416 protein-coding genes, 5 tRNA genes, 1 other RNA gene and 2 riboswitches (2 of these 424 cut by a window edge) are annotated in these 461,373 nt (G+C 63.3%); of the genes, 162 read left to right on the plus strand and 260 right to left on the minus strand.

Features of this window, described 5'->3' with window-relative positions; genetic code table 11:
* Positions 1-503, plus strand: the 3' portion of a protein-coding gene (locus tag M1E17_RS15210) for an isochorismatase family protein (protein ID WP_457962818.1). It extends 136 nt beyond the left edge of the window; the window shows 503 of its 639 coding nt (coding positions 137-639); the start codon falls outside the window, past its left edge; it ends in the stop codon at positions 501-503.
* A 78-nt stretch (positions 504-581) separates the two neighbouring features.
* Here the strand turns inward: M1E17_RS15210 and M1E17_RS15215 are convergent, their stop codons facing one another.
* From M1E17_RS15215 to M1E17_RS15250, 8 genes are all read right to left on the minus strand, one after another.
* On the minus strand, positions 582-2,375 hold the full coding sequence (locus M1E17_RS15215) for a DEAD/DEAH box helicase (protein ID WP_457962819.1): 1,794 nt from the start codon (positions 2,373-2,375) through the stop codon (positions 582-584).
* A complete protein-coding gene (locus tag M1E17_RS15220; protein ID WP_441869451.1) occupies positions 2,375-2,716 on the minus strand; it encodes a DUF3039 domain-containing protein in 342 nt (113 codons plus the stop codon). Before M1E17_RS15220 ends, M1E17_RS15215 begins: the two co-directional genes overlap by 1 nt.
* A gap of 107 nt (positions 2,717-2,823) precedes the next feature.
* Positions 2,824-3,606, minus strand: a complete 783-nt coding sequence (nagB, locus tag M1E17_RS15225; protein WP_457962820.1) for a glucosamine-6-phosphate deaminase — start codon at positions 3,604-3,606, stop codon at positions 2,824-2,826.
* 75 nt (positions 3,607-3,681) lie between these two features.
* Positions 3,682-5,253: a transporter gene (locus M1E17_RS15230; protein ID WP_457962821.1), complete on the minus strand. Its 1,572-nt coding sequence runs from the start codon at positions 5,251-5,253 to the stop codon at positions 3,682-3,684.
* Positions 5,235-6,029 (minus strand): ABC transporter ATP-binding protein, encoded by a 795-nt coding sequence (locus M1E17_RS15235; RefSeq protein WP_457962822.1) that lies wholly within the window; start codon positions 6,027-6,029, stop codon positions 5,235-5,237. Before M1E17_RS15235 ends, M1E17_RS15230 begins: the two co-directional genes overlap by 19 nt.
* Positions 6,030-6,160: 131 nt before the next feature.
* Positions 6,161-7,258: an NADH:flavin oxidoreductase/NADH oxidase gene (locus M1E17_RS15240; RefSeq protein ID WP_457962823.1), complete on the minus strand. Its 1,098-nt coding sequence runs from the start codon at positions 7,256-7,258 to the stop codon at positions 6,161-6,163.
* The gene (locus tag M1E17_RS15245) at positions 7,258-8,289 is read right to left on the minus strand and encodes a co-chaperone YbbN (protein WP_457962824.1); all 1,032 of its coding nucleotides are present in this window, start codon (positions 8,287-8,289) and stop codon (positions 7,258-7,260) included. The genes M1E17_RS15240 and M1E17_RS15245 overlap by 1 nt, the downstream gene beginning before the upstream one ends.
* Positions 8,290-8,353: 64 nt before the next feature.
* Positions 8,354-10,147, minus strand: a complete 1,794-nt coding sequence (locus M1E17_RS15250) for a hypothetical protein (protein WP_457962825.1) — start codon at positions 10,145-10,147, stop codon at positions 8,354-8,356.
* Positions 10,148-10,546: 399 nt separating this feature from the next.
* On the opposite strand from M1E17_RS15250, the gene M1E17_RS15255 reads away from it, so the two are divergent.
* Positions 10,547-11,728, plus strand: coding sequence for an AI-2E family transporter (locus M1E17_RS15255; RefSeq protein WP_457967778.1), 1,182 nt, complete (start codon positions 10,547-10,549; stop codon positions 11,726-11,728).
* Positions 11,729-11,792: 64 nt separating this feature from the next.
* Here M1E17_RS15255 and M1E17_RS15260 read toward each other — a convergent pair whose 3' ends face one another.
* Both M1E17_RS15260 and M1E17_RS15265 read right to left on the minus strand, forming a co-directional pair.
* Positions 11,793-12,593 carry an alpha/beta hydrolase gene (locus tag M1E17_RS15260; RefSeq protein ID WP_457962826.1) on the minus strand — a complete coding sequence of 267 codons (801 nt, stop codon included), beginning with the start codon at positions 12,591-12,593 and terminating at the stop codon, positions 11,793-11,795.
* A gap of 73 nt (positions 12,594-12,666) precedes the next feature.
* Positions 12,667-13,035 (minus strand): ATP/GTP-binding protein, encoded by a 369-nt coding sequence (locus M1E17_RS15265; protein ID WP_457962827.1) that lies wholly within the window; start codon positions 13,033-13,035, stop codon positions 12,667-12,669.
* A gap of 94 nt (positions 13,036-13,129) precedes the next feature.
* On the opposite strand from M1E17_RS15265, the gene nucS reads away from it, so the two are divergent.
* On the plus strand, positions 13,130-13,825 hold the full coding sequence (gene nucS / locus M1E17_RS15270) for an endonuclease NucS (RefSeq protein ID WP_457962828.1): 696 nt from the start codon (positions 13,130-13,132) through the stop codon (positions 13,823-13,825).
* Positions 13,826-14,136: 311 nt separating this feature from the next.
* Entirely contained in the window at positions 14,137-14,340 is a 204-nt protein-coding gene (locus M1E17_RS15275; RefSeq protein WP_011692441.1) for a cold-shock protein, read from the plus strand.
* A 250-nt stretch (positions 14,341-14,590) separates the two neighbouring features.
* On the opposite strand, the gene M1E17_RS15280 is transcribed toward M1E17_RS15275, so the two are convergent.
* From M1E17_RS15280 to M1E17_RS15345, 14 genes are all read right to left on the minus strand, one after another.
* Positions 14,591-17,197, minus strand: coding sequence for a bifunctional lysylphosphatidylglycerol flippase/synthetase MprF (locus tag M1E17_RS15280; RefSeq protein ID WP_457962829.1), 2,607 nt, complete (start codon positions 17,195-17,197; stop codon positions 14,591-14,593).
* Positions 17,194-18,504 carry an alpha/beta hydrolase gene (locus M1E17_RS15285; RefSeq protein WP_457962830.1) on the minus strand — a complete coding sequence of 437 codons (1,311 nt, stop codon included), beginning with the start codon at positions 18,502-18,504 and terminating at the stop codon, positions 17,194-17,196. The genes M1E17_RS15280 and M1E17_RS15285 overlap by 4 nt, the downstream gene beginning before the upstream one ends.
* A gap of 5 nt (positions 18,505-18,509) precedes the next feature.
* Positions 18,510-18,941, minus strand: a complete 432-nt coding sequence (locus M1E17_RS15290) for a DUF2550 domain-containing protein (protein ID WP_457962831.1) — start codon at positions 18,939-18,941, stop codon at positions 18,510-18,512.
* 10 nt (positions 18,942-18,951) lie between these two features.
* A complete protein-coding gene (locus M1E17_RS15295) occupies positions 18,952-19,236 on the minus strand; it encodes a F0F1 ATP synthase subunit epsilon (RefSeq protein ID WP_247042889.1) in 285 nt (94 codons plus the stop codon).
* A gap of 1 nt (position 19,237) precedes the next feature.
* Entirely contained in the window at positions 19,238-20,692 is a 1,455-nt protein-coding gene (gene atpD / locus M1E17_RS15300; protein ID WP_457962832.1) for a F0F1 ATP synthase subunit beta, read from the minus strand.
* A gap of 78 nt (positions 20,693-20,770) precedes the next feature.
* A complete protein-coding gene (locus M1E17_RS15305; RefSeq protein WP_457962833.1) occupies positions 20,771-21,661 on the minus strand; it encodes a F0F1 ATP synthase subunit gamma in 891 nt (296 codons plus the stop codon).
* Positions 21,662-21,737: 76 nt separating this feature from the next.
* A complete protein-coding gene (atpA, locus tag M1E17_RS15310; protein ID WP_267275552.1) occupies positions 21,738-23,375 on the minus strand; it encodes a F0F1 ATP synthase subunit alpha in 1,638 nt (545 codons plus the stop codon).
* 86 nt (positions 23,376-23,461) lie between these two features.
* The gene (locus tag M1E17_RS15315) at positions 23,462-24,289 is read right to left on the minus strand and encodes a F0F1 ATP synthase subunit delta (RefSeq protein WP_457962834.1); all 828 of its coding nucleotides are present in this window, start codon (positions 24,287-24,289) and stop codon (positions 23,462-23,464) included.
* A complete protein-coding gene (locus M1E17_RS15320; protein ID WP_457962835.1) occupies positions 24,289-24,840 on the minus strand; it encodes a F0F1 ATP synthase subunit B in 552 nt (183 codons plus the stop codon). The genes M1E17_RS15315 and M1E17_RS15320 overlap by 1 nt, the downstream gene beginning before the upstream one ends.
* Before the next feature lie 51 nt (positions 24,841-24,891).
* Positions 24,892-25,095 (minus strand): ATP synthase F0 subunit C, encoded by a 204-nt coding sequence (gene atpE, locus M1E17_RS15325; protein ID WP_009356484.1) that lies wholly within the window; start codon positions 25,093-25,095, stop codon positions 24,892-24,894.
* Between the two features lie 80 nt (positions 25,096-25,175).
* Positions 25,176-25,976 carry a F0F1 ATP synthase subunit A gene (gene atpB / locus M1E17_RS15330; protein ID WP_457962836.1) on the minus strand — a complete coding sequence of 267 codons (801 nt, stop codon included), beginning with the start codon at positions 25,974-25,976 and terminating at the stop codon, positions 25,176-25,178.
* Positions 25,977-26,067: 91 nt separating this feature from the next.
* A complete protein-coding gene (locus M1E17_RS15335) occupies positions 26,068-26,397 on the minus strand; it encodes an AtpZ/AtpI family protein (protein WP_457962837.1) in 330 nt (109 codons plus the stop codon).
* A complete protein-coding gene (locus tag M1E17_RS15340; protein ID WP_457962838.1) occupies positions 26,390-26,872 on the minus strand; it encodes a hypothetical protein in 483 nt (160 codons plus the stop codon). Before M1E17_RS15340 ends, M1E17_RS15335 begins: the two co-directional genes overlap by 8 nt.
* 95 nt (positions 26,873-26,967) lie before the next feature.
* Entirely contained in the window at positions 26,968-28,080 is a 1,113-nt protein-coding gene (locus tag M1E17_RS15345; protein WP_457962839.1) for an MraY family glycosyltransferase, read from the minus strand.
* A gap of 305 nt (positions 28,081-28,385) precedes the next feature.
* On the opposite strand from M1E17_RS15345, the gene M1E17_RS15350 reads away from it, so the two are divergent.
* Complete coding sequence (locus tag M1E17_RS15350; RefSeq protein ID WP_457962840.1) at positions 28,386-29,282, plus strand: glycosyltransferase; 897 nt, start codon at positions 28,386-28,388, stop codon at positions 29,280-29,282.
* Here the strand turns inward: M1E17_RS15350 and M1E17_RS15355 are convergent.
* The 10 genes from M1E17_RS15355 to argS all read right to left on the minus strand — a co-directional run bounded on the left by M1E17_RS15355 (position 29,279) and on the right by argS (position 42,179).
* The gene (locus M1E17_RS15355; protein WP_457962841.1) at positions 29,279-30,037 is read right to left on the minus strand and encodes a WecB/TagA/CpsF family glycosyltransferase; all 759 of its coding nucleotides are present in this window, start codon (positions 30,035-30,037) and stop codon (positions 29,279-29,281) included. The genes M1E17_RS15350 and M1E17_RS15355 overlap by 4 nt on opposite strands.
* Positions 30,034-30,945: an L-threonylcarbamoyladenylate synthase gene (locus tag M1E17_RS15360; protein ID WP_457962842.1), complete on the minus strand. Its 912-nt coding sequence runs from the start codon at positions 30,943-30,945 to the stop codon at positions 30,034-30,036. The genes M1E17_RS15355 and M1E17_RS15360 overlap by 4 nt, the downstream gene beginning before the upstream one ends.
* 15 nt (positions 30,946-30,960) lie before the next feature.
* Positions 30,961-31,830, minus strand: coding sequence for a peptide chain release factor N(5)-glutamine methyltransferase (prmC, locus tag M1E17_RS15365; RefSeq protein WP_457962843.1), 870 nt, complete (start codon positions 31,828-31,830; stop codon positions 30,961-30,963).
* 12 nt (positions 31,831-31,842) lie between these two features.
* Positions 31,843-32,916 carry a peptide chain release factor 1 gene (gene prfA / locus M1E17_RS15370; protein ID WP_457962844.1) on the minus strand — a complete coding sequence of 358 codons (1,074 nt, stop codon included), beginning with the start codon at positions 32,914-32,916 and terminating at the stop codon, positions 31,843-31,845.
* 201 nt (positions 32,917-33,117) lie between these two features.
* Positions 33,118-35,352: a transcription termination factor Rho gene (gene rho / locus M1E17_RS15375; protein WP_457962845.1), complete on the minus strand. Its 2,235-nt coding sequence runs from the start codon at positions 35,350-35,352 to the stop codon at positions 33,118-33,120.
* A gap of 293 nt (positions 35,353-35,645) precedes the next feature.
* Positions 35,646-36,620, minus strand: coding sequence for a homoserine kinase (gene thrB, locus M1E17_RS15380; RefSeq protein ID WP_457962846.1), 975 nt, complete (start codon positions 36,618-36,620; stop codon positions 35,646-35,648).
* Position 36,621: 1 nt separating this feature from the next.
* Complete coding sequence (gene thrC, locus M1E17_RS15385; RefSeq protein WP_267275566.1) at positions 36,622-37,728, minus strand: threonine synthase; 1,107 nt, start codon at positions 37,726-37,728, stop codon at positions 36,622-36,624.
* The gene (locus tag M1E17_RS15390) at positions 37,729-39,057 is read right to left on the minus strand and encodes a homoserine dehydrogenase (RefSeq protein WP_457962847.1); all 1,329 of its coding nucleotides are present in this window, start codon (positions 39,055-39,057) and stop codon (positions 37,729-37,731) included.
* Positions 39,058-40,524 carry a diaminopimelate decarboxylase gene (lysA, locus tag M1E17_RS15395; protein WP_457962848.1) on the minus strand — a complete coding sequence of 489 codons (1,467 nt, stop codon included), beginning with the start codon at positions 40,522-40,524 and terminating at the stop codon, positions 39,058-39,060. It abuts the gene before it with no gap.
* A gap of 5 nt (positions 40,525-40,529) precedes the next feature.
* Complete coding sequence (gene argS, locus M1E17_RS15400) at positions 40,530-42,179, minus strand: arginine--tRNA ligase (RefSeq protein ID WP_457962849.1); 1,650 nt, start codon at positions 42,177-42,179, stop codon at positions 40,530-40,532.
* Positions 42,180-42,370: 191 nt separating this feature from the next.
* Between argS and M1E17_RS15405 the strand changes: the two genes are divergently transcribed.
* The 4 genes from M1E17_RS15405 to M1E17_RS15420 all read left to right on the plus strand — a co-directional run bounded on the left by M1E17_RS15405 (position 42,371) and on the right by M1E17_RS15420 (position 45,580).
* The gene (locus M1E17_RS15405) at positions 42,371-42,838 is read left to right on the plus strand and encodes an FMN-binding protein (protein WP_457962850.1); all 468 of its coding nucleotides are present in this window, start codon (positions 42,371-42,373) and stop codon (positions 42,836-42,838) included.
* 3 nt (positions 42,839-42,841) lie between these two features.
* Complete coding sequence (locus M1E17_RS15410; RefSeq protein WP_457962851.1) at positions 42,842-43,717, plus strand: FAD:protein FMN transferase; 876 nt, start codon at positions 42,842-42,844, stop codon at positions 43,715-43,717.
* Positions 43,714-45,384: a ferredoxin--NADP reductase gene (locus M1E17_RS15415; RefSeq protein ID WP_457962852.1), complete on the plus strand. Its 1,671-nt coding sequence runs from the start codon at positions 43,714-43,716 to the stop codon at positions 45,382-45,384. The genes M1E17_RS15410 and M1E17_RS15415 overlap by 4 nt, the downstream gene beginning before the upstream one ends.
* Before the next feature lie 123 nt (positions 45,385-45,507).
* Positions 45,508-45,580: transfer RNA gene (locus M1E17_RS15420), tRNA-Arg, on the plus strand.
* A 359-nt stretch (positions 45,581-45,939) separates the two neighbouring features.
* On the opposite strand, the gene M1E17_RS15425 is transcribed toward M1E17_RS15420, so the two are convergent.
* Positions 45,940-47,604, minus strand: a complete 1,665-nt coding sequence (locus tag M1E17_RS15425; protein ID WP_457962853.1) for a DUF222 domain-containing protein — start codon at positions 47,602-47,604, stop codon at positions 45,940-45,942.
* A 444-nt stretch (positions 47,605-48,048) separates the two neighbouring features.
* On the opposite strand from M1E17_RS15425, the gene M1E17_RS15430 reads away from it, so the two are divergent.
* Entirely contained in the window at positions 48,049-49,140 is a 1,092-nt protein-coding gene (locus M1E17_RS15430) for a M4 family metallopeptidase (protein WP_457962854.1), read from the plus strand.
* A 58-nt stretch (positions 49,141-49,198) separates the two neighbouring features.
* The gene (locus M1E17_RS15435) at positions 49,199-49,561 is read left to right on the plus strand and encodes a protealysin inhibitor emfourin (protein ID WP_457962855.1); all 363 of its coding nucleotides are present in this window, start codon (positions 49,199-49,201) and stop codon (positions 49,559-49,561) included.
* Here M1E17_RS15435 and M1E17_RS15440 read toward each other — a convergent pair.
* A complete protein-coding gene (locus M1E17_RS15440; RefSeq protein ID WP_457962856.1) occupies positions 49,558-50,526 on the minus strand; it encodes a GlxA family transcriptional regulator in 969 nt (322 codons plus the stop codon). The genes M1E17_RS15435 and M1E17_RS15440 overlap by 4 nt on opposite strands.
* 81 nt (positions 50,527-50,607) lie before the next feature.
* Here M1E17_RS15440 and M1E17_RS15445 point away from each other — a divergent pair, with 81 nt between their 5' ends.
* Together M1E17_RS15445 and hrpA are read left to right on the plus strand one after the other, a co-directional pair.
* Positions 50,608-50,775 (plus strand): hypothetical protein, encoded by a 168-nt coding sequence (locus M1E17_RS15445; RefSeq protein ID WP_457962857.1) that lies wholly within the window; start codon positions 50,608-50,610, stop codon positions 50,773-50,775.
* Between the two features lie 71 nt (positions 50,776-50,846).
* On the plus strand, positions 50,847-54,902 hold the full coding sequence (gene hrpA / locus M1E17_RS15450; RefSeq protein WP_457962858.1) for an ATP-dependent RNA helicase HrpA: 4,056 nt from the start codon (positions 50,847-50,849) through the stop codon (positions 54,900-54,902).
* Positions 54,903-54,922: 20 nt separating this feature from the next.
* On the opposite strand, the gene M1E17_RS15455 is transcribed toward hrpA, so the two are convergent.
* From M1E17_RS15455 to M1E17_RS15465, 3 genes are all read right to left on the minus strand, one after another.
* Complete coding sequence (locus M1E17_RS15455) at positions 54,923-55,351, minus strand: HIT family protein (protein WP_457962859.1); 429 nt, start codon at positions 55,349-55,351, stop codon at positions 54,923-54,925.
* Positions 55,348-56,523, minus strand: a complete 1,176-nt coding sequence (locus tag M1E17_RS15460) for an NAD(P)-dependent alcohol dehydrogenase (protein ID WP_457962860.1) — start codon at positions 56,521-56,523, stop codon at positions 55,348-55,350. Before M1E17_RS15460 ends, M1E17_RS15455 begins: the two co-directional genes overlap by 4 nt.
* Before the next feature lie 73 nt (positions 56,524-56,596).
* Positions 56,597-57,475, minus strand: coding sequence for a sulfurtransferase (locus tag M1E17_RS15465; RefSeq protein WP_457967779.1), 879 nt, complete (start codon positions 57,473-57,475; stop codon positions 56,597-56,599).
* A 73-nt stretch (positions 57,476-57,548) separates the two neighbouring features.
* Here M1E17_RS15465 and cds1 point away from each other — a divergent pair, with 73 nt between their 5' ends.
* Positions 57,549-58,631, plus strand: coding sequence for an L-cysteine desulfhydrase Cds1 (gene cds1, locus M1E17_RS15470; RefSeq protein WP_457962861.1), 1,083 nt, complete (start codon positions 57,549-57,551; stop codon positions 58,629-58,631).
* Positions 58,632-58,650: 19 nt separating this feature from the next.
* On the opposite strand, the gene M1E17_RS15475 is transcribed toward cds1, so the two are convergent.
* Positions 58,651-59,307, minus strand: coding sequence for an MBL fold metallo-hydrolase (locus M1E17_RS15475; RefSeq protein ID WP_457962862.1), 657 nt, complete (start codon positions 59,305-59,307; stop codon positions 58,651-58,653).
* 148 nt (positions 59,308-59,455) lie between these two features.
* Between M1E17_RS15475 and M1E17_RS15480 the strand changes: the two genes are divergently transcribed.
* Positions 59,456-59,956 carry a Fur family transcriptional regulator gene (locus M1E17_RS15480; RefSeq protein WP_457962863.1) on the plus strand — a complete coding sequence of 167 codons (501 nt, stop codon included), beginning with the start codon at positions 59,456-59,458 and terminating at the stop codon, positions 59,954-59,956.
* Positions 59,957-59,975: 19 nt separating this feature from the next.
* Here M1E17_RS15480 and M1E17_RS15485 read toward each other — a convergent pair whose 3' ends face one another.
* The 5 genes from M1E17_RS15485 to M1E17_RS15505 all read right to left on the minus strand — a co-directional run bounded on the left by M1E17_RS15485 (position 59,976) and on the right by M1E17_RS15505 (position 65,204).
* Positions 59,976-60,851 (minus strand): metal ABC transporter permease, encoded by an 876-nt coding sequence (locus M1E17_RS15485; RefSeq protein WP_457962864.1) that lies wholly within the window; start codon positions 60,849-60,851, stop codon positions 59,976-59,978.
* On the minus strand, positions 60,851-61,666 hold the full coding sequence (locus tag M1E17_RS15490) for a metal ABC transporter ATP-binding protein (protein ID WP_457962865.1): 816 nt from the start codon (positions 61,664-61,666) through the stop codon (positions 60,851-60,853). The genes M1E17_RS15485 and M1E17_RS15490 overlap by 1 nt, the downstream gene beginning before the upstream one ends.
* The gene (locus M1E17_RS15495) at positions 61,667-62,707 is read right to left on the minus strand and encodes a metal ABC transporter solute-binding protein, Zn/Mn family (protein ID WP_457962866.1); all 1,041 of its coding nucleotides are present in this window, start codon (positions 62,705-62,707) and stop codon (positions 61,667-61,669) included. It abuts the gene before it with no gap.
* 98 nt (positions 62,708-62,805) lie between these two features.
* On the minus strand, positions 62,806-63,876 hold the full coding sequence (locus tag M1E17_RS15500) for a hemolysin family protein (protein WP_457962867.1): 1,071 nt from the start codon (positions 63,874-63,876) through the stop codon (positions 62,806-62,808).
* Positions 63,873-65,204 carry a hemolysin family protein gene (locus tag M1E17_RS15505; protein ID WP_457962868.1) on the minus strand — a complete coding sequence of 444 codons (1,332 nt, stop codon included), beginning with the start codon at positions 65,202-65,204 and terminating at the stop codon, positions 63,873-63,875. The genes M1E17_RS15500 and M1E17_RS15505 overlap by 4 nt, the downstream gene beginning before the upstream one ends.
* Positions 65,205-65,755: 551 nt before the next feature.
* On the opposite strand from M1E17_RS15505, the gene M1E17_RS15510 reads away from it, so the two are divergent.
* The 5 genes from M1E17_RS15510 to M1E17_RS15530 all read left to right on the plus strand — a co-directional run bounded on the left by M1E17_RS15510 (position 65,756) and on the right by M1E17_RS15530 (position 72,127).
* A complete protein-coding gene (locus tag M1E17_RS15510; protein WP_457962869.1) occupies positions 65,756-69,571 on the plus strand; it encodes a multifunctional oxoglutarate decarboxylase/oxoglutarate dehydrogenase thiamine pyrophosphate-binding subunit/dihydrolipoyllysine-residue succinyltransferase subunit in 3,816 nt (1,271 codons plus the stop codon).
* 149 nt (positions 69,572-69,720) lie between these two features.
* Positions 69,721-70,320, plus strand: a complete 600-nt coding sequence (locus tag M1E17_RS15515) for a GDSL-type esterase/lipase family protein (protein WP_457962870.1) — start codon at positions 69,721-69,723, stop codon at positions 70,318-70,320.
* 97 nt (positions 70,321-70,417) lie between these two features.
* On the plus strand, positions 70,418-71,275 hold the full coding sequence (locus M1E17_RS15520) for a DUF4097 family beta strand repeat-containing protein (protein WP_457962871.1): 858 nt from the start codon (positions 70,418-70,420) through the stop codon (positions 71,273-71,275).
* Positions 71,275-71,889, plus strand: coding sequence for a PadR family transcriptional regulator (locus M1E17_RS15525; protein WP_457962872.1), 615 nt, complete (start codon positions 71,275-71,277; stop codon positions 71,887-71,889). The genes M1E17_RS15520 and M1E17_RS15525 overlap by 1 nt, the downstream gene beginning before the upstream one ends.
* Before the next feature lie 163 nt (positions 71,890-72,052).
* A complete protein-coding gene (locus tag M1E17_RS15530; RefSeq protein WP_369299106.1) occupies positions 72,053-72,127 on the plus strand; it encodes a 50S ribosomal protein bL37 in 75 nt (24 codons plus the stop codon).
* 115 nt (positions 72,128-72,242) lie between these two features.
* Here the strand turns inward: M1E17_RS15530 and rsrA are convergent, their stop codons facing one another.
* A complete protein-coding gene (gene rsrA, locus M1E17_RS15535; RefSeq protein ID WP_267275593.1) occupies positions 72,243-72,503 on the minus strand; it encodes a mycothiol system anti-sigma-R factor in 261 nt (86 codons plus the stop codon).
* Positions 72,500-73,267 carry a sigma-70 family RNA polymerase sigma factor gene (locus M1E17_RS15540; RefSeq protein ID WP_457962873.1) on the minus strand — a complete coding sequence of 256 codons (768 nt, stop codon included), beginning with the start codon at positions 73,265-73,267 and terminating at the stop codon, positions 72,500-72,502. The genes rsrA and M1E17_RS15540 overlap by 4 nt, the downstream gene beginning before the upstream one ends.
* 285 nt (positions 73,268-73,552) lie before the next feature.
* Between M1E17_RS15540 and M1E17_RS15545 the strand changes: the two genes are divergently transcribed.
* The 10 genes from M1E17_RS15545 (at position 73,553) to M1E17_RS15590 (ending at position 82,168) form a co-directional block, all read left to right on the plus strand.
* Positions 73,553-74,101: a DoxX family protein gene (locus tag M1E17_RS15545; protein WP_457962874.1), complete on the plus strand. Its 549-nt coding sequence runs from the start codon at positions 73,553-73,555 to the stop codon at positions 74,099-74,101.
* Between the two features lie 6 nt (positions 74,102-74,107).
* Positions 74,108-75,502, plus strand: coding sequence for a 3-phosphoshikimate 1-carboxyvinyltransferase (aroA, locus tag M1E17_RS15550; protein WP_457962875.1), 1,395 nt, complete (start codon positions 74,108-74,110; stop codon positions 75,500-75,502).
* Complete coding sequence (gene rsgA, locus M1E17_RS15555; protein WP_457962876.1) at positions 75,486-76,601, plus strand: ribosome small subunit-dependent GTPase A; 1,116 nt, start codon at positions 75,486-75,488, stop codon at positions 76,599-76,601. The genes aroA and rsgA overlap by 17 nt, the downstream gene beginning before the upstream one ends.
* 140 nt (positions 76,602-76,741) lie before the next feature.
* Positions 76,742-77,560: a histidinol-phosphatase gene (hisN, locus tag M1E17_RS15560; protein WP_267275598.1), complete on the plus strand. Its 819-nt coding sequence runs from the start codon at positions 76,742-76,744 to the stop codon at positions 77,558-77,560.
* A 150-nt stretch (positions 77,561-77,710) separates the two neighbouring features.
* Positions 77,711-77,824, plus strand: a riboswitch (SAM riboswitch).
* A gap of 36 nt (positions 77,825-77,860) precedes the next feature.
* Positions 77,861-79,294, plus strand: a complete 1,434-nt coding sequence (locus tag M1E17_RS15565; RefSeq protein WP_457962877.1) for an aminotransferase class V-fold PLP-dependent enzyme — start codon at positions 77,861-77,863, stop codon at positions 79,292-79,294.
* A gap of 128 nt (positions 79,295-79,422) precedes the next feature.
* Positions 79,423-80,181: a class I SAM-dependent methyltransferase gene (locus tag M1E17_RS15570; protein WP_457962878.1), complete on the plus strand. Its 759-nt coding sequence runs from the start codon at positions 79,423-79,425 to the stop codon at positions 80,179-80,181.
* Positions 80,182-80,212: 31 nt separating this feature from the next.
* On the plus strand, positions 80,213-80,926 hold the full coding sequence (locus M1E17_RS15575; RefSeq protein ID WP_267275601.1) for a metal-dependent transcriptional regulator: 714 nt from the start codon (positions 80,213-80,215) through the stop codon (positions 80,924-80,926).
* Positions 80,927-80,947: 21 nt separating this feature from the next.
* A complete protein-coding gene (locus M1E17_RS15580; protein ID WP_457967781.1) occupies positions 80,948-81,352 on the plus strand; it encodes a fluoride efflux transporter FluC in 405 nt (134 codons plus the stop codon).
* Positions 81,349-81,753: a fluoride efflux transporter FluC gene (locus M1E17_RS15585; RefSeq protein ID WP_457962879.1), complete on the plus strand. Its 405-nt coding sequence runs from the start codon at positions 81,349-81,351 to the stop codon at positions 81,751-81,753. The genes M1E17_RS15580 and M1E17_RS15585 overlap by 4 nt, the downstream gene beginning before the upstream one ends.
* Before the next feature lie 46 nt (positions 81,754-81,799).
* Entirely contained in the window at positions 81,800-82,168 is a 369-nt protein-coding gene (locus M1E17_RS15590) for a hypothetical protein (protein ID WP_457962880.1), read from the plus strand.
* A 44-nt stretch (positions 82,169-82,212) separates the two neighbouring features.
* Here the strand turns inward: M1E17_RS15590 and M1E17_RS15595 are convergent, their stop codons facing one another.
* From M1E17_RS15595 to M1E17_RS15660, 14 genes are all read right to left on the minus strand, one after another.
* A complete protein-coding gene (locus tag M1E17_RS15595; RefSeq protein ID WP_457962881.1) occupies positions 82,213-83,253 on the minus strand; it encodes a S1C family serine protease in 1,041 nt (346 codons plus the stop codon).
* Between the two features lie 285 nt (positions 83,254-83,538).
* Positions 83,539-83,907: a transfer-messenger RNA gene (gene ssrA / locus M1E17_RS15600) on the minus strand.
* A gap of 115 nt (positions 83,908-84,022) precedes the next feature.
* Entirely contained in the window at positions 84,023-84,493 is a 471-nt protein-coding gene (gene smpB / locus M1E17_RS15605) for an SsrA-binding protein SmpB (RefSeq protein WP_267275605.1), read from the minus strand.
* An 87-nt stretch (positions 84,494-84,580) separates the two neighbouring features.
* A complete protein-coding gene (locus tag M1E17_RS15610; protein ID WP_457962882.1) occupies positions 84,581-85,987 on the minus strand; it encodes a peptidoglycan DD-metalloendopeptidase family protein in 1,407 nt (468 codons plus the stop codon).
* Between the two features lie 27 nt (positions 85,988-86,014).
* On the minus strand, positions 86,015-86,929 hold the full coding sequence (ftsX, locus tag M1E17_RS15615; RefSeq protein WP_457962883.1) for a permease-like cell division protein FtsX: 915 nt from the start codon (positions 86,927-86,929) through the stop codon (positions 86,015-86,017).
* Positions 86,926-87,720, minus strand: coding sequence for a cell division ATP-binding protein FtsE (ftsE, locus tag M1E17_RS15620; protein ID WP_457962884.1), 795 nt, complete (start codon positions 87,718-87,720; stop codon positions 86,926-86,928). Before ftsE ends, ftsX begins: the two co-directional genes overlap by 4 nt.
* 177 nt (positions 87,721-87,897) lie before the next feature.
* Entirely contained in the window at positions 87,898-89,013 is a 1,116-nt protein-coding gene (gene prfB / locus M1E17_RS15625) for a peptide chain release factor 2 (protein WP_457962885.1), read from the minus strand.
* Between the two features lie 141 nt (positions 89,014-89,154).
* Positions 89,155-89,568: a pilus assembly protein TadG-related protein gene (locus M1E17_RS15630; protein WP_457967783.1), complete on the minus strand. Its 414-nt coding sequence runs from the start codon at positions 89,566-89,568 to the stop codon at positions 89,155-89,157.
* Positions 89,569-89,650: 82 nt separating this feature from the next.
* A complete protein-coding gene (locus tag M1E17_RS15635; protein ID WP_457962886.1) occupies positions 89,651-90,043 on the minus strand; it encodes a hypothetical protein in 393 nt (130 codons plus the stop codon).
* A gap of 136 nt (positions 90,044-90,179) precedes the next feature.
* The gene (locus M1E17_RS15640) at positions 90,180-90,596 is read right to left on the minus strand and encodes a TadE/TadG family type IV pilus assembly protein (protein ID WP_457962887.1); all 417 of its coding nucleotides are present in this window, start codon (positions 90,594-90,596) and stop codon (positions 90,180-90,182) included.
* A gap of 3 nt (positions 90,597-90,599) precedes the next feature.
* Positions 90,600-90,863: a hypothetical protein gene (locus M1E17_RS15645; protein WP_457962888.1), complete on the minus strand. Its 264-nt coding sequence runs from the start codon at positions 90,861-90,863 to the stop codon at positions 90,600-90,602.
* Between the two features lie 135 nt (positions 90,864-90,998).
* Entirely contained in the window at positions 90,999-91,940 is a 942-nt protein-coding gene (locus M1E17_RS15650; protein WP_457962889.1) for a type II secretion system F family protein, read from the minus strand.
* A complete protein-coding gene (locus tag M1E17_RS15655; RefSeq protein WP_457962890.1) occupies positions 91,937-92,791 on the minus strand; it encodes a type II secretion system F family protein in 855 nt (284 codons plus the stop codon). Before M1E17_RS15655 ends, M1E17_RS15650 begins: the two co-directional genes overlap by 4 nt.
* Positions 92,791-94,014: a CpaF family protein gene (locus M1E17_RS15660; protein WP_457962891.1), complete on the minus strand. Its 1,224-nt coding sequence runs from the start codon at positions 94,012-94,014 to the stop codon at positions 92,791-92,793. The genes M1E17_RS15655 and M1E17_RS15660 overlap by 1 nt, the downstream gene beginning before the upstream one ends.
* A 288-nt stretch (positions 94,015-94,302) precedes the next feature.
* Between M1E17_RS15660 and M1E17_RS15665 the strand changes: the two genes are divergently transcribed.
* On the plus strand, positions 94,303-95,649 hold the full coding sequence (locus M1E17_RS15665; RefSeq protein WP_457962892.1) for a hypothetical protein: 1,347 nt from the start codon (positions 94,303-94,305) through the stop codon (positions 95,647-95,649).
* 82 nt (positions 95,650-95,731) lie between these two features.
* Here M1E17_RS15665 and M1E17_RS15670 read toward each other — a convergent pair whose 3' ends face one another.
* Together M1E17_RS15670 and M1E17_RS15675 are read right to left on the minus strand one after the other, a co-directional pair.
* On the minus strand, positions 95,732-96,076 hold the full coding sequence (locus M1E17_RS15670; RefSeq protein WP_457962893.1) for a hypothetical protein: 345 nt from the start codon (positions 96,074-96,076) through the stop codon (positions 95,732-95,734).
* A gap of 262 nt (positions 96,077-96,338) precedes the next feature.
* Complete coding sequence (locus M1E17_RS15675) at positions 96,339-97,067, minus strand: hypothetical protein (protein ID WP_457962894.1); 729 nt, start codon at positions 97,065-97,067, stop codon at positions 96,339-96,341.
* 229 nt (positions 97,068-97,296) lie between these two features.
* On the opposite strand from M1E17_RS15675, the gene M1E17_RS15680 reads away from it, so the two are divergent.
* From M1E17_RS15680 to M1E17_RS15700, 5 genes are all read left to right on the plus strand, one after another.
* Entirely contained in the window at positions 97,297-100,422 is a 3,126-nt protein-coding gene (locus M1E17_RS15680) for a chitobiase/beta-hexosaminidase C-terminal domain-containing protein (protein ID WP_457962895.1), read from the plus strand.
* Between the two features lie 558 nt (positions 100,423-100,980).
* A complete protein-coding gene (locus M1E17_RS15685; RefSeq protein ID WP_457962896.1) occupies positions 100,981-103,290 on the plus strand; it encodes a GH25 family lysozyme in 2,310 nt (769 codons plus the stop codon).
* Positions 103,291-103,489: 199 nt separating this feature from the next.
* Positions 103,490-105,139: a DUF2142 domain-containing protein gene (locus M1E17_RS15690; RefSeq protein ID WP_457962897.1), complete on the plus strand. Its 1,650-nt coding sequence runs from the start codon at positions 103,490-103,492 to the stop codon at positions 105,137-105,139.
* A gap of 3 nt (positions 105,140-105,142) precedes the next feature.
* Complete coding sequence (locus M1E17_RS15695) at positions 105,143-105,637, plus strand: GtrA family protein (RefSeq protein WP_457962898.1); 495 nt, start codon at positions 105,143-105,145, stop codon at positions 105,635-105,637.
* A 46-nt stretch (positions 105,638-105,683) separates the two neighbouring features.
* The gene (locus tag M1E17_RS15700; protein WP_457962899.1) at positions 105,684-106,607 is read left to right on the plus strand and encodes a glycosyltransferase family 2 protein; all 924 of its coding nucleotides are present in this window, start codon (positions 105,684-105,686) and stop codon (positions 106,605-106,607) included.
* Between the two features lie 90 nt (positions 106,608-106,697).
* On the opposite strand, the gene M1E17_RS15705 is transcribed toward M1E17_RS15700, so the two are convergent.
* A complete protein-coding gene (locus M1E17_RS15705) occupies positions 106,698-108,107 on the minus strand; it encodes a sugar nucleotide-binding protein (RefSeq protein ID WP_457967784.1) in 1,410 nt (469 codons plus the stop codon).
* The gene (rfbB, locus tag M1E17_RS15710; RefSeq protein WP_457962900.1) at positions 108,104-109,102 is read right to left on the minus strand and encodes a dTDP-glucose 4,6-dehydratase; all 999 of its coding nucleotides are present in this window, start codon (positions 109,100-109,102) and stop codon (positions 108,104-108,106) included. The genes M1E17_RS15705 and rfbB overlap by 4 nt, the downstream gene beginning before the upstream one ends.
* Before the next feature lie 57 nt (positions 109,103-109,159).
* Here rfbB and rfbA point away from each other — a divergent pair, with 57 nt between their 5' ends.
* A complete protein-coding gene (gene rfbA / locus M1E17_RS15715; protein WP_457962901.1) occupies positions 109,160-110,029 on the plus strand; it encodes a glucose-1-phosphate thymidylyltransferase RfbA in 870 nt (289 codons plus the stop codon).
* 29 nt (positions 110,030-110,058) lie between these two features.
* Positions 110,059-111,606, plus strand: a complete 1,548-nt coding sequence (locus tag M1E17_RS15720; protein WP_457962902.1) for a DUF2142 domain-containing protein — start codon at positions 110,059-110,061, stop codon at positions 111,604-111,606.
* Here the strand turns inward: M1E17_RS15720 and M1E17_RS15725 are convergent.
* Together M1E17_RS15725 and M1E17_RS15730 are read right to left on the minus strand one after the other, a co-directional pair.
* Entirely contained in the window at positions 111,591-113,546 is a 1,956-nt protein-coding gene (locus M1E17_RS15725; protein ID WP_457962903.1) for a DUF7657 domain-containing protein, read from the minus strand. The genes M1E17_RS15720 and M1E17_RS15725 overlap by 16 nt on opposite strands.
* Before the next feature lie 53 nt (positions 113,547-113,599).
* The gene (locus tag M1E17_RS15730; RefSeq protein WP_457962904.1) at positions 113,600-115,906 is read right to left on the minus strand and encodes a hypothetical protein; all 2,307 of its coding nucleotides are present in this window, start codon (positions 115,904-115,906) and stop codon (positions 113,600-113,602) included.
* Between the two features lie 176 nt (positions 115,907-116,082).
* Here M1E17_RS15730 and M1E17_RS15735 point away from each other — a divergent pair, with 176 nt between their 5' ends.
* The 4 genes from M1E17_RS15735 (at position 116,083) to M1E17_RS15750 (ending at position 119,565) form a co-directional block, all read left to right on the plus strand.
* Positions 116,083-117,138 (plus strand): glycosyltransferase, encoded by a 1,056-nt coding sequence (locus M1E17_RS15735; protein ID WP_457962905.1) that lies wholly within the window; start codon positions 116,083-116,085, stop codon positions 117,136-117,138.
* Positions 117,128-118,084 carry an NAD-dependent epimerase/dehydratase family protein gene (locus M1E17_RS15740; RefSeq protein ID WP_457962906.1) on the plus strand — a complete coding sequence of 319 codons (957 nt, stop codon included), beginning with the start codon at positions 117,128-117,130 and terminating at the stop codon, positions 118,082-118,084. Before M1E17_RS15735 ends, M1E17_RS15740 begins: the two co-directional genes overlap by 11 nt.
* Positions 118,085-118,201: 117 nt before the next feature.
* A complete protein-coding gene (locus tag M1E17_RS15745) occupies positions 118,202-118,708 on the plus strand; it encodes a GtrA family protein (RefSeq protein ID WP_457962907.1) in 507 nt (168 codons plus the stop codon).
* A complete protein-coding gene (locus M1E17_RS15750; RefSeq protein ID WP_457962908.1) occupies positions 118,705-119,565 on the plus strand; it encodes a glycosyltransferase family 2 protein in 861 nt (286 codons plus the stop codon). The genes M1E17_RS15745 and M1E17_RS15750 overlap by 4 nt, the downstream gene beginning before the upstream one ends.
* A 93-nt stretch (positions 119,566-119,658) precedes the next feature.
* On the opposite strand, the gene M1E17_RS15755 is transcribed toward M1E17_RS15750, so the two are convergent.
* From M1E17_RS15755 to M1E17_RS15790, 8 genes are all read right to left on the minus strand, one after another.
* Positions 119,659-121,896, minus strand: a complete 2,238-nt coding sequence (locus M1E17_RS15755; RefSeq protein ID WP_457962909.1) for a hypothetical protein — start codon at positions 121,894-121,896, stop codon at positions 119,659-119,661.
* Positions 121,893-122,663, minus strand: coding sequence for an ABC transporter ATP-binding protein (locus M1E17_RS15760; protein ID WP_457962910.1), 771 nt, complete (start codon positions 122,661-122,663; stop codon positions 121,893-121,895). The genes M1E17_RS15755 and M1E17_RS15760 overlap by 4 nt, the downstream gene beginning before the upstream one ends.
* A 1-nt stretch (position 122,664) precedes the next feature.
* The gene (locus M1E17_RS15765) at positions 122,665-123,534 is read right to left on the minus strand and encodes an ABC transporter permease (protein ID WP_457962911.1); all 870 of its coding nucleotides are present in this window, start codon (positions 123,532-123,534) and stop codon (positions 122,665-122,667) included.
* Complete coding sequence (locus tag M1E17_RS15770) at positions 123,535-125,526, minus strand: glycosyltransferase (protein WP_457962912.1); 1,992 nt, start codon at positions 125,524-125,526, stop codon at positions 123,535-123,537.
* Positions 125,523-126,710, minus strand: coding sequence for a UDP-galactopyranose mutase (gene glf / locus M1E17_RS15775; protein WP_457962913.1), 1,188 nt, complete (start codon positions 126,708-126,710; stop codon positions 125,523-125,525). Before glf ends, M1E17_RS15770 begins: the two co-directional genes overlap by 4 nt.
* Before the next feature lie 184 nt (positions 126,711-126,894).
* Positions 126,895-127,881: a Gfo/Idh/MocA family oxidoreductase gene (locus M1E17_RS15780; protein ID WP_457962914.1), complete on the minus strand. Its 987-nt coding sequence runs from the start codon at positions 127,879-127,881 to the stop codon at positions 126,895-126,897.
* The gene (locus M1E17_RS15785) at positions 127,881-128,972 is read right to left on the minus strand and encodes a DegT/DnrJ/EryC1/StrS family aminotransferase (protein ID WP_457962915.1); all 1,092 of its coding nucleotides are present in this window, start codon (positions 128,970-128,972) and stop codon (positions 127,881-127,883) included. The genes M1E17_RS15780 and M1E17_RS15785 overlap by 1 nt, the downstream gene beginning before the upstream one ends.
* Entirely contained in the window at positions 128,972-129,598 is a 627-nt protein-coding gene (locus tag M1E17_RS15790; protein ID WP_457962916.1) for an acyltransferase, read from the minus strand. The genes M1E17_RS15785 and M1E17_RS15790 overlap by 1 nt, the downstream gene beginning before the upstream one ends.
* 239 nt (positions 129,599-129,837) lie before the next feature.
* On the opposite strand from M1E17_RS15790, the gene M1E17_RS15795 reads away from it, so the two are divergent.
* A complete protein-coding gene (locus M1E17_RS15795) occupies positions 129,838-133,950 on the plus strand; it encodes an FtsK/SpoIIIE domain-containing protein (protein WP_457962917.1) in 4,113 nt (1,370 codons plus the stop codon).
* An 11-nt stretch (positions 133,951-133,961) separates the two neighbouring features.
* Here M1E17_RS15795 and M1E17_RS15800 read toward each other — a convergent pair whose 3' ends face one another.
* On the minus strand, positions 133,962-134,459 hold the full coding sequence (locus M1E17_RS15800) for a hypothetical protein (protein WP_457962918.1): 498 nt from the start codon (positions 134,457-134,459) through the stop codon (positions 133,962-133,964).
* Between the two features lie 230 nt (positions 134,460-134,689).
* Between M1E17_RS15800 and M1E17_RS15805 the strand changes: the two genes are divergently transcribed.
* Positions 134,690-134,938 (plus strand): WhiB family transcriptional regulator, encoded by a 249-nt coding sequence (locus M1E17_RS15805; protein WP_003804966.1) that lies wholly within the window; start codon positions 134,690-134,692, stop codon positions 134,936-134,938.
* Positions 134,939-135,062: 124 nt separating this feature from the next.
* Here M1E17_RS15805 and M1E17_RS15810 read toward each other — a convergent pair whose 3' ends face one another.
* The 4 genes from M1E17_RS15810 to M1E17_RS15825 are packed head-to-tail and all read right to left on the minus strand — an operon-like array spanning position 135,063 to position 143,419.
* Complete coding sequence (locus M1E17_RS15810; protein ID WP_457962919.1) at positions 135,063-136,532, minus strand: sensor histidine kinase; 1,470 nt, start codon at positions 136,530-136,532, stop codon at positions 135,063-135,065.
* Positions 136,533-136,559: 27 nt separating this feature from the next.
* Positions 136,560-141,413 (minus strand): NAD-glutamate dehydrogenase, encoded by a 4,854-nt coding sequence (locus M1E17_RS15815; RefSeq protein ID WP_457962920.1) that lies wholly within the window; start codon positions 141,411-141,413, stop codon positions 136,560-136,562.
* 57 nt (positions 141,414-141,470) lie between these two features.
* Positions 141,471-142,778, minus strand: coding sequence for an AAA family ATPase (locus M1E17_RS15820; RefSeq protein WP_457962921.1), 1,308 nt, complete (start codon positions 142,776-142,778; stop codon positions 141,471-141,473).
* Positions 142,775-143,419, minus strand: coding sequence for a hypothetical protein (locus M1E17_RS15825; protein ID WP_457962922.1), 645 nt, complete (start codon positions 143,417-143,419; stop codon positions 142,775-142,777). The genes M1E17_RS15820 and M1E17_RS15825 overlap by 4 nt, the downstream gene beginning before the upstream one ends.
* Before the next feature lie 151 nt (positions 143,420-143,570).
* Between M1E17_RS15825 and M1E17_RS15830 the strand changes: the two genes are divergently transcribed.
* A complete protein-coding gene (locus M1E17_RS15830; protein ID WP_015937610.1) occupies positions 143,571-143,786 on the plus strand; it encodes a helix-turn-helix domain-containing protein in 216 nt (71 codons plus the stop codon).
* Positions 143,787-143,812: 26 nt separating this feature from the next.
* Here M1E17_RS15830 and M1E17_RS15835 read toward each other — a convergent pair whose 3' ends face one another.
* Complete coding sequence (locus M1E17_RS15835; protein ID WP_457962923.1) at positions 143,813-144,382, minus strand: hypothetical protein; 570 nt, start codon at positions 144,380-144,382, stop codon at positions 143,813-143,815.
* A 149-nt stretch (positions 144,383-144,531) separates the two neighbouring features.
* On the opposite strand from M1E17_RS15835, the gene M1E17_RS15840 reads away from it, so the two are divergent.
* Positions 144,532-145,302 (plus strand): LysM peptidoglycan-binding domain-containing protein, encoded by a 771-nt coding sequence (locus tag M1E17_RS15840; protein WP_457962924.1) that lies wholly within the window; start codon positions 144,532-144,534, stop codon positions 145,300-145,302.
* A 44-nt stretch (positions 145,303-145,346) separates the two neighbouring features.
* Complete coding sequence (locus tag M1E17_RS15845; protein ID WP_457962925.1) at positions 145,347-145,811, plus strand: Rv3235 family protein; 465 nt, start codon at positions 145,347-145,349, stop codon at positions 145,809-145,811.
* Between the two features lie 130 nt (positions 145,812-145,941).
* Here the strand turns inward: M1E17_RS15845 and secA are convergent, their stop codons facing one another.
* The 7 genes from secA to mtrA form a co-directional block, all read right to left on the minus strand.
* Positions 145,942-148,680, minus strand: coding sequence for a preprotein translocase subunit SecA (gene secA, locus M1E17_RS15850; RefSeq protein ID WP_457962926.1), 2,739 nt, complete (start codon positions 148,678-148,680; stop codon positions 145,942-145,944).
* Positions 148,681-148,727: 47 nt separating this feature from the next.
* Entirely contained in the window at positions 148,728-149,996 is a 1,269-nt protein-coding gene (locus M1E17_RS15855) for a winged helix-turn-helix domain-containing protein (protein ID WP_457962927.1), read from the minus strand.
* A gap of 32 nt (positions 149,997-150,028) precedes the next feature.
* Positions 150,029-150,754: a ribosome hibernation-promoting factor, HPF/YfiA family gene (gene hpf, locus M1E17_RS15860; protein WP_457962928.1), complete on the minus strand. Its 726-nt coding sequence runs from the start codon at positions 150,752-150,754 to the stop codon at positions 150,029-150,031.
* A gap of 144 nt (positions 150,755-150,898) precedes the next feature.
* On the minus strand, positions 150,899-151,834 hold the full coding sequence (locus M1E17_RS15865; protein ID WP_457962929.1) for a ComF family protein: 936 nt from the start codon (positions 151,832-151,834) through the stop codon (positions 150,899-150,901).
* 85 nt (positions 151,835-151,919) lie between these two features.
* Positions 151,920-153,638, minus strand: coding sequence for an LpqB family beta-propeller domain-containing protein (locus M1E17_RS15870; RefSeq protein WP_457967786.1), 1,719 nt, complete (start codon positions 153,636-153,638; stop codon positions 151,920-151,922).
* 14 nt (positions 153,639-153,652) lie between these two features.
* Positions 153,653-155,677 (minus strand): MtrAB system histidine kinase MtrB, encoded by a 2,025-nt coding sequence (mtrB, locus tag M1E17_RS15875; RefSeq protein WP_457962930.1) that lies wholly within the window; start codon positions 155,675-155,677, stop codon positions 153,653-153,655.
* A complete protein-coding gene (gene mtrA / locus M1E17_RS15880) occupies positions 155,649-156,323 on the minus strand; it encodes an MtrAB system response regulator MtrA (protein WP_457962931.1) in 675 nt (224 codons plus the stop codon). Before mtrA ends, mtrB begins: the two co-directional genes overlap by 29 nt.
* A 220-nt stretch (positions 156,324-156,543) precedes the next feature.
* Here mtrA and M1E17_RS15885 point away from each other — a divergent pair, with 220 nt between their 5' ends.
* From M1E17_RS15885 to M1E17_RS15910, 6 genes are read left to right on the plus strand one after another with little or no spacing between them, the layout of a single operon-like run.
* Positions 156,544-157,863: a DUF7847 domain-containing protein gene (locus M1E17_RS15885; RefSeq protein WP_457962932.1), complete on the plus strand. Its 1,320-nt coding sequence runs from the start codon at positions 156,544-156,546 to the stop codon at positions 157,861-157,863.
* On the plus strand, positions 157,853-158,512 hold the full coding sequence (locus tag M1E17_RS15890; RefSeq protein ID WP_457962933.1) for a DUF4129 domain-containing protein: 660 nt from the start codon (positions 157,853-157,855) through the stop codon (positions 158,510-158,512). The genes M1E17_RS15885 and M1E17_RS15890 overlap by 11 nt, the downstream gene beginning before the upstream one ends.
* Positions 158,509-159,720: a DUF4350 domain-containing protein gene (locus M1E17_RS15895; protein WP_457962934.1), complete on the plus strand. Its 1,212-nt coding sequence runs from the start codon at positions 158,509-158,511 to the stop codon at positions 159,718-159,720. Before M1E17_RS15890 ends, M1E17_RS15895 begins: the two co-directional genes overlap by 4 nt.
* Positions 159,717-160,712: an AAA family ATPase gene (locus tag M1E17_RS15900; protein ID WP_457962935.1), complete on the plus strand. Its 996-nt coding sequence runs from the start codon at positions 159,717-159,719 to the stop codon at positions 160,710-160,712. Before M1E17_RS15895 ends, M1E17_RS15900 begins: the two co-directional genes overlap by 4 nt.
* A 5-nt stretch (positions 160,713-160,717) precedes the next feature.
* Positions 160,718-162,010 carry a DUF58 domain-containing protein gene (locus M1E17_RS15905; RefSeq protein ID WP_457962936.1) on the plus strand — a complete coding sequence of 431 codons (1,293 nt, stop codon included), beginning with the start codon at positions 160,718-160,720 and terminating at the stop codon, positions 162,008-162,010.
* A 46-nt stretch (positions 162,011-162,056) separates the two neighbouring features.
* On the plus strand, positions 162,057-162,770 hold the full coding sequence (locus M1E17_RS15910; RefSeq protein ID WP_457962937.1) for a DUF4166 domain-containing protein: 714 nt from the start codon (positions 162,057-162,059) through the stop codon (positions 162,768-162,770).
* Between the two features lie 36 nt (positions 162,771-162,806).
* Here the strand turns inward: M1E17_RS15910 and M1E17_RS15915 are convergent, their stop codons facing one another.
* The 3 genes from M1E17_RS15915 to mnmA form a co-directional block, all read right to left on the minus strand.
* A complete protein-coding gene (locus M1E17_RS15915; protein ID WP_457967787.1) occupies positions 162,807-163,832 on the minus strand; it encodes a hypothetical protein in 1,026 nt (341 codons plus the stop codon).
* Positions 163,833-163,876: 44 nt separating this feature from the next.
* Positions 163,877-164,338: a chorismate mutase gene (locus M1E17_RS15920; protein ID WP_457962938.1), complete on the minus strand. Its 462-nt coding sequence runs from the start codon at positions 164,336-164,338 to the stop codon at positions 163,877-163,879.
* Between the two features lie 123 nt (positions 164,339-164,461).
* The gene (gene mnmA, locus M1E17_RS15925) at positions 164,462-165,592 is read right to left on the minus strand and encodes a tRNA 2-thiouridine(34) synthase MnmA (RefSeq protein ID WP_457967788.1); all 1,131 of its coding nucleotides are present in this window, start codon (positions 165,590-165,592) and stop codon (positions 164,462-164,464) included.
* 227 nt (positions 165,593-165,819) lie between these two features.
* Here mnmA and M1E17_RS15930 point away from each other — a divergent pair, with 227 nt between their 5' ends.
* On the plus strand, positions 165,820-167,073 hold the full coding sequence (locus M1E17_RS15930) for an NAD(P)/FAD-dependent oxidoreductase (RefSeq protein WP_457962939.1): 1,254 nt from the start codon (positions 165,820-165,822) through the stop codon (positions 167,071-167,073).
* On the opposite strand, the gene M1E17_RS15935 is transcribed toward M1E17_RS15930, so the two are convergent.
* Complete coding sequence (locus M1E17_RS15935) at positions 167,049-168,281, minus strand: cysteine desulfurase family protein (protein WP_457962940.1); 1,233 nt, start codon at positions 168,279-168,281, stop codon at positions 167,049-167,051. The two genes, M1E17_RS15930 and M1E17_RS15935, sit on opposite strands and share 25 nt — an antisense overlap.
* Before the next feature lie 111 nt (positions 168,282-168,392).
* Positions 168,393-169,028 (minus strand): helix-turn-helix transcriptional regulator, encoded by a 636-nt coding sequence (locus M1E17_RS15940; RefSeq protein ID WP_457962941.1) that lies wholly within the window; start codon positions 169,026-169,028, stop codon positions 168,393-168,395.
* A gap of 115 nt (positions 169,029-169,143) precedes the next feature.
* Between M1E17_RS15940 and M1E17_RS15945 the strand changes: the two genes are divergently transcribed.
* A complete protein-coding gene (locus M1E17_RS15945; protein ID WP_457962942.1) occupies positions 169,144-169,584 on the plus strand; it encodes a hypothetical protein in 441 nt (146 codons plus the stop codon).
* Between the two features lie 52 nt (positions 169,585-169,636).
* Here M1E17_RS15945 and M1E17_RS15950 read toward each other — a convergent pair whose 3' ends face one another.
* Entirely contained in the window at positions 169,637-170,311 is a 675-nt protein-coding gene (locus M1E17_RS15950; RefSeq protein WP_457962943.1) for a hypothetical protein, read from the minus strand.
* A gap of 249 nt (positions 170,312-170,560) precedes the next feature.
* Between M1E17_RS15950 and M1E17_RS15955 the strand changes: the two genes are divergently transcribed.
* From M1E17_RS15955 to M1E17_RS15970, 4 genes are all read left to right on the plus strand, one after another.
* Complete coding sequence (locus M1E17_RS15955) at positions 170,561-171,526, plus strand: J domain-containing protein (RefSeq protein ID WP_457962944.1); 966 nt, start codon at positions 170,561-170,563, stop codon at positions 171,524-171,526.
* 29 nt (positions 171,527-171,555) lie between these two features.
* Entirely contained in the window at positions 171,556-172,023 is a 468-nt protein-coding gene (locus M1E17_RS15960; RefSeq protein WP_457962945.1) for a tRNA (cytidine(34)-2'-O)-methyltransferase, read from the plus strand.
* 232 nt (positions 172,024-172,255) lie between these two features.
* Entirely contained in the window at positions 172,256-172,864 is a 609-nt protein-coding gene (gene sigK, locus M1E17_RS15965) for an ECF RNA polymerase sigma factor SigK (protein WP_457962946.1), read from the plus strand.
* Position 172,865: 1 nt separating this feature from the next.
* Positions 172,866-173,735, plus strand: coding sequence for an anti-sigma factor (locus tag M1E17_RS15970; RefSeq protein ID WP_457962947.1), 870 nt, complete (start codon positions 172,866-172,868; stop codon positions 173,733-173,735).
* Between the two features lie 63 nt (positions 173,736-173,798).
* Here M1E17_RS15970 and M1E17_RS15975 read toward each other — a convergent pair whose 3' ends face one another.
* From M1E17_RS15975 to M1E17_RS15990, 4 genes are all read right to left on the minus strand, one after another.
* Complete coding sequence (locus M1E17_RS15975) at positions 173,799-174,575, minus strand: PIG-L deacetylase family protein (RefSeq protein ID WP_457962948.1); 777 nt, start codon at positions 174,573-174,575, stop codon at positions 173,799-173,801.
* Positions 174,576-174,577: 2 nt separating this feature from the next.
* Positions 174,578-175,531 (minus strand): electron transfer flavoprotein subunit alpha/FixB family protein, encoded by a 954-nt coding sequence (locus tag M1E17_RS15980; protein ID WP_457962949.1) that lies wholly within the window; start codon positions 175,529-175,531, stop codon positions 174,578-174,580.
* A gap of 14 nt (positions 175,532-175,545) precedes the next feature.
* A complete protein-coding gene (locus M1E17_RS15985; RefSeq protein ID WP_457967790.1) occupies positions 175,546-176,346 on the minus strand; it encodes an electron transfer flavoprotein subunit beta/FixA family protein in 801 nt (266 codons plus the stop codon).
* A 260-nt stretch (positions 176,347-176,606) separates the two neighbouring features.
* A complete protein-coding gene (locus M1E17_RS15990) occupies positions 176,607-178,394 on the minus strand; it encodes a S1C family serine protease (RefSeq protein ID WP_457962950.1) in 1,788 nt (595 codons plus the stop codon).
* A 309-nt stretch (positions 178,395-178,703) separates the two neighbouring features.
* Between M1E17_RS15990 and M1E17_RS15995 the strand changes: the two genes are divergently transcribed.
* Together M1E17_RS15995 and M1E17_RS16000 are read left to right on the plus strand one after the other, a co-directional pair.
* Positions 178,704-180,755, plus strand: a complete 2,052-nt coding sequence (locus M1E17_RS15995; protein ID WP_457962951.1) for a TPM domain-containing protein — start codon at positions 178,704-178,706, stop codon at positions 180,753-180,755.
* A 110-nt stretch (positions 180,756-180,865) separates the two neighbouring features.
* Positions 180,866-181,660 (plus strand): PspA/IM30 family protein, encoded by a 795-nt coding sequence (locus M1E17_RS16000; RefSeq protein WP_457962952.1) that lies wholly within the window; start codon positions 180,866-180,868, stop codon positions 181,658-181,660.
* Positions 181,661-181,808: 148 nt separating this feature from the next.
* Here the strand turns inward: M1E17_RS16000 and M1E17_RS16005 are convergent, their stop codons facing one another.
* From M1E17_RS16005 to M1E17_RS16025, 5 genes are all read right to left on the minus strand, one after another.
* Positions 181,809-182,741 (minus strand): cytochrome b/b6 domain-containing protein, encoded by a 933-nt coding sequence (locus tag M1E17_RS16005; RefSeq protein ID WP_457962953.1) that lies wholly within the window; start codon positions 182,739-182,741, stop codon positions 181,809-181,811.
* Between the two features lie 136 nt (positions 182,742-182,877).
* Positions 182,878-182,954 (minus strand) — tRNA-Met (locus tag M1E17_RS16010).
* A gap of 157 nt (positions 182,955-183,111) precedes the next feature.
* Positions 183,112-183,185, minus strand: a tRNA-Met gene (locus M1E17_RS16015).
* A gap of 189 nt (positions 183,186-183,374) precedes the next feature.
* The gene (locus M1E17_RS16020) at positions 183,375-186,389 is read right to left on the minus strand and encodes a UPF0182 family membrane protein (protein ID WP_457962954.1); all 3,015 of its coding nucleotides are present in this window, start codon (positions 186,387-186,389) and stop codon (positions 183,375-183,377) included.
* Between the two features lie 136 nt (positions 186,390-186,525).
* Entirely contained in the window at positions 186,526-187,554 is a 1,029-nt protein-coding gene (locus tag M1E17_RS16025) for a YlbL family protein (RefSeq protein WP_457967792.1), read from the minus strand.
* Between the two features lie 309 nt (positions 187,555-187,863).
* Between M1E17_RS16025 and M1E17_RS16030 the strand changes: the two genes are divergently transcribed.
* Positions 187,864-189,327, plus strand: coding sequence for a zinc-dependent metalloprotease (locus M1E17_RS16030; RefSeq protein WP_457962955.1), 1,464 nt, complete (start codon positions 187,864-187,866; stop codon positions 189,325-189,327).
* 65 nt (positions 189,328-189,392) lie between these two features.
* Here the strand turns inward: M1E17_RS16030 and M1E17_RS16035 are convergent, their stop codons facing one another.
* The 3 genes from M1E17_RS16035 to nudC all read right to left on the minus strand — a co-directional run bounded on the left by M1E17_RS16035 (position 189,393) and on the right by nudC (position 193,229).
* Positions 189,393-189,998, minus strand: coding sequence for a M48 metallopeptidase family protein (locus tag M1E17_RS16035; protein WP_457962956.1), 606 nt, complete (start codon positions 189,996-189,998; stop codon positions 189,393-189,395).
* Positions 189,995-192,130, minus strand: a complete 2,136-nt coding sequence (locus tag M1E17_RS16040; protein WP_457962957.1) for an ATP-dependent DNA helicase UvrD2 — start codon at positions 192,128-192,130, stop codon at positions 189,995-189,997. Before M1E17_RS16040 ends, M1E17_RS16035 begins: the two co-directional genes overlap by 4 nt.
* Positions 192,131-192,206: 76 nt before the next feature.
* On the minus strand, positions 192,207-193,229 hold the full coding sequence (gene nudC, locus M1E17_RS16045) for an NAD(+) diphosphatase (protein ID WP_457962958.1): 1,023 nt from the start codon (positions 193,227-193,229) through the stop codon (positions 192,207-192,209).
* Positions 193,230-193,377: 148 nt separating this feature from the next.
* Here nudC and M1E17_RS16050 point away from each other — a divergent pair, with 148 nt between their 5' ends.
* Positions 193,378-194,730 (plus strand): phosphotransferase, encoded by a 1,353-nt coding sequence (locus tag M1E17_RS16050; RefSeq protein ID WP_457962959.1) that lies wholly within the window; start codon positions 193,378-193,380, stop codon positions 194,728-194,730.
* Here M1E17_RS16050 and M1E17_RS16055 read toward each other — a convergent pair.
* The 3 genes from M1E17_RS16055 to M1E17_RS16065 form a co-directional block, all read right to left on the minus strand.
* On the minus strand, positions 194,708-198,232 hold the full coding sequence (locus M1E17_RS16055; RefSeq protein WP_457962960.1) for an ATP-dependent helicase: 3,525 nt from the start codon (positions 198,230-198,232) through the stop codon (positions 194,708-194,710). The two genes, M1E17_RS16050 and M1E17_RS16055, sit on opposite strands and share 23 nt — an antisense overlap.
* On the minus strand, positions 198,229-201,537 hold the full coding sequence (locus tag M1E17_RS16060; protein WP_457967794.1) for an ATP-dependent helicase: 3,309 nt from the start codon (positions 201,535-201,537) through the stop codon (positions 198,229-198,231). Before M1E17_RS16060 ends, M1E17_RS16055 begins: the two co-directional genes overlap by 4 nt.
* Positions 201,538-201,728: 191 nt before the next feature.
* Positions 201,729-202,145, minus strand: a complete 417-nt coding sequence (locus M1E17_RS16065) for an MGMT family protein (protein ID WP_457962961.1) — start codon at positions 202,143-202,145, stop codon at positions 201,729-201,731.
* A 63-nt stretch (positions 202,146-202,208) separates the two neighbouring features.
* Between M1E17_RS16065 and M1E17_RS16070 the strand changes: the two genes are divergently transcribed.
* From M1E17_RS16070 to M1E17_RS16085, 4 genes are all read left to right on the plus strand, one after another.
* Positions 202,209-202,919 (plus strand): exonuclease domain-containing protein, encoded by a 711-nt coding sequence (locus M1E17_RS16070; protein WP_457962962.1) that lies wholly within the window; start codon positions 202,209-202,211, stop codon positions 202,917-202,919.
* A 305-nt stretch (positions 202,920-203,224) separates the two neighbouring features.
* Positions 203,225-204,160 carry a substrate-binding periplasmic protein gene (locus M1E17_RS16075; RefSeq protein WP_457962963.1) on the plus strand — a complete coding sequence of 312 codons (936 nt, stop codon included), beginning with the start codon at positions 203,225-203,227 and terminating at the stop codon, positions 204,158-204,160.
* Between the two features lie 16 nt (positions 204,161-204,176).
* Positions 204,177-204,941, plus strand: a complete 765-nt coding sequence (locus M1E17_RS16080; protein ID WP_457962964.1) for an amino acid ABC transporter permease — start codon at positions 204,177-204,179, stop codon at positions 204,939-204,941.
* Positions 204,938-205,675, plus strand: a complete 738-nt coding sequence (locus M1E17_RS16085; RefSeq protein ID WP_457962965.1) for an amino acid ABC transporter ATP-binding protein — start codon at positions 204,938-204,940, stop codon at positions 205,673-205,675. Before M1E17_RS16080 ends, M1E17_RS16085 begins: the two co-directional genes overlap by 4 nt.
* A 117-nt stretch (positions 205,676-205,792) precedes the next feature.
* On the opposite strand, the gene hemL is transcribed toward M1E17_RS16085, so the two are convergent.
* From hemL to hemE, 10 genes are all read right to left on the minus strand, one after another.
* Entirely contained in the window at positions 205,793-207,157 is a 1,365-nt protein-coding gene (hemL, locus tag M1E17_RS16090) for a glutamate-1-semialdehyde 2,1-aminomutase (RefSeq protein WP_457962966.1), read from the minus strand.
* A gap of 13 nt (positions 207,158-207,170) precedes the next feature.
* Complete coding sequence (locus M1E17_RS16095; protein WP_457962967.1) at positions 207,171-208,289, minus strand: LLM class flavin-dependent oxidoreductase; 1,119 nt, start codon at positions 208,287-208,289, stop codon at positions 207,171-207,173.
* On the minus strand, positions 208,286-209,269 hold the full coding sequence (gene hemB / locus M1E17_RS16100; RefSeq protein WP_457962968.1) for a porphobilinogen synthase: 984 nt from the start codon (positions 209,267-209,269) through the stop codon (positions 208,286-208,288). The genes M1E17_RS16095 and hemB overlap by 4 nt, the downstream gene beginning before the upstream one ends.
* A 69-nt stretch (positions 209,270-209,338) precedes the next feature.
* Positions 209,339-210,250 (minus strand): uroporphyrinogen-III synthase, encoded by a 912-nt coding sequence (locus M1E17_RS16105; protein ID WP_457962969.1) that lies wholly within the window; start codon positions 210,248-210,250, stop codon positions 209,339-209,341.
* Positions 210,251-210,283: 33 nt separating this feature from the next.
* Positions 210,284-211,282, minus strand: coding sequence for a hydroxymethylbilane synthase (gene hemC / locus M1E17_RS16110; RefSeq protein WP_457962970.1), 999 nt, complete (start codon positions 211,280-211,282; stop codon positions 210,284-210,286).
* Complete coding sequence (locus M1E17_RS16115; RefSeq protein ID WP_457962971.1) at positions 211,279-212,541, minus strand: ferrochelatase; 1,263 nt, start codon at positions 212,539-212,541, stop codon at positions 211,279-211,281. Before M1E17_RS16115 ends, hemC begins: the two co-directional genes overlap by 4 nt.
* Positions 212,538-213,239 (minus strand): hydrogen peroxide-dependent heme synthase, encoded by a 702-nt coding sequence (gene hemQ / locus M1E17_RS16120; RefSeq protein ID WP_457962972.1) that lies wholly within the window; start codon positions 213,237-213,239, stop codon positions 212,538-212,540. The genes M1E17_RS16115 and hemQ overlap by 4 nt, the downstream gene beginning before the upstream one ends.
* Before the next feature lie 122 nt (positions 213,240-213,361).
* The gene (locus tag M1E17_RS16125) at positions 213,362-214,117 is read right to left on the minus strand and encodes a hypothetical protein (protein WP_457962973.1); all 756 of its coding nucleotides are present in this window, start codon (positions 214,115-214,117) and stop codon (positions 213,362-213,364) included.
* A gap of 95 nt (positions 214,118-214,212) precedes the next feature.
* Positions 214,213-215,670 carry a protoporphyrinogen oxidase gene (hemG, locus tag M1E17_RS16130; protein ID WP_457962974.1) on the minus strand — a complete coding sequence of 486 codons (1,458 nt, stop codon included), beginning with the start codon at positions 215,668-215,670 and terminating at the stop codon, positions 214,213-214,215.
* Positions 215,671-215,674: 4 nt separating this feature from the next.
* A complete protein-coding gene (gene hemE / locus M1E17_RS16135) occupies positions 215,675-216,781 on the minus strand; it encodes a uroporphyrinogen decarboxylase (protein ID WP_457962975.1) in 1,107 nt (368 codons plus the stop codon).
* Positions 216,782-216,939: 158 nt separating this feature from the next.
* Here hemE and M1E17_RS16140 point away from each other — a divergent pair, with 158 nt between their 5' ends.
* Complete coding sequence (locus tag M1E17_RS16140; protein WP_457962976.1) at positions 216,940-218,253, plus strand: glutamyl-tRNA reductase; 1,314 nt, start codon at positions 216,940-216,942, stop codon at positions 218,251-218,253.
* A 71-nt stretch (positions 218,254-218,324) separates the two neighbouring features.
* Here the strand turns inward: M1E17_RS16140 and moeB are convergent, their stop codons facing one another.
* Positions 218,325-219,524, minus strand: a complete 1,200-nt coding sequence (gene moeB / locus M1E17_RS16145; protein WP_457962977.1) for a molybdopterin-synthase adenylyltransferase MoeB — start codon at positions 219,522-219,524, stop codon at positions 218,325-218,327.
* Between the two features lie 83 nt (positions 219,525-219,607).
* Here moeB and M1E17_RS16150 point away from each other — a divergent pair, with 83 nt between their 5' ends.
* From M1E17_RS16150 to M1E17_RS16160, 3 genes are all read left to right on the plus strand, one after another.
* Positions 219,608-220,273, plus strand: a complete 666-nt coding sequence (locus tag M1E17_RS16150; RefSeq protein WP_457967796.1) for a TetR/AcrR family transcriptional regulator — start codon at positions 219,608-219,610, stop codon at positions 220,271-220,273.
* A 51-nt stretch (positions 220,274-220,324) separates the two neighbouring features.
* Positions 220,325-220,549 (plus strand): DUF3107 domain-containing protein, encoded by a 225-nt coding sequence (locus tag M1E17_RS16155; protein ID WP_457962978.1) that lies wholly within the window; start codon positions 220,325-220,327, stop codon positions 220,547-220,549.
* A gap of 72 nt (positions 220,550-220,621) precedes the next feature.
* Positions 220,622-220,924, plus strand: a complete 303-nt coding sequence (locus M1E17_RS16160) for a hypothetical protein (RefSeq protein ID WP_457962979.1) — start codon at positions 220,622-220,624, stop codon at positions 220,922-220,924.
* Positions 220,925-220,987: 63 nt separating this feature from the next.
* On the opposite strand, the gene M1E17_RS16165 is transcribed toward M1E17_RS16160, so the two are convergent.
* The 4 genes from M1E17_RS16165 to thiO form a co-directional block, all read right to left on the minus strand.
* Positions 220,988-221,677: a 4a-hydroxytetrahydrobiopterin dehydratase gene (locus tag M1E17_RS16165; protein WP_457962980.1), complete on the minus strand. Its 690-nt coding sequence runs from the start codon at positions 221,675-221,677 to the stop codon at positions 220,988-220,990.
* A 68-nt stretch (positions 221,678-221,745) separates the two neighbouring features.
* A complete protein-coding gene (locus tag M1E17_RS16170; RefSeq protein ID WP_457962981.1) occupies positions 221,746-222,561 on the minus strand; it encodes a thiazole synthase in 816 nt (271 codons plus the stop codon).
* Between the two features lie 4 nt (positions 222,562-222,565).
* A complete protein-coding gene (thiS, locus tag M1E17_RS16175; RefSeq protein WP_457962982.1) occupies positions 222,566-222,802 on the minus strand; it encodes a sulfur carrier protein ThiS in 237 nt (78 codons plus the stop codon).
* Positions 222,799-224,133: a glycine oxidase ThiO gene (gene thiO, locus M1E17_RS16180; protein WP_457962983.1), complete on the minus strand. Its 1,335-nt coding sequence runs from the start codon at positions 224,131-224,133 to the stop codon at positions 222,799-222,801. The genes thiS and thiO overlap by 4 nt, the downstream gene beginning before the upstream one ends.
* A riboswitch (TPP riboswitch) is annotated at positions 224,125-224,243 on the minus strand. It overlaps the preceding gene by 9 nt.
* Positions 224,244-224,270: 27 nt before the next feature.
* On the opposite strand from thiO, the gene thiE reads away from it, so the two are divergent.
* The 4 genes from thiE to M1E17_RS16200 all read left to right on the plus strand — a co-directional run bounded on the left by thiE (position 224,271) and on the right by M1E17_RS16200 (position 229,626).
* Positions 224,271-225,071 carry a thiamine phosphate synthase gene (thiE, locus tag M1E17_RS16185; RefSeq protein WP_457962984.1) on the plus strand — a complete coding sequence of 267 codons (801 nt, stop codon included), beginning with the start codon at positions 224,271-224,273 and terminating at the stop codon, positions 225,069-225,071.
* 139 nt (positions 225,072-225,210) lie between these two features.
* Positions 225,211-226,722: an RNB domain-containing ribonuclease gene (locus tag M1E17_RS16190; RefSeq protein WP_457962985.1), complete on the plus strand. Its 1,512-nt coding sequence runs from the start codon at positions 225,211-225,213 to the stop codon at positions 226,720-226,722.
* 331 nt (positions 226,723-227,053) lie between these two features.
* On the plus strand, positions 227,054-228,745 hold the full coding sequence (locus tag M1E17_RS16195) for a DEAD/DEAH box helicase (RefSeq protein ID WP_457962986.1): 1,692 nt from the start codon (positions 227,054-227,056) through the stop codon (positions 228,743-228,745).
* 8 nt (positions 228,746-228,753) lie between these two features.
* Positions 228,754-229,626, plus strand: a complete 873-nt coding sequence (locus M1E17_RS16200) for a DNA-methyltransferase (RefSeq protein ID WP_457962987.1) — start codon at positions 228,754-228,756, stop codon at positions 229,624-229,626.
* Between the two features lie 65 nt (positions 229,627-229,691).
* On the opposite strand, the gene M1E17_RS16205 is transcribed toward M1E17_RS16200, so the two are convergent.
* Positions 229,692-230,540, minus strand: coding sequence for a PHP domain-containing protein (locus M1E17_RS16205; protein ID WP_457962988.1), 849 nt, complete (start codon positions 230,538-230,540; stop codon positions 229,692-229,694).
* 135 nt (positions 230,541-230,675) lie between these two features.
* Here M1E17_RS16205 and M1E17_RS16210 point away from each other — a divergent pair, with 135 nt between their 5' ends.
* Entirely contained in the window at positions 230,676-232,268 is a 1,593-nt protein-coding gene (locus M1E17_RS16210; protein WP_457962989.1) for an aminopeptidase P family protein, read from the plus strand.
* A 116-nt stretch (positions 232,269-232,384) separates the two neighbouring features.
* Here M1E17_RS16210 and M1E17_RS16215 read toward each other — a convergent pair whose 3' ends face one another.
* Complete coding sequence (locus M1E17_RS16215; protein ID WP_457962990.1) at positions 232,385-233,305, minus strand: general stress protein; 921 nt, start codon at positions 233,303-233,305, stop codon at positions 232,385-232,387.
* Positions 233,306-233,382: 77 nt separating this feature from the next.
* Here M1E17_RS16215 and M1E17_RS16220 point away from each other — a divergent pair, with 77 nt between their 5' ends.
* Genes M1E17_RS16220 through M1E17_RS16230 form a run of 3 tightly spaced genes read left to right on the plus strand, consistent with a single transcriptional unit; the run spans position 233,383 to position 236,520 of the window.
* The gene (locus tag M1E17_RS16220) at positions 233,383-234,666 is read left to right on the plus strand and encodes a magnesium transporter MgtE N-terminal domain-containing protein (protein ID WP_267275713.1); all 1,284 of its coding nucleotides are present in this window, start codon (positions 233,383-233,385) and stop codon (positions 234,664-234,666) included.
* Positions 234,659-235,381 (plus strand): DUF1003 domain-containing protein, encoded by a 723-nt coding sequence (locus tag M1E17_RS16225; RefSeq protein WP_457962991.1) that lies wholly within the window; start codon positions 234,659-234,661, stop codon positions 235,379-235,381. The genes M1E17_RS16220 and M1E17_RS16225 overlap by 8 nt, the downstream gene beginning before the upstream one ends.
* Positions 235,382-235,392: 11 nt before the next feature.
* The gene (locus M1E17_RS16230; RefSeq protein WP_457962992.1) at positions 235,393-236,520 is read left to right on the plus strand and encodes an Mrp/NBP35 family ATP-binding protein; all 1,128 of its coding nucleotides are present in this window, start codon (positions 235,393-235,395) and stop codon (positions 236,518-236,520) included.
* A 27-nt stretch (positions 236,521-236,547) separates the two neighbouring features.
* Here M1E17_RS16230 and M1E17_RS16235 read toward each other — a convergent pair whose 3' ends face one another.
* The 3 genes from M1E17_RS16235 to sigE all read right to left on the minus strand — a co-directional run bounded on the left by M1E17_RS16235 (position 236,548) and on the right by sigE (position 238,538).
* The gene (locus M1E17_RS16235; protein WP_457962993.1) at positions 236,548-236,961 is read right to left on the minus strand and encodes a Sec-independent protein translocase TatB; all 414 of its coding nucleotides are present in this window, start codon (positions 236,959-236,961) and stop codon (positions 236,548-236,550) included.
* A gap of 69 nt (positions 236,962-237,030) precedes the next feature.
* On the minus strand, positions 237,031-237,912 hold the full coding sequence (locus M1E17_RS16240; protein WP_457962994.1) for an anti-sigma factor: 882 nt from the start codon (positions 237,910-237,912) through the stop codon (positions 237,031-237,033).
* An 8-nt stretch (positions 237,913-237,920) separates the two neighbouring features.
* Complete coding sequence (gene sigE / locus M1E17_RS16245) at positions 237,921-238,538, minus strand: RNA polymerase sigma factor SigE (RefSeq protein WP_457962995.1); 618 nt, start codon at positions 238,536-238,538, stop codon at positions 237,921-237,923.
* Between the two features lie 229 nt (positions 238,539-238,767).
* Here sigE and M1E17_RS16250 point away from each other — a divergent pair, with 229 nt between their 5' ends.
* Positions 238,768-239,400: an O-methyltransferase gene (locus M1E17_RS16250; RefSeq protein ID WP_267275719.1), complete on the plus strand. Its 633-nt coding sequence runs from the start codon at positions 238,768-238,770 to the stop codon at positions 239,398-239,400.
* A 64-nt stretch (positions 239,401-239,464) separates the two neighbouring features.
* On the opposite strand, the gene M1E17_RS16255 is transcribed toward M1E17_RS16250, so the two are convergent.
* The 4 genes from M1E17_RS16255 to M1E17_RS16270 form a co-directional block, all read right to left on the minus strand.
* On the minus strand, positions 239,465-239,632 hold the full coding sequence (locus M1E17_RS16255; RefSeq protein WP_009357720.1) for a DUF3117 domain-containing protein: 168 nt from the start codon (positions 239,630-239,632) through the stop codon (positions 239,465-239,467).
* 233 nt (positions 239,633-239,865) lie between these two features.
* A complete protein-coding gene (locus M1E17_RS16260) occupies positions 239,866-241,128 on the minus strand; it encodes a hypothetical protein (RefSeq protein ID WP_457962996.1) in 1,263 nt (420 codons plus the stop codon).
* The gene (locus tag M1E17_RS16265; RefSeq protein ID WP_457962997.1) at positions 241,125-241,625 is read right to left on the minus strand and encodes a DivIVA domain-containing protein; all 501 of its coding nucleotides are present in this window, start codon (positions 241,623-241,625) and stop codon (positions 241,125-241,127) included. Before M1E17_RS16265 ends, M1E17_RS16260 begins: the two co-directional genes overlap by 4 nt.
* Before the next feature lie 67 nt (positions 241,626-241,692).
* The gene (locus tag M1E17_RS16270) at positions 241,693-242,478 is read right to left on the minus strand and encodes an LOG family protein (RefSeq protein WP_457962998.1); all 786 of its coding nucleotides are present in this window, start codon (positions 242,476-242,478) and stop codon (positions 241,693-241,695) included.
* Positions 242,479-242,593: 115 nt separating this feature from the next.
* Here M1E17_RS16270 and M1E17_RS16275 point away from each other — a divergent pair, with 115 nt between their 5' ends.
* From M1E17_RS16275 to M1E17_RS16290, 4 genes are all read left to right on the plus strand, one after another.
* Entirely contained in the window at positions 242,594-243,349 is a 756-nt protein-coding gene (locus tag M1E17_RS16275) for an amino acid ABC transporter ATP-binding protein (protein ID WP_267275722.1), read from the plus strand.
* Between the two features lie 57 nt (positions 243,350-243,406).
* Positions 243,407-244,291 carry a glutamate ABC transporter substrate-binding protein gene (locus M1E17_RS16280; protein ID WP_457962999.1) on the plus strand — a complete coding sequence of 295 codons (885 nt, stop codon included), beginning with the start codon at positions 243,407-243,409 and terminating at the stop codon, positions 244,289-244,291.
* Positions 244,292-244,384: 93 nt separating this feature from the next.
* Positions 244,385-245,035, plus strand: a complete 651-nt coding sequence (locus tag M1E17_RS16285) for an amino acid ABC transporter permease (protein WP_457963000.1) — start codon at positions 244,385-244,387, stop codon at positions 245,033-245,035.
* On the plus strand, positions 245,032-245,871 hold the full coding sequence (locus M1E17_RS16290; protein WP_457963001.1) for an amino acid ABC transporter permease: 840 nt from the start codon (positions 245,032-245,034) through the stop codon (positions 245,869-245,871). The genes M1E17_RS16285 and M1E17_RS16290 overlap by 4 nt, the downstream gene beginning before the upstream one ends.
* Positions 245,872-245,997: 126 nt before the next feature.
* Here the strand turns inward: M1E17_RS16290 and dapE are convergent, their stop codons facing one another.
* Positions 245,998-247,137 (minus strand): succinyl-diaminopimelate desuccinylase, encoded by a 1,140-nt coding sequence (gene dapE, locus M1E17_RS16295; protein WP_457963002.1) that lies wholly within the window; start codon positions 247,135-247,137, stop codon positions 245,998-246,000.
* A 47-nt stretch (positions 247,138-247,184) separates the two neighbouring features.
* Between dapE and dapD the strand changes: the two genes are divergently transcribed.
* Both dapD and M1E17_RS16305 read left to right on the plus strand, forming a co-directional pair.
* A complete protein-coding gene (dapD, locus tag M1E17_RS16300) occupies positions 247,185-248,225 on the plus strand; it encodes a 2,3,4,5-tetrahydropyridine-2,6-dicarboxylate N-succinyltransferase (RefSeq protein WP_457963003.1) in 1,041 nt (346 codons plus the stop codon).
* Positions 248,226-248,232: 7 nt separating this feature from the next.
* Entirely contained in the window at positions 248,233-249,090 is an 858-nt protein-coding gene (locus M1E17_RS16305) for a hypothetical protein (protein WP_457963004.1), read from the plus strand.
* Positions 249,091-249,108: 18 nt separating this feature from the next.
* On the opposite strand, the gene M1E17_RS16310 is transcribed toward M1E17_RS16305, so the two are convergent.
* Together M1E17_RS16310 and M1E17_RS16315 are read right to left on the minus strand one after the other, a co-directional pair.
* The gene (locus tag M1E17_RS16310; RefSeq protein WP_457963005.1) at positions 249,109-249,720 is read right to left on the minus strand and encodes a hypothetical protein; all 612 of its coding nucleotides are present in this window, start codon (positions 249,718-249,720) and stop codon (positions 249,109-249,111) included.
* Positions 249,721-249,787: 67 nt separating this feature from the next.
* The gene (locus M1E17_RS16315) at positions 249,788-250,432 is read right to left on the minus strand and encodes a TetR/AcrR family transcriptional regulator (RefSeq protein ID WP_457963006.1); all 645 of its coding nucleotides are present in this window, start codon (positions 250,430-250,432) and stop codon (positions 249,788-249,790) included.
* 145 nt (positions 250,433-250,577) lie between these two features.
* On the opposite strand from M1E17_RS16315, the gene galE reads away from it, so the two are divergent.
* On the plus strand, positions 250,578-251,591 hold the full coding sequence (galE, locus tag M1E17_RS16320; protein ID WP_457963007.1) for a UDP-glucose 4-epimerase GalE: 1,014 nt from the start codon (positions 250,578-250,580) through the stop codon (positions 251,589-251,591).
* A gap of 150 nt (positions 251,592-251,741) precedes the next feature.
* Here the strand turns inward: galE and M1E17_RS16325 are convergent, their stop codons facing one another.
* From M1E17_RS16325 to fdxA, 3 genes are all read right to left on the minus strand, one after another.
* Positions 251,742-253,025: a citrate synthase gene (locus M1E17_RS16325; RefSeq protein WP_457963008.1), complete on the minus strand. Its 1,284-nt coding sequence runs from the start codon at positions 253,023-253,025 to the stop codon at positions 251,742-251,744.
* A 229-nt stretch (positions 253,026-253,254) separates the two neighbouring features.
* Positions 253,255-254,403: a succinyldiaminopimelate transaminase gene (gene dapC / locus M1E17_RS16330; RefSeq protein WP_457963009.1), complete on the minus strand. Its 1,149-nt coding sequence runs from the start codon at positions 254,401-254,403 to the stop codon at positions 253,255-253,257.
* A 13-nt stretch (positions 254,404-254,416) separates the two neighbouring features.
* A complete protein-coding gene (fdxA, locus tag M1E17_RS16335) occupies positions 254,417-254,743 on the minus strand; it encodes a ferredoxin (protein WP_050685972.1) in 327 nt (108 codons plus the stop codon).
* 136 nt (positions 254,744-254,879) lie between these two features.
* Between fdxA and M1E17_RS16340 the strand changes: the two genes are divergently transcribed.
* Entirely contained in the window at positions 254,880-255,119 is a 240-nt protein-coding gene (locus tag M1E17_RS16340) for a putative acetyltransferase (protein ID WP_457963010.1), read from the plus strand.
* A 49-nt stretch (positions 255,120-255,168) separates the two neighbouring features.
* On the opposite strand, the gene M1E17_RS16345 is transcribed toward M1E17_RS16340, so the two are convergent.
* Both M1E17_RS16345 and typA read right to left on the minus strand, forming a co-directional pair.
* Positions 255,169-255,978 (minus strand): hypothetical protein, encoded by an 810-nt coding sequence (locus tag M1E17_RS16345; RefSeq protein WP_457963011.1) that lies wholly within the window; start codon positions 255,976-255,978, stop codon positions 255,169-255,171.
* A 212-nt stretch (positions 255,979-256,190) separates the two neighbouring features.
* A complete protein-coding gene (typA, locus tag M1E17_RS16350) occupies positions 256,191-258,119 on the minus strand; it encodes a translational GTPase TypA (RefSeq protein ID WP_457963012.1) in 1,929 nt (642 codons plus the stop codon).
* Positions 258,120-258,388: 269 nt separating this feature from the next.
* On the opposite strand from typA, the gene M1E17_RS16355 reads away from it, so the two are divergent.
* Positions 258,389-259,243 carry an SGNH/GDSL hydrolase family protein gene (locus M1E17_RS16355; RefSeq protein ID WP_457963013.1) on the plus strand — a complete coding sequence of 285 codons (855 nt, stop codon included), beginning with the start codon at positions 258,389-258,391 and terminating at the stop codon, positions 259,241-259,243.
* A 91-nt stretch (positions 259,244-259,334) separates the two neighbouring features.
* On the opposite strand, the gene M1E17_RS16360 is transcribed toward M1E17_RS16355, so the two are convergent.
* From M1E17_RS16360 to M1E17_RS16380, 5 genes are all read right to left on the minus strand, one after another.
* Positions 259,335-261,041, minus strand: coding sequence for a dipeptide ABC transporter ATP-binding protein (locus M1E17_RS16360; protein WP_457963014.1), 1,707 nt, complete (start codon positions 261,039-261,041; stop codon positions 259,335-259,337).
* An 11-nt stretch (positions 261,042-261,052) separates the two neighbouring features.
* Positions 261,053-261,997, minus strand: coding sequence for an ABC transporter permease (locus M1E17_RS16365; RefSeq protein WP_457963015.1), 945 nt, complete (start codon positions 261,995-261,997; stop codon positions 261,053-261,055).
* A complete protein-coding gene (locus M1E17_RS16370; RefSeq protein ID WP_457963016.1) occupies positions 261,987-262,916 on the minus strand; it encodes an ABC transporter permease in 930 nt (309 codons plus the stop codon). The genes M1E17_RS16365 and M1E17_RS16370 overlap by 11 nt, the downstream gene beginning before the upstream one ends.
* Before the next feature lie 126 nt (positions 262,917-263,042).
* Complete coding sequence (locus tag M1E17_RS16375) at positions 263,043-264,728, minus strand: peptide ABC transporter substrate-binding protein (RefSeq protein WP_457963017.1); 1,686 nt, start codon at positions 264,726-264,728, stop codon at positions 263,043-263,045.
* 324 nt (positions 264,729-265,052) lie between these two features.
* Positions 265,053-266,816 carry an ABC transporter family substrate-binding protein gene (locus M1E17_RS16380; RefSeq protein WP_457963018.1) on the minus strand — a complete coding sequence of 588 codons (1,764 nt, stop codon included), beginning with the start codon at positions 266,814-266,816 and terminating at the stop codon, positions 265,053-265,055.
* Positions 266,817-267,586: 770 nt separating this feature from the next.
* Here M1E17_RS16380 and M1E17_RS16385 point away from each other — a divergent pair.
* The 3 genes from M1E17_RS16385 to M1E17_RS16395 are packed head-to-tail and all read left to right on the plus strand — an operon-like array spanning position 267,587 to position 269,677.
* Positions 267,587-268,966, plus strand: a complete 1,380-nt coding sequence (locus M1E17_RS16385; protein ID WP_457963019.1) for an LLM class flavin-dependent oxidoreductase — start codon at positions 267,587-267,589, stop codon at positions 268,964-268,966.
* Entirely contained in the window at positions 268,881-269,105 is a 225-nt protein-coding gene (locus tag M1E17_RS16390) for an aldo/keto reductase (RefSeq protein WP_457963020.1), read from the plus strand. Before M1E17_RS16385 ends, M1E17_RS16390 begins: the two co-directional genes overlap by 86 nt.
* A gap of 41 nt (positions 269,106-269,146) precedes the next feature.
* A complete protein-coding gene (locus M1E17_RS16395; RefSeq protein ID WP_457963021.1) occupies positions 269,147-269,677 on the plus strand; it encodes an aldo/keto reductase in 531 nt (176 codons plus the stop codon).
* Between the two features lie 50 nt (positions 269,678-269,727).
* Here the strand turns inward: M1E17_RS16395 and M1E17_RS16400 are convergent, their stop codons facing one another.
* The 4 genes from M1E17_RS16400 to ychF all read right to left on the minus strand — a co-directional run bounded on the left by M1E17_RS16400 (position 269,728) and on the right by ychF (position 273,200).
* On the minus strand, positions 269,728-270,069 hold the full coding sequence (locus tag M1E17_RS16400; protein ID WP_457963022.1) for a hypothetical protein: 342 nt from the start codon (positions 270,067-270,069) through the stop codon (positions 269,728-269,730).
* A 391-nt stretch (positions 270,070-270,460) separates the two neighbouring features.
* Positions 270,461-271,225, minus strand: a complete 765-nt coding sequence (locus M1E17_RS16405) for a hypothetical protein (protein WP_457963023.1) — start codon at positions 271,223-271,225, stop codon at positions 270,461-270,463.
* Positions 271,226-271,437: 212 nt separating this feature from the next.
* On the minus strand, positions 271,438-271,956 hold the full coding sequence (locus M1E17_RS16410; protein ID WP_457963024.1) for a hypothetical protein: 519 nt from the start codon (positions 271,954-271,956) through the stop codon (positions 271,438-271,440).
* Positions 271,957-272,114: 158 nt separating this feature from the next.
* Entirely contained in the window at positions 272,115-273,200 is a 1,086-nt protein-coding gene (gene ychF, locus M1E17_RS16415) for a redox-regulated ATPase YchF (RefSeq protein ID WP_267275768.1), read from the minus strand.
* 120 nt (positions 273,201-273,320) lie between these two features.
* On the opposite strand from ychF, the gene M1E17_RS16420 reads away from it, so the two are divergent.
* Positions 273,321-274,535 carry a DNA recombination protein RmuC gene (locus M1E17_RS16420; protein ID WP_457963025.1) on the plus strand — a complete coding sequence of 405 codons (1,215 nt, stop codon included), beginning with the start codon at positions 273,321-273,323 and terminating at the stop codon, positions 274,533-274,535.
* A 78-nt stretch (positions 274,536-274,613) separates the two neighbouring features.
* Here M1E17_RS16420 and M1E17_RS16425 read toward each other — a convergent pair whose 3' ends face one another.
* Together M1E17_RS16425 and M1E17_RS16430 are read right to left on the minus strand one after the other, a co-directional pair.
* On the minus strand, positions 274,614-275,699 hold the full coding sequence (locus M1E17_RS16425; protein WP_267275770.1) for a 4-hydroxy-3-methylbut-2-enyl diphosphate reductase: 1,086 nt from the start codon (positions 275,697-275,699) through the stop codon (positions 274,614-274,616).
* Between the two features lie 9 nt (positions 275,700-275,708).
* Positions 275,709-276,560, minus strand: coding sequence for a hypothetical protein (locus M1E17_RS16430; protein ID WP_457963026.1), 852 nt, complete (start codon positions 276,558-276,560; stop codon positions 275,709-275,711).
* A 189-nt stretch (positions 276,561-276,749) separates the two neighbouring features.
* Between M1E17_RS16430 and xseA the strand changes: the two genes are divergently transcribed.
* Together xseA and M1E17_RS16440 are read left to right on the plus strand one after the other, a co-directional pair.
* Positions 276,750-278,075 (plus strand): exodeoxyribonuclease VII large subunit, encoded by a 1,326-nt coding sequence (xseA, locus tag M1E17_RS16435; protein ID WP_457963027.1) that lies wholly within the window; start codon positions 276,750-276,752, stop codon positions 278,073-278,075.
* Positions 278,068-278,286, plus strand: a complete 219-nt coding sequence (locus tag M1E17_RS16440) for an exodeoxyribonuclease VII small subunit (RefSeq protein ID WP_457963028.1) — start codon at positions 278,068-278,070, stop codon at positions 278,284-278,286. Before xseA ends, M1E17_RS16440 begins: the two co-directional genes overlap by 8 nt.
* Positions 278,287-278,313: 27 nt before the next feature.
* Here the strand turns inward: M1E17_RS16440 and M1E17_RS16445 are convergent, their stop codons facing one another.
* The 3 genes from M1E17_RS16445 to M1E17_RS16455 all read right to left on the minus strand — a co-directional run bounded on the left by M1E17_RS16445 (position 278,314) and on the right by M1E17_RS16455 (position 281,524).
* Positions 278,314-279,168, minus strand: coding sequence for a polyphosphate kinase 2 family protein (locus tag M1E17_RS16445; RefSeq protein ID WP_457963029.1), 855 nt, complete (start codon positions 279,166-279,168; stop codon positions 278,314-278,316).
* A gap of 50 nt (positions 279,169-279,218) precedes the next feature.
* Positions 279,219-280,439, minus strand: a complete 1,221-nt coding sequence (locus M1E17_RS16450) for a pyridoxal phosphate-dependent aminotransferase (RefSeq protein WP_457963030.1) — start codon at positions 280,437-280,439, stop codon at positions 279,219-279,221.
* 152 nt (positions 280,440-280,591) lie between these two features.
* Positions 280,592-281,524 carry an ABC transporter substrate-binding protein gene (locus tag M1E17_RS16455; RefSeq protein WP_457963032.1) on the minus strand — a complete coding sequence of 311 codons (933 nt, stop codon included), beginning with the start codon at positions 281,522-281,524 and terminating at the stop codon, positions 280,592-280,594.
* Between the two features lie 254 nt (positions 281,525-281,778).
* On the opposite strand from M1E17_RS16455, the gene M1E17_RS16460 reads away from it, so the two are divergent.
* Positions 281,779-282,801, plus strand: a complete 1,023-nt coding sequence (locus M1E17_RS16460) for a pirin family protein (RefSeq protein ID WP_457963033.1) — start codon at positions 281,779-281,781, stop codon at positions 282,799-282,801.
* 37 nt (positions 282,802-282,838) lie between these two features.
* On the opposite strand, the gene M1E17_RS16465 is transcribed toward M1E17_RS16460, so the two are convergent.
* Both M1E17_RS16465 and M1E17_RS16470 read right to left on the minus strand, forming a co-directional pair.
* Positions 282,839-283,750 carry an N-acetylglucosamine kinase gene (locus M1E17_RS16465; RefSeq protein WP_457967798.1) on the minus strand — a complete coding sequence of 304 codons (912 nt, stop codon included), beginning with the start codon at positions 283,748-283,750 and terminating at the stop codon, positions 282,839-282,841.
* Positions 283,751-283,856: 106 nt separating this feature from the next.
* Entirely contained in the window at positions 283,857-284,843 is a 987-nt protein-coding gene (locus M1E17_RS16470; RefSeq protein WP_457963034.1) for a LysR family transcriptional regulator, read from the minus strand.
* 97 nt (positions 284,844-284,940) lie between these two features.
* Here M1E17_RS16470 and M1E17_RS16475 point away from each other — a divergent pair, with 97 nt between their 5' ends.
* Positions 284,941-286,257, plus strand: a complete 1,317-nt coding sequence (locus M1E17_RS16475) for an MFS transporter (RefSeq protein WP_457963036.1) — start codon at positions 284,941-284,943, stop codon at positions 286,255-286,257.
* An 88-nt stretch (positions 286,258-286,345) separates the two neighbouring features.
* Complete coding sequence (locus M1E17_RS16480) at positions 286,346-286,849, plus strand: Lrp/AsnC family transcriptional regulator (protein ID WP_457963037.1); 504 nt, start codon at positions 286,346-286,348, stop codon at positions 286,847-286,849.
* 42 nt (positions 286,850-286,891) lie between these two features.
* Here the strand turns inward: M1E17_RS16480 and M1E17_RS16485 are convergent, their stop codons facing one another.
* Positions 286,892-288,139 carry an MFS transporter gene (locus tag M1E17_RS16485; protein WP_457963038.1) on the minus strand — a complete coding sequence of 416 codons (1,248 nt, stop codon included), beginning with the start codon at positions 288,137-288,139 and terminating at the stop codon, positions 286,892-286,894.
* Between the two features lie 167 nt (positions 288,140-288,306).
* Between M1E17_RS16485 and M1E17_RS16490 the strand changes: the two genes are divergently transcribed.
* The 8 genes from M1E17_RS16490 to pntB all read left to right on the plus strand — a co-directional run bounded on the left by M1E17_RS16490 (position 288,307) and on the right by pntB (position 296,440).
* Complete coding sequence (locus tag M1E17_RS16490; protein ID WP_457963039.1) at positions 288,307-288,804, plus strand: Lrp/AsnC family transcriptional regulator; 498 nt, start codon at positions 288,307-288,309, stop codon at positions 288,802-288,804.
* Positions 288,805-288,851: 47 nt separating this feature from the next.
* Positions 288,852-289,277 carry a DUF1761 domain-containing protein gene (locus M1E17_RS16495; protein WP_457963040.1) on the plus strand — a complete coding sequence of 142 codons (426 nt, stop codon included), beginning with the start codon at positions 288,852-288,854 and terminating at the stop codon, positions 289,275-289,277.
* A 40-nt stretch (positions 289,278-289,317) separates the two neighbouring features.
* Positions 289,318-290,313, plus strand: a complete 996-nt coding sequence (gene corA, locus M1E17_RS16500) for a magnesium/cobalt transporter CorA (RefSeq protein ID WP_457963041.1) — start codon at positions 289,318-289,320, stop codon at positions 290,311-290,313.
* Positions 290,314-290,316: 3 nt separating this feature from the next.
* Positions 290,317-290,805: an AFG1/ZapE family ATPase gene (gene zapE, locus M1E17_RS16505; RefSeq protein ID WP_457963042.1), complete on the plus strand. Its 489-nt coding sequence runs from the start codon at positions 290,317-290,319 to the stop codon at positions 290,803-290,805.
* 161 nt (positions 290,806-290,966) lie between these two features.
* A complete protein-coding gene (locus M1E17_RS16510; protein WP_457963044.1) occupies positions 290,967-292,166 on the plus strand; it encodes a pyridoxal phosphate-dependent aminotransferase in 1,200 nt (399 codons plus the stop codon).
* Positions 292,163-293,122: a 2-hydroxyacid dehydrogenase gene (locus M1E17_RS16515; protein ID WP_457963045.1), complete on the plus strand. Its 960-nt coding sequence runs from the start codon at positions 292,163-292,165 to the stop codon at positions 293,120-293,122. The genes M1E17_RS16510 and M1E17_RS16515 overlap by 4 nt, the downstream gene beginning before the upstream one ends.
* 271 nt (positions 293,123-293,393) lie before the next feature.
* Positions 293,394-294,965 carry a Re/Si-specific NAD(P)(+) transhydrogenase subunit alpha gene (locus tag M1E17_RS16520; RefSeq protein ID WP_457963046.1) on the plus strand — a complete coding sequence of 524 codons (1,572 nt, stop codon included), beginning with the start codon at positions 293,394-293,396 and terminating at the stop codon, positions 294,963-294,965.
* Entirely contained in the window at positions 294,962-296,440 is a 1,479-nt protein-coding gene (gene pntB, locus M1E17_RS16525) for a Re/Si-specific NAD(P)(+) transhydrogenase subunit beta (protein WP_457963048.1), read from the plus strand. The genes M1E17_RS16520 and pntB overlap by 4 nt, the downstream gene beginning before the upstream one ends.
* 533 nt (positions 296,441-296,973) lie before the next feature.
* On the opposite strand, the gene M1E17_RS16530 is transcribed toward pntB, so the two are convergent.
* The 4 genes from M1E17_RS16530 to galU form a co-directional block, all read right to left on the minus strand.
* Positions 296,974-297,046 (minus strand) — tRNA-Ala (locus M1E17_RS16530).
* Between the two features lie 125 nt (positions 297,047-297,171).
* Positions 297,172-298,095, minus strand: coding sequence for a hypothetical protein (locus M1E17_RS16535; protein WP_457963049.1), 924 nt, complete (start codon positions 298,093-298,095; stop codon positions 297,172-297,174).
* 83 nt (positions 298,096-298,178) lie between these two features.
* The gene (locus M1E17_RS16540) at positions 298,179-298,796 is read right to left on the minus strand and encodes a GNAT family N-acetyltransferase (RefSeq protein ID WP_457963050.1); all 618 of its coding nucleotides are present in this window, start codon (positions 298,794-298,796) and stop codon (positions 298,179-298,181) included.
* A 4-nt stretch (positions 298,797-298,800) separates the two neighbouring features.
* Positions 298,801-299,706, minus strand: coding sequence for a UTP--glucose-1-phosphate uridylyltransferase GalU (gene galU, locus M1E17_RS16545; protein WP_457963051.1), 906 nt, complete (start codon positions 299,704-299,706; stop codon positions 298,801-298,803).
* 123 nt (positions 299,707-299,829) lie between these two features.
* On the opposite strand from galU, the gene M1E17_RS16550 reads away from it, so the two are divergent.
* From M1E17_RS16550 to M1E17_RS16560, 3 genes are all read left to right on the plus strand, one after another.
* Entirely contained in the window at positions 299,830-300,453 is a 624-nt protein-coding gene (locus M1E17_RS16550; protein ID WP_457963052.1) for a 5-formyltetrahydrofolate cyclo-ligase, read from the plus strand.
* A 115-nt stretch (positions 300,454-300,568) separates the two neighbouring features.
* Positions 300,569-300,835 carry an FmdB family zinc ribbon protein gene (locus M1E17_RS16555; RefSeq protein ID WP_457963053.1) on the plus strand — a complete coding sequence of 89 codons (267 nt, stop codon included), beginning with the start codon at positions 300,569-300,571 and terminating at the stop codon, positions 300,833-300,835.
* 121 nt (positions 300,836-300,956) lie between these two features.
* Entirely contained in the window at positions 300,957-301,688 is a 732-nt protein-coding gene (locus M1E17_RS16560) for an RcpC/CpaB family pilus assembly protein (RefSeq protein WP_457963054.1), read from the plus strand.
* A gap of 56 nt (positions 301,689-301,744) precedes the next feature.
* Here M1E17_RS16560 and M1E17_RS16565 read toward each other — a convergent pair whose 3' ends face one another.
* From M1E17_RS16565 to M1E17_RS16595, 7 genes are all read right to left on the minus strand, one after another.
* Positions 301,745-305,944, minus strand: coding sequence for an AAA family ATPase (locus M1E17_RS16565; protein WP_457963056.1), 4,200 nt, complete (start codon positions 305,942-305,944; stop codon positions 301,745-301,747).
* Between the two features lie 127 nt (positions 305,945-306,071).
* On the minus strand, positions 306,072-307,661 hold the full coding sequence (guaA, locus tag M1E17_RS16570; protein WP_457963057.1) for a glutamine-hydrolyzing GMP synthase: 1,590 nt from the start codon (positions 307,659-307,661) through the stop codon (positions 306,072-306,074).
* A 158-nt stretch (positions 307,662-307,819) separates the two neighbouring features.
* A complete protein-coding gene (locus tag M1E17_RS16575; RefSeq protein ID WP_457963058.1) occupies positions 307,820-308,371 on the minus strand; it encodes a DUF3817 domain-containing protein in 552 nt (183 codons plus the stop codon).
* Positions 308,368-309,207 (minus strand): SURF1 family protein, encoded by an 840-nt coding sequence (locus M1E17_RS16580; RefSeq protein WP_457963059.1) that lies wholly within the window; start codon positions 309,205-309,207, stop codon positions 308,368-308,370. The genes M1E17_RS16575 and M1E17_RS16580 overlap by 4 nt, the downstream gene beginning before the upstream one ends.
* A gap of 81 nt (positions 309,208-309,288) precedes the next feature.
* A complete protein-coding gene (locus tag M1E17_RS16585; RefSeq protein ID WP_457963060.1) occupies positions 309,289-309,777 on the minus strand; it encodes a PTS sugar transporter subunit IIA in 489 nt (162 codons plus the stop codon).
* Positions 309,778-309,823: 46 nt separating this feature from the next.
* Positions 309,824-311,563 carry a glycerol-3-phosphate dehydrogenase/oxidase gene (locus M1E17_RS16590; protein ID WP_457963062.1) on the minus strand — a complete coding sequence of 580 codons (1,740 nt, stop codon included), beginning with the start codon at positions 311,561-311,563 and terminating at the stop codon, positions 309,824-309,826.
* 120 nt (positions 311,564-311,683) lie between these two features.
* Positions 311,684-312,820 (minus strand): GuaB3 family IMP dehydrogenase-related protein, encoded by a 1,137-nt coding sequence (locus M1E17_RS16595; RefSeq protein ID WP_267275798.1) that lies wholly within the window; start codon positions 312,818-312,820, stop codon positions 311,684-311,686.
* A 124-nt stretch (positions 312,821-312,944) separates the two neighbouring features.
* Between M1E17_RS16595 and M1E17_RS16600 the strand changes: the two genes are divergently transcribed.
* The 4 genes from M1E17_RS16600 (at position 312,945) to M1E17_RS16615 (ending at position 315,792) form a co-directional block, all read left to right on the plus strand.
* The gene (locus M1E17_RS16600) at positions 312,945-313,835 is read left to right on the plus strand and encodes a hypothetical protein (protein WP_457963064.1); all 891 of its coding nucleotides are present in this window, start codon (positions 312,945-312,947) and stop codon (positions 313,833-313,835) included.
* A gap of 50 nt (positions 313,836-313,885) precedes the next feature.
* Positions 313,886-314,569 carry a hypothetical protein gene (locus M1E17_RS16605; protein WP_457963065.1) on the plus strand — a complete coding sequence of 228 codons (684 nt, stop codon included), beginning with the start codon at positions 313,886-313,888 and terminating at the stop codon, positions 314,567-314,569.
* 5 nt (positions 314,570-314,574) lie between these two features.
* Positions 314,575-315,078, plus strand: coding sequence for a hypothetical protein (locus M1E17_RS16610; protein ID WP_457963067.1), 504 nt, complete (start codon positions 314,575-314,577; stop codon positions 315,076-315,078).
* A 66-nt stretch (positions 315,079-315,144) separates the two neighbouring features.
* On the plus strand, positions 315,145-315,792 hold the full coding sequence (locus M1E17_RS16615; RefSeq protein ID WP_457963068.1) for a hypothetical protein: 648 nt from the start codon (positions 315,145-315,147) through the stop codon (positions 315,790-315,792).
* Here the strand turns inward: M1E17_RS16615 and M1E17_RS16620 are convergent.
* The 6 genes from M1E17_RS16620 to M1E17_RS16645 form a co-directional block, all read right to left on the minus strand.
* Positions 315,777-317,636, minus strand: a complete 1,860-nt coding sequence (locus tag M1E17_RS16620) for an ABC transporter ATP-binding protein (RefSeq protein ID WP_457963069.1) — start codon at positions 317,634-317,636, stop codon at positions 315,777-315,779. The two genes, M1E17_RS16615 and M1E17_RS16620, sit on opposite strands and share 16 nt — an antisense overlap.
* 108 nt (positions 317,637-317,744) lie before the next feature.
* Positions 317,745-319,256, minus strand: coding sequence for an IMP dehydrogenase (guaB, locus tag M1E17_RS16625; protein ID WP_267275804.1), 1,512 nt, complete (start codon positions 319,254-319,256; stop codon positions 317,745-317,747).
* A gap of 211 nt (positions 319,257-319,467) precedes the next feature.
* Entirely contained in the window at positions 319,468-321,543 is a 2,076-nt protein-coding gene (locus M1E17_RS16630) for an acyltransferase family protein (RefSeq protein ID WP_457967800.1), read from the minus strand.
* Between the two features lie 81 nt (positions 321,544-321,624).
* On the minus strand, positions 321,625-322,785 hold the full coding sequence (locus tag M1E17_RS16635; RefSeq protein WP_457963070.1) for a flavin-containing monooxygenase: 1,161 nt from the start codon (positions 322,783-322,785) through the stop codon (positions 321,625-321,627).
* Positions 322,786-323,023: 238 nt separating this feature from the next.
* Positions 323,024-324,658: a response regulator transcription factor gene (locus M1E17_RS16640; protein ID WP_457963072.1), complete on the minus strand. Its 1,635-nt coding sequence runs from the start codon at positions 324,656-324,658 to the stop codon at positions 323,024-323,026.
* 137 nt (positions 324,659-324,795) lie between these two features.
* On the minus strand, positions 324,796-326,319 hold the full coding sequence (locus M1E17_RS16645; RefSeq protein WP_457963074.1) for an ATP-dependent DNA ligase: 1,524 nt from the start codon (positions 326,317-326,319) through the stop codon (positions 324,796-324,798).
* A gap of 62 nt (positions 326,320-326,381) precedes the next feature.
* Between M1E17_RS16645 and M1E17_RS16650 the strand changes: the two genes are divergently transcribed.
* The gene (locus M1E17_RS16650) at positions 326,382-326,984 is read left to right on the plus strand and encodes a dihydrofolate reductase family protein (protein ID WP_457963075.1); all 603 of its coding nucleotides are present in this window, start codon (positions 326,382-326,384) and stop codon (positions 326,982-326,984) included.
* 81 nt (positions 326,985-327,065) lie between these two features.
* Here the strand turns inward: M1E17_RS16650 and groL are convergent, their stop codons facing one another.
* The 3 genes from groL to M1E17_RS16665 all read right to left on the minus strand — a co-directional run bounded on the left by groL (position 327,066) and on the right by M1E17_RS16665 (position 329,662).
* Positions 327,066-328,676, minus strand: coding sequence for a chaperonin GroEL (groL, locus tag M1E17_RS16655; RefSeq protein ID WP_457963077.1), 1,611 nt, complete (start codon positions 328,674-328,676; stop codon positions 327,066-327,068).
* A gap of 77 nt (positions 328,677-328,753) precedes the next feature.
* A complete protein-coding gene (groES, locus tag M1E17_RS16660) occupies positions 328,754-329,050 on the minus strand; it encodes a co-chaperone GroES (protein WP_211876593.1) in 297 nt (98 codons plus the stop codon).
* A 231-nt stretch (positions 329,051-329,281) separates the two neighbouring features.
* Positions 329,282-329,662 (minus strand): hypothetical protein, encoded by a 381-nt coding sequence (locus tag M1E17_RS16665; RefSeq protein WP_457963078.1) that lies wholly within the window; start codon positions 329,660-329,662, stop codon positions 329,282-329,284.
* Between the two features lie 54 nt (positions 329,663-329,716).
* Between M1E17_RS16665 and M1E17_RS16670 the strand changes: the two genes are divergently transcribed.
* Positions 329,717-330,958: a THUMP-like domain-containing protein gene (locus tag M1E17_RS16670; protein WP_457963079.1), complete on the plus strand. Its 1,242-nt coding sequence runs from the start codon at positions 329,717-329,719 to the stop codon at positions 330,956-330,958.
* Between the two features lie 24 nt (positions 330,959-330,982).
* On the opposite strand, the gene M1E17_RS16675 is transcribed toward M1E17_RS16670, so the two are convergent.
* A complete protein-coding gene (locus tag M1E17_RS16675; protein ID WP_457967802.1) occupies positions 330,983-331,780 on the minus strand; it encodes a shikimate 5-dehydrogenase in 798 nt (265 codons plus the stop codon).
* 109 nt (positions 331,781-331,889) lie between these two features.
* A complete protein-coding gene (locus M1E17_RS16680) occupies positions 331,890-333,323 on the minus strand; it encodes a glycoside hydrolase family 3 protein (protein WP_457967804.1) in 1,434 nt (477 codons plus the stop codon).
* Between the two features lie 401 nt (positions 333,324-333,724).
* On the opposite strand from M1E17_RS16680, the gene M1E17_RS16685 reads away from it, so the two are divergent.
* Positions 333,725-334,876 carry a glutamate--cysteine ligase gene (locus M1E17_RS16685; RefSeq protein WP_457963081.1) on the plus strand — a complete coding sequence of 384 codons (1,152 nt, stop codon included), beginning with the start codon at positions 333,725-333,727 and terminating at the stop codon, positions 334,874-334,876.
* A gap of 146 nt (positions 334,877-335,022) precedes the next feature.
* Here M1E17_RS16685 and tsaD read toward each other — a convergent pair whose 3' ends face one another.
* The 6 genes from tsaD to M1E17_RS16715 all read right to left on the minus strand — a co-directional run bounded on the left by tsaD (position 335,023) and on the right by M1E17_RS16715 (position 340,372).
* Entirely contained in the window at positions 335,023-336,147 is a 1,125-nt protein-coding gene (gene tsaD, locus M1E17_RS16690; protein WP_457963083.1) for a tRNA (adenosine(37)-N6)-threonylcarbamoyltransferase complex transferase subunit TsaD, read from the minus strand.
* Complete coding sequence (rimI, locus tag M1E17_RS16695; protein ID WP_457967805.1) at positions 336,144-336,608, minus strand: ribosomal protein S18-alanine N-acetyltransferase; 465 nt, start codon at positions 336,606-336,608, stop codon at positions 336,144-336,146. Before rimI ends, tsaD begins: the two co-directional genes overlap by 4 nt.
* A 44-nt stretch (positions 336,609-336,652) precedes the next feature.
* The gene (tsaB, locus tag M1E17_RS16700; RefSeq protein ID WP_457963084.1) at positions 336,653-337,324 is read right to left on the minus strand and encodes a tRNA (adenosine(37)-N6)-threonylcarbamoyltransferase complex dimerization subunit type 1 TsaB; all 672 of its coding nucleotides are present in this window, start codon (positions 337,322-337,324) and stop codon (positions 336,653-336,655) included.
* The gene (gene tsaE / locus M1E17_RS16705; protein WP_457963086.1) at positions 337,324-337,929 is read right to left on the minus strand and encodes a tRNA (adenosine(37)-N6)-threonylcarbamoyltransferase complex ATPase subunit type 1 TsaE; all 606 of its coding nucleotides are present in this window, start codon (positions 337,927-337,929) and stop codon (positions 337,324-337,326) included. Before tsaE ends, tsaB begins: the two co-directional genes overlap by 1 nt.
* Positions 337,926-339,194, minus strand: a complete 1,269-nt coding sequence (alr, locus tag M1E17_RS16710; RefSeq protein WP_457963087.1) for an alanine racemase — start codon at positions 339,192-339,194, stop codon at positions 337,926-337,928. The genes tsaE and alr overlap by 4 nt, the downstream gene beginning before the upstream one ends.
* Positions 339,195-339,280: 86 nt before the next feature.
* Positions 339,281-340,372, minus strand: a complete 1,092-nt coding sequence (locus M1E17_RS16715; RefSeq protein ID WP_457963089.1) for a carbohydrate kinase family protein — start codon at positions 340,370-340,372, stop codon at positions 339,281-339,283.
* 71 nt (positions 340,373-340,443) lie between these two features.
* On the opposite strand from M1E17_RS16715, the gene M1E17_RS16720 reads away from it, so the two are divergent.
* Positions 340,444-341,874: a family 4 glycosyl hydrolase gene (locus tag M1E17_RS16720; RefSeq protein WP_457963090.1), complete on the plus strand. Its 1,431-nt coding sequence runs from the start codon at positions 340,444-340,446 to the stop codon at positions 341,872-341,874.
* On the opposite strand, the gene M1E17_RS16725 is transcribed toward M1E17_RS16720, so the two are convergent.
* On the minus strand, positions 341,871-342,320 hold the full coding sequence (locus M1E17_RS16725; protein ID WP_457967807.1) for an N-acetyltransferase family protein: 450 nt from the start codon (positions 342,318-342,320) through the stop codon (positions 341,871-341,873). The two genes, M1E17_RS16720 and M1E17_RS16725, sit on opposite strands and share 4 nt — an antisense overlap.
* A 224-nt stretch (positions 342,321-342,544) precedes the next feature.
* Here M1E17_RS16725 and mshA point away from each other — a divergent pair, with 224 nt between their 5' ends.
* From mshA to M1E17_RS16740, 3 genes are all read left to right on the plus strand, one after another.
* Positions 342,545-343,810 carry a D-inositol-3-phosphate glycosyltransferase gene (mshA, locus tag M1E17_RS16730; protein WP_457963091.1) on the plus strand — a complete coding sequence of 422 codons (1,266 nt, stop codon included), beginning with the start codon at positions 342,545-342,547 and terminating at the stop codon, positions 343,808-343,810.
* 48 nt (positions 343,811-343,858) lie between these two features.
* Complete coding sequence (locus tag M1E17_RS16735; protein ID WP_457963093.1) at positions 343,859-345,541, plus strand: formate--tetrahydrofolate ligase; 1,683 nt, start codon at positions 343,859-343,861, stop codon at positions 345,539-345,541.
* A gap of 530 nt (positions 345,542-346,071) precedes the next feature.
* On the plus strand, positions 346,072-346,686 hold the full coding sequence (locus tag M1E17_RS16740) for an endonuclease domain-containing protein (RefSeq protein WP_457963095.1): 615 nt from the start codon (positions 346,072-346,074) through the stop codon (positions 346,684-346,686).
* Positions 346,687-346,856: 170 nt separating this feature from the next.
* Here M1E17_RS16740 and M1E17_RS16745 read toward each other — a convergent pair whose 3' ends face one another.
* The 8 genes from M1E17_RS16745 to glmS all read right to left on the minus strand — a co-directional run bounded on the left by M1E17_RS16745 (position 346,857) and on the right by glmS (position 359,533).
* The gene (locus M1E17_RS16745) at positions 346,857-347,942 is read right to left on the minus strand and encodes an inositol-3-phosphate synthase (RefSeq protein WP_457963097.1); all 1,086 of its coding nucleotides are present in this window, start codon (positions 347,940-347,942) and stop codon (positions 346,857-346,859) included.
* A gap of 162 nt (positions 347,943-348,104) precedes the next feature.
* Positions 348,105-349,145, minus strand: a complete 1,041-nt coding sequence (gene mgrA, locus M1E17_RS16750; protein WP_457963099.1) for an L-glyceraldehyde 3-phosphate reductase — start codon at positions 349,143-349,145, stop codon at positions 348,105-348,107.
* A gap of 88 nt (positions 349,146-349,233) precedes the next feature.
* Positions 349,234-351,003 (minus strand): malto-oligosyltrehalose trehalohydrolase, encoded by a 1,770-nt coding sequence (gene treZ, locus M1E17_RS16755; RefSeq protein WP_457963101.1) that lies wholly within the window; start codon positions 351,001-351,003, stop codon positions 349,234-349,236.
* Positions 351,000-353,324, minus strand: coding sequence for a malto-oligosyltrehalose synthase (gene treY, locus M1E17_RS16760; RefSeq protein ID WP_457963103.1), 2,325 nt, complete (start codon positions 353,322-353,324; stop codon positions 351,000-351,002). The genes treZ and treY overlap by 4 nt, the downstream gene beginning before the upstream one ends.
* Entirely contained in the window at positions 353,321-355,576 is a 2,256-nt protein-coding gene (gene glgX, locus M1E17_RS16765; protein WP_457963104.1) for a glycogen debranching protein GlgX, read from the minus strand. The genes treY and glgX overlap by 4 nt, the downstream gene beginning before the upstream one ends.
* Before the next feature lie 94 nt (positions 355,577-355,670).
* Positions 355,671-357,254, minus strand: a complete 1,584-nt coding sequence (locus M1E17_RS16770; RefSeq protein ID WP_457963105.1) for an NAD(P)H-hydrate epimerase — start codon at positions 357,252-357,254, stop codon at positions 355,671-355,673.
* A gap of 34 nt (positions 357,255-357,288) precedes the next feature.
* Positions 357,289-357,636, minus strand: a complete 348-nt coding sequence (locus tag M1E17_RS16775) for a holo-ACP synthase (RefSeq protein WP_267275831.1) — start codon at positions 357,634-357,636, stop codon at positions 357,289-357,291.
* A 4-nt stretch (positions 357,637-357,640) separates the two neighbouring features.
* A complete protein-coding gene (gene glmS / locus M1E17_RS16780; protein WP_457963106.1) occupies positions 357,641-359,533 on the minus strand; it encodes a glutamine--fructose-6-phosphate transaminase (isomerizing) in 1,893 nt (630 codons plus the stop codon).
* A gap of 146 nt (positions 359,534-359,679) precedes the next feature.
* Here glmS and coaA point away from each other — a divergent pair, with 146 nt between their 5' ends.
* The 3 genes from coaA to mscL all read left to right on the plus strand — a co-directional run bounded on the left by coaA (position 359,680) and on the right by mscL (position 362,036).
* Positions 359,680-360,645: a type I pantothenate kinase gene (gene coaA / locus M1E17_RS16785; RefSeq protein WP_267275833.1), complete on the plus strand. Its 966-nt coding sequence runs from the start codon at positions 359,680-359,682 to the stop codon at positions 360,643-360,645.
* Between the two features lie 6 nt (positions 360,646-360,651).
* Complete coding sequence (locus tag M1E17_RS16790; RefSeq protein ID WP_457963107.1) at positions 360,652-361,557, plus strand: M15 family metallopeptidase; 906 nt, start codon at positions 360,652-360,654, stop codon at positions 361,555-361,557.
* Positions 361,558-361,643: 86 nt separating this feature from the next.
* Positions 361,644-362,036 carry a large conductance mechanosensitive channel protein MscL gene (mscL, locus tag M1E17_RS16795; RefSeq protein ID WP_457963108.1) on the plus strand — a complete coding sequence of 131 codons (393 nt, stop codon included), beginning with the start codon at positions 361,644-361,646 and terminating at the stop codon, positions 362,034-362,036.
* Positions 362,037-362,097: 61 nt separating this feature from the next.
* On the opposite strand, the gene glmM is transcribed toward mscL, so the two are convergent.
* Positions 362,098-363,459, minus strand: coding sequence for a phosphoglucosamine mutase (glmM, locus tag M1E17_RS16800; protein ID WP_457963109.1), 1,362 nt, complete (start codon positions 363,457-363,459; stop codon positions 362,098-362,100).
* A 170-nt stretch (positions 363,460-363,629) separates the two neighbouring features.
* On the opposite strand from glmM, the gene M1E17_RS16805 reads away from it, so the two are divergent.
* Positions 363,630-365,459 carry an ArnT family glycosyltransferase gene (locus M1E17_RS16805; protein WP_457963110.1) on the plus strand — a complete coding sequence of 610 codons (1,830 nt, stop codon included), beginning with the start codon at positions 363,630-363,632 and terminating at the stop codon, positions 365,457-365,459.
* A 63-nt stretch (positions 365,460-365,522) separates the two neighbouring features.
* Here M1E17_RS16805 and rpsI read toward each other — a convergent pair whose 3' ends face one another.
* Positions 365,523-366,029: a 30S ribosomal protein S9 gene (gene rpsI / locus M1E17_RS16810; protein WP_104136643.1), complete on the minus strand. Its 507-nt coding sequence runs from the start codon at positions 366,027-366,029 to the stop codon at positions 365,523-365,525.
* A gap of 38 nt (positions 366,030-366,067) precedes the next feature.
* Positions 366,068-366,511 (minus strand): 50S ribosomal protein L13, encoded by a 444-nt coding sequence (gene rplM, locus M1E17_RS16815; protein WP_015937805.1) that lies wholly within the window; start codon positions 366,509-366,511, stop codon positions 366,068-366,070.
* Positions 366,512-366,890: 379 nt separating this feature from the next.
* On the opposite strand from rplM, the gene M1E17_RS16820 reads away from it, so the two are divergent.
* The 19 genes from M1E17_RS16820 to M1E17_RS16910 all read left to right on the plus strand — a co-directional run bounded on the left by M1E17_RS16820 (position 366,891) and on the right by M1E17_RS16910 (position 383,014).
* Positions 366,891-367,475, plus strand: coding sequence for a prepilin peptidase (locus M1E17_RS16820; RefSeq protein WP_457963111.1), 585 nt, complete (start codon positions 366,891-366,893; stop codon positions 367,473-367,475).
* A 290-nt stretch (positions 367,476-367,765) separates the two neighbouring features.
* Positions 367,766-367,957, plus strand: coding sequence for a Flp family type IVb pilin (locus M1E17_RS16825; RefSeq protein ID WP_457963112.1), 192 nt, complete (start codon positions 367,766-367,768; stop codon positions 367,955-367,957).
* 14 nt (positions 367,958-367,971) lie between these two features.
* A complete protein-coding gene (locus M1E17_RS16830) occupies positions 367,972-368,163 on the plus strand; it encodes a Flp family type IVb pilin (protein WP_457963113.1) in 192 nt (63 codons plus the stop codon).
* A gap of 293 nt (positions 368,164-368,456) precedes the next feature.
* Complete coding sequence (locus M1E17_RS16835) at positions 368,457-368,795, plus strand: TadE/TadG family type IV pilus assembly protein (RefSeq protein WP_457963114.1); 339 nt, start codon at positions 368,457-368,459, stop codon at positions 368,793-368,795.
* A gap of 26 nt (positions 368,796-368,821) precedes the next feature.
* Complete coding sequence (locus M1E17_RS16840) at positions 368,822-369,814, plus strand: Tad domain-containing protein (RefSeq protein ID WP_457967809.1); 993 nt, start codon at positions 368,822-368,824, stop codon at positions 369,812-369,814.
* Between the two features lie 76 nt (positions 369,815-369,890).
* Positions 369,891-370,640, plus strand: a complete 750-nt coding sequence (gene cpaB / locus M1E17_RS16845) for a Flp pilus assembly protein CpaB (protein ID WP_457963115.1) — start codon at positions 369,891-369,893, stop codon at positions 370,638-370,640.
* The gene (locus M1E17_RS16850; protein WP_457963116.1) at positions 370,637-371,830 is read left to right on the plus strand and encodes an AAA family ATPase; all 1,194 of its coding nucleotides are present in this window, start codon (positions 370,637-370,639) and stop codon (positions 371,828-371,830) included. Before cpaB (M1E17_RS16845) ends, M1E17_RS16850 begins: the two co-directional genes overlap by 4 nt.
* Complete coding sequence (locus tag M1E17_RS16855; RefSeq protein WP_457963117.1) at positions 371,830-373,272, plus strand: CpaF family protein; 1,443 nt, start codon at positions 371,830-371,832, stop codon at positions 373,270-373,272. The genes M1E17_RS16850 and M1E17_RS16855 overlap by 1 nt, the downstream gene beginning before the upstream one ends.
* A complete protein-coding gene (locus M1E17_RS16860) occupies positions 373,269-374,216 on the plus strand; it encodes a type II secretion system F family protein (RefSeq protein ID WP_457963118.1) in 948 nt (315 codons plus the stop codon). Before M1E17_RS16855 ends, M1E17_RS16860 begins: the two co-directional genes overlap by 4 nt.
* 215 nt (positions 374,217-374,431) lie before the next feature.
* Positions 374,432-375,133, plus strand: a complete 702-nt coding sequence (locus M1E17_RS16865; RefSeq protein WP_457963119.1) for a type II secretion system F family protein — start codon at positions 374,432-374,434, stop codon at positions 375,131-375,133.
* Between the two features lie 176 nt (positions 375,134-375,309).
* Complete coding sequence (locus M1E17_RS16870; RefSeq protein ID WP_457963120.1) at positions 375,310-375,597, plus strand: Flp family type IVb pilin; 288 nt, start codon at positions 375,310-375,312, stop codon at positions 375,595-375,597.
* Positions 375,598-375,752: 155 nt separating this feature from the next.
* Positions 375,753-376,127, plus strand: a complete 375-nt coding sequence (locus tag M1E17_RS16875) for a TadE/TadG family type IV pilus assembly protein (RefSeq protein ID WP_457963121.1) — start codon at positions 375,753-375,755, stop codon at positions 376,125-376,127.
* Positions 376,115-377,158: a pilus assembly protein TadG-related protein gene (locus M1E17_RS16880; protein WP_457963122.1), complete on the plus strand. Its 1,044-nt coding sequence runs from the start codon at positions 376,115-376,117 to the stop codon at positions 377,156-377,158. The genes M1E17_RS16875 and M1E17_RS16880 overlap by 13 nt, the downstream gene beginning before the upstream one ends.
* Before the next feature lie 27 nt (positions 377,159-377,185).
* On the plus strand, positions 377,186-377,944 hold the full coding sequence (gene cpaB / locus M1E17_RS16885) for a Flp pilus assembly protein CpaB (protein ID WP_457963123.1): 759 nt from the start codon (positions 377,186-377,188) through the stop codon (positions 377,942-377,944).
* Positions 377,941-379,137: an AAA family ATPase gene (locus M1E17_RS16890; protein ID WP_457963124.1), complete on the plus strand. Its 1,197-nt coding sequence runs from the start codon at positions 377,941-377,943 to the stop codon at positions 379,135-379,137. Before cpaB (M1E17_RS16885) ends, M1E17_RS16890 begins: the two co-directional genes overlap by 4 nt.
* Positions 379,137-380,627 (plus strand): CpaF family protein, encoded by a 1,491-nt coding sequence (locus tag M1E17_RS16895; RefSeq protein ID WP_457963125.1) that lies wholly within the window; start codon positions 379,137-379,139, stop codon positions 380,625-380,627. Before M1E17_RS16890 ends, M1E17_RS16895 begins: the two co-directional genes overlap by 1 nt.
* A 10-nt stretch (positions 380,628-380,637) precedes the next feature.
* Complete coding sequence (locus tag M1E17_RS16900) at positions 380,638-381,570, plus strand: type II secretion system F family protein (protein WP_457963126.1); 933 nt, start codon at positions 380,638-380,640, stop codon at positions 381,568-381,570.
* Positions 381,571-381,576: 6 nt separating this feature from the next.
* Entirely contained in the window at positions 381,577-382,461 is an 885-nt protein-coding gene (locus M1E17_RS16905; protein ID WP_457963127.1) for a type II secretion system F family protein, read from the plus strand.
* Between the two features lie 202 nt (positions 382,462-382,663).
* Entirely contained in the window at positions 382,664-383,014 is a 351-nt protein-coding gene (locus tag M1E17_RS16910) for an Hpt domain-containing protein (protein WP_457963128.1), read from the plus strand.
* Between the two features lie 22 nt (positions 383,015-383,036).
* On the opposite strand, the gene M1E17_RS16915 is transcribed toward M1E17_RS16910, so the two are convergent.
* Positions 383,037-383,834 (minus strand): response regulator transcription factor, encoded by a 798-nt coding sequence (locus tag M1E17_RS16915; RefSeq protein ID WP_457963129.1) that lies wholly within the window; start codon positions 383,832-383,834, stop codon positions 383,037-383,039.
* Positions 383,835-384,258: 424 nt separating this feature from the next.
* Between M1E17_RS16915 and M1E17_RS16920 the strand changes: the two genes are divergently transcribed.
* Positions 384,259-385,758, plus strand: a complete 1,500-nt coding sequence (locus M1E17_RS16920) for a sensor histidine kinase (protein ID WP_457963130.1) — start codon at positions 384,259-384,261, stop codon at positions 385,756-385,758.
* A gap of 53 nt (positions 385,759-385,811) precedes the next feature.
* On the opposite strand, the gene M1E17_RS16925 is transcribed toward M1E17_RS16920, so the two are convergent.
* The 37 genes from M1E17_RS16925 to rpsJ form a co-directional block, all read right to left on the minus strand.
* Entirely contained in the window at positions 385,812-386,705 is an 894-nt protein-coding gene (locus M1E17_RS16925; protein ID WP_457963131.1) for a tRNA pseudouridine synthase A, read from the minus strand.
* A gap of 31 nt (positions 386,706-386,736) precedes the next feature.
* On the minus strand, positions 386,737-387,345 hold the full coding sequence (gene rplQ / locus M1E17_RS16930; RefSeq protein ID WP_457963132.1) for a 50S ribosomal protein L17: 609 nt from the start codon (positions 387,343-387,345) through the stop codon (positions 386,737-386,739).
* Between the two features lie 66 nt (positions 387,346-387,411).
* A complete protein-coding gene (locus M1E17_RS16935; protein ID WP_131131310.1) occupies positions 387,412-388,422 on the minus strand; it encodes a DNA-directed RNA polymerase subunit alpha in 1,011 nt (336 codons plus the stop codon).
* A gap of 133 nt (positions 388,423-388,555) precedes the next feature.
* On the minus strand, positions 388,556-388,957 hold the full coding sequence (rpsK, locus tag M1E17_RS16940) for a 30S ribosomal protein S11 (RefSeq protein WP_018769149.1): 402 nt from the start codon (positions 388,955-388,957) through the stop codon (positions 388,556-388,558).
* Between the two features lie 54 nt (positions 388,958-389,011).
* Complete coding sequence (gene rpsM, locus M1E17_RS16945) at positions 389,012-389,386, minus strand: 30S ribosomal protein S13 (RefSeq protein WP_307073874.1); 375 nt, start codon at positions 389,384-389,386, stop codon at positions 389,012-389,014.
* A 184-nt stretch (positions 389,387-389,570) separates the two neighbouring features.
* Positions 389,571-389,684, minus strand: coding sequence for a 50S ribosomal protein L36 (gene rpmJ, locus M1E17_RS16950; RefSeq protein ID WP_009358722.1), 114 nt, complete (start codon positions 389,682-389,684; stop codon positions 389,571-389,573).
* A 68-nt stretch (positions 389,685-389,752) separates the two neighbouring features.
* Positions 389,753-389,974, minus strand: coding sequence for a translation initiation factor IF-1 (gene infA, locus M1E17_RS16955; RefSeq protein ID WP_009358723.1), 222 nt, complete (start codon positions 389,972-389,974; stop codon positions 389,753-389,755).
* A 167-nt stretch (positions 389,975-390,141) separates the two neighbouring features.
* On the minus strand, positions 390,142-391,086 hold the full coding sequence (locus M1E17_RS16960; protein ID WP_457963133.1) for a P1 family peptidase: 945 nt from the start codon (positions 391,084-391,086) through the stop codon (positions 390,142-390,144).
* A 138-nt stretch (positions 391,087-391,224) separates the two neighbouring features.
* A complete protein-coding gene (locus tag M1E17_RS16965) occupies positions 391,225-392,493 on the minus strand; it encodes a DDE-type integrase/transposase/recombinase (RefSeq protein ID WP_457963134.1) in 1,269 nt (422 codons plus the stop codon).
* 163 nt (positions 392,494-392,656) lie between these two features.
* On the minus strand, positions 392,657-393,484 hold the full coding sequence (map, locus tag M1E17_RS16970; protein ID WP_457963135.1) for a type I methionyl aminopeptidase: 828 nt from the start codon (positions 393,482-393,484) through the stop codon (positions 392,657-392,659).
* Between the two features lie 7 nt (positions 393,485-393,491).
* The gene (locus tag M1E17_RS16975; protein ID WP_457963136.1) at positions 393,492-394,433 is read right to left on the minus strand and encodes an NAD-dependent epimerase/dehydratase family protein; all 942 of its coding nucleotides are present in this window, start codon (positions 394,431-394,433) and stop codon (positions 393,492-393,494) included.
* Positions 394,430-396,241: an AMP-binding protein gene (locus M1E17_RS16980; RefSeq protein ID WP_457963137.1), complete on the minus strand. Its 1,812-nt coding sequence runs from the start codon at positions 396,239-396,241 to the stop codon at positions 394,430-394,432. The genes M1E17_RS16975 and M1E17_RS16980 overlap by 4 nt, the downstream gene beginning before the upstream one ends.
* On the minus strand, positions 396,231-397,394 hold the full coding sequence (locus M1E17_RS16985) for a cytochrome P450 (RefSeq protein WP_457963138.1): 1,164 nt from the start codon (positions 397,392-397,394) through the stop codon (positions 396,231-396,233). Before M1E17_RS16985 ends, M1E17_RS16980 begins: the two co-directional genes overlap by 11 nt.
* A gap of 35 nt (positions 397,395-397,429) precedes the next feature.
* Positions 397,430-398,182 carry a glycosyltransferase family A protein gene (locus M1E17_RS16990; protein WP_457963139.1) on the minus strand — a complete coding sequence of 251 codons (753 nt, stop codon included), beginning with the start codon at positions 398,180-398,182 and terminating at the stop codon, positions 397,430-397,432.
* A 29-nt stretch (positions 398,183-398,211) separates the two neighbouring features.
* Positions 398,212-399,246, minus strand: a complete 1,035-nt coding sequence (locus M1E17_RS16995) for a 3-oxoacyl-ACP synthase III family protein (protein ID WP_457963140.1) — start codon at positions 399,244-399,246, stop codon at positions 398,212-398,214.
* 254 nt (positions 399,247-399,500) lie between these two features.
* The gene (locus M1E17_RS17000; RefSeq protein WP_457967811.1) at positions 399,501-400,070 is read right to left on the minus strand and encodes an adenylate kinase; all 570 of its coding nucleotides are present in this window, start codon (positions 400,068-400,070) and stop codon (positions 399,501-399,503) included.
* A gap of 5 nt (positions 400,071-400,075) precedes the next feature.
* Positions 400,076-401,386: a preprotein translocase subunit SecY gene (gene secY / locus M1E17_RS17005; RefSeq protein ID WP_457963141.1), complete on the minus strand. Its 1,311-nt coding sequence runs from the start codon at positions 401,384-401,386 to the stop codon at positions 400,076-400,078.
* Between the two features lie 185 nt (positions 401,387-401,571).
* Entirely contained in the window at positions 401,572-402,066 is a 495-nt protein-coding gene (gene rplO / locus M1E17_RS17010) for a 50S ribosomal protein L15 (RefSeq protein ID WP_190987315.1), read from the minus strand.
* On the minus strand, positions 402,067-402,273 hold the full coding sequence (gene rpmD, locus M1E17_RS17015; protein WP_267275868.1) for a 50S ribosomal protein L30: 207 nt from the start codon (positions 402,271-402,273) through the stop codon (positions 402,067-402,069). It lies immediately after the preceding gene.
* Between the two features lie 3 nt (positions 402,274-402,276).
* The gene (gene rpsE, locus M1E17_RS17020) at positions 402,277-403,005 is read right to left on the minus strand and encodes a 30S ribosomal protein S5 (protein ID WP_457963142.1); all 729 of its coding nucleotides are present in this window, start codon (positions 403,003-403,005) and stop codon (positions 402,277-402,279) included.
* Positions 403,002-403,385, minus strand: coding sequence for a 50S ribosomal protein L18 (gene rplR / locus M1E17_RS17025; protein WP_066293270.1), 384 nt, complete (start codon positions 403,383-403,385; stop codon positions 403,002-403,004). Before rplR ends, rpsE begins: the two co-directional genes overlap by 4 nt.
* Before the next feature lie 2 nt (positions 403,386-403,387).
* Positions 403,388-403,924, minus strand: coding sequence for a 50S ribosomal protein L6 (gene rplF / locus M1E17_RS17030; RefSeq protein ID WP_267275870.1), 537 nt, complete (start codon positions 403,922-403,924; stop codon positions 403,388-403,390).
* Between the two features lie 18 nt (positions 403,925-403,942).
* Positions 403,943-404,341 carry a 30S ribosomal protein S8 gene (gene rpsH, locus M1E17_RS17035; protein ID WP_018773673.1) on the minus strand — a complete coding sequence of 133 codons (399 nt, stop codon included), beginning with the start codon at positions 404,339-404,341 and terminating at the stop codon, positions 403,943-403,945.
* A gap of 79 nt (positions 404,342-404,420) precedes the next feature.
* A complete protein-coding gene (rplE, locus tag M1E17_RS17040; RefSeq protein ID WP_307073859.1) occupies positions 404,421-405,002 on the minus strand; it encodes a 50S ribosomal protein L5 in 582 nt (193 codons plus the stop codon).
* Positions 405,002-405,361, minus strand: coding sequence for a 50S ribosomal protein L24 (gene rplX, locus M1E17_RS17045; protein ID WP_056626626.1), 360 nt, complete (start codon positions 405,359-405,361; stop codon positions 405,002-405,004). The genes rplE and rplX overlap by 1 nt, the downstream gene beginning before the upstream one ends.
* A gap of 3 nt (positions 405,362-405,364) precedes the next feature.
* Positions 405,365-405,733, minus strand: a complete 369-nt coding sequence (gene rplN, locus M1E17_RS17050) for a 50S ribosomal protein L14 (protein WP_024366126.1) — start codon at positions 405,731-405,733, stop codon at positions 405,365-405,367.
* Positions 405,734-406,233: 500 nt separating this feature from the next.
* Positions 406,234-406,539, minus strand: a complete 306-nt coding sequence (gene rpsQ / locus M1E17_RS17055) for a 30S ribosomal protein S17 (protein ID WP_104042537.1) — start codon at positions 406,537-406,539, stop codon at positions 406,234-406,236.
* Complete coding sequence (gene rpmC, locus M1E17_RS17060; protein ID WP_267275872.1) at positions 406,536-406,865, minus strand: 50S ribosomal protein L29; 330 nt, start codon at positions 406,863-406,865, stop codon at positions 406,536-406,538. The genes rpsQ and rpmC overlap by 4 nt, the downstream gene beginning before the upstream one ends.
* A gap of 2 nt (positions 406,866-406,867) precedes the next feature.
* Entirely contained in the window at positions 406,868-407,284 is a 417-nt protein-coding gene (gene rplP, locus M1E17_RS17065; RefSeq protein WP_013601829.1) for a 50S ribosomal protein L16, read from the minus strand.
* Positions 407,285-408,118: a 30S ribosomal protein S3 gene (gene rpsC / locus M1E17_RS17070; protein WP_267275873.1), complete on the minus strand. Its 834-nt coding sequence runs from the start codon at positions 408,116-408,118 to the stop codon at positions 407,285-407,287.
* On the minus strand, positions 408,119-408,484 hold the full coding sequence (rplV, locus tag M1E17_RS17075; RefSeq protein ID WP_003803798.1) for a 50S ribosomal protein L22: 366 nt from the start codon (positions 408,482-408,484) through the stop codon (positions 408,119-408,121).
* A gap of 37 nt (positions 408,485-408,521) precedes the next feature.
* Positions 408,522-408,803 carry a 30S ribosomal protein S19 gene (gene rpsS / locus M1E17_RS17080; protein ID WP_003803803.1) on the minus strand — a complete coding sequence of 94 codons (282 nt, stop codon included), beginning with the start codon at positions 408,801-408,803 and terminating at the stop codon, positions 408,522-408,524.
* A gap of 12 nt (positions 408,804-408,815) precedes the next feature.
* Positions 408,816-409,655, minus strand: coding sequence for a 50S ribosomal protein L2 (gene rplB / locus M1E17_RS17085; RefSeq protein ID WP_011692806.1), 840 nt, complete (start codon positions 409,653-409,655; stop codon positions 408,816-408,818).
* A gap of 29 nt (positions 409,656-409,684) precedes the next feature.
* The gene (rplW, locus tag M1E17_RS17090) at positions 409,685-409,990 is read right to left on the minus strand and encodes a 50S ribosomal protein L23 (RefSeq protein WP_011692807.1); all 306 of its coding nucleotides are present in this window, start codon (positions 409,988-409,990) and stop codon (positions 409,685-409,687) included.
* Entirely contained in the window at positions 409,987-410,610 is a 624-nt protein-coding gene (gene rplD, locus M1E17_RS17095; protein WP_108599009.1) for a 50S ribosomal protein L4, read from the minus strand. Before rplD ends, rplW begins: the two co-directional genes overlap by 4 nt.
* Positions 410,611-410,614: 4 nt before the next feature.
* On the minus strand, positions 410,615-411,265 hold the full coding sequence (gene rplC, locus M1E17_RS17100; protein ID WP_104136690.1) for a 50S ribosomal protein L3: 651 nt from the start codon (positions 411,263-411,265) through the stop codon (positions 410,615-410,617).
* Between the two features lie 17 nt (positions 411,266-411,282).
* Positions 411,283-411,591, minus strand: a complete 309-nt coding sequence (gene rpsJ / locus M1E17_RS17105) for a 30S ribosomal protein S10 (RefSeq protein WP_003803825.1) — start codon at positions 411,589-411,591, stop codon at positions 411,283-411,285.
* A 444-nt stretch (positions 411,592-412,035) separates the two neighbouring features.
* On the opposite strand from rpsJ, the gene M1E17_RS17110 reads away from it, so the two are divergent.
* On the plus strand, positions 412,036-413,472 hold the full coding sequence (locus tag M1E17_RS17110) for a GH1 family beta-glucosidase (protein ID WP_457963143.1): 1,437 nt from the start codon (positions 412,036-412,038) through the stop codon (positions 413,470-413,472).
* A gap of 15 nt (positions 413,473-413,487) precedes the next feature.
* On the opposite strand, the gene M1E17_RS17115 is transcribed toward M1E17_RS17110, so the two are convergent.
* From M1E17_RS17115 to M1E17_RS17155, 9 genes are all read right to left on the minus strand, one after another.
* Entirely contained in the window at positions 413,488-413,613 is a 126-nt protein-coding gene (locus tag M1E17_RS17115; RefSeq protein ID WP_267275875.1) for a hypothetical protein, read from the minus strand.
* A gap of 29 nt (positions 413,614-413,642) precedes the next feature.
* On the minus strand, positions 413,643-417,749 hold the full coding sequence (locus M1E17_RS17120) for a hypothetical protein (RefSeq protein WP_457963144.1): 4,107 nt from the start codon (positions 417,747-417,749) through the stop codon (positions 413,643-413,645).
* A 436-nt stretch (positions 417,750-418,185) separates the two neighbouring features.
* Positions 418,186-419,376, minus strand: coding sequence for an elongation factor Tu (gene tuf / locus M1E17_RS17125; protein WP_267275877.1), 1,191 nt, complete (start codon positions 419,374-419,376; stop codon positions 418,186-418,188).
* 264 nt (positions 419,377-419,640) lie between these two features.
* Entirely contained in the window at positions 419,641-421,755 is a 2,115-nt protein-coding gene (gene fusA, locus M1E17_RS17130; protein WP_267275878.1) for an elongation factor G, read from the minus strand.
* A 69-nt stretch (positions 421,756-421,824) separates the two neighbouring features.
* Positions 421,825-422,295, minus strand: coding sequence for a 30S ribosomal protein S7 (gene rpsG, locus M1E17_RS17135; protein ID WP_011692813.1), 471 nt, complete (start codon positions 422,293-422,295; stop codon positions 421,825-421,827).
* A gap of 1 nt (position 422,296) precedes the next feature.
* Positions 422,297-422,671, minus strand: coding sequence for a 30S ribosomal protein S12 (rpsL, locus tag M1E17_RS17140; RefSeq protein WP_011692814.1), 375 nt, complete (start codon positions 422,669-422,671; stop codon positions 422,297-422,299).
* A 470-nt stretch (positions 422,672-423,141) separates the two neighbouring features.
* Positions 423,142-427,041 (minus strand): DNA-directed RNA polymerase subunit beta', encoded by a 3,900-nt coding sequence (locus M1E17_RS17145; RefSeq protein WP_457963145.1) that lies wholly within the window; start codon positions 427,039-427,041, stop codon positions 423,142-423,144.
* 93 nt (positions 427,042-427,134) lie between these two features.
* The gene (gene rpoB, locus M1E17_RS17150; protein WP_457963146.1) at positions 427,135-430,653 is read right to left on the minus strand and encodes a DNA-directed RNA polymerase subunit beta; all 3,519 of its coding nucleotides are present in this window, start codon (positions 430,651-430,653) and stop codon (positions 427,135-427,137) included.
* A 327-nt stretch (positions 430,654-430,980) separates the two neighbouring features.
* Positions 430,981-431,427: a hypothetical protein gene (locus M1E17_RS17155; protein WP_457963147.1), complete on the minus strand. Its 447-nt coding sequence runs from the start codon at positions 431,425-431,427 to the stop codon at positions 430,981-430,983.
* A 291-nt stretch (positions 431,428-431,718) separates the two neighbouring features.
* On the opposite strand from M1E17_RS17155, the gene M1E17_RS17160 reads away from it, so the two are divergent.
* Both M1E17_RS17160 and M1E17_RS17165 read left to right on the plus strand, forming a co-directional pair.
* Positions 431,719-432,918 carry an acetyl-CoA C-acetyltransferase gene (locus M1E17_RS17160; protein ID WP_457963148.1) on the plus strand — a complete coding sequence of 400 codons (1,200 nt, stop codon included), beginning with the start codon at positions 431,719-431,721 and terminating at the stop codon, positions 432,916-432,918.
* 3 nt (positions 432,919-432,921) lie between these two features.
* Complete coding sequence (locus M1E17_RS17165) at positions 432,922-433,416, plus strand: aminoacyl-tRNA deacylase (RefSeq protein WP_457963149.1); 495 nt, start codon at positions 432,922-432,924, stop codon at positions 433,414-433,416.
* A gap of 178 nt (positions 433,417-433,594) precedes the next feature.
* Here M1E17_RS17165 and rplL read toward each other — a convergent pair whose 3' ends face one another.
* The 9 genes from rplL to M1E17_RS17210 form a co-directional block, all read right to left on the minus strand.
* Positions 433,595-433,972: a 50S ribosomal protein L7/L12 gene (rplL, locus tag M1E17_RS17170; protein WP_267275883.1), complete on the minus strand. Its 378-nt coding sequence runs from the start codon at positions 433,970-433,972 to the stop codon at positions 433,595-433,597.
* Between the two features lie 75 nt (positions 433,973-434,047).
* Positions 434,048-434,668, minus strand: a complete 621-nt coding sequence (gene rplJ / locus M1E17_RS17175) for a 50S ribosomal protein L10 (protein WP_457963150.1) — start codon at positions 434,666-434,668, stop codon at positions 434,048-434,050.
* 303 nt (positions 434,669-434,971) lie between these two features.
* Positions 434,972-436,090 carry a GNAT family N-acetyltransferase gene (locus M1E17_RS17180; RefSeq protein ID WP_457963151.1) on the minus strand — a complete coding sequence of 373 codons (1,119 nt, stop codon included), beginning with the start codon at positions 436,088-436,090 and terminating at the stop codon, positions 434,972-434,974.
* 8 nt (positions 436,091-436,098) lie between these two features.
* Positions 436,099-437,235: an N-acetyltransferase family protein gene (locus tag M1E17_RS17185; protein WP_457963152.1), complete on the minus strand. Its 1,137-nt coding sequence runs from the start codon at positions 437,233-437,235 to the stop codon at positions 436,099-436,101.
* 91 nt (positions 437,236-437,326) lie between these two features.
* Entirely contained in the window at positions 437,327-438,034 is a 708-nt protein-coding gene (gene rplA / locus M1E17_RS17190) for a 50S ribosomal protein L1 (protein WP_457963153.1), read from the minus strand.
* 289 nt (positions 438,035-438,323) lie between these two features.
* Entirely contained in the window at positions 438,324-438,752 is a 429-nt protein-coding gene (gene rplK / locus M1E17_RS17195) for a 50S ribosomal protein L11 (protein WP_267275888.1), read from the minus strand.
* A 133-nt stretch (positions 438,753-438,885) separates the two neighbouring features.
* Positions 438,886-439,731 carry a transcription termination/antitermination protein NusG gene (nusG, locus tag M1E17_RS17200; protein ID WP_457963154.1) on the minus strand — a complete coding sequence of 282 codons (846 nt, stop codon included), beginning with the start codon at positions 439,729-439,731 and terminating at the stop codon, positions 438,886-438,888.
* A gap of 116 nt (positions 439,732-439,847) precedes the next feature.
* Complete coding sequence (gene secE, locus M1E17_RS17205) at positions 439,848-440,132, minus strand: preprotein translocase subunit SecE (RefSeq protein ID WP_457963155.1); 285 nt, start codon at positions 440,130-440,132, stop codon at positions 439,848-439,850.
* Between the two features lie 81 nt (positions 440,133-440,213).
* A tRNA-Trp gene (locus tag M1E17_RS17210) sits at positions 440,214-440,286 on the minus strand.
* Positions 440,287-440,559: 273 nt separating this feature from the next.
* On the opposite strand from M1E17_RS17210, the gene M1E17_RS17215 reads away from it, so the two are divergent.
* Positions 440,560-441,777 (plus strand): pyridoxal phosphate-dependent aminotransferase, encoded by a 1,218-nt coding sequence (locus M1E17_RS17215; RefSeq protein ID WP_457963156.1) that lies wholly within the window; start codon positions 440,560-440,562, stop codon positions 441,775-441,777.
* Positions 441,778-441,861: 84 nt separating this feature from the next.
* On the opposite strand, the gene M1E17_RS17220 is transcribed toward M1E17_RS17215, so the two are convergent.
* The gene (locus M1E17_RS17220) at positions 441,862-442,545 is read right to left on the minus strand and encodes a LuxR C-terminal-related transcriptional regulator (protein WP_457963157.1); all 684 of its coding nucleotides are present in this window, start codon (positions 442,543-442,545) and stop codon (positions 441,862-441,864) included.
* A complete protein-coding gene (locus tag M1E17_RS17225) occupies positions 442,542-443,951 on the minus strand; it encodes an ATP-binding protein (RefSeq protein ID WP_457963158.1) in 1,410 nt (469 codons plus the stop codon). Before M1E17_RS17225 ends, M1E17_RS17220 begins: the two co-directional genes overlap by 4 nt.
* 124 nt (positions 443,952-444,075) lie before the next feature.
* Here M1E17_RS17225 and M1E17_RS17230 point away from each other — a divergent pair, with 124 nt between their 5' ends.
* The 9 genes from M1E17_RS17230 to M1E17_RS17270 all read left to right on the plus strand — a co-directional run bounded on the left by M1E17_RS17230 (position 444,076) and on the right by M1E17_RS17270 (position 452,289).
* On the plus strand, positions 444,076-445,737 hold the full coding sequence (locus M1E17_RS17230; protein ID WP_457963159.1) for a PspC domain-containing protein: 1,662 nt from the start codon (positions 444,076-444,078) through the stop codon (positions 445,735-445,737).
* Position 445,738: 1 nt separating this feature from the next.
* Positions 445,739-446,032: a hypothetical protein gene (locus M1E17_RS17235; protein WP_457963160.1), complete on the plus strand. Its 294-nt coding sequence runs from the start codon at positions 445,739-445,741 to the stop codon at positions 446,030-446,032.
* 3 nt (positions 446,033-446,035) lie between these two features.
* Entirely contained in the window at positions 446,036-446,293 is a 258-nt protein-coding gene (locus tag M1E17_RS17240) for a PspC domain-containing protein (protein WP_457963161.1), read from the plus strand.
* A gap of 205 nt (positions 446,294-446,498) precedes the next feature.
* On the plus strand, positions 446,499-447,464 hold the full coding sequence (locus M1E17_RS17245; RefSeq protein ID WP_457963162.1) for an ABC transporter ATP-binding protein: 966 nt from the start codon (positions 446,499-446,501) through the stop codon (positions 447,462-447,464).
* The gene (locus tag M1E17_RS17250) at positions 447,461-448,324 is read left to right on the plus strand and encodes an ABC transporter permease (RefSeq protein WP_457963163.1); all 864 of its coding nucleotides are present in this window, start codon (positions 447,461-447,463) and stop codon (positions 448,322-448,324) included. Before M1E17_RS17245 ends, M1E17_RS17250 begins: the two co-directional genes overlap by 4 nt.
* Before the next feature lie 106 nt (positions 448,325-448,430).
* The gene (locus tag M1E17_RS17255; protein ID WP_457963164.1) at positions 448,431-449,750 is read left to right on the plus strand and encodes a sensor histidine kinase; all 1,320 of its coding nucleotides are present in this window, start codon (positions 448,431-448,433) and stop codon (positions 449,748-449,750) included.
* Positions 449,747-450,379 carry a response regulator gene (locus M1E17_RS17260; RefSeq protein WP_457963165.1) on the plus strand — a complete coding sequence of 211 codons (633 nt, stop codon included), beginning with the start codon at positions 449,747-449,749 and terminating at the stop codon, positions 450,377-450,379. The genes M1E17_RS17255 and M1E17_RS17260 overlap by 4 nt, the downstream gene beginning before the upstream one ends.
* Before the next feature lie 98 nt (positions 450,380-450,477).
* Complete coding sequence (locus tag M1E17_RS17265; RefSeq protein ID WP_267275902.1) at positions 450,478-451,503, plus strand: ATP-dependent 6-phosphofructokinase; 1,026 nt, start codon at positions 450,478-450,480, stop codon at positions 451,501-451,503.
* Between the two features lie 69 nt (positions 451,504-451,572).
* The gene (locus M1E17_RS17270; protein ID WP_457963166.1) at positions 451,573-452,289 is read left to right on the plus strand and encodes a GNAT family N-acetyltransferase; all 717 of its coding nucleotides are present in this window, start codon (positions 451,573-451,575) and stop codon (positions 452,287-452,289) included.
* Between the two features lie 17 nt (positions 452,290-452,306).
* On the opposite strand, the gene M1E17_RS17275 is transcribed toward M1E17_RS17270, so the two are convergent.
* From M1E17_RS17275 to M1E17_RS17290, 4 genes are all read right to left on the minus strand, one after another.
* Entirely contained in the window at positions 452,307-452,807 is a 501-nt protein-coding gene (locus M1E17_RS17275; RefSeq protein ID WP_457963167.1) for an ankyrin repeat domain-containing protein, read from the minus strand.
* Positions 452,807-453,889, minus strand: a complete 1,083-nt coding sequence (gene ygfZ, locus M1E17_RS17280; protein ID WP_457963168.1) for a CAF17-like 4Fe-4S cluster assembly/insertion protein YgfZ — start codon at positions 453,887-453,889, stop codon at positions 452,807-452,809. The genes M1E17_RS17275 and ygfZ overlap by 1 nt, the downstream gene beginning before the upstream one ends.
* Before the next feature lie 134 nt (positions 453,890-454,023).
* The gene (locus M1E17_RS17285) at positions 454,024-454,638 is read right to left on the minus strand and encodes a nitrobindin family protein (protein ID WP_267275905.1); all 615 of its coding nucleotides are present in this window, start codon (positions 454,636-454,638) and stop codon (positions 454,024-454,026) included.
* A 168-nt stretch (positions 454,639-454,806) separates the two neighbouring features.
* Positions 454,807-455,574, minus strand: a complete 768-nt coding sequence (locus M1E17_RS17290) for a permease (RefSeq protein WP_457967813.1) — start codon at positions 455,572-455,574, stop codon at positions 454,807-454,809.
* Positions 455,575-455,924: 350 nt separating this feature from the next.
* Between M1E17_RS17290 and M1E17_RS17295 the strand changes: the two genes are divergently transcribed.
* The 5 genes from M1E17_RS17295 to M1E17_RS17315 all read left to right on the plus strand — a co-directional run.
* Entirely contained in the window at positions 455,925-456,623 is a 699-nt protein-coding gene (locus M1E17_RS17295; RefSeq protein WP_214960787.1) for a winged helix-turn-helix transcriptional regulator, read from the plus strand.
* 237 nt (positions 456,624-456,860) lie between these two features.
* Positions 456,861-457,832, plus strand: coding sequence for a mycothiol synthase (gene mshD / locus M1E17_RS17300; protein WP_457963169.1), 972 nt, complete (start codon positions 456,861-456,863; stop codon positions 457,830-457,832).
* A 126-nt stretch (positions 457,833-457,958) separates the two neighbouring features.
* Positions 457,959-460,208 (plus strand): RNA degradosome polyphosphate kinase, encoded by a 2,250-nt coding sequence (locus tag M1E17_RS17305; RefSeq protein WP_457963170.1) that lies wholly within the window; start codon positions 457,959-457,961, stop codon positions 460,206-460,208.
* A gap of 10 nt (positions 460,209-460,218) precedes the next feature.
* Positions 460,219-461,187 carry an NUDIX hydrolase gene (locus M1E17_RS17310; protein WP_457963171.1) on the plus strand — a complete coding sequence of 323 codons (969 nt, stop codon included), beginning with the start codon at positions 460,219-460,221 and terminating at the stop codon, positions 461,185-461,187.
* A gap of 74 nt (positions 461,188-461,261) precedes the next feature.
* Positions 461,262-461,373, plus strand: partial view of a hypothetical protein gene (locus M1E17_RS17315; protein WP_457963172.1) — the beginning only. The gene runs 1,547 nt beyond the window's last position; the window shows 112 of its 1,659 coding nt (coding positions 1-112); the start codon lies at positions 461,262-461,264; its stop codon lies off the right edge, out of view.

Below are 461,373 nucleotides of genomic sequence, written 5' to 3' on the forward strand. Positions count from 1 at the left end.
TTGTTGCCACCCAGGACTGGCACATTGATCCCGGTGCGCACTTCTCGGACTTCCCCGACTTCAAGGACAGCTGGCCCCCGCACTGCGTGGCCGGAACCCGTGGCGCTGAACTCCATCCGGACCTGGACACCGAATACATCCAGGCCTATTTCCAGAAGGGACAGTTCGCGGCAGCCTACTCTGGATTCGAAGGCCTTCTGGCCCCTGAGGACGCCGTTCCCACCGGAGAGCGCCAGCCTGCGGCGGTCGCTGACGATATCAGCCCCGATAATTTCCCGCCCTCGGACGAAGCGATCGGCCTTGATGACTGGCTCCAGAGCCACGACGTCGAGGACGTTGTGGTGGTGGGGATCGCCACGGACTACTGCGTGATGGCCACATCCCTGGACGCCGTGCAGGCGGGCTACTCCGTCACTGTCATCCGCTCGCTCACCGCCGGAATCGCGGACGACCTGGAAGACGCTGTTGCCGAGATGGAGCTGGGCGGAGTCGACGTCCTCTGACGCCCTGCCGGCCCCGGCGGCGGCCACCTCTCGTCCCGCACGCCTGTTCCCGAGCCAAGCCTGCACCTAGCGGCCCTGTTACTTCCGCCCGATAAACCAGTCCTGCAGCTTGCGCAGCCTGGACTGCAGCTGCTCCTCGTTTGCCTGTGCCACCGGGGGGCCGCCGCAGACCGTCCTGAGCTTCGTGTGGACGACGCCATGCGGGGTTCCTGTCCGGGCGGACCAGGCCGCAACATTCTTGGCCAGCTCATTGCGCAGGTCCATCAGCATCCGGTGGTCGGGTATGCCAGGTGCTGCACCGGGGGCAGCGTCAGCCGAGGCCGGTGGTGTCCTGCGGTTCTTCCTGTTCAGCTGCTCGTGCTGGCGCTGGCGAAGGAGGGTTCCCACCTGTTCGGCGTCAAGCAGGCCGGGGATCCCGAGGAAATCCAGCTCATCCTCTGAGCCCACTTCTCCCCCGGTGCCGAACTCGCCGCCGTCGAAAAGTACCCGGTCGAACGATGCCTGCGAATCCAGGGCCTCGAATTTTCCCTTGGTGAGGCTGTCCGAGGCCTTGTCTTCGCGGTTGGCCTCGGCCATCAGCGAGTCTTCGGGGTTGAAAAGGCCGTCGCCGTCCTCTTTCTCCGGCCGGTCCAATGCGTGGTCCCGCTCGGCCTCCATGGAGTTGGCCAAAGCCATCAGCTGCGGCACCGACGGCAGGAAGACAGACGCCGTTTCACCCCGCTTGCGGGCACGCACAAAGCGGCCCACTGCCTGGGCGAAGAACAGCGGCGTGGAGGTGGAGGTGGCATAGACGCCCACGGACAGCCGGGGAACGTCGACGCCTTCGGACACCATCCGGACGGCCACCATCCAGCGTTTCTCGCTTGCCGTGAACTCCTCGATCTTGCTGGAGGCTTTCGCGTCATCGGAAAGGATGACGGTGGGTGATTCACCGGTGATCCTTTTCAGCTGGCCCGCGTAGGCCCTGGCATCATCGTGGTCCGTGGCGATGACCAGGCCGCCGGCGTCGGGGACGGTCCGGCGGACCTCACTGAGACGCTTGTCGGCACCGGCCAGGACAGCGGGAATCCACTCTCCGGTAGGATTCAGGGCCGTCCGCCACGCCTGCGACGTGACGTCCTTGGTCACCGCGGCTTCACCGAGGGATGCCGCCATCTCCTCCCCAGCACTGGTACGCCAGCGCATCTGGCCCGAATAAGCCATAAACATCACCGGACGCACCACGTGGTCCCGGAGGGCGTTGCCGTAGCCGTAGGTGTAATCGGCTTTGGAGCGCCGGATGCCGTCCCGGTCCTCCGCGTACTCCACAAAGGGAATGGGTGAGGTATCAGAGCGGAACGGGGTACCTGTCAGGGACAGGCGCCGAATGGCCGGATCGAAGGCCTCGCGAAGTCCGTCGCCCCAGGACAGTGCCTCGCCGCCGTGATGGATCTCGTCAAGGATCACCAGGGTGCGGGCAGCTTCAGTCTTGGCACGGTGCAGCAGGGGTTTGCTTGCAACCTGCGCGTACGTCACAGCAACTCCCACAAACCCGCGGCCGTGCTGCCCGTCGGAGTTCTTGAAGTTGGGATCGATGGCGATTCCCACACGGGCCGCAGCGTCTGCCCATTGCCTTTTGAGGTGATCGGTGGGGGCGACGATGGTCACCCTGTTGACGGCACCGGATTCGATGAGCATGGAGGCAACACGCAACGCGAAGGTGGTCTTGCCGGCCCCGGGCGTCGCCACTGCAAGGAAATCCCTGGGACTGGTCCGGAAGTAGAGGTCAAGCGCTTGCTGCTGCCAGGCACGGAGTTTCTGGGCGGTTCCCCAGGCTGCGCGTTCCGGATAGGCCGGAGGCAGGGTGGGACCGCCAAAGAGTGTTTCCGTCACTACTTGTTGTTGCCCGAGTCCCCTCCGGGACCCTTGCCGCCGTCGTTGCCCGGGCGGAGGCCGTCATAAACCTCTTTGCACATCGGGCAGACCGGGAACTTCTGCGGATCCCGGCCCGGCGTCCACACTTTGCCACACAGGGCAATGACAGGCTCGCCCGTCAGCGCGGATTCCATGATCTTTTCTTTGCGAACGTAGTGCGAGAAGCGTTCCCGGTCGCCGGGCTCCACTTCCTGGCGCAGTTCCTCGCGCTCAATGGTGGCCGTGGACGTTCCAGCCCCGGAAAGCTCGCGCATTGGGTCGTTTTCGAGAGGGTCCGTCATGCTAGTCATGGCATCCATCTTAGCCTTTCCCGATTGGCGGCGTTCGACGCCGGGAGCACCGTTTTGCGGTCGCCGCGGCTGCCGGCTCCACGCAGGCAGGCAGTTCCCGGCAGTACCGGGTTCCGCTAAAGCCCTTGCCAGGACGGTTTGTTGTCGTACGTGTGGCGGTAAAAGTCCGCCAGTTTTAGGGACGACGCCGCCGCCTCATCAAGCAGGACGGTGGCGTGCGGATGGAACTGCAGGACCGAAGCCGGGCAGATGGCTGACACCGGTCCTTCCACGAAGTCGCGGACTGCCTGCGCCTTCTGCGCCCCGGTAGCCACAAGGACCACGTGCCTGGCCTCCATGATGGTTCCCAGGCCCTGGGTCACCACGTGGTGTGGGACGTCGGCGATGCTCTTGAAGAAGCGGGCGTTGTCCCGCCGGGTCTGCTCGATCAGGCTCTTGATGCGGGTCCGGGAAGCCAAGGACGAACCAGGCTCGTTGAAACCGATGTGGCCATCGGTTCCGACGCCCAGGATCTGGAGATCCACGCCGTCCAGGGCCTGTATCGATTCCTCATAAGCGCTGCATGCTGCCAGGATGTCCGTGGCGGTCCCGTCCGGGCTGTGGACATTTTCCGGGGCAATGTTGACCCGGCTGGTGAACTCGCGGCGGATCACCTCCCGATAGGATTCCGGGTGGCCAGGTTCCAGGCCGACATATTCGTCCAGTGCAAAGGCGTGCGCCTGGCCGAAATCCAGCCCGTCCTGTTCGTGCCTCGCCGCCAGCTCGTCGTAGATGGGCAGCGGCGATGATCCGGTGGCGAGTCCCAAAACCGCGTGCGGCTTGCGCCGCAGCAGGTCATCGATCGCCCCGGCTGCCAGCTGACCGATCTGCCTGGCGCCAGGGAGGATAACTACTTCCATTGGCTCTCTTCACCTTTCTGGTGGCGGTTCTGTGGTGCCTGGCGTCAACGGGTTAACGTCAGCGGGTTAACACCGTCAGCGGTTAACAACAAGCTGGGCCAGCAGCTCAGGCCCGCGGGCGTCAAGCCATCTTCCCCCAACCCTGACGCCGGCCACAAAAATCACCAGTCCGAGGATCAGGCCCGCTGCAAGGTTGATCCATCCGAACAGGGGGTTGCCGGTCACCCATTGGGCGACAAGGAGCGCAGCTTCCGGCAGGACCAGGAGTGCCAGGATTCCCATCCCGGCAAACTGAACGGCCATGGTCTGCCCCACGCTGCCCGGCGGCTTCTTGAAAGGGCTGTCCCCTGGCAACGGAACCGCCACGGTGTAGCGGGCAGATACCACTGATGAGAGGCCGAGCCCGGTAAACAGGATTCCCAGGCTCATGCCCAGCTGTCCTGGCAGTCCCTCCCACGCGCCGGTGAACGCAAACTGGCCGACGGCGAAAATCAGTACCACTGGCAGCGCGAAAGCCAGGCAGGCCAAGGCCCGGCCAAGCCTGTCGTGCACGCCACGCACTCCCGTGGCCACGTGCAGGGCAAAGGCCGTGCTGTCGTAAGAGACATCGGCCGAAATGGACCAGGCAAGCAGGAAGGCAGCCAAGGGAGCTGCAAAGGCCAGGCTCCCGTAGTCACCGGTTTGGCTTCCCTGGAACAACAGCAGGACGGGCAGCAACGGGATGACCACCAGGGACCCTGCGTACCGCGGATCCCGGATCCAATAGGTGAGGCACCTGGCGGTCACTGCCCCGGCAGGGGTAGCGGGGAGGAGGGCGAACAGCCCCATTTTCCCGCCCTTCCGGCTTCCGCTTCCGGAGTAGGACGGGTTGACAAGGGCCCGCTCCAGGAGGAGTTTCCAGCACAGGGAAAGCCCGGCCAGGGTGGCAGCGGCGATGAACAGCTTGGCCACAGCATCAGCCGGCCGTCCCAGGGCAACGTCTCCACCCAGGGACCAGGCCGCGCCGAGAGGTGACCACGACAGGGTCCCGGCGAGCTCCTGAAGGAAGCCTGCAGAGGCGGCGATCCCCTGCGTTACTCCTGCCACGATGGGGCCCATCAGGACCAGCGGAACCATAAAGACGATGGCGCTGACGTCTTTGAAGCGGCGGGAGGCGGCAAGGCTGGCTGTTGCTGTGGTCACCACCTTAGACAGGACGATGCAGGTGAGGACGCCGGCTGCGGCACCCACCAGTGCCGCAATGGCGGGCAGGGGGCCGCGGGACCAGGTCCACACGGTGGCAAGCGCCACCAGCGCCGTGGCCAGCCCGGGGATGCCTATCAGACCTCCGAGGGCCAGGCCGGCCAAAAGCTCCCGCATCGGGATGGCTGAGGTGGTAAAACGGGCCGGGTCCAAAGTCATGTCCGCCGCCGAGGCTACAAGCGGGATGATGCCCCAGCCCAGGACCGCCGCCGAACCGCCCAGCACCACGATGGTGTGGGCGAGCCCGGGGTCTTCGCCGCGGAGCACCACCAGGGCCACCACCAGCGCGGCCACCAGTCCCAGCGCGTAGAGCCCGCCGAAGGCCATGCCCACCAGCTGCCAGGGACTGCGCCTCAGTCCGTTATGGAGCAGGGTCAGCTTGAGCCTTAGAAGGTGCGCAACCATTCCAGGCCTTCCGCGTCAGTCCGTCCGCCGACAAGCTGGACGAACCTGTCCTCAAGGGAGGCCCCCGCCCGCACTTCATCCACGGTCCCGGCGGCCAGCAGCCGTCCGGAAGCCACTACTGCCACATGGTCGCACATACGCTGGACAAGGTCCATGACGTGGCTGGAGACTATGACGGTGCCGCCCGATGCCACATACCGCTCCAGGATGGCACGGATATTCGAGGCCGACACGGGGTCCACCGATTCGAAGGGCTCATCCAGAACCAGGACGCGGGGAGCGTGGATCAGGGCCGACGCGAGCGCGATCTTTTTGGTCATGCCTGCCGAGTAGTCCACCACGAGCGTGCCCGCATCCTTGCCCAGATCCAGCGCCGCCAGGAGTTCCGGCACACGGGCAGACACAACGTCCTTGTCCATCCCGCGGAGCAGCCCAGCATAGGTCACCAGCTGTTCCCCGGTCAGCCGGTCAAAGAGCCGGACCCCGTCAGGGAGGATGCCCATGAGCTTCTTGGCTTCCAGCGGCCGGGCCCAGACATCCACGCCGTGAACGACGGCGGTGCCGAAGTCCGGACGCAGCAGCCCGGTTGCCATGGAGAGGGTGGTGGTCTTGCCGGCGCCGTTGGGGCCCACGATTCCATAAAAGGATCCCGAAGGCACGTCCAGGCTGAGGCCGTCGACGGCGATCTTTCCGCCGAATCTTTTGGCGAGGCCACGGATGGAGAGGGCGGGAACAGGGCCGGCGCCCACCACCGGATCAGGATGCGGAGCAGTCATAGTGCCACCCTAGACCCAGTGTGCGCTTGGAGGGGTCGTCCGCTGGGAGTAGGGACAAAGGAGTACGGGCGCCGGGTGGGGGCCAGGACACGGCGCTGAACCCCGCTGAAACGACCGGCTGAATCTATCCGCTAAAACGAATGCTTGGGGAACGCCCGTTCGTACTGGGGCGGCCACGTGATGTTGTGGCCAAGCTCGAAGGCTGCCCGCAGCCACCAGTGCGGGTCGCGCAGGGCTGCGCGGGCGATAAAGACGCCGTCCGCCTGCCCCGTTGCCACGGCATGTTCCGCCTGCCCCGGGGAGGTAAGCAGTCCCACGGTCCCGGTGGGCACACCCGCTTCCCGCCGGATCCGTTCGGAAAAACCGCTTTGGTAGCCAGGGCCAGGTTTGATCTGCTGGTGGGCTACGGCCCCACCGCTGGAGACGTCCACGAGGTCCACGCCGTGCTCGGCTGCCAGCGTGGCCAGCCGGACAGAAGCCTCGACGTCGATCCCTCCAGGGGCCCAGTCGGTGGCCGATATCCTCAGCAACAGCGGCATGGAATCCGGGATGACCCCACGGACGGCGTCGATCACGGCCAGCATCAGGCGGTTCCGTCCAGCCTCGTCCCCGCCCCACCCATCTGTCCGGGTGTTGATCAGCGGGCTCTGGAACTGGTGAAGCAGGTAGCCGTGGGCGCCATGGATCTCGACGGTGTCGAACCCTGCGTCAACCGCACGGACGGCGGCAGCAGCAAAATCAGAAATCACACTGCCGATCTGTTCCTCGGTCATTGCCTGGGGCTCGGCATACCCGTCAAATGCTGCGGGCACCGGCCCCACCGTGGACCAGCCGCCGTCGGCCGCCGGCACGCTGCCGCGTTTCCCGGAAAATGGCCAGTACGTGGAGGCTTTGCGGCCGGCGTGGGCCAGCTGGGCACCAATGCTCACGTTAACGGCGCCGTGCTTATGCACGAATGAGGTGATCCGTTGCCAGGCCTCGGCCTGTTCATCACTGTAGAGGCCCGCGTCGCGGGGACTGATCCGTCCTTCGGCATTCACGGCTGCCGCTTCGGTCAGGATCAGGGCGGCACCGCCCACGGCGAAGGATCCCAAATGCATCAGGTGCCAGTCGTTGGGCACCCCGGGGCCGTCGTCGGGGTCGCAGCTGTACTGGCACATGGGTGAGACCCATCCGCGGTGCGGGAGCTCCAGCTGCCGGAGCTTCAGCGGCTGGAAAAGCGCCGGCACTAGAACAGGACCCTGGCCAGGGCCTGCCGGGCTTTTGATACTCGTTCGTCGCCGGTCCCGACGACGTCGAAGAGTTCCAGGAGCCGGATGCGGGCGGTTTCCCGTTCCGGTCCGAAATTCCGGCCGATAAAGCTGACCAGGCGGGCCAGGCCGTCTTCCACATGGCCGCCCGCAACGTCCAGGTCAGCGACGCCGAGCTGCGCGTCGAGGTTGTCCGGTTCATCGGCCGCCAGGGTGCGCAGCGCCTCGCTGTCCTGTGCCGACAGCTTCTGCAGGCGGGCCATCAGTTCCACCTGCGACAGGCCGGCCTTGGCCAGGGAGTCGGACGGCATTTCGTTCAGCGCCTGGCGGTATGCGGCTGCGGCGGCGTCGTAGTCGCCGGCTTCGATGGCGTCGTAGGCTGCCTGGTGCAGCGGGGGCAGCGGCGCCGGCCCGGCCTCCTCTGCGGCCGCGCCGCCCAGGCTGCCGGTGACCCCGTTGGCCGCGGCCACCTTCAGCAGTTCGTCCAGCAGGCTGCGTACCTGGGCTTCGTCAGCGCCGCCCTGGAACAAAGGCACCGGCTGGCCTTTCACGACGGCCACGGCGGTGGGTACCGCCTGCACCTGGAAGGCCTGTGCCAGCTGCGGAAAAACGTCGATGTCGGCTGCGCCCAGCACCAGGCGGCCGGCGTACGTATCCACCAGCCGCTCAAGGGATTCCAGCATCTGCACGGACTCAGGTGAATAGGTGGCCCACAGGGCGATCACAACCGGCACCTGGGCGGAGAGCTCCACCAGGTCCTGGAAATTTCCCTCCGTGACATCGACCCGCAGGGGGCGTTGGCCGGCGTCGGAGGTGCCGGAGCCTGCGGCGCCACCTCCGGAGGCAGCAGCACCTGGACGCTGCGCCGCGACGGCGGGAGGAGCGGAGGCAGGAGGGGCGGAGGCAGGAGGGGCGGAGCGCTGTTTCAGCGAGGAAAGATCGACGGCGCCCCGCAGGTTAAGCGGGTTGGCAGCGGCCGGAGGGACGGGACGGGAAGCAGGCGAACTCATGCTTTCCACTCTAGCCACTCCAGCCGCTGCCGGGGGTAATCAGGTCAGGAGGGTGTTTCCTTCCCTACTTGAAGCTGGCACCCACCAGGCCACGCGTTGCGGCGACGAGCTTCATGGGATCGGTGGATCCTGCCGGCGGGATGTAGACCGCCGTCGACTCGGCGAAACTGAGGACCATTCCGGTGGTGGTTTCCTTGCCGCCGGCGAGCGCCGCGGCGTCGTCGCCGATGGTCAGCTTGTCTCCTGCCGCCTTGGGCGTGCCATCAAATCCGAAGTTGATTCGGCCCAGGACCAGGGCCCCGCCGTCCGCCGTCCGGAACACCACAACGCTTTCCGGAACAACATTGTGGGTGAAGGCAAAGTTGCCGTTCTCGCCGGACTTCACAACTTCAGCCTGGTAGGAGAGGGTATCGGCGATGTAGGGCGAGGACTCGCCTTCCACCAGCTTGTCCTTGAAGCTCGAATCAGGTGTTGTGAGGCGGTCCGCGAGGCCGGCCAGGGCCTCCTCGCCGCTGTAAAGCAGGCCCGACTTGTCATTCGCGGCCAGCGTTTCGGTTCCGCCCCGTGCAATCGAAGGGAATGTGGTGCCCGGCTGGAGAGGGGTGGTTTCGACGAGCTTGTAGTTATCACGCGGCGTCAGCTGAACCAGTGTCAGCAATTGGGGAACAACGTTGCCCTCGCCCTGGGTGACGGCAAGGACAGACCTGGGCCAGTCACGCTTGCTCGTGACGACTGTGGTCAGGAGCTTCGTTGAGCGCACGGGCATCCTCGCCTCGTATGCGCCCACCTGCGAACGGATCTTGTAGTTCTGCGTGCGGACCTCAAGCTCGGTTCCGGCCACGCGCGTGGCCAGCTGTCCGGCGTCCTTTGCGGCGTCGGCGGCGTCGGTGGCACTGGACACCTGCTCCAGGATCCGGCGGAACTGGGCATCGAGGAGCACCGGGGATACGGGTGCTTCCTCAGCGGTCTCGGAGGCGTTTCCGGTGGGTTCCGGGGACGGCGCCGGGGCAGGCCCTGAGGTGGCACTGGCGGCCGCGCCGGTTCCGGCCACCAGGACAGCCGCAACAATGGCTGCTACAGCCGTCATGACGGCGGACCTGGCCGGAGAGGGAGACATAGACGGAGACGGGGAGGGGGAACCGGCAGGTCCCACGGCCATCCTGCTGAGGGAAGCGGAGGACCGTGCCTCCGCCTTGGCCCGGGCGCGCTGGGCGAACATGCTGCCGCCACCGCTTCCGTTCCCGCCCTTGGACCCGCGGGGGGTGCCGCCGGAGAACAGCGCCGCGACGACGATTCCTGCGAGAACCAGCAGCGAGCCGATGACCATCAGCGGAACGGCCCACGGGGTGGAGGTATCATTCGGGAACGTCATGGAGATGGAGGACGGGGCAGCCTTGGTTCCGTCCGAGGCCAGCAGCAGCGACCAGTCGCCATCTGCAGGCGGAGTCCAGGAATAGTCAAGTTCACCGCTAGCGTCTTCGCTGGCAACCCACAAATCCGAGCCGGCCGGGCTGGGCGCGGTGGCTTCGCCGTCGGCGTGTTCGAGCTGGAGGGACTTCCCGTCGTCGGATACCCCCGTGATGGTGTTGTGGGCTGTGGGGCCCACCCATGCGGCCACATCGTCCGGCCGTCCTGCCGCGAGGGTGAAGTTGCCTTCACCCTGGATATTGATCGTGACGGTTCCGCCGTGGAGCGTGCGAAGGTTCTGGTCAATGACGGTCAGTGGAGCCTGGGCGGCATCCGTGGGAACCGAGGCTGTAAAAGTCTCGGACGGAGCCCAGATGGTCTTCTGGCCGATGCCGGCCAAAAGGGTCAGCAGGCCGAGCAGCACGAGTGCGACTGCAGTCTTGAAACGCAAAGGAAACACCTATCATCAGCGGGGGTTTACGTTCAATAGTAACCGTTTTGTTATCAATACCTCAGTCGGGCCGAGCAGGCGGCCCCGCGTGGCGGCCTTGGGGCGGCTTTCCTCCCTGCTGTTGACAAGGCTGCTGATAGTGTTTGCGATGATCATCACACCGGCCCGCAACGGCGGCGCCACGTACGGAACAGGCCCCAAAAAGCAGTGACTGACAAGACGGAAGAGTCCCCCGCTGGACAGGACAATCCAGCCGCCGGTGACTCCCTGCAGCCCAGCCCTGAACGGCCGGCCAATCCGGAAAGGCAGCACAAACCGGAACGGCAGGCGAAACCGGAAGGGCAGGCAAAACCGGCTCGCGCCAATTGGCGCGCGGGATCGGCCGCCGCGCTTGGCTCTGTGGTGCGCCGGCTGCGGCAGCCGCTGCCGGGCGCGCAGCCGCGCCTCCGTTTTGAGATGCCGCCGGAATATGCACACCATGAAGAGCCGGAGGAGGCCGCTGCCACCCAGGTGACGCCCCAGTTCGGCAATCCCGGGCCAAGGATGTCCACCCAGCATCCCCTGTATCTGGGATTCATGGGCACGGTGGGAGTCGGGCTGGCGCTGCTGGTGTACTGGATCGGCTCCAACAACACCCAGCTCCTGCTGTGGATCGTAACCGCCCTGTTCATTGCCCTGGGCCTGGAACCAGTGGTGGGATGGCTGGAGAACCGGAGGATCCCGCGCCCGGCCGGAATCCTTGTGGCGGTAACGGTGCTGGTGACGGCAGTGGTGGGGTTCTTTGCCACCCTGATCCCAACCATCGTTGAACAGGTCACCGAGATCGTGGAGCAGGCGCCCACCTGGATCCGCGACTTCATCGATTCCGAGTTCTTCCGCAGCCTGGATGACCAGTTTGGCGTCCGCGACCGCATCTCTGAAGAACTCGATAAATTCGTCAACGACCCCCAGGCCATGAGCGGCATCTTCGGCGGCGTGGTGGGCTTCGGCTCCACGCTGGCCAACGGGCTGTTTGGCACCCTGATCGTCCTGGTGTTGAGCCTTTACTTCCTCGCAGCCCTGCCCGCCATGAAGAAATGGGGCTACCGCCTGGCACCACGGTCACGCCGCGCCCGGGTGGAGGCACTCTCAGAGGAGATCACCCGGTCCGTGGGCAACTACGTGATTGGACAGGCCTGCGTGGCCCTGCTGAACGCCACCTTCGCTTTTATCGTGATGTCCATCCTGGGCATCCCCTTCGCAGTACTGCTGGCGTTTGTGGTTGCGCTTCTCGCGTTCATCCCACTGGTTGGCGGCCTGATCGCTGCCGTAGTGGTGCTGCTGGTCTCCCTGACCGAAGGCTGGCAGACGGCTGCCATCTACGCCATCTGCTACTTCGCCTACCTGCAGTTCGAGGCTTACTTCATTTCACCGCGCATTATGCAGAAGGCTGTCGCGGTGCCCGGTGCCGTGGCTGTTATTTCGGTCATCGCCGGCGGCAGCCTGCTGGGTGTCCTGGGTGCCCTGATCGCCATTCCCACAGCCGCTGCCATCCTCCTGCTGGTGAAGGAGATCTATATCGTCCGGCAGGACAAACACTAGGCGGCAGCCGTCAACGGCGGGCCTGTACCGTACGCGGACCCATACCGTACGGGTGTATTGATAACTAGGCGGCAGCCGCGGCCACGGGGCCGTCCCACTCCTGCGGAAGGCCGCCGGGTCCGGACCCGGCCTCTGTCACTTCATCAACAATTTCGTTCAGGACCCGGGCTGCGTACTTCTCGCCCACCCAAAGATGCTTGGCCCCGTCCACGCCCACGACGCGGGCCTGGGGTATCAGGCTGAAGCGCTGCGCTGCCTCCGCGGGCCGGAGGTAGTCATCATGCTCGGGCACCAGGACCGTCAGGGGCTTGCCGCTCTCGGCCCACAACCGCAGGTGCTGATCAGTTGCCCGGTGAAGCGGCGGCGAAAGCAGCACGGCGCCCTCGATGCTGGACGCAACGGGCTCCGTGGCCCCGTACATGAGGGCGAGCTCCGTTCCAAAGGACCAACCCACCAGCCAGCGGTTGGGCAATTGCCTGTCGGCGGCAAACCTGACTGCTGCCTCGACGTCGAACCGCTCGCCGATCCCTTCTTCGAAGGAGCCATCGCTGGTACCGCGGGGCGAGGCGGTTCCGCGCGTATTGAACCTCAGGACAGCGACGCCGGCGAGTGCAGGCAGCCGGTATGACGCCTTGCGGTACACGTGTGAATCCATAAAGCCGCCGTGGGTGGGCAGCGGGTGCAGGGTGATCAGGGTGGCATTGATCGGGCCGGATTCCGGCAACGCCAGCTCGCCCACCAGCGTGTGGCCGTCCTCCGTATGGAGTTCCACGTTTTCGCGCCTGGCGGGAAGGACGGTGGATGCGCGGATGGCTGAAGGGCCATCAGGCTGGTTGAATTCGTACGACGCCGGATCAAAAGTCATGCCTGCCAGCTTAGCGACCTGTCCGGGGCGGCACTGACGAAAGGGAGTTGCCGGCCACCGAACCTCCTCGGGGCTAGCGGTAGCGGTAACTCCGTGAGACCCAGCAGTTGCTGTGCCAATGACGGCGCTCAGCGAGTCCGGCGGCCGCACCAAACAGATGGTCATCCTTCCACACCACGAGGTGGGCGATTCCCGGCGGAACAGCCGTGGAGCAGCCGGGACAAATATAGGTCTTCTCGGCCTTCTTGGCGGTGATGGACCTGACCATCCAGTCGCCGTCGGGCGCAGTTTCCCGGCGGGCAATACCTGAACGGGCCCGTTCGAGGTCAAGTTCCGGCACGTCGCCGCCACCCTTCCTGCCGGCGCCTTTTGCTGTGCTCCTGCCTGCAGCTCCGCCGCCTTTTCCGGAGGCAGGACGGCGGGGTCGGTTGGAACGCGGCATGCCTCCATTCTGCCCCAGCACCGGCATCCTGGTGACAGGCCAGTCCCGGTAGCCATGGATTTGAGGCATCCGGTGAGACGGTAGTCTGTACGGCGTGCGACTTGTCATAGCCCGATGTTCCGTTGATTATGTTGGCCGGCTTAAAGCCCATCTTCCCCTTGCCACCAGGCTCCTGCTGGTCAAGGCCGACGGGTCTGTGCTGGTCCATTCCGACGGCGGTTCCTACAAGCCGCTGAACTGGATGAGTCCGCCGGCCACCCTCCGTGTGTCGTCCCCGGATGACGTTGACCTGGAGCTGGGGGTCCTTGAGCAGTGGACCGTGCAGTCGGCCAAGACCGACGATCGCCTGATTATCAACATCCATGAACACCTCCACGAGTCCTCGCACGATCTTGGCGTTGACCCAGGCCTCATCAAGGACGGTGTGGAAGCGGACCTCCAGAGGCTGCTGGCGGAGCAGATCGAGACACTTGGCTCGGGCTTCTCCCTGATCCGCCGGGAGTATTTCACCGCGATTGGCCCCGTGGACATCCTCGCCCGTGACGCCGACGGAGCCACTGTTGCCATAGAACTGAAGCGCCGGGGCGACATCGACGGCGTAGAGCAGCTGACCCGGTACCTTGAGCTTCTGAACAGGGACCCCTTGCTTGCTCCCGTGCGCGGGATCTTTGCCGCCCAGCAGATCAAACCGCAGGCCAAGGTTCTGGCGAATGACCGCGGAATTGACTGCATCACCCTGGACTACGACGCCATGCGCGGGGTTGACGACACCGAATCACGGCTTTTCTGAATCCTTCACGTTCCCGGGTCAGCCTCAGCCGGCAAGGTGGAGTACATGCGCCTGACGAGGGGCTTCACCGGATTTTTACCTAAAATTTCCAGGAATGGGTGCTTAGACCGTTGACCTGACGGAACTGTCATGAAATTCTTAGACCAGTCTTTGTGTAGGTGTTTTTCATGCTCGCAAGACATGTTGCGAGCGCGAAGCTCCTGCAGCGCCGATTCCACAGGAAACGGCAATCCAGGATTCTTCTCGCGGAGTGACCAAGTCCAGCACGAGGTGTGCTGGACTTAGACAAGTTCCACAATGAGGAGAAATAAATGGCACAGGGAACCGTCAAGTGGTTCAACGCTGAAAAGGGCTTCGGCTTCATCACCCCGGATGACTCCGATGGCGATGTCTTCGTTCACTACTCCGAGATCCAGACCGGTGGCTTCAAGACCCTCGACGAGAACCAGCGCGTTCAGTTCGAAATCGGTCAGGGCGCCAAGGGTCCCCAGGCTACCGGCGTGACGCTGGTCTAGTCCCCCGCCGAAGGCCCCTGCGGCTTTCTGCACATCAATGGTCCCCGGCATTCGCCGGGGGCCATTTTTGTCTGGACAGGGCGATGGGCATTGGAATCGGAGGCGGTGGAATCGGAACCCGACGGAATCGGAGCCCGGCGGAATCGGAGCGGGGGAATCCGGCCGGAATTGTTCAGTGGAACCGGAGCGGAATCCTCACAAGACATCCCATGTCACAAATGTTGTCATTATGTGAACTATCAGTGGCATATCAAGTCACAATTTCCCGAAGCAAGCGTGCACCCTGACGGAGCGAAAGGCCGGGTAAATAGGCACGTGTCAGGGCCCTGCCGATCGCCGGCAGATGAAGCGGATCCTGATAGTACAGATACAACGTGCGGTAGTCAGGCTTGAACCGGGACTTAAAGGCGGCCAACGACCGGAAGCCGTAGACAGGTTCCAGGGCATGCCCCACGACATCCAGGATGCGCACGAGGTTCTCGGCCACCACAGGCTCCTCCGGGACGGGTTCTCCCTCATGTACGGGGTCTCCATCGGGAACCCGGTCTCCGTCCGGGACTGTGGCTGTATTGCTGTCCGCCGGCCCCCGTGCCAGCGGGGAACCGGACAGGGAGATGACCTCCACTGATTTCCGAAGTTCCAGCACTGCCGAGGCGATGAGGAACTCCATGACTCCCGGGAATCCCCCGGCACCCCGCCGCATAACGTCCAGGGTCCGGCTGACCAGCCTCCCGCCGTCGTAAACGGGAAGCCAGCTGGTGACGCCGTGCACGTTGCCTTCCGCGTCCACGGCGAGGCAGCACAGGACCTCTTTATCCATCAGCTCATCCATGCCACCCAGGGTGAATCCCATTTCCGGCACCGTTTTCCCGGCCGCCCACTCCTCTGAGACCTCACTGAGGCGGGCGCGAAGGGCCGCGGGCAGCCCTTCGTACGTTCCCCACACAGCCTTGACTCCGATCTTGCCAGCCCTGTTCAGGGCGGTCCGCACGTTCTGCCATTCCTTGCCCTTGAATTCGAGCTCCCTGACCGCAAGCCTGGTCTCCTGGGCCACCGGCACCCGGTGGAACCCCCGGTCCCGAAGAAGCGGCCACAGCCTGTCATCACAGGAGTAGAAGGCCGGAATCAGTGCCCTGCTGCTGCAATGCCCCAGGAATCCTTCAGCCACCCCGTGATGCCCGTCTGCGGCGCCGAAAGGACCAGCAAGGGTTAGCGCAACGCTGCCATGCTGCTGGTATGCCACGGCACCCTGGTGGTCCGGGCTGAACCAATAGCTGTTGGGATCCCAGGTGGCCATCCAGGACAAGGAATCGCCGCCCTGCTGCAGGAGGCCGCGCACCCGGGCTTTGTTGTTGCTGCCGGGATCGCTGCTGTGGTGCCGTCCCATCAGGACTGCCCAGACTCCCGCGAGGGCGACAAGCCAGAACGCCGGTCCCGCGTAGGCGAAGATGAACGACTCCAGGCCGTCCCGTTCCGAGAACACACGGTGATACAGGTTGGGGACCGGAACGGGAAGGTACTGCCGTGCCAGCTCGGCGAGCAGGCCAAGCAGTCCTCCGTCCCGCGCCATTCCGCCTGCTCCCCACCACGCCAGGCTGTAGGCACCTGCCAGGGCAATCCACACTCCACCCACCACGGCCACCAGGGCACGCCTGTAGGAGGGAGGAGTTTCAACCCTGAACTGGCGTCTGTTGAACCATAGAAGGAGCGTCAACAGCAGGGGTACTGTCACGAGCGGCAGGATGTGTGCGAATCCGGATCCCATGGCGGCAGTGTGCCGGCCCGACGGATAATGCGGGATCAGGGCAAACAACGCAAGGTAGACGGCTGCCAATGCCGTGACGGCCAGCTGGAGGGCCAGCGCGATGCGAAGCGCCATCCGGCGGCCCCGCCGCATCCCGTCGGCACAGATGAGCAGCAGGGCCACGGGAACCACGCCCAGCGCCAAGCCGAAGGGGCCAGCGATGCCCTGGCGGCCCGCCTCCAGGCACGATGCTTGCACTGTGGCGCCGCAGTACAACTCAAGTTGGTTGAGTGTGGGCAAGGGGTTGAGGACGATGTCACGCAGGAGGGCCAGCGGACCGGTGGGCGTCCTGGCGACGGCGGTCAGGATGGGGCCGACGGCAAAAACCGCAACGGTCAGGGCCAGAAGGTTCCTTGTCTCACGGCCTGTGGACCGGTGCCGGCGGAATGGGCCCTGGTCAGCGCGGACCCACCAGCGGACCGACAGTCCCAGGAGAGCGCCCAGGAGTCCGATGACAGTCTCGGGGTGTCCGACGTAGAGAACCAGCAGGAGGGAAACGGACAGCAGGATGGTGGGAAGCCTGCGCTGCCAGAGGACCGGCAGCCTGCCGCTCGCCGCCATGGAAACGGTCAGGACCGCGGCGTACGGTCCGATGAGCATGCTGTCAGCCATCAGGCCCAGCCAGCCGTCCCCCGCATACCGTGCCAGCTGGGTAATCAGCAGAAACAAGGTGACGCAGGCAAACTGGCCGCCAAAGAATAAGGCGACGGTGGGTAGCGTGCCGATCCTGCTCTCAGCCAGGCCCAGCAGCAGCAGAATCATCAGGGATGCCACCACGTAGGCCAGCGGGTTGGTGGCAAAGAACAGCGAGGTAAAGAGCGTCCACCAACTGCCGGATTTCAGTCCTGGCCCGCTTACCCCCGCAAGATCCAGCAGTGACTCGGCCGGTCCGCTCAGGAAGCTTCCGCTGAAGGCGCCAGTCAGCAGGAAAATGCCCAGAACCGCCAGGGTAAACGGCGCTGAACGGAGGCGGGCTACCGCCATCCTCCAGGTGGGGCGTCCTACCGTATGCCAGGCCAGCGCGGCAGTTCTAATCTCCGGCTCCGCGCTCATTGCGGCAGGCCCCACCGGCCGGCCAGGAAGGCCAGCCCGCCTGCCATTCCCTTCGACGGGGTGTCCCAGGAATGCCCGGCCTTTCCCACCTGCCTGGCGTCAACTGTGAAGCCTGCCTTACGGGCTGCGTCTGCCAGCGTGTCCATGTAACCCACGAATTCGGGGTCCCGCTCCCCTGCCGCAAAATAGGCCCCGGAGGAATCGAAACGTGTCCGTCCCATGATGGACAGCGGCGTCAGGCTCTCGAAGCCGGCGGTGTCGCCGGGGAAGGAGGCGTCTATGGTCTTTTGCCGCTCCTTGGCCAGGGCAGGCTCCACTTCACTGGAGAATGCAAGCACGGAGCTGAAGATGTCAGGATGCCGGGTGCCCATCTGCAGAGCGCACGTTGCGCCGAAGGAGAACCCTCCCACCGCCCAGTGCCGGCGGTCCGGATCCACGCTGAGGCTGTCGCTGATCCAGCGTGGAACGTCCTTGGACAAATACGTATCGGCCGCTGCAATGCGGCTGTCCATGCAGAGCGTATTCGCAGACTGGGAACCGTTGGGGTCCGCCACCACCACCACCGGCGCCACTCCGCCATGGCCGGCCGCGAAGGTGTCCAGGTGTGCGCGCAGAGCTCCTCCCGTCAGCCAATCCGCGGGCCCGCCGGGCTGGCCGGAAAAAAGGAGCAGGACGGGAAGGGCAGGCCGGTTTGGGGCGAAGTAGGCCGGCGGCAGGTAAACGTAGGCCTCCCTGGTGTCCATCCCGGAAGCTTCGCCAGGGATCGAAGCCTTGCGCAGCACTCCCTCGCCGGGCAATTCTTCCTGGGGTTGCCATCCTTCAAGGGGCACCAGGGCAGCCGCATCCGCGTGCCGCATCAAGTCAGGTTCAAGGGTGGGAATCCGCGCTACAGCCGTGCCCGCCAGATCGCTGACCGTGCGGTTGAGGCCAAAGTAGGCGTTGATTTGCACCCCTGACAGCAGCAACACCAGGAGCAGACCTGCGCAGGCGGTGCTCCGCTGACGCCAGGACCCGCCCGGCAGGCGCACGAGCACCACGATCAGCGCGGCCAGGGGTGGGACGCTCCAGAACAGTACGTCGTCCGGGAGATCTTCCGGGAAGGTGGAAAAAACGTAGATCAGGGCCCAGTGCACCGCGGCCACCAGGGCGGCGGCGCCAGCAATGGCCAGGCCAACTGCCAGAAGCCAACGGCGGGGACGGAAAGGGGCCGGGCGCCAGGCAAGATAGGCGGTCGCTGCAACCCCGAGGATCCAGGCAGCCCAGAAAACCGGTCCGTCGGTCAGGCGGATGTCAGCAACAAAATCCACGGCAGCTAACGCCAGGTGCCGACGCCGATAACGGGTCCGGCTTCAAGCCAGGACGACAGCCCGGTGTAGGCATCGAACTTCATGGCGAGCCGCAGGTCCTGGCCTTCGTACCGCAGTTCAACGATCACGACGTCGGGCTGGACCTTGACGGCCTCGGACTCGGTGGGTTTTCGGCGTCCAAGGAGCTCGAGGGAACTTCGCTTGAACTTGTGTTTGGGACGGACACTGAGCGAGAGCAGCCGGAACCATTCGAGGTCGTTGTCCTGATAACGACAAACCCCCATCTGCCAGCTGTTTCCAGCCATGCAAATGGAGGCGTCCACCGTGCCCAGGGCGCGCCGCAGATTGAAGCGGCGCACCCCAAAAAGGCACAGTGCAAATATCAGCAATCCAAAAATGATTGCCATGGCGATGAACGGAAGACTCGGTGCGTCCATCAAGGTCGTGCTAGCGGATCCCAGCAGTAGCCGCGTCGCCCAGCTGGGCGTTGTCAGCAACAATAACCACGCGGTTGTTGTCGACGGAGAAGAATCCGCCATCAACAACTACGGCAATGCGGTCACCGGAAACAGGCTGAATCGCCAGTTCACCTTCGGCCAGGATCGCCAGCAGGGGCGAGTGGCCGGGCAGGATTCCGATTTCACCATCGCTGGTGCGGGCCTTGACCATCTTGGCCGCTCCGGACCACACGAAGTGGTCCGCTGCGACAATCTCAACCTCAAGCTCAGCCATATTACTTGGTCTGTTCCTGGATCTTGGCCCACTGGCGCTCAACGTCATCCAGGCCGCCGACGTTGAAGAACGCCTGCTCTGCAATGTGGTCGAGGTCGCCGTCGCAGATCGCGGTGAAGCCTTCGATGGTGTCCTTGATGGAAACCGTGGAGCCTTCGACGCCGGTGAACTGCTTGGCGGTGTAGGTGTTCTGGGAAAGGAACTGCTGGATGCGGCGTGCACGCGACACGACGATCTTGTCCTCTTCCGAGAGCTCGTCAACGCCGAGGATGGCGATGATGTCCTGGAGTTCCTTGTTCTTCTGCAGGATCTGCTTGACACGGACAGCCGTGTTGTAGTGATCCTTGCCGATGTACTGGGGGTCCAGGATTCGGGAGGTGGACGTCAGCGGGTCCACGGCGGGGTACAGGCCACGCGATGCAATTTCACGGGAAAGTTCCGTGGTGGCATCCAGGTGCGCGAACGTGGTGGCCGGGGCCGGGTCGGTGTAGTCATCTGCGGGGACGTAGATGGCCTGCATCGAGGTGATGGAGTGGCCCTTGGTGGACGTAATGCGCTCCTGCAGGAGGCCCATCTCGTCTGCAAGGTTGGGCTGGTAGCCCACGGCCGACGGCATGCGGCCGAGGAGGGTGGAAACCTCGGAACCTGCCTGCGTGAAGCGGAAGATGTTGTCGATGAAGAGCAACACGTCCTGCTTCTGCACATCGCGGAAGTACTCCGCCATGGTGAGGGCGGACAGTGCCACGCGCAGACGCGTTCCAGGCGGTTCGTCCATCTGGCCGAACACAAGGGCGGTGTCCTTCAGGACGCCTGCCTCTTCCATTTCAACCCAGAGGTCGTTACCTTCACGGGTACGCTCGCCAACACCGGCGAATACCGAAGTACCACCGAAGTTGCGGGCCACACGGGTGATCATTTCCTGGATCAGAACGGTCTTGCCGACGCCGGCGCCACCGAAGAGGCCGATCTTTCCACCCTTGATGTACGGGGTGAGGAGGTCGATGACCTTAATGCCGGTTTCAAGCATTTCGGTCTGGCCTTCAAGCGAGGCGAAAGACGGTGCCTTGCGGTGGATCGGCCAGCGCTCGGTGGTCTCCAGCTCCGACTCGGCAATGTCCAGGGGCTGGCCCAGGACGTTGAAGATGTGTCCCTTGACGCCGTCGCCGACGGGAACCGAGATAGGGGAACCGCTGTCCACCACAGACGTGCCGCGGACAAGTCCGTCGGTGGCCTGCAGGGCGATGGCGCGGACGAGGTTGTCACCCAGGTGCTGGGAGGTCTCGAACGTGATGGGCCGGGTCACACCGTTGAGGGTAATTTCAGCGGTGAGGGCGTTGTAAATCGAGGGGATTGCGTCAGCCGGGAATTCGACGTCGACAACCGGGCCAATGACACGAGCAATACGGCCGGTGGCACCGGACGTTGCGGCTACGTGTTCGGTAGCAGTGGCAGTCATCTCTCTCACTTCACTCAGTAGATGGCGTGGTTACGTTTATTTGTGGTGCAGGTACAGCTGATCTGAGACTGTAGGCGGCTAGGACGCGAGTGCGTCGGCACCGGCCACAATCTCTGAAAGCTCCTGCGTAATCTCAGCCTGGCGGGCAGTGTTGCGCAGACGCGTGTACTTCTTGATGAGGTCTGTAGCGTTGTCGCCTGCAGACTTCATCGCCCGCTGGCGGGCCGCGAGCTCGGAAGCCGCCGCCTGCAGCATCGCCGCAAAGAGGCGCGATTCGATGTAGCGCGGCAGCAGAGCGTCAAGCACCCGCTCGGTTTCCGGCTCAAACTCATACAGCGGCAGGAGTTCGGATTCCGATGCAGCCTGCTCTTCAACAACTTCGAGCGGAAGCAGGCGGACCACAGTGGGTTCCTGCGTCACCATGGACTTGAAACGGGTGTAGACAACGTGGATCTCGTCCACACCGCCCTCTTCGTAGTCCGTGGCAAAATCCGCAAGGAGTGCCTCGCCAACTTCGCGCGCCGTTTCGAATTCAGGTGCGTCAGTGCCGCCGGTCCATACGCGGGCGTACTCCCGGCCCCGGAACTCGAAGTACGCCTGTGCCTTACGGCCGACGAGGTACGTCTTTACTTCCTTGCCTTCGGCGTGAAGCAGTTCGTTAAGACCTTCCGCCTGCTTGAGCACACTCGCGGAGTATGACCCTGCCAGGCCGCGGTCCGAGGTGATTACCAGGACTGCTGCGCGACGGATCTGCTCCGGCTCGGTGGTCAGCGGGTGGTCGATTTCGCTCTGGCTTGCGACAGCAGAAACGGCGCGGGTTATCGCGTTCGCGTAAGGCAGTGAAGCTGCTACGCGTGCGCGGGCCTTGCCGATGCGCGAGGTAGCGATCAGTTCCATCGCCTTGAAGATCTTGCGCATCGACGTCGTCGAGCTGATCTTCTGGCGGTAGACCCGAATCTGGGCTCCCATACTTATCCTTTCCTAAGATCCCGTTGGCCGGGACTGCCGGAACCGTGAGGGGTCCCGGCAGTCCCTGCCAGCGAAACTAGCGCTTCTGCCTGACGATTTTTTCCTGGTCGACCTGGGCCTCATCGATGGCCTGGTGCTCCTCGTGGCCGGCGCCAACGAGGTGGTTGTCGCCCTCCCCGAAGAAGCCCTGCTTGAAGTCCACGATGGCGGTCTTCAGTGCGGCAGCGGTGTCATCGTCGAGGACGTTGGTCTGCGCGAGCGTGGTCAGGATGGAGGACCGGTGCTTGAGGTGCTCCAGGAAGCCTGCCTCGAAGCGGTTGATGTCCTCTACAGGAACGTCGTCGAGGTAACCGTTGGTGCCGGCCCAAATCGAGACAACCTGGTCCTCGACCGGGAACGGCGCGTACTGTCCCTGCTTGAGCAGTTCCATCAGGCGTGCACCACGGGTCAGCTGCTGGCGTGAGGCAGCATCCAGATCCGAGGCGAACATGGCGAATGCCTGCATGTCGCGGTACTGGGCCAGGTCCAGCTTCAAGGTACCGGAGACCTTCTTCATGGACTTGACCTGTGCGGCACCGCCAACGCGGGACACAGAGACACCCACGTCAACAGCGGGGCGCTGGTTGGCGTTGAAGAGATCCGACTGGAGGAAGATCTGGCCGTCAGTGATGGAGATGACGTTGGTCGGAATGTAGGCCGAGACGTCGTTTGCCTTGGTCTCGATGAGCGGCAGGCCGGTCATCGAGCCGGCGCCCAGCTCGTCGGAGAGCTTGGCACAACGCTCCAGGAGGCGGGAGTGCAGGTAGAAGACGTCGCCCGGGTAGGCTTCGCGTCCCGGCGGACGGCGGAGCAGCAGCGATACTGCACGGTAGGCCTCAGCCTGCTTGGACAGGTCATCAAACACGATCAGGACGTGCTTGCCGCCGTACATCCAGTGCTGGCCGATGGCAGAACCTGCATACGGTGCCAGGTACTTGAAGCCAGCGGGGTCAGAAGCCGGGGACGCCACGATGGTGGTGTACTCCAGTGCGCCGTTGTCCTCGAGGGTCTGGCGGATGGCAGCGATCGTCGACGCCTTCTGGCCAATGGCGACGTAGATGCAGCGGACCTGCTTGGTCACATCACCGGAAGCCCAGTTGGCCTTCTGGTTGATGATCGTGTCAATGGCGATGGCCGACTTGCCCGTCTGGCGGTCACCAATGATCAGCTGGCGCTGGCCGCGGCCGATCGGGATCATGGCGTCGATAGCCTTCAGGCCGGTCTGCATCGGTTCGTGCACAGACTTGCGCTGGGTGACGCCCGGAGCCTGGAGTTCCAGGGCGCGGGTGGTCTCAGCCTTGATTTCGCCGAGGTCGTCGATGGGGACACCGAGGGGGTCCACCACGCGGCCGAGGAATGCGTCGCCGACGGGTACGGACAGAACCTGACCCGTGCGGTGAACTTCCTGGCCTTCTTCAATCCCGGTGAAGTCACCGAGGACAATGACACCGATCTCGCGGACGTCGAGGTTCTGGGCCAGGCCCAGAGTGCCGTCTTCGAAGCGAAGCAGCTCGTTCGCCATGACCGAGGGAAGGCCCTCAACACGGGCGATGCCGTCACTTGCGGTGGTAACGCGGCCGACCTCTACGCGTTCTGCGTTTCCGGGTTCGTAGGACGCCGCGAACTCGTTCAGCGCATTACGGACGTCGTCGGCGTTGATGGTCAATTCGGCCATCTGCAGTCCCTGCTCTCCTGTTTTCGTGATCATCGTTGCTCACGATGACCGGGGTTTCTATCAGTTAAGGTTGTGCTTTGTCCGGTTTAGCCGGCGAGCTGACGGTGGAGCTGGCCCAGACGGGTAACAACGGAAGCGTCAACCACTTCGTCGCCCACCTGGATCCGGATACCGCCGATGAGCGTCGGGTCAACGTTGATGTTGACCTTCAGCTCACGCCCGTAAAGGGCGTTCAGCCCGGCCTGGAGCCGGCTGGCCTGCGTCTCCGTCAAGGGACGGGTAACGCTGACCGTTGCAATCCAGCGGAGCTGGCGCTTTGCTGCCAGCTCTGCAAACCGCGCCACAAGCCGGGTGGGCTTGATGCCGCGGGGCTGGGACACTGCCTGGCCAATCAGGACCTTTGCTTCCTCGCTTGCTCCTGGAACAAGCTTTTCGGCCAAGGCTGTCTTCGCTGCCGCGCTTGCTTGCGGCTCGGACAGAGCACGCTGTACCTCGTGGTTGGAGGCAACGGCCTGGTTGAAGGAGAACAGATCGTTCTCCAGCTCTTCCAGCCCGCTGATTCCAGAGGCTGAGACGGCCGACTTGTTTTCAGCGACGGCGATAACCACCGAAGCGGCAAGGGTCTCGAGTGCATCGCCGATATCGCGTGCAGATGCCCAGCGTGAGCCGGCCAGTCCGCTCGCAATTTCAACAGCATCGGCGGAAACTTTTCCGCCAAACAACTGCCGGACCAGCGCCGCCTTTTCTTCGCCGTTACGGGAGGGATCAGTAAGCGCACGCCGCAGTCCAGCCGACGTGTCCACCGTTCCCAGAATGCCGAAGAGTTCCTTAGCCAACTGCAGCGAAGCCGTAGGAAGCTTGGCTTCCAATTCAGCCAGAGCCTTGGTCAGCGATTCGCTCGATACACCTGCCATTACTTAGCTGCACCTGCGTTCTGGCTCTCCAGATCTGCCAGGAAGCGGTCAACAACACGGCTTGCGCGGTCGTCGTCATTGAGGGCTTCGCCCACAATGCGGCCGGCAAGAGTGGTAGCAAGTGAACCGACCTCGGAGCGCAGGGAGACAACTGCCGCCTGGCGCTCTGATTCGATCTGCACGTGCGCCTGCGCGGTGATACGCGCGGACTCTGCGGCAGCCTTTTCCTTCAGATCGGCGAGGATCTGGGCGCCTTCGGCACGGGCTTCCTCGCGGATGCGGTTGGCCTCTGCACGGGCGTCCGTGAGCTGCTGCTTGTATTCTTCGAGGGCTGCAGAAGCTTCCGCCTGGGCCTTCTCGGCCTTGGCGATGCCGCCCTCAATTGCCTCAGCGCGCTCTGCGAATGTCTTCTCGAACATCGGGACAACGAACTTGACCACGATGAACATGAGGACAGCAAAGCCGACGAGGACAACGCCCATTTCCCAGACGTTGGGTACCAGTGGGTTAGTCTCGCCCTCTGTGGCGGCTGAGATGATCACCTGGTTCATAATTCACCCGTCCTTATCTACTCGGTTCTGGATGTTCGCTTGTTCTGAAGACTAGAGAACGAAGGCGAAGACCAGGCCGAGGATGGCGAGGGCTTCAGTCAGCGCGAGGCCGAGGAACGCGATCGGCTGCAGGACGCGCTGGGCTTCCGGCTGGCGTGCCACACCGTTGATGTAAGCGGCGAACACGAGACCAACACCGATACCACCTCCGATTGCGGACAGACCGTAACCTACGAGGTTGAGATTGCCTTCCATTTTTCTTCCTTTCAAGATGCCACCCATGTGGCAGGTTGTTTGGGTTGCTTCATCCCCGCGAGGGGAAGCTTTTTGGGAGCCTAGTGGCTGTCGGCGTGAAGTGCGCCTTCGATGTAGATCGCGGTCAGCAGGGTGAATACATAGGCCTGCAGGACCATGATCAGTGCTTCAAGCATGTACATGGCGATCGCGCCGCCAAGGACCAGGAGGGAGGTGCCCTTCAGCAGGACGTTCTCCTGCATGATGAGGAACTCGATGCCGTAGCCGGCGATCATCACGATGAGGTGCCCGGCGAGCATGGTCGCGAACAGACGGAGGCTGTGCGTGACGGGCCGGACCAGGAAGTTGGAGATAATCTCGATCGGGATAACGATCGGAAGGATGTACCAGGGAACGCCGGAGGGCACCGTGGCCAGCTTGAAGTAGCGCAGGCCGTTCTTCTTGATGCCGATGGCGATCCAGGTGAAGTAAACGATGCCCGCCAGGACATAGGCGCCGCCGACGTGTGAGAACGTGGGGAGCTGAAAGAACGGGATGGCCCCGTAGATGTTGTTCACCAGGATGAAGAAGAACAGGCTGAACAGCAGCGGGACATACTTCATGAAGTCCCTGCCGCCGATGATGTCCTTGGCGATTCCGTTGCGGACGAAGCCGTAGGCGGCCTCGCCGGCGAACTGGAGCTTGCCTGGTACCAGCTGCTGCTTGCGTGCGGCAAGCACGAAGAAGACGGCGATAAAGGCAACAGAGAGCAGGACAAGCAGCATCTGCTTGGAGAATCCCTCTGCGGCACCCCACGGCAGGATTGCCGGCAAATGCATTTCGTTAATTCCAGGAGGAGTAAACTCTCCTGAATCTTGGGCCGGGAGCGCAAGCGCGATCAACGCGTTTCCTCTCTGCAGTGTCCATCATTGGGCGTTGGGCAGGGACCGGCAGCCATTAGGCCTGCTGTTCCCCTTGTGAAATTATTTGGCATTAGTGTTTGCCGTCCTTGGACGGCCCGCTGGCAGCAGGGCGATCCCCCGCATTTTTTCGAGTACTGGTGAGGCCATGCATGTGGGAAAGGTAAAAACCTCCGACGGCTCCAAGCAGAGCGCCTGCGAGCACGAACCAGCGCGTTCCCCACAGATAATCCAGACCCCACCCTATCAAACTCCAGACGATGATTCCGCCAATTATGTAGCTAAAGACGGCTATTCCGGCGTTGTATCCGCCGTCGTTATTCTCAGCCGAAACACCAGGTGCGGAACCGGTTACCTGGTGCTTGGAGGCGCCGCTGCCTCCCACTCGCTTCCGGTCAGACATCTCGCGGTTCCTTGGTTTCGGGGTCGTTATAGATCTGCAGCCGTGCCTTGCTGAAGCCGTAAAGCTCCGCGGCCTGCCACAGCAGCACTGCGACGACGGCACCGATCAGGAACCAACGGCCATGCAGCCATTCCGGAGCCCCGATAAGGAACAGGACAACGGCGAACCCGACCACCTTGATGAAGTACGTCGCAACGAACACCCCAATGGCACCCGAGGGGTTGCTGCGCCCCACGAAATGGCCTACCAGGAGGCTGATTCCGAAGAATGCCATAACCAGCAGTCCGCCCAAAGCAACCGAGAAGGCGCCGTTGACGCCGTCCAGAAGCGCGGCGGCTACGGAGCACAGGGCCAAGCCGGCCGCGGCTGCCAGCGAACTGAGCCGCAGGAGCCCCAGCCACAGCGACGCGGTGGAACCTGAAACGCCAACGGGTCCGGAGCCGGACGCATGTCCGGACTCGGCGTTGGAGGTCATGGGATCCCGATCGTCGGTGGCTTGGCAGAGCTGAGTGAAGGCAGCGTTTGGCTGCCCCTGAATTCTACACGAGATAGAAATAATTCCGAACGCTGTTACGCCGGTGCCTGGTCGTTCCGGCGGCTGAGGTAGGGCCACGCGGTGATCAGGCCCATGACCAGCGTGGCGAAGAGGTCAGCGGAGAGCACGATCTGCCAGGGGAACACTGCAAAAGCCAGTCCTCCGAAAGACAGGATGGCGGTCCAGAGGTACATCAGGATCACCACGGTCCGGTGCGAATAGCCGATGTCCAGCAGCTTGTGGTGGAGATGGCCGCGGTCCGCAGACCATGGTGACCGGCCGCGGGCTGTGCGGCGAATTACGGCCAGGCCCAAGTCAAGCAGCGGCAGGAAGAGCACGGCGAACGGCAGGAGGATGGGAATGACGGTGGAAATGCCGTTGGCGCGGTCATACAGGCCCGAAGTGATCTGGCCGGTGGAGACGATACCGGCCGCGGACATCAGCAGGCCGATCAGCATGGCCCCGGAATCACCCATGAAGATCTTGGACGGGAACCAGTTGTGCGGCAGGAATCCGATGCAGCTGCCCACCAAAACAGCGGTGATCAGCGTCGCCAGGTCCGAATAGTCCAGGAGTACGGCGTTTCGGTGCACCCAGTAGGCGGTGAAAAAGAATGCTGTGCCGCCGATGATGGCCACACCGGCAGCCAGCCCGTCCAGCCCATCGATGAAGTTGAAGGCGTTCATGGTGGTGACGATCAGCCCGGCAGTCAGCACCACCCGGAGCATCTCATTGTCCAAAGTGATCGGTTCCGGTACCCAGGGGACAATGGTCATCTGGACTCCCCAGATGGCCACCACCAGGGCTGCGGCACTTTGTCCGATGAGCTTTACCCACCAACGGATGTCCAGCAGGTCATCGGCTACGCCCACCAGCACGATCAGCGCGGCTCCGGCGAGGATTCCCCACGGGGAAAAGTTGTTCCGGTAAATGTCCTTCACAAAAAAGGACTGGCTTGCCACAATGAGCGCAACCATCACCCCCAGGAAGATCGCCACCCCGCCGAGCCGTGATACCGGGGTGGAATGCATATCCCGGCTGCGGATGGGCAGGTGCAGTTCGAGCCTGTTGCCGATCACCCGGGCAAGCCAGGTCATCGAATAGGACACGACGGCAGCCGTCAAGCCCATGAGCAGGTACATAATCATGCGATGGCGGCCGTTTCGTCGGTGTGCCCTGCAGGCCCGGGAAAGAGCCCAGGCCCAGGCTGCTGCCCGGGCAGGTGCTCCTCGATTGATGGGCTCACTGGCCGGGTCTCTGACTTTCGATAAATGAAACTTCTCCGTCGCCGGGCGCGCAGCAGGCAGCACGTTTTGCTTGTACGCAGTGCCTTACAGGGCTGTATTACAGTGGACTCTAGTCAAGATACTAGCGCCAACGGCTCCATGGCTTCGCGCCACACTGGCGCATTGCGAGCGGGGAACACCCTGAAGGCCATGCTGAAAGGAATCCCATGCCCGTTCGGGTTGCTGTCGCCGCCGTGACATTTAACCGTCACAAAGAGCTGGCTGTCCTGTTGGACGCCATCAACGCCCAGTCCGCCACGGTGGACACCATTTGCCTCATTGACAGCGGCACCGAACCGGCCCGGGACGTGGCCGCCAAACATTCCAACGTCGATTACGTCCGCTCTGAGGCCAACCTCGGCGGCGCCGGAGGTTTTGCCCTCGCCGCCCTCAAGGCCGTTGCCAGCGGTGCGAAATGGATCTGGATGATGGACGACGACGCCGAGCCGGCGGACGCCGAATGCCTCGCCACGCTGTTGCGCGAGGCCGAGGCACGCGACCTTGAGGCGGTGGTCCCGCTGGTGACGGCGCCGGGCCATCCGGACCGGCTGTCCTTTTTCTTCCGCCTGGACGGCAAGGTCACCCACGACCGGGCAGAGGTGGAAAAGCTTGGCTTCCTGCCGGATGACGGCCACTTCTTCAACGGCGCACTGATCCGCTCTGACGTCTTTTTCAAAGTGGGCCTGCCGGACATGCGCCTCTTCATCCGCGGCGACGAAGTGGACTTCACCATCCGCCTGCGGAAGGCGGGCATCCGCTTTGGCACTGTCACCACCACTGCCATCACTCATCCGCATGCCTTCACCGAAACCAAGCACGTCTACGGCGCCGGCTGGCATGTGATTGTGCCGGAGTCGGCCTTCAAGCGGTACTACTACTACCGCAATCGCGGTTACCTGATCAGGCGCTACTTCCGCGTCAAATCGTTAGTGGCCGACGTCGGCGGTTATGTTGGATATTTTGCCCAGCGCCGGGACCTGCCCGGGTTCCTGGACTGGGCCAGGTCGTTCAGCACCGGTTTGCGGGCCAAGGGCTTCGCTCCCCTGGAGGACCAGAAGTTCTAGGGGTTGCGCCGGAGGCGGCGGCGGGCCAGGAGCCAGAGCAGGACCCACGGCTCACCGAAAACCCGGTAGGCAACCCGCCGGGGGTGCAGGATGAGCCGCCATGCCCACTCCAGGCCGAGCCTGCCCAGCCATCGGGGTGCGAGCTTCTGGATTCCCGCCAGTTGTTCGATGGCTCCGCCAACGGTGCAATAGATCGCCGGCGGCAGTGAACCAATCCGGCGCTGTAGCACGGACTCCTGCAGCGGCATGCCCAATCCGAGCAGGACAAGCTGGGGACGCTGCTCCTCGAGCCACGCGGCTGCGGCTTCTTCGGCGCTGTCATTCCAGCCTTCGCCCGGCATACCCACCACCGTGGCCGACGGCACAATACCCTCGAGCCGCAGGACTGCCTTGGCGTTTGCTTCAGGTCCTGCCCCGATGACTGCGATCCGCTCAAGACCGGCAACCTGGCCAAGGGCAGGGATCCAGTCGGTGGAGCCCAGGCGATAATCCATCACGGCCCCTGAGGCCGTGCGGGACCTGCTCCACAACCACAGGACGGGTGCGCCGTCGAGAAGTACGACGTCGCTGTCCTCGTACAGTGCACGGAATGCCGCGTCGGAATGAGTGAGCGTAACGCTGTGCAGGTTGTGTCCCAGGACGGTCCTGGTGGTCCCGTCGGCCACAAAACCCTCAAGGACAGCCATGAGTTCGGCTACCTTCAGTGGTGTGGCGTCTATGCCCAGGACAGGAATCTGCTGCCGAGCGAGCGTCATCCGGCGTCGGATTCCCGCGGTCCGGCGGCGCGCTCCGCCGCAGCAGGCTGGGTTGTGGCCTGCTCCGGTCCCGCTGCGTCTGCAGGGGCTGCGTCTGCAGGAACTCCCTGGGCTTTGTCAGCTACGGGCTTTGCCTCAGGTGCCGCCGTGGCTTCTTCCGCTGCGGGTGCCGCCGGGGCCTCTTCCGCTGCAGGTGCCGCCTCGACTTCCGTGGCTTCTTCCGCTGCAGGTTCCTCGGCCATCGGAACTTCTCCCAGGCCCAGGACCCCCGGCACGTGTTCCCGCAACTGCGCCAGCGTCACGGCGCCATTGCGCACTACACGCAGGAGGGGGCCCGTGGCGTCCACGATGGTGGAAGGCAAGGCTTCAGCAGTGTTGAGCGGGCGGACACCGCCCTCGAGATAGACCTCCACGGAGTCGGCGAGCTGGGCACGTGCCTCGGCGGCCGTCTGCGCCGGGGCCTGGCCGGTACGGTTAGCCGACGATACGGCCAGGGGCCCGGTGAGCGTGAGGAGTTCCTGGGCAACCTCGTCTGCTGGCATCCTCAGGGCGACGGTTCCTTTGGTCTCCCCCAGGTCCCAGTCCAGTGACGGCTGGGCATGCAGGATCAGGGTGAGTCCGCCGGGCCAGAAAGCCTCGGCCAGCTTGCGGGCGTCCGCCGAAACATCTGTCGCCAGGCCGTCCAGCGCGTTAAGGCGAGGAATCAGGACGGGCGGAGGCATGGTCCGGCTGCGGCCCTTGGAGACCAGCAGCATGGTGACTGCGTGCGGTGAGAAGGCGTCCGCGGCGATCCCGTATACCGTGTCGGTGGGCAATACCACGCACTTTTTTTCGCTGATGGCACGCTGGGCATGCTCCAGTCCCAGGGCGCGCTGATCATCGGACGTGCAGTCGTAGGTTATGGTCACTGGCCTATTCTTTCATCACTCAGGAGGCGGACCGGCCAGTGTGGCGCTGGTGGCGCGTTCCTTGCCGTTGAGATCCAGATGCGTTGTAATCCCGGCCCAGACGCCGGCCCGCTTCATCAGGGCGGCCACCCAGGCCGCCTGCACTTCGGCGTGCTCCATCACAAAGTAGCCGCCCGGAACCAGCAACCGCGCTGCGGAGGCCGCTGCCGCCGTCGGAAGTTCCATGCCGTCCGCTCCCCCGCCGTAAAGCGCTTCCGGGGGATCGTGCAGTGCCACTTCCGGTTCGTTCGGGACGGCTTCGGCGGGGATGTACGGCGGGTTGGACACCACGACGTCGAAGGTTCCGTTGTGGTCGGGCAGCGCGTTCCGCAGATCCCCCAGGACTAGTTTGACGCCCAGGGGCGCCAGGTTCCTGGCTGCCCAGGCGTGGGCGAAGGCGCTGTACTCCACGGCGTGGACATCAGCGCCGGGGATCTCGTGGGCAATGGAACCGGCAATCGCGCCGGAACCCGTTCCCAGATCAACAATCCTCGGGTGTGGCATGTCCTTGACGTGGTCAATCACCAGCTGCACCACCGATTCGGTTTCGGGACGCGGGATAAACACGCCGGGTCCGACGGCGAGCTCCAAGTACCTGAAATGGGCCACTCCCGTGATGTGCTGCAGCGGAATCCGTCGCGCCCGCTCGGCAACAAGCTCGGCGTAGCCTTCAGGCGCGGGTGCGTCACCGAGCATCATGGCCCGCAACCGTCCCAGTCCGACACCCAGCAGATGGTCCGCCAGCAATTCCGCGTCCACTCGGGGACTGGGAACGCCGGCGTCCTGGAGTACGGCCGTTGCTTCGCTGACGGCAGCGGCGAGGGACTGCCCGGAGCTGGTGGTCATCTGATCCCGCAGTTATTCCCCGATGGCGTCCAGGCGTGCCTGTTCGTCCATCTCGATGGCTGACTGAATCACCGGTTCCAGGTCCCCGTTCATGACCTGATCCAGGTTGTACGCCTTGTAACCGGTGCGGTGGTCGGCAATCCGGTTTTCCGGGTAGTTGTAGGTGCGGATGCGTTCGGAACGGTCCATGGTGCGGATCTGGGACTTCCGCTGGGCCGAGTTCTCTGCGTCGATCTGCTCCTGCTGGTGCGCCAGGATGCGGGCACGCAGGACGCGCATGCCGGCTTCGCGGTTCTGCAGCTGCGACTTTTCGTTCTGCATGGCCACCACAATCCCGGTGGGAAGGTGCGTGATGCGGACAGCCGAGTCAGTGGTATTCACGGACTGGCCACCGGGGCCTGAAGACCGGTAGACATCGATTTTGAGATCGTTCTGGTTGATTTCGAGCTCTTCCGGCTCGTCAACCTCGGGCAGGACCAGCACGCCCGCAGCTGAGGTATGGATCCGGCCCTGCGACTCAGTCACGGGAACACGCTGGACGCGGTGCACTCCACCCTCGAACTTCAGCCGGGCATAGACGCCCTCGGCCGGATCGTTGGAGTTGCCTTTGACGGCCATCTGGACGTCCTTGTACCCGCCAAGATCGGATTCGGTGGCCGAGATGAGCTCAGTCTTCCAGCCGCGCGATTCCGCGTACCGGGTGTACATCCGCAGCAGGTCGCCGGCGAACAGTGCAGCCTCGTCGCCGCCCTCGCCACCCTTGACCTCCAGGATCACGTTGCGGGCATCATCAGGATCGCGCGGAATGAGCAAGCGCCGCAGCTTGGCCGCAGCCTCCTCCAGGGCAGCCTCCAGCACCGGCACCTCGGCAGCAAACTCAGGATCCTCCGCCGCCATCTCCTTCGCCGCGGCAAGGTCATCCTCAATGGCATGCCACTTGTTGTAAGCCTCCACAATGCCGTTCAACTGAGCGGAACGCCGCCCCAGCTTCCGGGCAAGCCGCTGGTCAGCATAAACAGCAGGATCCCCCAGCTGCGCCTGGATAGCATCATGCTCATCAAGCAGGCCCTGTACGGACTCAAACATTTTTCAAAACCTCTTTCGACTCTCTCAAGTCTAGTGAAAACAACAAAACGGGACCGCGGCTGGTGACTTAACGACGAACCGCTCAAAATATGCCGGCCGGGGAGTGGCTTCGGGCCTGCCGGAGCCGGATGGCTTTCGATCGTAGATCGCAAGCCACCCGGCGGAGGGGCGGGGCCGGCATATTTTGAGCGGTGAGCTCAGCTATTTGTCGTTATCGGACTTTGCACCAAGCGTCGTCTTCTGGACCTGCATCAGGAACTCGACGTTGCTTTGGGTCTCCCGGATCTTGTTGGTCAGCAGCTCAAGGCTCTGCTGGGTCTCGAGCCCGGAGAGGACGCGGCGCAGCTTCCACATGATCTTGACTTCCTCGGGGGAAAGCAGGTTCTCTTCGCGGCGGGTGCCGGACGCGTTGACGTCCACGGCCGGGAAGATGCGCTTGTCTGCCAGCTGGCGGGAGAGGCGGAGCTCCATGTTGCCGGTGCCCTTGAACTCTTCGAAGATGACCTCGTCCATCTTGGAACCGGTCTCCACGAGCGCGGTGGCCAGGATGGTGAGCGAGCCGCCGTTTTCGATGTTGCGGGCTGCACCGAAGAAGCGCTTCGGTGGGTACAGCGCTGCGGAATCGACACCACCGGACAGGATGCGGCCGGAGGCCGGTGCTGCCAGGTTGTAGGCGCGGCCCAGGCGGGTCATGGAGTCCAGCAGGACCACCACGTCCATGCCCATCTCTACGAGGCGCTTGGCGCGTTCGATGGAGAGTTCAGCAACGGTGGTGTGGTCATCGGCGGGACGGTCGAAGGTGGAGGCAATGACCTCACCCTTGACGGTGCGCTGCATGTCCGTGACTTCTTCGGGCCGTTCGTCAACCAGCACCATCATGAGGTGGACCTCAGGATTGTTGGTGGTGATGGCGTTCGCGATGGACTGCAGGATGAGCGTCTTGCCAGCCTTGGGCGGGGAGACGATCAGGCCACGCTGGCCCTTGCCGATGGGCGCCACGAGGTCGATGACACGCGGACCGATCTTTTTGGGGTCCGTCTCGAGGCGCAGGCGCTCGGACGGGTACAGCGGGACCAGCTTGGCGAATTCGACGCGGTCCTTCAGCTCTTCGGACGTCTTGCCGTTCACTGACGTGACGCGGACCAGGGCGTTGAACTTCTGGCGTGCCGACTGCTGGCTGCGGTCTTCGCCGTCGCGGGGAGCGCGGATGGCGCCAACCACTGCATCGCCCTTACGCAGGTTGTACTTCTTGACCTGTGCCAGGGACACATAGACGTCGTTCGGGCCGGGCAGGTAGCCGGACGTACGGATGAACGCGTAGTTCTCCAGGACGTCAAGGATGCCCGCCACCGGCAGCAGGACGTCGTCCTCGGTGACCTCGACGTCGTCGACGTCAGGGCCCTGGGCACGTCCGCGACGGCGGTCATTGCGGTCACGGAAACGGTCATTGCGGGAATTGTTGTCCCGGCTGTCCCGGCTGTCCTGTCCGCCTGAACGGTCGCTGCGGTCATTCCTGTCGCGGCGGTTCCGGCGGTTCCGGCGGCTGCCGCCGTCTGAATCGTCGCTGTCGCGGCTGTCGCGGCCGAGTTCCCGGGTGTCTTCCCGGCGATTGCCGTCACGCTGGCCGCCGTCACGGCTGCCTGCGTTATCGCGGCCGCCGTCGGCAGCCTCACGGGCTGAGGTGTCCCGTGCCGGGGTTTCGCGGGCTGCGGTGTCGCGGGCAGTTTCCCGGGCACCGTCCCTGGCACCGCGGGTGCGGCTGCTTCGGTCCGCCCGTGCGCCGTCACCGGACTCGACGGGCTGCGACTCGGTGCGCTCTGCCGTGCGCTGCTCGGCAGCAGGCTGGTCTGCAGCCGCTTCAACGGTTTCAGCAGCCAGCGGAGCAGCGGCAACGGCTTCCCCACGGCGGCGGTTACGGGTGCGGGGCTGGCGACGCTCGCCGGCGCCTTCGGCCGCTGTCTCGCCTGCTTCGGCGGCAGGCGTTTCGACGGCGGCGGGAGCTACCGATGCGGCGGGAGCTTCAGCGGCAGGAGACTCTGAGGCGGGAGCGGCAACGACGCCGTCGCTTCCGGCCCGGCGGCTGCGGCCGCGGCCACGTGCCCGGGTTCCCTCGGCGGCCGGGGCCTCCGTAGCTTCGGCGGGCGCCTCAACCGGTGCTGCCGCAGCGGGAGCGGTCTTGGTCTCGCTCGCCTTCTCTGTGCCCTTGACCTGGGCCTTGGTGACCGGCGTGCCCGAGCGATGGGCGGAAATGGCCGTGACCAGGTCCCCCTTGCGCATGCGGGATCCGCCGGAAATACCCAACTGGCTGGCAAGTGCCTGCAGTTGGGCGAGCTTCAGGCCGGCAAGGCCGCTGCTCTTTGCGGGCGCGGCCGTTGATGATCCGGCAGCAGAAGATGATAGTTCCACAGCTGAAGACAGCTCAGTGGTTTCGGTCACGAAGGATCCTTCCCCCTCGACGGCGTCCAGACTGGGAGCTGGACGCGATGATTTGATCTGGGCTGCAGTTCAGATCTGCAGCCGGGATTTCGGCCTTGCCGGTTGGATTTCGGCCAGCAGGGCCGGATACTGATTCACCTTCTGTTCCGCACTAACGGAACGGCGGGCTGACGTTCAGGGCAGACAATGAGGCTGCGGGTTCCTGCGACAGACCAAGCAGGCGGCACCGGAAAATATTGCGCAGTAGGAGACCAAACAGCAACTAAGTGCAATAGAAGATCAGATAGGCGGAATTACCGCCGGTGCAAGTCCACCTTAGCACCTTCGACGTCCACTGCCAGCTTCATCACGCGCCAGGCAATGTCAGGCGTGTTGGCTTGGGTGAACTCTTCGATGAACCTGACCACGTCGGAGGCTTCGGCCCCGCCGTTGGCCAGTACCAGCACCGTGGGTCCGGCGCCGGAAACAACGGCCGCCCGCCCTGTTGCGCGGAGGGCCGTGATGAGTGCTGCGCTGGGCCGCATGGCTGCGGCGCGGTAGCTCTGGTGGAGGTAGTCCTCAGTTCCGGGGTGGAGGAATTCCGGTTTTTGCGTCAGCGCGTGGATCAGCAGCGCGGCGCGGCCTGAGTTCATGGCTGCTGCGTGATGAGCCACTGAGGCAGGCAGCAGGGCCCTCGCCGCCTCGGTGGAAAGCTCGTAGTCAGGCACGGCAACTATGGGAACCACGGACTCGGCCACGGTTGCACAGGTACTGCTGTACCGGTCACTGTCCTGCCAGGACAGCGCCAGTCCGCCGAAAATAGCCGGTGCTACGTTGTCCGGGTGTCCTTCCAGCTCACTGGTGAGTTGGAGGACCCAATCCCGGTCGCGCCCGCTTTGCACCGGGACCAAAGCATTGGCGGCGGACACGGCGGCCACCACGGCACATGCCGAGGATCCCAACCCGCGGCCGTGCGGGTTCACGTTTTCCGCCGTGACCTTCAAGCCGCCGTGGCGGTAACCGAGACGCGCGAAAGCGGCCTCCATGGCTTTGATCACCAGATGGCTGGAATCCCGCGGAAGCGTATCCGCCCCCTCGCCGCTGAGCTCAAAGACGAGTTCGTCCGTCTCCAGGCTCTCCACGGTCAGGGTGTCATAAAGCGCCAGCGCCAGTCCCAGGCTGTCATAGCCCGGTCCGAGGTTCGCGCTGGTGGCCGGGACCCGGACCGTTACCCGCTGTCCGGCGTCGATGAGTGGCAGCCCAACAGTGGTCTGCGAGGTGGCGTCCACGCTATTTTTCTTCCAGTCCCAATTCGGCCGCAACCGTCACGACGTCGTTGGAGACCTTGACGGGCTGTACGTCACTGCCGTCTTCGGTGCGCAGGGCCCACTGGGGGTCCTTGAGGCCGTGGCCGGTGACCGTGATGACGATGGTTTTGCCTGCAGGAACCTCACCTGCGGCGTGCTTCTTGAGCAGGCCGGCGACACCGGCTGCGGAGCCGGGCTCCACAAAGACACCTTCGCGGGCGGAGAGCCAGCGGTGGGCGTCCAGGATCTCCTCATCTGTTACGGCATCGATGAATCCGCCGGACTCATCCCGGGCTTCGATCGCACCGTCCCAGGAGGCGGGATTGCCGATCCGGATGGCGGTGGCGATGGTGTCAGGTTCGGTGATGGGGTGGCCGGCTACAAAGGGGGCCGCGCCGGCAGCCTGGAAGCCCCACATCTGCGGCGTCCTGGTGGACACGGCAGGCAGGGTCCCGGCGGTCTCGGATTCGAACGGGGCCGAGTATTCCTTGTACCCCTTCCAGTACGCCGTGATGTTGCCGGCGTTGCCGACGGGGAGCACATGGATGTCCGGGGCGTCACCGAGGGCATCAACGATCTCGAAGGCCCCTGTCTTCTGGCCCTGGATGCGGGCCGGGTTGACGGAGTTGACCAGGAAAACCGGGTAGGACTCCCCCAGCTTCCGGGCAATGTCCAGGCAGTTGTCGAAGTTGCCGTCAACCTGGAGCAGCGTGGCGCCGTGGGCGATCGCCTGGCTGAGCTTGCCCATGGAGATCTTGCCTTCGGGCACCAGGACTGCGCATTTCAGCCCCGCGGCCGTGGCGTAGGCGGCTGCGGAGGCGGAGGTGTTGCCGGTGGAGGCACAGACCACAGCCTGGGCGCCGGACGCAACTGCTGCCGTCATGGCCATGGTCATGCCGCGGTCCTTGAACGAGCCGGTGGGGTTCATCCCCTCGACCTTCAGGTACACGGTGGAACCTGTCAGTTCGGAGAGCTTCTGCGCGTGGACCAGCGGAGTGCCGCCCTCGCCCAGGCTGATGACCCGGGTGGATTCCGTCACGGGCAGACGGTCAGCGTATTCGCGGATAACGCCGCGCCATTGGTGAGCCACTTAGACTCCTTCTACCCGCAGAACGGATGTAACTGAATTGATAACGTCCAGGCCCTTCACGGCCTCGACGGTGGCCGCGAGGGCAGCCTCGGATGCGCGGTGCGTGACAATCCGCAATTCGGCCGATTCCACGTTGGAAGCTGCGTCCTTGTGGATGGTCTGCCGCATGATTTCGATGGAGACGCCGTGCTCGGCAAAGAGCTGCGCGATGCGGGCCAGCACGCCCGGCTGATCTGCCACGTCGAGCCCGATGTAGTAACTGGTGGTGGAGGACTGGATGCCTAGGGCCGGAACGTGTCCGGTAGTGGTCTCGGTGCGTCCGGGGCCGCCCAGCACGATCCGGCGGGCTGCCGAGACGAGGTCACCCAGGACGGCAGACGCCGTCGGGGTTCCTCCCGCGCCCTGGCCGTAGAACATCAGTTCGCCGGCGTTCTCAGCCTCGATAAAGACCGCGTTGAAGGCCCCGTGCACCGCGGCGAGCGGATGTTCGCGCGGAAGCAGGGTGGGGTGCACCCTTACTGATACGCCTTCGATGCCGTCTGTTTCCGTGCCTGCGGGGGTCAATTTTTCGGCGATTGCCAGCAGTTTGATGACAAAGCCGGCGTCCTTGGCTGCGGCGATGTCCGCCGCGCTCACCGAGGTGATGCCTTCACAGTGCACATCCTCCAGGGCGAAACGCGTGTGGAAGGACAGCGAGGCGAGAATGGCTGCCTTGGCGGCGGCATCGTGCCCCTCGACGTCGGCGGTGGGGTCCGCCTCCGCGTAACCGAGGCGCTGGGCTTCTGCCAGGGCGTCGGCGAACTGCGCGCCAGTGGTGTCCATCTGGTCCAGGATGAAGTTGGTGGTGCCGTTGACGATGCCCAGGACGCGGGTGATCCGGTCCCCCGCCAGGCTGTCGCGGATGGGCCGCAGGATGGGGATGGCGCCGGCCACGGCGGCTTCGTAGGAAAGCTGGACGCCTGCCTTGTCGGCCTCTTCATAAAGGGTGGGGCCATCCTGGGCCAGCAGCGCCTTGTTGCCGGTAACCACGCCGGCGCCGTTGCGGAGTGCCGAAACGATCAGCGAGCGGGCAGGTTCAATCCCGCCCAGCAGCTCGATCACGAGGTCGGCATCCTTGACCAGGGTGTCGGCGTCGGTGGTGAACAGTTCCTGCGGCAGGTCAACATCGCGGCGGGCATTGACGTTTCGGACGGCAATGCCACTGAGCTCCAGCCTTGCACCGGTCCTGGAGGCAAGGGCGTCGGCGTCCTCAATGAGAATCCGCGCAACCTGGGCCCCAACGTTGCCACAGCCCAGCAGGGCTACTTTCAGGGTTCGCATTTCCGTCATTCAGACTCCCATGTCGCGGTTGAGCAAATCTTCTTCGGTTTCCCCGCGGACAATCAGCCGGGCAGATCCGTCGCGCACCGCGACAACGCCCGGCCGGGCCAGATAGTTGTAGTTACTCGACAGGGCCCAGCAGTAGGCGCCGGTACCCGGTACAGCAAGCAGATCACCGGCTGCCACGTCCTCGGGCAGATATACATCTCTAACAACTATGTCGCCGCTCTCGCAATGTTTGCCCACCACGCGGGACAGCTGCGGAGCCGCCGCGGACGTGCGGGAGGCAAGAATCGCCGAATAATCCGCGTCATAGAGCACCGGGCGGGCGTTATCGCTCATGCCGCCGTCCACCGACACATAGCGACGCGGATGCGTAACGTTCTCGGGCCCTTCTGCCTCGGCGGGCGCGTCGACGCGGACGGTCTTTAGCGTGCCCACCTCGTACAGCGTGAAGGTGGTGGTGCCAACGATGGCCCGGCCTGGTTCGATGGAAATTCGGGGTGCCGTGATGCCCAGTTCGGCACAGGTGGAACGTACGACGGCGGCCATCGCCGTCGCGATGTCAGCTGCGGGGCGGGGGGTGTCAACGGGTGTGTAGGCAATTCCGTAGCCACCGCCAAGGTCCAGTTCCGGCATCTGGACGGAGTATTTCTCTTGCATGGCGGCGAGGAACCGCAGAAGTTTCTCGGCTGCCAGCGCAAAGCCGTCCGGCTCAAAGATCTGGGACCCGATGTGGCAGTGCAGGCCCAGCAGTTCAATGCCCGGATGCGCCGAGGCTGCTGCAACGGCTTCCTCGGCTGCGGACAGGCCTGCCTTGTCGGTGGAGTCTCCGGCCATGGACAGGCCGAACTTCTGGTCCTCATGGGCAGTGGCGATGAATTCATGAGTGTGGGCATGGACACCAGGCGTCAGGCGGAGCATGACCTTGGCCTGCTCACCGCGGTGCTGGGCGATGGCGCCGAGGCGGACGAGTTCATCGAGGCTGTCCACCACGATCCGGCCCAGGCCCATGTCCAGCGCCCGGTTGATCTCCGCGTCGGACTTGTTGTTACCGTGCAACGCTACGCGGTCACCGGGAATGCCGGCGCGCGCGGCTACCGCCAGTTCGCCGCCGGAAGCTGTGTCCAGGCGCAGACCCTCTTCCTCAACCCACTTGACCACGGAGGTACAGAGGAAGGACTTGCCGGCGTAGTAGACGTCCACTCCCCCGCAAATGTCCTGGAAAGCTGCGTCGAAGGAGTCTTTGAACGCGCGTGCCCGGGCACGGAAGTCGGCCTCGTCCATCACAAAAAGCGGTGTTCCGAACTGTTCCTTCAGGGCGGCGACGTCGCGTCCTCCCACCGTCAGGACGCCGTCGTTGTTCCGCTTCACGCTGCCCGCCCACATGGGTTCCTGGAGGGCGTTCAGGTCAGCCGGCACCGCCAACCAGTCCGGGGCAAGGGGGGAGGCTTCGCTCCGGGCCTCTACTGACACGGGGTTCACATCCGTTCCGGCGCAGAGACGCCAAGGAGGTCAAGGCCATTGGCCAGCACCTGGCTGGTGGCATCGTTGAGCCACAGCCTGGTGCGGTTGACGTCGGTGACAGGTTCGTCGCCCAGGGGAGCCACGCGGCAGGCGTCATACCAGCGGTGGTAGGCGCCGGCGATAATCTCAAGGTGGCGGGCCACGCGGTGCGGCTCACGCAGCTCAGCGGCCATGGCCACAATTGACGGGTAGCTGCCCAGGTAGGAGAGCAGCTCGTTTTCCGTGGCGTGGTCCAGCACAGACGCGTCGAAGGCGCTGCGGTCCACGCCGGCGGCAACGGCGTTCCTGGCGGTGCCCCGTGAGCGCGCGTGAGCGTACTGCACGTAGAACACGGGGTTCTCGTTGCTGTGCTTCTTGAGGAGGTCCGGATCCAGCGTCAGCGGGGAGTCGGCAGGGAAACGGGCCAGTGAATACCGCACGGCGTCCTTGCCCAGCCAATCGATCAGGTCCTTGAGCTCGATGATGTTGCCGGCGCGCTTGGACAGTTTGGCTCCGTTGACGGAGACCAGCTGGCCGATCAGCACCTCGATGTTTGTCTCCGGGTCATCGCCCGCACAGGCTGCGATGGCCTTGAGCCGGTTGATGTACCCGTGGTGATCTGCGCCCAGCAGGTAGATCTTCTCGGTGAAGCCCCGGTCCTTCTTGGACAGGTAGTAGGCAGCATCGGCAGCGAAGTACGTTGGCTCGCCATTGGCCCGGATCATCACCCGGTCCTTGTCGTCCCCGAAGTCGGTGGTGCGCAGCCAGACGGCACCGCCGTCGTCGTAAACATGTCCCTGTTCACGGAGGCGGGCGACGGCACTTTCGATCGCCCCGGCGTCGTGCAGTTCCTGTTCCGAGAAGTAGACGTCGAAGTGGACGCCGAAGTCCGCGAGCGTGGACCTGATGTCCTTCATCTGTGCCTTGTAGGCGGCGGCCCGAATGACAGGAATCGCGGCCACCTTGGTGAGTTCGCGGATATCCGGGTGTTCTGTGAGCACCTCGTGGCCGAGGTCGGCAATGTACTGTCCGGGATAGCCGCCGTCGGGAACGGGCAGTCCGTGGAGCCGTGAGTACACCGACTGGGCAAAAACGTTCATCTGCGTACCGGCGTCGTTGATGTAGTACTCGGCCGTGACTTCGGCACCAGAGGCGCGCAGCACACGGGCGATGGAGTCGCCCAGGGCGGCCCAGCGGGTATGGCCGATATGCAGCGGACCGGTGGGGTTTGCCGAGACGAACTCCATGTTGACCACGTGGCCGGCCAGCACGGTAGTGGTTCCGTAGGCAGGTCCGGCTTCCACGATGGCCTTGGCCAAAGCGCCTGCTGCCGCCGCGTCAACGGTGATATTCAGGAATCCCGGCCCTGCAATATCCACGGCCGAAACGCCGTCGATCGTCTTCAGCCGGGCACTAAGGATGGTGGCGAACTCCCGGGGATTGGTCCCGGCCTGCTTGGCCAGCTGCAGGGCAATGTTGGTGGCCCAGTCTCCGTGTTCCCGGTTCTTTGGACGCTCCACTCGCACCTCGGCAGGCACGGCTGATGCAGAAAGGGCGATTTCGCCTGCGGCGACGGCTTCCTTCAGGCAGGTGGAGATGGCGAGGGAGAGTTCTTCGGGAGTCACGCCTCTAGCCTACCGGGGCCCGCCACGTGGAGGAATTTGGCATGTCCGGGCATTGCGCGCGGCTTCCTGAATACAGCCGGCGTGGGGCTCTCTCACAGGAACTACTGGCAAAGAACACAGAATGAACCATTACGCTGAATCCGACGTTGTGATCAGCGTAAGCACCCCCCGCCAACGAAACGAGCCCCTACATGAGACCGTCAGTCCGCAAGAGTGTTTTCGCCGGGATCGCCGGCATATCCCTTATTGGAACAGTGGCCGGCTGCGCGCCCTCTGCCACTCAGGACACGCCTGCAACCTCCGCCGGCGGCACGTCCAGCAGCGCGCCCGCGGCGACATCGTCCTCCTTGGCCACCAGCGGCTCCAGCTACAAGGACGGAACGTACAGCGCCGACGGGAACTATGTCTCGCCCAACGGCACCGAAACAGTTGGCGTGGAACTGACACTCGCCTCAGGCAAGGTCACCGCCGTCGAGATCACTCAGCACCCGTCCAATCCGAACACGCGAAAGTTCCAAGGGGAGTTCGCGGGCGGCATCGCGGCCCAGGTGGTCGGCAAGAGCATTGACGAACTCAAGGTCTCCAAGGTGGCCGGGTCATCGCTAACCAGCGGCGGCTTTAACGACGCGGTGGAAAAGATCAAGTCGGAGGCCAAGTAGGCAGTGCCGCACACGCACTGGGAAGACTTCAGCTTTGACGGTATCGGCACGCGCTGGGACGTCTCCACGCCGATACCGCTGAATCCTTCCGTGCGTGTGCGGCTGCTTGCCCTCGTGGAGCGTTACGACGGCGACTGGTCCCGTTTCCGGGACGACTCCACTGTGGGGGCCATGGCCCGGCGGCCCGGACGCTATGAACTGCCGGGCGAAGCCATTGCCCTGGGCGGCCTGTACAGCTCCCTCTATGGGATCACGGACGGCGCCATGACTCCCCTGATCGGAGGCAGTCTCGAACGCCTGGGCTACGACGCCGGGTACACCCTCCGCCCTGCCGGGGAAGCCTTGCCCGCACCGCGCTGGGAGGACGTCCTGGACTGGGACGGCCGCGTGCTGACCACCTCCGCCCCGCTGGTCCTGGACATCGGTGCTGCCGGCAAGGGCATGCTGGTGGACCTCCTGGCTGACGAACTGCGGTCCTGCGGAGTGGACACGTTCCTGGTCGATGCGAGCGGGGACCTCCTGAACAGCAGTTCCGAACCGCTCTCCGTGGCCCTCGAACACCCTTACGACACCAGCAAAGCCATCGGGACCATGCAGTTGCCTGGCGGCATGTCCTTGTGCGCCTCAGCATCCAACCGGCGGTCCTGGGGTGACGGCCTCCACCACGTGCTGGATGGCACCACGGGCCGGCCGGTCAGGACAGCAGTGGCAACGTGGGCCATGGCCGAGAGCACGCTGCTGGCCGACGGGCTGGCCACCGCGCTGTTTTTTGTTCCCGGGGCTGATCTGGAGAAGACCTTCGACTTTTCCTGGCTCACTGTTTTTTCCGATGGTAGCGCTGCCTACTCGGCAGGATTTGAAGGGACACTGTTCACATGAGCTCCGTTGATGCCCCCAAAACCGGCGCAGCCCTCTCCCCCGCCGCGCGGCTGGATACGGTGCTCGGCAGATTCACCATGTACCGGCTCATTCTCCTGGTGCTCGCCGCGCTGGCCGCCTACAGCCTGCTGCTCAACGCGCTCGGCTGGCTCACGTTTGGCATCCCGGAAATGCTGGTTCACCTGGCTTTGTGCCTTGGCCTGACGTATTCCTCGAACCGCGGGCTTGCGGTCCTGTTCCACGTCCGCCCGCATTCGGAATCTTCACTGATTACCGGGTTGCTCCTCTATTTCCTGTTCTGGCCGACGCTTGTGCCCGTGGATATGGCTGGCGTGGCATTGGCCTGTGTTCTTGCCTCGGCCTCCAAGTACGCGCTGGCCTGGCGCGGCCGCCACATCTTCAACCCGGCAGCGTTGGGCGCTTTTGTCACCGGCCTCACAGGGCTCAACATCGCCACCTGGTGGGCGGCAACTCCGGCAATGCTGTGGCTGTTGGTGCCCGGCATACTCCTGGTCCTGTACCGCACGCGGAAGTTCCTGATGGCGGCGGTGTTCACCGTTGTGGCCACGTCGATCGTCGCCGTGGAGCTGCTCCAGTCAGGTATGACCGCGGCCATGGCGTTGTGGCAGCCGCTGGCCCAGCGCCCCGTGCTGTTCTTTGTCGGTTTTATGCTGACTGAGCCGCTCACGTTGCCACCACGCCGATGGCAGCAGCTAGTACTGGCGGCAGGGGTTGGGGTGCTGTTTGCGGTGCCCTACAACTTCGGCTTTGTGGCCAACTCTCCCGAACTCGCCCTGCTGGTGGGCAACCTTTTGGCATTCATGGTGGGCCAGCGGGGTGGCTTGCGGCTGCGGTTTATGGGCGCCCGGCCGTTGACACCCACCACCACCGAATTCGCCTTCGAGCCCTCCCGCCCTGTCCGCTTTCGTCCCGGTCAGTACATGGAACTGGACCTTCCGCATGCTAAGTCCGATGGTAAGGGCCGACGCCGGGTGTTCAGCCTGACCAGCGCGCCCGACGCCGGAGCGGTCAAGTTCGGAGTCCGGACCGCCGAGCCGCTGTCTGCAGCCAAGAAGGTACTGCTGGAGTTGGAGCCGGGCGACACAGTGACAGCCACGTCCGTCGGAGGCGACTTTGTCCTTCCGCGTGATCCCCGAACTCCTGTTTTGCTGATTGCCGCCGGCATTGGCATCACGCCATATCTGGCGCATCTTGCGTCCGGAGCTGCCCAACAACGTGACATTGTCCTGCTGCTTTTGGCCAGGAATGCCGAAGAGATTGCCTATGCGGAGGAACTGAAAAACTCCGGAGCCAGGATCCTTGCCCGACTCGCAGATGGTTCGGCCCCTCCCGCGTTCATTACTGACGCAGGCACGATCACTGCGCCTGGGGCGGACGGTCGGTCTGGGGCGCGTGACAGCTCTGCCACTGACGCCTTGTCTCGTCCGGACGCCTTGGCCCGTCCGGACGCCGGGAACGGGGCGGGCGATGGAACCTCGGCCCGCGGCGCCAGGCTGGATGCCGCATCCCTCCGGGCTCTGGTGCCGGACATTGGCGAACGCGAGGTGTACGTTTCCGGTTCACCGACCAGCGTCGCCTCCCTGCGGCGCGCTGCGAAGAAGGCTGGAGCACGGAGGGTGCACGTGGACTCTTTCGCGGGCTACTGATGCGGATGTTTCGCCGTTTGGCTGCATACGGTTTCGGCACAGGGGGCCCGCGATTTTCCCTTGCGGGCCACCTTGCTGCTAAGCTCTAGGACGTCCCACCGGCAACGGCAGGATCCGGGAAATGCCCTCGTAGCTCAGGGGATAGAGCGTCTGCCTCCGGAGCAGAAGGCCGTAGGTTCGAATCCTATCGAGGGCACAGAGAAGAACCCCGCCGCTTACACAAGCGGCGGGGTTCTTTGGTTCCTCCCCCAGGGGAACGAAGGGCTCGCTGGCTACCTCATACCTGGTTTCGCAAGCCACGATCCGGTGCCATCTGTTATGCCAGAGCTGCCAATCTCAGGCAGGATCTTAGGCCAAGACGCTCTCAGGGTCGGGCTTGGGCAAGTCCGCGTTCCGATCCAGGAACGGTTCTCACTTCACTCCAACTTCGAAGCCCAGATCTGTCTCCAGACTATGTTCGGGAATCCGGCCCAATTTCGATCCGGACGAGCTTAGGGATTCAGCCAGGCTCCAGCTCCGGACACCGTTCGGGTTTAAGGCAGGCTCGAGCGCCGGTCATTGTTCGGGATTACGGGCCGGCTTCAGCTCCGGACGGTGTTCTGTGTCGCGTGCACGGGAAATCTCTGCCATCTGGTCCGGCCACTGGGGTGGTTCCCAGTCTTGGTGTTCGCTTTTGTACTCTCGGCCGGTGGGTGAGGTCCAGCCGGGTGGTTCGTTTTTGCTGGCCTGGGTTGGTTGCCAGGTGGTGTTGTGTTTGAGGTGGTGGTGTTTGGGGCAAGGCTGGCCGAGGTTGCTGATGCCGGTGGTGCCGCCGTCTGCCCAGGCGAGGAGGTGGTCTGCTTCGTTGTCGAGGGAGTGGTTGTTGCAGCCGGGGAAGGGGCATTTGGCGTCGCGGAGTCTGAGCCAGCGGCGCATGGCTGTGGTGAGCCGGTAGCTGGTTCGGCCGATTTCCAGTGGTGCGCCGTCGCGGGGGTCGGTCAGGACGCGGTGGAAGGAGTCGGCTCCGTTGGCGACCAGGTTCCTTGCCATGGAGGCCGGGATGGGGCCGTGGCCGTCCAGGGTGGCAGGTTCGTCGGTGAGGCCCAGGAGCGAGAACACGGGCACGGTGACCAGCACTTGGGCCCGCGGCGGCGGGACCTGCCCGGCAGTGCGCTCTGCGTCGCGACTGGCAAGGCTATTTGCGCCCTTGATTCCGCCGCCGTTGATACCTTCGCTGGCGCTTCCGCCGCCGTTGATCCCTCCGCTGCTGCTACGCCAGCTGGTGGTTTGGCCGCTGGTGCTTCCGGCGCCTATGAGAGTGCCGCTGTTAGTCCCACTATCAAGGAGTGCGCCGCTGGTGCCTCCGGCTCTGTCGCTGCCGGGGTTGCTGATCTCTCGGCAGAGGAGTGCGGCGGCGAGGGTGTCGGCGCGGAGCTGGGTGAGGGTGCGGGGCTCGGTGGGGCCTTGGAGTGCCCGGGCTGCGGCGGTGGTGTGTTCCCAGATGCCGGCGGCCTGGTCTGCGGGGAGGTAGGCGGAGAGCCAGGCCATCCCGTCGCGGTCCGGGGTGTACTCGAGGCGGCGGTCCAGGACGCATTTGGCGTGGCGGGTTTCGATCGAGACGGGGTGGTGGCGTTCGCGCCAGGTCCGGGCCCTGGCACGGAACCGGGAGGGTGTAAGGTCCCCGGCCAGGCAGGCGCGGGAAGCCTTGGCGGCGTCGGGGTCCAGGAAATGCGTTTCCAGGGCTGCCGCACCGGCGGGGCCCAGGCCGGCGGTTTCATCGCAGAGGATCCGGGCGTGCTGCCAGGACACGGCCCCGGCCTGCAGGGCAGCAAGGGTGCGGGGCAGTTCGGTGTTCAGCTGGCGGGACTGGACCAGGAACGCCGAGGCGGCGCCTACACTGATGGTCAGGACACAGGCCACCTCCGCGACCATGCCCATCTCCGCCACGGACTGTTCGTGCAGCGACGCCGACGGGGGAAGCAGGCGCCGGCAGATGTCCGCGTACGTGGCAGCAGCCCGGGCCTTCCGCGCAGCCGCCCGCGCCTCGTCACGGGCAGCCTCCGCCATGACGGCCAGGCACTCCTCCGCCAAATCCCGCAACGGATCAGAACCAGTATCAATTTCGGCTACTGAATCAGAAGCAGAATCAGAACCTGCGGCAGCAGCGGAGGAGGCCGCTTCGATCAGGACAAGGGCAGCACCAGGTGCTTCGACTGCCTCCAAGACTTCCCCGTTGTCCATACCCTTAGCTTGTCAGTGGGCACCGACATTTAACGGTCCCGAACCTCGCCTGCTCCCGAGGACGTTCCGCACCCGCAAGGCAGCAGCAAAACGGCATCCCGTAGGGCCCGCTTAGCTCTTCCAGCCCGAGTTCATCCCTCCCCGAGCTCATTCGACTCGGCTGGCGGGCAGTCAGGGGCGTAAGTGTCCGTTCGTGCAGCGTGAGAGCTTAAGTGCCCGTTCGGGCAGCGTGAGAGGTTAACTGCCCGTTCGCGCAGATTGGAAGGGCATAAGTGCGCAGGGTGGAGGAGCTCAAGTGCCCATTTAGCGCAGGGTGGAGGGGCTTCAGTGTCCGGTAGAGCCAAGCCAGAGGCTCAAGTGCTCGTTCCACTGCCAAGGGTGTTGCTTCCTCATATTGTCAGGGTCCCCTCGTAATCTGTTTCAACCAACTTCAGGGGGTACACCATGCAATTGTCAGCACAGAACGCTTCACCAGCACAGAACATTTCAACCGTGCGCTGTTCAATCATTCCGCCCTATCTGCTGCGGCGGCTGGCCCGTCAGGATGCACCTCAGTTCTCGGCCGCGGCCCGGGCTGCCAAGGAAGCGCTGGTTCACGTCAGGTCGTTCCAAGCGACGCGTACGCAGCCTGCACCTGCTGTTCCCCTGACGGTACGGCATGCGCGGCCAGGCCAACCACAACGTAGCGTCTATGATGCGGGCGGCACCGAAATCCTCCCCGGCAAACTGGTGCGAAAGGAAGGCGAGCCCGCATCCGGGGACGCGTCAACCGATGAAGCGTACGACGGACTGGGCCACACCCACCGCCTCTATGCCGACGTCTTTGGCCGTAATTCAATAGATGGCGAGGGGCTTCCGCTCGATGCCACCGTGCATTTCGGCAAGCTATATGACAACGCCTTCTGGGACGGAAGCCAGATGGTCTTTGGCGATGGTGACGGTGAGGTGTTTCAGCGCTTCACGCGGTCATTGAGCGTCATAGGGCATGAGCTTGCCCACGGTGTGACCCAGTACTCCGCTGGGCTGGCCTACCGCAATCAGGCTGGTGCCATCAACGAATCCATGTCAGATGTTTTTGGGGCCCTCGTGGAGCAGTATGTGAACAGGCAGTCCGTCAAGGAAGCCAGCTGGCTGATCGGCGAGGGACTCTTTACTCCTCAGGTGGAAGGCGCGGCCCTCCGTTCTCTTAAGGCCCCCGGAACAGCCTATGACGACGACGTTCTGGGCAAGGATCCGCAGCCCGACTCGATGGATTCATACGTTCGGACCAGCGCGGACAACGGCGGCGTCCACATCAACTCAGGCATCCCCAACCGCGCCTTCTACCTTGTGGCCGAAGCCCTGGACTCCAATGCATGGGAGGCCCCGGGGCAAATCTGGTACGACACCCTGACCTCAGGCTCGTTGCCTGTGACAGCAACCTTCAGCATCTTTGCAAGGGCCACGGCGTCCTCGGCAGTGGAACTCTTCGGCTCCGGCTCACCAGAGCATGACGCCGTGCTGCAGGCATGGGAAACTGTGAAGGTCAAGGTTTAGTCGAACGCCTGGTTGCGGACCAGCCGGCCAGGCTGCAGGGAAGCCCAGGAACCAGGCCATGAAAATCAGCGTGGAGCGCAGCGGCGGCATCGCCGCCTTCACCAGGGTGTGGACCGTAAACGCGGAAACCGAGAGCGCCAAGAGCCAGTGGCAGCCGATTGTCGAGGCCTGCCCCTGGGATGCCGTGCCCAGGACGCCACGGGCAGCGGCTGAAAGCACAGGAACCCAACCTGACCGCTTTATCTACTCCATCCAAGCCGGTCAGCGCCGGGCGGCGCTGCCGGAGCAGGCCGTCACCGGACCCTGGCGCGTCCTGGTGGACACCGCCCGTGCGGCGGCAGAAGATGCCAAGCCGCAACAGGAACAGCAACAGGAACAGGGACCCAACCAAGAACAGGGACCCAACCAGCGTCAGGCCTAAATCGCTTCCGCCAGCTGGCCCCGGAAGGCGCGCCGGTACGACTGGGGGCTTGTGTCCAACACCTTGGCGAAGTGGTGCCGCAGCAGCACGGTATGGCCAAAGCCGGACTCCCGTGCCACCTCATCGATATTCAGGTCAGTGGATTCAAGCAGTTCCTGGGCTCGCAGGACCCGCTGTGAGTTGAGCCAGGCAGCAGGTGTTGCCCCCGTTTCGGACCGGAAGCGGCGGGCGAAAGTCCTCGGCGACATGTGCACCCGGGCCGCGAGCTCACCAACGGTGTGCTCGGTCTCCAGGTTTTTCACCATCCAGCGCAGCAGCTCCTCCATGGGGGCGGAGCCACAGGTGGGCATGGGCCGCTCAATGAATTGGGCCTGGCCGCCGTCGCGGTGGGGCGGCACCACCATGTCACGCGCAATCGCGGTGGCCACATTCGCCCCAAGCTCCACCCGGACCAAGTGGAGGCATGCGTCAATTCCTGCGGCCGTGCCGGCGCTTGTGATCACGTTGCCGTCCTGCACGTAGAGTACGTTCTCATCCACCTGCACGTCCGGATAACGGCTGGCAAGTTCAGCGGAGTAATGCCAATGGGTGGTGCACCGCCTCCCGTTCAGCAGTCCGGCGCGGGCCAGGGCGAAGGCTCCGGAGCAGATGGACATCACCCAGGCTCCACTGGCGTCGGCAGCCCTCAAGGCTTCCAACACGGACTCCGGAACATCCTCGTCCCGCCCATAAGGGGTCATGATCACCAGGTCGGCATCCTCTGTTGCCTCCAGGCCCAGCTTGACGTCCATGGAGAGACCGGATTTGAGCTTTATGCTCCCGGGTACCGGCGTACAAACACGGAAATCGAAGGCCGGGACACCTGTGCCGCGCGCGGACCGGTCTATCCCGAACACCTCAAAGGCAGTGCCGAATTCGAAGATGGAAAAGTTGGAAACCACGATGACTGCCACTTTTTTAAGCATGCCTCCATTGTGGCAGAAATTATAGCTTTTTGGTCATTTCTGCCACTGTTCCCTGAAGTGCCGGCGGAGAACGATGGAGCTATGGAAATCTTCGGACTCATCATCGTCATCCTGCTCCTCCTCATCCTGGCAGCCACCTTCTCAGCGCTCCTGCGCGATGGCGGTGGACATACTCCCCCCGTCGCCTCCCACCATGAGTGGTCTGCCCTGGATCTGCCCAGCAGCAGCTACACCCTGCGGATCTTCTGACCCGCAGGCGCAACCGGGCTGCGGCAGCGTACGGGGAGCCGCCTCAACTTCCCAGTAGACTGTCAGCAGCCATGACATTTCATATCTCCTACCCTGCCGAGCTGCCGGTCTCCGAGCGCCGCGAGGACCTGATGGCGGCCATCGCCGCCAACCAGGTAACCATCATCGCCGGGGAGACCGGCTCCGGTAAGACCACCCAGATCCCCAAGATGTGCCTCGAACTCGGCCTTGGTGAAAACGGGTTGATCGGTCATACCCAGCCCCGACGGCTGGCTGCCCGCACCGTAGCCGAGCGCATCGCTGAGGAACTTGGCGTCGAAATTGGCCAGGAGGTGGGCTTCCAGGTCCGGTTCACCGGGGAAGTCAGCCGCGCCACCAAGGTCAAGCTCATGACCGACGGCATCCTGCTGGCTGAAATCCAGCGGGACAGGCTGCTGCGCAAGTACAACGCAATCATCATTGACGAAGCCCATGAGCGCAGCCTGAACATTGACTTCATCCTGGGCTACCTCAAGCGCATCCTGCCTCAGCGGCCGGATCTGAAAGTCATCATCACCTCAGCCACCATCGACCCTGAACGCTTCGCCAAGCACTTCGGCAGTGACGAGGCGCCCTCCCCCATCGTCGAGGTTTCCGGCCGTACTTTCCCTGTGGAGATACGCTACCGGCCGCTGTCCCAGCCAGCGGGCGGAGCGGATGAGGAAAGCGCCTCCGACGACGAACTGGAGGAAGACCGGGACCCCCTTGACGCCGTCTGCGACGCCGTAGACGAGTTAGCCACCGAGGCACCGGGCGACATCCTGGTCTTCTTCTCGGGCGAACGCGAGATCCGCGATGCGGCAGAGGCCTTGAATGCACGGATCCAGTCCAACCGCAGGCTCTCCGGCACCGAGGTGCTCCCGCTCTTTGCCCGCCTCAGCCTCCAGGAGCAGCACAAGGTTTTTCATCCTGGAAGCAAGCGCCGCATTGTCCTGGCCACCAACGTGGCCGAGACGTCCCTGACGGTTCCCGGGATCAAGTACGTCATCGACACGGGCACGGCACGCATCTCGCGCTATTCCCACCGCACCAAGGTCCAGCGCCTGCCCATTGAGCGCGTGTCGCAGGCGTCGGCGAACCAACGCTCCGGGCGCTGCGGACGCGTGTCGGATGGAATCGCCATTCGGCTCTACTCCGAGGAGGACTTCGAGTCCCGCCCGTTGTTCACCGATCCTGAAATCCTGCGGACAAACCTCGCCGCCGTCATCCTCCAGATGACAGCCATGGGCGTCGCCCGCGGCCCCAAGGACATCGAAAAGTTCCCGTTTGTGGAACCTCCGGATTCGCGCGCAATCAACGACGGCGTCACCCTCCTTCGCGAACTCGGCGCCCTTAGCGCTGTCCGCTTGGAAGAGGGCAACGGAAACGGCAACGGCGACGGCGACCGCAACAGAGGTGACAACACCAGAAACGGTGCCGGCAAAAACAAGAGCGGCCTGACCGCCGTCGGACAGCAGCTTGCCCAGCTGCCCGTGGACCCAAGGCTCGGCCGGATGATCGTGGAATCAGGCAGACGCGGCTGTGTCCGCGAAGTGATGATCCTCGCTGCTGCCCTGACCATCCAGGATCCGCGCGAGCGCCCAACGGACAAGCAGCAGCTGGCCGCCGAAAAGCACGCCCGCTTCCGTGATGAGAACTCCGACTTCACCGGATTCCTCAACCTGTGGAACTACCTGCAGGAGAAGCAGCAGGAACTGTCCTCCACCCAGTTCCGACGGCTCTGCCGCAACGAGTTCATCAACTACCTGCGGGTCCGTGAGTGGCAGGACCTTTTTGCCCAGCTCCGCCAGCTCGCCAGGCCCCTGGGGATCAGCCTGGACAATAAGCGCCTTGCCGATCCGGTGGGCAACCACGACGGTATCCACATCAGCCTGCTATCCGGGCTGCTGAGCCACATCGGCATCCTGGACGAGCGTAAACGCGAGTACGCCGGGGCCAGGGGCAGCCGCTTCGCCATCTTCCCGGGTTCGGCCCTGTTCAAGAAGTCGCCCACCTTTGTCATGGCGGCCGAGCTGGTGGAAACCAGCCGCCTGTGGGCGCGCGTGGCGGCCAAATTCGATCCCGTATGGGCCGAGCAGGTTGCCCCGGACCTCGTCAAGCGCAGCTACAGCGAACCCCACTGGTCCACGAAAATGGGCGCCGTGATGGCGTATGAAAAGGTCACGCTATACGGCGTGCCCATCATCCCGCAGCGGAGGGTCAACTATAGCCGAGTAGACCCGGTTCTGGCCCGCGAACTCTTCATCAGGCACGCCCTGGTGGAAGGCGACTGGAAGACCCACCACAAGTTCTTCCACCGCAACCGAGCCCTCCTGCTGGAGGTTGAGGAGCTCGAGGCCCGAATGCGCCGCCGCGACCTGTTGGTGGATGACGAGACACTCTTTGAGTTCTACGACGCGCGGATCGGACCCGACGTGGTGTCCGAGCGGCACTTCGACAAGTGGTGGAAGGAGGCCCGGCAGAAGAATCCGGACCTCCTGGACTACGACAAGTCCCTCCTCATCAATGAGGATGCCGACGAACTGGATGATTCGGCCTACCCCAAGAGCTGGTACCACAAGGGCTTTGAGCTGCCGCTGACCTACGAATTCCACCCTGTAGCGCCCGGCTCACCTCCTAATCCGTCCGACGGCGTCACAGCTGAAGTGCCGGTGCTATTCCTGAACCAGCTGGATGACGCCCCGTTCCGCTGGCTGATTCCCGGGCAGCGCGTTGAGCTGGTGACGGCCCTGATCAAGTCGCTGCCCAAACAGATCCGCAAGAACTTCGTACCCGCCCCTGACATTGCCCGGCAAGCTGTGGCGGCCCTCGAAGCCGATTTTGATCCCGCCACCGACGAACTGGAAGCATCACTTGAACTGGCCCTACGCCGGATCCGCGGACACGTTATCCCGCCAGGATCCTGGAATTGGGACGCCGTACCGCCGCACCTCCGCGTGAGCTTCAAGGTTGTGGACAGCAAGGGCAAGGTTCTGGATGAGGGCAAGGACCTTGGAGTTCTTCAGGAGCGCTTGGCACCCGCAACCCGCCGTGCCATCGCCGAATCCCTCGGAGCAACCCCCGGGACCACTGGTCCAGGCGCTCAGGGGAACGGTACCAAAGGCGGAGCCTCTGGCGGAGGCGCAGGCCGGGCGGGCGGCGTCGGACGCGGCGGCCAGGCCGCAGGCCACGGTGAAGTCGAGACCGATGCAGCCGGGCAAACCGGGTCCGCCTTGTTCAGGGAGCTCAGCGGCCTGACCGCCTGGACCTTCGGCACCCTTCAGCGCCAGGTCAGCAACACCGTCAAGGGACACACCGTTACCGGTTACCCTGCCTTGGTGGACGAGGGCACGTCGGTGGCGCTCCGGGTTTTCCAGACGCCCTCAGAACAGCTGGAGTCCATGCGTGGCGGCGTCATCAGGCTCCTCGCGCTCAGGGTGCCCGCGCCGGACCGCTATGTGCTGGAGCACCTGAACAACATTGAGAAACTGACCTTCAGCCAGAATCCGCACGGCTCAGTGTCCGCGCTGATAGCGGACTGCGCCCTCGCTGCGATCGACAAGCTGACGCCGGTGGAGCTGCCTTGGGACCGCGAAGCCTTTGACGCCCTCTATGAGCAGGTCCGGGCTGAACTGATCGATACCGTTTTCGGCGTGACCGCCGTGGTGGAGCGCATTCTCTCCAGCACCCGTCGGATCGAGAAGCAGCTCCGGGGAACCACCAGCCTGGCCCTGATCAGCGCCCTGAATGATGTGAAAAGCCAGTTGGAACAGCTGGTGTATCCGGGTTTTGTGGCCAAAACCGGGTACGCCCAGCTGAGTCAACTCCCCCGCTACCTCGCCGCCATCGAAAAACGGCTCGAACGTCTGCCAGGCAATGTCCAGCGCGATGCGCTTCACATGGCCGCCATCCAGCGGCTGGAGGACGACTACGACGACGCCGTCTCCGCCCTTCTCCCGGGGCGGCAGGCTGGTTCCGAACTGAAGCAGGTCCGCTGGATGATCGAGGAACTCAGGGTGAGCCTCTTCGCCGTCGAACTCGGCACGGCCTACTCCGTGTCGGAGAAACGGATCCGGGCCGTGCTGAATAAGGCTCTGGCCCCTGCCTAAGCCCTGAGCTCAGACCTTCGTCAGCTTTCCGGCACGAACTCCGCGTAGCCGGCTGCCCTCAATCCCTCACGCAGCTTCTCGGCGTTTGCGTCCAGTACGGCAGGGTCCGGATTCTGGTCAGCCGAGGCGAAGTCGAAGTCTGCCATGCTCTGGGATGGCCAGACGTGGACGTGGAAGTGGTTGATTTCGTAGCCTGCCACGATGAGTCCGGCACGCTGGGCGTTGAAAAGCTCCACCTGGACAGCGCCAATCCGCCGTGCCACTTCCATCACCTTCGCCAGCGTTTCCGGTGAGGCATCGGTCCAGCGGTCCACCTCTTCGGTAGGGACAACCAGGGTGTGCCCATCAGCCAGCGGGCCGGTGGTCAGGAACGCCGCAACGTCTGGTTCACGCCAAACGAAGCGGCCCGGAATTTCGCCGTTCAGGATCCTGGTGAACAGGGTACTCATGCGTTTGCCTCCTTGGCCGGAGCCTGCAGTGTGCTGGTGTCCAGCACAAACCGATATTTAACGTCGCCTGCCACCATACGGTCATAGGCATCATTCAGCTGGTCCGCGCGGACTATTTCGATGTCCGCAACCACGCCGTGTTCGGCGCAGAAGTCGAGCATCTCCTGGGTTTCGGCGATCCCGCCAATAAGCGAACCCGCATAAGCTATCCGACGGCGGATCAGCGCGCCGGGATTAACCGGAGGCATGGCCTCGGACGGCAATCCCAGCTGGAACAAAGCGCCGTCACGGCGCAGGGTGCGGAAAAACGGGTTCAGATCGTGCGGTGCCGCCACGGTGTCAATGATGACATCGATGCTCCGGCCAGCAGCAGCCATGGCGTCCTTGTCCGCCGAAAGGATGACTTCATCCGCTCCCAGCTCAAGCGCTGCCGGGACCTTCGACTCAGAGGTCGTGAAAACTTTCACCACTGCTCCCATGGCCTTGGCAAGCTTGACGGCCATGTGCCCCAGACCGCCCAGGCCCACCACGCCCACCACGTCGCCTTCCTCCACATTGAAGTGACGCAGCGGAGAGAAAGTGGTGACGCCGGCACAGAGCAGCGGGGCCACGGCAGCCGGGTCCAGGTTCCCGGGAACGTGGACCACATAGCGCCGGTCAACCACCACAGAGGACGAGTAGCCGCCTTGGGTGACGGAGCCGCCGTTGCGGGCATCTTGGGCCCCATAGGTCCCGGTCATACCGTTCTCGCAGTACTGTTCCAGTCCTTCCAGGCAGCTGTCGCACTCACGGCAGGAGTCCACCATGCAGCCGACACCCACCAGGTCGCCCGGGGAGAAATCATCGACGGCTGACCCCACGCGGCTGACAGTTCCAACGATTTCGTGGCCCGGCACCAGCGGATAGTGCTGTGATCCCCACTCGCCCCGCGTTGCGTGGACGTCGGAGTGGCACAGGCCGCAAAAGTCAATCGCAATCTCGACGTCATCCTCCTTGGGCACGCGCCGTGCCAGCGTCAGGGGCACCAAGCCGCTGTTGTCGGAGACGGCGCCATAAGCCGCCGCGAGGCGGTTACCGGCCAGGAGGTCATCGCTGTTCGCAGGAGAAGCAGGGCCGGTGACGGGAGAAATAGTTTGGGCGAGAGGAGGCGGTACGGGTCGTCCAGGAGTCATACTGCGACGCTACCCCCGCTGGCCGCGGCATTTCCACTCGACGGTGTGGTTCGGCTTGGTTGACCCAGCCTTGTCAAGGTTGATCGCCGCCGGGCTCCTTCCCGGTGACGACTGGCAGCGACGGATTATTGGACCACTCCGAGAAGGAACCTGGATAAAGCGAAGCCGGTATTCCCGCTATTTCCAGCGCTGCCACCTCATGGGCGGCAGTCACCCCGGAGCCGCAGTACACCGCCACCGGGACGTCGTCCCTGATTCCGAGCTCTTCGAAGCGCCGCCGGAGCTCCGCCGCCGGCAGGAAACGGCCGGACTCGTCCACATTATCCGACGTCGGTGCGCTGACGGCGCCGGGAATGTGGCCGGCGCGCGGATCAACAGGTTCGAACTCGCCCCGGTATCTTTCCCCTGCCCGGGCATCCAGGAGCACGCCTTTTCCCGCCCAGCTTCCTGCGGTGGCCGCATCAATAGCCGGCATCCCGCCTGCCTTATTGGAGTCATCGGCAGAGACATCGCTAAAAGAAACGTCGCCGGGAAGGGACTCCACCGGTCCCTCCTCTAGAGGGAGCCCGGCATTCTGCCAGGCGGCCAGGCCGCCGTCGAGCAGGTAGACCTCCTGGAGGCCCGCATTTCGGAGCATCCACCAGAGCCGGGCCGCGGCCATGTTGCCGCTGTTGTCGTAGGCCACCACAACGTCGCCGTCGTTGATCCCCCAACGCCTGGCTGCGGCCTGGAAATCGGCAGCAGCTGGAAGCGGATGCCTGCCGCGGGCAGGGACGGCAGGCGCGGCGAGCTCGGTGGGGAGATTCACGTATACGGCGCCTGGCAGATGGGAGGCGAGGTAGTGGTCCCGGCCGTGCGGATCCCCCAGGGCCCAGCGAACATCCAGCAGGACAGTCCGCTGGCCGGCAGCCCGCCGGGCTTCCAGGGTGGCTACATCCATCAGGGGGCCCATCATTCTCCTTGGGTGGGGTCAGCAGTGGGTCTGACCACTCTAGCCTCCGGAGCAGCGCGGGTAGGCTGGTGCGGTGAATAGGGCAAGCAGCACCGACCGCTCCTGGGCAGACCAGGCAGTCCGCAAGATCAGCGCAGAAAACAACCGCTCCGCCGACACCCATCTCTACTCGGTCCCCCTTCCACAACACTGGGGTGTCCAGCTCTATCTCAAGGACGAATCGACCCACCGCTCCGGAAGCCTCAAGCACAGGCTGGCCCGTTCCCTCTTCCTGTTCGGCCTGGTGAACGGTTGGATCAGGGAAGACACCACTATCGTGGAGGCCTCCAGCGGCAGCACAGCGGTCTCGGAGGCGTACTTCGCGCAGCTGTTAGGGCTTCCTTTTGTGGCAGTAATGACCCGGACTACCAGCCCTGAGAAAATCGCCCTGATTGAACAGTTCGGCGGCTCCTGCCTGCTGGTGGACCATGCATCAGAGGTGTACGCCGTGGCCAGGGAAGTAGCAGAAACCAGCCGCGGTCACTACATGGACCAGTTCACGTACGCCGAGCGGGCCACAGACTGGCGGGGCAACAACAACATTGCCGAATCCATCTTCCAGCAGCTGGAGCTGGAAGAGCACCCGGTGCCTGACTGGGTGGTTGTTGGCGCGGGCACAGGCGGCACCAGCGCCACCATAGGCCGGTACCTCCGCTACCACTGCCATCAGACCCGGCTGGCTGTGGTGGATCCCGAAAACTCAGCTTTCTATCCAGGCTGGCGTGACGGTGTGCCGGACTACAGCACCGGGATGCCGTCGCGGATCGAAGGCATCGGCCGGCCCAGGATGGAACCCAGCTTCGTCCCTTCTGTGATCGACCGTATGATTCAGGTCCCGGACGCCGCCTCCGTGGCCGCCATGCGGCATCTGAGGACTGTTGCTGACCTGCACGCCGGGCCCTCAACGGGCACCAACCTGTGGGGCGTCTGGCAGCTGGTAGCGGAGATGATCGCCGAGGGACGGCGTGGCAGTATTGTGTCGCTCATGTGCGACGGCGGCGAACGCTACGCGGGGAACTACTACAACCCTGCCTGGCTGGCCAGCCAGAATATGGATCCTGAGCCACACGAAGCGGTGCTCAAAAAGTTCTTCGACACGGGTGTTTGGGAGGGCTAGTTCCGGCGGGCTTTGGCTGCTACACCTCCACCGATTCGCCGGGGGCAAGGTGCACGAACTCCGTTCCGTACTTGCCACCCAGCCAGGCCACATGCGATTCCACCATTTTGAGGCCCATCTCATTCAGCAGCCCATCATGGATCTGAAACGCACGTGCGGCCCGTACTCCGATCACAAAATCGATCACCTCGCTGACCTTGTTCCACGGCGCGTGGAGGGGAACCAGGAGGGTCTGAACGCTCATTCCGTCAGGGATGATAAAGGAGTCACCCGGATGGTAGACATTCCCGTCCACGAGGTAGCCGATGTTGACGACCACCGGGATCTGGGGATGGATCAGGGCATGCTGGCCGCCGTAACTGCGGATGCTGAAGCCTGCCGCCTCGAATGAACTGCCGGGCTCCACCGTATGGATCCGGCCTGCCGCTTCCGGTGCCTCTTCACGCAGGTGGGCCGCCACACCGGCGGGGCCGAACACCGCCAGGCTGTCATTCCCGCGCAGGGCATTCACCATGGCGGGCACGTCGATATGGTCACCGTGCTCGTGCGTGACGAGCACCGCCTCCGCACCGGCCAGGGCTTCCTTCGTCTCCGAGAACGTCCCTGGGTCCAGCACCAGCACCCGGCCGTCCTTTTCGAGCCGGACGCAGGCGTGGGTGTATTTTGTCAGCTTCATAGCGCCAGCCTAGGGGGCGGCCGCAAAGAGTGTCCACGAAGCCCCGGGGGCCAGGCGCAGCGCTCACGGCTCAGGGCTCAGGGCTCAGGAAAGCTCCGGCTGGTAATCTTGATCGTTGCCACCATCCCACAGGGAAGCGAGTCCTCCAATGCCGTTCGGCACCAAGGCTGACGAAACCACGCCGTCCACCTCTGCCCCTTCACCCGCCACGGGCGCGGGCATCGGAGCAACGGGAGCCGGAAAGGAACAGCGCGTCACTAAGCAGCGCCTGGCCATCAGCGCCGCGCTGGATGACCTGAATGACTTCGTGAGCACGCAGGAGCTTTACCGGATCCTCCAGAACCAGGGCGTTTCTGTATCACTCGCTACGGCCTACCGCATTTTGCAATCCCTCGCCGATGAGGGACTTGTCGATGTGCTCCGCAACGGTGAAGGCGAGGCCGTCTACCGCCGCTGCGCAGTCACTGAACACCATCACCATCTCCTGTGCCGCAACTGCGGCAAGGCCGTGGAAGTCGAAGCCCCTGCAGTGGAAACGTGGGCTGCCCGGACGGCGAAAGACCACGGCTACACCGACGTTGCACATACCGTGGAGATCTTCGGTTTTTGCCCGGACTGCACCGTCCGCAAGGCGGCCGGCGAGCTCTGACTTAGGGCAAAAAACTCTCTCAGCGCGCAAGCATGACGCGCCCGTTGAGCCCCTTCTTCGCCCGGACAGTCCCGATCACCCGGCACACGACGTAAATCAGGAATGAGAGCGTTGTGACGTAGGGGCTGATGGGTATACGGCCGCCCAGAGCCAGGAGGATCCCGCCCACTGTGGCCGTCATGGCGAACGCCACGCTCAGCACCACCACCGCCACCGGCGAGGACGTAACCCGCAGGGCCGCCGCCGCCGGGGTGATCAGCAGAGCCAGCACCAGGAGTGCTCCCACCACCTGGATGGACAGCGCCACACTGACCCCCAACAGCACCATAAAGACGAGCGCCAGGGTCCGCACGGGAACGCCGCGCGCTTCGGCAAGCTCCGGATCAACGCTGGCGAAGTTAAGCGGCCTCCAGATGGCCACCAGGGCCACCATGACCACCACGGCTGTCCCGGCGAGTGCCTGCAGCTGCACGGTATCGACCGAGACGATCTGCCCGGTCAACAGGCCAAACTTGTTGGCGGCCCGGCCCTCATAAAGGGACAGGAAAAGAATGCCCAGGCCCAGCCCGAAGGGCATGATCACGCCAATGATCGAGTTTTTGTCCCTGGCCCTGACTCCCATCAGTCCCAGCAGCAGCGCCGCCGCCACCGAACCGATCAGCGAGCCGAAAACGATGTCCGCCCCGATCAGAAGGGCAAAGGCCGCCCCGGCGAATGACAATTCAGAGATGCCGTGAACAGCAAAGGCGAGATCCCGCTTCATCACAAAAGTGCCAACGAGTCCGCCCAGCAGGCCCAGCACGGCTCCGGCCCAGATGGAGTTTTGGACCAGGACCAGCAGCTCGCCGTAGTTCTCGAAGCTGAAGATCGATCCGATAATGCTGTCCGGATCCATCAGGCCATCTCCGCTGCCGTGGCATGGACTTCGGCATGATGGTGGGTGGTTGCATCCGGCAGCCCGACCACCACGATGCGTCCGTTGGCGTGGATAACCTCAACATGGCTGCCATAGAGATCCGACAGCACCTCGGTGGTCATGACCTCCTCCGGTGTCCCCACTTTGAACCGGCCTCCGGCGAGGTAGAGCACCCGGTCCACGTAGTCGATGATGGGGTTGATTTCGTGCGTGACGAACACCACTGCACTGTTTTGGTTGTGGCACTGTTTGTTGATCAGCGCGCTCACCGCCTGCTGGTGATGCAGGTCAAGGGACAACAGGGGCTCGTCGCAGAGCAGGACCTTGGGATCCGTGGCAAGGGCCTGGGCAACGCGGAGCCGCTGCTGTTCGCCGCCGGAGAGTTGGCCCACCGGAACCCTGGCGTAGTCGCTTGCCCCAACGAGTTCCAGGAGTTCATCTATCCTGCTGTTCGCCTTTGAGGCTGCAAGGCGCAGTCCCCAGCGGTGGCCGTCCACCCCCAGCCCCACCAGATCCCGGGCGCGCATGGGGGTATCAGGGGAAAAGGACTTCTGCTGGGGGATATAGCCAATAAGGTTACTTCCGCGCTCCACCGGATGGCCGCCCAGCGTGGCGTTCCCGGCATGGAGGTCCTGGAGGCCAAGGAGGACCTTGAGGAAACTTGTCTTTCCGCTGCCGTTAGGTCCAAGCACGGCGAAGAATTCGCCTGGCCTGATGTCCAGGTTGAGATCCTCCCAGAGCGCCCGTTTACCGAACTTCAGGGACGCCCCGCGGAGGCTCACCACTGGTTCCAACTATTTTTTCTCCAAAACTTTGCTGACGTTGTCAACATTGTCCGTCATCCACTGCAGGTACGTCTTGCCCTCGGGCAGTGTTTCGCTGAAGTCGATCACGGGAACGCCGGCCGCTTCGGCCGCGTTCTTGAGGGCTTCAGTCTGCGGGCCCTCTGTCTGATCGTTGTATGCGAGGAATCGAATGTCCTCCGAACCGGCCAGGTCCGTCGCTGCCTTCAGAACGGCCGGCGGGACGTCGGTTCCTTCCTCGATAGCGGCAGTGTAATCGGCCGGCGTCTGGTTCTCCAGCCCTGCCGCCTCCAGCAGGTACAGCGGGACAGGTTCAGTAACTGCTACTGGTGCCCCTGCTCCCCCGGCAGCCTTGAGTGCTGCGAGCTTGGCAGCAAGTCCATCCAGGCTTGACTTGAAGGTGTCGGCATTGGCCGTGAACGTGGCTGCGGATCCGGGCTCGAGTTCGCCGAGCTTGGCTGCAAGGGCATCGGCCAGCTTGCCCATTGCCTCCAGGCTGTACCAGACGTGTTCGTTGAATTCACCGTGCTCGTCGTGCCCGTGCTCGTCGTGCCCGTGCTCATCGGCAGGCTCGCTGGCAGTGGCGTCGGTGGTTGGGGCATCACTGGCTGGGGCATGATCAGCCTCTTCCTCCGGTGCCAGGCCCGAGATTTCGACCGCGCTCAGGATGCTCTCGTGGGGAATGTTGCTGTCCTCGGCCATCTTTTCGACGAAAGCGTCGTAGCCGCCACCATTTTCAATCACCAGATCTGCCTTCGAGACAACCAACCGGTCCTGCGCAGTTGCCTCGTAGGAGTGCGGGTCCTGGCTGGTCTTGGTGATGATGGCGGAGACGTTGACTTTGTCCCCGCCGACAGAGCGCGCGATGTCTCCATAGACGTTGGTGGACGCGACGATGTCCACCAGGCCGCCTTCAGAAGGCGAAGCGGAGGAGACGGACGTTGCTTCACCGCCAGGACCGCAGGCGGTCAGCAAAAGGCTCAAGCCTGCGAGGGCGGCCACGGATGTGCGGGTGGCGGCAGAACGGCGCACGGAAACCTCAAATCTGTTCAGGGGATGGACTTCTACGTCTCAGGAGAGTCTAACCCCCAAATAGGAATGATTCCTATTTAGGGCGAAACCCAATACGGTCATTCACCGTTGGGCTGGCCGAGCCTCCTGATTCCCGTTGCCTGGGTTGCATCACGGATCTCACCCACCAGCTGCTCAATGATGTCTTCGAGGAACAGCACGCCCTGGGTCTGACCGTCGTGGCCTATGACCCGGGCGAGATGTGAGCCCGTTCGCTGCATGACGGACATCGCCTGTTCGATCTCGTCATCCAGCGCGAGGTTCGCCAATGAGCGGATCCGGCTTTCAGCAATAGGGTGCTGATAATCCGCTTCAGGAATGGACAGCACATCCTTCACATGGAGGTAGCCGGCCAGCATGCTGTCGTCATCAAGCATGGGGAACCTGGAGAAGCCTGTCCTGCTGACTGCCTTCTCGAACTCCACCGGAGTAGTGGCCGCCTTCAGCATCACCAGGTTGTCCAGCGGCACCATGATGTCTGAGGCCGTGTGCTCGGAGAACTCCAACGCACCGGTAATGAGCCCGGCGTCATCGTCCACCAGCCCGTGGCGTGTGGACTCCTGCACAATCGACTGGACTTCTTCAAGCGTGAAGGACGAGTTCACCTCATCCTTGGGCTCAATCCGCATGAGCTTCAGGATGTGGTTGGCGGACCAGTTAAGGGCCACAATTGCGGGCCTGACCAGACGGGCAACGAACATCAGCGGCGGGGCCAGGAACAGTGCAGCCTTATCTGCAACTGACACCGAGATGTTCTTCGGAACCATCTCGCCGAAGGTCACGTGCAGGAACGTCACCAGCATCAAGGCGATGGCGAAGGCCACCACGTCCGCCATCTCCACGGGCAGCCCCACCATTTCCAGCGGTGCGGCCATCAGGTGATGAATGGCGGGCTCTGCGACCTGGAGGATCAGCAGTGAGCAAACAGTAATACCCAGCTGGGCACAGGCGAGCATCAGTGACACATTCTCCATGGCACGAAGAGTGGTCTGGGCGCGCTTGGAGCCTGCCTCGGCCAGGGGTTCGATCTGGCTGCGCCGTGCGGACATCACCGCGAACTCGGCAGCAACAAAAAACGCGTTGCCGAGCAGGAGGATAACCAGCCAGAAAATTCCTTCCCAGTCGCTCATGATGCGGTCCTGTCCGGGGCCTCTTCAGCGTCCGGTGCGGCGGGCTGGAAGCAGATTCTGTCGATGCGTCGTCCGTCCATCCTGGTCACGCTCAATGTTCCGCCGCCAACAGGGACGGTGTCACCGACAGTGGCGATGCGGCCAAGTTCGCTCATTACATAACCGCCCACCGTTTCATAGGCGGATTCATCAGGAACGCTCAGTCCGGGAATCTGCTCGGACAGTTCATCCGGGCGCAGCAGCCCAGGAAAGTACCAGTCGCCGGAGGCACTCTGGAGGAGGCCGGGCCGGACTTTGTCGTGCTCGTCAGCAACTTCACCGACGATTTCCTCAACAAGGTCCTCGAGGGTGGCGATGCCCGCCGTTCCGCCGTACTCGTCAAGCACGACGGCGAGCTGCAGGTTTCCCTCGCGGAGTTCCGCGAGGAGGGCATCCAGATGAATGGTTTCCGGCACCCTGAGGACGTCTGTCATGATGGCGCCGGCTTCCAGGTTGGGCCGCCGGTCCCATGGCACTGCCACAGCCTTTTTAACGTGAACCAGTCCCCTGATGTCGTCGGCCGACTCTCCAATGACCGGGAACCGGGAATACCCCGTGCGCCGCGCAGCGTCCAGGATGTCCGAGATCGGCTGGTCGGCGTCGATGGTCTCTACTCGGATCCGGGGCGTCATGACGTCGGCAGCTGTCCGGGCAGAGAAATTCAGCGTCCTGGCCACAAAGTTGGCCGTGCCGGCGTCGAGCGTTCCCATGGCGGCGGAACGCCGTACCAGGGAGGCAAGCTCGGCGGGCGTCCTGGCCCCTGAAATTTCTTCCTTGGCTTCAAGCCCGAACACGTTCAGGACCTTATTGGAAAAGCCGTTCAGCACCAGGATGGCAGGCTTGAAAAGGGCAGTGAAAACAAGCTGCGGCCTGGCCAGCGCCTTGCCCACGGGAAACGACAGCGCGATGGCCATGTTTTTGGGCACCAGTTCGCCCAGCAACATGGAGAGCAGGGTTGCCAGCGCCATGGCGATCACCAGGGAAATGGATGCCGCTGCGACGTCGGGAATGCCGACGACAACCAGCGGGCCTTCCAGCAGCCGGCCGACGGACGGTTCCATCACGTAGCCGGTCAGCAGCGTGGTGAGGGTGATGCCAAGCTGGCAGCTGGAGAGTTGGGTGGAAAGGGACTTGAGGCATTTGAGCAGCGGAACGGCACCGGTGTCACCGTTGTCGATGGCGCGCTGGACCGTTGCCTGGTCCAAAGCAATGAGGGAAAATTCGACGGCGACAAAGAAGCCGGTGCCGGCGATCAGCAGGAAGCCTGCTGCAAGGAGAAGCCATTCCATTCAGCATCCCGCCGCGGAAATCAGGGGCGAGCGTAGAATCCGGGTGCTGTGAAGGAACTGGGCTGCGGGCCGCTGAGGGGGGAAACCGCCCGGCGGAGGATGGTCAGCCGAAGCCGACGGTGTTTCCAAAGTGGCTCCACGGGCCTGGGCCGGCGGAGAGTGATGGGCGCGTGTTCGGGGTTTGCCGGCTCTGCGGGTGGACTGTGCGGCGCTGCTCTTCGTGCTCCGCTGACAGCCCCCAGGCCGGCACCTAGATTTACTGTCCATAAGGGTTTCAGTCTACAGGAGCAGATCATGGCCCCCGCGTGCTGTGCAATCGCGCTCTGCGGCGTCGGCGGATTCTTCCCGCGCGGACAGCTTCAGGCACGCCATATTCCACTTTCTTGGCGTCACTTCATGATTTGGGTCACCCTTATTGGCAGTTAGCGCAGGATGCTCATTAGACTGGCAAAGGTCTGGGTTCAGAGGACGCAGAGAACTGGTTCGGATGTTGTGCTGAGGCACCGTGGCGGCCAGAGGGAAATCAAACTCATGGAAGAGGCGTATTTCAAGTGCCAGAGCAGCCTAGCCACCGTCTACCAGAGGAATTTGGCGGAAATGAGTGGCTCGTTGACGAACTGTACGAGCAGTACCAAAAGGACAAGAACGCTGTGGACGCCAAATGGTGGCCGCTGTTTGAATCCTTCGACTCGGGCAGCGATTCTTCTTCCAACGGGAATTCGCCCCTCGCCGTCGCCCACCCCCCTACCCGTGAAATGCCTGCCGTAGCTCCGGCCCAGGCCCCAGCAGCTCCGGCACCGGCGCCGGCAGCGCAGCCTGAGGCATCCGCTCCCGCGGCAGCTCCGGCCCCTGCACCTGCAGCTGCACCGGCAAAGAAGGCCCCGGCAACTGTTGCCCGGGACGGCGCAAAGATGACCGAGCCTGGAACCGGATCACAGCCGATCCCCGCACAGCTCCCCAAAAACGTCAAAGCGCCCACGGCTCCCGAAGAGGACGTTGTCTCAGTCCTCCGCGGCCCGGCCAAGGCCATCGCCTCGAACATGATCACCAGCCTGGAGGTTCCCACCGCCACAAGCGTCAGGGCCATCCCTGCCAAGCTGCTGATCGACAACCGTGTTGTCATCAACTCCAACCTGGCCCGCGCACGCGGCGGCAAGGTCTCTTTCACCCACCTCATCGGTTACGCCGTCATCCGGGCCCTGTCCCAGTTCCCGTCCATGAACGTCTACTACGACGAAGTGGACGGCAAGCCCGTTGCCGTCCAGCCTGCACACGTCAACTTCGGCATCGCCATTGACATGCCCAAGCCTGATGGAACGCGCCTGCTGATGGTGCCGAACATCAAGAAGGCCGAGACCCTTAACTTCTCTGAGTTCTGGCACACCTATGAAGACCTCATCAAGCGCGCCCGCGCCGGCAAACTGACAGCGGACGACCACTCCGGCACCACGGTGTCCCTGACCAACCCGGGCGGCATCGGCACAGTACACTCAGTGCCCCGGCTTTCCAAGGGACAGGCCGCCATCATCGGCGTCGGTGCACTGGACTACCCTGCCGAATTCCAGGGTGCCAGCGAAAAGATCATTGCGCATAACGCCATCAGCAAGGTCCTCACCCTGACGTCAACCTATGACCACCGTGTCATCCAGGGAGCCGGCAGCGGCGAGTTCCTCAAGCTGGTGCACCAGCTGCTGCTCGGCGCGCAGAACTTCTATGACGAGATCTTCGAATCCCTGCGCATTCCGTACGAACCCGTGCGCTGGAGCCCGGACCTGCAGGTGGACCCGTCAGACCAGATCAACAAGGTCGCCCGCATCCAGCAGCTCATCCACTCCTACCGTGTGCGTGGGCACCTGATGGCGGACACCGACCCGCTGGAGTATGTCCAGCGCAAGCACCCGGACCTTGATGTCCTGACCTATGGCTTGACCCTGTGGGACCTGGACCGCGAGTGGCCCACCGGCGGCTTCGGCGGCAAGCCCGTGCTTAAGTTCCGTGACATCCTGGCGGTGCTGCGCGACGCTTACTGCCGCACCACCGGCATCGAATACATGCACATCCAGGAGCCGGAGGAACGCACATGGTTCCAGGACCAGCTGGAGCACCCCTACTCCAAGCCCACCCGTGAAGAGCAGCTGCGCATCGTCTCCAAGCTGAACGCTGCTGAGGCCTTCGAAACGTTCCTGCAGACCAAGTTCGTGGGCCAGAAGCGCTTCTCGCTCGAAGGCGGCGAGTCCCTGATTCCGCTGCTGGATGCCATCATGTCCGACGCCGCGGATGACGGCCTGGATGAAGTGGCTATCGGCATGGCCCACCGCGGCCGTCTGAACGTACTCACTAATATCGCCGGCAAGACCTACGCCCAGGTTTTCCGTGAATTCGAAGGCACCCAGGATCCGCGCTCCGTCCAGGGCTCGGGTGACGTGAAGTACCACCTCGGCACTGAAGGCACGTTCACCTCGGACAACGGCAACGAAACCAAGGTCTACCTGGCCGCCAACCCGTCCCACCTTGAAGCCGTGGACCCAGTGCTGGAAGGCATCGTCCGCGCCAAGCAGGACCGCCTGGACCAGGGCGAGGCGTTCCCCGTGCTGCCCATTATGGTCCACGGTGACGCCGCCTTCGCCGGCCAGGGTGTCGTAGCCGAGACGCTGAACCTTTCCCAGCTGCGCGGCTACCGTACCGGCGGCACCATCCACGTGGTGGTCAACAACCAGGTCGGCTTTACCACCGCACCTTCCTCGTCCAGGTCCTCCACGTACTCCACGGACGTCGCCAAGATGATCCAGGCCCCCGTGTTCCACGTGAACGGTGACGACCCCGAAGCGGTGGTGCGCATCGGCCAGCTCGCATACGAGTTCCGCCAGCGTTTCCACAAGGACGTTGTCATCGACATGGTGTGCTACCGCCGCCGTGGCCACAACGAGGGTGATGACCCCTCGATGACCCAGCCCCTGATGTACAACCTGATCGAAGCCAAGCGTTCCGTGCGGAAGCTGTACACGGAGTCGCTGATCGGTCGCGGCGACATCACCGAAGAGGAAGCCGAACAGCTGCTCCGCGACTACCAGGAGCGGCTGGAGCGGGTCTTTGCCGAGACCCATGCCGCCCAGACCTCGCCCATCCCGATCATCACGGCGGACTCCGCCGCGGTATCGGACATCGAGCGTCCCATCGCCCAGCAGTCCGACTCCGGGTCCAATGCGCCTGCGTCCACCGCCATCACACCCGAGACCCTGGCCCGCATCGGCAAGGCGCACATTGAAATCCCCGAGGGCTTCACGGTCCACGCAAAGCTCAAGCAGCTGCTCGAGAAGCGCGAGCAGATGTCACGCGAAGGTGGCATCGACTGGGGCTTTGGCGAGATTGCGGCTTTCGGATCGCTCATCATGGAAGGCGTCCCCGTGCGCCTGGCCGGCCAGGACTCCCGCCGGGGAACGTTCGTTCAGCGCCACGCTGTCTTCCATGACCGCGCCAACGGCAACGAATGGCTGCCCCTCGGCCACCTCTCGGACAACCAGGCCAAGCTCTGGATCTACGATTCCCTGCTGTCCGAATATGCGGCAATGGGCTTCGAATACGGCTACTCCGTCGAGCGTCCCGATGCGCTCGTCCTGTGGGAGGCGCAGTTCGGTGACTTTGTGAACGGCGCGCAGACCATCATCGATGAGTTCATCTCCTCCGCAGAACAGAAGTGGGGCCAGCGGTCCTCCCTGGTGCTGATGCTTCCGCACGGCTACGAAGGCCAGGGCCCGGACCACTCCTCCGCGCGGATCGAACGCTTCCTGCAGATGTGTGCTGAAGAAAACATGATCGTCGCCAACCCCACGACGGCGGCATCCCACTTCCACCTGCTGCGCCGCCAGGCGTACAGCCGCCCCCGCAAGCCGCTGATCATCTTCACTCCGAAGCAGTTGCTCCGCCTCAAGGGCGCGGCTTCCTCGGTGGAGGACTTCACCACGGGCAGCTTCCGCACCGTCATCGGTGACCATGAGCAGCTGGCGGCAGACGCCGTCGAACGCGTCCTTCTGGTGTCCGGCCGCCTGTACTACGATCTCCTGTCCACCCGGCAGAAGACGGAGGACAAGACGACGGCGATCGTCCGCGTGGAGCAGCTCTACCCGCTGCCGCATGCAGAGATCGCGGCGGAGCTGGCCAAGTACCCGAACGCCGAAGTGGTGTGGGCACAGGACGAGCCTGCCAACCAGGGTCCGTGGCCATTCGTTGGGCTCAACCTCCCGGGCGCGCTTGACCGTGCCGTCCGCCTGGTGTCCCGTCCGGCCTCGGCCTCCACGGCTGCCGGCTCCATGAAGCGGCACGCTGCCGAGCAGGATTCGCTCCTGAAGCAGGCATTTGCACGAAAGTAGCCGCTAGATTGCCCGGCCGGACGTCGAAATCCCAGACTCCGGCCGGGCAGTTCTGTTTAATGGGGGTGGGCCGGTTCCTTGAAACGGCCCGGCAGCAGCAGATGCGGGCAACGCGTCATGTCATTCAGCACTGAAGTAAAGAGGAACCCGTGGAAGACAGGAAGCTGCGCATCGCAGCTGTTGGAGATGAACTGCTGGCCGGGCTTGGGGATCCCAGGGCACTCGGCTGGCTGGGCCGCGTTTTGGCCCGCACTCCCCAGGATGGCGTGGAACTGGAAAGCTATGCCCTCCCCTGCCCGCAGGAGGGAACGGAAGGGTTGGCTGCCCGCTGGCTGGAGGAGGCCGGACGCCGGTTCGGTGACCACCACGAAAACCGGCTCGTGATCGGCCTGTCCGGCCGGGACATCGAGTTCGGCCTTTCCACTGCGCGCAGCCGGCTTAATCTGGCCAATATCCTGGATTCGGCATCGCAAAACAGGATTGAGGTTTTTGTGGTGGGCCCGCCCCCCACCCTGGACCCGGCACATAACCGGCGCCTTGGCGAGCTCAATACGGCCTTCGCCGATGTGACCACACGCCGCAAACACCTTTACGTGGACACGTTTTCTCCACTGGTCAACCATGAGCAGTGGCGCCAGGACCTCGCCGCAAACAGCGGAACCCCGGGGCAGGCTGGGTATGGCCTCATGGCATGGCTGGTCCTGCATCGCGGCTGGTTCCAGTGGCTGAAAATGGACGCCCCGGCCTAAGCCGCCGCTTCAGCAAATTCGCGATATATCTTGACCTCCTTTCCCTCCCGGTATAGGTTGGCCTACGACACGATATATCGCGAGCTTGGAGGAACCAATGACCGAGGACAGCTGGACCGTCACCGATCCGCAAACCATCGATGTTGACAATGTCACCTCGCTCAAGCTGGGCATGGTGCGCGGAAGGTTTGACGTCGTTACTCACGCCGACCCCGTCGTCCGGGTGGAGATCACAGAAGTGCAGGGCGACCCCGTGGCCGTGTCATTCGTCGACGGCCGGCTCGAGGTCCGCCATCAGCTTCACGGACCGCAGGGCTGGTTCAAGAACCTGATGGGAACCGTCAACCACAACAGCAATAATTCGGCCGTCATCAGCATCGCCCTTCCGGCCGGCGTCGAAGTGGAAGCGGGCACCGTCAGTGGTGACGGACTGGTGTCCGGGATCAGCGGGCACACCAGGCTCAATACCGTCTCCGGTTCGGTAATGGCAGATGGCACCAGCGGCAACCTCCACATCAACACCATCAGCGGGGACGTGGTTGCCCGCAACCACGACGGCGTCCTGACCGCCAAAAGCGTCTCGGGCGAGGTTACGGCCTCCGGCCGGTTCAGCAATATCCGCGCCAACACTGTCAGCGGCGACATGAGCTTTGACCTGTGGGGCTTTACGCATGACTTCGGCGCCAATTCAGTCTCCGGGGACCTGACCATCCGGCTCCCGCACGACGTCGGGGTGGACATCGTGGCGAAATCCGCCAGCGGGACGGTGGTCATCGACGACCAGCACTACGCCCAGCCCGGGGGCAAGGTGGAAACCATCGCAGGTCCGGACCGCAAGCTCATGCTGGTGCGGACCAACTCCGTGTCCGGCAAGACGTCCATCTTCCATGGCCTTGCTCCGGATAGCGGGGAAGCGTCGGACGGCGAAACAAGGAACCCGGAAGCGGCAGGCTGATGCCTCCGGTCTTTGCCCATGGTGCCCTCCGGTTATACCTTCTGGCCCTCCTGGAGTCCGGCCCCAAACACGGCTACGAGCTCATCAAGGCCCTCAAGGAGAGGTTCGGCGGAACGTATTCCCCCAGCGCGGGAACCATCTACCCGCGACTGGGAAAGCTGGAGGAAGAGGGACTGGTAGCTACGGAGTCCGTGGGCAGGCGCACCAACTATTTCATCACCGCGGCGGGGCTGGCGGAACTGAACAGCCGCCGGGACGAACTGGCCGGCGTCGAAAACGACATCTCCGCCTCCGTCCGCCGCCTGGCGGACAGCCTCCGCGAGGACATCCGGAGCAACATGCGCGGGCTGCGCGCAGATCTCGCAGCGACCGCCGAGGCGGCGCGTTCCGCGGCCCGCTCCGCAGACTTCAGGATGGCAGGTACCCGGCAGTCGCAGGACGGGAACCGGACGCTGAAAGAGGCCGAGCTGCTCCTTCAGGCATTCCGGGACGACCTGCGGATCGAACTTCGACTGGAGGCGAGCCGGCAGCCGCTCAGCCCGCTGGCACTTGAAACCGTCAAGACCGTCCTGGACCAGGCCCGCATCTCCATCAGGAATTCGCTGCACGGCTGACGGGAGAGGCGAGGCAAGCCGCTGCAGGACGCAAGCCTGCAGAACGCCGGCCGTTGCAGGACGGCGCCCCACGTCATGGCTGCGATCCTGGTTCGCGGCCTGTCCCTTCTTATGGGAGACTTGAGGGCAGCTCTTTTGAGTACCGAAATTAAGGAGGCCAGCTATGAGCAAGCGTGCACGTAAACGTCGTGACCGTAAGCGTGGCGGCGCGAACCATGGGAAGCGCCCCAACACCTAAGCAAAAGCTTGGAATGACGGTTTAAGCGAAGGACCCCGGAAGCCACACGGCTTCCGGGGTCCTTTGTCTTGAATCGGTGCGTCTTGAATCGATCTTCCGCGGCTGGCAGTGAAGGCTAAGCGTCCACCGGGCGGATGGAATGTATCCGATCCAGAATGGCGTTCTTGAGGTTCTCCGGTGCGGCCTCGGTACAGGAGCGTTTCACCATGTTCCGGATCACGCATTCGAGGTCGTACTGCTGAGTGCATTCAGGGCAGTCATCAAGGTGGTGCTTGATCTCCGTGATGTCCTCACGGGTCAGTGCCCCGTCAAGGTACTCATAGATGCGTTGCATCCTGGCGTCGTCGCAGTCGCCTAATCCCTGGCAGTCGCTCATTTCCTGTTCTCCTGTTGTGTGCTTTCGGCCGCTTCCTGGGTTTCGACGGCGCCTTTGAATCCCCGATCGGCGGCATAGTCCGCCAGCATGTCCCGCAACATTTTCCGGCCGCGGTGCAGCCGGGACATCACGGTGCCGATGGGCGTGTTCATGATGTCCGAAATTTCCTTGTAGGCGAAGCCTTCGACGTCCGCGAAGTAAACGGCCAGCCGGAACTCCTCCGGAATCGCCTGGAGCGCGCGTTTTACATCTGAATCAGGCAGGTGATCCAGTGCCTCTGCCTCCGCCGACCTGAGCCCGCTGGACGTGTGGGATTCCGCCCTTGCCAGCTGCCAGTCCTCAATCGTGTCCGAATTGGACTGCAAAGGCTCCCGCTGCCGTTTTCGGTACAGGTTAATGTAGGTGTTGGTCAGGATCCGGTACAACCATGCTTTGAGGTTGGTGCCCGGCTTGTACTGATGGAACGCCGAAAATGCCTTGGTGTAGGCCTCCTGGACAAGGTCCTCGGCATCAGCCGGGTTCCGGGCCATGCGCATGGCAGCGGAATAAAGCTGGTCCACGTATTGCATTGCGTCCCGCTCGAAGCGGATGCGACGCTCTTCCGGCGATTCCTTGGCCAAGTCAACGGCGGGCTCTGCAGGCTCGCCGCTGAGGGTTTCAGGCTCTGCTGATTCTCCGGCGGCGGGCTGTGCGTCGTTACGGCTCTTGGCTTCGCTTCCGGAGGCCTCATACATGGCCTCAAGGGCCGGATCCAGGGTGCTCATTGCCTTCAAGTCTACTGTCACGCTCTGGGCGCGCAGCGAACCGTACTCCGGAGGATCTGATTCCAGAGTCTCCAAAACCACGGGGCCCGCTACTTCCGTTTCGTCCTTCACCAACGCCAAGTGCCAACTCCGCTCTTTACCACTGCAGTTCATCGATGGGGGTGTCCGGCATTTCCCGGACCCGCAAACCATAACCACTGGTGGCAGGCAAATATTCCTCAAAAGTGCAAGACTAGAACGGACTCCGCCGCATACGACGCGGTTCGTCCACCCAGGAGGAAATCCATGTCCTTTGTCCGTACTCTCGCCCGGCCCATGCTGGCATCCAGTTTCGTCCTTGCCGGTCTGGACAAGTTCAGGAACGCTGATGATACCGCTCAGCAACTCTCGCCCCTTCTGCGCAAGGCAGCAGCCTCGTTGCCCTTCCAGACCAGCGAGAAGACACTGGCCAAGGTGATTGGCGGAACGCAGGTAGGTGCCGGCGTGTTGTTCGGACTGGGCAAGTTCGCACGGCTGTCAGCAACGCTGCTCACGGTTATTTCGGTCCTGAACACTTTTGTGGAGTGGCGAAGCGCTGACATCAGTTCCAAGGAAGGCCGGGATGCCCGGCGCAAGCAGCTCCTCAAAAATCTCTCCCTCAGCGGCGGCGCCTTGCTTGCCTCCGTGGATACAGCAGGCAAGCCCGGACTGGCCTGGCGCGCAGAGCACCTGGCTGCCGACGTGAAAAAGGGCGCTTCCCACCTCGCTGCGGACACCAAAAAGACCACCGGCAAGCAGCTCCACAAGGCTGACAAGGCTGTCCGGCGCGCCGTGGATCAGGCAACGGGGGCCTAAGGACGCATGACCGGATCCATTGCCGCCCCTGCCCGTGACTCTTCCGAAGCTGTGTCCCACTGGCCCGCACCGTTTGCCGCCAGGCCGGTCAATGCCACGGTTACGGTGCCGGGTTCCAAGTCCCTGACCAACAGGTTCCTGGTCCTGGCGGCACTGGCTGACGGCCCTTCCAGGCTGCGGGCCCCGCTGCACTCGAGGGACTCAGCGCTGATGATTGAGGCCCTGCGCCAACTGGGTGCCGGCATCACCGAGGTACCGGGAGACGGCGCCTTCGGGCCGGACCTCGAAGTGATTCCGCTGAGCCGGGACGCTTCCCCGGCGCGGACGCAGATCGATTGCGGCCTCGCCGGAACAGTGATGCGGTTCGTTCCTCCGCTCGCCGCGCTTCGAAACGGCGAGAGCGTTTTCGACGGCGATCCGCACGCCAGGAACCGCCCGATGGGAACCATTATCGAAGCGCTGAAAGCCCTCGGCGTTGCGGTAGCCGCGGAGGACGGCAGCACTCCTGCCTCGTTGCCTTTCGTGGTCGAGGGCACCGGCGAAGTCCGCGGCGGACACCTGGTGATCGATGCCAGCGCGTCGTCGCAGTTCGTCTCGGCTCTGCTTCTCGTGGGAGCACGGTTTACTGAAGGCCTGCATCTGGAGCACGTTGGCAAGCCAGTGCCAAGCCTTGACCACATCAATATGACGGTGGCCGTGCTGCGGGGCCTGGGGGTTTCGGTGGATGATTCCGTTCCCAACCACTGGGTTGTCGCCCCGGGCCATATTCGGGCTTTCGACCAGCGCATCGAGCAGGACCTGTCCAATGCGGGCCCCTTCCTGGCCGCTGCCCTGGCATCACGCGGAACGGTCCGCATCCCGAACTGGCCGGCGGAAACCACCCAGGTGGGAGACAAATGGCGCAGCATCCTGTCGGCAATGGGTGCCGACGTCAGCCTCGCTGACGGCGTCCTGACCGTTACCGGCGGGGCTGGGATCCAGGGTGGCGACTTCGATGAAACCAGCGAACTTGCCCCTACTGTCGCCGCTCTGTGCGCCCTCGCCAGCGTCCCTTCCCGGCTCACGGGAATAGCACACCTGCGCGGGCATGAGACGGACCGGCTGGCCGGGCTCGTCACCGAAATCAACCGCCTCGGCGGCGATGCAGAAGAGACCAGCGACGGATTGGTGATCCGCCCGGCGAAGCTGCACGGCGGCGTCGTACATAGTTACGCAGATCACCGAATGGCCACCGCCGGTGCCATCCTTGGCCTGGCCGTGCAGGGCATTGAGGTGGAGGACATCGCCACCACGGCCAAGACCATGCCGGACTTTCCTGCCTTGTGGGCGGACATGCTCGCCCAGGGCCAGTCAACCCAGCCTGAGGGGCCGGAGGGTTCCGTCGGTGGCACGCAGCACTGATTCATGGGACGAGTCCGATGTCCGGATCCGTCCCAGCAAAAAGGGGTCACGCCCGCGTACCAAGGACCGTCCCAGTCACGATGACGCTGTCACGGGACGCATCATCACGGTGGACCGCGGCCGGTATACGGCAGTGGTCGGTGAGGATTCGGGCGACGAGCGCGTGATCATCGCGGCAAGGGCCCGGGAATTGCGCCGCTCCCCCGTGGTCGCCGGAGATTTCGTCTCGCTCGTGGGGGATGTATCGGGCGAACCTGACACCCTGGCCCGCCTGGTCAAGATCCAGGAGCGCAGGACACTCCTGCGCCGCAGCGCGGATGACACTGATCCCGTGGAGCGCGCAGTGGTAGCCAACGCCGATCAGCTCGTGGTCGTGGTGGCTGCCGCCAACCCGGAACCCCGGACCGGCTTTATCGACCGCGCCTTGGTAGCAGCCTACGACGCCGGGATTGACCCGCTGCTGCTGGTCACCAAGGCGGACGTCAAGGATCCCTCGGAGCTGTTGTCCAACTACGAGCACCTTGATTTCCCGGTCATCATCAGCCGCACGGCCGATTCCGCGGCGTCCGGAATCGATGCACGTTCCGATGACGGCCTGTCTGCCCGGCTGGACAGTAATGCCGTTTCCCAGCTCCGTGAACACCTCGATGGCAAGGTCACGGTGATGCTGGGGCATTCGGGCGTGGGCAAATCCACCATGGTGAACGCGCTGACAGGTGCCGAACGTGCCACGGGCGGCGTCAACGCGGTGACGGGGAGGGGGCGGCACACGTCCTCGTCTGCCCTTGCCCTCAAACTGACTGACTCGCCGGCGGGGAGCTGGATCATTGATACTCCCGGGATCCGGTCCTTCGGCCTGGCACATGTGGACCCGGATCGCATCCTCCGGTCCTTCCCGGATCTCGAGCCGGGAACGGACGCATGTGAACGTGGCTGCAAGCACAACGCCGCCGCGGTCAACTGCGGGCTGGACGCCTGGGTGGCCGAGGGCCACGCCGGCCCGACGGGTGCAGCCCGGCTTGCGTCACTGCGGCGTTTGCTTGGCACCGATCCGCGGATGGAAGGTCAGGAAACCAAGGAACTCGGCAGCATGGGCTGAAGTACCGCCATCCGTTCGCTCACCGTTTGGCGGGTTTTGCCGTATTTTCCCGCCTTCAGCGGACCCTGTCCGGAAGCGTCGGAACGGTTCGGGACGCCGATGTCCCCGCCCCTGCCCCGCTTTGACGGTAGTTTGGAACCATGATCCAACCCGCTTCGAGCTACAACGATGACTTGCGCCTGGCCCACGTGCTGGCCGATTCCGTGGACGACCAGACCATGAGCCGCTTCAAGGCCCTGGACCTCCACATCGAAACCAAGCCGGACCTGACGCCGGTCACAGATGCTGACAAGGCCGCTGAGGAAGCCATCCGGGGCCAACTCTCCCGCTCCCGTCCCCGTGATGCCGTGCTCGGTGAGGAGTTCGGCAGCAGCGGACATGGTTCCCGCCGCTGGATCATCGACCCCATTGACGGCACCAAGAACTTTGTTCGCGGCGTCCCCGTCTGGGCCACACTCATCGCACTCGTTGACGAGGGCGAACCGGTGGTCGGCGTGGTCAGTGCCCCGGCGCTCGGTAAGCGCTGGTGGGCGGCCAAGGGCGCTGGAGCCTACATGGGCCGTTCCCTTGCCGCCGCCACCAGGCTGCGGGTTTCGGACGTCTCAAAGCTGTCCGACGCGTCGCTGTCCTATTCCAGCCTGGGTGGGTGGAAGGAACGGGGCAATCTTGACGAGTTCCTGGAGCTCACCGAGGATGTGTGGCGGACGCGGGCATACGGCGACTTCTGGTCCTACTGCATGGTGGCCGAAGGCTCTGTGGACATCGCGTGTGAACCCGAGCTGAACCTTTACGACATGGCGGCGCTGGTGCCCATTGTGGTTGAGGCCGGGGGCCGGTTTACCTCCCTTGAGGGAGAAGACGGGCCCTTCGGAGGCAATGCCCTGGCCACCAATTCCATCCTGCACTCGGAGGTCCTGAAGAGACTAAATCCGAGCCTGGACGATCTTCTCTCGTCCTGATCATCCGAATTATCAGCGGCGGACGCCTTCAAAAGGAGGCGTCCGCCGTCGTATCTTCGGTGAGTGGGGCCTATTTCAACCCGCGTAACAAAACCCTTAACATTCGGCCCGGCTTTTTCCCCGCCCGGCCCATGTCCTACGCTCTTAACAGGTCACGAGTGCCAGCGCGAAACCCCGGTTTGCTGGCCGGCAACCCTCCATTCGCGGTGGGGTGCCCCGGGTGACGACCAGGCCGGTCCGGAACGGATGCGGCAAGCGCGGATTCCCGGCACAGGGAGTCCTTTTCAGAGTGAGGTCTCTGTGACAACTGCCACCGTCTCCCCCAATACCGCTGCCCAGGCATTTCCCGGCACGTCCCCAGCACTGTCCGCCGATCGCATTTCCATCGCCGGGCGTCCCCTCTCCGCCGTCACCGGCGCGGAGATCCAGGCTCCCCTGATCCAGGGCGGACATGTCAGGTACGCCAACCTTGACTATGGTGCTTCGGCGCCTGCCCTCTCCGTGGTTTCTGCCTACCTCAACGAGATCCTGCCGTTTTACGCGAGCGTCCACCGTGGTGCCGGCTATGCATCCCAGATCAGCACTTCGGTTTATGAGAACTCACGCAGCATAGTCCGGGAGTTTGTTGGTGGCCGCCCCGATGACTCCGTTATCTTCACCCGTAACACCACTGATTCCCTGAACCTGCTGGCCGGCTGCCTGCCGTCCACGGACGGGCGCAACCAGGGCGACGTCCTCTATCTCGACATCGAACACCATGCCAACCTCCTGCCGTGGCAAGGAGTGCCGCACCGCAGTGTGGTCGCCGCCAACACCCTTGCCGGTACCGTCGAGGCTATCCGTGCCGAGTTGGAACAGGGCGGGGTGAGCCTGCTGGCCGTCACCGGCGCGTCCAACGTCACCGGCGAGATCCTGCCCGTCCGGGCACTGGCGGCACTGGCCCACGAGCACGGCGCCCGCATCGTGGTCGATGCCGCACAGCTTGCGCCGCACCGGCGTATCGACATCGCCGCTGACGACGTCGACTACCTGGCCTTCTCCGGCCACAAGCTCTATGCGCCCTTTGGGTCAGGTGTCCTGGTGGGCCGGCCGGACTGGCTCGACGCCGGCACTCCCCACCTGGCCGGCGGCGGCGCTGTCCGGGAAGCCAGGCTGGACGGCGTGAGCTGGGCAACCGGGCCCGCCAGGCACGAAGGCGGCTCGCCCAACGTCCTGGGCGCAGCCACCCTCGCCCGCGCCACGCAGGTCATCGCCGCCTTGGACCAGACCCGCTGGCATGCCCACGAGTCAGCCATCAGGTCCTTCCTGGTGGAAGGCCTCGAGAAGATCGACGGCGTCACCGTGCACCAGATCTTCAAGGACACCAACCCCGAAACGGACACCATCGGCGTGGTTAACTTCTCCGTGGCGGGCTACGACGCTGGACTGGTGGCTGCCTATCTCTCCGCAGAGCACGGCGTAGGCCTCCGTGACGGCCGTTTCTGCGCCCATCCCTTGCTCAAGCGCCTGGGTCTTCCTTCCGGCTCCCTCCGGGCGAGCTTCGGAGTAGGTTCCCGGCTCGAAGACGCCCAACGGCTGCTGGCCGGCATCGAGGAACTGCGCCGCACCGGATTGGGATGGGACTACGTCGTGGATGCCGGCCGCTGGGTTCCCGCCAATGACACCCGGACTTACCCGTCGTGGGCGCCGAACACTCCCGGTACCGCAGGCGCAGCTCCCTGCATCGAAGACTGACCTGAGGTAATGGCCGCCTGCCCCTTCAAAGGTGCATGGCCAAGCGCGCCCGAGGGCTGGTTCGTCCGGACGCACCCGTGCGGTAAATTCGAAAGATACCCAAGGGCATCAGGTGAAGGAGGCCGCGCGTGGCACGGGGTGGCCCCAAACTTGACCACGGACGCCGTCGGGAACTCGGACAGAGCTTCCAGGACGGCGGCGAGCACTACCAACGCGTCCGGCCCGGATATCCCGCGGACTCAGCTGACTGGCTTGTTCCCGCCGGAGCCCGTGATGCCGTGGACGTCGGTGCAGGGACTGGCAAGTTCACGGCCCTGCTGCTCGAGCGCGGACTGGCGGTTTCAGCCGTGGACCCTTCCGCGGACATGCTCAAGCAGCTCGGGATCCACTATCCACAAGTGACAGCAAGGCAGGGCACAGCCGAGGCAACCGGGCTGGCGAGCGGCTCATTCGACGTCGTCAGCGTTGCCCAGGCCTGGCATTGGTGTGACCCGCTGCAGGCAAGCACAGAACTTGCCAGGATTCTTCGCCCAGGCGGCACACTCGGCCTTATCTGGAACCAGCTGGACACATCCGTACCGTGGGTCCACCGGCTCTCACGGATTATGCACGCCGGGGACGTCTACAAGCCGGGGTTTCGTCCTGTGGTGGGGCCTGAGTTCCAGGGGCTCGAAAGCCATGTGACACGGTGGGAAGACCGGCTAAGCACGGCCGACATCATTGAGCTGGCCAAATCCCGGAGCTACTTCCTGAGGGCGGGTGAAGCCACGCGGACCAAGGTCCTCGCCAATCTCGACTGGTATCTGCACCAGCATTTGGATCACGCTGCCGGTGCTGAACTGGGACTGCCCTACCTGACGCTGACCTGGCGGGCCATCAAGGCATGACGGCGGCTGACCAACGGGTAGGCTTGGTACCGTGAAGACCAGCGCGCCCTCCTCCTCGATCGAGGACTACGTCAAGGTCATATACTCCTTCACTGAGTGGCAGGACAAGCCCATTACGTCCTCCCAGCTGGCCCAGCGCCTGGGCGTGGCAAATTCCTCGGTTTCGGAAATGGTCCGCAAACTCAAGGACCAGGGCCTGGTGGACCACAAACCGTACAGTGCCATCACGCTGACACAGGACGGAGTGCGGCTGGCCCTGTCCATGGTGAGGCGGCACCGACTGATTGAGACCTATCTCGTCCAACAGCTGGGGTACAGCTGGGATGAGGTCCACGACGAAGCCGAACTGCTGGAGCACGCAGTCTCGGACACTTTCATTGAACGCATGGCGGCCAAGCTGGGAAATCCCCAACGCGATCCCCACGGGGACCCCATTCCTACCGCGGACGGAACCGTGCTGATGCCTCCCGCCCGCCTGATGAGCGAGCTGGATCAGGGCCACACCGGCAGGATCACCAGGATCAGCGATGAGAACCCCGACCTCCTGCGGTACCTCTCCGCACAGGAAATCGACCTGGACGCCGATGTTGAGGTGGTCGGCCGGAAACCCTTCGGCGGCGCCCTTGTGGTGCGGATCCGCTCGGCGGGCAGGAAACAGGAATACGATCTTACTGACGAAGTGACGTCTGCCCTCTGGGTCCACAGCGACCACCCCCACCCTGGCTGCGTCCTCGAGGATCGCTGAGTGAAACAGGCCGCCGGCAGCATGCCGAACTGGCGCGCCTGGCTGGCAGTGGCAGCGGGTGGCCTGGTGGGAACGGAACTTCGCTACGGCCTGGGCCTTGCCTGCCCTGACGCTCCCGGAACCATTCCCTGGGCCACGCTCTTGATCAATGTGTCCGGGAGCTTTGTGCTCGCCGCACTGACTACCTTCTGGATTGCCCGCCCTCACACTGCCTTCTGGCTCAGGGCCGGCATGGGCCCCGGGCTCCTGGGTTCCTTCACTACCTTCTCCGCCGTGGTGTTCACCATCGACCAACTGGCACGGGCCGGCCAGCACCCCGTGTGGATTGCCTACCTGGCCCTTTCCCTCATGCTTGGACTGGGCGCCGCAGCGGCAGGGTGGCGCACAGGAAAGGTTCTTGCCGACCGGACGGGGCCGGTCGCATGATCGCCGCAGGACTCGTCGGACTGTTTGGCGTCCTGGGCGCGCTGTTGCGCTTCGCCGCCGATAGCTGGTTCGCACACCGTGCCGCCCGCCGCCCTGTCACCAAGGTGGGCGGAACGCCACGCCACTGGCCGTGGGCAACGTTGCTGGTCAATGTCACAGGCTGCCTCATTATCGGGCTGTCCATCGGTATCACCGGAGGGCTGGGACTTCCATCCGATTGGCACACCGCCGTGGCCACAGGTCTGGCGGGAGGCCTCACAACCTTCAGTTCCTGGACCACGGCCACTGTCCGGCTCCTGAGCGAATCGCGGTTTACGGCGGCCGGGCTGAACCTGGGCGGCAACCTCGTTGCCGGCTTCGCCGCCGCGGCGCTGGGCATTGCCCTGGTAGCCGGGCGCTGACTGGTCAGGATCACCGTTTTGGCAGGGTCACGTATCGTTGACTGTGATGATTAGCAGACGCGACGCGGCAATTGCCCTTGATGTACCTATGGAAATGGCCCAGCGGCACGGAATCCCGAAGTGGCTGTCCGAAGCGGACCTGGGTGAGATCTTGGACAACCCACCACCGTGGCTTGTCCAGTCACGAGCCAACCGAACTGGCAAGCGTCCGGTCTGGGTTCATTTGGAGTGCGCCGTCTGCGGATATGAGGAAGCAGCGCGGCCCAAGAAATGGTGGCCCGACTTCACCTACGTCACCTGCGGCCACCATGCTCCCAGCGAGCTGCCGCCCCCTCGTCCTGGCTTCGTCCGTAGCGAGTTCGACGGCGTCGGGACCCGTTTTGTGGGCATCGCTGACGTTTCCGTTCCTGACTAAGGCCGGCCCCTTCCCGTCAACCGCCGCGCCCTACCCGCGGCGCCTTACCCGTTCGTGGCCATTTCCTCGGGGACGGCCACGAGATCCAGTTCCTTGCCGTCCCGGAGTACTGCGATCTGAAGAGGCTGGCCGATGGCATCCGCGAAGAGCAGTTTTTGAAGGCTTTCGGCATTGCTGACTGCACGGTTTCCCGCGGTCAGGATTATGTCGCCGGCCTGGATGCCTGCGGTATCCGAGGGAGAACCTGCCAGTACCTCAACTACCCTCAGACCGTCGCGTTGCCCAGTCCTCACCACTGCACTGGCGTTGAGCCGGATAGGTGTGCTGACCACGCCCAGGTAGGCCCGCCGCACACGCCCGTCAGTCAGGAGGGCGGAGATGATGCGGCGGGTGGTGGCATTGATCGGAACAGCCAGGCCCAACCCTGCGCCCGCCACAGCAGTGTTGATTCCCACGATTCGGCTATGCGTGTCTGCCAGCGCGCCTCCCGAACTGCCTGAATTCAGGGCAGCGTCGGTTTGGATGACATCTTCGATGACACGCCGGTTGCCGCCTGACCACACCGGAATTGCCCGGCCCAGCCCGCTGACCACACCGGCTGTCACTGACCCAGCCAATCCGAGCGGATTGCCCACGGCCACCACCAACTGCCCGACACGCAGGGACTCGGCATCACCAAACTCTGCCGGTGCTACTTTCGGCGCGCGGCCGCGGATCACTGCAAGGTCGGACAAGGGATCCACCCCCACGAGCTCAAGTTCGGTCCGGCTGCCATCCGCGAAGACTGCGTGCCCATGGTGTGTTCCGGCCACAACATGGGAGTTTGTGAGGAGGTAGCCGTCCTCAGTGAAGAGCACGGCTGATCCCGCTCCGAACCTAAATCTGCCGTTCCGGCGGTTGCCGGTCATTTCGATGGCGGCAACGTGCGGAGTGACAGTTTCGGCCACTCGCATCACGGTCTTTGAGTAAGAGTCCAGGAGACCGTCGTCGGACTCTGCCGGATTGGGCACTGCTGAATCGGGCACTGCTGGGTTGGGCTCTGCTGGATTGGGCTCTATAGGGTTGGGCTCCCGCGCCGGGTCCATGGCGCACCTCCTGCTCTTGCTGCCTCCCGGCTTCGGATGCTGGACTGGCGCCGGGTCCTATAGTGGACAACGATCCACGGCCCGGCCATAGTCCCTGCACCGCTACGCCGTCGGTGAACGCAGGCGCTCACCTTCCCGCGGCTGTTGCCCGCCGCCTATACCAACGGACTCTGCCGACCGGCCGTGCCGCCGGAGTGTGCGATGGGGGGCGCCGCAGGGGGAAACGTTGCTGGGATCGTTCCTGCCGAAGGCAAGAAAATGGCCCCTATTTCTAGGGGCCAGCTTCTGTGGAGATGGGGGGAATTGAACCCCCGTCCGATGTCGTGTTGTCAGGGCTTCTCCGGGCGCAGTTTGCGTCGGATTTTCTCGGCCCCAGCTATCTTGCAAACAAGTAGCTGATCCGGGCCCAGTCATCTAAGAGTCCCGTTCACCCCGATGACGGAGGTAAACAGCAGTGGCTATCTAAATGACGCCAGGATCCGGGGCAATAGCAACCTCGGGCTGACGGACTGTCTTACTGCTTAGGCAGCAAGAGCGAAGTCAGTGCGCTTGTTTTCGGCACTTATTGGTTTGCAGACAGCGTTTACGAGATAATTCTGCATCCTCGGCCCGCTTCACCTGTCGCGACTAACATCGTCGAAACCGATCATCCCCGTATTTTGTTATCAAACCAGCAGTTCAATCTGTTGCCCTCTAGAGAACACTAGAAGGGCAATCAGCAATTCCTGCCGGACTACCAAGCATAACGCATGCTGTGGCGAAATCATTCCTAGCGGCGGTTGCGTTCCCTGATTTCCCGCAAGGCTTCGCGGTTATCCTGCTGCTCGCGCAGGCTTTGGCGCTTGTCGTACTCCTTCTTACCTCGAGCGACGCCGATCTCCACCTTTGCCCTGCCGTCCAGGAAGTACAGCTGCAGCGGCACTATGGTAAAGCCCGATTCGCGGATTTTGTGGGAGATCTTAATGAGCTCCTCCCGGTGGAGCAGCAGTTTGCGCCGCCGGCGTGCCGAGTGGTTGGTCCAGCTGCCCTGGTTGTACTCCGGGATGTGAATGCCCTCCATCCACAGCTCATCATTATAGAAAGTGCAGAAGCCATCCACCATGGAGGCGTGGCCTTCCCTCAGCGACTTCACTTCGGTGCCCATCAGGGCGATGCCGGCCTCATAAGTGTCCAGCACGTGATAGTCATGCCGGGCCTTGCGGTTGGTGGCCACTACTTTTCGGCCACTTTCTTTGGGCACCGTGGAACTCCTCAGATCTGTAATCCTCGTTGGCTCCAGCCGGTCCGGCCTGGAGTCATACCAGTGTACGGCAGCCGCCGAACGGGACTAGAGCAGGCGCATCGGGTCCACGGCCGCGCCGTTAAGCCATGTTTCAAAGTGCGCATGGCATCCTGTGGAGTTGCCGGTGTTTCCGGAATACGCGATCAGCTGTCCCTGCGAGACCTTCTGTCCGTTGGAAACCACAATGCTGCTGTTGTGGTAGTAAATGGTTGTCAGGGAGTTGCCCTGCACTACACCGTGGGAGAGCTTTACCCGCCACCCGCCGCCGTCGCCGGAGTTCCAGCCGGAGGAAAATACCTCCCCCGCAGCCGCCGCATAAACGGGCGTGCCGCAGGCAGCGCCAAAGTCGATGCCTGTGTGCAGGTAGCCGCCTGTGCCGTAAAAGTCGATGGTGCCCGGAGGCGTGGCCCGCCAGCCGAAGCCGGATGTGATGGGGACACTGCCATCGAACGGATGCCGCAGGCCAAAGGCCGACGGCGAACCGGTCACCGGAACGTACGGCTTCGCAGCCTGGCCTGCCGCTGCTGCCGCCGCAGCAGCAGCCGCAGCAAGGCGCCGCTGTTCAGCCTCCCAGGCTTCACGGAGCTTTCTGTCCCGCTCGGCGATCTCGGCGGCGATAGCATTTTGGCTCGCCTGGACAGAGGCCAGCTGACTCTGGATTCCGGGCTTCGCGGCCTGCAGCTCAGCGTCCAGCCGCTGGGTATCAGCGATCAGCTGGTCAACCTGGGCCTTCTTTGCCTCCGCCTCGTCCCGGGCAACTTTTTCCCGTTCCAGCGCGGCATCAGCTTTTGCCTTCAGGTCCTGGATCTCCGCCTCAACAGCTTCAAGGCGCGCCTGCGAGTTCACGTTGGTGGCGCTCTGCTGCGTGAGTTTGTCCATGGCCGAGTTCTGGCTGCGCATGGCCTGATCCGCGAGATCCATCGTGTCGGTCAGGCTTCCGCCAGTGTTGGACCCGAAAAAGAGCGTCAGGTTCGACGGGACCCCTCCGGACTTGTAAGCCTGGGTTGCGATCTGGCCGATAAGTTTCTTGGTTTCGGCAATCTTCTGCTTGTCTGTCTCAAGCTGCTGGGTGATCTTGGCCTTGTTCTGTTGCGCCAGGTCGACTCGGGCCGCGAGTGCTTCCACTTCTTTGACCGCGCTGGCCACCCGGCCTTGGGCTTCCAGGAGCGCCTGCTGCGCACCGGGCAGTTGACCCTGGTAGATCACCAGGTCGCCGGCTGCCTTAGCGATCCGGGAGTCCACAAATTCAAGGGACTGCTGGACGCGGGCTGCCTCGGCTTCAAGGGCCGCCTTTTTGTCTTCAAGTTCATCGGCGAACGCAGTGGGGGCGGCAGAGGCAAGGCTGGCAGTGAGGATCAGTGCCAGGACAGCACTAATGACACCGCTGCGGCGCGCTGAAGGGCGGGGGCTGTCCCGGCGGTGCCGGGGCAAGGTTCGGTGCATTGCGTTCATAAGCATTCCTTGTTCGGTTTGCACAGACTAAACCCTCAAATATCTACGTAAGGTCAAGAGAGACGAAATTCCTGCCAAGGATCCGCCAAGGATTAGCAGCGCCGGCGCAAGGATAAGCGTCTGTCCCGGGGAGATGAAGGCGGTGTCCGGATACTGCTTGGACAGGAACTCGCCCAGGAAGAAGTGCGCTACCGCCCAGAGGGTGCCGGAAGCAAGAGCTGCTCCAATCACCGCCGCAATCACACCCTCCAGAATGAATGGAAGCTGGATGACGGTCTTGGAAGCTCCGACCAGGCGCATGATGCCGGTTTCGCGGCGGCGGCTGAACGCTGACAAGCGGATGGTGGTGGCGATGAGGAGGATGGCGCAAACAATCATGACGCCGGCGATCAGCACCGCCACCAGCGAAGCGCCGTTCATGACAGTAAACAAACGCTCCAGCAGCTGCCGCTGGTCGATAACACTCTCGACACCGGGCTGGGACGAAAACGTCTCGCTGATGATCTGGTATTTTTGCGGGTCCTTCATGTTGATCCGGAAGGAGGCCGGCAGCTGGTCGGGAGTGACGGAGTCCACAATCGGCGAATTGGAGAACTGTTCCTTGAAGTGCTTGTAGGCGTCTTCCTTGGATTCGTATTGGAAGTCGTTGATGTACTGCGAAACGGCGGGCGACTCCAGGAGGCTTTTCAGGTTCTCCTGCTGCTCAGGGGTGACCGGCCCCGTAGCGCAGCCTGCCGCCGTCGAACCATCACTGCACAGGAAGATCGCTACCTGGACTTTGTCGTACCAGTAGCCCTTCATCTGGTTGATCTGAAGCTGGAGCATGCCGGCGGCGCCCACGAACGTCAGGGAGACAAAGGTAACCAGGATGACCGAAACAACCATGGAGATGTTGCGGCGAAGCCCGCTGCCGATCTCGCCCAGGATAAATGCAAGCCTCATCGCTGCTCCTCCCCGGCATCGGTACGGTATTCGAGCGGGACGGCAGGAGGTATCTCTTCCCGTCCGCTGGCATCCTTGAGCCGTCGGGACTGGCCCACCACGGGAATCATCGAGGTGTAGAGGGCCCTCGCTTCGTCACGGATAACGACGCCGTTCTTCAGCTCCACCACCCGTTTGCGCATTTCGTTAACGATGTCGTCGTCGTGGGTGGCCATGACCACGGTGGTGCCGTTCTGGTTGATCTTGTCCAGCACGCCCATGATGCCCATGGACGTGGTGGGATCAAGGTTTCCGGTCGGTTCGTCGGCGAGGAGGATGCCTGGGCGGTTTACCACGGCCCGGGCAATGGCCACGCGCTGCTGCTCTCCACCGGAAAGTTCATGCGGCATCCGGTGCTCCTTGCCCTCAAGCCCCACAGTCTTGAGCACCTCGGGAACAGTATCGCGGATAACGCTGCGGCTCTTGCCAATCACCTGCATCGCAAAGGCAACGTTCGCAAAGACGTTCTTCTGCGGAAGGAGCCTGAAATCCTGGAAGACCACACCGATTCCACGGCGCAGCTTGGGCACGCGCCAGCTTGAAATCTTGGCTACATTCTGGCCAGCCACGTAGACGGCACCTGACGATGCCCGGTCTTCCTTAAGGACAAGCCTGAGGAAGGTGGACTTGCCGGACCCGGAAGCACCAACGAGGAACGCGAATTCACCACGGTCAATCTCGAGGCTGACGGCGTCCAGCGCCGGCCGGGCTGTCTGGTCGTAGACCTTGGTGACATTTTCGAATCGGATCATGGCCCTAAGTACCCTGCAGGGCATGGCTGATGCAGCCCAGATCTGCAGCCGGTGCGCGGGCTTTCTTTTGGGGGAAGTAGAGCTCCGGCTCCTCGACTATACGCAGCCTTTTGCCCGGATTTAGGGGGTTCCGGGGGCGTGTCGCGGGATCCGCCCTACCGGCTACGCCCGCCGTGCCTACTTGTCAGCGTTGCGGTTATCAGTGCGCCAACGGATGCCGGCATCGATAAAGTCGTCGATCTCGCCGTCAAAAACGGCCGAGGTGTTCCCTACTTCATGTTCGGTGCGCAGATCCTTGACCATTTGGTAGGGGTTAAGCACGTAGGACCTCATCTGGTCGCCCCACGAGGCCTTCACGTCGCCGGCGAAAGCCTTCTTTTCTGCATCCTCCTGCTCTTTCTTGAGGAGAAGGAGGCGCGACTGGAGTACACGCATGGCAGCCGCGCGGTTCTGCAGCTGGGACTTTTCGTTCTGCATTGAGACCACGGTGCCAGTCGGGATGTGCGTGAGGCGTACCGCGGAGTCGGTGGTGTTGACTGACTGGCCGCCGGGCCCCGAGGACCTGAAGACATCCACGCGGATCTCGTTGTCCGGAATATCGATGGAGTCGGTCTGTTCAATCAGCGGGATGACCTCTACGGCGGCGAAGGACGTCTGTCGCCGGCCCTGGTTGTCGAAGGGACTGATCCTGACGAGCCGGTGGGTGCCGGCCTCAACGCTGAGGGTACCGAAGGCGTAGGGAGCCTTGACTTCAAACGTGGCCGACTTAAGCCCTGCCTCTTCGGCGTAGGACGTGTCCATGACGGTGGTCGGATAACCGTGGCGTTCGGCCCAGCGCAGATACATGCGCATCAGCATCTCCGCGAAGTCTGCGGCATCTACGCCCCCCGCCCCCGCGCGGATGGAGACTACTGCCTCACGTTCGTCGTACTCGCCCGAGAGCAGGGTTACAACTTCAAGTTCCTTCAGTGACTTCCTGATGGATTCAAGTTCAGCGGCCGCCTCGCCCATGGAGTCGGCGTCGTCCTCGTCCTGGCCCAGCTCCACCAGGACCTCCAGGTCATCAATCCGCGATGCCAGCGTGTTGAGCCGTTCCAGCTCGGACTGGCGGTGGGACAGCCGTGAGGTGATTTTTTGGGCTGCCGCCGGGTCATCCCACAGGTCAGGCTCGCCCGCCCGCTCGCTTAATTCAGCGATGTCTTCCTTCAACGCCTCAACATCTGTCACTCGCTCGATGGAGGTGTAGGTGGCGCGAAGAGCGCGGATTTCTGCGGAAAAATCAATATTGGCCATGGTTGTTTAAGCCTACGCTATCCATTCGGGGCCCCGGACCGGCGTGCACGGCTCCGCAATCGCCCCTTTAATCCTCCCTCCACTTTCTCCGGCGATAGCCCGCTCAGCCAGTTCGCCTGTCCCCCCAGCCGGCCCGCTCCGTCACCGGGTCAGCCGGGAACGCGCAGTGGAGGTTGCTTCTATCCTGATGCCGTCCGGGACCAGGAAATTCACCACCGGCGGGTGGACTGCGGCGCTGAGAACCACGACGGCGGTTGAACCGTCGGGACTTCCGGTCTCCGCTGCCACCTGCAGTTCATCAAAGCGCTGCGAGGCGGGCGACCTTGAGACGAACTCGCCGGCTACGTTCCGAACGCGTTCAGAGTCCAGGACGGCCGAAGGAACGCCGCCCTCGGTTCCTACTTGGCCCAGTTTGTAGCTGTCAGCAGCTGCGAGCGATGCTCCGTCGGCAAGGGAAAGCAGCCTCTTATGTTCAAGGTAGACACTGGAGATGCCGACTACCACGGTGGTCACAAGCAGCGCCAGCAAGACGTAACCGATGATGAGCACGATCATCTGGCCATCCTCCTGTGCATTCCTTTCCAGCCTGGCCTTTGGTGGCGCTGCCTTGTGATGTTTCTGTTTCATCGAATGTGTTTCATCGAAACTTGCCAACCACTTGGGTTGAGGAGGCCTCGACTTCGCTGGCGTTAAGGCTGAAGGCGTCGCTGAAGGGGATAAAGGGCAACTGAACGGTCAGGCTGACCGTGACAGTGACAGCTGTTCCCGCGGCCTGACAATCAGAAGGCTCGCAAAGGGTCGAGACGTGTGCCGCTTCGGCAGGGTGACCGTAGTCGGCCAGGGCGATGAGGGCTGCCTGCTCCGCGGCTGTCTGAGCAGAACGCGCGTCTGGCTGTGCCACAAAAACCTTGGCTGCCTGGTCGGCGGCACCCACCACCGCAAAAGAACCACCCTGAAGTTGGCCCATGGTGATGATGAAGTACACCAGGGGGACCATCAGGAGCAGCGCCAGGAAAGTGAATTCAACCACCGCACTCCCCCGCTCGCCTTCACGTCCAGTGCCAAGATCTGCTGGGGTAAGGCACAGGGCTTCACAGAGCCTGCTTCTTATTCGGGTCGTAAATGGCGATCCTAATGACCTCAGTTGTTCGGGGCCGGATTGGTGTTCAGGGCTGGATTGCGGCATGACCTCTGACCTCCAGCATCTCCCGGGGTCCGATGAGGCCAATGACCGGCATGGGCGCCCGGACCGTTACCTGCAGCGTTCTAAGCCCTTGTAACGTCACCTCGGACGTGCTGATATCCCGGGCATATTCGGGATTTAAAGCTGACCCAATCAAGTCCGCTGCACGTTCCGTAGCGTCGGAGGCACCGCGATCAGCCAGCGTTCCATAACGCGCACCCGAGGCAGCGGCATCGATCAATGTGTTCCGGACGTGCAGGACCAACGCGAGCTGGATGATGGCGAGGAAGAACACCGTGAGCAGGCCGCCCACCAGGATGAAGTCCACCACCGCCGAGCCGCGCTCTTCGCGGCGCCAACCAGTCGCGGAAGAAAGTCCGCTCTGGCCTTGCCGGGGCACGGCCTAGCTTCCGACCTTGTCCATGGCCTGGTTAAACATCGCTTCAAGTGCCGGGCCTGCGAGCGCAAGCAGCGCAGCCACCAGGACTGCGGACATCAAGGTGATCATGACCCAACCAGGGACGTCACCCCGCTCCGGATGGTCAGCCCGTCCGGCCTGCTCTGATGCGTCAGCCAATGACCTGGCTCCGGCCCCGGTTGCCACGGTCCAGAGACCGGCCAGAAACGCCAGGAACAGCAATCCGCTCCAAAGTCCCAGGTTTTTCATTCTTCAGTCCCCAATCTGTAGCTACTGCCTAGTGGCAAAGACTCAATGATTCGGCGGATTCTTGGCTCTACTTGTTCGTCCGCCGCAATGCTGGCTTTTTGGTGCACGTAAATCCCGTTTCTCGGCCGGGTCTTTTTAGAGACCCAGGCTGATCGCGGCTATTCCTGGAAACACGGCGAAGACCACCGTCAAGGGAAGAACTCCAAACACCAGTGGGACCATCATCGCAATCTCCTTCCGACCCGCGGATTCCATAAGTTCCCGCTTGGCGTAGTCCCGGACGTCCTGTGCTTGGGCCCGCAGCACATCTGCCAGAGGTGTGCCGCGCTCAACGGCCACGATGACGCCGTCCACAAACCTGACCAGCGGCCCCAAGTCAGTGCGTGCGGAGAATTCCTGCAGCGCCACAACCAAGGGCTTCCCTGCCCTGGTCTCCGAAAGAATCTTGGCGAATTCTCCTGCCAGCTCTCCTCTGGCGCTGCGGCATACCCTGTCCAAAGCACCGGTGGCGCTCTCACCAGCGCTGACTGCCAGCGCCATCAGCTCGGCGAGACTGGGAAACTCCGCCATCATCCGGGATTCCCGTTTGCTGATCTGGACGCCAAGCCAGTAATCCCGGAGCATAAAGCCGCCAAGGGCGCTGCCCAGCACGGCAATAACAGCCAGGACCGGGCTGAAGCGCCCGGCGACGGCGCCAAGGACAACTCCCGCCAGTGAGACAACAAATCCTGCCGCCGCCCACAGGAGCTGTTCTGCCCTGAAGTCCACAGGTGATTTGCTGATCCCGGCCTGGGCGAGCCTGCGGACCAGCGCCTTGGAACCCAGATTCAGTTTCCCAAGCCTCGAGAGGCCATCCCGTACTACCGGGCGGAGTATCCTTTCCATTGGCCCAAAGGGAGTGATATTCCGTTCGCTCGAGCGCAAAAGCCTGGACTCAAGGTTTTGGGACCTAAGCTGCGGTTCAATCCGCTCGGTGAACGTGGTGGCGCGCATGAACGGCAGCCTGACCAGCAACAGCCAGAGGCCTCCACCCAAAACGACACCACAGACGATGGCAGCGGCGGAGGTGCCGGTCATCGGAGCACCCTCTCGTCCTGCGGAAGGGCCCCAATGCGCAGCATGATGGAATAACAGATCAATGACACCACCAGCCCGCCGAGGAGCACACCGGCCCCTGCCGGCGTATTGTAGGCCTGCACCGCTTCAGGCCTGGTGGCCAGGAGGACCATGACAATCCACGGCGCAGCGACCGCCAGCCTGGCCGCACTGATGGTCCATGACTGCCTGGCCTCCAGTTCACTTCGCGTCCTGGCACTTTCACGGAGAAACTCAGCCAGAGTCCCTAAAAGTTTCCCGAGGTCGGAACCGCCAACTTCCCGGGTCAGCCGCAGTGCCTCGACTATCCGGTCTGCCACCGGATCAGCCAACCGATCCTTGAGCTTGTTCAGCGCAGCATTAAACTGGCCACCGGCGCGATAGTCCCCGCCGAAGTCGCGAAACACCGGGCGAAGCTCCTCGGGACCTTTGTCTCCCAGTTGGATGAGGGCTTCCGGCAGCGACAAACCGGCCCGGATGGCGGAACGAAGATGATCGACAACATCGGGCCAAAGCTGACGCAGCACCGACGTCCTCTTTCTGGCCCGCCACCGGACCAGGCTGATGGGAAGCCACGCACCGAATAACCCAAAGCAGGCAGAAATAGGCCAAGACCCGCTGACAGCGAAGAAGGCAAGTCCAACAAAGACGCCCAGGCCAACGCACGTGGCAATGAGGCCGCTTCCGGTAACTTTTTCGATCCCGGCAGAAGCCAGCATGTCCTCCAGCCGGTTGACCCTTCGGGGACGATCAACGGGCGCCAGTTGCTCCCAGCAGGACAACCAGATCAGAAACAGCCCTGTCCCGGCCAGTACCCCAATTAGCGGCGCCATTAGCGCGGCTCCAGCAGCGCCGCGACGTCGTAACCGGCGCGGGCAAATTTCTCAGTGGCGGGCATCGAACTTGGCCTGGGCTGCAACTGGCCATCTACCATGGCGAACACCATCGACGACTCGATGATGCCGTTCTCCACGCGCCGGCCAAGGGAAAGAATTTCTGTCACCTGACGGCGGCCGTTGGCCTGGCGGCTGCAGTGCACCACCAGGTCTATGCAGGATGCAACAGTGGGTACCACGAAGGCGCTGGAAATATTTTCACCGGCCAACAGCGGGAGCGTGCAGATCTTGGTCACAGCATCGTGCGCCGAGTTGGCATGCACGCTGCACATACCGGGGAGGCCCGAATTCAGGGCAATCAGCATGTCCAGACTTTCGGCCTCCCTGACTTCGCCCACCACCAACCGGTCGGGGCGCATGCGCAAAGCTTCCTTCACCAGCCTGCGCAAAGGGATCTCGCCTTCACCCTCCAGGTTGGGTTGGCGGCATTGCAGGCCGACCACGTCCCTCAAAGGAAACTGCAGCTCAAAGATCTCTTCGACGGTGATGACCCGTTCCCGGCTGCCGATACCTGCCGCAAGACAGTTGAGCATGGTTGTTTTGCCTGCTTGAGTGGCGCCGGAGACGAGAATATTCAGTCCGCTGGCCACCGCTGCCCCCAGGAACCGGGCGGCCTGGGGCGTCAGCGTCCCCAACTCCACCAGATGCTCCAGCCGGCTTGCTTTGACCACAAACTTCCGGATGTTCACCGCCCAATGCCGACGGGTGACGTCAGGGATGACTACGTGAAGCCTTGAGCCGTCCGGCAAAGCAGCATCGACAAATGGGGAAGACATATCGAGTCGCCGGCCTGAACTCTTCAGCATTCGTTCCACCAGGTCGCGCACCTGCTGGGCCGTCAGGCTCAGGGACGTGAGCTCGGACTCGCCGTTCCGGGCCACGTAGATCTCGTTGGGTGCATTCAGCCAGATTTCCTCGATGGAGGAGTCGTCCAACAACGGCTGGAGCACACCGAAACCTGCTACTGCATCGAAGACAAACCTCTGCGCAGCCTCCAGCGGACCAATGGGCGGGAGTGGTCCCATCAGGGCACGCTCGTCATAGTCACTGACAGCGGCTTCAACCAGCCGACGGACCTCGCCCGGCTGCCGCAACGGGTCAAGCCCCCGTCTACGGATCAGCTCGCGGACTTCGTCCTCCACGATTCGTACAGCGTCCATGCGTTCCCCAATATGACTGCCGCCCCCGGCCGAGGCAGTACAACTGGGTACAGCCTAGGGAGGTTACAACACCCCGCCAAGTCATACGGGCAACGGATGTGGATAAACGCCACGAAAGCACGGCCACTCCATATGCTTTGCGCGGGACTTACAACCATTTCCCCCGCCAGATCTGGCTGCGTGGTCTAATGAAGCATATTTCACGTACTGGTCGCGCACCTTGGATCCTGATCCTGACGAGAAGGACCATCGTCCACCCGGAGCGCCGACATAGGGAGCGATTTAGCCATGGCGTTCAGCGTTGCAACAGCCAGGGTCGACATCACGCCGACTCTCAGCACGAATCCTTACATGGCCGGCTACGGAACAGTAGACGGAGGACGGATCGCAACCAGCAGCACGCCGTACCAGCCGTTGTATGCGCGGGCCATCGTCCTTTGGGAAGACACATACCCCCACCTCATATTGAGCGCGGATGTCCTTGCGTTCCCCCGTGCGATGCACCAGAGACTCCGCGCCCGCATTCTGGCTCTCGCTGGCTGGCACAGCAGTGAGATTCTTATGCAGGCAACGCATACCCACAACGGCCCCGCACTCATCGACTCCCTTCAGCCTTACATTTCCTATGGCATGTCAGACCTCACGTTGATCAAGAGCTACTGTGCCGCCCTGGAGGACAAGATCGTGTCTCTGGTCCAGACAGCCCTGGCGGCTCCGCGGACAGCCGTCACCCTTGACTACAAAGTTGCAAGCCAGAATTTTGCGGCTAACAGAGTTGGATTGCCATACACGGAGACTGCCGTTCCGATCCTTGTAGCCCGGCGCAGCAATGGGGTTCCGCGCGCTGTCATTTTCAGTTATGCATGCCATCCCGTAAGCGCCGGATGGCGCACGCTGTTCGACGGCGACTTTCCGTCCGCCGCATGCAATTACCTCGAAAATCAAACAGCAGGCTGCTTCGCCCTCTTCCTTCAGGGTGCATCAGGGGATCAGGATCCACTTGGAGCCCGCGGCTGGGCACTACGGGACCAGCAGGGGAACGCTTTGGGGGCCACGGTAAGTTCGGCCATGTCCAGCCCAGGCCGAACGATAGCTGGCCCCCTGCTGACCTATTATCAGGAAGTACAGCTCCCCCTCGACATCACTCTTACCGCGGCAAATCTCGCCGGCGTCCGTGCAGCGTTCGTTGCACGGCTTGGCAATCCCGAAGGGCAGCCAAGCTGGTACCAAAGACACGCGCAGGGAATGATCGCAAGGATCGACAGCAACAACCTCCCCACCTCCGTCCCTTCGCCCTTCCAGGTGTGGAAGCTATCGGGTAACCCCCAATTGAAGATCGCAATGATTGGCGGGGAGCTTGTCAGTGGTTATGGTGCCTACTTCCGAGCAGGGCATGGCGGCGCGAACGGCATCATAGTTGGGGGCTATGCCAACGAATCCTGCTGTTATATACCCAGCAATGAGTTCTTTCCCCCCTATATGCCTTATGGGAGCTACGAAGGCGGATGGGATCCAGATCACCCGGGCATTGCTGGCGGGTCGATGACTGTTTACGGGCACCTGGCCCATTTCAAGGGCGGCAGCAATGGGGTGGAAGCCACCGTGATCAACGCAATGAACGCCATGCTGGGCTAGTCCTGACAGAGGGTGAAGCCCCAAGGGCCTTGCCCGCCCAGCCCTGAGATCTCGGGAGTTGCGTCCCGAGTGTATCGACGTTTCAGGCTTTTTGGAGCCACCGCTCCAGCAGGATGGCTTGCGGCGCCAGGGGGGCAAACGCCAGCGCACCCTTGACGACTGGAACTCCGATCTCTGGCAAACGGGCCTCCAACTCCCTTGGGTTCGTTCGAGTAGACGCCTTCAAAATGCGCAGGAATAATGCAGGTTTATCTTCAGCCGGCGCTCCGGCCGCAAGTGCCACTTGCACCGCCGGCTCCTCCTCTGGGGTGAGAATATGTGGAGTTCCACCTACGTAGGCGACGTCGCAATTCGTTATCCGCATATACCTGGTTGAGGCCCATACCTCATCCAGGCTGGAAAATAAGCCAATCTTCTGCCCGTCCATGTCAGAACAATCGAACTGATATCGCACGATTGGCTCAGGCTTTTCCGGCGGAGTGCCTTCCGCAGCCTCGGTCCGGTCCCGTGCCGACGGATCCGCCGGGACGGCCTTTTGATGGTTCGCTGTCGAACAGCTACTCAGCACGAATGTGGCGAGAGCCAACTGAACGACGGTTCGCCTGCGGATATCCACAGTGGAGCCCCCAACTTCTTTGGGATGCTCCCCAGCTCCGCATGCAATTCCGATACGGCCGGTTTAGGCCGAGTTAGTCAATTTTCTCCCAAATTCCGCAATTGTCACTAGTAAGTACTACTCGATTTTCCAAGCTCACTTCATCTGGCTCCGACGAAGTCCCTCCCTGATCGATAACGGCCCCGTCCGCTCCGGCAACAGTCCAGGTGCACTCTCCGTCAGCAGCCGTTTTCCTCTTCTGGAGGACATAGGTTCCTGGCTCCATGGACTCCCCCACGACATGCCGGCCATCACCTATGCGGGTGCCGTCGGCCCACGCCTGGATGATTTTCCCTTGCGGGCCATCAGGACAAATCCGCGCGGCCGCCCGCACAATTTCTTTCGGGCTGTCGGCAAAGCCGCCTGGAGCTGTTTCATCGCTGACCCGGGTGCAGAGTTCGACGGCGGTCAAATAGGCTTCCAGCCCGTCCGAACCGTCAGTGCTACCTGAATTCGCGATCTCGATGGCAGCTGCTTCGTCGGCCGTGGGCTGGAAGGGTTGCGGGCCCACGTAGGTGACGTCACACGACTCCATCCGCAAGTAGTTGCTTGCCGCCCACACCTCTTCAAGGCTTGAGAGCTGAACATCCGGCGAGTTATCAAGACTCGTGCAAAAGAAAGCCAGCCGCTGTTCCGGTTCACTGGAAAGTCCATCGGGCGTTTTAGCCGGCGCGGGCGAGCTTTCTGGCTGGATGGATGGCGGGTTCACGGAGCAACCAATGAGGAGAAGCCCCAACGTCCCCATTAACAAGAACTTTTTCACACTGGCCTCCTGTTCCATCATCGACCGACGTCGCTGAAGGGTCAACAAGAAGGCGGCTGGCCAGTATTGATAGGAATCGAAACAGGTGCCTGTCCGAAGAGGCTTCCGATGGGGTGCCGGGGGTCTTGTGAGGAACCAGAACACTCGGATCCCCCCGCCGTTGTTAGGAGGTATATATGAGTACTACTACTTGTTCACTTAGCCTCCCAACCGGTTTAGCATTCAGCTCATGAGGGAATACCGCTCCGGGAGCGGCGTCGGATGGGGACTTCGACGGCATCGGATTACGGCATCTATTGCTTCGCTTGGCATCGCGGCGGCGGTACTGACCGGGGTGTTTTTTTCTGCACCGGCAACGGCAGACCAGACGCGCCACACCGTGGCTGTTGGTCTTACCGCTCCCTCAGGATCGGTTCAGGATCCTGCCGGCAGAATCTGGATATCTGATGCCAAGGCAGGTTTTTGTCGCGTCCTTGAAGCCTCGGGCAGTACGGCCGGCAGGATCGAGCACCCACTGACATCAACGGATCCGGCAGCAAAGACCTGCCTCGGAGGCAACTTGCCCGAGCGTGGAAAAGGGCCAGCGCTGGCAGGGAGTCCGGCTCTACTCGACCCAACACCCAAGTCCCCGGGAAGCGGAGATGAAATCGCGTTCATTCCGGACGCCGCCCCGGGTAGCGCCGAACTGATCCGCGCCAAGTGGAATCCAGCCACGGGCAAGTTCGAATACTTCAACCAGCTCACTGTATTCGACGGCGATCTGAGGCCGAATGCTGCGAGCGCGGGTCCGGACAACAACATTTACCTCTCGTTCGCGAGGGCGCGGTCGATTGTTAAGATCACCAGACCGGCCGGGAATCAACCAAGTATCGAATCGATTGCTTCGGTCAACTCAGCCGCCTTGGGTCTGTCCGCTGCTACTTTCAATAGCCAGGGAAGAGTCACCGTCTTTGTGGCCGAGACCACAGGACTGACTACTTTTACAGCTCCACCGGACGGAAGCCTTACTGACTACGTTCCCTTTGCCTCCTACAACGTTGGGAAGCCAGCGCGAGTCCATTTCGATAGTGCTACCAAGATGCTCTATACGGGAACTGCCGGAGGCACATCTGCGGCAAGCGCAGGCGGCGACACAGTTGCCCGTATCAATCTGCAGACGGGTGTCGTTGAATCACAATGGGCGTTGGGATTCAGCATGGTGGGCGGCCTCGGCATGAAAGCCGGGAAACTCCTGGTCATGGACGACTCCGGCCAGTTGGACGCGAGTAAGCCTGCAGGTCAGGGAAAGCTCTACCTCTTGTCAAATACGGCGGCCCAGATCCTCACAGGCCCCACCGCGGCAGATGGCACGCAGGCCGCAGACCCCGGGTTCACCAACGATCCGACACCAACCTTCACGGTAGGAACTGTTCCGGCAGGTAGCCAGATGGAATGCAGCCTAACGGCAGCAGGTCAGATTCCCGCGTGGCAGGATTGCACTTCCGGAAGCTACACCCCTTCGTCATCCCAGGCGGATGGCTCTTATTCCTTCGCTGTTCGTCCCATTCCTGGCATCGCCGCGACCCGTGAGTTCCGGATCGACACCGTTCCTCCTGCCATACCAGCCATTACCGCCCCAACCGCAGGCCAGGTCGTTACCGGCAATCCCATACTCGCCGCCACATTCGAAACTGGAAGTTCGCTGCGTTGCTCTGTGGATTCAACGGCGGACTCCAGCTTCCTGGCTTGTGCCTCAGGCCAGCCGTTCGCTTTGACGAAGGAGGGGCCAGCGACACTCCACGTGAAGGCTGTTGACGCGGCTGGGAACGTGAGCGCGGCCGCGACTGTCAATGTCACCGTCGACCTGACGCCCCCGGTTGTCACCATCACGGAGCCTGCCGAAGGGGCAACTGTCACGGATTCAATGTCCGTGCAGTTCTCGTCGACATCAGCTGACGTCGCAGCATTCAGGTGCAGTCTGGATGGCAGCGCTTTGTCAGCCTGCACTTCCCCCAAGGCGTATAGCGGCCTGGCGAACGGGCAGCACCAAGTTGATGTGGAGGTGTCGGACGTCGCGGGAAACAAGAGCCTAGCCACGCGTAAGTTCACAGTCCAGGCCGCTGACACCGTTCCGCCTCTGGTGACGGCCTCGCCGCAGGCTGGGACCTACGGACCCGGTACGACTATAACCCTGTCGGCGAACGAGCCTGCATCCATTTACTACACAACTGACGGATCCACACCCACGGCCGCCAGCACCCGTTATGCAGACCCCATTCTGCTCGGAACGTCAATGACGATCAAGTATCTGGGGGTCGACTCGGCATCGAACGTCTCTGGCGTGGGGCAGCAGACCTACGTGCTTGATGCGACGCCCCCTGAGGTGACGGTCTCGCCGGCCGCCGGTACCTACCCGTCCGGGCAGCAGATCACACTGACTGCCAATGAGGCCTCAACGATCTACTACACAACGAATGGTTCTACGCCGTCGACCGGCAGCACGAAGTACACCAGCCCTATTACCCTCACCGGCTCGATGACGCTCAAATACCTTGCGGTTGATGCCTCCAACAATGCGTCACTGGTAGGAACCCAGGCGTATACGGTTATTCCTCCCGTTTCCGGACTTTGGAAGGACTACAACAGCGACACCAAGGCGGATGTCATTGCCCGGGACAGCGGGGGTACCCTGTGGATCTATCCTGGCACTGGGTCAAGCGGTTTCCTTAACCGCATCTCCACCGGCACTGGCTGGAACGCCATGTCGGCCATAGTGCCGACTCCCGATTTCAACGGTGACGGCCGCAGTGACGTGCTGGCCCGGGACACCAGCGGAGTTTTGTGGCTGTACGGCGGCAACGGCGCAGGCGGTTGGCAGCCCAGGGTCAAGAACGGTGAAGGGTGGAATGGGATGTCCGTAATTCTCTCGCCCGGCGACTTTGACGGCAACGGCAAGGCAGACGTCCTGGCACGGGACGGTGGCGGTGCCCTTTGGCTTTATCCCGGAAACGGCTCTGGAGGTTTCCTGAACCGCATTCAAGTGGGTAACGGCTGGAACGTCATGACCTTCGTCTTTAGCCCGGGTGACTTTAATGGTGACGGCTTCAACGATGTACTGGCGCGGGAATCCGGAGGGAACCTCTATCTTTACGCGGGCAATGGAAGGGGTGGCTGGCTCGCCCGGCAACAAGTGGGCAACGGATGGAACGCCATGAGCGCCATCCTGGGCCCCGGCGACTTCAGCGGCGATGGAAAACCTGACGTTTTGGCACGCGATTCAGCTGGCCGGCTGTGGCTCTACCCCGGAAACGGTGCGGCGGGATGGTTGTCCAGGAGCCAAATCGGTTCAGGCTGGAATGGCTACCTGATCCCTTAGACGGCTATGGAATACGCGCGTTGACGCCTCTGAGTTTGAAGCATCCGCTGCCGGCTGCCGCTCGTATTTTCGTTCGGGTGTAGAAGCGATAACAGTGTCGCATCTTTCACAACGGTAACAGTAGAATCACTGGTTTCACTGGTAACTCCGGTGCTAGTGTGAGCGCATTAAGTCCCGATAACCCAGTTCAGTCTCTCCTTTGTGGAATTCACTGGAACTGCAACCCTGACGTTGCGCTTTGGGTAGCGCCTCATTGTCACCGGAGCCAATATGATGCGGAACCACTCGATCAGCCATCGTCCCCTTCTGCGGCTTCTGGGGACCGCCGCCTTGGCCGTGTCCCTTGCGGCAGGACCCGGACTGGCAGGAACTGCGCTCGCCGTCGTGCCCAGTCCGACACCAACAGCCACCCCGGCGTCCACGGCGGATCCCGGTCCTACGCCCTCTTCAGTCCCGTCGGCATCGGCGCCGGCCACAATCCCTCCGACACTGCCGAAGGAGCAGCCGGCAACGGCTGCCACACAGGCTGCTCCCATCTCAACACCCACGAAGGAATCGATGGCTGAAGCTGTCGGCGAGGGTGGAGCGGAGATGGGCCAACGCTCCGCCAGGGTGACCGCGTCCGATCCCTCTGGCTCCTCGAGGAAACTCAGCACCGAATCCCTGTCAACCGAAGGTACCTGGATGCCCACCTTTGGCGTCCAGGGACTGGACGTAAGCGGCCACCAGCCCAGCGTGGACTGGCAGCATCAGTGGAATATGGGCGCAAGGTTCGCCTACGTCAAAGCCACCGAAGGAAGCTACTTCACCAACGACTACTTCAACTCCCAGTATCAAGGATCGCGCAATGTCGGGATGATCCGTGGCGCCTACCATTTTGCCATCCCGAACGGTTCCTCGGCTTCAGACCAGGCCCGCTTCTTCGTGCAGAACGGCGGCGGATGGTCCCCAGACGGTTACACCATGCCTCCGGTACTCGACTTTGAGTTCAACCCCTATGCGGGCAGAACCATCAACGGGTTCTACTTCGGCAACACCTGCTATGACATGTCTCCAACACAGCTGGTCTCTTGGGTCCGCGAATTCGGCAGCACCATGCTGTCACTGACAGGCCGCCTGCCGGTTATCTACACCAACACAAACTGGTGGAAGCAGTGCCTCGGCGATCCTGCCGGTTTCGGCGACTACCCGTTATGGGTGGCAGCCTACCCGTCGGCGCCAACCAACAATGCCGGCGCCATTCCCTCAAGCTGGAGCACCTACAGCATCTGGCAATACAGCAGCACCGGGCCGTTCGCCGGCGATTCGAACGTCTGGAATGGCAGCATGACCCAACTGAGGGAATTCGCTGCCATAGGTGACTCCTGGCCAAGCGGACCGTCGATAAAGTCCGACGCGGACGTTCTCGCCGCTGACGCATCAGGCAACCTGTTGAACTATGTTTCGAATGGCGCAGGCGGCCTCCGTTCACCACGAACCATCGGCACGGGCTGGACTAATCTGAGGTCTGCCACGACCACCGACTGGGATGGCGACGGCATCCGCGACATCTTTTCGCAATGGAATAGCGGGGACCTCCTCGTCTACAAGGGGCTGGCCGCTGGAGGGTTTTCGTCTCCAATCCGGGTTGGCCAGGGCTTTCAAGAAAACGTCATCACTCTCGGCGCTTGGCGGACGACCGACTCCCGTCCCGGTGTCATGGCACGGAGACCCACGGGAGAACTTCTCTATTACCCGAGGTCGGGTGACGCGTTGCAGGCTGGAGTCGTTTCCGGGACTGGCTGGGGAAACATCAACATCACCATGCTGGACTTCGATGGCGACGGCAAGCAGGACATCCTGGCCCAGACCGGTGCCGGTGAAATGAAGCTCTATCGCTCAAACGGCGGCGGTGCGTTCATTGCCGAATCACGGGCTGTGGTGGGAACGGGGTGGAAGGCCATCACTGCGGTTTCGCTAAGTAGCGGCTTCACCGGAAATGGATCACGTGGCCTCGTCGTACGCCGCGACGGAGGAGCCCTGCAGTATTTTCCGTTCGGACAAGGGGCCTGGGGACAGGCTTCTACTATCGGCACCGGATGGAACCCCCTGCTGATCTTTGGCTCGGGTGACCAGACCGGACCTCTTCCATGGGCCACACCTGCCGACACAATGGGCATCACGGCTGAAGGAAAGCTGATGCTCTATCCTGCCGACGGCGGCGCGCTCATTTCCGGGCGGACGGCCGGCACCGGGTGGACAAACGTTCAAGCCATTTTCAGCACTGATTGGGACATGGACGGGAAACTGGACCTGTTGGCCCAATGGAAAAACGGCAACGTCACTCTGTATAAGGGACTGGCAGGAGGCGGATACTCAACACCTGTCGGACTGGCCACTGGCCTCCAGGACAAGACTCTGACAGTCGGCCCCTGGAACAGCAAGGATCGCAGGCCCGTCATAGTCGCAAAATCGGGAAACGGCGACCTTCTGCTGTATGCCCGCGGGAGCGCGGATGCCCTGAAGGCCGCAGTTCCCATTGGCTGGGGTTGGAGCGGGCTCGACATCACCATGTTCGACTTTGACGGCGACGGCAACCAAGACCTAATTGCCCGAAACTCCAACGGGCAACTGCTCCTCTACCGCACGGATGGAGCCTCCAACTTTCTGAACGAAAACCGGAGGCAAGTGGGCAGCGGTTGGGACGCTGTGGACGCCGCCACGTCAACTCTGGGGTTCAAGGGTGCGGGCACCGCCGGTCTCACCGTCAGATTCAAAAACGGCATACTCGCCTATTATCCTGTCGTCGGCGGCACGTGGCGGTCACCGGTCACAATCGGTTCCGGCTGGACGCCTTTGACTATTGCCGGATCTGCACGCTGGCCCTAACCTGAAGCGCTCCCTCCTCCCTGGCCGCCTCAATCCGGTCAGCTCCTGCCGGTAAGAGTGCCATTGAACCCAGGCCAGGGACAGCGGCCGGGGCACTAATTAGCCTGCGCAGCGTTCCTTCTGCTGTAGAATTGCACACCGGGTGAGTTCACTCAGGAGCCTTTGGCTCAAAGACATAAAACAACAGGAGGCTTCTTCAGTGATCTCTGCCCGGATGACCCGTTTCCGCGCGGCCCAAGGCAGATCCTGGTTTTTGCCGTCTTTCCTGGTCTTGCTCTTCTTGAGCTGGTCGTGGGCCTTCGCTTCGCCCATTGCTTCGGTCCCGGACGAGCCGGCCCATATCACCAAAGCTGCCGCCGTCGCCCGCGGCCAATTGGGTGGCATACAAATCGGCACCGATGGGCCGCTGCTGGCTGTCGACGTTCCGCGTTACATCCGATACGTAGACGCCATGTCCTGTTTCGCGAGGGACTTGACCAGCACGCCGACCTGTGCGCCGCCCCTCGACGGAGGACACGACGATACGGTCCAGGCGCTCACCACTGCGGGACTCTATAACCCCGTTTACTACGCAATAGTCGGATTGCCATCGCTGGCCACGTCAGGATTTCCTGGGGTCTATGTGATGCGTTTCGTCAGCGCCCTCTTGAGCTGTTTCTTTCTTGCAGCAGCATTTGGTGCGGTAAGCCAATTGCGTCGCAATAAGTGGGCACTTATCACGCTGTCGGCCGCGATTACCCCAATGATCCTATTTCTCAATGGATCGGTTAACCCGAATAGCCTCGAATATGCGACAACCGCTGCCATAGCTGCGAATCTGCTCCTGCTTCTGGAGAAGTCTTCATCGGGGAGGCTGCCAATTCTGCCAATAGCAGTCACCACGGCTGCCGCTTCGCTGCTTGCCAATACCAAGGCACTTTCCATGCTTTGGCTATTAATAGTTGTCGTAGCAGTGATGCTCACTGCAACAGCCGTCCAACTGAAACATTTGGTCAAGACCCCCGCAGTCCTCGCCGGTGCCGGAGTCATTGCTCTCGCGTGCGCGTTCGCTGTTCGATGGATCATCCGGCATGACAGCCTCAGCAGCAAACCATTTGAGGGCGCCGGTATGGAGCCAGCAGACGGCGCAGAAATAATGTTCGATAAAATTTTCAACCACATGATCGGATGGATCGGTCAATTCGGTTGGCTGGAACTCGACGCTCCCCTAGCCGTCCTTGCCCTGTGGATGGCGATCATTTTCGTTGTCACTCTCGCTGTCCTGTTGTATACCCGGGGACGCGCTCGGGTAGCCGCCCTGCTGTTGGCATTCAGTCTGATTGCGCTTCCCATAGTGCTTCAAGCCCAAATCATTTCCGAGCAGGGAATCATCTGGCAGGGGCGCTACATCCTGGCCATCTTCGTTCCGTTTATGCTATTCGCCGGTGTGGCAATGGACAGGTCGCTGACCGGCGCTATCCCGGCACCAGGCCGACAGGCCCTCAACACTCTTATCAACATCGCCATATTTGCGCAAATATTCACCTTTGTATGGGTGCTCCGCCGGTACACGACCGGCCTTTCACTCGACATTCGCTGGGCTGAAATGCTTGAAGCCCCCAAATGGCAACCGCCGCTTGGAATCGTCGCAGTGGTGCTTATTTTCTCCGCTACGTCGGTCATTGCCGCGGCGCTTCTCAAGCGCCACATTAATAGCGTGGATGACCTGCCAGTTGCAGGTAGCACCACTGAACCAGTCGCGGGTACTAGTGAGCCACTCGCGGGTAAACCTCACCCAGTCGCGGGTACCACGGAGCCAGTCCCCGAAACAAGACGGGGTCTGCGCGTATCACGCGGACAGGACGCCTAGACTATGCACAACCATCAACAGGACAGAACCGTTGCGCAGCCAAAGACGACCCACCCCGTGCGGCTGGCCATCAATCACAGTGCCTTCAGATACCTGTTTTTTGGCGGCCTGTCATTTCTTGTCGATTTTGGTCTGCTTGTTCTCTTCCGGGAAGTCTTCCAGTGGAACCTCGCGGTGGCCGCGGCCACCGCGTTTCTGCTCAGCTTCGCCTTCAGCTACACAGTACAAAAACTCTTTGCCTTTGATTCAGCCCACCGAACACACGTCAGCCTCGGCCGTTATACCCTCCTGGTAGGCGCCAACACGGTAGCAACCGTCATCATCGTGCAACTTTTGTCCCTTACCGGCCTGGGTTATGGCGGCGCAAAAGTGGTTTCCACTGCGGCGACCACTGTATGGAACTATTTCCTCTACAAGCATTGGGTATTCGGAGGCAAGCAGCCGTCGGGGGACCATGTCGAGGAAGACAATCGAAAGGATCCCATCAACAATGTATAACGGCGCCCGAATCGCTGCAGTCGTTCCTGCTTATAAAGAGGAGAGAATGATCGGGCAAGTCATTGAAACCATGCCCGACTATGTGGACCACATTGTCATCGTTGACGATTGCAGCCCGGATAACACTTCCCATGCAGTGCGTGCAATGGCAGACCCGCGGGTGGAGCTCATTCGTCACGACGTCAACCAGGGTGTTGGAGGTGCCATTATTACCGGTCACCGAAAAGCCATGGAGCTCGGCGCCGATGTAAACGTCGTCATGGCCGGCGATGCCCAGATGGACCCCGCCTACCTTCCGGATCTCCTGGAGAAGGTCGTGGACGACGGCTACGGATTCGCCAAGGCGAATCGGTTTTTTTCAGCAGGCTCTTTCTCAGGGATGCCCCGGTACCGTATTTTTGGCAACATCCTCCTGTCTTTCATGACCAAACTTGCCTCGGGTTACTGGCACCTTTTTGATCCGCAAAACGGTTATACAGCGGTGCGGACGGAGATTCTGCAACGTTTGCCGTTGGAGACCATTTCCAAGCGCTACAGCTTCGAGAACGACATGCTCCTGAACCTGAACATCCTGCAGGTTCCCGCCATCGATGTTCCCATCCCTGCGGTGTACGGCGAGGAAGTGTCCAGCATCAGGCTGAGCAAAGTTGTGCCGGAACTGCTGCATATGCTGGGGACCGGATTCTGGAAGCGGATTTGGTACCGGTATGTTCTGTGGTCCTTCTCCCCTGTTGCACTCATGCTCTTCCTGGGAATGGCTCTGTTTGGAGTGGGAGCCATCATCAGCATTTGGGTCTGCTTCCAGATTCTTTCCAGCACAGTGGCAACAGCGGCCACCGTGATGCTTGCCGCTTTGCCGTTGATGCTTGGAACTCAACTGCTGATTAGTGCACTGCAGCTCGACATACAAGCCAGCCCCTCTGCGCCAAGTCTCCCCCACATTCGAAAGCACGGCAGGACAAGCCGCTAAGCGAAAGGAGGCCCGGGCTGCAGCCCGGGCCTCCTTTTTTATGCTGTTCCCACTCGTTGACTGGGTGGAACTTGCCGCTTTCGCGACCAGCTACTTGGTGTTCTCCAGATAGCCTTTGAGCCTCGTAACGGCCAGTTCAGGACGGAAGCCGGCGTCGGTGATCTTGGTCAAGTCCAGCACGCTGTTCAAGGGCCGGGGTGCTGCCGTCTTTCCGCGGAAATATTCCGACGTAGAGACGCCGGTGACGCTGCCACGCGGGCGTCCCGAAAGTTCGAAAACGTCAGCCGCAATATCAGCCCATGACTGAGGCTCGCCGTCGTTCGTCAGGTTATAGGTACCAAATGGTGCCCCGACGTCCAAAAGGTGCTTGATTCCGGCTGCAAGATCTTCCGAGAAGGTGAGGCGGCCAATCTGGTCGTTGACGACGGCGGGTGAAACGCCCTTTTCTGCAAGGGACGCCATGGTGCGGACAAAGTTCGGCCCGTCACCTATGACCCAGCTGGTCCGGATGATGTAATGCCGGGGAACCACACTGACGGCGGCGTCCCCTGCAGCCTTGGTCTGTGCATAGACTCCCAGCGGAGTCGGGCCCTCGGTCTCATCATGTGACGGACGTAGACCGTCAAAGACGTAGTCGCTTGAGACCTGCACCATCACCAAACTGTTGGCAACTGCGACCTTTGCCAGTTCGGCAACGGCGGTAACGTTGAGGGCCCAGGCAGCCTGGCGGCCTTCTTCGGTCTCTGCGGCGTCAACTGCAGTGAACGCCGCAGCATTGATGATGGTGGAATACTTCCGCCAATTGCGGCTGCCAAACGAAGCAGGATCGAGGAGGTCAAAGGTGTTCCGGTCAGTAAACTCCACACTCGAATCACCCGCGTACGCCGTACGAAGGGCCTTCCCAAGCTGACCATCGGCCCCCAGCACGAGCGTCTTCTTGGGCGCCATTGGAGTGACATCTGCCAAGCGGGGGTGCGCCATGTCCTTGTCGGACACTTCCGCCTGCTCAAGCGGGATCGGCCATGCGATTCCCACAGTTTCGTCAGCGAGGTTCACGAAGGTGTACTCGGCATCGGCCGACCAATGGTCATTCACCAGGTACACGTACGACGTATTGTCCTCGAGCGTCTGGTAGGAGTTTGCGACGCCGCGGGGAATGAAGATCGCCCTTCCCGCATCGAGCTCGGCGGTAAAGACAGAGCCGAACGTCGGTCCTTCCCGCAGATCCACCCAGGCGCCGAAAATGCGGCCGGCCGCCACGGACACAAATTTGTCCCATGGTTCTGCGTGGATTCCCCGGGTGGTACCGGCTTTGTCGTTGTATGAGATGTTGTTCTGGACAGGGCTGAAGTCCGGCAACCCGAGCGCCATCATCTTCTCCCGCTGCCAGTTCTCCTTGAACCAGCCACGGTTATCACCGTGTACCGGGAGATCGAAAAGCATCATGCCGGGAATGGGTGTTTCCGTGGCTGCGAGCTTCTTCTGGAACTCCATGCCTATTGGCCCTGCACTTTGTATTTTGCTTCGGTCGCGGCCTTCTGCGGACGCCACCAGTCCTCGTTGTTCCGGTACCAGGCAATGGTGTCCTCGATGCCGGCGTCGAAATTGGAAAACTGCGGTTCCCAGCCAAGCTCATCCCGGAGCTTTGTGGAGTCAATCGCGTAGCGCAGGTCGTGGCCGGGACGGTCCACGACATGATCGTAGGCGTCAGTGGACTGACCCATGTGCTTGAGGATCAGTTCCACAACGTCCTTGTTGTTCTTTTCGCCGTCGGCTCCGATCAGGTAGGTCTCACCGATCTTGCCCTTGGCGATGATTGCCAGAACGGCGGACGAGTGGTCGTTGGCATGGATCCAGTCCCGGACGTTCTCCCCCTTGCCATACAGTTTCGGGCGGATGCCGTCGATCACGTTCGTGATTTGGCGCGGGATGAATTTCTCCACGTGCTGGTACGGGCCGTAGTTATTCGAGCAGTTGCTGATGGTTGCCTGCAGCCCGAAAGAACGCACCCAGGCACGGACCAGCAGGTCTGAGCCGGCCTTCGTGGATGAGTAGGGACTGGACGGGTTATACGGCGTGTTTTCCGTAAACCGTTCCGGGTCATCGAGCTCCAGGTCGCCGTAGACCTCGTCCGTAGAGATGTGATGAAAGCGCTTGTTGTGTTTGCGGGCCGCTTCAATAAGGGTGTAGGTGCCAATGATGTTCGTGTCCAGGAACGGACGCGGATCATGCAGGGAGTTGTCATTGTGCGATTCGGCGGCATAGTGAACAACGACGTCATGAGCTGCGACCAGCTCGTCCACGAGGGGCTGGTCGCAGATATCACCCTTGACGAACTGGAACCGCTCGGCCGGAAGGTTCGCCAGCGACTCCTGGTTGCCTGCGTACGTCATCTTGTCGAGGACTGTCACGTGGTTGTCCGTTGAGGACAGGACGTAGTGGACAAAATTGGAGCCAATGAAGCCGGCGCCGCCGGTTACTAAAAGTCGCTGCATAGTTTCAAAGGTTACCGGATTTGGATGATGCGCGAGTCAGCAGGAAAGATGTACTGTATGCGCGGAATCATTCTGGCCGGCGGTACCGGCTCACGGCTCCATCCGATTACCCTTGGCGTCAGCAAGCAACTGATGCCGGTCTTCGACAAGCCGATGATCTACTACCCGCTTTCCACCCTGATTCTGGCAGGCATCCGGGACATCCTCATTATCACTACGCCCCATGACGCCGAGCAGTTTCAGCGCCTGCTGGGAGACGGCTCGCAGTTCGGTATCAACCTGAGCTATCTCCAACAGCCGTCCCCGGACGGACTGGCCCAGGCATTCATCCTGGGAGCCGAGCACATTGGCAATGAGCCGGTGGCACTGGTCCTCGGCGACAACATCTTTTACGGGCAGGGCATGGGAACCCAGCTTCGCCGTTTTGAGGACATCGACGGCGGGGCGGTCTTCGGCTATTGGGTTGCGGACCCGAAGTCTTATGGTGTGGTCGAATTCGACGACACCGGCAAGGCCATCTCCCTGGAGGAGAAGCCCGAGAAACCCAAGAGCCACTACGCCGTCCCGGGACTGTACTTCTACGACAATGACGTCGTTGACATTGCGCGGAACCTGAAGCCATCCCCCCGTGGCGAGCTGGAGATCACGGACGTAAACCGGACGTATCTGGAAAAAGGAAAGCTTCAGGTTGAGATTCTTCCCCGCGGGACGGCCTGGCTGGACACGGGAACTTTCAACGACCTTAACGATGCATCCAATTTTGTCCGTACAACCGAGAACCGCCAGGGCCTGAAGATTGGGGCCCCCGAAGAGATCGCCTGGCGCTTGGGCTTCCTTAGCGACGACGATCTTCGGCGACGCGCTGAGCCTCTGCTCAAGAGTGGCTACGGAACCTACCTGCTGGGACTCCTGGAAAACGGTCGTTGAACCCAATGCGACTCGGCAACCGGCCGAATGTGTTCCTTATAGATCGAACCGGTGTCGACGAGCTTGCCGACGGCCGAGCGCAAAAATCCGGGCGAAGAACGTTCTGGTGGGTTTTCCTGCTGCTGATGGGACTCTCCACGGCATGGACTGTGGCCACGCCGCTGATGGGAGTTCCCGATGAACCTGCCCACGTCATCAAGGCAGCCTCCGTCGTCCGAGGCGAGCTGACTGGACGCGAAATGGCTGGCGGAGGCGGCTTCCACCTTGTGAAAGTCCCAGCCGGAATCGCCTACTACGACAGCTTTGGCTGCTTTGCACAGCAGAAGGAAATCACGCCTGCATGTGTCCCACCGTTTGATGGTGACATCAACGCTCTGGTCGATGCACGCACGTCTGCGGGCAACTACAATCCGATCTATTACACCGTGGTCGGACTCCCCTCGCTGGTGAACAGTGGCGCCGGCGCAGTTTATGGAATGCGGCTTATCAATGCCGTCTTGAGCTGCCTTTTCCTCTCCTTTGCCTTTTCGGCTCTCTCGAAAATGCGCCAACGCAAATGGGCCATGGTCGCCGCTGCTGTCTCTGTTACCCCGATGGTCCTCTTCCTCAACGGGGCCGTAAACCCAAACTCACTTGAATACGCCACGTCAGCCGCCCTGCTGGCAAATCTGGTTCTCCTCCTGGAGCGTTCCGCGGAACCGGACGCGTATCGGCGTTATGTTCCCTCTATAACGGCAGCTGCCTGTCTGTTGGCCAACACGAAAGGCTTGTCCCTTCTCTGGCTGGCACTCATGGTCATGACAGCTTGCATTCTGGGAACCTGGTCGCAAATAAGGGAGTTATGCCGCAACGCTTGGGTATGGTCAGGGACCGCAGCGATCAGTCTTGCATGTGCCTTCGCGCTCTACTGGCTTATCCGTCACGACAGCCTGGAAAGTAACCCCTTCGAAGCCGCCGGCTACTCCCCCTGGGCCGGCGCCGAGATAATGATGGACCGAACCTTTGACTACGCCACTGGCTATGTCGGCCAGTTCGGCTGGCTGGAAGTACCTGCCCCGCTGGGCGCTTTTGTACTCTGGCTAGGGCTTGCCGGGGCCCTGGTCATGGGTGCCGTCGTATTGTCCAAGGGACGCACGCGTGCCGCCACAGTCTTCCTGCTCACAGCACTTCTCCTGCTGCCGCCACTACTTCAGGCACAGGCCGTTGAGACGATTGGGATCGTTTGGCAGGGCCGCTACGTCCTCGCACTGTTCCTCCCGCTGCTGTTGGTTTGCGGAATAGCTTTGGATCGCACCAATCCCGGCTCTTTTTCCCAGCAGACAGCATCGATCCTGTACGCTGCCGCCGTGCTCGTTGCATTCTTCCAGTTATGGACGTTCCTCCACACGCTCCGACGCTATGTCACTGGATGGGCAGTGGACCGGCGCTGGAGTGAGATGATTACCAACCCATCCTGGCAGCCGCCAAGCGGCACCCTGCTGTGTGTTGCATTCTTCATACTCATGCTGGTCCTCGCCCTGTGGCTGATCCGGCGCGGTATCAACGCGGAACGCGGTCAGCCTCAGCTGACCGCGTAAATGTAGGCTGGTTTGCCCTGCCACTGCAGCTCGGAATCCAGGGTGAGGCACGGGGCTTCCAGCGGCTGTGACGCCACGATCCGGTCGAGGTTCGGCCAGGAGCCCTTGAGAACACAGGGATCAATCACCACTCCGACGGCGTCGAAATCGTTTGTCTGGAAGGTGGTGGGCTGCCCAGGCGCCCAGGCAAAGAAGATATAGCCGCCACCGCGGTTCCACTTGTCTGAGAAGGCCGAGCCGGGATCCAGCTTCTGCCATGCCTCCGCGTCAGGCCCTGAGCGCTGGAGTCCAGACAGCGAAGGCATGCCGTTAGCCAGGAGCAGGGTGCTCATGGAAGGGTTGTCAGCTGCCCACAGCTTTCCCCCCGCCTGCGCCGCTGGGACCTGTGCGGCCACGGTTTTGGCTGTCTCCGATGCACGCAGATCTCCCGTACCCGCTAGGAAAGGATTTGCGCGGGCAATTGGCAGCGCAGCGAAGAGGGCGCAGAACATCAAGGGCCAGGAACGCTGGGGATACTTTGTGATGACGGCAACAGTCATGCCCACCACGCCTGAGGCCAGAAAAATGAGCCCTGTGGATATATCCGGCAAATCCGTGGCCTTCAGGAGCCAGGCCGCGTATCCAGTCGGAAGGGCGCATGCGGCGCCGGACAGGAGAGGCACCCTCCACGAGGCAGGCGGAGACCATCTGCTGATCAACAGGCAAAGGAGTACGACGGCCAGCACTCCCACCACCTGGGTAGCCCGGGGAGGGGTCACCATGTTGAACAACGGAATCATCCGGGCGGCGGCACCCAGATCCAGGCTGATCCATAAGATCCACAGCGCCGACCAGGCTCCAAAGATCCATTCAGGCACATTGTCGCGGAATGTCGGCCGCCAACGTGCCGCAAGCAGCAGGACCAGGACCCATACAAAGAAGACTGTAAACGATGACGAGAGCTCGCTGGCGTTAATACCGACAGGCTCGCTGAACTGCAGCGGCCCGAGCGCCGGCGCGCCGAAGATGCGACCGAAAGGCTGGGGGTCTGCCCCCACCCGCCTTGAACCAGGATAGACAGTACCCAAGAGGGCTTGGAGACCCTCGCGGTTTTCCAGCAGCGTGCCCGCCCCGAAAACCAGCGCCGTTCCTCCCGTGACAAGCACCGATTTCAGGCGAGGTCCCCAGTCGCCGCGCTGAAGCAAAATCCACAGAGTGGAGGCGCCCAGAACCGGCAGTCCGAGCATCAGGGACCAGGGTGCATAGAACGAGGGAAGACCGGCGATCAAGATTCCGCCGACCAGGCCCATGGTGACCGGAAGGAGGCGCTGCCCGCGGCTGAACCTTTGGAAGGCGGCGATCATCAGCACGCTGCCACCGACCGTGTAGGCGATGAGTGCAACGGGCATCAAAGACCACCACGCGCTCGACGGAGACAAGACAATCAGGATTGCTGCCAACCACCCATACCGGCGGGAGCGTCCAAGCTGATGGAACCACGTAGGCAGCGCCAGCAGCAGGATCAAGGAAGGCAGCCACCAGTGCGCCGCGAAGAGCATGTTTTCAGGAAGGATCACGGAGGCGCGGAGCATAGTGGAATCGAAGAATACGAACTGCTCAAAAAAGCCGTCGGTCGGGAACCTATGGATCAGATCGGCTCGAGCGGCCAGTGGGCTCAGGCTCGGAGCGCCATGGGTAGCGAGGATGGAGATCACAATCGCTGAATAGGCATGGATCTCATCCGACCGGATGGGCCGTGAATTACCGAATTGCCAGCCCAGCGGGTTCGCCGGGTCCTGTCGGAGGTCTGCAATGCCAATCGACGATGTGGTGATCCCGAGGAGGACGAGGACGGCGAAGACCACAATAGTGATCACACGTGCAGCCCGGTCGTTGACGCAGACCCATTGCATAAAGCGGCTAGTGGTCCGGGCGAGGGGCTCGGGAAGTTTCCTATTCAACTTATTTCCTCCAGAGGCCACGGAAGCCTCCATGGCACCTGCCGCGCCGACCTTCACTTTATGCCGTCGTAGACCGGAGCCCGCTGCTCGGTCTCGTCGCGTGTAATCTCAGGCACCACAAGACCATCCGTCCGTCGCCTCCGTACCGCCACCAGGCTCCAGATGAGCATCCCCGTTACCGCTGCGCCCCAAAGAGGGATGCCGACCCGCCAGCCCGGAGGTTCGAAGCTGATGGTGATCAACTTTCCCTGGGCATCCGAAGGAATTGATAAACCAAGGAGGTACCCGCCGATCGGGCGCTGCGTCAAGCTGGCGCCCTCCACGCTGTATCCCGGCCAGGGAAGCCTGCTCAGAGCCGCACGGCCGCCATCTGCCGGTACCTCTTCGACCTTCAGCACTACCTTGGTGTCGTCCCTGGAGACTTCACTAAGGCGGGTTCCCGAGTCGGTCCATGTCACGCCTCCGGCAGGACCCAGCGGCACATCGCGGCTCCACAGTACTGTCTCTTCAGTCTCGGCTGCGACGTGCCAGCCTTCCGGAACCGCTGGGATCTCCACTTCCTCGTCGCGGGACACGTAGTTATTCGATGCCATGGGCACCTGGGGCTTGTTGAAGGATTCCTTCAGGATCTGAATGTTATCGATCTGCAGTTCGTCAACCAGCAACAATCCGGTCTGGACGCGGCGATCAAAAAGCTTGTCCGCAAGTTCAGGACAGGTTCCTCCCAGATATCGGAGGCAAAGAAGCTGATTCAGCCTGGAGAATCCGACCAACTGGTAGCGATTCACCACGCTGGCGTCGCTCAAATACCAAGCGTTCGCCATGAGCGTCTGTTCCCAGGTCTTCTTCTCCTGGGGGTAATCCAAAGGGTCACCAACAACAATCACGTCGTTCTTCACACCTTGAAGGACGCCCTTGTAGGTAGAGACATCTTCAGGCTGGTTTGCGATCGACAGGCCGCTTCGAGCCGACGTCCGATGCTGGAGAAGGGTGGTCGCCGTCGTCGCGAGCAGCACACCGATGGCGAGCAGGGACAGTGCCCTCAGCCCAAACCTGTTCCAGCGATGGCCCTTCACTTCCGGATGGTTCAGGAGCCACCACATGGCCACCAGCGCTGCGGCGACAAGAGCGGCACACACCGTGATGGTAAGGAACCGGGCAGGAACCTGGGCCCATGCGAGATACGCAGCAACGCCAACGAGGCCCAGTGCCACGTAGAGCGAGGGACGGCTGATCGACGGCCGCCTGGCGCGCGCCAGTGCGATAACGACAAACAGAACTGCGGCCAGCGCGACGTACGGCATAAAGCGGGCCGGATACCGCAACGGGCCGATCGTCGTCGGCAGCAGGACAAAGGCGGCAGACGCAGCCAGGAAGAAAAACAGGTCCCGCAGCTCAGCCGACAGTCTCGTGAAGACACTCCAGCTGACGAAGGCAATGGCGGGCAGGAACCACGCGATGTAGGCGGCCGGGCTCGTTGACGCCGTTCCCGACCACCACCAGGAGAGAAGCTGCGGATAGGCGGTGGCAATCGGGGCCATGAGCAAGCTCGTGAAATCGATGCTCATGTAGTCGTCGTTCCAGATGCCCGTGGTTCCGCGCGTGGTAACGGCCGCTGTCAGGACACCGGGAAGGAAGACGACGACGGCGACGAACCCGATGGAAAGGCCTGTGATCGCGATCCTCGCTGCAGGCCGCCAGGCCCTGCGGATCAAGGTCTCAATACCAACTGCCAGGAGGATGAAGCCGATGGCGACGGTTCCTGCCACATACCCGACGGTGACAATCAAGTACCCCGTGATAAAGGCCCAAAAGGGGTTTCGTTTGCCTGCCATGAGCTTGCGCAGCTCAGCCCAGAAGAAGGGGAATATTGCCCAGACAAGCGCGCCCGTGACCCACGAGGGTGCATCAAAGTACATCGTAAAGCCGTTCAGCGGAACGGCGATCCCTGCAATGAACGCCCATTCCGGCGCGACAGCATAGCTCCGGGCAAGGACGAAGGTGCCAACGCCGGCAACAACCAGCATGGCTACCTTCAAAACAGTCGTGAGGATAATGGCATTGGGGCTTATGTACGCGAGCACACCGAACAACATGACCAAGGGGTTCCAGGTACCCCATTGACCCTCGGCAATATAGTTGCCGCTGGTCCAAACTGAAGGATTTAGAACAGGAACCTTCCCTTGGAACAGACTCTCGCCAAGGTGGTACCACACTCCATATGCGCCGTTTTCGGTATCATCCTGGAAGTAATACCGGCCGTAGAAGATGAGCGGGATCAGGCTCAGCACCAAAACCGATCCGGCGGTCAGCAGTAGCCAGTTCCTGTTGAGTGACGAGGACGATGGGACAGGCTGCAATTCACGTTCCGTTCAGTTGACATGCGTCCAGCGCAGGACGGTGCGCGAGGGACAGATTCATAATACCTGAGCGACTTTCTGGCGACTTAAAGCGCCACCCATGGGTGGACCCTCTCTGCCCCATCAAAGGGTTGCTGCGCCAACAATACTGGTCGGAGCCGGTAGAATCTTCTGACATGACACTGGCTCAACCCGAGACAAGCTCGACGCCCCACCGCATTTCTGTCGTCATACCCGTCTACCAGGGTGAGAAGACGCTTGTTGGCGTGGTCAACGAGCTCCTCCCTTATCGGCAAACGTCCATGAGCGCGGGTGGCCACAATTTTGTCGTCTCGGAAGTGCTCCTGGTCTTCGACCATGGCCCAGACAACTCCGCTGCGGTGATCCGGTCGTTGACGCAATCCATCGATATCGTCCGCGGTGTCTGGTTGAGCCGAAACTTTGGACAGCACGCGGCCACGCTCGCTGGGATGGCTTCCGCCGGGGGCGACTGGATTGTCACCATGGACGAGGACGGGCAACATGACCCCGCCGCCATTGGAGATATGTTGGATACGGCTATGGCGCAGAATGCGTCCGTTACCTATGCAATGCCCAGCAACCCGGCACCGCACGGCTTCCTGCGGAACATGGCGTCCAAGAGTGCGAAACGTGCCGTGAGATTCGTCCTGTCCAGCGACGACGCGACCAGCTACCAGAGCTTCAGGCTGGTGACAGGCGAAGTAGCCCGTTCAGTGGCAGCCTACGCCGGCCATGGCGTCTACCTCGACGTCGCGATGGGCTGGATCGCTGACAGAACCGCCACCTGCCCCGTTGTGCTCCGCGAAGAAGGTGACCGCCGGTCCGGCTACGGGCTCCGTTCACTCCTCTCCCATTTCTGGCGGATGGTGATCTCCAGCGGCACCCGCGCCCTTCGAATGGTCAGCCTTATCGGCGCTGTTTTTGCTCTGGCGGGAATCGGTTTGGCCATTTACTTCGTTATCGCGTACTTGACCGGTCATGGAGCGGGGCAGCAGGGCTGGACGTCGACGATGGTGGTACTTCTTGTCAGTACGGGCGCCATACTTTTCGCCCTGGGGGTGATAGCGGAGTACGTGGGGGTCAACGTCAACATGGCAATGGGCAAGCCGGCCTACCTCATTGTGAGTGACCCTGCGCTGGGGCCCTTAGGTAAGAGTCCACAGAAGGCGCCTGTCCAGTCGCCCGCCGGCCCGGTGGCTGATGCAGGTTAGGCCTACCTGGGTCATCGGCGCCGGTGGCCTCCTCGGGCGGGCAGTCGTGCGAGAACTCGAGTCCCGCCACATCCCTGTTTTGACAAGCAAGATTCAGTGGAACGATCCGGAAGTCGCCATCAAGGAGTTCAGGCGCAGTGCTGAGCGGCTGCGTGACGCAGCCGATTCCGGCCCGTGGACCATTGCCTGGTGTGCGGGCGCTGGCGTCACCGGGACTTCCCAGGATGCTTTGGACGAGGAACTGTCCCTGCTCACCCAAGCGCTGGCAGCTTTCGAAGAGATCCTGTGCAACGACGGCGGGCAGATGGGGGCGCTCTTCCTCGCTTCTTCGGCCGGCGGGGTGTATGCCGGCTCAAGCACGCCTCCATTCACCGAGGAAAGTCCGGTGCAGCCCTTGGCGCCGTACGGTTTTGCCAAGCTCCGTGCTGAGGCAGCTGTCACGGAGTTTGCCACGAGGACAGGGGTTCGAAGCCTCATTGGCAGGGTGAGCAACCTGTATGGGCCGGGGCAGAACCTCCAAAAACCCCAAGGCCTCATTTCCGTGTTCGCCAAGGCTCACCTCACGGGCGCGCCTGTTTCCGTCTACGTCTCCCTGGATACCTTGCGGGATTACCTGTTCGTGGATGACGCCAGCCGGCTTGTCACCGATGCACTTAGCCGGCTCGTCCACCCGGATGTCCTGCCGGGCGAGACTGTGGTGAAGATCCTCGCTTCGCAGAGGGCGGACACCATTGGCAACCTCATTGGAGCCTGCCGAGCCATCTTCAAGCGCCGGCCGTTGATCATCCTCGGCGCCTCCCCGTTTGCGAAGGCCCAGGCCCACGATCTCCGGCTGCGCTCCGTTGTGTGGCCTGAGCTTGACGAGCACCCCGTGACTCCCTTGGCTGTGGGCATCAACAACACGGTGCAGGAAGTCCAGAGGCTGGCTTTGTCAGGTCAGCTCTGAGTTGGTTGAACGCGGCCAGGTTCGCCCGCCAGTTGCCCCTCGTTGTTATGCGCCTGCACCACTTCGGTAGTCTAGGGTGTGTGTTTGCCGGTTATCGGCCCTAAGTTCGGAGAATATGTGGCTTCCACCCAACAACCCGATTCCCCAGCGGAAGCTGTTAAGGGTATCCATAACGGTCCGCCTGGTCCCCTCCTGAAAATCATTAAGGACCAGCGCGTCGCTTTCCTGTTGGTGGGTGGCATCAACACTGCATTCAGCACCGCATTGTTTGTAGCGATCGCATGGATCTACCCGGAGCTTCCGTCGCCGGTTGTCCTCAGCATTGCGTTCGTCATTTCACTTGTGGCGGTGTTTTTTGTCTACCGGAAGCTTGTCTTCCGCGTGAAGGGCCACTTCTGGCTGGACCTCGGCCGTTTCACCCTGGTCAATCTGACGATGTTCTTCGTCAACATGGTGCTGCTCTTTGCAGCACATGAAGTTCTTGGCTATCCGAAAATACCAGCCCAGATCACGATCACCTGCGTGACGGTTGTCATCAACTACTTCGGCCACAAGTATTTCTCCTTCCGCCGGCGCCCTGAAGCCGCATCGCCCACCACTGCCACCGAGGAAAGTGCCCCATGAGTCCAAAAGTCTCTATCGTCATTCCTGCCTACAACAACGTCCAGTACATCGAAGAGACTCTGCAGTCCGTACTCAACCAGACCTTCGACGACTACGAGGTGGTGATCGCTGACCACTCCTCGATCGATGGCACGGCTGAAGTCATCGCCCGGTATGCAGATCATCCCAAGGTCCGGTTTTTGAGCCCGACACCAACAGGCGGCGGGGCTCAAGCCAACTGGAACCGCGTCAGCCAGGAGGCTAAGGGGGAATACCTCAAGCTTGTTTGCGGCGACGACCTGATCGTCCCCGAGGCGCTCGAACTGCAGGTAAAGGCCTTGGAAGACAACCCGGGTGCTGTTATCGTCTCCTCACGCCGAGACCTGGTGGACGCTAACGGAGGGATCTTCCTAAAGGGCCGGGGACTGCAAGGCGTTCAGGGCCGCGTCAGCGGTCGCGAGGCCATCCGGGCTACGGTGCGGGCAGGTTCCAACATCTTCGGCGAGCCGGCGTGCTCCCTGTTCAAGCGGGAGCTTCTGGCTGCGGAAGGCTGGTGGGATAACACCCATCCGTATCTCATCGATGAAGCCACCCTGGTGCGCATTTGCCGCCACGGCGACTTTGTAGCGCTGCGGGAAACCCTGGCGTCCTTCCGGATTAGCGCCAGCCAATGGAGCGTCCGCCTCGCCCGCCAACAGTCCGACCAGGCCATTGCTTTCCATAACCAGCTTCGGAAGGACGACCCGTCGCTGCTGAGCCGGGTGGACGTCCTTGTGGGCAATGGCAAGGCAATTGCCATGTCATACGCCCGGCGCCTCGCTTACCTGCGGCTGAACCGGCGCATGGGTCATCAGCACGCCGTTCAGAGCACGGTCTGAGGACAGCCAGACTTCCTGGCGCTGGTGGGCCCGGGGGGCGATTTTCCAGCCCGGACCGGGTCTCCCAGCCAGGTCCCGGTTAGGGAACAGCCTTCACTGTTTCACTCTCATACCAACGTCCTGACCCACCGCAGTTGGGCCGGCCGCTCCTTCGGAGCTGACCGGCTCGGTGGTGCGCCTCCGGCGGCGGCGCAGCATCAGTTCCGCCACAGTCCACGCCCCGGCCACGCCGACGGCCAGGATAATGCTGCCCACAACCACCGGCCAGCCCGGGGGTTCAAAGCTTATGGTGAGGGTTTTTCCGACAGAGCCCGCGGGAATGTCGACGGCGAGAAGGTACCCGCGCAGGGGTGCTGAGACAGTTGCCCCCTCGGCTTTGTATCCGGGCCACGCCAGCCGGCTGAGTACGGCCTTGACCGCCGAATCTTCCATCCCGTCCACGCGGATCCGAACCTCGCGGCTGGTTTCCGAGACCAGGGAAATGGTGGTCCCCTCTGAGGTCCAGACGGGCTGGCCGGTATTCAGCAGCGGTTTGTCCCGGACCCAGACCACCGAGTCGGTGCTGCGGTCGGCTTCATGCCAGCCGTTTGGAGGTGCGCCGCCAAAGCGATCTCCGGACGGGGCCTCTGGATCGCGAAGTAGCTGGATGGTGTCGATGGACAGCAGATCCGCCAGAACCTTACCCGTGGCAGTGTCCGTCTCAAAGAGCTTCCCGGCGGCCGCCGGGCAGGTCCAGCCGTGGCTTGAGATGCACAGATCCTCAGCGTATTTGGCGAACATGATCGGCGTGTAGAGGTTCTGGACTTCGGCGGAGTTCAAATACCACGCGTTAGAGGCCAGTGTTTCCTCCCAGATCTGTGGTCCCAATTTAGTGGGATCGCCCACGATGAAGGTGCCACCTTGTGCTTCCGGGAGCTGAGAGGAGTAGCTTGCCGGGGTGTCCGGCATCCTGTAGTCAGGCAGCGGCGACGATTTAAAGGCCACGTGCTGTCCCCCGGCAATGGCCATGCTCAGCAGTACCACTCCCCCGGCCAAAACCACTGGCCCTTTGAGCCGGGGCCACCGATGTGGAGCGTACAGGAAAAAGAGGAGTCCGGCGATACCCCCGATTGCCAGCAGCCCGAAGATGGCCGCCACGCGGAAGGACGGGAACTGGCTCCAGCCGAGGTAGAGTCCGGCGAGCACCGTCGCCGCAGTGACGATCACGCGTCCACGGCTGAGCACGGGCACCCTGAAGCGTGAGACCAGCACCGACAGTGTCAGCAGGACAGCCAGGGCAACGTAGGGCATGACCCTGATCGGAAATCGAAGAGGCCCCAGATCGCTGGGGGCCAACGTCAAGGCCAACGACATTAGTCCAAGAAACCAGAGTCCTGAAAGCTCCCTGCCTGCCCGCTTCACCCTGTGGTAGTCCACTATCGAGAGGATCGGGAGAAACCACGCCACGTACAGCAGGGGTACCGTTGCAAACCCGCCCCACCATCCAGTGACTTGAGGCAGGGTGCCGGGGACCCAGGCAGTGAACAGACCGGTGAGGTCGGGCGTCAGGAACCCACTGTTCACAATTCCCCCGGTGCGGGCTGTCACCGGCGCGGTGAGGACCCCCGGGAGGTACACCGCCAACGCGATGAGCCCGCACACCAGGCCGGCGAGGAGCAGGCGGAAGGCTCCCCTGCGGCTTCCTTGCAGTGATGCCTCCACCAGCAGACCCATAAAGACGATGGCGAGCATGATCGTACCGTGAACGTAGCCAATGGTTATCAGCACGTAGGCCGAAGCCAGTGCAAGCAGAGGATTGCCCTCCTTGAATGCCATCCGGCGCAGCCCGTACCAGGTGAGGGGCAAAAGGCTGAACACCATGAGCCCGGTGACCCAGGAGGCTGCGTCGATGTACACGGTGAATCCGGTCAGCGTCACCGCAACCCCGGCGATGGCCGCCCACTCAGGCCTGGCCTTGTAGCTCCTTGCCAGCAGGAAGGTGCCGGCAGCAAGGAGGCAGAGAAAGGCGATCTTGAGGATTGTTGAAAAGACAACAATATTGGCCGAGCGGCTCGCCAACCAACCGATCAGAAGAATAAGGGGATTCCAGATCCCCCACTGGCCTTCAGCAGCGTAATTTCCTGCCCCCCAGGCACTGTCGCTGAAGACAGGCCACTCTCCCGCACTGAGTTTGGTGCCAATTTCGAACCAGATACCGAAGGCCCCGGCCTGGGTATCGTCATAGTAGTAGAACCTGTTGTTGGTGATGAGCGGAATCAGGGACCCAACGAGGGCGGCAACCACTGTCCCAATCAGCCACGTGACGTCGCTGCGGGGACGCAAAGCACTCACAAACTATCCTCGGATTCCGTTTGCGCGGAACGCCGCCTCAGTTCTGCCACAACGGAATGCACCTCGCCATCCATGATCACCTCGCCGTGTTCCAGAAGTACGCCGCGTTCACAGACTGTGGCAACCAAATCCAGGTCATGGCTCACAACAAACAGGGTCTTTCCCAGTTCTGAGAGCTCCTTGATCTTGGCAATGCACTTGCGCTGGAAAGGTTCGTCTCCCACCGCAAGGATTTCATCGATCAGGAACACTTCCGGATCCGTGTGTACGGCGATGGAGAACGCGAGCCGGAGGTACATGCCCGACGAATAGAACTTCACTTCCGTGTCGATGAACTCTCCAATTTCGGAGAATTCGACAATGGAATCAAACATCTCGTCGATCTGTTTCTCGGTCATCCCCAGGATGGCTCCGTTGAGGTACACATTGTCCCGGCCGCTGAGGTCATGATGGAACCCTGCGCCCACTTCGATCAGGCCGGCTACACGGCCCCGCGTGCGGACCGTTCCGCCGTCGGGCTGCAGAACTCCGGATATCAGCTTCAGCAGCGTCGATTTCCCCGAGCCGTTGAGCCCCATGAGAGCAACTGTCTCGCCCTGTCTGACTTCGAGGGAGACGTGGTTAAGTGCCAGGAACTTTTTCGACAGATCACCCTTGCGGCCCTTGACCAGCCAGACCAGGGCTTCCTTGAGGGAACGGGTGTGTCGCAGGACGAACTGCTTCCGCAGGTCGATGCAGCTGATGGCTACATGGCCATGCTTCGTCATGTCAGAGCTCCTGAGCGAAGTGAACGGCGAGGCGCCGGAACGTAAACTGGCCGAGGAACAAAACGATCAGCGTGATCACCATGGCAACGGGAAGCCACAGCGTGAAAAGATCCGGCGGCATGACGTCGCCCACCAGTTGATCGGCCTTGAGCGTGGGTTCCCAGAAGGCCCAATGGAAGACCTCGACGGCGACTGTCATGGGGTTTAGCTGGTACACCCAGAACCATGGCCCCATGACACGCTCAACCATCGACCAGACGTAGAGCACGGGGGAAGCCCAGGTGACCACCATAACGATCATGTCGACGATGTTCTCGGAATCGCGAAAGTAGACATTGATGGCACCAAATATCAGGCCCAGACCCGTGGCGAGAACCGCGACCATCAGGAATATCAGTCCGACAGCCGCCAGTTGGAGGATCGACGGCGTCCATCCCACCACCAGGCAGGCGCCAATCAGGACCAGAAGCTGCGGGAGAAAATGTGCCGCCGAAACCCATACCGTAGACACAGGAAAAAGCTCCCGCGGCAGGTAGATCTTTCGGATGAGGTCGCGGTTGTCCACAATGGAACGGGTGGCATTGGACAGCGACTCCGTGAAGAAGTTGACCAAGACAATTCCCGCAAAGAGGTAAATCGCGTAATTGGGCGTACCGCGCTGGAGGTTCAGGAAAATGCCGAGCGCCACAAAGTAAATGAGGAACTGGACCAGCGGCTTGACGTAAGACCACATCAGGCCCAGCACAGAACCCCGGTAGCGCACCTTGATTTCCTTGCGCACCAGCAGCTTCAGGAGGAACCGGTCGCCGTAAACATCCAGGAGGCCCCGTCCGCTTCCGGGCCTGACCAGCTGGTCGGACTGACCCGCCATCTAGTTCCCGTCCTTGGTGTTCGCCTCGAACGTTTTTTTCCACGCGTCGATGGAGCTGATCTCGGCTACGGCGGACCTGTACTCGTGGGCGAGTTTGTCCCATTCGCGGAATAACTTCGCGTGCAGCACTGTCGCTTCCGCAAGCATGGATTTGAGCTTCTTCGGGTCCCTCTGGTACCAGGATGCGCCCGTGCCTTCGGCGTTGGAAACCACAACACTGTCATAGTGGGCCACTCGATACCAGCGGTTATCACGGTGGGCAAGGTAGCCCTGGGGCCGCTCGGAGCTCTCGGGTCCCGGCGTCTTGATCAGCTGCCGTGCAACGGTCTTGATCCCCCACGGGATCAGATCCTTCTTGCTGGGCATCCCGACGACGATGCCGCCCATGGGGCCGCGGCCGATCTTCGGCGCAGGGAAGTCGTCCACGTCGTCCTTCAGCTGGGCGTCCGGGTATGAGGACTTGAGCGCGTTGATCTCCGGAAGCTTCGTGGCCAGGACCTGATGGAGGGCGTCCGGCCCCTTGAAAAGGTCCTTAAGAGCTTCAATCCTCCCGTGTTCGGTGAAGTACTGCATGGACACCAGGTGCTTTACATCGGCCTGGACAGACTCACGCAACACCCGGCCACCCTTTGGGTACGGGCTGTGAATCAGGGTTGTAATGAGCCGGTTTCTGGCGTGGAAGTAGGCTTGCCAGCCCACCAGATCATCCTTATCAATCCAGGAAACATGCCAAACAGCCGCACCTGGGAGAGATACTGTCGCGTAACCTGCTTCCCTCGCGCGAAGTCCATACTCGGCGTCGTCCCATTTGATGAAGAGCGGAAGGGAAAGCCCGATTTCCTTGATCACCGCTGTTGGAATAAGGCACATCCACCAGCCGTTGTAGTCCACGTCCACGCGGCGGTGAAGCCAGGGAGTTTGGCGCAGGTTGGAGACACTGAAGTCGTGCCGGGTTTCCATGTCAGCATGCGGCGCGGCCGGAACGATCCGGAACGGGTCAACAACCTCACCAAAGGTGTGCAGGACGCTTCGGTTGTAGAGGTCGAACATATGGCCTCCGACAATCGTCGGCTTACGGCAATAGTCCGCAAACGTCAGAAGCCGGGTGATGCTCTCGGGTTCAACCACGATGTCGTCATCCAACAGCAGGACATAGTCGCTGCCGTTCTCTATGGACTCATACATTCCGCGGGCAAAGCCACCCGATCCGCCCAGGTTTGCCTGATTGATGATCCGGAGTTTTCCGTCAAGTGATGTGCTGACGGCAGCAAAATCGCCCTGGTCCTGAACTTTCTGGGTGCCCTGGTCTACGATCAGGATCTCCTTGACGTTCCGGAGCACCTCCGGGTTGTCAGCCAGGATCCTGGCGTTGTTGAGGCAAAAGTCGGGTTTGTTCATGGTGGTGATCTGAAGGGTCACCTGGCCGCTCGGCCGGGAAATGCCTTCCGCCTCCCATTGGCCGTCCTCAAGGACCAGATCGCCGGAACTTGCTGCCAGGTCGAACCAGTACCAGCCTCCGTCACCAAAGGGCTTAAGCGTCAGTTCGAAAGCGGACGTGGAATCGCCGTCGACGTGCCTGCCGTCAACACGCTGTACAGATCCGCGGGCATTGGACTTGTAGACCGTTACGGTTCCGGTGCCCCTGGTCCGGACCACCAGCCTGATCTCCCGAACCGAAGTCCAGCGCCGCCAGTAACTCGCCGGAAAGGCGTTGAAATACGTACCGAACGAGATCTGCTCACCTGAACGGACACGCATGGAGTGCCGTGACAGCAGGTCTTCGAAATGCGCCTCCCGGCTCTCCGAACTGGATAGGTGAAGCTTGTCTTCCAACAGCTTCGGCGTCCGGGCGAATTCGTCATTCTCACGGAGCCGGATGCCACTCGCCGTTCCGGCGTCCACATACAGCGACACTGTGTCCGGCTGGTCCGGTGAAGGGAGGATGATGCGCTGGATTGCTGCCCAGTCGATGGTTCCTGCTTGGGCACTCATGCTTCTACTCCTCCACTTTCAAACTTCGCTCCGTCGGCAAAATGCGGGCGAATCTGGTTTTCGAACATGGTCAGGGCTGAGCCGATGGCCATGTGCATGTCCAGGTACTTGTAGGTGCCCAGACGCCCGCCGAAGAGCACATCGGACTCGGCAGCGGCCAGGTCGCGGTACTTCAGCAAACGCTCCCGGTCCAATGCCGTGTTGATGGGGTAATACGGTTCATCGCCATTCTCTGCCGCACGGGAGAACTCGCGCATGATGACGGTCTTCTCCGTTTGGTAATTGCGCTCCGGATGGAAGTGGCGAGGTTCGATGATGCGGGTGTAGGCAACATCGGCGTCGTTGTAGTTGACCACCGAGGTTCCTTGGAAATCGCCGACGTCGAGGACTTCCTCCTCGAAATCGATGGTGCGCCAGGAAAGCTTGCCCTCGGCAAAGTCGAAGTACCGGTCCACGGGTCCGGTGTAGATCACCGGTATGTTTCCCACTACCTTGTCCTTGCTGTACTCGTGCGACTCGTCAAAGAAGTCGGTGTTGAGCCGGACTTCGATGTTCGGGTGCTCTGCCATCTTTTCGATCCAGGCGGTGTATCCGTTCGTGGGCAGGCCCTCGTACTTGTCGTTGAAGTACCGATTGTCGTAGTTGTAGCGCACCGGCAGCCGGGAAATGATGCCCGCGGGCAGGTCTTTAGGGTCGGTCTGCCACTGCTTGCCCGTGTAGTGCTTGATGAAGGCCTCGTACAGCGGGCGGCCAATCAGCTGGATGCCCTTGTCATTGAGGTTCTGCGGGTCGGTACCCGCAAGCTCCCCTGCCTGCTCCTGAATCAGTGCCTGGGCCTGGCCCGGAGTCAGGTTCGCACGAAAGAACTGGTTGATCGTGGCCAGGTTGATGGGCAGCGAATACACCTCGCCCTTATGGACTCCATAGACCTTATGTACATAGTTGGTGAACGTGGTAAACCGATTGACATACTCCCAAACGCGCTCGTTGGATGTGTGGAAAAGATGCGCCCCATAGCGGTGCACTTCGATTCCTGTCTGCTCCTCATTCTCGCTGTAGGCGTTACCACCGATGTGGTGGCGGCGGTCGAGGACGACTACCTTCAAGCCGAGCTCAGTGGCGGCCTGTTCTGCTATTGTCAGGCCGAAAAAGCCTGACCCTACAATGACGAGGTCAGCGTTCACGAACTCTCCTGTGTGGTGGATTTCAGGCACAGCCATGCCCGGGTCTAGTGTCAAGGTTACCCCGATGTACTTCGCTCATTGGCTGGGGACTGTCCTTGGCTCCGGTGTGGAGGGCCGGTTGCCGGGAGCAGAGGGCCCAAGCCCACATGCTGCCCAGCAGGCGCTGCGGCCTGTCCCTTGGGAGTCAGAGGGCGACGACGCCGCCGGTCCTCGCGGATTCCAGCACGGCTTCTGCGACGCGGAGAGTTTCCAGTCCTTCGGCCATCGTGACCACGTTCATGGATTTTCCGAGGATGGCATCCCGGAACGCTTCGTGCTCCATTTTCAGCGGTTCCCGCTTCGCAAGGGCGAACCGCGTGCTGGATCCCTCCGATACACCACGGAATGCCGCCATCGATTCCCATTCCGTCTGGAGCGTTCCGTTCTCCACGAACGTCAGGTCGGCGGAGATGGTGTCTGCTATGAAGGCACCCCGCTCGCCCAGGACGACGGCGGTGCGCTCCTTCATCGGTGAAAGCCAGTTCACGATGTGGTTGGTGACGATGCCATCACCCAGGTGACCGATGGCTGTGACCATGTCCTCGTGCTCCCGCCCGCTGCGCGATGTGGTGTGGGCCACCACGTCGACGTAGTTGCTCTGGGCAAGCCACGCTGTCAGGTCGATGTCATGCGTCGCAAGGTCCTTGACCACTCCCACATCTGCGATCCGAGCAGGAAAAGGACCCTGCCGGCGCGTGGAGATCTGGTACACGTCGCCAAGATCCCCGGCTTCAAGCCGCGCCCGCAGGCTCTGCAGGGACGGGTTGAAGCGTTCGATGTGGCCCACGGCTCCGATCAGCCCCTTCCTTTCGAAGGCAGCTGCGATCCGACGGCCCGACTCGGAATCATTGGCAATCGGTTTTTCGACGAGGCAGTGGATGCCCGCCTCGGCCAATTGCATGGCCACTTCCTCGTGCAGGACAGTGGGTACTGCCACTACGGCACAGTCGATGCCCTGGGCAATCATGTCCTCGACTTTGTCGTGGACCGTCAAGCCATTGGCAACACCATGCGAGTCACCGAAGGAATCAGCCATGGCGACCAGCTCCACGCCGTCGAGCTCCCGCAGCACGCGGGCATGGTGCCTGCCCATCATTCCGAGGCCGATAAGTCCGGCACGTAAGTTTGCCACTAGCTGCCAGCCTTCGCGAGTGCGTTCACCGCAGCGACAATCCGCTCCAGGTCGTTCTGGCTCAGGGACGGGTGAACTGGGAGGGAAAGAACCGTTCTGGCGGCCTCATCGGTGGCCGGCAGGTCGTCCTGGGTCCGGAACGGAGCCAGCTGGTTATTTGGTATCGGGTAGTAAACCCCGCAACCCACGTTGTACTCCTCACGCAGAGCCTTCGCGAAGCCGTCCCTGTCATCATCGACCCTGATCGTGTACTGGTGGTACACGTGCTCGCACCCCGCAGCAACTGTTGGGGTAGTGACACCCTCAATATTTTCGTCCAGGAAAGCGGCATTCTCCTGCCGGGTCCTGGTCCAGCCCAGCACCTTTGTGAGCTGCACACGGCCGATGGCAGCATGAATGTTGGTCATCCGTGCATTAAAGCCGACCAGTTCGTTTTCGTACTGGCGTTCCATCCCCTGGTTCCGGAGGAGGCGTAGGCGGCGTTCGACATCCGCCAGGCCGGTGCTGACCATTCCACCCTCACCGGAGGTCATGTTCTTCGTCGGATACAGGCTGAACATGGCGAAGTCGCCGAAGGTTCCCACCTTCCGGCCGTTGACCGCTGCCCCGTGCGCCTGGGCTGCATCCTCAAATACCTTGAGTCCATGCTTGGACGCAAGGGAGCCGATAGCGTCGACGTCAAAGGGGTGGCCATACAGGTGCACGGGCATGATGGCAGCCGTCTTATCCGTAATCCTGGATTCGACGGAGGACGGGTCAAGGGTGAAGTACGTCGGCTCAATGTCCGCGAACACAGGAGTTGCCCCGGTCAAAGCCACTGAGTTGGCGGTGGCGGCAAACGTGAAGGAAGGGACAATCACTTCGTCCCCCGGCCCGATCCCGGCAGCAAGAAGCCCGAGATGGAGGCCTGAAGTTCCGGAGTTGACGGCCACCGCGGCGCGCCCGTCGAGCAGGACGTCGGAGAACTCCTGCTCGAACGACGCGACCTCCGCCCCTTGCGCCAACTGCCCCGATGCCAGTACTGCATCAACGGCCGCGCGCTCGTCATCGCCGATGATCGGCTTGGCGGGCGGGATAAACTCGTGGCTCATTAATCAACCTCTCGAAGAATTTCGTCGTTTTCGACATACATGGTGCCGGTTTCCGGGCATTCCCACTGATCGCCTCGTTGCTTCAGTGGAAACCCTGCCTTTCCAACCCAGCCGAGTCGTTTGGCTGGAACTCCGGCCATGAGGGCAAAGTCAGGCACGTCCTTGGTAACGACAGCACCGGCGGCAATTGTTGCCCACCGGCCAATCGTCACGGGAGCCACGCAAACAGCCCTGGCACCGATGGACGCTCCCCGTTTGATGCTGACACCTACCGGCACCCAGTCGTGGGCGCTCTTAAGCACGCCATCCGGGGTGATGGCCCGGGGATACGTGTCGTTTGTCAGGACAACAGCAGGCCCGATGAAGACGCCGTCTTCCAGTTCTGCCGGTTCATACACGAGCGCATAGTTTTGGACTTTGCAATTGTCCCCCATCGTGACACCGGTCCCGATGTAGGCGCCTCGGCCAACGACGCAATTTACGCCCAGATGTGCCCCATCGCGTATCTGGGCCAGATGCCAAATTTTGGAACCTTCACCAATGACCGCCTCAGCTGACACGTCGGCGTTGTCCGCAACCTCTATCACCCGTGAACGTCCTTCCTTATAGACACATGGCAACGTCATTCATACTAGACGACCGTTCGACACAGGCCGGCCAAGGTGGCGTCCTCTGAAGTTGCCAGGGGATCTGTTACGCCAGCAGCCCTTGCACGGCCAGTCGATCTGCCTGGCCCACCCCTTCGGCCGAATGGCTCTCGAGCAGAGGTTCTCTTTTCGTTGTCCACATAGGCATTACCGAGCCGGGACAGCGTCAGCACAGCCCCGTTAGCGTGGTTTTGAGCAGAAAGGCAGGAGGTCAACGCATGAGGTTTCACTGCACTCTGGCGGGCAGCCCGGGGTCCGTACTGCATGGTCCGCCTTATGAACTGACTATTGAGGCACCCGCCGGCACAACCGGAGCCGAACTTGAGGCCCGGATCGCGGACAGGTTTGGCACGGGCCAGCTCGTCGTTGAGGGCGTGGGCATAGGCCTGATGACGCTTGGAAAACCGCCTCTGGTCCCCGGCGCTGTCCTCGTTGATAAACCCGCTAACGCGCCTTCACTGAGGCCACGCCGGCCCAGCTCCCAGCCGCCCCCTTCCCTGGCACTTGCTGTTCATAGTGGCGCCGGAGCAGGGACGGTGGTGCCGCTGCAGCGGGGCACCTACACCATTGGCCGTGGGAACGCAGACATACTCATACCCGACACAGAGCTTTCCAGGGAACACGCCCGCCTGGTGGTCACAGATACCGTCATAACGATCGTGGATCTCGACAGTGTCAACGGTACTGAGGTGGATGGGGAGCGCATCAGGAACGCCGCCATCACCACCGAATCGGTTATTCATTGCGGAAATTCGACCATGTCCCTGGTCGTTCTGGCCCAGCCTGGGCCCGGCCTGGGCGAGGCAGGAGCCTCGGTGGAGGAGCCTCTCGTTGTCAGCCAGCGCGTTGAAGCCACCAATCGTACAGCGCTTCTGCTCACCGCTGTGCTCCCCCTCGCCATCGGCGTAGGGCTTGCCGTTGTCACGGGAATGTGGATCTTCCTGGCTTTCACTGCAGTCTCGGCAGTATCCATCATCGTGCCTGTGTTTTCCGGTCGGCGTCAGCGGCGTGCGCTGGCCGCTGCAGTCATGGCAGCGATCCGGGAAGACAAGGATCGACGACGGCGGTCCGCCCCGCCGCTTTCCGTCCTGGTTATCGCCACCCAGCATTCGGAGCAGGGGACGGCAGCACCTGGAGCCCCTGCTGACCCTATCTGGCTGCGGCTGGGCCTTGCTGTCCAGCCGGCCAATCTACGCTTTGAGCCTGCGGATCCCGACAAGGCCATTCCCACTGCAGGCCTGATGCCCTTAACTCTCGATCCTGCCCGGTTGGTGGCGACAGTCCGGGGTTCGCGCCAGGCAGTAGACGGCCTGGTACGGTCAGCCGTGATGCAGCTGGCCGGCTACTCCCGGGCCCGCGCTTCCCGCATCCTGGTACACGGCGCTGCCCAATGCCTGCCGCTCAGCGCACGCTATCTGCCCGCCGTCACACTTTGCAGCAATACGTCCTCGGTGACAACACTCCTCGAATGTGGCTGGGGGCCTGCCTTCAGCCATGGTGTCCTGATCCTTTCAGGTGCCGCGGACACCGCGGAGACCCTGGCCGCGATTATCGCGAAAGCAAAGCAATTCAACTGGCAGGTAATTCATTTCTCGTTCGGGGATAGCTCTCCCGTGCTTGCGGATATGGATCTCCATGAGCAGGGCACGCCGCGTCGAATGCCAGCCGGGAACATTCCGTTTCTGCCGGATCTGGCGCCTGTGCCCGTCTTTGACCGTTTCTGCAGGGAATTGGCGGGGACCGTTGCCAGTTCCGGCAGGGCTGAAAGGACAGTCCCGTCGAGATGCTCGTTGGCTGAACTGATTCCCTCCTCATCGCTTGAAGTATCTTCGCGCTGGACCAATGGCCACTTGAGGCCCGGCCTTGTTGTGCCCCTGGGCCGTAGCGCCGAGGGAAGCCGCCTGCTGGATCTCCAGACCGATGGGCCGCATCTTCTGGTTGCAGGCACCACCGGGTCAGGCAAATCCGAACTCCTGCGCACCCTGACCTTGGGCCTATCACTCACCTACCCCCCGGACCGAATCAATTTCCTGTTCGTCGATTTCAAGGGAGGTTCGGGGCTTGGACCCCTGACAGGGCTTCCCCACTGTGTAGGAATTCTTACCGACCTGAGTACTCACGAACTTGAGCGTTGGTTGGCCTCACTTCGCGCCGAGGTCCGGGTCAGGGAAGAGATGCTCGCTTCGGTCCAGGCACCCGATCTCATGTCATACACGGCAAGCCAGGCGGGCAAGGATTCGCCACTTCCCCATCTCATCGTGGTCATCGATGAATTCCGCATGCTCGTGGACGATGCCCCGAATGCTCTGCAGGAACTGATGCGGATCGCCGCGATAGGACGCTCTCTCGGAATCCACCTGATCATGGCCACGCAACGTCCCCAGGGTGCACTCACGGCCGACATCCGGGCCAACGTGACAACCAGCATTGCGCTGCGGGTCCAGTCGGAGATGGAGTCGGTGGACATCATCAACTCCAAGGCCGCGGCAGCAATCAGCGTGGATACGCCGGGGAGGGCCTTCCTTGCCCGGGGCACGGAAGCGCCTCAGGAATTCCAGGCGGCCTCGATAGGGAGCGGGGCTTTAGTGGCCGAAGAGCCAGACATCACCATCCGGCTGGCCAGCGAGGCGCTTCAGGCCACCATAAACCCCGACCTTCCAGCGTCGGACCCAATTCCCGTAACACCCGTGCAGGCAGCGGCCCCGCATGTGAAGGCCACAACGGATGTCTGGAATGCCCTGGGTGGGCAACCCGTCCGGCGTCCTGTCGCCGCTGCACTTCCCCGCGTTCTGGCCGAAGACGGCACCCCGGTCCAGGTCCTTGCCGAGGCCACGCTCCCGGCATGGCTCCAGGAACACACCGGGCGCGGGTGGTCGATCAATCTGGGATTGATGGATCTGCCTAACGAACAAAGGATTGCCCCGGTCATCTGGCAGCCGGCCCGCCACGGGCATCTGGCCCTTATCGGCGGACCCGAGTCAGGTGCGGCAGAGGCCCTGGTTTTTGCAGTGCAGCAGCTTGTTTCCGACGCCGCAGAGTCTCACCTTTATGTACTGGACGCCGGCACTACCCTCAGCGCCGTCGCCTCCCATCACCGAACTGGTGCCCTGGCTGGTTTGGGCGAACTGCGGCGCGCCGTGCGCATCCTGGAACGACTGGCCAGCGAGCAGTCCCAGCGACTCAGCCGAGCCTCCAAAGACGACGAGACGCCCTTGATCCTGGTGATCGCCGGCTGGGGCTCGTGGGCCTCGGCACTCCGGGCCGGCCCCTTGGCCTGGGCCGAAGACCTGGTACACGATCTTGTCCGGGATGGCGGAAGTGCCGGCTTAACAGTGATCCTCTCAGGCGAACGAGAACTGGTGACTGCCAGATTCTTCGCATCAGTTCCCAGCCGGGTGTATTTTCCGGCAGGTTCCAGCGAGGACAGCCGTCTTGCCTGGCCAAGACTCCCAGCTACCGAAATGCTCCGGGGAAGGGCAGTGGCTTTCGGCGCTCTTTCGGGCGGGGAGCCCGCAGTCTGCCAGTTCTACACCCCTTCCCACAGCGGGTCGGAGCCGGCCTCTGAGGAACGAAAGCCCGGGCAACATGCACTGCAGGCGACCCCCTTCCGGGTGGAAGCGTTGCCGGTGATGCTCCCCGCCCACGAGATTCCGAGACAACCGGTGAGGGAGGCACCCGCCGATCGGGCCTTTGCGAGGCACCAGCCGAGGCCCGTGTCTGAGCGCTACCGGCGCCTTCTGATTGGAGTGGGCGGTGACGAATTGGCGCCGGTGTCCGTGACGGTCCCTGCCGGCAGTGTATTTGCGGTGCTTGGTGGCCCCGCTTCCGGAAAAACGAACTTCGTGCAGCTGCTTCCCGCCCTTAACGGCGATGCCGGCCACTGGCTCGAACCTGGCGAGGGGACAAACCCCATCGACTACTGGTCGGATATCCTACGCAAGGCTTCGGCGGGCGAGGTGGACCGGAGATCGACAGCGCTGGTTGATGATGCAGATCTACTGCCCGCGGTCACGCACCAGGAGTTGGCGGACCTCAATGCGATGGGCCATACAGTGGTCGTGACTGCACGCTTCAGTTCAATGCTTCTTCAGAGGGTTCCTATAATGCTGGCCGCCCGTGGCCTTGGAAGCGGGTTGCTGATCGCTCCCCGCAGTCTGCTCGACGGGGATTTCTTCGGCACGCGGTTCGACGTGGAACCACATCCCCCGCCGGGAAGGGCAGTCCTCATCTCAGACGGCCGGTCAATGCCTGTCCAGCTGGGCTGGGTCCCCCGGAAGGCTCAGACGCAGCATCAGCACGGCCAGGTTCCTCCACCCACTACTGACACTTAGGAGTCGACAGCTCATAAAGCCGGAGGTGCTCCGCCTGTCCGGGAAGCATAGGTGATGACGCGCCGGTCGAAAAGAAGCACGATGGCCACCAACGCCGGCACCACCATGGCAATCCCTGCCCACACAACTCCGCCGCTCAGCGTCGGAACGCCTATGGTCAGAACAAACAGCTGCGCAACCAGGGCCGCTGCCCTGGTCCAGCGGTAACCGCGGATCAGAAAGGCGGCAACGGAATACAGCCATGCGGAGAATGCAAGCAGCAGCGCAAGCGTGAACACGGCGCCCCAGAAGGACCGGACAGGTGCAGCCGTTGCAAGCTCGAACCCGTACCAGCCGGCAGCAACAAGCAGGGCGGTGGCTTCTGCTGCAACGATGAGCGCTATGACCAGTATGGGGCGCGGCCGAACCGGTGCCGACGGAGCTTTTGGTTCTTCCCCGCCGTGGGAACCAGAACCGTACGGGGACGGGTCGGACGACGGATTTTCAGGGTTCACCGGGGGTCTTGACACACTGGCACCCTACCGGACATAGTCGGACACTGGTGAGGCCCACCAGCACCGATGTGATGTATCGCTCAGCGTTCCGGGGATTTCCAGCCTTCGTACCCCTTGTTTACACAGCGTTAACATGACAGGCTTAATTCAGATGACCGAGGGGGCCCCGCAGGGCCCCTTTCCTATGTAGCCCTTAGTGAATAATTTCACAAAGGCTCTTCCCAGAAATGGAGCAACTGATCAGCATGGATTGGCGTAACCGCGCAGCGTGCCTTGACAAGGACCCGGAACTGTTTTTCCCCGTCGGAAATACGGGCCCTGCCCTCCTCCAAATCGAGGAAGCCAAGAGCGTCTGCCGCCGGTGCCCGGTTGTTGACACCTGCCTGCAGTGGGCTCTCGAATCGGGACAGGATGCAGGCGTGTGGGGTGGCATGAGCGAGGACGAGCGCCGTGCCCTGAAGCGCCGGGCAGCACGGGCCCGCCGCGCCTCCTAACAAGAGGGGCTGGCTAAGCCCTGGCAGTACGCCGATGGCCGCGACCTTCTGGTCGCGGCCATCGGCGATTTCGGCCCACCTGCTTATCCGTGAACCTTGTCCGTGAACGCTACTGCACGAGCCCTCACTTTGAGGCCAGGATTAGCCGGATCTGGACAGCGGTCCCGCCGCCTTCCCGCGGCTGCCATTGGATCGAGCCTCCCAGTTCACTGGTCACAAGGGTCCGGACGATCTGCAGACCAAGGCCTTCCACATGGGGTGTATCAGGCAGCCCCACACCGTCATCGGCCACAGTAACGGTCAGAAGTTCCTCGCCGTCCTCCTCTTCGGAACGATCAGCCAGGAGCCAGACCGTTCCCGCGCGTCCTTCAAGGCCATGCTCGACGGCGTTGGTCACCAGTTCGTTGATCACGAGAGCCAGGGGGGTGGCGAAGTCGCTCGGCAGTTCTCCAAAAAGGCCTGCCCGTTCGGTCCTCACCTGTTGGGATGGAGAGGCAACCTCTGCTGAAAGCCTGAACTGCCGGCCGATCAGCTCATCAAAATCAACACTCTGCGCCAACCCCTGGGACAGGGTCTCATGGACAAGAGCGATGGTGGCAACACGGCGCATCGCCTGCTCGAGGCCCTGTTTGGCCTCGTCGCTGACCATGCGGCGGGACTGCATACGCAGCAGCGCAGCCACGGTCTGCAGGTTGTTCTTCACCCTGTGATGGATTTCGCGGATGGTGGCGTCCTTAGTCACCAGTTCCATCTCCCGGCGCCGCAGCTCAGAAACGTCTCGGCAGAGCACCAACGCGCCAAAACGCTGCTGTTCGTCCCGGAGCGGGATGGCCCGGAGCGAAAGGCTCACGCCGCGGGATTCAATTTCACTCCGCCATGGCATCCGGCCCGTCACCACCAAGGGCAGGGTCTCGTCCACCATCCGGCGGTCCTTGAGCAGGCTGGCAGTGACTTCGGCCAGGGAGCGGCCTTCGAGCGATTCGCCGTCACCCAGCCGTCGAAACGCCGATACGCCGTTGGGGCTCGCATATTGCACGATGCCCTCTGCGTCCAGCCTGATGAGGCCATCCCCCACACGCGGAGCACCGCGCCGGGAGCCTGTCGGGGATGCAAAGTCGGGCCACAAACCCAGCGTCCCCATCCGGAGCAGGTCATAGGCGCACTGCCGGTAGGTGAGCTCAAGGCGGGACGGCATCCGGGAGCTGGACAGGTCCATGTGGGTGGTGACAACAGCAAGGGTGCGGCCGTTCCGGACCATGGGTACTGCTTCCACCCGCAGAGCCATGTCGCTGTTCCAGTTGGTTTCACTGGACCGTTCTATGGCGCGGCTTTCCCAGGCTTTGTCAACCAGTGGCTGCAGATCGGAGCGGATGCCCTCACCCACAAAGTCCCCGTGGAAAACGGTATGCGTGGTTGAGGGCCGGACGTGGGCAAGGGCAACATAGCCGTATTCAGGGTGCGGAAACCACAGCGCCAAGTCGGCAAAGGCAAGGTCAGCAACCATCTGCCAGTCGCCCACCAGGAGGTGCAGCCATTCGGCATCGCCCGGCCCAAAATCAGCATGCTCCCTGATAGGGTCCGTAAAGATTGCCACTGCACCTCCAGTTACGACGCGTGAGTACTAGCGCCGGACGATTGACCTCAAGAGCCTCAATGCTACCGACAGTGAAGCCATATCGTCGGCTTCGAGCGAGTTCACCTCGTCAAACATGCTCTTGGCACGGCCCAACTGCTCAGCGTTATGCGCTTCCCAGGCCTTCAGCCTGTCCTCAGCAGAGGTCACCGCCACGGTTGACTCGAGCACCGCCGTCGTCATGTCCGAAATGGTGGAGTACAGATCATCCCGGAGCGCGGCCCGGGCCAGGGCCTGCCACCGGTCATTCCGTGGCAGGCTGCTGATCCGTTCGAGCAGGGAGTCAGCGTGGAAGCGGTTGAACACTGTGTAGTAGACGGCCGCGATCTCCTCGACCGGGTCCTTGCGGACATGTGCGATCTTGGCGATGTCGAGCAGCACGAAACTCTCGAAAAGCTCCGCCCAACGCAGGGCGAGATTTTCCGGAAGCCCCCACTCGCGGCCTGTCTCGAGCCAGCCGGCAACCCTCTCACGATCCTCCCCGCGCAGGTATTCCAGGAGGCGCGCACGCATAGGATCCATGAGCGGCTTGAATTCGGCCACGATGTCGGCAATGGGCCGTGAAGCCCCGCCTTGGCTAAGAAGCCAGCGGACGGCGCGGTCCAGCAAGCGCCGGATGTCCAGGTGGATGGTGCTCCAGTTTTCTGTGGGGAATGATGCCGGGAGGCTGTTCAGTTCACCCACCATGGCGTCAAGCTCATAGATTTCCCGAAGTGCCACGAACGCCTTGGCCACCGCCACTTCCGTGGCTGATGTCTCCTCCATGGTGCGGAAGGCGAAGGTGATCCCGCCCATGTTGATCATGTCGTTGGCGACTACCGTGGCGATTATCTCGCGTCGCAGCGGATGGGTATCCAGCTCCGCGTCGAAGCGCTCCCTCAGCTGCTGCGGGAAGTACTCGCGAAGTGTCCTGCGGAACCAGGGATCATCGGCCAGGTTACTCTCGAGCAGTGCCGACGTCAGCTCGATCTTCGCGTATGCGGACAGTACCGAGAGCTCTGGAGAAGTCAGGCCCTGGCCCTGCGCCAGTCGTTCATGCAGGGTGTCAGTAGTGGGCAGGGCTTCGAGCTCGCGCTTGAGGTCCGCCGACTTTTCCAGCCAGTCCATCAGGCGCTCATAGCTGGGGCTCCATTCAGCGACCTTCATCCGGTCGTTGAGGAGCAGGATGTTCTGGTCCACGTTGTCCTCCAGGACCAGCCTGCCCACTTCCTCTGTCATGGAGGCCAGGAAGCCTGCGCGTTCCTCCGGTGAGAGTTTGCCTGCAGCCACCATCCGGTCCACAAAGATCTTGATGTTCACCTCATGGTCGGAGCAGTCCACGCCGGCGGAGTTGTCTATGGCATCGGTATTGAGGATGACACCTTGCAACGCAGCTTCAATCCGGCCGCGCTGGGTCATGCCCAGGTTTCCGCCTTCACCCACCACCTTGACCCGCAGGTCCTTGCCGTCGACGCGGATCGCGTCATTGGCTTTGTCACCCACAGACGCGTTGGTCTCGGTGCTCGCCTTGACATAAGTCCCGATCCCGCCGTTGTACAGCAGATCTGCCGGGGCGAGGAGGATTGCGCGAAGGAGTTCGGGAGGACTCAGTTCCGTGGTTGCATCCGGCAGTCCCAGCGCTGCCCGGACCTCCGGCGACACCGGAATGGCCTTGGCCTGACGGGCAAAAACGCCGCCGCCTTCGCTGATAAGGGACTTGTCGTAGTCATCCCATGAGGACCGCGGCAGTTCAAAGAGCCGCTGCCGCTCTGCGAACGAGGATTCCTCGTCGGGGGTCGGGTCAAGGAAAATATGCCGGTGGTCGAAAGCGGCCTGCAACCTGATGTGCCGGGACAGCAGCATGCCATTGCCGAAGACGTCGCCTGACATGTCTCCCACGCCCACCACAGTGAATGGCTGGGTTTGGGTGTCCAGGTCAAGTTCGCTGAAGTGGCGTTTGACGGACTCCCAGGCACCGCGGGCCGTGATGCCCATGGCTTTGTGGTCGTAGCCGACGGACCCGCCGGAGGCGAAGGCATCACCCAGCCAGAAGCCGTATTCGGCCGCCAGCCCGTTGGCAATGTCAGAGAACGTCGCCGTCCCCTTGTCTGCCGCCACCACAAGGTAGGAATCGTCGTCGTCGTGGCGGACAACGTCCGACGGCGGGACGAGGGTTTCGCCGTCAGGCCGGGTAACGAGGTTGTCGGTCAGGTCCAGGAGCCCACGAATGAAGGTCTTGTAACTTTCAACGCCTTCGGCCATCCAGGCAGCCCGGTCGGCGGCCGGGTTCGGCAGCTGTTTCGCAAAGAAGCCTCCCTTGGCCCCCGTGGGAACGATGACCGCGTTTTTCACGGTCTGCGCCTTCACGAGGCCCAGGATCTCTGTCCGGAAGTCCTCCCGGCGGTCGGACCACCGCAGCCCGCCGCGTGCCACCTTGCCGAAGCGGAGGTGGACGCCTTCCACCCGGGGCGAATACACCCAGATCTCATACATTGGCCGTGGGAACGGAAGCCCTTCGAGTGCAGTGGGATCCAGTTTGAAACTCAGGTGCGGCTTGTACTGGAAGTAATTCGTGCGCAGGGTGGATTCGATCAGGTTCACAAATGTGCGCAGGACCCTGTCGGCGTCGAGCGTTGCAACCTGCTCGATCGAGTCCGCGAGTTCGGCCCGCACTGCTTGCTGGGCGGCCGTCCGTTCCCCGTCATTCAGTGAGGGATCGAAGCGGGCCTCGAAAAGCGCGCTGAGGCCCTTTGTAACCTTTGGATTGGCCAGCAGGGTGTCAGCCATGAACTCAAAGGAGTTGGTGTTTCCCATTTGCCGCATGTACCTGGCATATGCCCTCAGGACCGTGATTTGGCGCCATTGCATTCCTTCCCGGAGAACAAGCCGGTCAAAGCTGTCTGATTCAATGGCACCGGACACTGCAGCGCCGAACGAGTCGGCGAGCAGCTCACCGGTGGACACCGGGTTGACCGCTGAAGGGTATTTCAGACCAAGGTCATAGAGGAAGAAATCGCGTCCGTCCGCGGTCTCGATTTCGAAGGGCCGCTCATCAAGCACTTCAAGCCCGAGATTGTGGAAGTACGGCAATATCTGGCTGAGGCTCTTCGGTTCCAGCATGTAGAGCTTGACGCGTGCGTCTTCCTCCAGCGTGGCACCTGCGCCCTCGGGAAGGTAGACATGGACCCCTGGCCGCTCCTGCTTGGCTCCGGCTTTCCGCTCCGCTTCCGCACCGTATTTCTCGAAGCGCAGAATGTCCTCCAGCGCATCCTCAACTTCGTAGTCGACACGGTACCCGGCAGGAAACGCCTCGGCCCAGATGGCCGCCAGCTCGGAGGTGTTTTCCTCGGGGCCCCTTTCGCGCAGAATTTCGGCGATTCCTTCGCTCCACGAGCGCGTCGCACGGACCAGCCGCCGTTCCAGTTCTTCGGCGTTGACGTGGTTGACAACCGCGCCTTTAGCCAGCCGGATCCGGAAGAACAGGCGGGCAAGCGCGGATTCCGTCATCCGCGCCTCGTAATCAATGGACTCCGCCTGGAAGGTCTCCCTCAGCTCCTCCTCGATACGGAGCCGGACGTTGGTGGTGTAACGGTCCCGGGGAAGATAGACGACGGCGGACATAAACCTGCCGTAGATGTCCGGCCTGAGGAACAGCCGGGTCCGCCGGCGCTCCTGCAGCTTTTGGATGCCGGTGGCAATCGCGGCCAGGTCCTCTGTTTCGATCTGGAACAGTTCGTCCCTGGGGTACGTTTCCAGGATTCCCAGGAGGTCCTTGCCCGAGTGCGAATCGGGCGGGAACCCTGCGCTCCGCAGCACAGCGTCCACCTTCTCGCGGACGATGGGTATGTTCCTGACGGAGCCGGCGTAGGCACTGGTGGCGAAGAGCCCGATAAAGCGCCGCTCACCGTTGACATTGCCGGCAGCGTCGAAGCTTTTCACACCGATGTAGTCAAGGTAGGCAGGGCGGTGGACAGTGGACCGCGAGTTCGCCTTGGTAATGACCAGGGCCCGCTTTTCCCTTGCCTTCTTCCGGCCGGCTTCTGTCAGGTGCTGCACATGATGGGAGTCCTCGCCGGCCCGAAGCAGGCCAAGCCCACTGCCCTCGCGCAGTTCCAGGACGTCTTCGCCATCGACGTTGACCAGGTCGTACTCGCGGTACCCCAGAAAGGTGAAGTTTCCGTCGTCGAGCCAGCGGAGGAGATCCTTTGCCTGCCGCAGCTCCGCGATCTGTGCCTGATTGGCGACCTTGTCCAGGCTTTCAGCAATCTGCAGGGCCTTGTTTCGCATCTTCGGCCAGTCTTCAACGGCGGCCCGTACGTCCCCCAGCACGCGTTCCAGACCCGCGATCAAGGATGCCCGGACGTCGTCGGAGACGCGGTCGATTTCGACGGCAATCCACGACTCCATGTGCGAGGCGTTTTCACCTTGGGCGATCAGGTGCGACAGGCTCGGCATCGTGGCGGTGTCACCACTGGAAATGCCAACGCTGGAAGGAACCCTGTCCACCTTGACAAGCTCCGCCGTGTCCCGGTTTCGGGTCACGATGAACAGCGGATGGACCACCAGGCGAATGGCTGCATTCTGGCGCACCAGTTCAGCATTAACAGAGTCGACCAGAAAAGGCATGTCGTCCGTCACAACGTAGACAACACTGCTGTCTTCCTCGTTGATGACCGATATCTTGGCCTGCCCCGGCGATCGAACTGCGGCGACCTCGCGGTGGGTTTCGGCGCGGTTGGCCAATACTTCCGCCGAATAGCTCCGGGCGTCCTCTTCGGCTAGGTGCTGGTAGTAGTCCCCGAGGAAACCCTCACGGTCTCCAATGGAAAGGGGCTGATCCTCCACGCTGGATCCAGACGACATCGACAAACGCCTCCATCACAAGATTATTGCTGCACCTTTGCAGCTCTTATGGTGAGCCTAACCCTTTACGCGACGCCTTGCTGTGGAAGAAAACACAGAGGATTTAGAATTCTGCTGGGCAGGTGCACAAACCAAATCAGCGATCGCCCTGCGCAGCTTTGATTCAGGTGCGGTTTCAAGGAGCAACGACCCACCCAGCAGTGCGGCATCGGCGGAAGCGGGATCTGCGGGAAGGAACGCCGTCAGCGACGATTCCGGACCATAGCGTTCCCAGGCATCACGCAATTGCCGCTCCGGAGCCCTGCCCACGGCGGTGGCGCGGACCTTGTTCATCACCACCACAGGGGACACATGGGGAACGGCTGCCTGAAGGTCGACCAGCCCGCGAACCAGCCGCGGCACACCCACGGGATCCGCCGCGCCGATGGCAAAGACGGAGTCCGCGACTTCCAAACTGCGCAGGGTAGCCGCGTTCCTCCTCGGGGCCATGGTGTCGAAGCTGAGTTCTTCGTCCGACTCAAGGCAGAATCCAGTGTCTACGACCACAATGTCGGCAACATCCCTGGCCCGCTCCATGACCAGGGACAGGGCTGCCGGACGCAGTTCAGTCCAGCGGTCGGCACGTGTTATTCCTGTGAGGACCCGGAATGTGCCCAGCTTTGTTGCCACAGGAGTGGCAACCCGGAGCAGCGCCTCCGTATCCAGCAGCCCCTGATCGGCCAGCCTGCACGCCTGCGCCAAGCCCGCCGACTCATCCAACAGGCCAAGAACGGCCGCGATACTGGCCCCGTAGCTGTCCGCATCAATCAGCAGCACGGATTTCCCTTCCGCTGCCAACTCCCCCGCCATGTTGGCCGCGACGAAGGTCCGGCCGGGGGATCCGGACGGCCCCCAGACGGCGATGATCTTGCCGGCGCCGGCAGCTGGCGGTACGTCAGCCGGCGATGCTGGAGTTGGCCTCAGTGCAGCAGCGGGATCGGCCATTCCGCTTCGCGGGACAGCCTCCTGTCCTGACCCTGACAGGAGGGACACGGCGTCGGCGATTCTGCCTGCGAGGGCTGCGGACTCGACGCCGGACAGGGCCGATGCCACTCCTATCCCCCGGAGCCTGGCTGCTTCGTCAGGGCTGTCCGTCAGGGCAATGACCGCCACGCCGACCGCACCGAGCCGGTCCACCAGTGAAGCTGTCAGCTCCTCACAGCCATCAGCCACCACCGCCGCCCGCGCGAGGCCGCTCTGGCAGGCGGCCAGCAGTTCAGTCAGCTCAGAACACCGGCGGACAACAGTCACCGGACCGTGCAGCCTCTCCAAGCCGCCGACCAGATCCTCCGATGTCTGCCCGACTGTCACTACCGGGATGCTCATGAAGCTCCTCCGCCTGGATTCCAGACAACGGCGATCTTGGCTTCGTTTGCCTGTGCTCCCAATAACGCGGGCATTTGACCGTCGGCCACCAGGACCATCAGGACTGTATTCCTGGACGAACCGAGAGCTGTGGATCCGGCGGTGACTTGTGCTATCTCAGCACCGGGGAGGAGAAGCTGCGGCTCGCTGAACCCGTTGCGTGCGTCCGGCAAGGCAACCCAAACGTCAACCCTGGTGCCGGCCACCGCCTGCGCAGGAAGGGTTTCCTCAATGGTCAGTGCTACGGGTTTTCGGTCCAAAGCATCCACCTCACCGAGGCTTTCCCTGGGAATCAGCTGGTCCCTTCCAACCCTCTGGACGGCGACCACCCCTTCGGGCAACCCCGACTCGACGGTGATGTAGTGCTGCTCACTGTCCCCCAGCCGGACTTTGGCCCGGACGACGTTATCCGGGGTCAGCTTTTCGCCCACTGAGATGGAGTCCTTGGCTGCGTAGACCTCGGTGGTCCGATCGGCACTGCCAACAAGGGAGATGACGCCCACCACTGATGACAGGACCAGAAGAACGCCCACCAGCAGCCTGGGGTCCTTCCACGATGGCCGCTTCAGCCGTTGGCCGGTGACTGCATCTTCAGGACTCATGCGTGTTCCCCCTACTCCGCACCGGATGGCTGGTTGCGCCCGGACACCCTATTCTGACGGCATTAGTGCCCTAACCAGAAGTCAAAAGGCTCAACAGCATCAAACTGTGGATAACCGCAGCAAACAGCCCCGACAGTGGCAAAATGGAGTCATGCCTCGATTTCTCACGCTCGCAGATGTTGCAGAACAGCTTCAGATCAACTCACCCGCGGCGTACGCGCTGGTGAGGAGCGGAGAGCTGAAGGCCATCCAGGTGGGCGGCCGCGGCCAGTGGCGCGTGGAGGAGAAGATGCTTGAGCAGTACATCGAGGAGCGGTACGCCGAGGCCAGCAGGATGATCCAGGAAGCAAAATCAAAATCGGTCTGACTCAGTGCTGTGTTGGCGGACCAGGCTTATACCTCCCCGGGCCGCGGAGACCGGATCGCACTCAGTGACGCAAAGGGAATGGTCGATACCTGATTAACGTGCGACACGCGGCGGGCTTCACCAGGACTCATGATGGCAAGGTCAAGGAAATCCTTGCCAACCCTGTCAATCACCCCCGCCAATCTGTTCTGACCATCACCTTGCGTGAGGATCACCACCAGTTCCGACCGGTCCCGCGACATACCACGCAGCGCACTCGCTAGTCCGATCCTGCCCCTGACCTGCGAGGGCTCGCCCCATGACAGTCTCCCGAGTCCCACGTACCGTTCGACGGCCCGGTACGGAATGAGCACCTGGTGGCGAGCCTCGTGGAGCACCAAGGCGTCTGCGCCGGCATGCGCAAGCGTCCCCTCGAAAACAGTTCCGGACCTAGCGTGTACCGCAACCTGGGCTCCCAGCGAGCCACGCAGACGGTCCACGAGCTCAATGGAAGCCGTCTCAACCCGTGAACGCTCTGTAATCTCCGCCTCGAGCGACAGCCTGGAGTTCTCGGCAAACTGAGACTCAATGTCACTGAAAAGTGCATCCCAACGCATCGCGTCAGCGTACGGCCAGTGCCAGCCACCGTCAATTCCTTGCTCGTTCTTTCCAACGTCTAGACAAATCTCGACAATCTAAGGCAAACTGAGCTCAACCGGCGCTAAGTGCATCAAACACTATCAAATAGCGTCAAAAGGAGCTTGATGTGAACGCAGCGAAACCCCCCGGAATTTATGCCGACGCTGTCATGGCGGCATCAATTCTGCTGCTCGGCGTATTTCTCGCCCTGACCGGTGCCGGAATTTTGGAGCGGTGGCGCTCTTCTGCGACCCACCGGCAGGCACCGGACGTTGACGACCTGATGGGAGTGTTGGCAACTGCAGCAGGATTGGGCATCGTTTGCTGGTGGTTGCTGTCGATACTGATGGCAACAACAGCTGCCATCCTGGAGAGGCTTGGACGAAGAGGCGCCGCGGCAGCCGCGGACAGGTTTTGTCCAGCCTTTATGCGGCGCCTGACTGTGGCAGTGTTTTCCGTCCAACTCGTCGCGGTTCCGCTGGCCCATGCGGCGGATTCTCCGGCGGGACCAGCCTGGGTCCCCACACAGGAACTAACGGTGGCGGCGGATCCAACGGCCTCAGTGGCGTGGAGTCCCACCAAGGAAACCGACGGACCTTCGCCGGCGCCGGATCTTCAACCTGACTGGCGGCCCCATGCCCCGGTCACCGAGCCTGGCCTTCTCGCAGCGCCTCCGGTGCGCGCCGTGCAAGTGGCAGCCGGAGCTGCAAACGAGGTGGCGGTACTTTCCGGCGACACCCTCTGGGATATTGCTGCCCGTGAACTCGGGCCGGCGGCCACGGACGTCGAAGTGGCCCTGCAATGGCCACGCTGGTACCTGGCAAACAGGGCCGTTATCGGCGAAAACCCGGATGTCCTGTTGCCAGGCCAAATTCTAAAATCACCTTCCGCTGCCTAGCTGAAGCGTCCGTGGGGCACCCGCAAAATAATCAAGGGGAAGTCATGACTGCAGTAACACCGATCCGCGCCAGGCTGGCCACAGAGACACGGGCCGAACCCTACCGGCAGCTTCCTGGCCGGCCGGGTGCTCCTCAGCGCCCGCTCGGCCCAGTGGACGAGAATGCCGAGGTGAGAGCCATTGCGCGCAGCACGGTCCAGGCGGCGATGGAGGTTCTGGCGGGTATCAGACCTGCCCAGCAGCTGGCGCGAAGGCTGGATCCGCGCTGTCTTGCCGCCCTGCAGCACCGTGCCTCGCTCATCCGCCGGGAACTGGCGCGCTCACCGTCCCCGTCGCTGGCACGGCTCCATCAGAACTCGCTGGTTCGGTCCGTCCGTGTCTGCGAGGTCGCAACCGGTATCTATGAGGCCAGCGCCGTGGTGGTTGACGATGTCCGGGCACGGGCGGTGGCCGTCCGGCTGGAACGGAGCAAGCAAGTTTGGCGAGTGACGGAGCTCGTCGTTGGCTGACCGTACAGCGCCGAACCGCCCTCTCAAAACCTGAGAGGCAGGGCGGGAACTGGATGTCCCGGCCCTGCCTCTCATTCAACGTCTACTGCTGTTGAGTTTTTGCAAGGCATCAACATGCCGACGCAATCCCTCAGCGGCGCTTTTTCTTGGCGGTGCGTTTGGGGGCATCCTGGGTGGCCGCCTTTGCCGGGTTCCCGGAACGCGATGATGAGCGGCTCTCCACCCTGGTGTGGGTGGCGCCGTCCTCGCCGGGTGCGGTGTACTGCAGCTGCGCCGGCTTTTCCGGAGCTTCCAGGCCCGCCGCCCGGATCTGCGGCTCAACATGCTCGGTGTGTCCGCCGGCGGCATCGGCCACCACAACATCCTGGGCAGGAGTGACCTCCACTTCAAGGTTGAACAGGAAGCCAACACTTTCCTCGCGGATGGCCTCCATCATGCTCTGGAACATGGTGAAGCCTTCACGCTGGTACTCAACCAGCGGGTCGCGCTGGGCCATGGCACGCAGGCCAATGCCTTCCTTGAGGTAGTCCATCTCGTAGAGATGTTCCTGCCATTTGCGGCCGATGACGGACAGCACAACACGACGCTCAAGCTCCCGCATGCTTTCCGAGCCGATGGCTTCCTCACGCGACTGGTAGACCAAACGCGCGTCGGAGAGCAGTTCCTCCTTGAGCAACTCCACGGTGAGACGCGACTTTCCGCCGGCCTCTTCAATGATCTCCTCGGGCGTAACGCTCACCGGGTAGAGCGTCTTGAGGTTCGTCCACAGCTGGTTGTAGTCCCAGTCATCGCCGTTGCCCTCAGCGGTGGCAGCATCAATGAGGGCGGTGATGGTGTCTTCCACAAAGAACTGCACCTTCTCGTGCAGGTCATCGCCCTCAAGAATCCGGCGGCGGTCTCCGTAAATGGCTTCGCGCTGGCGGTTCAGGACGTCGTCGTACTTCAGGACATTCTTGCGCTGCTCGGCGTTGCGGCCCTCGACCTGCCCCTGCGCCGATGCGATGGCCCGGGAAACAAGCTTGGATTCAAGCGCAACATCATCAGGCACTGAGCTGTTCATCAGACGTTCGGCGGCGCCGGAGTTGAAGAGCCGCATCAGGTCATCAGTCAGGGAGAGGTAGAAACGGGATTCTCCCGGGTCACCCTGACGTCCCGAACGGCCCCGAAGCTGGTTATCGATACGGCGGGACTCGTGCCGCTCGGTACCCAGGACGTAAAGGCCGCCCAGGTCCAGAACTTCCTCATGCTCGTCCTTGACCGACTGCTTGGCAACTTCCAGGGCGGCAGGCCACGCGGCCTCATATTCCTCCGAGTTTTCCTCAGGATCCAGCCCGCGCTTGGCGAGTTCGGCAACGGCCGTAAATTCCGCGTTGCCGCCAAGCATGATGTCCGTGCCTCGCCCGGCCATGTTGGTGGCGACGGTGACTGCGCCCTTCCGCCCAGCTTGCGCCACGATGGCCGCCTCACGGGCATGGTTCTTGGCGTTCAGTACCTCGTGCCGGATGCCTTCCTTGGAGAGCAGCTTGGAGAGGTACTCGCTCTTCTCAACGCTCGTGGTGCCCACCAGGACCGGCTGCCCCTTTTCGTGGCGTTCGGCAATGTCCTTAACAACGGCGTCGAACTTTACCGTTTCGTTCTTGAACACGAGGTCTGACTTGTCAATCCGCTGCATGTCACGGTTGGTGGGGATAGCCACAACCCCAAGCTTGTACGTACCCATGAACTCGGCGGCCTCGGTTTCGGCTGTACCGGTCATGCCTGCGAGTTTGTCGTACATGCGGAAGTAGTTCTGCAGCGTTACCGTGGCCAAGGTCTGGTTTTCGGCCTTGATCTCGACGCCTTCCTTGGCCTCGATCGCCTGGTGCATGCCCTCGTTATACCGCCGGCCGGCAAGGATGCGGCCCGTGTGTTCGTCCACGATCAGGACTTCGCCATCCAGGATGACGTAGTCCTTGTCCCGCTTGAAGAGTTCCTTCGCCTTGATGGCGTTGTTCAGGAATCCAATGAGCGGGGTGTTCGCCGACTCGTACAGGTTCTGGATGCCCAGGTAGTCCTCGACTTTTTCAATGCCGCTTTCAAGAACGCCCACCGTGCGCTTCTTTTCGTCGACCTCGTAGTCCTGGCCGGCCTGCAGCCGCAGCACTACCTTGGCGAATTCGCTGTACCAGCGGTTGGTGTCCCCCTGGGCGGGCCCGGAGATGATCAGCGGCGTGCGGGCCTCATCAATCAGGATGGAGTCCACCTCGTCCACGATGGCAAAGTGGTGTCCGCGCTGGACGAGCTCGGACTGGTCCCACGCCATGTTGTCGCGGAGGTAGTCAAAACCGAACTCGTTGTTGGTGCCGTAGGTGATGTCGGCCGCGTACTGCTCCCGGCGGACTGAGGGGTCCTGGTTGGAGAGGATGCAGCCGCTGGTGAGCCCCAGGAAGCGATAGACGCGGCCCATGAGATCGGACTGGTATTCGGCCAGGTAGTCGTTCACCGTCACCACATGGACGCCGTTTCCGGTCAGGGCGTTGAGGTAAGCGGGAGCCGTTGCGACAAGCGTCTTGCCTTCACCGGTCTTCATCTCGGCAATGTTGCCCAGGTGAAGGGCCGCGCCACCCATCAGCTGAACGTCGAAGTGGCGCATGCCAAGGGTTCGGGATGACGCTTCACGTACAGCTGCAAAGGCTTCCGGCAGGAGGTCGTCGAGCTTCTCGCCGTCGCGGTGCCGTTCACGGAGGCGGTCCGTTTCTTCGCGGAGTTCGGCGTCGCTGAACGTCTTGAGCGAGTCTTCGAGAGCATTGATGGAGTCGGCATAGTTCCGGAGTTGCCGCAGGGTTTTTTTGTCTCCCGTGCGGAGAAGTTTTTCGATAAGTGATGCCACGTGAAGATGCTCCCAGTCTTATGCTGCCGAATTCTGGCGTTTTTAGTCTACGGGAGAGACGCAGCCCACGGTGTCTGTTTTCCCTCACAGCGGATACCCTCTTCATCCCTTCGGACTGCCAGGGCCAGGCCCGCCGCAAGGTCCCCTTTGGGGTACACCACCACCTTCTGGAGGCCCAGCCATTCGGCCATCAGGTGCAGTTCGGCGGCAAGTTCGACGGCGGTATCCGCAGGGGCGTCCGGCTCAGCATAAGCGGACTTGGCAAGCAGGTGTCCCGAAGCCCGGTCCGCCTTCAGGTCAACCCGGGCAACCAACCTGTCGCGCAGAAGGAAAGGAAGAACGTAGTAGCCGAAGCGCCTTTTGTGTTCCGGGGTGTAAATCTCGATGCGGTAGTGGAAACCGAACAACTCCTCAAGCCTGCGCCGCTCAAAGACCAGTGAATCGAAGGGACTCAACAGTGCCCGTCCTGAGGCCCTCCGTGGAAGCCTTGCCTCCGCATGCAGGAACACATCCCTGTTCCAGCCAGCCACTTTGACCGGCTCGAGCCGCCCGGTTTGCACGAGGCGCTCCACCGACCCTGCAGCAGCCTTCGCCGGGACACGGAAGTAGTCGGCGAAGCAGCGTACCGTCCCGATACCGTGCGCCTGGGCGGCGGCATCGATCAGCCGGTGCATGGCGGCAACCGGGTCAGGCGACTCGTTGTCGCCGCCCGTCAGTGCCGGCAACACCCGCTCGGTCAGCGTGTAACGCCGCTCAAACTGGTCGGTTCTGGAAGCCGCGGATACCAGGCCCTGCTCAAAGAGATGCTCAAGGACCCGTTTGACGGCGTTCCAATTCCATCCCCAGTTATCGTTCTTCCTGTCCTCCACGTGTCCGATCCTGGCGGTCAGTTCACTGGCCGTCATGGGCCGGCCGCTGGACAGGGCCTGAAGGATCTTCCCCGCCACGCCTTCGCGCAGTTCCTGTTCCATGCCCGAGGCGCCCACCCACTTGCGCTTCTGCCAGAGAACCAGATCCTGGAAATGGTCCGGGCGGATGTAGCTGGCTTCGTGTGCCCAGTACTCCATCATCCGGCGGGGAGGGGTGGCTGACATCCGCTGCAGAATATCGCGGTCGTAGTTGCCCAGCCGCGAAAAAAAGGGAAGGAAGTGGCTTCGGGACAACACATTGACGGAATCGATCTGGACCAGCTGAAGCTTGGCAAAGGTTCGGCCCACCGTCCGTGAAGTCACGGGTCCGGCGGGCCGTCCTTTGTCGAGTCCCTGGGCTGCCAAAGCGATCCGCCGGGCCTGGTCAAGGCTCAGCGTCGCTCCCACATCAGTCCTCTCGTTGGATGGTCTTCACCACCCTAAACGTTTGCTGCCTCATCCTTGGAACGGTAGGCAATAACCTTCTCTTCAATCGGGGTTTCGCCCGGTTCGCATTCGTGGTCCAGGGTGATAACCCCGTAAGTCCAGCCACGGCGCCGGTAGACAACGGAGGGTGTGTTGGTTTCCTTGTCCACAAACAGGTAGAAGTCGTGGCCAACCAATTCCATGTTGTCCACGGCGTCATCCAGGGTCAGGGATGCGGCGGGAAAGACCTTGCGCCTGATAAGTACGGGAGAGTCCCCAGCCGGAATGTCATTCTCAACGTCATAGGGCGAGCGCTCGGCCGGCGCGGCCGCCGGTTCGTTCCGGTGGCTGGCCTCTGCATAAATGGGTTCGTGGGCGCTCGCGGGTTCCAGGGATGCAGTGGCTTCGCGCACCGCCTTGGGAGTATGCCGTCCGTGGTGGACCTTCTTGCGGTCCTTCGCGCGGCGAAGCCGCTCAAGCAGCTTGTTGTAGGCAAGATCGAACGCAGCGAATTTATCTGCGGCGCTGGCTTCCGCGCGGATTACCGGTCCCCGTCCCAGGACAGTCACTTCGACGGTGAGCTGGTCCCCGGTCTGGCGCGCATTCGTTTCCTTGGAAACCTTAGCGTCCACCCGCTGGACCTTGTCGCCCAGCGATTCGATCTTTGAGATCTTCTCGCCGGCGTATTCGCGGAAGCGGTCTGAGACCGTCAGATTTCGTCCGCTGATCATAAACTCCATGGTGCCCTCCAAATGACTTCGGTGACACGACGACGGCACTTCTTATGGGCCGATCTGCTTGACAGTCGAGCCCCTTTCCGAGCCGCCATCGAAAGGTACAACTGTTCTTGGTACCCACAACCGACGTTAGTTCATAGCCACACGTTATTCATCTTTTCTTGGTTTATTTTTTTCTAAGACGTCAGCCGCCAGGCCTGTGTTCGCGGAGGGTTCGGTGGTGCTGCCGGAATCGGGCGGGCGTGTCGCCGCGAGGACCACCGCCCCTGCCACCAGTGCCCCTGCCAGGTGCAATGCGCGGGCTGCTTCAGCGAGCGTCGCACCTGTGGTCAGGACGTCATCAACGATGATGCAGCGGCGTCCGGCTACCCGGCGCCGTTGCCGTCCGCTGACCTGCATTGATCCCCGCACACGCCTCGCCCGGGCCCCCCGGCCCAGTCCTTTTTGGCCACCTGGAAGCTGCTCCAGGGTGACCGGGCGCCTTGACTTCCTCAGTACGTCAAGAACCGGAGTTCCGGCGGTGGCGCGTCCTGCCATCAGGGCGCCAAGGAGCAGATGCACAGGACTGAAGCCGCGCTTCACAAACGCCCCGGCACTGCTTGGCACGGGCACCAGGAAGACCCCATCGAGACCACCGGCTGCTGACACCACAGCGTCTCCCAGGCCCTTTGCCAGCACATGCTTGAGCTGGCGCTGTCCATGGCTCTTGAAGGAAAGGACGGCCTGGGCAAGCTCATCGCGGTATACCCCCGCTGCCACCACCGGAAGCCGGATCCCGCCGTCGACGTCCATCAGCGCCGGCGCCTGGCCCTCGGCCCGGAACGGGCTCCCGGTCAGTGTCCTGACCTGCCGTTCGCAGGCAACGCAGAGGGCCAGATCTTCAGCACCGCAGCAAACACAGTCCACGGGGACGGCAAGGGCCAGCAGCTCCGCTGCGGCGCTGCCGAGTTGGTCAGCAATCCTCGGCAGCAGGCGTTGATACCCTCCGCGGTGCTTTGCTGACCATTGCGGAGCCGGGAGGAGGTCCGGATCGGCCGAAGCCCGGCGCGCGCGGGGACGGCTGCTGGATTGTGCGGAAGTCACACCCCCATGCTTGCCGCGCTGCACGTCCAGGGAAAGCGTGCTGTACGGCTATGTGGACAGCGGTCACCTTGAAAAGACAAAACCCCTAACCCGGGAAGGATGGGTCCACGGGCCCCTTCAGCTGCGGCGACCAGCCGTTGCCCAGCCGCTGGAATATTCCTTCGGCGGACTGACCATAGATCTCCTCGGGTCCGTTCCCGGCGCTCAGGCCTACCAGCCCGGGCCAGGGGGCCAGCTGCTGCGGCTGTCCCGACATCAGGGACAGCAGCTCCGGGGAAACGTTGGCAGCGGCCGACCCCTTCATCACGGCCACCATGGTGTCACTGACCCAGACCCCCTGGTCCGGCTCGCTCCCCGCGGCGAGGGTGATCGGCGAGGTCAGTTCCCGTGGTGTTCCGTCGGCATTGCGAATGATCCCGGCAACCTGCACACGGGTCTTGCCGTTCTGCTCGGAGATTACCAGTGCCCGTACGCCCTCCCGGGACACCCTGAAGTCTTTTACCGTCCGTCCGGCCAGCCAGGAAGGGGCCAGGGTGACGGTTGGGACATCAGCCCCCTCGGCCACACCCGTCGGACGGTAAGCCACAATTTCAGTCCCGCCCACGGCCCCAGGCCCGGCGGAGAACACCCAGTCGTGGAGACTGAACGACGGGTGAGTCAGCGTGCTGCGGGTGGTCAGTGCCCTGGCAGGCTGTCCGGGAACCATGCTGTAGAGCGTGGTCCGGCTTTCATTCAAAAACGCCACTGTCTGCGAAACCGGGGATTCCGCCGGGAAACGGGGTCCGAGGGCGGACACCGTTTGCATATCCGGCAGTGGGGAGACGCGGTTGTTCTCATAGCGGACCAACTCGTTCCCGCTGATGGCAATCTGGCGGGCAGGCACATTCTTGTTCTGCACGGGTGGCAGCACGGAGCCGTTGTCCTCCACCCGGACGAGGTCCTGGTTGGCACGCAGCTCAACGTTGACCACATCAGGCTGGGTCCGGAATGTCAGGGCGAGCTGAGTCTGCATCCGGAGCCTGTCCTCTGTGGACGCCTCCGTGAGCTCCTTGGGGCTGAGGTCCACCTGCGCGGCCCCGGAGACCACCGGCACCGACTCCCGGGCAAGTTTAATGCCTGACGGGAAAGCACTCACGACGGCGCCCCGGAGATAGGGAGCCGGGCCGGCAAGGAGGGCGCTGGTCATGGCCTTGACGGTTTTGTTCTTGATGAACCAGCGGACATCGGGAACCGCGTAGGTGAAGCTGGGATCGTAGAAGTAGATGGGGTAGGCGCCGTAAATGACCTTGAACGTTTCCTCGGGAATGGCGGTGCCGTCAGGAATGGCTGAGATCCGCCATTCACCGTCAACCTGGGTGACCGCTGCCGGTATGTTCTCCTTGGTGCCTTCCGGGGTCTGGGTAGCAATGCCGTCCGCGTCGACGGTGTAGGCCACGTCGAGTTCGTAGTTGTAGACGTTTTCGACGCCGGTGGGCACTACCCTGGCTGCCCGGTATACGAGGGCACGCTGGTCGGGTTTCCATGCCACGGAGGATGCCTGCGTGAGGTACTCACGGGCCACCGCATAGTCGTCCTCATAGCCGCTCCCGGCGCGGTAAAAATCCTCGATGATGGTCTCGGGCGCGGCCCCGGGCTGCGGTGCGGCCGGAAGGAAAACCGGGGCATTCAGGTTCCCCGCGCTTCCCTCGCTGCTTTTTCCCACCGGACCGGAAGTGGGTATTCGGGCGCAAGAGCCCAGCAGGAGCACCAGGACCAGCAGGGCCACCAGGGCCTGGTACCGCTTGACCCCGTGTTTGGCATGCATGGTGGGGGTTGCTGTCATGGCTTGTCCTTGGGGCCGGCAGTGAGCGCCGGGCGCTGTGTGGCCGGTTCATGGCCGACTCCGCGCTGGGTTTCAGCGTGGGAGTCATCGGGGGCATGCATGGATCCCGGGACACCGTCAGGGGCTGGTGCGTCACCTTTGGCAGAAGAAGCAGCAGTAGGTGCTGGACCCAGGACCAGCACGTCCCTCTCTTGGGGCACACCCGGCAGGACTATGTCTTCCGGTTCCAGCTGCACGGGAGACTTGTCGATTTCCTCGCCTTGCCGGAGGGGAACCGTGAGCCGGAAGTTGGCTCCCTTGCCCTTATTGCCCCAGGCCTGCAACCAGCCGTTATGGAGTTTCGTATCCTCCATGGCAATGGACAGGCCAAGGCCGCTTCCTCCCGTGGTCCGGGCGCGGGCCGGATCCGCCCGCCAGAACCTGTCGAAAACGCGGGCTGCCTCGGCCGGAGCCATGCCGATGCCGTGGTCCCGGACGGCAATTCCGACGGCGGTCTGGTTGGCTGCGACAGTGACGTTGACGGGTCTGCCCTCACCGTGCTCCACAGCGTTGAGGATCAGGTTGCGCAGGATCCTGTCGATCCGGCGGGCGTCCATTTCCACGACGATGCCTCCGGCGGGTGCACTGAGAGTAATTTCGGAACCGTATTGAGCCGCCACCGGTGCGGCTCCTTCAATAACGTGGGCAACGACCTGCAGGATGTCCTCCGGTTCAGCGTCGAGCATGGCCACGCCGGCATCAAAGCGCGAGATCTCAAGCAGGTCCGAAAGGAGGGACTGGAACCGTTCGACCTGGTTATAGAGGAGTTCAGCGGAGCGCTTGTTGATGGGGTCGAAATCGTGGCGGGCGTCGTACAGGACCTCGGCGGCCATCCTCACAGTGGTCAGCGGAGTACGCAGCTCGTGGGATACGTCCGACACGAAGCGCTGTTGCATCTGGGACAGTGTGGCCAGCTGGGTGATCTGCTCCTGGAGGCTGGCTGCCATATGGTTGAACGACGCTCCCAGGCGGGCCACTTCATCTTCGCCCTTGACCACCATTCGCTCCTGGAGCTGCCCGGCGGCGAGCTTTTCCGACACCAGGGCAGCGTGGCTGACCGGGCTGACCACATTTCGTGTGACATACCAGGCGATGGCGCCGATCATGAGCACCAGCACGGCGCCGCCGGCCCACAGCACACTCTGGATTTCGTCGAGGGTCTGCTGGGCGGTGTTGAGATCGTAAATCAGGTAGAGCTCATAGACCGTGCCGTTGAAGGTGACTTTGTTTCCCACAGCGATGCCGGGCCGGTCCTCGGCGCCGACCGGGATGACGGTGGATGCCCAGTACTGGTCTTTCCCTGACTCCTGGACCGCCTTCCGCAGTTCGGGCGGGATGACGCTGACCGTCAGCTGATCGGAGGCCCTGGATTCAACCCAGCGGTTCCGCGGCTTGGTCTGCTGCGGCATGGCCTCGAAGACATACCGCCGCTGGATGACATCGCCGCGTCCCTCAACGGCGGTCAGGGTGTCGTAGACCAGGGTGATCACACTGGACTGGTCGGTGACCTGGGCGCCGTCGAAAGTGTCCTGGACCTGCTTGACGTTATATCGGGTCTCAGACTCGGCCTGGGTCAGGCGCTCCTGGAAGAGGTTGTTGGCAATCTGGTTGGACAGGTAAGCGCCCACTACAGCGAATGACGTGACGGCCAGCAACAGCGTGGTCAGAACGGTGCGGAACTGCAGTGACCGGCGCCAGCGGCGGTGAAGTGATCTCGCCAGGTAACGGATGGCGGGAAACACGCGGCTGAGGCCAATCCGGACGAGGCGCGCTACCCGAAGGCTGACGATGAGCGTTCGGCGCTTCCAAATGCGGGCGCGGAAAGGCAGTTCGGACAGCCCCGCGGCGGCCAGGGCATCAGTGTGTTCCGGAGCAGAATGGTGCTCCGGAACATGCCCGGCCTGCTGGGCGGCGGACGCGTCCGGCGCACGTCCGTTCTCTGCCCCCGAGGGGTCAGGAACCTGCTTTGTAGCCGACACCACGAACCGTCAATACTACTTCCGGGGCTTCCGGATCCCGTTCAATCTTTGACCGGAGGCGCTGGACATGGACGTTGACCAGCCGCGTATCCGCGGCATGGCGGTATCCCCACACCTGCTCAAGCAGCAGTTCCCTGGTGAACACCTGCCAGGGTTTGCGGGCAAGGGCAACGAGGAGGTCGAATTCAAGCGGAGTCAGGGAGATGCGCTCGTCACCGCGGCTTACCGTGTGGCCGGCCACGTCAATGGTGATGTCCGCGATCCGAAGTGTTTCAGGAGCTTTCTGGTCTCCTGGACGCAGCCGTGCGCGGACGCGGGCGACAAGCTCGGCCGGCTTGAACGGTTTGGGTACGTAATCGTCAGCCCCGGATTCCAGGCCGCGGACGACGTCGGACGTGTCCGCCTTGGCAGTGAGCATGACGATGGGCACGTCTGATTCGGAACGGATCTGCCGGCAGACCTCAATGCCGTCCACACCAGGAAGCATGAGGTCAAGCAGTACGAGGTCCGGCTTGGATGAACGGAAGATGTCAAGCGCCTGGCCGCCGTCGGCGCAGAACACCGGCTCGAAGCCATCGTTACGGAGGACAATTCCAATCATTTCGGCCAGCGCTTCGTCGTCGTCAACTACCAGGATGCGTGCCTTCATAGTTATATATTCCCTTATTGATCAGTCTTTGTCCTGCTGAGCGCCTCACCGGCATGGCGTCACGCTATGCCGTCCGACGCCTGAACTATAGTCTGGGAGCGTGCCCGCTGCTGCCGGGAGTCCCGCGTGTGAGCGCGCAGGCTCCGCGGAGGCAAGGCACCGCAGCAAGGCGACAGTCTCACCCGGGGGAAGGAACAGGTTGTCACAACAGGATCCGAACATGCAGAGGCCGCGCCAGCCCAGTGCCGATCAGCAGCCCTGGGGGCAGCCAGCCGATTCCGGCCAGCCCGGCGCCGCCCAGCAGCCATGGGCTCCGGGGCCTGGTCCGGCAGTACCCGGGTGGGCGGCCGGCCCGGCAGCACCCGGTTCGCAGCAGCCGTGGAGCGGACAACCGGTCTGGGGTCCCCCGCCCGGTTCCCAAGATGCCCCGTGGGGCGCCCCCCAGCCTGGCCACTACGGCGGCCCGTCTCCTTATCGGCAGCACTATGTCGCCCCTCCCAAGCCCGGCATCATTCCCTTGCGTCCCCTGATGTTCGGCGAAATTCTGGACGGCTCTTTCCAAACGATCAGGCGCAACGCCAAGGCAATGCTGGGAGCTTCCCTGCTGGCGCAGTCCCTTGCCGCCGTGCTGACAGCCGTTCTTACCGCACTGTCCGCCACCTCCGGCGGATTTTTGCAAACGTGGGCTGAGGGCCTCAGCCGGGAGCAAATGCTTTCCATCGGGATCGGCTCGGCAGCCGGGTTACTCCTTTTCAGCGTCCTGACGGTGCTCATTTCCGCTGTACTCCAGGGTGCCATGGTGGTACCCGTGGCGCGGTCCGTCCTGAACAGACGCACCGGATTCCGGCAGATGTGGGCCCTCGCGAAGTCCCGCGCCGGTGCACTTATCCGGCTTGCGTTCCTGCTCCTTCTGGGCGCATTGACCGTTTTACTGATTTTCGCGGCCTTCGCCGTGGGGCTGATCAGCTCCGTGGGTCCCGCCGGAGGCCTGATTCTGTTCCCGCTCGGCCTTGCGCTCTTTGTGCTCCTGATGTGGGTGTACATCAAGCTGATGGTGGCGCCGGCAGCAATTGTCATCGAAGAGCTCGGGGCCAGGGAAGGTTTGCGCCGGTCCTGGGAACTGACGCGGGGAAACTGGTGGCGGATCCTCGGAATCACACTGGTAGTGGGGTTTATGGTCGGGATCATCGCCCAGGTGGTGATGATCCCGGTCAGCCTGCTTTCAACCTTTTTCACGAGCGTAGTTTCTCCTCACGGCGGCCCCGGGCAGGCGATCTCAGCGGCAGTGACAGTGGGGGTTGTGACGGCCATCATTGGTGCGCTGGTAGGTGCCGTGGGCTACGCCTTCCAGACCTCGGTCATGGCTCTGCTCTATCTGGATCTCAGGATGCGCAAGGACGGCCTGGACATTTCGCTGCTCCGGCTGCTGGAGTCGGGCGCCGACGCTGATGGTGTTCCCGGCCGCGGTGTTCCGGTGTACAGGAATGCACCCGGTTACGGTGCACCATCTGCCTACGGGACCCCGCCGGATGTCCGCTGAACCTCCGGTGCTTCCAGGCCGTGATGAAGCCCGGCGCTGGGCGACAGAAGAACTTGCCAAGCCCGAGTACCGCGGCGCGGAGCCGGGGTGGCTGGATAGCGTTTGGGAAGCCATTCTTGACTGGTTGCAGTCCTTGGACGGCTCCTCCTCCGGCGCAGACAACACTCCGGTGGCTCCACTGATCGGAGTGGGGATTGCCGTGATGATAGCGGTCGCCATCATCCTCGCCCGTCCCCGCCTCAACGCCAGGTCAAAGGCCGAAAAGGACATGTTCGACGCCGACACCACCGTGAGCGCGTCGGAGTACCGCTCGCGCGCAGCGGCGGCAGCGGCCGCGGGCGACTGGAGCGCCGCCGTCGTTGACTCTTTCCGCGCGCTGGTGCGCACCGCGGAGGAGAGAAACATCGTGGACGCCCGGCCCGGCCGAACCGCGGACGAAGTGGCGGGCGAACTGGCTGTTGCCTTCGGGGCCGAAGCGCAGCGCCTCGCCTGGGCTGCCCGCACCTTCGACGGGATCCGGTACGGCAAGGAAGCCGGAGAGCCCGGCGCCAATGCCGGAATGATGGCCTTGGACTCTGCCCTGCAATCGCTCAAACCTGCCAGGACTGACGCTTCGACGGATCAGACGGATCCGGCGGTCATGCTGTGACTGAAGACCTGAAGACTCAGCACCTGGCTGCCAGTGAATTAACGGCCAGTCCGGCAGTAAACCCGACCCTCCGCGGAAAGGCCGGTTCATGGATCCGGCGGCACCGCGGCTGGGCAGCGATCGGTGCCGTGTTCGCCGTCGGGCTGGCGGTTGTCATCTCTGCACAGCTTGCGCCAAAAGGTGACACGGTCCCCTTATCTGTCCACAACGTGGGGCCAAACGGAGCCCGGGCAGTCAGCGAAATCCTAGGCCGGCATGGGGTGACGGTCAGGGACGCCCGGTCCTATACCTCCGCCCTGGACTCCTTGGCCGCGAACCCCGGGGCAACGCTCCTGCTGTACGACCGGAGCGGCCTCCTGGACGAGGAACAGCTCAAGAGGCTCACTGGAGAAGCCCGGCGGGTGGTGGTAGTTACGCCGCGGCTCAACACACTCTCCGCCCTGGACAGCGGAATCAACCAGGCCGGTGTGGTCCCGGAGGCTGCCCCCACGCTGGAGCCCGGCTGCCCGCAGGCGGACGCGGAAACGGCAGGCACGGTATCCGGTGAAGACGGGTTCCTGTACGACGGCGATGAAGTCTGCTACCGCCCGCCAGGATCGGCCGCGGGGATGCTCGCCTCCACCCGGGACGGGGCCCTGACAGTCCTGGGCAACACCGCCCTGATCAATAATCAAGGGCTGGATGAGTACGGCCACGCCGCCCTTGCCCTCCGGACAGTGGGAGGCTCCAAGGACCTGGTCTGGTACCTTCCCGGGTTGGCCGACGCCAACGGCGCGGACTCGCCGGCCACGCTCGATGACCTCGCTCCGGAGTGGGTTCGGTTCCTGGGGCCTTGGCTGGCCTTTATCGCCATCCTGGCCATCATCTGGCGTGGACGCCGCCTTGGCCCGCTCGTCTTTGAGCCGTTGCCGGTTGTGGTTAAGGCGGTAGAAACGGCGGAGGGCCGCGCCCGGCTTTACCACGACTCCCACGCCATAGACCGGGCACGGGATAACCTGCGGGCCGGGACTCTTGTGAGGCTGGCCAAGGACCTTCGATTGGGCTCAGACGCGAGCGCCGAAGACGTCGCCGGGGCCGCGGCCCGGCACCTGGGCCGTCCCGACACCGGGATCAGGGAACTGTTGCAGGAACATCCAAGGAATGAAGCCAGACTGGTGCAATGGTCCCAGGAGCTGGAGAAATTAGAGAACGAGGTGAGGACCCGATGAACGAACACAGCAGCGGCCAGCAAATCCTGGATTCCCTGCAGCATGATCCCGCCCGCCAGGCACTCCTTGACGTCCGTAATGAGGTGGCCAAAGCCGTGGTGGGTCAGGACCCCACGGTCACGGGACTGCTCATTGCACTGCTCTCGCAGGGCCATGTGCTCCTGGAGGGCGTGCCCGGCGTGGCCAAGACACTGTTGGTGCGTGCCCTGTCCGCCGCGCTGAGCCTTGACACCAAACGCGTCCAGTTCACTCCTGACCTGATGCCGGGCGACGTGACGGGCTCACTGGTCTATGACGCGCATACGTCCGAGTTCAGCTTCCGGGAGGGTCCTGTCTTTACCAACATCCTGCTGGCTGACGAGATCAACCGCACTCCACCTAAAACCCAGGCATCCCTGCTGGAGGCGATGGAAGAGCGGCAGGTTTCAGTGGACGGCGTCTCGCGCCCGCTGCCGGCGCCTTTCCTGGTCGCGGCAACCCAGAACCCGGTGGAATACGAAGGAACCTATCCCCTGCCCGAAGCGCAACTGGACCGCTTCCTGCTCAAGCTCACCATGCCGCTGCCCAACCGGAACGACGAGATGGAAGTGATCCGGCGGCATGCTTCCGGGTTTAATCCCCGCGACCTCGCGGCAGCGGGGGTCCGGGCGGTGGCAGGAGCCGACGACCTGGACCGTGCGCGGCAAGCCGTGGCGAGAGTGGCCGTGGAGCCGGAAATCATTGGCTACATCGTGGACCTGGTCCGGGCAACGCGGGCCGCGCCGTCGTTCCAGCTGGGGGTCTCGCCCCGCGGAGCAACTGCACTGCTTAATACATCCCGGGCCTGGGCCTGGCTCTCCGGCCGGAGCTTTGTCACTCCCGACGACGTCAAAGCCCTCGCGCTGCCCTGCCTGCGGCACCGGGTGGCATTGCATCCGGAAGCCCAGATGGACGGAGTCCGGGTGGACGATGTGCTGGGGAGCATCCTCGCCTCCGTTCCGGTCCCCCGCTGACCGGAATGGCGATCTCCGGACGCTTTGTACTGCTGGCACTGCTTGGCCTGGCGCCGGTGCTTCTGATGCCCGGTTGGGGAACTGTCCTGGCCGTGGTCCTGGTCCTCGCCGCGCTGCTGGCTCTGGAACTCGGCCTTGCCGCTTCCCTCCGCAGCATCGACGTGCAGCGCTCTGAACCCGGAAATGTGGCCCTGCACGGCACCGCAGTATCCAGCCTCACCGTCCGCAATAACGGCCGGCGCCTCCTCCGTGCCAGGGTCCGCGACGCCTGGCAGCCCTCCGCCGGCGCACAGAACCCCGTGCAGGAGATCGACGTTCCGGCCGGCGAAAGCCGCAAGTTGGCGGTGCGGCTGAGGCCGGTCCGCCGCGGGGACCTGCGTGCCCCGCACGTGACGTTGCGGTCGCAAGGTCCGCTTCGGTTGGCGGCCAGGCAGCGCACGGTTGAATGTCCCGGCTCCATCAGGGTCCTTCCGCCGTTCAACTCCCGCCGGCATCTCCCGTCCAAGCTCCGGAAGCTGCGTGAACTGGACGGCAAGGCCGCGGTGCAGATCCGGGGCGCAGGCACGGAATTCGATTCCCTGCGTGACTACGTCCGCGGGGACGACGTGCGTTCCATTGATTGGAGGGCAACAGCACGCCGCTCTGCCGTCGTCGTCCGCACGTGGCGGCCGGAGCGCGACCGGCGGGTGGTGATCATCCTGGACACCTCCCGGACATCAGCGGCCCGGATCGAGGACGAGCCACGGCTGGATACCGGTATGGAAGCGGCCCTCTTACTGGCGGTGCTGGCCGAACGTGGCGGTGACAGGGTTGATTTCCTCGCCTTCGACCGCCGCCCGCGGGCCAGGGCAGGATCGGCCACCACCGGCAATCTCCTGGGCCAGCTGGTGCAGGCCATGGCCCCGCTGGATGCGGAACTGATCGAGCTGGACTGGTCAAGCATCCCGGGCCAGGTCCGTGGGGTCTCGGCGCACCGTTCCTTGGTGGTGTTGCTGACATCGCTGGATGGCGGAGCGCCGGAGGAAGGGCTCATTCCCGTGGCTGCACAGCTGGCGCAGCAGCACGTGGTGGTGGTGGCGTCCGTCCGGGATCCGCTGCTCGGCCTGATGTTGCGGGAACGGCACAACGCGTCCAGCGTTTTTCGTGCGGCAGCGGCGGAACGCACCCTGCTGGAGCGTGAGGCCGTCAGCAGCCAGCTGCGCCACCAAGGGGTGGAGGTGGTGGATGCTGAACCGCATCAGTTGCCGCCGCAATTGGCCGACATGTACATCCGCCTCAAGGCTGCCGGTAGATTGTGAACCCGCGGTCCCTGCCGCTTCCCGTATCGCCCTCAGGAGGACCCGAGTGAACGTTCCCATCTATCAGCAGGCCCTGGGCCAAGACTTCAACAGGCTGCAGCCCGAGCTCCAGGACTACTTTTCCCTTGTGCCGGGCTCGGGCCAGTACGGAGTAGGCGAGGGTGTTTTTGACGTGGTGGGTTGCCGGCAGCGCTGGCTGAGACCCCTGTTACGGCTCACGTCCCCGGAGGAGGCGTTCTTCCCGGAATATGGTGAGGGCATTCCATTCAGGATCGAAAACCATGCGCATCTGGATCCTTTCGGACGCTCCAGCCTTACGGCCAGGCGGGAGATCAGGTTTCCCTCCCGGACCCGCATTTTCCAGGACACCACCAGTGTGGACCAGGGTGAAGGCGTTCCGCGGCTGGTGGATTATGTGGGCCGCTACCGGCGTTTGGTCACCGACCTTAACCTCAGCGTCACGGCTGAAGGCCGGCTGCGTGGCATCTCGGATGCCTCCCGGTTATTCCTCGGACCCCTCCGCCTGCCCCTGCCGCCGTCGTTTGATGCGAAGGCGTACGCGGAGCAGTGGTGGGACGCCTCGGAGGGGGCCCACGGAAAGCACCGGATCCAGGTTAAGGTCATCCAGCCGCAGATCGGGCTGGTCCTGGTCTATGCGGGAAGCTTCGACTACCGGTTGCGCCCGTACTCCGGTGGCAGCTCCGCCCTGAGCTTCCTGCCCCGCTATGCCCAGCCGGACCGTTGGGAGCGCCGGACCTAGGGAGTGTCTCCTTAGTAGGAGACCTGCCTGGCGATTTTAGCCCTGCGCCACCTGGTTCAGCCCGTCAACCACCTGGGTCAATCGGGTAAGCACCGCGGTTGCCGTTGACGGTGTCAGGCCTGCGAGCCCTGCCGAGGGTGTCACCCGCAATGTACTGAGTGTCGACGCCGGCAGGCCCAGTTCGTGCCATGGCCGCCAGACCGAGTCCACTGCGCCGGCCACCTTGGGTAGTGTGCCCACGCCAACATCCAATACGCCGGCCCAGAGCCGGGTTCCGCCTTCCAGGGCTTCGGCAAGCTGCTCCCACTGGCGGGAGGTCAGGGCCTTGAGGGGGACGGCTATGGCGTCAGCCCCGGCAGCAAGGATCCGTTCGAACGGTGCCTCAATTTCGGGAACTGCAACGGCGATTTCAGCGGCTCCGGCTGCACGAAGCGACTCAATCACCACGCGCCAGGATTCAATGGCTTCCTGTCCTCCTACCGCGCGCAGCGTGCGGTAACCGCTTGATGTCGGAATGGTGCCGGCGAGGACGGCGGCGATGTCCGGCTCGTCCACCTGGACCACCAGTCGGGCACCGGGGACTGCCGATGAAACACGTGCCAGGTACGATCCGACCCCGGCAGCCAGTGACTCCGCCACGTCACGGCGGGCCCCATAATCGATGAGGGCCCGTTCTCCGTTGTGGAGGTGCAGTCCGGCGGCGAGGCTAAGGGGCCCCAGCAACTGCACCTTGATTTCCGATGCTGGCCTTTCCTCGGCGCCGGCAACGTCCGCCAGGACATTGATGTCTGTGGACAGCGCGGATGCAGCGCGCCGATAGTCCTTGCCGGGGCGGTCAACGAGGCGCCAGCCATTAGGTTGGACGTCAACCGCCATCTCCACCAGGAGTGAAGCCGTCCGCCCCACAGCATCGGAACCCACGCCGCGGTCCGGCAGTTCGGCGAGGTAGGGCATGTGCGGGCTGCCGAGTTCACCACGGATGATACGGGCGGCTTCTAAGGGGTCCTCCCCCGGCCAGGAGCCCAAGCCGGTGGCAGTGACCTCCGACGGCGGCGCCTTCAGATCATGTGGCAGGTCCCGCTCCGGCTCCTGGCGGCTGTTCACCCTCACGCTACGGCGGAGGCTTGCGGGCCGGGAGATACTGCCGAGCCCTGGGATGCCTGGGACGCGTCCTGTTCTGCGTCCTGCCTCCCCGCGGCGGCCTCATGGTCTTCGGCGATGGCTTCATGATGGCGAATGACCTCGCCGATGATGAAGTTCAGGAATTTCTCGGCAAACGCCGGGTCAAGGTGTGCTTCCTCAGCAAGCCGGCGGAGCCTGGCTATTTGCGCGGTTTCACGGCCAGGGTCTCCTGCAGGAAGGCGGTGGGCTGCCTTCAGGAAGCCCACTTTTTGGGTGGCCTTGAACCGTTCCGCCAGGAGGAACACCAAGGTGGCATCGATGTTGTCGATGCTGGAGCGGATGGACAGCAGTTCCGCCATTACCGAATTATCCACCTGGCCTGCCAGCGAGCTGGCCCCGGCGTCGTAGGCTTCGGTGTCAGGAACGTCATGGTTGTGCTGCGTCATGATCCAAGTCTATGGGCAGGAGGGACGCCCCGCCGGTTCAGTGGCGGGGCGTTGCTCCGTACCAACATCGTTCATGGACGATGTCAGGGGCCACAAGGTTAAGCCGGCGGTGTCAGCCAGCCCTTAGAGCTCAGCGCGCTGCAATGAGCGGGCGGCGTCGATGGTTGCCTGTCCCAGCACCCGGGTGCCCTGGTAGAGGACCACAGTCTGTCCGGGAGCCACGCCCCGGAGCGGGTTGGTCAGCGTAACCAGCAGCTGCTTCGCCACACCTTCTGTTGCTGCTCCTGAGTCTGCTGGAGGCACCATTCGTGCCGTGGCCGGAACGGGGTCGCCGTGCGCACGCACCTGGGCATGGCAGTCGAACTCTGCGCCCGTTTCCACCTCGGCGATGGGCAGTCCGGCCCAGGACACCTTGATCCCACGGATCTCGTCAATGGCCAGCAGGGCTTCGGGCCCCACCACAACCTTGTTTTCCTTCGGCCGGATCTCCAGCACAAATCGGGGCTTGCCGTCAGAGGCAGGCGTTCCGAGCTTCAGGCCGCGGCGCTGGCCAACAGTAAAGGCGTTTGCCCCCGGATGCTCTCCCACTTTCGTGCCGGTCTCATCCACGATGTCACCGGTGGTCATGTCGATCTTCTCGGCCAGCCAACCGGCGGTGTCGCCATCCGGGATGAAGCAGATGTCGTGGCTGTCAGGCTTGTTGGCCACGGAGAGGCCACGGCGCTCGGCTTCGGCTCGAACCTCTGCCTTGGACGGGGTGTCTGCCAGCGGGAACATTGAATGTCTGAGCTGTTCGTGGGTGAGTACTCCCAGGACGTAGCTCTGGTCCTTTGCCCAGTCGGCGGCACGGTGCAGCTCGGGGTTTCCTGCCCCGTCCGTGATCACCTTGGCATAGTGGCCCGTGCAGACGGCATCAAATCCGAGTGCTATGGCCTTTTCCAGCAGCGCGGCGAACTTGATCCGCTCGTTGCAGCGCATGCAGGGGTTGGGAGTACGGCCAGCGGCGTACTCGTCAATGAAGTCCTGGACTACGTCTTCCTTGAACCGCTCGGAGAAATCCCAGACGTAGTAGGGGATTCCCAAGACGTCGCAGGCGCGCCAGGCATCCCGTGAATCCTCGATGGTGCAGCAGCCGCGGCTGCCTGTCCGGAGGGTGCCAGGCATCCGTGACAACGCAAGGTGAACGCCGACGACGTCGTGTCCGGCTTCAACGGCACGTGCTGCGGCTACGGCGGAATCGACTCCGCCGCTCATGGCTGCTAGAACTCGCATGCTGGCTTTCTCTAGGATTTGGAGGTGTTCGCCGGCAGGCTGCCGCCGTTCGGGTCGGCGGCAGGCAGGATTAGCACAATGCCAGCGGCTCCATTCTATCGCCACGCCGAATGCTGCCCAAAAGGCATTGACTGCATCCACAGAAGCTTCTAAAGTCAGGAATAGTAGTTTTAGAAACACAGCACGCTGCACGCGGGAATCGAGCGGACATGACCGAGGAGCATATGGTGATCGTTGGTGCCGGGCTTGCCGGTGCCACGGCAGCACGGACCCTGCGTTCCGAAGGTCACACGGGCCCGGTCATCCTGGTTGGCAGCGAGCGCCACAACCCCTACATCCGCCCGCCGCTGTCGAAGGACTACCTGCTGGGCAAGGAAGGCGAAGACAAAGCTGCTGTGGTGCCGCCGGGCTGGTACGCGGAGAACGACGTCGACCTGCGCCTTGGCGTGTCAGTCACCGGCATACGTCCGGACGCAGGCACGGTGCAGCTTAACGACGGAACATCACTGCCGTACCAGTCTCTGCTGCTCGCCACCGGTGCGGTCCCCCGCACCATTCCGCTGCCGGGGAGCGAGTTCTCAGGGGTCACCACGTTCCGCACCCTCGATGACAGCCGCCGGCTGCGGCAGCTCCTGGACCAGGGCGGAAAAAACGTGGTGATGATCGGCTCCGGCTGGATAGGCATGGAACTGGCAGCCGCCGCGGCGACTTATGGCAACAACGTCACGCTGCTCGGCCGGGAAGACGTTCCGCTGGCCGCCGCCATTGGCCCCGAGTTGGGCGGCTTCTTCCGCTCCCTCCACCAAGCCCATGGCGTGAACTTCAGGCTTCCGGCATCAGCCCATGAACTCACGGGCACTGACGGCGCCGTCTCGGCAGTGGTCACCGACAGCGGTGAAGTCCTCCCCGCCGATGTTGTGGTGATTGCAGTGGGGGTTGTACCCGACGTCGGACTCGCGCACACCGCGGGGCTGAAAGTGGAGAACGGCATACTCACCGATGAGTCCCTGCGGACCAGCGTGACCGGCATTTTCGCGGCGGGCGATGTTGCCAACGCCCTGCATCCTTTCACTGGCCAGCACTACCGCAGCGAGCATTGGTCCAATGCCCTGACCGGCGGCAAGGTGGCAGCCCGGGCGATGCTGGGCCTGGATGCGGTTCACAGCGCCATCCCCTATTTCTATACTGACCAGTTCGACGTCAGCATGGAGTACTCGGGATTCCCCGATCTGGCCACCGGCACGAAACCGGTGATCCGGGGTTCGCTGGAGGCCAAGGAATTCATCGCGTTCTGGCAGCGAGACTCCCGGGTGGTAGCCGGAATGAGTGTCAACTGGCCCCGCACGTCAGGCCCGGCGCAGAAGGTCATCAAGGCCCTCATCACGGGCCGCCTCCAGGTGGCTCGGGAACGGCTGGCGGACGCCTCGGTGGGCTTGGATCAGATGCTGCTGCCGGAGGCCTGACGGGCCACCGTACCTGCCGTCTGGATCGAGGATTCGCGCCCCGCCATGCCCGCCTGCTGCGCCCGCTCATAAGCGTTGGGAAGGGCTGCCAGCAGGGCGTCGACATCCGCCGGGGTTGATGCATGACCGAGGGTGAACCTCTGGGCGCCGCGGGCCGTCTCTTCATCCAAACCCATGGCCAGCAGAACGTGGGATGGCCGTGGAACTCCGGCTGTGCAGGCAGATCCGGTGGACGATTCCACTCCTGCCAGGTCCAGCAGGAACAGCAGTGAATCCCCTTCACAGCCCGGGAACGTGAAGTGTGCATTGCCGGGAAGCCGCCCCTCCGCCGGGGCCCCGCGCAGGACCACCTCCGGGATGCTGCCCCGGACACCCTCAATCAGGCTGTCCCGCAGTTTGGAGATCCGGGCCGACTCTGTTGCCAGGTTCGCGGTGACTGTCTGCGCCGCCGCTGCAAAGGCGGCAATGGATGCGGTGTCCAGTGTCCCGGAACGCACATCCCGCTCCTGGCCCCCGCCGTGTTGCACCGGGGTGAGTTTCACCGCACGTCCCAGCAGCAGGGCGCCGACCCCCACAGGGCCGCCAATCTTGTGTCCGGAAATGGACATGGCGTCAAGGCCCGAGCCCTTGAAGTCAACGGGCAAGGAACCGAAAGCCTGCACCGCGTCCGAATGGACGGGCACCCCCGCCACGTGGGCCAGCTCCACGATCCTGTGCACCGGCTGGATGGTGCCCACTTCGTTATTTGCCCACATGACCGTCACGAGAGCGACCGTTCCCGGTTCCCTTTCCAGCTCGGACCTGAGAACTTCCAGGTCCACCACGCCGTCGGCGTCCACAGGCAGCCAGGTGACCACGGCGCCCTCATGGCGCTCCAGCCATTCCACCGTATCCAGCACGGCCGGGTGTTCGATGGCGGAGCAGAGGATGCGGCGCCGGGAGGAATCTTCACCGGACCTGGACCAGAAGAGGCCCTTGACGGCAAGGTTGTCCGCTTCGGTTCCGCCGGAAGTGAAGATGACTTCTGAGGGGTGGGCGCCGGCGGCCGCGGCAATGGTTTCCCGGGCGTCCTCGACGGAACGGCGCGCCCGGCGGCCCGAGCCGTGGAGTGAGGATGGGTTGCCCGTGCGGGCGAGTTCCCGCGTTAGAGCTGCCAGCGCCTCGGCGGAGAGAGGCGTGGTTGCTGCATGATCCAGGTAGACGGGCACCCATCAATTCTAGCCGCGTTCCCGGGTGCGGTCCTGGCATCACCTGTGAGCTGAGCCTTCGCCAGCGGAGCCGAACGGCACCGGCTGATGCGGCCCCGGCGCCGATGCAGATCACGGCGGGGTAATCCTGGCGCAGCATTGGCCGGGCACGCTATTTGCCGTCACACGTTCCTCCGAATCCCCGCAGCCTGCAGCTGCGCCGGTCAGGAAGGCTCCGTTCATGGCACAGACCACCGCGGCATGGCCCTCGGAGAGCCGATGGAACGGGCAGTTGACCAGGACGAAGCCGCCTTCTCCGTCAGGTGCAGGCTGATAGCCCTCCCCCGCGAGGAACTCTTCCAGGCTTCCGCTGCCCTCCGCCATTGCCTTGCCCTTGCGGTAGGAAGTGGCCACCAGCGAATCGTGGACGGAGCTCCCGGCTGCGACAGACTCCTCGATGGCGGTGGCCATTAACTCCCCCGCGAGGTCGTAGTTGCGGTCCGGGACGAAGGCCCCTACCTCCCGCGCAGCCGTCCGATACATTTTCGCCGGGCGGCCGGAGCCCGGGCCTGCTTTTCCTGCCGGCTTCTGGAACTCGACAGACAACAGCCCGTCCTGGACCAGCCGGTCCAGATGGAAGGACGCCGTACTTCGGGGCAGTCCGAGGGCAAGTGCGGCTTCATCGCGCCCCACGGCCCCGGCGGAGGAAGCCACTAATTCAAACAGCTGCCGGCGTTTGTCATCGCCCAGCGATGCAACTGCCGCCATACGGCGCATCCACGAAAGTCTGCCCATCGGAACCCTTCCTCTAAAAACAACTTCTCTTGCTTAATTATGGACTCGTTTCTAAAATAGAGAAACCTACTTTTAGAAGGAGTTCGTCATGAAAACCAACCCTGCAGCACGGACAGTCAGCCAAACGCCGGCGATGGAACCGGCACGGCAAGCCTTCCTGCTGCTGCGTACCGTTTTTACCGTCGCGCCCATACTTTTTGGGCTGGACAAGTTCACCAACCTCCTCACCGACTGGACTATGTACCTCGCCCCCGTGGCGACGTCAGTGGTGCCGCTGCCTGCGCAGACGTTCATGTACGTCGTCGGGGTTGTGGAAATCATCGCCGGCATCGCGGTGGCGGTCCGCCCGCGGTTCGGTTCCCTCTTGGTGGCCGTCTGGCTGCTCGGCATCATCGTTAACCTGCTGATCCTGGGCAGCTTCTACGATGTGGCGCTTCGGGACTTCGGTCTGCTCGTTGGAGCATTGGCCCTGAACCGGCTGTCCCCCGCCGGCACCCGCGGCCAGGGCCGCAAGCTCTGGCGCCGCTGACCCAGCGCGATGACCCTGGCGCGGTAACCGTAGGGCTATTGCGACGGCGGCACTAGTTTGACGGCGGGACGATCAGTAGCCGCTGGGAGGCCTCTGCACGGGCAGCCGCGAGCGCCGCGGCGTCGGGGCATGAGACCGAAAGGTAGACGGAGGAACCGGCAGTGCCGAAGAGCCTTGCCATGATGGCTGTGGCTTTTCCCCCCGGAGGTGCTGGCTGTTCAAGGGCCAGCACCTCCACCTTTGGTCCTTGTTTGTCAGGTTCACCGCCCCAGCGGAGGGTTTCTGTCTTGAGGTATTCGGGCAGGATGCTTGGGTCCAAGTACTCGAAGAGGCCTGCGGTGGAGGCCCGGTCATCAGCCAGGACCAGCGGCGTCTGGTCGATACGGACCTTGGTGGCCACGAGGCAGCCATCGGCCTTGAGGTACTGGCTCTCACCAGCCGCGTTTTCCTTGACCTGCGTCCAGCCCGGCGCTTCCTTCAGTCCGTCAGAGATCCCCACCGGAACACCCTTCGCCAGCGTGGTGCCCGCAGCAAACGTCATGTCTTTGGCCGCTACCGCCGCCGCGTCGTGGCCAGGAGTGATGGTGGGAGTGGCCAGGGCCGGCGCCGTCTGCTCCGTCTTCGGGGCGGCCGGATCGGGGACGTCAATGCTGCACCCCGTCAATGCTGCTGCCGAAAACAGCGAACCAACCACCACCACAGCTGCAGACCGTGCCTTCACTTCCACCCCAATACTTCCTGCTCCCCCATGGCCGCACGACGGCCGTCATCACCCAAGAGTCTAGGCGCCAGCCGGACCAGCATGCGAAGGGACCCCTGCAGTTCTCCGCTTCCCCTGCTGGAAAGAGTACCCAGCACACCAGGATTTGATCCGGGAACCGCCGGGACAGCCACAGTCGTTGTCTGGGCAGGCCGTTAAACTTGGCTCACCGGGCTGCCTGAAGTGGACTGGCCAGATCAACAAAAGGATGAGTGCTTGACCGAGAGCAGCAGCTCCCACTACCAGGTGCTCCGCGTCGCCGTGACAGCCACCGACAAGGAGATCAAGGTGGCCTACCGCCGGGCGGCCCGCAAGGCCCATCCCGATCATGGCGGCGACGCCGCCGCCTTCCGCCGCGTGACGGCAGCGTATGAAACCCTTATCGACCCCAAACGCAGAAGTGCCTACGACCGCTCCTATGCCGCGGGAACAGCCGGCAACGGTTCCGGCGGCGAGGGTTCGGGGCCGCACTTCGACGCCCCGGCGGCAGGCAGTCATGCCTCGGCCACCGTCCACCGTCCCAATACTCCGCGCAACACCGCCGGTGATGCACCGGTCTACGTCCCGCCCTTTGACGCGGCGGCGTTTGATGCTGCGGGAACCGTCCCGCTGATACCCCTCAGCCAGGCAAGCCAGCAGGTCCATGGGATTCCGCGAAAACGGGGCATCTTTGGGGCCGAGGCACGGATCCAGCGTGAGATGCGCACCGTGCAGCTCATCAGCCGGCAGGTTCTGCCCGCAATTCCAGCGGCACGCCTGATCAACGGGCTGCAGTCACCGGCGGACAACAGCCACATCGACCACGCCCTCCTTTCCGGCTACCGGCTTGCCATCATCGGTTCCATGCTCCTGCCCAAGGGCGCCTACGCCTGGGACGGGCAGGCCCTGCACCACGGCGGACGCTCCATCGCCCCGCCGCAACTGGCCCACGTGGTGCGGGCCATGCAGGAGATCTTTCCAGAGTTGAACGTCACCGGCTGGACAGTCATCCACAGCCCCGACGGGAACCTGCATGAGCCCGTCATCGATCGCCACCGGCGTTCCGGCAGCAGCCACGAGATCGTCCAGGTGGTCAACGCGGCCGGACTGGTCCGCGGCCTCAAGCAGTTCCTTTCCTCCGGTCCCGCGCCGAACACCGTCAACGTGCCCGTATTGGCTCGGCTTTTGCGGGGCATGCACTGACTGCCTGGCCTGTTGACTAGGATTGGACGGTGTTCCGTATCCTCTTCCATGCACCCGAAATCCCCGGCAACACCGGCAACGCCATCCGGCTGGCGGCCATCACCGGCGCCGAGCTGCACCTGGTGGAACCCCTTGGCTTTGATTTTTCAGATGCCAAACTCCGCCGGGCTGGTCTCGATTACCACGACCTTGCCGTGGTCACCGTCCACAAAACGATCGAGGATGCCTGGCGGCACCTAGACCCGGACCGCGTGTACGCGTTTACGTCCGACGGGCAGGCGAGCTACACGGACATAGAATACCGTCCCGGCGATGTCCTCATGTTCGGCCAGGAGTCCGTGGGGCTCCCGGAGCACCTCAAGCGGGATTCGCATGTCACCGCCACTGTCCGGCTCCCGATGCTCCCGTCACTGCGGTCGCTGAATCTTGCCAATGCCGCTTCCATCGCGGTCTACGAAGCCTGGCGCCAGCAGGGTTTCGCGGGCGCGCAGACCTGACGGCAGGCCGGCAGTACCTGGCGCAGGCCGCGCGGTATTTCCTCGCCGTCACCCATCCGGACCCGCCTTAGTTCCGAATCCCTCTTGAGAACATTCGATGGTCGGCGAGGAGCGACAGGTGACCCCACTGGAGGCGGGACGGGGCACAGGCCCCCAGGGATTCACAGCTGTGGGCGGCGATACCGGCCAGGGCGCCATTGCGTCGCCGTCCCGAGACCTATGCTTGTTAGTGATGGAAACTCCCAACGCACCAAACTTCGAGGCTCCGGCCGCCGTCACCGAATCGCCGGCTGACGTCAGCCAGCGCCTCGCCGGGCTGATCGGACGTATCGCCGAGGGAGACCAGCAGGCGTTCGCGGACTTCTACCAGCTGACGTCGCGCCGGGTCTTCGGTATGGCCCGGCGGGTCCTGATCGATGCCGAACTCAGCGAGGACACCACACAGGAGGTCTTCATCCAGGTCTGGCAAAACGCGGCAAAGTTTAATGCGGAGGCCGGGAGTCCGCTCTCGTGGCTGATGACCATCGCGCATAGGCGGGCTGTGGATAAAGTGCGCTCGTCGCAGTCGGCAACAGACCGGGAGGCCCGGTATGGGGCCAGTACTCAGGACATCGATCACGACTCCGTCTCTGATGAAGTGGGCAGCAAACTGGAAGCCGAGGCGGTGGTCCGATGCCTCGAAACGCTTACCGATACACAGCAGGAATCCGTCCGGCTCGCCTACTACGGCGGCCTCACATACCGGGAGGTCGCGGAGCGCCTGAACGCCGCAGTGCCTACCATCAAGTCCCGCATCCGCGATGGACTGATCCGCTTGAAGACATGTCTGGGGGTGAGTTGAGATGAGAGAAATGAACAATCACGACGGCGCCCGGCGCCCGGGCTCGTTCGGGGATACCGTTGCCACTGACCTGGCCTCGGGGCGGGCGGTGGATTTGGCCGAGTTGTATGCGCTGGACGCCCTGACCCAGGACGAACGCTCAGCCATTGAGCAGTACATCGACGCCGCCCCCGAGGATGAGCGCAGCGCCTTCCAGGAACGGGTCCGCCAAGCCAGGGAAGCCCTGGCGGTCACCTTTACGGCCGAGGAGGACCCTCCCGCGGATCTCTTCACGCGCATCGTTTCGCAGTTGCCGGCCCAGCAACAGCCGGCGCAAACACCCGCCCCTTTTGGCATTAGTGCTCCGCCGCCGCCCGCGGTGGCGGACGGCGCCGCGGTTAGCGATGAACTGTCTGCTGCAAGGCAACGCCGGGAAGAACGACGCCGGATGGCCGGGCCACGCCGCTGGCTTGCGGGCATTGCCGCCGCGGCGTTCCTGGCGCTGGGCGGGGTGGGCGTCGGTGCGTACATTGCCGACCAAAATGATCCGCTGAACCAGGTGGTCCGGGCTGAGGATGTCCGCGAAGCCTCCGTTGACGTTTCCGGCGGTGGGACGGCCACACTGTTGATCTCGTCCTCCAAGGATGCAGCTGTAGTCAAGATGAACGGCGTACCGGCACCTCCGGCAGGCAAGGTGTACCAGATGTGGCTGATTCCCAAAGACGGCTCGGCACCCGTCTCCCAGGGCCTGATGGACGAAGAGGCACTGTCCAAGCCCGCAGTCGTGAAGGGAATCACGTCCGCCACGGCACTGGGCATTACGGTGGAACCCGCCGGCGGCTCAGGCGTCCCGACCTCCCCCACAGTGGCCACTGCCGAGCTGGGCGCCTGACACCTGCGCGGTGTTTACCACCTCAAAGCCGTGAACAGGCAGGGCTTTGAGGTGGACCCGCAACTAGAAGCCGGCGATGGTCCCCGGACCGTTGACCGCCACGACGTGGAAGGCCTCAGCACTTCGGCCATCGGGCAGGCCGGCGCGCCTGGCACCGGCGATCATCCCATCCTTGACGGCCGCTTCCATGGCAGCCACATCCGGATGCTGGCTGACGTGCACGTGGATGGCCTCAAGCTTGCTGCCCACATGGTCCGTGACATCAACAAAGTGGTTTTCCCGTTCCTCCGGCCCTGCATACAGCCAGAGCCAGGGCAACTTATAGGCTGCCAGTCCGCTTTCCGCAAGCTCAGGGTAGGCGAAAGGGTTTTCCACGGCGGGGTAGACGGCGCGGGTGACGGCCTCCCCCACCGCGAGATGGTCCGGGTGGCTCTTCTGGATCCGGTTCCAGTTCCGCTCGGGGTGCATGGAAAGCACAACGTCCGGCCGGATTTCGCGGATCAGCTTCACGACACCACGCATCACCTGGTGGTTCGGCTCCAGGTACCCGTCGCGTTCGTGCAAATAGTGGATGTCCGTGACACCAACCAATGCTGCGGCGCGCTCCTGTTCGGAGGCCCTCATGGCGATGATCCGGGCCCGGTGGTCAGGATCGAAGCCGCCGGCGTCGCCGTCGGTCATGATGCAGTAGCTGACCTGTACACCGGCCGCCGTCCAGGCAGCGATGGTGCCAGCGGCGCCAAAGTCGATGTCGTCAGGATGGGCCGCGAAACAGAGCACCCGCCCAACCCGGTGAATTGCCGGGTTGAACGGGCTCTGCGAAGCCTTGCGATCAGTCAAGGTCAGCCTTTTCGCCGTTTGATCTCTTCCGTGGCCTGGGGAAGGACGTCAAACAGATCCCCGATAATGCCAAAATCGGCGATCTCGAAGACCGGTGATTCTGCATCCTTGTTCACCGCCACGATGACCTTGGCCGTCTGCATGCCGGCCTTCTGCTGGATCGCTCCGGAAATGCCGGCGGAAATGTAGAGCTGGGGCGAGACAGTCTTGCCCGTCTGGCCCACCTGGGCGTCATGGCTGATCCAGCCTGCATCGGTGGCCGCACGGGAAGCTCCCACGGCAGCGCCCAGGGCATCGGCCAGCTGTTCCACAGGACCGAAATCGCCGTCCAGGCCACGTCCGCCGGCCACCACGATCCGCGCATCAGTCAGGTCCGGGCGGCCGCTGGCAACCTTCTGCCGGCGTTCGGTGACGCGGGCCGCTGCAGCAGTGCTGTCAGCCGGAACCTCAACGATGACGGTTTCCGGGGCAGTGGGAGCGGGCGCCGGTTCGGGTGTCACATTGTTGGCTTTCACCGTCAGCACCGACACGGCGGTGGTAACCTTCGCTGCCGTGTTGTAGGAGCCTGCCAGCACGGATTTATGAGCGGTCCCGTCGGCGTCAACTGCCACAACATCGGTGATAACGCCTGCATTCAGCCGGATTCCCAGCCGGGCGGCAATTTCCTTGCCCTCCGGCGAGTTGTCCAGGAGGACGGTGCCGGCACCCGTTTCAGCGACGGCGGCCGCAAGGTAGGCAGCCTTGGGAGCCACGAGGTAGTCGTCAAGGTCCTGGGCGGATGGCCGCAGAATTTTGGCTGCCCCATACTCGGCGAGCGTGGCGGCGACGCCATCGTGAAGCTCGCCGTTCAACGCGACTATGGTCTCCCCGAGGGAGCGCCCAAGCGTCAGGAGTTCCAGGCTGCTCTTCTTCAGGGCATCGCCCGGGTTGTCAATGAATACAAGTACGTTTGCCATGTCTGTGATCCCTCTTAGAGCAGCTTCTGGGCGGCCAGGAAGTCGACGAGCTTGATGCCGGCGTCGCCCTCGTCCGTGATGATGGTTCCTGCGGTGCGCGGCGGGCGTTCCTCCGCAGACGTCACTCTGGTCCATGACCCGGAGTGGCCCACCTGCGCGGGATCCACTCCGATGTCCGACAGCGAGAGGGTGGTGATGGTCTTGCGTTTGGCGGCGATGATGCCCTTGAAGTTGGGGTAACGGGGCTCGTTGATCTGGTCGGTTACGGACACCACGGCAGGCAGCGGTGCCTCTACGGTCTCCGAGTAGGTATCGGCGTCGCGGCGGGCGGTGAGCCGGCCGCCGTCGACCTCAAGGGAAGATGCGAAGGTCACCTGGGGAAGGCCCAGGCGCTCTGCCAGCTGTGCGGGCACCAGCGACGTTTCACCATCGGTGGAAGCCATGCCCGTGAGGACAAGGTCAACGGGTGCGTCAGCGCTTAGGTGGCGGATTGCGGCGGCGATCGCCAGCGATGTGGCTGCGGCATCCGAGCCGGCGAGCGCGTCGTCTGTGAGGTGCACGCCTTCGGTGGCGCCCATCTGCAGTGACTTCTTTACGGCGTTCACTGCCCCCGACGGTCCCATGCTGAGGGCGATGACCTGATTGCCGGCCTTGCCTCCGCCGCGGGCTTCGGCCAGCTGCAGTGCAGCCTCGAGGGCGTACTCGTCCAGCTCGGACAGGATGCTTTCGTCACGGTCGGTGGTGTAGCCCTCCCCGTTGAGGTGACGGTCAAACTGGGCGTCCGGTACATGCTTGACCAGGACGATGATCTTCAATGTCTTCTCCACTGTATTTACAGCAGCCTTCCATGCTTGTGGATAGCCAGCCGGGTGAGGTCATGGCCGCGGAACGCCCGGGGTACGGGTAGCTCCTAGCTAACCATATAGGCGCGCTCCGGCACCGCCTGCGTTAACGCCTGTGTCAGGCGCCGGCCGCCCGGCAATCCACCACGCACAGACGACGACGGCGGAGGCACCGTTTCGGGTGGCCTCCGCCGTCGTCGGAACTTCCTTCTTGTGAGGTTCCGTTTCCGCTGTTACTGCTCGGCCGCCGTACCCAGCGTGACGTCCAGCGTCTGTTCCTGGCCGTTCCGGAGGATGGTGATTTTCACCTTGGCGCCGGCCGCCTGCTCACGCACGGCTGCCGTCAACTGGTTGGGGTCGCTGATGGCCAGATCATTGAACTTGGTGACCACGTCCCCCACTTTGATCCCCGCGTTGGCTGCAGGGGAACCCGCTTCAACGGTTGCCACGTCTGCGCCCACCGAGAAACCGGAAGCGGAGCCGGACGAGGACTTGTCCTTCACACTGACGCCCAACTGGCCATGGGAGGCCTTGCCTGTATCGATGATCTCCTGGGCCACCCGCTTGGCGTGGTTGATCGGGATGCTGAAGCCTACTCCGATGTTGCCGCTTGTGGATGACGCTGAGGAGCCTGCCGAGGCGATTGCCACGTTCACGCCGATGATCTCGCCCTTGGTGTTGACCAGGGCGCCGCCGGAGTTGCCGGGATTGATTGCCGCGTCAGTCTGGATGACGTTGATGGAGATGGAGCCCTGGCCTGGCCTGGCCTGGCCCTGCCCGCCGTCCGGCGGCGCGAACTGGAATCCGCCCTCGTCGTCGCTCTGGGAATCGTCGCCGTTTTTTGGGGCTGCGGAAGATGCAACGCTGATGGTCCGGTTGAGCGTTGACACGATGCCGTCAGTCACTGTCCCGGTGAGCCCCAGCGGAGAACCGATGGCGATCGCCGTATCTCCAACATTTAGCTTGGAGGAATCTCCCAGGGTGGCGGCAGTCAGGCCCGAGGCGTCGTCAACCTTGATGACCGCAAGGTCGGACAGCGGGTCTGTACCAACCAGCTTGGCGCTGAGGACCCTGCCGTCGCTGGTGCGGATCTCCAGAGCTGCATCAGCTGTCTGTCCATCCAGGGTGACCACATGGGTGTTCGTCAAAATGTGGCCCTCATCATCAAGGATGATGCCCGATCCCGTACCGCCGGCACTGCCACTGCTGGCGCTGATGGTTACCACGCTGGGAGTAGCCTTCAAGGCCGCTGCCGTGATGGCGTTCACGTCGTCCCTGTTGTTCACGATGACCGGCGCAGCCTGGCTGCTGTTGCTCACTCCCGACGACGAGCCCGGATTGAAGAGGCTGCTTGACCCAACAGTGGCTACGCCGCCGCCCACCAGGCCTGCCGCCAGGATGCTGGCAACCAGGGTGCCGACGCCGAAGCTGGCCTTCCGGCGCGGCGCATTGGCCGGATTGGACGCGCTGGCGATGCCGCCCGGGCCGCCGGCAAAGCCGCCAGGTCCGGCCGAGTGCGCAGCATGCTGTGCGTACTGCTGGCCGGCGTGGTACTGGCCCGCATGCTGCTGGACGTAAGGCTGTTGACCCGTGTTCTGCCCGCCCTGACTGTGCTGGCCGTAATTCGGCTGGCCAGGCTTCTCTTGGCCGGGGTTCTGTTGGCCATAGAACGGCTGACGGGGAGGGTACTGAGGCTGGGGGGCAGAGGCCAGCGGCTGAGTGGAGTTCCAGCCGTCCTGGGGCCGGTCAAGCCTCTCGGTCGAATCGCTGCGTCTGTCCTGACCTGCAGGAAGGTCGTCATGGGGCTGGTTCCCGTTGGAGCGCATCGCCGTGTCCTGCAGCTTGGGCCCGTTGTCTGCCGCAGTTCCCGGGGTGGGATCAGTCAGGGTGGGATCAGTCAAGGTTGGTTCAGTCGACGGCTCAGCGTTGTTCCCGTCCCGGGCCTCCGGCTGCTCCGGTGCGTCGTGCCTGCCCGGATTCCGGTTCTCAGGCGCTGCACCCGGTGTTGGGTTCTCAGTCATTGGACTTCCTTTCATCCTCGTCTGTATTAACTATGGACCCCACGGCTGGAACTAGGTCGGACGTTTGCTGGGAGCTTCCTGAACGAAGATTTGCGAGCCGCCCGGGAGGCTGCCGGGATGCTTTGGAGGCCGCCGGGATGCTTTTCGCTGCTGGCATATTCGGCGCTGTGGACGCTCCAATAGGTGCACCATAGAATCAAAAGGAAATGCCACAGCGACCTGCGGCTTTACACCACGCGTGGGGGCGCTGTGCATTCTGAGACGACTGATTCGTCCCGAATTGGTGTCAGGCGTGCTGAAGGGTTGCACATGCTGTCAAAGTTCAAACGTACACTCGCCGTTATTGGCCTGACAGGGTTGTTGGCGGCCCCCGCGGCCGCGGCCTGGGCTGAGCCACCGGTGACCATCCCCTCCGGAACGAACGTCGTAGATAACGCCAACGTTCTGGGCTCCCGCAAGGGCGAGGTTCAGGAGGCAGTGCAGAAGCTTCTCAAGGATCACAAGTACAACTTGTACGTCGTGACTGTGGACTCCTTTACAGATCCTGCCGACCCCAAAGAATGGTCGCAAACCGTCGCCACGACCAAGGGCATGGGCCGGGCAGACGTGATCCTCGCGATGTCCGACGACGGCAAGTACTATTTTTCCCCTAACTCAGCCAGCCCGATTTCTTCGAAGACCGCCGCTATCAGCCAAAATGCCGTTGTCGCTAACTTGGGGGGCGGCAAGAGGGATTTTGCCCAAGCAGCCATTGACACCGCACTGGCGGTCGGGGATGCGGCCTCCGGCGGCAGCGGCAATGTTTCTTCCGGGGATGGTGCGGGCACCGCAGTCCTCGTCGGTGCCGGAGTAGTAGCCGCGGGAGGGGCCGGAGCCTACCTGTACTTCCGCAACAAGCGGAAGAAAGCCGGCCAGGCTTCCAGCGCCAGCTACGGCCCGCAGGGTGCTGAACTGGACCCACTCGCTTCGCTCAGCGTGGAGGAGCTCCGCCGCAAGAGCGGCTCCCTGCTCATCGAAGCCGATGATGCGATCAAGTCCAGCGAGCAGGAGCTGATGTTCGCCCAGGCCCAGTACGGCGATTCCGCCGTCGGAAACTTCACCAAGGCGCTGGCGGAAGCCAAGGGACACATGTCCGAGTCCTTCAAACTGCAGCAGCAGCTGGACGACCACATTCCCGACACAGAAGAGCAGCAGCGCAGCTGGCTGGGTGAAATCATCCGCCGGTCGGAGGCCGCCCTGGCCTCGCTCCAGGAGCAGAAGGCTGACTTCGATTCCCTTCGGGAACTGGAGAAAAACGCCCCGCAGGCCCTGGCCGCCGTTAACGGAGGAGCGCGTGAAGCTGATGCCAAGATCGCCAGCGCCGAGCAGTCGCTGACGATGCTCCGCTCCAAGTACGCGGACAGCGCCCTTGCCCAAGTGTCGGACAACATCACGCAGGCTAAGGAACGTTTGGCCTTTGTGCAGAATGCCACGGCCGCGGCTCAGGAGAAACTCGCCGAGGGCGAGGCCAGCCTTGCAGCTGTCGCAGTCCGCGCGTCCGAGGAGAGCCTGCACCAGACGAACGTCCTGCTGGACGCCATCGCCAAAGTCTCGGCAAGCCTGGATGAGGCACGCAGCGGCCTTGAGGCTGCCGTCGTCGAGACATCCCAGGACCTTGCGCAGGCCAAGGCGATGATCCAGTCCGGCGCCCACCCCGAACTGGCCGGCCCGGTGGCACGGGTTGAAACTGCCCTGAGCCAGGTAAAGGCTGAGATCCAGGGCGGCAAGATCGATCCACTCGCTACCTTGGACCGTGTGGAAACAGCCCACCAGGCCCTGGACCAGGCCCTGACCGGAATCCGGGACCAGCAGGAACAGGCCAGGCGGGCCCAGGCCGCGCTGCAGCAGACCATCATGGCGGCGCAGGCACAGATCAGCGCAACCTCAGATTACATCACGGCGCGCCGTGGCGGGGTGGGGACGGAAGCCCGAACCCGCCTGGCCGAATCGCAGCGCAACCTCGACTACGCTCTGTCCATCTCACGCAACGACCCCGTGACCGCACTCACTTATGCACAGCAGGCCCACGCCCTTGCAGCGCAGGCCGCGCAGCTTGCCCAGGCCGACGTTGATAACTTTGGTGGCTACGCCAACCAGGGCTACGGCGGCGGTGGCATGTTCGGCGGTGGCGGAGGCGGCGGCCTGGGCGGTGCCATCCTTGGCGGCATCCTGATCAACTCCATCCTCAACGGCGGCGGCGGTGGCGGATGGGGCGGTGGCCACAGCGACGGCGGTGGCTGGGGCGGAGACTCCGGCGGCGGCTTCGGTGGAGGTGACTTCGGCGGGGGCGACTTCGGCGGCGGCGACTCGGGAAGTTTCTGATCTCGCAATGACTAAGCGCCTGCCAGCACCTGGGCAAGGCGGATAGAAGCGGTACAACAACTGTTCACTGATATCAGTGGCCACCACTGAGCAGGACGAAAGGTAACACCATGGTTAAGCAGTCCATTTTCGGCCGCATCGCGCAGCTTGCAAAGGCAAACATCAACTCTGTGCTGGACAATGCTGAGGATCCACAGAAGATGCTGGATCAGATGGTCCGGGACTACACCAACAACATCGCGGAGGCTGAATCCGCCGTCGCGCAGACCATCGGCAACCTGCGCATGCTTGAGGATGACTACAACGAGGACATCAAGAACGCGCGCGACTGGGGCAACAAGGCCCTCGCAGCCTCGCGTAAGGCTGACGAGTACCGCAGTACAGGGCATACTGCCGACGCCGAGAAGTTCGACAACCTTGCCAAGGTGGCACTCCAGCGTCAGATGTCTGCCGAGAACGAGGCAAAGGGTGCCGAGCCGAGCATCTCCTCGCAGCGGGAGGTAGTGGACAAGCTGAAAACCGGCCTGGACCAGATGAAGGGCAAGCTCAACGAGCTCACCAGCAAGCGAAATGAACTTGTGGCCCGTTCCAAGACTGCCGCAGCCCAGTCGCAGGTCCACGATGCGATTAAGAGCATCGACTTTATGGATCCCACCAGCGAGGTAGGCCGCTTCGAAGAGAAGATCCGCCGCGAAGAGGCGAAGGTGCGGGGTCAGCAGGAACTTGCTGCGTCAAGCCTGGACGCCCAGTTCAACCAGCTCGAGGACCTTGGCGAGCAGGTTGAGATTGAAGCCCGCCTGGCCGCGCTGAAGTCCGGCGGCACCTCCAAGCCCGCCATTGGCGCTTCCAGTGCTGCAGCAGGTTCAGAATCAACAGTGGAGGAAGCGGACTTCGACAAGCTCTAAACGCGCTAGGGGCAGCCCGTGATACAGGGAGCAGCCGGCAAAGGCGCGTGAGCGTCCACAGGAAGAATGCGAAAGCCCGGGGTTCATAAGAACCCCGGGCTTTACTGTGCAGACCCACAGAACGGCACGCGACCAGTTTGGAGGCCGGTCAGCGGCTGACTTTGCCCATCAGCGAAGCGATGGGGCGAAGGAAAATGGGCCGGGCCAGGAACCAAGCGGCCACCATGACTGCCACCGAGGCGACAAACACCCAGAACCCAACCCAGCCGGCGTCGTCGCTTCCGCCGTACATGTGGTTCAGGTTGCGCAGGGCCCCCGTTGCCAGCACCAGGAACACATGCACGACGATGAACGCCGCAAAGTAGATCATGACCGGGAAATGGATGGCACGCGCCAGCTCGATCGGATAGGCCTTGTTCAGGGCAGTGGCCTTTTTGGGCCACGCAGAGGACGTCCGGATGCCGGAGATAAAGGCAAGCGGTGCGGCGATGAAGACCGTGGCGAAATAGGTGAGCAGCTGGAGTGCGTTGTAGTTCACCCAGCCGTTCTCCGTGGGCCAGTTCAGGGAGGCGTACTGAAGGGCTGCCGACAGGGCATTCGGGAAGACATCCCAGCTGGTGGGCACGATTCGCATCCACTGTCCGGTCGCGAAAAGCAGGATCGCGAAGACAATTCCGTTAAGGATCCACAGCGCATCCAGCGTCAGGTGGAACCAGAGTTCAAGTGTGATCTTGGTCGGCGGGTTCTTGGTCTTGATCAGGCCCTTGTTATTGCGCGTCCAGTGGCCGCTGGGGCGCGTGGTGGTGCGCACCTGCCAGCCAGTGCGGATGATCAGCAGCAGGAAGAAGGCGTTGAGGAAGTGTTGCCATGCCAGCCAGGCGGGAAAGCCCACAGGTGCACCCTCAGGAAGATTGGAATGCCCGGGATAGTCAGCGATAAAGGAAGCGACAGGAGCCAGCCCGGTTATCCACCTGGCAAGCAGGACCACCAGCACCAATGCCACGAAAGCAGCGGGCACACCCCAGTAGAGCCTTGACCGCTTGCCAGTCGCGGGACCGGACTTCTTCGTGGGTGTGGACATCGAACAACATTCCTTTCGAGAATGATTAACCAGCGCTCAAAACGTGAGGCTCTGCGAAAGAGAATACTAGGAACTGCCAGCAATCGAGCAAAAAGAAGGCCCCGTCCGGCGTAACTGCCGGTCGGGGCCTTTCACATGGTTGCGGGGACAGGATTTGAACCTGTGACCTCTGGGTTATGAGCCCAGCGAGCTACCGAACTGCTCCACCCCGCGTCGCTTGATCAACACTACCCTACTTTTGCGGCCACTTTATCCAGCCCCAAGAACGTCAGCCAAATGGAGATAACACGGTCAGAACGGCCGTGCGATTATGCCGTGCAGTTAAACAGAAAAGTCCGGATCTGTTTCCAGAATCCGGACTTTTCATCAGTTGCGGGGACAGGATTTGAACCTGTGACCTCTGGGTTATGAGCCCAGCGAGCTACCGAACTGCTCCACCCCGCGTCGCAAGATCAACTCTACCGCCCGGTGAACGGGAGGCAAAATCGAGGGGGCGTGATCTACGTCTCCGTTGAGGTGCCCTATGCCTTTGACGTGGGTAAAGTCCCACTCCTTGTTAAAGCAGCAGCCCGGCCACGCTCTCTGTGGAGCGCGGCCGGGCTGCTGGATCTGCTTCTATGTTGTGATGGTGCGTCAGTTGCTTGGAGAAGGCGACGGCGTTGCCGTGCCCGTTGGATCGGGGCTTTCCGTGGGAGTGGCAGCCGCCGGCGAGGGGGCAGCCTCGGGAGCGGTCACCACAATCCTTCCTTCGGCCTCCATGGCCCTCTGGAGCGCGGCCGCGATCTTCTTTTGCTGTTCTCCATAGGCAGCGAAGTCTCCCGCCGCGAGTGCCGCCTGGCCGGCCTGGATTGCGGCGTTCGCTTCGTCCAGTGCGGCCTTCAGCTCAGCCTTGGCGTCCGCCCCTACAACAGGTGGAGTGCCACCAGGATCAGCGGGGGCCTGGCCGTTGTTGTCGGAATCACCGGCTGCCGCCCCTGAATCCCCGCCGAACAGCTGCTTGAGGGCTTCGTCCAGGGTGGGCGCGAAGCCAACCTTGTCACCGAATGCCACCAGCACACGCTGGAGGGTGGGATACGACGTCTCCCCCGTGGACTTGAGGTAGACGGGCTGGACGTAAAGGATGCCGCCGCCCACCGGGAGGGTGAGGAGGTTGCCGTTCAGCACATCCGAGGCGCCCTGACGCAGCAGGTTCAGCGCCTGTGAGACCGTGGGGTCAGAGTTGAACTTGTTCTGTGCCTGCCCGGGTCCGGGAACCTGAATTTCGGGCGGAATCTGGAGGAGCCTCAACTTGCCGTAGGTCTCCGCCTTCACGCCCTTCTCGTTGCCGGCATCTGAGTCTGCCGCCAGGAAGCCGTACAGGACGTTGCGCGCGTTGCCGTTCACGATCTCGGGAATGAAGGAGGTGGTCAACTGGAAGGCCGGTTCTTCCTGGTCCGGCATCTGCAGTGACATGTAGAACGGCGGTTGCTTGACCCCTGCCGTGTCCACGGTTGGATCGTTGGGGACGCTCCAGGCGTCCTTCGTCTGGTAGAAGCTGGCAGGATCAGTCACGTGGTAGCGGCCCAAAAGCTGACGCTGGACCTTGAAGAGGTCCTCAGGGTAACGCACGTGGCTCATGACGTCGGCCGACATCTCGGAGTACGGCTTCAGTGACGTCGGAAAAACCTTCTGCCAGGCCTTCAGCACGGGATCCTGATCGTCCCACGCGTACAGGGACACCGATCCATCGTAGGCGTCAACGGTGGCCTTGACGGAGTTCCTGATGTAGTTGACGGAACTGTTGGGCAGCGCAACGGCACGCCCGGCAGTGGTCTGGGAGTCAGCGGTGGCTTCGGACAGCTGTTCCTGCTGCGAGTACGGATAGTACTGGCTGGTGGTATAGCCGTCCACGATCCACTTAACCCGGCCATCCACTACGGCTGGATAGACGTTCCCATCCACTGTCAGATATGGGGCCGCCTTCCGGACCCGCTCGCGCGGATCCCGGTCATAGAGAATCTGCGACTCTTCATTGACGCCATCGGACAAGAGCAGATCGGAGGACTGGAACTTGATGGAGTAGAGGACCTTGTTGAAGAAGCTGCCCACATTAGGCCCGCCGTTGCCCTCAAACGTGTACTGTGTCTCTCCCTCGCCAGCCGGCCTGTCCTGCTCACGCGGGGTAGCGCCATCCGGGGCGCCGACGATGGAGTAGTCCGGGGAGGTTTCGCCAAAGTAAATCCTTGGTTGATACGTGGAGTCATCGCCAAGGACGCCGGTGGACGGAATGCCCGACTGCAGGAACTCGGGCTTGCCGTCGACTGTGAACTTATTTCCTTTTGCCGCCACAACGCCATAGCCGTGTGTGTACACAACATGCTGGTTCAGCCAGCCTTGTTGGTTGGTGGCCACATTCTGGGGGTTTAGCTCACGAACGGCGATGACTGTGTCTTGGACCTTGCCGTCCACCTCGTACCGATCTACATTCAGCGCCTCCGGGAACTGGTAGTAAGGGCGGTACTGCTCCAGCTGCGAGAACGCGTCGGAGATCAGGTTTGGATCCAGCAGCCTGATATTGGCGGTAGTTTGCGCGTCCGGGGCCAGGGCGCCAGTGGTGGCGGTGTTGGTGGCGTCATACCGGTCAACCTGGATCTGGTCCAAGCCGTAGGCCGCACGCGTCATGTCGATGTTCCGCTTGATGTACTCCTTTTCCAGGGTCTCCTCCGAAGGCCGCACCTGGAACTGCTGGATGACCCACGGATATACACCTCCGGCAAGGATGGAGGTGATGATCAGCATTGCCGTTCCAATGACCGGCAGCCGCCAGCGGCCAATGACCGCTGCGACGATGAACAGGATGGCCACCAGCACGGCCGCGACAGCCAGAATGGCCTTGGTGGGGATGACCGCGTTCACATCCGTGTAGAGGGCACCCGCCCAGCGGCCTCCGTTGTTCTGCACGGATGAGAACCTGTCCAGCCAGAAGTTGGCACCCAGGAGGATAAGGAAAGCGGCGCCGGTGACTGCGAGGTGGATCTGGGCCGCCCGGCTGGTGAAGATGCCCCGTTCCATGAGCCGGATGCTGCCGTACAGGTAGTGGGTCAGGATCCCGGCGATGCCGGCGATCACCACCACACTGATCAGGAAACCTGTGATGAACCCAAGGAACGGAAGCGTCATCAGGTAAAAACTGATGTCCAGGTCGAAGACTGGATCATTCTGGCCAAACTGCTCCTGGTTAAAGAACAGCATGACGCGCTGCCACTGGCTCGCGGCGGCACTGCCGGCGAACAGCCCGAACACCAGGGGCAGGCCAATCATAACCACCCGACGAACCGGTTCAAGCTGCGCCTGATACCTGTTCAGGTTGTCGCGGATTTCTGAATCGGGCGCGTAGACGGGCCGGGCATGGTAGGCGATCCGCACGGCGAAAAAGACGGCAAGGAACATGATGGTGAAGCCGGCCACGAAGATCCCAATGCGTGCCAGGTTTTCGGTCAGGAACACTTCGAAGAATCCGAGTTGCCTGTACCAGAGGACGTCAGTCCATACGTTGGCGAAGAAAATAAACCCCACCACGACAAGCGCAACGACTATCAGTGTGGGCGTCAGGGCGCCGCGCCTGGTGGAAGGTCTGCCGGGAGGGATGGGGCTGGTGGGACGGGACAAACTCGGTACCTCATAGCTGGTTGTCAGATGTACATTCGAAGCATGCGTGCGAGCGACGTCCGGCACCAGTCAAGCCTGTGGCAACGTCCGTCATATCTGCCACGAGTGGCAGTAACGCTTAGTTCCTGGCCTTAGTCTAGTTGCTGGAGCAGGTCGGTAGGGCTGACGTGTCCTGGCCGGAAGCGGCGGTTTCGACTGCGCGGCGCGCCTCTGCCAGATTCTCCACCTTGACCACTTGCAGCCCGTCCGGAATATTCCCTGCGACCGCCCCACAGTTGGCGGCGGGGGCAAGGAACAAAGTGGCTCCCCCAGCCCGTGCGCCCTCCATTTTTTGGCGGATGCCGCCGATTGGTCCCACCACGCCGTCCGGGGTGATGGAGCCGGTCCCGGCGATATGTTTGCCTCCGGTCAGGTCTCCCGGCGTCACAGTGTCGATAATGCCGAGTGAGAACATCAGTCCGGCACTGGGACCGACCACCTTGTCGAGGGAAATCTTTACGTCAAAAGGGAACGTAAACCGATACTGGAGCATGACTCCCAGAATGTACCGGCCCGCACCGTTGTCCACAGGTGTGATGGTGTGCGCCACGTCCCCGCCGGCACGCTCCACAACAACTGTGGCGGGCGCTCCCTTGCCTGCCGCCAGCTCTTCCTGGATGACGGCAAGGGACGTGACCGGCTTGCCATTGATGGACTTGAAGAGGTCGCCCTCTTCGATTTTGCCCTCGGAAGGTGACCCGTCTGAGAGGCCGGCGGACTGGAGCTGCTGGCCGAAGGGGATCTCCAGTTCCTTTAGGGCGGAAGCGACGGCGTTCTCCTGGGAGGTGGTCATGGCCACCTCTCCTTGCTCGTCAGCCTCTTCCTTGCTGGTTCCGCTGGGATAGATCAGTTCCTCGGGATATACGGCCTTTGTCCTGTCAAGCCATCCGGCAAAGGCGCCCAGAATGCTGACTGGGCCGTTAGGCCCGCCGTCGACATAGACAGTAGTCAGGTCCAGGTGCCCGCTGGCGGGATAGGTTTCGTGGCCCGAAACGCTAATAACAGGGCTCCCCTGCGCCTGGCCCAGCGTGTTGAAAGTTGGGCCGGGTGACTCCACAACATAAGGCACCGGGACAGTCCCAGCTGCGATTCCAAGTCCCAGAGCCAGCAATCCAGAGAGGGTCATCACAGAGACCTTCTTGTCCCGCCGCTCTGGATCGGGCGTCCCCCACCACTCCTGGTCAATGTCAGGGGATGAGCTGTGTGGTTGGGCTGGGGCGGGCGCTCCGGATACCGCCGCTGTGCCGGGGTGGGGGCGGGCAGCGTGGTCCTCTGACGGGTGTTCGCCACGGGTTGTAGTCACTGAACCAACACTACGCGGTGCTACCCTGCACCGGCTCTTTGCCTACAGCGAACGGGGCCCCTGTCCGGCAGACAGCCGCCCCTGCCCGGGGTAGCGTGAAGTTGAACAGTCACACCGACGATCGGCGGGATCATGACCTCCAACCCACTCAATCCGTCCAATGGCGACGATGCGCCAAAGGATCCGTTGACAGAAATGCTGCAGAACCTGATGGGCGGCAAAGGCATGGAAAACATCGACCCCGCCGAGCTCGCGAAGGCAGCCGGACTGCCGGACGACCCCAATCTCCTGGCCCAGATGTTCTCCCAGGTGCAGGCCATGATGAGCGCACCGTCTGAAGGTCCCGTGAACTGGCAGCTCGCCCACGAGAATGCGCGCAGGGTTGCGGCCAGCAGCGCCGATCCGTCCGTGACGTCCCAGCAGTCCCGTGAAGTAGACGAGGCGTTGCGTCTGGCCGAGCTGTGGCTCGATCCCGTCACAGATCTTCCGGCCACCGGCCTGATCGGCCGCGCCTGGTCCAGGGCGGAATGGGTGGAGGCAACACTCGGCACCTGGAAGCGGCTCACCGAACCGGTGGCGAACAGCATCGCCAACGCGCTCTCCACCGCCATGACTGAGCAGATGCCCGAGGAAATGAAATCCATGATGGGCGGCGCCTCTTCGATGCTGCAGAACATGGGCGGGGCGATCTTTGGGATGCAGCTTGGACAGGCGATCGGCGCACTGTCGGCTGAGGTGGTCAGCTCCACGGACATCGGCGTTCCGCTGGCAGACCTGGAAATGGCCCTGTTGCCTGCGAACGTCGCAAAATTCGGTGAAGGCCTGAGCGTGCCGGAGAATGACATCCGCCTGTTCCTCGCCGTCCGTGAGGCAGCTCATGCACGGCTGTTCGTGCAGGTTCCGTGGCTTCGTGGCCACCTGCTGAGTGCCATCGAGGCCTACGCGCGCGGCATACACATCGATACATCCAGAATTGAAGAGCTGGCCCGGGATCTTGACCCCAGCAACCCGGAAGGCATCCAGGAGGCCCTGTCCCAGGGAGTCTTCATGCCGCAGCGCACGCCGGCCCAGGACCAGGCCCTCGAAAAACTGGAGACTGCGCTCGCCTTGGTTGAGGGATGGGTGGACGAACTGACCGCCGCGGCCACCGAGAACGTTCTTCCGTCGGCAGGTGCCCTCCGCGAGACCGTCCGCAGGCGCCGTGCCACCGGAGGTCCGGCCGAGCACGCCTTCTCTTCGCTGGTGGGGCTGGAGCTGCGTCCCCGCCGGCTGCGGGAGGCCGCCACCCTCTGGGCGAACCTCAAGGACGAGCGGGGCATCGAAGGCCGGGACGCCATCTGGCACCACCCCGACCTGCTGCCCACCGCCGAGGATCTGGATGACCCCAAGGGGTTCGGCGGCCGCCGCAAGCTGGCCGAGGCCAGCGACAGCGAGGTTGATGATGCGCTCCAGAAGCTTCTGAACGGCGGTTTCGATGCGGCTCCGGATCCCGACGCGGCGGGAACATCCGCGGTGGAGGAAGAGGCCGGGAAAGATCCCGACAAACCCGACGATTCGGGCGAGGGTTCAGGCGAAGGCGGCCAGCCCGGGAAGTAGGTGCAAAGGGAAACCAGGCGCAAGGGAAACCAGATGCAAGGGGGAAGGCTGCAGGGACAACACGCCTAGTCCGCGTCCGCAGCGGGAACCGCATCTGGTGCCAGGCCGCGGGACGTGGCAAATGAGACTCCCTCCAGGAAGGCCTTGGCCCGTTCCGTCTCCGGGTAGCCCTCCAACAGCTTCCAAAAGGCCGCATTGTGGCCGGCCACCAGCAGGTGGGCAAGCTCGTGCAGAAGCACGTAGTCAACGACCCACTGGGGCATGGCCTTGAGCTTGTCCGAGAGCCGGATGCTGCCCTCTGAAGGTGTGGCCGAACCCCAGCGCGAGTTCTGGTTGCTGACCCAGCGGACCGACGTCGGAACGGCACGGCCGCCGAAGTACTGTGCGGAAAGGTCCGCGGCGTGTGCAGCCAAAGCCGCGTCTGTAGCGGATTGCCTCTTTCCCTTGCGGGTGCGCCTTTCTCCTTGCCGGTGCAGCTTTTCCAGCATGCGGTGCACCCATTCGGATTCCTGGGCGGCTGTGAACCGGGCAGGGATGGCCACCACCGCCGTTCCGTTCTCCCAAAAAGCCGCCACTGTCCTTGTCCGGCGGGCAGAACGCCGCACCTCAACAGGAGCCCCGTCCGCCGTCAGCCTGGGCGCCCGGGTGGCCAGCTCACTCCGTTGCGTCACAGGACGGAACTCTCTACAAGCACGCGGAGGACGTCCTCACCATAGCGTTCCAACTTAGAGGGCCCCACCCCGGCGAGGGCGGCCAGTTCCTCAAGCGAGGCCGGCTTGGCTTCTGCGATGGCAGTGAGTGTGGCGTCAGTGAAGACCACAAAGGCAGGCACTTCGGCGGAAAGCGCAACTTCCTTGCGCCATTGCCGCAGGGCCTCGAACGTCTGTTCCTCATAGCTGGGAGGGCAATCGTTGCAGCGCCCCACTTTTCGCTCGGCACCGCTTGAGAGCATGCTTCCACAGACGCGGCACACGGCCGGCGCGGCGGCTTTCCGTCGGGCCGCCGGACCTTTTCCGCGGGTGGTGGAACTGGCTACCGAATCAGGCCTGAGTCCGTCCAGGAACCTCGAGGGTTTCCTGTTGGCACGGCCACCCGGGGTGCGGGCGGTGGACCAGGACAGTGAAAGGTGCTCCCGGGCGCGGGTGATTCCGACGTAGAGGAGGCGGCGTTCCTCGTCCACAGCTTCAGGGGTGTCCGCAAAGGAAATGGGCATCAGGCCTTCGCTGAGGCCCACCAGGAAAACTGCGTCCCACTCAAGGCCCTTGGCGGCGTGCAGCGAAGCCAGCGTGACGCCCTGGACGGTGGGAGCATGCTGGGCCAGTGAGCGTTCCTGGAGTTCGTTGACGAAGTCCGCGAGACCGAACTGCTCGCCACGGACCTGGACCAGTTCGTCGGCCAGGGCCACGAGTGCGGCCAGGGATTCCCAGCGCTCCCGGAGTGCTCCGCCGTTATGTGGCGCGGAGTGGGTGTAGCCCAGGGATGCGACGATATCGCGGACCAGCTGACCGAGAGGTTCCGGCGTCGCTGATTCGGAAACCGCCCTGGTGGCGGCCCGGAGCTGCAGGATGGCATCCCTGACCTCCTTGCGGGCGAAAAATCTTTCGCCACCCCGAAGCTGGTATCCGATCCCCGCCGCCGCGAGCGCCTGCTCATAGGCTTCGGACTGTCCGTTCGTGCGGAAGAGGATAGCCACCTGGCTTGCCGGCGTGCCGGCGTCGAGCAGTTTCTGGATTTTGAGCGCCACCGTAGCTGCTTCCGCCTCATCGTCGGTGCACTCGGTAAACTGCGGAACGGGTCCGGCCGGGCGCTGGGCCACCAGCTGCAGGGGTGCAGCCCATGCCGCATCAGCTACCGTTCCGCCACTGCGCCGTCCGGCAAGGAGATCATTCGCCAGCTTCACCACCTGGGGCGTGGAGCGGTAGTCGCGGATCAGCTTAACCACATTGGCCTCGGGATACCGGGCCTTGAACCCCAGCAGGTGCTGGGGTGAGGCACCGGTGAATGAGTAGATGGTCTGGCTCGCGTCGCCCACGACGCACAGCTCGTCCCGGCCCCCCAGCCACAGCTCCAGGAGGCGCTGCTGCAGCGGCGAGACGTCCTGGTACTCGTCCACCACAAAATGCCGGTACTGTTCACGGACCGTGGCCGCGACTTTCTGGTCCTCCTGGAGGATTCCGACGGTGATCAGCAGCACGTCCTCGAAGTCAATGACGTTGCGGTCCGTTTTGACATCCTCGTATGACTGGAAAACCCGGGCGACGGCGGTGAGGTCGAATCCTCCCGGCGTTCCCCTCCCCTGGGCATTTTCGAGGTAGTTGGCAGGAGTCAACATGGAAACCTTCGCCCACTCGATCTCGGATGCCAGGTCCCTGATGGAGGCACGGTCTGTGCTGAGCCTCAGACGCCGCGCTGCCTCGGCGATCATCTGGGCTTTGTGGTCCAGGAGGTTGGGCAAAGTGCCCCCCACCGCCTGCGGCCAGAAAAACTGGAGCTGCCTGAGGGCTGCTGCGTGAAACGTCCTGGCCTGGACGTTTCCGACTCCCAGGTCCCGCAGCCTGCTGCGCATTTCCGCGGCTGCCCGCGCCGTGAACGTGACGGCGAGGAGCCGCTGGGCACTGTATACGCCGGAGTGGACGCCATAAGCGATGCGGTGGGTGATGGCTCGGGTTTTCCCTGTGCCTGCCCCGGCCAGGACACATAGCGGACCGTTCAGCGTACTGGCGACTTCCCGCTGTTCGGCGTCCAGGCCACCGAGGATCCGTTCTTCAAGGGATTCTGGGCTGTCTACATTCTCTGTTGTCACTTCTGCTGCTTTGTTGTCTCGACTTGCCACTAGTGGAGTCTGGTTAATGGGTGGGCCCAATGTTGGGTTCTGCTGCTTACGCGTCCGTGCGGTCCGCGATGCGCCCGCCATACCAGTGCTCGATCAGCGAGCGGGCGATCGAAAGCCTGCTCGAGATGGTGATGTCGCCGTCGAGCACTGCCTGCTGGAGTTCCTCCCTGCTGAACCAGCGCGCACGGGTGACCTCGACGCCGTCGGGCGTTGCCTCGGTATCCGGGGTGATGGCGGTAAATCCAAGCATAAGGGAGGCCGGGAACGGCCACGACTGAGAACCCAGGTACTGGCAGCCGGTGATCTGGACACCCACTTCCTCGTATATTTCGCGGACCACGGCCTGCTCAAGGGACTCGCCGGGTTCCACGAATCCGGCGAGCGTGGAATAGTTCCTGGCGTCGGCTGGTCCCCCACCACCGAGCAGCAGCCGGCCGTCCGGCCCCACCACGGTGACGATAATTGCAGGATCGGTGCGCGGGTAGTGCTCTGAGCCGTCCTCGGGGCAGCGGCGGACCCAGCCTGCGGCCTCGACCACGGTGGGCGCCCCGCAGCGGGGGCAGTGCGTATGGCTGGAATGCCAGTTGGCTATGGCGCTCGCCTCAACAAACAATGCGGTGTCAGTGGGGCCCAACTGCCCGGCAACATCGCGGAAACCTGCCCAGAACGCGTCCGCCGGAATACCGCCGGTTCCCGCCTCAACGGGCGCGGGCAGGACAAAGAGGAGAAGTTCGGTGCCGGCCGGCAGGTCCGAGCCTGGAAGGGCAGCTCCAAGGTAAATGATCTGGACGGGCACGGATCCCAGCCCACGCAGTCCGGCCAGCACCGTGGCGGCTTCGGTCAGGACCAGCCGGTCCCCTTGCACCAGCGCCTGCCTGCCTGTCAGTACTGCCGCCAAAGTGCCCTCGCGTTCCAGCAGTTCTTCCACCATCCCGGGCCTGATCCGCTCTGCGGAGCCGCGGTCAACCATTGCCGGCCGGATGGGAAGCACGGTATCGAAAAGATGGTTCGCCGGCAGCCGGGGGGCCTGCGTCTGGTAGGCCGGCGTAACGGACTCCGCATGACTCATGAGTCCACCGTACTGACTGGGACGGACAATTGACATTTCAGTGAGGCGGCCAGGAACGAAGCCTGCATGCGACGCGAAGTTCCAAGCTATCTAGAGACTCGCCGCTGCACATCGTTGTCTTGGACGCCAGTCAATCTACCGTGGAAGTGTGAGAAGAAAACCGATCGAACTGGCAGCCGTGGCAACCGCGGCAGTCCCCGGGCTGACCCCGACCGCCGTTAGTGCTGCTCCGGACGATCCTGCGGATTTCGACTCCGCGCTGCTCCTGGACTCCGAAGGCAAGCGTTGGAGGGTACGGTCCCCGCAGCACGCCGAGGCCAGCGCGAGGCTGGAAACGGAGTTCCTGGTTCTCCGTGCCTTTGCGCCCGGGATCCGCGCCGAACTGCCCTTCCTGATGCCCACAGTGGCCGGCAGCGTCCGGGTTGGAAGCCTCAGTACCTTCGTCTACTCACATCTCGCCGGAAGCAACCGGAGTGTGGAAGAACTCACCGCCGGGACGGACTCCCTTGCCAAGGAAATAGGCGTGGCCCTTGCAGCGATCCATGACCTCCCTCACGCCCTGGTCAGCAATGCCGACCTCCCCAGCTACACCCCCAATGAATTCCGTCAACGGAGGCTGAACGAGCTGGATCAGGCTGCCACGACAGGAAAGATTCCCCCCTCACTCCTCCTGCGGTGGGAACACGCCCTGGAGGATGTTTCCCTCTGGCGGTTCAACCCCTGCGTGGTCCACGGAGACCTGCATGAGGACAACCTGCTGGTCGAAGGCGACCGCGTCACAGCAGTCACCGGATGGACGGACCTGAGAATTGGCGATCCCGCCGATGACTTCGCATGGCTGGTGGCCTCCAACGAGCAGGCCTTTGTGGACAGCGTGCTCACCAGCTACACCGGCAGCCGCAGGGACGTGCCGGACAAACACCTGCTCCGGAGGGCCGCGCTTTCCGCCGAGTTCGCGCTGGCGCAATACCTGGTCAAGGGCATCGCCGCCGGGGATCCGGCCATGGTGTCCGAGGCGGAAGGCATGCTGGAAACCCTCGCAGGCGACATCGCCGAGCATGGCGGGCAGGCCATCAGCGTGGAACCACTTCCCTCGCCGCCTGAAACGGGCGCCGACGCGCCGCCCAAGGCTGGAGCGGAAGCGAATGGTGGCCAGCAGGCAAATGCCGGCTCGCATGGCAGTGCCGGAGCAGCCGGCACCGGACAGTCAAGTCCGGCAACCCGGCAGGCGGAAGATACCCCCGCTGTGTCTTCGCGGACCCCGGCGGTGACGGTTGTGCCGCTGCCCGTGGGGCCCGAAACGCTGCCTCCCCCTCTGGTGATGCCCGCGCCTGCCCTGCCCGCGGTCCAGGTGGCGCCTATTCCGGCGCACCAGCATGCTTCGCCAGCGGAAGGACACGGTCAGGAAGCTACCGCGGCTGAAGTCTCCGGCTCCAAGTCTCCCTCAGCGGACGACACCTCCACCGCCGCCATCACTATCATTGCCGGGCAGAAGGACTGACCAGGGCGCCAGCCACTATCTGCTCCAGTTCCACCGCGGAACCGAGGTCGTGGGGACGCACCACCTGGTTGTCAGCCACATAAAAGAACGCCGCCCGGACGTCCTCGACCGGGACTCCTTTCAGCCGTGCCCAGGCCAACCGGTAGACGGCCAACTGCACCGATTTGGCCTTGAGGTGGGAAGCCGCCGGCCGGCGTCCCGTTTTCCAATCCACCAGGTCCCAGCGGCCGTCCGCGTCACGGAACACGGCGTCGATGCGGCCGCGCACCACGACTTCACCCACCCGGGTCTCCACGGGAACTTCAACGAAAGCGGGCGAGCGGTTGGCCCACTCGGATGCCTTGAAGGTAGCCACCATGGCATCGAGGTCGTAGGCGGCATCGATGTGGTCATCCGCCCCAGACGTGTCGCCGAAATCCAGCATGCCGGCGGCGCCGAAGTACTCCTCCACCCAGGAATGGAAGGCAGTTCCCTTCCGGGCTGACATGCCGGGCTCGCGAGGGACCGGCCTCCGGAGCCGACCCAGGACAGCCAGGGGGTCCTCCCCCAGATCCACAAGGGTCGACGCCGAAATATGGCCGGGGAGGTGCACGTCCTGGCCGCCGGAGCGCCTGGAGCGCCGTTCCAGCAACAGGGCCGCCTCGGAGGCCCAGTTGGCGGCGTTCGCCCGGAGGCGCTGTGAGTCGGCACCGCGCCGCTGTCCGTCGCCGCCAAATCTGCCGGCAGCCGCATTCAATCCCTGCGTTGCATCGCCGGAATCATCTGCCAAGAGGGCAATGATCTGTGACGCCGCAGTTTCCATGGCTGCCCTGCGGCCGGGAAGAAGCCGCAGCCGTTCCCCCGTTCTGGCATCCACGGGGCCTTCGAGGGGATCGTAGGGCCACCGCGCGGCTTCTGTTTCCAAGGTGAGCGGGCTCTTTTCCGGCAGGGAGTCCTCAGCAACGGAAGCGGGATGAACCATGGCGGGGCTGTCGCCTGTCCCCTCCTGCTGCCGGCTGAGGAGCGGCTCCAGCTCGGCGAGGAACGGTGACATCTCTGCCCGTCCCGCCCTGGAGCCGACCCAGGCTGCACTTGAAACCCACAGCACATGTTTGGCCCGCGTATAAGCGACATAGGCGAGGCGGCGTTCCTCACCCTCGCCATGGCACAGTACCTCTGACTTGAAGTCCTTCTCCGCGTCCAGCCAGCCTTTCTGATCCGGCTGGTCAGTATCCCATTGCGGCAGGTCTTCCCTGTCCCCCCGCAACGGCCAAGGCAGCGCCGCTGATCCGCTGCTCCACCGGGAATCCCGGTTGCTGGGAAATGCGCCGGCGTTCAAACCGGGCACAAAGACCACGTCCCACTCCAGCCCCTTCGAGGCGTGGACAGTCAGGAGCTGCACAGCTTCGCGGTTTACTTCCGAGGCAGGCACGTCCAGGCCATTCTCCTCCGCGGCCGCTGCCTCAAGCCAGGAGAGGAACGCCAGGATGTCCACGCGTTGGGACGTCCGGAGGAAGCCCGCTGCCGCATCCTGGAAAGCGTCCAGGTTTCTGCGGGCCTGGTGGATGCTGATCCCCGGACGGGCCGCGACCTCAATGTCCAGCAGCATGGCACGTTCCACTTCACCCAGCAGCGTGGTCAGGTCGTCCCCGAGGTAACCCCGCAGCTGCCTCAGCTCGAGGGAAAGGCGGCCCAGCCGGTGCCGTGCCTCCCCTGTCAGGGACGTGCCATGGGAGGACGTCCAGTCCTCGCGGGGCAGCCAGTCCAGGGCTTCCACGAGGCTGGCGGCGTCGGTCAGGTCGCTTTCAATCACGGCTTCTTCGGATGCTGCCGTGTCGCCTTCGGGCGGGCCGTCCCCGCCGACGCCCTGCGCCCGCCTGCATGCCAGCTGGCTGGACCAGTCGCGGAAGGCCATAAGGTCGGCAGGACCAATCCGCCAGCGCGCTCCGGCGAGGAGGCGCATCAGCGCATCCGAACGACCGGGATCTGCCAGGACCCGCAGCGTGGCAACCAGGTCAACGATTTCGGGAGTGTCCAGCAAGCCGCCCAGGCCGATGATCTCGTAGGCGATCCCCCGGGCCTCAAACTCCTTCCGGATGGGCTCCATCTGGGCACGGCGCCGGCACAGGACGGCCAGGGCAGGAGGCACGGGAGTGCCGTCGGCCTGGTGCTCGAAGTCGGTGACGCGATACTGCAGGACATCGTGGGCCAGTGCCGATGCTTCCTCCACATCCGTCCCGAAACGGCCGAGCACCACGCGTCCTTCCACCGCGAACGGGCTGGGCTGCAGGGGCGGAACGTTGGCAGCGGCATGGTTGCCGGCGCCGGAACCGGCCGGTACTTTTGCCCCCGCTTCCCTGCCCAGTGCCTCGGACATGACATTGGCCGCAGCCAGGATAGAACGGCCGTTGCGCCATGCCGTGGTCAGATAGGACGTTGGTGCCGGTACAAATTTCCCTTGCCCGTCCGGACCGGGCAGGTGGACAGGGAACTCGCGGACAAAGTGGAACAGCTGCCCCGCGGAAGCACCGCGGAAGCCATAGATGGACTGGTTTGGATCGCCCACCGCGGTGACCGCGTGGCCGCCGCCAAAGAGCCTCGAAAACAGGACCAGCTGGGCATAGGAGGTGTCCTGGAACTCATCCAGGAGAATAACCTTGTAGCGCTGCCGTTCCATCTCGGCAGCCAGCGGAACCTGCCTTGCCACCCTGGCGGCCAAGGCGACGAGGTCACCGAAATCAAGGGATCCCCGGGAGCGCTTCGCAGCGGAATAACGGCTGACCATCTCAGCGACACTTGCCCTGGTCCGCAGCATGGCCGCAAGATCCGCCGCAGCCTGCGAACGGTTCTTCTTCACCCCCGCCACATACGGCAGGCCCTCGTATTCCGCGAGCCTGGCCATCAGCCACGCCTCCACATCGGCCGGCTCCTGAAGGTGTTCGGCGCATTCCCCCGCCAGCTGGATGACCGCCTTCACCAGCGTGGACTTTGCGGCATTGAAATGGCCGTATTCGCCGTCGAAGGCCTCAACGACCTCGGTGGCCAGCTGCCACGTCTGTGCTCCGCCCAGAAGCACAACATCGCGTTCCACTCCGAGCCGCAGCCCGTAGTCAGACACAATTCCGCTGGCGAACGAATGGTACGTGGAGACTTTCGGCTCCAACGCGTCGGTGCTCAGCAGTCCTGGCGGGAATACCTGGTTCCCGGTGTCCTGCGCCGCAATGCGCTGCAGTGCCGCCAGTTTGGCCCTGATCCGGGTGGCAAGCTCACCGGCAGCCTTCCTGGTGAACGTGACGCCAAGGACTTCCTCGGGCCTGACCCACCCGTTGGCGACCAGCCACACCACACGGTCGGCCATCGTGGCGGTCTTGCCGGAACCGGCACCTGCTATTACGAGCCTCGGGGCCAGCGGTGAGGAAATTATGGCGGACTGTTCGGGCGTGGGCGTGTTCTTTTCCCCCAGCATCCCCGCCAGTTCCTCCGGGCTGAAACGGGGAGGGCCACCCTGGGGCAGGCTGCTCATTCGGTCACCTGTTTTCCCCGGACACACAACGGACAAACTTCCGGCAGCCGGCAGCCGTGGCCGCCATGGCTTCCCTTGGAGGGATCGTGCCGGGCCTCGAAGTTGCTGCCTGCCATAATGGCGGCAGCGTCGGTGACCATCTCCAGCGCCCAGTTTTCCCGGGGGTCCAGGGGTTCCTGTTGCTGAACCCCGGGACTCTTTGTACCGGTGCCGAGCTGTGCCAACACGGCACCGCCGGGACTGGCAGCCAGTGGCCTGCCTGCTGCATCCTTGAATCCTCCAGCGAGGACAGCCGCCTGGTAAGCGCCAAGCTGCGGGTGCCGGGCCAGATCAGTCTTGCCCGGCTGGCGTTTGCCAGTTTTAAGGTCCACGATGACCAGCCTGCCTTCAGCGTCGATCTCAAGCCGGTCCACCTGGCCACGCAGGACAGCGGAACGGGAGTTGCCTGGGCAACCATCCGGGTCTGGCAGCAGGCCAGGGTCTCCAGCTTCCGGTTCCGAAGTGAAACCGTCTACCGCCACGTCAGGGAGTTCAACGTCAAAGTCCTGCTCCACTCCAAGCAGGCTTCGGCCCTCGCTCCTCATCACCAGAATGTATTGGGCCAGCTTACGGACCATGGTCTCGGCGCGGCGGAAATCGAGTTTACTTTCCCAGGTGTCCTTCATACCCAGTGCCGGCCACCGGCGGACCAGTTCGGCGACGTACTCGGAACCGGAAGCATCCGGCAGGTCCTGGGCGATGGCATGGACCAGGGTCCCGAGGCTGCGGGCAAAGTCAGTGGCGGCCTCGCCTCCTGCCGCCTGGACGAACCAGTCCAGGGGCGATTTATGCACTGATTCCACCTTGGAGGGCGAAACGTACACAGTCCCCCCGGGAGGCACCACCGCCGCCTCGGTGGTCAGGGGCGCCAGTCCCCACCAGCTGTCCGGGTGGGCACCCGGAACTGGAGGTTCCGCCGCGGCGAGTCCGGCCAGCACCCTGGTGGCCTCAGCTGCTTCCGGCGCATATTTTCCGCCCAGTTGGGCGTACTGCCGAAGCTCGGCCACCAGGGCGCGAAGTGTCAGCGGCCGCTCCACCGGGGTAAAGCCCCGTCCTTCTTCCCCGGGCCCCAGCGGCGCCACGTAATCGAGAAAAGAAGAGGGCTGATCATCCTCGGAGGACACCGCGGTGCAGATCAGGAGTTCGCGTGCCCGGGAGACGGCTGTGGAGAAACTGCGCAGTTCGTCGTAGCGGATCTCCCGCAGCCGGCTCAGCGGGTCCAACTGCAGCGCATAACCAACGCCGTGCTCCACGGCGTCGGCATACAGGGTGCTGCCCAGCAGTTCACCCCGGAGCCGTGTATTGGGCCAGACCCCTTCCTGCAGCCCCGCCACAATGACAACGGGCCACTCCCGTCCGGCGGCGCTTGCCGGTGTCATCAGTTCGACGGCGTCGTCCAGCTGTGCCCTGGCGGCAAGCGTATCCATGGGCAGTTCCTGGTTCAGCAGGTATTCAAGGAACTGTTCCGGCCCCGCACCCGGCATTTGGTCCACGTAGCGTTCCGCGGTGTGGAACAGTGCCATCATGGCATCAAGGTCGCGGTCAGCCCTGGCCCCGTGGTTGCCGCCCGCCAAAGCGGTTTCTGTCCAGGCGTTTGCCAGGCCGGTGGAATGCCAGAGCGCCCACAGGACTGTTTCGGCATTGGCTCCGGCTTCTGACATGGCGGCCCGGCCAGCCTGGATCATGCGTGCAGTCCGCCGGGCAGCCCGGCCTTCCATGCCGAGGGTGGCCAGGGCACCCGGCTCCAAAAGTGCTTCGACGAGGAGGGCGTCGCTGGTCCGCCCGCCGCCGCCCAGCAGTTCTTCGCGCCGGAGGGCCTGTCTTAGCCTGCGCAGTTCCAGGGACGTGGCTCCGCCGATCCGGGAGGTAAGCAGTGAAACGGCGGCCTCGGGCGTTAGCAGCGTTGGATCCAGGGCGATCGCATAAGCATCCAGCAGCGGCCGCACAGCCACTTCATCGCGTACGGCGGATTCAGCTACCGGCACCCGCACCGGGATTCCCTGGCCCGACAAATAGCGCTGGAGCTCACTCAGCTGCCCGCCGTTACGAACGATAACGGCGATGTCGCCGAGGTCCCGGTGATGGCGGATGTGCTGGTCCAGGATGCGCTGGACTACGTATCTCAGCTCATGGACGGCCGAAGGGACAAGGTGGGCCTCCACCGCGCCGTCGGTCAGCTTCTGGTGACTTGCCGCAGAGGCATGGCCCTCGGTGCGGCCGGATTCAGGCTGCTCGAGCCGCCGGGCCAGCCGGCCTCCGGCCCGTTGCGAGATCCGGCCGGCCACGCCAAGCCACGCCTTGGCAATGGCGGGCGCATGCCGGTGGCTGTGCCACAACGGCCGCTCCAGCACACCTTCGCCGCCGGACAGGAGCCGCGGGAGCTCCGCGACAAGATCTGGACGGGCCCCCCGGAATCCCTGCACCACGGTGTCCGGCGAGGACGCCACGTAACAGTCCTTCCCCGCGGCAATGTCGGCGAGGAGTTCAAATATTGCCGGGTTTGCTTCCTGGATGTCGTCTACCAGGATCAGTTGCAGGCGCTCCCGCTCGGCGGCCAGGAATCCGGGCGAATCCTCGAAGATCTGCCGCGCGGCGGTAATGATTCCGGCTGGGTCGAAGGCTTCAGGCATGCGAAGGTCAAGGACGTCCCTGTACTCGGCGTACAACGACGCTGCAGCCACCCAGTCCGGCCGGCCGCACTGCCTTCCGAGGTCCTCCAGATCCTCCGCAGTCCTGCCTGATTCGATAATGCGGTCAAAGAGTTGCCGCACTTCGTGGCGGAATCCGCGGGTTTCGAGGGCCGCTTCAAGGTCCGCGGGCCAGGGCAACTCCAGTCCCGGCATGGCGTGGCCCTCCAACAATTCCTTGATGATGAGATCCTGTTCGGGGCCGGAGAGGAGACGGGGCGGGCGCGGAAGTGGCAGGACTCCTTCCGCCTTCGCACGGCGAATCAGGTCAAAGGCGTAGGATGCCCACGTCCGCGCGGGCGTTGTACTCAGGCTTCTGTCCAGCCGTGCCGTGAACCGGTCACGGAGCGAATCCGCCGCCAGCCGGCCAGGGGCGAGGATCAGGATCCGTTCCGGATCCACGCCATCGTGGCGGGCCCTGCGCACCGCAGCTTCAATCAGGACAGTCGATTTTCCGGTCCCGGGGGCCCCAGGCACCAGGATGGGTCCCGAACCGTGTGGGACCTCGACGGCGTCCCGCTGGTCCGGTGACAGCACCGGTACGTCCGCGTGGATCTTGCGTGGCGGAAGGAGCCGCAGCCCTGTCCCTGGGCGCCTTGCGGCGGAACCACCTGCCTCAGTGTCAGTATGGAAGCCTCCGGCGGCGACGCCGGCAGAGGCGGTGTCAGACTCAACAACAGCGTCTGATACAGCGTCCGAATCAGCGCTTGAATCAGCGCTTGATTTAGCGTTTGAATCAAGGGAGGGGTCGGTCTGGGGGATTGTTACCGTCACACAGACATTCCATCATCAGCCACCGACAATCTTTGCAGCCGCCGTTCCAGCTGCTCTGCGATGGCGTCTATCCTGTCGAACTGTTCGTCCCCGGGAGCCCATCGTGCTGCCATCAGGTCCACCCGCCATCTGCCTTCGCCGGTGCGAAGGAATTCAAGCCAGTGGCCGGCCAATGGCGTCCCTTCGTTCAGATAGTGGCGGAGAGCCTGGGCCTCGTGGCCTTCAGGGGCATAACCGCTGGCTTTGAGGACGCGCCACCAGGGCACACCGCTCCCGTAGTGGCTCATCACGGAGCCAACCTGCCGTGGACCGCCGGATCCGAGAAGTTCCGCCACATCGCCATAAGCAACTGCGGCACCGGGTGGCACCAGCTCAACAATGGCCAGCACCGCCTCGACATACTCAATCCGCATGGATCCAGATTAGCCGCAGTGGCGCTCCCGGATCCTGTCGGTGCCGGCCGGTAGCGTGGCAGCATGAGTACTTGGAACACCCTCCCCCGGGCCGCTTTTGACCTCGAAACCACAGGCCGGAACTCCCGCGCGGCACGGATCGTCACGGCGTCCGTGACTGTTGTTGACCACAAAGGTGATGTCATCAAGGAACATGAATGGCTGGCAGATCCGGGGATTGAAATTCCCACCGAAGCCAGCGACGTCCACGGCGTCACCACGGAACAGGCCCGGCGGGACGGCAGGCCTGCCCACGAGGTGACGCGGGAGCTTGCCACTGTGCTCCAGGAACTTTTTGATGCGGGCGTCCCCGTGATTGCCTTCAACGCCAGCTACGACTTCACCGTCCTTGCGGCGGAATCAGCCCGCCACGGGGTGCGGCAACTGAGCCGGTTTCCTGTCCTTGACCCCTACATCATGAACAAGCAGGTGGACAGGTACCGCAAAGGCAAGCGCACCCTCACCGCACTCTGCGAGGAGTACGGGGTGAACCTGGACAATGCCCACACATCCGCCGCTGACGCCCTCGCCACCCTGAAGATGCTGGACGCCATGGCCATCAAATTCCCCAAACTCAGGATGCCGGCGAGCCAGCTTCACCAACTCCAGGTGGACTGGGCTGTGAGCCAGGCGGCGGACTTCCAGGGCTACCTCCGCAAAACCAAGCCGGCAGCTGTTATCGAAGGTGACTGGCCCGTCCTTCCCCCCGAGGATGCCAGCCGGGGCGACTTCTAGCTGCGAGGTAACTCACACTCCGCCAGATGGCCGAAGCGGGTGAGATGGGCTCCCTGGGATTCGACTCCATGGAGGAACAGCCGCCACCTCAACCTCCACTTGTGCGCAGAGTCGAACAAAGTTCAGAATTCTCTGTCATCAGAGTCTGGTTATTCATCTCACTTCTCCAAAAAGCGGAAGTGAGATGATTAAGTTTTGCGGTCACCCCTGCCCCGGTCGTTCCGATCAACCCCGGGCAGGCGCCAGGCGCACTGCGCAGCCTGCGGCCCCGTTCGACTTATGACTCAGACGAAAGTGACTACCTGATGAAAAGCAAAGCCCTGAAGTGGCTGACCAGCGTTCCCGTGGCGATCACCGTGGCCGCCTCCCTGGCTGCCTGCGGCGGCGGGACAGCAGGTCCGGCCGGCAGCCCCACTGATGCCCTGGCGGGAAGTGACCAGCAGACGCTGGACAAGTACACCACCGCTGACGTCACCCCGATCGACCAGATCGACAAGACCAAGCTTGGCCTGAACACCGAGGGCAAGCTTGAGGTGGGCACGCTTTCTGACGCCCCGCCCAACATCTTTATCGATCCCTCGGGCAAGTTCACCGGCTACGACAACGAGCTCCTGCGCGCCATTGCCGGCAAGCTCGGCCTCGAGGTCGAATTTGTCGCCACTGACTTCTCGGCCCTCCTCTCCCAGGTCCAGACCCAGCAGTTCGACGTCGGTTCCTCCTCCATTTCCACTACGGAGGCGCGCCGCCAGAATGTGGGCTTCACCAACGGTTACGACTTCGGCTTCATGGCCGTCGTGGCCAAGACCGACGGCGACGTCAAGGGCTTCGATGACCTGACCGCCGACCTGCGCATCGGCGTGGTCCAGGGCACCGTCCAGGACGACTACGTCACCAACACGCTGAAAATGGAACCGATCCGTTTCCCGGACTACGCCACCGTTTACGCCAACGTACGCAACGGCCAGGTGGATGCCTGGGTGGCTCCGTCCCAGCAGGCTGAGGGCCAGGTCAAGGAGGGCGACGGCACCAAGATCGTTGAGTCCAAGGTCAACACGGAGAACTTCACCGCCTACGCCGTGGCCAAGGACAACCAGCCTCTGATTGACGCCCTCAACGCCGGCCTTGACGCCGTTATCGAGGACGGGACCTGGTCCAAGCTGACCAAGGAGTGGTACCCGACACGGGAAATGCCGAGTGACTGGAAGCCGGGCAGCAAGGCCGCCACGGTTCCCCAAAGCTGATTGAGCCGGGACCTTTATGGATCTCCTGGACCAGCTGGCTGACACGTTCTTCAACTGGGAGGAAATGGCAAAAGTCATTCCTGCCCTGCTTATGGTGGGCCTGCCCAACACACTGATTCTGGCAGTAACTTCCGGCATCCTCGGTTCCCTGTTGGGGCTGCTGCTGGCCATGATGGCAATCTCCCGGAACGCGGGAGCGCGCTGGGCAGCCCGCATCTACACCGACATTTTCCGTGGCCTCCCCGCTATCCTGGTGATCCTGGTCATCGGCATCGGTTTGAGCCCGATAGCCCGGGAAATCACAGGCAACAGGAACCCCTACCCCCTGGGGATCCTGGCCTTGACGCTGATCGCGGCCGCCTACATCGGCGAGATCTTCCGGTCAGGCATCCAGAGCGTTGAGAAGGGCCAGCTGGAGGCCTCCAGGGCGCTCGGATTCAGCTACGGCAGTTCCATGCGCCTGGTAGTGGTTCCGCAAGGCATCCGCCGGGTGCTGCCCGCGCTGGTGAACCAGTTCATTTCCCTGCTCAAGGATTCCTCGCTGGTGTTCATGCTGGGTCTGGCAGCCTCCGACCGGGAAATATTCCGGATCGGAAACGACGCCATGGCCAACACGGGAAACCTTTCTCCGTTGGTGGCGGCCGGCATTCTGTACCTGGTCCTCACCGTGCCACTGACGCACTTCGTGAACTTCATCGATAACCGGCTCCGGACCGGCAAGCCGGAGAAAAAGGAACCCGACGAATTGGCTGCACCTATCGGCAAGGGGGCACAGGCATGACGGAATTTACCTCCGGCACCCTGACCGGCAAGAACCTCCACCTCTCGTTCGGCCACAATCATGTGCTCCGCGGCATCGATCTCCATGTGGAGAAAGGCACCACGGCTTCGGTGATCGGCCCCTCGGGCTCCGGGAAGTCCACTCTGCTGCGGGTCATGAACCGGCTGATCGAACCCGATCAGGGAGACATCCTGCTGGACGGCCGGTCTGTCCTTAAGGACAACCCCGATGAGCTCCGCCAGCGGATCGGCATGGTGTTCCAGCAGTTCAACCTGTTCCCGCACAAGACAGTGGTGGAGAACGTTTCGCTGGCGCTGCGGAAACTGCGGAAGCTTCCTGCGGAGCAGGCCCGCACTGAAGCCCTTGACCAGTTGGACCTCGTGGGACTCAAGCACAAGGCTGACGTACGCCCGGCCAACCTCTCCGGCGGCCAGCAGCAGCGTGTAGCGATCGCCCGCGCGCTTGCCATGAAGCCCGAGGTCATGTTCTTCGATGAGGCCACGTCGGCCTTGGACCCTGAGCTTGTCAAAGGTGTCCTGGCGCTGATGGCTGACCTGGCGAGGGGCGGGATGACCATGGTGGTGGTGACCCACGAAATGGGCTTCTCCCGCAATGTCTCGGACACCGTGACGTTTATGGACGCCGGCGTGGTGGTCGAATCCGGCCATCCCGACCAGATCTTCACCGCGCCGCAGACGGATCGCCTCAAGGGCTTCCTCTCCGACGTGCTGTAATCCCAGCTGAGCAATACCTGCTGAACTTTCAAATCGCGGTCCAGCAGGCATAAAAGAGGAATCCCCGGTTGCATCGCAACCGGGGATTCCTCGCTTAAGCGCAGTTCAACAGGCGGTTCAGCTGACCGCAGCGGAACGCCCGACGACGGGGCTCACCGTCGCCGCCGCAGCAGCCTGCGCTGCGGCTGGCAGGGCATCAAAGATCCGGTTCATGGCGGCGTCGTCATGGGCTGCCGACAGGAACCACGCTTCAAAGACCGACGGCGGCAGGTACACACCGGCGTCGAGCATGGAATGGAAGAACGGCGCATAGCGGAACGTTTCCTGGCCCTGCGCGTCAGCGTAGTTGTGGACCCCGGTGGCAGAGGTTCCAAAGGCAACGGAGAAGAGGTTTCCGGCGAACTGGATGGAGTGGTCCACTCCCGCGGCGTCCAGTGCCGAGGACAACGCGGAGGACAACTCCAGCGACCTCGCATCAATAAAGGAGTACACGTCGCGGGTGGCGTGCGTCAGGGTCGCCACGCCCGCTGCCATGGCCACCGGGTTTCCGGACAGCGTCCCCGCCTGGTACACCGGGCCCAGCGGGGCGAGGTAATCCATCACGTCGGCACGTCCGCCGAGGGCCGCCGTCGGCATTCCGCCGCCGATGACTTTTCCAAAGGTGAGCAGGTCCGGGGTCCACGGTTCAGCAGCGTCCGGCGCTCCGCCGGTCAGTCCCCAGTAGCCGGAGTAGCCCGTGCGGAAGCCGGTGAGGACTTCATCCACGATCAGCAGGGCACCGTACTGCCTGGTGATCCTGGACAGGCCCAGGTTGAAGCCCTCGCCGGGCGTTACAACGCCCATGTTGGCCGGGGCTGCCTCGGTAATGACCGCTGCGATGTTGGTACCGTGCGTGGCAAAAGCGGCCTCGACGGCGGCGAGGTCGTTGTACGGAAGCACCAGGGTTTCGGCGGCCGTGGCTTCGGTGACACCGGCCGATCCCGGCAAGGCCAGTGTGGCCACGCCGGATCCGGCGGCGGCGAGCAGGCCGTCCAGGTGGCCGTGGTAGCAGCCGGCGAACTTGATGATGAGGTTGCGGCCGGTGAAGCCGCGGGCCAGCCTGACGGCCGTCATGGTGGCTTCGGTGCCGGTGGAAACCATACGGACGCGCTCCGCTGCGGGAACCCGCTCCTGGACGATGGCGGCGAGGTTGGCCTCATCGGGGGTTGAGGCGCCGAAGGAGAGTCCACGGTCCACAGCGGCGTGGACAGCATCGAGGACGGCGGGGTGGGCGTGTCCCAGGAGCGCCGGGCCCCAGGAGCAAACGAGGTCAACGTATTCCTGGCCGTCGGCATCAGTCAGGTACGGACCGTTGGCTGCGACCATAAAGCGCGGGGTTCCGCCCACTGATCCGAAGGCGCGGACAGGAGAGTTGACGCCGCCCGGCATCAGCTGGCGGGCACGGTCAAAGAGTGCCTCGTTACGAGGGTTGCTGGAGGTCATGGTTCCTATTCTTTCAGTTGCTTTCAACGGGCCGGGAAGCCCCGGCCAAGAGGTCGGCGACACGTGGCGCCACCTCGGTGCCGAACAGTTCGATCGAGCGCATCATGGCGGCGTGCGGCAGGGTGCCGTTGCTGTATTTGAGGTCAAACCTGTCCACGCCCAGGTTCTTCTTGAGCAGCGCGATCTTGGCGGCGACGGTTTCCGGTGAACCGACGTAGAGGGCGCCCTCCGGGGTGCACATTGCCTCGAATTCGCCCCGGCTGGCCGGTCCCCAGCCGCGCTCGGAGCCAATGCGGTTCCGCTGCTCCAGCCAGTGCGGGAAGAACTCGTCCCGCGCCTCCTCATCGGTTGCCGCAACATGGCCGGGCGAATGCGTGGCGATCTGCTGCATTGGATGGCCGTATTTGGCCATCGCTTCGCGGTAGAGATTGGCGAGAGGCGCGAACGAGCGGGGCTGTCCGCCGATGATGGCGAAAATGATGGGGTATCCGTACTGGGCACAGCGCAGCACGGATTCCGGGGTTCCGCCGACGCCTATCCAGGCCGGCAGCAGGTGGTGTTCCAACGGCGGATAGACGCTCAGCCCGTGGATCGCGGGCCGGGTCCGGCCCTCCCAGTGCACAGGTTGTTGCCGGCGGACCTTGTCGAAGAGCTCGAGCTTCTCCTCAAACAGGAGGTCATAGTCGGCCAGGTCCAGGCCGAAGAGCGGAAAGGACTCGATGAAGGACCCGCGCCCCAGCATGACCTCCGCGCGTCCGTTGGCGATGGCATCCACTGTGGCGAAGCGCTGGAACACCCGGATGGGGTCATCGGAGCTGAGCACCGTCACGGCCGAGCCGAGCCGGATGTTCTTGGTCCGTGCTGCAGCGGCGGCAAGGAAAACCTCCGGGGCCGATACCGCGAAGTCACGGCGGTGGTGTTCTCCCACGGCAAAGGCATGAAGCCCTACCTCGTCTGCGAGTTCAGCCTGCTCAAGGAGCTGGCGCAGCACCTGGGCGTGCGGGACGGGGTGCCCGTCAGGAAAGACGCCGACGTCGCCGAAGGAGTTCAGTCCCAGCAGGATACGGTCCGCGCCAACCGGTGTTGTCGGGTTCGCCGCTGACGCCGGATCGGGCACGGACGCGGGGTTCATCGCGATTCCCTCAGCCAGCCGGCCAGCTCCGCCGCCCAATACGTCAGCACCATGTCCGCCCCTGCCCTCCTGATGCCAAGCACAGACTCGGTAATTGCTGCGCGGCGGTCGATCCACCCGTTGGCGGCGGCGGCTTCGATCATCGCGTACTCGCCCGAAATCTGGTAGGCGGCAACCGGGACCGGGCTCATCGCGGCAACGTCAGCCAGAATGTCCAGGTAGCTCATGGCCGGCTTGACCATCACGACGTCGGCGCCTTCCGCCAGGTCCAGCTCCACCTCGCGTATGGCCTCCGTCCGGTTTCCGGCGTCCATCTGATACGTCCGGCGGTCGCCCGTCAGCTGCGAATCCACTGCCTCCCGGAACGGGCCGTAGAACGCGGAGGCGTACTTGGCCGCATAGGCCACCACCGAGGTTTCGGTGTGTCCGGCCTCGTCGAGGGCTTGCCGGATGGCGCGCACCTGGCCGTCCATCATGCCGGACGGGCCCAGCATGTGGGCCCCGGCGTCGGCCTGGGCCACGGCCATCCTGGCGTAAATTTCCACGGTGCGGTCGTTGTCCACATAGCCGTCAGCATTCAGGACCCCGCAGTGTCCGTGGTCCGTGAATTCGTCCAGGCAGACGTCACTCATGATGACCAGCTCATCGCCCACCTCGGACCGGACATCACGGATTGCCCTGTTAAGCACACCGTCCGGATCCAGCGATGCAGTGCCTTCGGCGTCCCGGACGGCGGGGATGCCGAAGAGCATGATGCCGCCGATGCCCAGGTCGACTGCCTCCGCTGCCGCCTTTTTGAGCGTGTCAGTGGTGTGCTGCACCACCCCGGGCATGGAGGTGATCGGATGTGGCTCCGAGAGGCCCTCCCTGATGAACGCCGGCAGGATCAGCTCCGGCGGCGCCAGCCTGGTTTCGGCAGTGAGCCGCCGCATGGCCGCCGTGGTGCGGAGGCGGCGCGGGCGTTGGTTCGGAAAACTCATGTCCTGTCCTTCACGTTGGTTGGGTGGCCGGGCCGGGAGCGCTGCCGGAGGGTCTTCCGGAGCCACGATTCACGGCGGAGCCTTCCCGTCCTGGGATTTGAGGGCTTCGGAAACTGCCGCGACCAGCCCTTCCGGTGTGGGTTCTGCCGCGACGGCCGCCACCACCAGGCCGAGCGCCGCAGCCTCTTCCGCCGTCGAACGTCCGATCGCTACCAGGCGGCAGCTGCCCAGTGGCGAGAGTTTGCTGTGGATGCGCCGTACGGCGCTGGGCGAGGCGGCTACCACCGCGTGCAGCCGGCCTCCCGTCAGCTCTGCCCGGGCGGCTTCAGGACTCACCATCCTGTACGACGGCGGCGCGGTGGCCGCCGTTTCAAGGGACAGCCTGTGTTCCTCATCCGCCGGATAATCCACTGTCCGGTAAGCCGGAACGGCAGTCACCGATGCCCCGGAGGCGGCCAGCCCGTCAGCGAGGCGGGGAGCGGCAATGTCAGCCTGCGGCAGGAACACCCTTGCGGATCCTTCCGGCCAGACGGCCAGCAGGCCTGCGGCGGACTGCGAGTCCCGGGGGGTCAGCGCCACGGTGAGGCCTTCTGCTTCAAGCAGCTCCCTGCAGGCAGGACCAATGGCGGCCACCCGGGTAGACGCAGGCACCCAGCCGCCGAGGGTCAGGCCGCGTTCTGCGGCCTTGTCCCTGAGGACATGGACGGTGGTGGCGCTGCTGACAACAAGCCAGTCGAAGGCACCCGCGCCCAGGGCATCGCAGGCCACATCCAGGGCGTGCTGGTCCGCGGCCCGTTCAAAGTCGATGAGCGGAAGCAGCAGGGCTTCTGCACCTGCCCTCTCCAGCGCAGAGAGCAGGGAAACGGAGCGCTCGGGATTGCGCGTAATCAGGACGCGCGCACGGGCCAGCGGCTGCCTGCCGGATGGCGGCGTGCCGTCTCCGCTGTCCTTTTCAGGCCGCCCCATCTCAAACTGCCCCATCTCACACTGCCCGGCGTGTGCGCACGGGGCGGCTCAGGAAGCCTGGAGGTCTGCGATGTCGGCGGCCCCGCCGGCAAGGAGTACCTCGGCCAGTTCGATGCCCAGCAGCGTGGCGCCTACCTCGGTCAATCCGTCGGTGGCCCGCCTGTCACGGACAGAGGCCGTCCCGTCCACGGCACAAACCACTGCTTCGAGGTGAAGCAGGCTGCCCTTGCGGTAGGCGTAGGCGCCCACCGGGGCCGCGCAGCCGGCTTCGAGCCGCGCCAGGAGCGCACGCTCCGCGGTGACGGCGAGCCTGGTGTCCGGATCGTCCAGTGCGGCGAGTGCCTGGGCAAGGACACCCTGGGAGCCCTCGGTGGACCCCGCCTTGCGTGGCGCGTCGGCGGTCCGGCATTCAATCGCCAATGACCCCTGCCCGGCGGCAGGAAGCATCACGTCAGTCTCCAGGAATTCGCTGACGGCATCCAGCCTGCTGATCCGCTCCAGCCCCGCCGCTGCGAGGACTACGGCGTCAAGATCGCAGGATTTGCCGGGAACAACCTGGTCAGTAGTGTTACCCGGCAGCCCGGGGACCCTGCCAAGGCGGGTATCCACGTTGCCGCGGATGTCGACGATCTGGAGGTCCGGCCGGGCTGCGCGCAGCTGTGCCGCACGCCGGGGCGATCCCGTTCCGACAGTTGCCCTGGAGGGCAGGTCAGCCAGCTTCAGGCCGTCCCGTGCGCAGAGGACGTCGCGCACGTCGACGCGCCGCGGGGTGGCGGCCAGGGCCAAGCCAACCGGCGCGCCCGTCGGGAGGTCCTTGAGCGAATGAACGGCGACGTCGCACTCGTTCCGCAGCAGCGCATCGCGCAGGGCGGTCACAAAAACTCCCGTGCCGCCCATTTGGGACAGTGAACCGGTCAGGACGTCGCCGTCCGTGCGGATACGCACCAGCTCAACGGGAAAGCCTCCGACGGCGGCCAGCTGGTCCGCGGTCTGTTGTGTCTGCGTGAGGGCGAGCTTGCTGGCCCTGGTTCCGATCCGGACGGTCACTGGATGCCCTCTCCCCCGGCCCGTACACCGGACTCCGGATAAGGGTCATGACCGGTGCCGACGGTGGTGTCAGCCCCTGCGACGGTGGGCTTCTCGCCGCGGAAGTTCGCGCAGCATCCCGGCCGGCAGACGTCGTACCAAGGCCCCAGGCCGGTCACTGCCGGACGGTCAGCGATGTTGCCGGTCAGTGTCCGCTCCAGGATCAGGTCCACCAGCCCCTTCACAAAGGTGCGGTGCGTTCCAGGTGTGGGCACCCGGGTGGCGGTGAGGCCAAGGCTGCGGCAGGTCTCCAGCGCCTCGGTGTCCAGGTCCCAGACAACCTCCATGTGGTCGCTGACAAATCCCAGTGGCACAATCACGATTCCCTTGACACCCTGGCCGGCCAGTTCCTCGATGGCATCGTTGATGTCAGGTTCAAGCCACGGCACGTGCGGGGCCCCCGAGCGGGACTGGTAAACCAGTGACCAGGGAGCAGTCTGCCCTGATTCTGCCTCGACGCGGTCCATGACCGCTGCACCGGTGGCGAGGTGCTGGGCAACGTACGCCGAGCCTTCCTCAAACTCGCGGGGCTCTGCCTCGGAGCGTCCGGCGGCCTCGGCATCCCGGGTGGGGATGGAGTGGGTTGCGAACAGGATGTGCACCGGCGCATCCGGGGTTCCGGCAGCTGCCAGCCGCGCCCGGACGTCGGCCAGGCCCGCCGCTGTGCCTTCGATAAAGGGCTCCACAAAACCAGGGTGGTCGAAATACTGACGCACCTTGTCCACCTCAAGCCGTCCGTCCAGGCCGGTCTCGGTCAGCGCCATGCCGATGTCCTCGCGGTATTGGCGGCAGCTGGAGTAGCACGAGTAGGCGCTGGTGGTGATCATCAGCAGGCTGCGGTGGCCGGCGTCGTACGCGTCCTGCAGGGTCTGCGGGATGTACGGGGCCCAGTTGCGGTTTCCCCACAGCACTGGCAGCTCAATGCCCCGCGCCTCAAGTTCCGCTTCCAGGGCCGCCTTGAGCTCGCGGTTCTGCCGGTTGATGGGGCTGATGCCGCCGTTGGCGCGGTAGTGGTGGGAGACCTCTTCCAGCCGCTCGTCCGGGATCCCGCGGCCCCGCGTGACGTTTCGGAGGAACGGAATGACGTCCTCCTGGCCCTCAGGCCCGCCGAAGGAGGCGAGGAGGACGCCGTCGTAATTCTTGGGCGCCATCCGGCCGGCTTCGGTAACGGGATTCATGGTTCCTGCTGCCAGGTATTCCTGGCGGTCCAGTGGGCTCATGCGAGGACCTCTGCTATCTCCGCAGCCGAGATGCGGCGGCCGGTAAAGAACGGGATTTCCTCCCGGACGTGGTTGCGTGCTTCCGTGGCGCGCAGGTGGCGCATCAGGTCCACCAGGTCAACCAGGTCGGGAGCTTCCAGGCCAAGGATCCATTCCCAGTCCCCCAATGCGAAGGAAGACACCGTGTTGGAAATGACCTGGGGAAAGTCGCGGCCCAGCATGCCGTGGTCGCGCAGCATCTTCCCGCGTTCGGCCTCGGGCAGGATGTACCACTCGTAGGAGCGCACGAACGGGTAGACGCACAGCCAGTCGGCCGGTTCCACGCCGCGGGAGTATGCCGGCGTGTGGTTCTTGGCGAATTCTGCCTCGCGGTGTACGCCCATGGCCGACCAGACGATCTCTGTTCCAGCGAAGAGCTTGCTGCGGCGGATATCGCGGATGGCCTGCTGCAAGGCCTCCGGCTTGGGCCCGTGGAGCCACACCATCACGTCAGCATCCGCGCGCATGGCGGAGACGTCATAGCTTCCACGGTGGGTGACACCTGCCTCGGCAAGGCGGAACAGCAGCGCGTCGAAGTCCTCGGCGGCGTCAGGGCTGCGCAGGATCTCTGCAGACCGCTTGAAAACAGTCCAGAGAGTAAAAAACTGCTCGGCTGATTCTTCGGTTTTAGTGACAGATTCGGCAGAAGTGTGGCTCATGGTTACCAGTTTGCCCCTTCCTCACCGCCAAGTCGAAACCGATGACTTCTACAAGACGTAGAAGTGTTGTAAATCACAAACCAGGTCGATTCGCCGCCTGCGGGCGGGTGGAACCTGGCGTTTCAGAGCCGCCGGATTTTGGCGAAGACGAGTCCCGCGGCACCCGCGGAGACTACCAGGCCAAGTCCGAGCAACACCTTGGCTGTCTCGGGCAGGTTCTCCGGCGCCTGGGTCATTCCCTGCCGGCTGACAGCGGGTGAGCCTGCGGCCTGCAGGGTGCCGCTGCGGAACGCCTGTCCGGCACTGGGTGACGGCACGCTTGAGCTTTGGCCGGCCCCGGCTTCCGGCTGGACTGCTTCGGGCTGGGTCGCCTCCGGCTGGACAGGCGCCTGTTCGGGCTGGGAGCCCTCAGCTGCCGGCTGTGGAAGCGCCGATTGCAGGCCTGCCCCGGTGGTGGCCCCCGTCCCTGCAGCGGCGCCTTGCTGTGCCCCCGACGACAAGGGCGGGACGCTGCTGGTAGCGGGGACTGGAGAAGTCGCCGGAGCAATGGGTGTGGATGGGGGCTGGGAAGGGGACACGGTCCCTGTCGGCGCGGGAGCCGTGGTGGTTGCAGGCCGCGAAGGTTGGCTGCCCGCGGTTCCGCCGGGATCGAGGAGCCCATCCACCAGGCTGCCCAGTGCCGGCAGCTGCACTGCCCCTGTTATTTGAGCACCGGACCCGCCGGAATCAGGGCTGGCATCGTCCGCCTGGGACGATGTCACCCCCGCTGAAAGGACCAGTACCGCCCCGACTGCCGCTGTCGCGGCGCCCCGTCGAAGTCCCCCATGGATACCGGTCCGGGAACGTGAAAGTTCGGACCTGTACTTAACCATAGTCATCGACCCTAGCCACATCCGCCGGTGGATGGGAAGTCCGTGACGTCTCCGCGGGCGTCCATTTGACTGTCCGCTACGGGTCTGAGCAGGAGCGATGCTCAGCCCAGGATGCCGCGGACCTGCTGGCGAGTGTCCGCCACCACGGCGGCCAGTCCGTTGCCCGCCACCCAGCCGCCCACCACCGACAGGCCACCCTCCCGGGCGCAAAGGCTCCTGATCTCGGCCACCCTGGCTTTGTGGCCGACGGCGGCGAACGGCAAGGCGCCCTGCCACCTGACCACATCCCAACCGATGACGTCCTCCCGTTCGAGAGGTACATCCAGCAATGCCGACGCGTCCCGGAGCGAGGCAGCCAGGAGCTCGCTGTCACTCGTTGGCCCGGCACCGCCCGAGGGTGAACCATCGATCCGCCCGTAGGAGAGCCGGAGGACGTGGGTGCCGGGTCCGGCGGCGGCTGCGAGCCAGTCCCATTTGGCTGTCGCGTGGGTGAGCGCTTTTGCCTCGATGCCCGGGGTCTGCGGGGCTACCAGGACGCCGGTGCCGCGTGGCCTGCTGTCCAGTTCCGGACGGTCCACCACCAGGGTGACCAGTTTGACGTCAGGTCCGCTTTCCGGGCTTTTGCCAGCCAGTTCCGGAACGGACTGCTCCAGCAGTCCGACGGCGGCCGGACCGTCCAGCGCCACCACCAGCAGGCCGGCGTCGTACTCTTTCTCCCCGGCCGCAACCCGCCAGCCGGCGTCCGTACGCGTGACGCTCCTGGCCCGGGAAGCGGTCAGCAGGTTCACGCCGCGGTCCGTAAGATCGCTGACCAGCGCGGCGATCAGCGTGTGCATGCCGCCCTCGAGCCCGGCAACGGCGGACCCCGCCTTGGCCGGCGGCGCGGAAGCGGGCGGATCCGCGGCGGCGGGCGATACAGCGCCCTGCGGCCGTGCGCCTCCACGTTGCGCGGTGACGGCAGCGGCCAGTGAACCGTGTGCGCGCAGGCCCGCGCGTAAGCCCGGCGCCACCATGTCCACATCCAGGAGGCCCGGATCGGCGGAGTGCACTCCCCCCACCACCGGCGCCACCAGCCTTTCAAGCACCCGGCGGCCCATCCGTAGGCGCACCAGGGATGACACGCTGGTGACGGCAGCAGAGGACCCCACAGCAGCGGGGAGGACCTTATCCAGCGACGCCCGCAGCGAGCCGAGGAACCCCAGGGAGCGCCGCACTTCCGGATCCCACGGATTGGCAGGAATACCCAGGACGCCGGTCTTCGGCAGTTCACGGGGGCCGTCCGGAAGCTGGACCCAGGCACCGCCCGGCCGCGGCGCAACAATCTTGCCGGCCAGGCCCAGCTCCCCGGCAAGGTCAGCCACCGCGGTGGAACGCGTGGCAAAGGATTCCGCGCCGCTGTCCAGCGTGAGCCCGGCCACCACGTGGCTGCCAACGCAGCCGCCCCAGGTGCCGCCGGCCTCCAGAACAGTAACCGTGTATCCGGCCGCGGACAGCTCGCGCGCAGCCAGCAGGCCGGAAATCCCGCCGCCCACCACCACGGCGGTTCTGCCCTCCGTCACGGGCCTACTCCGGGGAGATGGAGTGGATGAGCTGAACAACCCGGGTGAGAACGGCAGGATCAGTCTCCGGCGGGACGCCGTGGCCGAGGTTGAGCACGTGACCGGGGGCGGCCGAACCGGCGGCGATCACCTCCCGCACGTGGGCCTCGAGGACGTCCCAGGGCGCTGACAGCAGCGCGGGATCGATATTTCCCTGCAGCGGCACCGTCCCGCCAAGCCGCCGGTTCGCCTCATCGAGCGGCAGGCGGTAGTCCACGCCCACCACGTCGACGCCGACGTCGCGCATGGCTACCAGCAGCTCCGACGTCCCGGTGCCGAAGTGGATGAGGGGTGCGCCAAGATGCCGCACATGGTCCAGGGCGCGGGCCGACGCCGGCGCAACGTACCTGGTGTAGTCGGCCAGCCCCAGAGAGCCCGCCCAGGAATCAAAGAGCTGCCCGGCGGAGGCTCCCGCTTCGAGCTGGGCCCGGAGGAAGAGTCCGGAGGCATCGGCTGCCCAGTTGGCCAGCGCCGTCCAGGTTTCCGGGTCGGCGTGCATCATCGTCCGCGGACCCAGGTGGTCCCGCGACGGCTTGCCTTCAACCATGTAGGCGGCCAACGTAAACGGCGCGCCGGCGAAGCCGATCAGCGGGGTCTTGCCCAACTCGGCCACCGTCAGCCGAACCGCTTCCCTGATCGGCTCCAGGGCCTCCCACGTGAGCTCGGGCAAGGCGGCAACATCAGCGGCGGTACGTACCGGCTTGTCCAGCACAGGACCAACCCCCGGGACGATATCCACGCCCACGCCTGCGAGCTTAAGCGGAATCACAATGTCCGAGAAGAAAATGGCAGCATCCACGTCATGGCGCCGCACCGGCTGAAGGGTGATTTCGGAGGCAAGGTCGGGGCGCAGGCAGGAGTCCAGCATGGCCACGCCTTCGCGGACTTTCAGGTACTCCGGCAGGGAACGCCCGGCCTGCCGCATGAACCACACCGGGCGGCGGGAGGGCTTGCCGCCGCGGTAGGCCGTGATCAGCGGGGAATCTGCGGTGCGGCCATCCATCAGCGGATGGTCTGCAGCAAGGGCGCCGTCACTGGACATGGCTTTGGACACGGCGGGGCTAGGAGTCATGCTTTTGATTGTGCCCAAAATCCGGCGCAAAAGATAACGACAGCCTGTCATCCCACGCGGCCAAGTGGACGCCGTGGCGCAAATCACGGTCCGCCTCAACAGGTCCTGGCGGGACGGGTTGTTCTACCGACTCACGAAAAAGCTATGATTGTGGTGCTGTGGTTCTTTTTTCATTGGTGGCTACACACGCCGACATCGACCTTGAGACCGTTGCTCAATTGAGCAACGGTTCTTCCGGGGTTGCCACATCCGCACTCTCCGGATCGCCGGCAGTGACGGGTGCGGTGGTGCTTGCCACCTGCAACCGCTACGAAATCTATGGAGAAGCGCCCCATGCTGATGACGTCGAGGCTGCACGCGCCGCCCTGGTGTCCCAGATCAGCGGCCTCAGCGGCCTGAACGAACAGCTGGTCTCCCGGTCCTTCAGCACCAGGACGGGACCTGAAGTCAGCCAGCACCTTTTCGCCGTCAGCGCCGGCCTCGATTCCGCGGTGGTGGGCGAACGTGAAATCGCCGGCCAGGTGCGGCGGGCCCTCATCACGGCCCAGCATGAAGGCACGGCCAGCTCCGGCCTGGTCCGGCTGTTCCAGGCCGCTTCAAAAACTGCCAAGGACGTAGGCGCCCAGACCGCCCTCGGTTCCCGCGGCCTGTCCATCGTGTCAGTAGCCCTGGACCTTGCCACCGACCTGTCCGAGAACCAGGACTGGTCCACCAAGAAAGTCGTGGTGTTCGGCACGGGCGCCTACGCCGGCGCCACCATGGCGCTGCTGCGTGAACGCGGCTGCACTGACATCTCTGTTTTCTCGTCCTCCGGCCGCGCCGAAGCTTTTGTCGCCACCCGTGGCGGCACCGCACTGGACAGCGAATCACTCCGTCCCGCCGTCGCCGCGGCCGATGTCATGATCGGCTGCAGCGGTTCGGACATCAGGGTGGAGGCCGATGAACTGGCAGAAGTCAGGGCGGAGTCGCCACAGCCGCTGATTGCCATCGACCTCGCGCTCACCCACGACTTTGACCCGGAAGTGGGACAGCTCGACGGCGTTGAGCTGCTCACGCTGGAATCGGTACGCCTGGCAGCGCCCCAGGAACAGGCCGAGTCCCTGATCCAGGCCAGCGGCATCGTTTCCGGTGCTGCCCAGGCCTTCGAGCAGGAGCGTGAGGCCCGTTCCATGGACTCCGCGATTGTTGCCCTGCGCCGGCACACCATGAACGTCCTCGACGCCGAAATGGAAAAAGTGCGCGCCCGCCACGGCTGCACCGCAGCGGCCGAGGAAGTGGAGTTTGCCCTCCGCCGGATGGTGAAGCAGCTGCTGCACGTGCCCACGGTCCGTGCCCGTGAACTTGCCGCCAACGGCCAGCAGGACGACTACGTTGCGGCCCTCGAAACCCTGTACGGCATTACCGTGGAGCAGCCTGCCGCCGCCGCGCAGGCCGAATGCCCCGTGGACCACAAGGGCCTCGAAAGCGCCTGACCCCCACGTTGCCCTATCATTTAGGGTCGCCAAACGGCCCGGTTAGGGACCATAAGTGATAGCACAAGCGGTCAGTAGACGGGTTTCTGCGGCTCCACGTCCCGGACCCAGGCGAGGATCCCGCCGTCGAGGTGGCTGACCCGCTGGTAGCCGGCCTTCCGGGCCGCCTCAAGGACAGTGGCCGATCGGGTTCCCGCCTTGCAGTGGAACACGATGTCCTTGTCCTGGGGAAGCTCGGCCCACGCCTCCCCCGCCAGGATCCGTCCCTGCGGGATCAGCACCGATCCCTCAATCCTGACAATGTCATGCTCACCGGATTCCCGGACGTCCACGAGGTCGAAATCCTTCAGCCCGGCCTTCCGGGACGCCAGCATGGTGGCCAGCTGTGTTGCCGTCACCGTGTGTTCGATGTCGGCCGGCTGCGCGGGCTCGATGCCGCAGAAAGCGTCATAGTCGGTGAGTTCAGTGATGGGCGCCGCCGCCGGATCCTTGGACACCCGGATCTCGCGCCAGCTGCCGCCCAAGGCATCAAACAGGGCCACCCGGCCCAGGAGTGAACACCCGACGCCGGTAATCAGCTTCACTGCTTCCGTCACCATCAGCGAACCAACCGCCGCGCAGAGCATCCCAAACACCCCGCCCTCCCCACAGGAAGGCACCGACCCTGCCGGCGGAGCCTCCGGGTAAAGATCGCGGTAGGTGGGGCCATGCTTCTCCCAGAAGACGCTGACCTGGCCGTCGAAACGGAAAATAGAGCCCCAGACATACGGTTTGCCCAGGATCGCGGCGGCGTCGTTGACGAGGTAGCGGGTGGCGAAGTTGTCCGCGCCGTCGAGGATGAGATCGTACTCTGCGAAAAGTTCGAGGGCGTTTGTCTCATCCAGCCTGACGTGGTGCAGCCTGACGTCCACCAGCGGATTGAGCGCGGCGATGGCGTCGCGGGCGGATTCAATCTTTGGCCGTCCCACATCTGCGACGCCATGGATCACCTGCCGCTGCAGGTTGCTGAGGTCCACTGCGTCATCGTCAATGATGCCTAGGGTGCCAACACCCGCGGCCGCGAGGTACAGCAGCGCCGGCGATCCGAGCCCTCCGGCGCCTATCACCAACACCTTGGCGTTCTTGAGCCGGCGCTGCCCCAGGGCGCCGATCTCGGGAATGATGAGGTGCCGTGAATAGCGCTCAACCTCTGCCGGAGTCAAATCGCCTGCGGGCTCCACCAAGGGTTCCAGCGAAACAGACGGAGCATTTGCGGTGAATGTCGAAGCCATACTTCAATGTATGCCCTAGATACCGCCGGGTCATATTACCGCGCAGTAAAGTGGAGGTAACTGCAATGGAAAGTAGGACAACTGTGGTCCCTGAAGCACGGGCTGACCGATCGCCCGGCGCCGAACCGTCCGTCCCGATCCGAAGCGCCGGTCAGCGGTCCGCCAGGCTTCCCCGTGATGAGCGCCGCGCACAGCTCCTGACAGCCGCCCAGGAAGTCTTTGTGGCCAACGGCTACCACGGCGCTGCAATGGACGAGATAGCCGAGACGGCCCACGTCAGCAAACCGGTGCTTTATCAGCACTTTCCGTCGAAACGCGAACTGTACCTGGCGCTCCTGGACAGCCACTTATCGGCCCTGACCGACCTCATGCTGGGAGCCCTCAACTCCACCACGGACAACGACGAACGTGTGCAGGCCGTGATGCGGGCGTACTACCGCTTCATCGCCAGCGATGACCAGGCTCACCGCCTGGTCTTTGAATCGGACCTCATCAACGACCCCGATGTCAGCTCCAGGCTGGAGACTTTCAACAAAACGTTCGCGGACGCCGTGGCCCGAGTCATCGCCGAGGACACCAAACTGCCTCATCTGGAAGCGCAGCTGCTGGGCCGTGGCCTGGCCGGCATGGCCCAGGTGAGTGCCCGTTATTGGCTGGAAACGAACGGAAACCTTGACCTCGACGTCGCCAGTGACCTCATCTACCGTTTAGCTTGGCGCGGAATCTCTCGCTTCCCCAAGGAAACCTAGACTACAAATAAGAGAACACCCTGAAACTTTGATTGGCTGGGAGGCCCCGCTTTGGAAATTAAGATCGGCGTTCAGAACATTGGCCGCGAAATTGTGCTTGAGTCAGCCCAGGATGCTGATGCGGTCGCCAAGGTCGTCGAAGACGCCATCAGCAAGGGCAGCGAGCTTCGCCTCAAGGATGACAAGGGGCGCGTCATCATCGTCCCCGGCAATGCCCTCGGGTATGTGGAGATCGGCGCTGAAGAGTCCCGCCGGGTGGGCTTCGGCCAGTTCTAGCAGCCTGTCCGGCCAAAAAGGCCTTTTAAGGCGCCAGTTAAGGCGCCAGTTGCATTTTTGACGAGGAGATCCATGCTTTCGCTCACCATCGTTGTCCTGGCCACCACGGCCGCAGGCTTTATTGTCTGGGCCAATGACAAGCGCCATGCCAAGTACGGGATGGGGCTGCCCGCCGGGGTTGCCGTTACCGTTGGTGCCCTGAGTTGGATCATCTTCATAACAGCGGGCTTTGGCTACCAGCCGGGCCTGACCTGGATCCCCTGGGTCATGCCCATAGTGCTTGGTACCGCAGCAGCAGCAGCGGCGGCTGTGTACCTCGGCAGGACCCGCGCCCGGTATGACACCGTGCGGCTGACAGCGGCGCTCAAGCTGTAACGGGGGCCCGCGCTGGCATCACCGCCCAGGCCCGATATCAGGCCTGGGCGGTGATGCCGGATATCAGGCCTGGCCTGGAACCTCAGCCGGGATGTCGGGCTGGTAGCCTTCCTCCGTGCACAGGCACAGCCGGTTTCCCTGCATGTCCGTGACTACCACCCATTCGGGTGCGTAGTCACGGTTCATTAAGGCTCCCGTGGCTGCGGTCTTCTCCAGGACTTGTCCCGATTCGGCCTTGCTCCGGTAAACGTCAACGTGGATCCGGCTGCTGTTGGGGGTGGGAGTCTCCTGGAACCACACACTGGGCCCGCGCCCGTAGGGATCAACCAAATCGTTGCCTGGGGTTTTTTTGTAGCCCAGGGCCACCCGCCACACCTCAGAGATTTCTGCTGCGTCCACGGTGTCGATCGCCAGTTCCACCGTCCTGTACAGGCCTGGCTCCGCCGCTGCCCCCACGTTCGTGGCCGCCGTACTCACGGCCGCGGCCGCGGTGGTGTCACGCGCTGTCACGTCTCCACCGGCATCGTGGGACGTGAAGCGGATGAAGACCCTGTTGTAGCGCCAGTCAAGGTCCGGATGATGGTTCTGCTCCTCGGCAAGGCGTCCGACGGCGGCAATCAGCTCTAGTGCGGCGGCCGCCGTCGGCGCTTTGTAGACGGTGACCAGTGCGCCCTGGCAGTACCGCCAGTCCGTGAGCCCTGTAAGGGCCTCATCAACCTGCGCCCTGGTGAGTATGTCTTCCTTGCCGGCCACTGCTGACTCCTAAGCTCGTCCTGTCAGCCCGGCCCCGGCGCTGGCCGCCCCCTGCCGAGGGGAACGACCTAGAGGAACTCTGCCCGGCCTTCCATGGCCGACGACGCCAGGGCGTGCTCACGGCGCGGAATCCTGCCGGCCGCTTTGGCCAGCCTACCGGCGATAACGGCGTGTTTGAAGGCCTCGCCCATCAGCGCGGGGTTCTGCGCCCGTGTCACTGCAGTGGCCAGCAGCACGGCGTCACAGCCCAGCTCCATCGCGAGCGCCGCGTCCGAAGCGGTACCGATGCCGGCGTCCAGCACCACAGGAACCGACGCGCGGGAAACAATCAGCTCGATGTTGTGCGGATTCAGGATCCCCAGGCCGGTGCCGATCGGCGCTCCCAGCGGCATAACGGCTGTAGCTCCCAGGTTCTCGAGGCGCAGTGCCAGCACGGGGTCGTCGTTGGTGTACGCGAACACTTTAAACCCCCGGCTGACGAGCTGCTCCGTGGCGTCCACCAGTTCAACGGCATCAGGGAGGAGGGTCTGTTCGTCGGCAATGACTTCCAGCTTGACCCAGTCCGTCTCCAGGGCCTCGCGGGCCAGTTCGGCGGTCATGACTGCATCGCGCGCAGTGAAGCAGCCAGCCGTGTTGGGCAGGACACGGATGCCGTGGTCCACCAGCAGCTGGAACAGCGATCCCGACTCGGCAGGTGAATAGCGGCGCATCGCGACGGTAGTCAGCTCGGTCCCGGACGCCAGCAGGGCGGCGCCAAGCCCGTCCAGGCTGGGCGCGCCGCCGGTTCCCATGATGAGGCGGGATCCCAGCGCGACGCCGTCGATGATCAGTCTGTCCGCCTGCCCTGGCTCGTTTAGCGTGCTGATGCTGCTGGTTTCGGTCATGGTGTCAGCCTCCCTGGACTGCTGTGACCAGTTCCACGTCGTCACCGTCGGCGAGCGCCGTGACGTACCACTGGCTTCGGGGTACTACTTCGGAATTGTGTGCCACGGCCACGCCGAGCTTCTTGCCGTCAGTCGCCTGGCCGTCAGCTGCCAGCGGCCGGCCGGTGATTTGGCTGACAAGGGTGGTTATGGATGCGCCGTCGGACACGGCGTGATGCAAACCATTGAGGGTGATGTTCATACTGATTCCTTTTCTGGGTCGATGGCAGCTTCTGGGCCGATCGCGGCATCCGCATGAACAGGCGCGGCAACGGAAACGAGCGCGGAAAACCTGGCCGGGCTGAAGGGCAGCCAGCGCGGATCCGGCGTGCCGTCCATCAGGTTCCGGCAGATCACGGCAGCGGCGGGGGCGAGGAGTACGCCGTGACGGAAGAAGCCGGTGGCGATGATCAGCCCGGCAACGTGTTCTGCGCTTCCCGGAACGTTGACCCGGCCCAGCAGCGGAGCATTGTCCGGTGTCGCCGGGCGCGCCCTCGCTGTTATTTCCACAAGCTCCAGCTCTGCCACCGCCGGGACCAGGACCTGGGCATCACGCAGCAGCTGGTACACGCCGCCGGCGGACACAGCGCCATCCCCGGCATCGGACAGGGAATCCTCGCGCTGGGTTGCCCCGATCACCACTGTTCCATCCTGGCGCGGGACGATGTACACGGGCACTCCCCGTACCAGTCCGCGGATGGTGGATGTAACCAGCGGCCGGACATGCGGGGGGACGGCAAGCCTGAGGATGTCTCCGTACACCGGCCGAAGAGGCAGGCGCAGGCCGTGCGGCAGGCCAGACAGGGACGCTGCCTGCAGCCCGTTCGCCACCACGGTTTCGCCGGCCAGCACCTTGCCGCCGTCTGTCAGCAGCACGCCGCTGACCTTGCCGTCCTCCCAGAGGAGCGATGTGGCCCTTTGGGCGACGGCGAACCCTTCGCCGGCACCTTCGACGGCGGTTCCGGAACCTGGCTGGTGTTTAGCCAGGGCAAGCCGCAGGCACGCCAGGAGCTTCCGCGGATCGACCTGGTGGTCGGCGGGGATGTCCAGTGCGCAGGAGATGGCCGGACTAAGGAAGGCCTCCCGGGTCCGCGCCTCCCGGATGGTGAGCGGTTCCACCTGCAGTCCGCTGGCCTGCTGGACCGTCCGGAGGTCCATCAGGGCCCGGCGGTCCGCCGCATCCGCCCCGACGGCGATGGTCGGCGTCGGCAGGTAGCCCGGATCCAGTGCCGCCAGCCGGGCGAGGTCGGCCGCAAAGGCGGGCCACAGAGCTGACGACTCAAGCATCAGCTCCAGGAGGTCCTCCTCCTGGTAGTGCAGTTCGCTTACAGGCGCCAGCATGCCTGCGGCCGCCCAGCTGGCCCCCGCACCGGGGGCATCGTCGATGACCACCACGGACCGGCCGGAGCGCCTCGCTTCCCACGCGATGCCGTGGCCTATGACTCCGCCACCGATCACTGCAACATCTGCACGCAAAACAGCCGCGGCTGCAGTCGGGGCGGGGCCCCGCGCATTCCGGGATGGGGGGATCATGGTTTCCTTCCCTACGCCGGTATTAGCCGGATCAGGTCAAGCGGTCGGCTCTGACGCCCTCTCAGCCCGGCGCTTTATGACAGCTGCCGCGGGCTCCCGCAGTACCAGGCCAGTTTAGAGGAACTACGCTGGTTTCCATGAATACCGCCCTTTCCAACAGCACGGCCTCCAACAGCAGCCCCATCTCCACCGCACCAGACACCGCACCCGCCGCAGACATCACCGGCAGCTTCAGCAGCGCGCGGCTGTACCTGTGCACGGACGCACGCCGGGAGAAGGGCGATTTCGGCGACTTTGTGGATGCGGCCTTTTCCGGCGGCGTGGACATCATCCAGCTTCGCGACAAGTCCATCGAGGCGGCGGAGGAACTGGAACTCCTGGAAGTACTGAAAGCGGCGGCCCGGCGCCACGGCCGGCTGTGGGCAGTCAACGACCGTGCCGACGTCGCCCTGCTCTCCGAAGCCCCCGTTTTCCATGTCGGCCAGAAGGACCTCCCGCTGGCATCCGCACGCCTGCTCCTCGGGGACCGGGTCATAGGCCTGTCCACCCACAGCACCGGGCAGATCGACGCCGCCATCAGCGCTGGGACCGCCGCGAACAAGGCAGTCCCGCGGGCAGGCACCGAAGGCGCCCTTGCGGCCGGGCTTGATTATTTCTGCGTTGGACCCGTCTGGGCCACTCCCACCAAACCCGGCAGGGCCGCCGTCGGCCTGGACCTTGTGTCCTATGCAGCGCGCGCCGTCAGCGAAGCAGGCTCGGTCCCCGGCGCCCAGGCAGTCCCGTGGTTCGCCATCGGCGGCATTGACCTGGGCAACATTGAGCAGGTAGTCGAAGCTGGCGCCAGCAGGGTGGTGGTGGTCCGGGCCATCACCGAGGCCCCGGACCCCGCTGAGGCTGCGGCCGCCATGATTCAGGCATTGCAGGCCGGGGCGTCCTGAGCCCTGCTTCAACCCTGCCGGCTTGGCTGGCGGAGCGTCAGCGCCATGCCCGCCGGCTGGCTACTCCTCCACAACGATGCGGGCGCGTTGAGGGCCCGCTGCGTGCACTCCAGGCCAAAATCGGGCTAACCTGAATTTCGTGTCACATCATCGCCTGGCTCCCAACGTCCACGAGCTGACAAACGCCCTCGCGGAGGCCCTGAGCGCGCTGCGGACCGAGCTGGAATTGCCTGGGCCCTACCCCGAGGAAGCTGTGCGGGACGCGGAGGCGGCAGTGGCGGCACTGGAGCTGCCGGCAGTTGACCTGACCGACGTTGAGTTCCTGACCGTTGACCCGGAGTCGTCCACGGACCTTGACCAGGCACTGTTCATCGAGCGCGCCGGCGATGGCTACCGGGTCCTGTATGCGATTGCCGATGTCCCTGCCTTTGTGATCCCGGGCGGACCCCTGGATGCCGAAACCCGCCGTCGGGGGCAAACGTTCTACGCCCCGGACGGCCGGATTCCGCTGCACCCGGAGATCATCAGCGAACAGGCCGGCAGCCTCCTCGCGGGCCAACTGTGTGCGGCCTTCGTGTGGGACTTCGAGCTCGATGACGCGGCTAACGTGGTTTCGGTGGGTTTGCGCCGGGCCCGGATGCGCAGCCGCGCCAAGCTCAGCTACAAAGGCGCCCAGGCGGAGATCGACGCCGGAACGGCCTCCCCCGTCCTGCGGCTCCTCAAGGAAGTGGGTCTCAAGCGGGTTGAGTTGGAGCGCATGCGCGGCGGAGCGAGCCTGAACATGCCGGAGCAGGAAATCGTGCAGTTGCCCGACGGCGGCTACCGGATTGCCGCTGCGCCGCAGCTTCCCGTGGAGGATTGGAACGCCCAGATTTCCCTCATGACAGGAATGGCCGCCGCCGCTCTGATGCTCGAAGGGAAGGTGGGCATCCTGCGCACCATGGCGGCCCCGGATGAGCGCTCCCTGAACCATTTCAAACTCCAGACGGAAGCGTTGGGAAGGCCCTGGGATGGAGAAATCACCTACGGCGAATTCCTCCGCACCCTGGACCCTATGGAGCCGCGACAGCTTGCAATCCTGCATTCTGCGGGCATGCTCTTCCGCGGCGCCAGCTATACGGCGTTCGACGGCAACGTTCCGGAAGACGCCATCCAGGCCGCCATCGGAGCGGCGTATGCCCACACCACCGCTCCGCTGCGGCGGCTGATCGACCGCTTTGTCCTGGTGATCTGCGAAGCCCTGAGCAACGGAAGGCCTGTGCCGGACTGGGCACGGGAGGCACTGCCGTCCCTGCCGGTCATCATGGCGGGGTCCGACCAGTTGGCTTCGCGGATGGAGCGCATGGCGTTGGACACGGTGGAGGCCGCCCTGCTGGTCAACCACGTCGGCCAGGAATTCGATGCCATTGTGATCTCCGGATCCAAGCCCCGCAACGGCAACGACCGCAACGGCAACGACTCCGCCGGCAACGGTAACGGCCGCAACGGCAACGGAAAGAACGGGAACGGCGCCTCCGGGATCATCCAGATCGCAGAACCCGCTGTGACGGCCCGGTGCGGCGGCGACCTCGAATCGGGCACAAAAGTCAGGGTCCGGCTGATCTCCTCGGACATTGCCAGCAGGGAAGTCCACTTCGAACTGGTGGGGTAAAACTATTACCGCCAAGCCTCCCAGCATCCCCGCTTTGTGCGTGGTGTGAACGCCACGATGGGTGCCAAGGCCAGCATTCGAGTTCCGTACGGCTAGACTGAAGAAGTAGATATGGATGCCCGGTCGTTGATTTCGTTTGATTTTGAATTCAACAAGCCCGCCCCTACGCGATCTTGAGATACACCCGTTGGTCACCAGTGCCAGCATTTAGATAGCCCGCGATCGGCTTCCACTGGATTTGCTTGCGCGCTGAGCGTGCTCCGGATCGGCCTTGTTGGCCGGCCCGTTGAGCAGTCGGCGCCAACGCCCAAATGAATAAGGAAACTCCCCCGTGAGTGAATTGCATACCCACCAGCTTCTGATCGACGATTCCGGCCTTGAGATCCTTGAGCCGGAAGAAACCATCATCTCCGATGAGAAGCCGCACGAAATCGAGGAGAAATCCTTCGCGGACTACAACGTCCGGGCGGACATCGTCGAGTCCCTGGCCGATGCCGGGATCACGCATCCGTTCCCCATCCAGGCCATGACACTTCCGGTTGCCCTCTCAGGCCACGACATCATCGGCCAGGCCAAGACAGGCACCGGCAAAACGCTGGGCTTCGGCATCCCCGCGCTGCAGCGCGTGGTGGGACCGGACGACGCCGGATTCGACAAGCTCGCCGTACCCGGCGCGCCGCAGGCCCTGGTCATCGTGCCCACCCGTGAGCTGGCCGTCCAGGTAGCCAATGACCTGCAGAATGCCTCGCGCAAGCGCAATGCCCGCATCACCACCATCTACGGCGGCCGCGCTTACGAGCCCCAGGTGGAAGCCCTCCAGAAGGGCGTTGAGATCGTGGTGGGAACTCCCGGCCGGCTCATCGACCTTTACAAGCAAAAGCACCTCAGCCTGAAGAACGTGAAAATCGTCATTCTTGACGAGGCCGATGAAATGCTGGACCTTGGGTTCCTCCCGGACGTGGAAACCCTTATCGCGGGCACCCCGCCGGTCCGCCAGACGCTGCTCTTTTCGGCCACCATGCCGGGCCCGGTCATCGCCATGGCACGCCGCTACATGACGCAGCCCACGCACATCCGCGCCGCCGATCCCGACGACGAGGGCCTCACCAAGCGTGACATCCGCCAGCTCATCTACCGTGCCCACAGCATGGACAAGATCGAGGTGGTTGCGCGCATCCTGCAGGCACGCGGCCGCGGCCGGACCATCATCTTCACCAAGACCAAACGGACGGCCGCCAAGGTTGCCGAGGAACTCGTGGACCGTGGCTTCGCCGCCGCCGCCATCCACGGGGACCTGGGCCAGGGCGCCCGCGAGCAGGCCCTCCGCGCCTTCCGTAACAACAAGGTGGATGTTCTGGTGGCCACTGATGTTGCTGCCCGCGGCATCGACGTGGACGACGTCACCCACGTCATCAACTACCAGTGTGTCGAAGACGAAAAGATCTACCTACACCGCGTCGGCCGGACCGGCCGTGCCGGAAACAAGGGCACCGCTGTCACCTTTGTGGACTGGGACGACATGCCCCGCTGGGGCCTGATCAACAAGGCCCTGGGCCTGAGCGTGCCGGAGCCGGTGGAAACCTACTCCTCCTCGCCGCACCTGTTTGAGGATCTGGACATCCCGGAAGGCACCAAGGGCCGGCTTCCCCGCAACAAGCGCACGCTGGCCGGGGTTGACGCCGAAGTCCTCGAGGACCTCGGCGAAACCGGCAAGAAGAACTCCCGCAGCAGCAGTGGACGGGACTCTGCCCGGGACAGCGCGAAGGACAGCAGCCGCGACCGCACACGGTCATCCAGCCGCCGCAGCGGGACTGAAACAGCCGGCCGCTCAGGTGAGCGCCGCCGTCGTACGTCAGATGCGGCGACAGCCGGCACGGGTCCCGCCGCTGAACCGGCGGCTTCCGCTCCGGCTGATGGAGACCAGTCCCGGACGCGCCGCAGCCGGACCCGCACCCGCCGCCGCAACGGCGAAGTGGTTGCCGGTGGCGACACCGCCGCCCAGCCGGGCAGCACCGAGGCCTAACCGCCTCAATGACTGACATTGTCTGGGCGCCGGACGGCAGCAACCTGGTGGTTCACGCGGATAACGCGGATTTCCTCCCCTCGCTGCCGGACGGCGCCTTCACACTCATTTATGTGGACCCGCCGTTCAACACCGGCCGGGTCCAGCGGCGCCAGGAAACCAGGATGGTGGCCAACGCCGACGGCGCCGGAGACCGTGTGGGCTTCAAGGGACGCTCCTACGACACCATCAAGGGCGCCCTGCACCGGTACGACGACGCCTTCAGCGATTACTGGTCCTTCCTGGAACCCCGGCTCGTCGAGGCGTGGCGGCTGCTGGCCGACGACGGAACGCTGTACCTGCACCTTGATTACCGGGAAGTCCACTACGCCAAGGTGATGCTTGATGCCATCTTCGGCCGTGAGTGCTTCCTGAACGAGATCATCTGGGCCTACGACTACGGCGCCCGGGCCAAATTCCGCTGGCCCACCAAGCACGACAACATCCTTGTGTACGTCAAAAATCCGGTGAAGTACCACTTCGACAGTGCCGAAGTGGACCGCGAACCGTACATGGCACCGGGGCTTGTCACTCCCGCCAAACGTGAGCTCGGGAAGCTGCCCACCGACGTGTGGTGGCACACCATCGTCTCCCCCACCGGCAAGGAAAAAACCGGCTACCCCACGCAGAAGCCCGAGGGGCTCATCCGGCGTGTCGTGGCCGCCTCCAGCCGCCCGGGCGACTGGTGCCTGGACTTCTTTGCCGGTTCAGGAACCCTGGGTGCCGTCGCCGCGAAGCTGGACCGGAAGTTCGTGTGCGTGGACCAGAACCAGCCCGCCATCGACGTGATGGCCAAGCGGCTTGGCACGCACGCGACCCTCACGTCCTTCCCGCCCAACTAGCTCGCACTTACGTCCTCAAAACGCGTTTTCGGAGCGTCTACTGCCAGTCAGATGGGCGGCGGAGCTTAGGGGCGGACGACGACGGTGCCGGTGGCCAGCTCCTCGATCCGGGCAAGCACTTCGGGAGCAGTGAGGTTCTCACCCAGCAGGTTCGGCTTGCCGGTCCCGTGGTAATCCGAGGATCCGGTGACCAGCAGTCCATGCTTGGCCGCAAGCCCGCGAAGGAACTCCCGGCCCTCCTCCGGGTTGTCGCGGTGGTCGATCTCCAGGCCCGCCAGCCCGGCGTCGATCATTTCCCGGTAGGTCCGCTCCCCCACAATCCGGCCACGCGCCGAAGCCACCGGATGGGCGAAAACGGGGACGCCGCCGGCGGCACGGACAAGTTCGACGGCGGCTGCCGGGTCCGGCGCGTAGTGCTGGACGAAGTAGCGCGAGTGTGAGGTCAGGATTGAGGTGAACGCCTCGGACCGGTCCGACACCACACCGGCAGCCACCAGGGCGTCGGCGATGTGCGGGCGTCCCAGGGTGGCGCCCGGGGCCACATGGTGGATCACATCGTCCCATGTCAGCGGGTAGTCCTCCGCCAGCAGGGTGACCATCCGTTCGGCACGGGTGAGGCGGGCGTCCTTGGCCTTGGTGATCTCCTTCAGCAGGCCAGGGTGGGCAGGATCATGAAGGTAGCTCAGGAGGTGCACACTGATGCCCTGCTCTGTCCGGCAGGAGACCTCCATGCCGGGCACCAGGGCCACTCCTGTGTCCAGAGTGGCGCGTGCGGCCTCCGCCCAGCCGTCGGTGGAATCGTGGTCCGTCAGTGCCACCACATCCAGGCCCGCGCGGGCAGCAGAGCCGATGACATCGGCTGGCGTTTCCGTGCCGTCAGAAACATTGGAGTGGGTATGCAGGTCAATCCTCACTCGCCCAGCCTAGTTCAACGTGCTGCGTTCACCCCGCGTCCACCGCCGGGTTCAACCACTGAAGTGGCCCCCCGTACGTTCACCGCTGGTTCCCCTCCGTTGGTCCCAGCCCGCTGCTGGTGAGACGATGGTGCCGTGAACGATGCCGAAAACACCCCAAACGCCGACAACACACCTTCCCAGCCCCTCGACGAGCGCGTGAACAACCGCTCGCAGCGGCCAAGTTCGGACGCCTTCAAGGCCTTTATGGCCAGCAACTGGGCGCCCTCCAGCGAAGAGCTTCCCGCACGCGACGACGTTGCCGGACAAGCAGCCCACCGGCGAAAGGCCATTTCGGACCAGTTCAAGGGCGAACGCCTGGTCATCCCCGCAGGTCCGCTGAAAGTGCGCTCCAACGACTGTGACTACCGCTTCCGGCCGCACTCCGGCTTCGCGCACCTCACCGGCCTGGGCCTGGACCATGAGCCCGATGCCGTCCTGATCCTGGAACCGGTAACTGAAGGAACGGGCGACGACGGCGGCCATCACCGCGCCACGCTCTACTTCCGCCCGTTGGCCGGGCGGGACACTGAACGCTTCTACGCCGACTCGCGGTCAGGCGAGTTCTGGATTGGCGCCCGCCCCACCCTTGCGGAGTTCGAAGCCCGCCTGGGCCTGGCCACCGCGCACATCGATCAGCTCGAAGCGGCCATCACCAAGAATGTGGGAGCCCCCGAGATTGGCGGCATCTCTATTCGCCTGGTCCGAAAAGTTGATGAGAACATCGACGCCCTGGTGGACACCGCCCGCTACAACACGGCCAAGGACCCGGAGAACCTGGACCTTGCCGTACTGGACGCCCTCGACGAGAAACTCACCGAAGCACTTTCCGAGCTCAGGCTCCTCAAGGATGAGTGGGAGATCGAGCAGATGAAGATCGCGGTGGCCGCCACCGTTGAGGGCTTCACCGAAGTGGTAAAGGCCCTCCCCCGTGCCCTGACTCACGCGCGTGGGGAACGGGTTGTGGAAGGCGCCTTTTTTGCCCGCGCCCGTGAAGTGGGCAACGAACTGGGCTACGACACCATCGCGGCCTCCGGCAACAACGCCACCGTGCTGCACTGGACCCGCAACACCGGGAAAATCAACGCCGGCGAACTGCTCCTGCTGGACGCCGGCGTGGAAGTTGACTCCCTGTACACCGCCGACATCACCCGGACGCTCCCTGCCAACGGCCTGTTCTCCGAGGTCCAGCGCAAAGTCTATGAAGCGGTTTTGGACGCGGCGGACGCCGGATTCGCTGCCGCCCAGCCCGGCGCCAAGTTCCGGGATATCCACACCGCCGCCACAACGGTGCTGGCCGAACGCCTTGCCGACTGGGGCATCCTCCCGGTCAGCGTGGGGGAAGCCATCAGCCCGGAAGGCCAGCAGCACCGGCGCTGGATGCCCCACGGCACCAGCCACCACCTTGGCTTGGACGTCCACGACTGTGCCCAGGCAAGGCGTGAGCTGTACCTGGACGGCGTGCTGACGGCGGGGATGGTGTTCACCATCGAACCAGGCCTCTACTTCAAGAACGAAGATCTCGCCATCCCGGAGGAATACCGCGGCATCGGCGTCCGGATCGAGGACGACATCCTGATGACAGCCGATGGCCCCGTCAACCTGAGCGCAGCACTGCCCCGCAAGGCGGCCGACGTCGAGTCCTGGATGGCCGGCATCTACCGCGAGGCCGACGCCGAGGCCTCCTAGGCTCCCTTCCACCCCGTTAAGCGCGAACGGACACTTAAGCCCCTTTGGGTGCTTAAGTGTCCGTTCGCGCTTGGGGCTTAAGTGTCCGTTCGCGCCAAACGATCCTGCAGGACAGGCTAGGGCTGGGGTTCGTCCCGGTCCTTCGGTGGGGCCGCCTGAGTCTTGTCCGGGCTTCCGCTGTCAGCGGCAGGGCTGTCTTGGCGCGGAGCGCCCTGGACCTGGTTCGACTGGCCTGTGACGGGTGCACCACCCGGAGCCGGACTGCTTGAAACGCGGACCCCATACTGCGGACGGCCGTCGGGCAGATCCGGATACCGTACCGCTGCCACCGGTGCTGCAGCCTGCTGAGCCGCTCCCTCCGGCTGCTGGCCGGGCTGGGCCGCGGCGGGTTCGCCCTGCCCGGATGGCCCTGAGCCTTGCTGGCCGTAGGGGTCACTCCAGCCGGAAGGACGGGCAGGACCCTGCCCCGGCTGGTTGTAGGGCTGGTTCTGGTAGTCGCGCTGGGTATAGGCCCCCGCGGCAGCGTCTGTGCGGGTCATCGGCAGTTGCTGGAGCAGCCGGCGTGCCTCGTGGGCCGCTTCCACGGAGACCACCACATCGTAGGTGGTGGCAACCACCTGGCTCGTGGACGTGAAGTCGCGCTTTCCCCGCTGCATCGCGTACGTGACAATGCCAAAGAGCATAAAGAACGCAGCACCCATCAGCACAGAGGTGAGGATGGAGAAGTAACCCGGGGACGGCGCAAAGAAGGACAACAGCACGCCGACAAACAGGCCGAACCACATGCCGCTGAGTGCCCCGGACAGTGCCACCCGCGGGTAGCTGAGGCGGCCGGTCACCCGCTCCACCATTTTCAGTTCGTTGCCAACGATGGACACCATATGAACCGGAAATTGCTGGTCAGCGAGGTAGTCCACCGCCTTCTGGGCATCCAGATAGGAGGTGTATGAACCGACGGTGTCACCGGTGGGGACGGTGCGGGCCTCGTCCGCCCCGTTGGGGCCGCCGGCCCTGGGAGCACCAAAAATGTTTGACATACCTCCATTCTTGCCCATCAGCATGTGTAGCGCCTGTAAATTCAGCTAAAAGAGAGCAGACTGGGTAGCCTGTAGACGTGAGCACAAACGTTACGCGCGTCTTCGTGGCGCGCCTTCTGGGTCTTGACGTCTTCGACCCGCTGGGCGACCGGCTGGGCCGGTTGCGTGATGTTGTGGTGCTCTCCCGCGGAAGCCGGGGCGCCCCACACGTGGTGGGTATCGTCGTCGAGGTTCCCGGGAAGAAGCGGGTCTTTGTACCCATGACGCGCATCACCTCGATCGACCAGACGCAGATCATCTGCACCGGCCTGGTCAACCTCCGCCGCTTTGAACAGCGCGGGGCCGAGACCCTGGTGGTCGCTGAAATGTTTGACCGCCGCGTTACCCTCCGTGACGGCAGCGGTGACGCCACAATCGAAGACATCGCCATGGACCAGCACCGTTCCGGCGACTGGTTCGTGAGCAAACTGTTTGTCCGCCGTGGCCATTCGCTGTCGCCCCTGAGCCGGCTCCGCCGCAACGAAACCCTGATCATCGACTGGGCAGACGCGCTCCAGGGCGCCCGGACAGAACCGCAGGCAGCCACCCAGTTCGTGGCCAACCACGAGGACCTCAAGCCCGCCGACTTCGCAGAAGCCCTCCAGGAGATGAGCGACAAACGCCGCTTTGAGGTGGCCAGTGAACTTCAGGATGAACGGCTCGCCGACGTCCTGCAGGAACTCCCCGAGGATGACCAGGTGGAAATCCTCTCCGCCCTGGACGTTCAACGGGCCGCCGACGTCCTGGAAGAAATGGATCCCGACGACGCCGCAGACCTCCTGGGCGAGCTTCCCTCCGCGCAGGCTGAGGAACTGCTGCAACTGATGGAGCCCGAAGGCGCCGAGGACGTCCGCCGACTCCTGGAATACGACGCCGACACCGCAGGCGGCCTCATGACGCCAGTTCCCGTGATCCTGCCCCCGGAAGCCACGGTCGCCGAGGCCCTGGCGCATGTCCGGCGTGAGGAACTCTCTCCCGCCCTCGCCTCCTCGATCTTTATCACCAGGCCACCGCTGGAGACCCCTACCGGCCGTTTCCTCGGTGTGGTCCACATCCAGCAACTGCTGCGGTTCCCCCCGTTTGAGCCGCTCGGGAACCTGGTGGACAAGAATCTTGAGCCACTGTCCGACCAAGCCCACATCAGTGAAGTGGCCCGGACGCTGGCAACCTACAACCTGAACTCCCTTCCGGTAGTCAATGAGGCCGGCCGGCTTGTGGGGGCGGTGACTGTTGATGACGTTTTGGATCATCTGTTGCCGGATGATTGGCGCGCCCACGATGGCGAAGCCCCGATAAGAAGGCTCGGAGGCCGCATTGGCTGACAACAGCGCCCCTAAGAACCCCTCCCACCGGACCTCGTCCAAGGCCGCAGCCACAGGCAGCCTTGACACGCCTTTGAGCGGCCGCCAACGCATCCTGCCAAAGTTCTCACCGGATCCGGATGCCTTTGGCCACGCCACCGAAGGTTTCGCCCGCTTTATGGGTACACCGCAGTTCCTCGTCTACATGACGGTGTTCGTTGTCATCTGGCTGGCCTGGAACACCTGGGCGCCGATGGAATGGCAGTTCGATTCCCGGGCGCTTGGCTACACACTGCTGACCCTGATGCTCTCGCTGCAGGCGTCCTACGCCGCGCCTCTGCTGCTTCTTGCCCAGAACCGGCAGGACGACCGTGACCGCGTGTCACTCCAGCAGGACCGCCAGCGGGCAGAACGGAACCTGTCCGACACTGAGTACCTGACCCGCGAACTGGCCTCGCTCCGGATTGCGCTTCGCGAGGTTGCCACCCGCGACTACGTCAGGGCTGAGCTGCGCTCCCTGCTGGAGGACATGCTTGAAGCGCAGGAGGAACTGCGCACTCATGACCCCTCCGGAACCGGCAGCCATGAATCCCCGCGTGACAAGGTGAAGGAAAGGCTCAAGGAAAAGCGCGACCGGCAACGCAGCCCCCGAACGCAGCAGATCCCCCGGGTCAAACCCGGGCACTCCGTCAAGGACCCCGCCGTCCCCCCGAAGCCCCCGACCCCCGAAAGCTGAGCCCGGCCTGTATGAATGACTCCCTGGACCAGGCAGTCCATGCTGCGCTGGCCACCGTTATCGATCCTGAGCTCCGCCGTCCCATCACCGAGCTGGGCATGGTGGAATCCGTGGAAATCTCCGACGACGGCCGCGTCCGGCTGGCAGTGCTCCTCACCATCGCCGGGTGTCCCCTGCGTGAAACCATCACCGCCGACTCGGAAGCGGCCTTATCCGCAGTCCATGGGGTCACCGCGGTGGAGGTTGAACTCAAGGTGATGAACCAATCCCAGCGGGACGCCCTGAAAGAGCAGCTCCGCGGCGCCGGCGCCCAGCGCGGAATTCCCTTTAATCAGCCTGGCTCACTGACCAAGGTCTTCGCAGTCGCCAGCGGCAAGGGCGGCGTCGGGAAGTCCTCAGTGACCGTTAATCTTGCGTGCTCGCTGGCCGCACAGGGGCTGCGGGTGGGCATTGTTGACGCTGACGTCTATGGCTTCTCTGTCCCGGCACTGATGGGCATCACCCAGGCCCCCACCCGGGTGGACGACATGATCCTGCCTCCCGTTGCTTACGGCGTAAAAGTCATCTCCATCGGCATGTTCGTGTCGGCCAACCAGCCGGTGGCCTGGCGGGGACCCATGCTGCACCGCGCCCTGGAGCAGTTCCTGACCGACGTGTACTTTGGCGACCTTGACGCCCTGTTCCTTGACCTGCCGCCAGGAACGGGGGATATTGCCATCTCGGTGGCCCAGCTGCTGCCCAAGGCAGAGATCCTGGTAGTGACCACCCCACAGGCCGCGGCAACCGACGTCGCGGAACGGGCCGGGGCGATTGCCACCCAGACGGGCCAGTCGGTGGCGGGTGTTATCGAAAACATGTCCTACCTGGAAATGCCCGACGGCGGGCGGATGGAGCTTTTCGGAAGCGGCGGCGGGGCGGTGCTGGCCCACCGCCTGACAACGACAGTAGGCACTGACGTGCCTCTGTTGGGGCAGATTCCCTTGGACATCCTGCTGCGTGAGGGCGGCGACGCCGGTTCCCCGATTGTCCTTGGCCGGCCGGAAACACCGGCAGCGGTTGCACTCACGGCGATTGCCGGTAAATTGGCAGCCAAACCACGGGGCCTGACGGAGATGAAGCTGGGGCTGCAGCCGCGCTGACCGCGCTGCCCCTGCAAAAAGTTAGGGTTACGTCGCTTCGGTATCGAAGGGTGCCACTTCGCCGGCCGGAAGGCGTTCGACGGTCCGCACGGGCCGGGACGAACCGGCAGACGCACCGGCGGCAACCGCCGCGGCACCTGAAGCGGCGGCGACGGCGGCAGGAGCACCGGGGCTGACAGGCTTGGAGTCGTCGTCGAGCAGCGCTTCCTTGATGATGCGTCGGGGATCGTACTGGCGGGGATCGTATTTCTTCCAATCGACGTCGTCGATATCGATCCCCACTTCCTCCTTGATCTGCTCGCGCGCGCCAGAAGCCATGCGCCGGACTTCCTTCACCAGATTCGCCAGTTTCTGGGTGTATTCGGGCAGGCGTTTGGGGCCGATCACCATGATGCCGATGATCAGCAGAAGGAAGAATTCCGGGCCGTTGATTCCAAACACTTTAGGAAGATTACCCTCTCCTGGGTCCCGGTGACGATTCGCCCTCCGGGGCCACGGAATCCGACGGGATCAAGGCGTGAGCATTTCCATTATTTTGCGGAATCCCCGCTGCAGCCTGTCGCTGATGGATTCGTCCCGGCTGCCGCCATCGGCGGTCGCAGGTTCCCGCGCAGCCCGGACATTGATCCCCGCCGCAGCGGCGGCGCTGAGCCTCTGCAGCACGGGGAGGGCGTCGTCCGCCTGGTCCGCGGGGAGGTCGGACTCATAGGTGAATCTGCCTGCCGGGGTCTGGTATGTAAACGTCCAGGGCGAAGTACCGCCGGCCCGCAGCTGAGCCGGATCGTGGTCAGCCACAGTGTGCGGGCTGACCGCTCCCGACTGTTCAGCTGCATCATGCTGTTCAACTATCCGGGCGTAATGCTTGCCGTCCCAGAGCTGTATCTCCACGGCCGGGTGGCCGTCCAGCGTGGTTGCCCTTGCGGACTGGAGGTGGAAACCGAGCGACTCGAGCTCAGGACAGACCCAGCCTTCGGTACGAAGCTGCGCCAATTGCGCCTCACTCAGCTGGCGGCCGTCGGCAGGAAGCTGGGCAGTGTGCTGCGCCAGGCTGCCCTCCAGGGCGTCTCCGGCCGCCGGGAAGGTGTCTCCTGCCATGGCAAAGGCGCTGACAGCCAGCACACCGGCTGCCGCGGCTGTTCCGCCTGCGGTGAAGGCAAGGACTTTTGTTGCCAGGTGCTGCCCCGGCGGGGGCTCCGGAGGGGCTGCGGCCAAGAGCTGGGTTTGTGCCAGCAACCGCGCCGTGAGGTCTTGGCTTGCCGGAGGTACCGCTGACTGACGCAACCGTTCAATGTATTGACGTTCCCGGTGCACAGCGGCGGCACATTGGGCGCATGAATTCACGTGGTTGCCGCCGCGGTGATGCCGGCGGCCAAAGAGGCTCTGGGGCGACATGGGGCCGATCAGAGGATGCCGGCGATGCGGGGCATGGAAAGCTTTGGTTTCCGCGACTGCTGGGGCCGGGGATCCCGATGGGCAAGCTTTTCGCGCAGCATGGTCCGCCCGCGATGGATGCGTGACCTCACCGTTCCCAGCTTGACGCCTAAGGCGGCTGCCACCTCATCGTAGGACAGGCCCTCCAGGTCACACAGCACCACGGCTGCCCGGAAGTCCGGCGGAAGTTCCTCAAGGGCAGCCTGGACGTCGAGATCAAGGTTGTTGAACTCAAAGCTTTGCTCGGGGCCGGGTTCCCGTCCCGGGATCCGGGACTCTGCATCCTCTGCCAGCGCATCAAACCGGATCCGGCTCTTGCGCCGGGCCTGGTCCAGGAACAGGTTGGTGGTGATCCGGTGCAGCCAGCCGTCCAGGGTCCCCGGCTTAAAGTTCTCAAGCGACCGGAAAACGCGAACAAAGACTTCCTGCGTGAGGTCCTCAGCGTCGAACTTGTTACCCGTGAGACGGTAGGCAAGCCGGTAGACCTTGGCCGAGTGGTTGGACACGACCTCTTCCCACGTGGGCCTGACCCATTCAACCGTGGAATCTTCTACTGCAGGGACAGGTGCCACAACTGATGATGACATCGTCCACTCCCCTCGTGGATTGCTAACGCCCGGATACTTTTGACATCTCTGGTTCGGCGCCGATCACCCCATGGATGACCGGATATCCATCATTTCAAATTTGTCTGGGAATTACCTGACCGGCAACCCTCTTCAGCCCACGGCGCAACACAGCACCTTCCGCGGAGGGCACCTCCTGACACAGTACGCTGTATGAAACACTCCCCTGCCGCCCAGAAAGCGAATCCCCATGAGCGCCGACAAGTCCACGAGCTGGTCCTATGCAGAAGATCTGCCCGCAGAGGATGAAGTTATGCTGCGGGCGCGCGAGCGCTCCTTCGAGCTCGGCGTGACGCCTGTCGGTCCCGGCGTCGGTGCAGTCCTGACCGTCCTGGCGGCGGCATCGAAGGCCCAGACCGCCGTCGAAATCGGAACAGGAGCGGGGGTCTCCGGCGTCTGCATCCTTCGCGGCCTGGGCACGCAGGCTGTACTGACCACCATCGACGTGGACGTCGAGCACCTCAAGGCCGCCCGCGAAGCGTTTTCAGAGGCAGGAAGTCCGGCCAACCGCACCCGGACCATTTCCGGCCGGGCCGGCGATGTCCTGCCCCGCCTCACGGACGCGGCCTATGACCTGGTGTTCATCGATGCCGACAAGCCTGGTTTGCCTGGCTACGTGGAACAGGCCATCCGGCTCCTCAAGGCCGGCGGCCTGCTCATCATCAACGACGCCCTGGACAAGGACCGGGTGGCCAACCCTGCGGACAGGGAAGCCAGTACGGTGGTGCTCCGCCAGGTCGGCAAGACCATCCGCGACGACGACCGGCTGGCCTCAGCCATGCTTCCCACCGGTGACGGCCTCCTGGTAGCCGTCAAGAAATAGTGCGCAACCCCTGATAAACAGGTCAGGCCCGCAGCCCGGGGGCTGCGGGCCTGAGCCAGCGGGTTTATTCGGTAACGCCGACGAGGCATTCCTTGAGGTTGGCCGCCTCCGCAGCATTGAGTTCGACCACAAGCCGTCCGCCGCCTTCGAGCGGCACACGCATGATCAGGCTGCGGCCCTCTTTGGTGACTTCCATAGGGCCGTCGCCGGTGCGTGGTTTCATAGCCGCCATGAGGAATTTCCCCTCCATTTAGTCCCAGGACTTATCAGCCCGGACGGGCTGTGTCCGCATGGTCATCAAGCCGCTATGGCGGCCCGTGTGGACACCGCCATGGCTGAACGTATTCTGAATGCTTTTGTCCTTGCTTACTTACTATTATCCCGTAATTACCCGTACGTAGCTAATCGATGGAGTTTTCCGGCCGCGTCATATTCCCCGGCGGCGATGCTCACGGCCGCCACGGCTTACGGTGGGTAATCCCCTCCGCCGGGCAGCTGGGCCCAGGCCCAGAGCCAGACGACCCAGACGATCTGGAGCAGGACAAACATCACCAGAACTGTCCCGCGATAGGCCCGTGACCGGGACAGGAGTGCGGCGCTGAGCGCCAGCGGAAAGAGCGGGAGCAGCATACGGAACGTGCTGGTCTGCGGGTGCAGGAAGATCAGGAGATAGCCCATGTAGCAGGCGCACCACAGACGAAGCTCAACGCCAAGCTGCACCACCGGCGGCGAGAACAGCAGCAGCGCAAAAAGGCCGGCGAAGATGAACGGGGCCATCACTCCGAGTACTGGACCAAAGAGTTGGATGCCGGTGTCGAACCATGGCTTGAACGGCACCAGGTCATGCCCCCTCCAGACGGTCTCCGTTTTGGTGTACGCCTGAATGTCTCCGGTGGTTGCCCAGGCCGCAGCCGGCCAGATGAGGGCGGAGGCGCCGCTGACGGCTGCCAGGGCTGCCAGGCGGGCAAGCTCTCCTGGCGTGTGGCTACCGGGAGAGCTTGCCATGCTGGCGGCCCGGCGGAAGCGTTGGATCAGCCGGTAAAGGAGAAGCAGTCCCACCATGGCGGCAAACGGAACACCAACAGGCCGGGAAAGGCACATCAGCAGAACCACCGGAATCGCCCAAAGGTAGCGGCGGCGGATCACCAGCAGCAAGGCTGCCGCCAGGAGCAGGAGGGTCAGAGGCTCCGCGTACGGAACCTGGAGAATCGCCGAAACAGGAAAAGTCGCGAAGAAGACCACACCCCACAGTGCAGTGGAGTGCGCAGCTTTGTACCTAAAGAGGGCGTAGGTGACCAGGGCCGCCCCCACACCGGACAGCATGGCAACCAGGGTGAGCGAAGCTGCGGGGTTGAGGCCTGTTATTGCCCCGAGTCCACGCGCCAAGGCGGGAAACAAGGGATAGAACGCCCAGGCGTTCTCCTGCACGTTGCCGGTGTCATCAGTGGGAAGCACGGAGGGGTAGCCATTGGTGACGATTTCGCCGTACCAGCGGGCGTCCCAGATGTTGATGAAGTTCCAGTAGTCGGGCTTGGCCGGGAACCAGGGGTTTGGCCCCTGGTGCAGGGCCGCCGCCATAAAGATGAACGCGCCCGCCAGCCGTGAGCCGCAATAGAGCGCAATAACCTGCAGCCACCAGGGCCATCCGCGGAATGCATCGCCTGCGCGCCCCGCCGCCTGGCCAATCCTTGTTGTCAGGCCCGCCCGGGTACCCGTGCCTGCACTCAAAGTGTGCCCTCAGCCTTTTCCCGCTCAGGCCGGGACGTGGTTGTTGGCCGATCCTGCTGAGCTTCCACCGCCACGGTTCCGGCCTTATCAGCTGCCTGCGTCCCCGTGGAGGCCTGCTGGGACTGCTCGGCCTCGAGCAGCCGCATCCGGAGCCGTTCCAGTTCCGCATCCTTGGCGGCCAGCTGGTCCCTCAACTCGTCCAGCACCTGGTCCACCTGGTCCATGCGGTAGCCCCGCAGGCCAAGGGAAAACCGAACCTTGTCGACGTCGGCCGGGCTTGCTTCTGCCGGCAACAGCACCGGCGGAAGGTTCGCCACCGGCTGTTCGAACCCTCCATCGAGAAGTCCAGCGGCAGAAAACTCTTTGTCAGGCAGCCCGGTACTTCCACCCGTCCCGGTCCCGCTGCGCCTGAACAAAGTGCCGGACTTGCCACCGGCCCCGGCCCAGGCGGCCACACCGATCAGCAGGATGGCAAGAAAAACCAGAAAATAGCTCACATCACCCATCGTGCCAGATTGCCTTGACGCCACGGCCCTCTTGATAATTCAGTTGGGTATCAGGTGGTTATTCGGGCCGCTGCTCCCCGTTGGTTGACGGCGCGATGACGGTGCCGTGCAACACCAGGTCCACTGCCTCGGCCGGATCATCAACGACCTGGATCAGGTCCAGGTCCTTCTCGGAAACCATTCCCTCGGCCACCAGGGTGCCCCTGATCCACTCGATCATCGGCCCCCAAAATGCGACGCCGAGGAGGACAATCGGGAACGAGGTCACTTTCCGGGTCTGGACGAGCACCATGGCTTCAAAGAGTTCGTCCAGCGTGCCCAGGCCTCCGGGGAGGACGATGAACCCTTGGGCGTATTTGACGAACATGGTCTTGCGGGCGAAAAAGTACCGGAAGTTGATGCCCAGGTCCACCCATTGGTTGAGCCCCTGCTCGAAGGGCAATTCAATGCCCAGGCCCACAGATACGCCGTTGCCTTCCACGGTGCCCCTGTTGGCTGCCTCCATGGAACCCGGACCGCCGCCCGTGATCACGGCTACGCCGGCAGCTGCCAGTTTCCGGCCCACCTCGACACCCATTTCGTAGTACGGGCTGCCGGGTTTGGTTCTTGCTGAACCGAAAACGCTGACCGCCGGTCCCAGGTCCGCGAGCGCCCCGAATCCTTCAACGAATTCGCTCTGGATCCGCATCACGCGCCAGGGATCCGTATGGACGAACTGCCCGGGACCCTTGCTGTCCAGCAAATGCTGGTCCGACATTTCCACCGCTGCCTGTTTGCGGCGAAGTTCAAGGGGCCCTTTGCGGCGTGGCTGGGCGGTTTTGGCCGGGTCTGCGTTGATGCTCATCACCCAAGGCTAACGCCAAGGCGGCAGGCTGGCTGCAGGTATCTCTTGAATCACGATCCGCGGCAACTTGGCGTGATTCCCGTCATAAGCGGGCTTTGTTCGCTAGATTCTTCTTATGACTACTCATGTGCCCGGCGATGCGCTCGTCTCCCTGAATGGTGTCAACAAACATTACGGTCAGCTTCACGTGTTGAAGGACATCGACCTCCACGTCCGCAAGGGCGAAGTGGTTGTTGTTATTGGCCCTTCCGGTTCGGGCAAGTCGACTCTGTGCCGCGCCATCAACCGCCTCGAAACGATTGAAGGCGGAACCATCAGTATTGATGGAAAAGTCCTGCCGGAGGAAGGAAAGGAACTCGCCCGCCTCCGGGCCGACGTCGGCATGGTGTTCCAGTCGTTCAACCTGTTTGCCCATAAGACCATCCTGGAAAACGTGACCCTAGGCCCTATCAAGGTCAAGGGTGTTCCCAAGGCGCAGGCTGACAAGGAAGCCATGGCTCTCCTTGAACGGGTGGGCGTAGGCCACCAGGCCCCCAAGCTTCCCGCCCAGCTTTCCGGCGGACAGCAGCAGCGTGTTGCCATTGCCCGGGCACTGGCCATGAAGCCGAAGGTCATGCTTTTTGACGAGCCCACCTCCGCCCTTGACCCGGAAATGATCAATGAAGTGCTTGACGTCATGATCCAGCTGGCCAAGGAGGGCATGACCATGATTGTGGTCACCCACGAGATGGGCTTCGCCCGCAAGGCCGCTGACCGCGTGGTGTTTATGGCAGACGGCCAGATCGTCGAGGACGCAACGCCCGAAGAGTTCTTCACCAATCCCCAGAGCAGCCGGGCCAAGGACTTCCTGTCCAAGCTTCTTACGCACTGACGCAGTCAGAGTTCGCACCCAGGCCGTCCCAGGCGGCCGCCCAATGAAAGGAATGTCATGAAGGCATTTTTGACCCGGAGGAAATCCCTCCTGGTAGCAGCATCCGCAGCCCTGGCGCTGTCACTGAGCGCATGCGGCGGCGGTACCGGCACCACCAGCGACCCCACCGTTGCCGAGACTCCGACTTTCGCGGCAGGGAGCACGATGGAAAAGCTCTCCAAGGCCGGAACCATCAAGATCGGCACCAAGTACGACCAGCCGCTGTTTGGCCAGGTGGGCCTGGACGGAAAGCCCATCGGCTTTGACGTCGAGATCGGAAAGCTGATCGCTGCAAAGCTCGGAATTGCCGCCGACAAGATTGAATGGTCCGAAACAGTATCAGCCAACCGCGAACCGTTTATCCAGCAGGGCCGCGTTGACCTGGTCATTGCCACGTACACCATCAATGACAGGCGCAAGGAAGTCGTCAGCTTCGCCGGCCCGTACTACGAAGCCGGCCAGGCCCTGATGGTCAACAAGGACAACGACTCCATCACAAAGCCGGAGGACGTCAAGGGCAAGAAGGTTTGCTCGGTGACCGGCTCCACCCCGGCTGCCACCATTGTTGAGAAGTATGGAGCAGAGCTTGTTCCGGCCGCCACCTACTCAGCTTGCCTGGAGCCCCTCCGCAACAAGCAGGTCGAGGCCATCACCACTGACAACGTGATCCTGGCCGGGTTTGTGGACAAGGAGCCCGAGGCGTTCAAGCTTGCCTCGGATGAGACGTTCACCAAGGAGCCCTACGGCATTGGCCTGAAGAAGGAAGACACCGAGTTCCGCAACTGGATCAACGACCAGCTGGAGGAATTCGAAAAGGACGGATCCTACAAGAAGGCCTGGGAAGCAACTGCCGGCACGGTCATCAAGACTGCCCCGGAGCTCCCTGAGATCGACCGCTACTAACTAACGCAGGCGGTTGCCGGAGTCCGCTCCCCGCGGCTCCGGCAGCCGCCGCTGCCATCTTCGCTCCGTCCACGACACCAGCCGAAGGACCCCATGGACGCTATTCTCGAAAACCTGCCGCTTTACTGGGAGGGCCTTCTCCGGACCCTGTTCCTGTCTACTGTGTCCGGGGTGATCGCCCTCGTGTTGGGGACGTTGCTGGCCGCAGCCAGGGTTTCTCCTGTTGCCGCCCTGCGCGGCTTCAGCATGACTTATGTTGAAGTCCTCCGAAACACCCCCCTGACCATTGCCTTTTTCTTTGCCGCTGTAGTGCTCCCCCGTCTTGGGGTAACGTTCGAGCAATTTGAAGTGGCAGCAATCATTGCCCTCAGTGCCTACACCGCAGCCTTCATCGCTGAAGCTGTCCGCTCCGGTGTTAACAGCGTTCCCGTTGGGCAGGCCGAGGCTGCCCGCAGCATCGGAATGAAGTTCAGCCAGGTGCTGTCCCTCATCATCCTGCCGCAGGCACTTCGCACCGTCATTCCACCATTGATCAACATCCTGATCGCCCTCGTAAAAAACTCGTCCGTCGCCGGTGCCTTCTTTGTGCTGGAGCTGTTCGGCTACGGCAGGCAGCTTGCCAACACCTATGGTGACCAGGTGCTGGCCGTACTGCTCGGCGTTGCGTTCTTCTACCTCCTGCTTACCGTTCCGCTCGGTATCCTGGCCAGCACCGTCGAAAAAAAGGTGGCGATTTCCCGATGAGCTCAGTTCTTTATGACGTCCCGGGCCCCAAGGCACGCAGGGTTTCCCTCATTGGGTCGGTAGTGGGCTCCCTGCTGATCCTTGGCCTGCTCGCCTTGATCATCACCACCCTCGCCCAGCAAGGGATCTTCGAAGGCCGGCGTTGGGCAATTTTCACCCGGGCCGATGTCTGGATGTTGCTCGGGAACGGCATCGGAGCAACTCTTAGCGCCGCTGCCATCGCAGCGATCATCGCCTTCCCGCTGGGTCTGATGCTCTGCCTCCTGCGGATCTCGGACGCCGCTGCTGTCCGCATCCCCACACGGGTTGTGCTGGAGTTCCTGCGCGGTATGCCCGTTGTCCTGATGATGTTCTTCGTTTTGCTGGTCTTTGGCACCAACCCGTTCATCGCTGTAGTGGCCGGCCTGGTCCTCTACAACGCGGCCGTCTTCTCGGAGATCATCCGTGCCGGCATTCAGTCACTGCCGAGGGGCCAGCGTGAGGCGGGCCTGACCATTGGACTGACCAGCTTCCAGTCCCGCATGCTCATCGAACTGCCGCAGGCTATCCGCCGGATGATGCCATCGTTGGTTGCCCAGTTGGTGGTGCTCCTGAAGGACACGTCCCTGGGTTACATCGTGGCTTACGGCGAGCTGCTCCGGGCTGTGCAGGTCATGGCGGACTTCCTGGGAACGGCGTTCCTGTTCCCGATCTTCTTCGTGGCAGCAGCCATCTACATCGCGATCAACATCTGCGTTTCACGGATCGCCGTGTGGATCGAACACCGTGGCACCAAGAAGGCAGCCGGCGGCGTGGCAAAGGCTGAGCCTGAGCCCATCGAAGCCGCAGTTCCGTAGCAGCGGTACCCTAACAGCAGTAACAGCACGCCACTCCCAAGGGACATGGTAAAAGGGCCGGATCCGTCGAGGATCCGGCCCTTCCTGTGTCTGGGGTCCTTTCTTTGAAAGCCCCGAGTCAGGGGTTTACTCGGAAAGCCACGTCCGCAATGCACGCAGGCATTGACGGATTGCGTCCGCGTCCACGTGCTCGTTGTCCTTGTGGGCCAGCAGCGGGTCACCTGGACCGAAGTTCACCGCGGGAATGCCCAGTTCACTGAACCGCGCGACGTCGGTCCAGCCGTATTTCGGTTTCGGCTCGGCTCCAACCGCGGCCACGAAGGATGCAGCTGCCGGATGGTTCAGCCCGGGACGGGCGCCTGCGGCACTGTCCGTCCGGACCACGTCGAAACCTTGGAGGAGGGCACGTACATGGGCTTCAGCCTGCTCCGGCGATTTGTCCGGGGCGAAGCGGTAGTTGATCACCACAACGCAGCGGTCCGGAATCACGTTGCCCGCCGTGCCGCCATGAATCTTCACCGCATTAAGGCTTTCACGGTAGTCGAGCCCGTCAACGTTGACGGTGGCCGGCTGGTATGCAGCCAACCGGGCAAGGATGGGCGCCGCTGCATGGATCGCATTGCTTCCCATCCAGGCCCGGGCAGAATGTGCGGCCTCGCCGATGGTGGTTGCTTCCAGCCGCATGGTGCCGTTACACCCGCCCTCCACTGTGCCGTCGGTGGGCTCCAACAGAATGGCGAAGTCGCCGTTCAGCAGCGCGCCGTGGTTGCGGACCAGGCGGCCCAGCCCGCTCTTGACCGCTTCCACTTCCTCGTGGTCATAAAAAACAAAGGTGACATCGCGTTTCGGTTCCGCCCCGGCGTCGAACATGGTGGCAGCCAGCGCCAACTGCACCGCAACACCGCCCTTCATGTCGGTGGCCCCACGTCCGTACAGGACGCCCTCGCCGGGAATGCCGGAGTCCCAGGTGGAGGGAACCGTGCCCCGGGCCCCGAATGTGACCGGCAAGGGCACCGTGTCCAGGTGGCCGGCAAGGATGACCCGTTCGGTCCTGCCCAGCTCCGTCCGCGCGATCAGCGAATCACCATCACGCACCACGTGCAGTTGGGGGATGCCCCGCAGTGCAGTTTCGACGGCGTCGGCCAGCTCAGTCTCGTTTCCAGACACACTGTTGATGTCCATTACGGCTGCGGTCAGCAGCGCAACATCCTGCCGGAGGTCCAGGGGCTTGGTGGCGGGCTCAGAGGCGGTTTCAGCAGTCACCATGACAGTCTAGTTCGAACCCGGGCCCGGGCTCTCGATAGACTGGGGCAATGACTGAGACCGCTACCTCCGCTGTGCCCGAAAACCAGAACTCAACCATTGAGGCCCGTTCCGCCTATGGCTTCGGGCTGGCCACCATCGCCACCGCCACAGGCAAAGAAAATAGCCAGGCCACTGTCCTTGATGTTTGGTTCCCGGCACCTGCCCTTGGGGTTGCCGCAGAAAAGCTGCGCGCCGTTGAGAACGCAGATGAAAACCTGGCCCAGCTTGCGGAGAGCAGCGCTGACCCGGACCGCGGCACCGAGCAGAAAGTGGTCTTCGTCCAGATCAACCTCGACGAAGCCCCGGCCGACACCGCGGATGCCTACCTCAGGCTGCACCTTCTCTCCCACCGCCTGGTCCGGCCCAACAGCATCAACCTTGACGGCGTGTTCGGCAAGCTCCCCAACGTGGTGTGGACCAACTTCGGCCCGGCAGCTGTGGAGGGCTTTGAGCTTACCCGTGCGCGCTTGCGCCGCCGTGGCGCTGTCACCGTCTACGGCATCGACAAATTCCCCCGCATGGTGGACTACGTTGTCCCGTCAGGTGTGCGGATCGCCGACGCCGACCGTGTCCGGCTTGGCGCGCACCTCGCCGACGGGACCACCGTCATGCACGAAGGGTTTGTGAACTTCAACGCCGGCACCCTGGGGACCTCCATGGTGGAAGGCCGCATCTCCGCAGGAGTAGTGGCCGGTGACGGCAGCGATGTGGGCGGCGGCGCCTCGATCATGGGCACTCTTTCCGGCGGCGGCAAGGAGAAAATCGCCATCGGTGAGCGCGTCCTCCTGGGTGCCAACTCCGGCGTGGGCATCAGCATCGGCGATGACTCGGTGGTCGAGGCCGGACTCTACGTCACGGCAGGAACGCGCGTTCGTGTGCCGGGCCCCAAGGACGAGGTAGGCGAGGACACCACCAAAATCGTCAAAGCCATCGAGCTCTCCGGGGTCCCCAACCTGCTGTTCCGCCGCAACTCCACCACCGGCGCTGTGGAGGCCCTGCCGCGCAAGGGCCAGACGGTGGAACTCAACACCGCCCTGCACGCCAACTGACAGCTCGGTGACTCAGGGACGGGGCCTCCGGCGGCCTGTGGTGCTGCTCCTCACCCTGGCCCTGATGGGCGGAGGAGTGTACACAGCTGTCACTTTCCTGCAGCGCTCCGAGACCCTGGTTTCGGAGCGCTGCACGGCGGTGGTGGGTTCACAGTCCGCGGAACTGGCCACGGACCAGGCCGTCAACGCCTCGCTCATTACTGCCGTTGCCGTCCAACGGGGCCTTCCGCCGCGCGCCGCCAGCATCGCCCTGGCTACGGCCATGCAGGAGTCGAAGCTGCGAAACATCAACCACGGCGACCAGGCCGGGCCGGATTCCCGGGGACTGTTCCAGCAGCGGCCATCCCAAGGGTGGGGAACTGAAGCCCAGGTCATGGATCCCTACTATGCAGCCAACGCTTTCTACGACGCGCTGGAAAAGATCCCGGACTATGAGTCACTGGAAATTACCGATGCCGCCCAGCGGGTACAGCGCTCCGCCTACCCGCTGGCCTATGCAGAACATGAAGGCATGGGCCGCTCGTTCGCCTCTGGCTTCACCGGCCAGACGCCTGGCGCTGTGCAATGCACACTGCGGGCGCCCCTCGATGCAGGCAACCCGGCCGCAGTGGCTTCGGAGCTGGAACTGGCCTACGGGACGCTGGGGACAGCCACGGAGGGGCAGAGCCTGCTGGTGGAAGCCAGCGGCAGCCACGCCTGGTCTCTGGCGCAATGGGCTGTGGCCAATGCCAAGGACTTTGAGGTAACCCAGGTGGACGTCGAGGGGCAAAGCTGGAACCGGAATGCCAAGGACGGCTGGCAGGATTCGGACGCGGCGCCCGGCCAGGTCCGGATCACTGTCTCGCCGGTGGCATCCGAAAACTGACGCCTGGTTCAGTGCCGGCTAGACCAACATCTCCACAACGGGCTGGACATAGCTGCGGAAAAGATCGGGCTGTGAGATCAGGTCATGGCTCATAATGATCTTGTCCGGTTCCAGGTACCAGGCCCGCTGTTCGTTGAGCGGCAGTTCGATGATGGTCAGGCTGAAGTCCCGGGAACTCCGCCCCACCTCCATCAGCCGGTCATCCACCAGGTCATCCAGCAGCAGATCCGATCCACTGGCAACACGCTCCGCTTCCAGCTCCGCATATTCACTGCGGCGCTCCCGCACCCATGTCAGGGCAGAACCGAAATGCGCCTGCAGGACCCTCTGCAGTGCAGGGGAATTTCCGAACGCGGCAAATTCCGGCGGGGACAACTCGGGGGACATCTTTGGATGGGCCTTGAGCAGTTGATCCCACCAGGCTTCCCACTCGGTCTTCAGGGCGCCGAGTCCGCCCACTTCGGCGGTGAGATGGCTATGGTCAGCGTGGTGTACTTTCGGAGCGGCGTGTGAGAGCGCCGGACGGCCGGCGCCGTCGAGACCGGCGGCGTCGCGCACGTACAGCGCGATCATCATCGGGCCGGATGTGTCCATGGTGATCTTCCAGCCTGAACCGCCTGCTTGATGCATTCCAATTCCTCCCGTGGCGTGCCTGCACCGGGCTTGCTTGTCCGGATCCCGTCCCCCGGCTCCCAGTCTATTCCCGAAGCCCCCGGACGGTAATGGCCGGAGTGGCAGCGAGTGCCTCAAGGTGCCGCTCCAGAACGTCCCGGCACATTCCGGCATTCATCCACTCGGGCTGAAGCAGGGCGTGCATGCACAGGCCGTCCAGGATTGCCAGGAGCCGCTCGGCCTCCACAACGAGGCTCTGCTGCCCGCCGCCGTCGTCCGCCATCAAGGCGATAATCACCTGGCCGATGATGGCCGCGACCTCCCGGTGGCTTCGGTCCGCTTCCGCCGCGAGGAAGGGCCGGATTCTGGCTGCGTTCTTGAACGCCATCCAGACGCACGCCTCAACCGCCCGCCTTTCATCGATCGGCAGCAATTCACCCAGCAGGGTTAAAACAGCGTCGCCCTGCTGCGCCGTTCCGGGAACACTCGCCTGGACGGCCGGCAGGGCTTCCGCCAAGCGGAACAGGATGCGGTCCACCACTGTCGCGAACGAGTGGGTGAGGAGCTCTTCGCTGCCGGCAAAGTAGTGCCTGACCGATCCCACCGCCAGTCCTGCCTCGTCCGCCACCTCACGGAGGGAAACACGCTCCAGTCCGTCCACTGCGATGATCCTGAAGACTGCCTCCACTACTTCATTGCGCCGGGCTTCGGCATCTACGATTTTTGGCACCCCCTTTTTTAGCACAGCTGTGCTCTATCCCGCCGGTGCTGCTGCGGTGTGTTCCGGTTTCCGATGCTCCGGGCAAAGGCTCTTCCCTATCCGGCATTCGGAATGCCCGGAGACCCAGGCCGGGAAGTGGGATAGCGTTGAGATCATGAAAATTCTGGTCACAGGTGGCACCGGGTACATCGGCTCCCACACAGTCTTGTCCCTGCAGGAAGCCGGCCATGAAGTGGTGGTCATCGATAACCTGGTGAACTCGAGCGTGGAGTCGCTGCGGCGCGTTGCCGAGCTCACCGGGAAGACCGCCCAATTCCACAACGTGGACCTCCTGGACGAAGCGGCGGTGGACGGAGTTTTTTCGGCCAACGCCATTGACGCGGTCATCCACTTTGCCGGCCTGAAAGCGGTGGGCGAGTCGGTCCGTGAGCCGCTGAAGTACTACTACAACAACCTGGTGGGCACCCTGAACCTGATCCGGGTCATGGACCGCCACGACGTCCGCTCGATCGTCTTCAGCTCCTCCGCCACGGTTTACGGCGAACACAACCCGATCCCCTACGTCGAGAAGATGGAAATCGGCGCCAACAACCCGTACGGCCGGACCAAGGAACAGATCGAAGACATCCTCTCGGACCTTGGCGCCGCGGACACCCGCTGGCACATCGCCCTGCTCAGGTACTTCAACCCGGTCGGCGCCCACCCCTCCGGCAGGATCGGCGAGGACCCCCAGGGCATCCCCAACAACCTGGTGCCGTTCATCGCCCAGGTCGCCGTGGGACGCCGCGAAAAACTCATGGTCTTCGGCGGCGACTACGACACTCCGGACGGCACCTGCCTGCGCGACTACATCCACGTCGTGGACCTCGCCGACGGCCACGTCGCCGCCCTGAACCATGTGGCCGGCCGGAGCGGTGTGTTCCGCTGGAACCTTGGCTCAGGCAAGGGCTCCTCCGTACTGGAGGTGCTGCACTCCTTCGAGAAAGCCGTCGGAAAGCCCATCCCCTATGAGATCACGGGGCGCCGCGCCGGCGACCTTCCCGCATTCTGGGCCGACGCCGCCTCCGCCCTGGCCGACCTGAGCTGGTCCACCACCAAAACAGTGGACCAGATGTGCGAGGACCACTGGCGCTGGCAGAAGAACAACCCCCTCGGCTATGGCTCCTGACTAACAACAACTCAAGAGGACCAAAACGACAGCGTCCGCCCACCTGTGGAAGGTGGGCGGACGCCGTCGTTTATTCTGGCTTGCCGGTGGCTGGGGCCACGCCGGCGAGGGACCCGAACCGAGCTTGCGAGGTTTGGGAGCCGGTGGGGATTAGCGGACGGGGTAGTCGCGCTCCGGCTCGCCGATGTACAGCTGGCGCGGGCGGCCGATCTTGGTGTTGGGATCGCTGATCATTTCACGCCACTGGGCGATCCAGCCCGGCAGGCGGCCGATGGCGAACAGGACGGTGAACATCTTCTCCGGGAAGCCCATGGCCTTGTAGATGAGCCCTGTGTAGAAGTCCACGTTGGGGTAAAGCTTGCGCTGGATGAAGTAGTCGTCATTCAGCGCCTTCTCCTCAAGCCGCATGGCGATGTCCAGGAGTTCGTCGTTGCCGCCGAGCTTCGTGAGGATTTCGTGGGCCGTGGCCTTGACGATCTTGGCCCGCGGATCGTAGTTCTTGTACACGCGGTGTCCGAAGCCCATCAGGCGGACGCCGTCTTCCTTGTTCTTGACCTTCTCCATGTAGTCCTCCGGCCTGGTGCCGTCGGCCTGGATCTGGCGGAGCATCTTGAGCACAGCCTCGTTCGCGCCGCCGTGGGCGGGACCGAAGAGCGCGTTGATGCCGGCCGACACCGAGGCAAACAGGTTGGCGTTTGAGGAGCCCACCAGGCGCACCGTGGAGGTGGAACAGTTCTGTTCGTGGTCAGCGTGCAGGATCAGCAGGAGATCCAGCGCCTTCGCGATGACCGGATCAACCTCGTACTGCTCTGCCGGGAGGCCGAAGCTCAGGCGCAGGAAGTTTTCCACGAGGTTGTGGGAGTTGTCCGGGTACAGCATGGGCTGGCCGATGCTCTTCTTGAGCGCGTAGGCAGCGATGACCGGCATCTTGGCCATCAGGCGGATGGTGGAAACCTCCACCTGCTCGGCGTTGAAGGGGTCAAGCGAGTCCTGGTAGAACGTGGACAGCGCCGATACAGCCGACGAAAGGACAGGCATGGGGTGGGCATCGCGCGGGAACCCGCCGAAGAAGCCCTTGAGCTCTTCGTGCAGCAGCGTGTGACGGCGGATCTTTTGGTCGAACGCTTCCAGTTCCACGGTGGTGGGCAGGTTGCCGTAGATCAGCAGGTAGGAAACTTCGAGGAAGCTGGAGTGCTGCGCCAACTGCTCGATGGGGTATCCCCGGTAACGCAGGATGCCCGCATCGCCGTCGATGTAGGTGATTGCAGAGGTTGTTGCCGCTGTGTTCATAAAGCCGGGGTCAAAGGTGACTGCACCCGTCTGCTTCAGCAGCTTGGAAACGTCGTAACCTTCGTTTCCTTCAATAACCTGGATGCGCGGGAGCTTGAGCTCGCCTCCTGCATGGAGCAGGGTTGCGCTGTTGGTCTCAGTCATGGAGTCCCCTTCATGAGGCGTCTGGGCCTCTGTCGAAAGCTTGATCCAACATCCGGTGAGCCGCGCACTGACCCTGCAAGCACAGGATTCCAACACCCGGGCTGCCTTCTTGTAGAAAGCCACCATCGATAGTCACTTAAAAAGTACCCGCTCCTTGGCGGGTGTCACTAATCGGTGTCCTTCCAAGATGCCCTAAAATAGGCTGGTTGTGGCGCGAGTCACATGATTGTTACGGTGCCGTTGCCAGCCGGGCCACCGCTGCGTCGATCCGTTCATCCGAACCGGTCAATGCCACCCGGATGAATCCGTTGCCTGCCTCGCCGTAAAAGACGCCGGGCCCCACCACGACGCCACGCCCGGCAAGGCGGCCCACGGTGTCCCACGTATCCTCGCCGGCGGTGGACCAGAGGTAAAGGCCGGCGTCGGAGTCTTTGATCTCCAGTCCAAAATTCCGCAGCGCGGGCAGGAGCCGCTCCCTGCGGCCCCTGTAGAGGTCCTTCTGCACCTGGACATGGAGGTCGTCGCCCACTGCCACCCGCATCGCTTCCTGGACGGGGTAGGGGACAATCATGCCGGCATGCTTTCGGCTGTTGACCAGGTTGGCCATGATGGCCGGATCGCCGGCGACGAAGGCCGCACGGTACCCTGCCAGATTGGACTGTTTGCTCAGCGAATAGACGGCCAGAAGTCCTTCATGGGAGCCGCCGGCAATCCGCGGATCCAGGATGCTGGGTACCGGCTCCCCACCGCGCTGGACATCCCACGCGCCCCAACCCAGTTCGGCATAGCACTCGTCAGAGGCCACCACGGCGCCCAGCTCCCGCGCCTGTGCCACCAACAACCTCAAGGACTCCACATCCCTGACGCTTCCGGTCGGGTTGCCGGGCGAATTGACCCAAATCAGACGGACCCGGGAGCGGGTGGCTGCGTCGAGCTCGTCAAGGTTGTCCGTAGCCACGGAGGTGACCCCGGCAAGGGTGGCTCCGATGTCGTAGGTGGGGTAGGCAACCTGGGGGCGTACAACGACGTCGCCCGGCTTCAGCCCCAGCAGGAGCGGCAGCCAGGCAACCAGTTCCTTCGAACCCACGGTTGGCATAACGTTTTTTGGATCCAGCCCAGGAACGCCACGCCGGCGCCCAAACCAGGCCGCGATGGCTTCCCGCAATGCTGCAGTGCCGTGGACCGTGGGGTATCCGGGAGCGTTGGCCGCGGCCTGGAGCGCGTCCTGGATAACGGTGGGCGTGGGGTCAACGGGCGTACCGATGGACAGGTTCACTGCCCCGCCCGGGTGTTCCGAAGCCTTGGCCAGATAGGGCGCCAGTGCCTCCCAAGGGTAATCGGGCAGGCTGAGGCCAAAACTACTCAACGCGGCGGTCACCGGGACGTCCGGCTCAGTGGTCTTGGTTCTGGGGCGGCAGGGCGGCAATCATCGGGTGGTCCTTACCCGTGTTGCCCACCTTGGCGGCACCGCCCGGGGATCCGAGATCGTCGAAGAATTCCACGTTGGCTTTGTAGTAGTCGGCCCACTCGTCGGGGGTGTCGTCCTCGTAGTAGATAGCCTCCACCGGGCACACCGGTTCACAGGCACCGCAGTCGACGCACTCATCCGGATGGATGTACAGCGAACGCTCACCCTCGTAGATGCAGTCGACCGGGCACTCTTCAATACATGCCTTGTCCTTGACATCTACACACGGCTGCGCGATTACGTACGTCACGTCCCTTGCCTCTCCACTTCGTTTCCGGCGACCAGCCGGCTCTTGCTTCCGGCACTATGCCCGGACTGTTGATTTCTGAGCCTATTATCTCCCAGCCCATTCCTGCGAACCTAGCGGGGCCGCCTAGTATGAACTGGTGAGTCTGACCACGCCTTCGCCCCGGGAGTTCCTGGCAGCGGCCGCACCCGGTACGCGGGTGGTGGTCCGCTACCGAATCGATGGCGGACTGACCGACGCGCTGGGTTACCTGCTGCGCACCGCCGACGGCGACTGCACCGTCCGCACCCGGAAGGCCGACGTCGTTATTCCGCTCGATCTGGTGACCGCAGCAAAGGAAGTGCCGCCCGCTCCGGAGCGCCGCCGCCCTGCGCACTGAGGGCCGTCGTCGCTGCGCAGGGGCTGCCCCTGCGGATCGAGGCCGGACTTCACTGGGCAGTCCGGTACGTGCCAAGGGCCTGGTGGACCATCCTCACAAACTCTGCCGGCTCCCTGAGGAGCATTTCGAAAGTCACACGGAGGGTGGGAACGCCCCGAACGACGGTAATGTTCCACCGCCGCCTGTCCTCCCTGTACGCCTGCCGGCTGCTGTGGTGGGAGTAGCCGTCCGTCTCAATGCCCAGCAAGCCGTCAACCAGGAGGTCCAGATGCCCCATTCCTGGAACGTTGACCTGCAGCTCGACCGTCAGCCCGGCCTCTTCCAGCAAGTATCGGGCCATGGTCTCAATGACGGAACCGGATTGTGGCCGGATCCTTGCCACCAGGGCCTGCAGGGCCTTTTCCCGTGCGGCAGGAAACCGGATACGCAGATCCGAAAGTTGCACCAGGCCCTGCTTGACTGCAGATTCTGCAATGGTCAGGCCCTCGAGCGGCGGCAGGCAGCGCAGCGATTGGCACACGATGTCCAGATGGGTCAGCGGTACGTGGCTTCGATGCACCACACAACCCTCGATTGGCCTGCCATGCCTGGCGGCAAGATGGGGCTTGTCGGGCCTCTTCACCACCCATAGCCCCGCTGCTGCGGCGGCCGTGACGCAACCACGCACGGCATGATGGCGGCCGGCATGGACCACCAACGGCTCGGCACCGGGCAACGCATAAACGCCCCTTGCCACCCTCTGAATGGAAGCGTCCAACAGGCCGGCTTCAATCAACCGTCGGGATACTCCCGCCTGCCTGAGGGAGTTGGTGCTGGCAACGCCATCCAGATGGGTCAGCACGTCAGTAACTGTTCGCATGACTAGATGCTGCCTCCCCCGGGATTCCGGCGCACCGGGCAGCACAAGCCATGTGGAAAACGTCCGGGCGCAGTGACGGCGGGGTTCAGCGCGAACGGACCGTCTCTGCACATCCAGGACGCGGGTGAGAGCGCACCCCCCGTTTTTGGGAAAGAAAAAAGCCGGAACGACGGCGGGGAGTCCCGCCAGCCGTTCCGGCTCTCCTTCTGAAACTAGACCTTGGCGCGTGCGCGGTTGGCCTTGGCGCGCTCGTTCGTGTCAAGGATGAGCTTGCGGATACGGATCGACTCAGGGGTCACCTCGACGCACTCGTCCTCGCGGGCGAATTCGAGGGACTCTTCGAGCGTGAGGTCGCGCGGCGGCGTCAGGTTCTCGAAGGTGTCGGAGGAAGCGGCACGCATGTTGGTGAGCTTCTTTTCCTTCGTGATGTTCACGTCCATGTCGTCGGCGCGGGAGTTCTCGCCGACGATCATGCCTTCGTAGACCTCAGAGGTAGGCTTCACGAAGAAGGAACCGCGCTCCTGCAGGTTGATCATGGCGAACGGCGTGACAACACCGGCGCGGTCAGCAATCATGGAGCCGTTGGTGCGGTACTCGATGGGACCGGCCCACGGCTCGTAGCCCTCGGAGATGGAAGCTGCGATGCCCGCGCCACGGGTGTCGGTGAGGAACTTGGTGCGGAAACCGATCAGGCCGCGGGCCGGAACGATGAATTCCATCCGGCACCAGCCGGTGCCGTGGTTGGCCATGTTGGTCATGCGGCCCTTGCGGGCAGCCATCAGTTGGGTGACGGCGCCAAGGTATTCTTCCGGTACATCGATGGTCATGTGCTCCATCGGCTCGTGGACCTTGCCATCGATGGTCTTGGTAACAACCTGCGGCTTGCCCACGGTCAGCTCGAAGCCTTCACGGCGCATCTGCTCAACCAGGATGGCCAGGGCGAGCTCGCCACGGCCCTGGACTTCCCAGGCGTCGGGACGCTCGGTGGGCAGAACCTTGATGGAGACGTTACCGATCAGTTCCTTGTCCAGGCGGTCCTTCACCTGGCGGGCCGTGACCTTGGCACCCTTGACCTTGCCGGCCAGCGGCGAGGTGTTGATACCGATGGTCATGGAGATCGCGGGATCGTCCACGGTAATGAGCGGCAGCGGCTGCGGGTTCTCGGCGTCGGTCAGGGTCTCACCGATGGTGATTTCCTCGATACCGGCAACAGCCACGATCTCGCCGGGGCCGGCAGACTCGGCCGGAACGCGGTCCAGTGCCTTGGTGGCCAGGAGTTCGGTGATCTTGACGTTCTTGAGCTCACCGTTGGCGCGCGCCCAGGCAACGGTCTGGCCCTTGCGCAGGGTGCCGTTGTAGATGCGGAGCAGGGCGAGGCGGCCCAGGAACGGGGACGCGTCCAGGTTGGTGACGTGCGCCTGGAGGACGCCGTTCGGGTTGTAGGTCGGCGCCGGGATGTGCTCGATGATGGTCTGGAACAGCGGTTCCAGGTCCTCATTCTCCGGGGCGGTGCCATCGGCGGGCTGCTCGAGGGAGGCACGGCCAACCTTGGCGGCGGCGTATACAACAGGAACTTCGAGGATCTTGTCCAGGTCAAGGTCCGGAACCTCATCCGCGAGGTCTGAGGCGAGGCCGAGGAGGAGGTCCATCGATTCGTGGACAACTTCTTCGATGCGGGCGTCAGGGCGGTCGGTTTTGTTGACCAGCAGGATGACGGGCAGGTGCGCGGCCAGGGCCTTGCGCAGCACAAAACGGGTCTGCGGCAGGGGACCCTCGGAAGCGTCAACCAGCAGCACAACGCCGTCCACCATGGACAGGCCGCGCTCCACCTCGCCGCCGAAGTCGGCGTGGCCGGGGGTGTCGATCACGTTGATGGTGATGGTCTCGCCCTTGGAGGACGGTCCGTTGTAGGCCACGGTGGTGTTCTTGGCCAGGATGGTGATGCCCTTTTCGCGCTCCAGGTCACCGGAGTCCATCACGCGGTCCTCGAGGTGGTTGTGCTCGGCAAAGGAGTTGGTCTGCTTGAGCATGGCGTCGACCAGGGTGGTCTTGCCGTGGTCAACGTGGGCCACGATCGCGACGTTGCGCAGGTCACTGCGCGATGCAGTGGCTACCGCGGTGTTGGTGGTGGTTTCAGACATGCGTAATGGCTCGATTCAGTGGTGAAGTCAGCTGTTGTATCGCGACATTTCCAACTGGAACGCACGACGGATTAGTCCCTTAGCACAGGGCACCTTCCCCCATTCTAGCCGTTGAGCCATTTATTGGCCTAAAAATCGCTGATCAGCTTCGCGGCCGCGGAGTGCCATTCCGGACCGCTCCGCTCAAAGCGTGAGCAAGGTCACTGGTTTTTCTGAACCTGATGGCCCATCATTGCTGTGACTACTAGTGCAAGCTCCGGAGTAAACAGATGCGAAAAGCCTCGGCTGTGGCCTGCTTTGTTGCATCCGGAATCGCCGCCGGCGCCATCTTCAGCGGCTACGGACAGCCCCCGGAACCACTCGCCGCCGGGGCCGTAGAGATGCACGCGCCCGTACAGGGGAAGTACTCTGCGCCGGAGGCCAACACTGGAACGCTCCCCGTTGGCTCCGTCTACCGAAATCCGTTAACCGGGCGTGACGAGGTGGTGGTTCCGGACATCGCCAACACCGCCCTCCTCATTGGTGACTCCCAGTCGGAGCCGGCTGACGGCTGGCCGCGCCTGGGCCTGGCCGCGGTTGGATACAAGGTCCATTTTTGCGGACGGGGCGGAACAGGCTTTGCAACCTCCAACGGCAAGACCGGGAACTACGTCCAGGCTCTGCTCAGGGGCGACTGGAAGCTTCCCTATGGCTCTCCCCCGCTGATCATTCTGCAAGGCGGCGGAAATGACGCGGCGCGGGGAGCCACTGATGCCCAGATCGTGGCAAATGCCGACCGTCTGATAGCAATCCTGCGCGAACGGTACCCCGAAGCCCGGATGGCGATGATCGGGACCTTGGCCAGGGATGCCCGCGATGGCGGCGGCCGCCGTCACGAGGTGGACACCCTTCTGGGAACCGTGGCGGCCAGGCATGGGATGCCGTTTTTGTCGGTGGGCGATTGGCTCACCAGGCATGGCCTCGCCAAGGACCTCGCGGACGCCGTCCACATGAATGCAGCGGGCCGGAAATCCCTCGGCGCTTTGCTGGAAGCCCGGCTGCGGGAGCTGCGGCTCGAAGCCCGGCCGAATGGCAATTCCGGATCGCTGCAGGCGGCGGCCCCGGAATCCTCCTGGACTGAATAGCTCTAAGTCCCCGTCTGAATTGCGTTAAGCAGACAGGGAGCCGGTGCTTGCCGGCACCGACTCCCTGGTCCTACGCTCCCTGATCCTGCTGTCAGGCGACTTCCGGCGGAAGCATCAGACGAGCTCCGGGGATGGCATTGAGCAGGGCCCTGGTGTATTCCTGCTTCGGCGAATCGAAGACTTCATCCGTGGAACCGGTCTCCACCAAAAGCCCCTTCTCCATCACGCACACGTGATCGGCAATCTGCCGGACAACTGCCAGGTCGTGGGTAATGAAAAGATACGTGAGACCCAGGTTGGACTGCAGGTCGGCCAGGAGATTAAGCACCTGTGCCTGGACCAAAACATCCAGCGCTGACACCGCCTCGTCACAAATGATGACCTCGGGATCCAAGGCGAGCGCGCGTGCAATGGCTACACGCTGCCTCTGGCCGCCCGAGAGCTCATTCGGAAAACGCTGCATGCTGGACTGCGGCAGCGCCACCTGGTCCAGGAGCTCACGGACCTTCTTCTCCCGGCTGGCCTTGTCCCCGATCTTATGGATCCGTAATGGTTCTTCGATGGTGCGGAAGATGTTGTACATCGGATCGAGCGAACCATACGGATCCTGGAAGATGGGCTGCACCCGCCGGCGGAACTTGAAAAGTTCCGTGCCCTTCAACAATGAGGTGTCGACGCCGTCGAAAAGGATGGCGCCATCAGTCGGCTTTTCAAGCTGCAACACCATCTTGGCTACGGTCGATTTGCCCGAACCGGATTCCCCCACAATCGCCGTTGTGGTGCCCCTCGTGACGTCAAAGCTCACGCCGTCGACGGCGGCAAAGTCTGAAGTCTTGCCCAGCCCCTGACGCAGCTTGTAGACCTTGCGAAGGTCCCTGATCTGCAGGATATGGTCCTTTGCCGCCGCTTCTGCCGCCGGTGCAAGGAGGTCAGTGGCCTCCACCCCGAGTTCCTTCGCCGCCTGGATACGCCTGCTGGCAAGGGAGGGCGCGGATTCGACCAGGCGTTTGGTGTAGGGATGCTGCGGATTTTGCAGCAGTGCCAGCGATGGGCCGGACTCCACCACCTGCCCCTGGTACATGACCACCACCTTGTCAGCACGCTCCGCTGCAAGTCCCAGGTCATGGGTAATAAGCAGCACGGCCGTGCCGAGGTCAGATGTCATCGTGTCCAGGTGATCCAGAATCTGCCGCTGTACTGTCACGTCAAGGGCCGACGTCGGCTCATCCGCAATCAGCAGCCGCGGCTGGCAGGACAGCCCGATGGCGATCAGGGCACGCTGGCGCATTCCGCCGGAAAACTCATGCGGATACTGCTTTGCCCGCCGGTGCGCGTCCGGCAGCCCGGCTTGGGCCAGGACCCTGGCAATATCTTCGGGGCCGCTGGGGCGGCCATTTGCCCGGAGGGTCTCTTTGACCTGGTAGCCGATCTTCCATACGGGGTTCAGGTTGGACATTGGATCCTGCGGAACCATGCCAATGGTGTTCCCGCGAAGTTCAATCATCCGCTGCTCGGCCGCATGGGCGATGTCCTCGCCGTCGAGCAGGATTTGTCCCCCCGCTACCCGTCCGTTCGGTGGCAGGAGGCCGATGGCTGCGAGGGCCGTGGTCGACTTTCCCGAGCCCGACTCGCCGACGATGGCAACTGTCTCGCCGGCCATGATGGTGAGGTGCGCGTTCCGGACAGCCCGAACCTCCCCGCTGCCGGTTTTGAAGGTGATGGCCAGGTCGCGGATTTCCAGGAGCGGCGTCGGTTCCGTGCGGTCTGCCTCATCGATGCGAATATCTGGAGTTGTCATGGCTGTTTCTCTCATCGCTGACGGCTCTTCGGATCAAGGGCATCACGCACTGCATCGCCGAGCATGATGAAACTCAGGACGGTGATGGACAATGCCGCCGCGGGATAGAGCAAAATTTCCGGCTTGGTCCGAATCGACGCCTGCGCTCCAGCGATGTCATTGCCCCAGGACATGATGCTGGGCGGTAAGCCGATGCCAAGGAATGACAGTGTGGCCTCGGCCACAATGAAAATGCCCAGGTTCAAGGTTGCGAGCACAATAATGGGAGCCAAGGCATTGGGGAGGACGTGCTTAACCAGCGCACCGAACCTTGAAACGCCCAAGGCGCGGGCAGCCGTGACGAAATCCGCGTTCCGAACCTCTATTACGGCGCCGCGGGTAATGCGTGCCATTTGTGGCCACGCCAGCAGGGAAATGACCAGGACTACAGTCCACACACTCTTGTTTTCGCGTAGTGCCGGCAGCTGGGTGATGACCAGCGCGCCAAGGACCAGGGGCAGGGCAAAGAAAATGTCGCCGAGCCGGGCGAGGACCGAGTCCACCCATCCGCCGTAGTAGCCCGCGAGCGCGCCGAGGGTCACCCCAATGATCAGGACGCAGAGCACGGACAACACACCGACGGAGAGCGAGGCCTGCGTTCCGTGGACCACGCGCGAATAGATGTCGCAGCCTTGGAACGTGAAGCCGAACGGATGCCCGGCGGTGGGGCCACCTTCCGAATTGGCCAGTTGGCAGTCATCATTTGGCGGGACCGTTGAAATCAACCCAGGGAACAACGCGATGACGATCAAGGCCAGGATCAAAAGCGACGAAATAATAAACAGGGGACGGCGACGAAGTTTGCGCCAGGCATCCGCCCACAGACTGAGAGGCGCCTGATCCGTTTTCAGGGTATCTGTTGCCAGCAGCGGCGTCTCGTCAACGGGAGCTACGAAGTGATTGGTTTTACTGGTCATAGCGAATCCTCGGGTCCAGCCAGGCGTACAGGAGATCAACGAGCAGGTTGGCCACCACAAAGACCAGCACCAGCACGCTGACGATGGCAACAACGGTTGGGCCCTCGCTTCGCAAGGTTGCCTGGTAAAGCTTGTTCCCTACGCCAGGAACGTTAAAGATGCCTTCCGTGACAATGGCACCGCCCATCAGGCCGCCAAGGTCTGCACCCAGGAACGTCACCACCGGGATGAGCGAGTTGCGGAGGATGTGCGTCATGACAACCCGTGGCCGGGAAAGGCCCTTGGCGGTGGCGGTGCGCACATAGTCAGCATTCATGCTCTCGCTGACGGAGGCACGGGTCAGTCGGAGCACATATGCAAACGACACCAAACCAAGGACTGTCGCCGGCAGCAGCAGGTTGCCCCAGTCAGCGTTTGCCCCCACGGTGGGTTTAGCCCACCCCAGCTGGACGCCGAAAATCAGCTGGAAAACGAAGCCGAGAACGAAGGTGGGCACCGCGATGACCACCAGGGAGGCAACCAGCACGGCGGAATCAAACCACTTGCCGCGGCGGAGGCCAGCGAAGACGCCGAAAGCTATCCCGAAAACCGCTTCAATAACGAGCGCTTCGACAGCGAGCATTGCCGTCACGGGAAAGATCCGGGCCAAAGAAGCGGCGATGGGTTGGCCTGTAAAGTCGTTCCCCAGATTAAAGGTGAACAGGTTCTTCAGGAAGAGTCCGTACTGGACCCAGAAGGGTTCATCGAGGTGGTACTGGCTGCGCAGGGTGTCGATCACTGCCTGCGGGGGCTGCCGGTCGCCGAAAAGCGCCGCAATGGGATCCCCCGGAAGGGCGAACACCATGTAATAGACCAGGAGCGTGGTGCCAAGGAAGACGGGGATCACTTGAAGGAGGCGGCGCAAAATAAAGCGGACCAAGGGATCACCGGCCTTCCGGAATGGAAGATATCGGGTTCATGTTTGCCTTCCTGCTGCGCAGGCAAATGGGGGCCCGGCCGTGAAACCGGACCCCCATGCGCCTGGCGGCAAGTTAGATCCTGTGGACTACTTGGCCGTGATGTCGAAGTAGCGGATGCCGCCATTCCAGCCGGTTTCGGCCTTCACAACGTTGTTGCTCCACACAATCGGCTTTGCCTGATCCCAGAGAGCCAAGCCGGGGAGGTCCTCGAAAAGGATCTCCTGTGCCGAGTTGAACTTGGCGTTTGCTTCTTCGGTGGTCTTGGCTGCCAGGCCCTCCTTGAGGAGCTTGTCGAACTCGGGGTTCGAGTACTTCTCGTAGTTGGAGGATGCACCGGTTGCCCAGACAGGCCCGAGGAAGTTGTACAGGGACGGGTAGTCGCCCTGCCAGCCGGCGCGGGACAGGCCCGGCAGGGACTGGGACTTGCGCAGGTCCAGGACTTCCGCGAACTTGGCGAAGGGCTGGATTTCCGCCTGGATCCCCAGGTTGTTCTTGAAGCCGTTGGCTACGGCGTCAATCCATTCCTTGTTGCCGCCATCTGTGTTGGAGGCAATCAGGAGCGGCTTGGAACTGTCATACGGTGTGATGGCGTCGGCCTGTGCCCAGAGGTCCTTGGCCTTTGCTGCGTCAAACTTCAGGGTTTCGCTACCCTTGAGGCCTTCCTTGAAGCCATCAATCACCGGCGGGGCGTACGCCTTGGCCGGAGTGCGGGTTCCGCTGAAGATGACCTTGCAGATTTCCTCGCGGTTGATCGCGTACGAGAGCGCCTGGCGGCGGAGCTTGCCTGCTTCACCATGGAAGTTCGGGTTGTAACCCGGGATGTTCAGGGTGGAGTTGGTGGCTACGGGCTTCGTTGCGTTACGGTCCGGGAAATCCGTGACATAGGTCTTCAGTGCGTTCGACGGCAGGACATCGGTGACGTCAAGGTTGTCGGACTGCAGGTCCGTGTAAGCGGGGCCCGGGTCGGTGTAGAACTTGAAGGTCACGCCGCCGTTCTGTGATTCGCGGGGCCCGCTGTAGTCAGGGTTCTTCACAAGTGAGATTGACTGGTCATGAACCCAGGCGCCCTCTTTTTCCATCTTGTACGGGCCGTTGCCGACCGGGTTCTCGCCGAAGGCCTTCGGATCCGCAATCGCCGCGGACGGAATCGGGAAGAACGCGGAATAGCCGAGGCGCAGCGACCAGTCAGCCTCAGGCTGGGCGAGTTCGACGGTGATCGTGGAGTCGTCCTTGGCCACCAGACCGGACATGGTTTCCGCGGTAGGGGCAGGAGTTGAAGTCGTCTTGCCGTCGGCCGACTTCTCGGTGGTCACAGCAGAGACTTCCTCGTAGCCCGCGATGGACTCGAAGAAGAAGCCGTTGTTCTGCAGGTTCTTCGAGTTCGCAGCGAAGTTCCAAGAGTCAACGAAAGTCTTGGCCGTAATCTCTTCGCCGTTCGTGAACTTCTGGCCCTGCTTGACCTTAATGGTCCAGTTCTGGGAATCCGTCGTTTCGATCGACTCGGCGAGGGCATTGACCGGCTTGCCGTCGGCGTCGTAGGCCCGAAGACCTTCGAACAGCAACTCGACAACACGGCCGCCATACACTTCGTTAGTGTTTGCCGGGAGCAACGGATTCTGTGGTTCGTTGCTGTACGCGGTGATGACCTTGTTCGGGTCGCCGCCAGCCTGGGTGCCACCGTCGTCGGTGCCGCCTCCAGCGCCGCACCCGGTGAGGGCGAGCGCAGCGATAGCCACGATGCCCAGTGCTTTGGAAGTGCGCGTGAAACGCATTCCGCCTCCTATGAGTTGTGGGAGAGAGTTAGGGAAAATTTTGCTTCCCAGCAGCCCCGTCAGACATTAAAATGTGACGCGGCTTACATGTCGAGTAGCCTAACCGCACAAAGTCCAGATACTGGTACTCCGTTGCCAAACCGTGACCGGTTCTTGTGCAAGCAGTGTCCGGTTCACGGCCGTAGTGCACGTCACATGTTACTCGCTGGTACGATTAAGGCAATTCGGCCCGCTGCGTCCCCGTCAACCCCTTCAGCACTGACTCTTCGGCCGCCGTCACCACCTGACAAAAGGGTGCGGCAGCTCCCGCCTTCTACTCCTGCACTAAAGAGCGTGCCAATCCCAGACACTCCACCAGACGCCCAGCGGGCCTGGGCTGGACCTCACACCAGCGATCCGGCTGTTGAACGCCGTGGTTCCTGTGGTCTGATACAGGGGAAGGCCATACGCGCTCTCCCACACCTGCTTGTCAATCTCCGCCATCAGCTCATCCTGCTTGGCGAGGTCAGTTGTGATGGCCAGCTGCTCCATCACTTTGTCCGCATCGCCGTCGGAGAACCCGTTGAAGTTGCTGCCGGCAGCCGTCCGGAAAATCTGCGGAACGCGGCTGACTCCCACTCCGGTGCTGATCCAGCCGAGAATCGCTGCGTCGTGGGCTCCGCCACCCAGCGCCCTGGCCCACTCGGCGTTGCCGAGCCCGCCGTCCATAACCTGGAAGCCGGCAAGACCGGCTGAGTCACGGATCAGGGTGAAGGTCCTTGCACGGTTGGGGTTGTCGCGGTTGTACAGAATCCGCACGGTCGGGGTGGTTCCGGCCAACAGTGATTTGGCGCCCTCAATGTCAACCTTGGAGTATTCGGATGAGCCGTTGTCCTTCACCGTGTCCTGGTATTTGGGCTGCGACGGCAGGAACACGTGGGAATCCAGGGGCTTTGCGTCAGGGATGAGAGACCCGACGATCGCGTCAACAATGGCCTGCCGTGGCACTGTCTTGAGGAAGGCCCGCCGGACGTTCTCCTCAGCAAAGGGGCCGGAAAAGTTCAGGTCAAGGTGGTCGTATCCGGACTGGCTGTACCGCTGCACGGTGGCCCCCTGGCTCTCCAGCCCGCTGAAAAGCGCCTCCGTGCCAGCCGAGGGCTGGGGCGAGATGATATCGGCCTGGCCGTTGCGCAGAGCCTCAACGGCTGCCTGCATTGCCCCAGTAAAGCGGATGGTGATTTCGTCAAGGTGGGGCTCAGGTCCCCAGACGTAGTCGCGGTTCCTGACGAGCCGGACGGAGGCGCCGGGAACGATGTTATTGACTATGTAGGGCCCGCTGGAAAGGTAGATCGCCGGGTCATCAGGCAGGGCGGTGGAATCGAAGCCCGAGTTCCAGAAGTCGCTGACGGCCTTAAGCGCGGTGTTTAGGACTGGCTTTTCCCTGTCGCCGCGGGGTGCGTCCGTGAGTAACTCGATGAGGTCTTCCTCGTCGTTTAGCCCGCTTTTTGCTGCCACCACATGAGCGGGAAGCCCGACGTCGAACGCAACTTCCCAGTCGGCGTACGGTGCTGCGTACTCCAGGGTGATGGAACGTCCGTCCGCGCCCACTTCTGGAAAAACCGTGGTCGCGAGGCCACTTGTATCCGACGCCACAGCGAAATACTTGGTGCCTAAGCCGGTCATTGGATCGGCGTCGTCGAAGTATCCGGAGCCTGCCGCCCAGGCCAGCAGGAGGTCGCCGGCGTCAATGGCCTCGCCGTCTGACCATTTGACGCCTTCGTTGACGGTGTACTTTACCTTCAGGGGCTGGTCCGAAACCTTCTCGTACCTGCCGAACTTCTCGTTGCGGACCACCCGGGCGGTGTCGTCCACGTAATAGAACCCTGAATGGGTAATGTAGCCGACTTTGGAGTTGATGTCCGTATTTCCGTTGGTGCTGAACGGATTAAAGGATGAAAGGGCATTGACCTCCGCGACGACGGCGCTGCCGCCACGCTTGGCCTGGCCCAGCGTGACTGGAGCCGTTCCCCCGGTGCCCGAGCAACCGGAAACAACCAGGGCTGCAGCCAGAGCCCCGGTGATGATCTGAATCAGGCGCCTGAGAGGCATACCGTCTCCTTTTTCCCTTTGAGGGGTACCCCTGGAGTCGCCAGGATCACGTCCTAGTCCTCCAGTAAGGATACGGCGTATGGTGCCCGCTCCAGAACCGACAGCGGCTGCTCCACCTCTGCACGGCTCCCCCAAGGAGGGTGTCCATGACCGTCACTATCGCAGTAGCCGATAAGGCTGAACCGTAAAAAACCAGCCTGGCGCGGGTGAACAAAGGTGTGCCGGATGTATGCCAGCCACGTTAACGGGCGTTGCGGAGCATGGCGCCAGGTTGCCCCCTTTGTCTCCCGGATGGCGCCATAAGTAGCGCCGTTTCTTCCCGTTGCGCTTCCGTTGCGTGGTGCTGGCCATCGCCTTGCGGCCCGTGTTTAGGTGTTTCACGGCACACGCCAGGCCAAGCGCAAAGCACCCACAGTGAACAGGAGGACCGATGTCGGACACGTCACGCCGCCTGCACGGCACCCACAATTTCGGCCCGCCCTGTTGTCACCGCCGAATGTGCAGTCCGGAGCGGTAACCTCCAGCACCCGCCATCCTGAGCCGAGGGCCCACAGCACCAAACCCATTGCGGCCGACGGCGGCACGCACCTCTATCCGTTTTCCCGGCTTCCCGGGTTCCACCGCGCTTCGTCGCGCCCGGAACCGCACGGACATGGCCGGGCACGAAGCACTGCGACGCGACCTGCTGACCGCCCTCGGCGCCGTCGTCGATCCCAACTAACCACCACAACTCTCGATATCCCCACAACCTGAAATCCAAGGAGCACCCCATGACTTCCGCCACTTCCGGATCCGGCCGCAAACTCCACCTCAACGCCTTCCTGATGAGCACCGGCCACCACGAGGCCTCCTGGCGTCTGCCCGAAAGCGATCCGCAGTCAAGCACCAACGTGGAGCACTATCAGCACCTGGCACGAACAGCCGAACACGGCAAGCTGGACTCCATCTTCTTCGCCGACTCCCCCGTGCTCTTCGGCGAGGTGGGCCGCCGCCCCGCCGGGAAGCTTGAGCCCACCGTGCTCCTGACCGCCATCGCCGGCGCAACGGAATGCATCGGCCTCATCGCCACTGCCTCCACCACCTACAACGAACCGTTCAACCTTGCCCGCCGCTTCTCATCAGTGGACTGGGTCAGCGGCGGCCGCGCCGGCTGGAACGTGGTCACCACCGCCGGTCCGGACGCCGCCCGCAACTTTGGCGTGGACGACCAGCCCGCCCACGCGGTCCGGTATGAGCGCGCCGCCGAGTTCATCGAAGTGGCACAGAAGCTGTGGGACAGCTGGGATGACGACGCCGTGCTCGCGGACAAGGCCGACGGCGTCTGGGCAGACTCATCGCGGATCCGCACAGTTGACCATGAAGGCAAGCACTTCAAGGTCCGCGGCCCGCTCAACGTCCCCCGTTCACCGCAGGGGCACCCGCTCATCGTCCAGGCAGGTTCCTCCGAGGACGGCAAGGACCTCGCCGCCCGGTACGCGGACGCCGTCTTCACCGCGCACCAGACCCTCGCAGACGCGCAGGACTTCTACCGCGACCTCAAAGCCCGCACCGCCGCCGCCGGCCGGGACCCGGAAACCATCAAGATCCTGCCCGGCATCGTTCCAGTCATCGGCGCCACGGAAGCGGAAGCCCAGGCGCTGGAACGGGAACTGGACCGGCTGATCAAGCCGGAGTACGCGCGGATCCAGCTCGCGAAGACCCTGCGCGTTGCCCCCGAGGACCTGCCCCTGGACCGCCAACTGCCGGACAACCTGCCCAGCGAGGACGAGATCGAGGGCGCCAAGAGCCGGTACACACTGATCGTCCAGCTCGCCCGCCGCGAGCAGCTCACGGTCCGGGAACTGATCGGACGGCTGGGCGGCGGCCGAGGGCACCGCACCTTTACCGGCACGCCCGTGCAGGTGGCGGATGCCATCCAGGAATGGTTCGACGGCGGCGCGGCGGACGGCTTCAACATCATGCCGCCGGTGGTGCCCTCGGGCCTGGAGGCCTTCGTAGACCAGGTGGTGCCCATCCTGCAGGACCGTGGCCTGTTCCGGACCGAATACAGCGGGCGCACGCTGCGTGAGCACTACGGCCTGGAGCGCCCCGGGAACAGTTACGCCGGATCCGACACCCCCGAACGGGCGTCGATCGGATCAGCGTTCTGATGGGCCGGTAGCTGAACAGACGGACTGGATTGACCTGGACACGGACATCGATGAGACCCTGGGGTCGCTCACGGACCTGGTGCGGCAGGGCAAGATTCGCTATATCGGCACGTCCACCTTCGATCCAGCCAGATTGTGAAGGCCCGGTATGTTGCCCGCGAACGGTACCGTGAGCGGCCCGTGACGGAACAGCCGCCGTACTCGATCCTGGCGCGCGGGGTGGAACGCGAAGTGCTGCCGTTGGCCCAGCGCCACAGGCCGGGGGTGCTGCCGTGTAGTCCGTCCCGTCAGCCGGAACGGCACGATCCGTCGTCGGCAGAAAATGCCCGCAAGACGCAGGCGGTTCTGGAACTGACGGAGCTTGCGGAGCAAGCCGGACTGTCACTCATCCATCTGGCCCTCGGCTTCGTGCTGGAGCACCCGGCGGTCACCTCCGCGATCATTGGTCCGCGGACGCTGGAGCAGCTGGAGGGGGCGCTGGGCGCGGACAAAGTGGGCCGGTCAAAGGACGTGCTGGACCGGATCGCCGAGATCGTCCCGCCCGGCACCACCCTGAACCAGGCCGACGCCGGCTATCGGCCGCCGTCGTTGACTGACCCGTTGCTGCGCCGCCGCAGCCGCCGAACCTGGCGGCGCTGGGCCGGGCGGCGGGGGAAGCTCCCGCCGTCGTCCGCCCTGCTGGCTGAACCGGGCAATTGCCGCCTCCTGTGACGTGCGGTGGTCAAAACAGGCGTTGACCACTCCCGGTATAAAGAGTCTGCCTAAAGCTCGCAAGTCTTGACGATGTTTGTGGAAGGCACCTCCCAGGGCTGATTGAACCCCGGCTCTCCCATCATTGCGCTCTTGTCGCTCATCTCGAAGGTTTTGAAAATGCCGACCATCTTAAGCTGCTCGTCGAAGCCCTCCGGAGCCGATTCAGAGAGTTTCTTGAACTCTTCCCCGATTCTCTCCCTAGCCGCGTCGTCCATGCTTTCGGGCGCGCTTTCGAGGATTGACTTGACCTTGGCGCAGGTGTCCTCCACCGACAGTTCAGTTGGAGTGCAGGCCCCGAGGGCAAGTATGAGTCCGCCCCCGAAAACCATGACTTGCAAGATTTTTCTCATGACTATTTCCCCCTGAATAGTTGACGCGCGTTCCCTTGTCTTGATGGTCTTTGCGCGCTGTTGCCCTTACCGTCTGGCTGCGGTGAACATGAGATAAAAGTCCGCTTTCAAGTTTCTATCACCACAACCCGACACCACAAGAAGGGCAACGAACATCCAGGGTCTTCGCGACTGCTCGTGTAGACGGACAACACGGCCGAATCTGGCGCATGCAGACCGCATGCCTTCCACTTCTTGCCTTAAATCGCAGACATTAAATGTTGAAGCGGAACTCCACCATGTTTACGGAATGAAGCAACATCTCGGAGCCCGGATCAGGTTACATGACCTGCCGGAGTGCCGCTCCCGTGTAAACAGCGGAGCCAGCCGCGCCGAAATGCCGATCACGCCGTCACCGTCCCGAATTGCCTGCCACAACGGTGTCATCTCTCACGACCTCGAGGTCCAGGTCGGGAACCCGATCCAGAAGTTCTTTCATCAGGAATTCCGAATACCCACGGTTCAGGTTGGTGATCACCCAGATCGATTCATTCGCATTCACCGGAGCCTCCTTTGCCCGCGCACCTTTCGGCAAATCGTCGGCGCGGCTGACCCCTTCTACATTGATCACTGTGTCGACTCCCTTTTCCTGTGCAACAAGAATAGCGAGTGCACGCACTGCTCGGGCGGCCGTGTGAGGACCTGACTCTAGATCCTCCGGACGATCGCTCCCATGAATGAAGTAGGCCTTGTAGCGCGCCTTTCCGCGGAGACGATCAAACCTCCACTCCAACTGTTGGGCTCTGGTGCTCACTGATCCCGCCGTTCCCGTCAAGCGGATGTAATCCTCGCCGAATCGTGCAAGAAGTTCATCGTCGAGCCGTCTCACCCTGGTGACTGGACCACTGGCATCCATCAGCGCGAGGACTTGTTCACCATCCACAACTTCAAGTGCCGCTTCGAGAGATTCGATCGTTTGCAAATTGCAGAGCCGGGCCAGTTCGAGCCCGAACGCGATCCCCTTCTCGCTGGCTTCTTTGTTGCCCGGGAATCGACTCTCCAATAGGCGAGACAAAGAACGATGGTCAAGTGGAGACCCCACGTTTCCAGAGGCAGCTTGCGCCTTGAGTTCCTCTCCAAAGCGTTCCTGTTCATTGTCTATTGAGGGACGCGCCAAGATACGGTCGATGGCAACGAAAGTTTCATCGAGTGCTCGCCTCGCATCCGAGGCCGCACCGAAGAGTTGATCGATGGTTTCTTTGTCCTGATCATGGATTGCCGTGTACTGGACGCCTTTGTATCGTCTGGAATGCTCAAATTCAGCCCAGGCGTGACCAGCAACCGTCCGTACTTGGATCTCAAGCCCACCGAATTCTTCGAAGTAACGCGCTAGCTTTCCTCCAGATACCAGCCAATCTGCCTCAGCCCCAGGATCCTCACCTGAAATGACAATGTGCCGACAGTCGTACCCCGAAGCCGGACTGGCTTCTCATCGCCTGGATTTCTGTCTTCGCCATCTTTGACGACAAATCGACCACGAATCAGCTCACTGGTCCGTTCGCGATCTGTATTTGAATACGTGATTATTCGAATCGCGACAGTGTCGGTTACTTGTTGGACGGGATCGGTATACCGCTTGGCCTGCTGCTTCCGCTGGAATGATGCGATCGACTTGGCCCGGGCTGACACGTCGTGTGGTTTAATTCCGGACTCTTCAAGAAGCCTGACAACATACGCTTCCATTTCAGCGGCCGCATTGGGCAGCCAATCCCATGTGGTGTAATCAATCGCCACATCATCACTCACCTGAACCGCCCCCAGATCCGTCAGAACTAATTCATATTCCGAACGGAACGATGGTACCTGAGCACGAAGAGCCCTGCCCTGTAGTAATTCAGCGTTTCCCAAGTCGATGTACCAATTGGAGGAGGCAAGATGGATGATCGTAGCGCAGGAGAGCAGTGGAAGTTCGACAGTGCGCCGCCGCGGGGCCGACCGCGGGGTGATACAGAAACGCCCGCGATGCGTAAAGCATCCCGGGCGTTTCCTGAAGCAGCCAAAGGAACCTAGACGTTGAAGCGGAACTCCACCACGTCGCCGTCGGCCATGACGTATTCTTTGCCTTCGATACGGACCTTGCCTCGGGACTTCGCCTCCGCCATTGATCCTGCTTCGATGAGGTCGGTGAAGGACACCACCTCGGCCTTGATAAAGCCGCGCTGGAAGTCGGTATGGATAACGCCGGCAGCCTGCGGTGCGGTGTCCCCACGGTGGATGGTCCACGCGCGTGTTTCCTTGGGCCCCGCGGTGAGGTAGGTCTGCAGACCGAGGGTATGGAACCCGACTCGCGCCAGCTGGTCGAGGCCGGATTCGTCCTGGCCGTTCATCTCAAGCATTTCCCGGGCCTCCTCCTCGTCCAGCTCCACGAGGTCGGACTCAAGCTTTGCATCGAGGAAGATGGCATCCGCCGGGGCGACCATGGCCCGCAGCTCATCCTGCTTGTCCGGGCTACCCAGGATGCCTTCGTCCGCATTGAAGACGTAGATGAACGGCTTGGCCGTCAGGAGGCTGAGCTCCTTGAGGTGCTCCATCTCCAGCTTGTCGCTCTTGATCGATGCAAAGATGGTGTCGCCACGTTCCAGCACCGCTTGGGCCGCCTTGATCGCTGCCAATTCGGCGGCCTCACGCTTTTTGATCTTGACTTCTTTTTCGATGCGCGGAATGGCGTTTTCGATGGTCTGAAGGTCAGCCAGGATCAGCTCGGTGTTGATAGTTTCCATGTCCGAGCGCGGATCAACCTTGCCGTCGACGTGGATGACATCGGGGTCATCGAACACGCGGACAACCTGGGCGATGGCCTCTGCCTCGCGGATGTTGGCGAGGAACTTGTTGCCCAGGCCCTCACCTTCGCTGGCGCCCTTGACGATGCCGGCGATGTCCACGAAGGACACCGGCGCAGGCAGCAGCCTCTGGGAGCCGAAGATCTCCGCGAGCTGCTTCAGCCGGGGATCCGGAAGGTTCACGACGCCGATATTTGGTTCAATGGTGGCGAACGGATAGTTCGCCGCCAGGACCTGGTTCCGGGTCAGTGCGTTGAAGAGTGTTGATTTGCCGACGTTGGGCAGGCCGACGATGCCAATAGTAAGAGCCACGAGCATAGATTCTACCCGCAGCGGAGCAGGAACCTCTCAGCCATTGCTCTTGCCCAGCTGGGCGGCTGCCTGAAAATGTCGCTTCCCTAAAATGTCACAGGGGCATGCAACAGTGTGGATATGGATGCATTCGCCCTGATTCTTGCCCTGTTCATGCTGCTGCTTGGCGCGCTGGCCGGCGCCGCCGCTGCCTATCTTTCCTTGCGCCGGCGCAGTTCCGCCCTGGAAGAAGATTTCGACGCCGTCTCGTCGCGCCTTTCGGAGGTGAGCGCCCAGTTTGCAGCCGCTGACGCGGAGCGGCGGCTCCTGTCCTTGCAGAATCGGGAGCTCGGTGAAGCGCGCAGCCAGGACGGGAGCGTGCTCAGGGCCTTGGCGCCCGTCGCGGAGAAGCTGACAGCGGTACAGCAGCAGGTCGCTTTGCTGGAACGGGACAGGCTGGAACAGTACGGGCAGCTTGCCCAGCAATTGCAGGAAGCCAGGTTGTCCGACGAGCAGCTGATCCGCTCCACACATGCCCTGGAATCCGCGCTGCGCTCCAACAGCGCCCGCGGGCAGTGGGGTGAGGTCCAGCTCCGACGGGTGGTTGAGGCCTCGGGCATGCTCCGGCACGTGGACTTCCTCGAGCAGGTTCACAGCGCCGGTGGAGATTCAACAGTCCGTCCCGACCTGGTGGTGCAGCTTCCTGGGGAAAAGCAGCTGGTGGTGGATGCCAAGGTGCCGTTGTCCTCGTACCTTGAAGCGCAGGAACTCGGAGCAGTGACCGGTTCCCCCACGGATCAGGGGCCGAACCACCGGTCCCAGCAGACGCTGCTGGCTGCCCATGCCAAAGCGCTGCGTTCCCACGTGGACGCGCTCAGCACCAAGAAGTACTGGGACATTCCCGGCAACTCCCCCGAGCTGGTGATCTGCTTTATCCCGGCCGAATCAATTTTGGCGGCCGCCCTGATGGCCGATGCAACCCTGCTGGACCATGCATTGTCCCGGAATGTTGTGCTGGCATCTCCCAGCACTTTGCTCGCCGTGCTCAAGTCCGTGGCGTTCACATGGCGCCAGGATGTTCTGACGGACAGCGCCCGGGAGCTCTTTGACCTTGCCCGGCAGCTCTATGAGCGCATGGGAACCCTCGGCGAGAACGTCAGCAAGCTGGGGTCGTCCCTGAAGTCCTCGGTGGATCGCTACAACTCAATGATCGGCACCCTTGAGGCCCGGGTGCTGCCGACGGCACGGAAACTCAACGCGCTTGATGAAACGGGTTTGCTGACACCCGCGGCGCTGGAGGTGACACCGCGGTCCGTTGCTGCTCCGGAGCTCCAGCTGCGCGATACCGCCGCATAGCAGGGGCGCCGGTTGGGCGATGAGGCGGCTGGGCGGCGCGCCGGTTGGGAGGTGCGCCGCTTGGTTACCGGGCCATCCTTAGGACTGGTCGCGGGACCGGCGGCCGCCGAGGGCGCGGCTGACGTCGCCGGCCTCTTTCAGCGTTGCCCGAAGCTCCTTGGGCAGCGAGAAGAGAAGGTCCTCTTCGGCCGTGACAACTTCTTCCACGGAACCGTAGCCGTAGTCGGCCAGGAGTCGCAGCACGTCCTTGACCAGGACCTCGGGAACGGATGCCCCAGACGTCACGCCCACGGTGCCAACGCCTTCGAACCAGGCCTCATCCACCTCGTTGGCGAAGTCCACGCGGTACGAGGCTTTGGCGCCGTACTCGAGTGCAACTTCCACAAGCCGGACAGAGTTCGAGGAATTGGCTGAACCCACCACAATAACCAGGTCAGCCTGCGGCGAGATCTTCTTGATAGCCACCTGCCGGTTAGTGGTGGCGTAGCAGATGTCGTCGCTGGGCGGATCCTGCAGGGTAGGAAAGCGTTCCTTAAGCAACCGGACTGTTTCCATGGTTTCGTCCACACTGAGGGTGGTCTGCGAGAGCCAGATGACCTTTTCCGGGTCCCTGACGGTGACTTTGTCCACTTCGTGAGGGCCATTAATAATCTGGATGTGTTCCGGGGCTTCGCCGGCGGTTCCTTCAACTTCCTCGTGGCCGTCATGGCCGATCAGCAGGATGTCGAAGTCGTCCTTCGCGAACCGCACTGCTTCCTTGTGCACTTTGGTGACCAGGGGGCATGTGGCGTCAATGGTCCGCAGCCCGCGATCCTCTGCTGACTGAACTACTGCAGGCGATACACCGTGCGCGGAGAAGATCACCAGTGCGCCCTCAGGAACTTCGTCGGTTTCATCAACGAAGATGGCACCCTGGGCCTCGAGTGAGCTGACCACGTGGACGTTGTGCACGATCTGTTTCCGGACGTACACCGGGGGGCCGTAGTGCTCCAGCGCCTTTTCCACGGCGATCACGGCCCTGTCCACACCCGCGCAATACCCGCGGGGCGCGGCCAGCAGGACCTTCTTGGGACCGGTTACCGGTGCCGCGGCGAATACTTCCTCGGGGGTGCGCCGCCTTCGTGGGACGGTCGGCATCGAGAGGGAAACTGCTGTGGAGGTCATCTGTCCATGCTACCGGGTTGCGGGCCGGCGCCCCGGCGAGGCGATCCGGATCACAAGTCCTGCTACCAGCAGGGCGCTTCCGGCGATGGCGGTCCCCAGAATCCAGGCCCGGAAGTCACCGGCTGACGCGGCGACCAGCTCGTTCCGGAACATGTCCGCAAGTTCATTGCCGCTCCCGGTGCTAAGCACAGCGTCGACGCCCACCTGCAATCCTGCCGTCCACAGTCCGGCCAGCAGCAGGCCGGCAACGCCCATCGAGAAGATCACGGCCCCGCGGCGTCGGGCGGCCACCAACGCCAGCAGAAATGCGATGCCGGCACCTACCGCCAGCCCGTACCCCATGGGAGCATAGCCCCGCAGGGCGTCCACCAGCTGGCGCTGGCTGGGCTGTCCGACGTCGATCAGTGTCTCCGCGGGCGCTTCCAACGGCAATCCGGAGGTGCTTGAGATTTCTTCAATTCCCAGCGCCACCAGGGGTGCCACGTCGAGCGTAAGGGATGCTGCGGCGCCCGCCTCGGGCATCGGGGAACCGCCGGTCGAGAAGCTCAGGCGATGGCTCCTGCGCAGCGTCTCCTCCCACGCTGCCGGGTAACCGGGCAGCCCGGCCAAAGACGTGGCGGCCGATTCGAGCACCGGCTGGACGGCGTCGGCCAGCGCATCCGGAATGCTGCTGGTATCCAGGGCCCCAACGGCGGCGGCAGCCAGCCGTTGCTGGAACGCTTCGTCCCTGCCGAGCGGAGCGGCCAGCGCCACAAAGCCATCCTCCTGGACGATGTTGCGGTCAAGCCAAATAGACGGCACTGCCACGGCAGACAACAGCGCGCCCAGGATAACGGCAATGGCGGAAACAAACGTACGCAAGGCAAACCCCTTGTGGTCGACGGCGGTCCTGCCATCATCCTAGGGGGCCATGCTGGGCAAAGAATGTCAGCCTGCGGTGGTACAGCTTATGGATAAGGTTGAAGTAGAGCCCGCCCCAGCCGACACCACCGCAAATGCCAGATAGAGGAACGCCCATGCCACCAGCCACAGCTTTCCCGGGGCGTGCATATGTCTGACCCCGCAGCCTTGCCGGGCATGGCGGCCACCACGCTGCCTGCCACGGCCGCCGAAACAAGCCCGGACAATCCCTGGCCTTTGCAGCTGCTGTCCCAGAAGCTGAAAGCCCACATCGACCGGACTCCTTCGGCTTGGGTGGAAGGCCAAGTCATCGAACTGAGCCGGCGCGGCACAAACGCCTATCTGACGCTGCGGGATGTGGACGCAGAAGTTTCGCTGCCTGCATCGGTATGGTCCAAGATCCTTGACCGGCAGAACATGCCCCTGGAGCGCGGTTCCCGCGTTGTCGCCTTGCTCAAACCGGAGTTTTGGCTGAAAACAGGCCGCCTGAACATGCTGGTCCGGGACATCAGGCCCGTGGGATTGGGTGACCTCCTGGCACGGATTGAGCGGCTTCGCCAGGCCCTCTCCGCCGAAGGTCTCTTTGCCGATTCCCGCAAGAAGCCGCTCCCGCTGCTCCCCCACCGCATTGGGCTGATCACCGGACGTGATTCGGACGCGAAAAAGGACATCCTCCGCAACGCTGCGCTGCGCTGGCCCGCCGTCGAATTCGAGCTGCGCGAAGTTGCCGTCCAAGGCAACGCGGCGGTATCGCAGATTATCAGGGCTCTTCGGGACCTTGACGGGCGCCCCGATGTTGATGTCATCGTCATAGCCCGCGGCGGCGGCGCCCTGGAGGACCTGCTGCCGTTCAACAGCGAAGAATTGATCCGGGCGGTTGCCGCGGCGGCCACTCCGGTTGTCAGCGCGATCGGGCATGAAGCAGACCGTCCGCTGCTTGATGATGTAGCGGACCTGAGGGCCTCCACCCCCACCGACGCCGCCAAGCGGATCGTACCGGACGTGGCGGAGGAGCTGGCCGGCGTGCGCCAGGCCCGGGATCATTTGCGCCGATCAATCGGCCGGCTGGTGGACAGGGAGACGGACCGGTTGTCCTCGCTTCATTCGCGACCGGTCATGGCTGCACCCGAGGGGATGATCACGCTCCGTGCCGAAGAGGTGGAACGGCTCTTGCGGCGGGCATCCGCCGCAGTAAGTTCCACAGTGGTCAGGGCGGCAGACCAACTGGTCCACCTGCAGGCCCAGGTGCGGTCACTGTCACCGCAAAATACCCTGGACCGGGGTTATGCGGTGGTGGAGCTGGCCGGCCGGCGCGCGGCAACCGAAGACAACCCTTCCGGCCATTCGGTGGTCCGGGACCCCTCCGAGGCGCCCACCGGAACGCCGCTCAAGGTACGCGTTGCCCTCGGACAATTTGGGGCTGCATCCACGGGCCCCATTCAGCAAGGAATTAAACAAGGAGAAGCACATGACTGAAGCAACCCCGGGTTCCGATATTGATGGCCTGAGCTATGAGGAAGCCAGGGAGCGGCTGATTGAAGTAGTCGCCAAGCTTGAGGCCGGCGGCGCCAGCCTGGAAGAATCCCTGGCCCTGTGGGAACGGGGAGAAGCACTTGCCAAACGCTGCGAGGAGTGGCTCGAGGGAGCCCGGAAGCGCCTGGCAGCTGCCCGCGACCAGCCGCTGTAGCGCGCACCACCAATCAGCAACGCCAGATCAGGACCTTTCCACGATCTCCCGCTCCACCGCGACGTCGAAATCCGCCTTGGGCCACTCCAGGTGCAGGTCTGCGAACGCGCCGAGCACCAATTGCTGAACGGCGATCCGGGCAAACCATTTTTTGTTGGCCGGCACCACGTGCCACGGCGCCACCTCGGTGTTTGTCTCGTCGATGGCGGCCTGGTACGCCGCCATGTAGTCGGCCCAAAAAGCTCGCTCGTCGAGGTCACCGCGGCTGTACTTCCAATGCTTGGCCGGGTTGTCCAGCCGGGCCAGGAGGCGCGCCTTCTGCTCATCCCGGCTGATGTAGAGCATGACCTTAACAATCTTCGTTCCCGAATCGGTCAGCCGGGCCTCGAATTCGTTGATGGCTACATACCGGCGCTTCAGCTCTTCAGGAGGTGTCCAGCCATGGACCCGGTGAATCAGGACGTCCTCATACTGGGAACGGTCGAAGATGCCCACCATTCCGGCTGCCGGCACCTCCTTCTCTATCCGCCAGAGGAAGTCATAGGACTTCTCTTCCGGGGTGGGGGCCTTGAAAGCCTTGAACTGGACGCCCTGCGGATCCATCGGAGCCATCACATGATTGACGATGCCGCCCTTGCCGGCAGTATCCATTCCCTGCAGGATCAGCAGCAGCCGCTTGGTCCCGCCGAACCTTGATTCCGCAAACAGCTTCTCCTGGTACTCGGCCAGTTTTCCGTCCAGATCGGCCAGGAGAGCCTTCCCGTCCGCCTTCAGCCCGCTGAACCCGGGTGTGGCATCGGGGTCCATGTCCGCAAGGGCAAATCCGTTACCAACCTTCAGCGTCTTGGAAGGGTGTTTGGTGAAGTCAACCACGCGGGCCATGGGCATCCTTTGTCCGAGGTTCCACGGGCGGAAGGACCCGTCACCACAGGCTAGTTCCCCTGATACCTGCTAAGGAAGTCCCCCATGCGCCCCACAGCTTCTTCAATGTCCTTGACGTTGGGCAGGGTGACCATCCGGAAGTGGTCCGGACGCACCCAGTTGAAGGCCCGGCCGTGCGAGACCAGGATTTTCTGTTCCCTGAGCAGGTCCAGGACAAATTTCTCGTCATCCCGGATATGGAAAACCTCAGGATCAAGGCGAGGGAACAGATACAGTGCGCCCCTGGCCTGCTGGGTGCTCACACCCGGGATGGCGTTGAGCATGTCGTACGCCTTGTTGCGCTGTTCAAGCAGCCGTCCGCCGGGCAGGATGAGGTCGTTGATGCTCTGGTAGCCGCCCAGCGCCGTCTGGATGGCGTGCTGGGCGGGGACGTTGGCGCAGAGCCGCATGTTGGCGAGGAGGCTGATGCCCTCCAGATAATCGGCTGCGTCCTTCTTCGGGCCCGAAATGGCCATCCAGCCAGCGCGGTACCCGCACACCCGGTACGCCTTCGACAGTCCGCTGAACGTCAGGCAGAGCACGTGGTCACCCGTCAGCGACGCGAGGTTGATGTGCTGGGCGTCCTCGTAGAGGATCTTTTCGTAGATTTCGTCGGCGAAAAGCACCAGCCCGTGCTTCTCAGCCAGCGCTACGATCTTTTTCAGGGTCTGCTCGGGGTACACCGCCCCGGTGGGGTTGTTCGGGTTGATGACCACGATTCCCTTGGTGCGCGGCGTGATCTTGGCTTCCAGGTCTTCAAGGTCCGGCTGCCAGCCGGATTCTTCGTCACAGAGGTAATGCACCGGCTTGCCGGTGGCGAGTGCAACCGACGCCGTCCACAGGGGGTAGTCAGGCGTAGGGATCAGGACCTCGTCGCCGTCGTCCAGCAAGGCCATCAGGGACATGGTGATGAGTTCACTCACCCCGTTGCCGAGGTACACGTCATCGACATGGATGTTCTGGATTCCGCGGGTCTGGTAGTACTGCGAGACAGCGGTGCGTGCGGAGAAGATTCCCCGGGAGTCGCTGTAGCCCTGGGCGTGCGGCAGATGGCGGATCATGTCCACCAGGATTGCGTCCGGCGCTTCAAACCCAAACGGCGCGGGATTTCCGATGTTCAGTTTGAGGATCCGGTGACCCTCCGCCTCCATTTGCTGGGCTGCCTGAAGAATCGGTCCACGAATGTCGTAAAGGACGTTATGAAGCTTGGTGGACTGCTTGAATTCTGCCATCCATCAAATATGCCACAGGGAGGATGTACTTCCGTTGAGACGTCGGACACATGGAATCGGAGTGCCGGCAACTCTGGTGATGATCCCGACGGCGGTGCCCGGCTTCCGGAAGCCGGGCACCGCCGTCGGGAGCTGCTGAGGCCCCACGGGCGTTACTTGACGATTCCTTCGTCCTTCAGCCACGCGGCGGCAGCGTCCTTCGGGTTTTGTTTCTGGCTGCCGCTGACTGCCCTGTTGAGATCCACGAGGTCCTCCGTGGTCAGGAGCCGGGAGACCGCATTGAGCGCATCTTTCGCCTTGTCTGTCAGCTTTTCCTTGTTATAAACCGGCAGGACCTGCTGCGCTTTGAAGTTGTTTTTAGGATCCTCCAGCACCACCAGGTCATTGTCCGCGATGGAGGGCATGGTGGTGTAAATGTCGGCAACCTGGACGTCGTCGGTGAGCAGCGCGAGCAGCGTTTGATTGCCGCCACCGTCAAGAGAGGGCTTGAAGGCCTTGAATTCACAACCGTAGTCCGCTTTGAGCCCGGGAAGGCCATCGGGGCGTGCATCGAAGGTGGTTGGTGCGGCCATGGCCAGGTCCTTGCATACCTTGGCCAGATCCTCGATTGACTTCAGCTGGTACTTCTCGGCCGTGAGCTTGGTGACCACCATGGCGTCTTTCGACTCCGCCTTGGACGCTTCCAGGACGGCCAGCCCCTCCGGCAGCGTGCCCGTCAGTGCCTTGTAGATGTCATCAGCTGAATCTTCTGACGCCTGCGGGTCCACATGCGCGAGCAGGCTTCCTGAATAGTCAGGCACCACATCAACGGTGCCGTCTTTGAGTCCCTTAAGATACGTTTCCCGGGGTCCGACGTCCGGCGCGGTTGTGGCAGGAACGCCGGCGGCCACCAGGGCGCCGGCATAAATTTCCGCGACGATCTGGGTTTCCGCCGACGTGGCCGTGTCCAGGGTGGGGCTGCCCACTGTCAGGGCAGCAGCAGGCGAGCTGCTGCTGCCGGTGGGGGTTTCTTCAGGCGCTCCTGTGCACGCTGCCGAGAGCAGCAGCGTTGCGGCGGCCAGTCCGGCCCAGAGGGGTTTTCGCATTAAGTCACTAACTCCAACTTCATCCAACCGCTCTCTCGGGCTCATTCCAGCAGACATCCAACGTGTCCGACCTTCGCTACCCGCTTGGGGGCTGGCTGCAGTCATACTATCGCCACGTTACTTCAATGAATGGGTATGTTTCGGCGGCAGCAACATGCCTGAACGACGGATGCATGAGGGCCCGGCATGCCCCTGTTCGGCCTGGCTTCACGCGGCATCCCCCTTGTACGCCCCTCCCGGCCTAAGGTTGGACTGTGACGAACTTGGAAGTGTCTCCCCAACAGGAACTTTGCCCGCCCGCCGGTCCGGAAGGTACTTCCGGCCCATGCCTGCAGCTATGGCCCGAGCGGGAAGTTCCGCTGGGCGGCGTGCGTGCAATGAACGTGCAGCGTACGCTTCCGCAGCGCGGCCTGCCCACAGTGGGTGCCTGGTGCTTCCTGGACAACTTCGGCCCGGACCGGACGGCCATGTCCGTACTTCCGCACCCGCACATCGGGCTGCAGACCGTCACCTGGCCCCTGGCCGGGAACATCCGGCACCGGGACAGTGTGGGCAGCGACGTCGTAGTCCGTCCGGGTGAGCTGAACATCATGACGGCAGGCAACGGAGTCTCCCACTCAGAGTTCGCCGTCCTGGCAGATCCTGACGGCCAGCTTCCCATCCAGCGCGGCCTGCAGTTATGGGTGGCGCTTCCCGACGGGCAACGGCACAGGGAACCGGCCTTTGAGCAGTACCGGGAGCTGCCTTCCGTCACGGGCGAGGGGTTCACCGCCACCGTGATGGTGGGCGAATTCGCCGGCGCGGTTTCCCCCGCCACGATGTACTCACCCATTGTGGGCGCTGACGTCTCGTGTGCCGGGCGTGCCGTCTTGCCGCTCAATGCGGACTACGAACATGCCCTTTTAGTGCTCGACGGCGGTCTGACGCTGGACGGCCAGGAGATCCTGCCCGGGCCCCTGGGCTACCTTGGCACTGGCCGTCCGGCGCTTGAGGTGCAGGCGCTGCCCGGCACGCGGTTCCTGCTCATCGGCGGGGAACCCTTCCAGGAAGAGCTCCTGATGTGGTGGAACTTTGTGGGCCGTGCCCACGACGAAGTGGAACGGGCACGTGAAGACTGGGAGGCCCAGGGGCAGCTCCCTGACGGCCAGGCCCGCGGCTCCCGGTTTGGATTGGTCGAAGGACATGGTCCGGAGGCGGGGGCGGAGGCAGGCCGTATTCCTGCTCCCCCGCTGCCGGCGATTAGGCTGACCCCTCGAAAGCGTGCCGCCCGGCCCTGAGGGTCACTGAGGCCGGACGCACACGCGGGGCGCCGGCCTACTCGTCCTCCGCCACAAGCTGCAGGACGCCGAACACCGGCTCCTGGTCCAGCACACGGACATCGGTAATTCCGGCGGCGGCAAGATGCTTACGGAAGGCGTCCTGGAGTGCGGCTACGTTCATTCCAAGGCCACCGCCAAGAATGACAGGGCCATCAATGCCTAGCTTCCGGAGTGCCTGGGCAGCCAGCGCAGCAAGGTCGCTGCCCGTCTGGTCGAGCAACTGCTGGCTCACCGCGTGCCCCGCCGCAGCGCCTTCCACTACGAGACGCGCCTGCTGGGCCCAGAAGCGGCGGCCGGTATCAGGAGAATGGAACATGGCGATCAGCCGGTTGGCATCATCAATACCGCATGACTCCAGCAAGGCTTCGGTGAGCTGATCGGCAGGCAGCCCCTGGTTCATCCTGCGCAGGCTGTGCCGGACGGCTTCCCGTCCCAGCCAATAACCGCTGCCCTCGTCGCCCAGCAGATACCCCCAGCCGCCGGCCCTGGCCTCGTCCCCGGCCGCGTTCTTACCCCAGGCAGCCGATCCCGTTCCAGCTATCACGGCCACTCCGGTGCTGACACGGCCTGCGGCCAGCAGCAGCCGCGAGTCGTGAACCACGCGGATCCTCGCACCGGGAACGTGCGGTTCGATCAGCGCGGCGAGCGCCGCGGCGTCGTCGTCTGTGTCTATCCCGCCGGCACCCGCATAAACCTGGGACACGTGGCCGCCGCCTATTTTCGCAAACAGCTCGGCGAGATTGACGGCCGCCGCTTCACGGCTGACGTTCTGGACATTCGAGCTACCGGCAGACGCATCGGCCACGGCAATGGCATCCTCAAACCGGACACCATGGGTTTTGGTCCCGCCAATATCAAGGCCAATGATTGTTCCCACCAACGGGCCCGGAGCAATCGCTGGCTGTATCCGCTCTTCAGGGAAACTTGCTGCGGCAGAGGAGCTGGGAAGTTGGGTGTCAGTCACGTCATCAGCCTACTGAAGCCTTTCCGGAAGGGCGCGCCGCCGGTATGTTTCAGTCGCTTTGTGAACGTTCCCTGACCAGCCCGGCGAGCAGCCGCGGGCCGTCTTCAAGCACCATCTCCCGGAAAAGCCGGACAGGATCAGATTCAGCGCCGGGACCGGGCTTGCGGCGCCGCCATGCCAGCCCGATCTCCCGATAGGCGAGAGCGGATTCAAGGGCAAGTTCAACCCATCCCAGATCGCCCGTTTCCGGGCTCACGTGCCGTCCGGGTGCGTTCCCGCCCGGCGGCAGGATACTGACGCCCAGCCCTGCAGACACCAGCCCGCGGACTGTGTGGGAATCCTGGCTTTCGAAGGCGATCCGTGGCCGGAAACCGGCGTCGCGGAATATTGCATCTGTTAGTGACCGCAGGCCATAGCCGGGGCCAAGTGCAACAAAGGGGTCTCTGCGGATATCCTGCAGTCCTGCGCTGCGACTGCCCGCCAGCGGATGCTGATGGTGCACCACCAGGCGGAGCGGTTCACGGTACAGGGCAGCCGATGAGACGGTGCCTGTTGCCATGGCCACCGGAGCCGTGAGTGCCAGATCCGCCTGGCCTGTTGCCAGCTCTGCCAGGCAACCGTCGCGTGATCCCTGGCTCAAGGTAAAACCTGCCTCCGGGTGGCGGCTTCGGAAAGCACTGATCAGCAGGGGCAGGGCGGCCTCGCCGAAGGTGTGCTGGAAGGAGACGGCAACCTTCCCACGCACCACGTCAGACTCGTGCCGGACCAGGTCCAGTCCCGCCTGGAACTCGGCGAGGGCCGACTCGATGTACGGCAGCAATGTCCTCGCCGCGGTGGTGAGGCGGACACCCCTTCCATCCCGGATCAGCAGTTCGGTTCCAACCACGGCGCTGGCCCGGTTGAGTGCCCTGCTGACCGTGGACTGGGGTACCCCCAGAAGTTCAGCAGTTTCAGTGACGTGCTGTGTGCGGCCCAGTTCGGCGAGCAAGGGCAACAGCGGGAGCAGTTGCACCAGTTGCTTGTGATCGGCATCCATGATTCCTGCCCCTCCCGCCCGACCGTTCCATATTTGCCATAAGTTTCAGGCAAACCATGCATTGGAAGCATACATCCGGCCATCCTACTCTGGAGCCATGTCAAAGAATCCGCCACTCCCGGGGTTGCCGGCCACGGCAGATCCATCCTGGACGGGCCACCCGAAGGGCTCACGGGCGTACGGAAGGATCATCGCCGGGCTGGGCTTTGCCGGTGTGGCAACATTTGCCCAGCTGTACTCAACCCAGGCAGTCCTGCCCCTCATGGCAGCGGATCTGCAGATCACCCCGGCCGAAGCGGCGCTGACCATTTCGCTGGCAACCGTGGGGCTGGCCGCTACCGTCCTCCCGTGGTCCTTCCTGGCTGACCGCATCGGCAGGGTGCGGGCCATGGCCCTGGCGATTTCAGCAGCCACCGCCCTGGGCCTCATCGTGCCACTGGCCAGCAGCTTCGGAATGCTGCTGGGCCTCCGGCTTCTGGAAGGCATGGCACTGGGCGGTATCCCAGCCATCGCCATTGCCTACCTTAATGAGGAGGTTAATAGGGCGCACACCGCCCTGGCCGCCGGCGGCTACATTGCCGGCACCACCCTGGGCGGTCTCGCAGGCCGGCTGGTGGCCGGGCCGGCAGGCGAGCTGTGGGGATGGCGCGCCGCCGCCCTGGCCGTATCCTTGCTGGCGACCACAGCAGCGGTGCTGTTCCTCATACTGGTGCCCAAGGCCAGAGGCTTCACCCCTGCAAAAGCCACGGGACTGCGCGGTGCCGTTGCAATCATTGCCGGCCATGTGCGGACGCCAAAGCTGCTGGCACTCTACGTCCAGGCCTTCCTGCTGATGGGCGGCTTTGTGGCTGTCTACAACTACCTTGGTTTCCACCTCTCCAGTGAGCCCTTCAGTTTGCCTGCCACGATTATCAGCCTGATCTTCCTGGCTTACCTTTCCGGAACCGTCTCCTCGCGCTGGGCGGCTGGACTGACACAGCGTTTTGGCCGGCGGAACGTCCTGCTGGCAGGAATCCTCCTGATGGTCTTGGGGCTCGCCCTGACGCTGACCCAACTGCTGGCACTAGTCCTGGCCGGCCTGTTGGTTTTCACCGCGGGCTTCTTTGCCGCCCACAGCATCGGCGCCGGCTGGACGGGCAACATTCCCACGACAGGCAGGGCCCAGGCGGCGTCGCTGTACAACCTGGCCTACTACGTCGGTTCAAGCGTTATCGGCTGGGCAGGGGGCCTGGTGTTCCAGTCCCTTGGCTGGACGACGATGGCCGTGGCCGTCATGGTGCTGGCCTGCCTGGCTGCGGTGATCGTCGCCGTCGTCCATCCACGGCAGGAGGGACAGCGTGGGTTTGGCCGATGGCGCACCAGGAAGCGGCGGTATGGAGAGTTGAACGATCTGCCCGCAAAGGGCTGCATCTGAAGTGATAATTCGGAGGAACAGGGCTGATCAGGGGTGAATGGCCGGAAACGGCCGTCTAGGATGAACTCAGAACACTTGAGGAGATTCCATGAGCACCAACGCGAAGAACATCCGGCCGGGGACGCACCTTGAGCCCCTGGATGCCATTGACGAGCGGCTCCTGGCAGCTCTCGTGGACGACGCCAGGATCTCCAACAAGCAGCTGGCCGAACTCGTTGGCATCGCCCCGTCCACGGCACTGATGCGGACCAGGGCGCTGTCCGAACGCGGGATTGTCCAGGGCTTCGAAGCCAAACTCAGCCTCTCGGCGATTGGCAGGTCGGTCCAGGCGCTGGTCGCTGTCCGGCTCAGGGCCCATGACCGCGACCAGATCGACCGCTTCACCGCACGCGTCCCACACCTGCCGGCTGTACTGTCCACTTTCCACACATCCGGCTCTGTTGATTACCTCCTGCACATCGCCGTGGCCAGCACCGAGGACCTGCGGGACTGGGTCCTGGACAACCTGGCGACAGACCCTGTGGTGGGTCACACGGAGACCACCCTCGTCTTCGACCATATCCAGGGAAACCACGGCCCCCTGCCGGACTAAGGGCGTTCCTGAACCGGCAGCCGTCGGTTCCCTGCAGCCCCGTCAAATGGCGGTCCGACACCGAATAGCGGTCCGAAGCGTCACGGCGGAGAGCACCAGGGCTGAAGCGCTGCACAGCAGCACAAAAGCGGTGGCCGGGGTTTGGAAGCCGAACGCAGCTGTGGCCCATCCCAAGCCAAGTACCGGCACGGCGCTCCCGAGGTACGTGATCATGTACACGGTGCTGATGATCTGGGCATGCCGGGAAGATTCCACCTTGCCGGCAAGGTCGTTGAAGACTTTGTTGAAGGCCACTCCCTGGCCGAAGCCTGCAAAGATACTGGCCGCAACAAGCAACAGGGGGCTGTTCCATGCCGCTGCGGCCGCCAGAAACAGCAGGGACACACCCAGTACGGCGAGGCCGGCCGGGGCCACATAGCGCCCCCGTACAGCAAACAACTGGCTGAGGGCCGAGGCGCCCAGGGTAAGACCTGCAAGGGCACCGAGCACCGGGCGGGAGTCAGCCTGCACGACTTGGGCAAAATATCCAGGTGCCAGGGACAGGCAAAAGCCGAAAACGGCAAAACTGAGGAAGCCGACGGCGGACGCCAGCCAGAAGGCGCCCCTCGCTTCAACGGATACCGTCGGCCTGCGTGGCGCCAGGGCCGTGATCGGCCTCCGTCCGGACGGTGGGTGGATGGCAGGGCGGGCACGGAGGAGGTACAGCGGAACGAGCATCCCGGCAAGGACTGCTGAATGCACAAAGTACGGTGCGGTGGTGGGGCCTGGCAGCATGGACAGGAAGCCGCCGATAACGGGCCCTAAAGCAACCCCACCGGCCGAGGCGAGCAACGTGAAACGGGACGCCCACTCGGGGCGGGACGGGAGCAGCTCACGCAGCGCCGCAGCACTTGCTCCCGTGGCCAGGGCCACGGCCACGCCCTGCAGGGCCCGGCCAGCGGACAGAGCGGCAAGGCTGTCAGCCTGGGCAAAGACCCAGCCTCCGGCCAGCCCGGCGAGGACTGCGAGAATGAGGGCGGCCCTCCGGCCGATGTGGTCCGACCAGTGTCCGGCGACCATCAACGTTGTCACGAGAGCCAGGACGTAGCTGGCAAAAACAGTGGTGATGGCTACTGGCGAGAGCCCAAGGTTTGCCTGCAGCAGCGGATACAGGGGTGTGGCGAGGTTTGCTCCCACGAGCAAAGTGAAGATGACTGATCCCGCCATCACCAGGCGTGACGTAATGGAGGCATCCCAGCCCCAGCGCGCGGCTGTAGCCGGGCGCATGCGGAGCTCACTGAAGACGGTCATGGGTGGGCCTTTGGCTCGACCGGAGCGGGATGTCCTTGTAGGACGCCGCCCCGGGTGGCAATTGATATCTAAAGAATGCGGCAAGACTGCCTGATCGAGCGGAAACCAGTGCAATAATTGGTCAAGATCATCAACATTTCCTCTCTTTCATAAGCGAAAGTGACATTTTGAACAACCTGGACCCCACCGATCTGAAAATCCTGCTGGAACTTATCCGCGATCCCCGTATCCAGATCGGTGAGCTCAGCGAGGCATTGGGGATAGCCCGGAACACAGCACAGTCGCGGGTTCGGCGGATGCTCCGCACCGGCATTCTGCACGACGGCGGCAGGGAGATCGACCTCGAGGCCGTCGGCTACGACGTGGTGGCCTTCGTGACGATCAAAGTGACACACCGTGAGCTGGACGGTGTGGTGGGCGCACTCCGGCTCCTGCCCCAGGTCCTGGAGGTGCATGAGATCTCGGGCCGCGGAGACGTCTGGTGCCGCGTGGTGGCCATGGATACCCACAACCTTCAGGCTGCCCTGCGGCAGATTCTTCGCATCAAGGGCGTCATTCGGACAGAAACAGTCCTGGCCCTGCATACTCATATTCCATACCGGACCGAACCGCTCATCAGCCGTCTTGCACAGACGGGGGCAAGCCAGCCAACACGGGCACAATGACCTCGTCCACCCAGACCGGATGCGGGGGAAGCGGCTAGGATTCGAGCATGGACTGGCTCTCATACATATCGCAGATCAACTGGCTGGCCGTGCTGCTGGCCTTCATCGCCAGCATGGCCATCGGCTTTGTCTGGTACATGCCCGCCGTGCTTGGCAACAGGTGGATGGCGGCGATCGGAAAGACTGAAGAGGACCTAAAGAACATCAGCGGCGGCGCCGGGATCTGGGTTCCGATGATGGTTGCCGCTGCTCTTACTGCCATCCTGCTCGCCGTCCTGATCAGCAAACTCGGCCTGGACAACGCCTTGGCCGGCGGCTGGTTCGCACTGGTCCTGGCCCTCGTATTCCGCGCCGGCGGCCACGTGATCCACAACGGCTTCGCAGGACGTCCCGCAGCTGTGACGCTCATCGATTCCGGCCACGATCTTGTTGCCATGACGGTAGCCGGCGCAATCATCGGGGCCATGTCCTGACGCGGCTGAGCCAGTACGCGCCGGCTGGAGGGGCGCCGTTGTGACGATCATCGACAACGCCGTGTACGTTGACGGTGTCCGCAGCGCCGAGCCCGAAAGCCTGGAGCAGACCTTTGAGACCCTGGCCGAGCACGGCGGCATGGCCTGGATCGGGCTGTACCGGCCAACGGAAGCAGAGATGTCGGCCGTGGCCAGCGAATTCGGGCTCCATGCCCTGGCCGTGGAGGATGCCATCTCGGCCCACCAGCGGCCCAAGCTGGAGCGCTACGACGACAACCTCTTTACTGTGCTTCGTCCGGCCAGGTACCTCGACGCCACCGAAACCGTTGAATTCGGTGAGCTCCACATCTTCACCGGCAGCAACTTTGTTGTTACCGTCCGCCATGCGGAGATGGCCGGCGTTGCCCGGGTCCGCAACCGGCTTGAGGCACGCCCGGACCTGCTCCGACACGGCCCGGAGGCAGTTCTGTACGCCCTCCTGGATCGCGTCGTGGACGATTATGCGCCGGTGGTGGCAGGACTTGAAAACGACATTGACGAGATCGAGGACCAGCTCTTCGGCGGGGACACCACGGTCTCACGCCGGATCTATGAGCTCGCCCGCGAAGTGATTCAGTTCCAGCGCGCCATCCACCCGCTGCCGGGCATGATGCAGCAGCTCAAGCGTGGATTCGAGAAATACGGCGTGGAAACCGAACTTCAGCACAGCCTGCGCGACGTGGAGGACCATGTTGAGCGGGTCATTTCCCGCGCAGACTCGTTCCGGGACCTGCTGCAGAACGCCCTCACCCTGGACGGGACGCTGACCGCAAACCGCCAGAACGAGGCCAGCGCAGAGCAGAACGAACAGGTGAAGAAAATTTCCTCCTGGGCCGCAATCTTCTTTGCGCCCTCTATTGTGGCGGGCGTCTACGGGATGAACTTTGACCACATGCCCGAGCTTCACTGGACCTTTGGCTATCCGTTGGCGATTGCCCTGATGGGCGGCACGGCAGGCCTCATGTACGGCATTTTCAAAAAGAAGGGCTGGCTCTAAAACATGGACAATACAAATGATCAGGTGGCCGGGGCGGAATTTTCCAGGGGACGCATCATCACGCCCGGCACAGAGCACCAGCTGGGCACCTATGGCCTGTTCCCGCCGTCGTCAGCGCAGCATCGCACGCTGATGACCGCCGGAGGACCGCTCACCGCCAAGAATGCGGAACCCGATCTGCTGTGGACCAGCTTTGCCGAGCTATGCTCCGGGGCGCTGTCCGAGGCCGATTACCACGCCCTGGCCGGCCAACACACTACCTGGGTCATCGACGGCGTTCCCGCCCCGGACGCGGATCGATCAGCACAAAAAACCGCGGCATGGGATCGCTTCGGCGCCTTGGTGGGAATTCTCTATGAACGGGACGTCACCCTGTTTTTGCTCGGTACCCGGCTGCCGGCGGACATGGCCAAAATTGCCCCACCCCTCTCCTTCCTGGAATATGTGGAGTCCGCTGCAGACACCACGGCTGAGGAAATTTCCGGAAGCTAGCAACGACCGGCACTGCCTTCCCAAGTCTCCGTCGAAGGGACCCTCTTACCGCATGCCTGATATTTGACTGAAGATCATACTTCCCAGTCTTGATATATTAGTCCTATACTAGACCGGAATCCGCAGAGGATGATCGCAAACTCAATGAGGAGTGGAATAGCATGCAGCAACTCGCGCACCGGCTCGAACGGCTGGGCACCGAAACCGCCTTCAGCGTCGCCCAAGCCGCGGCCGCCTGGAAGGCGAAGGGGAACCAGGTGTACCCCTTCCACCTCGGCGACATCAACATCCCGACGGCCCCTCATATCGTCGAGGCGATGACCCGGGCAATCGCCGACGGCTACACCGGCTACTGCCCCGGCCCTGGCATCCCGCAGTTGCGCGAGGCCCTCGCCGAGGATCTCGGGGCCCGCCGGGGTATCGAATTTTCCCCCGACAACGTCGTGGTGATGACGGGCGGCAAGCCCGTCATCACCAAGTTCCTGCAGGCGGTCATGAACCCCGGCCAGGAAGTGCTCTATCCGAACCCCGGCTTCCCGATCTATGAATCGCAAATCGAATACCTCGGCGGCACTGCTGTTCCATACAGCTACGTCCCCACCAGCACGGGCTTCGCGATCGACATCGACCAGGTGCGCGCCTCGATCACCCCGAATACCGTCGCAATCATCTACAACGACCTGCAGAACCCCATCTCGGCCGAGTCGACTGCGTCCGAGCGGGAGGCCATCGCGCAGCTCGCGCAGGAGCACGACCTCTGGGTACTGTCCGATGAGGCGTACTTCGAGACGCGCTATGAGGGTGTCTCGAGCTCGATCGCGTCGCTCCCCGGCATGGCGGAGCGCACCGTGATCCTCTACACCTTCAGCAAGAAGTTCGCCATGACCGGATCCCGCCTGGGCTGCGCCGTCGCGCCGATCGAAATCGCCAAAATTCTCAGTACACTCAACACCAACGATGAGTCATGCACCACGCACTACGTGCAATGGGCCGGCATCGCAGCGCTCCGTGGAACCCAGGAGCCCGTACAGCAGATGCTGGATATCCTGCGCGTCCGCCGGGATGCCGCGTGCGAACTCGTGAACGACATCGCCGGCATGCACGTCGCCGTGCCCAAGTCGACGTTCTACCTTTTCCCTGACGTCACCGAGGTCATGGAGCGCATGGGTTACAAAGCCGTTGGCGATTTCGCCTCCGCAGCCCTCTACGAAACCGGCGTCTCCTTCTGCACACGTGAGCACTTCGGCCGCCGCCAGCCCGGCGAAGAGCGGCAGTACATCCGCCTCGCATACTCGGGCATCGACGTTGCCGACATCAACGACGGCCTCGGCCGCCTGCGCAAGTGGATCGAGACGGCATGAGCCGGGTCGTCGTCACGGGACGTATACCCGAAACCGCACTCGAGAAACTGCGCGCCGAGCACGAAGTCGATGCCTGGTCCGGTCCGGAGTCGATTGGCCGCGAGGAGCTCCTGCGCCGGGTAGCCGGCGCAGATGCCGTAGTAAGCCTGCTCACCGAACGTATCGACGCCGAGCTGCTCGATGCAGCGGGCCCGCAGCTCAAAGTGGTCGCGAACGTCGCCGTCGGCTATGACAATATCGACGTGCCCGCCTGCACGGAACGGGGCGTGGTGGCCACCAACACTCCCGGCGTGCTCACGGAGGCCACAGCCGATATCGCGCTCGGCCTCATCCTCACGGCCACCCGACGGCTCGGCGAGGGGGAACGGCTCATCCGCTCTGGCCAGGCCTGGAAGTGGGGCATGTTCTTCCTGCTCGGCAGCAGCCTGCAAGGCAAGACCCTCGGCGTCGTCGGCATGGGCGGCATCGGCCAGGCAACCGCGCGCCGCGCCAAGGCCTTCGGCATGGAGATCGTCTACCAGTCGCGCAGTGAAATCGATCCCGCCGTCGCAGCCGAGCTGGGCGCCCGCCGGGTCGAGCTCGATGAGCTGCTGGCCATCTCCGACATCGTCTCGTTGCACTGCCCCTACGGGCCCGCCACCCATCATCTGATCAGCGCCGAGCAACTCGCCGCCATGAAGGGCTCGGCGTACCTCATCAACACCGCGCGCGGACCGATTGTCGACGAAGCAGCGCTCGCGTCTGCGCTTCGCGAAGGGCAGATCGCGGGCGCCGGGCTCGACGTTTTTGAGAACGAGCCCACCGTACACCCAGGATTGCTCGAGCTCGACAATGTGGTGCTCGTGCCGCACCTCGGTTCCGCCACCGTTGAGACGCGCACGGCGATGGCGATGCTTGCCGCCGATAATGCGCTCGCCGTGCTCTGCGGGGAACGGCCGCCAGCACCGATCAAGTAGGAGCAAGCAGCGCCCACGCACGGGACGACAACCCGGCCGAGTCCCGAGGCTCGTCCGAAAGGGATGGGCCTCGGGACTACTTAGCCTCCGACCTCGTCCGTCTTCGCGGTCGTGTCTGGCGAGGAACATGCCTCCGCAACTGGCACTCCGAAATAGTGTGGCCAGCCCGGCGCCGGAACCACCGTGGCCGCTGCCCTTCGCAGGGTCGGACAGCCCTGCTGCCTCCCGGCGACAGTATTTACCGGGCATCAAATCTTAGAGAGAGAAAATAGTGACACGTATTGGCATCGTGGCCGAATTGGGCCGTGAGACGAGGGTGGCGGCGACGCCTGTCACCGTGAAGCAGTTGCTGGGGTTGGGCTACGAGGTTGTGGTCGAGAAGGGTGCGGGTGAGTCGGCATCCTTCCGTGATGAGGCTTATGCCGAATCGGGTGCCCTGATTGTGGGCGCCGATGAGGCGTGGGGCAGCGAGGTGGTGTTGCGGATCAATCCGCCCACTGAGGATGAGATCGCCCGTCTCACTGAGGGTGCGACGCTGATCGGGTCGTTGAGCCCAGGATTGCGGCCTGAGTTGGTGGAGGCGCTGGCTTCGCGTCCGATCACGGCGCTGGCGTTGGATGCGGTGCCGCGGATCTCGCGGGCCCAGTCGATGGATGTGCTCAGTTCGATGGCGAACATTGCTGGGTACCGTGCCGTGATCGAGGCGGCTCACGAGTTCGGGCGGTTTTTCACGGGTCAGGTGACCGCTGCGGGGAAGGTCCCGCCCGCGAAGGTCCTGGTGGCGGGCGCCGGTGTTGCCGGGTTGGCGGCGATCGGTGCGGCGTCGAGTCTGGGTGCGATTGTGCGGGCGACGGACCCGCGGCCGGAGGTCGCAGACCAGGTGAAATCCATCGGTGGAACCTACCTCAAGGTCGAGGTCGCCGAAGAGATGAAGTCCTCCGACGGATATGCGAGGGCGACCTCCGAGTCGTATAACGCCCGGGCTGCGGAGATTTACTCGGAGCAGGCAGCGGATGTGGACATCATCATCACCACCGCCCTGATTCCGGGGCGCCCGGCGCCGAAGCTGCTCACGGCCGAAGATGTGGCCAGCATGAAGTCGGGCAGTGTGATCGTGGACATGGCCGCGGGCCAGGGCGGGAACGTCGAAGGCTCGGTCGCCGGGGAAAGGATCGTGACGGACAACGGGGTGGTGATCCTGGGTTACACGGATCTTCCGGCCCGTTTGCCGGCCCAGGCCTCCCAGCTGTACGGGACGAACATGGTGAACCTGCTCAAGCTCCTGACCCCGGACAAGGACGGGGTCCTGCGGATCGATTTCGACGACGTCGTGCAGAGGTCGGTGACTGTGGTGCGTGAGGGGGAGACGACGTGGCCGCCGCCCCCGGTCCAGGTCTCCGCCGCACCGGCAGCCCAGGCTCCAACCATTGTTGCAGTTGATGAGGGAGAAACCGGTGCCGCTGGCACTAAGAAGACTGGCCTCAGCCGTGCTGGCAAGGCCGGTCTTTTTGCGGCGGGTATCGCGGTGTTGTTCGGGATCAACGCTGTTGCCCCGGCGCCGTTGCCGCAGCATTTCACGGTGCTGATGCTCTCGGTCGTGGTCGGGTTCTATGTAATCGGGAAGGTCCACCACGCCCTGCATACCCCGCTGATGTCCGTGACGAACGCGATTTCCGGGATTATCGTCGTCGGCGCCCTGCTGCAGGTCACCTCCGACAACATCGTGATGCAGGTCCTCGCCGCCGTCGCGGTGCTGCTCGCCAGCATCAACATTTTCGGCGGCTTCGCCGTCACCCGGCGCATGCTCGCCATGTTCTCCCGTGGTGGGAAGGCCCGTTCATGAGCGCCGCCACCGAAACTGCAGCAGCAATTATTACGAGGAGCTTTACCGTGACTGACGCCGTCTCCGGTCCATTGACCGCCGACTCCATTGCGGGGGCGGCCTACATCGTCGCGGCCCTGCTGTTTATCCTCAGCCTCGCCGGGCTGAGCAAGCACGAGAAAGCCCGCGCCGGGGTCGTCTACGGCATCACGGGCATGGTCATCGCCCTCGCGGCCACGATCTGGCTGACCCTGCAGGATGCCTGGGGCACGGGCCACGCACTGACCGGACTGGGACTGCTGGTCGCAGCGGTGCTGGTCGGCGGGGCCATTGGACTTTGGCGCGCCCGGGTGGTGGAAATGACGGGCATGCCCGAGCTCATCGCCCTGCTGCACAGCTTCGTGGGCCTCGCTGCAGTGCTCGTGGGCTGGAACGGGCACCTCGAAGCCCCGGCCCTGTCCCCGGACCTGACAGCGATCCACCACGCCGAAGTCTTCATTGGCGTCTTCATCGGCGCGGTCACCTTCACCGGCTCGATCGTGGCGTTCCTGAAACTCTCGGCCCGGATGAAATCCTCACCGCTGATGCTGCCGGGTAAAAACGCGATCAACCTCGGCGCCCTCGCCGCGTTCGTGGCCCTGACCGTCTGGTACGTCAACGATTCCCAGCTTTGGCTCCTCGTCGTCGTCACCCTCCTGGCTCTGGGGCTGGGCTGGCACCTGGTCGCCTCTATCGGCGGCGGCGACATGCCCGTGGTGGTGTCCATGCTGAACAGCTACTCCGGCTGGGCCGCCGCCGCGGCGGGCTTCCTGCTGAACAATGACCTGCTGATCATCACCGGGGCCCTGGTGGGCTCCTCGGGTGCGTACCTGTCCTACATCATGTGCAAGGCCATGAACCGTTCCTTTATCTCCGTTATCGCCGGTGGCTTCGGCATCGCCGCACCCACCAGCACGGGCGACGCAGACCAGGGCGAGCACCGGGAAATCACCGCCGAAGCGACAGCGGAAATGTTGACCAACGCCTCCAGCGTCGTGATCACCCCCGGCTACGGCATGGCCGTGGCCCAGGCCCAATACCCCGTCGCCGAACTCGCCCACCAACTGCGCGAACGCGGCGTGGACGTCCGGTTCGGCATCCACCCCGTCGCCGGACGCCTCCCAGGGCACATGAACGTGCTCCTCGCCGAGGCCAAAGTCCCCTACGACATCGTCCTCGAAATGGACGAGATCAACGACGACCTCGGCGGCACCTCCGTGGTCCTGGTTATTGGTGCCAACGACACTGTCAATCCCTCCGCCGCGGAAGACCCGGGAAGTCCCATCGCCGGGATGCCCGTCCTAAGGGTCTGGGAGGCCGAGAATGTGGTGGTATTCAAACGCTCCATGGCGGCCGGCTACGCCGGCGTCCAGAACCCGCTCTTCTACCGCGACAACTCCCAAATGCTCTTCGGCGACGCCAAACAATGCGTCGAAGACATCCTCCGCGCCTTCTAATTCGCCAGCTCCTCTTCCCCCGCAATGTCGTTGACGGGCTTTGGGCCGGGCACAGGCTTGATCACCTACAAAACGAGACGAGAGACCATGACCCTGTCACGACTATTTCGTAACAGCACTCCTATCAACGAGACCGGGTTAAGAGAACCGGAGCCAATCCTCAGCACCGAACGAGCACAAGCATCACTGCAGCCTGCCAATTTCATCGACGAATTCGATGCGTCAGCGTGGGTAGGACTCCACTACAGACACGAGTTTTTACTCCACTACAAGCACGAACTTTTGGAACACCACCCTTCGGTGGGTGGATCGCGTTTGCTAACCTGACAGGTCACACGGGTCCTACTTGGCCACAGCGGCGCGCCGACCACGAAGTGGATCCCTGGTCCGGTCCGGAGTCGATTGTCGCCGTGGGCTATGGCAACATCGACGTCCCGGCCTGCACCGAACGGGGCATCGTGGCAAGCTGGGAGCGCCTGTGCAGGAACGAGTACGAGCCCCGTCCTAGGGACGGGGCTCGTACTCATTTTTTGTGGAGCTAAGGGGATTCGAACCCCTGACCTCTTCGATGCGAACGAAGCGCTCTACCAACTGAGCTATAGCCCCGGAACAGCCCCGCCAAAGGACGGCAGCGCCGGTGACCCTAGGCTACAAATTTTCCGGCCGTATTACCAACCGGCACGCAGGAGTGACTTTCATCCCGCCGCGCGGAGCATTCGCCCGCGAGAAACTCACGCCCGACGACGCTGCAGGACATCATCGAGGTTGCTCAGCGCACTCTGGGCCTTTGTGAGCGGCTTTGCCGGGGCGGCAGCAGGAGCAGCCGGAACACCCTGCTTAAGGGACGGTTTCCCGACGGCTTTGGGGGCTTCGGGCAGGTCGAGGGGCTCCGGCGCGGGCCGCTCAGCCTTTGCAGCTTCAACGTAGACCGGCTTCGGTACATCCACCGGTTGCCAGGTTTCGCCGGGCTGGGGTACAGCAGTGGACCTGACACTGGTGTCTCCTGCCGCCACCGCCACAGCAAGGGCAGCCTCCCGCAGCTCCACGGCAGTTAAGGGCTTGACCTTGGGCCGGTGTGCTTCCGCATCAAACAGAGGACTTTCGGGCTGATGGGCCGGGAACGGTGGCCGGGCCGGAGTAGCTGGGACTGGTTCCGGCCGGCGCGAAGGTGCAGCCATGGCCGCGGAGAAGGCAGCGTTGACTTTCGCTTTCCGATCCCGGACAGCGAGCCACCGCAGCACCACAACGGACGTCACAAACGCCGCCAGGCACCACACCGGCAGCAGGGGCGTACCCCGCCCGAACAGCAGCAGCGCCCCGGAAACAAAACCAGTCAGCAGCGCCGCGAGCCCGAGGAGGGCAAGGCCCGTCCTGCCGTAGCGGATCCGGAAAGCACCCGGCGTCGTGGTTCGGGTTGCGTCCCGTTCGGATACGGGGCTCTTCCTGATGTCCATGGCTTTCTCCTGAGGGGCGCTGATGTTCATGAGCATCCCGGCTCTCGGGTCCAATGATTCAGTGGCTGGTGTTTCCGCCGGAATCTCGCCGGCAACCTGGAACTGGGGCCTGCGGTTCCGGAGAACGTAAGGGGCAACCCACACAATCCAGAGCACAACGGCGACCACCAGGATCACTGAGCTGCTAAGAGGGAAGTCCACACTCAAAACCGTATGAGCATTAGCGTGGTGGCTGCCGCATTAGCCCCGGTGTGTCGCAGGTGGACTGTGAATCAATGGATTTATTACGGACGGGACGCCAGCCAGCGGCGAAGCAGTCCGTCCGGAACTTCTTCCGACGTCAGCGCGAACGTCCGGTGGTCTGCCCACTCGCCGTTGATATGCAGGTACCGCGGCCGGAACCCCTCATCCCTGAAGCCCAACTTTTCAACGACACGCAGGCTGGGGCCATTCTCCGGCCGGATATTGATCTCCATGCGGTGGAGCCCCAGTGTTTGGAAACAATGGTCAGTTGCCATCGCCACTGCCGTAGGGGCAATCCCGTGTCCGGCCCTGGCCTGGTCAACCCAGTAGCCGAGCGTGGCCATGAGTGCCGATCCCCACACTATGGAGGAGACCGTGAGCTGGCCTACGATAACCGGGGAGCGGGCGCCGGGCGTGCGTTCAGTGATCAGGAAGGGCAAGGCGGTTGCCTGGGCGGCCTGGATGTTGAGGGACCGCACCATGTGCCGGTAATCGGGCAGGCCTCCTCCCGGGACGGGGTTGGAGGCTTCCCATGGCGCCAGCCATTGGCTGTTGCGGGCCCGGACCGCTGTCCACTCCTTTTTGTCCCGGTAGCGGATCGGGCGCAGGACCAGGTCGCCGCACTCAAGGGTGACGGGCCAGATTGGACCGGCGCGCATGGCATTACCTGGAAAGACCGGCGGTGAAGCCTGGCAGCCATTCCCGCAAACCGGGACCCAGGTCATCGCTGTCGATGGCCAGCTGGACGCAGGCCTTGAGGTAGCTGAGCTTGTCACCGGTGTCGTAGCGCCGCCCGCGGAAGACGACTCCATAAACGCCGTCGCCGGCCCCGTCTCCGGCTGCCAGATCCTGAAGCGCATCCGTGAGCTGGATTTCGCCTCCGCGGCCCGGGCCTGTGCGTTCCAGCACGTCAAAGACCGCCGGGTTAAGCACGTACCGTCCGATCACCGCAAGATTGGAGGGTGCCTCATCGATATCAGGCTTCTCCACCAGTTTTTTGATCCGGACGTAGGCCTCGCCATCGATTTCCTCGACGTCGGCGCAGCCGTAGGCGCTGATCTGGTCCGGTTCTACCTCGATCAGGGCTACTACCGACCCTCCGGTCTTGGCCTGAACCTCAATCATGGTGCTGAGCAGTTCGTCCCGGGCATCGATCAGATCGTCCCCAAGGAGGACGGCAAATGGCTCGTTGCCTACGTGCTGCCTTGCACGCAGGACCGCGTGGCCCAGGCCGTTGGGGTCGCCCTGCCTGACATAGTGGATGTCGCCCAGGTTGCTCGCGGCCTGGATGGACTCAAGCTTGGCGGTATCGCCTTTGGCCGCCAATGTGGCTTCCAGGGCCGGGACCCGGTCAAAGTGGTCTTCCAGCGCCCGCTTGTTGCGGCCGGTAATCATCAGTACGTCGTTAAGGCCCACCTTGACGGCTTCCTCAACCACGTACTGGATGGCGGGCTTATCCACCACCGGAAGCATTTCCTTCGGCATGGCCTTCGTGGCAGGCAGGAACCTGGTGCCGAGTCCCGCAGCGGGAATAACGGCCTTGCGAACTGTCTGATGAGTGGTAGTCACTGGACTAATCTAACGGAGGGACCAATCATTCAGTAATTATCAGAGCTCCGGCGAGGGTGCCGGCATCGACCTGGGCAGTGGCCTGGTCAAGGCATTCGGAGCGGGCCGGACAGAGGAGCAGCAGTGCCTGGAGAGAGCAAGGAAGCAAAGGAAATCATCCGTGCACGTCACCGCCAGCGGCGGGCCCAGATGGCTCCCGGTGAGCGTGAAGCGGCTGGCGGCCGCCTGGCTGTCAACGGCCTCGAATGGGCCCAAGGAATGGCGGCAGAAGAGGCATCAACGTTTGGTGTGTACCTGGGGGTTGGCTCCGAACCGCCCACTGTGCCCCTCATCAACGCCCTCCACGGGCAGGGCCACAAGATCCTGCTCCCTGTCTGTGAACCTGACCGCCACCTGAGCTGGGTCTACTGGTCTCCCGAGGTGAACTTTGTGCGGAGCCGGTATGCCCCCATCCTGGAACCCGACGGCGTCCGGCACGGCCTTGACGTTATGGAAGGGGTGGCGGCCCTCGTCATTCCTGCCACAGCCCTGGACAAGAGCGGAAACAGGATTGGCCAAGGCGGCGGTTACTACGACGTCTTCCTGGCCTCCCTCGCTACCAGAGTTCCGCAACTGCCACTGGCAGCCATGATTTACGACGAGGAACTGCTCCCGGCAGGCACCATTCCCAGCGAGGAGTTCGACAGGAAAGTGCCGGCAGCCCTCATGCCCTCCGGCGTGGTCAGGCTGGCCGACACAGCATCCTGAGCGGGCCCAGCGGCGGGGATGATAGAATTAGCACTCAGGCCCTGCGACTGCTAATGACGGCTCGTTCCGTACAGGCAGCACGGGACCTCTCGTTTGCCCAAGAGGAGGAGCACCAGTGCCAACGTATGCCTACGCCTGCAAGGATTGCGGCCACGCCTTTGACATCGTCCAGTCATTCACGGACAGCACTCTGACGTCCTGCCCTGAGTGCCAGGGGACCTTGCGCAAGAAGTTCAACAGCGTGGGCGTTGTTTTTAAGGGCTCAGGTTTCTACCGGACGGATTCCCGGGATGCCAAGGGCAACACGGTGACGGCTGCTCCTGCGGCTCCCGCCACTCCGGCTCCTGCCCCGGCGCCTGCTCCCGCAGCCGCAGCCAGCTGATCTCTACGGCCTGCTGACGGCTGCACCGTCAGGCCATAGCCTTCGACGCCGGCAGCCTGGTTGTCCACATAGGCGCCACTGCCACTGTCGTGTCTGGGTCCGCCAAACGTAGCGTGGCTGCATGCCAGCTACCCTCCTCCGCTCCCGGCGCCCCGTCCAGCGCAGCCGCACCAATCGAGGCCCTCATTCGCCGCCTGCACCCGGACGTGGGCCACGCCCCCGGATGGCTGCCTGGCTCAGCCGTAACCGCCGCCTGGCCGTTGCCCTCCTGCTCTGTCTTTCCGCTGGAATCGCCGTCAATCAGCTCACCCCGGCGCCTGCTGATTCCGTCACCGCACTGGCCGCCGCACGGGACCTCCCCGCGGGCATGGCATTAACACTTCCTGATCTGGAGGAAGTGCAGATACCGCCCCGGCTGGCGATTTCCGGCGCCCCGCAAAAAAGCATTGACCTTGAAGGCAAGCAACTGGCAGCGCCCCTGCGGAAGGGGCAACTGGTGGCGGACTCCCAGCTTCTGGGACCCGGCCTGCTGGCCGGGACTCCCCCGGGCTCAGCGGCCGTACCGCTGAGGATGGCGGATCCGTCGTCCATCCAGCTCGTATCTCCGGGACAGCTCGTCAATGTGGTGCTGACCGGTGCCAACGGCCATGACCAGAGATCTCCTCCGGAGGTGCTTGCGTCGGCCGTGCCGGTGCTTTGGACATCGGGACAGGGCGGCAAGACGGGCGAGTGGTTGGGTACAGGTGAGACCGACGGGCTGATCGTGGTGGCGGCAAGTCCGGACCAGGCAGCGCGGCTGGCCGGGGCCTCCACGCAGGGCAAGCTGTTCTTTGTCCTCGTGGGCGCTAACTAGCCTGCCATGCAAACATCCAACGCCAGCCACTGGCTACTCCAGACGGCAGCAAACGCTTACCCCCAGTGAGGGGGCTTCTGTTCCTTCAGCCAGGCATCATGGTCATCATCGGGCCCGTCGCCCCAGCGCCGCGGGTCATCTTCGGAAGCCTTGTTGGGAAGAATTGCGGCCGTTCCGCTTTTCTCCCCAGGCTGATCTTCGGCAGGGCTTTCGTTGCCAGCCGGCCCCTTGGCAGGGTTGTTTGTGGTCATGCCTGTCGCCTCCTGGCCCTCCCGGGCTCCGGTCCGGCTGTGGTTGTGGTGGTTCCCCCCTACCGGATCATGAACTTCAGCGTAGCCGGGTTCCTGCTCCCGGTCCTCCGCGTAACCGCGTTCGGGTTCCTGGTCCCCGGCGTAGTCCCGTTGCCGGTCCTGGCCCTGGTTTTCTAGGCCAGCGAGGGTCAGCGGGTCCACGTCGTCGTCAAAGAAACCGGCAGACGCCGTGGCCCGTCCGGGCAACACAACGTTCTCAAGGCCCAGGTAGCCGGCAATGCGGTCGGCGCAGGCTGAAGGGTCGGTGAATACTTCAATGGTCCACAAGGGCATGTACCGCCAGCCCAGACGTTCAAGCAACTGCGGACGGAGCCTGCTCCGCTCGCGGACGCTCATGGTCCGGTACTGCTCGGTGCCGTCCGACTCGATGGCCACGGGGCGGGGAATCTCGGCGTCGTCCTGCCCCATGGTGCTCAGGGGGTCCGCCGCAGCAACAACGTCGATAACGCCGTCGTACTGGTGCCAGACGCGGGCTCCACGGGCGCGGAGCCGGTCCCCCAGGTCAGCCACCAGGGGGTCTGCTCCGAGCGCCTGTTCACTGGCAGCCGCGCGGGATGCCGGAGTACCAAGGTTGGTGTTGCCCGAAATCTCCCGGTCCAGCAGTTCATAGAGGTCCACGGCGCCGTGGGCCAGGCGGGTGTGATCCAGGTCCTCCGGGCGGAAGCAGGTCAGTACGTGCAGGGATCTGCGTGCACGGGACATCGCCAGCGCGAACTTCTCCCTCCCGCCCTCAGCGGAAAGGGGGCCAAAGTTGTGCAGGGCACGGCCATGCGGAGTGCGTCCGAAGCCGGGCGAAAATATCACGTGATCCCTGACCAGGCCCTGGGCCCGCTCAAGGTCCACCACACGGAACGACTCAGGCCCCGCGCTAAAGAACCCCGCCAGTCCAGGATGGTTGGGCAGCTGAAGCCGGATGGACTCACCGATCCGGGCAGCATGCCGAAGGCTGGCGGTTACCACAGCAAGCGAGGTCCGCGGACGTTGCCGGGCATGTTCAAAGACCAGCTGGACCACACGGTTGACTTCCGCCACCACGGATTCCACACCCTCGTGATCGGCGCTGGGCAGGCCTGTTCCGTCCGGCAGGTATTCAACCAGCAACGCCCGGTCCAGCCCCGTTGCTGACTGGCCCTCCGGCAGCCGGCGCAGGCCGCCGTCGTAAAAGTTCTTGCTGAGCTGCAGCACCAGGTCCTCATCCACCGCCCGGTAGACAAAGTTTAACCGCCAGACAGGGAGGACGGAGGACAGCGCGGAAAAGGCGCTGTCCACACGCTGATGCGCCGATTCACCGACAGCCAGGCGCTCGACGCCGACAGTGAAGGTGCGGGGGCTGGCAATTTTGGAGTCCCCAAATGCTATGACCTGTTGGGCACGGGCGATGGATGGCAGGACTGCCTGCAGCGAGGTCGCTTCGGCGTCCAGGATGACCACGGCATCAAAGCGCTTTTCGGCCGGAAGGAGACCCGTCATCAGGTAGGGGCTCACGGACCAGACCGGCACAAGCATGGGGACGAGTTCCGGGGCCTGGGCCGTCAGCGCCGCAAGGGAAACCCTGCCGTCCTTCAGCAGGCTGCGGAGGAGGTCCGCCTGGCGCGGGTGCTGGCCGATGGCTGCGCGCCACCTCTCGGAAAGATCCCACCGCAAGCGTGCTGCGCCGCTTGCGATATGGGCGTTGTCTGCCAGCCGGTATTCGGCTTCGAGCTGCCGCAGGGCGTCGCCGTCGGACATCGCGAGGTAATCGTCCCCGCTGATCATCGCTTCGAGGGCGGACTGCCACCATGCCAGCTCGAGTTCGGCCGCCACCGAATCCGCAGGGACCTCGCGCTCAGCGAGGTCAGCAAGGAGTTCCCCCAACCCGTGCTCGCGCATGTTTTCCACAAGCAAGGTGCGTTCGGGCAGAGTTTTCAGGGTATGGGTGTCCGCGACCAGCCGCTCGAGGCGTTCCATCAGTTCCGGATAGGGCGAAGTGGCCAGGGATCCGCCCGCTTCGGTGTACCGCAGAGCCTCCCCCAGCTGTGTGAGCTCCCGGTCCAGGGACCGGTACATCACGTTCATCTCCGCGAGGCCGGAGGGTACGGCCGGATGGCGCTGAGTGGTTGCGTAGCCGGACCACAGAGCCCGCTGCTCCTGGACAAGCACCAGGGAACTGTGCAGATCGGCGATATGCACACCGGGGCGGACGTACTCCTTGGCTACACGGCGGAGACGTGACCGCTGCATGGAGGCCATGTCGATGTTCCGCTCGCGGCGCCAGGCGGAGGATGCGGTGGCAGAGATGAGATCGTGCACGGGACGGTCAAAGATGTCGGGTGTGAACTTGTCCAGGCTTCCCCGGACCGCCATCAGCAGTTCAAGCTGCGCGCCCCACTCTTCGAAGGATGAACCCAGGCGGATCTCGGCGTGCTCGGCAACGCCGCTCATCCGTTCCCGCAAAAGCGGCAGGTTCTTCGCCACGGAACGGGCCAGTTCCTGGGCTTCTTCGGTCTCCTTGCGCGTCAGCAGCCTTGCCCCGTGCCAGGGGCTGGTTGTGGACGCCCGGCTGAAGCTGCCAAGTTCGGCGGCACGGCGAAGCCTGCCTGCGAGCTCGTTGCGGTCCCGAATGTTGTCCAGCACACTTCGTTTGAGGCGGACGGTGGTGGCGGGGGCCGGCTGGATGGAGGTCAGCGAAGCTAGTGACTGCATGGCCTGGTATGGCGAGCACCCCCATCGCTTGCGCACGTTATGCAGCGAAGCAACGTGATCCGTCAGTGCGTGGCGATGTTCCGTGAGGGTCTTATGAAGGTTACCCAACTGCGGTTCGAGGGATTTTTCGTTCCGGATGATGGCCCGGACCAGTTGGGCCTTCAGCTGCTGCGGGGTGGCCGCGCCGGAGAGCTGGAACAGCATGGACTCCAGGCCCAACGATTCAAGCTGGCCGGACACTTCATTCAGGCTGGCCCGGCGGTCGCCGACCACCAGCACTGTTTTGCCCGCATCCACCAGCGCACCGATGGTGTTGATGGCCGTCTGCGTTTGCCCTGTGCCAGGGGGGCTGCTCACCACGAGTGATTCACCGGCGCGGGCGGCGTCAATGACGTACTGCTGGTCTGAGTCCGCGTCCAGCAGGAGCAGTTCATCGGCGGGATGTCGCTTGTCCACGCTGGGAAAGCGTGAGGGGTCCGGTTCCTCAACGTCCACCACTTCGCCGCCCCCGGCGCGGGCCAGGGCAGCCACCAGCGGACTGCCATCATTGATCCAGGGGTCATCGAGGTTCCCGGAGAGATCGGCAAAGGTGGACACCAGCAGGTTGTGCTGCGCCTCTGCACCGTGGATGGGCCTGATCAGGGCGGCCAGCCGGTCCAGGACGGGTTGGGGATCGAACCTGGCCGTGCTGTAGGCCAGCCGGGTCACGGCGTTGACGTCAAAGATAATGCCGTGGATGTTCTTCAGGTGCCGGACCAGCGCCGGGTTGATGTGCGCCTGTTCGGTGAGCTGGAGTTCATAGTCGTCCTCGCCCGGACGGACAGTCAACGAAATGGCCGTCAGCATCACGGGGGCCGAAATCCGCTGTGGCTTGCCTCCGACGGCGGAGGTCCACACGACGGTTCCTGCGGACAGGTATCCGGCGTCAATGCCGCGGTCATTGGCAAGCTCGAAGATCTTGGAGCGGATGTTGCGTGATGCCCGGGCTGCAACCAGGTATTGCTGGTGGTCACGAATCAGGGTGGAGAGGCGTGTCCTGCGGCCGGCCATCAGCTGGGCCAGGCCCGAAGGGTGTGCGTGGGTCAGGTCAATGGAGCCTTCCGGGGTCTTGGTGAAACGCAGCATGGTGTCTGCCCCGGTAACGGGTTTAAGCCCGGACAGCCATTTCCTGAGCTCCTCCGAGCCCTCGGGGTGGCCTTGACCAACTGACACTACTGCCTTCTTTTCTGCGTTTGCACGTGACGCCTTGGACCATACCGGCATGCTTTCGAGCGTAGCCGGTAAGAAGCCTTAGTAAGAGACGCAACACTGGATGATGCCAAATTGCGGAGGATTTCGCCCGGATAAGGGAATGGCCGGTCTCCCTGACGAAGACCGGCCACTCATTCCGCTATTCCCATTCAATGGTTCCAGGCGGCTTGCTCGTGACGTCCAGGACCACCCTGTTGACACCCTCCACCTCGTTGGTGATCCGGTTGGAGATCCGGGCCAGGAGATCGTAGGGCAGCCGTGACCAGTCCGCGGTCATGGCGTCTTCGGAGGAAACCGGACGGAGGACGATCGGGTGGCCGTACGTGCGTCCGTCGCCCATAACGCCAACGCTGCGGACGTCGGCCAGCAGGACAACCGGCATCTGCCATACATCGTTGTCCAGGCCGGCGGCGGTGAGCTCGGCGCGGGCAATGGCGTCCGCCTTGCGCAGCAGGTCCAGGCGTTCCTTGGTGACCTCGCCGACGATGCGGATGCCGAGGCCGGGGCCGGGGAACGGCTGGCGGCCCACGATTTCCTGAGGCAGTCCCAGCTGGGCGCCCACGGCACGGACTTCGTCCTTGAAGAGCGCGCGCAGCGGCTCCACAAGTTCAAACTGCAGGTCCTCGGGAAGCCCGCCCACGTTGTGGTGGCTCTTGATGTTGGCAGCGCCTTCGCCGCCGCCGGACTCGACGACGTCCGGGTACAGGGTGCCCTGGACCAGGAACTTGATCTTTTCGCCATGGGCGGCTGCCTCGGCGATGATGGCGAGTTCGGCTTCCTCGAACGCGCGGATGAATTCGCGGCCGATGATCTTGCGTTTCGTTTCGGGATCGCTGACCCCGGCCAGGGCGGCCTGGAACCGCTCCTGCTCGTTGGCGACGTAAAGCTTGACACCGGTGGCGGCGACGAAGTCGCGCTCCACCTGCTCGGCCTCGCCTTCACGCAGCAGCCCGTGGTCCACGAACACACAGGTCAGCTGATCGCCGACGGCGCGCTGGACAAGTGCTGCTGCGACGGCGGAATCAACGCCGCCGGACAGGCCACAGATGACCTTCGCATCGCCCACCTGCTGGCGGATGCGTTCCACCTGCTCCTCAAGGATGTTGCCGGTGGTCCAGTTCGGTTCCAGCTTGGCGCCCTTGAACAGGAAGTTTTCCAGGACCTGCTGGCCGTAGGCGGAGTGCTTCACCTCGGGATGCCACTGCACGCCGTACAGGCACTTCTCTTCATTGGCGAAGGCGGCAACTTCAGCGCCGGCGGTGGTGGCCAGCACCTCGAAGCCTTCGGGGGCCTCGTGGACTGAGTCGCCGTGGCTCATCCACGTGTTCTGGTGCTGCGGCATCCCCTCGAGCACAGAACGGCCCTCGCCGAGGATGGTGGTCTGGGTAGAGCCGTACTCGCGCAGGCCGGTCTTGTCCACTTTCCCGCCCAGGGCATTGGCCATGGCCTGGAAGCCGTAGCAGATGCCGAAGACCGGGATCCCGGCTTCAAAGAGGTCGGCCCCGACGGAGGGTGCACCGTCAGCGTAGACGCTGGACGGGCCGCCGGAAAGGATGATGGCGGCGGGGTTCCTGGCCAGGAGCTGCTCGGTGCTGTAGGTATGCGGAACCACTTCCGAATACACGTTCGCTTCCCGGACGCGGCGGGCAATCAGCTGCGCGTACTGGGCACCGTAGTCAACAACCAGCACCGGCTTCTGGGAAGTTTGGGATGCAGTGGGAGTAGTCACCGTACTAGCCTACTTTGCGCCGTTGCCTCGCCGCACATTCAGGGCTCCGGGTGTGACGGAGTGAACGTCCGACGGCGGGATGTCCGCTCCGTTATACGCGCCTGGAGCACAGGCTACCGACTTTGGGCCCACTACCGCTGGGCCTAGTACCGCTGGGCCTAGTACCGCTGTGGCGCCTGCGGGTTGTCCGCGAGTTCCGCCTCGACCTCGGCGTGGAACTTCTTCTCCACGATGAAGGACAGGAAGGGAACAACACCGCCCAGGGCCAGCAGGATGAGCTTGGCGAACGGCCAGCGCATCAGCGACCAGAGGCGGAAGTTGGACATCAGGTACACCACGTACATCCAGCCGTGGACGATCAGCACGGTGACGGAGATGTTGACACCGCCCACCACACCCTTGGGCTCGGCGTCCGCAAAACCCAGGCCAAACGGCTCCCCCGTCACGGCATTGGTTCCCCCGGCAAACAGGTACTGGCCGAACGCATAGCGGGCAATGAGCTCGGCACAGAGCAGCAGGAGCATGGCACCCGTGAGGTACGCCAGCACCTTGTAGAACTTCAGTGCGGAGCGGATCTGCGGTTCGGTACCGCCGAAGCGGCGCTTCCTGCCGGTTTTCCCGGCTGCGCCGCCGTTCTGGCCACTGCTGTTCTGGCCGCTGCTGGTTCCTTCGGACGGCTGTGCCTGCCTGGCCGGTTTGGGTTCAATCATGGCTGTACCTTTTGTTGGGGCTGATCAGAAGATGCTGGCGAATGGTGGTGGCCGTCGTCGAATTCGTCTTCGAGATCCCGGCGGTGGTCATCTTTGACCAAACGCCACCAGATGAAGATGGCGAAGCCGGCAAAGACAACCCACTCCAGGGAGTAGAAGAGGTTGAGCCAGTTGATCTGCTGGGCCGGCGGCTGCGGCCCGATGCGCAGGGGCTTGAGCGGCCCTGGTACCGCCGCCGGACTGACGTCCGAGCCGTTGGCGATTTCCGCCGTCGCGGCGACAAAACCGGGATAGCTGCTGACGTCCCAGTAATTGATGAGTTCGGCCACCGATACGGCGGTGGCCCGCCCGGGACCGGGGGCTGTTTCCGGCAGTGGCGCTTCGGAGGGCAGCAGCCGTCCGGTCAGTTCCAGGGTTCCCGACGGCGGCGCCGCGGCGTCCGCCGGATCCGCCACCCATCCCCGGGCAACCGGGATCCAGGTCTGCGGGGAAGCGGCTACCCCGGTCAGTGCGGGGGCGCCGTTGACGGCGAAGGCCGACACCACCCAATAGCCGGGTTCCCCGTTGTACAGCCGCCCGGGAACCAGGACCTGTTTGGCCGGATCGTAGGTTCCTACTGCCGTGACCATCTGGTCCGCCACCGAGCCGTGGAAGAAAGTACCCGGCTGAAGCGTCTCCGTGAGGGCCTTCGCGTTCTCCGTGGCAGGGTTGACGGGGACTTCCGGCTGCGTGGATCGTCCGAACTGCCATTGGCTCAGCAGGACGAACACCCCGGAAACGGCGATCGCGAAGATCAGGCCGGCGATCCATCGGGGCTTAAGGGCAGTTTTCCACACGTCTTAACCGTACTTCGTTCCTCTGTAGAACAACTAAATGGAGTGGCGGTCACGTCCTGCTGCGGGATGGCGGCTGCTTCCTCAGTGGTCAAAGAACACCAGGCTGGAGTTGATGAGTTCAGCGATCACCTCGGGATCGTAGGCACGCCGCAATGACTCCCGGAAAGACTCTTTTGAGAGCGAGCGCGCCAGCGTGGCCAGGACTTCCAGGTGGTCAGAGAATGAGCTGGCCGGCGTGGCGATCAGGAGGATGACGGTTGCGGGACCGTCCGTCGCTCCGAAATCCAGGGCGTGGCCGTATTTGGTGATGCCTACGGCGATTGAGGTGCGGGACACGAATTCGCTCCGGGCGTGCGGGAGACCGACGCCGCCCGGCAGGCCCGTGGCCAGCTGGTGTTCCCGGGCGTTCACATGCTGGAGGAACCCCGGAAGGTCGGTGACTCGGCCGGCGGAAAAAAGCCGCTCCGCAAGCTGTGAGGCAGCGTCTTCCTTGTCCGTTGCCTCCAGCTCCAGGATCACCATGTCCGGCGTGGTGAGTTCGGCATCGTACCGGTCAAGTGGTTCCGCCAAGGCGTGTCCCTTCAAATGAGGCGAGAAAAAGTGTTGCTGGAGCCCCTCAGCGCAACGGAACGATGTCCTCCACACCCAGGCGGGCGGCGTCGGCGGAAATATCGTCCGGCTGCTGCTGGCTCAGGCGTTCGGCTTCAACCCGTGCAATATAGTTCTTGATTTCGTTTTCACGCTGCGCATCGCTCCAGCCAAGGACTTCGCCCATCAGTTTAGCGACTACCGGAACGGCTGAAACACCGCGGTCCCAGGACTCAATGGAAATCCTGGTCCTGCGTGTCAGGACATCATGGACATGGCGGGCTCCCTCATGGGTGGCGGCGTACACAGCTTCCGCCTGCAGGTAGTCGTCAGCGCCGGGAAGCGGCTCAGCCAGGACAGGGTTTGCCTCGATGATGGCCAGCACCTCGGGGGTCATGGATCCGTACCGGTTTAGCAGGTGCTCCACGCGGGCAACGTGCACCCCGGATTCCTCGGCCGTACGGTTCCTGCGGTTCCAGGCGGCTTTGAAACCGTTGGCTCCCAGGAGCGGAATAGTTTCGGTGCAGCTGGGCGGGACGCGCTCATCCATGGTGCGGGTGGCCTCGTCAACCGCGTCTTTGGCCATCACCCGGTAGGTGGTCCATTTGCCGCCGGCCACCACAACAAGCCCGGGCACGGGGTGGGCCACGATGTGTTCGCGGGACAGCTTGGCCGTCGTGTCGTTTTCCCCTGCCAGCAGGGGGCGGAGCCCGGCATAGACGCCTTCAACGTCCTCCCGGGTCAGCGGCCGTTTCAGTACCCGGTTGACATGTTCCAGGATGTAGTCGATGTCCTTGCTGGAGGCCGCCGGATGGGCCTTGTCCAGGTTCCAGTCCGTGTCCGTGGTGCCGATGATCCAGTGCCGCCCCCAGGGGATGACAAAAAGCACGGACTTCTCCGTTCGCAGGATCAGCCCCACGGTGGACTGGAAGCGGTCGCGGGGAACCACCAGATGGATGCCCTTGGAGGCCCGGACCTTAAGCTGTCCGCGTTCAGTCACCATGGCCTGGGTCTCATCGGTCCATACGCCCGTGGCATTGATAACCTGTTTGGCGCGGACGTTGAACTGTGAGTTGTCTTCGTGGTTGACCACCTTGGCCCCAACGACGCGTTCGCCTTCACGCAGGAAATCCACCACAGCCATCTGATTCACGGCATGGGCGCCGTAATGGGCGGCGGTCCGGATCAGGTTGGCCACGTATTTGGCGTCGTCGACCTGGCCGTCGTAGTAGCGGATGGAACCGACGAACGCATCATCTTTGAGGCTGGGGGCAGCCCTGAGCGTGCCGCGCCGCGTGAGGTGCTTGTGGAACGGAACGCCCCGGCTGTGGCCGCCGGAAATAGACATGGCGTCGTACAGTGCGATGCCGGCACCCACGTAGGGCCGTTCCAAAAAGGGCCTGGTCAGCGGGTACAGGAACGGGACTGGACGGGCGAGGTGCGGTGCGAGCTCGGTCAACAGCAGGCCACGTTCGTGAAGCGCTTCCTTGACCAGGGCGAAGTCCAGCATTTCGAGGTAGCGCAGGCCCCCGTGGATCAGCTTCGAAGACCGGGAGGACGTACCTGCTGCCCAGTCATTGGCCTCCACGATGCCTACTGTGAGGCCCCGGGTTACGGCGTCCAGGGCGGCGCCCGTGCCAACGATCCCGCCACCCACGATCAGGATGTCCAGTTCGCGGCCGGGCTGGGAGGTTGCCCTGAGCTGTTCGATCGATGCTTCCCTGGCTGCGGGTCCCAGGGCTCCGTTGTTGTTGGGAACACTCTTCATCGAACGCCTCCATAGCCGCTTGTGCAGGTAGTAACCCAGACTACTTCCTTGCAGGAGTGTTGCGCAGGCTGGGCCCGGGGTGGGTCCGGCCTGCCAGCCTTTGACGGCGGGATCAGAGCCTCAGTTGCCGGCGTACGGGGACACCACGACGTCGACCCGCTGGAATTCCTTCAGGTCCGAATAGCCGGTGGTGGCCATGGAACGGCGCAGCGCACCGATCAGGTTGGAGGTTCCGTTGGTGTGGTGGCCGGGCCCGAAGAGAACCTCCTCGAGGGGGCCCACGGTGCCTACGTTCGCCCGGTCCCCGCGCGGGAGTTCGAGGTGGTGGGCTTCCTGGCCCCAGTGCCAGCCCTTGCCCGGAGCCTCTTCTGCCCGGGCCAGTGCGCTGCCCAGCATCACGGCGTCGGCGCCCATGGCGATGGCCTTGACGATCGCGCCGGAGCTGCCCATTCCGCCGTCGGCGATCACGTGGACGTAGCGCCCGCCGGACTCATCCATGTAGTCGCGGCGGGCGGCCGCGACATCGGAGATGGCGGAGGCCATGGGCGAATGGATACCCAGGGCCCGCCGTGTGGTGCTGGTGGCTCCCCCGCCGAAGCCCACCAGGACTCCGGCCGCGCCGGTCCGCATGAGGTGCAGCGCCGGTGTGTAGCCGGCTGCGCCGCCCACAATTACCGGAACGTCCAGCTCATAGATGAACTGCTTCAGGTTCAGGGGTTCGTGGTCCTTTGAAACGTGCTCGGCAGAGACGGTGGTTCCGCGGATCACAAAGATGTCGACGCCGGCAGCCACTACTGTCTTGTAGTGCTCCTGGGTGCGCTGCGGGGTCAGTGATCCCGCCACCGTCACCCCTGCAGCCCTCATCTCAGCGAGGCGCGAGGTGATGAGCTCAGGCTGGATGGGGGCGCGGTAAAGCTCCTGCATCCGACCCGTCACAGCGGGGCTGTTGGTCTCGTCCTCCAGGGCGCCGATCTCATCCAGGACCGGCTGCGGGTCCTCGTAGCGGGTCCACAGGCCCTCAAGGTCCAGCACGCCCAGTCCGCCCAGCCGGCCAAGGGCGATGGCTGTTTGCGGCGACATGGCTGAGTCCATGGGGGCGGCGATGACCGGCATATCGAACTTGTAGGCATCGATCTGCCACGAGACGGAAACGTCCTTGGGATCGCGGGTACGACGGTTAGGGACAATCGCAATGTCATCCAGGGAGTAGGCACGACGCCCACGCTTGCCACGGCCGATCTCAATCTCGTAAGTCACTGCTCTAGGTTATCCCAGGCGCAGGATGGGGACGGCTCCCCATCGCAGCCGGCGCGGAAATGACGTAGCTTGAATCGCAGGATCAACGCGGGACCGTTGACGAACAATTTCTCTGGGGGAAAATATGGCGCCAGGCCTCTACGGTGCGGACATCGAGCAGCTCCGAACACTATCGAAAACCATGGGTCAGTCCGGGTCGCGTCTAAAGACGGTGGAATCCACGGTGAACTCGCTGGTGCAGTCCGCTGCCTGGAAAGGCGCGGACGGGGACAGATTCCGCAGCGAATGGACCTCGTCCCTGCGTCCGATGCTCAGCAGGACCTCCGAGTCACTGGAAAGCCAGTCCCAATTGCTGCTAAAGCACGCGGACGAGCAGGACCAGGCCAGCAACTCGGGCAGGGGCGCCGCGTCCTCCCCCGCCCCGTCCGGCGCCGGCGATCCGGGCAACGGCTCCGGGCCCGAGCGGAACTGGGGCGATGCCTTCACCGATCCAGACTACGAGCACGCGCCCGGCGGCATCCAGTGGCTCCTGGAGAAGGCTGGTGTCAACGATGGCAGCGCGGCATCAAGCATCGCCAACGCCCTCAAATTCGCTGCCGACAAATTCAGCTGGAACCTCGAACTTGCCCAGGTAGAGGCGGGCGTCAGCAAGTTCTTTGGTTTTATGGGTCACGCCGGCAAGGTTCTCGGCGTGTTGGGAGGCGCCATCGGCGTCCTGGATGTGCTCTCGGGGATTGACAACAAGGACCCCTTTAGAATTGCCGACGGCGTCATTGGCGGCGGCCTGTCCGTGGCTGCGGTTCTGGCCACGGGAACCATCGTAGGAGCGCCTGCCGGCGTCGTGCTGGGTGGGCTTGCCCTCGGCTGGGGACTTCTGGGCATGATGTCAGGCGATGTCCCCGTCACGAAGAGAATCTGGGACTTCGGGGCAGGTGTTGTGGGCGGCGTCAAGGATCTTTCGGACGGCGCCGGGGATGCCTTGGGCTGGGTGGGCGGCAAGCTCGGATTCGGCTGAGGAACGACGTGCGGCGCCCTGTGAATGCAACTGAATTAATGAAGGAAACGATGACTGAAGCCACCACCCTGACCGGTAATGAACCCGACGCAGCCATGCCCGCCGCGGCCTATCGGATGACGAGCCACGAGATACTGGCACTGCTGGCTTTCCAACCGGGACCCGGAACAGCCCTGACGCGTCAGGTGCTGGGTCTCGCCGAACTCCCGGACGATGACGATCTGGTGCGGGCTGGCGTCGGCACGTTGAACATCAGGGACACCGTGGAAGTCAACGGCGAAGAAGTAACGCTGTTGGCCCAGGCGAGAATACTCGCCAGGATTTTCAGCACCTCTTCAGAGTGGTACGACATCACCCGGATCGGCTCCGAGGCTGTCTCCCCCAGCTATTTGGTGGACTCCCCTGCCGGACGCGCTGCCATCTTCCTTAGGCCCCTGAGCGAGTACGTGTGCCTCCCACTCCGCGATGACGTGAACCTGCTCGACTTTGTGCAGCTCACAGTTGATGAAGCCGTGGCGGCTTTGGGCACGGAAGGTGGGGGGATAGTCAGCGCCCGGCGATACCGTGTCGAAGCGGACAAGCCAGTGGTCGCAAACATTAAGGTCCGTGACGCAGGCTCCCTGCAACTTGCATCGGCCCCCTTGGATGACGACGGACAACTGGGTGTGCGCGACCTGGCCGCCGGTGAGCAACCGGGCCTGACAGTCCGTACCCTGTTGGCTGCCGCATCGTGACGGCTTTGACGGGACACAGCTCCGCTGATTTCCCCCGTCTTGCCTTGGGCCATGCACATCGCCGGGCCCGTGTCTTCTGGTTCTGGTGGATGGGCATGATCTTCGCCATCCCCGGCGTGGCGCAGGCAGCCACTTTGGCGGCGACTGATCAGAGTCCGGAGGACGGCTTGGTGCTGACAGGACTTGGGCTGCTGATATCCGCAGTCGGCTGGCTGGCAGCCATAGCACCGAGGTTTACACGCGCAGCTCCAAGCCCCGCAGGTGACGTCGCCCGCACGGCACGCTACGTCCGGTTGGCACCTGGCGTGTTCATTAGCGTGGTGGCCGCCATGCTGGTGATCGTGGTGATTTTTATGGCCGTGACCCCAAGGGGAACATCGCCGGAGGTCCTGCCAATCATGGCGTTCCTGGCTGCTTTTCCGCTCCCCATTGGGGCTGGAATGCTCTACTCCAGGCACCTTCACCTGAACCGGGACCGCCTGTACGCTCAGTGGCTTGGACGCCGCTAGCGGCACCGCCGGTTTCGGAAAGCGCCCATTGAATACGAAGGCTGAAATGACCACGCAGGACGTCGCATGACGGTTCCAATTCCTTTCCCCGCGGTCCAGCCCGCGCATCCTCTCGATTACTGGCTCTCCCCGGAACTGGCACGGATCAGTCCGCCGAATGCCCCTTCCCGGTTGCGGCAACTGGCCGACGCCCAAGGCGCCTTGGCTGCCGCCTGGGGCAGCGCGATCGGTGGCGGACCTGTACTGGTTCTGGCTGGCGGCATCGTCTCCGTCATGTCAGTCAACCCTGCCGGGGTCCTCGTCCTCGGCCTGCTGGGCCTTGCCCTATCCCTGCTGGGCCTGTTTTTCTGGACGCGGGTCCGTAGCACATTGCCGAACACAGACAGGCTCCTGATCAGCCGTGGCCCGGGATCGGCCCGCGGCGGCATCACGATGGTGGCCGGACTGGCCATCGTCATAGGTGCGATCCTGGCCTCGACCTTGCCCGGGATTGCTGCCCGGGGAGCCGCCACTCTCATCGCGGTGATCGGCGCCTATCTGCTCATCGTGATGCTCCTGCTGGCCTGCATCCTCGTTCCTTCGGTGGTCATGGGCCGTGCCCGGCAGTCCTTCAGACGAAGGGTCCGGTCCGATCCGGTTCTCCGGGCGGCGGTGGAAGAGGATCTGGCCACGTGGCGGGCCCCCTACGGGAACGCGGCTTATGGCCCGCTCTGAGCGTCAAGGCTCAGCTGGGATTCAAACATCCTGAAGTAGCGGCCGCGCAGTGCCACCAACTCCTTATGCGTACCTTGCTCCACGATCTCGCCGTCTTCCAGCATGTACACAATGTCAGCCTTCTCAATCGTGGCGAGCCGGTGGCTGATGGCAATGATCGTGGTGCTGCAGTCAGCGAAGAGCCGGGTGAAGATCCGGTGCTCCGCCAGGGCGTCGATGGCGGAGGTGGGTTCGTCCATCACCATAAACGAAGCCTTGCGGTAGAAGTTGCGGGCCATGGCGAGCCGCTGCCACTGGCCGCCGGACAGCCCGCTGCCCTTGCGCCCGCGCGGATCTTCCATCCAGTTGCTGACGTGGTTATCCAGTCCGTTGGGCAGCTTGTTGATGAAGTCCAGGGCCTCGGCGTCACCCGCTGCCCTTCGGATCCGCTCGTCGTCCCGGGGTGAATCGACGTCGCCAAAGTAGATATTCTCCGCAGCCGTGGCGAACTCATACTTCAGGAATTCCTGGCTCAACACCGCCAGGTGGCGGTGCCAGGACTTGACGTCGACGGCGGCGAGGTCGACGCCGTCGAGCATTACCTGCCCGGTGTCCGGCCGGTAGAGCCCGGCGAGGATGCGGATCAGGGTCGACTTTCCGGCGCCGTTTTCCCCCACGATGGCGATGTGCTGGCCCTCGCGGATGGTCAGGCTGATGCCGCGTATCACCTCGATGTCACTTCCGGTGTACGTGAAGCGGATATCGCGCAGCTCCACCGTCCTGGGCGCCTGGAGCAGTGGCGGGGAGTGGTCCGAATGGACCGGCAGGGCCATGAACAGCTCATAGTCCTTCAGGTTGGCGAGGTCTTCGTCGATCGAGCTGAGCGAGGTGACCAGGTTATTGGCCGTGGACAGCGCCCGGCTGACGATCTGTTGGACGTACAGGAACTGCCCCACTGGCTGGGCGCGGGCGATGATCTGGCCCACCACCCAGATCAGTGAGACAACTTCAGCCCCGTACTGCAGGGTGTCAGCCATCAGCTGCTTGGGAATGTAGCGCTTCTGGAAGTCCAGCCGGCGGCGCTCGTCCGCGTCACGGAGCCGTGACCGGAACTCCATCAGGTACCCCACAATGCCGTAGAGGCGCATTTCGGCGATGTGCTGCGGCCGCAGGAGGTTGGTTTCAATCATGCGCCGCTGGCGGCGCGAATCCACTTGGGTATTCCAGTGGGCGATCTGTTCCCTGGAGAGTTTGAACTGCAGGTACACGCTGGGCACAATCGCCACGAGGACAATTACCGCGATCCACCAGCTGACCAGCAGGAGCGCACCCACTGCCAGTATCACGGACACGAACTGGGTGAAGATTGCCGCGATACGGTCCAGCACGCGGGCATAGGAATCCGAGAACCGCTTGGCGCGGTCGTACAGGTCAACGGTTTCCTTGTCGTCGTAGCGCCAGAACTCCAGGGCCAGGAACCGCTCGTACATCTGGTCGCCGACAATGGCGCCCACCTTAAAGCTCATGAGCTGCTGGATGTAGCGGTCCACGCTGCTGAACGCACCCCAGAACAGCCCCAGGGCCGCCGTGATGATGACGTAGACAATGGCCTGCTGGCCTGCAGCGGAGTCACCGGCATACGCAGCAGCCAGCGCCGTGGTGGTCAGCGCGGCAAAGTACGTGGTAACAAGCGGCAGGAGCGCCGAGATCAGCGAACCCAGTACCTTCATCACCACCGCCGCGGGCGAGGCGCGGAAACTGACCCGAAGAACCTGCGCCACCGCACGCGCGTAGGGCCGCAGTGCAAGCTTCCTTACGGGTTCCTTTTTGGGCCCCAAAACTGCCGGATGGCGTGGTTCAGACATGTCCCCAGCCTAGTTCCGGCCCAGGCGCCGCGCGGCAAAAAGGAGGCGGGGAGAACTCCCCACCTCCTTTTGTGGCCAGATCAGGTCAGGCCATGCCGTTCCGGAAAATCAGCGTGAACCGTAGTTGGGTGCTTCCACCGTCATCTGGATGTCGTGCGGGTGCGATTCCTTGAGCCCAGCCGGGGTGATGCGGACAAACTTGCCACGCGCTTTCAGCTCCGGGATGGTGGGGGAACCGACGTAGAACATGGTCTGGCGCAGGCCGCCCACCAACTGGTACGCCACGGAAGCCAGCGGCCCGCGGTAGGCCACCCGGCCTTCGATGCCTTCGGGGATCAGCTTGTCGTCCCCGGAGACGTCGGCCTGGAAGTAGCGGTCCTTGGAGTAGGACGTGTTCTTTCCGCGGGACTGCATCGCGCCCAGCGAGCCCATGCCGCGGTAGCTCTTGAACTGCTTGCCGTTCACGAAAATCAGCTCGCCCGGCGATTCGTCGCAGCCGGCCAGGAGGGAGCCCAGCATCACGGTGTCGGCTCCGGCGACCAGGGCCTTGCCGATGTCGCCCGAGTACTGCAGCCCGCCGTCGGCGATCAGCGGAACACCGGCCGGGATGGCTGCCTTGGCGGATTCGTAGATGGCCGTGATCTGCGGGACACCAACGCCGGCCACCACGCGGGTGGTGCAGATGGAGCCGGGGCCCACGCCCACCTTGATTCCGTCGGCACCGGCGTCGATCAGCGCCTGGGCACCTTCACGGGTAGCGGCCTGGCCGCCGATGATGTCAACATGCGCCGCAACCGGATCTGACTTCAGCCGGCGGATCATGTCCAGCACACCCTGGGAATGCCCGTTGGCGGTGTCCACGAACAATGCGTCCACTCCGGCGTCCACCAGGGCCATGGCGCGCTCCCAGCCATCACCAAAAAAGCCGATGGCTGCGCCTACTCGCAGGCGGCCCTCTTCGTCCTTGGTGGCCAGCGGGTACTGCTCGGCCTTGGTGAAGTCCTTGGTGGTGATGAGGCCCTTGAGCCGGCCCTGCTCGTCAACGAGCGGGAGCTTTTCGATCTTGTTGGTGGCCAGCTTATGGGAGGCTTCTTCCCGGCTGATTCCCACATGCCCTGTCACCAGCGGCATCTTGGTCATAACGTCGCTGACTAGCCGCAGCGGGAAATCCGCCTCCGGCACAAAGCGCGTATCGCGGTTGGTGACGATGCCCAGGAGCCGCATGCCATCGTCCACGACGGGGAGACCGGAGACCCGGTACTGCGAGCAGATCTCATCCAGTTCCGCCAGTGTTGCTTCAGGGCCAATGGTCAACGGGTTGGTGATCATCCCCGATTCGCTGCGCTTCACGCGGTCCACCTGGTCCGCCTGGTCCTGGATGGAGAGGTTGCGGTGAACCACGCCCAGGCCACCTTGGCGGGCCATGGCGATGGCCATTCGGGACTCCGTGACAGTGTCCATCGCAGCGGACAGCAGCGGGGTCTGGACCGTGATGCGCTTGGAAATCCGGGAGGACGTGTCGGCGTCGGAGGGGATGACCTCGGTGTGGCCCGGAAGGAGGAGGACGTCATCGTAGGTCAGGCCGACAAAGCCGAAAGGATCGTGTTCAGGCTGGGTCATGAGTGCGCCTCTTACCTTGGTTATTTTTTCGCTGGCAGGGGTTGCAGCTGATGACCAGCCCGTCATTACGGGACTGGTCCGTGCAGGGTTGTGATGCTTGCGCTTGGTGCACGGTTGAGTGCAGAAAGTGTTGAATAAATATTAGAACCTTGCGGCCGATCCCCCTATTCCGCAGCGGCAATGTGAGCAACGGCACGAACGGAAAAACAGGTCAGGTCCAGCCAGTAGCGGCCAGAAGGCGCCGTTCGAACATGGGAATCATGCTTTGGACGTAGGTCTTAGTGAGGTGGTTATCGTCCTTGTACACATATACATTGCCCACCACGGCCGGGCAACTGCCGCCGGCACAGAAGAAGTCGCTCAGGTCCATGAGGTGGAGCCCGTCCACTTTGCCGCGGTAACTGTCCAGCGGGGAGGACTCGGCCAGGGATTCGTTCAGCGGGACGTTGCATTCAGGGGCCGCCGCCCCATTTTTCTGGACGCACTCGGGCATGTTGATGGGGAACCGCGGGTTGTCACGCACGCCCACCACCTCAATGCCGGCGTCGGTGAACGGCCGGATGCCGTCGAGGTAGCCGGGAACCTCCGTTTCGAAGGGAGCCTGAACGTGCGTCAGCGAGGCGACGGTGAACACGGCGTCCGGCCTGCGCTCCATGACGTAGGCGGCGCTGGCCCTGTTGAAGGCATTACAGTCCTCAGTCCGTTCCGGTGATTCGGCGCCGAAGCGGCAGTCACCCTTGAGCAGGGTCACCACCTCCCAGCCGTGTTCCCTGGCAATGGGACCCAGGGCCGCCATGTACTGCTGGGCATGGGAATCCCCCAGCACAACAATCCGCTTGGTCACGGTCTCGGGCGAGTTGTTTTGCAGGCAGCCGGCCAGCAAAGGATCCGAGGGCACGTTGGCGTCCGTGCACAAGCCGTCGATGTCGGCCCACTCGTTCTTCATGGCCGCCGGCGCGGGAATGATCCGGGCCTCTGGCGTCGGCTTGCCCGCATTTTCGGGCGCCAGGGACGCCGCACCGGGAGTCAGCTCCCGCGGCTGGGCAGCAACCGCAGCTTCCTCGGCCGTCAGGCTGGTCTGCCAGACAGCCACCGGGCCGGCCAGCAGGGTGCAGCAGGCAGCAATCACGACGGCGGTCCGCCAGGAACGCTTTTGCGGCCAGTGCCATTCGCGCAGCGGCTTTTCCACAAAGCGGGTGGTCAGCACAGCCAGCGCGATGGAAACCGCAACAACACCCAGGCCCTGGCCCAGGCTTGGCGCCTCAATGCCGGCGGAGGCCAGTGCCAGGACAAGCACAGGCCAGTGCCACAGGTACAGGGCATAGGAGTTGTCACCCAGGGCAACCAAAGGCTTCCAGGCGAGGAGCCGGTCCGCCCCGAACCGGCTTCCACTCTGCCCGGCCACAATGGTGGCGGCTGCAGCCAGGGTGGGCCAGAGCGCGATGGACCCTGGAAAGGAACGGTCCACCGTCAGGACGAGGCCAACTGACACCATGGCTGCAAGGCCGGCCCAGCCGAGGACAACCCGGAGTGCCTTGCCAGGCTTGAGGTACGGAAGTCCCAGAGCCAGGAGCGAGCCGAGGGCGAACTCCCACAGTCGCGTACGCGTGTCGAAGTAGGCGTAGGCCTGGTTGCTGGCAGTCTGGTCGATCGAGAAGAGGAGGGAGGCTGCAAAAATGCCACCGAAAGCCACCAACAGGACATGCCTGTAGCTGGGGCTTATCCCTTTGACCGGGAACCGTGTCAGCAGCTTCCACACCAATGCCGCACCGGCGAAGATAAGCGGCCAGAGGATGAAGACCTGGCCCTGGATGGACAGCGACCAGAAGTGCTGCAGTGGGCTGGCGCCTGAGTGGTCCTGCGCGTAGTAATCGACGGCGGTGTCGGCCAGGAGCCAGTTCTGCCGGTAGAGCAGGGAGGCCCACGCCTGGTCCAGGACATCGGGCCAGCGGCTTTGCGGCAAGATCAGCCAGGTGCCGGCCAGGATGCCAAGCAGGACCACGACGGCGGCAGGCAGCAGCCGCTTAAAGAGGTGCAGCCAGTGCCGGATGAGGTTCATGGGTTTGCCCGCTTCAACCTTCCGCACGAACGAAAGCGTCAAGAGGAAGGCGGAGATCAGCAGGAAGATATCCACGCCGCCGGAGACCCGCCCCAGCCACACATGGTAGGTCACCACCATCAGGACAGCGAGCGCGCGGAGCCCCTGGACCTCGGGGCGGAACGTTGATTTCCGCCCGTTGGAGATGGCGTCACGAATGCCGCCGGAGTCGGCCGTGGTTCTCGCAATCGACACAAAAGACCTCTCACGCGGGATAACCAAAGCGTCTATCCTACGGAACCCCGGTATCGAAGACTAATCAGCCGAGTCCTAAGCGTACTGCCGGGCCCGGGAGTGCACGGGGATTTTGCGGGCCAGGTAACGGGCGTCGCGACAGGAGCCAGGCAGGGTGGCCGACGCCGCCGCGTACAGGAATTCCTGCCCGAGGAAGAACAGACCCGGCGCGTCCAGCGCCACGCCGCGGTGCTGGCGGGGCCGTCCGTCGTCGTCATACAGGGACTGGCCGGGTACCTCGGGTTGACGTGCTGGAGCTTCGGGCGATGCCGGCCTGAACACGGCCGGGTCGATCCAGCCGAAGTCCTCGCGGTATCCGGTGCACCAGATCACGTTGGCCACCTCCGGCCGGCTGCCGTCAGCCAGGACCGGGCCGCCGTTCTCCGCTCCACTGACCCGGGGGACGACGGTGACACCGGCCGCGGCAAGGTCCTTGGATTTGGTCCTGATCAACGGGTCGGCCTGGGCCTTGAGGGACGGCGCAGCTTTGCGGCCGATCGGGGTGCCGAGAGTCAGGACATGGAGTCCAAGAAACCGGATCACCGGCAGGACAAAACGTGCTGCCGCCCGGCCGTGCTTCACCGGAAGCTCCCCGCCGGGTTTGCCGGCGATGATTGTCGCGTGGGTACGGCTTACTTCAAGGGCGATTTCGGCGCCCGAGTTGCCCAATCCGACCACCAGCACCGGCCCGTCCTGGAGTTGTCCGGGATTCCGGTATGCACTGGAATGGAGCTGGACAACCGAGGGAGGGAGTTCCGCCGCGAAGTCCGGCACCTTCGGGAGCCGGGCAGACCCCGTGGCCACCACAACATTGCGCGCCTCCCAGCGGTGTCCATCGGAAACGGCAACGTACCTGTCACCTTCCCGCGACAGGCGCTCTACCCTGACCCCGGTGCGCACCGGCAGGCTGAGCCGGGCCGCGTAGGTTTCAAGGTAGTCCGCAACTTCGTCCTTGGTGGGGAAGGACAGGGGGTCAGCCGGGAAAGGTTCCCCGGGAAGACCGTCATACTTGGCTGGGGTGAAGAGCCGAAGTGAATCCCACCGCTGCCTCCAGGCGTCACCCACCCTGGTATTTTCGTCCAGAATCAGGAACTTCCGCCCCTGGTCCGTCAGGTAGTGACCCAGGGCCAGGCCTGCCTGGCCACCGCCAATAACCAGCGTGTCCAGCACTGTTTCCGTCATCTCGTCGTTGCTCATGGCTGCTCTCCTCCTTGGCTGATCATGATCCCTTGAACTGAACGGTCCAGGCCCTGCTGTTGCCTTCCTCCCGCGACGGCCAGCACCAACGGTTTTGCACTGTGTGACGGCTTTGCAAGGCGTTTTGCAAGGCGTGGGCGGTTCATGTTTGAGGCTATGGCCGCACCAAGGCATGCCGCGTCGGCCGAATTATGCAAGTTGCCGGCGGCAGGAATGGGTATTTATGTGCAGGTGGCGCTCAGCCGACGAGCCGGTGCTCGTACGCGTACCTGGTGGCGGCCGTCCTGGAGGACAGTCCCAGCTTCAGGAAAATGTTGCTCAGGTGCCTGGCCACTGTTTTCTCGCTCAGAAAGAGTTCAGCGGCGATGGCACGGTTCCCTTTTCCCGATGCCACAAGGCGGAGCACTTCAACTTCGCGCTGGGTCAGCGGGCTCGGCTCTGCCTGGTTGATCGCGCGGATGAGGGATGCTGCCCGGGCTGCCGCAGGAGCCGCCCCAAGTTCAAGGAATTCCGCATGCGCCGCCTCCAGATCCATCAGGGCGGATGCCTCGTCCCCGAGGGCACGGCAGGCAGAGGCGGCAAGAACCCGGCAGCGCGCGGCTTCATACGGAACACCCAACTCCTGCCACACCATCCAGGCCTGCCTGAGCGAAACCAGCGCCCCCTCAGCGTTGCCCTCGGCCAGGCACACGGCGCCGTCGGCCTGCCAGGAGAGGGCGCGGACCATCGGCTTAGGGCACTCCAGGGAAAAGGCTTCCAGCTCGTCGGCGGCGCTCCGCGCAGCCAACAGGTCCGGGACTGCAAGCTCGATCTCCACCAGCGCAGGCAGGAGGCGCTGGCGCATTGCCGGACGCGAGGCCGCAACTGCACTTCGGATCAGGGTCTGAGCCTGTTCAGCGTCTCCCTTGGCCAGGCAGAGAAGGGCAAGGCCAGGTTGGGCAGAGTGGCCGCTTTTGGCAGCCAACCGGTAGGAGGCGTCAGCGGCATCCAGCTTGCCGGTGAGCCGCTTCATTTCGCCCTGCTGGTAATAGCCGCCATAGAGGGCTTCAGCATCACCTTTGACTGCGTAGTCCTGCGCTGCCGTCGCTGCTTTCAGGGCTTCAGCCCAGGCTCCATGCAATTGAAACAGTTCGGCCCGGTAGGACTGGCACTGTCCACTGAAGGCCACCATGTCAGGACGTCCGCGGCACCAGTGGTCCAGCGCCCCGGTCCATTCCAGCGCCCGTGGCAGATCAAAAGTCAGGTGGCAGTACCCCACCACAGCGCAGTAGCTGATGCCGGAGGGAACGGGCGAGACTTCCCCAGCGGTCACTGCCACCATCACTTCGTCCAGCATCCGGAGTCCCTCATCAACATTGCCGAGCATGATGGTTGACTGGCCCTGGCCAAGCAGCGACAGCGCGGCAAGGTCGTTGTCCTGGAATCTCTGTCCGTACGCCGCGATCTCGGAGAAAACCTGGAACGCGCCCGCGGGGTCCCCGCCGAACAGCTTGCCCAGCGCCACCGGAAGCAGCAGGAGACCCTCGACGGCGGACGGTTCATCCAGTTCCTTCACAAGCCGTTGGCCCCGCGCCAACCAGCCGCCGCTGCGCGCCGCTTGCCGGATGTTCATCAGGTGCACAGCGAGCCAGCCGGCGCAGCGCACGGCACCTTCGACGTCGCCAACCACCAGGAACTCCTCATGGGCGCGGGTGAGGGTGTCCACGCCGGCGGTGATGCTGCCGGTCAGAATTTCGGCCGTGGCAAGCCGCTCGAGATCCGGCGCCGGCAGCCCGCCGTGCTGGTCGGCGTCACGGAGGTTCTCAAAGGCTTCAGTCCAGCGGTTCTCGCGGAACGCCGACCGGCCCTGGTCGATGCCCGTCTCAGCTGTCATCTGGCCTCCCGTCGGATTCCGCCCAACCAGCCGGTGTGGTCCACCCCGCACTGGACGCCACGGCAGTTAAGCGCCACGGTACGCCCGCTGGAGAGGGGGCACAAGCAGTCCCCAAGCGCCTCGCGGACCTGATGCCGCTACGGACGCAGGAGTGCCCGCAGTGTCTGAATGGTGTCCGCCTCGGCCGCGGTCTTGTCGTCGCGGTAACGCTTGACGCGGGCGAACCGAAGGGCGATTCCACCTGGATAGCGCGAGGAACTCTGCACGCCGTCAATCGCGATCTCCACCACGGTGACGGGCTCCACCCACACAGTGCCAGACGTGCGCCGCACTTCAAGCTCCTGGAACTTTTCGGTCTGCCAGCGCAGCAGCTCGTCAGTGAGTCCCTTGAACGTTTTTCCCACCATCACGTAGCCGCCGGGTTCGCCGAACTCACCGGCGGGGTCCAGGGCTCCGAGGTGCAGGTTCGAGAGGAGCCCGGTGCGCCGTCCCGAACCCCATTCGCAGGCGAGGACCACCAGGTCGTAGGTGAGCACCGGCTTGACCTTGATCCAGTTTGAGCCGCGCCGGCCGGCCGCATAGGCGGATCCGACGGCCTTTACCACCACGCCTTCGTGGCCCGCGGCGAGCGCATCACGGGACACTCTCTCGGCAACAGCAGCATCTGCCGTGATTTCCCCCGGGATCCGGTAGCCCGGCGCGATCCGCTCAAGCACGTTGATACGAGTTGCCAGCGGCTCCTCGAGCAGGTCGCGTCCGTCGATGTGCAGCACGTCGAAGAACCACGGATGCAGCAATGTGGTGCGCACGGCATCCGCCCCGAACCGGGACATAGTCTCCTGGAACGGCCGCGGGCCGCCGTCCTCATCCAGCGCGAGGGTCTCGCCGTCGAGGATCACATCGCCCACCGGCAGTCCGCGCACCACGTCCACCACCTCGGGCAGGCGGTGGGTCACGTCAGCCAGGGTGCGGGTGTAGATGCGCACCTCATCGCCGGCGCGGTGCACCTGGATGCGGGCGCCGTCGAGCTTGTATTCCACGGATGCCTCTCCGGTGGCCTTCAGTGCCGCAGCGGCACTGGGCGCCGTGGCGGCAAGCATCGGCTGCACGGGACGTCCGACGACGAGGCCGACGGCGTCAAGCTCGGCTGCCGTGCCGGTGATCGCCAGGAGCGCGGTCCCGCCGAGGTCACCGGAAAGCATCGCCGCGCGGCGCACGGCGTCGACGGGCCGCCCCGCCGCGCGGGCAATGGCGTCCGTCAACACCCCCTCGAGCGCGCCGGTACGCAGTTCACCGAGCAGCACGCCGGCGATGAAGGCCTGCTCACGCTCAGTGGCTGCTGCCGTGAGAGTGCGGAGTGTTGCCGCGCGATCAGCGGCCGATCCGGCACCTGCTGTGATGAGCAGCCTGTCCAACGCAGCATCGAGGTCGGCGACGGTAAGGCTCGGTTCAGAAGCGGGGTCCCCCATGGCTGCCGTCATCCCGCGCCAGCCGATCCCCACCCGGCCCTGGCGCGGCCTGGCGATGAGCAAGCCCACGGCTGCAGCAATTTCCGTCGGTTCGAGCCGGCCCAGCAGGTCGGACAGGGCTTCCACCTTCGCAAGCCGTGAGCGCGTCGACGCGACAGCATCCGTGGTCCTCACGAGCTCTTCGAGCAACATGGCACCAGTCTGCCACGCCGGTCACTCTGGACAGCGCCGGAGCGCAGTTCCAGACTGTACGCATGGGAATCATCGTCGCGAACCTGTTCATTACCCTCGACGGCGTCTACCAAGGGCCGGGCGGCCGCGACGAGGACGCTGAGGGCGGCTTCGCCTACGGCGGCTGGCAGGCGCCGGTGAACGACGACGAGGCCGACGCAGCTATCGAAGCCGAGATCGATCGGATTGACGCGCTGCTTCTCGGCCGGAAGACCTACGACATCTTCGCGAGCTACTGGCCGCACCAGTCCGACAAGGTTGGCGGCACGCTCAACCGCGTGCCCAAGTTCGTGGTCTCCAGCACGCTGTCCGCTGCCGACTGGGCCGGCACCACGGTGTTGCCGGATGCGGCGGCAGCGGGCCGGCTCCGTGAGGAGTTCGATGAAGTGCACATGTTCGGCAGCGGCGTCCTGATCCGTTCGCTGCTCGCCGCGGACGTGATTGACCGCCTCCACCTCTGGCTTTACCCGGTCACTTTAGGGCAGGGAAAGCGCCTCTTCGACGCCGGGACTATCCCCACCACTTTCCGCCTCGCCGAGCCGGCACGGACCTTTCCAAAGGGGTCGGTGTCGCTGGTATACGAGCGCGCGGGCGCCGTCGAGACGCAGGACATAGCGGCCGCGTAGCCAGGAAACGAAAGCACAAAAAACCGGCCCAGCAAATGCTGGACCGGTTTTTACGTGGACTGCTTTCCGCGGGCTGCAGCCTTAGTGGCTGTGGCCTGCGTGCTCTTCTTCTTCGGCAGGCTTCTCCACCACGAGGGTTTCGGTGGTGAGAACCAGTGCCGCGATTGAAGCCGCGTTGCGCAGGGCAGCACGGGTGACCTTGACGGGGTCGATGACACCGGCGCCGATCAGGTCCTCGTACTCGCCGGACTTGGCGTTGAAGCCGTTGTTGGTTTCCAGATCGGCAACCCGGGCGGTGACAACGTAGCCGTCGAACCCGGCGTTCTGGGCGATCCAGCGGAGCGGCTGGACAAGTGCACGGCGGACGATGCCCACTGCGGCAGCTGCGTCGCCTTCCAGCGCCTGGACTGCAGGATCCTCGTCCAGTGCCTTGAGGGCGTGGATCAGGGCTGAACCGCCGCCCGCGACGATGCCTTCTTCGAGGGCTGCGCGGGTGGAGGACACTGCGTCCTCGATGCGGTGCTTCTTTTCCTTCAGCTCAACCTCGGTGGCTGCGCCAACCTTAATTACACCGATGCCGCCGGCCAGCTTGGCCAGGCGCTCCTGAAGCTTTTCTTTGTCCCAGTCGGAGTCGGTGCGGGTCAACTCGGCGCGCAGCTGGGAAACCCGGGCTGCGACGTCTTCTGCGGAACCGGCGCCGTCAACGATGGTGGTGTTGTCCTTGGTGACCGTGATGCGGCGGGCGGTACCCAGCACCTCAAGGCCAACGGTGTCCAGGCTCAGGCCCAGCTCCGGAGAAACAACCTGGGCACCCGTCAGGGTGGCGATGTCCTGCAGCATTGCCTTGCGGCGGTCGCCGAAGCCCGGAGCCTTGACGGCAACCACGTTCAGCGTGCCGCGGATGCGGTTCACGATCAGGGTGGACAGTGCCTCCCCATCCACGTCTTCAGCGATGATGAAGAGCGGCTTGGAGCTCTGCAGTGCCTTTTCCAGCAGCGGCAGGAATTCCTGGACGTTGGAGATCTTGCCCTGGTTGATCAGGATGAGGGCGTCCTCAAGGACGGCTTCCTGGCGCTCTGCGTCGGTGACGAAGTACGGGGAGAGGTAGCCCTTGTCGAACTGCATGCCCTCGGTGAGGACCAGCTCAGTCTGCGTGGTGGAGGATTCCTCAATGGTGATCACACCATCCTTGCCGACCTTGCCGAACGCCTCGGCGAGGAGCTCGCCGATTTCGTCGCTCTGAGCCGAGATGGCAGCAACGCTGGCCACCTGGGTGCCTTCAACGGGGCGGGCATTCTCGAGCAGGCGGGCGGCAACGGCCTCAACAGAAACCTCAATGCCGCGCTTGATCTGGCCGGGAGCTGCGCCGGCTGCAACGTTGCGCAGGCCTTCCTTGACCAGTGCCTGTGCCAGCACCGTGGCGGTGGTGGTGCCGTCGCCGGCAACATCGTTGGTCTTGGTGGCTACTTCCTTGGCCAGCTGGGCGCCAAGGTTCTCGTAGGGGTCGTCCAGTTCGACTTCACGTGCGATGGTGACGCCGTCGTTGGTGATGGTGGGTGCTCCCCACTTTTTGTCGAGGACAACGTTGCGGCCGCGGGGGCCGAGCGTCACCTTGACAGTGTTGGCGAGCTTATCGATGCCGGCTTCGAGCGACCGGCGGGCAGCGTCGTTAAACGCAAGCTGCTTTGCCATGGTTGTGTCCTTTCAAGACAGAACCCCGTGCCGCGGGCCAGCGAAGAGCATGACCAGCGGCACGGGGATCCAAAGAGTTACTTTACGACGATCGCCAGAACGTCGCGGGCGGAGAGCACGAGGTACTCGGTGCCGTTGTGCTTGACTTCGGTTCCGCCGTACTTCGAGTAGATAACAACGTCGCCTTCGGCAACGTCGAGCGGAACGCGGTTGCCGTTGTCGTCAAAGCGGCCGGGGCCTACTGCGACAACTTCGCCTTCCTGCGGCTTCTCCTGTGCGGAGTCCGGGATTACCAGGCCGGAAGCCGTGGTCTGCTCGGCTTCGAGCGGGCGGACAACAATACGATCCTCAAGAGGCTTAATAGAGACCGACACTCGGACCTCTCCTTCTACGTCAGCAAATTCATGGACTGGAAAGCTGCTTCGCCGTGGCTGGCAAACCGTCGTCGCGGTGCCGGCAGCAGCCTGGCTGGCAGCTCTTCATGTATTAGCACCCTCCTAGGGAGAGTGCTAATGATGACTCTATGTAAGTGGTTAGCACTCGGTCAAGGCGAGTGCCAGCATTTCGTCCTTGGCGAACCCTTATCCCGGCAGCGGCCGGATGGATTACCGGCCGGCGAGGTCGTCGAAATCCACGTCCTCGTCGCCGCTGGTGTCGGGGCCGGTGCCGCGCTTAAGGTACAGAACCACGGCGCCGCCAACGAAGGCGAGCAAGGAGATCACCAGGACAATAAAGCCGCCAAACCTGGCACCGTTATGGAGGCCCCTGATGTCCCGTGCCTCGTCCGTGGCGTCCTGAATGTCCTTGCCGCCCACGGAATAGACGGTGGCGTTGAAGGTGTCCAGGAAGAAGATGATCACCAGCAGCGCGATACACACAATGGCCACTGCGGCCCCGGCTATCAGTGCCGGCCGCGCGTACTTCACCAGGCCCAGGTTGCTGGATCGGGGCTGTTCGGACGGCTGGGTGCCTGCACTGTCTTCCATGACTTCAACCCTATCCGGAACTCACCAGGGGGCTCCTCCACTACGCTTGAACCCATGCCCCAAGCACCGCAGGACCAGATTGCCCCACTGCTCACGAGCGAAGGTTGGGAGCTGCTGGCGTCCCTGGGACCGTACCAGGAGGACAAGGCCTTTGAGCTGAATTCCGCCCTGCGCAAGGCCGGCCACTCCCCCGAACTCGTCTCTGCCGTCCTGACCCAGTCCCGGCTGCGTACCAAGGCTGAATCCAAGTTCGGCGAGTTCGCCCGGAGCATGCTTTTCACCCAGGCAGGCCTTGAACAGGCCACCCGTCTCAACGTTGCCGCCCGGCATGCCGAGCGGTTTGCCCAGGCCGGCATCCGCCACGTGGCCGACCTTGGCTGCGGACTCGCCGCGGACTCCCTGGCGTTGGCATCCATGGACATCACCGTCACGGCAGTGGAGATGGATGAGACCACCGCGGCCTGCGCCACGGTCAACCTCATTCCTTTTTCCAACGCCACCGTGGTCCACTCGGACGCCATGTCACTACCCTTGGACGGGATCGACGGCGTGTGGCTGGATCCCGCGCGCCGTGTGACCTCCAGCTCCGGTACCAAGCGGATCTGGGATCCGGAGGCCTTTTCCCCGCCGCTTTCCTTTGTGGAAGCCGTGGCTGCAACCGGCCGGGCAGTGGGTGTAAAGATGGGCCCGGGCATGCCGCACGATGCCGTCCCCGCCGGGTGCGAAGCGCAATGGGTTTCCGTCGCCGGGGATGTCACGGAAGTGACGCTGTGGTTCAACTCGGTGAGCAGGCCCGGAATCCGCCGTGCCGCCTTGCTGCTGGGCGCGCAGGGTGCCGCTGAATTGACCAGTGCTGAGGACTTCGGTGGCGGTCCCACCGCCCCGGTCGGTGCAGCGGAGGGTTACCTTTATGAGCCCGACGGCGCCGTCATCCGCGCAGGACTGGTGGCCGACGTCGCCCTTCAACTGGGCGGGCACCTGCTGGATGAGCACATCGCCTATATTTGCGCCCCGGACCTGGTGGACACACCTTTCGCTCGGGCCTACCAGATCCTGGAAGTAATGCCGTACAACGTCAAGGCGCTCAAGGCCTGGGTGAAGGAGAAAAGCATCGGCGTGCTGGACATCAAAAAGCGCGGGACCTCCGTGACACCTGAGGAACTGCGCAAGCAGCTGCTTCCTGCAGGGAAAACGGGGGGCAAGGGCTCGGGGAAGAAGGCAGGAAACAGGACAGCCACCCTGATCCTGACCCGGATCGGTGAGGAGAGGGTGGCCATCTCGGTTGAGCCGGTGTGACGCCCTGAGGCAGGGCTCTGGCTGCTATTGGTCGCGCATGAATTCTTCGGCGGCGCGCACCTGCTCGTCAGTGGGACGGATGCCCGTGTAGAGCACGAACTGTTCCAAAGCCTGGATAGTGGCCACCTCGGCTCCGGTGATGACGGGTTTCCCGGCCGCACGTGCGGCTTGGATCAGGGGCGTCTCCGCGGGCAGTGCCACCACGTCGAACACCACCTTGGCGGCGTCGATGGCATCCTGGGGGAAGGACAGCGCGTCTGCGCCCTTGCCTCCCGCCATCCCAAGGGGCGTGACGTTAACAATCATGTCCGCAGTCCCGCCGTCGAGCTCTCCCCTCCAGCGGAACCCATACTGTTCTGCCAGGGCGCGGCCGGTTTTTTCGTTCCGGGCGATGACCGTCACGTCGGTAAAACCGGCGTCCCGCAAGGCCGCGACGGTGGCCTTGGCCATGCCGCCTGATCCCTGCACAAGTACGGAGTAGCCGGTGGGTACGGCGTTGCGCTCCAGCAACCGTTCGATCGCTGTGTAGTCCGTGTTGTAGGCGACGAGGCGCCCGTCCGTGTTCACCACTGTGTTCACCGAGTCGATTGCCTTGGCCGAGGGATCCAGCTCATCCACGAGGGCAATCACGTCCTCCTTGTATGGCATGGACACGGCGCAGCCACGGATTCCCAGCCCGCGGACGCCGGCGATCGCCTGGACCAGGTCGGTGGGCGCGAAGGCCTTGTAGATCCAGTTCAGCCCCAGTTGCCCATACAGGTGGTTGTGGAAGCGGGTCCCGTTGTTGCTGGGCCGGGCCGAGAGTGAAATGCAGACGGTCATGTCTTTGTTGAGAATTGGCACCCGTCCATTAAACGCGCTTCCACCCAACTGGGTCGCGCTAACTGTCGTTTTCAGCCATCAAAACGACATTTAGAGCTACTTAGTTGGGCTAGGGGCAGCCGGTGCCGGCAGGAAAGCTTCCGACGGCGGCAGGCAGCTTTCCCGGCGCCTTCGCCTTTCCGGCCAATACGGCAGCCAAAGCATCAAAGGCTCCCGGGGTCCTTCCATACAAAGCCACCTTGACCGGCGCGGCCGAACCCTGCAACGGCCAGGGAGCATCCAGCGCAACCGCGATGTCGCCCCCGGCAGGCTGGCCCCCGTAACCGATGAGGCTGACCACTGGCCCTGCCCCCACTGACAGTCCTACCCGCGACACTGCGGCCTCGAACCGGGCCCTGTCCTGCGGCGAACCGCCAGCCACTTGCACGCTCCCCTGAACCAGAGGCCCGGCGCACTGCCCGGACAGCACCGTGATGGCAGCGGCTGAGACCTGCGCGGACAGCCCGTTGCCGCTTCCCGGCGCCTGCGCGGGCGCCGGGGTGCTCCGGCCCCGCCAAATCATCATGGTAGCCACCCGGCGGGCAGCTTCATCCAGCCTGGCGCCGGGCAGGCTGCCGGAGGCCACTGCACTGACAATGGCCGCGTGCGCCTGCCCCACATCCGTGGGCATCAGGAGCAGGTCCGCTCCGGCCGCAAGCGCCGCGGGGGCTGCACCGCCGCCGGGGAACTGCTGCTGGATGGCACCCATGTTGAGGGCGTCCGTCACGGCCACTCCGTTGAAACCCATCGCGCGGAGCGCCGCATACGTCGGCTTCGACAACGACGCCGGAACGCCGGGTTCCAGCGCCGGGACGGCGATGTGTCCGGTCATCACCATCGGCGTGCCGGCATCGATGGCCGCTTTGAAGGGCTTCCAGTCGCGCGCGTTGAGCTCAGCGACACTGGCCGGCTGAACCGGAAGGCTCTGGTGCGAGTCCACGGTGACCGAGCCGTGTCCGGGAAAGTGCTTGACGGCAGGCAGGAGTCCGGCATCCTGGATGCCGTGGGAAAAGGCGACTCCCAGCCGGGCCGCTAGCTCCGGATCCCCGGACAGCGAACGTGCCCCGATGGTGGGATCCGCCGGGCCGATGGTGACGTCGACGTCCGGCGCGAAGTCAACGTTGAAGCCCAGCGGGGCCAGTTCGGAGGCCAGGGCCCGGCCGGAGTCCTGGGTCAGGGGTGCGCTGGCTGTGGCGCCGTAGCTCATGGGCGCCGGCCATTCGGTCAGGGGCGCCCCCAGCCGTGAAACGATCCCACCCTCCTGGTCCACGCCAATGAGTCCGGGCCAGGTCCTGCCATCCGCCCGGGCAGCCTGCGCCAGCCGTGTGGTTATGGCTGTCATTGCCGCCGTATCCACCTGGTTCTGGGGGTCCAGGGGTACGTTGTCACCCATGATGATGGAGCCCGCCAGGTGGAGGCGTTCAATCGTGGCGGCATGGGATTCGGCGTCGGTTCCGGTGTAGGAGGGCATCAGGACCTGCCCTGCCTTTTCCTCCACCGTCATGGCCGCCACGGCAGCAGCAGCCGCGTCCTGGTCCCTTTGCTCAGGGCCCCAGCCCAAGGGCTGGCTGACTTTATCTGCTGCAGCGTCAGGCGAGGCGGATTCGGCGGGAGGCACCGGCGTCGGGCTCTCCGCTGACGGGGCTGCACTGGCGGCCGGGCTGGTGGAGGCGGGTGCCGGTGCGGGCGGCACGCTGCAGGAGGCGAGCGCCGCGACAGCCGCCACGGCGGCCACGGCGAGGGTGGATTGGTGAGTACTGTTACGGGTCCGGGGGAACGAGGCCATCAATACGATGCTACCCCTGCACTAGACTTGAGAAACCCGTTCGCCTGCCAGCCGCAGCCTTCACAGCTGCCTGTCAGTAGCGGCGTGAGCCAGCGACAACAGGACAGTTAGGGAAACGCGTGAAGATTGATTTCGCTTCATCGAGGCAATCAACTCTTGGTGTGGAATGGGAACTGGCGCTCGTGAACGGCCAAACAGGTGAACTCGCCTCGGTCGCGAACGAGGTGTTGCGCGGAGTGGCTTCCAAGCACCCTGAGCTCAATGAGGATGACGAGCACCCGCACATCAAGCAGGAACTGCTGCTGAACACTGTGGAACTCGTCACCGGGATCTGCGAGACGGCAGCCGAAGCCAAGGAAGACCTGAGCCGCTCCCTGGCCGCGGTCCGCGAAATCACCGATCCCATGGGCGTGGAAGTCTTCTGCGCCGGCAGCCATCCCTTCAGCCCGCCGCAGCTCCAGCCGGTGACTGACAAGGCCCGCTACGCCAAGCTGATCGACCGGACCCAGTGGTGGGGCCGGCAGATGGTGATCTACGGTGTCCACGTCCACGTGGGCCTGGACCGCCGCGAGAAGGCGCTGCCGGTGCTGGATGGGCTGGTCAATTACTTCCCCCATTTCCAGTCCCTTTCCGCCTCCAGCCCGTTCTGGGGCGGCGAAGACACCGGCTACGCCTCACAGCGGGCCCTGATGTTCCAGCAGCTTCCCACGGCAGGCCTGCCCTTCCAGTTCCGGTCCTGGGAGGAGTATGAGTCGTACGTCCAGGACATGTTCATCACCGGGGTCATTGACACCCTGTCTGAAATTCGGTGGGACATCCGGCCGGTACCAAACCTGGGCACCATAGAAATGCGCATTTGCGACGGCCTGGCCACGCTGGAGGAAGTGGGCGCCATCGCTGCCCTCACCCAGTGCCTTGTTGACGAGTTTTCCACCACGTTGGACAACGGCGGCACCATTCCCACCATGCCGCCCTGGCACATCCAGGAAAACAAGTGGCGTGCCGCGCGCTATGGCATGGATGCCATCATCATCCTGGATGCGGCGGGCAAGGAGCAGCTGGTGACCGAACACCTGCTCGAAACCCTCAACAGGCTTGAACCCGTGGCGGCAAAGCTGGGCTGCGCGGACGAGCTGGCCGACGTCGAAAAGATCATCAGCCGCGGCGCCGGTTACCAGCGTCAGCGCCGCGTCGCAGCCGAACACGGCGGAGACCTGCAGGCGGTAGTACTGGACCTGGTCAAGCAGATGCGCAACGGTCCCACGGCCTAGGCGTGGCCCTCACTTCCTGCCTGCCTCCGCCGACGCAAATGCCCCACCCGCCTGCCGTCGCTCTATCACTTTTGGTCGCCAAACCACCTGTATAGCGACTGGAAGTGATAGCGCAACATGGCCATCAGCGGGGTGTCAGGCGGGAGTTAGGCGGGAAGCGAAACTTCGGTGACAGGCATCGAGGAGTCCGGCGCGAAGCGGATGCCGCTGGGTGCGATCCCGGCCATGACCAGCTGGGCGCCGAGTGCGGCCACCATGGCTCCATTGTCCGTGCAGAGGTCCAATGGGGGCACGTGCAGCCTGATCCCCGCAGATGCGCAGCGCTGGCCGGTGAGCTCACGCAGCCGGGAGTTCGCCGCCACTCCCCCGCCCAGCAGGACGTCCTTGATGCCGTTCTCGCGGCAGGCCAGGACGGCCTTGGAGGTGATGACGTCCACCACGGCCTCCTGGAAGGCGGCGGCGATGTCGGCTACCGGGACGTCTTCCCCGCGGGCCTCGAACTGCTCCACGCAGCGTGCCACCGCCGTCTTCAGTCCGCTGAAGGACCAGTCGTAGCGGTGCGGCCCCGGCTCCTCGGCTGTACCCATGTACTTGGGCTGGGAAAGCCCGCGCGGGAAGCGGATGGCCCTTGCATTGCCTGTTCGTGCCAGTTTGTCGATGGCAGGGCCGCCCGGATAGCCAAGGCCAAGGATGCGCGCCACCTTGTCATAGGCCTCGCCGGCTGCGTCGTCGATCGTGGAGCCAAGGAGCTGCACGTCATCGGTAATGCTGTTGATCTTCAGGATCTCGGTGTGTCCGCCGGATACCAGCAGGGCGCCGACGTTTTCCGGGAGCCGGGGTGCGGCTTCGGCGGCGCCGGCCTCGCCAGCCCGTCCGGGCCCCGCCACTCCCCCGTCCAGAAGCCCCACGCCAACGTGCGCCACCAGGTGGTTGATGGCGTAGAGGGGCTTTCCGGTGGCCACGGCCAGTGCCTTAGCGGCACAGACTCCCACCATCAGCGCTCCGGCGAGGCCGGGGCCCGACGTCACGGCGATGGCGTCAATATCGTCCAGTTCCACACCGGAGTCGGACAACGCCTGGCGGAGGGTGGGAACAAAGGCATCAAGGTGGGCCCGCGAGGCGATCTCCGGGATCACTCCGCCAAAACGGACGTGCTCGTCCATCGACGATGACACCGTGTTGGTGAGGAGCTTGGTGCCCCGTACGATCCCGACGCCGGTCTCGTCGCAGGAAGATTCGATGCCCAGCACGAGCGGCTGTGTGCGGTTCATGGCTGGCCTGCTTCCGTTGACCGGTGGTTCCCGGGTTCGGTGAGCTGGAGCCGCATGATCAAGGCGTCGACGCCGTCCCGGTAATACTTCCGGCGGAGATGAATCTCCTCAAAACCGAACCGCAGGTACAGCTGCTGGGCGCGTGGGTTGTCGGATCTGACCTCCAGCAGGACGTCAGCGGCACCGCGGCGCCGCGCTTCGTCGATGAGCTGGGTCAGCAGCGCCGAGCCGATCCCCCGACCCTCAAACTCAGGGACGACGGCGATCGTTTGCACGTCCGCGATGGGCTCAATGCACATCAGGCCTGCGTAGCCCACGATTCCGGTGGTGGTTTCAGCCACGAGGTACCGCCGGGTTGCTGTCTGGGACAGCTCGTCGAAGAACATTTGCAGCGGCCAGGCGTCGTTCGGGAACAGCCGCTGTTCCAGGGCGTTGACGGTGGGCACGTCATCGAGGGTCATGTCGCGGAGGATGACATCTTCAGCGGGGTGCCCCGCGCGGGCATTCACAGCGCCCGCTTCCGTGGTCCGGGCACCTGGGCATCGGATTCCCTCAGGTACAGAGGTGTTGAATCGAGCAGGTGCCCGCCCGCTGCCAGCCGTGCCAGGGCAAACTGGCCAAGGTACAGGGCATCAGGCTGCTCTGTGATGAAGTCAGGGTCGGCGCGCAGGACGTCGGCGTACAGGCCAGCCCCTGCCCCATAGGCAGGCAGGTCAGGCAAGTCGGCAGCGAAGCCCACGTGGGGGCCGTCTTCCAGCTGGGGCAGCTGTCCTGCCGCCAGGCTGTAGCGGGCCCAGTAGACCTCTTTCCGCCGGGCATCTGTCACCACAAGGAAATCAGCAGCAGCGTCAATGGATTCCGCTACTTCGAGGGCAACAGCATCCAGGCTCATCAGGCCGTACAGCGGTTTGTCCCACACGAAGGCGAGGGTGCGGGCAGTGGCAATGCCTGACCGCAGGCCGGTGAACGGGCCTGGACCTACCCCGGCAACGATCGCGTCGATGTCAGTGCCGGCAACGCCGGCCGAGCTGAGGAGCTCCTCGATCCCCGGGGCCAGCACTTCTGCATGGCTGCGGGTGTCCTCGGTGGAGAAGCTGGCCACCACCCCTTCCAGGGCGTCGTCCGAGACAAGGGCTGCGCTTGCCACGGCCGAGGTGTCGATGGCGAGAAGAAGCATCAGGCTGTCCCTTCCAGGGCTCCGCCGAGGGCCGGCGCGGTACTCCAGCGTTCGCCGAATCCGCGCAGCACAATGGTGCGTGGCTCGTCGTTATCGTCGGTGTCAAAGTCCAAAGTGCGGGTGCCGGTGACCGTGGGGTGGGCGGCGCCGGCCCGGGAGGGCAGGCCAATGGCCCGCTGGAGATCGATCTCCAGCCGGTTGTCGCTGAGGTGCTCCACCCGGCCCCGTCCCCACTCCACCACCGTCACGGCCGAATCCATGGTGTTCTCCAGGTCAATGTCATCAATCTCTGAGGCGGACCCCAGCCGGTAGGCGTCAACATGGACCAGGTCCGGGCCGCCAGGCCGCGGCCCGTCAGGCAGGTTCGGATGGATGCGAACCAGGACAAAGGTGGGCGAAATGATTCCGGCACGCACCCCCAGCCCTTCTCCCAGCCCCTGCGTGAAGGTGGTCTTGCCCGCACCCAGTTCGCCGGACAGGACCAGCAGGTCCCCGGCTTCCAGCTCGGTGGCCAAGGCTGCACCGAGCGCATGTGTCTGGTCCGCCGTCGTCACGGTCAGCGTCAGTTCCCAGTTGGGCTGGTCAGGGGCCGCCGCCACGCTCATGGCTTGGCCTGCCCATTCACGGTGGCCTGCCCGTTCACGGTGGCCTGGCCGTTAATCTGGCCATTGGCAGGCTCCATGGCAGCGCGTTCGTTGATGAAGCGCCGCGGCACCCGGGGCCCGATCCTGGTCACAATTTCGTAGTTGTTGGTGCCTGCTGCCCGCGCCCAGTCGTCGGCCGTTGGACCGCCGTCGGCACCGTTACCGAACAGTTCTACTTCGGCACCCAGGAGCGCCGCCCCCACCGGGCCGATGTTGCCGAGGTCGATAACCATCTGGTCCATAGCGATGCGGCCCACAACGGGGTAGGTCCTGCCCGCCACCCGCACCGGACCTCCCGTTGCCACGCGGGGGACGCCGTCCGCGTAGCCCATGGGAATCAGGGCCAGGGTGCTGGGGGCGCTGGTGTGGTACCGGAGCCCGTAGGAAACACCCTGCCCCTTCGGCACGTCCTTGCATTGGGACACCCTGGTCCGCAGTGTCATGGCCGGGCGAAGGCCCAGTTCGGCGGACGTCTGGCCTTCGAAGGGCGAGAGGCCGTAAATGCCCAGTCCGACGCGGACCAGGTCAAAGTGTGTATCGGGCCGGGACAGGGTGGCCGGTGTGTTGGCGAGATGGCGTACTTCAGGGTCCACCCCCGCGTCTTCCGCCACAGCCAGCACGTCACGGAACGCGGCGAGCTGCTGATCCGTTTCGGGACGCTCAGGTTCATCGGCGACCGACAGGTGGGAGAAGATTCCCACGACGCGCAGGAGCCCCTGGTCCTGGTACTCCATGGCTTCTCCCACGAGGTGGTCCCAGGAATCAAGGGTGGCGCCGTTCCGTCCCAGTCCCGTGTCCACCTTCAAATGAACCCGCGCGGGACGCTCCTGCTCGCGGGCGGCCGCCACAATCCTGTCCAGCTCCCAGCCGGAACACCCGATATCGACGCCGGCCGCCACCGCGGCGCCAAAGTTGCTTTCCGTGGTGTGCAGCCAGGCCAGCAGGGGGGCGTCGATTCCCGCCGCCCGGAGCGCAAGGGCCTCAGAGATGTGGGCTACCCCCAGCCACGACGCGCCGGCTTCCAGGGCTGCCCTGGCCACAGGCACCGCGCCGTGCCCGTAGGCATCCGCCTTCACCACGGCCATGACCTTGGCGGGCGAGGCGGCAGCGGCCAGCCGGCGGACATTGTGCCGGATGGCTTCCAGATCCACGACGGCGGACCGCTCAGACAGGGGATCCGATCCTGGGGCCGCGCTGAAGTCACCGGTTGTTACGGGGTAAGTCACCCTAGTGATTCTAGTGCTGGCCGCCCCGCCGCAAATCACAGGCGGGTAATCGCGGCGCCCGCATGCGGATCAGGCCCGCATGCGGATCAGGCGTCGGAGAGATGCGCGATGGTGGCTGTGGCCCGGCGCTGGGCAGCGAGCGGCACGTCCTGGATGATCTCGGCGAGGAAGCCGAAACGGCGGAGCCACTGGCTGCTCTGGCGTTCGCGCCGGGCGTTGGCGCGTTGCCACCAGTCGGCAATGTCACCCCATCCCGGCGCCGCCAACGAGCCGCCCACTTCCTGCACTGCCAGCGAGGCGCAAAGGTTGGCAAAACGAAGCCTGTTGCCCAGCGGCCAGCCGGCGAGGCTGCCCACGATGAACGCGGCGTCGAAGCAGTCACCGGCGCCGGTGGGGTCGTAGGCGGTCACAGGCAGCGACGGCACCCACTCTTCCTCCCCTGTCTCCGAGTCCACGGCCATAGCCCCTTGGGCGCCGAGGGTCACCACTGCCACGGGCACCCGGTCCGCGAGGGAATACAGCGCGGCCCAGGGGTCGTCCTTTCCCGTGAACGCCATGGCCTCGCGCTGGTTGGGCAGGAAGGCGTGGAAGTACTGCAGGTTCTCCAGCCTGACCGGTGACCATTCGCCGCTGGGGTCCCAGCCCACGTCGCCGAAGAGCTTGACGCCGGCCTGGTACGCCTCCTTGGCCCAGGGCTCAATCTCGAGCCCCAGCTCGGCGATGCCCGCGAGCGCCGGCGGCGGCACACCAATCAGGTCCGAGGCAGTGATGGGGGCGGGGTGTCCGTGCGTCACCAGCGAGCGGTCCTTTTCGACGCTGAGGGACACGGTGACCGGCGAGTGCCAGCCCGGGATGCGGCGGGAAAGGCTGAGATCCACGTGTTCCTGTCCGGCCAGGATTTTCCAGTTGTAATCGCCGTAGCCGTCGTCCCCGAAGGCTGCCGCCAAGCCGGTCCGGAGGCCCAGGCGGGCCGCGGCAATGGCCTGGTTCGCTACCCCGCCGGGGCAGCTGCCCATGCCCTCGCTCCAGATTTCGGTGCCCGGTTCCGGAGCGTGCGGCAATCCCGTGAAGATGATGTCCTGGAAGACGGTGCCGGCCAGGATCAGGTCGAACTGCCCGTCCGAGGGCGTGCGGACGGCTGAGAGCGGATCGAATCTGCGGGCGGGGATCGCGTCCATGTCCGGCACACTACGCCCTGCCGCGGCCCTGCGGTAGGGGGCGCACCGCCCCCGGGCCTAGACTGCTGACCATGCGGCTTATGATTGCCGGCGGCGGCGGATTCCGCGTCCCGCTGGTCTACCGGGCGCTGGCGTCCCCCGCATTTGCGGGCACGGTCAGCGAACTGGTGCTGTTCGACGTCGATTCCGCCCGGCTAAGTGCCATCACAGCGGTGCTGAAGGCGATGCCCGCCCCTGTCAGCGGGGCCCTGAGGCCCAGCGTCCGCACAACGTCATCCCTCCCAGAGGCACTCTCCGGAGCGCAGATGGTCTTCGCGGCGATCCGTCCCGGCGGCACTGCAGGACGGGTTGCCGATGAGCGCGTGGCCCAGGACCTTGGCCTGCTGGGGCAGGAGACCACCGGCGCGGGCGGCATCTCTTACGCCCTGCGCACCATTCCGGAGATGCTCAGCCTCGCCCGGGAGATGCAGGAACATTGCCCGGACGCCTGGCTCATCAACTTCACCAACCCGGCCGGTATGGTCACCGAGGCCCTTCTGCCGGTCCTCGGCCAAAGAGTCATTGGGATCTGCGACTCTGCGGGCGGGCTAGTCCACCGCGCGGCCCGTGCGGCCGGCATCACCCTGCAGGAGGGAAATCTCGACGGCGTGGGCTACTACGGGCTGAACCACCTGGGCTGGCTCTACCGGCTGGAGTCCGGCGGGCGCGATGTGCTTCCGGAGCTGTTGTCCGACGCGGGCGCCCTCGCATCGTTCGAGGAAGGCCGCCTCTTCCCGCAGCCGTTCCTGGCCAGGCTGGGTGCCCTCCCCAACGAGTACCTCTTTTACTACTACCAGCGTGAGAGCGCCACCGCCGCCATGCGCGCCATGCCCCAGACCCGCGGCCAGTCCATCCATGACCAGCAGTCCGAGCTTTACCCCCGGCTCGCCGCCGCCGGCTCCGACGCCTACCGTCTGTGGGACGACGCCCGCCGGTCCCGCGAGGAAGGGTACCTGGCCGAGGCCCGCACGCACGGCGAGCAGCGCGACGAGGATGACCTTGCCGGCGGAGGGTATGAACGAGTGGCGCTGGCGGTCATGCGGGCGTTGGCCGGTGGCCCGCCCGCCGCGGACCAGGCCCAGCTGATCCTCAACACACGCAACTCGCTGCCGCCCGGTCCGGAAGGAACTGGCCCGGCCGCTCCGGAACCGGCCATTCCGGGACTGCCTGCCGACGCCGTCGTCGAGGTCCCCTGCACCATAACGCCCGACGGCGCGGTGCCGCTTCCGCAGTCCGCCCCGCCGGAGGAGCAACTCGCCCTGCTCCGGCGGGTCAAGGAGGTGGAACGGCTCACTGTCCGTGCCGCGACGGACGGCGACCGGGCGGCCGCCGTCGAGGCTTTTGCCCGGCATCCCTTGGTGGATTCACCGGCACGGGGAGCAGCCCTGTTGGCTGGCTATGAACGGGAATTCCCGGCGCTGCTGCGGCTCTGGCGCGACGGTACTGCCGCGAAGTCAGGCTAAAGCTTCCGATACATCACGTGGAGCCCGACGTATCCCAAGGTGGGGTGGTTGAAGGCTTCGGGGATGGTGGCCAGGATTTCGAAGCCCATTCCCTGCCAGGCAGCCACGGCCCTGACGTTGCTTTCCACCACGGCGTTGAACTGCATGGCACGGAAGCCAGCACTCCGCGCTGCTTCCAGGGAGTAGGAGCACAGAGCCCGCGCAACCCCCTTGCCGCCGTGATCGCCATGGACCATGTACCCGGCATTGGCCACATGGCTTCCGGGGCCGCCCTGGTTGGGGTGGAGCTCGCCGGTGCCGATCACCTCGCCGCCGGGGGTTACGGCCACAAAGGCCTGGCCGGGCGGTTCCTTAAACCAGCGCTCCCTGGCGTCATCCTCTACCGTGTCCCGGTCCCAGGTGAAGGTCTCGCCGGCCCTGATTATCGGCTCCAGCACGGCCCACATTCCGGGCCAGTCCTCAGCGGTGGCCGGGCGCACGGAAAAATTCGGAGAAGTGGATCCTTGATTTGCAGCTGCTCTCACAAGCGCCCACGCTAGCAGCCCGAACGGCTCTCTGAAGCAGACGTGAAGCCGGCCGTAAACAGAGGAGTAGTGTTTTATCGAATGCACCACCACTGGCGCCGCCCGTGCAGTGCCGGTGGCAATGCGGGCGGTTGGAAGGAGATCCCATGACACTCATCCGCAGGGTCGCGATGCTCTCCCTCCACACGTCCCCCATGGAGCAGCCGGGTTCAGGGGATGCGGGTGGAATGAACGTCTATGTCCGGGAGCTGGCGTCAGCGCTTGCCGAGATCGGTGTGGAGGTGGAAATCTTCACCCGCTCCACGTCAGCCCGGCAGCCCGCCGTCGAACATCCCGCCCCCGGCGTATGCGTCCACAACGTTCTGGCCGGGCCGCGGCGGAAGATCCCGAAGGAGGAGCTCCCCGCGCTGCTGCACAATTTCGTTGCAGAGATTGAGCAGATCCGCCAGAGCCAGCTGCACGGCCGGTACGACATCATCCACTCCCATTATTGGGTGTCCGGAATCGCGGGCCTGGAGCTGTCCGAGCTCTGGGGCGTGCCGCTGGTCCACACCATGCACACCATGGCCAAGGTCAAGAATCTGCTGCTCGAGTCGGGGGAACAGCCGGAGCCGCGGCGCCGTGAGGTAGGCGAGCAGCGGATCGTGGACGGTTCCGAACGGCTGATCGCCAACACCAGCGCCGAGGCAGCCGAGCTGGTGTCCCATTACAACGCGGATTTCGAGCAGATCGACATCGCGCCGCCAGGTGTGGATTTGAGCACCTTCACGCCTGCATTCCGTTCGCGGTCGCGGGCAGAACGCGGTGTGCCGAAGGAAACGTTCCACCTGGTTTTCGCCGGCCGCATCCAGAGGCTGAAGGGCCCGCAGATACTGCTCAAGGCAGCTGCCCTGCTGCGGTCCCGGCGCCCCGGTATCGATCTTCGGCTCACCATCCTTGGCGCGCTGAGCGGCAACAAGGATTTCAACCTCCGGCACCTGATCGCGGACGCGGGAATGGAGGATGTTGTGACGCATCTTCCGCCCGTGGGGGCAGCCGAGCTGGCGGCCTGGTTCAGGTCAGCGGACGTAGTGGTCATGCCGTCCTACAGCGAGTCATTCGGGCTGGTCGCGCTGGAAGCCCAGGCCTGCGGGACGCCCGTTGTGGCCACCCGGGTGGGAGGGCTTTCGCGGGCCATCTGCCACGGCCGGACCGGGCTGCTGGTGAAGGGCCACCACGCCGCGGACTGGGCCGATGCGCTCGAAGCCCTGTACGACGACCCGGCCACCCGTGAAGACATGGGGCGGGCGGCCGCCATCAGGGCGGAGAACTCAGGCTGGCAGCGCACCGCCGCCATTACGCTCGAAAGCTACCATGCCGCCGTCGACAACCATCTGGGGCGCCGGCTGATCCCGGCGGTCCAGGCCCCCTGAAAGCCTGCGCACCCGCCTGGCTGAAGAGATACCGAACAAAGGACGAAGATGTCTGAACGGATGACCCTCAGCGACCTTGACATCGCCAGACGGGCCAGCATCAGGCCCATCGAAGACATCGCGGCTGCCGCCGGCATCAACTCCGGGGCTCTTGAACTGTATGGGAGGTTTAAGGCAAAGATTGATCCTGCACGGCTGGACGCCCCGGTCCCCGCAGGGAAGGTGGTGCTGGTTTCGGCCATGTCCCCCACGCCCGCCGGTGAAGGGAAATCCACTACAACGGTCGGACTGGCTGATTCACTGGCACGGGCCGGCCATAAGGTGATGATTGCGCTGCGGGAACCGTCTCTGGGGCCGATCCTGGGCATGAAGGGCGGTGCCACCGGCGGCGGCTATTCCCAGGTTCTTCCCATGGATGAGATCAACCTGCACTTCACGGGCGACTTCCACGCCGTGACCTCCGCCAACAATGCACTGATGGCACTCGTGGACAACCACATCTACCAAGGCAACGAGCTGAACATTGATCCGCGGCGGATGACCTTCAAGCGGGTCCTGGACATGAACGACAGGGCACTGCGGGAAATCATCATCGGGCTGGGCGGGCCAACCCAGGGTGTCCCCCGGCAGGACGGTTTCGACATCACGGTGGCCTCGGAGATCATGGCGGTCTTCTGTCTGGCCACCGATCTGGCGGACCTCCGCAGGCGCCTGGGCCTGATCACGTTCGGCTACACCTACGACCGTTCGCCCGTCACCGTAGCCGACCTGGGCGTCGAGGGTGCGCTGGCCCTGCTCCTCAAGGAAGCCATCAAGCCCAACCTGGTGCAGACCATCGCGGGTACCCCGGCCCTGGTCCACGGCGGGCCGTTCGCCAACATCGCGCACGGCTGCAATTCCCTCGTTGCCACCCAGACAGCAAGGCGGCTTGCAGACATTGTGGTGACGGAGGCCGGGTTTGGTGCTGACCTGGGTGCGGAGAAGTACATGGACATCAAGGCGCGCGTGGCGGACGTGGCACCGTCCGCCGTCGTGGTGGTGGCCACCGTCCGGGCCCTGAAAATGCACGGCGGCGTGGCCGCCGAGAAGCTCAAGGAACCGAACCTGGAAGCGCTCCTCGCCGGCGTCGACAATCTCCGGCGGCACGTCCACAACGTGGCCAAGTTCGGAGTGACGCCCGTGGTGGCCATCAACAGGTTCGCCACCGACACCCAGGAGGAGCTGGACTGGCTTCTTGAGTGGTGCGCTGCCGAGGGTGTCCTGGCGGCGGTTGCGGATGTGTGGGGACGGGGCGGCGGCGGGGACGGCGGGGATGAACTGGCAGCCATAGTGGCCAAGGTGGTTGCCGAACCCAGCAGCTTCACACACCTGTACCCCCTGGACCTGCCGGTGGAGGACAAGATCAACAGCATTGCCCGGGAGGTCTACGGTGCGGACGGGGTGGAGTTCTCCGTCCCGGCCCAGAAACGGCTGGCCGACATCCGGAAGAACGGCTGGGGCGGACTGCCCGTCTGCATGGCCAAGACCCAGTATTCCTTCAGCGACGACGCTTCCCGGCTTGGTGCGCCCAGCGGCTTCACCATCCATGTGCGCGATCTCATCCCCAAGACCGGCGCCGGGTTCATTGTGGCCCTGACCGGAGCGGTGATGACCATGCCAGGCCTGCCGGCTGTTCCGGCAGCAATGCGGATGGACGTGGACGACGCCGGCAACCCCATCGGCCTCTCCTGACCCCCTGCACGCTCTCTCACCTAATGTCGGTTTTCGAGCGACCCTCTCTCACCTAATGTCGGTTTTCGGGCGCCCCTCTCTCACCTAATGTCGGTTTTCGAGCGACCCTCTCGCAGGTACCCGAAGCCAAGTACCGCCTGTGGATAACTTCTGCAGCCTTTTGCCGTTTCGGGTAACAATGCCGTCATGCGAAAGCAAAATTATCTGCCCCAGCCCTTAACGACGGCTCCCTTCACCTTTGGCTCCGCATTAGCCGCTGGCGTTAGCCTGACCAGGCTTCGCCGGAAGGATGTGGTCAACGTAGGTCGCGGCCTCTACCGGCCTACCGACTGGGACTTTGATCTGGAAGATGCCGCCAGGGCTCTGTCGGCTGCATCGCCCGGAGCCTGGATTTCGCACGTCACTGCTGCCCGGCTTCGGTGCCAGCTACTGCCTCCCTGGCTTGCCGATTCCACGGAACTTCATCTAAGCAAGCCCCGTGCGCTTCCATCGGTCCGTCGAAAGGGCGTGGTAGGCCCACCCTCCTGACAATGGACGACGAGACCGAATTGGTGGACGGCATCAGGATGAGCACACGGTCTCGGACTTGGCTCGACTTGGCCCGGACCCTGCAGCTCCATGACCTAGTGAGCATGGGCGACGAGCTGATCCGCATCCCGCGGCTGGACTTCGAAGGACGCTCACAGCCTCACGACACGGTCGCGGGTCTACGCACGCTGGTGGGCCGACACCCGAATCTTCAGGGGATCGTCCGGGCGCGTGAAGCACTGGATCTGATGCGCGTAGGTGCGGATTCCGCGCCCGAGTCGCTGCTCCGGCTGGCCATTGGCAGCGCCGGGCTTTCCGAGCCCGAACTTCAGGTGCCGTTGCGCACTGGAGACCCGCGGTCGCCGTCGGCCGATCTCGCGTACCGTCATCGGAGGCTCGCTATCCAGTACGACGGCGGGCACCACCTTGGCGAGGCGCAGATCCTCAGCGACCGGAGACGGAATAGGGCTTTCGAGTCAGCTGGCTGGACGGTTCTGGTTTTCGACAAGAGCGATCTTGCGGACGATTTCACGGGTGCGGTTGTGAAGATCAAGCGGGCACTGCGCACGGGCTGGCTTGACCATCCTCAGGCCTCCGGATTCGCCAGCATCGACTGATAGAGGCTTAGTCAAAAGGCCACATTAACTGAGAGAGCATGGTTGAAAACCATGCGAAAAGTGAGAGAGGATCGGCCCTGAAGCGACATTAAGTGAGAGAGCGTCTTAACCGCAGACGCTCCCCCACCGACAGGTGAGGGAGCGCCCGAGTGCAGGAAGTAGCGGGGAGGCTAGCGCTCCAGGTCGCCGCGGATGAAGGCCTCGACCTTTTCACGGGCGAGGTCGTCGTTGAACTGCTCCGGCGGGGACTTCATGAAATAGCTTGAAGCAGAGAGCAATAGGCCGCCGACGCCGCGGTCCAGGCCGATCTTGGCGGCACGGATGGCGTCGATGATCACGCCGGCTGAGTTGGGTGAGTCCCAGACTTCCAGCTTGTATTCCAGCGACACCGGGGCGTCACCGAAGTTGCGGCCCTCGAGGCGCACAAATGCCCATTTGCGGTCGTCGAGCCACTGGACGTAGTCGGAGGGGCCGATGTGGACATCCTTGGCGGCGAGCTCGGCCTCAACATTGGAGGTCACGGCCTGCGTCTTGGAAATCTTCTTGGACTCGAGGCGGTCCCGCTCAAGCATGTTCTTGAAGTCCATGTTGCCGCCGACGTTCAGCTGGTACGTGCGGTCAAGGGTGACGCCGCGGTCCTCGAAGAGCTTGGCCATGACCCGGTGCGTGATGGTGGCACCGATCTGGCTCTTGATGTCATCGCCCACGATCGGCACACCGGCGGCGGTGAACTTGTCAGCCCACGCCTTGGTGCCAGCGATGAAAACGGGCAGGGCGTTGACGAAGGCGACTCCGGCGTCGATGGCTGCCTGGGCGTAGAACTCGGCGGCTTCCTGGGACCCGACAGGGAGGTAGCAGACCATGACGTCAGCTTTGGCGTCCTTGAGGGCCTGGACAACGTCCACCGGCTCCACCGGAGACTGCTCGATGGTCTCCAGGTAGTACTTGCCAAGCCCGTCAAGGGTGTGGCCGCGCTGGACGGTGACACCGGTGGGTGGAACGTCGGCGATCTTGATGGTGTTGTTTTCGCTGGCGAGGATGGCATCCGCGAGGTCAACGCCGACCTTCTTGCCATCAACGTCAAACGCTGCAACGAACTGAACGTCTTTAACGTGGTACTTGCCGAACTCCACGTGCATCAGACCCGGGATGGTGGCCTTTGGATCGGCGTCACGGTAGTAGTGCACACCCTGCACGAGCGAGGCGGCGCAGTTACCCACACCGACGATTGCAACACGAATCGGATTTGAAGACACGGAACTCCTTTGAGGACAAACTTCAGCCGCCGGGACAGCCAGTACGGGAAAAGTACGACGGCGGACAGCAGGCACGGCGCCACTCGGCGCCTTTTCATAGTACCCAACTGTGTGGGGGCGGGCATTGTTCCCACCCCCACACAGCGGCCCTGCGAACAGACGTTACGGCTCCTGCGCCCAGAGGTTGATGTCCGACTCCACCGCAAACTCGTCGATGGCCGTCAGTTCCTCAGCCGTGAATGCCAGGTTGTTGATGGCGGACAGGCTGTCTTCCAACTGCCGGACGCTCGAAGCGCCCACCAGTGCTGACGTAACCGGAGTGCCCTTCGGCTGGTCGCGCAGGATCCAGGCGATGGCCATCTGGGCGAGCGTCTGCCCGCGGTCAGCCGCGATTTTGTTCAGTCCACGGATCCGGTCCAGCTTCTCGTCCGTGATGGCGTCTTCGGAGAGAAAACGGGCCTTCGCTGCCCTGGAATCTGCGGGAATGCCGTTCAGGTACCGGTCCGTGAGCATCCCCTGCGCGAGCGGCGAGAACGCGATGGAACCGGCGCCCACCTGCTCCAGTGCTTCGTAGAGGTTGGGGGTTCCGTTCTCCGTCCACCGGTTCAGCATGGAGTAGCTGGGCTGGTGGATCAGCAGCGGGGTGCCGAGTTCCTTCAGGATCCGGGCGGCCTCGAGGGTCTGTTCAGGTGTGTAGGACGAGATGCCTGCGTACAGGGCCTTGCCGGAGCGCACGGCGTAGTCCAGCGCTCCCATGGTCTCCTCCATAGGCGTTTCCGGATCCGGCCGGTGGCTGTAGAAGATGTCCACGTAGTCCAGGCCCATCCGCTGCAGGGACTGGTCCAGGCTTGATATCAGGTACTTCCGTGAGCCCCATTCTCCGTACGGTCCCGGCCACATGTAATAGCCGGCCTTCGTGGAGATGACCAGTTCGTCGCGGTAGGACTTGAAGTCGTCGGCGAGGTGGCGGCCGAAGTTGGTCTCGGCGGAGCCGTCCGGCGGACCATAGTTGTTGGCAAGGTCGAAGTGGTTGACGCCCAGGTCGAAGGCGCGGCGAAGGATGGCGCGCTGTTCGTCAAAGCGCTTGTCATCACCGAAGTTGTGCCACAGGCCCAGCGAAATGGCCGGGAGCTTCAATCCGCTGCGGCCAACGCGGCGGTAGGGCATGGATTCATAGCGGTTCTCCGCAGCAGAATAAGTCATACGTTCTATCCTGCCAGTTGTGATCCGCGCTACACGTCCATGGCGAAGTGTTACGCCGCGGGCTGATAAGACAGCCCGCGGCAAGGCACTAGCCCTTCAGGATGGCGGCACTCCACGCAGGCAGTGTCAGGGCCCCGCCCTCCAGTTTCGTGGCGTCGTCCGTCGAGAGGAGCATCAATCCCGATGCATCCTCCAGCCGGATCTCCTCCTCGGAGAAGTTCAGCAGCACCTCCAGGGCCCCGCGCCGAAAACGCAGCCAGCCGTCGTCGTCATTGAACCGCACCTCGGTGTCGGTGAACCCCAGCCCTGCCAGCTCCGGGTGCCCCCGGCGTAAGGCAGTGAGGGAGCGGTAGAGCTCCAAAAGCTGAGCGTGCCGGCCCTGGGAAACTTCCTCCCAGTTCAGCTTTGAGCGCCGGAAGGTTTCCGGATCCTGCGGATCGGGCACGACGGCGGGGTCCCACCCCATCCGTTCGAACTCACGGATCCTGCCTTCCGCCGTCGCCTTGCCGAGCTCCGGTTCAGGGTGCGAGGTGAAGAACTGCCACGGTGTGGAGGCGCCGAATTCCTCGCCCATAAACAGCATTGGAGTAAAGGGCGAGGTCAGGGTCAGCACCGCGGCGACAGCCAACTGGCCGTAGTGCAGCGACTGGGAAAGCCTGTCCCCTGTGGCCCTGTTGCCAATTTGGTCGTGGTTCTGGTTGCAGACCACCAGCGCTTCGGGGTGAACAAGTGCGGTGTTGATGGGCCGTCCGTGGTGGCGCCCGCGGAAACTGGAGTAGCTGCCATCGTGCAGGAACCCGTCCTTGAGGACCTTGGCGAGGACCCCCAGGGACGTGAAATCGCCGTAGTACCCGGTGGTTTCGCCACTGACATTAACGTGGACGGCATGGTGGAAGTCATCGCTCCACTGTCCTGCCAAGCCGTAGCCGTTGACGTTGCGCGGGTAGATCAGGCGCGGATTGTTCAGGTCCGATTCAGCGATCAATGTCTTGGCCAGGCCTGTTTCCGCTGAGATGGCATCCCCCAGGGCGCCGAGTTCCTCGAGGAGGTGCACAGCGCGCTCGTCCCGCAGGGCATGGACAGCATCCAGGCGCAGTCCATCCACGTGGTAATCCCGCAGCCAAAGCGCCGCGTTGTCCAGGATGTATTCACGGACCACGTCAGAGCCGGGGCCGTCCAGGTTAACGGAGTCGCCCCAGGTGTTGGCATCACCCTGTTTGAGGTACGGGCCAAATCTGGACAAGTAGTTGCCGCTGGGCCCGAGGTGGTTATAAACAACGTCCTGGATAACGCCCATACCGGCCGCGTGGGTGGCGTCGACAAACCTCTGGTAGGCAGCCGGACCGCCGTAGCCTTCGTGGACTGCAAACCACTGAACGCCGTCGTAGCCCCAGTTGTGCGTTCCGTTGAAACCGTTGACAGGCAGAAGTTCAACAAAATCGACGCCCAGCTCTGCCAGGTAGCTGAGCCTTTCGGCGGCGGCGTCCAGGGTGCCTTCCGGGGTGAAAGTACCTACATGTAGCTCGTAGATGACGGCTCCGCGCAGCTCCTTGCCCTGCCAGCCGGCATCCTGCCACACGTGTGCAGCGGGTGAATAGGTCCGGGCCAACGCATGGACACCGTCCGGCAGGCGGCGTGAGCGCGGGTCCGGCAACGGCTTAGGATCGTCATCCAGCAGGTAGCCGTAGTCAACATCCCCCTCCACGGGAGCGGACTCGGCCGCCCACCAGCCGTCAGCTCCGGGACCACGCTCCACCCTCGCCATCGGATAGTGCTGCCCGCCGGCCAGCAGGGTGACTGAGTCCGCTCTGGGCGCCCAGAGGTCAAACCGGCCGGGGCCATTGTGAACAATACTCATGATTCGGCTCCCTTCACGGGTACAAGCAACGCCACGGGGTAGGTTTGGAGGATGTCCGCCACCGGAATGGATCCGGGGCCAAACCTCTTGCCCGTCAGCTCATCGTGCATGGCTGCGCCGAGTTCGACGGCGGTATCCCGCCACCCGCCGGCCTGTTTCAGTCCTAAGGGAAGCCGTGTGGCCAGGGTAACGGCGCCTGTCCCTGCACCTCGCTCGAACGCCACCAAGTGTTCTGCCGCTGCCCCGGAGGCCGGCACGGAACGATAGCCCTGGAACAGCTCAGGCCGGTCACGACGCAGGCGCAGCGCCCGGGAAGTGACAAGGAGTTTGCTGGTTTCCGACCGGAAGCTTTCCGGAAGCACGCCGTTGTCGAGCTGGGCAAGGGCACCTTCACGCTTTTCGAAGTCGACGGTGCGCCGGTTGTCGGGGTCGGTCAGTGACCGGTCCCAGAACTCCGTGCCTTGGTAAACGTCAGGAACACCGGGCATGGTCAGCTGGATCAGTTTGGCGGACAGCGAGTTGGAGGCGGCAAAGGAATCCGTGTTTGCCACGAACCCCTCAATCACTGCGGCTACGCGTGGATCGTCAAAGGCGGCGTCCACAGCCGCGCTGACGGTTGATTCGAAGTGCTCGTCCGGGTCCGTCCAGGTAGTGGAGTTACCGGCCTCCCGGGCAGCCTTTTGCGCATAGGACTGTAACCGTTCCCTGCTGGCGGGCCAGGCGCCGATCACCGCCTGCCACAGAAGGTTGGCAAAAGGGGCGTCGGAAACCGGCGCGAGTTCCTGAAGCGTTTTGACGGCCGCCGTCCACTCGTCAGGCACCTCGGCGATTACCGAGATCCGGGCCCGGGCGTCCTCACTCCGTTTGGTGTCGTGGGTGGACAGTGTGGTCATGGATTCCGGCAACTGTTCGGCACGCCGGCGCATCCGCTGATGGAATTCGGCCGGAGTTACGGAAAACTCAGTGGGCTCCGCCCCTACCTCAGTCAGGGTGCCCAGCCGCGTATAGCGGTAGAACGCTGTGTCCTCCACGCCCTTCGCCATCACCATGCCGGAGGTCTGCTGAAAGCGCACGGCTATGGGCAGGCTGGGGTCCAGGAGGAGGGGCAGCAGTGTTCCGACTGCGACCTCCAGATCCGGCCGGCGTGCAGCCGCCAGCTCGCAGGCTTCCTTGAGCACTTCGGCGCCAGTAGGCAGGTAGGTCCGGTAGACGGGGAACGCGGCGATGATTTCCGCAAGGGCGTCAGCTGCCTGGTCTTCCGCCAGCCCGTACGACGGCGGAACCAGCCGAGCCAGCCGGAGCACTTCGGCGCGCAGGATGCCGTCGGCAATCATCCGTTTGGTGCCGTGGATCATGGTGGCGTAGTCGGCTGGGCGGTCGCTGCCGCGGAGGCTGGCATCCAGGGCGTCAAGTGCCGGCTGGCCGCCCGGGTCGATCAGGATGCGGTCCACGTCTGCCAGGGCGTCATAGCCCGTGGTTCCTTCACACGCAAAGTCGCCAGGAAGGACTTCACCGGGCTCGAGGATCTTTTCCACGAGGATGTAGGCGCCGCCGGTGAGGTCCTTGAGCCAGCGCAGGTAGCCGGCGGGATCCGCCAGGCCGTCCGGATGGTCCACGCGGAGTCCGTCCACCAGCCCCTCGCGGAACCAGCGGGCAACCTCGGCATGCGCTTCATCGAAGACCTGCGGGACTTCTACGCGTATCCCGGCAAGAGTGGTGACCGCGAAGAAGCGCCGGTAGTTGAGTTCGGCATTCGCGCGACGCCAGTCCATCAACTGGTAATGCTGCCGGGCGTGCACTACGGCCGGCGAATCCCCTTCGGCGTAGGTTCCTTCGGCGAGCGGAAAGCGGTGGTCGTAGTAACGCAGCTCGCCGTCCTTGACCTCGAGCTTGTCCAGGTCGTCATCCGAGCCCAGCACGGGAAGCCGGATCTTCCCGCCGCCGAAGTCCCAATCGACGTCGAACGCCTCTGCGTAGCGGGAGCCGCGGCCTTCCTTCAGCAGCGACCACCACCAGGGGTTCTGCGGCGGGGACGCCACCCCCACATGGTTGGGGACGATGTCCACGAGGACGCCCATGCCGTGCTCGCGTGCGGCTTTTGAGAGTGCGGCGAGGCCCTCCGGCCCGCCGCGCTCCGGGTCCACCGCGGACGGGTCGGTGACGTCGTAGCCGTGGTCGGACCCCTGCTCGGCCGTCAGGATGGGAGACAGGTAAAGCCAGTCAGCCCCGAGTGATTTCAGGTACGGCACCCTGTCCGCAGCGTCAAAGAGCGTGAAGCTGCGGCGGATCTGCAGCCGGTACGTCGAAGCCGGTACCCTCATTTTGCCGATTCCCTTCGTGGACCCACTTTCGTGGTCTTCGCCGGCTCAGCCACCATGGGTGTGCTGAAAGCCTCGGTCTCACTGGTGGATGTCTGCGTCAACGCCGCGAGCGATGCGGCCACCGAGTGGTCCGGCTCGGTTTCCGGCACGCTGTGGGCGCGGAGGACAACGAGGGATTTTGCGTCCACGCGCAGCGACTGGCCGGCGTTCACGGGATCGGTGTCAGCGTGGTGCCCGGCAGTGTCAATGATGATGTCCCAGGCCGGCGCGTACTCGTCAGCCGGGAGCGTGAACTTGACCATGTCGTCGTGGGCGTTGAAGTACAACAGGAAGTTGACATCGGTAATCCTGCGGCCGCGGGTGTCCTTGCCCTGGATTCCGTTGCCATTCAGGAAGACGCCCACCGAGCGTCCAAAACCGCTATGCCAGTCCTCCGGTTTCATGGTTTCGCCGTCGAGGTCCAGCCAGACGATGTCCGGCAGCCGCTCGCCTTCGCCTCTCAGGACAGGGCGGCCGTCGAAGAAGCGGCTCCGGCGGAAGGTGGGGTGCTTCGCGCGGAGGGCGTTGACGGCGGCCGTGAATTCAACAAGCGGCTGGTCGATGTTGTCCCAGTTGACCCAGGTCAGCTCCGAGTCCTGGCAGTAGCCGTTGTTGTTGCCCTGCTGGGTGCGGCCAAGCTCGTCGCCGTGCAGCAGCATGGGCACACCCTGGGAGAGCAGCAGGGACGCGATGAAGTTCCTCTGCTGGCGGGCGCGCAGGCCAAGGACTGCGGGATCGTCAGTGGGTCCTTCCACTCCGCAGTTCCACGACCGGTTGTGGGATTCGCCGTCGTTGTTGCCCTCGCCGTTCGCCTCATTGTGCTTCTCGTTGTAAGAGACGAGGTCTGCCAGCGTGAAGCCGTCATGGGCGGTGACAAAGTTGATGGATGCCACGGGACGGCGCCCGGAGTGTTCATACAGATCCGCGGATCCCGTAATGCGGGAAGCGAATTCGCCCAGCGTGGCAGGTTCCCCGCGCCAGAAGTCCCGGACCGTATCGCGGTACTTGCCGTTCCATTCGGTCCACTGCGGCGGGAAGTTGCCCACCTGGTAGCCGCCGGGGCCAACATCCCAGGGCTCGGCAATGAGCTTGACCTGGGAAACCACCGGATCCTGCTGGATAAGTTCAAAGAACGTGGACAGTTTGTCGACGTCGTAGAATTCCCGGGCCAGCGTGGAGGCGAGGTCGAAGCGGAAGCCGTCCACATGCATTTCCGTGACCCAGTAGCGCAGCGAGTCCATCAGGAGCTGGAGTGAGTGCGGCTGGCGGACGTTGAGAGAGTTGCCGGTGCCCGTGTAGTCCATGTAGTGCTTACGGTCCCCCTCCATCAGCCGATAGTAGGCCGCGTTGTCGATGCCCTTGAAAGAGAGAGTGGGGCCGAGGTGGTTCCCTTCGGCCGTGTGGTTGTACACCACGTCCAGGATGACCTCGATGCCGGCGCGGTGCAGCGAACGGACCATGGCTTTGAAGTCCTGGACCTGCTGGCCGGTGTCACCGGTGGAGCTGTAGGTGTTCTGCGGCGCGAAAAAGCCGATGGTGTTGTAGCCCCAATAGTTGTTCAGGCCTTTGTCCTGAAGTGTTCCGTCATTGACGAACTGGTGCACCGGCATCAGTTCGATGGCGGTAATGCCCAGCTTCTGCAGGTGCGAAATGACGGAGGGGTGCGCCACCCCGGCGTAGGTTCCGCGCTGCTCCTCCGGAATTTCGGGGTGCAGCTGCGTCAGGCCCTTGACGTGGGCCTCGTAGATGACGGACTTGTGGTACGGAACCCGCAGGTTGTGGTCGCCGTCCCAGTCGAAGAACGGGTTGATGACCACGCCCAGCATCATATGCGGGGCGGAGTCCTCATTGTTGATGGAGTCCGGTTCGCCAAGGTTGTAGGAGAAGAGTGACGGATCCCAGTCAACCTGTCCATGAACTGCCTTGGCGTAGGGATCCAGGAGGAGTTTGTTGGGGTTGAACCTGTTGCCAGAGGAGGGGTCGTACGGGCCGTGGACGCGGTAGCCGTACTTCTGGCCGGGCTGGACCTGCGGGATGTAGCAGTGCCACACGTAGCCGTCCACTTCATCCAGCTCGTAGCGCGTCTCCACTCCGTCGTCGTCAAAGAGGCACAGTTCCACCTTTTCGGCGCGTTCGCTGAACAGGGCGAAGTTGGTGCCCGTTCCGTCAAAAGTGGCGCCAAGCGGATAAGCCGATCCGGGCCAGATTTCCATGCGTACTCCTCGTCGTCGTTCGGCGGCAGGGCGTGCAAAGCCACCCCCTGCCGGTATAGAACCTATTGCCTACCGTAGCGGGTGGGTGTGACTCTTACGATTTCACCACCGAATTGCTAAGCCTACTTACTTTACCCCAAACCTCCGGCAGGGCGTCCGCAATCCGGCCTGCAGTCAGCGGTCCGCCGGCAGATGCGGCCGCTCCCGCGAGTCCATGGAGGCTGGCGGCGAGGGCGGCAATGGCCGCCCACCGTTCCTCCGGATCGATGCCCGCATCACTGAAGCGCCCGACGTCGGAACCCGCCTGGGCGAGCAGCGCGCCAATGACTCCGGCCAGGACATCGCCGCTGCCGGCGGTGGCGAGCCAAGGCGTACCTTCTGCCTGGCTGTAGGCGTCCTGGAAGGGGGACGCAACCAGTGTCGCCGCGCCTTTGAGGAGGACTGTGGCCTCGGTTAGCACCGCGGCGTGGCGGACCGCATCCAAGGTGCGGGATTCGACGGCGGCCCGGTCGGGAAAGGGAGCCGCGGAGCCTTCAGTATGGTCATGCAGCCGGTGCAGCAGTGCCGCCAGTTCACCCGCATGCGGGGTCAGCACCACCTGGGGAGCCATCACGTCAGGCAGGACCGGAAGCGCGCCGGCGTCCGCAATCGTGGGCAATCCCGAGTCCACTGCATCGCGGGCGCGCTGAAGCTGTTCGGCGTCGCCGGGGCCCATTCCTGAGCCCACCAGCCAGGCCTGGACGTGGGTCTCGGCCACCGATCCGGTGCCACACACTACCTCGGGGCAGGACTGCCGGACGAGGTCAGCCACCTCGGGCGGGCCCAGGTAGCGGACCATGCCCACTCCTGCGGCCAGGGCTCCGCGGCACGCGAGCACCGCCGCCCCGGGATAGTCAGCCGATCCTGCCACCACACCCAGCACACCCCGGGAATACTTGTGCGATCGCCTCCCCGGCTGCGGCAGCAAACGGGAGAGGTCCGTGGCATCGAACCTGCGCAGGGCAGGCCATGGCAGGTTCTCCTCTATGCCGATCTGCACCACTTGCACGCGGCCTGAGTGGCCCGCTCCGGGGTCGGCCAGCAGTCCGGCCTTGGCGCCGCCGAAGGTCACCGTCACATCAGCAGGCAGGACGGGTGCGTGGACTTCCCCGGTGTCCGCATCCACTCCGCTGGGAACATCACAGGCAACCACCAGCTGTTCGGTTCTGCCCGGCAGTCCTTCCGCCAGAAGAGCCTCCACCAGGGCCGCTGCGGGTCCGCGCAGGCCGCCTTTAGCGCCAGTTCCCAGCACGGCATCAATCACGACGTCGGCACGCGCCACCTCCTCGGCCAACCGGCCAACGCTGGAGTCAGCAAGCAGGTGCACCCTGCCGCCCGCGCGTTGAAAGGCAGCAAGCGCCTCAGGGTGTGCTGTTGCTGAGGCGAGCACCGCCGTCGTACGCATTCCACGCGCGGCTAGGAAGGCGGCCGCAAAAAGGCCGTCTCCGCCGTTGTTGCCCTTGCCGGCCAGCACGGCGACATGGCAGCCGTACAACCTCCGCCGCCTGCCCTGCAACTCACGGACCACCGCGTTGGCAAGCCCGTGGGAAGCCCGCTGCATCAGGACAGCGCCCATGCCGGCAGCGAGGAGGGGCTCTTCGGCCGTCCTGATCTGGGTTCCGGTGTAGGCGCTGATCATGATGTCAGGTCCGCGGCAGGATCAGTGCGCGGACTCAGCCCTCGGCCAGAACCGTGGCAGTAGCAACTCCGCCGTCGTGGCTCATGGACAGGTGCCAGCGCTTGACGCCCTTGGCCTCGGCTACGGCCAGGACGGTGCCCTTGACCTGGACAGTGGGCCCGTTGTGGTCAAGGCCGATCCAGCAGTCCTGCCAGTTCATGCCGGCAGGCGCGCCCAAAACCTTGGCCACCGCTTCCTTGGCAGCAAACCGCGCGGCCAGGGACCGGGTGTTCAGCTCCCGCTCGGCGGGTACAAACAGCCTGTCCCGGAGCCCCGGGGTCCGCTCAAGCTGGCGGCCAAACCGCTCGATATCTACAACGTCTACGCCAATGCCAACAATCATTGGGCTATTCTACGGTCACGCTCTTGGCCAGGTTGCGAGGCTGGTCCACGTCGTAGCCCTTCGCGGCGGCCAATTCGGCGGCGAAGATCTGCAGCGGGACGGTGGTCAGCAGTGGCATCAGCAGCGTGGGCGTTTCCGGGACGTAGAAGACGTGCTCAGCGTAGGCCTTCACGGCTTCGTCGCCTTCCTCGGCGATCACCAGCGTGCGGGCGCCGCGGGCACGGATTTCCTGGATGTTGCTGATCACCTTGGCATGCAGCGATTCGCGGCCGCGCGGGGACGGAACAATCACGAAAACCGGCTTGCCTTCATCGATCAGGGCGATGGGGCCGTGCTTGAGCTCGCCGGCGGCGAAGCCCTCGGCGTGGATGTAGGCGATTTCCTTGAGCTTCAGGGCACCCTCAAGCGCCACCGGGTAGCCAACGTGCCGGCCCAGGAACAGCACCGATGTTTCGTCGGCCATGCTTCGGGCCAGCTCACGCAACGGGCCGGCATTGTCCAGGATGGTCTGGATCTTGGCCGGAATCTTGTTCAGGTCCGCCAGGACATCCTTGATCTGGCCGGAGAAGATGTTGCCGCGAAGCTGTGCCAGGTACATTCCCAGCAGGTACGCCGCGGTGATCTGTGCCAGGAAAGCCTTGGTGGAGGCCACCGCGATTTCCGGGCCGGCGTGGGTGTACAGCACGGCATCGGATTCGCGCGGGATGGTGGAGCCGTTGGTGTTGCAGATGGAGATGGTCTTGGCGCCCTGCTCGCGGGCGTACCGTACGGCCATCAGGGTGTCCATGGTTTCGCCGGACTGGCTGATCGAGACCACCAGGGTGTTGGCGTCCAGGATCGGGTCGCGGTAGCGGAACTCGTGCGCCAGCTCCACTTCCGTGGGGATCCGGCACCAGTTTTCGATCGCGTACTTTGCCACCGTGCCCGCATAGGCGGCGGTGCCGCAGGCAAGCACAATGATCTTGTTGACCTGCTTCAGGAGTTCAGGATCGATCCGGATCTCATCCAGGGTCAGCTTCCCGTCCAGGTCCGACCGGCCCAGCAGGGTCTGCGCCACGGCGTCGGGCTGGTCATGGATTTCTTTCTCCATGAACGAACTGAAGCCGCCCTTTTCAGCCGAGGCCGGGTCCCAGTCCACGTGGTATTCCTTACCCGCGGCGGGGTTGCCGAAGAAATCGGTGATGTCCACAGTGTCCGCGGTGATGGTGACAATCTGGTCCTGGCCCAGCTCCACCGCACGGCGGGTGTAGTCAATGAACCCGGAAACGTCCGAGCCCAGGAAGTTCTCGCCCTCGCCCAGGCCAACCACCAAGGGTGAGTTGCGGCGGGCGGCCACGACGACGTCGGGCTGGTCAGCGTGGACCGCGAGCAGCGTAAACGCACCCTCCAGGCGCTGGCAGGCCAGCTCCATGGCCCGGGTCAGGGCGCCGTCAGTTACGTCCCCGCCGAGCTTGTTGCGAAAGATGTCGGCCAGCAACGCCGCGGCCACCTCGGTGTCGGTTTCGGACAGGAACGTAATGCCCTTTTCCAGCAGCTCGAGCTTGAGCTCGGCGAAGTTTTCGATGATGCCGTTGTGGATGACGGCCAGCTTGCCGTCGTCAGCCAGGTGCGGGTGGGCGTTGCGGTCCGTCGGGCCTCCGTGGGTGGCCCAGCGGGTGTGGCCGATACCGGTCAGCGTCTCCGGCAGCGGGCGCTCGTCCAGTTCGGTGAGCAGGTTGCTCAGTTTGCCCGACTTCTTCCGGGCTTCGATGGCGCCCATGGACACCACGGCGACGCCGGCCGAGTCATAGCCCCGGTACTCGAGGCGGCGCAGTCCTTCAAGGACCACATCCAGCGCATTGTGACCGGCATTCCCGCGGCCGTTTGAAGAGCCTACATATCCCACGATTCCACACATAGGGTCAAGCCTATCCGGAGCCGGGTTGAGTTCTAAACTGAACTCACAGCTTCAGGACGCGCACGGCCGCCAAAAACGCCGCCAGCGCAGCGACCGGCGGCGTCCCGCATTTCGCTCTCAGCCGTGTGAAGGGCAGAATCTCTAAAGTGACTTTGCAACGCAATGAAGCGAACGGCGAGGGTGTCTCCCCGTTCGTCGAGCTGGACCGGCAGACGTGGTCCCGGCTCGCAGCCCAGATGGAACAGCCTCTTAACGAAGAGGACATTGTCCGTCTGCGCGGCCTCGGCGATCCCCTGGACATGACCGAGATCCGTGAGGTCTATCTGCCGCTCTCCAGGCTCCTCCATCTTTATGTCGAGGCCTCCCATCAGCTTCATTCCGCCACCACTACCTTCCTGGGCGAAAAGACGCAGCGCACACCCTTTGTGATCGGTGTGGCCGGATCCGTGGCGGTGGGAAAGTCCACCATTGCCCGCGTTCTCCGGGAGATGCTGCGCCGCTGGCCCGGCACGCCCAACGTGGAACTGATCACAACTGACGGTTTCCTTTATCCGCTGGCTGAGCTTAAGCGGCGCCAGCTGCTGGAACGCAAAGGGTTCCCGGAGTCCTATGACCGCCGGGCGCTGCTGCGGTTTGTGAGCGAGATCAAGAGTGGGGCCGAAGAAGTGCGGGCGCCATGGTACTCCCACGTCACCTACGACATCGTTCCCGGCAAGGAAGTGGTGGTCCGACGCCCTGATGTCCTGATCGTGGAAGGCCTGAACGTGCTGGCTCCTGCGCGTCCGCGCCATGACGGCAAACAGGGTTTGGCGCTGAGCGACTTCTTCGACTTCTCCATCTACGTGGATGCCCCGACGTCCTACATTGAGGAGTGGTACGTGGACCGCTTCCGCAAGCTCCGCAGCACCGCGTTTGCGCAGCCCGAGTCCTATTTCCACCGCTACGCCACCTTGTCGGATGAGGAGGCGGAGACCACCGCCCGCGACATTTGGAAGCGCATCAACGAGCCCAACCTGGAGGAGAACGTGCTGCCCACCCGTGGACGCGCCCAGCTGGTGCTGTCCAAGGATGCCGACCACTCCATCCGCCGCATGCTGCTGCGGAAGGTCTAGAACAGCATGTGCCACGACTGCGTTTCGGACAACGGAACTAGCGGGCCCCACACGCCGGCTGTCAGCAGCCGGCGCAGCTTTACGCGCTTTCTCGCCGCCGGAGCAGGGCTGACTGTCCTGGCAGCCTGCACGCCGGATCCCGTTGGGCCGGTCACGCCGTCGTCGTCCGCTTCTTTGGCATCAGCCCCGCCTCCCTCCCCCTCGTCCCCCTCCCCCGTAGCTCTTGCAACGGTGGAAAGTCCGACGCCGGTTGAGCCGGTCCCGACGCAGGCTCCCGTACCGCCGTCGCCGGCTGCCGCCCTGCCCCGCCAGTTTTCGCTGACCGATCCGGCCAGTCCCTGGCTGGTGGTGAACAAGCACCGCCCACTGAGTCCGCCCGACTACGTTCCGGCGGACCTGGTGCAGCCCAATGTCGCCCTGGCAGTAACCGGTGAAGCTGCTTTGCTGAACAGCACGACGGCGGCCGCCGCGGAGGCGATGTTCGCCGCGGCAGCGAGGGAAGGGGTGGTCTTGACGCTAGCGAGCGGTTACCGCTCCTACGGCACGCAGGTGGCCACCTACAACGGCTACGTGGCGTCCCGGGGCCAGGCGGATGCGGACACCGCGAGCGCCCGGCCGGGCTACTCGGAGCACCAGACCGGGTGGTCCTTTGACATCGGCGACGGCGGCGGCGTGTGCGGCTTCCAGCCCTGCTTTGCCGATCAGCCGGCCGCGGTGTGGGCCAAGGCGAACGGTTACCGCTTCGGTTTTGTGGTCCGGTACCCCTGGATGTTCCACCCGATCACCGGCTATTACTACGAGCCCTGGCACCTGCGGTACATCGGTGTGGAGGCTGCCACTGATATGGCGAACAGGGGCATCAGCACAGTAGAAGAGTATTTCGGCCTGGAAGCGGCGCCGGGGTATCCCTAGGGCTGTCGGGGCTGACCGCCCTTGGCTATCCAGGAATTCACAGCCCCGTCATCTGACCCTTACACGGGTGGGCTAACGTGGTGGGCATGCTGACTGGATTCAAGAATTTCATTATGAAGGGCAACGTCGTTGACCTTGCCGTAGCTGTTGTGATGGGCGCCGCATTCAGTGCCGTTGTCACCTCTATTGTCGAGGGGCTGCTCACCCCCCTGATTGGTCGCCTTTTCAGCGCCAAGGGCATGGAGGAAATGCAGTGGGAGGGATTCATGTACGGGTCCGTCATCTCCTCCATCATTTCCTTCCTGCTGGTGGCAGCGTCCATCTACTTCGTGGTGGTGCTGCCGATGAACCACATGATCGAGCTGCGTAACCGCAAGCTGGGGATCAACAAGGACGTCAAGGAAGAAGCGGCGGAAGACCCGCAGATCGCCCTGCTCACCGAAATCCGGGATGCCCTGCAGCGCACTCCCTCTTCCTAAAACCGAATACAAGGAATGGCCCGCTTCCTGATGGAGGCGGGCCATTTTTCTTGATACCTGGTTAGTCGGTGACAAGCTCCAGCGCGAGCTCCGTCCGGACGATCTCCGCAAGGCGTTCGGCGATGGCTTCGGCAGTCGATTCGTCACCGGCCTCCACCATGACGCGTACAACCGGCTCAGTGCCCGATGGGCGCAGCAGGACCCGCCCCGTCTCCCCCAGTTCGGCTTCAGCGGCGGCCACGGCCTGCGCCAGCGCTTCAGTGGTGTGCACCCGGGTTCGGTCCACTCCCCGGACGTTGATCAGCACCTGCGGGAGCTTGGTCATGACGGTGGCCAACTGCTTGAGCGGACGGCCTGTCAGGGCGATCTGCGCCGCCAACTGAAGGCCGGTGAGGACCCCGTCGCCGGTAGTGGCATGGTCGGCAAAAATTACGTGACCGGACTGTTCGCCGCCAAGGTTGAAGCCACCGCTGCGCATCTCCTCCAAAACGTAGCGGTCCCCCACCGCAGTTTCGCGGATGCTGATGCCTGCCGCACGAAGGGCGATTTTCAGGCCGAGGTTGCTCATCACTGTGGCTACCAGGACGTCGTCGGTGAGCTTCCCCGAGGCTTTCAAGGCCACGGCGAGGATGGCCATGATCTGGTCGCCGTCCACCTCATTGCCTTCGTGGTCCACAGCGAGGCAGCGGTCCGCATCCCCGTCATGGGCGATGCCAAGGTCTGCACCGTGCTCCACAACGGCAGCCTTAAGAGGTCCTAAGTGGGTGGACCCCACGCCGTCGTTGATGTTGTGTCCATCAGGATCCGCCCCAATGACTACCACCTGGGCGCCGGCATCGGTGAAGACCTGGGGAGAACATCCGCTGGCTGCACCGTGAGCGCAATCCAGAACCACCTTCAGCCCCTCCAGGCGATGCGGGAGGGTGCTCAGCAGGTGGAGGACGTAGCGGTCTTCCGCGTCTGAGAAGCGCTGGATGCGGCCTACATCGCCTCCCACAGGCCGGACCGGCTCCTTAGCCATCTGCTCCTCGATGGCGTCTTCCACGTCGTCAGGGAGCTTCTGGCCGCCACGGGCGAAGAACTTAATGCCGTTGTCTGGAGCGGGGTTGTGTGAAGCGGAGATCATCACGCCGAAATCGGCGTCGAGGTCTGCCACGAGGTAAGCCGCTGCCGGAGTGGGGAGGACGCCGGCGTCATAGACGTCGATCCCTGAGCTTGAGAGCCCTGCTTCGACGGCGGCGGCTATGAATTCACCGCTGGCACGGGGGTCCCGCGCAACAACCGCACGGGGGCGCGCGCCGCCGATGTTGCGGTCATGGCCGAGCACGACGGCGGCCGCCTGGGCCAGCCGCATTGCCAGCTCCGCTGTCAACAGGCCGTTAGCCAGGCCTCGGACACCATCTGTTCCAAATAATCTAGACATCGGGTCAAGTGTAGAGGATGGGGGTTGGACCCCACTTATCCGGCTCCTTTGATTGTGGTTTTTCGTGTGGTGCCCTGTGGTCCCCGGCTACGCCCTCCTGTATCTTCGCCTAAGTAGCCTTCGGTGTTACCCCGACGGCTGATTGAGTTCCGGCTAAGGGGGGCAGGTCCTTGAAACGAGGAGATGCAATCGGGGTTGCGGCACTGGGCGGTGCCGCAGCTGTTATGTATTTGTGGGGTCTCAATGCCAACGGCTGGGGCAATGGCTACTATGCGGCAGCTGCACAAGCTGGAGCTGAAGACTGGAAAGCATTCTTCTTCGGATCCTCGGACAGCGGCAACAGCATCACAGTGGACAAACTGCCCGCCAGCATGTGGGTCACTGCACTGTCCGTACGGCTGTTTGGCCTGAGTTCGTGGAGCCTGCTGGTGCCGCAGGCACTTCTTGGTATCGCCACAGTGGTTCTTACGTATTTCACAGTCCGCCGCCACTTCCGGCACAGTTCCGCCATGATAGCCGGAATCGTTTTGCTGCTTACTCCTGCGGCCGCCGTGATGTTTCGTTACAACAATCCGGATGCGCTCCTGACGTTCCTGCTGACCCTGGCGATGTATCTCATGATCCGGGCGACCGACGATGGACGCTGGCGCTGGGTGCTGGCAACCGGAGCGGTTATCGGGGCAGCATTCCTTACCAAGTCTGCGCAGGCCCTGTTGCTGCTTCCAGCTCTGGGGGGAGTCTATCTGTACGCCGGCCCAGGCAGGCTCCAGCGGCGATTTCTTCAGTTGCTAGCTGGCGTGGGCACCGTAGCCCTCACAGCCGGATGGTGGCTGGTGATTGCGGAAATGACACCTCCGGAAACGAGACCCTATGCAGGAGGTTCGTTCAGCAACAGCTTTGTCGAAGTGCTCCTGCGCCAGAACGGCCTCGGGCGGATCCTCGGAGCCGCAGGGGGCGGGACGCCCGGGCAGGAAGCCGCGCCTCCCGGGCCTCTCAGGCTCATAACATACTCGTCATATGGCAGCCAAGGGGCGTGGCTGTTGCCGGCAGCAGGCATCCTCGTTATTGCCACGTTGATCCTGTTGCGGCGGCAGCCGCGGACAGACCCCAGGCGCGCAACTCTGCTCCTTTCAGGGGGATGGCTGCTAAGCTACTGGGCTGTTTTCAGTTTCATGGGCGGCGTCATCCATCCCTATTACCTGATAGCTCTCGCGCCTCCGACTGCGATGCTTATCGGTGCTACCTGGGGATTGCTCCAGCCAGCCCAGAGGTGGGTCCCATACCGGCTGGTTGTGGCCCTGGCAGTCCTCATATCCGGAATCATTGCTTTTGGCTATTTAACAAATGCGTCCGATTCTGGTCCGATTTTCGCTATTGCTGTTCTCGCCTTCTGCCTCGTGGCATGCGAATTGGTTGTATTTCGGATCCGGAAACGAACGGCCAGACGCATCACTGTTGTCTCCCTTGCGGCAACCTGCGGCCTAGGACCCTTGTTGTTTTCGGCCTCGGCCATAGTCAGCCCGCACACAGGAGTCTCGCCGGCTGCATCCATATTGGGAAGCCATGCCATCCTTGATTCGCCGGATCCATCCCTCTGGCCGGAGGGCAACAGCCAAAGCATCAGGGGATCAGCCCTCGGCCACCCCGCAGACGCTGATGTCCTAGCCTTCCTCCGCAACGGAAATGATCCAGCATCGCGCTGGGCTGCGGCATCTCCGGGCGCCCTGAACGCTGCCCAGTACCAGCTCAACCTGCAGTTGCCCGTAATACCAGTCGGAGGATTCAACGGCGGCACACCGTACCCCACCATTAGACAGTTCAGTGAGTATGTGGAATCGGGCCAAATCAGGTACTACGTTGTGCGGCACGATTCTCAGGACATCGAGGCCGAGGCCGAGTTTGCCACCGAACTGACCGAGTGGGTCCGGGCAAACTTCGTCGCCCAGCAAATGGGTCAGATGGAGGTCTTCGACCTGAGCAGGCGGCTGCCAACCTCCTGATCAGGCCGGAAACGGCGGAAGCCCGCCCCACCGATAGCGGGACGGGCTTCCGTGCAAGCGGATTTAGCGCTTGGAGTACTGCTGAGCCTTGCGGGCCTTCTTGAGACCGGCCTTCTTACGCTCGATGACGCGGGCGTCGCGGGAGAGGTATCCGGCCTTCTTCAGGATGGCGCGGTTGTTCTCGACGTCGATCTCGTTCAATGAACGGGCAATGCCGAGGCGCAGGGCACCGGCCTGGCCGGAGATCCCGCCACCGTGAATACGGGCGATGACGTCGTAGGCGCCGTCAAGATCGAGGATCTTGAAGGGCTCGTTGACGTCCTGCTGGTGCAGCTTGTTCGGGAAGTAGTTGTCCAGCGCACGGCCGTTGATGGTCCACTTGCCGGAGCCCGGCACAACGCGGACACGGGCAACGGCTTCCTTGCGGCGGCCAACAGCTGCGCCGGCAACTGTCAGGGCCGGACGCTCCTTCTTCGGCGCAGCTGCCTCGGCAGCTCCGCTTTCCGACGTGTAGCTGGTCAGGGTTTCCTCAGCCTCAACGGCCTCGGTGGTCTCTTCGTTCTGAGCCACGGTTCTCCTTGTATAGATAAGTTGTTTGGTGGCCAGGACTACTGGGCGACCTGGGTGATTTCGAAAGTCTTGGGCTGCTGTGCGGCGTGCGGGTGCTCAGCACCGCGGTACACCTTCAGCTTGCCCAGTTGCTGTGCAGCGAGGGAGTTCTTGGGGAGCATGCCCTTGATGGCCTTCTCAACGGCGCGGACCGGGTTTGATTCCAGCAGTTCCGCATAGTTGACGGAGGTCAGGCCTCCCGGATAACCGGAGTGGCGGTATGCCCGCTTCTGCTCCAGCTTGGCGCCGGTCAGGGCAACCTTTTCAGCATTGATGATGATGACGAAATCGCCCATGTCCATGTGGGATGCAAAGGTGGCCTTGTGCTTGCCGCGCAGCAGGATTGCGGTCTGGCTCGCGAGACGACCAAGGACAACGTCTGTGGCGTCAATGACGTGCCACTGGCGGTTGATATCGCCGGGCTTCGGGGTGTACGTACGCACGGTTTTTGCCTCGTTCTTATTCTGGCGTTCTTGTTTAGGTGTCACTCAAGCGTGTGCACCTACTATCTATGCGCTACCGGAACAGAGGTGAGGGCTCCATGTAACCAGTCATCCTGAAGTCCCGAATGTGCTCGTTGAGTAGTCATCCTGCAACCGGATTCTCAAGCGGGCACGCATCATCGAGAAAGGACACGCACAACGACTACCAATATTAGCTTGAACCGGGCGTCAGGGTCAAAATGGGGTAGCCGGATGCTCCACCGCAAACCCGCCGGCCTGACAAAAGCAGGGGGACCAAGTGATTTCTTTGGCCAATGCCAGTCCCACAGATCCCTTGCTTGTGGCTGGGTTCGCGCTCCTGGGACTCATTCTTTCACCCTTGACCGAGCTGCTGATCGCCCAACTGCTCCCCCGCCTCGGCGACCTGCCCGCCACCCGCACCAGAATCACGACGGCGGCTGTTACCGCCCTTGCCTGCGCCGCCTTTGCGCTGAGGTTTGGGGAAGAACCCATACTGCCAGCCTTTGTCCTTCTTGCCGTATTGGGCGTACAGCTGGCCAGAATTGATATTTCGCTGCATCTGCTGCCGAATCCGCTGGTTCTATTCCTGCTAGTGGGCGGGATGTCGCTATTCCTGGTCTCCCTTTTTGCCGAAATACAGTGGACCGGCATCCTCAGAGCAGCGGCCGGCGCCGTAATTTTGTTCGCGATTTACCTGATTCTGGCGATTATTTCCCCCGGCGGCGTCGGAATGGGTGACGTCAAGCTCGCAGGACCGATTGGCCTCTACTTAGGGTACCTAGGCTGGAGCCAACTGCTGTATGGAGGCCTCTTGGGCTTTGTCCTGAACGGTTTTGTCACCCTGGTGGTAATGCGAAGGAACCGCACCGAACGTGCGTCGGAGGTGGCACACGGCCCCTCCATGCTTGCTGCGGCGGTTGGTGCCGCACTTTTTATGCAGTAGGAACACCCCTGTTTAGACTCCTCCCAGATCTCTAACCCATCCCTAACCCTGGCTCCATCCAAGTAGTACTCTCCGCTGCGGCTTGCTTCCTTCTGAGTACCCCGGCCGTGGTTCCGAGTAGCCGCCCAAAACCTGCTCCAGAAATTCGAGTACTACTACGCATTGTTGCAAAGAACCCCTAATGACAATCTCTTCTTAGCGAAGTCCAGCCGCTAAAAGAATTATGGGGGCAGCTGGAAATTCGTTGAAAGAAGTATCCAATCCATTTCATCGAATTAAGGAAAATAAAAATGACTTCTCTTATGGTCTCTATGATCGCATTCGTTGCCGGCGTAAAGGATCGTTTCGCTTCGGAGAAAGGCGCGACTGCGGTCGAGTATGGCCTCCTCGTGGCCCTGATCGCCGCCGTTATTGTCGCCATCGTCGCTACTCTGGGCGGCCAGATCAACACGGCGTTCACCACCATTTCCAACAAGCTCTAAGTAAACCAGAAGCCATGAATTTGGTACTGCTTTCAATTCTGGGGTTTATTACGAAAGCCAAGGCTCAACTGGGTTCAGAAAAGGGGGCTACGGCAGTTGAATACGGCCTCCTCGTTGCTCTGATCGCGGCGGTAATCATCACCATCGTCGCTACCCTCGGAGGCCAGGTCAACACGGCCTTCACCACGGTGTCCAACGCACTGTAGCCGTAAGGCCCTCGAAGCCCAGGGGCGGGGCGGGAGGTCGGGCAGATGCTCGTCCGCTCCGTTCCCGCACCTGGGCTTCCCTCTTTGACTCCCCGCCGTATGACGGCACCAATCGCCGGCATCTCGAGTCAACCATGCGACTAAAACTTGCCCGGATTCACTCCGGGCTTCCTAGAATCCGGTCAAATCTTATGAAGACATGTGTTAACTCAAGGCGGCGTAGAGGCGCACGGGAGAGAGGCGCGGTCGCCGTTGAGTTTGCCCTCGTGCTCCCAATCTTCTTGGGACTGGTCTTGGGCATCGCCGAGTTCGGCAGGTCATTCAACATCCAGGTTTCGCTCAGCGAAGCCGGCCGTGAAGCAGCGCGTTATGCAGCCATTCACTGTGCGGAAACCGGATACACCGACTCGCATGCGCAAGATGCCGGAGTAGCCGCGGCCCCGTCCGTCTCCTTGAGCGCATCTGACATCGGCATCAGCTATTCAGGTACGGGAACATGTTCGGCAGGCAACAATGCCGTAGTCACGGTGAGCTACACGACTCCATGGCTGACAGGTTTCCCTCAGCTAATTCCAGGCATGCCTGCCAATCTCACAATTCAAGGAAAAGGTGTCATGCGATGCGGCGGATGAAGGTCCAGGGTTCTGAACGCGGGGTCGTGGCCCCATTGACTGCCCTCATCATGGTTTTCCTCTTAGGCATGGCTGCCTTCGCCGTGGACGTGGCGACGATGTATTCCGAACACGCGCAGCTACAAAACGGGGCCGACTCTTCGGCTCTGGCCATAGCGCAGGCGTGCGCGGCGACTCCAGCCGGGCCTGCTTGTGCAGCTCCCGTAGCTGCCGCGGCCGGCCTGGCCAACGACAATGCGCTGGACGCCCACAGCAACGTTGTCAGCGCAACCGTAGGCTCGGGGGTCGTCAATGTAACTACCCAGGCACAGGACACCTCCGGCAACAACCATTTCTCTTTGGCTTTCGCGCGGGCCCTGGGGATTGAAACATCAGACATCAAAGCGTCCGCGCAAGCGAAGTTCGGCGGGTATTCCTCGGCCAACGTCGTTCCTTTGGCCTTCTCCAAGTGCGAGTCGGATCCCTTCTTTACGAAGGACCTGCAGTTCTTTCCTTCTCATGGGGACAGCCTGGCTGACGACCCGGCCTACGAATGCGTCACATCATCGTCGTCGGGGCATGAAGTTCCTGGAGGCTTCGGATGGCTGGATTCACCAGGATCCTGCAGTGCGAAAGTCAGCATCACCGATCCTTGGGTTGGAACGGATACTGGACAAAATTATGATGCCGACTGCGCCACCAGAATGAATGAATGGGGTGCCATCCTGGCTGATCCTTCTAAGACAGTGGAAATCCTCGTTCCCATTTTCGACGACCGTCGCGGAACAGGCAGTAATGCCGAGTTTCATATCGAGGCTTTCGCCCAAATCTCGCTGCGTGGCTGGAATCTTGCAGGCGGGACAAAGCTGCCTGAAGATTTCATGACACCTGAGGCCACCACTCTTTCCAAGTCATTGAAGCTCAAAAATAGCGATAACGGTATCTTCGGTCGCTTCATCAAGAAGGTTTCGCTGGCGGAGGCAGCCACACTCGGTGGACCAACCACCTACGGCGCCACGGGCGCGCAGCTAAGCCAGTAACGAAAGCTCCAACCCAATCGCCTGAGACTGGAGCAGCCAGCTGGGGCGGCAGCTAAATAACTAAGGAGATATCCAAGTGAAAACTCGCCTTCTGGGAGGCATCGTAGCGCTTGTGCTCGCAGTAGTTGGCACATTGCTTCTGGTCTCATACGTTCAAGGTTCTGAAGCCAGAGCCCAAGAAGATCTTCAGCCCATTGATGTACTCGTTGTTGAAAAACAGGTTTCCGAAGGTGCAACGCTTGACCAGATCAGGGAATCCGTCAGGCTCGCTTCCCTTCCGGCTGCGTCAGTACCCAATGGCGCGCTCAAGAGCCTGGACGGTCTGGAGGGCAAGGTGGCTTCTGCAGACCTAGTGCCGGGAGAAGCTCTCCTGGGTGTCAGGCTCGTCGATCCGACCAGTTTGGCTGCACCAGGATCGGTTCCCGTCCCTGCAGGAATGCAGGAAATCTCAGTACAGCTGGAAGCGCAGCGCGTTGTTGGAGGTCGAATCGCCGCCGGGGACACCGTGGGAATCGTTGCCCTCTTCGAGGACGGAGCGAACGCGGGTGGAGGAGAGTCTGCGCAGCAGATTTTTCACAAGGTCCTGGTCACCAGCGTTCAGCGGTCCACTGCTCAGACCTCTACAAACGGTCAGACGGACCCAGCCGAACAGGCAAACACGCAGTTGCCTACAGGTCAACTCCTGGTGACCTTTGCAAGGGGTGACACAGATGCAACAAAAATCGCATTCGCAGCAACATTTGGACAGCTGTGGCTGACAAAAGAACCAGATTCAGCAACCGAAAGCGCCCCGTTGACCGTGAAGAAGATGGAGCTGTTCCGATGAGCAGATTCGTGCTGATTACAGCTGACACCAACTTCTCTCATCGGGCGCAACAAGCCGTCGCCGGCCTGCACGGGACTTTGCAGACTCTGGCGGCCGACTACCTCCCCCCTAGCCCCGACGACATCCTGCGGGTGTTGAGCGGCGAACTGGCAGAGGTGATACTCCTGGGTCCCGGTCTGCCCACAGATGACTCAATCCGATTGGCGAGTTTGTTCGATCTCCAATACCCGGAAATCAGTGTCGTTCTAGTCACCGAGAGTGAATCTAACGTGGCCCTTGCTGCCATGCGGGCCGGCATCCGTGACCTTCTGAGCCCCCTGGCGACCTCCGAAGACATACGGAGCATGCTGGAACGAGCAAGCCTTGCGGCTGCCGGAAGGCGACGCGGGCTGGGAGCGTCGGTCGAGGACGGTGTTTCGGGAGGACGCATCATTGCCGTCATGTCACCAAAGGGGGGGGTGGGAAAGACGACTGTTACAACGAACTTGGCAGTCGGCCTCGGCAAAATTGCCCCAATGAGCGTCGTGGTGCTGGATCTGGATCTACAGTTTGGCGACGTAGCCTCCGGGTTGATGCTGGAGCCGGAGCGAACTTTGGCGGACGCGGTGACCGGGGCAGCTACCCAGGACACGATGGTTCTGAAGTCATACCTGACCCTCCATCCGTCCGGCGTGTACGCCTTGTGCGCTCCTCTCAACCCTGCCCACGCTGACAAAATCAGCGGTGAACAGGTGGGGCACCTCATCGGTCAGCTTGCCGCTGAATTCCAGTACGTCGTGGTCGATACTGCCCCAGGCTTAGGGGAGCATGTCTTGGCTACCTTGGATCAAGCGACAGACGCCGTCTGGATTTGTGGCATGGACATACCAAGTATTCGAGGCCTCAGGACGGGCTTCAGCATTCTTACCGAGCTTGATCTCCTTCCAGGAAATCGGCATGTAGTGCTCAACTTCGCTGACCGAAAGAGCGGTCTGACTTTGCAGGATGTAGAGGCAACCATTGGATGCCCCGTTGACATTGTCCTCCCGCGTTCCCGGGCAGTTCCGTTCTCGACAAATAAGGGTATGCCGCTCCTGCAGGAAGGCAGCCGGGATGCAGCCGCCCGAGGCATGGGGCAACTGGTGGATAGGTTCAAGCCCAACTGGGAACAACGGCCCCATAAGAAACTGCACAGAAGGGTAATAGTCTGATGAGCCTGGCCAGAAGATTAGAGGTCGCTCGTGGCCTCGACGGCAACAAGGATGCTATTGCCGAGCCGGCGAGCGGACAGTGGAAGGCAACCCCCTCTCCAGCAGACCAAGGAGCGAACCCCTTCGAGTCTGTAAGCTACGTCAGCGAGCCGAACGAGGCCCTGAGCGCTGTCAAAGAACGTGCAGGGACAGCCCTCTATGAGCGTATGGGAAGCCGAATCACCGATTCCTCAATTGAAGAGTCGGAGCTCCAGCAATACGTAAAAGACGAATTGCGCAGCATCATTGAAGACGACGAAATCCCCCTCACAGTCGGCGAGCGCCAGCGGCTGGTCCAGGAGATTATTGACGATGTTCTGGGATTGGGTCCGCTTGAGAAGTTTCTGAGCGACGGCGAGATTACGGAGGTCATGGTCAACGGTCCGGACAAAGTCTATGTCGAGCGAAATGGAAAGCTCACCCTCACGGGCGCCCGATTTAACGGCGAGGAGCACTTGAGGAAAGTCATCGAACGGATTGTCACCAAGGTGGGAAGGCGTATCGACGAGTCTTCCCCTCTAGTGGATGCCAGGCTGGCCGACGGTTCCCGTGTCAACGCAATCATTCCGCCCCTCGCAGTCAGCGGTTCGTCTCTAACCATCCGCAAATTTGGGCAAGTGCCCCTAACCGTCCAGAACCTCATTTCATTGGGGTCCATGTCTCCGGAAATCGCGGAGCTGCTGCAGGCCTGCGTCAGGGCTCGATTGAATGTCATCGTTTCCGGAGGAACTGGCACCGGTAAGACAACCCTTCTTAACGTCTTGTCATCCTTTATTCCAGCAGCAGAGCGAATCGTCACCATCGAAGACGCCGTGGAACTCCAGCTCCAGCAGGAGCACGTCGTTAGGTTGGAAAGTCGGCCCAGGAACATTGAAGGCCGGGGGGAGATCACTATCCGTGATCTCGTTCGAAATTCCCTCCGAATGCGTCCTGACAGAATAGTGATCGGTGAGGTCCGGGGCGGGGAATCCTTGGACATGCTGCAGGCTATGAACACCGGACACGATGGTTCGATCTCCACCGTTCATGCCAACTCGCCCAGGGATGCCATCTCACGTCTGGAGACGTTGGTCCTAATGGCAGGAATGGACTTGCCTCTTCGTGCGATCCGGGAACAGATAGCGTCTGCCGTGAACTTGATCGTACACATTTCCAGGCTGCGTGATGGCAGCCGTCGAGTGACCCATGTCACTGAGGTTCAGGGCATGGAGGGTGACGTGGTCACTCTGCAAGACGCTTTCGTCTTTGACTACAGCGCGGGAGTCGACGCCCACGGAAGGTTCCTAGGACGGCCTGTGCCGACCGGAGTTCGTCCACGATTCGTCGACCACTTCGCCGACCTAGGAATTCCACTATCTCCCACCGTGTTTGGCAGCGTGTCTACAGGAGGTGCGTTCCGTTGACGGTAACGAATCCGGTGTTTTTGGCTATCGGGATAGCTCTTTGCTTCCTCGCGTTAGGTGTGCTGCTGGTATTCACGTTGAAAAGTAGTCGGGGGGATATTCCCTTGTCCAGGAGAAGGCCAGGCGTCACAAACGGCCCATCCCTGTTGACGAGGGTGACAAATTCAGCGACGACGTTCCTTGATCGAAAAGTCAGCAAAAATGCTGCTTTTGGAAGTCGAGTCTCCCTTGAACAGGCAGGTCTTAAGATGAGGCAGGCTGACTTCATCTTGCTCATTGCGTGCGTTTCTGTCACGGCCGGAGTAGTAGGTTTTATTTTGGCCGGAACCCTCACATGCGTACTCTTCATATGCGCAACCCCACTCGCTGGGAAGCTGTTTTTGGGCATTCTATCCGCTCGTCGTCGCAGCAAGTTCGACTCACAGCTGGGCGATACGCTCCAAATGCTCGCGGGAGGGTTGCGCGCCGGCCATAGCCTCCTGCGTTCGATAGATGCCGTTTCGCAGGAAGCCGAGGCACCAACATCCGAGGAGTTCGCCCGACTCATCAACGAGTCGCGGCTTGGTCGGGATTTGAGAGAATCGATGGCTGACGCCGCGAGGCGACTACGCAGCGAAGACTTCGACTGGATAAGCCAGGCGATTGAAATACATCGCGAAGTGGGAGGGGACCTCGCAGAAGTGCTGGATCACGTTGGTGAAACTATACGCGAGCGGGCGCAGATTAAGGGGCAGGTAAAGGCCCTAAGCGCCGAAGGCCGTCTTTCCGCCTACATTCTGGTCGCGCTCCCAGTTGGAATGTTTTTCTATATGAGCGTGGTTAACGCCGCCTATATTGCAACGCTTTATACCAACGTACTTGGTTGGTTCATGTTGGCTACGGCTGGAGTCTTGCTGGCCGTTGGCAGCTTCTGGCTAAGCCGCGTAGTGCAGATCAAGTTCTAGGAGAAATCATGACGACAATGGCATGGGTAATCGTGGGGCTGATCATAATCCCTTGTTCATTCCTGGTTTGGTCACTGGTTTCTGTGGACAGGAGGGGGTTTGCAGCCGTTCGCAGTAACCTCGGACGAGGACTTCGCTTGAGTGAAGGAATAGTTGTGGCTGGGGGATCTGCACCGTCGGTGGACTCCAAACCGTCTGTCCCTCTGGGGATGCGCATGACTCCGAAGGGTTATACCGGATGGCTCGACAAGCTACTCGCGCGTGCTGGAAGGCCTGCTCGGCTTCCTCTGGACCGCTTGCTAATCGCTAAGCCCGCCCTGGCATTGGTGGCGGCCGTTCTTGGCATCATTTCCATCATCAAGAATCCGACCGGGCCTGCCGTTCTTTCTGTAGTGTTCCTGGCCGCGCTTGCGTACTTCGCACCAGACATCCTGATTCATGGACGTGGAGCCAAGCGACAAAAAGAGATAGAACTCGAGCTTCCGAACACCCTCGATCAGATGCTGATCTCGGTGGAAGCTGGACTCGGTTTTGAAACTGCAATGGCCCGTGCCGCCCAGAACGGAAAAGGTGCTCTCGCTGCCGAACTCATGAGGACTTTACAGGATATGCAAGTCGGACGAAGTCGACGGGATGCTTATACCTCCATGGCGACGAGAACCGATGTACCTGATTTGCGAAGTTTCGTGCGGGCTGTTGTCCAGGCAGACATCTATGGAATTGCGATAGCAAATGTCCTCCGTATTCAAGCTAAGCAGATGCGTGTAAAGCGGCGTCAGCGTGCAGAGGAAAAGGCTATGAAGCTGCCGGTTAAAGTACTCTTCCCTCTCATGTTCTGCATCCTTCCTGTTCTATTCATCGTGATCATCGGACCGGCTGTCATCAACGTCATGAAAAATTTCGTAGGCGCCTTCTGAGCTAGGTTTCGATACCCGCAAGACGCGCCACCCGGCGCCCCAAAGACCGGACCCCCTCGGCACCCAGAACCGAGGGGGTCCGTTTGTGTGCCCGCAGCCATTGTTTCCGAGGTTCCGCGCAGTATCCGGAGAGCAAAAGCACAGGAAAGGCGCAGGGGAAGAAGCCTTTGCGCAGGATGCTGCAAGTTCCGGCTTTAGCCCCTTTTTTGCTTGCTAACTTCGTTTTAGAGCTGGTGCAGGACCAGCCACCCCAACTCGCTCAGGAGTTTCAAATGCTTTCACTTATCGCTACTCTTCAGACCCTCGGCTTCGCTCTCAAGGACCGTCTCCAGGGAGAAAAAGGCGCCACCGCTGTTGAATACGGCATCATGGTCGGCCTTATCGCGGTTGTCATCATCGTCGCTGTCAGCACCTTGGGCGGCAAGCTGAACGGCTTCTTCGCCAACATAAACACTGCGCTCTAGCCCATCGATACCTAGATCGGACGCCGGGACCTAGAACCTGCGTAGATAGCCACGTTCAAAAGTCGTGCGGTGCAGGCCCATACCTGCACCGCACACCAGTTTCAGGCCCTTAGAGCCTTCCCCGGCCACTGCAAGATACGAAAGGGACCTACCTGATGCGTGAACAGTCAGAACGCGGCGCAGTCGCCGTTGAGTTCGCGATCTTGCTCCCCCTGCTTCTCATGCTGGTTTTGGGAACCATCGAATTCGGCCGGGCCTACAACGCCCAGATCACACTTACAAATGCCGCCCGGGAGGGGGTCAGGGTCATGGCTATCGCCAAGGACCAGGCCGGCGCCAGGACCGCTGCCAAGAATGCGGCAGCTGCGGTCAGCTCCGGCATCCCCGATTCCGATATCACCCTCAGCACCACCATCTGCAGCACCGGGGACCAGGTGACCCTCACCATCAATTACAACCTTTCAACCATCACCGGCATCGCTGGCCCCTTTGCAATGACAGGCAAAGGAGTCATGCTGTGCGGCGGCTGACAGCAACGCGTCAACCGCCCCAGGAACGCGGCAGCATCACCGTCATCGTGGCATTGCTGATGGTGGCCATGCTGGGTTTTGTGGCAATCGCCATCGACGTCGGCAAGATCTATTCGGAACGTTCCGAACTGCAAAACGGTGCCGACGCAGCCGCTGTTGCCACCGCCCAAAAATGCGCACGCGATGCCAGCGATGCATTGTGTTCAACGACGTCCACCCTCGCGGCCAGCCTCGCCAACCAAAATGCCCTCGACGGCTCCAGTAACGTCTTTTCCATTCAACTGGATAAGACAGCTCGAACGGTGATGGTCACCACGTCTGCCAAGGAGTCCGGCAGCCCCGACAATTCCGTTTCCCTCTTCTTTGCAGACATTCTGGGTATCCCCACCAAAGAAGTGGGTGCCCTCGCGTCCGCAACCTGGGGCAGCCCGCTCTCAGGACGCACGGCTTTTCCACTCGCCTTCTCCATCTGCCAGGTGAAGGACAACGTAGGCGGCGCTCTCCAACTCCTCCAGGAACATGGCAAGAATGCCAACTTGGACTGCAACTACGGCCCATCAGGCGCCGCTGTTCAGGGTGGTTTTGGTTGGCTAACCCAGGACCCGGGCGTTTGCGGGGGGACCATCGACCTCACAGTCAGTGAGGGCGGAAGCGATCCAGGCAACGACGCCCCCAGTAACTGCTCTACAGAACTAAACCGCTGGGCCAGCGAAATCGCTGCCGGCCGTGAAGCCGTTGTATTGCTGCCCGTCTTCAACAAAGTCACGGGCACTGGCTCGGGAGCCGTGTACAGCATGGTGTACTTTGCCGCGTTCAAGGTCACTGGCTGGAAGTTCAGCGGAGGCACCGGCCTCCCCTACGAATTCCGCAGCGCAGCGTCGACGGCCACCGGAGTTACCGCTGCGACAGAATGCACGGGAAACTGCCGCGGCGTCATCGGCAGCTTTGTCAAATACGTGTCCCTCGCGGACGGATACGCCCTCGGCCCGGTGGACGCTTCCGGCACCACCATCGTCCGAATGACCCCCTAACCCGTCACCCTCAACTAGGAGTTGAAAGTGAAGTCTCGCCTGCTGGCAGGAACGGCTGCGATTGCGTTGGCGATTGTTGGAGCTCTCCTCATCATCTTTTACGCTCAAGGAGCAGACCAGCGCGCCATGGCGAACATGGAGCCCGTGGACGTCCTGGTGGTCAAGACCGCGATCCCGGCAGGCACCACAGTTGATGCCATGGCCGCAGCCCTGGTCACTGAGAAGGTTCCGGCCTCGGGCGTGGCCGACACCGCGCTTAGCACCCTGGCCAACTCGGGAGGCACGGTCAGCGCTGTTGATCTTGTCCCCGGCGAACAGCTCCTGGCCGAACGCCTGGTGGCACCGGACGCCGTCAAGGCCACGGGCGCTGTAAAGGTGCCGGCAGGCCTGCAGGAAGTCTCCTTCCAGCTGGAACCGCAACGGGTAGTAGGCGGCCGGATTAACGTTGGCGACCATGTGGGCATCTCCCTCAACTTCGAGAACGGCGCCTACAAGGCCAAGGGAGAGGACGCCACCACCCAGCTCACTCTCCGCAAAGTCCTGGTCACGGCGGTGCAGCGCGCTCCCCTGGCGGCGAGCGCAGAGAAGCCTGCCGAGGACGGAACAAACTCCCAGGACACCACCCTCCCTGAAGGTTCCCTTATGCTTACCGTCGCCGTCACGGACACCGACGCCGGCAAGATCATCTTCACGTCAATCAACGGCAGCCTCTGGCTCACCAAGGAACCCCTCGACGCCCAGGACAACGGTCCCCGGGTTGAGCGGAAGGAAGTGGTCTACAAATGAGCCGCTTCGTCCTCCTCTCCCCCAACGTCGAGTTCGATCAGAGACTGCGTGCAGCCGTGGCGAACGGGCTCAGGGGCACGGTCCAGACCATCGCTTCGGACATCCTTCCCGCCGGACCCCAGCAGCTGTTTGCGCTCCTTAACCAGGAGCAGCCGGAGGTACTCATCATCGGACCGGATGTTCCTATTGAAGAGGCGCTGCGCTTTGCCAAAGTCTTCGATGTCCAGCTCCCGGGACTCAGCCTGGTTCTGGTCAGCGACGCCGACCCCTCTGCCCTCCTGCTGGCCATGCGGGCCGGGATCAGGGACATCCTCAGCCCCAACGCCGATCCCGCGGAGATCCGGGTGCTGCTGGAACACGCCTGCCAGTCCTTTGCGACGCGTCACCGCAGCCACGAGTCAGCCCCGGCAGAAAACGGCGGCAAGGGTCTGGTGATTGGTGTCTTTTCCCCCAAAGGAGGTGTTGGGAAGACCACCCTGGCCACCAACATCGCCATCGGCCTGGGCCAGATCGCACCCATGAGTGTGGTCATCGTGGATCTTGACCTGCAGTTTGGCGACGTTGCCTCGGGTCTGTACCTCAACCCCGAGCACACCGTCACTGACGCCGTTTCCTCAGCCGCACACCAGGATTCATTGGTCCTTAAGGCGTTCCTCACGGTGCACCCCGCAGGAATCTACGCCCTCTGCGCACCGCCAACTCCCGTGGAAGCGGACCACATCACTCCTGATCAGGTCACCCGCCTGCTTGAGCAGCTGTCCAAGGAATTCCAGTACGTTGTGGTGGATACCGCGCCGGGCCTGCCCGAAATAGGCCTCGCTGCCATGGAGCAGTGCACCGACGTCGTATGGGTCAGCGCCATGGACATACCAAGCCTAAGGGGCCTGCGGTCAGGCCTGGAAGTACTCCGCCAGCTTGAGATCATGCCGGAATCACGGCACGTGGTTCTCAATATGGCAGACGCCAAGGCCGGCCTCAACGTTCAGGACGTCGAGTCCACCATTGGGGCACCGGTTGACGTCAGCATTCCCCGCTCCAAGGCGGTAGCCCTTTCCACCAACCGGGGGATACCTGTCCTTCAGGAGTCGAAAAGGGACCCGGCTGTGAAAAGCCTCAAACAGCTTGTTGAACGCTTCAACCCCGTCTGGCGCACGCAAGCCCAGCGCAAAGTTCACCGAAGGGTGGTCATCTGATGAAACTCTCCGAGCGGATTACAGCCGTCCAGGACAGGCACCAAGCCGCGGGGCATTCAGTGGCGGTATTGGAACAGCCCCGTCCGGTGGCTCACCATGCTCCGGTCCGGGAGGAAACCGCAGGCCCGCAACAGCCTGCCGCACGGGCGCCCAAAGTATCGTCGCCTGACGTTCCCGCCCCTGCAGCCGCGAAAGCACAGCCGGTGGACGTCTTTGCCGCGATGAAACTGCGGGCAGCCACAGCCCTCTTTGAAAGGATGGGCACCCGCTTCAACGACGCATCGGTAACTGAGCAGGAACTGCGCGCCACGGCCAAAGAAGAGCTCACCCGGATCATCGACGCCGAACAGGTTCCACTTTCGTCCGAGGAACGGACCCGCCTGGTCCGTGACGTCGCTGATGACGTGTTGGGCTACGGCCCCCTCCAGCGGCTGCTGGACGACCCAGCCGTCACCGAAATTATGGTCAACCGTATGGACCAGATCTACGTCGAACGCAAAGGAAAGCTGACACTCACCGAATCCCGTTTCAGTTCAGAGGAACACCTGCGGAAGGTCATTGAACGGATCGTCTCCAAGGTAGGACGCCGGATTGACGAGTCTTCGCCCCTGGTGGACGCCCGCCTGGAAGACGGTTCCCGCGTCAATGCGGTCATCCCGCCCCTTGCCGTAGGCGGGTCCTCCCTGACAATCAGGAAATTCAGCAAGGTCCCGCTGACTGTCCGCAACCTGATCGACTACGGAACCCTGACACCCGAGATGGCTGAGCTGCTGGACGCCTGCGTAAAAGCCAAGCTCAATATCATCGTCTCCGGCGGCACGGGCACCGGCAAAACCACCCTCCTCAACGTCCTCTCCTCCTTTCTTCCGGGAGACGAAAGAATCGTGACGATTGAAGACGCCGTGGAACTGCAGATCCAGCAGCAGCACGTTGTCCGTCTCGAAAGCCGGCCTCCCAATACAGAGGGCAAGGGCGAAGTGACCATCCGTGAACTCCTGCGGAACTCGCTGCGCATGCGGCCGGACCGGATCGTTGTAGGTGAGGTCCGTGGCGGCGAATCATTGGACATGCTGCAGGCCATGAACACCGGCCACGACGGTTCGCTGTCAACGGTGCACTCCAACTCCCCGCGCGACGCGGTGGCGCGTCTGGAAACCTTGGTCCTGATGGCCGGTATGGACCTGCCCCTGCGGGCAATCCGCGAGCAGATTGCCTCCGCCGTAAACCTCATCGTCCAAATCTCCCGCCTGCGTGATGGCTCCCGCCGGATCACCCATGTCACTGAGGTGCAGGGCATGGAGGGTGACATTGTCACCCTCCAGGATGCCTTCGTCTTCGATTACTCAGCCGGAGTGGATGCGCATGGCCGTTTCCTCGGCAAGCCCGTGGCCACCGGCATCAGGCCGAGGTTTATTGACAGGTTCGAGGACCTGGGCATTCACGTCTCGCCGGCGGTCTTCGCCGGTACAGTCACTCCGATAACGAAATGACGGTTCGGCAATGATGCTTACCGTTGGGGCAGCCATCCTCCTGGTTGCAGTCAGTCTCCTGGGCATCGCGATCGCCGTGCCCAGCGCGCCGGAAGTTCCGCTGGACCGCCGGCGGCCTTTTGAAGCCAATCCGCCCACCAGCCTGGCCCGCCTGGCGGCCTCGGCAGTGCGTTCCTTTGAACGGGTCCTTGCCGGCAAGAGCATCAGCTGGTTCTCCCGCAGTGAACTCGAAAATGCAGGCCTTCGCCTGAGCCAGGCGGAGTTCTTCATCCTGGTCGCAGTAGGATCCTGCGTGGGGATCCTGATTGGGCTTGTAGCCCTCGGTCCACTCGTTGGCCTGCTCCTCGCGCTTCTGGCGCCGTTTGTTGGACGGATGGTGGTGGGCTATTTGGCCGGGAAGCGCCGTTCGAAGTTTGATGGCCAGCTGGGCGACACGCTGCAGCTCCTGTCGGGAGGTTTGCGGGCCGGCCATAGCATCCTTCGGGCCATCGACGCCGCAGCCAGCGAATCCCAGAAACCCACCTCAGAGGAGATGCGGCGCGTGATCACTGAAACGAGCCTTGGGCGCGATCTCCTGGCAGCCCTCAATGACACGGCCGTTCGAATGAAAAACGAGGACTTCGTCTGGATATCCCAGGCCATTCAGATCAACCGCGAGGTGGGCGGCAACCTTGCCGACGTCCTTGACCAGGTCAATGAAACCATCAGGGAACGCAGTGAGATCAAAGGCCACATCAAGGGACTGGCGGCCGAGGGCAAGTTCTCCGCATACATCCTCATCGCCATGCCCTTTGGCATCGTGGGCATGTTGCTGACCGTAAATCCCGGATACATGAACTCGATGTTCACCCATCCCCTGGGCTGGGCCATGATCGGGGCATCATTCGTCCTGATGGCCATCGGCGCATTGTGGATGCGCAAGATTATCGACCTGAAGTTCTGAGGAACAATGAGCCCCCTTATTCTTCTCGCAGTCCTGATGGTTTGCGTCCCCTTGGCGGGGATTACCTGGTCCGTGCTGACCACTGACAAGCAGGGACGCACCGCCGCCGTCGAAATCCTTGGCCGCGGCACAGTCCTGGCAGACAACGTTGCCCCAGTACGTCGCAGCGCGCTGGAAACCATCGGCCGCCGCCTGACACCGGCAGGATACGTCGCTTTCCTCGACCGCCTGCTTGCGTTGGCAGGCCGGCCGGAAACGATGCCGCTGGGACGCACGTTGGGATCAAAACTGGCCCTTGGCGCCGCCGGCATAACTCTCGGAGTTTATCTCACCTCCGTTGGAACCACTCCCGTGATGAAATTGGCCGGGCTTTTCCTTGTCTTTCTGGGTTATTTCATTCCGGATTTGCTGCTCTATAGCAAAGGGAAGGAACGTCAAAAAGTCATCCAGTTGGAATTGGCTAATACCTTGGATCAAATGCTGATTTCCGTAGAGGCAGGACTGGGATTTGAGGGGGCCATGGCCCGTGCCGGTGCCAACGGCAAAGGCCCGTTGGCCGAGGAGTTGGTCCGCACGCTGCAGGACATGCAGGTGGGGCGCAGCCGCCGGGAGTCCTATTTGGCACTGGCAGAACGCACAAACCTGGCCGAACTGAAGAGCTTTGTCCAGGCCGTGGTCCAAGCGGATACCTATGGCATCGCTATTAGCCGGGTGCTCCGCGTGCAGGCGAAAGCTATGCGTGTAAAGCGACGCCAACGGGCCGAGGAAAAAGCCATGAAGCTTCCCGTGATGATTTTGTTTCCCCTTTTGTTCTTCATATTTCCCGTGCTTTTTATTGCAATTCTTGGCCCCGCCGTTGTAAACACCGTTGTCACGTTCAGTGGCCAGTGAAAACAGAAGTACCCCGCAATAGTCCCTCAAGCTTTCCACAGGATCAGCCGAAGTCACACTTTTTAAAACAATCAGGAAGTAGCCTTGAACCATGCACATTCCAGATCCCACTTCCGGCCACAGAGGCGTCTCATCCGACGCCCTGCCGGCAGGGTCTGGAGCTGGCGTGGGTTCACGGCAGCCATTTGAAGGAGAAGAGCTCTTGCCCCTGGTTGATTCCGCTGTCCTCGAAGACCTGGAAGAACAGCTCAATGGTTCAGAACTGGCAGTCCGCTTCGCACGGGACTACACCACCATGTGGGACCACCGGTACAGCCGTCTGGCAGCCGCAGTGCTCAGCGAGGACCGTGCATCTGCCCTCGACGCGGCTATCAGCCTGAAGATAACGTCGGCCATGGTGGGCGGCCTCCGGCTCGCACGGCTGGCAGAACTCCTGGAAAAAGTGATCCGTCAGGGCGACTTTAGCCAAGGCCAGGCGCTCATGGAACAAGTCGCCGAGGACGGCGGCCAGACGGTCTCAGAGCTCCAGGCCAACTACATTCTGAAGAACTGATAGGGGCCCGGCCCCCGCTGGGTTATGTTGAATTACCGGGGCGCTTTGGGGCCAGCCTGTACCCCACACCCCGCACAGTCTGCAGCCAACGCGGTGCCAGGGGATCCTCCTGGAGTTTCCGCCGGAGGTTGCCGATGTGAACCTCCACCGCCCGCTCATCCGCTTCGCTGATGTAAGTGTCATCCGCGTAGAATTCCCCCCGCACTGCACGGACCAGGTCGGCCCTCGTACACACTGCGCCGCCGGTACGCAACAGCTCGTGCAGGAGGTCAAACTCGCTGCGTGTGAGCGCCAACTGTTCTCCCCGCATGGTGACGGTCCTCGTCCTGTGGTTCAGGGCCAGGCCGTTGTGATGCAACACTCCCGTCTCTGCCGGGGGTGCCGCGGCCGAAGTTGAAGGTGCCGGTGCCGACGTCACCGTCCGCGGCGTGTTTCCCCCGTTGACCTCGTGCCGCGGCCTTCGCATCATGGCCGCAAGCCGCGCGCGTAGTTCCCGCGGCCTGAACGGCTTGGCGATGTAGTCATCTGCCCCGGCGTTGAGTGCCGAGAGCAGATCCGGTTCTTCGGTTCTGCCGGTCAGCATCACCACGTAGGCATCGCTGAAATAGCGGATTCGCCGGAGCACCTCGAACCCGTCAATGTCCGGCAGGCCGATGTCCAACGTCACCACGCTGGCCTGCTTGTGCCGCACGACTTCAACACCTTCGCGTCCGTCAGCGGCCGTGTGTACCTCAAACCCTGCCTGAGTCAGCACTCCCTCAAGGAGGTTGCGGATATCCACGTCATCTTCGATTACTACAGCTACTCCAAGATCGTCCATTTGCTACCCCATGCCAAGCGGAATGCCCCCCATCGGCCCAGCGCCAATGCCATTTCCGCTCCAACTATCTCTACGCTACAAGCAAGGGTGACGGATGACACGTCTTTTCTGTTTTCATCTGCCCAAAGTCAATTATCATGACTTGAGACGTACATTCGATCCAAGGGAGGGCGGAGCACCGTGCGCTGCACGATTGCGCTTGTAATTTCGCCCGTTATGCGGTGTTTCATGCCCGAGAGGTTCTGTCACCCTCATGGCTGAGAGGCTGGTTCAGCGTGGAATAGGCCGCTATTTCCGGACTTTGGGCCCGCGTACGCAGGTGGCATTGTGCCAGCTTCCGCTAACCCTGATCGTCTTGGCAATAGGGATCGCGACTCCCTTTGCCTGGCCCGCCCTGTTGAACAGTCCGCTTTATATTGTGGGAATGGTCCTGCACGGCCTACTGTTTGCCTGTTGTTTCCTCGTCCCTTGGGAGCGGCTGAACAGAAACGCATACCTGCTCATTCCGGTTCTTGATCTTCTTGCCATTGGACTTTCACGCAACGGTGCCGGACAGGTTGTTCCCGGGCTGGTTATCCTGACCATCTTCCCAATCATCTGGCTGTCCGCCTCGGGAATGCTCGCCAAAACAAGCATCCTTTTGAGTATTGTTGGGCCGTTCCTCATTATGCTGCCCACAGTAATGGCGAAGCTTCCACACGTTACGGCTTCGGATTTCACCTCGCTTCTGCTGTTCCCACTCATGATGCTTGCCGTCTCGCTGGCCATCCGCTTTGCCAGCGTCAATATGAGGATGCAACAGCGCCAGCTCCAGGAGAAGGATAAGGAGCTCCGGGACTTGCTTGCCGAGAGCAGGGAACGCGAAAGGCTCCTCAAGACAATTCTGGACGCTACCGACGTCGGGATTGTTGCGGTTAATTCAAACGGCGAGCACCTGCTGACGAACAACCAGCAGCGGGTCTTCGAGCAGAATGCCAGCAATTCAGACGTGCGCTCGTCGGACGAAAAAGATCAGCTGATCTTTGCGCAGGACAAACTGACTCCCCTGCCGGCCGAAAAGCGGCCTATTCGGCGAGCCATCCAAGGTGAGTCTTTTGCGGATTACCTTGTGTGGATTGGCAAGGGATCAAAACAGCGCGCTGTTTCCACAGCGGCGAGGTCGATGGTGAGCGATGGCGGTGAATTCACGGGAGCTGTGGTTGTCTACAACGACGTCACCGGACTCGTCGAGGCTTTGGCAGCAAATGAGGAACTTGTCTCTAATGTCTCCCACGAATTCAGGACACCGCTGAATTCCATCCTCGGGAATATCGATCTGGTTCTCGAGGATGAAGAGGGAACCTCCAAGCTGTCCGCCCAGCGCCTTGAAGTTGTCCAGCGCAACTCAGAGAGGCTGCTGGCCCTGGTATCGGACCTGACCCTGTCAGCTTCGTCCGCGCTCAGGGTTCATCCAAAGCGGACGGACCTCGCGAGCCTTGTGGCCACCAGCATCGGCTCAGCCATGGCGCAGGCTGACCAGTCGAACATCGCCTTCGTGGCTGACGTTCCCTCACCACTCTGGGCCTACGCTGATCCCCTGAGGATCGGACAGGCCCTGGACAACCTGGTGTCGAATGCCATCAAGTACTCCCCCGGGGGCGGCGTGGTGAGTATCAGCGCGCAAGGCGCCGGCGGGTGGGTTCGGCTCTCCGTTAAGGACACCGGTATGGGCATGACGTCGGAGGACTCCGAGCGGGTTTTCAAGCGGTTCTTCCGCACGGACTCAGCCCGGCAGGCCTCCATCGCCGGAGCCGGTCTGGGCCTGTCCATCACCAAAACAATCATTGAGCGCCACGGCGGAGACATTTCCTGTGAGAGCCGCCCTGGCGAAGGCACCACCTTCACCCTTACGCTGCCGGCAGACGGGCCCCCGCCGTCGTTCTAGGGGGCGGCCAGCCGAAATGCAGCTGGCACCAAGCGGCTCACAGAGGCCGAGGCTCAAGTGCTGCGCACTGCCCGCGTGAGTTCGGCCCTCGCGAGCATCTCGTCGTCGGAAGGGTAGGCCACTTCCTCGAGTACCAGCGGATGGGGCGCGGCCAGGATGGACCTGGCATCACGCTTCTTGGCCAGGAGCCTCTCGTAGAGCCAACCCGGTTCCTCCACGCCCTCGCCGACGTAGAGGGCGGAACCGACCAGGGCACGGACCATGTTGTGGCAGAAGGCATCCGCCTGGACGGTAGCAACAATGACGCCGTCCTCGCCACGACGGAACTCGAAGCGCTGGAGCTCACGGATGGTGGTGGCTCCCTCCCGTGGCTTGCAGTACGACAGGAAGTTCTGCAGCCCCAGCAGCTTGGACGCTCCCTGGTTCAGCAGTGACACGTCCAGCTGATTCTTGTGCCACAGCGTGAAGTAGCGCTCTAGCGGATCCCACAGCGCCGGCCCGTCCGCGATGCGGTAGCTGTAGCGCCGCCACAGCGCGGAGAACCGGGCGTCAAAGCCTTCCGGCGCCAATGACACCCGGTGGACCTCGATGGCCCCGGTCAGATCGCCCAGGCCCCTGCTGAGGGCGCCCCGGAGGCGCCGCAGGAGGGCGACGGCGGGATCCAGTTCCGCTCCCCTGTTGAGTCCCAGCCACTCGGCTTCTGTCAGGTCGAGGTGGACCACCTGGCCGCGGGCGTGCACTCCGGCGTCGGTACGGCCGGCCACAGTGACACGGACCGGGCGGCGCACCAGCAACGCCAGTGCCTCCTCCAGGACCCCCTGGACGGTGCGCATGCCGGGCTGGAGTGCCCACCCGCTGAAGGGGCCGCCGTCGTAGGACAGATCAAGGCGGACACGCAAAAACCCGCCGCCCCCTGAAACGGGGGCCGCGGGTTTTTGGTCGTTCATAGACACAAGTCTATGCGAAGGAATCAGCGAATTACTTCGCGTCCTTTTCCTCAGCGGCAGGCTCTTCAGGCGCTTCCTCAGCGGCCACTGCTTCTTCAGAAACGGCCTCTTCGGTTGCAGCTTCTTCGGTGGCTTCGGTCTCAACAGCCTCGGCCTCGGGAGCTTCAGTAGCTTCCTCGGCAGCTTCTTCAGCAACGGGAGCAGAAGCAGCAGCTTCCTTCTTGTCGGCGTCGCGCTTCGCAGCAGAGGTAGCCTCGGCTACAACGGCCTGCTTCGCGGAAACCGGCTCAAGAACCAGTTCGATGACAGCCATGGGAGCGTTGTCGCCCTTCCGGTTGCCGATCTTGGTGATGCGGGTGTAGCCGCCGTCGCGGTTCTCCACTGCCGAGGCAATGTCGGTGAACAGCTCGTGGACGACGCCCTTGTTGCTGATCAGGCCGAGCACGCGACGGCGGGAAGCCAGGTCGCCGCGCTTGGCGAAAGTGACAAGACGCTCGGCGTACGGCTTGAGCCGCTTGGCCTTGGTCACCGTGGTGGTGATCCGCTTGTGCTCGAACAGTGCTGCTGCCAGGTTCGCGAGCATAAGACGCTCGTGAGCCGGGCCGCCTCCGAGGCGCGGACCCTTAGTGGGGGTAGGCATAATTGTTTCTCCTCATATGGAAGCCGGTGGTGGGCACACCATGGTGCCCGCCGGCCAAGATCTGTTTTAGAGTTCGTCGTCGCCGAAGGCGGCGTCGTCCTCTTCAATTGCTGCGGCGCGTGCTGCGAGGTCAAAACCGGGAGGCGAGTCCTTGAGGGACAGGCCCAGTTCAACCAGCTTTGCCTTGACCTCGTCAATGGACTTCGCACCGAAGTTACGGATGTCCATCAGGTCAGCCTCGGAGCGGGCTACGAGTTCACCCACGGTGTGGATGCCCTCACGCTTGAGGCAGTTGTAGGAACGGACGGTGAGGTCCAGATCCTCGATCGGCAGGGCCATGTCTGCTGCCAGGGCAGCATCCGTCGGCGACGGGCCAATCTCGATACCTTCAGCTGCGGTGTTCAGCTCGCGGGCCAGACCGAAGAGTTCCACCAGGGTGGTACCTGCGGAAGCAACAGCATCGCGCGGGGCGATGGCCTGCTTGGTCTCGACGTCGACAATCAGCTTGTCGAAGTCGGTGCGCTGCTCAACACGGGTTGCTTCCACGCGGAAAGTAACCTTCAGCACCGGCGAGTAGATCGAGTCGACCGGGATGCGGCCGATCTCGGAATCGCCGGACTTGTTCTGAGCTGCCGAAACGTAGCCGCGGCCGCGCTCGATGGTCAGTTCGAGTTCGAACTTGCCCTTCGAGTTCAGCGTGGCAATGTGCAGATCCGGGTTGTGGAATTCGACGCCGGCCGGCGGAGCGATGTCCGCGGCCGTGACGACTCCCGGGCCCTGCTTGCGCAGGTAGGCAACAACCGGCTCGTCGTGCTCGGAGGAGACCGACAGGCTCTTGATGTTCAGGATGATCTCAGTGACATCTTCCTTGACACCCGGAACCGTGGTGAACTCGTGCAGCACGCCATCGATCCGGATGCTGGTTACAGCGGCACCGGGGATGGAGGAGAGCAGGGTACGGCGGAGGGAGTTTCCGAGGGTGTAGCCGAAGCCCGGTTCAAGCGGCTCAATGATGAAACGCGAACGGTTTTCGGAGACTACCTCTTCGGAGAGGGTGGGGCGCTGTGCAATGAGCACTTAGGTTTTCCTTTCGGCGAGCATCCGCTATATGACGCAACACAGGTGGTGGAAATTCGGTCTGAAGACTTAACGCGGCTGGGCTTGCCCGGACCATCAACGGTCCGGGCAAGCTCCTGCTGCGGGAAAGGCCTTAGACGCGGCGGCGCTTCGGCGGACGGCAGCCGTTGTGCGCTGCGGGGGTGACGTCCTGGATGGAGCCAACCTCCAGGCCAGCGGCCTGCAGCGAGCGGATTGCGGTTTCGCGTCCGGATCCCGGTCCCTTGACGAAAACGTCAACCTTGCGCATGCCGTGCTCCTGCGCACGCTTGGCAGCGGCTTCGGCAGCCATCTGGGCAGCGAACGGGGTGGACTTGCGTGAGCCCTTGAAGCCAACCTCACCTGAGGAAGCCCAAGAGATAACAGCGCCGTTCGGGTCCGTGATGGACACGATGGTGTTGTTAAAAGTGCTCTTGATGTGCGCCTGGCCAAGCGCGATATTCTTCTTGTCCTTCTTACGCGGCTTGCGAACCGCGCCACGAGTCTTCGGGGGCATTTTTTCTCCTACAGAAAGTTATCGGGGGAAGCTCCGTTAATCCCGGCGGGGATTTTAACGGGCCTTCTTCTTGCCGGCGACGGTACGCTTCGGACCCTTGCGGGTACGTGCGTTGGTCTTCGTACGCTGTCCGCGTACGGGCAGGCCCTTGCGGTGGCGCAGGCCTTCGTAGCTGCCGATTTCAACCTTGCGGCGGATATCTGCTGCTACTTCGCGGCGAAGGTCACCCTCAACCTTGTAGTTGCCTTCAATGTAGTCACGCAGCTCAACCAGCTGGGTATCAGTCAGGTCCTTGACGCGAACGTCAGCGCTGATGCCAGTGGCAGCCAGGGTTTCGTGTGCACGGGTCTTGCCCACGCCGTAGATGTAAGTAAGCGCAATTTCCAGCCGCTTTTCGCGGGGAATGTCTACGCCAGCGAGACGAGCCATAGTGGCAGTACTCCTTGAATAAACCGGAGGTCGTAGGCAGTACACCCGCACGTTCTGTGCGGCCCCAGCCTCCGACCGGGGGTTAGCTGTCCGGACTCTTTCGAGCTCAATGTTCCAGATCAGCTTGTGCTGCCTTTATTTACTTGCGTGGGTTAGCAACCCAGGGTTTCCTTCAGGAAGGAAATTAGCCCTGGCGCTGCTTGTGGCGCGGGTTCTCGCAGATCACCATGACCCGGCCATTACGGCGGATCACTTTGCACTTTTCGCAGATCTGCTTGACGCTCGGCTTGACCTTCATGGCATTCCTTTGCGTGTGGCAGTTGGTCAACTGGAGCAACCTCAGCTCATGCCGCGGCTGCCCAGAATTTACTTGTAGCGGTAGACGATACGACCCCGAGTGAGGTCATATGGGCTCAGTTCCACCACTACCCGGTCCTCAGGGAGAATCCTGATGTAGTGCTGGCGCATCTTGCCTGAGATGTGTGCCAGAACGATGTGCTTGTTGGTGAGCTCAACGCGAAACATCGCGTTAGGCAGCGCCTCAGTCACAACGCCCTCGATCTCAATGACCCCGTCCTTCTTGGCCATACCCTCCGCTAACTGTTGTTGCCGCAGCCCATCGGATTGCACCGGAGAGGACCACGGACGTTTTTGTTGGATCGGTTATCCCCTCAGGCCCCAAACAGGGCACAGCAGGGCAGACAACCAACAGACAACACTACCCTTTATCCGGGTAAATGTTAAATCCAGCCATGTTAGCGCAATGTGCTCCCGTACGCATCATATTCACCGGCAGGAGTCCTCACCGCTGCCGCACTGGAGACCCCATCCAGGATGGCCAGGCGTACGACGTCGGCCGCCGTGCTTTGCAGGGTAATCAGACTTACCTGCCGGGCAACTTCCGTACCCCGGTCCAGCGGCAAGTCCCCGGTGGCAAGGCAGAAAACGGTATCTCCGTCCGCCAGGGTGTGGCTTGGGTCAAGGGCCCTTGCGATCCCGGCCTGGGCAGCCGAAGCCGTCCGTTTGCACTCGGTCTTGTCCAGGACGGCGTTGGTGGCGACAACAACGAGGGTTGTGTTGGGCCCCGGCGGTTCAGGCGCCGCAGTCGCGGCAACAGCTGCCGGGCGGGACCCAACCGGCAGGCCCAGTGCGTTCACCACAGCCAGGGCACCCAGGACAATGCCGTTCTCGAGGGTGACCGATGCCGTGCCTACTCCCCCTTTGTAGGTCCGGGCCATCAGCGCTCCGGTGCCGGCGCCAACATTGCCGCGTTCGACGTCGTGCCCGTCCTTTTCAGCGGCGGCGGCGGCAGTTGCCGCATAGCCCATTTCCGCCGTCGGACGCGCTAAGAACTCGCCGCCGCGGCCCAGGTCAAAGATGGCGGCCGCCGGAACGATCGGCACCACGCCGCCGGGGACCGGGAATCCCCGGCCGTGCTCTTCGCACCACCGCTGGACGCCGTGGGCCGTCACCAGTCCGTAGGCGCTGCCGCCCGTCAGGACCACGGCATCTACGGCAGAAGTCAGCGTGGTCGGGTCCAGTGCGTCCGTCTCGTGGGTTGCGGGGCCTCCCCCGCCCACGTCCACTGAGCCGGTGGTTCCCGGCGGCGGCAGGATCACAGTCACGCCACTCAACCAGCCGTCGTCGGACTTCTGATTGTGGCCCACACGGATCCCGGGCACGTCAGTAATGGCTCCCATGCCGTTCATTCTTCCCCCCGATCCCAAGTAACTCGCATTTAACGTCCCCAAACACGGTTGCCATGTCTCATGACCTTGTGGACGGTTCATGTCTCATGACCTCGTAGACAGTTGATGTCTCAGGACTTCGAAGACACTTCATGGTTGCGTGGCGTTTGGCTGCTGACGTCGGCGTGGGTAATGGGTTCGCTTTTTGCGGGCTCCTACAGGGTCTGCGGCGACGCCGGAGGGCTTGCCGTTGCCGACGTAGGGCGTGCCTTTGGGTGGCCTGACGTGGCTGATGATTTCGGTGCCTTGGGGTCCGAAGAACATGATGGTGGCGGCGTCGTAGATGACGTGGACGGTTTGTCCGATGTGTTCCTTGCCCATCATGAAATGGGTGCCCAGGACGGTAATGCAGCCGTCCTTCCGGACCGTTCGGCGAAGGCTGCGTCGCTCTGATTCCGGTGTTGGTTGATCTGGCGGAACCGGTGCCGGGGCTTTTGGAGTGGCGTGCCAGGCCTCGCTTGGGGTCATTCCCGGTGCCAGGCCCTGATGTTCGCGTTGGGTGTTGTAGTACAGATCGAAAGCGTCGACTTGGGCTTGCAGGAGAGTCATTGATGCGGCCGGCGGCTGACGGTGGAGGTATTTGTGCAGGGTCTGGTGGAAGCGTTCGTTCTTGCCCTGGGTGGTGGGTTTGTAGGGCTTACCGGTGATCGGCTCCACGCCTTTGGCTTTGAGGAATTCGACCAGCGCACCGGTGCGTCCGCGGCGGGTCGGGTTCAGCGCTGCGCCATTGTCGGAGAGGAACTTCTGCGGCACGCCATGTCTTTGGATGGCCAGCGTCACGACCGCGATCGCAGCGGCACTGGTTTCGCCCGGGGCCACGAGAGATGCCAGAGCAAGCCGGGAATGATCGTCTATGAGCTGGAAAACTGCCACTTTCGTCCGGTCGGCGAGGACCCACTCGGTCGAGTCGATCTGCCAGCACGCGTTCGGCTGCGGATAGACGAATCGCTTGTAGGCGCTGCGCGGCTTCTTCCGCGGCTCCGGCACCACTACCCCGGACCGGGCAAAGATCCTGGCCACGGTCGCCCGCGACGGGGGACGATAGCCCTGCCTGGACAGCGTAGACAGGACCGACAAAGGGCCGTGATCCAGACCTTGTTTCTCCAGATCAGTCCGAGTGGCAAGCAGGAGATCGATCATGCCAGGCTCGGTGGCAGTGGGCGAGGTCCCCGGAACCGTGGATTTCTTCACCAACGCTTGCACCGGCCCCACCGCACCGGCCGCCGCACGGACTCGATAGAACCACGCCCTCGAGACGTTGTGCTTCCGGCAGAACGCCGTCACGGCACCACGGGGAGCGTCTTCGGGCCATGTCGCCACAGCATGGCGAATCCTGATATCGGGTTGGGGTTTGCTCATGCGACACAAGCAAAACCCCAACCCGAGTGTCTACAACGTCCTGAGACAGAGTGTCTCCGAAGTCATGAGACATAAGCGTCTAATAAGTCATGAGACTCCACAGTCCCCAAACACGGTTTTCGCGACGTTATCTGCCAGCCAGTTGGGGGGAAACGGGACGGGGTTAGGGGACGGGAACGGGCACGACGCCGAGGGGCACCAGATGCTCGGCACCGCCGTCGGGGGCCGAGAGCACCCAGATGCCCTTTTCGTGGACCGCCACGGAGTGCTCCCACTGGCAGGAGCGCTTGCCGTCTGTGGTCACCACGGTCCAGTCGTCTTCCAGGACTGCAGTCTCGATGCCGCCACGGACCAGCATGGGTTCGATCGCAAGGCACAGCCCCGGCCGGATCTTGGGCCCGCGGTGGCTGGTGCGGTAGTTGAGCACGTCCGGCGCCATATGCATCTCGGAGCCGATGCCATGGCCGACGTAGTCCTCCAAAATGCCCAGCGGCTTCCCGGGAACAGAGGACACATAGTCGTCAATGGCCGCGCCGATATCCCCCACATGGCTTCCCGTTGCCAGTGCCGCTATGCCCCGCCACATGGCCGCCTGTGTCACGTCGGAGAGCCGCTGGTCTTCGGGATCGGCGGTGCCCACAATGACGGTCCGTGCCGAGTCTGAGTGCCAGCCGTCCACGATCGCGCCGCCGTCGATCGAGATGATGTCGCCATCATTGAGCGTGCGGCTTCCCGGGATGCCGTGCACCACCTCCTCATTGACGGAGGTGCAGATGGAGGCCGGGAAGCCGTGGTAGCCGAGGAAGTTGGATTTCGCCCCGGCCTCATTCAGGACGGCGGCGAAAACGTCGTCCAGGTGCTTGGTGGTGACGCCCGGCACGGCGGCGGCTACGGCGGCATCCAAGGCGCGGGTCAGGACAAGGCCTGCCTCATGCATGGTGCGCATCTGGGCGTTGGTCTTGTATTCGATGCGGGGCTGTCCGAATGCCATGTGTACCTCAGTGATTGGTCTCTTGGGCGGGATGCGATGATCCCAGGGCTCTGATCCATTCTCCCGCACCTGAGAAGCTGCTGGGGACAGGCTCCACCCCCAGCTCCTTGCGCAGCCGGCGGGTGCTGTACGTCCGTTCAAAGCCAAGCTGGGAGACGGCGTAGCGTGTGAGGGCGGGCGCCGTGCGCGTTACGCGGCCCAGCGCCTCAAGCGAAACCGCCAGCGCCATCGCCGCCCGCAGCGGGATAAAGCGGAGTTCGACGTCGGTGCGGCCAGTTTCGTCCAGGACTTCCCGCAGGACTCCGCCCAGTTCCACGGGCTGGTGGTCGGCCACGTTGACGGGCCCGGTTACGTCTGAGGCGCACGCGGCGAGCGCTGCTTCGGTCAGGTTCCCGATTGACGTCAGCTGGTGGCGCACGTCCGGGCCTCCAACGCATAGCAGCCTGCCGCGCTTTACATTGCGGATGAGGCGCGGCAGCAGGGTCCTGTCACCAGGCCCGTACACTCCGTGCGGCCGGAGGATCACTGCATTGGGGTGCTTTGACGCGGCTGCCTCCGCCAGGGCCTTGGAGCGGGAGTAGGCATTCAGGTAGCGCCCGGACGGGGCTTCCTCCTGCCGGTCCACACACGGCTGCCACCAGGGATTGACGCTCGAGCTGGAGATGTGGACCAGCCTGGCGCGGGGGAAGGTGGCCGCGACGGCTTCGGTGCCGAGGACGTTGACACGGTGGAACAATTGCGGCGGCCCCCAGTCGCCAACCTGGGCACCGGCATGCACCACCGCGTCCACCTCCGGCGGGCTCGAAAGCTTCCCCTCGGCCAGATCCCACACGGTAATTCCTGGGAGCTGCCGCCTGCCATAGCGGTAAACCTCCCAGCCGCGGTGTTCGGCGGCCGCCGCCACCGCGGCACCGACAAACCCCGTGGCACCGGTGACAGCGATCCTCATCCGTGGCCGCCCCTGCCGTCGGAAAATACCGAGCCGGCGGAAACCACGGCCGGGTCCAAACGTGTGGAGCCGTCCGTAGTCACGGTCCGGTCCGAGAAAAGCGTCCGCAGGGCGATGCGGTCCGGCTTGCGGTGCCTGCCGGAAGTAGGCAGGTGGGGCATGATCTCTATGCTGTCCGGCAGGGCCGATTCGTCGATGAGCTTCGGCAGCTCCCTTTGGAGCGTGCGAAGCAGAGCTTCGTGTGCCTGGCCGGGCCGGGGCTCGACGGCCAGCCAGACGGCTTCGTCGCCGATGCCGTTGGGAACACCCACCATGACGGCCTGGGCGACCCCCGCAATCCCGGCGATGAGCGGCTCGTACAAGCCCGGATAGATGTTGGTTTTCCCGCGGATGATCATGTCCTTCTTCCGCCCCAGCAGGACCAGTCTGGCCGCTCCCGGCCCGCCACCCGCCCCGCCGGTTCCCCCCGGGCCGTGATCCAGTCGGCCGTGATCCAACCTGCCGTGATCCAACCGGACGAGGTCGCCGGTTGCATGTTCGTCCATTGCGTCGTCGCCGAGGTAGCCAAGGCACATGTTCGGCCCGGAGACCATCAGTTCGTGGTCCTCGGCCACCCGCACGGTCATACCCGGCAGCGGTTCCCCGAGGAAGTCCCCTTCCCCGGAGCCGTCGGCTGCCCGGTATTCGGCCGTGCGCCCGGAGGCGAAGTCCAGTTTCTCCTGTCCCGACGCGATCGCGATGGGAAGTACCTCGGTCATGCCGTAGATGCAATGAAAGCGGACTGCCGGCAGCAGCCGGGCGGCCCGCTCCAGGAAGGAGGCCAGGACGGGCGCGGCTCCCAGCATGACGGTTTGCAGCGTTTCCGGCCAGGCGATCCTGGCGGTTTCGACGGCGTCCAGGATGGGTGCCAGCTGCGAGGGCACCAGGAAAACGTGGGTCGCCGCTGCCCGCCCCGGGGAGGAGCCCAGCGCTGCGGCGAACTGGAGCGGGTCGATCGTGGCGGAGAGCCCGTAGGACGGCATGGTCCAATGGGCTCCCTCGATCAGCGCGGGCAGCCCCATCATGAACTGTTCCGAGTGGATGCGGTCGCCTGCAGCGAAGGTGCAGCGGGTGCTGAGTTGGGTGAAAGCCGCAGCAAGGGTGCCGCGGGTGTGCACCACGCCCTTGGGATGGCCCGTGGTGCCCGAGGTGAAGATAATGACCGCTTCCTGCCCTGGCGCAGCCTCCACCGGCGGCACCGCACCCTTTGCCCGTCCGGAAGAATCGGCCGCTCCCCAGTGGGAAGGCATACGGGTCAGCTGGCGGATGTTGGTAGACCTCAAGGGAACGCCTGGCAGCCAGGGGCCGGAATGGTAGTGGCGGACCTTCATGGCCGCATAGTCCGGCAGCAGCAGGCCGCGGCGCCGGGCAAGGGGCCGCAGGGGGCCCCTGGTACTGAGTGCGTAGAGCAGGGATTCAGCGGCCGCCCACTGTGGCGAGGCCAGCGCGGCCCTGTTGCGGAACAGTTCGGGGCCTACGCCGGGATCGATAAAAACGATGGAACCGCCGGCCCGTACAGCGGCCAGCGCCAGTGTGAAGGCCGAGGGACCGGGCCTGACCGAGAACAGCAGGCGCTCGCCCGGGCCGAATCCGTCGCGCCGCAGTCCGGCGGCGGTGGATTCGATTCCGGCGGCAAGGTCCCGGTAGCTGATGGTCCTGCCGGGCCGGCCGTTCCGATTTCCCGGCCCGGTGATGGCCGGGTGGTCCGGGTACCGCGATGCGGCGTCGTAAACGGCTGTGATGAGGTCCGGCTGGCTCTTAGTGTCCACGGGCCAGCTCCATTGACTTGTAGTGGGGTATGAGGACGTTCCGGCTGACAGCCCGTTGACGGATGTGCCATGGCTTCCGGGCGTATTCGTCCAGCAGCACGTTCAGGGCCCCGTTGATTTCGGCCATGGCCAGCGGCATTCCGATGCAGAAATGCGCCCCTGCCCCGAACCAGAGCTGGCGGGCCGGAGCAGGAACAGGCACCGCCGGGTCGAAGCCGCCCAAGCTCTTCACCGCATGGACAGTGGAGAGCAGGATGCGGTCACCAGGCCTGATCCTGACACCTCCAAGCTGTTTTTCCGCCGTCGCTTCCCGGAGCATCATCGGCGAGGGTGCGGTGAAGCGCAGTCCTTCATTGACGGCGTCCGGCAGGCCGGTCCGGTCGGCCGCCAGCACTGGCAGCCTGCCGTCGTCGAACAGCAGGGCGGCCAGCCGCGGAACATAGGACACCAACGTCTCAGTCCCGGCGATGACAAAGGCGCTGACAATCCCCACAGCCTCATCCTCACTCAGGCCAAGCTCACGCAGGCGGCCGGGGAAGGTGCTGGGGTCATCGCGGCGGTAAGCCTCCCGCACGGGCCCGGCAAGAATTTCGACGGCGGCCTTCGCCTTCACCACCTGGGGCGGGGTCAGTTGTGGCCGGCCCAGCCGGACGAGGCCGGTGATGGACGTACCAAGGCTGAAGAGTTCGGTATCCGGCAGGCGTCCGGGTGCTTGGTCAGGAACCCCGAGCAGGCGGCTGATCACTCCGCCGGACAGTTCCTTGACCAGACTCACGAACTCCACGCCCTGCCCGTTCTCAAGTCCGGCAGACAGGCGCCCGCGCATCCGCTCCACGGCAGGGGCAACAATGGACTCCACGGCCCGGGGCGTGAACAGTCCGTTGAGCCTGCGCCGCAGCTCAAGGTGCGCTTCGCCGTCCATGTTCAGCAGGGCGCGCGGGCCAACCACCGGGGTCCAGAGCGCGCCGGAGGCCCCGGCACCGGTTTTTGAGTAGCTGGCATCCATAAGTACTTCCCGGAGCAGCGAGGCGTCGCTCACCAGGACACCCAGGCCGGGCAGCCTGACCACGGGGCGGAGTTTCCCGAGTCCGCGGATGAGCGGGTAGGCGAAGGGGTGTGCTGCGGTGTGGAGGCGCCGTTCCCAGCCTGCCATGCGGCCGGTCCTCAGGCCCGAAATTTCCCGGGAGATCACCGGATGTCCACGTGTTCTGGCCGGTAGCGGTGGTCCGCGTACCAGGCAAGGGTGTTGGGCAGGCCCCAGGCCTTCACCCGGCGTGAGGAACCGTACACCACCACGTTCCGCCGGAGCGCATACGCCCGCGTCAGCCTGCGTACGCGGTTGGACAGCGCCCGGTCCTCGTGGAGCTCCTCGATGCTGGTGCGGGGAAACCCTCCCGAGCGGAGGTAGAGATCCGCCGTGATGGCCATATTGCAGCCGGGCAGCATCTGGTACGGACCCAGATAGCCTTCCCCTTTGTTGCCTGGGCGGATCCGGCCAAAGAAGGATGCCACCTCCACTGCCCCCAGCATCAGCCACCGCTGCCGGCGGCCCAGGCCCTCGTCCAGGCGGGGGTTCAACTGCCCGGCGATCATCTCCAGGCCGTCGTCGAAGGCCTCCATGATCCGCAGCGTCCAGTCCGGCGCCGGGAGGCAATCCGCATCGGTTCGTGCCAGCCAGCGGGCGCCGTTCAATGCACCAAAGCGCATTCCGGTGTCCGCTGCGGCGCCGGTCCCCTTCTCCGGCTCAGTAATCAACCGGATGTCCATGCCAGGGTTCAGCGCGGCGAATTCCGCCACGATGGCCTGGCTGGCGTCTGTGGAACCGTTGTCCACGATTACCAAGGTGAAATCAGGCTGAAGCTGGGCAGCGAGTGCCTGCAACGTTTCCAGGATCAGCTTCTCTTCATTCAGCACCGGCATGGCAACGCACAGGGGCCGCACGGGAGGAACGCTGGCCGCTAAAGTCCCGGTCACAGCCTGACCACGGCGATCCCCAGGCTGACGCCGCCGGCCAGCCCCACCAGCGCCACCAGATCGCCCGGACCGCAACGGCCCAGGTCCTGAGCCAGCTTCAATTGAAGGGCCAGGCTGACGGAGGCCATGTTGCCGAACTCCTCCACGGTCTTGACGAGTTTCTCCTGTGGCACCCCGGCGCCACGGGCGAAGACGTCCCGGTACGGTGCGCTGACCTGGTGCACGCAGACGACGGCGAAATCGGACCAGGCCAGTTCAAGCCGGGCCAGTGTTTCATCCAGGATGCCGCGGCCAAGGTCCAGGAACGCGTCCTTGAGTTTCTCGCCGTCCATGGTGAAATAGGTCGCCTCGGGATCCCTTGGGGCAACGGATCCGCCAGTGCCCAGTGTCCCCACCGCCCAGTGGCTGCTTTTCGCCGTGAATCCCGTCCCCAGCACGCGCGGTCCTGATTCGTCGTGGGGGTCGGCAGGTTCCAGCAGCAGCGCACAGCCGGCGTCGCTCATGGTGTAGCCGGGAAACGCCGCGGCGAAAGTTTCCTGGTCCGGAACGGCCCATCGCACCGCTCGGGACGGCGATTCACCGCTGACCAGAAGCACCCGGCGGTACCGGCCGGTCCCGATCAGGGCGTCCGCTACCTCCAGCCCGTTCAGCAGGCTGTTACAGGCGTTCTTGACGTCCATAACGGGACACGTCACCCCTAGTTTCGCCGCCACCATATGCCCCGTGGCCGGCTCCACCATGTCCTGGCTCGCGGAGGCAAAAATAAGGAGGCCGACGTCGGCGGGCTCGAGACCGAGGTCAGCCAGCAGTTTTCCGGCGGCTACAGCCGCAAGGTCTGAGGCCTGCTCGGCCGCGGCCATCACGGACCTGGTCCGGATTCCGGTCAGCCGGCCGATGAGGCCCTTGGGAACACGGAAGCCGGGACTGGCCGCAGCAAGCTGTAGCTCCAGGTCGTTGGTGCTCAGGCGGCCTGGCGGCACGTAGACTTCGAGGCCGGCTATCCTCGCCGCGCCCGGAACAGGTTGGTGCATGCATATCTCCCCACAGACAATGCGGACGTTGATCCGGCGCCAGCCTTACGCTCTAACAACAGCCGCTTCCAGGACGCTGGCCCCAGGATGCTGCCGTCCAAGCGGCTGGCCTCCAGGAACAATGGCCTCCAGGAACAGAGAAAGGCGCGTTCCGTACTTGATAGTACGGGACGCGCCTTCCTTGGATCCCTAAGGCAGGGCCGGTGGCGTCAGCCCCGTCCGGGGTCCCGCCGCGGCCGCGAGCAGAAAGGGTATCAGGCTGCTTGTGCGGCCTTGATGGCCTGCATTACACGGTCCGTCACTTCGTCGATGGCGCCGATGCCGTCAACCTGGGTCAGGATGCCGCGCTCCGCATATTTGGCAACAACTGCCTCGGTCTGCTCGTGGTAGAGGTCAAGGCGGTGGCGGATGACGGCTTCATTGTCGTCGCTCCGGCCGGTTTCCTTGGCACGGCCCAGGAGGCGGGTCACCAATTCCTCATCGTCGGCGGTCAGCTGCAGGACGACGTCGAGCTTCTCTTCGCCGTTGGCGAGAATCTCGTCGAGGTAGTCCACCTGTGCCGTGGTGCGCGGGTAGCCGTCGAGCAGGAATCCGCTTTCGACGTCGGGCTCGCTGAGGCGGTCCCGGACCATCTTGTTGGTCACGCTGTCCGGAACGAAGTCTCCGTTGTCCATGTACTTCTTGGCTTCGATGCCAAGCGGGGTCTCACCCTTGACGTTGGCACGGAAGATGTCGCCGGTGGAGATCGCCACAACGCCGAGGCGCTCCGATATGCGTTCCGCCTGCGTCCCTTTTCCGGAGCCGGGTGGTCCAATAATTAACATTCTCGTCATCGCAAGAGCCCTTCGTAGTGACGTTGCTGTAGTTGCGCGTCTATCTGTTTGACGGTTTCAAGGCCAACGCCCACCATGATCAGGATGGAGGTACCACCGAACGGGAAGTTCTGGTTGGCGTTGATCAGTACAAGTGCCACCAGCGGAATCAGTGCCACGAAGCCCAGGTACAGGGCGCCGGGCAAGGTGATCCGGGAGAGCACGTACTGGAGGTAATCCGCCGTCGGCTTGCCCGCACGGATACCGGGAATGAAGCCGCCGTACTTCTTCATGTTGTCTGAGACCTCTTCAGGGTTGAAGGTGATCGCGACATAGAAGTAGGTGAAAAATACAATCATGGCGAAGTAGAGCGCCATGTAGATCGGGTGGTCGCCACGGGTCAGGTTGTTGTTGATCCACTCAACCCAAGGTTGCAGCTGCTCGCCCGGTTTGGGCTGGTTGAACTGTGAGATCAGACCAGGCAGGTAGAGCATGGACGAAGCAAAGATCACAGGGATCACGCCGGCCATGTTCACCTTGATGGGGATGTAGGTGCTGGTGCCGCCCACGGTGCGTCGCCCGATCATCCGCTTGGCGTACTGGACCGGGACCCGCCGCTGGGACTGCTCCACAAAGACCACCAGGCCAACAGTCACCAGGCCGATGGCCAGGACCATAAAGAAGGTGCCCGGGCCCTGGGAGGACCAGATGGCGCCAAGGGAGGTGGGGAATGTTGCTGCGATGGAAGTAAAGATGAGCAGCGACATGCCGTTGCCCACACCCTTTTCGGTGACCAGCTCGCCCATCCACATGATGAGGCCGGTGCCGGCCGTCAGGGTGATGATGAGGAGGATGGTGGTGATCACGCTGTCGTCAGGGATGATCGGGAGATTACAGCCGGGGAGCAGCTGGCCTGAGCGTGCCAGGGAAACAAGCGTTGTCGCGTTCAGGAGGCCCAGGGCAATGGTCAGGTACCGTGTGTACTGCGTCAGCTTTGACTGCCCGGAAGCACCTTCTTCATAGAGCTCCTGGAAACGGGGAATAACCACCCGGAGCAGCTGCACAATGATGCTGGCGGTGATGTACGGCATGATGCCCAGTGCGAAGATGGACACCTGGAGCAATGCACCGCCGCTGAACAGGTTGACGAGCTGATAGAGCCCCTCTGCGGTCTGACCGTTCGACAAGCATTGCTGGACATTCTGGTAGTTCACACCAGGCGAGGGGATGAAGGCACCCAAGCGGAAGATTGTGATGATTCCCAGCGTGAACAACAACTTGCGTCGCAGATCAGGCGTGCGAAAGGCCCGGCCAAATGCGCTAAGCAAGCGTCCTCCTGAGTGGTTTAAATGAAGTCATGGGAGCAGGGTGAATAAACCCAACAACCGAGTCTAACGGGTGGAGGCTGTTCACGGATAATCCGGAAAGCGTGGAAAACGAAAAACTCCCGGGATCCGAGGCCTTGCGGCCCCGAATCCCGGGAGTCCAACAACGGGCATTTGCCCCACCGGCTCTAGAGCGCGGTGGTGCTTCCGCCTGCTGCAGCAATCTTTTCAGCAGCGCTGGCCGAGAATGCGTGGGCGGTGACGTCAACCTTCACGGTGATGTCACCGGTGCCCAGCACCTTGACGGGCTGGTTCTTGCGAACGGCACCCTTTTCGACCAGGTTCTCCACGGTCACTGCGCCACCTTCCGGGAACAGCTCGTTGAGCTTGTCCAGGTTGACAACCTGGAACTCAACCCGGAACGGGTTCTTGAAGCCGCGCAGCTTCGGCAGGCGCATGTGCAGCGGCAGCTGGCCGCCGGCAAAGCCAGCCTTGATCTGGTAGCGGGCCTTCGTACCCTTGGTACCGCGACCAGCGGTCTTACCCTTGGAACCTTCACCACGACCAACACGGGTCTTGGCGGTCTTGGCACCCGGGGCGGGACGCAGGTGGTGGACCTTCAGAGCGTTCTGCTTCTCAGCAGTAGCGCTCTGTGCCTTCTCAGCAGTGTTTTTCTCTGCCATTTACTTCGCCTCCTCTACCTTTACCAGGTGCGGAACCGTGTTGAGCATTCCAACGGTCACGGCGTCGGCGGTGCGGACAACGGTGTGTCCGATCCGCTTCAGGCCGAGGGACCGAAGGGTGTCGCGCTGGTTCTGCTTGCCGCCAATGACGGACTTGATCTGAGTGATCTCCAACTGAGCGTCGGAGGGAATCAGGTTCTTAGCCATAGCTTAGACACCCACCTTCTGGTTCAGGAGGGCCTTGACCATAGCCGGGGTAGCAACTTCATCCAGCGGCAGGCCGCGGCGTGCTGCCACAGCTGCCGGCTCTTCGAGGCGCTTCAGCGCATCAACGGTGGCATGCACGATGTTGATGGCGTTGGAGGAACCGAGCGACTTGGAGAGGATGTCGTGGATGCCCACGCACTCCAGTACTGCACGGACCGGACCACCGGCGATAACACCGGTACCGGCGGAAGCCGGACGCAGCATTACGACGCCGGCAGCAGCCTCACCCTGAACGCGGTGCGGGATGGTGTTGCCAATGCGGGGAACGCGGAAGAAGGACTTCTTAGCCTCTTCAACGCCCTTCGCGATTGCGGCGGGAACTTCCTTAGCCTTGCCATAGCCCACGCCGACCATACCGTTGCCGTCACCAACGACGACCAGGGCGGTGAAGCTGAAGCGACGACCACCCTTGACCACCTTGGAAACGCGGTTAATGGTGACAACGCGCTCGATGAACTGGCTCTTCTCGGCTTCACGGCCGCCATCGCGGCCACCACGGCCACCACGGTCGCCGCGGCCCTGGCCACGGTCGCCACGCTCGCCACGACGAGCGCCACCACGGCGGTCATCGGCAGCAGCGGCGGCAGTGGTCTCAGTGGCCGGAGCAGCTACGGCTTCAGTAGCCTTCTGATCTGCAGACACAGTGTCCTTTTCCTTGTTTGCTTCCGTCACAGTGACAGCCCACCTTCACGTGCACCGTCAGCGACGGCGGCGATCCGGCCGTGGTACTTGTTACCACCGCGGTCGAAGACAACAGCTTCGACGCCGGCAGCCTTCGCACGCTCGGCAACGAGCTCGCCAACGCGCTTGGCCTTGGCAGTCTTGTCACCGTCGAATGCACGAAGGTCGGCTTCCAGTGTGGACGCGCTCGCTACGGTCAGGCCCTTGGTGTCATCGACAACCTGGACGAATACGTGGCGTGCGGAGCGGTTGACGACCAGACGAGGACGTACAGCCGTTCCGGAGATGCGCTTGCGGATACGAAGCTGGCGGCGGCTGCGTGAAGCAGACTTGCTCTTGTTCGTACGCTTCTTATTGATTGAGATGGCCATGGTTACTTACCAGCCTTTCCGACCTTGCGGCGGATGACTTCGCCTGCGTAACGGATGCCCTTGCCCTTATAGGGGTCCGGCTTCCGAAGCTTGCGAATGTTGGCAGCAACCTCGCCGACCTGCTGCTTGTTGATACCTGAAACAGAGAGCTTGGTCGGGGTCTCAACTGCAAAGGTGATGCCGTCCGGTGCCGAAACATTTACCGGGTGGCTGTAGCCGAGAGCGAACTCAAGGTCAGATCCCTTGGCCTGAACGCGGTAACCAGTACCAACGATTTCAAGCTTCTTCTCGTAGCCCTTGGTTACGCCCTCGATCATGTTGGAGATCAGGGTGCGGGTCAGGCCGTGGAGTGAACGGGAGGCGCGCTCGTCGTTCGGGCGGGCGACAGTCAGGGTCTCTGCTTCCAGGGAAACCTCGATCGGGCTGGCCACAGTGTGGTTCAGCTCGCCTTTGGCACCCTTGACGCTGACGACAGAGCCGTCAACCTTGACCTCAACGCCGGCAGGAACGGTGATGGGGAGACGTCCAATACGTGACATTATTCTCTTCCTTTCCCGTTACCAGACGTAAGCGAGGACTTCGCCGCCCACGCCCTTCTTGCCGGCCTGCTTGTCAGTCAAGAGGCCGGAAGAGGTGGACAGGATTGCGACACCCAGGCCACCGAGCACGTGCGGCAGGTTGGTGGACTTTGCGTAAACGCGCAGTCCCGGCTTGGAAATACGACGAACGCCAGCGATGGAACGCTCACGGTTCGGGCCGAACTTGAGCTCGAGGGTCAGCTTCTTGCCAACCTCAGCGTCTTCTTCTTTCCAGGAGGCGATGTAACCTTCAGCCTTCAGGATGTCGGCAACGCGTGCCTTGAGCTTGCTGTACGGCATAGTCACGGAGTCGTGGTATGCCGAGTTTGCATTGCGCAGACGCGTAAGCATGTCTGCGACAGGATCTGTCATTGTCATTGTGGGCTCTTGCCCTTCCTCATAACGGTTTCCTCGCCGCGGCATAAAGCCTCAGCGAAGGACCTTTTACGTAGTTAGATTAGTCTTCGGCCTTGAACGGGAAACCAAGCGCCTTCAGCAGCGCGCGGCCTTCGTCATCGGTCTTGGCAGTGGTGACCACAGTGATGTCCATGCCGCGGGTGCGGTCGATGGAATCCTGGTCGATTTCGTGGAACATAACCTGCTCGGTCAGACCGAAGGTGTAGTTGCCGTTGCCATCGAACTGCTTGCCACTGAGGCCGCGGAAGTCGCGGATACGGGGCAGGGCCAGCGTGACAAGGCGGTCCAGGAATTCCCACATGCGGTCGCCACGCAGGGTTGCGTGTGCACCGATGGGCATGCCTTCGCGCAGCTTGAACTGTGCGATTGACTTGCGGGCCTTGGTTACCTGCGGCTTCTGGCCGGTGATCAGGGTCAGATCGCGGACAGCGCCGTCGATCAGCTTGGAGTCCTTGGCGGCATCTCCAACACCCATGTTCACAACGACCTTCACCAGGCGGGGAACCTGGTTGACGTTCTCGTACTTGAATTCCTCAATGAGCGTGCTCTTGATGGAATCGGCGTACTTGGTCTTCAGACGAGGAACGATCTTCGTTGCCGGAGTCTCGAGAGTCTCAGTCATTAGATGTCCTTCCCGGAGCTCTTGGCCACGCGTACACGCACTTCACGCTTCACGCCATTGCGCTCCACGGTCTCGGTGCGGAAACCAACGCGGGTGGGCTTCTTGGTGGACGGGTCAACCAGAGCCACGTTGGAGATGTGGATCGAAGCTTCAACGACCTCGATGCCACCGGTCTTGGTGCCGCGCTGCGACTGACCGACCTTGGTGTGCTTGGTTACGCGGTTAATGCCTTCAACCAACACGCGGTTGGTCTCCGGGAATACGCGCAGAACCTTGCCCTGCTTGCCACGGTCGCCGCCGCGCTCAGCCTTGGCGCCAGTGATGACCTGAACCAGGTCACCCTTTTTGATCTTAGCCATGGACTAGAGCACCTCCGGAGCCAGAGAAACGATCTTCATGAACTTCTTGTCACGGAGTTCACGACCAACCGGTCCGAAGATGCGGGTACCGCGGGGGTCACCGTCAGCCTTCAGGATCACAGCTGCGTTCTCGTCAAACTTGATGTAGGAACCATCCGCACGGCGGCGTTCCTTCTTGGTACGGACGATGACTGCCTTGACAACATCGCCCTTCTTTACGTTGCCGCCCGGAATTGCGTCCTTGACGGTAGCGACGATGACGTCGCCAATGCCTGCGTAGCGACGGCCAGATCCACCGAGAACGCGAATGGTAAGGATTTCCTTAGCACCCGTGTTGTCGGCGACCTTGAGTCGCGACTCCTGCTGAATCACTATTTACTCCTTGCGTCGCGCTGGTTCTCAGACCGAAAATCTTCCTACGGAATGAGCCTTGCGGAACGGTTGATCGGGGTGTCTCTTGACCTGCCTGGATTTTGCCAGACCAGGCCTAAACGCCCGTGCCAAAAACATTTGCTTCCCAAGCCGGTCCAGGCTGACCTGGAGCGCGAGGGGGCACTATGCCGTGGCACGATTGTTTACGAGGTTGATGACGGCGCGCGAAAGGCGCCATACAAACTCAATATCCTAGCACAGTTCGGGCCAGCCCCCATATCACAGAGCCGCCACTCCCCCGCAATGCACGACGGCGTCACAGGGGGCTGTCTTTTGGCCCGCCAGGGGTGCCGCTGCACCGCAAAAGGGCCGCCGCCGTCGTGCGTTCGCGGAAGACCGTGCCCCCATGACGCCGGCGCGGGCAACCCCACGTCGTTACGCAGAAACCCCCGCTCCCATAAGGGAACGGGGGTTTCTAAGCAGTCATAACAGCAGGGCTGTTACTTGGCCTTCTCGAGGATCTCCACGAGCCGCCAGTTCTTCGTGGCGGACAGCGGGCGGGTCTCGGCGATGACAACGAGGTCGCCGATGCCGGCGGTGTTCTCTTCGTCGTGTGCCTTGACCTTGGAGGTACGGCGGATGACCTTGCCGTAAAGAGCGTGCTTCACGCGGTCTTCAACCTGAACAACGATGGTCTTTTCCATCTTGTCAGAGACAACGTAGCCGCGACGCGTCTTGCGGTAACCGCGCTGCTCAGCCGTGGCTGCGGTAGCAGTTTCCGTCACGTTCTCGTCCTTTTCACTCACTTGGCGTCCTCCTCGGTCTCAACCGTTTCAGCCGTCTCGGCCTTCTTGGTTGCTGACTTCTTGGACTTCTTTTCTTCCTTGGCTTCCACAACCGGTGCGGCAACCTCGGCACGAATGCCCAGCTCGCGCTCACGGAGAACGGTGTAGATGCGTGCGATGTCCTTCTTTACCGCGCGCAGACGACCGTGGTTCTCCAGCTGACCGGTGGCGGACTGGAAACGCAGGTTGAACAGCTCTTCCTTAGCCTTACGGAGTTCTTCAACGAGGCGCTCGTTGTCGAACGTGTCCAGCTGTGCGGATGCAAGTTCCTTGGATCCTACTGCCATTTCTATTCACCACCTTCGCGACGCAAAATGCGTGCCTTCAACGGGAGCTTGTGGATTGCCAGGCGCAGTGCCTCGCGAGCTACCGATTCTTCGACGCCGGAGATCTCAAAGAGAACCCGGCCCGGCTTGACGTTGGCGACCCACCATTCCGGCGAACCCTTACCGGAACCCATACGGGTTTCGGCAGGCTTCTTCGTCAGGGGACGGTCCGGGTAGATGTTGATCCAGACCTTACCGCCACGCTTGATGTGGCGGGTCATCGCGATACGTGCAGACTCGATCTGACGGTTGGTAACGTATGCCGGGCTCAGGGCCTGGATGCCGTACTCACCGAAGGAGACCTTGGTGCCGCCCGTAGCAGCGCCGGAACGACCCGGGTGGTGCTGCTTACGGTGCTTGACTCGACGTGGGATAAGCATTTAAGCCTGTCCTCCTTCTACTGCAACGGGTGCAGCCTCAACTGCCGGAGCCTCTGCAGCAGGAGCTGCTTCGGCGGCCGGACGGTCGGTACGACGGCGGCGGTCACCACGGTCAGCGCCACCGGGACGTCCCGGACGGTCGCTGGCACCGCGGCCACGGGACGGAGCAGCAGCTGCCTGCTGAGCCAGTTCCTTGGCGGTGATGTCACCCTTGTAGATCCAGACCTTCACGCCAATGCGGCCGAAGGTGGTCTTGGCTTCGTAGAAGCCGTAGTCGATGTTCGCGCGGAGGGTGTGCAGGGGCACGCGGCCTTCGCGGTAGAACTCCGAGCGGGACATTTCGGCGCCGCCCAGTCGACCGGAGCAGGCGATACGGATGCCCTTGGCACCTGCACGCTGCGCGGACTGCATGGCCTTCTTCATCGCACGGCGGAAAGCCACGCGGGAAGTCAGCTGCTCGGCAACACCCTGGGCAACAAGCTGTGCTTCCATCTCGGGGTTCTTGACCTCGAGGATGTTCAGCTGGACCTGCTTGCCCGTGAGCTTTTCGAGCTCGCCGCGGATGCGGTCTGCTTCTGCGCCACGGCGGCCGATAACGATGCCGGGACGTGCCGTGTGGATATCCACGCGGACACGGTCACGGGTGCGCTCGATCTCAACCTTGGCGATACCGGCGCGCTCCATGCCGACAGACATGAGCTGGCGGATACGGATGTCTTCGCGAACGAAGTCCTTGTACCGCTGTCCGGCCTTGGTGCTGTCAGCGAACCAGTGCGATACGTGATCGGTGGTGATGCCGAGTCGGAACCCGTGCGGGTTTACTTTCTGTCCCACTTAGCGAGCCTCCTCTTTCTCCGGGGTAGCGACTACCACGGTGATGTGGCTGGTGCGCTTCTTGATCTGAAATGCACGACCCTGGGCACGCGGCTGGAACCGCTTCATGGTCGGGCCTTCATCAACAAACGCTTCGCTGATGATGAGGTCACCTTCGTCAAACGCCACGCCGTCGCGGTCCGCGAGGACCCGGGCGTTGGAGATTGCCGACTGAACTACCTTGAATACCGGCTCCGAAGCTGCCTGCGGGGCAAACTTCAGAATTGCCAGAGCCTCATTCGCTTGCTTACCACGAACAAGGTTGACGACGCGCCGGGCCTTCATAGGCGTTACGCGGATGTGACGCGCAATTGCCTTGGCTTCCATTGCTTTCCTTCTCTCGTCTTGACGTAAGTGCAGGCGCCTAGCGGCGCTTGCCCTTACGGTCGTCCTTGACATGGCCGCGGAATGTCCGCGTGGGAGCGAATTCGCCGAGCTTGTGCCCGACCATCGACTCAGTGACAAACACCGGGATGTGCTTGCGTCCGTCGTGCACGGCGATCGTGTGCCCGAGCATGTCGGGGATGATCATCGAACGGCGGGACCAGGTCTTGATGACGTTCTTGGTGCCCTTTTCGTTTTCCCTGGCTACCTTCACAAAGAGGTGCTGGTCAACGAAAGGACCTTTTTTCAGGCTGCGTGGCATGTGTCCAGGCTCCTATCGCTTGTTCTTGCCAGTACGACGGCGACGAACAATAAGCTTGTCGCTCTCTTTGTTGGGACGCCGGGTGCGGCCTTCCCGCTTACCGTTCGGGTTGACGGGGTGACGTCCACCGGACGTCTTACCCTCGCCACCACCGTGCGGGTGGTCAACCGGGTTCATCGCGACACCACGGACAGTCGGGCGAACGCCCTTCCAGCGCATGCGGCCGGCCTTACCCCAGTTGATGTTCGACTGCTCGGCGTTGCCGACCTCGCCGACGGTAGCGCGGCAGCGCACGTCAACGTTGCGGATTTCGCCGGAAGGCAGACGCAGCTGGGCGAAGCGGCCTTCCTTGGCTACGAGCTGGATCGATGCGCCGGCGGAGCGGCCCATCTTGGCGCCGCCACCCGGACGCAGTTCAACTGCGTGGATAACGGTACCTACCGGGATGTTGCGCAGGGGCAGGTTGTTGCCAGGCTTGATGTCAGCGTTGGCACCTGCTTCTACGAAGTCACCCTGGGACAGCTTGTTCGGGGCGATGATGTAACGCTTGGTGCCATCAACGTAGTGCAGGAGGGCGATGCGAGCCGTGCGGTTCGGATCGTACTCGATTTCGGCAACGCGGGCGTCAACGCCGTCCTTGTCGTGGCGACGGAAGTCGATCAGACGGTACTGGCGCTTGTGTCCACCACCTTTGTGACGGGTTGTGATCTTACCGGTGTTGTTACGGCCGCCCTTTTTGGGCAGCGGACGTACCAACGACTTTTCCGGCGTCGACCGCGTGATTTCGGTGAAGTCCGCTACGCTCGAGCCACGACGGCCCGGGGTAGTCGGCTTGTATTTACGGATTCCCATAATTTATTTCCTCGTTAAAGTGGTCTCCGCTACGCGAGCGGACCGCCGAAGATGTCGATAGTGCCTTCTTTGAGGGTCACAATGGCACGCTTGGTGTTCTTGCGGGTACCCCATCCGAATTTGGTGCGCTTGCGCTTACCGGCACGGTTGATGGTGTTGATCGATTCGACCTTGACGGAGAAAATCTTCTCCACGGCCAGCTTGATCTCGGTCTTGTTCGAGCGGGGGTCCACCAGGAAGGTGTACTTTCCCTCATCGATCAGGCCGTAGCTCTTTTCCGATACGACGGGTGCAAGCACGACGTCGCGCGGGTCTTTGATGGTGGCTGCACTCACTTGGCATCCTCCTCGTTCTTTGCCACTGCCTTGTCAGCAACGAATGCTTCGTAGGCAGCCTTGGTGAAGACAACGTCGTCAGAGACGAGAACGTCGTAGGTGTTCAGCTGGTCTGCGTACAGAACGTGAACACCGGCGAGGTTGCGCACGGACAGTGCTGCAACGTCGTTGGCGCGCTCGATGACAACCAGCAGGTTCTTGCGCTCGGAAACTCCGCGCAGCGTTGCCAGTGCGTTCTTGACGGACGGCTTGGTGCCCTCCACCAGTTCGGCAACAACGTGGATGCGGCCGTTGCGTGCCCGGTCAGACAGTGCGCCGCGCAGGGCAGCAGCAATCATCTTCTTGGGGGTGCGCTGGCTGTAGTCACGCGGTGTGGGACCGTGGACAACGCCACCACCGGTCATGTGAGGTGCACGGATTGAACCCTGACGGGCGCGGCCGGTGCCCTTCTGCTTGAACGGCTTGCGGCCTGCACCGGAAACTTCGGCGCGGGTCTTGGTCTTGTGGGTTCCCTGGCGGGCAGCAGCGAGCTGGGCAACGACGACCTGGTGCAGCAGCGGCACGTTGGTCTGAACGTCGAAGATCTCTGCAGGCAGGTCAACCTTGACAGTGCTAGTCATTTAACTAGGCTCCCTTCACTGCGGTGCGTACGAGTACGACCTGGCCGCGGGCGCCGGGAACGGCACCCTTGATCAGGAGCAGCGACTTCTCAACGTCAACCGCGTGGACCGTGAGGTTCAGCGTGGTGTGACGAACGGCGCCCATGCGGCCGGCCATTTTCATGCCCTTGAAGACGCGGCTCGGGGTGGATGCGCCACCGATTGAACCGGGCTTACGGTGGTTCTTGTGGGCACCGTGGGAAGCTCCAACGCCGTGGAAGCCGTGACGCTTCATAACGCCGGCGAAGCCCTTACCCTTGGTGGTGCCAATAACGTCGATCTTCTGGCCGGCTTCGAAGAGCTCAACAGAAAGCTCCTGGCCCAGCTCGTAAGAGTCGGCATCTGCAGTGCGCAGTTCGACGACGTGGCGGCGAGGAGTGACGCCTGCCTTTTCAAAGTGACCAGCCAGCGGCTTGGTGACCTTGCGGGGATCGATCTGGCCGTAGCCGATCTGAACGGCGACGTAGCCATCGGTGTCTGCGTTGCGCAGCTGGGTGATGACGTTCGAATCTGCCTGGACCACAGTGACGGGGATGAGCTTGTTGTTCTCGTCCCAGACCTGGGTCATGCCGAGCTTCGTGCCCAGCAGGCCCTTTACATTACGGGTTGCGGTCATAGTCTCTCAGCACCTCCCTACAGCTTGATTTCGATGTTCACGTCTGCCGGCAGGTCGAGACGCATGAGCGAGTCAACAGCCTTGGGCGTGGGATCGATGATGTCGATAAGACGCTTGTGCGTGCGCATTTCAAAGTGCTCGCGGCTGTCCTTGTACTTGTGCGGAGAGCGGATTACGCAGTAAACGTTCTTCTCCGTCGGCAGCGGCACGGGGCCCACTACCGTTGCGCCTGCGCGCGTGACCGTCTCAACGATCTTCCGTGCTGAAACGTCAATGACCTCGTGGTCGTATGACTTCAGCCGGATGCGGATTTTTTGTCCCGCCATGTCGCCTGACTCTCTTTCAGTCTGTGCTTCCCCTGGTTGGGGCTGCCCTGTTCACTTACCCGTTGTATGGCTGCCGAAGCAATTGAGGTCGTAACCACCATCCGCCGCACAAACTGAATCCGGAAGAATCCGGGTTCCTCACCTTGCCGGCGCAACCGACCCCCGCGGTCGGGCGTGTCGCGTTTGGCACGCAATACAAATCCGCAGTTCCATGGGGAGTGGGTTATGTTTGGTCTTCCACTTGGACCCTGACACCCGGCATTATCCGGATCGGGACGCGAAGAAGCGCTTGAACAACTCATCTAGTATGCCGGATATTATCCGGAGAAGCCAATCAAGGGTTTGGCGGGGCCTGAAACGGCGGCACGCCCCGGAACCCAGCTTGCGCCGCCGTCGGCCCCGAGAGTCATTGCCTTCAGCAACGTCCGAATGGATGATAGGGGCATGACAGTGGAAAATGCTGTTTCCGTCACCGAACTGGCAGGGCGGATCCCGCCCTCCTTCACCCTTGGCGTGGCCGCTGCGGCCTTCCAGATTGAGGGCGCGCTGGCCGCGGACGGACGTGGCCCGTCGGGCTGGGACGCCTTCGTCGAGAAGCCTGGTGTCATTGTTGATGGACATTCGCCGGCGGTTGCCTGCGACCATTACAACCGCTCCCACGAAGATGTGGCCCTGATGCGCGAGCTGGGCATTGATTCCTACCGCTTCTCCATCTCGTGGCCAAGGATCCAGCCTGACGGCCATGGCGCATTCAACGAACAGGGCCTGGACTTTTACGACCGCCTCATCGACCAGCTCCTTGAAGCAGGCATCTCCCCCATGGCTACGCTGTACCACTGGGACACCCCCCTGCCCCTGGAGCATCGTGGCGGGTGGATGAACCGGGCCACAGCGGAGAGGTTTGCCGACTATGCCGCCGCTGCCGGCCGGCGTTTTGGCGACCGCGTAGACCAATGGGTCACCCTCAACGAGCCTGCCTCGGTGGTGCTCAATGGCTACGCCCTGGGCGTTCACGCTCCCGGGCGCTACCTGCTGTTCGACGCTTTTCCCGCCGTCCACCACCAACTCCTGGCACACGGTCTTGCTGTGCAGGCGCTCCGCTCCGAAGGTGTCAGCGGCGGCATCGGCGTGACCAACCTGCACTCCCCCGTCCGGCCGGCCTCACGGAACATTGCCGACAGGGTGGCAGCAAAAGTCTTCGACCTTATGCTGAACCGGGTCTATGCCGACCCCATCCTGCTGGGCCGCTACCCGCGCTCCCTGCTGTTTGCCAAGCCGTGGATGCGCTCGTTCGGCAAGATACCCGAGGACGATCTTCGCACCATCCATCAGCCCGTGGACTTCTACGGCGTGAACTACTACCAGCCTGTGAAGGTAGCGGCCGGGCAGGGTACCGGTGAGGACCTCACCGTGCCGGCGGAAGCTATGGTTCGGATACCCGCCCACCAGGTGCCGTTCGACGAGTACGAGACAACGGGGTTCGGTTGGCCGGTGGCTCCAGAACATCTGGGGATCCTGCTGCGTGAGCTGAAGGACCGCTACCGGGATGCCCTGCCGCCCATCTACATCACGGAAAGTGGCGCCAGTTTCCCTGAACCCGAGCACGTCACTGGCCCTGTCCAGGACCAGCAGAGGATCGATTATCTTGCGCACCACATACGCAACGCACTGGAAGCGACGGCTCCCGGTGGAATTGCCGCAGACGTGGATCTGCGCGGCTATTACGTCTGGACGCTGATGGACAATTTTGAGTGGGCTGCAGGATACTCCCAGCGCTTTGGCCTGGTGCACATGGATTTCGACAGCCTGGAGCGCACCCCCAAGGAATCGTTCTACTGGTACCAGGCGCTCTGCCTTGCACGGAGGTCCGTGGCTGACTGAGCCCGGCGGCTCCCGCTATTGGTTTTTGTTCGCCCGGTTGATGCGCTTGGCGCGGTCAATCTCGTTGCGGAAATGCTTCTTGGCCCAGAACACACCGGCCACTACTGCCACTGCCACAATCAGAAAAATAAGCCATCCCATGATGAGCTCCTCTCGGTCAGCCAACACTATCAGGGCCGGCTGAACGGCCCGCCGTCCGGCAGCCGAGGCGGGGACTGCTGTTGATCCGGCTGCTGAGGAGCGGGCAGCTGAGGAGCGTGCAGCTGAGGAGCGGGCAGCTGAGGACCGGGCTGCACTGGTCCTGATGGCTGAGGGCCGGACTGCTGAGGCCTCGGCCGCTCAGGCCCCGGCTGCTCAGGCCAGCCGCCGTCTACTCCGGAGCCGCTTCCCATGGCTTCGCCTTGGCTGGCGACGCTTCCCCTGTTCAGTCGCCACACCGCAAAGGCAATCAGGCCGACGGCGATGAGCGCCAGGAGCGCAAAGGTGTAATGGCGCATCGCCCACAGGATACACACGGCCACTCCTGCAGCACCCCACCAGACGAACAGCCGCTCCCCCAGCCCAAGACCCACCATCAGGAGAATGGCCAGAAGGACCAGGACCCACAACTGTTGTCCGCCGGTGCCGCCGAAAATCACGCCAAGGCCGCTCAGCGAGAGAAGTCCTGCACCCGCAGCCACCAGCATTCGCCCAGCGGTCCGATGACCCGCGCCGTAGCGGAGGGCGCCCAGGCCCGACGCCAACAGCACATACCACTGCGCCGCCCAGAACGCGTTGGGCATGCCCCCGGCGAGGCGGTCATAGCCCGGTTGAGCGTCCAGCTCAAAGATCGCAGCGCGCTGCAGGGCAGCCGTCACCACCAGCGCGCCCACCTCCGCGGTTATCCTCCGCGCCCTTGGCGGCGCTTCGTAGCAGGAGATTCCGACGGCGGCAGCCAGCGCGGCTGCGCTGGCCCAGGACGTGATGTCGCCGGGTGCGCCGGCCGCGGCAACGAGGCACAGAGCCAGTAGCGCGGTACCGGCCAGGGACCAACGACGTACGGGGTCACCCTGCAATTGGTCCTGCCGGTAGAGCCTTACAAGGTACGAGGCGGCAGCGGCTGTTCCTGCCCCGGCCAGCCAGGGCAGGAACGTGCCCCACTCTCCGGAGGTTCCTTGGAGGGCCGCCGTGGCCAGGGCGACACCACCGCCGAGTCCCGCTGCCGCGGCGGGTGGATAGAGGAACGGATACCCCTCCAGATGCGAGGCAGCAAAGCACACGGCCGCAAGAACCAGCAACGCCGTACCAGGCAGCCAGTCTGCTGCCACGGTTGATACAGCCAGACCGGAAAGTGTGAACGAGCCGGCGGTCCAAAGCCACAGCCATTGTTCCGCGCCGGGAAGCGTAAGGTTTCGCCGGCGGCTTGCAACACCGGCACAAGTTGCCAGCAGCGCCCCCGAAAGCAGGACCAGCGCCGTCCCTGTGTGGTCCAGTACCGGTGACGCGGGCGGCCTTCCACCAAAGCTGAACAGCGGGCCCAGCGTGAGAACGCCGAACAATGCCGCGTAAAGGCCGAAATATACGGAACCACGCGCAGCGAAGAAGATCCGTGCGCCAAGGGCGGAGACCAGAAGCAGCAACAGCTCCAGGAGAACGAGCCAACGGCCGCCGTCGTCGTCCTGGGTCAGTGCCCGGGCAGGGGCGGCCTGGATGACGTAGGCCAGCGGCAGCAAGGTCTGTCCTGCCAACGTAATCCACACTGCGGCCTGCTGGAACGGAACGTCGGCCAGCCGTTTCCTCATGAACCAGCGGATCACGTGCTGGGCGGCAAGGACCAGCGCGAAGGTCAGGGAAACGGCGGTGAGGGAAGCCGTGAGGTCGTAACTCAGCAGCACCGCCAGGCCCGCCGTCAGCACTCTGGCCGCAACGAAGTACCACCCTTTGTACGCCCGCTGGTGTTCGGCCACCACCATCACTGTGCTGAAGACAGCGAAAATGAACAGCAGCAGTTCAACCTGCAGCAGCTCTCCTCCGGTAACGGCCAGCAGCGAGCCGAAGGCAACGGGTGCGATCCAGACGGCCCCGGCTTCGGCCCTGAGGACGTACGCGGAGCCAGCGGCGCACAATGCCACCAGAATTGCCCCGGAAATAGCCTGTACTCCAGCGGGATCCTGCAGCGCCAAGCTTCCACAGGCCAGCACCTGCACGGACAGGACGGCACCGGCATCTGCAAGGATCCATCGCGGGGCATGTCGCCGGGCAACCGCAATCAGGGGCATTGCCAGCTGCAGGGCCAGCACGGCAATCATCACCGACGCAGGGCGGATCACTTCCCCGGCAACGGTGACCACTACGCCCTCCTGCTGCAGCTGACCAAAGGCGGTGAGAGCAAGGAGCGTTGCTGCCCCGCGTCCCAGCCAAAAGTACGCCCAGCGGTGCTGACGCTGGCGTAGCCGAAGGGCTGTGGCAAACAAATAGCCACCCACCAGCACCAGCGCAGCATTTCCGGCCACGTGGGAGACGGTCAGGAAACCGAGACTCACGGCCACGGCGGATACCGCCAAGGGCACAGCCTCCCAAGCCGTGGGTTTCCGGTCAGGCTCGGAGGCAGGCCGCGGCATCAGCAGCCAGCCGATGGCCAGAGCGGCAAGCAGCTGGATCACGATCCCGGATGCCGCCAGGCCGGTGTCCGGAGCTGAATCAGCCAAGGCAAGGCCGGCTAAAGACAGCGACCCTGCGGCGGCGAGAACGGCAAGGCTCGCTTCCGGCGCCAAGGTCCGCACCCCCCTTCTCTGCAGGAGTGCCGTCAGCAACTGCTGGCATACCAGTGCAACCAGCAGCCCGAAGAGAATACCCGCGCTCCGCTCCGGGACGTCTGCTGTCAAGGCCGCAACGGCAAAGGGCACAGCCAGGGTGAATGCAGTACGGGCGGAGAGCACCAGTCTCCCGCGCACCCTGCCTGCAGCAGGGATTGCTCGGACCGCCCAGAACGCCGACACGAGGACAAGCATTGCGGCCAGCGGCCAGGCGCCCAGGATGAAACCCGACAGCCCCGCCGTGGCAAGGGCAGCAACGGGAGCCCCCTCTGCCCGCCCGGCCAGCCGCCATGCCAGCACCATGCTGGTGCCAAGCGCCAGCAGCATCGGTACCCACAAGGGAAGGGAGCCGCCCGCTGCTGTACCGCCATAGCCAAGAAGTCCAGAAGTGATGCCATGGACGGCAAGTCCCATCGTCACCAGCAGTTGACCTCCGAAAGTCAACAAAGCGTCCAGGGACCAGCGGCCGTCTTCCCGCCTTGCCTCGCCGGCTGTTCCGTTCTCCCCTGCCTGCAGCGCTGCCTGATCCCTTACGTGATTCCCTGCGTGAGCCCCTGTGTGAGCCCTTGCGTGGGCCCCTGCGGGAAACCAGGCCCCGAGCCGCACCTGGGCGAGCGCTACGGCCATTGCCTGGACAGCGAGCAGGCCGGCGGCAGTCAGCAAGGCATCAGAGCCGCGACCGGTCAGATGCCAGACCCCAACGGCGGCGGCGAGGGTCAGGGAAATTCTCGCGGCGTAGACATTGGCCAGCCGCAGCCGCCCGGGCACAGCAGCCATGAGGGCGAAGTAGACGCCGCAGAGAGCCATGATATAGGCATACCCGGCTGCCCCCAGGAGCAGAGGGACGCAATTCACAGCCAGGGCCACCGTGGGAACCACAAGCGGGTGGAGAACCGCCAAGGGCCTGACGTATACCGGTGGAAGCCAGCCTGGGCGTGACAGCGCCAGGACGGTCAGCAGCACCGCCACTGCAATCATGGCCCCGAAGTACCAAGCCAACGCGCCGCCGAGGACACTGACGCCGGACCAGGCCAAGGAGCCGGCAAAGGTGAGGGAAAGATAGACCAGTACCCGGCTCTCGAGTCTGACGGCTGCCACCACGTAGGCTGCGGTCCCGATCAGGGAGGTGATAAGCCAGGCGATCGGCCCCTGTTGCAGGACGAAGTTGTAAAGCGCCAGTCCTGTCACAGGAATCAGCGCCAAGCCGGTCCCCGCGAAGGCAATGGCTGCAGGCTTGAGCCGCGCCACCCGTGCATGGAGAACGAAGCCGGCTACGTAGAACATGGCAGTAACCGTGCAAACGCCCAGGAAACGGAACATGGGCGGAAGGTTGGCTCCGATGAAAAGCGCGGCGGCAGCCACCAAGAGGAGGCTGGCCACATACAGGGTGATATTGATGTTCTGGCGGTCCCGCCTTTCCCGACGCGCCTGGCGCTCGGCGGGCGTCTCTACCGGAGGCGGCGCGAAAGCCGGTACTGGCAATGTGCCAACCTGGCCTGCCGGAGGTTGGAAGGGCAAAGGCGGTACTGCGACGGCGGGACGAATGGTCTCTTGCCGCACTGCACGCTGTCCTGGGGATGGCCATGGAACCGCCGGGGGCGTCGCAGCGGGTTGGGCAGTTGGTTCGGAAGTGGGTTGGGCAGCAGCGGCCGGATGAAATGCCGGCGGGCGGGCGGGGATAACTGTAGCCATGGCATCCACCCAGCCTTGCAAGTGCCCGGCGCGATAGCCTGCCTCGTACGATTCGTCCCTCATGGGTCTCTCTCCCGGTGCAGGCGCTTAGCGCAATTAATCCAATGAGTGGATTAATTGTAGCAAAGAACAGCCCCGCTGCACCAGCAGCGGGGCTGTTCCTTACCTCAGGTCAGCCGTCACACGGCAAAACCCGTCGGAGATCTAAACGCAGATCAGCAAGTGACTACTTGATGATCTTGGTAACGCGTCCTGAACCAACCGTGCGGCCGCCTTCGCGGATAGCGAAGCCGAGGCCCTCTTCCATGGCGATGGGCTGGATGAGCGCAACGGTCATCTCAGTGTTATCGCCAGGCATAACCATTTCCGTGCCTTCCGGCAGGGTGATAACGCCGGTTACGTCCGTGGTGCGGAAGTAGAACTGCGGGCGGTAGTTGGAGTAGAACGGGTTGTGACGTCCGCCTTCGTCCTTGGAGAGGATGTAGACGTTAGCCTCGAAGTCAGTGTGCGGGGTGATGGAACCCGGCTTGACGACAACCTGGCCACGCTCTACGTCATCACGCTTCAGACCGCGGAGCAGGAGGCCACAGTTCTCGCCGGCCCATGCTTCGTCGAGCTGCTTGTGGAACATCTCGATACCGGTAACCGTGGTCTTCTGGACCGGGCGGATGCCGACGATCTCGACCTCGGAGTTGATGGCGAGGGTTCCACGCTCGGCGCGGCCCGTTACAACGGTGCCACGGCCAGTGATGGTGAAGACGTCTTCGATCGGCATCAGGAAGGGCTTGTCGCGGTCACGAACGGGGTCCGGAACCGAGTTGTCAACAGCTTCCATGAGGTCCTCGACGGACTTGACCCAAACGGGGTCGCCTTCGAGTGCCTTCAGGCCGGAAACGCGAACAACCGGAGCGTCGTCGCCATCGAAGCCCTGTGCGCTGAGGAGCTCACGAACTTCCATTTCAACGAGGTCCAGGAGCTCTTCGTCGTCAACCATGTCCGACTTGTTCAGAGCAACCAGCAGGTAGGGAACACCAACCTGGCGGGCGAGCAGAACGTGCTCGCGGGTCTGAGCCATCGGGCCGTCAGTGGCGGCAACCACGAGGATTGCACCGTCCATCTGTGCAGCACCGGTGATCATGTTCTTGATGTAGTCAGCGTGACCCGGAGCGTCTACGTGTGCGTAGTGGCGCTTCTCGGTCTGGTACTCAACGTGGGAGATGTTGATGGTAATGCCGCGCTGACGCTCTTCGGGAGCAGAGTCAATAGACGCGAAGTCGCGCTGCTCGTTGAGAGTCGGGTACTTGTCGTACAGCACCTTGGAAATGGCGGCCGTCAACGTCGTCTTACCGTGGTCAACGTGACCAATGGTGCCGATGTTAACGTGCGGCTTAGTCCGCTCGAACTTTGCCTTTGCCACAGGTTCCTCCTAGAACGTTTTCAAAAGACTTACCCTTCGGCCGCGCTTGTCGCGGCAGAAACTCAGGCAAGTCTACTTGGGGGGCTTTGGATTGGTGAAATTGCAGATTCAGGAACTAATACTAGCCCCTAGAGCCTGTTCGTGCAGACGGCCGGAGCCCGGCTTGACCGGACTGCATCCAGCCGGAGTCCGGCCATCTGCACCAGGCGTGCTTCCATCAGTCGGAAGCGCACCCGAGTTTGTTCGCTGCAAAAGTCCTAAGGACTATTCGCCGCGGTTCTTCTGGATGATCTCGTCGGCAACTGCCTTCGGGACCTCGGCGTAGCTGCTGAAGGTCATGGAGAAAACAGCACGGCCCTGGGTCTTGGAGCGCAGGTCACCGATGTAGCCGAACATGCCGGACAGCGGGACGTGCGCACGGATGACCTTGACACCCTGTGCATCTTCCATGGACTGCATCTGGCCACGGCGGGAGTTGAGGTCACCGATAACTTCACCCATGTATTCCTCAGGGGTGCGGACCTCGACATCCATCAGCGGTTCGAGCAGGACAGGGTTCGCCTTGCGTGCGGCTTCCTTGAAAGCCATACGCCCGGCGATCTTGAACGCCATTTCCGAGGAGTCAACATCGTGGTACGCGCCGTCAATCAGCGTGGCCTTGATGCCAACAACCGGGTAGCCGGCCAGGACGCCGTCGTTCAATGCATCCTGGATGCCAGCGTCAACGGACGGGATGTATTCGCGCGGAATACGGCCACCGGTGACCTTGTTTTCGAACTCGTAGAGCTCGCCGTCCGCGGTGTCCAGGGGCGCAATTGCGATCTGGATCTTTGCGAACTGGCCGGAACCACCGGTCTGCTTCTTGTGCGTGTAGTCGTGACGCTCTACAGTGCGCTTGATGGTTTCGCGGTAAGCCACCTGCGGCTTGCCGACGTTTGCCTCGACCTTGAATTCGCGGCGCATGCGGTCCACCAGGATGTCCAGGTGGAGCTCGCCCATACCTGCGATGATGGTCTGTCCGGTGTCTTCGTCAAGGGAGACCTGGAAGGTCGGGTCCTCGGCGGAGAGCTTCTGGATGGCCGTGGAGAGCTTCTCCTGGTCACCCTTGGTGTTCGGTTCGATGGCAACGAAGATCACGGGCTCCGGGAAGCTCATGGACTCGAGCACGATCTGGTTGCTGGAATCGCACAGGGTGTCACCCGTGGTGGTGTCCTTGAGCCCGATGGCTGCGTAGATGTGGCCGGCGGTAGCGCCCTCAACGGGCATTTCCTTGTTGGCGTGCATCTGGAACAGCTTGCCGATGCGCTCCTTCTTGCCCTTGGTGGAGTTGACCACCTGGGCGCCCGCTTCAATGTGACCGGAGTACACGCGGATGAAGGTGAGCTGGCCGAAGAACGGGTGTGCAGCGATCTTGAACGCGAGAGCTGAGAACGGCTCATCGGAAGACGGCTTGCGCGTCAGTTCCTTCTCTTCGTCGCGGGGATCGTGACCGATCATCGGCGGGACGTCAAGCGGGTTCGGCAGGTAGTCAATAACCGCGTCCAGCATCGGCTGAACGCCGCGGTTCTTGAAGGCGGAGCCACAGAAGACCGGGTAGAGCTCGGAGTTGATGGTCATCTTGCGGATGCCAGCCTTGAGCTCATCGATGCTCAGCTCTTCGCCCTCAAGGTACTTCTCCATGAGGTCCTCGGTAGCCTCGGCAACGGTCTCAACGAGCGTTGCGCGGTACTCCTCGGCCTTCTCGCGAAGGTCCGCGGGGATCTCCTGGATTTCGTACTTGGCCCCCATGGTGACGTCACCCTTGGAGTCGCCAGGCCAAACGAGCGCACGCATGTAGAGCAGGTCGACGACGCCGATAAAGTCGTTCTCCGCACCGATGGGCAACTGCATAACGAGCGGCTTGGCGCCCAGGCGGCTGATGATGGTGTCTACGGTGAAGTAGAAGTCAGCACCCAGCTTGTCCATCTTGTTGACGAAGCAGATGCGGGGGACGTTGTACTTGTCAGCCTGACGCCAAACGGTCTCAGACTGCGGCTCAACGCCTTCCTTGCCATCGAAAACAGCGACAGCGCCGTCGAGGACGCGCAGGGAGCGCTCAACCTCAACGGTGAAGTCAACGTGGCCGGGGGTGTCGATGATGTTGATCTGGTTGTTTTCCCAGAAGCAGGTCACGGCGGCAGACGTGATGGTGATGCCGCGTTCCTTTTCCTGTTCCATCCAGTCGGTGGTCGAAGCGCCGTCGTGCGTTTCGCCAATCTTGTGGTTCACACCTGTGTAGAACAGAATGCGCTCGGTGGTGGTGGTCTTGCCGGCATCAATGTGGGCCATGATGCCGATGTTGCGGACCTTACTAAGGTCGGTAAGCACGTCCTGTGCCACGGTGTCTCCCTTTCGGATGGACTGCACGTTCGCCGCCGGCTCGTCTGAGCCGGCGGCGTCCGGGAAGTATTACCAGCGGTAGTGTGCGAAGGCCTTGTTGGACTCGGCCATCTTGTGGGTATCTTCGCGACGCTTCACAGCGGCTCCGAGACCGTTGGAGGCATCCAGGATTTCGTTCTGGAGGCGCTCGGTCATGGTCTTCTCGCGGCGGGCCTTGGAGTAGCCAACCAGCCAGCGCAGTGCGAGGGCGGTGGAGCGGCCCGGCTTGACCTCAACCGGAACCTGGTAGGTTGCGCCACCAACACGGCGGGAGCGGACCTCGAGGGAAGGCTTGACGTTCTCCATGGCCTTCTTGAGGGCGGCAACGGGATCGCCGCCGGACTTGGCGCGGGCGCCTTCGAGTGCACCGTAAACGATACGCTCGGCAGTGGACTTCTTGCCGTCAACCAGCACCTTGTTGATGAGCTGGGTGACCAGCGGGGAGCCGTAAACGGGATCTAGTACGAGCGGCCGCTTGGGGGCCGGACCCTTGCGAGGCATATTACTTCTTCTCCATCTTTGCGCCGTAGCGGCTGCGGGCCTGCTTACGGTTCTTTACACCCTGGGTATCAAGGGCGCCACGGACGATCTTGTAGCGGACACCCGGAAGGTCCTTCACGCGGCCACCGCGAACGAGCACAATGGAGTGCTCCTGCAGGTTGTGGCCTACACCGGGGATGTAAGCGGTGACTTCAACGCCACCGTTGAGGCGCACACGGGCCACCTTACGGAGAGCCGAGTTCGGCTTCTTCGGGGTGGTGGTGTAAACGCGGGTGCAGACACCGCGGCGCATCGGGCTGCCGTTAAGCGCGGGAGCCTTGGTCTTCTTGACCTTAGGCGTGCGGCCCTTGCGGACCAGCTGGTTAATCGTAGGCACTCTCGTGTTCTCCGTTTTATCCGGAGTGACCGCTTCCGGCCACTCTCCTGTTGCGTTGCCCCGCCGCCCTGGCTTTGAAGAATTCTCCAGAGCAGCTGAGGCGAAGCCTTAATAGTCGGATCCATCCCCAGGGCTACCGGACTCGCATCTCAAAGTTCCCTAGGCATGCAAAAATGTGGCATACGTTGCACAAGAACCCTGCAAACCGGAAACGTCGCTCTGGTTCAGCCTTTCAGCTGCAACCGGCGCACTCATCCACTGCCACAATAACAATTGGTAACAAGTCTAACATGGTCTGCCGCCACGCCTTAATCGGCCCCCACTCCCCCAACTAACTGGCAGTTGACGTCGTGAAACGGGCGAATGAGGACATCAACTGCGAGTCACTTGGGGTAAGCGGAAGGCCCCGCCTCCTGGCTCTTTTCTCGAGCGTGGGAGGCGGGGCCTTTCAGCAGTCCAGCAGGGCTTCCCTAGCGGAAGTCGCTGCCCAGATCGTAGTCATCCAACGGGATGGCGTGGAACTCGGGAGCTCCGTCACCTCCGAGGGTGTCGTACGAGAAGTCACTGAATGCGCTGGGGCCGGTGAACAGGTTGGCCTTTGCTTCTTCAGTGGGCTCCACGGTGACCTCGGTGTAGCGCGGGAGACCCGTGCCGGCCGGGATCAGCTTACCGATGATGACGTTCTCCTTGAGGCCGAGCAGCGGATCGCTCTTGCCTTCCATGGCCGCCTGCGTCAGGACGCGGGTGGTCTCCTGGAAGGAAGCTGCCGACAGCCAGGACTCGGTGGCCAGGGAAGCCTTGGTGATGCCCATGAGTTCAGGACGCCCGGAAGCCGGAGTCTTGCCCTCGGACACAACGCGGCGGTTGGCATCCTCGAAGCGGCTGCGCTCGGCGAGCTCGCCGGGCAGCAGATCCGATTCGCCGGACTCGATGACCGTGACGCGGCGCAGCATCTGGCGGACGATAACCTCGACGTGCTTGTCGTGGATACCGATGCCCTGGCTGCGGTACACGCCCTGGACCTCGTCCACCAGGAACTTCTGCGCGGCACGGGGACCCATGATGCGCAGAACCTGCTTGGGATCCACCGGACCGTTGATGAGCTTCTGGCCCACCGTGACGTGATCGCCATCCTCGATGAGGAGGCGTGAACGCCGCAGTACCGGGTAAGCGATCTCTTCTGATCCGTCATCCGGAGTGATGACCAGGCGCATCTGGCGCTCGGACTCTTCGATGGCGATGCGGCCGGCTGCTTCAGCAATCGGTGCAACACCCTTCGGAGTACGGGCTTCGAAGAGCTCCTGGATACGGGGCAGACCCTGGGTGATGTCGTCGCCACCGCTGGCGGAAACAGCACCACCGGTGTGGAACGTACGCATGGTCAGCTGGGTACCCGGCTCACCGATGGACTGTGCAGCAATAATGCCGACTGCCTCACCGATGTCCACGGTCTTGCCTGTTGCCAGCGAACGGCCGTAGCAGAGGGCGCAGGTGCCGACGCTGGACTCACAGGTGAGTACGGAGCGGACCTTGACCTCGGTGATGCCTGCCTTGAAGAGCTCGTCGATCACGACGTCGCCGCAGTCGGTGCCGCCGGCTGCAAGGACATTGCCCTTGGAGTCAACAACATCAACGGCGAGCGTACGGGCGTAAGCGCTGTTCTCGACGTTCTCGTCCAGGACGAGTTCACCGTTGGAGTCAGCGACGGCGATGGCCGTCACCAGCCCACGCTCCGTACCGCAGTCCTCTTCACGGACGATGACGTCCTGGGACACGTCCACCAGACGACGGGTCAGGTAACCCGAGTTGGCGGTACGCAGGGCGGTGTCAGCCAGACCCTTACGGGCACCGTGCGTGGCGATGAAGTATTCCAGCACCGACAGGCCCTCACGGTAGGAGGACTTGATGGGACGCGGGATAATTTCACCCTTGGGGTTGGCCACCAGGCCACGGATACCCGCGATCTGACGGACCTGCATCCAGTTACCACGTGCACCCGAGGACACCATGCGGTTGATGGTGTTCATCGGCGACAGGCTGTCGCGCATCGCCTGGGCGATCTCGTTGGTTGCCTTGTTCCAGATCTCGATCAGTTCCTGGCGACGCTCGTCGTCGTCGATCAGGCCCTTGTCGTACTGGCCCTGGATCTTGGCAGCCATGGTCTCGTAACCGGCGAGGATGGCCGGCTTGTCCTTGGGTACCTCGATGTCCGAGATGGCAACGGTCACGCCCGAGCGGGTGGCCCAGTAGAAACCGGCATCCTTTAGGTTGTCCAGCGTTGCGGCCGTAACAACCTTCGGGTAGCGCTCGGCAAGGTCGTTGACGATGCGGGACAGTTCGCCCTTGTCGGCAACGTCCTCAACCCACGGGTAGTCCTCGGGCAGGGTCTCGTTGAAGAGGACCTGGCCCAGGGAGGTTTCAACGAGGGCAGGCTGACCCTGCTCCCAGTCCTCCGGAGCTTCCCAGCCGGGGTAAGGGACAAAGCCCTCAAGCCGGATCTTGACCTTGGAGTTCAGGTGCAGTTCGTGCAGGTCGTAAGCCATGATGGCTTCCGCGACAGAACCGAACACGCGGCCCTCACCGGCTGAACCGACACGCTTGGTGGTCAGGTGGTAGAGGCCGATGATCATATCCTGCGAAGGCAGGGTCACCGGGCGGCCATCGGACGGCTTCAGGATGTTGTTCGAGGAGAGCATCAGGATGCGTGCCTCAGCCTGGGCTTCGGGGCTCAGCGGCAGGTGGACTGCCATCTGGTCGCCGTCGAAGTCTGCGTTGAACGCGCCACAAACCAGCGGGTGAAGCTGGATTGCCTTGCCTTCAACAAGCTGCGGTTCGAACGCCTGGATGCCGAGGCGGTGCAGGGTAGGTGCACGGTTCAGCAGCACCGGGTGTTCGGTGATGATTTCCTCGAGCACGTCCCAAACCTGCGGACGGTAGCGCTCGACCATGCGCTTGGCCGACTTGATGTTCTGCGCGTGGTTGAGGTCAACCAGGCGCTTCATCACGAACGGCTTGAAGAGCTCCAGCGCCATCTGCTTGGGCAGACCACACTGGTGCAGCTTCAGCTGCGGGCCGACGACGATGACCGAACGGCCGGAGTAGTCAACGCGCTTGCCAAGGAGGTTCTGGCGGAAACGGCCCTGCTTGCCCTTGAGCATGTCGCTCAGGGACTTCAGCGGACGGTTGCCGGGCCCGGTGACCGGACGGCCGCGGCGGCCGTTGTCGAAGAGGCTGTCAACAGCTTCCTGAAGCATGCGCTTCTCGTTGTTGACGATGATCTCCGGAGCACCGAGGTCAAGCAGGCGCTTGAGGCGGTTGTTGCGGTTGATCACGCGACGGTAGAGGTCGTTGAGGTCGGAGGTCGCGAACCGGCCACCGTCCAGCTGGACCATCGGGCGCAGTTCCGGCGGGATCACCGGGACGGCGTCAAGTACCATGCCGAGCGGGCTGTTGTTGGTGGTCAGGAACGCGTTGACCACCTTCAGGCGCTTCAGGGCGCGGGTCTTGCGCTGGCCCTTGCCGTTGGCGATGATGTCGCGGAGCAGGTCAGACTCGGCCTGCATGTCGAAGCTCTCAAGGCGCTTCTTGATGGCCTCGGCACCCATGGAGCCTTCGAAGTACATGCCGTAACGGTCACGCAGCTCGCGGTACAGGCCTTCGTCGCCTTCAAGGTCGGCGACCTTGAGGTTCTTGAAGCGGTCCCAGACCTGCTCGAGGCGCTCGATCTCGGCGTCGGCACGCTTGCGCACGTTGGCCATCTGGCGGTCAGCGGAGTCGCGGGCCTTCTTCTTGTCGGCAGCCTTGGCACCTTCACCCTCGAGGCGCGCGATCTCATTTTCGAGGTCACGGGCGATCGTGGCGATGTCGGAGTCGCGGTTGTCGATCAGCTGCTTCTTCTCGATGTCGTGCTCAACCTGCAGGTTGGGCAGTTCCTCGTGGCGGCTGTCGGCGTCGACGCTGGTGATCATGTAGGCAGCGAAGTAGATAACCTTTTCGAGGTCCTTCGGCGCCAGGTCAAGGAGGTAGCCCAGACGGGAAGGAACACCCTTGAAGTACCAGATGTGAGTGACCGGGGCGGCCAGCTCGATGTGGCCCATGCGCTCACGGCGGACCTTTGCACGGGTGACCTCAACGCCACACCGCTCGCAAATGATGCCCTTGAAGCGCACGCGCTTGTACTTACCGCAGTAGCATTCCCAGTCACGGGAAGGGCCGAAGATCTTCTCGCAGAAGAGGCCGTCCTTCTCGGGCTTGAGCGTGCGGTAGTTGATGGTTTCCGGCTTCTTAACCTCGCCGTAAGACCAGCCACGGATGTCTTCCGCGGTGGCGAGGCCGATCTGCATGAGGCCGAAGGAGGATTCGCTGGACATATGGTCCCTGTTCTCTCTTGTTCTCTAAATTCTGAAGTCTTGGGTGCGGGGAGGAGGGAGCACGACGGCGGGCGGTCACCCGCCGTCGTACTGCTAGACCTCTTCTACGGAACTGGGCTCTGCACGAGACAGATCGATGCCCAGTTCTTCCGCAGCCGTGAAGACTGCGTCATCAGAGTCACGCATTTCAATTGTGGTTCCGTCCGTGGAAAGTACTTCCACGTTCAGGCACAGCGACTGCATTTCCTTGATCAAGACCTTGAAGGACTCAGGAACGCCCGGCTCGGGGATGTTCTCGCCCTTGACGATTGCTTCATAGACCTTCACGCGACCATGGATGTCATCGGACTTGATCGTGAGGAGTTCCTGGAGCGTGTAGGCGGCGCCGTAAGCTTCGAGCGCCCACACTTCCATTTCACCGAAGCGCTGGCCACCGAACTGTGCCTTACCACCCAGCGGCTGCTGGGTAATCATGGAGTACGGGCCGGTGGAGCGGGCGTGGATCTTGTCGTCCACCAGGTGGTGGAGCTTCAGGATGTACATGTAGCCGACCGAGATCGGATCCGGGAACGGCTCGCCGGAGCGGCCGTCGAACAGGCGCGTCTTGCCTGAGGAGTTGATCAGGCGGTCACCGTCACGGGTCACGTTGGTGGAGTCCAGCAGGCCAGTGATTTCTTCTTCACGGGCACCGTCGAACACCGGCGTTGCAACAGTGGTCTGGCCACTCTCGCGCGGCAGGTTCGGCAGCTGCTTGACCCACTCGGGCTCGCCTTCGATCTTCCAGCCGGTCTTGGCAACCCAGCCAAGGTGCGTTTCCAGCACCTGGCCGACGTTCATACGGCCCGGAACACCCAGCGGGTTCAGGACAATGTCAACGGGGGTACCGTCGGCAAGGAAGGGCATGTCCTCGATCGGCAGGATCTTGGAGATAACACCCTTGTTGCCGTGGCGGCCGGCGAGCTTGTCGCCGTCGGTGATCTTGCGCTTGGCGGCCACGTAGACGCGGACCAGCTGGTTGACGCCCGGGGGCAGTTCGTCGTCGTTGTCGCGGTCAAAGACCCGGACGCCGATGACGGTGCCGGACTCGCCGTGCGGAACCTTCAGCGAGGTGTCACGCACTTCGCGGGACTTCTCACCGAAGATGGCACGCAGCAGGCGCTCTTCCGGGGTCAGTTCGGTTTCACCCTTAGGGGTGACCTTTCCGACCAGGATGTCGCCGGCTTCAACCTCAGCACCGATGTGGATGATGCCGCGCTCGTCCAGGCCTGCAAGGACTTCCTCGGACACGTTGGGGATGTCACGGGTGATTTCCTCGGCACCAAGCTTGGTGTCGCGGGCATCGATCTCGTGCTCCTCGATGTGGATGGAGGAAAGGACGTCCTCGGCAACGATGCGCTGCGAGAGGATGATGGCGTCCTCGAAGTTGTGGCCTTCCCATGACATGAATGCCACGAGCAGGTTCTTACCAAGGGCGAGTTCGCCCTGGTCCGTTGCCGGGCCGTCAGCGATGATGCCGCCGACCTCGAGGCGCTGGCCTTCGCTCACCAGTACGCGGTGGTTGTAGCAGTTGCCCTGGTTGGAACGGGCGAACTTGTTGATGCGGTAGTTGGTTTCCGTGCCGTCGTCGTTGAGCATGATGACCAGCTCAGCGGAGACCTCGGTGACTACACCCGGCTTCTTCGCGATGACAACGTCACCGGCGTCGACGGCGGCTGCGCGCTCCATGCCGGTGCCCACGAACGGAGCCTCGGAACGGACCAGCGGCACGGCCTGGCGCTGCATGTTGGCACCCATGAGTGCGCGGTTTGCATCGTCATGCTCAAGGAACGGGATCAGGGCGGTAGCCACGGACACCATCTGGCGCGGGGAAACGTCCATGAACTCGACGTCGGCGGCGGGAACCAGAACGGGCTCGCCTCCACCACCACGGGCACGGACCAGGACGGTCTCTTCGGCGAACTTCTTGTTCTCGTCCAGCGGAGCGTTGGCCTGTGCGATCAGGACCTCTGCTTCGTCGTCGGCCGTGAGGTACTGGACCTCGTCAGAGACAACGCCCTCGGACACAAGGCGGTACGGCGTCTCGATGAAGCCGAAGGGGTTGATGCGTCCGTAGGATGCCAGCGAACCGATCAGACCAATGTTCGGGCCTTCAGGGGTTTCGATGGGGCACATACGTCCGTAGTGGGACGGGTGAACGTCTCGAACTTCCATGCCTGCGCGGTCACGGGACAGACCACCCGGACCAAGCGCGGACAGACGGCGCTTGTGGGTCAGACCCGACAGCGGGTTGTTCTGGTCCATGAACTGTGACAGCTGGGATGTTCCGAAGAACTCCTTGATCGCTGCAACCACGGGGCGGATGTTGATCAGGGTCTGCGGCGTGATGGCCTCGACGTCCTGGGTGGTCATACGCTCGCGGACAACGCGCTCCATACGGGACAGGCCGGTGCGGACCTGGTTCTCGATGAGCTCGCCGACGGCGCGGATGCGGCGGTTGCCGAAGTGGTCGATGTCATCGATCTCGACGCGCAGCTCGTGGTCCTGGCCGTCGCGCTTACCCGTGAGGGTCTTCTCGCCGGCGTGCAGGGCAACCAGGAACTTGATCATGGCGACGATGTCTTCAACGTGCAGGACCGAAGCTTCCTTGTCACCAAGGGAGCGGTCGATGCCAAGCTTGCGGTTGATCTTGTAACGGCCGACCTTGGCCAGATCGTAGCGCTTGGAGTTGAAGTACAGGTTGTCCAGCAGGGACTGGGCAGCCTCGACTGTGGGCGGCTCGCCCGGTCGAAGCTTCCGGTAGATGTCCAGCAAGGCGTCTTCGCGGGTTTCGGTGGCGTCCTTCTCCAGCGTTGCGCGCATGGAGTCGTACTGGCCGAACTCTTCCAGGATCTGGCCTTCGGTCCAGCCGAGGGCCTTCAGCAGGACCGTGACGGACTGCTTGCGCTTGCGGTCGAGGCGGACGCCGACCTGGTCGCGCTTGTCGATTTCAAGCTCAAACCATGCACCGCGGGACGGGATGATCTTGGCAGTGAAGATGTCCTTGTCGCTGGTCTTGTCAGCGGTGCGCTCGAAATACGCGCCCGGTGAACGGACCAGCTGGGAGACGACAACACGCTCGGTGCCGTTGACGACGAAGGTGCCCTTCTCGGTCATCAGCGGGAAGTCGCCCATGAACACGGTCTGCTGCTTGATTTCGCCCGTGTTGTTGTTCATGAACTCGGCCTTGACGTACAGCGGAGCCGAGTACGTTGCGTCCCGGTCCTTGCACTCGGCCATGGTGTACTTCGGGTCAGCGAACTCCGGATCAGAGAAGCTCAGGGACATGGTGCCCTGGAAGTCCTCAATCGGGGAGATCTCTTCGAAGATGTCCGACAGTCCGGACGTGGTGGCGACGCTGAGATCGTTTTCTTCGACGGCCTTCGCTACGCGCGCCTGCCAGCGTTCGTTTCCGACGAGCCAGTCGAAGCTGTCCGTCTGCAGGGCAAGAAGATTCGGAACGTCAAGAGGTTCGTGAATCTTTGCGAATGAGAGCCGGCGAGTGGCACCATCAGTGGTGTCTGATGCGATAGCGGTTGAAGTGTTGTTTACATTAGAGGTGCTCGAGGCGACCAAGAGGGATCCTTCCACAGACCTTCAGGCGTTTTCAGATCTCCCCCGCTGTGCACCCTGCAGAATGACTCCGCAGTGCTACCAATCCGGTTCCGCTATATGACCCGGGGCCCGCGCTGCCATAGAGTGACGTTGTTGACGGCACGTTGATGGTCAGCTGCCAGGCAAAGCCCACCGCTATATGAAGGCTGAAGGTAAACAGGGAAGACGCAAATATCTACGATACGGCAAAACCCTTTACGTGTCTACCCCACATCCGCCGTGATTGCAAGCACCGGTTTCTGCGCTCGCCCAGCTGCCTATTGCCGGGCTTTGTCAGCCCGCCGGCAGTCAGAGTTTAAGTGCGACACCCGCGGCCGTACAGGGTCCGGAGTAAGCGTCAACGGCGTCCGCGACGGCATCCTTGGATGTCTGCTTCGGCCCGCCGCCCTGTCCCGCGGCCGACGCATGGTCTATGGCGATAAGGCTTAGGGCAGCAAAAAGACCGTAGACGTCTTTCGGGACCGTCTCCTTTGCCTCCTCCGATTCGAGATAGATGCCCTGGTACCCCTTCACGTCGTTTTTTGGCACAGCCTTGTAGTCGCTATGGAGCATGTTGAACAGCTCACAGGCGGCCTTAACGCCCCCGCCTCCCGCCGTCGTCGTCCTTGGTCCGGAGGATTTCGACGGCGTTGCTTCAGCGGCAGATGTGGTGGTTTCCGGGACGGGGGTGGAGACGGAACACGCGATCAGGGCTGCGACGCCGGCAACGGCCGCGGCGGCGAGGATTCGTTTCAAGTCAGTGCTCCCTGGTTCCAACTGAGATGCCGGGTCCTGCTCTGAAACCGGTCCGCCGACCACCCTACCCAGCGGACCGTGGCCATGCACCCCCGGGGCATGGGTAGTTCTCCCCTCGGCCAGGCTCCCAGCGGGAAACTTGTCCGTCCGAAACTTTGTCCACTGCTGAAACTTTGTCCGTTGGGGACCCACGCGGGAATTCAGGGTGGAGCTGGGGCGTTCTGATAAAGAGGTGATAAGGCTCACGGTAGCCTTGGCAATACATCGTTTTTCGGACCGGAAGAGATACCAATGGGCAACTTCGCAGACAACACTGACGTTGTCATCCTGGCAGCAGCGCGCACACCGCAGGGCCGTCTGAACGGGCAACTGGCGAGTTTCACCGCCGTCGAACTCGGTGCGCACGCCATCAAGGCTGCCCTTGCAGCAAGTGGAGTGGATGCCGGCCGCGTTGATGCCGTCATCATGGGACAGGTGCTCCAGGCCGGGGCCGGCCAGAACCCGGCCCGGCAAAGCGCCATCGGCGCGGGCATCGGCTGGAATGTTCCCACGGTCACCATCAATAAGGTCTGCCTCTCCGGCCTGACCGCGGTGATCGACGCCGCCAGGATGATTCGCAGTGGCGACGCCACCGTGGTGGTGGCGGGCGGCCAGGAATCCATGACCAGGGCACCACATCTGCTCCCGGGTTCCCGGCAGGGCTGGACGTACGGTGCGATCCAGGCGCTTGACGTCGCCGCCCATGACGGCCTCACCGACGCCTTCGACGGGCAGTCCATGGGCCTGTCCACCGAGACGAAGAACCTGACACTGGGCATTGACCGAACTGCCCAGGACAACGTGGCAGCCCACTCCCACCAGCGCGCTGCCATAGCGTCAAAGAACGGCGTGTTCGACGACGAGATCTCGCCCATCAGTGTTAAGCAGCGCAAAGGCGACCCCCTGCTGGTTTCCACTGACGAGGGCGTGCGGCCTGATACCACGGTGGAATCCCTCGCCGGACTGCGCGCAGCCTTTGTCAGTGACGGAACCATCACCGCGGGCAATTCCTCTCCCCTGTCCGACGGCGCCTCCGCCCTGGTGCTGACCAGCCGCGCCTTCGCGGAGGAGAATGGCCTCGAATACCTCGCGGTGGTCGGCAAGCCCGGGCAGGTTGCAGGCCCTGACAACTCCCTTCACTCCCAGCCATCGAACGCGATCAAAAACGCGCTGGCACGGGCCGGCTGGAGTATGGCCGACCTTGACTTCATCGAAATCAACGAAGCGTTCGGTTCTGTTGCCGTGCAGTCCCTCAAAGACCTGGACTACCCACTGGAGCAGTGCAACATCCATGGCGGAGCAATCGCCCTCGGCCACCCGATTGGGGCGTCCGGTGCCCGGCTGGCCCTGCATGCCGCCCATGAACTGAAACGGCGGGGCAGCGGCAAAGCCGCCGTGTCGCTCTGCGGTGGCGGCGGGCAGGGCGAAGCGCTCCTGCTGTACCGGGACTAAAGGGTGGGTGAAGCAGCAAGCCCACGCGACGGCGTCGGACGCGGGCGTTTCCTTGCAGACGCCCGCGCCCGTGGGCTGGAGGTCCGGCTGGTGGAGCGCCTGGCGGCCAACAGCCTTGAGGAAGCAGCACGCATTCTGGGCATCACGCCTGCCGACATCGTGAAGTCCCTGGTGGTCAAGCACAAGGACGGCAGCTTCCTGTTCGCCCTCATTCCGGGCGACCGGCAGATCTCCTGGCCCAAGCTGAGGAACCTGCTGGGCGTCAACAAGCTGTCGCTGCCGCCAGCGGATGTGGCACTGGAGGCCACCGGGTATGAACGCGGCACCATCACGCCGCTGGGCAGCACCACCGCCTGGCCCGTCTACGCGGACGCCGCGATCACGGGCCGGCGGATTTCAATGGGCGCCGGTGAACACGGCTACAGTGCCTTTGTGGATGCCGACGAGCTGACCGCGGCCCTGGGCGCAACCGTCGCCGATATCAGCGAACCCTCCTGATAAACACTGATCAACACTGATCAACGCTGAGGATCCCAAGTAGCTCGCATTAGACGTCGTGAAAACGCCATTTCGCGACGTTAAATGCGACCCAGTTGGGCCGAGAACGCACTTGGGCCGGGAACGCAGAAAACCCCGCCCACCGGAGTGGACGGGGCTTTCGTGAAGAAGGCGTGAGTTACTTGAGGGTAACGCGTGCGCCGGCTTCTTCGAGCTGTGCGATAGCCTTCTCGGCAGCTTCCTTGGTGACGCCCTCGAGGACAGCCTTGGGAGCGCTGTCGACCAGGTCCTTTGCTTCCTTCAGGCCCAGGGAAGTGATGGCGCGAACTTCCTTGATCACTGCGATCTTCTTGTCGCCGGCAGCTTCGAGGATGACGTCGAACTCAGTCTTCTCTTCAGCTTCCTCAGCGGCGCCGCCACCGGCGGGGCCTGCAACAGCAACAGCAGCTGCGGTAACTTCGAAGGTCTCTTCGAAGAGCTTGACGAACTCGGAGAGCTCGATGATGGTCAATTCCTTGAAAGCTTCAATGAGCTCTTCGTTGGTGAGCTTCGCCATGGTTGGCGTCCTTCCTATAGTGGTGTTCAGCGGCACATGGCCGTGCTTCACACCGAGTCTGGTGGGTAAAGAGAATTAGTTCTCTTCGGCTGCGGCGGCGGGGGCTTCTGCCTCTGCTGCTGCATCTGCTGCGGGAGCGTCAGCCGGAGCTTCTGCTTCAGCGGCGGGGGCTTCGTCAGCGGCGGGAGCTTCAGCAACTGCCGGAGCGCCACCCTCTTCTTCAAGCTTGAGGCGCAGTGCGTCAATGGTGCGGGCAGCGGCGGCAGCAGGAGCCTTGAGGACACCTGCAACCCGTGCAAGCTGCAGCTCACGGGACTCGAGCGCTGCCAGTGCGATGACTTCGCTGGCGTTCAGTGCCTTGCCTTCGAAGTAACCGGTCTTGATGACCAGCTGCTTGTGGGCTTTTGCAAAATCCGTCAGGCTCTTGGCAGCCGCAACTGCGTCACCCTTGATGAACGCGATTGCAGTAGGGCCGGAAAGCTCGCCGTCGAATGCTTCGACACCGGCTTCCTTGGCTGCAATGGCGGTCAGGGTGTTCTTGACGACCGAGAACTTGGTCTCCTGGCCGAGAGAAACACGCAGCTGCTTGAGCTGTGCAACAGTGAGCCCGCGGTATTCGGTCAGGACAGCGGCGTTCGATTCCTTGAAATCGTTAGTGATCTCAGCTACTGCTGAAACCTTGGTAGGCGTTGCCATAACCCTCCTTCCGGGGATAGTGCCGGTATTCGACGGTCCCCGCTCAAGTGAGCTAAAACTAAAAACGCCCCGCGCAGATGCACGGGGCTTGGCTCAACACAGTTCTACTGCGGAGCTTTGCTTCGTTCACCTGCGCTGGCCGCCCTACGTTCAGGGTCCTTCGTCCAGAAACCCACTTGACCTCCCGCGCACAACTGCAGAGTTGAGCTGCGTTCAGGAGAGTGGATTTCCAACAACCGACGGTCTTTGGTAGTTCAAGCTTACGGGACCGGCAGCCCTCTACCAAATCGGCCCAACTGAGTCTCAGCTGTTGCTTGCCCCCAGATGGGGCAGCTCCTTCTGCCAAATCCCCGTCACGCCCGCGGTGGTGAAGCCCAACTGCTTATTTACGGTCAGGAGGTACCTGTTCTCCGGCGCGTTCCAGGTGTAGATGACCCGCGCGTCAGGGAACTGCTCGGTGAGCCGTTCCATATTGGCCACTTTGATCAGCAGCCCCAGCTTGTTTCCGCGGTGCTCCTGCAGCACCAGGGTGTCGTCCTGGAACACCACGTCCGCCCGATGCGCGAGGACGCTGATGGTGGTCAGGCCTACCAGCGCTCCGCTGGCCAGGTGCTCCACCGCCGTCACCACCGTCCGGCGCCCCTGCGCGATGGTGGCCTCCTCCGCTTCACGGAGGATGTCGCCGTCGAACACCATGTCCTGCTGGACAGGGGTCTCCAACGACGGGTCGACGTCGGCACCCGCCTGGTTTTCCAGGGTGGCCACCGCTTCCAGCCATTGGTCCGGGCAGCGGTCAGTCCAGTGGTGCAGCCGGTAGCGGCCGTGGTTCGCTTCATCGGCTTCCGCCTGCAGATCGGCGACAAGTTTTGTGTCCAGCGGAAGGGCGCATGAACTGAACTGCTCGATGTGCTGCAGCGTATATCCCGTCTTGCGGGCAAATTCGACCTCCCGGCTGGCCAGCGGCACAAAGCCCTGCCCGGAGCCAGGAACAAGCTGCGCTTCCTCGAACTCGTGCAGTGAAGCCCCGGGGTGATTGGTGTCCACCAGGATCATGGTGCGGCCTTCGCCGCGCGCCATCTGTTCCGCCGCCAGAAGCAGTTTCCGGCCCACGCCCTGACGCTGGAATTCGGGCAGGATGTCCAGTGTGAATTCCGCGAGTTCCAGGTTGTCTGTCATTGGAAGGGCAATATCCACCGTCCCCACGATGTCATCACCCACCTTTGCCACCAGGATGATCTGCCGTTCGTATGGGTCAGCCAGTTCGAGAAGCTTCTCAAGCGGAGCGTAGGCCAGGTCGTCGCTCCCCCAGGTCTGCATCCGTACTTTGCGCCCCACTTCGACGGCAGCGAGGAAGTCCGCGGCGTCCGGTGCGTCCAGTGAATCCGGGATCCAAAGCTGCTCGATCTGTACGTTTTTTGCCATAAGGGGCATCATCCCAGCCGTTTCTGCCACTCACCTTCATAGCCGTCAGGCTTGAATCCAAGCGAAATATTTATCGCCAGCATATGCTGGTTTTCGCTGGCGTTCCACGTAAGAACCGACTTCGCAGCGGGCCACCGGCGCTGGGCGCTTCGAAGATTCGCGATCTTGATCAGCATTCCCAGGCGGTGCCCCCGGTGCGCCCCGGCTACCAGGGTGTCCTGCTGGGAAATGGTGTCAGGGACGCCGGGACGCCAGTTCAGGACCGTGTAGGCCACCAGTTCCCCGGTGGAGCGGTGCAGGGCTGCGGTGACCGCAGATTGCACACCACTTCGGATCAGGGCCCGTTCATCCTCCCGTACCCGCGCCGAGTCCCAATCCTCGCCCTCCCAGTCGAGCCCGGCGATGGGAACATCCGTACTCATCGTGGCTTTGAGGCGGGCATAGCCGTTCACCAGTTCCTCAGGGCAACTGTCATCCCACCCTATGAGTACGTACTCCCTGGCCCGGGCACCGGCTTCGGTCTCCAGCTGGGCGAGCAGATGCGGCGGCACGGGAAGTGTAAGGCGGCTGGACCGCTCCACCTGCTCCAGCTCATATCCGGCAGCCACGGCAAACGCCACGGCAGGCTCATCCAGCGGCAGCGCGCCGGCGCCGGACTTGGCCGGGACCGTGGATCCGCCTGGAGCCCTGGGTGGAACCTCGTGGTAACCATAAAGGGACGTTCTGCCCCCTTCCCTGGCAACCCCTTCGGCATGCTCCAACAGTGCCCGGCCCAGGCCTTGCCGTCGATGGGCCGGAGCAATCAGGACATCTATGCCGGCGGTATGGGTATTCTCGCTCAACGAAAGTTCCACTGTGCTCATCCCGATGACCTCCCCGTCCAGCCTGGCGACGTAGACATGGCGCTCCTCGTAGCCGTTGCCGCGCCAATACTCAAGCGCCTCCGGGAGGGTGGGGCATCGGTCCAGGTTGCCCCAGAGTGAGAGTTCATGCTCCTGGCGCATGGCATGGCAGAACAGGAGCTCCTTCGGCAATTGATCCACATTGGATGTGGCGCCGCTGCCGCCCAGCGGAGGGACCATAACAGCAGATATCTCCGGCTCGGTATGTCCTCGTGCAGATGCATCCGGGTTCGGTTCAGCCATTCCTACAGCTTAAGCAGGAAACCGCCCGGCGCAGGCGCCGGGCGGTTTCTGATGCGGCGGACGAGTCCGCTGCGAAGTTTCCAACGAAGGATTAGACCTCAGTCAGAACCTTGGTGACGTTGGGGTCAACGGAGATGCCGGGACCGAACGTGGTGGCCACAGTGGCCTTCTGGATGTAGCGGCCCTTGGAAGCGGACGGCTTCAGGCGAAGGACCTCTTCCAGTGCTGCGGCGTAGTTCTCGGCCAGCTTGACGGCGTCGAAGGAAACCTTGCCAATGATGAAGTGCAGGTTGGAGTGCTTGTCGACGCGGAAGTCGATCTTGCCGCCCTTGATGTCGTTGACAGCCTTGGTGACATCTGCCGTGACGGTGCCGGTCTTCGGGTTCGGCATCAGGTTACGGGGACCCAGCACCTTACCAAGACGGCCAACCTTGCCCATGAGGTCAGGGGTGGCTACGGCTGCGTCGAAGTCGGTCCAGCCGCCGGCGATCTTTTCGATCAGGTCATCGGAACCAACGAAGTCGGCGCCTGCAGCGATTGCTGCTTCAGCCTTGTCACCGGTTGCGAAAACGAGAACGCGCGAGACCTTACCGGTGCCGTGGGGCAGGTTGACCGTGCCGCGGACCATCTGGTCGGCCTTACGGGGGTCAACGCCGAGGCGGAAGGCCACCTCAACGGTTGCGTCGAACTTGGACGGGTTGGTGTCCTTGGCGAGCGTTACTGCCTCGAACGGCGCGTAGAACTTCTCCGCGTCGATCTTGGCGGCTGCTGCCTCATATGCTTTGCTGCGCTTTGCCATGCTGCTTATTTCTCCTTGTGCAGTTGTGGTCTGCGGACCGCGCTGGGCCCTGCCACAGTCGGTGTTCCCGATATCCGGCTGTTTTGTCCGGATGGGATGGCCGACATTCTAATTTTCAATGGTGCCGGTTTCCCGGCGGTGCTGCCCGTCGTCGTCGTCGGTTTCCCGATCCCGGCTACCAGCAGCGGTGGGCCTAACCCTCCGGCAGTATCTTTTTGTCGAAAGTCTGCGGGACTCACTTCCGGCGAGTGCTTCGTTCCTCAGCCCTCACCGTCCGTTCATTCCTCGACTATTCGACGGTGATGCCCATGGAACGGGCGGTGCCGGCGATGATCTTCGCTGCGCCTTCGAGGCTGGTGGCGTTGAGGTCTTCCATCTTGGTGGTGGCGATCTCGTTAACCTGGGCCTGGGTCAGCTTGGCAACCTTGACGGTGTGCGGCGTGGGCGAACCCTTGGCGACGCCTGCAGCCTTTTTGATGAGCTCTGCAGCCGGCGGGGTCTTGGTGATGAACGTGAATGAACGGTCTTCGTAAACCGTGATTTCCACGGGGATGACGTTTCCGCGCTGGGCTTCTGTGGCAGCGTTGTACGCCTTGCAGAATTCCATGATGTTGACACCGTGCTGGCCAAGGGCAGGACCGATGGGCGGAGCCGGGTTAGCGGCACCTGCCTGGATCTGCAGCTTGATGAGGCCGGTGACCTTCTTCTTGGGAGCCAATGTAGGGTCCTTCTCTCAAATGCGTCCTGGGACACAGGAGCGTGCCTCAGGTTTTTGGCCGCCATGGCGAGGCGGCCGGCCGTTCCAGTGCTGCTAAGCGGGCAGTGCCGGAACGAATTCTTGGGTGGTGCTGCTAGATCTTGGTGACCTGGTTGAACGCCAGCGTGACAGGCGTTTCGCGCTCAAAGATGGAGACCAGCACCACGAGGGTCTGGGATTCCACCTTGATTTCGGAGATCGTGGCCGGGAGGGTCTCGAACGGACCTTCCTTGACGATGACGGACTCGCCAACTTCGAAGTCAACGTCAACAGGGGCGGCAGCGTGCTTGACGGGCTTGCCCTTCTCGGCCTGCTCTTCTTCGAAGACCGGGGCGAGCATGGAGAAGACCTCGTCCAAGCGCAGGGGTACCGGGTTGTGGGCGTTGCCCACGAAGCCGGTGACGCCGGGAGTGTGGCGCACCGCGCCCCAGGAGGCATCGGTCAGGTCCATGCGGACCAGGACGTAGCCGGGGATCCGGACGCGGTTGATGACCTTGCGCTGAGCGTTCTTGATCTCAACGACTTCCTCCATGGGCACCTGGATTTCGAAGATGTAATCTTCCATGTCCAGGGTCTGGATGCGGGTCTCAAGGTTTGCCTTCACGCGGTTCTCGTAACCGGCGTAGGAGTGGATGACGTACCAGTCACCCTCCTGGCGGCGCAGCTTGGCCTTGAATTCCTCGGCGGGGTCCACCTCGGCCTTGGCGGCCGCGGCGGCGAGGGCGTCAGACTCGTCGGAGTCGGCGTCCTCGGAGTCGGCATCCTCGGAATCGTCGTCCTCAGAACCTTCGTCCTCAAAGGCGTCAGCATCAGCGTCGGCGGATTCGGGCGCAGCGGACTCAACCTCAGACTCTTCACCGGCTTCCGCCGTGGGGGCTGACGTGATGTCCGTAGACTCTTCCAGCTCAGTCTCGGTTACCTCGAGCTCCTGCTCAGACACTTGGTCTCCTGCTTCCTCATTGCCTAACATGCCTATTTAAACGGCTCAATTCCGCACACTGACGTGGATTCCCTCCGGGTTACCGGACGGACCACGCAGCCTGCGGACGATTCGCCTTAGCGGTCCCCGGGAGCGATCCCGGCGAAGACCCAGCCGACCGCGGATCCAAATCCGAGGTCCAGCAGGCTGACGATGACCATCATGATGGCCACGAACACCAGCACCACGGCCGTGTAATTGATCAGTTCCTTGCGGGTTGGTGCAACAACCTTCTTCAGTTCGCCGATGACCTGGCGGACGAAAAGTGCAATGCGAGCGAAGAAGTTTGCCTTGGCGTCCTTCTTAGCTGGGCGGCCCTTGGAGCTGCTGGCAGCTGTTTCGGTCACCTGGTCCTCACTCATCTATGCACTGTTGGATTACCCGGTTCTGATCAGAACCATGGTTACTGCGCGTGCTCCGGCTTTCCGCCGGAACAGCTTGCGCAGGGCAGACAGGACTCGAACCTGCAACCTGCGGTTTTGGAGACCGCTGCGCTACCAATTGCGCCACTACCCTATGGATCGAAAAACCGCATCCTGTACGAACTTGCCAGCTTCCACTGGGGCGCACGCCATCATCCGTGTTTTCAACACCGGAGAACCAGTCTACGCAACAACTTCGCGTTCGTCGAACCAGCCTCGTTCCGGGCCATTCGCGGTGCCTGCATGCTCATCTGACATCCAGTCATATCCTTGCCGGCAACCCGAACGATCCGGTGAACAGCATAGAGTAGGTCACGTCGAATTCCACCATTCAGCCTCCGGGCTGCAAGCGAAGAACGGACCCGCCATGTCTGCCGCCCGCGTTTCCCAGCGCATTTCCGCCATTGCCGAATCCGCAACCCTGGCCGTTGATGCCAAGGCCAAGGCGCTCAAGGCAGCAGGCCGGCCGGTCATTGGTTTCGGTGCCGGCGAACCGGACTTCCCCACGCCGGACTACATTGTCCAGGCTGCCATCGAAGCCGCCGGCCAGCCCAAGTACCACCGCTACTCCCCTGCCGCCGGCCTGCCCGAGCTGAAGAAAGCCATTGCGGAGAAGACCCTGCGCGATTCCGGCTATGCCGTGGACGCATCCCAGGTGCTGGTGACCAATGGCGGCAAGCAGGCGGTCTACAACACGTTCGCCACGCTGGTGGATCCGGGTGACGAAGTGATTGTTCCTACCCCGTTCTGGACCACGTACCCCGAGGCCATCCGGCTCGCCGGCGGCGTCCCGGTGGAGGTTTTCGCCGGCCCGGACCAGGACTACCTGGTGACCGTCGAGCAGCTTGAGGCAGCCGTCACTGACAAGACCAAAATCCTGCTGTTCGTCTCGCCGTCCAATCCCACAGGTTCTGTCTACTCGCCGGAACAGGTGGCGGAGATCGGCAAGTGGGCCGCGGCCAAAGGCCTCTGGGTGGTCACAGATGAAATCTATGAGCACCTGACCTACGACGGCGTGCCCTTCACCTCGATCGCTACGGCCGCCCCCGAACTTGGCGACAAAGTGGTCATCCTCAACGGCGTGGCCAAGACCTATGCGATGACCGGCTGGCGCGTGGGCTGGATGATTGGCCCGGCCGACGTCATCAAGGCCGCCACCAACCTGCAGTCCCACGCCACCTCCAACGTCTCCAACATCATGCAGATCGCTGCCCTCGCGGCCGTCTCCGGGCCGCTGACCGCAGTCGATGAAATGAAAGTCAGTTTTGACCGCCGTCGGAAGGCGATCGTTGCGGGCCTGAACGCCATCGAGGGGGTGGAATGCCCGACGCCGAAGGGCGCCTTCTACGTCTACGCGGACGTCCGTGCCCTGCTGGGTAAGGAATTCCCGACGTCGACCGGCACCGCCACGCCGTCGACCTCCGCCGAACTGGCTGCGCTGATCCTGGACGAGGTTGAAGTGGCAGTGGTGCCCGGTGAGGCTTTTGGCCCGTCCGGCTACCTGCGGCTCTCCTACGCCCTGGGCGACGACGACCTCGCCACCGGCGTTGCCCGCCTGCAGGATTTCCTGGGCAAAGCGCAGTAACCAGCCCCCCAAACCCCGATGCGCTATCACTTTTGGTCGCTAAACAGCACGGATAGCGACCAAAAGTGATAGCGCATCTTTGGGTTAGAGGAGGCGCCGCTCGGCGGCCCATTTTGTCAGCTCGTGCCGGCTGGAGAGCTGGAGTTTGCGCAGCACCGCGGACACGTGCGTTTCCACGGTCTTGATGCTGATGAAGAGCTCCTTGGCAACTTCCTTGTAGCTGTAGCCCCTCGCGATCAGGCGCATCACCTCCAGTTCGCGTGCGGAGAGCCTGTCCAGTTCGTCGTCCGCTATGTCCGCCGGGGCAGTGCCGAAGGCATCCAGGACAAACCCCGCCAGCCGGGGCGAGAAAACGGCGTCCCCGCCCGCTACCCGGAACACGGCATCGGTGATCTCGGCACCGGAGATCGTTTTGGTGACATACCCGCGCGCCCCGGCACGGATGACCGCCACCACGTCCTCGGCAGCGTCGGAGACGCTCAGCGCCAGGAATTTGGTGGTGCCCAGGAGTGCTGCAGAGCCTGCAATGACTTCGCGCCCGCCGCCGCCGAGGCCGCCCGGCAGGTGTACGTCCAGGAGGACCACCTCGGGACGTTCCCGGGCGATCACGGCGATGGCCTGCTCCACGGTGGCGGCTTCACCAACCACCTGGATGCCAGCATCGAGGTCTGCCTTAAGGCCCGAGCGGAAAATAGCGTGGTCATCCACGATCACCACCCGTACAGGCTGGGCGGGGCGGACAGGTCCTGTCCCCTGCAGGTTGTTCATGATCTTCCTTCCAAATTCTCCGTTGAGAGGGCCGGGAGGCCCAGCCGCACCTCAGTGCCATCGGCGGTGCTGGTGATGGACGCTGTCCCGCCATGGCGCTTCATGCGTCCGATGATCGATTCCCGGACACCAAGCCTGTCCTCCGGCACGTCATTGAGTTCGAAGCCCGGCCCCCGGTCCTTGACGAAGACCTCCGCGCGGCCATTGGAGACTTCCAGGTACACGGACACGGACCCGCCCCCGTGCCTGGAGGCGTTCAGCATCGCCTCACGGCTTGCCTGCACCAGGGCCTCGTGAGCTTCAGTCATGGCGGTGTCCCCCACACTCACCACTTCCACGGCGTTGCCCAGCAGATCCTCCACCTCAGCGGCCGTCGCCTTGATCCGGTCCGAGAGCTGGCCCGCGTCCTTCCCGGGGTCCTGGAACAGCCAGTTCCGAAGCTCACGCTCCTGGGCCCGTGCCAGCCGGACGACGTCGTGCTCGCTGCCTGCGCGCCGCTGGATCAGGGCGAGGGTCTGCAACACGGAATCGTGAAGATGGGCGGCGATCTCCGCCCGTTCCGTCTCCCGGATCCTGCCGGCGCGTTCGGATTCAAGGTCCCGCCAGAACTTCAGGGCCCACGGGAGCAGCACCAGGATCACTCCGCCCAGGACCGCCACCGACGCCAGCAGGGCAAGCCACGTCTGTTCCCAGGAACCCGAGCCGGACACCATCACCAGCACACCCGCCACCACCAGGGCCAGGCCTGCGGCAAGGCGGGCCCAGCCGCCCGCCTGGTCTGCCTTGGTCTTATCCAGCAGTCCCGCGCGGCGGGTCTCATCCAGCTGCATCCAGGCAATGGAGGCACCGCCCAGCACGGCGGCCGCCGGAATCAAGGTGCCCAGCGGCACATCAACGCCCAGGAGCTGGGCGATCAGGATTCCCGCCACCAGGAGGAGGCCGGCACCCAGCAGGATTTCCTTGCCGTACCGCATTGTGCGGACCCGGAACCATGGCGGCCGGACAGCAGCCTCATAGCCGGCCGGGGGCGGACCATAACCGGTGGCGGCAGGAGCGTAACCTGCCGTCCCTGGGCCGTTTTCAGTCGGCGTCGTCGGGGGCGCCGGAGGGGGCACCAAAGCAGGGGGCGGGGCAGCGCCGAATGCCGGATCCATGCTGACGGCAGGGGCAATGGGCGACGCCGGCCGCCTGGCGTTGCGCCGGGCACTTTCGTCAGCGGTGGGAACCATGATCCACAGCCAGGCGTAGAAGGCCAGGCCGGCACCGCCGGCGAGCGTTGCGAGCGCCATGCCGATCCTGACGTTCTTCACCGGCCAGCCAAGATGCGCCGCGAGCCCTGAGCACACGCCCGCAATCACGCGGTCGCTGCTGCGGACCAGCGGTGGGCGGGTAAAGGTTGTGCTCATGTGTCAATCCAAACACGGATCAGGGTTCCCCGGACCTGATTCCGGCCTGAACCGGGGGTATCTCAGGGACGGGTCAGGGTGTTCCCCAGTAGAGCGGGACGGCCCGGGACGGCAGGATCGAAGTATGAACTCGCAGACCCCCACCCCAGATGACGAACACCCCACCGAACCACTGCCGCCACGCGGAACCGAGCAGCCCACGGAACCGCTGACGTCCGGCCCGGCATCACCGCAGGACACTCCATCGTCCGCGCCGCGGGATGCAGCGGACCAGTCCCCTTCCGGCGAGCCATCCGCACAGGACGAGCCGTCCGGACAGGACACGGGACAGAACACGGGGCCGTACCCGGGGCCGTACGCAGGCGCCTACACAGGTCCGTCGTCGGGCCAGTACGCCGCCGCCAAAGCACCCGGCCAATCCACTGACTTCTTCACCTGGATCCGGAGCCACGGCATCCAACGGGGACGTGACCGCTGGATAGGCGGCGTCTCCAGCGGCATTGCCTACCGGATGGGCATCGATCCGCTGATTGTCCGCGGCATCTTCATTGTCCTCACCCTCTTCGCCGGAATCGGCGTGCTGCTCTACGGCCTGGCCTGGGCGTTCCTGCCCGAGCCGGACGGCCGCATCCACGTCCAGGAAGCTGGCGCTGGCCGGTGGTCCACGGGCATGACAGGTGCCCTGATCACCACCATAGTGGGCCTCACCGGGCTCGGCGGCGGCTTCTGGGGCTGGAGCCGCAACGGCTTCGGCGGATTCCTCTGGACCGTCTTCTGGGTGGGCGCCACCATCTACCTCATCTACTACCTGGCCCAACGCAGCAAGGCCCGGAATGGAGCACCCATGAACGCCACCCCGCAGCCAGCCGGCGCTGGCGGAAACGCAGCCTTCGCGGCCGCCTACCCTGCCTCCCCCTACACAGCCCCGTACTCCACAACCGACTCGGCAACCAATACCGGTTCCGGTTCTGGCTCTACAGGGACCCCTCCTTACTCGCCAACCCGGCCCGCCGGCCCCCTCCCGCCCTACGGCAGCGGCGGATTCCCGGGTGGCGGCAATTACAGCGGGGGCAGCTACGGCGGCGGAAACTACGGCGGAACCAGCTACGGCGGCGGCTACCAGCCGCCGCAGGGCCCGCCGCGCCCACCCAAGGTCCGCCCTGCCGGCCCGGGAACCCCTGCGGTGGCAATCACCGCCGGAACTGCCCTGCTTGTGGGCGGCGGGCTGAAAGCCCTGGACGCCGGAAACGTGATCAACCTCGGCGACTCCGCAAACGCCATTGTCTGGGCCAGCGCCGCAGCCGTCCTGGGCCTCGGCATCCTGATCTCCGGACTGCGCGGCAGGTCCTCAGGAATCCTGGGCTTCTTCGCCGTGGTGGCCCTGATTATCGGCGGGATCTTCAACGTCGTCGGTGACGGCGACAGGGTCCGCTTCACGCAAGTGGACTGGACGCCGGCCGGCATTGAACAGGCCCGGAACGGCTTCGACGTAACGGCGGGCCGCGGAACTGTTGACCTCACGGAACTCGGGGTGGCCGCCCCGCTGACGTCCGACGTCGTGGTTCCCCTGGACATCACCGCGAGCAACGTCAAGGTGGTCATCCCGGACAACGTCCCCGTGGACATCAAGGCCGACATGACCATGGGCAACATCCATGAAGGCGCCAACCACCGCAGCGGCATCTCCACCCGGGAAAGCAGCTACAACACCGAACTGCCCGGCGCCCGCCTGGTGGTCGAGATAGACGGCACCTTCAGCAACGTCACCATCCAGGAAGGGAACTGACATGAGCAACGTTGATCCGGCACCGGATTCAGACACCAAAGAAACGCCGACGGCGGGATCCTCCGAGTGGACAGAACCCACCGGCCCCGCGCCCACCCGGGTGGGAACCGTGGTCTGGGGCCTCGTGGTCCTGGCCCTCGCCGCCCTGATCATCATCGCCCAGCTTGGCATCGTGACCCTGAACGGCACCTATGTGCTCATTGGCCTGATGATCGGAGCCGGGGCCGCGCTGGTGGTCGGCGGGCTCCTGTCGGCACGGAAACGTGACAACGGGCCCACAACAGGGAAGTCTTGAGCCATGGACAAGTTTTTCAGCATCGTCAGGGGCTTCGGCCTGCAACGGGGACCCCAGCGCTGGCTGGGCGGTGTATGCGGAGGGATCGCTGCCAAGCTCAACGTGGATGTGGCCTTCGTCCGGATCGCCTTCCTGATCTTCTGCCTTCTGCCCGGACCCGCAGTGGTGTTCTATATCGCAGCCTGGCTGATCCTTCCGGACCAGCGGAACGTCATCCCGCTGCAGTCCTTTTTGGATAGGCGGTCCATCAACGGATCCTGACACCGGTGCCTTAGGGCCCCTGCTCTTTCGAGCAGGGGCCCTTTTGTGGTTGGCCAGAGTTTCGGGGCCAAGGTTGGGCCGAATTTCGGGGCCAAAGATTGGGGCCAAAGGGGCTGCCCCCAACCCTCCGTCCACCGGCCGGTTGACCCCAGGTTCAACCGGCCGGACCTGTTGGGTGCAGGCCCGGCCCTGACACGCTTGAAGCATGAAGCCTTCAGCCAGGCCCGGACCCGGGCCCACAGACGCGGCCATCTCTGTCCGCGGCCTCAGCAAAACGTACCAACTGCCCAAAGGCCAGGCGCTCACAGCGGTGGACCAGCTCGAACTGAGCATCAGGGCAGGTGAAACGTATGCGCTGCTGGGGCCCAACGGGGCCGGAAAATCTACCACCATCGAAATCCTCGAAGGGCACCGGAAACCGGACAGCGGTGATGTCCGCGTGCTTGGCACCAACCCATGGAAGGCCGCGCCGTCCTTCCGCGCAAGGATCGGCATCGTCCTGCAGGAAGCCACTGATTCAGGCGAACTCAGGGTATCGGAGGCCCTGAGGTCCCTTGCCTCCTGCTTTCCAAGGCCACATGGTGTGGACGAAGTGATCGAGGCGGTAGGACTCGGCGGCAAAGGCGGCGTCCGGATCTCCACCCTCTCCGGAGGCCAGCGACGGCGGCTTGACGTCGCGCTGGGGATCATCGGGCGCCCCGAGGTCCTCTTCCTGGACGAACCCACCACGGGCTTTGACCCGGAAGCCAGGCGCCAGTTCTGGGAGCTCATCCGGCAACTGAGCAGCGGTGGCACCACCATCGTGCTCACCACGCATTACCTGGATGAGGCCGAACAGCTCGCGGACAGGATCGGCGTGATCAACCACGGGCGCCTCATTGCGGAAGGCAGGCCCCAGGAAATCGGAGGGCCGGGCCTCCGGGTTCCCCGGGTCAGATGGCGGGACGCCATCGGTCCGCGCGAGGTGGTGACGGAGCATCCGGCAGCCCTGGTCCATTCACTGTCCGACGGCGGAGCTACCGAGCCGGCGGAGCTTGCCGTCGTCCGTCCAAGCCTTGAGGACATTTACCTCCAGCTGATCGGTTCCGCCAACACCGCTGCTTTTGAAGCTGAACCGGCCATAACCGGTTCCGGTCGGGCAGCATCCTCAACACCAGGAGTCCTCTCATGAACGTCACCCTCCCCGCGCCCAGCCAGCCGGCCGCTGGATCCGCCTGGAAGCCTTCCGCGTTCCGGCTCGGGATGGGCCGGGTGCTCCTTGAGGTCAAACTCTTTAACAGGGATGTGCTCTCGCTGGTCCTTGTCCTGTTCTTTCCCATCCTGATGATGTCCTTGTTCGGAACCGTCTTTGGCGACGAGCCCAACTTCGGAACGGACCCCAACGGCAACGGCGGCATCACCCCTGCGCACTATTACCTCCCCGGCATGCTGGCCCTGAGCACCATTCTCAGTGGCTTCCAGAACCTCAGCAGCTACGTGGCCACGGAACGGTTCAACGGCACAGTCAAACGCCTGGCCGGGACCCCGCTGCCCGCGGCGTCATACTTCATCGGCAAAACGGGGCAGACGCTGTACCTGATCGTGGCCCAGACGGTCCTGCTGCTCCTCGCGGCAAGGTTCCTCTTTGATGTGCCGCTTCCAACGGAGGCCGGGCAATGGCTCCTCATCACCGTGCTGATGATCCTGTCCACTGCGGCATGGGCAACTGTGGCCATCGCCTTCACCGCCCTGCCCAAGTCGGCGCAAAGCGCGTCCACGCTGGCGGTGCTCCCGGTGCTCCTCCTGTCCTTTACGTCGGGCGTCTACTTCCCCTTTTCCCAGCTCCCGGCCTGGTTGCAGTCAGTGGCCAACCTGTTTCCCCTCCGCTGGACGGCCAGCGCACTGCGGTCCGTTTTCCTCCCGGCTGGATTTGAAGCCGTTGAACCTGGCCAGAGCTATGACCTGCCCCTGACGTTCCTGGTGCTCGCCGTCTGGGCCGTCGCCGGTGCCATACTGGCGAAGCTGGTCTTCACGTGGCCACCGCAGAAGTAACCCCGCCGGAAACAGCCGCGGCCGTTGTAGCCTCCCTGCCGGGAGCCCTCCGGTTCTTGGACCTTACGTTCTTGGACCTTATGCAGGACGTGGATAGGGTGCAGGAATGAGCAACATCGGCGGGCGGACGGAGCGGCTGCTTCCGTCCCGTTCCGTCTGGACCACCTCCATGGTCTGGTGGCATGCAGGTTTCTACGCGGCGCTGGCCAGTGTGTCGTACCTCGCCATCTTCAGCCAGGAGCCGGAGCCCAATACGCCACTCGCCGTAGCCGCGCTGCTGCTGCTGGCGGTCGCCTACCCCTTCCTCACGCGCACCCGGGACCTCAGAACAGCAAAGCCCACGGTGTACGTAGCGCTGTTGGTGGCCGTGGTGGTGTTCCTCTCCTTCGTCTATGACGGAGCCGGCGTCCTGCTGTTCGTCGCCTTCCCGCAGGTGTGGATGTTCACTGCCTCCCAGCGCCAGGGCGTGGTGGCCACAGCGGTGCTGTGTGTGGGCGTGGCCGCCGGGCAGATCAGCCGCTGGGGATTGGAGGGCACGGAGGTTTACGGCATCTCTGCGCAGCTCGTGACCTCCTTTGTGGCCAGCTGCATGATCGGGCTGTGGATCTCCAAGGTCATCGAACAAAGTGAGCAGCGGGCCGAGCTGCTGGCAGAGCTGGAGGCGACGCGCAAGGAGCTCAGTGAAGCGGAGCAGGCCCGGGGAGCCCTCGCAGAGCGTGAACGGATGGCCAGGGAAATCCATGACACCCTGGCCCAGGGGTTCACGTCCATTGCCATGCTCTCCGAAGCGGCGCAGGCACAACTCAGGACCCGGCCAGCCGTTTCCGCCACTGCCCCTTCCGCCAATGCACAGACGGGCAACCCCCGGGCAGCCGTGGAAGCGCCAGATGACAGGGACCTGGGATTGATGGACAGCCTCACCGCAATCGCCCAAACGGCACGGGACAATCTTGCTGAAGCACGTTCGCTGGTGGCCTCCGGGGTGCCGTCCGATGTTCAGGGCGGCGACCTCATCGCGGCACTGAGGCGCCTGCCCGACAGTATGCACCTGGAAGGAATCCTGCTGACCGTGGAGGTGCCGGACACCGTCCAGCCGCTTTCGTCGACCCAGCAGGTGGCGCTGCTCCGGACGGTCCAGGAAGCCCTGAATAATGTCCGGAAGCACTCGGGCGCAACGGCCGCCAGAGTGCTGGTGGAAGTCAGGAACAACGCGTCCCAACAGCAGCTCCGGCTGACTGTCACCGACAACGGATGCGGCTTCGACCCCTCCGCCGTGCACAGCGGCTTTGGCCTGAAGTCCATGGCGGCCCGGCTTCAGGAAATCCACGGCGATCTGACGGTCACCTCCTCCGGCGCCGGGACCACCCTGACCGCCGTCGTTCCCATCGCCCGCGCCACAACCACAGAAACGGGAGATGCCCTGTGAGCGGCCCAACCCAGGTCAGGGTCATTCTTGCCGACGACCACCCTGTGGTCCGCGGCGGCCTCGCTGCCCTGCTGGGCACCGCCGAGGGGATCGACGTGGTGGCCGATGCTGGAAACGGCCAGGAGGCGGTGGCAGCCGTTGAGCTGCACCGGCCCGATGTGGTGCTGATGGACCTGCGAATGCCGGTGCTCGACGGCGCCGGCGCAACAGCGCAGATCCGCGACCGGTTCCCGGCCACCAAAGTGCTGGTGCTGACCACCTACGACGGCGACGCGGACATCGTCAGGGCGGTGGAGTCCGGTGCTGTCGGATATCTGCTCAAGGATTCCCCCGGAGACACCATCATCGATGCGGTTTTCGCCGCGGCCCGGGGTGAGACCGTCCTGGCGCCGCCGGTAGCGGCGCGGCTCGTCTCGCGCCTGCGCGCTCCGGAGAGGCCGCAGCTCACTGCCCGTGAGGTGGAGGTCCTGCGCTGGGTGTCCCACGGCTTGAGCAATCCGGAGGTCGCGGCCCGGCTGCACATCGCCGAAGCCACCGTGAAAACACACCTTCTGCGGGTCTTCAACAAGCTGGACGTGGATGACAGGACCAGGGCAGTGGTCATCGCAATGGAACGGGGCCTTTTGTAACCGGTTTGTGTCGTAACCCACACTCAGCACTACAATCTAGGTTGAGCTCAGCGTGGCGCTCTGCCTGTATTCCTCAACACCAGGATTTGAGCCGAGACATGAAAATTGGAATTCTCACCAGCGGTGGCGACTGCCCCGGACTGAACGCAGTCATCCGCGGAGCGGTCCTCAAAGGCATCGCAATCCACGGCCACGAATTTGTGGGATTCCTTGACGGCTGGCGCGGCGTCGTCGAAGGCGACATCATCGACATCCCCAGAACCATGGTCCGGGGCATCGCCAAGCAGGGCGGCACCATCCTGGGCACCTCCCGGACCAACCCGTTCGAGAACGGCGGCGGCCCCGAGGTCATCAAAGCCCACATGGAGCGGCTTGGAATCGACGCCATCATCGCCATCGGAGGCGAGGGCACGCTCGCTGCAGCCAAGCGCCTCACCGACGCCGGCCTGAAGATCGTGGGCGTCCCCAAGACCGTTGACAACGACCTGGACGCTACGGACTACACCTTCGGTTTTGACACGGCAGTCCAGATCGCCACCGAGGCCATCGACCGGCTGCGCACCACCGGCGAATCCCACCACCGGTGCATGATCGCGGAAGTAATGGGCCGGCACGTGGGCTGGATCGCCCTGCACGCCGGCATGGCCGCCGGAGCCCATGCCATCCTCATTCCTGAGCAGAAGGTCAGCATCGAGCAGATCACCGAATGGGTGCAGGAAGCCCACGACCGTGGCCGTGCGCCGCTGGTGGTGGTTGCGGAAGGCTTTGTCCCGGACCACATGGAATCCCCGCATTCCGAACGCGGCCTTGACACCTTCGGCAGGCCCAGGCTTGGCGGCATTGCCGACCAGCTTGCTCCCGAGCTTGAAGCCCGTACCGGCATTGAAACCCGTGCCACCATCCTGGGACACATTCAGCGTGGCGGTGTTCCCTCCGCCTTCGACCGGGTCTTGGCGACCCGGCTGGGTATGGCCGCCATCGACTCCGTGGTGGAGGGCTACTGGGGAACCATGGTGGCGCTCAAGGGCACTGACATTGAGCATGTGGGCTTCCAGGAGGCCCTGGGCAAGCTGAAAACCGTGCCGCAGAGGCGTTACGACGAAGCGGCCGTCCTGTTCGGCTGATCCGAACCACGGCTGGTCCGAACCACGGCTGGTCCGAACCACAGGGCTCCTTCGTCATAGGCTGGGGACATGACTCTTGACCCGGGAACCGCCGCCATCATCCAGCTCGCATGGGCAAGGCGGCTGGGGCTCGACGACGATGCTTTTGCTGAATCGCTCAGGTCCGGCGAACGCATCGTCCGGGTAGATGATGCGGCGCGGACAGTTGAGTTCGTGCGGCTGTTCGGAAGTTCCGCCCTGGTGGGCCCCGAGTGGATCATTGACGCCGCTGCCGGGATTCCGGACGAGGAGATGGCCCATCACGTCACGCTGCTGACCCTGACACGGACGCACGGCGGACACGGACTGGGGTCCGCTGCGCTGTTCTTTGCCGACGATCTGCCCCTGCGGCAGCCCTCCCAGGAGCTGACCGTCTCCCATGGAAATCCGGAGGCGATCGAACTGGAGGGGCTCTGCCCGCCAGACGACGTCAATGAGGTGGGCCTGTCAGACCTGGAAAACCGCTACACCATTATCCGTGAGGTGGAAGGCCGAAGAGTGCCCATAGCCTGCGGCGCCTACACGGAATGGGAAGGGCTGCTCGCCCAAATGGGTGTCCTGGTGGACCCCGAATGGCGGCGGCAAGGAATGGGCTCCCTGGCGGCGTCCATCGCCGCCCATGAGGCGCTGGCTGCCGGCCTCACGGTGCAGTGGCGGGCGGAAGTCAGCAACACAGGTTCACTGGCCCTGGCCCGGAAGCTCGGGCTGTCCACGGGCGGCATCCAGACGAGCGTGCACCTGGGCTGAGCGACAAGCCTCAAGGCCTACTGGCCGAACAGGTCCAGGATCTCCGCGCGCGCGAACATCTGGGCGGCTGCGCGCGCTGACGGAGAACCTGCATCAGGATCAGCGCCGGCTTGCAGCAGCACCTTGGCCACGTCCGCATACCCCTTGAAGGCGGCCCCGGCCAACGGCGTCTGCCCGCGGTCATTTGCTGTGTTGGCTTCTCCGCCATGCTGGAGCAGCAGCTGCACCGTTTCGGCATGGCCGTGATACGCAGCCAGCATCAGCAGGGAATCTCCGGCGGCGTTGGTCATGGTGGCAGGCGCGCCCGCGTCCAGGTAACTGCCCAGGAGTGCGGAATCGCCGTCCCTCGCCGCCTGGAACAGCCTATGGGCAAGAGCTACTGCCGCCTCATCCGGCTCCGGCGCGGCCCCGTCTGGGGCGGCAGGCCCGGCGCCGTAGCCGGCAGGGCCGGCGCCCTCAGTGCCTGGCTGCGGTGACGCGCCGGAAAGTGATGGCCCGGAGGCGGCAGGTTCAGTCATCAGTGGGTCCCCCTGAGGAATCCGGTTGGGCGCCCCACCACTTGGCCGGCGTCTGGCGCAACGATCACTTCCTGGGCGGCGACGTATGGTTCCTCGCCGTCCATGACTGTCAGTATTTCATCCGGCCCCACGGACCGCTTGATCACGGCCAAGGCAACCGATCCCATCTCGTAATGCTGGGCTACCGAGGTAACCACACCAACCTTGCGCTCCCCCAGCAGCACCTGGCTGCCCGGAGCCGGCATGGTGTGCTGGGACCCGTCCAGTTGAAGGAACACCAGCCGCCGCGGCGGATGGCCGAGGTTGTGCACGCGGGCAACCGTCTCCTGGCCCTTGTAGCAGCCTTTGCTCAGGTGCACTGCCGTGCGCAGCAGATCGAGCTCGTGCGGAATGGTCTTGTCATCGGTTTCAGCGCCCAGCCGCGGCCGCCAGGCGGCGATGCGGAGGGCCTCTGCAGCGAGGATCCCGGCCAGCGGGCGGTCGCCCACAGTTTCGGCAAGCTCGGCAGCAGGAACCAGGTACTCGATCCACGGCCGGTCCACTCCCGGGTGGTCAGCCTCCGCCACCACAGCATACGAATACCCGCCGGCGCCAACGTGCGGCCAGGGATCCCGCCAGGACAGCAGCCCTGCCCATTCCTCCACAGGTTTGGTGGAGCCAATGACGGCCCACTCCCCCGAGACATCCTGGATCTCGACCCGCAGCATGAACTTCATCCGGGTCAGCCATTCGGCCAGCGGCGCCGCTTCGGCAGCCTCCACGATCAGCCAGGTGGTCCCGCCGTCGTCTACAACACGGGCGTCAAATTCGATCCGGCCCTGGACAGTCAGCAGGAGCAGTTCGCTCGATTCGCCCGGCTGCAGGGCAGTGAGCTGTTGTGAGGACAACGTGTTCAGCCAGCTCAGCCGGTCCGGTCCGGTGACGGTGACTACACCGCGGTGGGAAAGATCGACGACGGCCGTACCTGCCGCGAGGGCGCGCTGCTCCCGGAGCGGCTCACCGTAATGCGCGGCGACGCCGGCGTCCGGACCGGCGGCTTCAACCGCGCCAGGGCGCGACAACAGGGGGCTTTGAGTAGTCATATGTAGTAGAAGTCCTTGATGGTCAACGGTATTCCGGTTTTCGACATCGAATCCAGGGGCATCCGTCCGCCAGATGCCAGCGCCGTCTGCCGCCGCACTCAGGACACCCTTCTACGGCTCGGGAAACCTATGGCTCAGGACACCCTTTTAAGGAAGGCGGAAGCATGAGCCTCCAGCCCCTTGCCCGGCTCTGTGGTTCCGCCGGTGGCAACGTCCCACCGCCAGAGCAGGTTGCCGTCCACGAGGCCGAAGATCCGCGTGGCCGCGCTGTAATCCTTGGAGTGGCTGCCCCGCATCACCATGTCGGTGGTGAGCTGGATCTGCGGGCCCTTGATCTGGCCGTAGTACAGCTCCGAGATTCCTCCCGGGTGCGAGATGGAGACAGAGATGTCGAACCCGCCGTCCTTGTTGCGCAGGGCCTCGACTTCGTCGGCGCTTTTCAGGGCTGGGACAATATCGGCAGGTACCAGGCCGGGGCCGCCGTCGGCATCCAGCTGTTTGCGCTCCAGCGCCCAAAAGCCGGTTTCCACGGTGAGGGGCCGGAGCCGCGTGCCGTCGTCGTCGGTCAGCCAGCTTTCGGCACGGTACTGCAGGTAGGGCAGCCCGTTATGCGTGAACGATACGTGCTGGAGAAAGTGCTCGGAGTCCTCATCACCAGTTCCAAGCCGGCCGCGGCCTTCCCACTCTCCAATGAGCCAGGAAAGCGGAACAAGTTCTGGTGTCAGATCAGTTGGTATCTCAATCGGCACAGCAATTACCTCTGGAAACGGCTAGCTTCGGAAGTGGTCTACTTCTGGCCTTTGAAGAGCCGGTAAACCACAAAGCCGGCGAACCAGGCCATGGCCAGGCCGGCGATACCGAGCAGGACAAGGAAGAAAATTTCGAATGCAAGTACGGACATGATGCCATCCTAACGCTTAGTAGATGAGTAGTTTGTCTATGAAGTAGGCCAGGGAACCCACCGCTGAGACCGGCGCAAGACCCATGCTAAGGGCCGCCGGAAAATTAAGTGGAGCGCCGCGGACTGTGACAAGCCGGCGAAAGCTGACCAGCACTGCCCCCACCACCACACCGAAGATGGCGGCCGGCAACACCGCGATATCGGAGAAAATAAGGCCGGCCAACGGACCGGCAAGACCTGCCAGCACGATCCCGAGGGGCGCCACAATACTGTCGGGCCATCGGATCAGCCCGGCAAGCAACGCAACCGCCGCGCTGATGGCCGCCACCAGCAGCATTTCCCGCACCCCGTTGAAACGGGCACCGGCGATCCAGCCCGCGCCGAGGCAGGACAGGAGCACGCCGACGCAACAGCCAAGGGTGGACTCCAGCCGCTGGGCCTGGCCCGTCCCGCGGATCAGCTCCACCACGAACACGGCCATCATTCCCAGCGCGATGAAGGCGGGGGTCCAGTCCAGGAACCCCGGCGCCGGGGCGAAGCCGGCGGCAATAGCCGATCCCGCTCCGGAGAGGCCAATAACAGCGGCGAGGGTTTTCTTCGCGGGAATGCGCAGGAAGTGCGGCCAGCCGATGCCTACGGCAAGGGCAATAGCGGCTGCCACTGCCACCAATGCCTCACGGGAGCTGTACACACCGGCGATGACCGCAGCCAGCCCGGCCACGCCCACAACGCCGATGGTCCAGGATCCCAGGGAGCGTACCGGGGCCTGCAGCTCGGCCGTCATAAAGTACCTGGCCCTGACGTGCCCGGCGTCGATTCTGCACTCAATTCTCTGTGATCCCATTCTGGCCGTAGTCCCGGGAGGGCAGCTGGCGCCTCCGTGGCAGGACGGTGTGCCCCTTTGCTCAATCCTGCCCTATATGAACGGCATATGTCGCAAAACGAACCACCAAATGGACCTCATCCATAGCTGCCGGGTGGCGGTTGGGTATACTCAAAGCTCAGCTACGCTTCCTGCTACGGTGGCCAGCCGGATAGCTCCATCGTCGGCCCAGACCGCAGCAGTGAGACAGTATCGGCCGGTGAAAACCGGTTCAGTCGCTCAAAGATGCGCGGACGGCCCTTGGAGGAATAATGTCGCACATCCTGTTACTGACGAACAGCACCGGCTCATCGGTGGACATCCTGCCTGCCCTGGAATTGCTGAACCACCGTGTACACATCCTCGCTGCAGAGCCGACTGCCCTGCTCGAAACAGACCCGTGCGACATCGTGCTTTTGGACGCCCGCAAGGACCTCGTTGGCGCCCGCTCCCTGACGCAGCTGCTGAAGGCAACCGGCCTGAGCGCACCGCTGGTCCTCATCCTCACCGAAGGCGGAATGGCTGCCGTCTCCTCAGCCTGGGCTGTGGATGACATCGTGCTGGATTCCGCCGGGCCCGCCGAAGTGGAGGCCCGAATCCGGCTCTCCGTGGCCAGGGCCGTACCCGACAAAGAGGACGTACCCACCGAAATCCGGGCCGCCGGCGTCGTTATCGATGAAGCGAGCTATACCGCCCGGGTCAACGGTGCTGCACTGAACCTGACCTTCAAGGAGTTTGAACTCCTCAAATACCTGGCGCAGCACCCCGGGCGTGTCTTTACCCGCCAGCAGTTGCTGACAGAAGTGTGGGGCTACGACTACTACGGCGGCACCCGCACCGTGGACGTCCACGTCCGGCGCCTGCGGGCAAAGCTCGGGGCCGACCACGAAAACCTGATCAGCACTGTCCGCAACGTGGGCTACCGCCTGACCCTGGTCCGTCAGCAGGAAGACGAACTGACCGAGGCCTGACACTGGTGCCGTCCATCAAAACCCCGGTGAACGCGGAAATGCCCCGGACCATTGGTCCGGGGCATTTCCCTTGTGGTGGAGGACATACGGGTCGAACGTATCGAGGCCACCCCAGTGGTGGATCCCCCTCGCATCCCGCGCCATGGTGCAAACCGCCGGATGAGATAACGACTATACGTGCAGGTTCCCAGCCATCAAAATCGGCACACTGGGTGCCGGGGCGTATAGCCTAGCTTCATGAGTCCTGCGCACCCCGAGAAATGGCCTGTCCTTGTTGTCAAGGGCGGGCTCGACAACCAGTTGCTCAAGGATTGCAGGGCCCTTCTCGCTGCAGCCGAGGAATCGGACGGCAACCCCTCACTGTCGGAGCAGACAGTGGTGACGCTCCGGGCCGGCGACCTGGCCGAACACGGTCTCCTGACGCTGGCCCTCTACGCACCGGACGAGGATGACGATCCCGCCTCCGGCCAGGACCTCGCAGGCATCGCAGTGGTGGTGGAGGAAGCGGACGGCAGCGGCGTGCTGGAAATCGCCGTCCATCCGAGTTACCGCAATCAGGGCGTGGCGGACCGCCTCGTCGGCGCCCTGAAGTCAAGCCGCGGGTTCGACGGCCTGAAGGCATGGTCCCACGGCAACCATGAGGCAGCAGCGGACCTCGCGGCCAAATACGGGTACGGCCCCGTCCGCGAACTCTGGAAGATGAGGCTGGCCACCGGGACTGCAGAACTTCCCGACGCCGGCCTTCCGGACGGCGTGACGCTGCGCGCCTTTGTCCCTGGCCGGGACGAAGAGCCGTGGCTTGCCGCCAACCGTGCCGCCTTTGCCGACCACCCTGAGCAAGGCGCGATGAGCCGGGCGGACCTGGATGCCCGGATTGCCGAAGACTGGTTCGATCCCGCCGGTTTCCTGCTGGCGGTTGACGGCGATGGCGGCCTGCTCGGTTTCCTGTGGACAAAGGTGCATCCCCGGCACGGCGGGCACCCCGCGATCGGTGAGGTGTACGCCGTGGGCGTCACCCCGGCCGCACGGGGTATGGGCCTGGGAAAGGCCCTCACCGTGGCCGGCATCAGGTATCTGCAGCAGCTCGGGCTTTCCGCCGTCATGCTTTACACCGATGCCGACAACGCCCCGGCGGTTTCCCTGTACCGGGGACTGGGCTTCACGCGCTGGGACATGGACGTGATGTACGGGCCGGTTGCGGCGCGCTAAACCACCCCGTGCGGACGAGTCCTTGGGCGGAAAGCCAAGGACTCGTCCGCGCTGAATGATTGTAAGGTTGAAACAGAACCGCGCCGGCCGTGTGCGCCAGCAATAGCGCACGTATAAGGAGAGACCATGAAACCGGAACCCGCCGGAACAGTCACGTCCGAAGGTGCTGCAGTGCCAGTCCGCGCACGGTTCGGCTCGTCGGAGGTGCCAGCCTCCCGGGCGACACAGGACCGGATCGACATTCCTGAGTTCGCGCCCAACCTTGCACCTGAAGGGGACATCCGGCCGGACCGGTTCCTGGACCGCGAATTGAGCTGGCTGGCATTCAACTCCCGGGTCCTGGAACTCGCTGAGGACCCCACCCTCCACCTGCTGGAGCGGGTCAGCTTCCTGTCCATCTTCGCGTCCAACCTGGACGAATTCTTTATGGTCCGTGTTGCCGGCCTGAAGCGCCGCATTGCAACCGGGCTGGCCGTGCCCTCCCCCGCAGGCCTCAGCCCCGTTGAAGTCCTGGAAAAAATTGGTGATGAAGCGCACCGGCTCCAGCAGCGCCACGCCCAGGTCTTCTCCGAACAGATCCGCCCTGCCTTGGCGTATGAACACATCCACCTGATGCATTGGGATGAACTCGATGACGCCGCCAAGCAGCAGCTCAGCGCAATGTTCGCCGAAAAGGTCTTCCCGATTCTGACGCCCTTGGCCGTGGATCCTGCACACCCCTTCCCCTACATCTCCGGCCTCTCGCTGAACCTGGCCGTGGTGGTCCGGAACCCGGTGAGCGACAAGGAACTCTTTGCCCGCGTGAAGGTGCCGGACCAGCTGCCGCGCCTCATATCCATTGACGGACCCAGGGCCGGTGCGGTGGCAGGGCGGGTTGCCCGCTTTATCGCGCTCGAAGAAGTTATCGCCGTCCACCTGGACAAGCTCTTTGCCGGCATGGAAGTCCTGGAGCACCACATCTTCCGTGTCACCCGCAACGAGGACGTGGAAGTGGAAGAGGACGACGCCGAGAACCTGCTCCAGGCCCTCGAAAAGGAACTGTTGCGCCGCCGGTTTGGCCCTCCCGTCCGGCTGGAGGTCACGCACGACATCAACCCCAACATCCGCGCGCTTCTGATCCGCGAACTGGGCGTTGAAGAGTCCGAGGTCTATTCAGTCCCGGCGCCGCTGGACCTCCGCGGACTGTCCGTTATCGCGGCGATCGACCGCGCGGATCTCCACTACCCCAAACACGTCCCGCACACCTCCAGGTACCTCAACGAATCCGAGACGTCCAAGGCAGCGAACGTCTTCGCCGCCATGCGCCGCCGCGATATCCTTCTGCACCACCCGTACGACTCCTTCTCAACGTCCGTACAGGCTTTCCTTGAGCAGGCCGCCGCTGACCCGAAGGTCCAGGCCATCAAGCAGACCCTGTACCGCACCTCGGGCGACTCCCCCATTGTGGATGCCCTGATCGATGCGGCCGAGGCAGGCAAGCAGGTCCTGGCCCTTGTGGAGATCAAGGCCCGCTTTGACGAGCAGGCCAACATTTCCTGGGCCCGCAAACTTGAGCAGGCGGGCGTGCATGTGGTCTACGGAATCGTGGGCCTGAAAACGCACTGCAAGCTGTCCCTGGTGGTCCGGCAGGAAGTGGACGGGCTGCGCCGCTACTGCCACATCGGAACCGGCAACTACCACCCACGCACCGCGCGCTATTACGAGGACCTGGGCCTCCTGACCGCCAACGACCAGGTGGGCGAAGACCTTTCCAAGCTCTTCAACCAGCTTTCCGGCTATGCACCCAAATCAACGTTCAAGCGCCTCCTCGTGGCACCAAGGTCCGTCCGGTCCGGGCTGATCGACAGGATCGAAACCGAGATCCGTAACGCCCGCGCGGGACTTTCCGCCAGGGTTCAGATCAAGGTGAACTCGATTGTGGACGAGGCCATCATCGACTCGCTGTACCGGGCATCGCAGTCGGGCGTCAAGGTGGATGTAATCGTCCGCGGTATCTGTTCACTGCGCCCGGGCGTCCCCGGCCTCAGCGAAAACATCACTGTCCGCTCAGTGCTGGGCCGCTTCCTTGAACACTCACGGGTCTTCGCGTTCGCCAACGGGGGCGACCCCGTGGTGTACATCGGCTCGGCTGACATGATGCACCGCAACCTGGACCGCCGGGTTGAGGCCCTGGTCCAGCTGGCCAGTTCGGATGATGTCACATACGTCCTTGACCTGCTGCGCCGCTACATGGATCCCGAAACGGCCAGCTGGCACCTGGACAACCAGGGCGACTGGTCGCGTTACCATATCGCCGACGACGGCACGCGCCTTGACGACGTCCAGTCGTGGCTGCTCGCATCGAGGCCGCGCCAGCGCAGCCTGAGCCGGCGGTAGGGCTGGTCCATTGTCGAGCGACGCACTCGTAGCAGATCAGACAGACCATCCGGGCGAGCCGGTAGCGGTCACAGCCGCCGGAGCCCTGCCGTGGCGCATCAACAAGGACCAGCTGGAGGTACTGCTGATCCACCGGCCACGCTACGACGACTGGTCCTGGCCCAAGGGAAAAATCGACGCCGGTGAAACCATTCCCGAGTGTGCCGTCCGCGAGATACAGGAAGAAATCGGCCTGACGGCACAGCTGGGCATCCCCCTGCCCCCCATCCACTACCATGTGGCCTCCGGCCTGAAAGTGGTTCATTACTGGGCCGTCCGCGTCAACGGGGACCGGCTCCTGCCGGACGGCAAGGAGGTGGACAGTGTGATGTGGTGCTCCCCTGCGAAGGCCGCCACGCTGCTGTCCAACCCTTCCGACGTCGTCCCTCTGGACTTCCTCCAGGCCGCCTATGACCGTGGGGAACTGAACACCTGGCCCATGGTGGTGCTCCGCCATGCCAAGGCCAAGCCCCGTTCCTCCTGGACCAAAGCAGAGGGTGAACGCCCCCTGGCCGCCACCGGACTGAGGCAGGCCCAGGCCGTGGGACGACTCCTGCATACGTGGAAGCCCCTGCGGGTTGTTACCAGTCCGTGGCTGCGCTGCGTGGCCACCGTAATGCCGTATGCCAACGCCGCCGGGGCGAAGGTGAAGCTGGTGGAGGCCCTGACGGAACACAGGCATGCCCGCAATCCCAAGAAGACAGCTGCGGTCATCGAGGCCCTGTTCGACAAGCAGCGCCCGGTAGTTGTCTGCACCCATCGCCCGGCCCTCCCTACTGTGATGGACCAGCTGGCCAAGCACATGCCCTCGGCACTGAGCGCCCTGCTGCCGTCCTCCGAGCCGTACCTCTCACCGGGGGAAGTAGTGGTGTGCCATGTTGCCCCCGGCAGCAAGAACCGAATCGTCGCGGTGGAACAGTTCAAACCGTTTGACGACTAGCATCTGAGCCCGGTTGACCCACGGAACTTTGTATCAAATACTTAGTACATTGATACAAAGCTTTGGGGGATGACGTGCCTGGCACCAATGGATTTGAACTGGCGTTCCAGAATGTAGCGCCCATGGTCCTGCTGTGGCCCTTCCTCTTGGCCGCCGGGCTGTACGTCCTCCTCCGCTGGGTGATCT

The sequence above is a fragment of the Arthrobacter sp. D1-29 genome (assembly GCF_054130585.1).

What these genes read in the sequence shown, in the direction of transcription:
- M1E17_RS15220 (WP_441869451.1), bottom strand. Translation starts at nt 2,716, where the DNA reads ATGGATGCCATGACTAGCATGACGGACCCTCTCGAAAACGACCCAATG.
- nagB (WP_457962820.1), bottom strand. Translation starts at nt 3,606, where the DNA reads ATGGAAGTAGTTATCCTCCCTGGCGCCAGGCAGATCGGTCAGCTGGCA.
- M1E17_RS15230 (WP_457962821.1), bottom strand. Translation starts at nt 5,253, where the DNA reads ATGGTTGCGCACCTTCTAAGGCTCAAGCTGACCCTGCTCCATAACGGA.
- M1E17_RS15235 (WP_457962822.1), bottom strand. Translation starts at nt 6,029, where the DNA reads ATGACTGCTCCGCATCCTGATCCGGTGGTGGGCGCCGGCCCTGTTCCC.
- M1E17_RS15245 (WP_457962824.1), bottom strand. Translation starts at nt 8,289, where the DNA reads ATGAGTTCGCCTGCTTCCCGTCCCGTCCCTCCGGCCGCTGCCAACCCG.
- M1E17_RS15260 (WP_457962826.1), bottom strand. Translation starts at nt 12,593, where the DNA reads ATGACTTTTGATCCGGCGTCGTACGAATTCAACCAGCCTGATGGCCCT.
- M1E17_RS15265 (WP_457962827.1), bottom strand. Translation starts at nt 13,035, where the DNA reads ATGCCGCGTTCCAACCGACCCCGCCGTCCTGCCTCCGGAAAAGGCGGC.
- M1E17_RS15275 (WP_011692441.1), top strand. Translation starts at nt 14,137, where the DNA reads ATGGCACAGGGAACCGTCAAGTGGTTCAACGCTGAAAAGGGCTTCGGC.
- M1E17_RS15280 (WP_457962829.1), bottom strand. Translation starts at nt 17,197, where the DNA reads ATGAGCGCGGAGCCGGAGATTAGAACTGCCGCGCTGGCCTGGCATACG.
- M1E17_RS15290 (WP_457962831.1), bottom strand. Translation starts at nt 18,941, where the DNA reads ATGGACGCACCGAGTCTTCCGTTCATCGCCATGGCAATCATTTTTGGA.
- M1E17_RS15295 (WP_247042889.1), bottom strand. Translation starts at nt 19,236, where the DNA reads ATGGCTGAGCTTGAGGTTGAGATTGTCGCAGCGGACCACTTCGTGTGG.
- atpD (WP_457962832.1), bottom strand. Translation starts at nt 20,692, where the DNA reads ATGACTGCCACTGCTACCGAACACGTAGCCGCAACGTCCGGTGCCACC.
- M1E17_RS15305 (WP_457962833.1), bottom strand. Translation starts at nt 21,661, where the DNA reads ATGGGAGCCCAGATTCGGGTCTACCGCCAGAAGATCAGCTCGACGACG.
- atpA (WP_267275552.1), bottom strand. Translation starts at nt 23,375, where the DNA reads ATGGCCGAATTGACCATCAACGCCGACGACGTCCGTAATGCGCTGAAC.
- M1E17_RS15315 (WP_457962834.1), bottom strand. Translation starts at nt 24,289, where the DNA reads ATGGCAGGTGTATCGAGCGAATCGCTGACCAAGGCTCTGGCTGAATTG.
- M1E17_RS15320 (WP_457962835.1), bottom strand. Translation starts at nt 24,840, where the DNA reads ATGAACCAGGTGATCATCTCAGCCGCCACAGAGGGCGAGACTAACCCA.
- atpE (WP_009356484.1), bottom strand. Translation starts at nt 25,095, where the DNA reads ATGGAAGGCAATCTCAACCTCGTAGGTTACGGTCTGTCCGCAATCGGA.
- M1E17_RS15335 (WP_457962837.1), bottom strand. Translation starts at nt 26,397, where the DNA reads ATGTCTGACCGGAAGCGAGTGGGAGGCAGCGGCGCCTCCAAGCACCAG.
- M1E17_RS15340 (WP_457962838.1), bottom strand. Translation starts at nt 26,872, where the DNA reads ATGACCTCCAACGCCGAGTCCGGACATGCGTCCGGCTCCGGACCCGTT.
- M1E17_RS15345 (WP_457962839.1), bottom strand. Translation starts at nt 28,080, where the DNA reads ATGATTATGTACCTGCTCATGGGCTTGACGGCTGCCGTCGTGTCCTAT.
- M1E17_RS15350 (WP_457962840.1), top strand. Translation starts at nt 28,386, where the DNA reads ATGCCCGTTCGGGTTGCTGTCGCCGCCGTGACATTTAACCGTCACAAA.
- M1E17_RS15355 (WP_457962841.1), bottom strand. Translation starts at nt 30,037, where the DNA reads ATGACGCTCGCTCGGCAGCAGATTCCTGTCCTGGGCATAGACGCCACA.
- prmC (WP_457962843.1), bottom strand. Translation starts at nt 31,830, where the DNA reads ATGACCACCAGCTCCGGGCAGTCCCTCGCCGCTGCCGTCAGCGAAGCA.
- prfA (WP_457962844.1), bottom strand. Translation starts at nt 32,916, where the DNA reads ATGTTTGAGTCCGTACAGGGCCTGCTTGATGAGCATGATGCTATCCAG.
- M1E17_RS15390 (WP_457962847.1), bottom strand. Translation starts at nt 39,057, where the DNA reads ATGACGGAAATGCGAACCCTGAAAGTAGCCCTGCTGGGCTGTGGCAAC.
- M1E17_RS15405 (WP_457962850.1), top strand. Translation starts at nt 42,371, where the DNA reads ATGAGACCGTCAGTCCGCAAGAGTGTTTTCGCCGGGATCGCCGGCATA.
- M1E17_RS15415 (WP_457962852.1), top strand. Translation starts at nt 43,714, where the DNA reads ATGAGCTCCGTTGATGCCCCCAAAACCGGCGCAGCCCTCTCCCCCGCC.
- M1E17_RS15425 (WP_457962853.1), bottom strand. Translation starts at nt 47,604, where the DNA reads ATGGACAACGGGGAAGTCTTGGAGGCAGTCGAAGCACCTGGTGCTGCC.
- M1E17_RS15430 (WP_457962854.1), top strand. Translation starts at nt 48,049, where the DNA reads ATGCAATTGTCAGCACAGAACGCTTCACCAGCACAGAACATTTCAACC.
- M1E17_RS15435 (WP_457962855.1), top strand. Translation starts at nt 49,199, where the DNA reads ATGAAAATCAGCGTGGAGCGCAGCGGCGGCATCGCCGCCTTCACCAGG.
- M1E17_RS15440 (WP_457962856.1), bottom strand. Translation starts at nt 50,526, where the DNA reads ATGCTTAAAAAAGTGGCAGTCATCGTGGTTTCCAACTTTTCCATCTTC.
- M1E17_RS15445 (WP_457962857.1), top strand. Translation starts at nt 50,608, where the DNA reads ATGGAAATCTTCGGACTCATCATCGTCATCCTGCTCCTCCTCATCCTG.
- hrpA (WP_457962858.1), top strand. Translation starts at nt 50,847, where the DNA reads ATGACATTTCATATCTCCTACCCTGCCGAGCTGCCGGTCTCCGAGCGC.
- M1E17_RS15455 (WP_457962859.1), bottom strand. Translation starts at nt 55,351, where the DNA reads ATGAGTACCCTGTTCACCAGGATCCTGAACGGCGAAATTCCGGGCCGC.
- M1E17_RS15460 (WP_457962860.1), bottom strand. Translation starts at nt 56,523, where the DNA reads ATGACTCCTGGACGACCCGTACCGCCTCCTCTCGCCCAAACTATTTCT.
- M1E17_RS15465 (WP_457967779.1), bottom strand. Translation starts at nt 57,475, where the DNA reads ATGGGCCCCCTGATGGATGTAGCCACCCTGGAAGCCCGGCGGGCTGCC.
- M1E17_RS15475 (WP_457962862.1), bottom strand. Translation starts at nt 59,307, where the DNA reads ATGAAGCTGACAAAATACACCCACGCCTGCGTCCGGCTCGAAAAGGAC.
- M1E17_RS15480 (WP_457962863.1), top strand. Translation starts at nt 59,456, where the DNA reads ATGCCGTTCGGCACCAAGGCTGACGAAACCACGCCGTCCACCTCTGCC.
- M1E17_RS15485 (WP_457962864.1), bottom strand. Translation starts at nt 60,851, where the DNA reads ATGGATCCGGACAGCATTATCGGATCGATCTTCAGCTTCGAGAACTAC.
- M1E17_RS15500 (WP_457962867.1), bottom strand. Translation starts at nt 63,876, where the DNA reads ATGAGCGACTGGGAAGGAATTTTCTGGCTGGTTATCCTCCTGCTCGGC.
- M1E17_RS15505 (WP_457962868.1), bottom strand. Translation starts at nt 65,204, where the DNA reads ATGGAATGGCTTCTCCTTGCAGCAGGCTTCCTGCTGATCGCCGGCACC.
- M1E17_RS15520 (WP_457962871.1), top strand. Translation starts at nt 70,418, where the DNA reads ATGACCGAGGACAGCTGGACCGTCACCGATCCGCAAACCATCGATGTT.
- M1E17_RS15525 (WP_457962872.1), top strand. Translation starts at nt 71,275, where the DNA reads ATGCCTCCGGTCTTTGCCCATGGTGCCCTCCGGTTATACCTTCTGGCC.
- rsrA (WP_267275593.1), bottom strand. Translation starts at nt 72,503, where the DNA reads ATGAGCGACTGCCAGGGATTAGGCGACTGCGACGACGCCAGGATGCAA.
- M1E17_RS15540 (WP_457962873.1), bottom strand. Translation starts at nt 73,267, where the DNA reads ATGAGCACCCTGGATCCGGCCCTTGAGGCCATGTATGAGGCCTCCGGA.
- M1E17_RS15545 (WP_457962874.1), top strand. Translation starts at nt 73,553, where the DNA reads ATGTCCTTTGTCCGTACTCTCGCCCGGCCCATGCTGGCATCCAGTTTC.
- aroA (WP_457962875.1), top strand. Translation starts at nt 74,108, where the DNA reads ATGACCGGATCCATTGCCGCCCCTGCCCGTGACTCTTCCGAAGCTGTG.
- hisN (WP_267275598.1), top strand. Translation starts at nt 76,742, where the DNA reads ATGATCCAACCCGCTTCGAGCTACAACGATGACTTGCGCCTGGCCCAC.
- M1E17_RS15580 (WP_457967781.1), top strand. Translation starts at nt 80,948, where the DNA reads ATGCCGAACTGGCGCGCCTGGCTGGCAGTGGCAGCGGGTGGCCTGGTG.
- M1E17_RS15585 (WP_457962879.1), top strand. Translation starts at nt 81,349, where the DNA reads ATGATCGCCGCAGGACTCGTCGGACTGTTTGGCGTCCTGGGCGCGCTG.
- M1E17_RS15590 (WP_457962880.1), top strand. Translation starts at nt 81,800, where the DNA reads ATGATTAGCAGACGCGACGCGGCAATTGCCCTTGATGTACCTATGGAA.
- M1E17_RS15595 (WP_457962881.1), bottom strand. Translation starts at nt 83,253, where the DNA reads ATGGACCCGGCGCGGGAGCCCAACCCTATAGAGCCCAATCCAGCAGAG.
- M1E17_RS15610 (WP_457962882.1), bottom strand. Translation starts at nt 85,987, where the DNA reads ATGAACGCAATGCACCGAACCTTGCCCCGGCACCGCCGGGACAGCCCC.
- ftsX (WP_457962883.1), bottom strand. Translation starts at nt 86,929, where the DNA reads ATGAGGCTTGCATTTATCCTGGGCGAGATCGGCAGCGGGCTTCGCCGC.
- ftsE (WP_457962884.1), bottom strand. Translation starts at nt 87,720, where the DNA reads ATGATCCGATTCGAAAATGTCACCAAGGTCTACGACCAGACAGCCCGG.
- prfB (WP_457962885.1), bottom strand. Translation starts at nt 89,013, where the DNA reads ATGGCCAATATTGATTTTTCCGCAGAAATCCGCGCTCTTCGCGCCACC.
- M1E17_RS15630 (WP_457967783.1), bottom strand. Translation starts at nt 89,568, where the DNA reads ATGATCGTGCTCATCATCGGTTACGTCTTGCTGGCGCTGCTTGTGACC.
- M1E17_RS15645 (WP_457962888.1), bottom strand. Translation starts at nt 90,863, where the DNA reads ATGAAAAACCTGGGACTTTGGAGCGGATTGCTGTTCCTGGCGTTTCTG.
- M1E17_RS15650 (WP_457962889.1), bottom strand. Translation starts at nt 91,940, where the DNA reads ATGACCGGCACCTCCGCCGCTGCCATCGTCTGTGGTGTCGTTTTGGGT.
- M1E17_RS15655 (WP_457962890.1), bottom strand. Translation starts at nt 92,791, where the DNA reads ATGGCGCCGCTAATTGGGGTACTGGCCGGGACAGGGCTGTTTCTGATC.
- M1E17_RS15660 (WP_457962891.1), bottom strand. Translation starts at nt 94,014, where the DNA reads ATGGACGCTGTACGAATCGTGGAGGACGAAGTCCGCGAGCTGATCCGT.
- M1E17_RS15665 (WP_457962892.1), top strand. Translation starts at nt 94,303, where the DNA reads ATGGCGTTCAGCGTTGCAACAGCCAGGGTCGACATCACGCCGACTCTC.
- M1E17_RS15670 (WP_457962893.1), bottom strand. Translation starts at nt 96,076, where the DNA reads ATGGACGGGCAGAAGATTGGCTTATTTTCCAGCCTGGATGAGGTATGG.
- M1E17_RS15680 (WP_457962895.1), top strand. Translation starts at nt 97,297, where the DNA reads ATGAGGGAATACCGCTCCGGGAGCGGCGTCGGATGGGGACTTCGACGG.
- M1E17_RS15685 (WP_457962896.1), top strand. Translation starts at nt 100,981, where the DNA reads ATGGCTGAAGCTGTCGGCGAGGGTGGAGCGGAGATGGGCCAACGCTCC.
- M1E17_RS15695 (WP_457962898.1), top strand. Translation starts at nt 105,143, where the DNA reads ATGCACAACCATCAACAGGACAGAACCGTTGCGCAGCCAAAGACGACC.
- M1E17_RS15700 (WP_457962899.1), top strand. Translation starts at nt 105,684, where the DNA reads ATGATCGGGCAAGTCATTGAAACCATGCCCGACTATGTGGACCACATT.
- rfbB (WP_457962900.1), bottom strand. Translation starts at nt 109,102, where the DNA reads ATGCAGCGACTTTTAGTAACCGGCGGCGCCGGCTTCATTGGCTCCAAT.
- rfbA (WP_457962901.1), top strand. Translation starts at nt 109,160, where the DNA reads ATGCGCGGAATCATTCTGGCCGGCGGTACCGGCTCACGGCTCCATCCG.
- M1E17_RS15735 (WP_457962905.1), top strand. Translation starts at nt 116,083, where the DNA reads ATGACACTGGCTCAACCCGAGACAAGCTCGACGCCCCACCGCATTTCT.
- M1E17_RS15740 (WP_457962906.1), top strand. Translation starts at nt 117,128, where the DNA reads ATGCAGGTTAGGCCTACCTGGGTCATCGGCGCCGGTGGCCTCCTCGGG.
- M1E17_RS15750 (WP_457962908.1), top strand. Translation starts at nt 118,705, where the DNA reads ATGAGTCCAAAAGTCTCTATCGTCATTCCTGCCTACAACAACGTCCAG.
- M1E17_RS15760 (WP_457962910.1), bottom strand. Translation starts at nt 122,663, where the DNA reads ATGACGAAGCATGGCCATGTAGCCATCAGCTGCATCGACCTGCGGAAG.
- M1E17_RS15765 (WP_457962911.1), bottom strand. Translation starts at nt 123,534, where the DNA reads ATGGCGGGTCAGTCCGACCAGCTGGTCAGGCCCGGAAGCGGACGGGGC.
- M1E17_RS15770 (WP_457962912.1), bottom strand. Translation starts at nt 125,526, where the DNA reads ATGAGTGCCCAAGCAGGAACCATCGACTGGGCAGCAATCCAGCGCATC.
- M1E17_RS15785 (WP_457962915.1), bottom strand. Translation starts at nt 128,972, where the DNA reads ATGAGCCACGAGTTTATCCCGCCCGCCAAGCCGATCATCGGCGATGAC.
- M1E17_RS15790 (WP_457962916.1), bottom strand. Translation starts at nt 129,598, where the DNA reads ATGACGTTGCCATGTGTCTATAAGGAAGGACGTTCACGGGTGATAGAG.
- M1E17_RS15795 (WP_457962917.1), top strand. Translation starts at nt 129,838, where the DNA reads ATGAGGTTTCACTGCACTCTGGCGGGCAGCCCGGGGTCCGTACTGCAT.
- M1E17_RS15805 (WP_003804966.1), top strand. Translation starts at nt 134,690, where the DNA reads ATGGATTGGCGTAACCGCGCAGCGTGCCTTGACAAGGACCCGGAACTG.
- M1E17_RS15815 (WP_457962920.1), bottom strand. Translation starts at nt 141,413, where the DNA reads ATGTCGTCTGGATCCAGCGTGGAGGATCAGCCCCTTTCCATTGGAGAC.
- M1E17_RS15820 (WP_457962921.1), bottom strand. Translation starts at nt 142,778, where the DNA reads ATGAGCATCCCGGTAGTGACAGTCGGGCAGACATCGGAGGATCTGGTC.
- M1E17_RS15825 (WP_457962922.1), bottom strand. Translation starts at nt 143,419, where the DNA reads ATGAGTCCTGAAGATGCAGTCACCGGCCAACGGCTGAAGCGGCCATCG.
- M1E17_RS15830 (WP_015937610.1), top strand. Translation starts at nt 143,571, where the DNA reads ATGCCTCGATTTCTCACGCTCGCAGATGTTGCAGAACAGCTTCAGATC.
- M1E17_RS15835 (WP_457962923.1), bottom strand. Translation starts at nt 144,382, where the DNA reads ATGCGTTGGGATGCACTTTTCAGTGACATTGAGTCTCAGTTTGCCGAG.
- M1E17_RS15845 (WP_457962925.1), top strand. Translation starts at nt 145,347, where the DNA reads ATGACTGCAGTAACACCGATCCGCGCCAGGCTGGCCACAGAGACACGG.
- hpf (WP_457962928.1), bottom strand. Translation starts at nt 150,754, where the DNA reads ATGGAGTTTATGATCAGCGGACGAAATCTGACGGTCTCAGACCGCTTC.
- M1E17_RS15870 (WP_457967786.1), bottom strand. Translation starts at nt 153,638, where the DNA reads ATGCATGCCAAACACGGGGTCAAGCGGTACCAGGCCCTGGTGGCCCTG.
- mtrA (WP_457962931.1), bottom strand. Translation starts at nt 156,323, where the DNA reads ATGAAGGCACGCATCCTGGTAGTTGACGACGACGAAGCGCTGGCCGAA.
- M1E17_RS15885 (WP_457962932.1), top strand. Translation starts at nt 156,544, where the DNA reads ATGCAGAGGCCGCGCCAGCCCAGTGCCGATCAGCAGCCCTGGGGGCAG.
- M1E17_RS15890 (WP_457962933.1), top strand. Translation starts at nt 157,853, where the DNA reads ATGTCCGCTGAACCTCCGGTGCTTCCAGGCCGTGATGAAGCCCGGCGC.
- M1E17_RS15900 (WP_457962935.1), top strand. Translation starts at nt 159,717, where the DNA reads ATGAACGAACACAGCAGCGGCCAGCAAATCCTGGATTCCCTGCAGCAT.
- M1E17_RS15905 (WP_457962936.1), top strand. Translation starts at nt 160,718, where the DNA reads ATGGCGATCTCCGGACGCTTTGTACTGCTGGCACTGCTTGGCCTGGCG.
- M1E17_RS15920 (WP_457962938.1), bottom strand. Translation starts at nt 164,338, where the DNA reads ATGACGCAGCACAACCATGACGTTCCTGACACCGAAGCCTACGACGCC.
- mnmA (WP_457967788.1), bottom strand. Translation starts at nt 165,592, where the DNA reads ATGAGCGGCGGAGTCGATTCCGCCGTAGCCGCAGCACGTGCCGTTGAA.
- M1E17_RS15930 (WP_457962939.1), top strand. Translation starts at nt 165,820, where the DNA reads ATGACCGAGGAGCATATGGTGATCGTTGGTGCCGGGCTTGCCGGTGCC.
- M1E17_RS15940 (WP_457962941.1), bottom strand. Translation starts at nt 169,028, where the DNA reads ATGGCGGCAGTTGCATCGCTGGGCGATGACAAACGCCGGCAGCTGTTT.
- M1E17_RS15945 (WP_457962942.1), top strand. Translation starts at nt 169,144, where the DNA reads ATGAAAACCAACCCTGCAGCACGGACAGTCAGCCAAACGCCGGCGATG.
- sigK (WP_457962946.1), top strand. Translation starts at nt 172,256, where the DNA reads ATGGAAACTCCCAACGCACCAAACTTCGAGGCTCCGGCCGCCGTCACC.
- M1E17_RS15970 (WP_457962947.1), top strand. Translation starts at nt 172,866, where the DNA reads ATGAGAGAAATGAACAATCACGACGGCGCCCGGCGCCCGGGCTCGTTC.
- M1E17_RS15980 (WP_457962949.1), bottom strand. Translation starts at nt 175,531, where the DNA reads ATGGCAAACGTACTTGTATTCATTGACAACCCGGGCGATGCCCTGAAG.
- M1E17_RS15990 (WP_457962950.1), bottom strand. Translation starts at nt 178,394, where the DNA reads ATGACTGAGAACCCAACACCGGGTGCAGCGCCTGAGAACCGGAATCCG.
- M1E17_RS15995 (WP_457962951.1), top strand. Translation starts at nt 178,704, where the DNA reads ATGCTGTCAAAGTTCAAACGTACACTCGCCGTTATTGGCCTGACAGGG.
- M1E17_RS16000 (WP_457962952.1), top strand. Translation starts at nt 180,866, where the DNA reads ATGGTTAAGCAGTCCATTTTCGGCCGCATCGCGCAGCTTGCAAAGGCA.
- M1E17_RS16005 (WP_457962953.1), bottom strand. Translation starts at nt 182,741, where the DNA reads ATGTCCACACCCACGAAGAAGTCCGGTCCCGCGACTGGCAAGCGGTCA.
- M1E17_RS16025 (WP_457967792.1), bottom strand. Translation starts at nt 187,554, where the DNA reads ATGACCCTCTCTGGATTGCTGGCTCTGGGACTTGGAATCGCAGCTGGG.
- M1E17_RS16030 (WP_457962955.1), top strand. Translation starts at nt 187,864, where the DNA reads ATGACCTCCAACCCACTCAATCCGTCCAATGGCGACGATGCGCCAAAG.
- nudC (WP_457962958.1), bottom strand. Translation starts at nt 193,229, where the DNA reads ATGAGTCATGCGGAGTCCGTTACGCCGGCCTACCAGACGCAGGCCCCC.
- M1E17_RS16055 (WP_457962960.1), bottom strand. Translation starts at nt 198,232, where the DNA reads ATGAGCAGCCTGCCCCAGGGTGGCCCTCCCCGTTTCAGCCCGGAGGAA.
- M1E17_RS16065 (WP_457962961.1), bottom strand. Translation starts at nt 202,145, where the DNA reads ATGCGGATTGAGTATGTCGAGGCGGTGCTGGCCATTGTTGAGCTGGTG.
- M1E17_RS16070 (WP_457962962.1), top strand. Translation starts at nt 202,209, where the DNA reads ATGAGTACTTGGAACACCCTCCCCCGGGCCGCTTTTGACCTCGAAACC.
- M1E17_RS16075 (WP_457962963.1), top strand. Translation starts at nt 203,225, where the DNA reads ATGAAAAGCAAAGCCCTGAAGTGGCTGACCAGCGTTCCCGTGGCGATC.
- M1E17_RS16080 (WP_457962964.1), top strand. Translation starts at nt 204,177, where the DNA reads ATGGATCTCCTGGACCAGCTGGCTGACACGTTCTTCAACTGGGAGGAA.
- M1E17_RS16085 (WP_457962965.1), top strand. Translation starts at nt 204,938, where the DNA reads ATGACGGAATTTACCTCCGGCACCCTGACCGGCAAGAACCTCCACCTC.
- hemL (WP_457962966.1), bottom strand. Translation starts at nt 207,157, where the DNA reads ATGACCTCCAGCAACCCTCGTAACGAGGCACTCTTTGACCGTGCCCGC.
- M1E17_RS16095 (WP_457962967.1), bottom strand. Translation starts at nt 208,289, where the DNA reads ATGAACCCCGCGTCCGTGCCCGATCCGGCGTCAGCGGCGAACCCGACA.
- hemB (WP_457962968.1), bottom strand. Translation starts at nt 209,269, where the DNA reads ATGAGTTTTCCGAACCAACGCCCGCGCCGCCTCCGCACCACGGCGGCC.
- M1E17_RS16105 (WP_457962969.1), bottom strand. Translation starts at nt 210,250, where the DNA reads ATGGGGCAGTTTGAGATGGGGCGGCCTGAAAAGGACAGCGGAGACGGC.
- M1E17_RS16115 (WP_457962971.1), bottom strand. Translation starts at nt 212,541, where the DNA reads ATGAGCCCACTGGACCGCCAGGAATACCTGGCAGCAGGAACCATGAAT.
- hemQ (WP_457962972.1), bottom strand. Translation starts at nt 213,239, where the DNA reads ATGAGCCACACTTCTGCCGAATCTGTCACTAAAACCGAAGAATCAGCC.
- M1E17_RS16125 (WP_457962973.1), bottom strand. Translation starts at nt 214,117, where the DNA reads ATGACTATGGTTAAGTACAGGTCCGAACTTTCACGTTCCCGGACCGGT.
- hemE (WP_457962975.1), bottom strand. Translation starts at nt 216,781, where the DNA reads ATGACTCCTAGCCCCGCCGTGTCCAAAGCCATGTCCAGTGACGGCGCC.
- moeB (WP_457962977.1), bottom strand. Translation starts at nt 219,524, where the DNA reads ATGGCTTCGACATTCACCGCAAATGCTCCGTCTGTTTCGCTGGAACCC.
- M1E17_RS16160 (WP_457962979.1), top strand. Translation starts at nt 220,622, where the DNA reads ATGCTTTCGCTCACCATCGTTGTCCTGGCCACCACGGCCGCAGGCTTT.
- M1E17_RS16170 (WP_457962981.1), bottom strand. Translation starts at nt 222,561, where the DNA reads ATGACCGAAACCAGCAGCATCAGCACGCTAAACGAGCCAGGGCAGGCG.
- thiS (WP_457962982.1), bottom strand. Translation starts at nt 222,802, where the DNA reads ATGAACATCACCCTCAATGGTTTGCATCACGCCGTGTCCGACGGCGCA.
- thiO (WP_457962983.1), bottom strand. Translation starts at nt 224,133, where the DNA reads ATGATCCCCCCATCCCGGAATGCGCGGGGCCCCGCCCCGACTGCAGCC.
- thiE (WP_457962984.1), top strand. Translation starts at nt 224,271, where the DNA reads ATGAATACCGCCCTTTCCAACAGCACGGCCTCCAACAGCAGCCCCATC.
- M1E17_RS16200 (WP_457962987.1), top strand. Translation starts at nt 228,754, where the DNA reads ATGACTGACATTGTCTGGGCGCCGGACGGCAGCAACCTGGTGGTTCAC.
- M1E17_RS16215 (WP_457962990.1), bottom strand. Translation starts at nt 233,305, where the DNA reads ATGTCAAACATTTTTGGTGCTCCCAGGGCCGGCGGCCCCAACGGGGCG.
- M1E17_RS16230 (WP_457962992.1), top strand. Translation starts at nt 235,393, where the DNA reads ATGAATGACTCCCTGGACCAGGCAGTCCATGCTGCGCTGGCCACCGTT.
- M1E17_RS16240 (WP_457962994.1), bottom strand. Translation starts at nt 237,912, where the DNA reads ATGTCGCCCCAGAGCCTCTTTGGCCGCCGGCATCACCGCGGCGGCAAC.
- sigE (WP_457962995.1), bottom strand. Translation starts at nt 238,538, where the DNA reads ATGTCATCATCAGTTGTGGCACCTGTCCCTGCAGTAGAAGATTCCACG.
- M1E17_RS16250 (WP_267275719.1), top strand. Translation starts at nt 238,768, where the DNA reads ATGAGCGCCGACAAGTCCACGAGCTGGTCCTATGCAGAAGATCTGCCC.
- M1E17_RS16255 (WP_009357720.1), bottom strand. Translation starts at nt 239,632, where the DNA reads ATGGCGGCTATGAAACCACGCACCGGCGACGGCCCTATGGAAGTCACC.
- M1E17_RS16270 (WP_457962998.1), bottom strand. Translation starts at nt 242,478, where the DNA reads ATGAGCATCAACGCAGACCCGGCCAAAACCGCCCAGCCACGCCGCAAA.
- M1E17_RS16275 (WP_267275722.1), top strand. Translation starts at nt 242,594, where the DNA reads ATGACTACTCATGTGCCCGGCGATGCGCTCGTCTCCCTGAATGGTGTC.
- M1E17_RS16280 (WP_457962999.1), top strand. Translation starts at nt 243,407, where the DNA reads ATGAAGGCATTTTTGACCCGGAGGAAATCCCTCCTGGTAGCAGCATCC.
- M1E17_RS16285 (WP_457963000.1), top strand. Translation starts at nt 244,385, where the DNA reads ATGGACGCTATTCTCGAAAACCTGCCGCTTTACTGGGAGGGCCTTCTC.
- M1E17_RS16290 (WP_457963001.1), top strand. Translation starts at nt 245,032, where the DNA reads ATGAGCTCAGTTCTTTATGACGTCCCGGGCCCCAAGGCACGCAGGGTT.
- dapE (WP_457963002.1), bottom strand. Translation starts at nt 247,137, where the DNA reads ATGGTGACTGCTGAAACCGCCTCTGAGCCCGCCACCAAGCCCCTGGAC.
- dapD (WP_457963003.1), top strand. Translation starts at nt 247,185, where the DNA reads ATGACTGAGACCGCTACCTCCGCTGTGCCCGAAAACCAGAACTCAACC.
- M1E17_RS16310 (WP_457963005.1), bottom strand. Translation starts at nt 249,720, where the DNA reads ATGCATCAAGCAGGCGGTTCAGGCTGGAAGATCACCATGGACACATCC.
- galE (WP_457963007.1), top strand. Translation starts at nt 250,578, where the DNA reads ATGAAAATTCTGGTCACAGGTGGCACCGGGTACATCGGCTCCCACACA.
- M1E17_RS16325 (WP_457963008.1), bottom strand. Translation starts at nt 253,025, where the DNA reads ATGACTGAGACCAACAGCGCAACCCTGCTCCATGCAGGAGGCGAGCTC.
- M1E17_RS16345 (WP_457963011.1), bottom strand. Translation starts at nt 255,978, where the DNA reads ATGCGAACAGTTACTGACGTGCTGACCCATCTGGATGGCGTTGCCAGC.
- typA (WP_457963012.1), bottom strand. Translation starts at nt 258,119, where the DNA reads ATGTCTGAAACCACCACCAACACCGCGGTAGCCACTGCATCGCGCAGT.
- M1E17_RS16355 (WP_457963013.1), top strand. Translation starts at nt 258,389, where the DNA reads ATGCGAAAAGCCTCGGCTGTGGCCTGCTTTGTTGCATCCGGAATCGCC.
- M1E17_RS16360 (WP_457963014.1), bottom strand. Translation starts at nt 261,041, where the DNA reads ATGACAACTCCAGATATTCGCATCGATGAGGCAGACCGCACGGAACCG.
- M1E17_RS16365 (WP_457963015.1), bottom strand. Translation starts at nt 261,997, where the DNA reads ATGACCAGTAAAACCAATCACTTCGTAGCTCCCGTTGACGAGACGCCG.
- M1E17_RS16375 (WP_457963017.1), bottom strand. Translation starts at nt 264,728, where the DNA reads ATGCGTTTCACGCGCACTTCCAAAGCACTGGGCATCGTGGCTATCGCT.
- M1E17_RS16380 (WP_457963018.1), bottom strand. Translation starts at nt 266,816, where the DNA reads ATGCCTCTCAGGCGCCTGATTCAGATCATCACCGGGGCTCTGGCTGCA.
- M1E17_RS16385 (WP_457963019.1), top strand. Translation starts at nt 267,587, where the DNA reads ATGACTTCCGCCACTTCCGGATCCGGCCGCAAACTCCACCTCAACGCC.
- M1E17_RS16400 (WP_457963022.1), bottom strand. Translation starts at nt 270,069, where the DNA reads ATGAGAAAAATCTTGCAAGTCATGGTTTTCGGGGGCGGACTCATACTT.
- M1E17_RS16420 (WP_457963025.1), top strand. Translation starts at nt 273,321, where the DNA reads ATGGATGCATTCGCCCTGATTCTTGCCCTGTTCATGCTGCTGCTTGGC.
- M1E17_RS16425 (WP_267275770.1), bottom strand. Translation starts at nt 275,699, where the DNA reads ATGACCTCCACAGCAGTTTCCCTCTCGATGCCGACCGTCCCACGAAGG.
- xseA (WP_457963027.1), top strand. Translation starts at nt 276,750, where the DNA reads ATGTCTGACCCCGCAGCCTTGCCGGGCATGGCGGCCACCACGCTGCCT.
- M1E17_RS16440 (WP_457963028.1), top strand. Translation starts at nt 278,068, where the DNA reads ATGACTGAAGCAACCCCGGGTTCCGATATTGATGGCCTGAGCTATGAG.
- M1E17_RS16445 (WP_457963029.1), bottom strand. Translation starts at nt 279,168, where the DNA reads ATGGCCCGCGTGGTTGACTTCACCAAACACCCTTCCAAGACGCTGAAG.
- M1E17_RS16450 (WP_457963030.1), bottom strand. Translation starts at nt 280,439, where the DNA reads ATGGCAGAATTCAAGCAGTCCACCAAGCTTCATAACGTCCTTTACGAC.
- M1E17_RS16455 (WP_457963032.1), bottom strand. Translation starts at nt 281,524, where the DNA reads ATGCGAAAACCCCTCTGGGCCGGACTGGCCGCCGCAACGCTGCTGCTC.
- M1E17_RS16470 (WP_457963034.1), bottom strand. Translation starts at nt 284,843, where the DNA reads ATGGATGCCGATCACAAGCAACTGGTGCAACTGCTCCCGCTGTTGCCC.
- M1E17_RS16475 (WP_457963036.1), top strand. Translation starts at nt 284,941, where the DNA reads ATGTCAAAGAATCCGCCACTCCCGGGGTTGCCGGCCACGGCAGATCCA.
- M1E17_RS16480 (WP_457963037.1), top strand. Translation starts at nt 286,346, where the DNA reads ATGAGCACCAACGCGAAGAACATCCGGCCGGGGACGCACCTTGAGCCC.
- M1E17_RS16485 (WP_457963038.1), bottom strand. Translation starts at nt 288,139, where the DNA reads ATGACCGTCTTCAGTGAGCTCCGCATGCGCCCGGCTACAGCCGCGCGC.
- M1E17_RS16495 (WP_457963040.1), top strand. Translation starts at nt 288,852, where the DNA reads ATGGACTGGCTCTCATACATATCGCAGATCAACTGGCTGGCCGTGCTG.
- zapE (WP_457963042.1), top strand. Translation starts at nt 290,317, where the DNA reads ATGGACAATACAAATGATCAGGTGGCCGGGGCGGAATTTTCCAGGGGA.
- M1E17_RS16510 (WP_457963044.1), top strand. Translation starts at nt 290,967, where the DNA reads ATGCAGCAACTCGCGCACCGGCTCGAACGGCTGGGCACCGAAACCGCC.
- M1E17_RS16515 (WP_457963045.1), top strand. Translation starts at nt 292,163, where the DNA reads ATGAGCCGGGTCGTCGTCACGGGACGTATACCCGAAACCGCACTCGAG.
- pntB (WP_457963048.1), top strand. Translation starts at nt 294,962, where the DNA reads ATGAGCGCCGCCACCGAAACTGCAGCAGCAATTATTACGAGGAGCTTT.
- M1E17_RS16540 (WP_457963050.1), bottom strand. Translation starts at nt 298,796, where the DNA reads ATGCGCGCCGGTCCAATCTGGCCCGTCACCCTTGAGTGCGGCGACCTG.
- M1E17_RS16560 (WP_457963054.1), top strand. Translation starts at nt 300,957, where the DNA reads ATGCCAGCTACCCTCCTCCGCTCCCGGCGCCCCGTCCAGCGCAGCCGC.
- M1E17_RS16565 (WP_457963056.1), bottom strand. Translation starts at nt 305,944, where the DNA reads ATGCCGGTATGGTCCAAGGCGTCACGTGCAAACGCAGAAAAGAAGGCA.
- M1E17_RS16575 (WP_457963058.1), bottom strand. Translation starts at nt 308,371, where the DNA reads ATGATTGAACCCAAACCGGCCAGGCAGGCACAGCCGTCCGAAGGAACC.
- M1E17_RS16590 (WP_457963062.1), bottom strand. Translation starts at nt 311,563, where the DNA reads ATGAAGAGTGTTCCCAACAACAACGGAGCCCTGGGACCCGCAGCCAGG.
- M1E17_RS16600 (WP_457963064.1), top strand. Translation starts at nt 312,945, where the DNA reads ATGGCGCCAGGCCTCTACGGTGCGGACATCGAGCAGCTCCGAACACTA.
- M1E17_RS16605 (WP_457963065.1), top strand. Translation starts at nt 313,886, where the DNA reads ATGACTGAAGCCACCACCCTGACCGGTAATGAACCCGACGCAGCCATG.
- M1E17_RS16615 (WP_457963068.1), top strand. Translation starts at nt 315,145, where the DNA reads ATGACGGTTCCAATTCCTTTCCCCGCGGTCCAGCCCGCGCATCCTCTC.
- M1E17_RS16620 (WP_457963069.1), bottom strand. Translation starts at nt 317,636, where the DNA reads ATGTCTGAACCACGCCATCCGGCAGTTTTGGGGCCCAAAAAGGAACCC.
- guaB (WP_267275804.1), bottom strand. Translation starts at nt 319,256, where the DNA reads ATGACCCAGCCTGAACACGATCCTTTCGGCTTTGTCGGCCTGACCTAC.
- M1E17_RS16635 (WP_457963070.1), bottom strand. Translation starts at nt 322,785, where the DNA reads ATGAGCAACGACGAGATGACGGAAACAGTGCTGGACACGCTGGTTATT.
- M1E17_RS16640 (WP_457963072.1), bottom strand. Translation starts at nt 324,658, where the DNA reads ATGACAGCTGAGACGGGCATCGACCAGGGCCGGTCGGCGTTCCGCGAG.
- M1E17_RS16645 (WP_457963074.1), bottom strand. Translation starts at nt 326,319, where the DNA reads ATGTTGCTCGAAGAGCTCGTGAGGACCACGGATGCTGTCGCGTCGACG.
- M1E17_RS16650 (WP_457963075.1), top strand. Translation starts at nt 326,382, where the DNA reads ATGGGAATCATCGTCGCGAACCTGTTCATTACCCTCGACGGCGTCTAC.
- groL (WP_457963077.1), bottom strand. Translation starts at nt 328,676, where the DNA reads ATGGCAAAGCAGCTTGCGTTTAACGACGCTGCCCGCCGGTCGCTCGAA.
- M1E17_RS16665 (WP_457963078.1), bottom strand. Translation starts at nt 329,662, where the DNA reads ATGGAAGACAGTGCAGGCACCCAGCCGTCCGAACAGCCCCGATCCAGC.
- M1E17_RS16670 (WP_457963079.1), top strand. Translation starts at nt 329,717, where the DNA reads ATGCCCCAAGCACCGCAGGACCAGATTGCCCCACTGCTCACGAGCGAA.
- M1E17_RS16675 (WP_457967802.1), bottom strand. Translation starts at nt 331,780, where the DNA reads ATGACCGTCTGCATTTCACTCTCGGCCCGGCCCAGCAACAACGGGACC.
- M1E17_RS16680 (WP_457967804.1), bottom strand. Translation starts at nt 333,323, where the DNA reads ATGACGGTGGAGGAAAAGGCAGGGCAGGTCCTGATGCCCTCCTACACC.
- tsaD (WP_457963083.1), bottom strand. Translation starts at nt 336,147, where the DNA reads ATGAACCGCACACAGCCGCTCGTGCTGGGCATCGAATCTTCCTGCGAC.
- rimI (WP_457967805.1), bottom strand. Translation starts at nt 336,608, where the DNA reads ATGACCCTCGATGACGTGCCCACCGTCAACGCCCTGGAACAGCGGCTG.
- tsaB (WP_457963084.1), bottom strand. Translation starts at nt 337,324, where the DNA reads ATGCTTCTTCTCGCCATCGACACCTCGGCCGTGGCAAGCGCAGCCCTT.
- tsaE (WP_457963086.1), bottom strand. Translation starts at nt 337,929, where the DNA reads ATGAGCGTGGCGGCGGCCCCTGACCAGCCCAACTGGGAACTGACGCTG.
- M1E17_RS16715 (WP_457963089.1), bottom strand. Translation starts at nt 340,372, where the DNA reads ATGGACGCGATCCCCGCCCGCAGATTCGATCCGCTCTCAGCCGTCCGC.
- M1E17_RS16720 (WP_457963090.1), top strand. Translation starts at nt 340,444, where the DNA reads ATGCGGCTTATGATTGCCGGCGGCGGCGGATTCCGCGTCCCGCTGGTC.
- M1E17_RS16725 (WP_457967807.1), bottom strand. Translation starts at nt 342,320, where the DNA reads ATGTGGGCCGTGCTGGAGCCGATAATCAGGGCCGGCGAGACCTTCACC.
- mshA (WP_457963091.1), top strand. Translation starts at nt 342,545, where the DNA reads ATGACACTCATCCGCAGGGTCGCGATGCTCTCCCTCCACACGTCCCCC.
- M1E17_RS16735 (WP_457963093.1), top strand. Translation starts at nt 343,859, where the DNA reads ATGTCTGAACGGATGACCCTCAGCGACCTTGACATCGCCAGACGGGCC.
- M1E17_RS16740 (WP_457963095.1), top strand. Translation starts at nt 346,072, where the DNA reads ATGGACGACGAGACCGAATTGGTGGACGGCATCAGGATGAGCACACGG.
- mgrA (WP_457963099.1), bottom strand. Translation starts at nt 349,145, where the DNA reads ATGACTTATTCTGCTGCGGAGAACCGCTATGAATCCATGCCCTACCGC.
- treZ (WP_457963101.1), bottom strand. Translation starts at nt 351,003, where the DNA reads ATGAGTATTGTTCACAATGGCCCCGGCCGGTTTGACCTCTGGGCGCCC.
- treY (WP_457963103.1), bottom strand. Translation starts at nt 353,324, where the DNA reads ATGAGGGTACCGGCTTCGACGTACCGGCTGCAGATCCGCCGCAGCTTC.
- glgX (WP_457963104.1), bottom strand. Translation starts at nt 355,576, where the DNA reads ATGGAAATCTGGCCCGGATCGGCTTATCCGCTTGGCGCCACTTTTGAC.
- M1E17_RS16770 (WP_457963105.1), bottom strand. Translation starts at nt 357,254, where the DNA reads ATGATCAGCGCCTACACCGGAACCCAGATCAGGACGGCCGAAGAGCCC.
- M1E17_RS16775 (WP_267275831.1), bottom strand. Translation starts at nt 357,636, where the DNA reads ATGATTGTTGGCATTGGCGTAGACGTTGTAGATATCGAGCGGTTTGGC.
- glmS (WP_457963106.1), bottom strand. Translation starts at nt 359,533, where the DNA reads ATGTGTGGAATCGTGGGATATGTAGGCTCTTCAAACGGCCGCGGGAAT.
- M1E17_RS16790 (WP_457963107.1), top strand. Translation starts at nt 360,652, where the DNA reads ATGTGCCACGACTGCGTTTCGGACAACGGAACTAGCGGGCCCCACACG.
- mscL (WP_457963108.1), top strand. Translation starts at nt 361,644, where the DNA reads ATGCTGACTGGATTCAAGAATTTCATTATGAAGGGCAACGTCGTTGAC.
- glmM (WP_457963109.1), bottom strand. Translation starts at nt 363,459, where the DNA reads ATGTCTAGATTATTTGGAACAGATGGTGTCCGAGGCCTGGCTAACGGC.
- M1E17_RS16825 (WP_457963112.1), top strand. Translation starts at nt 367,766, where the DNA reads ATGACTTCTCTTATGGTCTCTATGATCGCATTCGTTGCCGGCGTAAAG.
- M1E17_RS16830 (WP_457963113.1), top strand. Translation starts at nt 367,972, where the DNA reads ATGAATTTGGTACTGCTTTCAATTCTGGGGTTTATTACGAAAGCCAAG.
- M1E17_RS16850 (WP_457963116.1), top strand. Translation starts at nt 370,637, where the DNA reads ATGAGCAGATTCGTGCTGATTACAGCTGACACCAACTTCTCTCATCGG.
- M1E17_RS16855 (WP_457963117.1), top strand. Translation starts at nt 371,830, where the DNA reads ATGAGCCTGGCCAGAAGATTAGAGGTCGCTCGTGGCCTCGACGGCAAC.
- M1E17_RS16865 (WP_457963119.1), top strand. Translation starts at nt 374,432, where the DNA reads ATGACTCCGAAGGGTTATACCGGATGGCTCGACAAGCTACTCGCGCGT.
- M1E17_RS16870 (WP_457963120.1), top strand. Translation starts at nt 375,310, where the DNA reads ATGCTGCAAGTTCCGGCTTTAGCCCCTTTTTTGCTTGCTAACTTCGTT.
- M1E17_RS16875 (WP_457963121.1), top strand. Translation starts at nt 375,753, where the DNA reads ATGCGTGAACAGTCAGAACGCGGCGCAGTCGCCGTTGAGTTCGCGATC.
- M1E17_RS16890 (WP_457963124.1), top strand. Translation starts at nt 377,941, where the DNA reads ATGAGCCGCTTCGTCCTCCTCTCCCCCAACGTCGAGTTCGATCAGAGA.
- M1E17_RS16895 (WP_457963125.1), top strand. Translation starts at nt 379,137, where the DNA reads ATGAAACTCTCCGAGCGGATTACAGCCGTCCAGGACAGGCACCAAGCC.
- M1E17_RS16900 (WP_457963126.1), top strand. Translation starts at nt 380,638, where the DNA reads ATGATGCTTACCGTTGGGGCAGCCATCCTCCTGGTTGCAGTCAGTCTC.
- M1E17_RS16905 (WP_457963127.1), top strand. Translation starts at nt 381,577, where the DNA reads ATGAGCCCCCTTATTCTTCTCGCAGTCCTGATGGTTTGCGTCCCCTTG.
- M1E17_RS16915 (WP_457963129.1), bottom strand. Translation starts at nt 383,834, where the DNA reads ATGGACGATCTTGGAGTAGCTGTAGTAATCGAAGATGACGTGGATATC.
- M1E17_RS16920 (WP_457963130.1), top strand. Translation starts at nt 384,259, where the DNA reads ATGGTCCTGCACGGCCTACTGTTTGCCTGTTGTTTCCTCGTCCCTTGG.
- M1E17_RS16925 (WP_457963131.1), bottom strand. Translation starts at nt 386,705, where the DNA reads ATGAACGACCAAAAACCCGCGGCCCCCGTTTCAGGGGGCGGCGGGTTT.
- rplQ (WP_457963132.1), bottom strand. Translation starts at nt 387,345, where the DNA reads ATGCCTACCCCCACTAAGGGTCCGCGCCTCGGAGGCGGCCCGGCTCAC.
- rpsK (WP_018769149.1), bottom strand. Translation starts at nt 388,957, where the DNA reads ATGCCCCCGAAGACTCGTGGCGCGGTTCGCAAGCCGCGTAAGAAGGAC.
- rpsM (WP_307073874.1), bottom strand. Translation starts at nt 389,386, where the DNA reads ATGGCTCGTCTCGCTGGCGTAGACATTCCCCGCGAAAAGCGGCTGGAA.
- rpmJ (WP_009358722.1), bottom strand. Translation starts at nt 389,684, where the DNA reads ATGAAGGTCAAGCCGAGCGTCAAGCAGATCTGCGAAAAGTGCAAAGTG.
- infA (WP_009358723.1), bottom strand. Translation starts at nt 389,974, where the DNA reads ATGGCCAAGAAGGACGGGGTCATTGAGATCGAGGGCGTTGTGACTGAG.
- M1E17_RS16960 (WP_457963133.1), bottom strand. Translation starts at nt 391,086, where the DNA reads ATGGGAGCCATTACTGACGTGCCCGGGATCCGTGTGGGCCACAATCAG.
- M1E17_RS16965 (WP_457963134.1), bottom strand. Translation starts at nt 392,493, where the DNA reads ATGAGCAAACCCCAACCCGATATCAGGATTCGCCATGCTGTGGCGACA.
- map (WP_457963135.1), bottom strand. Translation starts at nt 393,484, where the DNA reads ATGGCATTCGGACAGCCCCGCATCGAATACAAGACCAACGCCCAGATG.
- M1E17_RS16975 (WP_457963136.1), bottom strand. Translation starts at nt 394,433, where the DNA reads ATGAGGATCGCTGTCACCGGTGCCACGGGGTTTGTCGGTGCCGCGGTG.
- M1E17_RS16985 (WP_457963138.1), bottom strand. Translation starts at nt 397,394, where the DNA reads ATGGCAGGCTGGGAACGGCGCCTCCACACCGCAGCACACCCCTTCGCC.
- M1E17_RS16995 (WP_457963140.1), bottom strand. Translation starts at nt 399,246, where the DNA reads ATGCACCAACCTGTTCCGGGCGCGGCGAGGATAGCCGGCCTCGAAGTC.
- M1E17_RS17000 (WP_457967811.1), bottom strand. Translation starts at nt 400,070, where the DNA reads ATGTTAATTATTGGACCACCCGGCTCCGGAAAAGGGACGCAGGCGGAA.
- rplO (WP_190987315.1), bottom strand. Translation starts at nt 402,066, where the DNA reads ATGGCAGAGAAAAACACTGCTGAGAAGGCACAGAGCGCTACTGCTGAG.
- rpmD (WP_267275868.1), bottom strand. Translation starts at nt 402,273, where the DNA reads ATGGCTAAGAACCTGATTCCCTCCGACGCTCAGTTGGAGATCACTCAG.
- rplR (WP_066293270.1), bottom strand. Translation starts at nt 403,385, where the DNA reads ATGGCCATCTCAATCAATAAGAAGCGTACGAACAAGAGCAAGTCTGCT.
- rplF (WP_267275870.1), bottom strand. Translation starts at nt 403,924, where the DNA reads ATGTCACGTATTGGACGTCTCCCCATCACCGTTCCTGCCGGCGTTGAG.
- rpsH (WP_018773673.1), bottom strand. Translation starts at nt 404,341, where the DNA reads ATGACAATGACAGATCCTGTCGCAGACATGCTTACGCGTCTGCGCAAT.
- rplE (WP_307073859.1), bottom strand. Translation starts at nt 405,002, where the DNA reads ATGACTGAGACTCTCGAGACTCCGGCAACGAAGATCGTTCCTCGTCTG.
- rplX (WP_056626626.1), bottom strand. Translation starts at nt 405,361, where the DNA reads ATGGCTAAGATCAAAAAGGGTGACCTGGTTCAGGTCATCACTGGCGCC.
- rpmC (WP_267275872.1), bottom strand. Translation starts at nt 406,865, where the DNA reads ATGGCAGTAGGATCCAAGGAACTTGCATCCGCACAGCTGGACACGTTC.
- rplP (WP_013601829.1), bottom strand. Translation starts at nt 407,284, where the DNA reads ATGCTTATCCCACGTCGAGTCAAGCACCGTAAGCAGCACCACCCGGGT.
- rplV (WP_003803798.1), bottom strand. Translation starts at nt 408,484, where the DNA reads ATGGAAGCCAAGGCAATTGCGCGTCACATCCGCGTAACGCCTATGAAG.
- rpsS (WP_003803803.1), bottom strand. Translation starts at nt 408,803, where the DNA reads ATGCCACGCAGCCTGAAAAAAGGTCCTTTCGTTGACCAGCACCTCTTT.
- rplB (WP_011692806.1), bottom strand. Translation starts at nt 409,655, where the DNA reads ATGGGAATCCGTAAATACAAGCCGACTACCCCGGGCCGTCGTGGCTCG.
- rplD (WP_108599009.1), bottom strand. Translation starts at nt 410,610, where the DNA reads ATGACTAGCACTGTCAAGGTTGACCTGCCTGCAGAGATCTTCGACGTT.
- rplC (WP_104136690.1), bottom strand. Translation starts at nt 411,265, where the DNA reads ATGACCGCAACCCGTAATGTAAAGGGCCTGCTGGGCACGAAGCTCGGC.
- rpsJ (WP_003803825.1), bottom strand. Translation starts at nt 411,591, where the DNA reads ATGGCGGGACAAAAAATCCGCATCCGGCTGAAGTCATACGACCACGAG.
- M1E17_RS17110 (WP_457963143.1), top strand. Translation starts at nt 412,036, where the DNA reads ATGACAGTGGAAAATGCTGTTTCCGTCACCGAACTGGCAGGGCGGATC.
- M1E17_RS17115 (WP_267275875.1), bottom strand. Translation starts at nt 413,613, where the DNA reads ATGGGATGGCTTATTTTTCTGATTGTGGCAGTGGCAGTAGTGGCCGGT.
- rpsG (WP_011692813.1), bottom strand. Translation starts at nt 422,295, where the DNA reads ATGCCTCGCAAGGGTCCGGCCCCCAAGCGGCCGCTCGTACTAGATCCC.
- M1E17_RS17145 (WP_457963145.1), bottom strand. Translation starts at nt 427,041, where the DNA reads ATGTCCAGCGAATCCTCCTTCGGCCTCATGCAGATCGGCCTCGCCACC.
- M1E17_RS17160 (WP_457963148.1), top strand. Translation starts at nt 431,719, where the DNA reads ATGGGCAACTTCGCAGACAACACTGACGTTGTCATCCTGGCAGCAGCG.
- rplL (WP_267275883.1), bottom strand. Translation starts at nt 433,972, where the DNA reads ATGGCGAAGCTCACCAACGAAGAGCTCATTGAAGCTTTCAAGGAATTG.
- rplJ (WP_457963150.1), bottom strand. Translation starts at nt 434,668, where the DNA reads ATGGCAACGCCTACCAAGGTTTCAGCAGTAGCTGAGATCACTAACGAT.
- M1E17_RS17180 (WP_457963151.1), bottom strand. Translation starts at nt 436,090, where the DNA reads ATGGCAAAAAACGTACAGATCGAGCAGCTTTGGATCCCGGATTCACTG.
- M1E17_RS17185 (WP_457963152.1), bottom strand. Translation starts at nt 437,235, where the DNA reads ATGGCTGAACCGAACCCGGATGCATCTGCACGAGGACATACCGAGCCG.
- rplA (WP_457963153.1), bottom strand. Translation starts at nt 438,034, where the DNA reads ATGGCAAAGCGCAGCAAAGCATATGAGGCAGCAGCCGCCAAGATCGAC.
- secE (WP_457963155.1), bottom strand. Translation starts at nt 440,132, where the DNA reads ATGAGTGAGGACCAGGTGACCGAAACAGCTGCCAGCAGCTCCAAGGGC.
- M1E17_RS17215 (WP_457963156.1), top strand. Translation starts at nt 440,560, where the DNA reads ATGTCTGCCGCCCGCGTTTCCCAGCGCATTTCCGCCATTGCCGAATCC.
- M1E17_RS17220 (WP_457963157.1), bottom strand. Translation starts at nt 442,545, where the DNA reads ATGAACAACCTGCAGGGGACAGGACCTGTCCGCCCCGCCCAGCCTGTA.
- M1E17_RS17225 (WP_457963158.1), bottom strand. Translation starts at nt 443,951, where the DNA reads ATGAGCACAACCTTTACCCGCCCACCGCTGGTCCGCAGCAGCGACCGC.
- M1E17_RS17230 (WP_457963159.1), top strand. Translation starts at nt 444,076, where the DNA reads ATGAACTCGCAGACCCCCACCCCAGATGACGAACACCCCACCGAACCA.
- M1E17_RS17235 (WP_457963160.1), top strand. Translation starts at nt 445,739, where the DNA reads ATGAGCAACGTTGATCCGGCACCGGATTCAGACACCAAAGAAACGCCG.
- M1E17_RS17240 (WP_457963161.1), top strand. Translation starts at nt 446,036, where the DNA reads ATGGACAAGTTTTTCAGCATCGTCAGGGGCTTCGGCCTGCAACGGGGA.
- M1E17_RS17245 (WP_457963162.1), top strand. Translation starts at nt 446,499, where the DNA reads ATGAAGCCTTCAGCCAGGCCCGGACCCGGGCCCACAGACGCGGCCATC.
- M1E17_RS17250 (WP_457963163.1), top strand. Translation starts at nt 447,461, where the DNA reads ATGAACGTCACCCTCCCCGCGCCCAGCCAGCCGGCCGCTGGATCCGCC.
- M1E17_RS17255 (WP_457963164.1), top strand. Translation starts at nt 448,431, where the DNA reads ATGAGCAACATCGGCGGGCGGACGGAGCGGCTGCTTCCGTCCCGTTCC.
- M1E17_RS17265 (WP_267275902.1), top strand. Translation starts at nt 450,478, where the DNA reads ATGAAAATTGGAATTCTCACCAGCGGTGGCGACTGCCCCGGACTGAAC.
- M1E17_RS17270 (WP_457963166.1), top strand. Translation starts at nt 451,573, where the DNA reads ATGACTCTTGACCCGGGAACCGCCGCCATCATCCAGCTCGCATGGGCA.
- M1E17_RS17275 (WP_457963167.1), bottom strand. Translation starts at nt 452,807, where the DNA reads ATGACTGAACCTGCCGCCTCCGGGCCATCACTTTCCGGCGCGTCACCG.
- ygfZ (WP_457963168.1), bottom strand. Translation starts at nt 453,889, where the DNA reads ATGACTACTCAAAGCCCCCTGTTGTCGCGCCCTGGCGCGGTTGAAGCC.
- M1E17_RS17290 (WP_457967813.1), bottom strand. Translation starts at nt 455,574, where the DNA reads ATGACGGCCGAGCTGCAGGCCCCGGTACGCTCCCTGGGATCCTGGACC.
- M1E17_RS17295 (WP_214960787.1), top strand. Translation starts at nt 455,925, where the DNA reads ATGTCGCACATCCTGTTACTGACGAACAGCACCGGCTCATCGGTGGAC.
- mshD (WP_457963169.1), top strand. Translation starts at nt 456,861, where the DNA reads ATGAGTCCTGCGCACCCCGAGAAATGGCCTGTCCTTGTTGTCAAGGGC.
- M1E17_RS17305 (WP_457963170.1), top strand. Translation starts at nt 457,959, where the DNA reads ATGAAACCGGAACCCGCCGGAACAGTCACGTCCGAAGGTGCTGCAGTG.